This is a genomic window from Flavobacterium sp. 3HN19-14 (assembly GCF_051373205.1).
Lineage (GTDB): Bacteria > Bacteroidota > Bacteroidia > Flavobacteriales > Flavobacteriaceae > Flavobacterium.
Genome location: NZ_JBPPZT010000001.1, coordinates 2,420,350 through 2,881,722, shown reverse-complemented (window position 1 = coordinate 2,881,722; position 461,373 = coordinate 2,420,350). Strand labels below are relative to the sequence as shown.

Genomic DNA, 461,373 nt, shown 5'->3' with positions numbered 1-461,373 from the left:
AAGACCGAACGAGACAGGAGAAAAGGCAAGTAATCGGTGTTCGGTGGTCAGTATTCAGACTGCCGTATAAATATTATAAAAAAATCCATTTTGGAAATTTCCGGAATGGATTTTTTGTTTTTTGTAAATCTGAATGAGAATTTTATATATTTGCTTACTTGCAATTTTTTCGTTTCCCAAATTAAGATTATCGTAATTAAATTATACAAAAATTAAGGTATAAATAATGTCAACAGCCGCAGACAATAATGAACCGTTGCTCGTCAGTGAATTGAAAAATCACAGCGAGAAAGCTTTTCGCAGGCTTTTTGATATTTACTACCAGGATATTTACGGATATAGTTTTAGCCTTTTAAAGTCGAAAGAGCATGCGGAAGAAAATGTTCAGGATGTATTTTTAAAAGTCTGGCTGCACCGTGAAAATCTCGATATTGAGAAATCTTTTAAGGCTTTTTTATTTACGATTGCAAAAACCAGGCCTTCAACTTCCTTAGCAAAGCGGCCAACGATGTAGTGTTGAAAGAAGCTATTTTTTACACTTCCGAAAAATCTCACGAAGAAGGCGATTACAGCATTCGCGAAGCCGATTGTAAAAAACTAAGGAAGCTCGCCATAAACCAATTGCCGCCGAAACGAAAAAAGATTTTCAAAATGTCGCGGAAGCAAGGAAAAACCTATGAAGAAATCAGCCGTGAATTAGGAATATCAATCAATACTGTAAAATCCCAAATGAGTAAGGCGCTTGAATCGCTGCGGCTTTACCTTCATGTTCACGATGAATATACATAACAATATAAATTTTAAAATCTCAGTCATCCTTCGGGATGATTTTTTTTGCAATTTTTTTTGCTTTTAATAAATCAATAATGTTTTGAAATCCAATTATTTAACAAATGGAATGATTTCAATTATGTTAAAATTAAGAAAACTATAACGTTTGAGTAGTAGTTGGATTGGTTTCAACTGTATTATATAAAACAGCATAAATCAATACCCATGATTGAAAATTCAAACATAAAAACACTTTTGCAAAAGTTCGTCCTGAACGAATGTACGCCCGAAGAAACCGACAAAGTCATCACTTATTTTCAGGACAATAAAATGACTTCCGATTTTCCGACGGTTGAAGACATCGGGGAGTTATTGGACGAAATGCCAAAAATGGAGCAATCCAAAGCCGACGCAATTTTTTCAAATATTCTCGAAACCGCCGGAAGTGCTCCCGTAATCCAACTTCCAAAACGCAAAAAATCCTATAAAAAATACCTTTCGATTGCTGCTGTTATATTGATTTTGTTATCTGTCGGCTTGAGTTACCAAAATGGATTGTTTGATGAAAAACAACAATTAATCCTGACAGGCAATGAAATCACATTACAACTCGAAAATGGTGACATCCAAATTATTGCCGCCGACGGAACTTCAGTAGTAAAGGATGCTGACGGCAATATCATCGGCAGTCAAAACGGAAGCAAAATTGTCTATGACGCCAAAACCGAACCGAAAAATTATCCTACAACACACTTAAAATTCCATACGGCAAGCGTTTTCAGTTGCAATTGTCTGACGGAACTGTAATTCACCTGAATTCAGGAACGACTTTAAGATATCCGGTAAAATTTATCGCTGGCGAAAACAGGCAGGTTTTTCTTGACGGAGAAGCTTATTTTGATGTCGCGAAAGACAAAGCGCATCCGTTTATTGTCAATGCCGACAAGCTTAATGTCCGTGTACTCGGAACGCATTTCAACGTAACCAATTATCCTGAAGATGATCAGACTGATGTGGTTTTGGTGGAAGGTTCTGTTGGATTATACGGTTCCAACACGACTTTCGATGCAACTAAAAATACTGTTCTGAAACCTGGTTATAAAGGAAGTTTTAATAAAAATACTAGCAGCATCAATACAAAACCAGTCGTTACAGATTTTTATACTTCGTGAATCCAGGGAAGGCTGACTTTCAAGAACATGACGTTTAAAAACATCGCTAAAAAGCTTGAAAGACATTATGATGTTACGATTGTCAACAAAGATATGAAACTGTCTGACGAGAAATTTAATGCCAGTTTTGGTGACCAGCCTATTGAGAAAGTGTTGAGTTATTTCAGTGAAATCCACGCTTTTGATTACACTATAAAAGACAAAGAAATCATAATCAAATAACCTAAAATAACTGTAAATGACATACTGAAAACCAGAAAAAAAAATCGGAAACTGCTGCGAACAGTTCCCGACAGACTTAAATGATTGAACCTAACTAACTGATTTAATACATTCAATTTAACAAATTTATGAAAAAAAAAGCCAAAAAATAATGGGCAGTTATTCCCATTATTTAAAATTGATTTAAAATTGAAACTAACTGTACTCCTCTTGTTCCTTGCGCTCTTCAACATACGCGCCAACACTTACGCCCAGACGATTGTGAGCCTGGATTTGAAAAATGCAACCGTTGAAGAAGTCATCGAGAAAATCGAACAATCTTCCGACTTCCGCTTCATTTATAAGATGGACGACGTCGACATTAACCGCGTCGTCAGCATCCGTGTAAAAGATGAAACGATCAATAACATCCTTGAAAAATTATTCAAATCGACAGCTACCGAATATAAAGTGCGTGACACTCAGATCATCCTTAAAAAAGCGATGGCTGCCGAGAAAATAATTCCGGATATTTTAGTGCAAAAAAGCATAAAAGGAAAAGTTACAGATGAAAAAGGGCTGCCGCTTCCCGGCGCTACCGTTATGGAAGAAGCTACCAAAAAAACTGTAGTTACCGACATTGATGGAAATTTTGAAATTGCGGTTTCCGGAAACGATGCCGTTCTTCTCATCACCTACATCGGTTATCTGCCGAAAAGAATTCCTGCCGGCGACAATTTATCGATTCAATTACTGACAGATCCGAGTGATTTACAGGAAGTTGTAGTCATCGGATACGGTTCCTCTGCCAAAAGGGATGTTACAGGCGCAATCGGTTCAATCACTGCAAAAGATATGAACCAGGGCGCACTTGTAAATCCGCTGCAGCTGATTTCTGGTAAATTGGCGGGTGTGAGCATCAATCAGACTGGTAGTGAACAGGATCTGCTCCGGGATCAGGATCCGTGGCATTACTTCGCTTATCGGCGGAAGCGACCCGCTTGTTGTTGTTGATGGTGTTCAGGGAAATCTGGATTTACTGAACCAGATTCCACCCTCAGAAATTGCGTCGATCGATGTATTAAAAGATGCTTCGGCGACAGCGATTTACGGATCAAGAGGTGCACCGGGTGTTCTTATCGTAACCACTAAAAGTAACAAGGCAGGCAAAAGCTCTGTTGAATATTCGATGTCGACTTCTTACGATGTTATCCCGAAAAAACTTGATATGCTCAATGCAGATGAATGGTGGGCAGAGGCGCAAAAAATTGGCACTCCGGCACTTGCAAACCATGGCTCCAACACCGATTGGTACGATTTGCTTACACAAAGCGGATTGACACAGACGCATACCTTGTCTTTTGGGGGCGGCGCAGAAAAATTCAGTTACAGGGCATCGGTCAGTGCAATTTTGCAGGACGGTGTCGTAATTAATTCAAGTAACAAGAAATACATCGGGCGAATTCAGGCCACGCAACTGGCTTTGGATGACCACCTGAAACTGACTTACAACCTGAACAGCGGCATCAATAATAAGGAAAGTACGGTACAAAGTATCGGAAGGGCGGCATTTACCTCGAACCTTATCACTAACGCTTACCTGATGCGCCCAACAGATCCGGTTTACAATCTTGACGGCAGTTATTATACTGATCCGAATGTTTTCCAGTACCTGAATCCGTATGCCGTTGCGCAAACAGTTACAGATGAATTGGAGTCGGATAATTTATTCGGAAGTCTAAAGGCTGATTTGGATGTATATGATGGTGTTACTTTGGGCTGGTTTGGAAGCTGGAGAAAAACCAACGGCTCTGAAGGTTTTTATCTTCCGGCAGAATCAACAAGTGCGAATGCCATTGACCAGAAAGGTTTTGCCAATATCAGGAATGATAAAGCAGATGAAAAACTTATGGATATTAGTGTCAACTACAAAAAAATATTCGGAAAGCACAACATCAATTTTTTAGGATTGTACGAATGGCAACGGCAGACTTATCAGGGAAATTATGCACAGGCACGCGGATTCATCAACGATATTACGACCTATAATGCTTTGCAATTGGGTGATTTATCCAAAGTACAACCGGGCGATATTTCTTCTTATAAGAACGACCGGACGCTGATTTCGTTTCTGGGCCGCCTGAATTATACTTTTCTGGAAAGATATTTATTTACCGCAAGTATCAGACGTGACGGTTCTTCGGTATTCGGCGCCAATTATAAATGGGGCTATTTTCCATCGGCGTCAATCGGCTGGCAAATTGACCAGGAGCCGTTTATGGCAAAACAAAAAATCTTCAATACTTTGAAGCTTCGCGGAGGTTATGGCCAGTCGGGTAACCAACAAGGATTCGGTACCGCAAAACTCCATCTCGCTTGTTGGCTTAGGTACTACTGCAAGCGTAACTTATTTCGGAGGCAGGAAATCACCAATTTCGAGGAGCGCCAAAATGCAAATCCGGATTTGCGCTGGGAAACAAAAAAACAAACCAATATCGGAATCGATTTTGCAGTTTTAAACAGCAGGTTGCGCGGAACTATTGATGTTTACAGCGCCACAACAGATAATCTTTTATTCAACTATACAGTTCCGACGCCGCCTTATCCGTACAATGTCATAAAAGCAAATGTCGGCAGCATCCAAAATAAAGGACTCGAGGTAAGCCTTGGTTATGATCTTATTAAAACTGATAATACCTTGTTTACTTTGGCTGGAAATGTTTCCTTACTAAGGAATAAAGTATTGAAACTCGGCGGCAGCATTAATGGAACTCCGCTGGTAAATACCGATTATGTCGAATGGGACCAAATGCTTATCTGATTGTCGGCGAACCAATCGGAACTTTCAACATCCTGCACCACACAGGCAAAGACAACGAAAATTCTGAAACCGTTCTTGGCCAGCCAACAGATGGTACACCGGCTGATCAAGGCGGACACAGCCCGCTTCGCTTCGAAAAAGGCTCAGCGTTACCGACATATACTTTCGCCATCAACCCAACATTGCAATATAAAAATTTAGATTTTTCAATGTTATGGAGAGGATCCGGCGGTAATAAAATCTACAACAGCCTGAGGGCGAATTTAAGTTACGAAGAAAATTTAGGTAAATCTAATATCCTCGCGAGTGGAGTTGACCAGGGATTGTTCACTTCCAAATACAATTCAGATTTATGGCTGGAAGATGGTGATTTTGTTCGTTTGGAAAATGTGACCCTTGGTTACAATCTGAAATTCAAAGATGTGAAATTTATGGATTCGGTAAGGATTTCACTGACAGGAAACAACCTCGTGGTTTTTACTAACTATAGCGGTATTGACCCGGAATTAAATTTAAGCGGCGGACAAGGTGCAGGCGGCGACAACGGCATCTATCCGCGTGTAAGAAGTTTTGTATTGGGATTAAATGTAAAATTTAAATAAAAAATTGAAAATGAAAATGAATGTTAAACAAGTAGTGATAACAGCAGCCCTATGTTTGCTGTTATTTACCGGATGCACGAATGTTGACGAAACGGTCTACGACCAATATGCTTCGGACGAATTCTACGGTACGCCCGAAGGTTCAGATGTAGCCCTGGCAGCATTATATTCACAGATCGCCGGCAATTGGGGAGGTGTAGGTTACGCAGGAGCAGACAACGGTTGGTATGACATGAACGCCATGTGCGCCGACGAACAGGTAATCCCGCACAGAAATACAGGTGACTGGCAATTGGATTTTGCCCGTTTGTACAAGCACGAATGGCTGCCGACCGATTTTATCGTTAACAACACATGGAATTGGTTGTACAAATCAATCTTTGGCGCCAACCTTGCAGTAGCCCGCCTGGAAGCCGCTCATGCTGACCCTGCGAAAATTGCCGAAGCCAGAGTAGCCAGGGCATTTTTCTATTATTTATTGATGGATGATTGGGGAAGTGTTCCTTTTTACACAGAAAATAACATTACGGTTGATAAGATCCCTCAGGCATCCCGCGAGGAAGTTTACAATTTCATTGTGGCAGAACTGACTGAAAATGTAGAAAAATTATCTCCGACAAAAGGCGGTGCTTACTATGGAAGATTCAACAAATGGGCAGGCTACATGCTTTTGGCAAAAGTTTACCTGAATGCCGGCGTTTATACCGGAACCCCGAAATGGCAGGAATGCCTCGACGCTTGCAACAAAGTCAGTGAAGGCGGATTTTCTTTGCATCCTTCAGGTGCAAATGCCGCGAGTCCGAACGGAAATAAATACTACGAATTATTCGGTGATGTACTGCCAAACGACGAAACGATTTTTGCAATGTATGCAACCGTGAACATCGTTTCGCGCAGTATCTACGGCGTTCGTACGTTATACGGCCCGCATGCGCAAACGCTTTTCGGTTACAGCGGATGGAACGGTACAGTCGTGCCGAAAGATTTCTTCCAGAAATACAATGAAAATGACATTCGGATCAAGCAATTTCGTTTCGGTGATCAGGGCGCGGGCGTTAATTATACGCTCGACGTTCCATCGCTTGATAATCCGGGATCGCCTCCGATGGCAGGTGTGCGCGGATTAAAATTCTTTCCGGCCGGAGCTTCAGACGGAGGTGGTGCTTCCAACGACTTTCCGATTTATCGTTATGCTGACGTATTACTGATGAAAGCAGAATGTCATGTGCGCCTGAACAATCCGGGAGCGGCGAAACCATTCATCGATGCTGTTCGCGAACGTGCCAACTTGCCGGTCTTGGCAGCCAATCCGACATTGGATGATATTTACAACGAACGCGGATTCGAACTGAACTGGGAAGGCCACAGGAGACAAGATATGATTCGTTTCGATAAATTCTTACTGCCGAATTTGTTCAGAGGCGCTTCACCTGAATATAGAAAATTGTTTCCAATTCCGACAGCTGCTTTAGATGCCAACAAAGGACTCATACAAAATCCGGGTTATTAAAATATTTACTATGAAAAGATATATCCAAAAATTAACAATAATCGGGGCACTGTCGTTCATCGGTGTGTCCTGTGAAAATGATGCAGATGTGACGACTTTAGCGCAAGTGAATTTCACTTCTGAAGTAGTCGCTTCACCAAGTACAATCGTATTAAATGCTGAAAACAAATACGAAGCCGTAACGACTATTTCATGGCCCGCCGTGCAATACACAGTTGATGCGCCCGTAACTTATGCACTTCAATTTGACGTGGCGAGCGATACCATCGGAACAACCGCCTGGGCAAATGCGAAAAGAATCGAAGTCGGCGAAGATGTGCTGAGCAAATCTTTTCTTGGTGCTGATTTGAATGAACTGGCAAAAGATTTTGGCATACAACCTGATACCGCCGGTGAATTGGTAGTTCGCGTGGTTTCATATTTAGACCGTGCGGCATATTCTGACGCGATTGTATTGACTGTTACACCATTCACGGAAGTGATAACGATAGCCCAGATTTATATGCCCGGAAGCTACCAGGGCTGGAATCCTGCTACGGCAGCAACACTTACGGCGATTGACAATGGCGTTTTTCAGGGCTATGTGACTTTTCCGGTCGGACAAGGACTCGGATTTAAATTCACCACTGAACCGGATTGGGACGAATTCTACGGACTTGACACTAACGGGAATTTTGCCGAACACGGCGATACTGATTTGACTGTCCCGGCATATGGCTCGTACCAAATTACAGTAAACCTGAATACACTGAGCTTCACAGCAGTGCCATATTCCTGGGGAATCATTGGTACATCAACCGCAGGCGGATGGAATTCTGATACCGATATGACTTACGATTATGTAAATAAAGTATGGAAATTCGTTGGTCCGCTTGTTCCGGGTGCTTTGAAATACAGGCTTAACGATTCATGGACAGTCAATTACGGACAGAACAGCAACAGCGATCCGGTCGTTTATTTTGACAACCAAGGTGCTTATACAATAAGCGTGGCAGGGAATTATACAGTAACTTTTGCCCTGAATCCCGATCCTGCGACGGCAAATTATACAGTGACATTAAATTAATTGATAACAATAAAGATAGTTGAGTTGATTATGTGACATCTCTCCGTATCATATCGCGGAGGGATGTAACTATCAAAAACTACATAAAAAAGATAAAAATGAAATTATACAGTAAGATCGTTTTCCTGTTGCTCACATTATCGATACTGATTTCGTGCAGCGCTTCTGATGATAAAACCACATCAAATCCGGGCAATTATGAACAATACGGCGAATCTTTTGCAGCGATGCCGAAGAGTGAAGATGCCGTGATTTACCAGGTCAATATCCGTGCTTTTAGTTCGGAAGGAACTTTAAATGGCGTAAAAGCCAGGCTTTCCGATATCAAAGATTTGGGTGCCAATGTCGTTTACCTTATGCCTGTTTATCCTGTCGGAACCTTGAATTCTGCAGGTGGATTGGGTTCACCTTACGCCGTGAAAGATTACAAAGCCGTGAATCCTGATTTCGGGACACTCGAAGATCTACGCAGTTTGGTTGCAGAAGCCCACAATATGGGAATGGCGGTAATTTTGGATTGGGTTGCCAATCATACTGCCTGGACAACGCCTGGATTACCCAGTATCCGGATTGGTACAAGCACAATGCAAATGGCGATATCATCATCCCGCCCGGAACTAATTATAACGATGTTGCACAGTTGGATTTCGATAATTATGATATGCGTGCTGCGATGGTTGATGCAATGTCTTATTGGGTTTATAATGCCAATATTGATGGTTTCCGATGTGATTATGCCGATGCCGTTCCGCAGAATTTCTGGACAGATGCCATTAAAACTGTTCGCGGAATTAAGAAAGACCAACACTTGTTAATGCTCGCCGAAGGCAGCCGCGTACATCACTTCTACGAAGGCTTTGATTATACTTTCGGCTTTGGTTATTTCGACGCACTAAAAAAGGTATTCAACGAAAATAAGCCGGCAACCAGCTTACAGGACGCCAATGCTGCAGAATATACCAACAATTATACCGACGCTTTTAAAATCGTTAGATACACTTCCAACCATGATGTTAATCTTGCTGATGGTTCGCCAACAGAGCTTTTTCATGGGAATAAAGGAGCCCTTGCAGCTTTCGTCGTCGCAGCTTATATGAAATCTGTCCCTATGATTTATAATGGACAGGAGATTGGTTACGCAAGCAGATTGGGCGTTTTCACCCGCACGCCAATCGACTGGAGCATGGCTGATACTGGTGTGTTGGCAGAATACAAAAAAATCGTAGCTTTCAGGAAAAGCAGCAATGCTGTAAAAACCGGTCGGTATAAAGGTTTCAGTGGTGACAATGTGAGCGCATTTACGATGGAAACAGATACTGAGAAAGTTTTTGTCATTTCGAATATGACGAACACAACTGCCAATTATATCCTGCCGGCTTCGCTTGCAGCAATCAGCTGGAAAGACGCGTTTACAGATACGTCAATGCCTGCAACAAATGAAATAACCTTAATGCCTTATCAATATCTGGTATTGAAAAATTAATAAAAATTATATGCCCTTTACCTCATTAAAAGTTTTGTTTTCGAAGTTTTTTATCACCCGACATTTAATGGCAATGGCCGTTATCGCTTTGCCATTAATGCTTGGGGCACAAACCATCGTTTCTCCCGACAAAAATCTGTCGCTTCATTTTGAACTGAAAACCGGCGGTATTCCGTCGTATGAATTGAGTTACAAAGGGAAGCCGGTCATCAAACCGAGTACACTAGGTATCGAAATCAAAGATGGCGCTTCGTTCACAGACGGTTTTACAATTACTGATGCCACACAATCGGCAGTTGACATCAATTGGGATCCGGTAATGGGCGAGGAGAAGACAATCCGGAATAATTACAACGAACTTGCCGTAACGTTGGCGCAATCGAAAAACAGCAATCGTTACATCAGGATCAGATTTCGTTTATTTAATGACGGATTGGGTTTCCGCTACGAATTCCCAAAACAGAAAAACCTCAATTACTTTATTATTAAAGAAGAGCATACCGAATTTCAACTCGCAGGCGACCACAAGATTTTCTGGCATCCCGGCGATTATGACACGAATGAATATCCGTATACGACTTCAAAAATCTCTGAAATTCCTGGATTGATGAAAAAGGCGACTGTGAATATCAGCGCACAACAACCCATCCCGAATCCTTCGGTGCAAACACCATCGATGATGAAATCGCCTGACGGATTATATATCAACATTCACGAAGCCGCACTGGTCAATTACCCGGCAATGTCTTTAAATGTTGATGCTGCCAATTTGAAATTCACGTCACATCTTGTACCCGACGCTGTGGGCAATAAAGGCTACATGCAGACCGATGCGCAAAGTCCGTGGCGAACCATTGTTGTAAGTGACAAAGCCACTGATATCCTTGCATCAAAATTGATTCTGAACTTAAATGAACCTACCAAATACAAAGATGTTTCGTGGATAAAACCAATGAAATACATCGGCGTTTGGTGGGAATATTTCGTTGCAGGAAAAAGCACATGGGCTTATGGTACCGAAAACAACGTCAAATTAGGAGACGATTTTACCAAATTAACTCCGAATGGCAAACACGGCGCCACAACCGAACACGTAAAGGCTTACATCGATTTTGCTGCGAAAAACGGTTTTGATGCGGTTCTGGTAGAAGGCTGGAATATTGGCTGGGAAGACTGGATCGGCAACTGGAAAGAAGAAGTCTTCGATTTCGTAACGCCTTATCCTGATTTCGACGTAAAAGCTTTACACGAGTATGCTGCCTCAAAAGGCGTGAAAATCATCATGCACCATGAAACTTCAGGTGCTGCTACCAATTATGAGCGCCGCCTGGATCGTGCTTTTCAATTCATGAAAGACAATGGTTATAACGCTGTGAAAAGCGGTTATGTGGGTTCGATAATTCCGCGCGGCGAACACCATGACGGGCAATGGATGGTCAATCATTACATCCATGTTGCGGAGCGCGCTGCCGACTACCAGATCATGGTCAACAGCCACGAAGCCGTGCGCCCGACAGGATTAAATCGTACTTATCCGAACTGGATTGCACAGGAATCTGCAAGAGGTACAGAATTCGAAGCTATGGGCGGATTGAACCCGGAGCACACGACAATCCTGCCGTTCACGCGATTGATGGGTGGCCCGATGGATTTCACACCGGGAATCTTCCAAACCGATCTGAGTTACTACACAGGCAGCAAACAGCGCGTCAATACGACATTGACAAAGCAATTGGCATATTATGTGACGATGTATAGTCCGCTGCAGATGGCTGCCGATTTACCTGAAAATTACGACCGTTTTCCTGACGCTTTCCAATTCATAAAAGACGTCGCTGTTGATTGGGACCATACTTATGTTCTCGAAGCAGAGCCAGGAGATTACATTACAATCGCCAGAAAAGCAAAAGGAAAAGAGGCTTGGTTTGTTGGAAGTATTGCCGATGAAAATTCAAGGACATCAACTTTAAATTTCAGTTTTCTTCCGAAAGGGAAAAAATATGAAGCCACAATTTATGCCGATGCCAAAGACGCAAGCTGGAATCAAAATCCGCAGCATTATGAAATCAGGAAAATCAACGTTACATCAAAAACAATATTAAAACAATTTGTTGCGCCGGGAGGCGGATTTGCGGTAAGCATTAAAGAATTCCCGGCTGCAAAATAGCCGGGAATTTTTTCCCTGACCGTTTTACGATATCGATATAATTTAAAAAAGTAAACAATAATTATTAACATTAACCATTTAAATTTAAAACAGTATGAAAAAAATTACCCTTTTAATGATTTGCCTTTTGGCAGGATTTTTTGCAAATGCGCAGTACGCGACCATGGCAATTGTAGGTGACGCTGTCGGCGGATGGCCCGGAGAACCAGGAAATCCCGGCCCGGTTGATTTGCACCAGATGACATCTACAGACGGAATCAACTGGACGATGGAGAATATCATCATCGGTTCAGGTTCCTTGAAATTCAGGGCGCAGGATTCATGGTCGACCAACTGGGGCGCTCCATCAGGACAAGCAGGACTTTTGGCAGGAACCGCAGTTTCTGACAGCCAGACCAACTTTTCACCGGCAGGTGGTATTTACAATGTAACTTTCAACAGTACGACATTGGCGTATGCATTTACATTATCTAACATTTATCCGTTGATCAGCCTTGTAGGGCCAGCAGTTGGTGGATGGGATTCTGATATCGATATGTCAACAATCGACGGCGTTCATTACACCAGCACCGCGCTTCACCTGAATGCTGGAGCTGTAAAGTGGCGTCAGAACCACAACTGGAACAATAACTGGGGTGCGACTGCATTCCCATCAGGAACAGCTGTTGCGGGAGATACTGGTGCGATTGACGTTCCGGATGGTACTTTCAACATCACTTTCAACCTGACAACTTTAGAGTATAATTTCGCTTATCCAACGGTTGCGCTTGTTGGCTCTGCTACGCCAACTGGCTGGCCAGCGAACACTCCGGGAGAAGTTGACGCACAACAATTGTCTACAACAGATGGAATTACGTATCATAAAGATGCAATCGTATTGATCAACGGGGCGGGAAAATTCCGTATGAACAATAACTGGAATGTACAATGGGGTGCCAGTACAACACCGAGTTTTCCAAATGGCGTAGGTACACAAAATGGTACTGATATCACTATGACTGCCGGAACATGGAGCATCGACTTCAACAGAGAAACTGGTGTTTACGGATTTACGGATATTTTGGGTGTAACTACGCTTGTTACGCCAACTTTTAAGGTATATCCAAACCCGACGCAGAACAGCTGGAATTTTACGGCTTCCAACGGAAATGTAAAATCAGTTTCAATTGCCGACATTACCGGAAAAGTGGTGATGATTGTTTCTGCCGACAATAAAATTGCCAATGTTGACGGTTCTCAATTGAGCAGCGGCGTATACTTTGCAAAAGTGGCTACTGAAAATGCTGTGAGTACAGTAAAATTGATCAGGAACTAAGCGAAAGATTTATTTAAGAGGAAAACCTGCAAAGCGATTTGCAGGTTTTTTTGTTTTCATATATTTTAATTTTTTAACAGCATCCGATGCGACGTTCCTGCGCGCCTGAATCAGATAGCTTGATTTTTCAGTTAAACGACGTTTAAATCTTATATTTGCTTAAATAATTATCATTTGAAAAAATCTTTCGCTATCCATTTTTGCGTCTTTTTTTATTGTCTGCAATTGACTGCACAGAATGTAAGTCGGGTGTATGCACAGCTCGATAATGCAATAAAGAATAAAGAAAGCTTTGTAGTTCAAAAAAGAGCACGCATACACGAGTATAGAAATATGCTCGGGAATACCCATGCCCAAAAAGATATTTTTTCGATTAATGAAAATCTTTATCAGGAATACAGGAAGTTTAAAATTGATTCGGCAATGTATTATATCAATCTTAATCTCAAAATTGCTGATGAACTGTCTGATCAGGAAATGAAAATATCTTCTGAGATAAAACTTGCCAACCTGTATTCATCGACCGGAAATTTTAAAGAATCTGAATCAATCCTGAAAAATATTAATTCTTCAAAATTATCTGTTCTGCTTAAAGCGCTTTACTACGAGTTTTACAGCCAGTATTATGAGCATTATGCGACCAACAGCTATAACGATTATTATATCAGGCAAATAGAGACTTACCGCGATTCCCTGTTAAGTGTACTTAATCCAGATACGCCAAAATTCAAGATCAATCTTGCGCAAAAAAATCTCTATCAAAAAAAATACAGTGCAGCAAAGGAAAGCCTCTTGAACATGATGCGCACCGCTAAAAATAAAGATGCAGATTATGCAATGTACGTTTATCTCCTGGGCGACATTTATGATGCAGAGCATGACAGGACGCAGATGTTGTCTTATTATTCAAAAGCCGCTGTAACCGACATTGAAAACGCCATCAAGGATAATGCAGCGATACAGAAAGTAGCCATAGAATGTTATAAAGACGGCGACATTGAAAGGGCTTATAAATATACCCAATCTGCTCTTGAGGATGCAATCTTTTGTAATGTGAAATTCAGGACACTTAACATGTCAGAATTTTATTCAATCATCAACACAGCCTACCTTAAGAAAGAATCTGAAAGCAAAAACCAACTTGAATCTTATCTTATACTGGTAAGCATACTCACCATCTTGCTAATCATCGCAGTTGTATATGTGTATAAGCAGATGAAAAAAGTATCGCGCATAAAGGAGAGGCTTGCCCAAAGCAGCAATGAGTTGGGCCAATTGAATACAGAAATGGCAGAAGCCAATTCACAGCTGCTTTTGGCCAATAGCGAATTATCTGAATCCAACCTGGTGAAAGAAGAATATATTGCGCGCTTTTTTGATATATGTTCTTCGTACATTGATAAAATCGAGAGCTACCGGAAAATGCTTCACCGAAAACTCCAGGATAAGAAATATGATGAATTGCAAAAAATATTGAAGTCAACCACCATTACCGACAATGAGTTGGAGGAATTCTATAAAAACTTTGATACGATATTCATCAACCTTTTTCCGAATTTCGTCGAGGACTTTAATGCCTTACTGAATAAAGACGAACAGGTAATCCCAAAGAACGACGAGATATTAAATACAGAACTGCGGATTTTTGCGCTTGTCAGGCTCGGCATAACAGATAGCGCAAAAATTGCGGCATTACTAAGATATTCATTAAGCACCATTTATAATTACCGCACCAAAGCCAGAAACCGCGCGGCCGGGTCACGGGATGAATTTGAAAACCTCGTTGCAAAGATAGGCACAGCACAAACTCAACCATAATTTGTATAGCTTTTGTATAGTGCCGTAATTTAAGTTTCCTTATTCCAAATTCACTACTTTTTTCAGGTAGTTATTTTGGTTATATGTCTGATATATAAGAATATATAATTTAAAACTACTCCTTTTTTCATTTCGGCAGTCAAAAAGCCAACTATAACGATATAGCTTTGTCACATACTTTAATTTCTCACCAATAACAGAATTAAAATGCGACAGGTCTTTTACATTTTCTTGTTTCTGACAATAACCGCTCAGGTTGCAGCACAAGAATCGAACAATTCAAAAATGACGGGTTTTATCAATGAGCTACTATCTAAAATGACTCTTGAAGAAAAATCGGACAATTGAACTTACCTTCTGAAGGCGACATCATTACCGGATTAGGAAACAACAGCAATATCGCAGCAAAGATCCGAAAGGGTCAGGTTGGCGGAATGTTCAACATCAAAGGTGTTGACAAGATAAAGGACATACAGCGCATAGCGGTCGAAGAAAGCAGAATGAAAATACCAATGTTGTTTGGTATGGATGTCATTCATGGCTATGAGACCGTGTTTCCGATTCCGTTAGGACTGGCATGTACCTGGGATATGGAGGCCATAGAAAAGTCGGCCAAGATTGGTGCCATAGAAGCCAGTGCCGACGGCATCAACTGGACTTTCAGTCCGATGGTTGATATTGCTAGGGATCCGCGTTGGGGAAGGGTTTCTGAAGGAAGCGGTGAAGATCCCTATTTAGGCGGACAATAGCGAAAGCAATGGTTCGCGGATATCAGGGCAGGGACAATTCATTTTCTGAAAATTCAAATATATTATCGTGCGTAAAGCATTTTGCATTATATGGCGCAGGCGAAGCAGGACGCGATTACAATACTGTTGATATGAGCCATATCAGGATGTTCAACGAATATTTCTATCCTTATAAGGCGGCTGTAGAACAGGGCGTTAGCAGCGTAATGGCATCATTTAATGTTGTTGACGGAATTCCTGCCCATGCCAACAAATGGCTTTTGACTGAAGTACTGCGCGACAAATGGCATTTCAGTGGTTTTACCGTAGCAGATTATGGAGGTATCGCAGAAATTACCAATCATGGATTAGGCAATCTCAAAACCGCATCACAATTATCGTTCAATGCAGGCCTCGACATGGATATGGTCAGCGAAGGTTATAAAAATACTTTAGCCGCTTCAGTCGACGAAGGAAAAGTAACCCTTGCCCAGATAGATGCAGCCTGCAGGAGAATCCTTGAAGCTAAATATAAGTTGGGGCTTTTTAAAGACCCTTATAAATTTTGTGATGCGAAAAGAGCCAACACACAAATTTATACTGCTGAAAACAGGAAAATTGCGCGCAAAACTGCGAGTGAAAGCTTTGTATTACTGAAAAACGACGGCAATTTACTCCCCATCAGCCGCAATAAAACAATAGCTGTCATCGGCCAGTTTAGCGGCAACGAAATCCAATATGGTTGGTACCCTGGAGCGTTGCTGCTAAACTGGATAAGCCGATGACGCTTTTTGAAGGCATAAAATCTGTAGCCGGAAAAAATACAACATTATTGTATGCTAAAGGTTCGAATGTATTCAGTGATGCCAGGATGCAACAGGACGCGACCATGTTCGGCAGGGAGATTATCCGCGACGAAAGAACAGAAGATGAACTGATCAATGAAGCGGTTGCCGTTGCTTTAAAAGCAGATGTCATCATCGCGGCTGTCGGAGAAACGTCTGAAATGAGCGGTGAATCAAGCAGCCGCACAGATATAGGCATTCCGAACGTACAAAAACGCTTGCTTCAAAAGCTTACTGCAACCGGAAAACCTGTAATTCTAGTGTTGTTCGCAGGACGGCCGATGACTCTGGTATGGGAGCAGCAAAACATTCCGGCGATACTGAATGTATGGTTTGGCGGCAGCGAGGCGGCACAGGCGATAGCAGATGTGCTTTTTGGCGATGTGAACCCAAGCGGGAAACTTGTTTCAACCTTCCCGCGAAGTGTTGCACAGATTCCGATTTACTACAATCACCTGAATACTGGCCGGCCGGCATCTGATAAAGGTTTCGAGAAATTCAGGAGCAATTATATGGATGAAAAGAATGCGCCATTGTTCCCTTTCGGCTTTGGATTGAGTTATACCACATTTGAATACGGAAATATCGTGCTCGATACTCCGCAAATGTCAAAAGGCGAAACGATAAAGGCAACAGTGACCGTTAAGAATACCGGGCTGAGAGCTGGTGCCGAAGTGGTGCAATTGTATATCCGGGATTTGGAAGCAAGTATTTCACGGCCGGTAAAAGAACTAAAAGGTTTTCAAAAGATATTCCTGAAATCAGGGGAATCAAAAACAGTTACGTTTGAAATTACAGAGGAACAATTAAAATTCTACAATTCCCAACTTGAATACGCAAGCGAACCGGGAGAATTTGAATTGATGATCGGCACCAACAGCAACGATGTAAAAACAGAAAGGTTTATTCTTAAATAAAGCGGAAGCACCATGACAAGTATAGTATCAAGACAGACGGTATATGCGAATTCCAAGCCCCATTATAAAATTCTCGACGGCCTTCGTGGTGTTTGCGGCTATTATCGTGGTAGTTTTTCATATTCTCGAAATATTCTCCGGAGGCGATCATTCCAAGCAGTTGATCAATCACGGATATCTGGCGGTTGATTTCTTCTTTCTGTTATCGGGATTCGTAATTGCGCACGCCTATGACGACCGCTGGGGGCGAATGACATTGAAAGGATTCTTCAAACGCAGGATCATCCGGCTGCATCCGATGATAGTTGTAGGAATGATTGTCGGTGCAATATGCTTTTATCCGAGTGCCAGCGGAATGTTCCCGGCAGTTGCAGGCACCAACTTTGCGACATTTGCATTGGTTACGGTATTTGGGTTATTTTTATTTCCTGTTCCAGCCTCTTTAGATATACGCGGATGGGGTGAAATGTACCCGTTGAATGGTCACTGCCTGGTCTTTATTTTTTGAGTATATCGCGAATATCCTTTATGCGCTGATTCTCCGTAAAGCATCTACAAAGGTGCTTTCAATATTAGTTTTCATTACCGGAATCGCCCTGATTCATTTTGCAATTACAAACGATACTGGCGACCTGATTGGTGGTTGGTCGCTCGATCCCGCCCAATTACGGATTGGATTTACCAGACTGCTATTTCCATTCCTTGCAGGATTGTTATTGCACCGCTTATCGAAACCCGGACAGATTAATAATGCATTTTTATGAGCCAGGTATTTTGATTGCTGCCGTTCTTGCATTTCCAAGAGTCGGGAGCAAAGATTTACTTTGGTTGAATGGTATTTATGATTCCCTGGCCGTTATTCTGTTTTTCCCTTTAATCGTATATCTTGGGCAAGCGGAACTGTAAAAGGATTCTGGTCTAACAGGATTTGCAATTTCCTTGGCAATATTTCATATCCCCTTTACATTACACATTTCCCGATAATTTATCTTTATTATTCGTGGATAGAGCGCAACCACATAACCATTGATGAAGCTATACCAATGGCTGCAACTGTGTTAGTAGCTTCGATCCTAATCGCATACTTAACCATGCGGTATATTGATATTCCGGCAAGAAAATGGCTGACTGAAAAATTCATGAAACGCTGAATACTGTCATCATTGAAACCTGAAAATTGTACTGAAATAATATCTCAAAAACAAAAAAATATAGAGAGCGCTCATGGCTTTTTCTTATTTGAAATAATTTGTGGAGAGCAGGATTACAAAGAGATTTATAACCTTGGATTAGCATTTTGTAAGTTTCCCATCGCTTAACAGGATTACTTCGTGATCCTGAGCAAGGGAACCTTGCTCAAAGCAAAAAGTCCAAAACATTCATAAAAGCGAGCTTTTAACATGTTCCGGACTTTTTACTTTGTGGGGAGAGCAGGATTCGAACCTGCGAAGTTCTCACAGCAGATTTACAGTCTGCCCTCGTTGGCCGCTTGAGTATCTCCCCATTGGCGTGATGCGAGTGCAAATATAACAACAGTTTCGGGGTTTGCAAATTAATTGCCGACTTAATTCACGTATTTTTTTTAAACGGTTGGGATTGAAATAAATAAAAAATCTCCTTTATGGAGATTTTTCATAAGTTCAGTTATATCCATTTTATTTCGCCAGATATTCTGCGATTTTTGCCCTTAGTTCAGCTCCGCGCAAATCTTTGGCAATGATATTTCCTTTGGCATCAAGGATAAAAGTTGCCGGAATGCTTTTAATACTGTATTGTAAAGCAATCGGATCTTCCCAGAACTTTAAATTTGAAATGTGTGTCCACGTAAGTCCGTCTTTTGCAATGGCTTCTTTCCATTTTGCGCCATCTTTGTCAAGTGATACGCTGATGATATTTAACCCTTTATCGTGGAAATCCTTGTAAACCTCAACAACATTTGGATTTTCTCTCCTGCATGGTCAGCACCAGGATGCCCAGAAATCGATTATCGTTACTTTGCCCAGCGATTCTTTCAGCGATATAGTTTTCCCGTCAGGATTTGGTGCTGAAAAATCAGGTGCCGGATTTCCGATATTCAAAGAAACATAATTATCAATTTTTTTCTTTACTGTTTTTCCTGCCTTTGTCTCTTTTAATGCCGGATCAAGGCTGTCAAACGTTTTCCTGATTTTGGCGATATCAACATCCGAACTGGCGAACATATTATCCATCAGTAAAACGGAAAGGAAAGATTTAGGATTTTCTGACGGAAATGCCGTAGAAAGCGCCACCATCTGGTTTTGATATTTCTGTATTTCTTTGATCAGTTGATTGCTTGTTACCGTATCTTTTGCCTGCTGTGCCGCATTCCATTTTTCGGTATTTTTTTTCTGAAAATCCATTATCTGGTTCTGGATATTCATGGCTGTGGTATTGAAACGCTGAAGGTCGTCATTGCTTCTTGTACCGCCGATTTTGCTTTTAGCGATACTGTCTTTATACACCGTGAAATTGATTTTTCCTTCTTCAAGGATAAAAACCAGTTTGTCCTGGATTTTATCGAATTCAAGAAAATGTATGGCCGGTTCTGGCGTTTTTCCCTTAAAAGAAAATTTCCCGTTTTCTACTTTCGTACTGTCGAGCTTTGCAAATTTGCCCAAGTCGTCTTGTTTTACGAGGTAAACTTTAAGTCCGTTTTCGAATCCGGTTCCGGTTCCGGTGATAGTAAAATCTTTGTCAGCGGGCATTGTAAACGAAACCAATCCGGCAGCGACAAGGATAAACAGCAATATCTTTTTCATAGTAATTATTTTGAGAGGTAATGAAAATGACAAAATCCTTTTCTATAACCGATAACGAATATAGAAAAGGATTTCCTCATAACTATTTTTATTATTTCAAAAGCGAAGCCACTTTCGCTTTCAATTCATCACCGCGTAAATTTTTAGCGATAATTTTTCCGCCAGCGTCAAGCAGATAAGTAGCCGGAATTTCCTGAACACCATACTGAACAGCGATCGGGTCTTCCCACTTTTTAAGATTTGAAACCTGCGTCCATGTGATACCGTCTTTCGCGATGGCCGTTTTCCATTCTGCAGCATCAGTGTCTAAAGATACGCCAATGATGTTGAGGCCTTTCGCGTGAAAATCTTTGTAAAGTGCAACAACATTCGGATTTTCTTTTCTGCATGGCCCAGCACCAGGATGCCCAAAAATCAACGATAGTTACTTTTCCTAAAGATTGTTTCAGGGAAGTAATTTTTCCGTCAGGCGTTTTTCCTGAGAAATCCGGAGCAGTATCGCCTTCTTTCAAAACTGCAGCAGCAGGTGCAGGAGTAGCAGCTTTTTGAAGTTCGTCCAGTTTCTTTTTGAACTCGATGCCCGGTTTTGTATTTTTTACAGACTTGTCAAGCGCATCGTAATATTTTTTAGATTTTACCAAATCACCTTCCTGTAATAAGCCTTCCATCAATAAGATAGTGATGAATGCTTTCGGGTGCGTAGCGATGTAATCTTCAGATTTTTTCTTGAATTCATCTTGTAACGCTTTATACTGCTTAATCAACGCACCAGAAGTAACAGTGTCATTAGCTTGTCTTGCCTGGTTCATTTTCGCCATGTTATCCTTTTGGAATTTCTCGGCTTTTTTCTGGAAAGAATTGCTTAAATCTTTAAATGCATTCAACTCTTCATTATTGTAAGTTCCTGTTGGCTTTGTAAGACCGATACTGTCTTTGTTGATTTTCAACTCGATATCACCGTTTTCAAGGATAAAAAGCACTTTTTCCGGTTTTCCGGCAATATCAATAACCCTGATTTCCGGTTCTTTTGCAGAGCCTTTAAAAGTAAATTTTCCGTCAACGATTTTAGAAGTGTCAACATTTATAAACTGTCTGGTCATCGGGTCACTGCTTTTGCAGAATGGCCACTTTTCCTTCTTCGACACCTTTTACGATTCCGGTAACGATGTATTCGTTGTCGCCAGCTTTGTTGCATGAGATAATTACTGCGGCAGCGAGTAACAATAAGATTTTTTTCATTTGATATTACATTTTGTTTTTAGTGTCGCAAAAGTATTTTAATTTTAGATTTATTGGGCACTTTTTAACCTAAAATTTACGTTTAATGTGGGTTCAGGGTGTTGGATTCAGGGTTCAGGGCAATAAATAGGTAATTTGCACCTTAATTTAAGTCCACAATCCTGATCGTGAAGTGTATACCCTGTGCCTTACGCCTAAAACCCTGCACCTTATTTGGATTCAGACGGACATACAAAATTCGAAAGCCTGATGTCAGTTTTCCTGATTCCGGCAATGCCTTTTTCAACATTTATGATGTTGTGATAGCCTCTTGATTTTAGTATTGAAGCCATGATGACAGAACGGTAACCGCCTGCGCAATGCAGGTAAAATTCCTTATCTTTCGGCACTTCAGCAATTTGGTTGTTGACAAAATCGAGTGGGATATTCAGTGCGCCCGGAATGTGCTCTGCGCTGAATTCTCCGGGCTTCCTTGCATCAACAACGGTGGTTTGCGAATTGAATTTTGATGCAAATGCCTCAGCTGAAACCGATTCAATACTATCAGTTTCAAAGGAAGCAGCAATCCAGGCAGCAATACCACCTTGAAGATAACCAATTGCCTTGTCAAACCCAACGCGCGCCAGACGTGTGATGGTTTCTTCCTCGCGTCCTTCAGGTGTAACTAATAATAAAGGTTGATTGACATCCATAATCAGGGCACCGACCCACGGCGCGAAATTACCCTGAATTCCGATGAAAATCGAACCCGGAATATGGTTTTTCACATAATCATCTTCATGACGCACATCGAGGATTATCGCCTCGGTAACTTCGGCAAGCGATTTAAATTCAGCAGGCGAAAATGCCTTATTGCTTTTCTCCATAACCGAATCGAGACTTTCATATCCTTCGATATTCATCATCACATTCTGCGGAAAATAGGCGGGTGGTAATCCGAGACCGTCAAGCAATTCTGCAATAAATTCTTCTTTCGACATATCGGCACGAAGCGCATAATTGGTCTTTTTCTGGTTGCCGAGCGTATCAGTGGTTTCTTTGCTCATGTTTTTGCCGCACGCACTTCCGGCACCATGGCTCGGATAAACAATCAGTTCGTCTCCCAGCGGCATGATTTTATTGCGGAGGGAATCATACAGATGCGCCGCGAGTTTTTCCTGCGTAAGGTCGTCTGCGAATGCCTGCGCGAGATCCGGCCTGCCGACATCGCCGATAAAAAGCGTATCGCCGGTGATGATGCCGTGATTTTTTCCATCTTGATCAATCAGCAAATAGGTGGTGCTTTCGAGCGTATGTCCGGGCGTATGCAATGCTTTTATGGTATAATTGCCGACTTTGAATTCCTGTCCGTCTTCAGCAATGACAGCATCAAATTTTGGGGCAGCAGTCAGGCCATAAACTATTTTTCCGCCGGTTTTCTGTGCCAGATCAAGATGGCCTGAAACAAAATCGGCATGGAAATGCGTTTCAAAAATATATTTGATTTTCGCATTGTCTTTATTGGCGCGGTCAATATAGGGCTGTACTTCGCGCAAAGGGTCAAAAATTGCGGCTTCGCCTTTGCTTTCGATATAGTAGGCCGCCTGCGCGATGCATCCGGTATAAATTTGTTCTATTTTCATAGTTGTGGATTGAGGCTGTAAAATTACGGTATAAAGTTGGAAGTTGCAAAGGGGGTGGGGTTATAGAGACTCAAAGGTGGTTTTGCAATTAATGAGTATATTTGGCGTTAGGCAACATTACAACAAAATGATATGGCGAAATTTACCATTACTTCCGCAGACTATTTAAAAATTAAAAATGGAGATGAATCTGTCACCATAATGAAAAAAGAAAAGTTTGAAAGTTTTAACGAGGCCATTTTAGGTCTTGGCAATATTGAAAAAAAATCAAAACAGATAAATGCTCTCAGTGTATTGTTTGACTTGGAAGGCTTTACACACTTTTGTAGGCAAATTGATCCTCAATTAGCTGTTCCGGAATATTTGAGTGAATTTTTGAAGTGGCTTTTTGCAGAAGTTAGAAAAGAGTTAACTGACGAAGTTTATCCGAAGGGATATGATACCTTTTCGGACTTGCCATTTCTTTCGAAATTTATGGGTGATGGCGTCTTATTTCTTTGGGACATTGAAAATCTAAGCGATACTCAAATAATGAATATTGTTGTTTCTATGCATGAAATTTGTTTGCATTATCAAAAAGATTTTTTAAAAAATATTGAAAGAAAAATAATTGATCCGCCATTAAGATTAAGATGTGGAATCGCGAGAGGAGCAATCTACAGCGTCGGAAATGAAAACGATTTTGTTGGTCCGAGCATTAACATGTCTGCTAGGTTGCAAAAACTAAATTCTCTTTCATTTTGTTTTTCTCGACGTGGACTTAACCCTGAAATTAATCCTTTATTCGATAACATGTTAGTTACAAAAAAAGCAAATATAAGAGGTATTGGCGAAAATGAGCTTGTTTGTGTTTTGAAAAGTGAGTTCGAAAAATTAGACCAAAAGGATAAAAATGGATTATTTGAAATTCGCTAATGTCAGCCCAAATTTTTAAAAATGAATTACATCGCAAAAGTCAGGCTTTTTACAATAATCCCCACATGTTTTTACCTGTACTTCTTTATTTTTGGCTTTTCCGCGGTTGATAGTACCAAAGAATTTTTGAGTGCTTTAGAAATTTTATTAAGGATGATTTTCATCGCTTTTCTTTTGTCATCGCCGACTATGATTATATTTTACTCTGGAGATTTGATTAGAAAATTGATTTATGCATATAATGAAAATAATGTTGAATTATCAAACCTTATGATTAACTTATTTTTGAAAAAGGAAAAATTCATCAATAATTTAGAAAGTGGCAAAGTAAATTTATTTGAGAAAGAATAGACAAAATACTTCCAACGAGCAAGCAGTTTGGCAAAAGTGCAGGCGTTATGAAAAATAATTGTGCATTTTTCATAACTTCCCCACGCGCCAGCAATCATAAACAAATCCCAATCAAATGCCTAAAAAACCACTCACCAACCACTCCGTCCTGATATGCCTGACCGCCTCGGTAATATTAATAACAATAGCAGCACTGAACTACCCCGGCGGCTCAATACTCGACAAAAATTCTGTCGGCTTTATATGGTCAAAAAACTTCATGAGCAATCTGTTTGGGGCAAAAGCGCTCAATGGTGCTGACAACCCCGGCAGGATCTGGGCCATAATCGGTATGGCTTTCCACTCGTTAGGTTATGGCATTTTCTTTATCAATATGTCAAAAAAAATAGCTTTAAAAACATGGGCTGCTATTTTAAAATATATCGGCGTTGCCAACATCATATTTATTTTCCTAATCGCGACACCCTTGCATGATGTGGGCGTAATATCAATCGTTTTGACACTTTTTGGTTTATTTATGCTCACGATATTTATCCTGAAGTCAAAACGGCATCTGCTTAAATTTTACTGTGTCATTTGCTTACTGACTTATTATATTTTCTTTTTCTTATTTGGCGCAGGTTATCTGGATTTGGCAGTCATCATGCAGAAGGTATACATCGTAGGCTCGATGCTGCTGGTTTTAGGATTCGAGTATTTTACCGAATATGAAGATTTTATGCACGCCGCTCCGAAGGATAAGACAAATCAAATTGAAATAAACACATGAAAAACCTTATATTTTCATTATTGCTTTTTACAATTGCTTCCCGGGGTCAGCAAAATACTGCAACAATCAAGCTCGATGCCGGCAGTTCGGTAACAATGTATCGGGAACCCTTTGACCCGAAAAAGCATAAAATAGAATATAAGGATAATTTCGTTATTGCTATTGACAATTCACCGCTGTTTGGTTCTGATGGCGAAATGCCAAAATTTCAATTATCAAAAGCTATACTGACAATTGGACAAAAGACATACGACCTGCAGGTTGATAATATGTACAATCCATGGTTTGGCGAAAATCCCAATCAGGAATTCTTTGAAATTATACATGGCAGCGCAAATGACCACATACTTAAAATCCAATTTTCTGATGGCGCGGGCAGTTATGCCGCAGAATGGCTGATCGAGTGGAATTCCAGCATCAGGGATATGATTACTAAAGATGAAGTGATCATTCAGTCTTATTTCGAAAAGTAAGCTGTTTTAAACGAAATCGATAAGAATAATTATGGAAAAAGAAAACAGTGTCCAAACCTGTATTGACGGGGTAAAACCTGAACACCACGCAATCGTGACCCGCGTTGATGCATTATTACGGGAAATATTCCGGAAATTGTATGCAAAACAAAATGGCATAAACCTTCTCAACCGCTTGGCGTGCCTTTTTATGGATTGTCCGAAAAAGGCTGGATGTTTGCCATGTGGTCATTTAAAGACAGTGTAGGCGTTGGCTTCATTGCAGGAACACTCCTGAATCCGCAACCGCCGGTAACGAAAATGGCAGGGCTATGGAACAAGGGAACTGAACATAAGTCCCGCAGGATCGACATAAAAAACGATTCCGATTTTGATGAAGATTTGCTTCGCTCATGGTTTGTCCAGGCAAAAGATTTACCCGGCTGGAGTAAAATTGATTGAATTCACGGCAACAATAATTATTTAAAAATATAAAGCAAATGCACACTTTTTATAGTATACTCGGCGTCATCGCCGGCATCATCATCCTCTTATTACTTCTGGCGCTCTTCATGCGAAAAAAACATTTCGTAAAACGCGAAATCATCATCGATGCTCCGGTTGGCAAAATATTCGCTTATTTACGCTTTCTTGAGAATCAGGATAAATTTAACCGGCATGCCATGGCTGGCGGCGAGCGCGAAAAAACATTCACGGGAACCGACGGCACAGTTGGATTCATCTATGCCTGGCATGGCGATAAAAAGGCAGGTGAAGGTGAAAAGGAAATCAAGAATATCATCGAAAATAAATTAATTGAAACCGAAATCCGCTTCGTAAAACCAATGAAAGCTACTGCAGCCATTGTGATGGAAACCGAATCGCTTTCTGACGGACAAACGAAAGTTTCCTGGAGCAACTCCGGCACATTGCCTTACCCGGTAAATATCATGATCCCAATGATGGAGAAAATGTTGCCGAAAGACATGGATGCGAGTTTGGCGATGCTGAAAGGGATTTTGGAAAAATAATTTACAAATCTCAAATTATAAATAACAAATAAGTCCCAACATTCAATCTTTAAATTCCAAACATGCCTCATATGTTTGAATTTCGGCATTGGAATTTATTTCTTATTGATTGCTGTGATTTGGAATTTTCCGACTTTTAACTAAAATTTATCACAGGATTTTACACCGTAATTACTATAAACAGTAATTTTAAAACCTATGAAAAATGAGGCAAAAAAAGGATTTTACTTCAAGTCTTACGAAGCGCCGTTTGTATCTCCGTTCGACAGGCTTTTTGAGATTTTCAAGGAGCTCATTACGCATACTTCGGGCGATTTCGACGAAGCGATTGAATGGCTGCGCGAGCTTGACACCGAATATAAGCTCACTGACGAGAATTATACGATTGACGATTTCATCGAAGACCTGAAGAAAAAAGGTTACATCCGCGACGAATTCAAAGACGACGGTACATCCGGCACAGGAATCACCGCCAAAACCGAACGCGCCATCCGGCAGCAGGCGCTCGACCATATGTTCGGTAATCTTAAAAAAGCGGTAACGGCAATCACAAGACCAAGCATACAGGCAGCGGCGATGAGCATACGGGTGAATTCCGCGATTTTAATTTCGGCGACAGCCTCGAGCGCATTTCACTGACCGAGAGTTTAAGGAACGCTCAAATTAATAATGGTGTCGATGAATTCCGTATCACCGAAAACGACCTGATTGTCGAGGAAACACAATTCAAAGCCCAGATGAGCACGGTTTTGATGATCGACATCAGCCACAGCATGATTCTCTACGGCGAAGACCGCATCACGCCCGCCAAGAAAGTCGCGATGGCTTTGGCAGAACTGATTACGACGCGCTATCCGAAAGACACACTCGATATTCTGGTTTTCGGAAATGACGCATGGACGATTCCGATTAAGGATTTACCGTATCTGAAAGTCGGTCCAGTACCACACCAACACCGTCGCCGGATTGCAACTGGCAATGGACTTGCTCCGCCGCAAACGCAACACCAACAAGCAAATCTTCATGATTACCGACGGAAAACCGAGTTGTGTGCGCGAGCGCGATGGATCGTATTACATGAACAGCAACGGCCTCGACGAATATATCGTGGATAAATGCTACAATCAGGCACAGCAAGCCAGGAAATTGCACATTCCGATTACGACTTTTATGATTGCGAACGACCCATATTTGCAGAAATTCGTAAATAGATTTACCGAAGCCAATCAGGGAAAGGCGTTTTACACCGGCTTGAAGGGGTTGGGAGAAATGATTTTTGAGGATTACGAAACGAACAGGAAACGAAAGATTAAGTAGACGGTGATCAGTCATCAGATTGCAGACAGCAGGCCGCAGATTGACCGTCAAATAAACACAATTAGCAACAAAATAAAAATGTCATCCCGAGCACAGTCGAGGGCTAACGAAGAAAAGATATGGATATTAATAAAATAACAACACTCGGCCAGCTAAAAGCCGCGGCTTACAAAAGCAAACCCATCAAAGAAGAATTGCGCGATAACCTGCGCGAAAAAATAAAATCAGGAAAACCCGCATTTGAAGGTGTTCATGGTTACGAAAATACCGTAATTCCCGAACTCGAAAGAGCAATTTTATCACGCCATAACATCAACTTACTCGGACTTCGGGGCCAGGCAAAGACACGCCTGGCGCGTTTAATGCTCAATCTGCTTGATGAGTACATTCCGTACGTAAGCGGTTCAGAAATCAACGACGACCCATTTCAGCCGATTTCGCGTTTTGCTAAAGACCTGATTGCTGAGAAAGGCGACGACACACCAATTTCGTGGTTGCATAGAAGCGATCGCTTTTTTGAAAAACTCGCAACACCTGATGTAACCGTTGCCGATTTAATAGGCGATATCGACCCGATTAAGGCCGCAAACCTGAAATTGTCTTATGCCGATGACCGTGTGATTCATTTTGGCATGATCCCGAGGGCGAACCGCTGTATTTTCGTTATTAATGAATTGCCCGATTTGCAGGCAAGAATTCAGGTGGCGCTGTTTAATATTTTACAGGAAGGCGACATTCAGATTCGTGGTTATAAGTTGAGGTTGGTACTTGATATGCAATTCATATTCACCGCAAACCCCGAAGATTATACCAATCGCGGCAGTATCGTTACACCATTGAAAGACCGTATCGGCTCACAAATCCTGACGCATTACCCGGAATCTGTAGCCACCGCAAGACGCATTACAGAACAGGAAGCCAGATTAGATTCACGTCAAAGCGAAACCGTTCATGTGCCTTCGCTGGCGAAAGATTTATTGGAGCAAATCAGTTTTGAGGCGCGCGAAAGCGAATTCATTGACAACAAAAGCGGCGTCAGCGCAAGGATGAGCATAACCGCTTATGAAAATCTGCTAAGTACTGCCGAAAGGCGTGCTTTACGAAATGGCGAAGACAAAACGATCGTTCGGCTTTCAGATTTCATGGGCATCATTCCGGCGATTACAGGAAAAGTCGAACTGGTTTATGAAGGTGAGCAGGAAGGTGCGGCAATTGTGGCGCAAAACCTGATCGGCGATTCGATCCATACTTTTTTTCCGGGTTATTTCCCGAAGATTGAAAAACTGGAAAAAGCTGATGATAAAACCGCTTACACTGAATTGATTGAATGGTTTTTCACTGAAAGCGGCTTCGAATTGCCTGATGAAGCGACCAATTCTGAATACCAGAAAATCCTCGACGACATCGCGCCACTTGAAAAATTATTGCAAAAATACCAACCTGAAATGCCTGCTGAAGACCGTTATTTCATGAAGGAATTCGTGCTTTGGGGTTTAGTGGAATACAATAAACTCAGTAAAGACAGGTTTTCTGAAGGTTATCAGTTTAAGGATTTGTATGGGAGTTACATCAGTAAGCTGTAAAACAGTCAAAAGCCGAAAGTCCAAAGTCGAAAGACAGAAGTGCTTATCGCAATTTGCTAATCTTTCGACTTTGGACTTTTAACTTTCGACTAAAAATTTATTCCTGATTCGTCAGTTTTCGGTAAGGAAAAGCATTAAAAATATGTCTTTTCGCAAAACGCGCAGGCGAATCGGCGTTGACCATTTTAATATAAGTCGCTTTCGGAACGCTGATATATTCATAACTGCTGCCGTTAGAAAATACAGCTTTCAGACGAATGTTTTCGTAGCTGTAATCCACTAAAGTAGCGTTGGTAATGGTATCATTGTATTCGGGTTTCCCTTGCTCGATGGTTTCCGGATTGATGCTTACCAAAAAATGATATGCTTCAATAACGGCTTTACTTTTGTCTTCCGCAGCTTTTAATCCGGCATCATCGCCCTGAAATTTATCAGGATGGCATTCTTTCATCGAATTGCGGTAGATGGTTTTCAATTCTTTCAGTTCGACAGTTTTGTCAACTTGCAGCAATTCGCGGTATTCATTTATTTTTTTCATCGCAGGAGGCTTTTTCAAATTTTTTGCAAAGGTAGGTTAAAAGAGTCTAAAGTCCAAAGTCGAAAGTGAAAAGAATAAAAGCGTCAGTTAAAACTTTCATTTAAATTTCGGGCTTCGACTTTCGACTTTTTCCTTTTGACTTTCAACTAATTATAGTAGATTTGCAGAAATTTATTCACCCTAAATATGAAAAACTTTCTGCTTTCGGCAGCATTGTTCTTTTGCTGTTATGCCTCGTTTTCACAGGTAGTTATTAATGAACTTGATGCTGATACGCCTTCCACCGACGTGATGGAATTCATCGAATTGAAGTCGGCAACACCTAATTTTCCACTCGATGGTTATGTATTGGTATTCTTCAACGCTACTACCAACGGAGATTCCAACCTGAGTTACCTCGCTATTGACCTCGATGGTTACACAACCGACCTTAATGGAATATTTTTGCTCGGAAACCCGAATGTTACACCTTCACCGGCTATCACGATTGGTGTTGGTATCATCCAGAACGGACTGGATGCTGTTGCCATTTATCATGGAAATGCAGCTGATTTTCCTACCAACACTGCAGGAACGACAGCAAATCTCATCGATGCACTTTGTTATTCCAACAGCAATACGATACAACCGACCGCTTTAATGACGGCGTTAAATCAAACCGTATGCGTGAATGAAAATCAGGGATCTGCAGCTGCTACAAAATCAATCCAACGAAAAAATGACGGCACTTATGAAGTAAAGTTCCCAACTCCGGGCGCTAACAACGACGGAAGCGGGCAGACATTAAACGGCGTGACACTTTCACTGAATCCAACTGAAATGACTGAAGGTACATCTTTTACGGTAACTTTCACGACCCAGACCGCGGTTACAAGCAATCTAAATATCACCTTTGCGCTTGCCAATGGCAGTTTCACAACTGCTGATTATTCCGGAAACCTGTCGGTACTGATTCCGCAAGGCAGTACGACGGGCAGCACAATAATCCAACTGACAGATGATGCCGTTGATGAAGGCGATGAAAATCTGAAAGTTGTTATTGGAACGCTTCCCGACGGTTACACCAAACTTAACGATAATACAGAATTTCGTGTGCACGACAATGATTACGTCGTTCATGCCTGGGGAACACCTCTAAATCCGACTTACGGATTGGTGACAAGTACAGTTCCTGTAGGATATTACAACTCACTTGAAGGGAAGTCCGGTGCCGTTTTAAAACAGGCTATTCAGGACATTATTGCGAATCCGGCCGTGGTAAGGAAACAGAATTATGGCGACATCGTTGATATTCTTAAAGAAGCCGACCAAAATCCCGAAAATGGCAGTCAGGTTTGGTTGATGTATGTGGAAAAGCCGCGTTCAAAAATCGATTTCCAGACCGGTACAAGTGGTGCTGCAGGATTTTGGAACCGCGAACATATTTATTGCCAGTCGAGAGGCGGATTCACCAACGAAACTTCTTCTGACGCCAACGGTATCAACAATTACGACTCAACCAATGCCGACGATATTATGGCTGGCCACGCCGATGGGCACCATTTGAGGGCAGAGGACAGTCCGGAAAATTCACTCAGGAGCGAAAGAAATTATGGCGTTGATTACAACGGGCTAGCCAATACGCATGGCAGCTGGCATGGTGATGTGGCGCGTGCTATTTTTTATATGTGCGTCAGATATAACGGACTGAATGTTGTCAACGGTAATCCGCCACAGGATCCTGACGGTTATATTGGTGATCTCGCAACTTTATTGCAATGGAACGTTTCCGACCCGTCTGACGACTTTGAAATGAACCGCAATAATGTTGTTTATAACTGGCAAAAAAACCGAAATCCATTTATCGATTACCCGAATTTAGCCGATTATATTTGGGGAAGCCACGCCGGAGAAGTTTGGTTTTCTACGCTTTCAGTTCCGCAGAATGAAGCAGCCAAAATCGGGATTTACCCAAATCCTGCGAAAGACCAATTCAGGATTTCAGGAATTGAGAGTGGGCATGTTGAAATTTTCAGCGTGACGGGTCAAAAGGTTTTCGAAAGCGATTTTTCTGGTAGCAATTCTGTGAAAATGAACATTTCGAACGGCGTTTATACTGCGAAGATTACGGCTCAGGGGCAATCTGTTGTTAAGAAACTGGTGATAAAATAAATTTCCAAATTCCAAAAAAAATCCCAAATTCTAAACTAATGCGATTGGAATTTGGGATTTTTTTTTGATTTTTTAATCAATCGTCATCGATTTCAACTTCGTGCGATAAGCTTCCAACGCAACTGCTTTCGAAATAAATCCATAATATTTCCCGTTTTTCACAACTGGAAGGAATGTCATTTTTGTAGTTTCAAATTTATTCATCACGGTTTCCATCGTATCGTTTGGCGAAATAATAGCTTTGGGTTCTGTCATAACTTCTTTCACGGAAGTATATTTTACCTTAAAATTGCTAAAGATGATTTCGCGTATGTCATTAAAATGCACGACGCCTTCGAGTTCTTTTTCCTTATTGACAACGGCAAAAATTACCTGATTAGAATGTGAAATCAAATCTACCAGTTTTTCAAGATTTTCATCAGGCGTAACCGTTAAATAATCTGTCTGGATGATTTGCTCAATATCAATTGTGGTAAGTATATTGGTGTCTTTGTTGCTGGTGAAGGCATGCCCTTTTTTAGCGAGTTGCTTGACATCCATCGAATGTTTTTCAAAACGTTTTGAAACCGCAAAACTGATCGACGACACAATCATCAGCGGAATCATCAGTCCGTAACCACCCGTAATTTCTGCAATAAGGAAGATTGCAGTTAGCGGCGCGTGAAAAATCCCGCTCAGAATTCCCGCCATTCCGACCATCGTAAAATTACTCACCGGAAGATGTGTCAGGCCTAAAACATTGAACAATTTCGAGAAGAAAAAGCCTACATAAGAGCCTAAAAACAGCGAAGGCGCGAAATTACCGCCATTTCCGCCGCTGCCCAATGTGATTCCGGTTGCGAATGCTTTCACCATCAATGTCAATCCTACAAAAACCAGCAACATCCAATTGTTGTTCCTGAAATCACTGAACAGCGTATTTTCAAGCAATTTTCCCGGATCGTTTTCTGACAGCGTTTTGATGCTTTCATAACCTTCGCCGAAAAGCGTAGGGAAGATGAAGATGATGATGGCCAGCAACGATGCACCGGCAATGGCTTTACGATACGGACTCAATTTCAATCGCGAGAAAAAATGCTCTGTTTTCTGGAATCTTCTCGAATAATAAACAGCGACAAATCCGGTCAGCAATCCCAACATTACATAAAACGGAATGTTGTGAAAATCGAATGTTGTCTGTTGTTTAAAAGACAACAATATCGTTTCGTCCAGTACAATTTGTGAAACCAAAGCGCCTGTGGCTGCAGCAATCATAATAGGTGTAAATGCTGAAATGCTTACGTCGACGAGCAGTACTTCAATAGCAAACAAAACGCCTGCAATTGGTGCATTAAATGCCGCGGCGATTCCGGCAGCGACGCCGCATCCGATTAATAAAGTCCGGTTTTTGTAGCTTAATTTATAGCGTTGCGCATAATTTGAACCAAAAGCCGCGCCGGTAATTACAATCGGACTTTCGAGACCCGCAGAACCGCCGAGACCAACCGTTAAGGAACTCGTGACGATTTGCGCATACATTTGTTTTTTCGGAATGATACTGGCTTTTTTAGCAACGGCATATAAAATCTGGGAAGTGCCTTTTTCAATCGTTCCGCCAAGGATTTTTTTCACCACCAGGACTGTCAGGAAGATACCGATAATCGGCAGAATACTGTTGATGAAACTCAGCTTTAAAATGCCGTTGATATAAGTGGCGAACAGGAAAACCCAGTGCGCAAATGATTTGAGGACGATTACGGCAAATGCTGCAGAAATCCCCACAAGTACGCTCGATAAAAATATAAACTGCTTATCCGATACCCGGTTTTGCGCCCATACAAGGATGTTTTCCAATCTGCGAAGGTATTTTCTAATCATTATTTTTGTGACATTTTTGCAAAGTTACGCTTTTCACAAGCAGTATTTTCTTAAACTAAGATTAAAGACCGAAAGCTTTGTCATCGCCGCGTTTGTCGGCTCCGGCTTCTAGTTTTCCGTCGGGGCGGACGAGAATTGCATCGACTTTTCCTATAACTGGCAGTTCCTGAACCGAAATTTTATAGCCTTTTTTGGTAAGCGAATCTTTTATGGCTTCAGAAAAACCATTCTTTTCAAAATTCACTACGTCAGGTAACCATTGGTGGTGAAAACGCGGCGCATTCACGGCTTCCTGCATGCTCATTTTATATTCGTAAACATTAAGGATGGTTTGTAAAACTGAAGTTATAATAGTTGAGCCGCCCGGCGTTCCTACAACCATAAATAACTTTCCGTCTTTTTCAACGATTGTCGGCGTCATTGAGCTGAGCATTCGTTTTTGTGGCGCAATGCTGTTGGCTTCTGCACCGACCAATCCGTAAGAATTCGGAACACCGGGTTTCGCGCTGAAATCATCCATTTCATTGTTGAAAAAGAAGCCGAGCTCGTCAGAATATAATTTCGAGCCGTATGCGCCATTTAAGGTTGTGGTTACTGCAACGGCATTTCCTTCTCCGTCAACAATCGAATAATGCGTGGTTTCATTGCTTTCTGAAATCGTAATTTCCCCGTGTGAAACAGCCGATGAAAGCGTGGCTTTTTCCCAATTAAAAGAGTTCATCCTTTTTAAAAGGTAATCTTTGTCAAGTAACTGTTTTTCAGTTATCTTAATAAAATCGGGGTCACCGAGAAAATAATTCCGGTCGGCATAAGCGCGGCGTTCGGCTTCGGTAATTACCTGAATGCTTTCTGCACTGTTATGCCCAAATTTTTCCAACGGATAAGGCGCGATCATCGTCATGATTTGTGCCAGTGTAATGCCTCCGCTTGACGGCGGCGACATCGAAAAAATCTTTAAATCTTTATATCGAAAAGCGATGGGTTTGCGCCATTTTACGTTATATTTAGCTAAATCTTCTAAAGTGATGATACCTCCTTTGCTTTGTAAAAACGCGACTAACTTTTTCGCGGTTTCTCCTCTGTAAAATTCTTTTTCGCCATTTTTCATGATGCGGCTCAAGGTGGTCGCCAAAGCGGGATATTTTATGGTGTCGCCGACTTTATAATTTTGAGCGTAAAGCGTTTGTTGGCCGCTGATCTGGGCGATGAGCTTGCTGTTGCGATTGATCTGCCCTAACTGATTTTCGGTAACGACAACGCCTTTTTCTGCCAATTCAACCACAGGCTGCATTAAAGTTTCGATTGAAAGTTTACCGTATTTTTTGTGTACGGCAAAGATTCCGGCGATTGTTCCGGGAACTGCGATTGCCAAAGCGCCATCCGTACTTAAATTAGGAATCACGTTACCATTTGCATCGAGGTACATGTCTTTTCCGGCTGCAAGCGGTGCTTTTTCACGATAATCGAGTGCGCCGGTTTCGCCATTCGCCTTGCGGAAAACCATAAATCCGCCGCCGCCGATATTGCCGGCATAAGGATAGGCAACAGCGAGTGCGAGTTCTGTGGCAAACATAGCATCAAAAGCATTACCGCCTTTTTTGAGGATTTCAACACCGATTTTCGAGGCTTCCTCACGTGCAGAAACGACCATGCCTTTATCAGCAATTACGCCGGTCTGTGCGTGTAGAATATTTACATACAAAAAGAAAAAGATGCAAATGAACGGAAGCAGTTTCTTCATATTACCTTCATTTTTTCAGCAACAAACTGGCGCAAATCTTCAAAGAAAGCAGTGAATTCTTGCTCAAATTCATTGTAATGTAATTTCAATTCCTCGCCCGAAAAACGCATTTTAGATTGGTTCGAAGTCCTGCTGTCCATTTGGGTGAGGATTCGTTCAATGCCATCGACTGTTGCATAACTTAACAGCCAGTTGTATTTGATCATATACGGCATCATGCCTTGCGTTTTTTCAGTCAGCCAATCGTGGTTCACTTCGAGCGACTTATAAAACCTGCCGATAAATTGCTCCAGCTTTTCGTCTGAATAATGGCTCCAGTTTTTGGCAAGGAAATGGTCGTAAAACACATCGACAATTACACCCGCATAATGGTGATAACGCTCGTGCAGTTTCTTGGTGCTTTCGCGGAAAACAGGATGCGCGTCTGTGTAAGTATCGATTTCACGATGCAGTAAAATCCCTTTTTGGGTGTCCTCAGGAAAAATCTCAAGATGCTTACCGCGTATGCCGTCTGCCATGAAATTCCCAATTTTCATAAGGTCATTATCGCCGGAAAGGTAAATGTGCGCGAGGAAATTCATAGGCTGTGAGGTTGCATAATCTCAAAGATACAAAGTTTCAGAGTTTATCGCCAACTTTTCGGCTTTACAAAAAACTTTGCTACTTTGCCGCTTTGTAACTTTGCCGCTCTTATATTTGCACAAACAATATAAATCACATGACACTCATAAAATCCATTTCGGGAATCCGCGGTACAATTGGCGGGAAAACGGGCGATAACCTTACGCCGGTTGATGCGGTAAAATTTGCTTCTGCTTATGGAACTTTCCTGAAAAACAATTCCACTAAAGAAAAATTAACGGTTGTAATCGGTCGTGACGCCCGTATCTCAGGCCCGATGATTCACAATCTCGTTGTAAATACGCTCATCGGATTAGGCATCAATGTAATCGATTTGGATTTATCAACAACACCAACCGTTGAAGTCGCTGTTCCGCTTGAAAAAGCCGACGGCGGAATCATCCTGACCGCTTCCCACAACCCGAAACAATGGAATGCACTGAAATTACTCAACGAAAAAGGTGAATTCCTAAGCGGTGCCGATGGTGCCAAAATTTTGGAAATTGCCGAAAGTGAAGCATTTGATTTTTCTGATGTGGATAATTTGGGTGAAATTACGGTCAACGACGCTTATATGGACATTCATATTGACGAAGTACTGAACCTGCCTTTGGTCGATGCCGAAGCTGTCAAAGCTGCGAAATTCAAGGTTGTGGTTGATGGCGTAAACTCCTCGGGCGGTATCATCATCCCGAAATTACTGGAACTGATGGGCGTTGAAGTCGTTAAATTATACTGCGAACCGAACGGCCATTTCCCGCACAATCCGGAGCCTTTGAAAGAGCATCTTACCGATATTTCCGAATTGGTTGTGAAAGAAAAAGCCGATTTGGGTGTAGTCGTAGATCCCGATGTTGACCGTTTGGCTTTTATCAGCGAAGACGGCGAAATGTTCGGCGAAGAATATACCTTGGTTGCCGTTGCCGATTATGTTTTAAGCAAAACGCCCGGCAATACGGTTTCGAATATGTCATCATCGAGAGCTTTGCGAGACGTCACCAATGCACACAACGGCAGTTATGAAGCAAGCGCGGTAGGCGAGGTGAACGTGGTCGAACTGATGAAGAAAAACAATGCTGTAATCGGTGGCGAGGGCAACGGCGGTATCATTTACCCGGAATTGCATTACGGACGTGACAGCCTTGTAGGCGTAGCATTATTCCTGACACATCTTGCGAATAAGAAAATGAAAGTCTCTGAATTGCGCGCTTCGTATCCGGAATATTTCATGAGCAAAAACAAGATTGAACTGACACCTCAGATTGACGTCGATGCGATTCTGGAAGCCATGACAAAAAAATATTCCAACGAAAATATCACTACGATTGACGGCGTAAAGATTGATTTTGCTGAAAACTGGGTGCATTTGAGAAAATCCAATACTGAGCCGATTATCCGTATTTATACCGAAGCGGCTACGCAGCAGCTTGCTGATGATCTAGCCTTGCGGATTATTGATGAGATTAAGGCTGTGGCTGGAATTTAATAAGACTTGCACCGTCAGTTCGAGTTTCAAAAGATTTGCGCCAGCTAATCTTTGTAGTATCGAGAACCTTCCTGCAATTCATCGTACAATCGTCCGAAACGTCATATTAATACGGGCGCGTTTTACCTTTTTACTTTTAGGAAGCTGGTGCGCCCAATGCGTTTGCGTTGCATCTTTCATTACCAAAAGGCTTCCGTTTTCAAGGATGATGGAAACGGTTTCTTTTGTGGTTTTGTGCTTGAACATGAATTTCCTTTCCGCACCAAGACTCAACGAAGCGATCACAGGATTCTTACCCAGAGGTTCTTCATTGTCACTATGCCATGAAAGGCCTTCGTCGCCGTCGTGGTAAAGATTCAAAAGGCAGGAGTTGAAACTTGTACCGGTAATTTCCTCGACTTTTTGCTTCAATTCTAACAATTCTGGAGTCCATGGATGCGCTTGTTTTGTGGTATTCGAATAAGTATATAAGAATTCGTTGTCACCATACCAGGCAATTTTTCGCTTGGTAACGATATGTTTTCCAAAAATGATCACTTCATCATTTTTGAAATTATCGTCCTGCATGAGCTTTTCGAAATAATGCTGCGCTTCCGCCGATTTTAAAACCGTTCCATAATAAAAAGCGGTGCCGTCATACGGAAGGATATTGCGCTCGATTTCCGGGTTGAATAAGTCCATATCCCAAAGTTACGCCACAGTCATTTATCGCGCAACGTTTTAAAAGAATTTTATACATTTATCACAGATATTTATGACATGAAGAAGATTGCGTTTTTATTGTTGGTTTTTCCATTGGGTGTTACTTATTCACAAGCATTTGAAAAACCGGATTATAAGAAAATCGAAACCGAAATTTCAGATTCCACAAGTGCATTTTTTTATCCGAAATTGATGAAAAGGCTTGCAGATAATGACATTTCACTAACTACAGATGAGTACAGGTACTTGTATTACGGTTATTTTTTCCAGCCGGAATATTCCTCCAATCCAAAACCGCCGGAGCAGGAAAAATTATTCAAATATTTCCAGTATGATAAATTAAACCCGGCAGATTACGACGAAATTATCAGGCTTTGTACGAACGCCATTAAAGCTTTTCCTTTCGACATCCGCGAAATGAATTTCCTGTCTTATGTCTACCAACTCAAAGGCGATAAGGAAATGGCGAAGAAAATCGCGCATACTTTTCAGGGATTGGTGTCCGCCATCAAATCATCCGGTAACGGCGATGCCTGCGAAACTGGTTTTCAGGTACTTACAGTCGGCCATGAATATGTATTGATGAGCATTTGGAATCTCGAGGTCACCACACCGGTTACAATGGCAAATTGCAATTACCTTATGGTTGAGAAAGGAAAATATAAATCCGCCGGAATTTATTTCAACATTGAAAAAATCCATGAGGTGGAGGCGAAGAGGAAATAGATTAAAATTCCAAAAAGCAAATCTGAATTCCCAGATAAGTTCCAAGCTTCTAAATTTCAAATGGAAGGCGTTTCAAAAATTGTATTTTGGATATTTTTGGGATTTATAATTTGAGATTTGGGATTTATTTTCGGAACGAAAATCACTATCTTTGAACCCACAAATTCATCCTTTATGATTGCAGCAGCACACACTTTAGATACGGCTTTAGAACAGTATTTTCAGCAGTTCAGGAAAAATATCATCGGCATCGATCAGGAGTTTGTGTCTCCTTTCGGCAAAAGAAAATCGTCTACACCGACTGGACCGCCAGCGGAAGACTTTACCGCCCGATTGAAGAAAAAATGATGAATGAGTTCGGCCTTTTCGTGGCCAATACGCATACGGAAACCACCGTTTCAGGAACAGCTATGACGTTAGCTTACCACCACGCGCGCCACATCATTAAAAAGCATGTCAATGCGAATGAAAATGATGTTCTGATTACCGATGGCACCGGAATGACAGGTGTCGTTAATAAATTCCAAAGGATATTAGGATTACGAATTCCTGAAAACCTTAAAGAATTTACCACGATTCCGGCAGAAAATAAGCCGATTGTGTTTATTTCCCACATGGAGCACCATTCCAACCAGACTTCATGGCTCGAAACAATTGCCGATGTAGAAGTGGTGCCTGCCTGTGAAAAAGGATTATTCTGCCTCGATAATTTTAAAGCGCTGATTGAAAAATACAAAGACCGGAAGATAAAGATAGCCTCGATTACGTCGTGTTCGAATGTGACCGGAATTAAGACGCCTTATTACGAAGTAGCAAAACTGATGCACCAGAACAACGGATTTTGTTTCGTAGATTTCGCCTGCTCCTGGACCGTACGTCGATATCGATATGCATCCGGAAGATGCGGAAAGTTACCTCGACGCAATTTTCTTTTCGCCGCATAAATTTCTCGGCTGGCCGGGAACTTCAGGGATTTTGGTATTCAATAAGAATTTATACAGAAATGCCGTTCCGGATAATCCGGGCGGAGGTACCGTCAGCTGGACGAATCCGTGGGGCGAGCACAAATACATCGACAGCATCGATGACCGCGAAGACGGCGGAACTCCGGGATTTCTTCAGGTAATTAAAACCGCTTTGGCGATTCAGCTCAAGGAAAAAATGGGCGTTGAAAATATTTTAAAAAGAGAACACGAAATCGTCGATTATGTTTTCAGTGAATTGGGCAACATCGACAATATCAAGATTCTCGCCAATCAGCACCAGCAAAGGCTTGGCGTGATTTCTTTTTACATCGATGATTTGCATTTCAATCTTGGCGTGAAATTACTCAACGACAGGTTCGGAATCCAGACGCGTGGCGGCTGCAGCTGTGCCGGAACTTACGGGCATTATCTGTTGCACGTCGATCAGGAGACTTCGCACCACCTCGTTTGCCAGATTGATTCGGGAGATTTGATCCAGAAACCGGGCTGGATCAGGATGTCAATCCATCCGACAACCACAAATGAAGAAATTCAATTCGTTTGTGAAAGCATTAAGCAATTGGCCGAAAATCACGAGGAATGGGCTGCAGATTACAATTACGATAAGTCTTCCAATGAATTCGCTTACAAAAACCATAATCCTGCAGAAAAGGAAATGGTCAGGAAATGGTTTTCTTAATTAAGAAACAACCTTTCTGTTCTTCTTTTTCCCGATATGTTTCCAGCGCTTGTGTGTCCAGAAATAATATTCAGGCGCTTCAAGGATCTGTTTTTCAACTTCCCTTAAATATTTGCTGGTGATATCGTAATCCGGAATTTCCTGCGGATTGTCAACCAACGGCATTATCGTCGCCTGGTAATAGCCGCGTTTCAATTTCACGACTTTACAGAAAAGGATGTTCATGTCGAGTTTTTTCGCGAGCATTTCGGCGCCGGTATAAACCGGGACTTCCAATCCCATGAAATTATCCCAATATTTCGCTTTCGTCAGTTGCGGCGACTGGTCACTCGCAAAACCATAAATCGCTTTTACGTTGTTGTCTTTGAGTTCCTGCATCAGTTCGATTGATTTTTTCGACTCAATCAATTCTGCATTAAGGCGGGAACGGATATCGCGCACCAGTTTGTCGAAATATTTGTTGCCGACTTCCTTATAAATCGCAATACTGCGGAAAGTCGTATATTTTGCCATCACCACAAGCCATTCCCAACTGGCATAATGCGCGCACATCAAAGCGATGCTTTTGCCTTTGGCTTCGTATTCGGTTACGAGCTCAATATTGGTGAAAGTAAACCTTTTCTTGATCTGCCTGTCAGAAATCGTCATCGTCTTGATCATCTCCAGAAACATATCGCACATGTGCTTGAAGAATTTCTTTTCTATGTCAAGTCTTTCTTTATCAGTAAGATGCGGAAGCGTGAGTTTAAGATTTTCACGAACTGTCTTCTTTCTGTAACCAAATACGCGATAAACCAGGAAGCAGACGAAATCAGAAAGTATATAAAGCAATCGGAAAGGTAATATTGACACTAACAGCAAGAGCGGGTAAGCCAATACAAAAACGAGTAACTGCATATAAGGGTTAAATTTGTGCAAATATACTTTTTATTCTTCGGATTTGCTTAATTTGTAGGGGCGTTAACATCATTTGCTTAAATTTGACCTATAATATTACAAATAAATCGAACAGCTTTCTATTGTACTGATTGTCATAATTGTCGCGAATGTCCTTGTTAGCATGAAAGGATTTGACGACATGTATTTTTTCAGGAAATACGAATTTCATATCGGCAGCATCCGCGCAGGCGAGCAATTCAGGATGATCACGTCAGGATTTCTGCATGCCGATGTGACGCATCTTGGGTTCAATATGCTGACATTGTACTGTTTCGCACCGGTTGTAATTGCGTACCTTGGCAGTTTTTCGTTCCTGCTGATTTACTTTGGAAGTTTGGTTTTCGGAAGCTTACTGACACTTTATTTCCATAAGAATGATTACAGTTACCGCGCCATTGGTGCTTCAGGTGCTGTAACCGGGATTTTATATGCTGCGATTTTGCTTTATCCTGATATGGAAGTTGGGATGTTTTTTATTCCGATAGGAATTCCCGGCTACCTTTTCGGATCATTTATCTGCTGTATTCTATTTACGGATTGAAAGCCAAAAGAGACAATATCGGGCACATGGCGCATTTTGGCGGAGCGATTGGCGGTTATGTGCTGACGCTCGCAAAAGAACCAATATTGTTCGAAACCAATCTTAATACTGTACTGATTCTAGCCATTCCGATTGTAATCCTTTTTGTATTGGAAAGAACCGGAAAGCTATAACTGGCACAGCTTTTGAAACGCACCCAATTATATTAACTTTAAAAATAAACAGACTATGAAATCGCCACTTAAACAAATTTGCGAAGCAAATACAAATGAAAAGTAAAGCGATACCATAGTTGACCTTTAAACAATTAAATTCAACAACTATGAAAAAATTATTTTTTGCTGTTGCCGTAATGTTTTCGGTAATAGCTAGCGCACAGGAATTTAAGCAAATTTCACTCGTAAATGTTTCAGGGGAAGGAAAAATCAAAGTTACCCGGATCAGGTTGCGATACAAATTGGCGTTAACTCCAAAGGCTCAAAAGCTGCCGATGTCAAAAAAGAAAACGACACGAAAATTGACGGAATTGTCAAATACATCAAAAAAATGGGTGTTGATGCGAAAGATTTCCAAACGACGCGTGTTTATCTGAATGACGAATACGATTATGACAAAAAGAAACACAATTACGTTGCAACGCAAACCATCAATATTTTAATAAAAGATTTGTCGAAATACGACGAAATGATGGAAGGACTTACCGATATAGGCGTCAACAACATTTCAGGAATCGAATTCAAATCTTCTAAAGAAGAATCGCTTAAGGCGAATGCACGCAAATTAGCGGTCATCAATGCCAAAGAAAAAGCAGAAGAATTGGTTGCTGCTGTCGGACAGAAAATAGGAAGAGCGTTCACCATTACCGACAATTCTCCTGTTGATTATCCACAGCCAAGATTTGCAGTTGCCATGATGAAAATGGCGGATGGCGTAGCCAATGATACTTTGGCGACTGGTGAGATTGAGATTACTGCTAATGTGAGTGTGAGTTTTGTATTAGAATAAGATACTCACAGTCTATTATAAAAATAAAAACCGAAGCACACGTAATGCTTCGGTTTTTTTAATGTAAGTGTGTCCCCGTCAGTTCGAGTTTCAAAAGATTTGCGATAAGCTAATCTTTGAAGTATCGAGAACTAAAGCTTCTCGATACAATTTCAGAAAAAAGCTAATCGCATTTTTTCTGAAATCACTGGAAGTGACGCCGTAGTCCGACAAAATATCAGGCACCATCTTCTTTAAAATCCACCGACAACGAATTCACACAATACCGCTGCCCGGTAGGAGTAGGCCATCGTCAAAAACATGTCCTAAATGCCCGCCGCAGTTCGCACAGACAATTTCTGTCCTTCTCATACCATGCGTATTGTCCTGAATATATTCCACTTTTCCCGGAATCGATTCATCAAAAGACGGCCACCCGCAATGCGCATCGAATTTAGAATTGCTTTCAAATAAAGGTTCGCCGCAGGCACCGCAGCAATACGTGCCTTTTTCATAATGCAAATTATATTTCCCTGAATGTGGGAATTCCGTGCCTTTCTGCCGTAAGATTTTATAACGTTCCAAACCCAGCTCTTCTTTCCACTGGTCTTCGGATTTTTCAACTTTATAACTCATAATATTTATTTTAGGGTTCAAGGTGTTAGGTTTAAGGTTCAGGGTGATTGGATTTCCGTTTAATGGTCAACCCTGAACCCTGCACCTCATACCCTGTACCAACATTTTACTTCGGAATAAACTTTATAGAAACAGAATTCGTGCAAAACCTTTTTCCGGTAGTCTCCGTCGGTCCGTCATCAAAAACGTGGCCCAAGTGACCGCCGCATTTCGCGCACATCACTTCCGTTCTCTGCATCCCGAAAGAAACGTCGGTTTTATAAATCACCGAGCCTTTTATTGCCTGGTCAAAAGACGGCCATCCGCACTCCGAGTTGAATTTCGCATCAGAACTAAACAGCGGATTCCCGCACGCGGCGCATACATATTTACCTTTTTCAAAAGTATTCCAGTATTCACCTGTGAAAGGGCGTTCGGTTTCCTTATTTCTTAAAACAGCGAATTGTTCGGGTGTGAGTTCTTTTCCCATTCAGCATCCGTTTTCTGCATTTGCGGAACGGTTGCATTTGCAGTCTTTTTTCTTCTTGCCCTTTGCAGGAAGTCAGTATTCCGAAGAGGGCGAATAATAATACAATCTTTTTCATTATTTAATTTTTTTATTTAATTAAGGCCCTTGACTGCGCTCGGGGTGACACATCATGCCTTCAAACTGATTTTAAATTAATTGAAAATTAAATTTTCAGCACAATTTTCAAGCTTGTACAATTTGTCACCCCGAGCGCAGTCGAGGGGCGTCGCTTGCACAATCAGGATTTAATAAAATCTACAGCCGCCGCAATCACTTTCTCGCTTCCCAAAATCTTGCGGTGCCCCAATCCATAAGTGATCATCAGTTCTCCTTTCTTAAGATGTCCTTTAATATGGTGTGCACATTTCACGGGAACTTCAAAGTCGTCATTGTCATGGATGACAAGTACCGGAATGTCGATTTCTTTTGCCGATAGATACGCAGAATAACTGTCCATGGTTTGCCCAAATTGCTTTTCGAAGTGGATGCGCATCCAATCGGAAACTTCCGGTTTCAGTTCGAGTTTGTGTATAAAATCATCCATGATGTCTTTGATGATATCGCCGCTTCCGATAGTAACGAGCTTATCAATTTTCAAGCCAAGCCGCATTGCGTTGAGTAAGGACATTCCGCCTAAAGAATGACCAACTGCCGCTTCAAACGGACCGTATTCTTTTTCGAGTTGTAAAATCGTGGCGATGAATTCAGGCATCAGCGTTGTCTTTCCCGGAGATTTCCCGTGTGCTGGAGCGTCAAAACTTACGGTCGAATAGCCTTCTTTCAAAAAAGCTTCAGCGATTTTGACCAATTGCGTGCCGCGCCCTGACCAGCCGTGGGAAAACAGGATCTTTTTCGGGCTTTCGCCAAATTCATAAACTACAACATCTTTATTTATCGAAGTAATTCGGATTGTCTTCTGCCTGCTTTTCGCATCCATTTCCGCTTCCCTTTTGGGAATCTTGTGTTTGAGCGGCGTAGTGAATAATTTCGACGCAAAAGCCGTTACCCATTTGTCTGAAATTGCCGCTAAAAATTTACCCGTAATCACTATTAACCTCGGAATTTTCAATGATTTCTCGGGTTTTTTAGCATTTGTTGCCATTTCGATAATTTTTTAAGCAAGTTATGACATTATACTTTTTTTACTAAATTTAGAAGTCATAAAAATAACATAAAATGCAAAACCAAACCAGGATTATCATAGAGAACGTAATGCCGCAGCTCGATAGCGGTGCTTATTTATAAAGCGGATTCCCGGACAGAAAGTCGTAGTGACCGCCGACGTTTTTTCAGACGGGCATGATGTGCTGGAGTGCAGCGTGAAGTTCAAACACGAAACCGACAAAAAATGGCAGGAAGTGCGCATGGCGCCAACCACCAACGACGAATGGACAGCCGAATTCACCGTAGAAAAGCAAGGATATTATACTTATTTCGTCGAAGGCTGGGTAGATTATGCGCTCAACTGGCAACACGGTACCGAACGTAAAATCCACGACAGCCAGTATGTAAAATCAGAATTGCTTGAAGGTGCAGAATATGTGAAAGCGGTGCAGAAACTCGCCGATGCTTCGGAGAAAGAATATTTGAAGAAAATCACGAAATATTTCACTACAGAAAAAGAATACGACAAAGCCATTCAGGAAGCCACTTCGGCGGAACTGACAACTATTTTCAAAAAATATCCGGTGCGTTTCCTTGAAAATAAATCAATCGATTTGCAGGTTTATGTCGACAGAAAAAAAGCGTTATTCAGCACCTGGTATGAATTTTTCCCGCGTTCCGCTTCTCAGGAAGACGGCAAACACGGCACTTTCAAAGACTGCGAGCGTTTGCTGCCAAGAGTCGCCGCAATGGGATTTGACACTTTGTATTTCCCGCCAATCCATCCAATCGGAGAAGTCAACAGGAAAGGGAAAAACAACGCTACAAATGCCGCAGATGGTGATGTGGGTTCGCCCTGGGAATCGGTTCACAATACGGCGGCCACAAAGCGACACATCCGGAATTAGGAACGATTGAAGATTTCAAATCGCTCGTTAAAGCGGCAAAGGATTTAGGGATTGAAGTCGCCATGGATTATGCATTGCAAGCCGCGCCCGATCATCCTTACGTAAAAGATTTTCCGCAATGGTTCAAATGGCGTCCTGACGGAACGGTGCAATATGCCGAGAATCCACCGAAAAAATACCATGACATCCAACCGATTTATTTCGAAAGCGGCGATTGGAAAAATTTGTGGAAAGAATTGCTGGACGTTGCTCTGTTCTGGATTGAAGAATGCGGTATAAAAGTGTATCGTGTAGATAATCCGCATACAAAACCATTCTATTTCTGGGGTTGGCTGATTGCTGAAATCAAGAAGAAACATTCCGGATGTGTTGTTTTTAGCGGAGGCATTTACAAGGCCGAAAATCATGAATGAACTCGCCAAGCAAGGCTTTTCGCAGTCATACACTTACTTCACCTGGCGCGATTCTAAAAAAGAACTGACGCAATATGTCGAAGAATTAACGCAGACCGAACAAAAAGAATTCTACCGCCCGAATTTCTGGCCGAATACACCTGATATTAATCCATTCGCTTTGCAAAACGGTAATGAATCGATTCATTTGCAAAAATATTTCCTTGCGGCGACATTAAGTTCAAGCGTAGGGATTTACGGCCCTGTATTTGAATATATGGTTTCAACACCGATGGCCGCCGGAAAAGAGGAATACCTCAACTCCGAAAAATACGAAGTCTACAAATGGGACTGGAGCATTCAGAACCGATTGACGACATTAATTGCACGCGTGAACCAGATCCGTAAAGAAAATGCCTCGCTTCAGCAAACCAACAATATCATCTTTTGCGATACTTCAGACGAAAAACTCATGGCATATTACAAATTCGACGATAACCGCGAAAACGAAACGCTCATGGTCGCCAGCCTCGACGCACACAACATCAAGCAAGGCAATATCAGGATTCCGATCATGGCGTTGGGCAACCAGCCGATTCATGTGACCGACCTGATCACGGGCAACAGTTACCATTGGGATAGGGAGTGGAATTTTGTCGAACTCCACCCATCACTGCCATTTCACTTATTTAAAATCCAACGCTGATGATTAAGGCCAAGATTAACGAAGACCAGTTCCAGAATCCTTTTGTTTTTAAGACAGAGTGGAAGAATGCATTTACGGATGCTGAATTCCTGAAGGTATTTTCATCTGATATTTTAGAACATTATATCGTCAATAAACGTTGGTATGGCGGGAAGGCGAGTACGCTTAAATACATCGAAGTGATTGATTCTTTCAAGATCGTTTCGAAGAAAAATACATATTACGGCGTTTTGCTTGAGGTGAATTTCAAGGAAGCATTTTACCAGCATTATTTCATGCCGGTGTCATTCATGTCAGAGGATGAACTCGACACCAATACCATCATCGCACCGGTGAAAATGGGCAGCCAGGAAGGATTTCTCGTTGATGCCTTGCATCAGGAAGATTTCAGGAAATTGCTGTTTGATAAGATTGCCGGAGTTGCTGACAAAGGCGATACGAAGGTGAAATTCCACCGTGGCAAGAAAATGCACGACAAAGAATATGTCTCGTCAAAATTCATGGGCGTAGAGCAGAGCAATACTTCCATCATTTATAACGGAAGCGTTGTTTTAAAGATCTTCAGGCGCATTTATATCAGCACCAATCCCGATTACGAAATCAGCCGTTTCCTGACAGAAAGGATGAATTTCAAAAGCTCGCCAGAATACAAAGGCAGCATCAGCGTAGCATTATCCGAAGGCAATATGACACTCGGATTGATGCAGGAATTGGTTCCTAATCAAGGCGACGCCTGGGCATTCATGCTTGAGGAAATCGACCGTATTTTCGACAATCTTAAAAACAAGAAAATCAAGACCGAAAAATTGCCGGATATTGAGTTGTTCAAAAGGCTCAAGATTAACGAAGTGCCGCACGAAATCATCGACTGGGCCGGACTTAGTATTTTCCTTCGCATCCATACACTTGCGACAAGGACGGCAGAAATGCACATTGCGCTCGGGAGCGATATTCATGATACTGCCTTTACGCCAACTACTTACAACGGCGATTATACCGTTTGGTTAAAGAACAGGCTGACGTACCAGTTCCAGAATCGTTTGAATATTCTGGAGAACAATTTGCATAAGCTTGACGGACTCGCATTAGAACTCGCGAATCAATTCCTCGACAATAAAAAGGAAATCAGGAAACTGTTCCTTGATTTTGACTGGACGAAAATGAAATCAGAGCGCATAAGGATTCATGGCGATTACCACCTCGGACAGGTGTTGGTCAATGGCGAAGATTTTTATTTATTGGATTTTGAAGGCGAACCGGAAAGTACGATTCGTGACAGGAAAGTCAAACAGCCGCCGCTCAAAGATGTAGCTGGGATGTTCCGTTCCTTCCATTATTCGATTTATGCAACAATCTTCAACAATAAAGATAAATATCCATACGAGCAGCACGAATTATTCCATGCCGGTGAGGTGTTGTTCAAGTATTTCGTAGGCGTATTTTTGCAGACATACACGGAAGTGGCGCAAGCTGGCAACCTCAACATCGGCTACCGCAAGGAAATCGACTTTTTATTGAAATATTGCATTTTGGAGAAAGCCGTATATGAATTGGGTTATGAACTCAATTCACGTCCGCGCTGGGCGGTGATTCCGTTAACGGGGATTGCGAGTATAATGGAGTTTGACAGTAATTGACAAAAAAATATTATGAATAAAAACCATTAAGATATCTTGATTATCAAGGTATTTTAATGATTTTATTTATTTCATATGGCAGCAGTTAAACGAGCACTAATTGAATATTTGAAAACCGCGATGGAAATCATTGCGTGTGGATTAATTCTTTACAGCTTCAGATGGCTGACCGTAATGCTATTCCTTGAATTCCAAAAGCCATTGATGCCATTAACAGGCATAACTTCATTAACACTTCAAAACCAAAGTTATCTGCTTTTCGAAGTTGGAATTCAAATAATCCTGACGCTTTATTACATAATGTGCTACGACATCGTCAGCCGCTTCATCAAAATCAATAGCATATTCCTGTTGTTGCTACTAATAAGCCCGTTGCTTTTCGAAATCAGCAATATCTTTCGCGACCAATCGTGCCTCGACCCATGGCTGCATCCGCAGATATTACTATGGTATCTGGCATTGAAAAGCCTTTGGACAATTCCGTGTATCTGGTTGTTGATAAAGTGGAAGGTGAATTGGAATGGCCGCAATGATTATACAGTCGTCGCTTGCGGATTTCTAATTTACCACATCCTGAAAATCGGTTTAATCTGGAATATCTGAAAATCTACAAAAGTTTCTAAAAAAAACTTACATTTGGTTAATTCAACTCCTATTCCAAATGCTGATCGTTTAATCTAATACCATAGAAATGAAAAAAATATACCTCTTCTTTTTTTATTCAGCATCCAGTTAAATGCGCAGTGTTTGTGGAAATCTATAGATTCTGAACCATATCGCATAACAGGAATTAAAGACGATAATACTTTATGGAGTTGGGGAATGTTGAAGCCTGACTTATTCGGTTAGCGAGCCTGCGCAGATTGGCTTTGATAATGACTGGATAAAGGTCAGTCTTGGCTATTCTCACACTTTGGGGCTTAAATCTGACGGAACATTGTGGGCATGGGGGTACAATCATTTTGGAGAATTGGGAATACCTTACGACCCGAATATCAATAATTTATTGCCCGTGCAGTTAGGTACATCAAATAATTGGGTGGATATCTCAACGGGATCAACGCATTCTTGCGCAATAAGTGATGACGGAAGATTATGGACCTGTGCCTTAATAATTACGGTCAATTAGGGGATGGAACTTGGACTAATAAGAGTATTCCGGCTCAGGTTGGCACCGATACAGATTGGGTAAAAGTACAGGCGAATGCAACCGTAACAATGGTTATAAAAAGTAATGGTTCCCTGTGGGCATGTGGTAGCAACACTTTGGGAGAATTGGGAAACGGAACGCTTACGACCACAAATGTTTTGACGCAAGTTGGAAATAGTGCAGATTGGAAGTCAGTTAAAATAGGTGGGCACCATTGTATTGCACTCAAGAATGACAACACGTTGTGGGCATGGGGTTACAACTTTGCCGGACAATTGGGAATTGGAACTTTCGCTAATGAAACAAATCCGGTTCAGGTCGGAACCGAAAGCAACTGGAAGGAGATTTCAGCAGGTAGCAACGCCTCCTACGCTGTAAAAGAAGATGGTACACTTTGGTCTTGGGGTCAGAATGTTTATGGTGCTTTAGGCAATGGTACAATTCCAAGTGAGTCTGATTATGTAAGCATACCAACACAAATTACAACTGCAACCGATTGGGAAAAATTAATTGATCACTCAATATTTACTGCTTATTCTATTAAATCTGACCAAACCTTATGGGGTTGGGTCACAATCAAAGTGGCCAGCTCTTAGTAGGTGACCCCGGTTATGGCACATCACAATTATCGCAAATCCTGCAACCACAATTGAACAACTGTCAAGTGTTTTTCATTCCGGCGTTAGGTATAAGTGATGCTGCTGTTGATAAGATTTCAGTTTACCCGAATCCATCTTCAAAATTTATAAACCTATCGAATCCGTCGCATAAACAAATAGATGAAATCATCCTCTACAGCATAAGAGGTGAGAAAATTAGGGAATTTAACCGTCCGCAAGAGCAGATAGACATTTCTGACTTAAGTAACGGCGTTTATTTTATTAAACTCTCTTGCGAAAATCAAATGTATCAATTAAAATTTATCAAAGCATAAATTGGCCATCTGTCAGACTGCGAAAAGCAGGTTATTGCTGAAAATCGAGTCCGATGTCATAAGGTTATAATACCACTTTAAAAATGCTTCAGAAAATTAAATAAAATTGAAGTCTTCAGTCAGAATTTAACCCATAAAATGAACCAATCCGAAATCAATTTAAGAAACAAGATGCTTACCGGCATGATTGCCACGCCCGTAATCCTGTTGCTGTTTTCGCTTTTGGCTTCGCCTGATGCGCTTAATATATTCGGCTATGCAAAATTAAATGCGTCGTCGATATGGGCATCCAGATTATTTTATTGGCTGTCACTTGCCGGTTTATGGTATTATGTTGTAAAAGTAGAAAAGCAACCCTTCCTGCTTTGGAAAGACCGTATCTATACTATAATCGAAGGCATTATTTCCGTTGTTGCCATTTTATTTTCATTATTCATATTGGTTGTTTTCCTGGGTATTGGAATGAAACTATTAGGCCTCAACAACGCCAGTGCTAAGATGGTTCAAATGCTCGCTATTTTTCGCGACAATAAGCTATTGCTGATTTTCACCGCTCTTACCGCCGGAATTGTCGAAGAATTTATTTTTCGCGGCTACATGCAACCCAGAATGGAAATCATTTTTAAAAGCCCGTTCCTTGCTATTTTTGCTTCGTCATTGATTTTCGCAATCCTGCATATTGGTTACGGTACCATCATCAATGTAATTGGCCATTTATCATCGGAACCGTTTTTGCGGTATATTACTGGAAATTCCGCAACATCAAAATCCTGATGATCTGCCATTTTTTATGGGATTTTATTTTGTTGTATATGCAATCGGGGAGAGGCTGATTGAAATCTTAATATTACATCCACACGTCAGTTCGAGTTTTCCTCAGTTCGAGCTTTCGTCAGTTCGAGTAATTTCTAAAGAAAAGCTGTCGCATTTCTTTACTCAACTCGAACTGACGAGATTTCGAACTGACGCCTGTAAAATCCAATCAAAAAATAATTAGTTTTATAAAAACTATTCGCCATGCAACTATCCTATGTCTACATCTTAAAATGCAATGATGATTCTTATTACACAGGAATCACTTCTAACCTTGAAAAAAGGCTCTGCCAACATCAAACAGCTTATTTTCCTGAATGTTATACCGCTAAAAGACGACCTGTACTGTTAGTATTCTACGCAGAATTTACCGATATAAATTTTGCAATTGACAAAGAAAAACAAATAAAAAAATGGTCAAGAGCAAAGAAAGAAGCATTGATTAATGGTGATTACAACTCTTTATCAGGCTTATCTAAAAAGAAATTCTAATATTTATTGCCTCCACCCGTCAGTTCGAGTAATTTCTATAAAAATGCGTCAGCTTTTTTATAGAAATTGTATCGAGAACCTTCAGCGCACCAAATGTTCTCGATACTTCCTAAAGAAAAGCTTACGCATTTCTTTACTCAATTCGAACTCACGAAAGCTTGAACTGACGATAATAAATCAATATCATCACCCGTCAGTTCGAGTAATTTTTATAAAAACGCGTTAGCTTTTTTATAGAAATTGTATCGAGAACCTTCAGCGCACCAAAGGTTCTCGATACTTCCTAAAGAAAAGCTTACGCATTTCTTTACTCAACTCGAACTGACGAAAGCTCAAACTGACGATAATAAATCAATATTATCACCCGTCAGTTCGAGTAATTTCTATAAAAATGCGTCAGCTTTTTTATAGAAATTGTATCGAGAACCTTCAGCGCACCAAATGTTCTCGATACTTCGTAAAGAAAAGCTTATGCATTTCTTTACTCAACTCGAACTGACGAAAGCTCAAACTGACGATAATAAATCAATATCATCACCCGTCAATTCGAGTAATTTCTATAAAAATGCGTCAGCTTTTTTATAGAAATTGTATCGAGAACCTTCAGTGTACCCAACGTTCTCGATACTTCCTAAAGAAAAGCTGTCGCATTTCTTTACTCAACTCGAACTGACAAATGGCGGCGTAATCTTATACTTAAACGAAAACAATACCAACCCCACTTTCGATTTGATATTGAATCTTTCAAACAGCGCCGAGCGGTAAGCTTCGATAGATTTTACCGACAGCCCCATAATCGCTGCCATCTGGTCATAGGTATATTCCTGCTCGTCGCAAACCAGCGTCAGGAAATCAAGTTCGCGTGCCGAAAGTTGTATGCTGGTGCGCGCATCATCACTTTGTGGCGCTGTGTAATTCCGGATGCGCTTCAATATCTCAGAAACATTCGTATAACCAATCTTGACGATATTGTCAATGGCAAATTTCAGGTCTGCCGCCGTACAGTTTTTATGCAGGAAACCACGTGCGCCATGGTGATAGGCAGCATCGATGATCTGTTCGTCAAAATGTTGGGTAAGCAGCAGTACTTTGTAATCACCTTCAAGTGTTTCGAGCGCTTTTAATACTTCCACGCCGTTCATATTGGGCATCGAATAATCAAGGATAAAAAGCTGTGGCGGGTTTTCCATAGGTAATGCCGCGAGAAAATCCTCGCCGTTTTCAAACTCACAGATTACTTTATAGCCGTTCATTTTGTGCAGCAATTCCGTGAGGCCGTGGCGCACGATCTTGTGGTCGTCGATAATGCCTATTGTGGTTTTTTCCATTAGCTTGTACTTTGTTCTGAAAGTGTCGTTACGGTACCTTTTCCCGGAGCTGTATCAACGGCAATTGAATAACCGATGATTTCCGCCCTGCTGGCCATTCCCTGTAATCCGAGTGTCGCCTTATTGAGCTGGCTGTCACTGTAAACAAAACCTGTCCCGTTATCAGTCATTGTCATTTTAAAGTGCGGCGAAGTGCGGATGTCGATATGCAAAGCGCTGGCTTTCGAATGTTTTAAAACATTGTTGAGCAATTCCTGAAAGATGCGGTAAATTACAATTTTTTCATTGGTATTGAAAGCTTTTCTGGCATCATCATTAATCATAAAATCGACCGAAAGCCGCGGATTTTTCTGAACGCGCAACAAATCGCTTTCGATGGCCTTGAGCAGATCGCGCTGCAGCACAACCTGGTTGTTAAGCGAATGGCTGATGCTGCGGATGGATTCAGACAACTGCCCGGTTGAAACCGTAAGCGGCTCCAGTATTCCTGCAAGTTCAGGCGAGTCGAGCTTCAGGTTTTCAATCTGGAAATTTATGTAGGTGAGTTGTTGCCCGGCATCGTCGTGCAGGTCTTGCGAGATGTTGTTGAGGACTTGTTCCTGGGTTTCTATTATTGTAGTGTTGAGGGCTTTTTGGAAGTCGAGGTCTTTTTGGTAGATGAGTTTTGTGTAGTTTTTGATTTTGGTGAAGTAAAGACGTATAAATACTACGCAGAAAAGTAATATCAGCGTAACAAATACAACAGCGATAGCAATACCTAAAGCTATTTTATACAATTCTTGTTCTCCTGTATTCACGGAATATGTATAAGTTGATTAGTACGTAATAAATGACATTGATATAGGTTACGACAAATACCCATAAAGTAACATCGTCGAATAATTTTATATCAATAATGTCGCCACGGAAAGCGAGCATAAAACTCATTCCGAAAAAGAAAATTACGGGAGAAAACAACAAAAGATAGTCGTTTTCCAGAAATGCGTTTACATTTTCATTCTTTAAATCCTTGATGTTTTTCAACATAAAAATGGTTAGGTAAATGAAAGCACCAATGACAAATGACATGTAATTGAACTTGTTTATGCCTTCGCCCAAAATGAGGTTTACCATACCAGAAATCAGAAAACCCGGAATAATGAATTTTGTAACATTGGTATTCTTTCTTACTGCTTTCAGTACAAGCATTATCCACAACGACTGGTGGCATACAATTCCAACACTCTGTATGAGTTTTGAATTTAATTTGTAATACAACGCCAGCGGCACTAACAATTCTGTCAAAAAACAGGTTAGTAAGATGACCCGGATGTATTTGTTTACTTGCTTATTTTTATCCAGCACGATAAATGCTGCAATGAAAGTCAAGGCAACAAGTATTTTGATTGGGGTGTAATATTGAGATAATAGTTCTGTCAATATGTTATATCGGGGATTGATCTGTATTCGTCTTTTTTCGAGGATGGTCAGAGAAATCATAAAAAATTGGGGAAGAAGAACCATCAACCTTCACAAATATCCTTTCAGTGCCGTTTCGTCTCGCATACAGAAAAGTTAACTGTGGCGTGCCATCGTAAAATAATGCCCTGAGAAATGGAATTGAATATACTTCCGCATTCGGAGTAAAAACAGCCACTCGTTTGAAACTGCTGATTTGCCCGTTTACAATATTAAAGCCAATATAGCAACCATAATTGGAAATACCTGATGTCATCGACTCAAAATCTGCACGGGTTAAAGGCAAGGGTGTTTTCGCGGTATTAATATCAGCGATATTTAACGCATACACGTGCGCCTGCTTAACGACCGCCCTAAATGTATCATCGTAGCATATTTCCTCTCCGTTTGCCCTCAACCATGCTGCACCGGTGTTGGGGTCTGTATTATTTGGATAGCTGGTTATGGAAACGCATGCTCTAATCGGTTTGTCAGTTTGGGTATTGTCGTCAGTTGGACATTTGCAATCGCAGCATACTGCTGTAAAAAATGCGAAAGATAAAAGTATAGTTTTTTTCATAATGTATTTCAAGCTTAAATAAATGTTACATTGTGATTATTTGATATTACATGAATGGATGGTCAGAAAAGTCATAAGTCCTTACTGTCTGAGAATCATCAGTTCCAAGTACAATAATACTTTTTGTACCTTTTTTTGCATCATAAAATTTAATTTTACAAGCTTCGCCGTTAGCACTTTTCTTGGCTATACTTTTCAATAAAGCGATTGCATAACTATTATTATTTGGATCAAATGTTCGTGTGTGCTTAAGTACGATGTCGTGATTGGCATCAAATGAAAGTTCGACAAAATTATTATATCTGTCATTAGTATAATCGCAACCTAATGCGGTAATTTTCCCTTTTAATTGTGCTAAAGTCATTTCTGAATAGGCAACACCTAATTGATAACCTGCAGGCGGAGGACTAATTAGATTGTGGACATCAATTATACTTTGTGCGGAGGCGTCATAATCGATATAGTCGCCATTGCATTTTAACCACATTGCTTTTGCGTAATTTTCAGGAGTATCCCTGATTTTTTCAATATCTATAAAAGCTTTTGTCGGTTCAGTAGCATTCAAGCATAAGTAATCTTTATTGTCTAGTTCCCATTTTGAATAATTAGGAATTGACGCCTTTGTAAGTACAATTGTACCGGACAAGCGGCCGCAATAGCTCTTCTCTCGGTCTCAGAATCATCAACCGGAGGTGCTGAATTTTTTTCGTTGCATGCTAATAGTAATAAAATGATGACTGAAAATAGTTGTTTTTTCATGATTAAGAATTTAAAGTTATCATTCAAAGTTCAGACTTATTGAAAATTTATAGATAGGGCAATCCCTATTAGTTTAATAATGTTTTCCCTGTTAAAGTTATGCCGCTAAAATATCAAATAATCCTTAGTATTGTAACTATTCAGCTGATTTTTTGCAGGTTAGGGTAAAAACTTCCCTGAAATAGGCATTTCCCTAATAGTGCCGACCAGCGCCGAAATAAATTTGACTTAATAATCCTAAACAAAACATCATGAAAACAATTAAACTATTTACCGTATTGGCATTACTAAGCTTTTCTACATTTTTTGGTCAAAAAGCCAGTGATGTTCTTGAAGATGCTATTAATATGAAAAATTCACAATACATTTTATTCGATAAGACTGAAAAAAAAGAAAGCAGTGACAAAAGGATTGATTTTGAGATTGTCAATACAGGAAAAATAGGATTTGTCAAGGATTCTATTATTTTTTTAGTTGGCGGCAATCTGGTTAAGACATTTATAACGCCGCTAAATCCTTTAGATTATAGTTTTGAGGGTAAAAGTGAACTTAAGCCAGATGAAATTGATGTTGCAGCAGCCGACGCTTTAAAATCATTGACTTCTTATGCTGATGGTTATGTTGGGTTTACAAAGCAAAATAAAAACGCATCTGGCAGGGTCATTAGCCAAGAATATCCTTGTAAATCTGAGTTTGACACTTTAAACATTTTATACAATAGTATTAAAAAAGAGCTTGAAAATGATTTGAAAACCAAAATTGCTGCAACTTTTCAAAATCTTAAAAACCTTGATTTCGTTGATAAAAGTACCACTAAGGCAGGAATTGATATTGCTAAAAGTGAATTAGCAGAGTATTTGAAACATTATACTGATATTGATTTAATGGTGGAGTTATTTAAAAGTAAAATTTCTGAGTTTGGCTGTGGAAACGGAGATTATAATTTTGTAATACAGGGTCTTTTCGAAGAAAAAGTTAAAGATATTATTGCAGTAAAAAAGGAGCAATTCAAACGTGTTGAAAATTTAAAACTAGCATACAATTCAGTAAATAAAACTTATGAGTTGGCAAGCAACCCAAAAAGATGCGGTGATTGGTGCCTGCCTGTAAATCCGAATACGCAATTGGAAAAGGTAAAATTGCATTTTATACTTTGACTATAAAAAAGGCCGGATACAGACTTTCAACTGCAAGCGACAAAAAAATGTCAGCAGATGAAATTATTGCAGAAGATGGCGCAAGCAAGTTAGAAAAAGTGGTGCGCTTTAGAAAATTCAGGCGCTTTATTCCTGAAGTATCTGCAGGTGTTGCTTACACAAATCTTGATTTTCCAAAATATGATGCGGTAACAGATGATGCAACTGGCGATTTAAAAGTATCTAAAATTGGAAATGATAATGTAAAACGGCTCAACCTGACAGTCATGATAAATTACAATTATTTTATAGAAAATTCCGACATACATCCTTTTGTTCAACTTGGTGCCGGAATTAATACTGATTTTCCAACGCTGCTTCTTGGTGCAGGTTTACGTTTCAATGCTTTTAATGGCGGAAGATTTGCCTTGTCCTGTGGTTTTGCAGGTAGCTGGATAAAATCTTTAAAAAGCCTCAAAGTAGGAGATATAGTAACGAGAGTGCCGATGTGGAAAAAGATATTCAATATGAATTTGCGAAGCCAAAATTATATTATGGAATACAGTACAACTTTTAAATAACATTAAATTGTAAAATATGAAAAATATAAAATTAATTATTACAGCAGCAGTATTTATCACTTTTGCGCAACCGCTTTTTTCACAACGAAATTGCGGTAGTGACGCCTACCAAGATCACAATTCAAAAAAATTTCCTGAAGTTGCCAAACGACTTGAAGCGCTAGGTCGCTATGAAAATTATGCTGATTCTGTTGCAAAATATAATCAGATCATTACAATTCCTGTTGTAATTCATATTGTTTATAAGACACAACAACAAAACATTTCAGATCAGGAAATAGCCAAACAAATCAAAATTCTTAATGATGATTTTAGTGGAGTTAATGCCGATTTATTTAATGTTCCTAAAGATTTTAAACCTTTTATTGCAGGAGATTGTAAAATCCGTTTTCGTTTAGAGAAAGTCTTTAGAGTTAAGACCAACAAAGATTATTTTTATCAATTTAGGGATGATATAAAATTCTCTGATTCAGGAGGTCACGACATGGGACTTTACAGCAGCAATCTTTACTTAAACATTTGGGTTGGTAATATCATTGAATCTAAACCTAATGATTTGGCAGGATATGGCACTTTTCCGGGTGTAACACCAGCTATTGTAGACGGAGTTGTAATCCATTATAATGTTTTTGGTACTGCGGGAAATGATCCAAATTTAAATAAAGGTCGCACCGCAACCCACGAGATTGGTCATTGGCTAGGACTTTATCATCTATGGGGAAACACTTATTGGGATGACGCAGATTGCGCCGACGACGGAATTAGTGATACGCCACCACAACAAAAGGCAAATTTTGGATGCCTTACTTATCCGAAATCGTGTCAATGTCCACCCTATAATCCATTTGGAGAAATGTTTATGAACTATATGGATTATGTAAATGATTCGTGTATGGTGATGTTTACAAAAAAGCAAATGGAACGTATGCGCGCCAATTTCATACCTGGCTGTCCGAGAGCCGATATTGTTCGCGGAAATGAGTTTAATATAGCCAATGTAGAGACTTGGCAGGAATTAAAAAAATCGGCTCCCCCAGTAATCGATGCTTTTAATAAAGAGGTTTTATCATGGAAAACTGTTGACGGCGCAGTTAATTATACTATTAGCCTGAAGTCATTACTGGATAACACAGTTACTACTTTTACTACAAAAAAAGCAGCAGCTTCTATTCAAGGATTAGAAACAGATAAGCTATATGAGATTGAGGTTACCGCTAATAAGCAAAATGATACTAAAACTGTCAGTAACCCTATCTTGATTAAAGATCAGCAACCAAAAGAAACAATATCTTTTTCTCCTCAGTAAAGATTTTATTACACGATTATTTTGTGAATTATAGTATAAAATTCGGAATGTTGCTTTTAAGATAGCCAAGAATCATTTAAAAATATTCAATCAATGAGCACAAAAAAAAACCGCACGCTCTCATGCGGTGTTTCAACATGGGTGTATGACTTCATCACGGCCTTTAGCCTACAGCAATATCCCGTTGGTTATTTATTCCAATTCGCCGCTTTTTAGCGCCAGCCTGCCAACCTCAATACCCTCTGCAACAACCCGCTCTGGATTGCAAGGTATTCTTCGCAGCCAATGCTTTCCAAATGCGCCACCTGATCCTTCTCCGCTTGGACAAGCTAAAGTTCAATAACTCTTATCGAATAGAAAAAGTATGCCGGCATTCTTGACCTGCTTTGTATATTTTTAAAGGAATCGCAAAAAAAATACAAACCCTACGTTTTTTTTGTTAAATTTAACAATTAATCCTAAAACTTAACCAAATGAAAAACAATTTCAAAAACATCGCGCTTGCATTACTTTTAACCTCTGCTTGTGCTAATGCACAACAGTGGATAGGCAGTAATTCCCCAAATGCCGACATCACAAGGACAGGTAACGTTACAATCGGAACTTCCGCTGCGCCAACTGCCACCCTCGACGTTCGGGGAACGGTACGGTTGCAGACAATAAACAATGATGAATCCGCCAAGAAAGTGATGATGATTGACAAAGATAACCTGGTGGTTTACAAAGACATCAGTACGTTATTTACCATCGGCTGTGCCACGACCAACTACCTGACAAAACGTACATCTGCCGGAGGCTTGTCCTGCAGCAGCATCCTCGACGATGGCTCAAAAGTCAATATCGGTACCGGAACCAGCACTATCTTTGACGCCACTTCGCTAAACGTCGGGAAAAACATAAAGGTATCAGGTACTACACAGATGGCAGACAACGCGTTCGTAGTCACTACAGGCTCGCTCCCTACCAAATACCTGTATTTTAAGAACGACAACAAGACATCCCCGTCTAATATCTGGAAAATGGGAAACACGCGTTATAACAGCCCGGATCCATATATCACTTACAACGGATTTTCTTTGATAGAAGGCGATACCAACGTGACGAGGCTGTTTGTACAGGACGGAACGGGAAAAGTGGGTATCGGCACCGTAAGCCTTAATTGCACCGGTTGCGATGATTACCTGCTGTTCGTAAAGAAAGGCATCAAAAGCGAAAGGATCAAAGTAGAAATCTCCGGACTTGGCGGCTGGGCAGATCACGTCTTCGCAAATGACTATAAGTTAAGGCCCTGTCTGAAGTAGAAAAATATATCGATGAAAACAAGCACCTGCCGGAAATCCCGTCTGCTCAGGAAGTAGTTGCCAATGGTGTCGACCTGGCGAAATGAACAAGCTGTTGCTTCAAAAGGTAGAAGAGTTGACACTCTACATCATTAAACAGGAAAAAGATGCAAAAAAGCAGGTCGCTGATTTTGAGGCGCTGAAAGCCCAGGTACAAACGTTACTTGAAAAAAAATAATTAGCTGCAATGATGAGAAGCATGAAAAAAATGATACTGACGCTGCTGCTGGTAAGCACCGCAGCCGCGACATATTCGCAGCGGACAGATACCCCGCGGGTCAAGGAAACAGGCTTCAGGGACTTTTTCGATGGCGTTTACGACAATTACGGAAATAAATACAAATTTTCCGAAATAGAGGTCAGGACACCAAAAGGTGCAGGAAGGGAGGCGCTCGACATCAATGCCAGCACGTTAATGTGCAATCCGGGGATTTTTGATGTTTACTTTGAAACAGGAAGCGGGATGAGCAGCACGACAGACCCGGTGCAGATTGCCCGGCGTAATGTCGTTTGTACAGCGTTGCAGGACATCTCCAATTTTATCGTATTGCCAACCCTCCAATCCGGCTCCAATGCAAGGGTACGGATTTGGGTGAGGAATATTGCCAGCATACCGGGAGTTCCGGCCGGGGTTTTAGGACTGGTTACACCATTCTTCACCTATCCGAGCATATACCCTAATCCGAATCCTGTTGGCGGAATTGCCGATAACGAAATCTGGAAAACACTTCACACAGGAAAAGATTCCTATACCAGTATCTTAGGTATCAATACCGCGACAACCGGTGGTACCTACGCTGGCGACGGAATTTTTTTCCACGGAATGATGGCGTTCAACTTCAGCGGTTCAACCGTCTGGAATACCGACCTTTCAGTTCCTGCAGCTGTTGGTCAGCAAGACCTCTATACTGTAATTTTACACGAGATGACACACACGCTCGGTTTTGCGACACGTATTGGCGTTGACGGCGTGCCGAATTCAGGGAGCAGCTATTATTATTACTCGCGCTATGACCAGTTCCTTAACTACGCGGGAAGTAGCCCCATACCGCTGATTTCGAACACCAATGCGTCAAGCTCTATGTATAATTATAGATTCAATACCAGTGGAGGTGTACCGGTCTCATCACTGTATCCTGGCTGTACGGCGCCTTCACATACCAATACAGCCTACCCGTCGATAATACGGTTTGCAATACGGCTATCAGGTATATTGGCGGTGCCGGAATAAACGTTCCGGTCTATACACCGCAGTGTTTTGAATCTGGCAGTAGCCTGAGCCACTTTGATGACCAGTGCATCGATCCGCCCAACACCGGTAACAATACTTATTTTACGATGAGTAATGCCAACGGGGCGGGTGTCACAAAACGTTGTTTGAGGGCGCAGGAAAGGCAGGTACTCGCAGACATTGGATACACACTGATGCCCACGTATGGCAACAATGCCATCGTCGCCGGAAGCTATGCAAGCTACGGGAGTTCGCCATCGGCAAGTTTTGACGTTGGAGGTGTCAATGACGGGGTTGATGCTGCCGGGAATTTAAGCTATGTAGCAATAGTGGGCGGTTCGAATGTAATCCCAACCTCGGAACTGACCGGCTTATTGACGAATGACCGTGCCGCTGCAAGTTTCGAAGGCCTCGAAGATTTGACAGATCCCAATGCATTATTTATACCGGCTTCCGGTACAAACGGAACTTCGATAAACTACATTTCCAACGTTCCCGGGATGCATCTGGTGAGGTACGTACCCGTAAATGCTGCCAATCAAAGAGGAAATATTACTTATGCTTGCGTATATGTAGTGGCAACGGGCACACCTGCCTGGGGATGTGAAATGGTCAGGAATGGTAATTTCGAAACTTATTCATCCTTACCCACTAGCCCGGGACTATCGAAAAATGTACCGGGTGGTCATCTGCCAGCGTAGGCAGCCCAGATTATCTTCACGCCGATTCGACGGTCAATTATCTCAAGGTTCCTGCAATGTATACGGCTACGAATACGATGCGGTAGCGGGCAATAAAGGGTATTGTTCAATGGGGGTTTTTGATAATAGCCTTGAAAATATCGTGTCGAGGTTGGCAACACCTCTGGTGGCAAACACGCCTTATGTACTGACTTTTGACACTTCACTCGGGGACTTTGCAGGAAATCGGGTTGCACCTATCCAGGCCTATCTTAGTACAAGCTTAAAAATTAAGGCCGACTATGGCCATATATCGATCACCAATCCCGCCATGCTTTTTTCGTCTTCTCCAATCAGCACCCGCGACGGTTGGGAAACGGTCACCATTACAATCCCCGCAAGGCCTGTTGCCGGAGAAGAGTATCTTTATCTCGGCTTGCTTACGCTTCCTGCACAGTCCAGTATTGGCATGGCACCTGCAGAACCAAATTGCAGCACGACCCCGACGGCATCTTCAACGATGGGAGTATACCTGTTAGACAACGTTAAACTGGTTCCAACTATTGGCACTTTGAACCTGCCCGACAATTCTTGCGGCAATACAAATATAACCAATCTGGATACTTACCTGCAGAATGCCCCGGGCGGAGGCACCTATTCAGGTGAAGGTATCGTATACAATAATGGCGTACCTTTTTTTAGTGCAGCAGCGTTCCGGAGAGACAGGTAATAAGGTCATAACTTATTACTATACGGTAAATGGCTGTAATTTCACAATTTCAGACCAGATAAACGTAAGCAGTTGTGTAGACCCAAATCCTGCGCCTGCACCGGTAAGCTGCCCGCCTTCTTCCGCTTATAATACTATCGAGCCATACGTCACGGCAAACTATCAGGCAACGAATACCATTACGGTCAGCGGCAATTATGCGCTTGATATGGCAGACAATATTACAATGCGTGCAGGAACATCGATTGATATATTGCCCAACACGAACCTGCAATTTGGCTCAGAGTACCTCGCTATAATCCAGCCGTGCGTTATGCAGCGGCCACTGTCGGCTGAAGAAACCGCAAATGACATTGAGGTTGTTGGCGAATCAATAACGATATATCCAAACCCTACCGACGGGAAGGTTACGCTAATTTCAAAAGACGCCGATATGGCTAAAGTCCGTGTAACGGCAATCGACGGGAAATTAGTATATGATGGCCAGCTCAAGGGACAGCGCAGTATTGAAATTAATCTTTCTGACTACGGAAGCGGCATATACATCATTTCAATTGAGACCTCCGAAGGCAGGATTACAAGAAAAAAAATCATCAAAAATTAATCTTAAACGGGGCATTAGCCCCGTTTTTTAATTATCTACGAAATGACAGACCGAAATATCATATTGCAAAAAATATAAAGTTACAGAGAACCAACTTGCCATTTTTGTAATCATGCACAAATGTTCTCGATATACCGCAATGACTAACTAACGCAAATCATACGTTCTCCGTCAGTTCGAGTGATTTTTGAAAAATGCGTCAGCTTTTTTTATAAAATTGTATCTTTTCGTCAGTTCGAGTGATTTTGCAAAAAATGCGTCAGCTTTTTTTTGTAAAATTGTATCGAGAACCTAAGAAGCACAAATATTTTCGATACATCGCAAAAAAACCGAACACATTTCTTCACTCCCCCGAAAAGTCGGGACGAACCAAAGGTAGAATTACTGCACAAAATCCCATTACTACGCCATCAAACATTTAAAATCACCCAAAAGTATGACCTGCCATTTTCGCAAAGTACCCACCTTTGTCTCATAATCATAAACAAATAAAAATGAAAAAAACAACACTAGTCACCCTCGCACTAATCGCAACTTTTTGCCTCGGCTTCGGCACCAGTAGTATGATGCACCCGCAAAGCCTCGGCAGTAGGAGCAAAACAAAAATCCATCAACCCCAAAAAGCAAAAGACATGAAATTAGGCGCTTTCTCACTAAGCCTCAACGTAAAAGACCTGAAAGCTTCTAAGCAATTTTATGAAAGCCTCGGTTTTAACTCGTTTGGCGGAAGTCTTGAAAGCAATTATCTGATCATGAAAAACGGCAACGCACTCATAGGAATATTCCATGGATTCTTTGAAGGCAATGCATTGACCTTTAATCCGGGTTGGGATGAGGATGCCAGGAACTTCGACCCATTTGACGATGTCCGCTTTATACAAAAGCAATTGAAAGCTGATGGCATTAAGTTAAAAGAAGTGGCAGATGAGAAAACCACTGGGCCTGCCTATATTACATTGTCCGACCCGGATGGGAATTTCATTTTAATTGACCAGCACCGATAAAAAAAAATCACGCCCGTAGCGTCTTGTCGCTTCGGGCGTGAAATTAATAGTAGGGTAGGATGGAGCCAAGTTTATCGGCTATGAGGATGATTACACTTACAGTAATGTTTTTTACCGGAAAATTACATAGCCTCCTTAATCTTCTTCGATCCTTCAAGATGCATTTGTATAGTAGGAAGGTATTTCGTCGCAAACGCACTTACTTCCGCGTCATCAAATTCCGCGGCTTTGGTAAATTTGCGCACATCCCTTTTATGATCAATCGTAATCATCTTGATAAACTTCTTATCGAAATCGGTACCGGTTTTTTCTTTTAGTTTATCGAGTGCTTTGCTTTTTTCATTACTGATTGCCTTTGGAAGTGTAATGTTTTTAGCCGCGGCAACCTTATTGAGTTCCATCATCAGTATTGCCTCGTCTTTTACCATATAAGCACCATAATCGCGAATGGCTTTTGTAGTGCCACGTTCAGCGGCAAGTTGTCCTTCCTGTGTGTCCATCATACGGGCATCGGCCATTTCACGCAGGAATTTTTCAACGGCTTTATCATTTTCAAAAGGGCGATAATAAGTAAAAGAACTGAGACCGCAGATAAGTAGTAAGAAGTACAAATTTTTCATAACTTTTTTTTTATTTAAAGTTCTGAAATTGTAGTGGATACAATCTTACACAATTACGTTGAATTAGTGCAACATTCATTACTTATCCGAACTGAATGCAATTGAATCGTGGGCTAAGGCCACAAACTCCTTACTATTTATTTTTTCTTTCCTTTACCAGCGACTTTCTTCTCAACTTTTTTCTTAATAACGGCATATTCCTTTTCTCCCGTTTTCGCATCCTTGATAAACGCATCGCCATTCCAATACATGGCAATCAGCCTGTTCAGGGCTTCAAAGCGCTTTACGTCTTCCGGATGCGTGGCAAAGCTTCTTGCTTTGTAATCATCAGCCTGCCAGGTAAAGAAGGTATTCGCAATATCGGTAACCTGCTCGACGTCGGTTTTTTTCTCGGCCTTTTTGGTATCGTCTTTCTTTTTATCTGCTAACAATTCTTTTTTGGTTTTTTGTGTTAATGTCGGATTCTTGACAGGAGTAGCCGCGCCAAGAATCTGGTTGAGTTTCTTCGCGATCAGTGGCGCCTGCCGTGGGTCGTAGCCCGCAAGTGCCATCAGGCAAAGTCCCACCCGGTCAGCCTGGTATTCTTCGTCGACTGAATAGGTAGACAGGTTCTTTTCCATCATGTTTTGCGCGGCTGCTGCGATTGAACCAGTAGTACCCTTGAGGCTTTCTTTGTCTTTTTCATTTTTTTTCTCGTCTTTGCTTTTCCCTTTGAAAAGCTTATCACCGAATTTTATTACACCTTGCGCCGCATCGCCAATCAAGCCTTTGTTTTTCAATGCATTCTGCTTGTCCTTTGCATCTTTTGAAACATGCTCATAAATGGCATGTGCAATCTCATGTGCCATCAAGGCAGCGAGCTGTGCTTCATTATCGATAGAACGCAGCAGTCCGGTATATACATACGACAATCCGTTTGCCCGCATGTTCGTGTTTACGGCATCATTCTCTACAACAATAAATATAAAATGCACTTTCTTTTTGATATGTGGCGGCACAAGCTTTTGACCTAAGTCGTCTACATAATTCTGCAGCGCAATGTCATTTACGATCATACCATGCGGTGTTGGATCGCCCAACAAGTTCACTCTTTTGCTTTTGACACTCCAATCAGGATAGAATTTTTTATACTCTGCCTGGTCAACGGTATCGGCAGCTTTGTCTGCTGCAGTAACGTCTTCTGGTGAGACTTCAAAACTGTCAGCATTGAGCGCCCTGTCTTCAAACTTACCGCTGATATCGGCAAAATCGCCTGCCTTAAGTTCACTGACAGCCTTGAATTTCTGATTATAGTATCCGGTCTTGTGCTGGCGCTTGCCTTTAATGATGGTGTTTTTAACAAGCCTGACCCGGTTACCGTCGATGTAGGCATCTTCACCGACTATTGAATCGATTCGTCCTTCAAAGCTATTGCGCTTATCAGGTCGGATGATAGTGAGTTTCAACGCCTGGATGTATTGGTCGACCTTAAATTTATAGCCTTCAACCCTGATTTCATCATTGCTGCTAATGTCTTTGACGCTAAGTGCTTCATCGTTCGAGCTGGTAACAACAGTACTATCTAACCGAATCACATCGCGGCGGATTTCGTTGTCTTCGATGAAGTTCACAAGCAGTAGTTTTTGGCATAATCGATGTTCTGCACAAATCCTCTTTTCGGCTTGATCATGTCTGGCAGGTCTTTCACAGCCTGTGCTTTGGCGAATGTAATTATCAAAAGGAAGAACGCTGTCACTAAGATGCGGGTAGTTTTCATATCCGTGGTTTAAGATTAGTCAATGATGATATTGTGGTTGAGGTAATAATTGGCACAAAGGAATTCCTTCATTTCAGGGCTTACCGGCCTGAGTCCGTTACAGAAACTTTCATAATCTTTGCGTATGGCTTCAGCTTCTGCCTGGCTTGCAATGGTAAAGTAACGGTCAATCGTATGCTTTTCTTCAAGAGAAGAATATACTTCCCAATGGTAAGTACCGGAAACTGGATTTTCAAGTGTAATGGTGCCGGAACGAGGGACTATCTTGTCATAAATTACCTTACCGGTTTCGTTATTGGTCACCTTGATACTATAATCAGTAACCTGCAGATTCGGGATTCCATTGCAGGCGTATGCTTTTGGATAGTACCGTGGCAGAATCGGCGGGAAATGATTTATCGGTTTCGGCAACGGTGCTGTTGCTCCTGTCTTCGTTCTCAAGACCTTTTATCGCACCGTGCACTTTGGCCGGGTGGATGGTATTGTTTCGATACACCTGATGATAACGCATGATGTAATCAAAAATATTCGTCGTTGGAGTAGTGGAGCTCGGTTTCTTAAGACTGGTCGTCATAACCTTTTTAGGCTGGACTGCTACCGCCAGCTTTTTGAGCAAATCTGCGGTGGTCAGCTTTGTTGCAGCTTTCGGACTGATTTCGGCAAACTTTTGCGTCACAGCGTTAAGCACCAGTGAATGAGAATTTTGTCCGAACAATACGATACTGTTAGCCACCAATGGATATAAGACTGCCTTTTCGAGCTTTTCGGCAGCGTTTAACTTTACGTCACCGTCTGATATAAGCAGGAAGAGCTGTTGGGCGCGAACTTTACCAGACGAAAGCAGTAGTGTGCAAATCAGGACGCACACCCATTTGATTGGTTGTAGTTTTTTCATATAATTTTATAATTTAAGACACTTAAAATTCGCAGGAATAGCCGATTTTTCTTTTTTGCCGCTTTTAAAGATTTTTGACACTTGCTAAGTAATCGTTTCAATTCTTCGTGCAATACTGTAAGCGGCTCAGCAAATATTTCCCATAAAGCGATGCATAGCAGGAATTGACCAGTCCGCAAATGTATCCCGACTTCCATTAACCAGATTATCAAAAACATCAATACTATTAAAAGCACCGGTTTGATTATGCATTTAATTGGAAACTGCCACTGCTCTTTGATGTGTGCTTCCATATACTTCCCCAGCAGAATGAAAAAGAATACCAATATCCATGCAATAATTTTCCAACCAAATCCTTCTGTATCGAGAATATGGTCTTTCTGCTCAAGCATCGTCAGCGCATTGGCATGAATTACTGCTCCGGGCATTACCGGCAGGCGATTTGATAGTATAGTGTCGGTTGGAACGCGCTGCTTGTCCCTTATATCATTCGGATTTGACATGTACGGACTCCCGAGATGGCCAACAATGATGGTGGCATCTTTCAGCAGTGTTTTCAAAGCTTCCACCTGCAGGCTGTCCTGTATCAGCGCCGCGCCTTCAATCGCCGGGAACATAGAATCGAGAGGCGTTCTCTTACCAGTATCTTCAAGAACATCGTAAAATCCTCTGCCTCTGGTATAATAGCGCAACATGAAATGACCAGCCTCCGGATTAACCGGCTCACGGGATGCGACATTATGCAGTACCGAAGCGAACGAAGGAGTTGGAATTGTATCATCTCCGACAATATTGCTATAATAATATTTGCGAACGGTTTCGCCCTTAGTAATCGGAAAATCGCTGGCACCAAAAAGTCGAGAAGGTTTATCATCTTTAAAGATTGAGGCGCTGTCTTCCCGTGCCAGAACGATATTGTTATTTTTAAGAAGCGCGCCAAGTTCAAGGTCAATCAATGGGTCTTTGCGCTCTTCAAATACGATGTCAAGGCCAATGGCTCTTGGGTTGTAGGATTGTAAATTGCTGATGAGTTGGCACAATTCAAGACGGAAATTGCCCTGGTCAAGCGAACCGGTATTGACCAAGATTACACTTTTCTTTGTTTGGTTCCATTCTTGATTAATCTGATAGGCGGCATCGCTGAGGTCAATATCTGCAACAGCCAACTCATTAATCCTGATGAGTTCTGCGGGCAGGCGTTCAGTTAACTTTTCAAGTAGCCAACCCGAAAGTGCCAATAACACAACCACTACGATCAGCGGCAACAGCCTTACGTCATGTTTTTTGGATTCGTCCATTGTTTTGAGATTGGAGTAAATTTAAGAAAAAATTTAGATTTTCACAGTATGTGTTTAAAAATCAGTTAAAAAGACTTTTCAGACAATTATAATAAGCAGCGTTGTTTAAAGTATATCTGCGGTAGCTAACAGATTGCCAAAAATTTCGCTCGAAATGACGCAATATTAAAGGCAATAAAAACAATTTTCACATCGAAAACAAATCAAACCCAAAATTTTACTATGTTTATATTTTGAATCCACAACCAACCCGATATGAACAAAGTAATCTCGCATTCGCTTTTCACAGATTTTGACATTTCACTATTTAAAGGTGGGAAACATTTCCGCCTCTACGAAAAACTCGGCGCACACGTTATTGAAGTCGATGGTGTAAAAGGCGTATACTTTGCCGTTTGGGCACCCACTGCAAGAACAGTTTCTGTAGTCGGCGATTTCAATTACTGGATTCAGGGTGAACACCAGTTGCAGGTGCGCTGGCAATTCTTCAGGTATCTGGGAAGGATTTATCCCGGGTGTCGAAATGGGTTCGCGCTATAAATACAAAATCCAATCCGACAACGGCGGTATCATCACTGAGAAAGCCGACCCGTTTGCCTTATACTGCGAACATCCGCCGCAAACCGCCTCAATCATCTGGACCTCGATTACAAATGGAAAGACAAATCGTGGATGGAAACCCGCAAAGACAAAAACGGTCTCGATAAACCGTATTCCGTTTATGAAGTGCATTTGGGTTCCTGGAAAAGAAATGCCGAAGGGAAATTCCTGACGTATCTCGAACTCGCCGAAGAGCTCGTGCGTTACGTAAAAGAAACCGGTTTTACCCACGTCGAGTTCATGCCCGTAATGGAATATCCTTACGACCCATCCTGGGGCTATCAACTGGTAGGGTATTTCGCGCCGACATCGCGTTTCGGGAAACCGCAGGATTTTATGGTTTTAGTCGATAAATTGCACCAGGCCGGAATTGGCGTCATCCTTGACTGGGTGCCGTCGCATTTCCCAGACGATGCACACGGACTCGGATTTTTCGACGGTTCGAATCTCTATGAGCATCCCGACAGAAGAAAAGGCTATCATCCCGACTGGAAAAGCTTGGTTTTTAATTACGGAAGGAACGAAGTACGCTCTTTCCTGATCAGCAACGCCATTTTCTGGCTGCAAAATTACCACGTAGACGGATTGCGTGTCGATGCGGTCGCTTCGATGTTATATCTTGATTATTCAAGGAAAGATGGGGAGTGGGAGCCGAATATTTTTGGAGGAAGGGAAAATCTCGACACTATCAGTTTCCTCAAAGATTTCAACGAAGCTGTCTATTCGACTTTTGAAGGTGTACAGACAATTGCCGAAGAAAGCACGTCTTTCCCGAAAGTGTCACGCCCGACATTCGACGGCGGACTCGGCTTTGGCATGAAATGGATGATGGGCTGGATGCACGATACATTGAAATATTTTCAGAAAGAATCTGTCTATAGAAAATACCACCAGAACGATCTGACTTTCGCGATGACTTACGCCTTCTCCGAAAACTTCATGCTGCCGTTATCTCACGACGAGGTTGTATATGGAAAGCACTCCATCTTAGGAAGAATGACAGGAGACGAATGGCAACGCTTCGCAAACCTCAGATTGCTTTATGGCTACATGTTCACACATCCCGGAAGCAAACTATTATTCATGGGCGCAGAATTCGGTCAAAGCCGCGAATGGAATTTCGAAGGCAGCCTCGACTGGCATTTACTCGAATTCGGTTACCACGAGGGCATCAAAAAAACAATTACCGACCTTAATAATTTATACAAAACCCAACCGGCACTGCACCAAAAGCAATTCAGCCCCGAAGGTTTCGAATGGATCAGCTATTCCGACCACCAGAACGCCGTGATGTCCTACATCCGCAAAGGCGAAAACCCAAAAGAAGATGTAGTTGTCGTTTGTAACTTCACGCCGGTCGTGCGCACCAATTACCGCATCGGCCTCCCGAAAAAAGGAAAGCTCACCGAGATCTTCAACTCCGACAGCACACAATATGGCGGAAGCGGCGTTTCAAACGGCAAAGCTGTCAAAATCGAAAAGGAAACCTGGAACGGGCGTGATTTTTCTGCGGAGTTGGTTTTGGCGCCGTTGAGTGTTATGGTATTTAAGATGTCTTAAAAGAAAATAGAACCAAGAGTCAAGAATCAAGACCAAAGTTTGCGCTTATACGCTATGCGCAATATCTTGTTTCTTGACTCTTGGTTCTTTTGTCCAACCTCCGCAATCGTTATCGTTAAAAACTACTGGTAGTTATCCACACCAACTTACATTTAACTTTGTAAATTTGGCGTTTGCCAATTAAAAAACAACCCATGATTTTAAGTCAGGAATTAGAATATAAAGGAGATCTTTATCCATCGAAAATAGTAAGTTTTATCCAGGAAGCCGATTCGGTTTTCTTTCATACCGATAACAGCGTAATCTTAAAAGTGACGGTTTTGCGTGATAGTTTAATCCGTTTCAGGTATACAACGAAAGGCTATTTCAGCAATGATTTTTCATATGCGATTGACAAAACACAGTCGCACGGCTATAATTTTCTCGAAGTTACCGAGAAGAAAGAATCTTACGAAATTACTACCAGCAAAGTTATCTGCCGCATACAGAAATCTAATATGAAAGTCGATATTTTTAACCTCGACGGACACACAATTTTAGAAGACGAACTTGGATTTCATTGGGAAGAGAATTACAACTTCGGAGGTAATATCGTCAAAATGAGCAAAGTCTCACGCGATGGCGAATCCTATTACGGACTTGGCGACAAAGCATCACATTCCAACCTAAAAGGAAAACGCGTCGAAAACTGGGCAATGGACGAATACGCCTTCCACAAAGACCAGGAGCCGCTTTATAAAGTAGTACCTTTCTACATCGGTTTGCATCCGAAAGGCGCTTATGGTGTATTCTTCGATAACACTTTCCGCACTTCATTTGATTTTGCTGCAGAAAGAAGAAACGTCACGAGCTTTTGGGCAGAAGGTGGCGAAATGAATTATTATTTCATCTATGGCCCGGCAAATGGCCGATGTTGTCACCACTTATACACACTTAACAGGAAAACCGGAGTTGCCGCCATTGTGGGCGTTGGGTTACCATCAATGCAAATGGAGTTATTATCCGGAATCAAAGGTAAAAGAAGTGACTTCGAAATTCCGAGAACTTAAAATTCCTTGCGATGCGATTTACCTCGACATCGATTATATGGATGGTTTCCGTTGCTTTACCTGGAATAAAGAATACTTTCCTGACCCGAAAAAAATGATCGCTGAACTCGCAGAAGACGGTTTCAAAACTGTCGTCATCATCGATCCGGAATTAAGATTGATAAAGAATATTCCGTTTACGCGGAAGCGTTGGCGAATGATTATTTCTGTAAACGCGCCGACTGCCTATACATGAAAGGAAAAGTCTGGCCTGGAGAATGCAATTTCCCAGACTACACCAATCCGGTTGTACGCGAATGGTCGGCCGGATTATTTAAGGAATTGATTTCAGAAATCGGTGTGAAAGGCGTGTGGAATGACATGAACGAACCCGCCGTAATGGAAGTTCCGGGAAAACTTTCCCGATGGATGTGCGTCACGATTATGACGGAAATCCGTGCAGCCACAGAAAAGCGCACAATATTTACGGAACACAAATGGCGCGTGCGACTTACGAAGGCGTGAAGCGATTTGCTTATCCGAAAAGACCGTTTATCATCACGCGCTCAGCGTATTCCGGTGCACAGCGCTATACTTCTTCATGGACGGGCGATAACGTCGCGTCATGGGAACATTTATGGATTGCCAACATCCAGATGCAAAGAATGTCGATTTCGGGAATGGGTTTCACCGGCTCTGATATCGGCGGATTTGCAGAACAGCCGTCCGGCGAATTGTATGCACGTTGGATACAATTGGGTGTATTCCATCCTTTCTGCCGTACACACTCATCAGGAGATCACGGCGATCAGGAACCATGGTCGTTCGATCAGGAAGTGATTGACATTACACGTAAATTCGTTGAATTGCGTTATCAGCTTTTACCATATTTGTATACAATGTTCTGGGAATACATCAATGACGGCGTGCCAATGCTGAAGCCTTTGGTGTATTTCGATCAGGATGACCCGCAGACGCATTACCGTACAGACGAATTTATCTTCGGAAACCAGATCCTTGTTTGTCCGATTTTAGAACCGAATGCGCAGGGCAGAAGGATGTACCTTCCAATCGGCAATTGGTACAATTATTCGAACTGGCGAAATCCTTTCTGGACGCCGCGAGCTTTGGGTAAAAACCGATTATGACCAGATTCCGATTTTTATCAAGGAAGGCGCGATTATTCCGAAATATCCGGTGCAGCAATATGTAGGCGAACTCGAATTTGACGAAATTACGCTCGACGTTTATTTCAAATTAGGAAAAGAAAAATCATTTCTATATGAAGATGCGCAGGATGGGTACGATTATAACAAAGGCCGTTTCAGCCTTGCAACGTTTAGCTTGCGCGGAAAAGAAAATGATTTGGTAATCCAGCAATTCAAGGAAGGAAAGTTCATCACAGGTTATTCAAAATTTAAAATCAATCTGCACGGATTGCCTTTCAAAGTTGGCAAAATAGAATTGGATAATGAAGAATTTTCACTTGAGGATGCTTTCTTTGATGGAAAAAATTCTATCGTAATAGACAAAGATTTTACCGAACTTCATATTACAGCATTGTAATTTATAATATGCTATGAATTACACCAATTTTCACAAATTAATTCGTGCTAATTGGTGTAATTCGTGGCAAAATAAAATCCAAACACTTATAAATTATTAAATATTTCAGGATGTTTATGTAACAAGTGACTTATAAATTATTGTAATTTTACACTTGTTAAAACAAGCAAACCATGAAAAAATATTTAATAGCTTCAGCAATCGCAGGCGTACTTATCGCTTGTGCTACCAATCCGTTAACGGGAAAAAAGACCTTTAACATCGTATCCAACGACCAGATTTTTCCAACGGCATTCGCACAATACAGCCAGTTCCTGACTGAAAACAAAGTCATAAGCGGAACCGCAGGCGCACAGCAAGTACAAACAGTTGGTAATAAAATCAGGATGGCTGCAGAGAAATACCTCAATTCCCTCGGCCAGAAAGATTACCTGAACGGTTACGCCTGGGAGTACAAACTTGTTGACAATAAAGAAGTCAATGCCTGGTGCATGCCCTGGTGGTAAGATTGTAGTTTATTCAGGAATCCTTCCTATTACAAAAGACGAAGCCGGACTCGCTACAGTATTAGGACATGAAGTTTCCCACGCTTTGGCCAATCACGGCGCACAACGTATGAGTGTTGACCAGTTGGAGCAGTTAGTTGGAGCAGGTGTAACGGTTGCCACGGCAAAACAAACTCCGGAAAAACAAGCGATTTTCCAACAAGCTTACGGATTGGGTTCAACTTTAGCGGTAACATTGCCTTTCAGCCGCAGTAACGAATCAGAAGCAGATGAAATCGGATTGACATTAATGGCCATTGCGGGCTACAATCCGGAACAGGCGATTGTTTTCTGGCAGCGAATGTCGGCAAATGGCGGTACTTCACAACCGGAATTTCTGAGTACACACCCGTCAGACGCAACAAGGATTGCCAATCTGAAAAAACTCATTCCAAATGCGAAAGCTACTGCTGCAAAATTCGGAGTCGTATACAAATAAAAGTTATATACATAGTTCATCGAAGCCATTCTCACGAGTGGCTTTTTTTGTAACTTTTTATTAAGTCTTTGTGAACTTTCCGGAAATCTTCGCACCATTTGCGGTTAAACTCCAAAAAAGAAATAAATTAGTACCAAAATAATCAACATGGCCAATTTAGAAAAAGGAAGTAAAAAATTACTGAAACGCCTGGGCATTTTATGATTGGGCGAATTCTGTTTACCCATTGACGATTTCATCGGCTATTTTTCCGATTTTTTATAAATCGTTATATTCAGACAGGCCGGAATATATTCATGTTTTTGGAACTGAAGTCAAAGATACAGCGTTGATTAGTTTTGTTACTGCTGCGGCTTTTTTGGTTGTTGCCTTCATTTCTCCGCTGCTTTCAGGGATAGCTGATTATGTTGGGAATAAGAAGAATTTCATGCGCTTTTTTTGCTATCTCGGCGCGTTTTCATGTATTGGTTTGTATTGGTTCAGCCTTGAAAATATCTATCCGGGTTTACTTTTTTATTTTACGGGATTGATTGGATTCTGGGGAAGCCTTGTGTTTTACAACTCTTATTTGCCCGATATCGCTTTCCCTGAACAACAGGATAAAATAAGCGCAAAAGGATATTCGCTGGGCTACATCGGTAGCGTAATTTTACTGATTGTCAACCTTTGGATGGTCATGGGTGCAGAAACCGGTGCCGATAAAATGATGGCGATGCGCTATTCATTCGTAATGGTCGGCATCTGGTGGATTGTGTTCAGCCAATACACTTATTTTTATCTTCCGAAAGGCAACAAGACAGATGCAAAAGTTACCCAGGCTGTTATCTTCAACGGATTTCGTGAATTGAAAAAAGTCTGGCGCTTATTGAAATCTGATATTCCCTTAAAAAGATACCTGAGCGGATTTTTCGTTTACAGCATGGCGGTTCAGACGGTAATGTTAGTTGCCACATATTTTGGCGAAGGCGAGATAAAATCGGCCGACAAAGACCAGGGCAACGACAGGGCTTATCATTTGTATACTGCTGATACAACTCGTTGCAGTTTTAGGTGCGGTACTGACTTCGCGGGCTTCAGCAAAATTTGGTAATATCCCAACACTGATTGTTATCAACACTATTTGGCTGGTATTGTGCGCGGGTGCTTATTTTATTACAACCCCGTTAGAATTTTATGTAATGGCTTCTTTGGTAGGATTGGTCATGGGCGGTATCCAGTCGCTTTCAAGGTCGACTTACTCCAAATTATTACCCGATACTGAAGATACCGCTTCATTTTTCAGTTTTTACGATGTATCAGAGAAGGTCGGAATTGTAATCGGAATGTGCATATATGGTTTCATCGACCAATCGCATGGCCCAAGATTCGCGATAGTTTTCCTTGCAATCTTCTTTCTTACAGGCATCATTCTACTAAATCGTGTGCCCAGAAAAAAATTGTCGATGTCATAAAATAAGTTATATTTGGGCTTTAAAAAAATCGAAATGAAAAACATAAAATTATTCACTGCACTCTTCGTCATGCTGTCAGCATTGAGCTTTACATCATGTGAAACGGAAATCGAGCCAATCGATCCGGCGGTTTTAGATCCGATTTTGACAGGATGTACGAAGCCGACCAGCTTTCATGTGAGTGACTTTGTTGAGGGAAATACCATCATCCTGAATTGGGTTGAAGGCGGACAGGAATCTTCATGGGAAATTGAATACGGAACTCCGGGATTTACACTTGGTTCAGGAACAACTTTACTTGCAGAAGAAAATACGATCAGTATCGGCGGCCTCAATCCGGATATTGCCTATGAATTCTATATAAGAGGCGTTTGCAGTGAAGAAATGAAAAGTGCTTGGGTCGGCCCGTTGGTATCAATGCTACAAGTATAGATTGCGTTAGCCCGACGGCATTGTCAGCCACCAGAAATGCTACAGATCTTACACAGGCGCTTGTAACCTGGGCAGCCGGTGGTTCTGAAACCGAATGGAAATTACAATACGGGCCAACAGGATTTACACTCGGAAACGGAACGGTTGCAACCGCAACTGAAAATACAAAAATCCTAACAGGACTATCAGCGACTCAGGTTTATGATGTTTATGTTAGCGCTACATGTTCTGCTACTGATAGCAGTAACTGGACAGGGCCGGTGCAGATAACGCTTAGCGGCGGCAATCCGACAAGTTTTTTCAAGGTCGATTTTAACAGCGCAACCTTTAATGCCACTTCTACCTTAGCCTATATTGCGGGCGGGCACATATTAATTACAGGAATACGTGGTACAAATGGCGAGCAATTCGCTTTTATCCTTAACGGAACAACAGCAGGTACTTACGCCTCAACAGAGGATTTGATGGGTTACACTACCGATGCTGCTGCTGAATATGAATTTAATAATTTCGAAAACGAAAATTTTGACCCAAATACCGGCTCTGTAACCATTACAAGCATAAATCCGACTACCCACACCATCGCAGGAACTTTTCATTTTACAGGTTATTGGTCTGATTATACGGATACTAATCCACCGGCGCCAATTGAATTCACCAATGGAAGTTTCTCAATGACATATAGCGAATCTACTGGCGCTGATGCTGGTTTTTCTGCAACAATTGACGGAACTGATTTCGGAACAACATTGGCCGGTGCCGCAGAAGTCACCCTCGAAGGCCAATCGGTATTAGGAATTGGCGGAACAAACAATGCAGATAATGAATTGTCAATAAGCTTTAAAAGTGGCCTACCACCCGGAACCTATGATATAGATGGTTTAGATGCAGATCTTGCCAGTGGTAAATATACCATTGGCGATACTGATTTCACCGCTACATCCGGATTGATTACAATTACCAGCTACACAGCATCACATGTGAAAGGTACTTTTAATTTTACGGCGACCAACACTGCCACGATGGAAACACATCAGGTTGCCAACGGCACATTTGACATAGATTATTAAAATCGGAAAAGATTATTTTTCAAATCCCGATTCGTCGGGATTTTTTTATGGCATAAAGATTGACCTTTAAATATTAAATCAATCTTAAAATTTGGTTTACAGACTGATTTACAATAAAATAAATATTAGGAAGCAGTATCTTTACATTGCTAATATTTTTGTTTAATGACAAAATGACTTAAAAATACGATGTCAAACCACAAAATACTTACACTTGACAATTTGTCACTCCAGGAATTTGATTCGGAAGCAGAATTAATACCATTATTGACGCCAGAAGACGAAGAGGAAATGAATAACGAAAAGTTGCCAAATGCCTTACCAATCCTGCCTTTGCGCAACACAGTGCTTTTTCCTGGCGTTGTAATCCCGATTACCGCCGGACGTGACAAATCGATTAAACTCATCAATGATGCCAATGCGGGCAATAAAATCATCGGTGTGGTTTCGCAAATCAATGAAGAAGACGAAGATCCGACGCAAAATGATATCAATAAAGTCGGTACAGTCGCTCAGATTTTGCGCGTACTGAAAATGCCCGACGGAAATATTACCGTAATCCTTCAAGGGAAGAAACGTTTCGAAATTGATACGGTTACCACTGAATTGCCTTACATAAAAGCGACGATTAAAGAAGTTCCTGAAACGCGTCCTGTGAAATCTGAAAAGGAATTTTCGGCAATAATCGATTCCATAAAAGAACTTTCCACACAAATCATTCACGAAAGCCCGAATATTCCGACTGAGGCTACTTTTGCTATTAAAAACATTGAAAGCCAATCGTTTTTAGTGAATTTTGTTTCTTCAAACATGAATCTTTCAGTTAAAGAAAAACAGGATTTATTGGGTATTAATGATTTGAAAGAGAGAGCTTTGGAGACGCTTCGTTTTTTGAACCTGGAATTACAGAAACTCGAGCTCAAAAACGACATTCAATCGAAAGTACGTTTCGACCTTGATCAACAGCAGCGTGAATATTTTCTGCACCAGCAGATGAAAACCATTCAGGAAGAACTGGGCGGCGTTTCGCAGGAAGAAGAACTTGATGAAATGCGCCAGAAGGCAAAAACCAAAAAATGGGACGAGAAGACGCAAAAGCATTTCGAGAAAGAACTCACCAAAATGCAGCGCATGAACCCGCAGGCGCCTGATTTTGGCATACAACGAAATTACCTCGAATTGTTCCTTGAATTGCCATGGAATGATTTCTCGAACGATAATTTCGATTTAAAACGCGCAAGAAAAGTACTCGATAAAGACCATTTCGGGATGGAAGACGTAAAACGCAGGATGATTGAACACCTTGCGGTCTTGAAATTGAGAAACGATATGAAATCGCCGATTTTGTGCCTGACCGGGACCTCCGGGTGTCGGGAAAACTTCCATTGGAAAATCGGTAGCGAAAGCGCTCGGACGCGAATATGTTCGTATCTCTTTAGGCGGTTTGCGTGACGAAGCGGAAATTCGCGGGCACAGGAAAACTTACATCGGAGCGATGCCGGGAAGGATTATCCAGAGTTTGAAGAAAGCCGGAACTTCCAACCCGGTATTTGTTCTGGATGAAATTGACAAACTTTCAACAAGTAATCAAGGCGATCCATCGTCAGCATTGCTTGAAGTTTTAGACCCGGAACAGAACAACGAATTCTACGACAATTTCCTTGAAATGGGTTATGATTTGTCGAAAGTAATGTTCATCGCTACATCCAATAATATAAGCAACGTACAGCCAGCTTTGCGTGACCGTATGGAAGTCATCAAAATGTCGGGCTATACAATTGAAGAAAAAGTCGAAATCGCGAAACAACATTTGTTGCCAAAACAACTCGAAGCACACGGATTGACGCCTAAAGATTTAATCGTCGGCAAAAAGCAACTCGAAAAAATCATTGAAGGTTATACGCGTGAATCGGGTGTAAGAAGCCTTGAGAACAAAATAGCGCAAGTCATCCGCAACGCAGCCAAATCGGTTGCGATGGAAGAAGCATACAATGTCAAACTCACCGATGAAGATATTGTCAAAATCCTTGGTGCTGCGCGTCTAGAAAGGAACAAAGCCGAAAGCAATGAAGTTGCCGGAGTCGTAACGGGTTTGGCCTGGACGAGCGTTGGCGGCGATATCCTTTTTATCGAATCGTTGATTTCTAAAGGAAAAGGCTCGATGACAATGACCGGAAATCTGGGTGCTGTTATGAAAGAATCGGCTACGATTGCTCTCGAATACATCAAAGCTAATGCTGATAAATTAGGAATTTCTTCAGAAGTGATTTCCCAACACAACATCCACGTTCACGTTCCGGAAGGCGCTACGCCTAAAGACGGTCCGAGTGCCGGAATTGCGTTACTGACATCATTGGTTTCTGTACTTACACAGAAGAAAGTGCGTAAAAATGTAGCCATGACGGGAGAAATTACACTACGCGGAAAAGTATTGCCTGTAGGTGGTATCAAGGAGAAAATACTTGCTGCTAAACGTGCCAACATCAAAGAAATCATCCTGTGCGCCGACAACAAAAGTGATATCGACGAAATCAATGCCGATTACCTAGAAGGGCTGACGTTTCATTATGTGAGGGAAATGAGTGAAGTATTGGCGATTTCAGTTACAGATCAGAAAGTGAAGAACGCTAAAGTTTTTTGATTTTTAGCGCAAAGGCGCAAAGTTTTTCGCAAAGCCCGCAAGGAAAACTATTAACGCAATAGCTCAGCGAACTTTGCGAAAAACTTTGCGCCTTTGCGGTTAATCTTTAAATCAAAAAATAATATCTTCGCAACTGCGTTATACAATAGCCGAAAGCGTTGCCACACATGTTTAAAAAAATATCTTTTTTTGTTTTCCTTCTTCTTGTACCGTTTCCTTTGGTCAGATTGGCGGAAAATCTGTTTATCAGTTTTTAAATTTGGTGACTTCTCCGCGTCAGGCGGCTTTGGGCGGAAAAACGATTACGATTGTCGACTTCGATCCGAATCAGGGTTTGTTCAATCCGGCGACGATCAATCCGGAAATGGACAATCATCTCGCGCTTAATTACGGTACTTATTATGGTGAGGTGAAATACGGAACAGCGGCTTATGCTTATACTTATGACCGTCATTTGCAGACTTTCCACGCCGGTGTGAACTACGTCAATTATGGAAAATTTGAAGGCACAGACGAACAGGGTAACCTGACTTCAGAATTTACCGGAAGTGAAATCGCGCTTTCCGTTGGATATGCTTACAACATTCCATATTCGGATTTTTACATCGGTGCGAATGCAAAGCTGATTTCTTCGACACTTGAAAGCTATCATTCTTTTGGAGGTGCTTTAGATTTAGGGGCGCTTTTCATCGACACGCGAAATGATGTCAACTGGGCACTTGTGGTACGGAACATCGGTACGCAATTCTCAACTTACGCCGGAACCAACGAAAAACTGCCAATGGAAATCATGCTCGGTATTTCACAGGAAATGGAGCACGTTCCGCTTCGCTGGCACCTGACTTTGGAAAACCTGCAGCAATGGCAAATCGCTTTCTCCAATCCGGCAAGGGCAGAAGGTTCCATCGACGGCGGTTCTACACCTGAAAAGGTTTCTGTTTTCAACAATGCTTTGCGACATGTAATTGTTGGCGCCGAATTATTCCCGAAAAAAGCATTCAACATCCGCGTAGGTTATAATTTCAGAAGGGCAGAGGAGTTGCGTCTTTTAGAACAGCGCAATTTCTCAGGGATTTCCGTCGGATTCGGGCTTCGGATGAATAAAATCAAATTTGATTATTCTTATTCACGATATACTTTGGCAGCGAATACAAGTTTATTCGGACTGACGATTAACTTCGGCGACCAGTAATTAGAGAAAAGAGTCACGAGTCAAGAGCCAAGAGTCAAGAGTCAGGACTTCAAAAAAAAAACAGTTTACTTTAACTGAACAATTGCCGAAATGGAAAAGGAGTAGTATTTTTACAACATAATCTTGATTCTTGACTCTTGATTCTTTCTTCTAAAATATGAAAAAAATCACCATCGCCATAGACGGCTATTCTTCCACCGGAAAAAGTACAATCGCCAAAGAACTTGCCAGACATCTTGAATATGTTTATGTTGACAGCGGTGCGATGTACCGCGCAGTGACTTATTTTGCAATGCAGAATGGTTATATTGATGCGGAGTTTTTCGATAGAGATACTTTGATTGCTGCGCTTCCGTACATAAAACTTCATTTTGAATTCAATGCAGGTTTAGGCTTTGGTGAAATGTTTCTTAACGATGTGAATGTCGAAAAGGAAATCCGCACCATCGAAGTCTCGAGCTTTGTAAGCAAGATTGCAGAAGTTTCTGAAGTGCGCGCCAAACTCGTCGAACAGCAACAACAGATGGGTAACCAAAAAGGAATTGTTATGGACGGCCGCGACATCGGAACCGTTGTTTTTCCGGATGCAGAACTTAAGATTTTCATGACGGCAAGCGCTGCAACACGCGCACAAAGGCGTTATGATGAACTGAAAGCCAAAGGCGATGATGTTTCTTACGAAGAAGTTTTGAAGAACGTTCAGGAACGCGATTATATTGATACGCACAGAGAAGATTCTCCGCTTGTGATTGCTGATTCGGCAATTGAAATTGATAATTCTGATTTGACGCGGGAAGAACAACTAAGAATAGTCTTAGAATTAGTTTTAAGATTTGGGAAATAAACTGATTTATATACCGTTAATTTCTTAAATTGCGATAAATACATTGAAAATTAATCGGTTATGAAAACAAAATTATTCACACTATTCTTCATATTTCCTCTGATACTTCATGCGCAGTCATTTTCATTAGATCCTACATTTGGAGAGGGCGGGGTTAAATACAACCTTAATGTGATGTTTACGCCTAAAAGCGTCAAATTAATTAATGACAGCTACTATTTTATAAGCACCACCTATACAGGCAGCGACCAAATCGCGAAAGTATCTTATGATGGAACTAGCGATGTAACGTTCGGGACGAATGGAATCATGTCGTTTGGGACATCAAATGTTATTTACAGGATAAAAGACCTTAAGAATGTGGGTGATTTTCTTTACCTGTTTGGTACAGTGACAGAAGCAAATAATAAAGATGCTTTTATCTGTAAACTCGACCTTAACGGGAATTTTGATTCCAGTTTTGGGATTTCCGGAATGCTCAAAATTGATTTTGGCGGACAAGAGCTTTTCGGACTTCATTATTGGTGCCGACGGAAAATTATTTTGCATTGGTTCTAAGGATAACGGTGAAAGTAACTCATCAAAGATGCTTTATTTTAAAGTCAATACCAATGGAACTTTAGATACGACTTTTGATACAGCCGGTTATAAGGAATTTTTGACAAACCAATTTGCTGACGGCTCCAGCATTTTTCAAAGTGGCAGCGATTTCCTCTTAGTGGGTACTTCTACATATTTCGTAAACACCAGTCAAATGCAAGAAAAATTACTGATTGTAAAAGTAAATGCATCAGGTAATACAGTAGCTTCATTTGGAACTAATGGAAGCCTCTCGGTTGATTTATATGGAGGGTATAGTATCGGTTTGTCAGAGGTGATTTTACTTGGTAATAAGTTGTACGTCAATTACAGCTTTATCGGCTCATTTAACGATCACGGCAACAGATTGTTAAAATATGATATCGTAACCAATCAGTCAGATTACACTTTGCACTTCTCTAATTTTACAATCAGCATGTTAGTCGAAAACAACGAAGTTTTCGTCACAGGCTACAACCGATGTGACTATCTGCCAAATTCACCAAATCTATGCCCACAGATGAATTTTAACATCAGGAAGTACGATTCCGCAGGAACCTCGATACCGGTTTTGTTAATGATGGTATTTATACTTTTAATTTCCCACAATATCTTTATTCTGCAGATTTGTCGAGTGTCCTGGTGAAGGGAGCTGATGGGAAATTTTTAATTGGCGGCTTCGTTTACAGGAATATTCTCTTAAGCGGCAGTAATTTCCCGGCAGAGCAAAAAGGCTTTGCGATGATCAGGGTTATTCCTTCATTTTTAGGTATTGGCGATTCCCTTATAACTGATAGCACCATTTATCCTAATCCGTTTTCTGATTTCATCAATATCAAAACAAGTAATAGCGTTCAAAATATTGAAGTTATTGATATGAACGGAAGACTTCTTGAAATTCCAAAATTTGCTTCTGAAAACGGTATTGCAAAGCTTAATTTGAGCAATCTCAATCAGGGTATTTATTTTTTGAAGATGATGACTAGTGATAATAAAATAACCCTAAAGAAAATTATCAAAAAATAATCTGCTAATTGACTTTAATGTTTGACAATCTCATTTTTAATATTAGATTTACGGGCTGTTAAAAAAATAAAAACCTTAACCGTAATTTAATATGAATATCAAGTCGAGACTGACATTAATGAGCTTCCTGCAGTTTTTCGTGTGGGGCGCGTGGCTGATAACGATTGCCAATTACTGGTTTGGCACCAAGCAATGGACGGGAACTGAATTCGGCGCGATTTTTACAACGCTGGGCTTTTCTTCAATTATCATGCCTGCGTTGACAGGAATCATTGCAGACAAGTGGGTCAATGCAGAAAAATTGTACGGAATACTTCATATACTTGGTGGATTTGCTTTGGCTTATATCCCGCAGGTTGATAATCCGACTACTTTTTTCTGGGTGATTTTTGCGGCAATGCTTTGTTATATGCCGACTATCGCACTTTCCAATTCGATTGCCTATAATATTTTAAAGAATAATAATTTTGACGTTATTAAAGTTTTCCCGCCAATTCGCGTTTGGGGAACAATCGGTTTTATTGTTGCGATGTGGATTACCAATCTTACCGGGAATAAAGCATCTGCAAACCAGTTTTATATCGCCGCAATTGCTGCAGTGATTCTCGGATTGTATTCGTTTACGTTGCCAAAATGTGAACCGCAAAGGCTTATCAATAAAGACGCTTCTATAGTCGAGGCGCTCGGATTAAATGCTTTTAAATTATTCGGCACTTACAAAATCGCATTGTTTTTCATCTTCTCGATGTTCCTCGGAGGTGCGTTGCAGCTGACCAATATGTATGGTGACGTTTTTCTTTCTGATTTCTCGAAAGTACCTGAATACTCAGAATCGTTTGTTGTAAAATACTCAACGATTATTATGTCGATATCGCAGATTTCAGAAACGCTTTTCATTCTGGCGATTCCGTTTTTTCTGAAGAAATTCGGAATAAAACGGGTGATGCTCATCAGCCTTTTTGCGTGGGTTTTGCGTTTCGGCTTGTTTGCCTACGGTGACCCTGTTGGCGGCTTATGGATGATCGTTATGTCATGTATTGTTTACGGAATGGCTTTTGACTTCTTCAATATTTCAGGGTCTTTATTTATAGAAACTACGACCGACTCTAAAATCAGGAACAGCGCCCAGGGATTGTTCATGATGATGACCAACGGATTTGGCGCGGTATTCGGAAGTATGGTAAGCGGATTGCTTATCGATAACTATTTCACCGGTGCCGATGGCGTAAAAGACTGGCACAACATCTGGCTTTCTTTCGCCGCTTATGCTTTAGTAATTGCAATTTTATTCGGACTGATGTTTAAACACAAGCATAATCCTGAAGACGTTGCAGAAGTTAGCCATTAATATCAGCTTCGGGTTTCACAGAAAGCTTCCAGCCTTTTAAAAGCTGGAAGCTTTTTTCGTTTATCCTGCAAAAAAGTAATTCATCGATAGTTTTAAACCGTTCATCGACAATTTAATTTATTTCATTCACCCTTCAAAATCATCCATTCACCCTGATTTGTATTTCATCGGCATTAATTAACTGTTTATCGATGATTTTATAAAACCATTAACAATGATATTTCGTAAGGAACTTGACATTTTCAACAGCAAAAACTTTAATATATTTTTAGCATTGAAAAGTATCGCAACTATTTGCAAATCAGAAATTATGTTGTACTTTTGCGCACCTTTTGGAAGATAAGCGTTTCCCTTTAGGTATTGAAAAAAACTAAATAACTCTTCTGTTATTTCTATCTTACAGCAAACGCAGGAAAACAGAATACAAATTTTTTATCAGCATGTCTGAACAAACAAAAACACAAGCGGATTTTTTAGAGAATTTTAACTGGCACAACTTCCAGGAAGGTATTGATGCAGTTGACGAAAAAAACCTTCAGGAATTTGAAGAGTTGGTGGAGAAAACCTTTATCTCAACAGACCAGGAAGAAGTAGTAGAAGGTGTTGTAGTAAGAATTACAGACCGTGACGCTATCGTTGACATCAACGCCAAATCAGAAGGTGTTATTTCTTTGAACGAATTCCGTTACAACCCAAACCTTAAAGTAGGCGACAAAGTAGAAGTATTGATCGACATCCGTGAGGATAAAACAGGTCAACTGGTACTTTCACACAGAAAAGCACGTACTATCAAAGCTTGGGATCGCGTTATCAATGCTAACGAAACAGGTGAAATCGTTAACGGTTTTGTAAAATGCAGAACTAAAGGCGGTATGATCGTTGACGTTTTCGGAATTGAGGCGTTCCTTCCAGGTTCACAAATTGACGTAAAACCTATCCGTGACTACGATCAGTATGTAAACAAAATGATGGAATTCAAAGTAGTGAAAATCAACCACGAATTCAAAAACGTAGTTGTATCTCACAAAGCGCTTATCGAAGCGGATATTGAAGTACAGAAAAAGAAATCATCGGTCAGTTGCAAAAAGGACAAGTACTCGAAGGTGTGGTGAAAAACATCACTTCTTACGGAGTATTTATCGACCTTGGCGGCGTTGACGGTTTGATCCACATTACTGACCTTTCTTGGTCAAGAATCAACCACCCAAGCGAAGTATTGGAATTAGACCAGAAATTAAATGTTGTAATCCTTGATTTCGATGATGAGAAAACAAGAATCCAACTGGGTCTGAAACAATTGAACGCGCACCCATGGGATGCTTTGGATGCTGACCTTAAAGTGGGCGACAAAGTAAAAGGTAAAGTAGTTGTAATCGCTGATTACGGTGCATTTATCGAAGTGGCTGAAGGTGTTGAAGGTTTGATCCACGTTTCTGAAATGTCATGGTCTACGCATTCTGCGTTCGGCTCAGGACTTCGTAAAAGTGGGCGATACTGTTGAGGCAGTTATCCTTACTTTAGACCGTGAAGACCGTAAAATGTCTTTAGGTATCAAACAATTGACGCAAGATCCATGGACAGACATCACGTCTAAATATCCTGTTGGTTCTAAACATACAGGTATCGTTCGTAACTTCACAAACTTCGGAATTTTCGTAGAATTGGAAGAAGGAATCGATGGTTTGATTTACATCTCTGACTTGTCATGGACTAAGAAAATCAAGCACCCAAGTGAGTTCGTAAACGTTGGTGAAAAACTAGACGTTGTAGTATTGGAATTGGATGTTGAAGGCCGTAAATTGTCTTTAGGTCACAAACAAACTACTGCAAATCCTTGGGATAAATACGAAGATTCTTTCGCAGTTGGAACCGTTCACAACGGCACTATCGCTGAGATCGTTGACAAAGGCGCTACTGTAGAATTTGGCGATGATATCGTTGCTTTCATTCCGACACGTCACCTTGAAAAAGAAGACGGAAAGAAATTGAAAAAAGGCGAATCAGCTGATTTCAAAGTAATCGAGTTCAACAAAGAATTCAAAAGAGTAGTAGCTTCGCACACCGCTATTTTCCGTGAGGAAGAAGAGAAAAACGCGAAAGCTGCAGTGGAGAATAACAATTCATCTTCAAACAATGCACCAGCTGCAACTTTAGGAGATAACAATGATATTCTTGCTGAATTGAAAGCTAAAATGGAAAAAGGAGAGAAATAATCTTTTTTCATCTTGAACATAGAAAGCCTTGCGGGAATGCGGGGCTTTTTTGTTAACATAATTTTCGTACATTTAAACTTCTGATACAATACATATGAAAAATATTTACTTTTTGACTTTGGGACTATTGTTTGGATTAGGGATGAATGCACAAATTGTAGACATTCCTGACGCGAATTTTAAGGCGAAATTACTGGCTTCGGATCCTTCAAACAATATTGCAGAAGGTTCGCCTTTTGGCACATTTATAAAAATAGATGCCAATAATAACGGAGAGATTGAAGCGAGTGAAGCGCTTGCCGTCATAAAATTAAGGATAGACAATAGTAATATTGAAGATCTGACCGGAATAAAAAGCTTTATTAATCTTAGAAGGTTGATGTGCAGTAATAACCAACTAACCGGTGTCGATTTTTCCGGAATGAAGCTAACAATCGTAGTCTTAAACAATAACAATCTCCAAAATATTGATTTAAGTGAAACCAATGTCACACATTATCATTTTGACAACAACCTGCTTCTTCTTTCATTCAATGTAAAAAATCAGTTTGACGAATTTCATGCACCACCACCGCCTCCCGGAACCGGTACTCCTGACCCTGATACTGAAGGCGTTGGAATTTCGTTCTTGGGAACACCTAATCTCTCAAGTATTTGCGCAGATGAATTTGAAGTGGATGACTTAACTGATAGGGTAGCTTTATACGGCTATATTTGTAATGTAAGTTCTTATTGTACGATCGAACCGGGCGGAAATTTTTCTGTCGTACAGGGGCAGCAACGCTATGATGCAGATGGCAGCGGATGCGATATACTTGATCCATTGTTTGGCGGTTTGCACTACAAATTGACTAATCCCTATTATAATGTAAGAAATGAATATTCGAACAGTACAGGCAATTATCTTTTTTATGTTGGATTAGGTAGCACAACTATTGTCCCTAAACTGGAATCTTCTTATTTCGATATTACACCTTCGTCGTTATTGGTGAATTCCTCTATGGCAAGTCCGATCACGCAAAATTTTTGTGTGGTGGCGAATGGCTTCCATCCTGATCTTGAGATTACTTACATTCCGTTAACTTCTGCAAGGCCCGGATACAATGCAACGTATAAAATCATTTATAAGAACAAAGGGACACAAACACAATCTGGTTCAGTCAATTTAAATTTTGACGATTCGGTTTTTGATTTTGTCATGTCGGATCAGACTGCAGTTCAGTCACCGGATAATCTGACATGGACTTTTACAGGTTTGGCGCCTTTTGAAACCCGTACGATATTGGTTGTTATGAACCTAAATTCGCCCAACGAAGTTCCGGCTGTTGTTGGTGGCGAGGTTTTATTTTTCACTGCCAGTATAACTTCGCCAGAAATGGACGAAACCCAAAATGACAACATTTCGACATTTTACCAAACCGTAGTAAATTCACTTGACCCCAATGACAAAACCTGTATTGAAGGCCGGAACCTGCCGCCGGAACTCGCCGGAACCTATGTACATTACGTTATTCGTTTTGAAAATACAGGAACTGCCAATGCACAAAATATCGTTGTAAAGGACAAAATCGATACTTCGAAATTCGATATCACATCGTTAATTCCGCTTGACGGAAGTCATCCTTTCACAACAAGAATTACCGAAGGCAACAAAGTCGAATTCCGATTTGAAGACATACAGCTGCCATTTGACGATGCCAGCAACGATGGTTATTTAACCTTCAAGATTAAGACTTTACCAACGCTGGTTGCCGGAGATACTTTCAGTAATACAGCCGGTATTTACTTCGATTATAATGCGCCAATTGTTACCAATACAGCAACAACAATTTTACACCTTTTAGGAGTTGATGATTTTACATTTGAGAATTATTTCACTTTGTATCCGAATCCGGCCAAAGATATTTTGAATATCAAGCCGAAGCAAAACCTGCAAATATCTTCTGTTTCGATTTATAATACTTTGGGGCAATTGGTTTTGGTTGTTCCGAATGCCACAGAAATAATTGATGTTTCTTCTTTGACGGCTGGCAATTATTTCATAAAAATCCATACGGATAAAGGCAATACCGTCGCAAGATTTTTGAAAAAATAATTTGTTTTGCAATTAACGAAAGCCTCACATTGTGGGGCTTTTTTTTTAACATCACACATTAAAATGTAATAATTACACTTATAAAATAAATTATTATATTGCAGCATTCCTATCTCCTTGATAATGCTATAATATTTTAATAATCGAAAAAAATAATTTTATGATGAAATATATTATCACCTGCTGTTTACTCTTCACAAACTTAATTTTCTCACAGGAACATCCAATCGATAATATGCCGCCGATTCAGCCATTTGACCCGAAAAACCCGCATGTTCACGATCCGGTTATGGCAAAGAGGGCGACACTTATTATGTTTTCGGAACCGGTAAAGGCATCAGTACAATTTCTTCAAAAGATTTAATTAACTGGAAAGAAGGCAAGCCGGTATTTGACAAAATTCCTGAATGGACACAACAAGCTTTACCCGGGTTTTCCGGCGATATCTGGGCGCCTGACATTATTTTTTACCAAGGGCAATATCATATTTTTTATGCCTGTAATGCTACGCCAGGAAAACCAAACGCAGCGATAGGGCATGCCACCAATCCAACATTGAATCCGCAAAACCCGAAGTTCAAATGGACAGATCACGGGAAAATAGTACAATCGGTTTTGAACAGGGATCTATGGCAGGCAATCGACCCAAATGTCGTTCTTGATGACAAAGGGACGCCGTGGATGATTTTCGGCTCTTTTTGGGACGGCCTCAAAGCAGTTAAGATGACCGACGACATGACGCAATTCAAATGGCCCGAAGAATGGCACAGCATTGCCAGACGACCTAGTACGCAGCATTTATACCAATATGAACTTACTGACAGTCAGATTGAAGCGGCTTTCGTTTACAAACATGGTGATTATTTTTATCTTTTTGCCTCTTTCGATATGTGCTGTAGAGGCATTAACAGTAATTATCACGTTGTCGTAGGCCGCTCAAAATCGATAACCGACCGTATCTGGACAAAGCCGGATTCGACATGATTGACGGGAACGGAACTGATTTTGCCACAGGCGACGGAAAGAAATGGGCAGCACTCGGGCACAACGCCGTTTATAATATTGCCGGAAAAGAATTTTTCGTCGCACACGGCTATTTCATCCCCGATAGCGGTGATTCGAAATTGATTATAACCGAATTAAAATGGGATGCCAACGGTTGGCCGATGATTGATTTGCAATAATGAATTTTTTAAGTTTCTGTGCTTCTAATAAAAAAAGCACTACAAAATTTTGCTATATTTACATAGCTAAAAATTTGATTATGAGTAAATTTTACTTTTTATGTCTCGGATTATTATTTGCATTTGAGGCCAATGCGCAAATTGTCAATATCCCCGACACAAATTTCAAAACAAAATTATTATCAGCCAGCGCCAACAATAATGTTGCGTTTATTATCAGTCTGGCTGATTATGGTCCGATTGATGCCAACCAGGACGGTGAAATACAAGTAAGTGAAGCAATGGATGTTCGAACACTTACAGTAACCAATGCCGGTATTACTTCGCTAACAGGAATAGAAAAATTCGGTAACCTGTTGCGGCTTCTTTGCAGCTCAAATTCTATTACGACATTCGATGCTTCCGTACTGCCACATTTAATAGCTTTTGTAGCTGCCAATAATAACTTCACATCATTGGACTTTAGCGCCACCGATGTTACAGAATTTAACCTCAGCAACAACCCGAATATTTTTTTTATTAATATAAAAAACGGACATAAGCACTATTTTGGCGGGATGCCACCACCACCTCAATTAGGAGAGGGAATTTACTTTCAAAATACGCCAAATCTTCAATATATATGTGCCGATGAAAATGAAATTTTTGATTTTCAGGAATACGTCGATGATTATAATGTAAACATTAATCTTAATTCCTATTGCACTTTCGAACCGGGAGGCTCAATCTATACCATTCAGGGAAATGTAAGATACGACCAGGACAATATAGGTTGCACCGAATTAACCCCGAATGCCGGACGAATAAAATTTCTGACAAATGGAGCGATAACGAGCGTTGTAACTTCAGATGCTTCTTCGTCATACATCATTCCGGTACAATCTGGCAATTATACAATAATTCCTAATTTAGAACATCCTGAATACTTTACGGTTTCACCATCAAGCGTAACGGTTGATTTTCCTGCAACGACGAGTCCAAGCATCAATGACTTTTGTATTGCGCCCGCGGGTGTCTATCCCGATCTCGAAATTGTATTAATTCCCGTAACCAACGCCAGACCCGGATTTAATGCTAAATATAAAATCATTTACAAGAACAATGGAACTCAGGTTGATTCCGGTACGGTAAACCTGAATTTCGATAGTTCGGTTTTCGATTTCGTGTCTGCGAGCCCGTCAATTACCACACAGGATGATTATAATCTTGTATGGAACTATACCGATTTGAAACCTTTTGAATCGCGTGAGATTCTCGTAACGATGCACCTCAATTCGCCAAATGATACTCCGGCTGTTGTTGGCGGTGAATTGTTATATTACACGGCTTACATCAGTTCACCCGAAACAGATTATACCCAAAATGACAATATTTCTACGTTGTACCAAACTGTCGTCAATTCATTAGATCCGAATGACAAAACCTGCGTTGAAGGCAAAAACCTGCCGCCGGAACTCGCGGGGACGTATGTACATTATGTTATTCGTTTTGAAAATACCGGAACTGCAAATGCGCAGAATGTCGTTGTAAAAGATATTATCGATACGTCTCAATTTAGTGTTGGGACTTTAGTTCCGCTTGACGGCAGTCATCCGTTTACGACGAGAATTACGGATACGAATCGTGTTGAATTCATTTTTGAAAATATCAATCTGCCATTTGACGATGCCAATAACGACGGTTATGTTGCTTTTAAAATCAAGACTTTACCAACGTTAGCGGCCGGAACTACATTCAGCAATACGGCGAGCATTTATTTTGATTACAATGCGCCGATAATGACGAATACTGCTTCGACAATCTTACAGCTTTTGGGAACAGATGATTTCGGTTTCGACAATTATTTTACGATTTACCCAAATCCGGCCAATGACATGCTAAATGTAAAATCGAATAAGAATATAAATCCGACTTCGTTTTCGGTCTACAATATGCTTGGACAATTGGTACTTGCAATACCACAACTGACTGAAACCATTGATATTTCAGGATTAAAAACAGGCAATTATTTCATCAAAATAAATACAGAAAAGGGGAATACCACGACGCGATTTATAAAGAAATAATTGATTTAATAACAAGCTTTGCAGATGCAAGGCTTTTTTTTGGAAATACCCAAAGTATTGTTAAAAAGCCAAAATGCGAAAACCGGCGTGATAAGGTTGGCGTAAATGACACTATAAACTTTAAAAAATAAGTCATGAAAACCAACAAAATTTTATCCGCAGCATTTTTAGCAATCGCCTTATTTGCAGGTGCAACTTCTTTTGCCCAAACCAAAGAAAAAACAGTTATGGTAGGTGGCGCAGCCATGTATCCTTCCAAAAACATTGTTGAAAACGCTGTAAATTCGAAAGACCATACCACTTTGGTCGCCGCTGTAAAAGCAGCAGATTTAGTAAAAACTTTATCGTCTGCAGGGCCATTCACCGTTTTTGCCCCAACAAATGCAGCGTTCGACAAATTGCCAAAAGGAACAATTGAAACTGTTCTGAAACCTGAAAATAAAGCCATGTTGCAAGGCATATTGACTTACCATGTTGTGGCAGGAAAAATGAACTCGTCTGATATTGCTAAAGCAATCAAAGCCGGAAACGGAAAAGCCATGCTTACGACCGTTCAGGGTGGAAAATTGACAGCAACCATGGAGGGCAAAAAGTTAGTATTAACTGATGAAACCGGTGGAAAAGCAACAGTTACAATTGCTGATGTCAACCAATCAAATGGTGTGATTCATGTAGTTGATACAGTGTTGATGCATAAATAATGAATTGAGGATTCATCTTTGCTTAAAAAAAAAGAGGCTGTTTCAAATTGAAGCAGCCTCTTTTATTTTTATATCAAATAGGAATTATCTTAACATAGCACCAAGCTCACTTTCAAATTTCTGCTTCAGTTTGCCCATGATTTTTTCAATCTGCTCGTCAGTCAGCGTTTTGGAGCTGTCCTGCAGGATGAAACTTACAGCATAAGATTTCTTGCCTTCCGGAAGATTTTTCCCTTGATAAACATCAAATAAATCAACTTCTTTTAAAAGTGATTTTTCGGTTTGTTTCGCAAGATTGTAAATCGATTCGAATGAAGTATTTTCGTCAACCAATAACGCAAAATCGCGTCTGACTTCAGGATATTTCGGGATTTCCCTGAACCTGATTTTATTCGAAAGTAATTTCAGAACTGCATTCCAGTTGAAATCGGCAAACAAAACTTCCTGCTTTATGTCGAAATGTTTCAGGATTGATTTTTTCACCGTTCCCAATTCGACTAAAATCTCATTTCCAACAGCGATGGCGGTTCCTTCTGCAAAAACATCTGAAACCAGCGGTTGATTATTGGTTTTGTCAATTCCTAATCTTGATAAAATCGTATTGATATAACCTTTGAAAAGGAAGAAATCAGATTGTTTTTGCGGATTCGTCCAGCTTTCCGATTGCCTGTTTCCGGTCGTGAATAATGTCAGGTGTTTGTTTTCTTCGTATCCGGACGGTAATTTATGATACGATTTTCCGAATTCGAAAAGCTTCAAATCTGAATTCCTGCGGTTGATGTTATACGAAACGGCTTCAAGTTCGGAGAACAACAACGACTGGCGCATTGCCGATAAATCATTGCTCAGCGGATTCAGCATCATCACGTTAAATTCTTCTTTGAGCATATCGGACAACTGCACATATTCCGAAGTCGTAAGCGAATTCGCCATCATTTCATTGAAACCTAAAGAAGTCAACTGATTGGCGATGATATTCTGTACTTTATAATCTTCGGTTCGCGGTGCGTTGGAAACCGTTGCATTCAATTTTTTAGTGAAGTTGATGTTGTTGTAACCATATACGCGAAGGATTTCTTCGATTACGTCGATTTCACGTTGCACATCAACTCTGTATGCCGGAATATTAAGTCCCAAACCTGCGTCAGAAACGCTGTTCACTTTAATATCCAATGAAGCCAGGATTTTCTTGATGGTTTCTTTTGGTAGTTCCTGGCCGATTATTTTTGCTGCTTTCTCGAAATTCAGGAAAACCGGGAAATCTTCTATTTTCTTCGGGTAAACATCGATGATGTCAGAAGTAATTTCTCCGCCGGCAACTTCCTGGATCAGGATGGCAGCTCTTTTCAAGGCGTATTCAGTTAAAGTAGGGTCGATTCCTCTTTCAAAACGAAAAGAAGCATCTGTGCTCAATGTATGTCTTTTTGCAGTTTTACGAATCGTAACCGGATTAAAATAAGCACTTTCTAAGAAAATCGTACTTGTATTTTCAGTCACTCCCGAATTTTTTCCGCCGAAAACACCGGCAAAACAAAGCGGGCCTTTTTCGTCACAAATCATTAAATCATCTTCGTGAAGTGTACGTTCAACATCATCAAGTGTCGTGAATTTTGTTCCTGCAGCGACGGTTTTCACGATGATTTTATTGCCGTTGATTTTTGCGGCGTCGAAAGCATGTAATGGTTGCCCTAATTCGTGCAATACATAATTCGTCACATCGACAATATTATTTTTTGGTGTAAGCCCGATTGATTTCAGGCGGTTTTGAAGCCATTCCGGAGAAGATTTTACCGTAACGCCTGAAATTGAAACACCGCAATATCTTGGCGCGAGCTTCGCATCCTCGATTTTCACGTCGATTTTAAGTGTTCTTTTATCTACGCGGAAATTACTCACTGAAGGTGTTTTTAATTCTGTATTGATATTGGTTTGCAGCAATCCGGCGCGCAAATCCCGTGCAACCCCCATGTGGCTCATAGCATCGGCGCGGTTGGGCGTTAATCCGATCTCAAAAACTTCGTCATTTTCTATATTGAAAACGGTTGCGACCGGTGTTCCTGGTTTGAGTTTTTCGTCTAAAACCAAAATACCGTCGTGGCTGGTACCAAGGCCGATTTCGTCTTCGGCGCAAATCATACCGTGACTTTCCTGATCGCGGATTTTTCCTTTTTTTATCTGGAAGGCATTGCCGTCTTTGTCATATAAAGTAGTACCGATTGTGGCTACAGGAACTTTTTGTCCGGCTGCGACATTTGCCGCGCCACACACAATTTGTACGGGAATTCCATCACCTAAATCAACTGTAGTAACTTTAAGCCTGTCGGCATTCGGATGCTGTTCGCAGGTTAATACATGGCCGACGACGATGCCTTCAAGGCCGCCTTTTACCGATTGGTATTTTTCGACAGCTTCTACTTCGAGTCCTAAATCGGTGAGTAATGCTGCGGTTTCATCTGATTTCCAGTCGATTTTTATGAATTGTTTCAGCCAGTTGTAAGAGATTTTCATTTTGTCATTTTTATACGGTTGCAAATATAGGAATTTGGCCGTTAGATTTTAAGCAAAATCTTATTTATCATACGCCTCAAGGCCGAATTTTATCGCTGCTTTGAGAACGTCGATATTGATGTTTTTTAGTGATTTGAATTTGATGCAATATCCTGTTACGCTCGCTTTCCCAATGTCTTTTCCGTAGGTTTCGCTCAGATATTTCTTGTCTTCGATACCAAGTATGTAAATAGAAATTCCTGTTGTATTGGCGCTCATGCCGATCCGGTAAAATTCACGGGTTTTTCCGTCGGCGTATTTCATGATTTGGTGCCCGTATCCGATATTCGGATTGTAAGCAACTTTGCCGTCATCGTTTTTGCCATCCATGAACCACAATTGGGATTCCGGATTTATTGCCTGAATCATTTCGTGCAATGCCTGCATGTCATCGCGTTTCGCTTCCGGCTGGCTGTTGATGTAAGCTGAAATTTGTTCTTCTGTAGTCATGTTTTTTCTATTTATGAAATTCACCAAAATGCCATAATACTCCCGACGGATCGTGCAAAAAACATTCTTTTCCCCAATCGGGATAACGAACCGGAATTAATTTTACGTTTTCGTATTTTGATAGTAAATCTAAGGCCAGTAATTCCTGATAAAAAGCTTCAGTATCTTCGACCTCCATAAAAATCATAGTATTGTCAATCCAGTCTTTTACGTAGGCGTTTTGCAGGTAGAAGGCAATATTTTGCAATTTGAATACCGACATTGACGAACCTAAAGTTACCTCTTCAAAGCCTAAATCATTGTAAAATCTTCTTGAAGTCTCAAAGTCTTTCGAACCTATAAATGGCCTGATTGATATAATTTTTTGTTGCATTTTAGTTGAATTCAAGTTGTTGTTGACCGGTTATTAAATAATAAGTTGAGCCTATTAATATGAGCCATTCGGTTAAGATGAGCACATATAATAAAATGATTCGCCATGAAAATCCCCAAAATTTATAATAGCCTTTGGTGGCATTCCGATAACCCCAAACCGGAAATAGCGGTACCATTAAAACCGAAATGATTTGAAAATAGGTAATGAAATAGGGCATCCAGTCGATTGTCAGCAAAATCTGAAAAACTTGAAAAACAGTTGTGATCAACAGCATTCCTAGTAGGTTTGCGCCGGCAATGATCATATGTTCTGCAAGATTGAGTCTGAGTCGCCTGAAAATTGCCCATGAATTGACAGAAAAAATAGGTATGATGCTGAATAAAATGGCTTTTCCATAAGTTTCGAAAAATTCTTCCCCTACAGTTTTTTTTGCTACTTCAATATTTGTATGGTTTAAGGTTTTAGTGAAATGCATTAATAATGCGTTAAATGCAATCACCAAAAGCGATAAATAAAAGATATTGTAATAACCAACGCGTTTTCCTTTTATGTAGTCAAGCGCTGCCTTTCCTGGTCGAACAATAATTTCTTTAATTGTAAACAACATCCCTCTTTCAAAATGCCAGACCCCGTGCAGTAAATCGTGCAGCACGAAATGTTTGAGCGTGATGCGGTGCGTATCTGTCTTTTGTCCGCAATTCGAGCAAAAATTCTTCGAAGCCATTTCTGAACAGTTCAGGCAGAGTTTGTTTTCCATAATCGAGGTTGGTTGGTTTCGCTAAAGTAGAAAAAAAGAATTAAGATTCAAGAGTCAAGACCGCTTCGCTGAAAGAAAAGTTTAACGGTTATCTTTCTTTCAGCGAAGCGGTCTTGCAGTAAAACGACCTTGCAGCGCAGCGTTTATTTTCTATTCTCGAGCCATTTTCTTGCGTTTACGAATGCTTCGAGCCAAGGTGTAACTTCATCATTCCGTCTGTCAGGATAATTCGCCCAGTTCCATTGAAAAGTGGAGCGTTCAATGTGCGGCATCATAACCAAATGGCGTCCGGTTTTGTCGGCCATCATTGCAATATCGAAGTGTGATCCGTTCGGATTGGCAGGATAGCCTTCGTATGCGTATTTTGCCACGACATCATATTTTTCTTCAGCATATGGAAGGTCGAATTTTCCTTCGCCGTGTGAAATCCAAACGCCTAAAGTCGTACCGGCTAAGGTTGATAACATCACCGAATTGTTTTCCTGAACTTTTACAGAAGTAAATCCGCTTTCGTGTTTGCGCGAATCGTTGTGGCGCAATTTTCCGTGGATTTCGTGCTCCGGATTGATGACTTCCAATTCCATGAACAATTGTGCGCCGTTGCAGATGCCGACAGACAAAGTATCTTCTCTTTTGAAGAAATTATCAAGCGCATTTTTGGCTTTTTCGTTGTAAAGGAAAGCGCCCGCCCAACCTTTCGCAGAACCTAACACGTCAGAATTTGAAAATCCGCCGACAGCGCCGATGAATTGAATATCTTCGAGATTTTCGCGGCCTGAAATCAAATCGGTCATGTGAACGTCTTTTACGTCAAAACCCGCCAGATACATAGCATTTGCCATTTCTCTTTCAGAATTGCTTCCTTTTTCACGAATGATGGCCGCTTTTGGTTTTGCACCTGAAAATGAAGGTTTTGTTCCATCGAAATGAGATGGAAATGTAAATCGTAAAGGTTGATTTTTATAATTGTCAAAACGTTCTTTTGCTTTCTTTTCACCGGATTGTTTTTTGTCAAGCAGATAAGAGGTTTTGTACCAGGTATCTCGTAACTCTGAAACATTGAACGACAAATTATCCTCGCCGTTTTTGATGTTTATCGTATTGCTTTCTGTCGCATTTCCGATTTTGAAGAACGCAATTCCATTATCGTTAAATGTAGTTTCTACTGAATTTTCTGCTTGAAAAACAATTCCGATATTTTCTGAAAAAAGCAGTTTCGTAGTATCGCTTTCGCGGATGGCACTCAGGTCGAAATCAGCACCAAGGTCGACATCAGCAAAACACATTTCTAAAAGTGTAGTAATCAGACCACCGCTTCCGATGTCATGACCAGCCAGGATTTTTCCGTCGTTGATTAAATTTTGAATTGTATTGAAAGTTTTTTTGAAATCTGCTGCATTTTTGATTGTAGGCACTTCTGTCCCGATTTTATTCAAAACCTGAGCAAATGACGAACCGCCCAATTGATGCGAATCACCGGAAAGATTGATGTAATAAATAGTCCCGCCGTTCTTTTTCAAAACCGGCTCGACAACCTTTTTAATATCTGTGCAATTTCCGGCAGCTGAAATAATTACAGTTCCCGGCGCAATCACTTCGCCGTCAGGATATTTTTGCTTCATCGAAAGTGAATCTTTCCCGGTCGGAATATTAATCCCCAATTCGATGGCAAAATCCGAACAGCCTTTTACAGCTTCGTACAAACGGGCGTCTTCACCTTCATTTTTGCACGGCCACATCCAGTTGGCTGAAAGTGAAATTCCTTTCAAACCATCCTTGATTGGCGCCCAGATGATATTTGATAACGATTCAGCAATCGCGTTTCGGCTTCCGGCCACCGGATCAATCAATCCGCCAACAGGAGAGTGGCCGATTGAAGTGGCGATGCCTTCTTTTCCTAAATAATCCAAAGCCATTACGCCTACATTATTGAGCGGTAATTGTAATAGCCAGGCACATTGTTGCTTCGCGACGCGTCCGCCAACACATCTGTCTACTTTATTGGTCAGCCAGTCTTTGCAGGCAACGGCTTCAAGCTGTAAAACCTGGTAGAGATAATTTTTGAAATTATTTTTATCGTAAGTGATTTCGTTGTAATCAACTGCGACGGTTTTATCTTTCATAACTACTTTCGGCGAATTTCCGAACATATCTTCCAAAGCAAAATCCATCGGTTTCGCGCCGGTGGTTTTCGATTCGAAAGTAAAACGATGATTGCCTGTTACTTCTCCAACCTGATACATCGGTGAACGCTCGCGGTCGGCAATTCTTTGTAAAGTATCAATGTCATTCTGGCCAATCACCAATCCCATTCTTTCCTGCGATTCGTTGCCGATGATTTCCTTGGCGGATAGGGTAGGGTCGCCCACCGGAAGTTTATCCAGATCAATCAATCCGCCGGTTTCTTCAACCAATTCAGAAAGACAATTCAAATGTCCGCCAGCGCCGTGATCGTGAATGGAAATGATGGTATTATTATCGCTTTCCACGAATCCGCGGATGGCGTTTGCTGCACGTTTTTGCATTTCCGGATTGGAACGTTGCACGGCGTTGAGCTCGATCCCGGAACTGAAAGCGCCTGTATCTGCTGATGAAACCGCTGCACCTCCCATTCCGATGCGGTAGTTTTCGCCACCTAAAATGACAACTTGGTCGCCGGCTTTCGGTTTCTTTTTGATGGATTGGTCTAACTTTCCGTAACCGATTCCGCCCGCTTGCATGATGACTTTGTCATAACCTAATTTGCGGTTATTCTCATCATGTTCGAAAGTTAAAACTGAGCCTGTAATCAGCGGTTGACCGAATTTATTCCCGAAATCTGATGCACCATTTGACGCTTTTATCAGAATATCCATTGGCGTTTGGTAAAGCCATTTTCTTTCGTTCATGCCATTTTCCCATTCACGGTTTTCTTCCAAACGGGAATAAGCGGTCATATAAACGGCAGTTCCTGCCAATGGCAATGAACCTTGCCCGCCTGCAAGCCTGTCACGAATTTCTCCACCCGAACCAGTTGCAGCACCGTTAAATGGTTCTACGGTTGTCGGGAAATTATGCGTTTCCGCTTTAAGTGAAATAACTGAATCAAAATCTTTAGTTTCGTAAAAATCGGGCTTGTCGGCGGTTTTTGGTGCGAATTGCTGCACTTTCGGCCTTTGACAAACGCGACATTATCTTTGTAAGCAGAAACAATGTCATTCGGATTTTCAGCAGAAGTTTTCTTGATCATTTTGAACAAAGACGATTCTTTGGTTTCACCGTCAATCACAAAAGTGCCATTGAAAATCTTGTGGCGGCAATGTTCTGAGTTGACTTGTGAAAATCCGAAAATCTCAGAATCAGTCAGTTTCCGACCTAATTTTGTTGCGAGTTTATTCAGGTAGTCTATTTCATCTTCGCTCAGTGAAAGGCCTTCCTGCTTGTCGTAAGCCGCAATGTCGTCGATTTCAAGAATTGGTTCAGGCTTAATGTTGATGGTATAAATATCCTGATTCAGCTCGGTATATTTCTGCGAAAGCATCGGATCAAAATCAATGAAATTTTCGGCAACTTTTTGGAATTCCTCAATCCTGATAATTCCGAAAATACCCATGTTTTGCGTAATTTCAACGGCATTCGTACTCCACGGTGTAATCATAGTGGCACGTGGCCCAACAAAAAAATCCGCAAGCACGGATTTTTCTATTATTTGTGAGTCGCCAAAAAGCCAGTTTAATTTTGAGGTATCCTGAGCCGAAAGTCCGTTTTGCGTTTGTACTGCAAAGACCGTCCGGCTTTGGTTTTCGAAGAAATGAATCATTGTGGTTGTGTTATTGTTGTGTGGTGCAAATTTATCCCAAAATGTGCAAAATTCAAAACTAAAAACACAAAGATTCACAAATAAAAAAGGCTGCCTTTCATGACAGCCTTTCCGGTTATTTTTTGCGGGTCATGGTGATGTCCATGCTCTTGTATTCTTTGCCGCTCGGGTCGTTTTCGTAGCTTTCGAGTCTGCGTGTATTCTCGTCGACTATTGTGTAGGTTTGCTTAATTTTCTTTGATTTTTTTGTCATCGGATCAACGCAATCGCCTGTATAATTTACCGCTTTGGTTGCAGGATCATATTTTCCTGTCAGGTACATAACACCGGTTCCCATATTGTCTACCCAGGTTTCATTGTACTCGCCTGATGCGTTGTTATAGCCTACGGTGCTCATGCCTTCAAATGGCATTCCCATATACATTCCCTTGTGCGTCGATTGCTGGTAACGGCCGCCGAGAATCATTTTGTTTTCGCAGGTCATCGTGATTTTTTCTTCTTTGGCATCAGGCCCATTTTTGAAATCATCACTTCATCCCATTTGCCGGTTTCGTTGGCAAGCATTTTGTGGTTTTCACCCGGAGTGGCGTATTCTGTCCAGGCTTTCATCATTGCGGCAGAATCCATTGCAACCGGTGCAGGAGTTTCGGTTTTAACGGTGTCTTTTTCTGTTGTGGTGACTTCCGTTTCGGTTTTCACTTCTTTTTTGCATGCTGAAAGGCAAATCAGCAATGCGCTTAAATAAATGTAATTCGTTTTCATAAAATAGTGTTTTTTGTTGTCTCACTAAATTATGAAAATAAAATGAATATTAAGCAGTCATTCAGCGATTTAAAAAGTTAATTCTCAAAAATTACGCTTTCGTATGCACCTGAATCCGGCGAAGTAGCCCGGTCTTTATTCAAGATGTCCAACGGAAATAATGCTGAAAAAGAAGGTTCTGCAAGTCCCTTTGCGGCGGAATTATCGCCAATATTGAGCTTGTTGGTATCCACATCCAGAAAATCAGGAACGAAAGCATTGGTTACCGATGAACCGGTATTGATTTTATTATTGAGATAATGTTCTGCAACTGTAAAATCGTAAAATGGATTGTTCGTAAACTGGTTATTGATGTTATTAAACTTAATGAGGCAGTTGGTGAATTTATAAACGGGCTGAATATCATTCTTTAAATCTAACGCCATTTCAATCTGGTTGTTCCCGAAAATGATGCAGTTGTTAAAGTTAGCCGTCATTGGATAAAAATCTGTCGGCGCATTTGAATATTCCTGATAATTCTGCACCAACAATGCCAACGGATTATTGCCCGGCCAGTTGTTGTTAAAAGTACAATGCGTAAAATTATAAGTGCCGCCTTTTGTCAATGCCACATCAAATTGCCCGGTTGAGTTGATGACAATATTCGAACCTTCAATAGTAGCGGTTCTGGCAAGGATCCCGACATTGGAACAATCGTAAATCTGCGTATTCCTGATTTTCATCGCGCCACCTGCATTGGAGTCAATCAACATGCCTACAGTCGCATTTTTGAGCGTAAGATGGTTGATATCGGCTTGGCTTCCGGGTCTCAGATACACAAAATCCCATTGTCCGGGAACATCTGAATAATCAGGTTCAAGGCGATCGCCTTCAAAAACAACTTCATTTTCGTTATTTCCGGCGGGAGAATAATCGCCTGCAATCTTTAAAGTGCCGCCGTCCTGAACAATTAAGCCTGAATCTGCATGAAAATGTACGCTCGCCCCACCCGGAATCGTTAGCGTTTCACCTGAAGGACCGAAGCAAATCCGTAAACTACATAAGGCTTATCGGTTTTGAAGGTATATTCATCACCATTATCGGGATGATCATGCACCAGATTACGTCCGTAAATCGCAACCACAGAATTATCCGTCGGATCAACTGCGATAGGAACGCCTTCATAAAAACCATTGTCAAATCGTCTCGGATAAATAAAATAGGCGTCCTGTATCAATGTGACGAGTTCAACTGTCTGGAAATTCGTACCGCCGCCAAACTGTATTTGATCTGTATAAAGAAAATCAGTCGGATTGGCATCAGTAATATCTGCTGTCGTTTCAATAAAAATATAAAGGCTGTCTTTCGCGAGTAATTCAACATTGGAGAAAGTTTTGCCGTCGCCATAACCGCTGTTGTCCATGTCTTCTCCGGTCATTCCGTCAACAGTCATGCGGTATTTGGAGGTATTCCCCTTTCCGAGTTTAATGGTTGGAATCGAAATATTATTGTCAGTTTTATTGTAAACTTTCAAGGTATAAGTGCTCGATCCGATGTTCTTGAAAACCGTGTCGAGATAAACGGTATCTCTTGAAAAAGCAAGGTCGCCATTGGCACTTGTCGCAAAATCGAAGTCGCTTCTGCACGAACTGACAGAAATTAAAAGGCCAATAAAAACGAGAAAAATAAAATTACGCATCGTGGTTTTGAATTTTGGTAAATGTAGGTATTAATTTGAAAAGATGAAAGACCGCTTATGGAAGAAGACCGCTGCGCTGCTGGATGCAAGACCGCTGCGCTGTAAGATGTTGTGTTGAATGTACCTTTTTTGTCATTACCTTTCTCTGATTTTTTCTTTCAATGCAGCGATTTGCTTCTTGTCTCTTTTACTTCGTACTGTTCGCCGTCGGCTCGGGTCAGCGCAGCGTTCTCATCACAACGGTGAAAATCCGATAATAGTGCAAACGAAAACGATTCTCATCGAAAATCATTATTTTTACAAAAAATTACACGATGACTTTCGATAAAGAAAAAGCACTTGAAATGTGCAATAATTTCTGCCCCAATACTTTAATGGAAACCCTTGAAATTAAATTTGTCGATGCCGGAGATGGCTATCTCAAAGCGAGTATGCCCGTCAATTCGCGGGTGCATCAGCCAATGGGTTTGTTGCATGGCGGTGCTTCGGTGGCTTTGGCAGAAAGTGTTGGGAGTGCGGCTTCACTACTGTTTGTCAATCCGCAGGAAAGTGAAGTGCGCGGCATCGAAATTTCTGCCAACCATCTTAAAGCCAAGCGGGACGGAATGATTTACGGCACGGCAAAAATCATCCATAAAGGCCGCAGCATACATTTATGGGAAATCAGGATTACGGATGAATCAGACAACCTGATTTCGATTTGCAAGCTCAGCAACATGATTTTGCCGAGAAGAAAATCAGGTATATGAAAGCGGATTTATTATTCGAAAAAGCCCAGTGGCAATTTTCTGTAAAATTACCTTTTGTACTATACAAAAAGCCGGAAAGCGCTAGCGTCATTGGAATTTTTCAGCATGATAATCAACTACATGTCATAAAAAATTATACTGAAAAAGGTTATGTCTTCGCACCTTTCAATGGTGATAAAATCATTTTGATCCCTGAATCAGCGTCAGCAATCATGATGACGGATTTTACCAATTCAGAAGTTAATTTTTCTAATGAAATTATCAATTCTGAAAATCCCGAAGCAAAAAAAGAGCATATCTTATTGGTTGAAAAAGCAATTGCCGCTATTCAGACTGGCGATTTTTCAAAACTTGTCATATCCAGAAAAGAAGATGTGGATATTCAGGGTTTTGATTTCCTGAAAGCTTACAGAAGCTTACTGAACTTATATCCTGACGCGTTTTCGTATTGTTTTTATCATCCTGAAATCGGTTTATGGACAGGTGCTTTCTCAGAACAACTGCTCAAAATAAAAAACAAAATGCTGTTTACAATGGCTGTCGCCGGAACGCAAAAATGGAAGGATAACGACGAAATTGTATGGGGCGAAAAGGAAAAACAGGAACAAAAATTTGTAACTGATTATATTTCCAACCAATTAAATCAACTTGTGAATAAAGTTGAAGTAAGTACTCCATATACCTTGAAAGCCGGAAAATTAGCGCATATAAAAACTGATATCTCTGCAAAATTAAATGATGATGTAGATTTAAAGGCAGTAACAAATTTATTGCATCCAACGCCGGCGGTATGCGGTTTGCCAAAAGCTGCAGCGAAAGCATTTATTCTGGAAAATGAAAATTATAATCGCGAATATTATTCAGGCTTTCACGGCGAATTCAATATTGATTTTGAAACCGGTGAAAAGCAAACCGATCTCTTTGTAAATTTGCGCTGTATGAAAATTGATAATGTTTCCGCCAAAGCGACATTATTCATCGGAGGAGGGATTACAAAAGACAGTGACCCGGAAAAAGAGTGGGAGGAAACGGTGAATAAATCGCAAACGATGAAACAGGTCATCAATTAACAATTATCCATAAAATGAAATTAGACATATTAGCTTTCGGGGCACATCCCGATGATGTTGAATTAGGTTGTGGCGGTACTATTGCCAAAGAAGTTTCACTTGGAAAGAAAGTCGGAATTGTCGATTTGACGCGCGGAGAACTCGGCACAAGAGGTTCGGCTGAAATTCGCGATAAAGAAGCCGCTGCGGCCGCAAAAATACTCGGCATCGAACTGCGCGAAAACCTCAAAATGCGCGATGGTTTTTTCGTAAATGACGAAAAGCACCAACTTGAAATCATCAAAATGATTCGGAAATACCAACCCGAAATCGTTTTGTGCAATGCAGTTGACGACCGCCATATAGACCATGGGAAAGGCAGTAAATTGGTTTCTGATGCATGCTTCCTTTCGGGATTGCGTAAAATTGAAACCGAACTCGATGGTGAAAAACAGAATGCCTGGCGACCAAAATTAGTATATCATTTCATCCAATGGAAAAACCTGGAACCTGATTTTGTTGTTGATATTACCGGATTTACCGATAAGAAAGAAGCGGCGATTTTGGCTTACAGTTCGCAGTTCTACGACCCGACAAATAGTGAACCTGTGACGCCAATTGCTACAAAAAACTTCCTTGAAAGCATCCACTATCGATCGCAGGATTTGGGCAGGTTGATTGGTACAGATTATGCCGAAGGATTTACTGTTGAAAGATATTTGGCTGTCAACAGCTTAGCAGATTTGATTTAATTTTTTGCCGTTTTGCTTGCCAAAAGAAAAGATTTGTAATATATTTGCCCTCGTTAAACACATGGTGATTGTAGCTCAGCTGGTTAGAGCATCGGTTTGTGGTGCCGAGGGTCGTGGGTTCGAACCCCATCATTCACCCGGAATTCAAAGCTTCAGAGAAATCTGAGGCTTTTTTTGTAGAAAAAATTTAGATTTTGAATACCCGCATTTTGCCAAAGAAACCATAAAACACTCGCTATTGCCGCCATTTCTTCCTAAATTAGAATAAAAAATTTATGGGACAGTTAGTATTTATCGGCAGCAAAATCTCCTTCATTGCATTAAGGGATTTTATATTTGACCACAAAATCAACCAGGGCGATACAATCGTCCTGCATCCGCAGAATTTTGAAAGCATTCTTGAAGAAATCAAGCAATCACAGGAATCAATCGATATTCCGATAAATATTTTCGGAATCTTACTTGTAAAAGACACCACTGATACTGTTGAATTGGGTAAAATCCAGATCGTGAAGAATGAGAACCTGAATAATTCGTAAAGTCAGACCGTTACGCTGAAAGAGTCAAGACCGCTTCGCTGTAGGAAAATAGATTTCAAAAATTTGCCTTGTCTTTCTTCTTGCAGCGAAGCGGTCTTGACTCTTTCTTCTATTTCCCGTCTTTATCGACAACAAGTTTTGCCGGACGATTCGCCACTTCCCATGCAATTGCAAAAGCCAGTTGCGCTCTTTTCTCCAAAGCATCAAACTCGATTTTGGAAACTTCATCAGTTGCCTGGTGGTAATCGTCATGAACGCCGTTGAATAAAAATACTACCGGAATACCATGCTTCGCGAAATTGTAATGATCAGAACGGTAATAAAAACGATTCGGGTCTTTTCTATCGTTGAAAGTATAGTCGATTTTCATATTCGTAAAATCTTTATTGGCGGCTTCACAAACATTATACAAATCTGTTGAAAGGTAGTCAGAACCAATCAGGTAAATGTAATTATTAGTGTCCGGATGCGCATAATCACGTCTTCCAACCATATCGATATTGATATCGGCAACCGTGTTTTTCAATGGAAATAAAGGGTGTTCAGAGTAATATTGCGAACCGAATAAGCCATGTTCTTCGCCCGTCATGTGCATGATAAGGATGGAACGTTTGGTTCCGTGGCCCTCTTTTTCGCTTGTTGGAACGCCTGTGCGATTTCCATCACGGCAACAGTCCCGGAACCATCGTCGTCTGCGCCATTGTAAACTTCGCCGTTTTTCATACCAACATGGTCATAATGCGCCGATACAACTACAATCTCATCAGGTTTCTCAGTACCTTCTATAAATGCCCAGATATTTTCGGAATCAGGTAATCCGGCGTCATAATCAGCATTCATAAACGCAGCTGGTACTTTCTGGTAATAATCTGAAGCGCCTTTCGGGAATGGAATGCCGTCTTTTTCGTATTGCGCAACCATATATTTTCCCGCTTTTTTCTGGCCCTTGGAACCGGTGTCGCGGCCTTCCATTTCGTCTGAGGCGATAATGGAAAGGTGCGCTTTCAATTCGGCAGCAGTAATTGTACTGAGGTATTTTTTTTCCAATTCTGCATTACTTGCCACTGTTTTTTTTGCAGAACACGAGAAAAGTAAGAACGATAATAAGCCTAAGCTGATGATTTTTCTGGTCATATTTACTTGATATTGATGAATGTATAAACGATTAATGCGGTTATCGATATGGTAATAAAAAACATATTGATGAAAAACATGAAACAGCCTTTAACCGCTGTGTAACGGCGTTTTCCACCATAAAACCTGTGGTGCGCCGGGAAGAAATAATAAAACATATACAAAATTCCGGCAAAATTTATGAAGTGCGATATGATATCGAAAATTATCAGATTGCAGCATTCCAATAAAGTCGAAATAATATTCAGGATGAGCTGGCAAAGCAGCAGGAATGAGAAATAATGCAGCGTAAAAATACCATGGTCAAAATAATACCATTTCTTCTTATCGTGGAAAAGCCATAAAATGAAGGCAAAAAATGGCATATAAAGAAACAGCACCTTCGGGATATTATGCACGAAAGATTCAACGAATTTATCTTTTAATTCTTCATTGGTGTAATGCTTTTCGCGAACCTCAGTAGCTTTTTTAGCAAACCAATATTCGATATTTCCCATCTTTTCGTCAGCTTTTTCGGCGCGTTGCACAGAATCAAGTTCTTTTACCGATTTGTAGCCAATATCAAAATTCGAAACCTCATGCATCAAAGAATCTCTTTGTTTTTCAGTAAATGCTCTTCCGTTATCATCTTTAATGGTACCGGATTTAATGATTTCGTCTGAATTTGAAGGCAATAATGAAAGCACAAGGAATGTAACAAAACTAATGAAAATATAGAGCCTTACCGGCGCAAGATATGACATCCGCTTGCCTGAAAGGTATTCTTTCGTAAGCGATGCCGGTCGTAGAATAAGATTCTTGATGGTTTTCCAGAAAGCATTTTCATAATGCGTCAGGTCTTCAAAAAAGTGAAAAAACAGGTGGTGGAATGTTTTCCTGGTTTCGGTATTTTCCTGTCCGCAGTTCGGGCAAAAGCGATTTTCAACCACATAATTGCAGTTCAGGCAGGTTTTGTCGTCACGGAGTTTGTGTTTTCCCATAAAAACAATAATGATCTGGTTGGTTAAGCGTGGATAAAACTAACAAAAAAAGTCGAAAGTCGAAGGAAAATGATAAGCATCTTATCACAACCTACGCACTTTCGACTTTTGACTTGCAAATTTCGACTATTTCATCACTTCTTTAAGAAAAACCTGAAGCTGTTCCCACGATCTTTTGGCTGCTTTCGGGTTATAGGCTGCGCCTTTTGATTTATCATCGCCGGCGTAGGGATCAGTAAAGGCGTGCACTGCATCAGAATAATAAACCATTTGCCAATCGGCCTGAGAATCACGCATTTCCTGTTGGAATTTGGCGATTTCTTCAGGCGATTCGTAAGGATCATCGGCACCGTGCAATACTAAAACTTTCGCAGCCAGTGGTTCGTTCGGCCTTTTTGCATCTTTGCCGAGTCCACCGTGAAAGGAAACGACACCTCTCACTGCCAATCCGCCACGTGCTGCTTCTAACGCGCCGGTTCCGCCAAAGCAATATCCGATAACAACAATCTTATTCGGGTTTGCGCCTGCTTTTATCAATTGTTCCAATGCCAGTTGTATGCGTTTCTGGTAAGCTTTGTAATTTTCTTTGTAAAAACCGGCTTGCTTTCCGGCTTCGGCATTGTCTTTTGGCGTATTGCCAACGCCGTAGATATCTGCGACAAAAGCAAAATAACCTAATTTCGAAAGCTCTTCTGCGGATTCTTTTGCATGGTCATCAATGCCTTTCCACGCCGGTAGAATTAAAATTCCGGGTTGGTCTTTTACATTTCTTGCAGGCGCAATCGAAAATCCGCTTAATTTTTGCTCGCCGTCTTGATAATCTACCGGTTTGAGCTGGGCATTAGCATTTATCGCTGCTAAAAGCGCAACAATAGTAAGGGTAAGGTATTTTTTCATTTTTGGAGTTGGTTATTTTAAACAGAATTATTCTTTTGGCAACGGTTCGCCGACGGCAATATCACAGCGATGTCCGTCCTGACCGTGCGGTGGATTCATACCCGGTGCAGTTGCTACAGGCGCAGGAGCAGCAACTGCAGACGGAACTTCCATTTTTGTTATGGTACCGCTGCCTGCTGTTTTTGATGGTGCACTGCTTAAAGGCGCTCCGACAGCAACATCACATCGATGCCCGGCCTGCCCGTGTGGCGGATTCATACCTGGCGCTGTAACAACAGGTTTTTGTGCCGGCATCGTAATGGTTTTTTGTGTAGTTGATGCTGTTGGTGCAGACATTGTTGGTTGTATACTCGCTGCGACAGGCGTACTTAAAGGCGCGCCAACGGCAATATCGCATCGATGTCCCGGTTGCCCATGTGCAGGATTGACCGCAGTTCCCGGTAATGAAGCCATTGCAGTTGGTGCATTCGCCGGTGCAATTGTTGGTGATGTTGCGGTCGGAACCGGTGACAAAGTTTCAGTCGGTGGTGTTTGCATTGCTGCAGAACTGTCCTGGGCATTAGCTCTTTCTTACAGGAAACTAAAAATAATGATGTGGTTAAAGCAATAACCGGAATTATTATGATGCGCATGATGTGTGGTTTTTGAATTATTCCCAAATATAGGAATTAAAACCAATTGGATGTGTTAAGATTGTTTTTTGAGGCGTGCGGCTTTTGCGTTTTCAGGAATACAATTCCTGGCAGTTATCGCAAAAAAAACTTCTCCTTTTTTTAACGCCGGTATATTTTTTTTTGATGGGTAAATCGCAGCGTTTACAGGTTTTCTTGGTGTGCGCCAGCCAATGTTTTTTAAGCTCGTCATTTTGCTTCCAGCGAAGGAAATCAAAACTGTACTGACGTGCCTCAGCTATAATTTCACTCAGTTTTTTATCAGGAATTTTACCCGTTACAGTATTTGGATGAACGAAAGTACGGTACAAAACTTCATTCTTGATGATATTGCCGACGCCTGAAAAAATATCTTGCTCCAACAGCGCATCACAAATTAATTTCCCGGGGATTTCTGCTAATTTTTCTTTCGCTTTTTTAGGATTCCAACCATCGTTCATTACATCTGCAGTCCAGTCGTAATGCGAATTGATATCGCCTTCAAGGATTTTTACAGAACAGGTATAAAAATTAATTTTCCCATTCGGAAATGTAAGATTTAACCTGATTTTTGCATTTTTCTTTTCATTAATAAGATAAGCGCCAAACAATAAAAAATGAATGCGCACCGTAAAATTATCGAAACAAATCAGGAAATGCTTGCCCCAGCTTTTAAAGGCTATAACTTTTTTATTTTCAAGGCGTGCAATATCAATCTTTGCATTTCCGGCAGCTGAAATTACTTTCTTGCCCGAAAATTGGGCAACTTCTTCTTTTAAAATTACAATCGTTCTGTCCTTCAGGCATTGCTTTTTTTATTACAAATCTGGACAATAGTTGGCAGATCTGCCTTATAAGATTTAATGTATAAATTATAACTTTCAGCCTATTGAAAATCTCATGCGTTTAAATTATAAACAACTTTTTAAAAATGTTTTCATTTTTGTATTAGTTTTCCTTTATTTGTGATATGAACTTAAAAATCTAAAAATGAAAAAATTATTATTGTTAAGCGTATTATTTGTCGCTACAGCGATGTCTGCACAAGACGTTGATGTTGTAAAAGGTGATTTTTCTTTCCTTAAAGACCAGAAAGAAATCAACGTAGAATTTGATTACAGCAAAGTAACTATCTTGAAAGATAAGAAAACCGAAGCGCAATATGTTGAAGACAGGGCCAAAGAACTGAACGACAAAAACAAAGGCGTTGGTGACACGTGGAAAAAGAAATGGGCTTCTGCAAAAGAACTGATTTGGAATCCTAAATTCCTCGAATTGATGAACACAATTTTTTCTAAAGAGAAAAAAGATGTAACTTTTAATGAAGGCCTTACCAGTGCAAAATATACAGTAATTGTTGAAGTGGTTTGGATTTATCCGGGATGGGATGCTGCCGTTATGAAACAACCTGCAAAAGTTACCACGAACCTGAAAGTTGTAGAAACCAAAAACAAGTCTAATGTCTTGGTAGAGGTGACCAGCGAAAATGCACCTGGCGACCAGTGGGGCAATAACTTCAGCAACGAATCAAGAGTAGGTGAAGGTTTTGCTAAAACCGGAAAATCATTTGCTAAATTGTTGATTAAGAAAGGTTACAAATAAAATCTGAAGTTGTAAGCAAAAAAAATATACGAAAAACTCCGGCACATTACCGGAGTTTTTTATTTTTACAAAAAACGATTTTATGAAGAAAATATTTTTTCTGTTGTTGCTTATTGCGGGTTCCGTTTCGGCGCAACGCTATGAAACCATATCAGGAGATTTTAAAAACCTCAAAGGAATTACAGAATATAACGTGACTTTCGACTATTCAAAAATCGTGGTAAATGGCTTTAACAGTGAAGCCGAATACCTTGACGATAAAATGAGAAAACGCGAAAATGTTCCGGGCAAAGCCGAACAATTCAAAGAAGAATGGTATGCCAATCGCGAGAACATGTATAAACCTGCTTTCATCAGTTATTTCAATAAAGGTTTTAAGGACGGCGAAGTAAAAGTGGGTGAAAATCCGTCAGCGAAATATACCATGGATATCAGTACGACCTGGGTTTATCCCGGATACAATGCCGGAACGGCTACTGAACCGGCAAAAATCAGTGTCATCATTACCGTAAAAGAAACCGCCAATCCCGGTAATGTACTTCTGGCAATATCGTTCGATAAATTGTTGGGATTAAAGCACGATTTGGGCAATACTTTAGGTGACCGTATTTCCTGGGCTTATGAAAAAGTGGCTAAGAATTTTACAATCCAGTTGAAACGATTTATATAAGAATTACCATTAAATCCGGTTCAATTAATTCCTTCAAAAATTTAAGAAAAAGTACGGCAATCCCGTAATACAACCTGTTGAAATATTTTGTATTTTGCCTTAAGGGAAGGGCCGATGCATCCCTACAAAAAAAATGAAAACTTCGGTTACGGATTTCCCGTAAAAATTGTTAAATTTTATTTTGTGATATTTTGACTGAAGGTTTTGCAAATCATTCAAGAAAATATCAAAAAAAAGAGCGATTAAATCGCTCCGTCTTTTTGCTTCTTCCATCCTTATAAAATGGGCCATATTTTTAATCAAATTGTCATGTTTTTTGACAAACGGATTGGTTTCATCCCAAACATAACCCGCCAGAACTGCACAGATTTTTTGCTTCACATCCGGGTCTTCAGGCTGGTGGAAAAATAAAGTCTGTAAATTTCCTGTATACCATTCCTTTACATAAGTAGTAAAGACATGGATACCGCGCAGCATATATCCGGTGAATTCTTCCTGCCAGTCGACTTCGATTCCCTGTTGCTCCTTTAAATATAATTTGGCTGCCAGCATTCCTGATTCTGTTGCAAAACATACACCCGATGAAAATACCGGGTCTAAAAATTCAGAACTGTTTCCGGTCAATGCAAACCCGTCGCCATAAAGTCTTTTTACAGAGCGCGAATAATTTTCAAGCTTTACCGGCTCAAATAAAAATTCAACATCTTTGAATCGCTCTACATAATATTCAGAAGAAACAATCGCCTTGCGCAACGCTTCACTGTTATTTTTATCAGAAAGTGAATTGATGTAATCTGTCGGCCGACAACGCCTAAACTTGTATTTCCATTTGAAAACGGAATAATCCATAACCAAACTTCGGTTTCAATGATATCAAACGAAATCAGCGTACCTTCGCGGCCTTCAGAACGATTGGTGTCTTTTACATGTGCAAATATCGCTGAATGCGGATCGAGTTTAGAAGGCGAATCAAGGTCGAGTAATCTTGGTAAAACGCGTCCGTAACCGCTTGAATCGATTAGGAATTTTGCGTGGATTTCTTTCAGATTCCCGTCTTTGTCTTTTACGACTGTGCGCGAATTTTTTCCTTCAAATGCAACAGAAATCACTTCGGTTTCAAATTCAAGGTCAACGCCTTTACGGACGATTTCCTGCGCCATCGTATTGTCAAAATCGGCTCTCGGCACTTGCCATGTCCAATCCCAGCCTTCGCCATATTTATTGCTGAAGTCAAATTCGCAGATTTCTTCGCCGCGGATAAAACGGGCGCCGAGTTTCTTTTCGAAATTCATTGCGTCGAGCGATTCGAACAAACCGGCTTCGGCAAAATCTGTCCATTACACGCGGAATCAAGCTTTCGCCTACGACAAGTCGCGGAAATGATGTCTTCTCAACAACTTTTACTTTTACACCATTATTGTGAAGATGTGCTGCTGAAACACATCCTGATCTGCCCGCACCAATGACCAAAACGTCAACGAACTCCTTTAACATAGTCTTTTTTTGTTTGTGATTTTTATAACCTGACGGCTGAATTGAAACTTGTTTGTCGCTTAAATATTGCAATGGATTTTATGTGGAGAAATGCGGCAATAGTTTAATTGTCACAATTTCAGCACTTTATCACGCAAATATCCTGCCATTATTTTTTGCTCTAAATAATTATGCACTTTGCGTTAATATGCTACATTTGCAAGTCCAAAATAAATATATTTATTTTAATAAAACTAATTTAGTACAATCAAAAAAGTACATGAAAATTATCAACGAATATTTAAGCCTGAAAGAGTTCGAAGCCATTATTTTTGGAGGAGATAAAATTGAAATCAGCGACCCTGTTTTAAACCGTGTCAACGAGAGTTTCGATTTTTTAAAGGAGTTTTCGGGCAACAAGATTATTTATGGCGTAAATACCGGCTTTGGTTCGATGGCGCAATACCGCATCAGGGAAGAAGACCAGATCCAATTGCAATATAATTTAATAAGAAGCCACTCTTCCGGGACAGGAAAACCAATGGATCCGGATTGCGTGAAAGCAGCGATCCTGGCAAGGCTTAATACACTTTCATTAGGGAATTCAGGCGTTCATCCATCAGTCATTCACTTGATGGCAGCACTCATCAACCGCGACATCACACCGTTGATTTTCGAACACGGCGGCGTTGGTGCTAGCGGCGATTTGGTGCAATTGGCACATTTAGCGCTGGTTTTGATCGGTGAAGGCGAAGTATTTTATAAAGGAGAAAGAAAATCGACGAAATCTGTCTTCGAAATTGAAAAACTTGAGCCCATAAAAGTTGAAATCCGTGAAGGATTGGCGTTGATGAACGGAACGTCAGTAATGACCGGAATTGGTGTCGTCAACGTTCATAATGCCAATAAATTAATTGATTGGGCGATAAAACTATCATGCGCCATCAACGAAATCGTCCAGGCTTATGACGATCATTTTTCAACAGAACTCAACCAAACCAAACGCCATAAAGGACAACAGGAAGTTGCTGCCAGAATGCGCGAAAATCTGAGCGACAGTTCTTTGGTAAGAAAACGCGAAGACCATTTATATTCAGGTGAAAATACCGAAGAAGTTTTCAAGGAAAAAGTACAGGAGTATTACTCATTGCGTTGCGTGCCGCAGATTTTGTGCAATCCTTGAAACGATTGACAATGTCGCTTCGATCTTAGAAGACGAATTCAACTCTGCCAACGACAATCCGATTATCGATGTGAAAAACCAGCACGTTTATCATGGCGGAAATTTCCACGGCGATTACATTTCACTTGAAATGGACAAACTCAAAATCGTCATCACCAAATTAACGATGCTGGCAGAACGCCAGTTGAATTATTTGCTGAATTCTAAAATAAACGAAATCCTGCCGCCGTTTGTAAACCTTGGCACACTTGGATTTAATTTCGGAATGCAAGGCGTACAATTTACCGCGACTTCAACAACTGCAGAAAACCAAATGCTTTCTAATCCGATGTACATACACAGTATTCCTAATAATAATGACAATCAGGACATTGTGAGCATGGGTACGAATGCTGCTGTAATTACTTCAAAAGTGATTGAAAATTCATTTGAAGTGCTTGCTATTGAGTTAATTACAATCGTTCAGGCGATTGACGCTTTGGAACAAAAAGACCAGATTTCTTCGGTTACAAGAAAAACATATGACGAAGTGAGAGCCATCATTCCGAAATTCAGCGAAGATCAGGTGATGTATCCTTTTGTGCAACAGGTTAAAGATTATTTGAGAAAAAATTAATAACTTTATTAAAATCAGGATTATGAAAAGATTACTCATTTTATTGCTGTTTTTTGTTCAGATTTTTAATGCACAGGAATTGGCGCTTGTTAAGAAAGACGGGAAATTCGGTTACATTTCCAAAACCGGAAGCTTCGTAATCGAGCCTAAATTCGTCACTGCGAAAAATTTCTCAGACAACCTCGCTGCCGCCGAAGACAATAATAAATGGGGATTCATCAATTCAAAAGGTGAGTGGGTTATTAAACCGGCTTACGACAATGCCAAATATTTCAGCGATGGCGTGGCTTTAGTGCAAGATGGAAAAGAATGGTTTTACATCAATAAAAAAGGCGAAAAATTAAACCCGCCGGCATCAGAAAAACTTTTTGATTTTGAAAATGGCGTTGCTTTCTTAAAACAAGGGAAAAATGTAGGGCTTATCAATCCAAAAATGGAAGTTGTGCTGCAGCCAAAATACGAAATGATCAAGCCGTTTGAAAATGGTTACGCAAGAGTAAAGAAAAACGACCGTTGGGGCATCATCGATGCTCAGGGAAAAGAAGTTGTAGAAGTGAATTACGACGAAATTGGCGATTATTATAAAGGTACAACGTGGGCAAGAATCGGCAAAGATTTCGGACTGGTAACCAACGGAAAATTCAATGTAATTGCAGGTGTTGAAAAAATCTGGGATTTTACGGGTTCAGATATAACTTACGCCAAAAAGAACGGAAAAATAGGGTTCATCGATACAAAAGGAAATTGGGTCATCGAACCAAAATTTGACAAAGCGCGCGCTTTTGTAAAGAACCTTGCGCCGGTTTCTATCGGTGGAAAATGGGGTTATTGCAATACGAAAGGCGAAACAGTAATCCAACCACAATTCAAAGATGCTGAGATTTTCAGCCCTGACGGGTTTGCACCGGTAAAAGCCGATGATTGGGGTTTCATAGACACAACAGGAAAACTGATAATTCCAACCCAATACGGTATTACCGCCGGACTTTTCGCCATGTTCAAAGACGAGCAAAAAGGCTTCACTGACGGACTCGCACGCGTAAAAAAAGACGGCAAATGGGGTTTCATCAAAACTGACGGCACGGTTCTTGGTCAGTGGTTTGAAAATGCCGAGCCTTTCCAGAAAGTAAAATAATTCGTTCTTAAAATAAAACCTATCATAATGAAGTGTGCATTAGTAACAGGCGGATCAAGAGGAATCGGCAGCGCAATTTGCCAAAAATTAGCCGAAGATTCCGATTATCATATCCTTATTAATTACCAATCGAACCAATCGGCAGCCGAAGCGACACTTCAAAAAGTGATTGCTGCCGGAAATACTGGCGAAATATTGCAGTTCAATGTCGGCAATTCAGAAGAGGTGACTGCAGCATTAACAAAATGGCAGGACGCCAATCCAAATGCAATAGTTGAAGTAATCGTTAACAATGCAGGCATTACCAAAGACGGCCTTTTTATGTGGATGAGCCACGACGACTGGTCGCAGGTAATCAATACATCCGTAAATGGCTTTTTCAACGTCACGAATTTTTTCATGCAGAAAATGTTGCGCAATAAATACGGAAGAATTGTGAATCTGGCCTCAGTTTCAGGTGTAAAAGGAACTGCCGGACAGGCAAATTATTCTGCTGCAAAAGGCGCAATCGTCGCTGTTACAAAAGCTTTGGCGCAAGAAGTTGCAAAACGCAATATCACTGTAAATGCTGTAGCGCCGGGCTTCATAAAATCAGACATGACAAGCGATTTAGACGAAGCGGAACTGATAAAATTAGTCCCTGTAAACCGTTTCGGAGAAGCAGAAGAAGTGGCAGATTTGGTAAGTTTCCTTGTTTCCAGAAAAGCAAGTTACATCACCGGAGAAATTATCAATATTAACGGAGGCATTTACTCCTGAAAATAAAACAGCATGAGCAGAAGAGTTGTCATCACCGGAATGGGAATTTACTCCTGTATAGGAACTTCACTCGACGAAGTAAAAGCGTCGTTATATGAAGGTAAATCCGGAATTTCATTTGACCCGGAAAGAAAAGAATTTGGCTTCCAGTCAGCACTGACTGGACTTGTGCCAAAACCCGATCTCAAAAACCTGCTGAACAGAAGGCAACGTATGAGCGTCGGTGAAGAAACCGAATATGCCTACATGGCCACCATCGAAGCATTGAAAAATGCAGGAATCGAAGATGCTTTTTTCGATGAAAACGAAGTCGGCATCATGTACGGTAATGACAGTGTTTCCAAAGCAATCATCGAGGCAACAGACATCATCCGCGAAAAGAAAGACACGGCATTAATCGGTTCAGGCGCGATTTTTAAATCGATGAATTCTACCGTGACGATGAATTTGTCAACGATTTTCCGTCTTCGCGGAATCAATCTGACAATCAGTGCGGCTTGCGCGAGTGGTTCGCATTCCATCGGATTGGCTTATTTTTTAATCAAGAATGGTTTTCAGGATACAGTCATTTGTGGCGGTGCACAGGAAATCAACAAATATGCAATGAGCAGTTTTGACGGACTCGGAGTTTTTTCGCCAAGAGAAGACGAACCGGCAAAAGCCTCAAGGCCTTTCGACGCCGGACGTGACGGATTAGTACCAAGTGGCGGCGGCGCAACATTGATTCTTGAAAGCTATGAATCGGCTATCAAAAGAGGCGCAAACATCGTTGCTGAAGTTATAGGTTACGGATTTTCATCGAATGGCGGTCATATTTCTACACCAAATGTTGAAGGCCATTCAACCGCAATGCAGCGCGCACTCGACGAAGCAAATGTTAAGCCTTCAGAAATCGATTACATCAATGCACATGCTACCTCAACGCCTGTTGGGGATATTAATGAGGCAAAAGCAATCATTGAAATTTTGGCGAAAATGGCCCTTATGTAAGTTCTACAAAATCAATGACAGGCCACGAATGCTGGATGGCAGGCGCAAGCGAAGTCATTTATTCTGTATTGATGATGCAAAACGATTTTATAGCGCCAAACATCAATCTGGAAAATCCGGATGAGGACGCACAAAAATTAAACTTAGTTAAAACTACGTTAAATAAAAAAATAGACTTATTTTTGTCGAACTCTTTTGGATTTGGCGGAACAAATTCAGCATTAGTAGTAAAAAAGTTTAAATAAAGCGATGAATAAAGAAGAAATTATTGGCAGGATCAATGGGTTTTTGGTGGAAGAGTTTGAAGTTGATATTGATGACGTCCAGCCAGACGCGATTTTGAAAGACACATTAGGCTTAAGACAGCCTTGATTACGTAGATTTGGTGGTTTCCATCGAAGCTAATTTTGGAGTAAAACTCGTAGAAGCCGATTTCGTAGGCATTGCTACATTCCAGAATTTTTACGATTTAATAGAAAACAAGTTAAAAGCCAAAGCCTGATTTTAATTTAATACGTAAATACAAGTTTAAAATCACATCATGGCGGAATGGGACGGAAAATCCAGAGGGACGGCCTTAGGCTATAAGATTTTTGTTTTTTTTATAAAAAATGCCGGCGTCAGGTCGGCTTATTTTTATTCTGTATTTTGTAGCTTCCTACTACTTCCTTTTTCTCAAGAAAAGCAATCGGGCAATTTTTTATTATTTCCGCGAACGGCTTGGTTATTCGTATATGAAATCGAAAGCCCTGGTTTTTCGCAGTTATTTTACCTTCGGGCAGACAATTATCGATAAAGTCTCGATTACTGCCGGAATGCGTGATAAATTCTCCTATGAATTCGACGGTGTTGAAATCTTAACCAACCTTCTCGAGCAGAAAAAAGGCGGTGTACTCATCAGTGCTCACATGGGAAATTTTGAAATTGCAGAATATTTTTTCTCAGAGATTGACATCGATTTTAGTATCAACCTTGTCACTTCCGATTTGGAACATTCTGCAATCAAGGATTATCTCGAAAGAATTTCACAAAAATCTAGCATCAAATTCATCATCATCAAGGATGATTTATCGCATATTTTTGAAATCAATGCGGCGCTTGCAAGAAATGAACTCGTTTGCTTTACCGGCGACCGTTATTTTGAAGGCACGAAATCCTTATCCGCAGAATTATTAGGTGAAAACGCAAATTTCCCTGCCGGTCTATTTCCTGATTGCTTCAAGACTACAAGTTCCTGTCGTTTTTGTGTATGTGATGAAAGAACCTAAACTGCATTACCACTTATATGCCCGCGAAGCGCAAGTAAAACATCGTGACGAAAAAGCTTTACTGAAAGCGTATATCGAAAGCGTCGAAAACATGATTCAAAAGTACCCGTTGCAATGGTTCAATTATTTTGACTTCTGGGGGAAATTAGGAAATCACCATTAAAAATTAATTTCACAATTGTTAAACCGCAAACGAACAATAAATTTGTATCTTTTCGGACTTCAAATGATATGCAGGAATTCGATACAATTATAATAGGTTCGGGAGTAGGCGGATTGGCAACAGCCATTTGCCTCGCCAGGGCAGGGCAGAAGTCCTGGTTTTAGAACAGCATTATGTCCCGGGCGGCTGGAGCCATAGTTTTACATTGAACGGACAGCGTTTCAGTCCGGGTGTTCACTATGTCGGTTATATCGATGACGGCCAATCGACAAGCGAATTGTACCGCGGCCTCGGCATCGCCAATGACATGGTCTTTTTCCGTATGAACGAAGATGGCTTTGAGCATTGTATCGTCGGTAATGAAACTTTTGATTTTCCTGCTGGTGTTGATAATTTCGGCACAAAACTTATTGAAAGATTCCCAAAAGAAGAAAAAAATATTCGCGAATACCTGCATTTAGTGCAAAAGGTAAACGAAGAATTACTGTTGATTCCGAAATTAAAAGGCTGGTGGCAGAAAATCACGGTACCTTTCCGCACGAAACATTTCGGGAAATTCGCTTTATTTCCACTCAAAAAAGTCATCGGCTGGCACGTAAAAGACCCGATGCTCAAAGCTTTCCTGAATATCCAGTGCGGCGACCACGGATTGCCTCCAAATCGTGCCTGCTTCCCCGTACATTGCTCAGTAATGAGTCATTACTTTGACGGTGGATTTTATCCAATGGGCGGCGGCGGCGGTATCGTTAAAGCGATGACGAACGGCATCAAAAGGAATGGAGGAGAAGTCCGCGTCGAGCAACCCGTAGAAAAAATCATCATCGAAAATAAAAAAGCTGTTGGCGTCCAGTTGAAAGGCGGGCAGCAGATAATGGCGAAAAATATTGTTTCCAACGCCGATCCTTCGATTACTTTCAAGCAATTAATCGGCGAAAGCCATCTCAGCAAAGGGCTTATTAAAAAACTCGCCAAAACCAAATATTCCGTCACTTCCTTGATTTTGTTCCTGACTTTAGATATGGATGTCACGCAATTCGGTATCGATTCCGGAAATATCTGGATGATGAAAGATGAAAATGATGATGACAATTTTGACGAACTGATGAACCGCGATATCGAAGACGGCGATTCTTTTCCGGCGGTTTTCATGAGTTGCACGACGATAAAAGATCCGGTGAGTTTCAACGGGCGTTACCATAATTTCGAGATTGTAACTTACGTGAATTATGATAAAATGCAGCAATTCAACGAACTAGAAGATTATCACAACGAAGATTACAAAAAATTCAAGGCGAAAGTCACCGATAAATTGATGAACAATCTCGAGAAAATTATTCCTGGCGCGAAGCAAAATATCGTTCAGGCTGAACTCGGAACGCCGAAGACCAACGAATTTTACATCAATTCAACCCGCGGGAACGTTTACGGAACCGAGAAAACACTCCAGCATGTTGGCCGATTTTCGTATAAAAACAAGTCGGAAATAGAAAACCTTTATCTTTGCGGCGCCAGTACACTTTCCCACGGCGTTGGTGGTGCGACACATTCAGGCGTTGCAGCGGCGGCGCTGATTCTGAATTGCAAATCTGAAGATTTAATGATTGAAGATGAAAATCAGAAAATTCGGATTTATGATGCCGATGACCAAAGCACCTGGCCAGATTGGGTTCATGTGAAAAGATCCGACAAAGTGAGGAAATTCAAGGAATTTAAAGCCAGTTAGATCAAATGAAAAACGTTCTTGTCATTTATTATTCTCAGTCGGGACAGTTGAAATCTATTGCAGATTGCGTCACGCAGCCATTGCTGGAATCCGGCGGTGTCAAACTGACATTCCATGAGATTCAGATGGAAAAACCGTTTCCGTTTCCTTGGGACAAGCATTCTTTTTTGATGCTTTTCCGGAATCATTTCTTCAGATTCCTGCTGCTTTGAAACCGGTCGATCCGGAAATCCTCCATACTAAATTCGATTTGATTTTATTGCATTACCAGGTTTGGTATTTGTCGCCTTCAATTCCGATAAATTCTTTTTTGAAAAGCCCGGAAGCTTTGAAATTATTCAACAATACGCCGGTCATCACCATCAGCGGTTCGCGCAATATGTGGGTAATGGCGCAGGAAAAAATCAAGGTTTTGCTAAAGCAGAACAATGCGGTTTTAAAAGGAAATATTGCTTTGGTTGACCGCGTTGGCAATCTCATCAGCGTAATCACAATCGTCGAATGGATGTTTTCAGGCGTAAAGAAAAAATATCTCGGAATTTTCCCGTTGCCTGGCGTTTCTGATAAAGACATTCAGGAATCTTCCAAATTCGGAAAATCGATTCTTAGTGCCTTGAAAAATGACGATTTCGATAACCTTCAGCTGCAATTAGTCAGTGATGGCGCGGTGAAAATCAGCTCTTATCTGGTAACGGTCGACAAAACAGCCAATAAGATTTTCAGCAAATGGTCGAATTTCATCCATAAACACCCGGAAAACAGGACAAAGTGGCTTAAAGTATTTAACGTATATTTGTTGCTTGCAATTTGGATAATATCACCAATTGTATATATATTACACATCTTAAAAACCCCATTTCAAATCGGCAGGCGCCGACGCGATGCAAAATTTTATAAAGGAGTAAGCAGTTAAATTAATTATGTTCGAAGTATACATCACAAAATCCGGGAAATACCTGCCAAATGAACCCATTTCTAACGAAGAGATGGAGCATTATCTCGGAAAAATAAATGACGCGGCATCAAAGGCAAGAAGAATTATCCTTCGGAACAATAAAATCACCAGCCGTTATTATGCGCTGGACAAAGACGGAAACAGCACGCACAACAATGCTGAAATGACCGAAAATGCAATCAAAGATTTATTTGATGACAGCTTTTCTGCAGCAGATATGCAATTATTGTCGTGCGGAACATCAACCCCGGACATCTTTTCCCGTCGCATGCAGCAATGGTACACGGTTTACTGGCGAATAAATCTATCGAATTGAATTCGTCTACCGGAATTTGCTGTGCCGGAATGAATTCACTCAAATTCGGCTTCCTTTCCGTAAGATCGGGAAATACTGAAAATGCGGTTTGCACCGGTTCAGAAAAGTATCGACGTGGCTTCAGGCCAATAAATTCGAGCAGGAAATTATCAATTTGCAGCATTTGGAAGAACAACCGATCGTGGCATTCAAAAAGGATTTTTTGCGTTGGATGTTATCCGATGGAGCCGGAGCTGTATTGCTTGAAAATAAACCAAAAGGTGATATTTCGCTTAAAATCGAATGGATGGAAGCATTTTCATTCGCGCATGAACTTGAAACCTGCATGTATGCCGGCGGCGACAAGCTCGAAGATGGCACCATCAAGGCCTGGAACGATTATAATCCTGACGAATGGCTTAAAAATTCCATCTTCGCCATCAAGCAGGACGTGAAATTATTAGACGCGAATATCCTCATAAAAGGCGCCGAAAGCATGAAATCGGCTTTGGATAAAAACAATGTCGACGCCAGTGAAATCGATTATTTCCTGCCACACGTTTCTTCGCATTATTTCGTAAACGGATTAAAAACTTCTTTTCTTGAAAGTGGTATTGTAATTCCGAACGAAAAATGGTTCATGAATTTAGCTTCAGTCGGAAATGTCGGCTCGGCATCTATTTACTTAGCTTTGAACGAATTGATGCATTCCGGAAAATTGAAAAAAGGGCAGAAAATCCTATTATCTGTCCCTGAAAGCGGCAGATTTTCTTACGCTTATGCTTATCTAACCGTCTACTAATATGGAAGTTTTCTTTGAAAAAGATTTCGTAGAACAATTATTACCGCAGAAATTCCCGTTTGTGATGGTGGATAAGATGTTTGGTTATACGGAAACGTCTTTGATTTCCGGATTGACCATCCAAAGTGATAATCTTTTCTTCCAGAATGACCGTTTCATAGAATCAGGATTGGTTGAGCACATGGCGCAATCTGTAGCTTTGCATACCGGTTATCAATTTTATTTGCGAAAAGAACCTGCGCCGACAGGTTATATCGGTTCTATCAAAAATATTGACATCGCGGAACTCCCGAAATTAGGAGATGAAATAAAAACAACAGTTTCCATCCTTCAGGAATTTGCAGGCATTACCCTTGTAGATGTTGTAACGACAATGAATGGCAGCGAAATTGCCAGCGGACAAATGAAAACTGTTTTAGCAAAATAATATGATTGATGCATTCGACATAAAAAATTATCTGCCACACCGTGCACCAATGCTGATGGTAGATCGTATCATTCAGATGGATGAGAGTGTTGTTGAAAGTATTTTTGAAATCAAAGCAGATAATATCTTTGTGCAAAACGGTACATTTTTAGAAGCCGGAATCATTGAAAACGCCGCGCAAAACTGCTCATCAGTAATTGGAAAAGGCTACTTCGTCGATGAAAATAATAACGACAAGACAGATGTAGATGTCGTGGGTTTTATAAGTGCCATAAAAACCTTAAAAATTCACAATCTCCCAAAAGTTGGCACTACAATTAACACGATTGCAACATTGGTTTCGAAATTCGTTACGCCTGAATACAGTTTATGTACGATGAGTTGCCAAACTTATGAAAGAGACCATTTACTGTTTGAAGCAGAAATCAATCTTTTTATACAAGACAATAATTCGATAAAAACTGCCGAAAATGAAGAAAGAATCAGTACCACAGGATAAAGGCAATCTTTCTAAAAGCAATATGAAAGAATTGGTTTATGCAACCGATGATAATGGCAACTACACCACAGCTTTAAGTACAGGTTGGGAGCCAAAAACAATCGCGCTTTCCAATTCAATAGAAGAAATTAATGAGCGTATTTCTGAAGCAAAAGAAAACGTAAAAAATGGCATCGTAAGTCCGATTGCTTATTTCATGGAAGCCAGCAAAATGGACTTGACAATCCTTTCAGATTACGTCGGAATGTGGAAGTGGCGCGTAAAAAGACATTTCAAGCCTGCAGTTTTCGCAGGATTAAGCGATAAAGTCCTTCAGAAATATGCCAATGCATTCGACATCAAACTTGCCGATTTAAAAAACTTTAAAACAGATTAATGGAAATTAATTTCACGCATCATCAGTCTGCGCATTGTGAAAATGGCGTCGCTTCCAATTTATTGAAAAACAACGGATTGGATATAAGTGAACCCATGGTTTTCGGAATTGGTTCAGGTCTTTTCTTTGTATATCTGCCTTTTATAAAAGTCAATCATGCACCGGCAATCAGTTACAGGCCTTTGCCCGGATTGATTTTCAACAGATTAGCAAAACGTTTAGGATTAAAAATCAAAAGACAGAAATTCTCTAGCGAAGCCACGGCTGCCAAGACTTTAGATGAAAACCTCGAAAAAAATATACCTTCAGGATTACAGGTTGGCGTTTACAACCTGACCTATTTCCCTGATGAATACCGCTTTCATTTCAATGCCCACAACCTCGTGGTTTACGGAAAAACCGACACACATTACCTGATCAGCGATCCGGTGATGGAAACGGTAACCACACTTACTTTTGACGAATTGAATAAAGTGCGTTTTGCCAAAGGCGCTTTTGCACCGAAAGGCCAGATTTATTACCCAATTTCAATTCCGAAAAATGTTGATTTAAAAAGTGCCATCATCAAAGGCATTAAAAATACGTGTCGTGATATGTTGGCGCCAATGCCAATTATTGGTGTTCGCGGCATCAGGTTCGTCGCATCACAAATCAGGAAATGGCCTGTAAAACACGGCGTCAAAAAAGCGAATCATTATTTGGCGCAAATGGTCAGGATGCAGGAAGAAATCGGTACTGGCGGCGGTGGTTTCCGTTTTATTTATGCGGCATTTCTTCAGGAAGCTTCTGTGATTTTGCAGAATGATAAACTCCGTGAACTTTCTCTCGAAATGACTGAAATCGGTGATTTATGGCGTGATTTCGCCGTAAATGCTTCAAGAGTTTATAAGAACCGAAGCACGCAATCTGACGTCTATAACACCATCGCAGATGAACTTTTAAATATCGCCAACCGCGAAGAAGTTTTTTTTAAGAAACTAAAAGCAGCCATACGCTAATTTTGCAGCATATTATCCAAATAACGCAATTATCAAAAAAATACAAAGGCGCAGAAGATTTTGCGCTCAATGATTTTACTTTGGATGTCAATAAAGGCAGTATTTTCGGGCTTCTCGCGAACGGCGCCGGAAAAACAACATTAATTTCAATGCTCTGCGGATTGTTGAAACCGACTTCAGGAAGTTTTACCATCGACGGACTGACTTACGCCAAAAACGGCAATGATATTAGAAAAATTATTGGTGTAGTTCCCCAAGAATATGCGCTTTATCCAACATTAACAGCAAGAGAAAATCTGATGTATTTTGGTAGTATGTACGGACTTAAAGGCGATAATCTCAAAGAAAAAGTAATTGAAAGCCTTGATTTATTAGGATTATTAAAATTCGCCGACAAACGCATCGAAACTTTTTCAGGCGGAATGAAGCGACGCGTGAACCTTATCGCCGGAATTCTCCACAACCCGAAAGTGCTTTTCCTCGATGAACCTACAGTCGGCGTTGATGTACATTCCAAAAACGCAATTATCGAGTATCTGACAAGATTAAATAAAAACGGCACAACGATTATTTATACTTCACATCACCTGTCAGAGGCCGAACATTTTTGCACCGATATTGCCATCATTGATCAGGGAAAAATTTTCGCCATGGCATCGCCTGAAGCATTGATCGCCGCAACGCCTGACGCCGTGCATCTCGAACACGTATTCCTTGCATTAACCGGAAAAGACCTGCGCGATGTATAAATTATTCACTTCCGTCCGCAAAGAATTATTGCTGCTTAAAAGAGATTTTGGCGGCGTAATCATCTTGTTTTTAATGCCATTGGTATTGATTATCACTGTGACTTTGATTCAGGATAATGCGTTTAAAAAATCAGGAAGTGCCAAAATCCAGGTTCTTTTAGTAGATAACGATAACGGAGCTGTGTCAAAATCAGTTGTTGAAAACCTGCAGAAAAGTGAAGTTTTTGATGTTATAACGAAATTCGATGAAAAGCCTTTGACGGAAACTGCTGCGAAAGAAGCTGTTTTTAAAGGGAAATACCAAATCGGAATTGTAATCCCTGAAAAATTAAGTTCCGATTTACAAACAAAAATAGACCAGAATGTTGAAAAGATTGTCAGGAATTTAGAAACCGGCGACAGCGTTCAAGAACCTGAAAAAGCTGATAATTCACCACAAAAAGAAGTCAGGTTATATTTTGATCCGGCAGTACAGATAAGTTTCAAAAACGCGGTGATGAATTCTATCGATAAAATGATTTCACAGATTGAAACCAAATCGATTTATTCCACTTTCGAAAAACAATTAGGCGGCGCATCTGGATTTGAGCAGAAGAATTTCATCACATTCAAAGAAATCATTCCGCTTGTAAACAACAAGGAAATGTTGCCGAATGTTACACAACATAACGTTCCGGCATGGACATTATTCGCTATATTTTTTATTGTAATTCCGCTTTCTATCAATATCGTAAAAGAGAAAAGTCAAGGTACTTTTATTCGTTTACGCACCAATCCGGTTTCAAACATTACCGTTTTTGCAGGAAAGACAGTGACTTACCTGATCATTTGCATGATTCAATTCTACATGATGGTCGCGGTTGCCGTCTTCCTTTTCCCAAAAATAGGTTTGCCTGCACTTAACGTCCAAGGCAATTTATTCCTGATGAGTATCGTAGCATTATTTTCAGGATTTGCCGCCATCGGTTACGGAATTTTACTCGGCACAATTGCGAAAACACAAGAACAATCAGCGCCTTTTGGAGCTACATCTGTCATTATTTTAGCGGCTGTCGGCGGTGTTTGGGTGCCGGTCTTCGCAATGCCGAAAGTCATGCAGCTTGTCGCACAGGCCTCACCAATGAACTGGGGCCTCAACGGATTCTACAGCGTATTGTTAAGAAACGCAACATTTTTAGACATTTTACCTGATATAAGTTTATTATTTTTGTTCTTCCTAATCGCCACAACCATTTCACTACTATATGACAAGAAAAAAGAGCAGTTTAACGAAGCCGCACATTTGACCGTTTCAGAGCCAATCCGCGTGCGTTTCAACGAAACTGACCCACTCGGAATCGTATGGCATGGCTATTATATCACCTATTTTGAGGATGGAAGGGAAGCTTTCGGGCGCAAACATGGCATTTCGTATCTCGATGTTTTCGACAGCGGTTTTACAACGCCAATCGTAAAATCGACCTGCGAACATAAGTTGTCACTGCGCTATGGCGATGTGGCACGAATTGAAACTACGATTGTAGATACGCCGGCTGCAAAAATGATATTCAGGTACACGATTTATGATGCTAAGAATGAAATCGCCTGCACAGGCGAAACCGTTCAGGTATTTCTTGATAAAGACGGCAATCTGATGCTGACCAATCCGCCATTTTACGAAGCATGGAAACGCAAAGTCGGATTAACAAAATAAATATGGCAAGGGAAGTTTTCATCAGCGCCACCAATTGCATCACGCCGCTCGGGTTTGATGTCGCCAGCAATATCAAAAATATCGAAAGCGGGATTTCAGGCATTCGTCGTTACGAAAATGAAATGCTCGAAAAGCCGTTTTATGCCGCAATGATTGATGATGAAACTTTAAATACCGCTTTCGCGAAAATAACGCCGCTGCAAAATTTCTCGCGCTTAGAGAAAATGATGATTCTGGCTTTGCATCCGATTGTGAAAGAAAATCTGACTGAGAGAACTGGTTTCATCCTTTCGACAACTAAAGGAAATGTCACGGCTTTAGAAAATCCATCTGAAAAAAATTTCCAGCAGGCACATTTACACCAATTGGCAAAAAATATCGCTGATTTCTTCCAATTTAAAACCGAACCGATTGTAGTTTCAAATGCTTGTGTTTCGGGAATTTTAGCGGTCTCAATCGCTAAAAGATTGATTCAGGCTGAAATGTTCGATGAAGTTTTTATTGTAGCGGGCGACGAAGTTTCTGAATTTGTATTGTCTGGATTCAATTCTTTCCAGGCGATGAGTGATGCGCCTTGCAAACCGTATTCTGCCAACCGCAATGGCGTTTCTTTAGGAGAAGCCACAGCAGCTGCCTTAGTTACTTCCGATAAGGAAAATGCAAAAGTGAAAGTTTTAGGCGACGGTTCGATCAACGATGCCAACCATATTTCCGGGCCGTCAAGAACAGGCGAAGGACTTTTCAGAAGCATCGAAAGTGCTTTTTCTGAAGCTAAAATCGACAGAAATCAAATCGGATATATTTCTGCACACGGTACCGCAACGCCTTTCAATGACGAAATGGAAGCCATTGCCTTTAACAGATTGGGATTGGAAAATATACCTGTGAACAGTTTAAAGGGCTTTTTCGGGCATACTTTAGGTGCTTCCGGATTGCTTGAAACCGTAATCGCAATTGAATCAGCACATCAAAATAAATTATTTGCATCTTTAGGTTTTGACGAAATCGGCGTAAGCCAACCTATCAATATTATTGCAGAAGATAAAGTAGCCGAAATTCAGTATTTCCTCAAAACCGCGTCAGGATTTGGCGGCTGCAACACAGCAGTTTTATTCGAAAAAATGAAATGATGTCGGAAAATAAATTCTGTATAAAATCCTTTTGCAATATCCGTGAAAACGAAATTTTTCTCGATGGAAAATCGGTTTTTCAATCGGAAGCTGAATCATTTTCAGATTTTTCGAAGAAAGCCTATCAGCATTTTGAAATCGGTTACCCGAAATTCTTCAAAATGGACAATCTGAGTAAACTCGCTTTTCTTGCCGCAGAATTACTGTTGAAAAATGAAATCGATGCAGAAAAAGAAAACAACATTGCGCTCGTTTTAGCCAATAAATCCTCAAGTCTTGATACCGACGTGAAGTACCAGAATTCCATTGCTGACAAGGAAAATTACTTTCCGAGCCCGGCCGTTTTCGTGTACACTTTGCCCAATATCTGTCTCGGCGAAATTAGTATCCGCCACCAGCTGAAAAGTGAGAATTCTTTCTTTATATTTGAGGCCTTTAACGGAGACTTTCTCGCCAATTATGCGAATGTGCTTTTACAAACGAAAAAAGCGGATAAAGTGCTGTGCGGCTGGGTTGAATATTTTGAGGAAACATACAACGCTTTCCTTTATTTGGTTGGAAACGAAGGGGATTCAGAACACAAAAAAGAGATAATAACAAAATTATATAACAGTTAGAAATGGAAGCTTTAAAACAAGAATTAAAATCAAAAATCATTGAAGTCCTGAACCTTGAAGATGTCGCAGTTGCAGATATCAACGATAACGACGCGCTTTTTGGCGACGGTTTGGGTCTGGATTCAATCGACGCTTTAGAGCTGATCGTGATGATGGATAAGGATTACGGCATCAAACTTGCCGATCCGAAAGTCGGAAAGACGATTTTCCAGTCGATTGAAACCATGTCGGCTTATATCGCTGAACACAGAACGAAATAAATCGCGATGAATAAAGGCGTTGCCATTACCGGAATGGGCATTATATCTGCAATCGGGAATTCGGTTGAAGAAAATTTCCTGTCGCTGCAAAACAGCAAAAGCGGCATCACCGACATTGAAAATATTGAGACCATTCATGCGCCGGTAATCAAGGTGGGCGAAATTAAAAACAGCAATTCCGATTTTGAAAAACAACTCGGGTTATCTGCTGATAATAACTTTTCGCGAACTGCCATGATTGGTGCAATTGCGGCGAAACAAGCCGTTGAAAACGCCGGAATTGCTGATATCAATGCATTCAGAACCGGACTCATTTCTGCCACAAGTGTCGGCGGAATGGACATGACCGAGCGTTATTTCTACGATTATTTCACTGAACCGGAAACCGTAAAATATATTGGCTGTCATGATGGCGGCGATGTAGCACAGAAAATTGCCAACGAGCTTGGATTAAAAGGGCTTGTGACGACAATCAGCACTGCGTGTTCTTCTGCGGCGAATTCGATTATGCTAGGCGCAAGATTAATCAAATCAGGAAAGTTAGACCGCGTGGTTGTTGGCGGAACTGATGCTTTGGCGAAATTCACCATCAACGGCTTCAAAACATTAATGATTTTGTCGGATGATTACAACAGCCCGTTTGACAATGACCGAAAAGGCCTGAATCTCGGAGAAGCTGCGGCTTTCCTGGTATTAGAATCCGATGAAATCGTAAAAAAGCAAAATAAAAAAGTGTTGGCGCGCGTAAGCGGTTACGGCAATGCAAACGATGCTTTTCACCAGACAGCTTCATCAGAAAATGGTGATGGGGCTTTCCTTGCGATGGAAAAAGCGTTTAAAGTTTCCGGATTGAAACCAGAAGATATCGATTATATCAATGTTCACGGCACAGCAACCCCAAATAACGATTTGTCTGAAGGACGCGCCGTTGTGCGGATTTTCGGTGAAGAAAACACACCTGATTTCAGTTCAACCAAACCTTTTACCGGACATACTTTAGCCGCCGCTGCTGCGATTGAAGCAGTTTACAGCGTTTTGGCCATTCAAAATGGCGTTGTTTTTCCGAATCTGAATTTCAAGACGCCGATGAGCGAATTCAATTTGCTGCCGCAAACGACTTTGAAACAAAAAAATATTGACCATGTTTTGTCCAATTCATTTGGATTTGGCGGTAATTGTTCAACGCTGATTTTTTCCAAAGAGCAATGAAAAAGATTTATATAAATGGTGTTGGCTGTATTTCGGCACAAAAAACTTTTGACAGTATTTTTCTCGAAAATACCGAATTGCATGCTGATCAGAACGTACTGCCTTTAGAAACGCCGGTTTACAAAGATTATATTCCGCCAGCGGCTATCAGAAGAATGTCGAATGGCGTAAAAAATGGTATTGTTGCTTCTACTTTGGCAATGAAAGAAGCGAATTTAGAAACCGTTGATGCGATTATTACCGGAACCGGTTTAGGCTGTATCGACGATTCGGATAAATTCCTGAAAGCGATTTTAGACAACGGCGAACAATTCCTGACACCGACTTCATTCATACAATCGACGCATAATACTGTTGGCGCGCAAATCGCATTGGGATTGCAGTGCAAAGCTTATAATTTCACTTATGTAAATGGCGCAGTTTCGTTCGAATCGGCACTTTTAGATGCGAAAATGCAGCTTGAAACCGAAGAAGCAGATTCGATTTTAGTAGGCGGAATCGACGAAATCAACGAATATACTGCCTCGCTTTTTGAATTGGCTGGTTTTATCAAAGAGAAGGAGGGAAGTCCGTATAAAATTTTGGATTCTGAAACTTCCGGCGTTGTATACGGAGAGGGCGCGACCTTTTTCGTTCTGGAAAATAAGCAAAATGAAAATTCTTATGCAGAAGTTGTAGATATCAGCTTTGAAAATGAAATCAGGAAAGAAGATTTGGAATCTAAATTAACTGATTTCCTGCAATCGAATGCATTGGAAATTTCTGATATCGACGCAGTGATTCTTGGTTTCAATGGCGATGTAAGAACAGATGACTATTTCAAAATCCTTTCTCAAAAAACCTTTCAAAACACGCCACAATTGTACTACAAACATTTGTCAGGCGAATATAACACCGCTTCTGCTTTTGGATTCTGGGTTGGTGCGAAAGTGATGAAAACACAGCAGATTCCGGAAATTCTAAGCGTCAATAACGTCAACAAATCCGATTACAAAACGATTTTATTGTACAACCAATATAAAGGTATCAACCACAGTTTTACCTTGATTGCTAAATGCTGAATTACCGAAATGCCAATATAATTTTCCTCGTCTTTTTCGCTTTGCTGTTCCTTTTTGGATTTTTTGTCAAAGTCGAATGGTATTGGTTTTTGGTGCTTTTCGGGATCAGGTTTTTGATTTTGCTGGTTGGCTCGTCGTTGATTTCTTCGAATTTTCATGTAAAGGCGTTCTGCAGCAATCCACATGAAAGGGAAAAGAAAATCGCGATTACTTTTGATGACGGGCGGGACTGAATACGCTTTTAATCCTCGATGTCTTGCAAAAATATAAAGCGAAAGCAGCTTTCTTCTGCATTGGGAAAAACATCGAAAAGCATCCGGAAATTCTTCGCAGGATTTATGCCGAAGGTCATATCATCGGCAATCATTCTTATTCGCATTCACATTTCTTTGATTTCTTCAGGAAAGGACGCGTAAAATCAGAATTGGAAAATACAGATGCCATCATCCAAAAAATCATCAACAAAAAGCCAAAATTTTTCAGGCCGCCTTACGGAGTCACCAATCCGTCGATTTCACGTGCGCTTAAATTTACAAAACACTTGGTGATCGGCTGGAATATCCGTTCGCTTGACGGTGCCGTAAAACACGAAAATATCATTTTTAACAGGATTGTAAAAAGAATTTCTCCGGGAGGAATCGTACTTTTGCACGATACGACTTTGCCGACAGTGCAGGTATTGGAACGGTTATTGCTGCTCCTCGAAGAAAAAAAATATGAAGTTGTTTCGCTGGAGCAGCTTCTGGATATCAAAGCTTATGAAGATTAGAATCTACGCCACATTACTGTTTATAGTATTTTGCAGCATTTCGGTTTTCGCACAGGAAACGAAAATGTCTGATACTGAAATTACTGCTTTTAAGAAATCTGTTGCTATCGTTACCAAGAAAATCACGACAATGAGCGCTGATTTTACGCAGTACAAGCACCTTGATTTTCTTTCTAAAGATATCGAAACATCTGGAAAAATGGCATTCAAGGCGCCGAATCTCGTCAGCTGGCAGTACAAAAAACCATACAATTACAGCATCGTTTTTAAAAACGGGAAAATCCTCATCAATGATGCCGGAAAGAAAAGTGCGATGGATATGAGCAGCAGCAAGCTTTTCGCCAAGATCAACAAACTGATTGTAGGAAGCGTCAATGGCGATATGTTTGACGATAAGGAATTTACGATTTCTTATTTCAAGACAAAATCGAACAATGTCACGCGTTTTATCCCGAAAGACGCGACATTAAAAAAATACATCAAACAAATTGAGCTTACTTTTGACAAAGACGAATCGACTGTAATTCAGGTAAAATTGCTTGAATCTTCAGAAGATTATACTTTAATCGTATTAAAAAACAAAGTTGTAAATGCGAAAATCGACGACTCCGTTTTTAGTAATTAATGTACTGATTGTTCTCGTTTTTGCTTCCTGCGCGACTCAGAATGTTGTGAAGGATTATACTTCTGTTGCTTCAAAAGAGACTGTTTTCCAAAATCCGTATTTCGCAAATTCCACAACAGATTACGTATACAAAACCAATATTACGGTTTATGGCAATGAACTGACCGGGATTTTTATTGCCAAAAAAATAAACGAAAGCACGCATCGTGTCGTTTTTACTACAGAATTCGGCAACAAGCTTTTTGATTTCGAGATATCTGAAAATGATTTCAAAGTAAATTCGATTGTTGATGATTTGAACCGGAAAATCATCATAAACACCTTAAAAGGAGATTTCAGGCTGCTTTTGAAAAATCAGTTTCAAATAATTGAACAATTTGAAAACGAGACAGATAGGGTTTTTAAATCGGCTGACGGGAAAAATTATAACTATCTTTTTACGTCGAAAGCAGACAAGAAACTGTATAAAATAGTACATTCGTCGGGTAAAAAACAGAAATTCGACATCAGTTTCACGTCTGAAAAAGAGATTGCGAATCAAATTATCATCCAACATCAAAATTTAAAATTGCGTATTGCGTTAAATTACCTAAACCCATAAAATAAAATCATGAAAAAGAGAATTATCATTGCCTTATTCGCCGCATTCGGAATTTCGCAGATGAATGCACAAGCTACTTTTAGTCCGGGACTTCGCGCCGGTGTTAACTTCGCCAACATTACAGAAACGGACGGAAAATATAAAACCGATTTTTACGTCGGTGCTTTGATGGAAATGAACCTGACCAAGCGGTATACTTTGCAGCCTGAACTTTCTTACACGCGTCAGGGTGCTGCAGATGTAAATGTTAGTTATTATGACGAAAATAACATACAATACACAGGCAAACAATCTAAGCTTGACATTAATTATCTTTCTATTACATTGATGAACAGATTCAATATTGTTGAAGGATTTCATGTATTGGTCGGCAGCTTCTCTCGATATTGCGCTTTCGGATAATATGATTTCAGGAGACGCTTATGGTACAGAAAACGGATCTGATATCGATTTTGCCATCAATGCCGGTTTTGGCTATCAGGCGCCGTCAGGACTCGGATTTGAATTCCGTTTCAAAAAAGGTATCGCAGATGTTATGGACAGTGACTATTATGAAAGCGGCGACGGGTTTTTCTTCGGTGATTATAACACCAATATTTTGTTCCAGTTAGGATTGACCTATACCTTTAAAACCAAAAAATAATTATGAGAAAGCTGTTATTAATTTCGTTTTTATCGATCGTTGCGATTGCAGAGAGTAATGCACAGTCGAAATTCCGTCCGGGCATCAAGGCTGGTCTGAGTTTGTCCAAATTTACCGATGTTCCGGATACTTCTTACAAATCTGATTTTTACGTCGGCGGCGAATTTGGTATTAAACTGACTAAATTTTACACCTTGCAACCGGAAGTTGTTTATTCAAGACAAGGCGCTATCGTTAATGATTATAAATTTTCAATGGATTATCTGTCATTGGTGGTTTACAATAAATTCAATTTTCAGGGATTTTTTGTAGGTGTAGGCCCGTCAGTTGATTTCCTTCTGAATGACAATTTCGGTCAAAATGGTGATAATGATGCACCAATCGGGCTTGATTTGTCTTTGCACGCGGGTATCGGTTATACTTTCCCAATCGGATTGACGGTTGAAGCGAGGATCAAACAGGGAATGGTTGATATTTTCGGAAACGACTATTATGATGACTATTACGATGATTACGATTACAGAAACATACTGAACCAGTCTTTCCAGATCGGTGTTTCTTATACGTTTGACATTAATAAAAAATGATGCTGCTAAAAGATTTTTATACCATAAATTCACTGAAACAAGCGTCTCCGCAACAGCATGAGGCGTTTGTTCTGGTTAATGAAAATCATGAGATTTTTAAGGGACATTTTCCGGGAAATCCAATTATGCCGGGCGTTTGCATGATGCAGATCATCAAAGAACTAACAGAAGGAATTACAAAATCTGATTTAGTCGTACAAAGTCTTTCCAACGTAAAATTCATGGCCTTGATTAATCCATTCGCTACGCCTGAATTGCGTTTTGATCTTGATATCACAGAAGACGGCGATCTTATAAAAGTAAAAAATACGTCCTGTTTTAATGAAACGGTGGCTTTAAAACTCAGCATCGTTTACAAAAAAATAAGCTTATGAAATTATTCATTTCTGCATTTTTAGTATTGAATTTCCTGGTCATAACTGACATTTCTGAAATCAGGAAGCTGTATCCAACGGCATCCGAATCAGAGAAATCTGCTATCATTTTGCAGGAAAAATTAGCCGGCGTTACTAATTCAGGCGATAAGACTTTATTGGCTTACAAAGGCGCTTCGATTACGCTGAAATCAAAATTCTCAAAGAATATTTCAGGAAAAATCAAATACCTGAAGCAAGGCGCAAAATTAATAGAATTCGCTATTGATGCCGAACCGAATAATATTGAAATCCACCTCATTCGGCTGAGCGTACAGGAAAATGTTCCGGCCATCGCGCCATACCACAGCAATATCGATGACGACAAAAAATTCATTCTGACGCATTTCGAGCAATCCGGCGCTATAAAAGAATACGTAAAAAACTTTATCTTGCAGTCAAAGAGCTTTTCCGACAAGGAAAAACAGGCTGTAAAATAGTGAAGTAACGCGATGACAACAATCCCTGAAAATCCTGTGGCAAACGTGCATTTTTGCGTTATTATCCCGACGTATAATAACCAGAAAACACTGGCCAGCGTGATTGATTCCGTTCTGGAACAAACGCAGGATGTGATCATCGTAAATGACGGCGCGACCGATTCGACGCCGGAAATCCTTAAAAATTATCCGCAGCTCACGCAAATCCATTTTCCTGAAAACAGGGGAAAAGGCATGGCTTTGCGAAAAGGTTTCAAAAAAGCATTGGAACTGGGTTATGATTACGCGGTTACAATCGATTCAGACGGACAGCATTTCGCTTCAGACATTCCGGCTTTTATCCGTGAAATTGAAGAAAATGGCGCAGCGCTGGTCATTGGAAGCCGTAATATGACTACCGAAGATATTCCGAAGAAAAGCAGTTTCGGCAACCAGTTTTCGAATTTCTGGTTTTGGTTTGAAACCAACAAAAGGCTGACAGACACGCAATCTGGTTTTCGTTTGTATCCATTAAAAAAAATGCCGAAAAGGTATTTCACGAATAAATTTGAATTTGAAATTGAAGTTATTGTTCGTTCTTCATGGAAAGGAATTCCGGTAAAAAACATTCCAATCAAAATCCTTTATGACCCGAATGAACGCGTTTCGCACTTTCGCCCGTTCAAGGATTTTACCAGAATTTCTATCTTAAATACTGTTTTGGTCATCATCGCGTTGTTCTACATCAAGCCGCGTGATTTTGTGCGCAGCCTAAAAAAAAAAGGATTTAAAAAGTTCTTTTTAGAAAATATCCTGCACAACGAAGACAGCAAATTAAAAAAGTCACTTTCTATTGCATTGGGCGTTTTTGTTGGCATTTCCCCGTTCTGGGGTTTCCACACCGTTTTGGTTTTACTGCTGGCAACGGCACTCAGGCTTAACAAAGCCATAGCCTTTACTTTTTCGAATATCAGTATTGCGCCACTGATTCCTTTTGTCATTTACGCTTCATTAAAAATGGGCGGCTATTTTTTTCCAGCTAAAAAAGACGTAATTTTAAGCACTTCTATGACGTTGGCAGATATTCAGGAAAATATCGGTCAGTATCTCATAGGAAGTTTTATTTTAGCAGCGGTGATGTCAGCAATAATGGGACTTGCCGGATATTTGTCATTGTCTGTTTTCGAGACATTAAAAAACAAAAAATAGATGCAGCGATGCTTTCTTGCCATAAATTCCTTTGCGCGTAAGCACAAATTCCTCTTTTTCGGAATATTTGTCGCGATTGTAGTTTTGCTGGGTTTTCTGGCTTCACGGATTAGTTTTCAGGAGAATATCACGCAACTGATTCCGTCAAACGATCAGTCCGGAATCACTTCAAAAGTATTGCAGCAGGTTAATTTTGCGGATAAGATTACGATTGTTGTCAAAAGTGAAAATAGCGGCACTCCTGAAGATTTGACAGCTTATGCCAATGTATTTCTTGACGATGTTACAACTAAATGCAAGCCTTACGTTGGTAAAATCCAGGGAAAAGTCGAAGAGGAAAATATTCAGGAAACCATTGATTTTGTATACAATAACCTGCCAATCTTTCTCGATAAATCCGATTATGAATCGATCTCGCAGAAAATCATCCACGACAGCATTCCGAAAATCATCGAGGCAGATTATAAATCAATCATTTCTCCTGCCGGACTTGTATCCAAAGATTTCATACTGAAAGATCCGCTCGGGATTTCTTTCATCGCCTTAAAAAAATTACAACAACTCAGTGTTGGCGATGATTTTGGCTTACAGGACGGATTTGTATTGACGAAAGATAAGAAGAACCTGCTGCTTTTCATTACGCCAAAATTACCTGCGAATGAAACCGACCAGAACACGATTTTCATTGCGCAACTGGAACAAATCAGGAAAAATCTCAATACACAATTCAAAGGAAAAGTGTCGATGAGTTATTTTGGCGCGACGCCTGTTGCGGTTGCCAATGCGACGCAAATCAAGGCTGATGTGAGGAATACTTCGATTTTTGCTGTCGTAACGCTGGTTTTGATTTTGGTTTTCTTTTACCGGAATTTCTCAACGCCGGTTATTATTTTCATTCCGTCATTGCTTGGTGCGGTTGTGGCACTTGCGGTTTTGTATGTTTTTAAAGGTACTATTTCTGCAATTTCACTAGGAATCAGCTCGATTTTATTGGGCGAAACCACCGATTATTCGATATATGTGTTGACGCATTTGCGGAATAAAAAAGACGTCAGACTATTATACAAAGACATTTCGAAACCCTTGATGTTATGCGGCGTGACAACAGGAATTACTTTCCTGTGCCTGTTTTTCATACAGTCGGAAGCATTGAATGATTTGGGGATTTTTGCGAGTTTAAGCGTTATTGCGACTTCATTTTTCTCGTTGGTATTGATTCCGTTGTTGTATAAAATCAAAGGCGATAAATTGGTTGTTCATTCAAATATTATTGACAAACTAGGCACTTTTGAATATCATAAGAATAAGTTTCTCGTGGGTGGTTCGTTGATTTTATTGGTAATTACGCTGTTTACTTATTCGAAAGCCAGTTTCAATACAGACCTTTCTGCGCTCAATTTCATGACGCCGGAATTGAAGCAAACCGAACACCAGCTGGATAAAATCGCCAATTTATCATCGAAGTCGATTTATCTGGTGACTTACGGCGATACTTACGAAGAAGTGCTTGAAAACAACAATAAATTGTTCAATGCGTTAGGAGAAGAAAAGAAATCCGGAAACGTATTGAATTTTAGTTCGATTGGCGGGTTTATCTTTTCTGAAGAAGTCCAAAAACAAAAAATTGCCGATTGGAATGCGTTCTGGACTGCAGATAAAAAAGCAAATCTTCACAAAGAACTCGTCATGAGCGGAACAAAATTCGGCTTTAAAGACGATGCGTTTTCTACATTTTATGCAACGTTAAGCGGGCAATTCCAGCCGGCTTCTTATGGCGATTTTGCAAAAATAAAGTCGTTTTTCCTTGAAGAATTTGTTGCCAATAAAAATAACCTCCATACGATTTCGACTTTGGTGAAAGTTGCCAATGACAAACGCGACGCATTTGTAAGCAATATCAAAAAGCAAAATAAAATCGTCATTATCGACAGGCAGGAAACCAACGAAACGTTTCTTACAGCCTTAAAATCGAATTTTGAAAAGCTTATTGATTATTCGTTTTGTATCATTTTCCTGGTATTGTTTTTAGCTTTCAGAAGGGTAGAGCTTGCATTTATCAGCATCGTCCCGATATTGGTCAGCTGGATTTTTACCACCGGACTGATGGCGATTTTCGGCATTCAATTCAATGTCATCAATATCATCGTCTGCACTTTGGTTTTCGGGATTGGCGTTGATTACAGCATTTTCATGACGATGGCTTTACAAAAAGAGCACACTTTCGGGAAACCTGAACTGCCGACATACAAAACCTCGATCTTGCTTTCTGTTGCAACCACCATTTTAGGGATTGGCGTGTTGATTTTCGCGAAACATCCGGCATTGAAATCCATTTCGCTAATCGCCATTATCGGAATGTTCTCGACATTGCTGATCACTTTCGTGTTCCAGCCGCTCGTTTTTCACTTTTTCGTGACCGGAAGGGTTAACAAAGGCCGTCCGCCGTTTGAAATACGCCGCATGGTACATTCTACGCTTTCGTTTATTTATTACGGTTTGGGCGGATTTCTGCTTTCCGTTTTCAGTAAGGCGATGATGTTTGTCATTCCGATTTCAAAACAAAAGAAATTACGCGCATTTCACGCAGTTTTATCAAAATTTATGGAAAGCGTGTTTTGGACTTATCCGTCTAACAGAAGAAAAATACTCAATAAAAGCAATGAAAAATTCGACAAACCAGCCGTAATTATTGCCAATCACAGTTCGTTCCTCGATATTCTCGCAGTCGGAATGCTGAGCCCGAAAATTGTTTTTCTTGTAAGTGACTGGGTCTATAATTCGCCGGTTTTCGGAATGGGCGTAAGGCTTGCGGGCTTTTACCCGGTATCACAAGGCATTGACAACGGTATCGATCATTTGAAGAAAAAAGTCGAGCAGGGCTTTTCGCTCATGGTTTTCCCTGAAGGAACAAGATCTGAAGACAATACCATCAAGCGATTCCACAAAGGGGCGTTTTACCTCGCCGAAGAATTAAATCTTGATATCATTCCGGTCGTGATTCACGGCTATTCTGAAATCCTTCCAAAAGGCGATTTTGTGATCAATGGCGGGCCGACAGTCGTTGAGATTTTAGAAAGGATTACGCCTGAAAACCAATCTTACGGCAAAGATTACGTCGAAAGGACGAAACAAATGAGCACTTTCTTTAAATCTTATCATAAAAAATTAAGATTGGAGCACGAAGGCCCGAATTATTTCCGTAAATTGATAATGAACAGTTTTGCTTACAAGGAAAATGAAGTGATTGACGCACTCAAAAAAGACCTGAAGGCGAATCTCGAGATTTATTACAGGCTTAATCAATACATTGCGCCGAAAGCCAGGATTTTACGTTTGTGCGATGATCTTGGCCAATACGATATTTTATTGGCGCAACAGGATTCACAACGAAAAATCGATTCGATAATTGTTGACCAACGAAAACGGAATATTGCCAAAACGAATTATGTATTGTATAAAAGAGCGATTTCTTATCCGGATAATTTAAGTGCAATTGAAAACAGGAAATATGATTGTATATTGATTTCAAATGTTATTTTTGCAGCCGATTTGCCTGAACTTGTGAAACTGTCTGAAACTATTATCCTGATTGAAAATTCATCATTAGAACAAGCGATTGTTGCATCAGGGTTTAAGATAATCGCTACGGAAAACAATTTGATTGTTTTAAAGAAAGCGTAATTTTAGAATGAGAGATGATTTAGCCACGAATTTCACAAATTTACACAAATTAATTCGTAGCAAATAAAAATAAAAGATTGACAGTTTTACCGCTTTTATTCGGGTTACTGCGTAAGAAAAAATAAAAATTGAAAAAGCATTACGACATAGTCATCATCGGGAGCGGCCTTGGCGGGCTTGTTTCGGCTATCATTCTGGCGAAAGAAGGCTACAGCGTATGCGTGCTCGAAAAGAACAACCAGTTTGGCGGGAACCTGCAGACATTTGTGCGTGATAAGACGATTTTCGATACAGGAATCCACTACATCGGCGGACTCAGCGAAGGCCAGAATCTTTACAAATACTTCAAATATATCGGGATTATGGACGACCTCAATATCAGGCAAATGGATGTTGATGGTTTTGATATCATTTCGTTTGAAGATCTAAACAAGGAATTCCCGCATGCACAGGGCTATGAGAATTTCACGAACAAACTTGCAGCATTTTTCCCGGGAGAAAAGCAGAATATTGAAAAATATTGTGAGGGAATTGTTGCTACCTGTGATTCATTTCCGCTTTATAACCTCAAGAACGGCGGGGATTACGACACCAAAATCCTTTCTGTAAATGCCAAGGAATTCATAGACAGCGTTACTGAAAATGAGGAACTGCGCGCGGTGTTGGGCGGCACGAATTTCCTTTATGCCGGAATTGCCGATAAGTCGCCATTGTATGTTCATGCGCTTTCGGTGAATTCATACATTCAAAGTGCATGGCGTTGCATTCACGGCGGCAGCCAGATTACGAAGCAATTGATCAAGCAGCTTAAGAAGCACGGCGGCGAAGTATACAAATACAAAGAAGCAGTGAAGTTTACCGTTGTTGATAATGATGTGAAATCGGTTGAGATGAAAGACGGAAGTTCCGTTGCGGCAGACATGTTCATTTCGAATATCGATCCGAAGACCACATTGAAAATGGCAGGTGAGGAGCTGTTCCGGAAAGCTTATTTCAACAGGATCCAAAGTCTTGAAGGTGTAATTTCCGCATTTAGTCTTTATATCGTTTTCAAGCCGAATACGTTCCGTTACAGGAATTACAATTATTACCATTTCAAAGACAGTAAAGGTGTATGGAATGCATTCGAATACGACGAAAATACCTGGCCAAAAGCTTTCATGGCATCGATGAACGCCGGAAAAGATGATGAATTTACGGATGGCATGACATTCCTGACTTACATGAAATACGACGAAGTCAAGCAGTGGGAAGAAACGTTCAATACAACTGCAGAAAAACAGGATCGCGGAGAAAGTTATGAAGAATTTAAAACCAGAAAGGCTGAAAAATTCCTTCAGGAAATAGAAATAAAATTCCCGGGAATACGAGATTGCATTAAATCAATCCACACTTCGACGCCGCTTTCTTACCGTGATTATATTGGTGGTTTTGAGGGTAATATGTATGGTTATGTAAAGGATTCAGATAACCCGATGAAAACCTTCATTGCCCCAAAAACCAAGCTCAATAATCTGTATCTTACCGGGCAGAGCATCAATATGCACGGCGTGCTCGGGGTCACAATCGGAGCAGTTGTAACCTGCTCTGAAATCGTCGGAAAAGAATATCTTGTTGACAAAATCAACGCCACTCTCGATAACGCATAAATGCAAATAATTATGAAAAAGCTTCTTTTTTCAATGTTATTCGCTGTTGTAACGCTGTCGCTATTTTCCTGCGGCACGGCAAAATCTATGCGCAACCTGCCAGATTTATCGGCTTATGATAACGCGGTTCCGGTGGTTACAAAGCTTTCTGATACAACGTTTATTTCCGGGAATAATACTTTAGTCAAAAACAGGGAAGGGCTTTGGGAGCTTTATATCGAAGGAGATCCTTTAGAGCGCGGACTCGCATTTGGCGCACTTTCAGATAGTTTACTCAAGAAACAGGAAAAGGTTTTCTTCGGAAAAATAAAGGAAATCCTTCCTTCGAAAACAAAGCAAAAACTTTTAAGAACATTCCTGAAATGGTACAACCGCAAATTATACCGCAATGTAACCGAAGAATACAAAACAGAAATCTATGGCATCTCGCGCTATTCGGCACATGAATTCGATGATATTGCAACGCCTTATCTCAGGAGCCTTTATCTGCACGGGGCACACGACATCGGCCATGCCCTGCAGGATCTGGCATTGGTAGGCTGTTCCTCATTTGCGGCCTGGGCGATAAATCCGAAGACGGCACTTTAATTCTCGGGCGCAATTTTGATTTTTATGCAGGCGATGATTTCGCGAAAGATAAAATCGTAGCTTTTGTAAAACCTGACAAAGGTTATCCGTTTATGATGGTGACCTGGGCGGGCATGATTGGCGCGTGTTCCGGGATGAATAACGAAGGGATTACGGTTACCATCAACGCTTCGAAATCTAAAATCCCGTTGATTGCCAAGACGCCGATTTCGATTGTGGCACGTGAAATCCTGCAATATGCATCCAATGTCGATGAAGCGATTGCGATTGCCAAAAAGCGAAAAGTATTTGTTTCAGAATCGATTATGGTGGGAAGCGCGCATGACAAGAAAGCGGTTCTCATTGAAGTCGCCCCTGATAAAATGGACGTTTATCAGGTGCCGAACAGCAACCAGCTGATTTGTACCAATCATTTTCAGGGAGAAGCCTTAAAAGACGGCGAAAGAAACCAAAATCAAATTGAAAACAGCCATTCTAAATACCGTTATGACAGGCTGACTGAACTTATCGCCGAAAATAAGCAATTGAATCCTGAAAAAGCAGCAGCTATTCTCAGAAACAAAGATGGTCTCAACGATTTTCCGCTAGGTTATGGCAATGAAAAAGCGCTGAACCAGCTATTGGCACACCATGGTATCATCTTTAAACCTGAACAGCGTTTGGTCTGGGTTTCTGCGAATCCTTACCAAATGGGAGAATTTGTGTGTTATGACCTCAATAAAATCTTCGGGGAGCGGCATTTAAAAGATGCAATTGTTACCTTGCAGCAGGAAAATAAAAATATTCCGGCGGATCCGTTTTTAAAAACGCAGGCGTATAAAAATTACGAACAATTCCGGATTGAAGACCGCAAAATGGATGCCTTCCTGAAAGAAGATTTGACGGTCCCGACAGATTTCCTTCGGAATTACCAATCGTTAAATTCGGATTACTGGGTGGTGTATTATAAAACCGGCAAATATTGCTATGACAAAGGTTTTTATGATGCCGCCAAAAAGAATTTTGAAATGGCACTGACGAAAGAAATAACGACACTTCCTGAGCAAAAGGAAATCCGGAAATACCTCAGAAAAATTAAAAGAAAGCAATCATGATTCCACCCATAGAAACCGCTTCGGCAGCCGAAATAAAAGCATTTCAGGGACAACGTTTACTTGAATTGCTGGCTTACCTCAAGCAAAACTCGCCATTTTACAAAGCGCTTTTTGAAAAGGGAAATATTGATATTAATACGATAAAATCTCTTGACGATTTAGCTTCATTGCCTATTACGACGAAAGAAGATCTACAAAAATACAACAATGATTTCCTATGTGTCCCGACCACTAAAATCATTGATTATGCAACGACTTCCGGGACTTTAGGCGAGCCTGTTACTTTCGGAATGACAGATGCCGATCTGGACCGACTGGCCTATAATGAAGCGATTTCCTTTGCCTGCGCCGGAATTAAGGAAGGCGATATCGTACAACTGATGACCACTATCGACCGGCGTTTTATGGCCGGACTGGCTTATTTTCTGGGATTGCGGAAGATGAAAGTCGGCGTTATCCGGGTTGGCGCGGGGATTCCGGAACTGCAATGGGATTCCATCTTAAAATACAAACCCACGCATTTGATTACCGTTCCTTCCTTTCTACTAAAACTGATTGAATACGCGGAGGCACATCATATCGATTATCAAAATTCAGGAATCAAAGGCGCAGTCTGCATTGGCGAATCGCTGCGCAACCAGGATTTTTCGATGAATGCGCTTTCTAAGAAAATCACCGATAAGTGGGGTATTAAGCTTTATTCTACGTATGCATCGACAGAAATGAGCACCGCTTTTACGGAATGCGGACACGGTATCGGCGGGCATCATCACCCGGAATTGATCATTACAGAAGTGCTCGATGATAACAACCAGCCCGTAAAAAACGGAGAAGCGGGAGAACTTACCTTTACAACCCTTGGCATTGAAGCGATGCCCTTGCTGCGATTCAAAACAGGGGATATCGTACAATTGCACGATGCGCCTTGCCAGTGCGGCAGGAATACCGTTCGCGTTGGACCCGTTATCGGGCGCAAGCAGCAAATGATCAAATATAAAGGCACGACCCTTTATCCACCGGCGATGAATGACGTTTTAAATGATTTTGATGCGATTGAAAGCCATATCATCGTGATTGATACTAATGATTTGGGCACCGATGAAATCCTTATCAAAATTGCCGTGAAAAATCGAACGGATACTTTTTTACAGGAATTGAAAGACCATTTCAGAGCGAAATTGCGTGTTACACCTAAAATTGAATTTACTACTTCGGAAGCTTTGCGGCCATTAATTTTTAATCCAATGAGCAGGAAGCCGGTGCATTTTTTTGACAACAGGAAGAGCTGATAATTCTTATATTATACCATTCTGATACATTCAAATCCTGTCTTAAACTAATTTAGCTGAGTTGTTAAGAATTTTGTAACGGTATGCAACGCATGTAAGCCGGTATTCATCTCCTAGCTTTTCAAAAATTTTAAAACCTTTACTTTTGTGCCCTGCACTATTTTTAAAAAATAGATTCCTTTTTCGTAGTTGACCATATCAATCTGGTAATTATGGCCATCGGTTGCTTTTGGGAACGTCTCCAGGTTTTGGCCCAGGGAATTGTAGATTGCAGCATTGTCAAAATCGACTTCCTCCAGAGTCAGGTATCGCGCTACGGGATTTGGGTAATAGCGTATTCCTGAATTAAAGTCGGCGTTTCCTAAACCGCAAGCATTTAAAACATCTGTAACATTCTGGCAGCCTAATGAATTCCCGCTGATTGTATAATTCCCGCCGTTGCTTAAATAAGTGCATATATTAGGGTAACTGCATGCTGACAACGACTGCGAATTTAAAAGTATGAGGTTCGTCAAAAGTTCCGGGTCAATATTCTGTATCCCGCTGATGCTCGACAGCATCGGATTACCCTCAATGTGCAACGGCCAGTTGACTGTTTGTAAAGCATTTAGATAATCAAGGTTTTGAAGAATTTGATTTCCAATAATTGTAACCCCGCTGCAACTTGCAATGCCGTTAAGAAAATACAGATTGGGCAAAGGGTGTTTGATACATTTATTGCGCCATTGATTGTATGTAAAACTTCAAATCCGGGCACTGATTCCAACATCGGGTTATTTGAAATTATCAAACCGTCGGTTGGAACATCCTGACCGGCTCCGATGCTGAAAAGAAAATTAAATGCCGAAATATCAGTCAGGTACTGATTGGATGTAATTTGAACGGTATATCCAACATCGGCGAGCGCAACAAATCCCTGAATTGACGATACGTCGGAATTTGTTATCGTCAGGCTGGACTCGATGTGTTGTAAACTTGAAAAGCCGAATATTGGGGAAGGTACCTGACCGCTGATCCTTAGTGAATATAAACTTGTCAGGTTGTTTAATCCTGCGTACGATAATAAGTTAGGAACATCATGGATGTACAATATTGCACCCCCTGACAATTGACTTAAACCCTCAAGACTTGTGATGTCGCTACCGGTTATTTCCAGGGTAGAATTCATGTTGGTGCAAAAAGGATAGTTGGTCGCAAAATTATCTATATCTGCCTGCGCCGTAAAAGTTTGTGCACCTCCACACTGGCCGAAATTTTGATTTGAAAAGAAACAGATAAAAATTAAAATGGGTATATTTTTAATCATGATGGAAAATTATTTAAACAAATATAAAGTTTTTAAGTGTACGCAGACTATGTTAAAGTGATGTAGCTGAATAAGTTTAAAAATTTATGGGAAAGTAAATTGAGGTTACAACAAAAAATAGCAACCGGTATTGCCGACTGTGCAAGGTTGCAGGCTAAATTTTCACAGTCTTAAAGCTTGAAGTAAAAACGGATTATAACAATGCTATTACAATATTATGATAATCATTAAAAAAACCGGATTATTTATTTTGCCTAATTATTTATTCAACATTAGGTAACCATCCTGCAAAGTAACAAGCGAGTAAGGTCAGTATCCCGCTGTTATAATTTACCAGCGACTGTTCTGCCGCCAAGTTAATTAAAAGCAGCGCGAAATTCCAATGGCGACTGACTCGTCTTTGATTTGAATAATTTCGAAAAACTCTGACTGTGTTCAAATCCCAAATCGAAAGCGATTTCTGAAACCGATAGGCCGGTCGTCGTGAGCTTTTCTTTGGCTTTTTCGATTAATTTTTCGTGAATGTGCTGTTGCGTGGTCAGGCCTGTCAACGATTTCAATAAGCTGCTCAGGTACATCGGCGATATGTTCAGCGCATTTGCAATGTCGTGCACTGTGGGCAGCCCGGCGGCATTCTCATCGTTGAAATGGCTTTCGATAATTTTCTCTACATTTTCGAGCATCTTGTGGCTGCTGATTTTCCGGGTAATGAACTGCCGTTGGTAAAAGCGGTCTGAGTAATTGAGCAAAGTCTCGATTTGGGAAATGATGATGCTCTGGCTGAACTTGTCGATATTCCCGTTGTATTCCTGCTCGATATTGGCGACAATCGCATTAAGCGTCGCTTCTTCCTTTTCAGAAAGAAACAACGCTTCGTTTACTGCATAGCCAAAGAATTCGTAGTTTTTGATATGTGCCGCCAGGGTAGTATTCCATAAGAAATCAGGATGTATCATCAGCATCCAGCCGCTTTTGGGCGTAGCGATTTCTGCAATCGGTTCGATGCCGAAAGCCTGGTTGGGCGCAATGAAAAACATTACGCCATCATCAAAATCATAGTTGCCCTGGCCGTATTTGTATTTGGCCCGATGCTTCGCTTGCACGAAATATGATAGAAATCGAAGACAAAATTTTTGTGGTTCACTTCGGTCGAACATTCGATTTTGCTGTAATCGAAAAGGCTGATTAAAGGGTGTTGCGGTGCCGGCAGCCCTTTCATTTTATGAAATTCCGCTATTGATTTTACGCGATGTACAGACTGTTGGCTCATGTGTCAAATTTACGAATTTTAAACCATCATTCCACCTGAAAGCTCAATCCGTTGCGCGTTTATCCAATCTGCTGCAGGCGTGCACAGAAAAGCTACGACGCTGCCGATGTCTTCCGGCTCACCAACGCGCCCCAAGGCTGTAATGGAGGCGATGGCGTTCCTTTTATTTTCATCGGATTTGTTAGAGCCTCCGCCAAAATCAGTAGCGATAGCGCCCGGTGCAATGACATTTGCTGTGATTTTACGGCTTCCGAGTTCTTTGGCGAGACATTTTGTGTAGGTTTCTATCGCGCCCTTCATGCTTGCATAGGCAGAAACATTCGGGAATGAAATCCTTGTCAATCCAGAAGAGATATTGATGATTTTTCCGCCGTCATTTAATATCGGCAACAGTTTTTGGGTAAGGAAATAAACGCCTTTAAAGTGCACATTCATCATTTGGTCAAACTGTTCTTCGGTGGTCTCAGTTACTGAACCGTATAATCCGGCACCAGCGTTGTTGACCAGAAAATCGAAATTTGGATTTCCTTCGTGTTCCTGTAGATGATTGCTTACATCCCGTACGAAGGCATCGAATGTACTTATCTTACTGACGTTTAACTGGTATGCGATGGCTTTCTGACCCGTAGCGAGCACTTCTGCCACGACTTTATCTGCGGCTGCCTTATCGCTATTGTAAGTAAAGATGATGTTGTTTCCTCCTTTGGCCAGATTGATGACCATATCTCTTCCCAAGCCCCGGCTTCCGCCTGTTACGAGTGCTATTTTGCTTTTTGCTGACATAATGTAGTTGTTTAAAATTTACAGTACAAAGTTCAGCAGCGAACCGCGGACAGATGTAGCCGAATTATAGGATGTTGTAGCCGTTTTTAAACAGACTAATATCTTCATAGGCAGGTTAAAATTACTTCCTAAAAGATTTTGAAAGTTTCGTTAAAATTCTTGCTCTTGGGGCACATGGATTTTTGTTAAAAAAAGATTATCCTCATGATTTAAAAGAGGCGCTTCAGAAAATCATAAATGATGGCTATTATTGTGATAATATTTTGGATTGGGCAATCCCAAAAAACGGACTAAACTCAAATATTTCATCATTACCCATTCTAAAAAGCCTTACAGCAAGGGAAATTGAAGTTCTGAAATTGGTTGCAGCTGAAATGAGCAGCCTAAAGATAGCCGATAAATTGAATATTTCTTCGAGTACCGTGGAAACACATAGAAAAAACATACTTGATAAAACAAATTCAAAAACTTTATCGGAGCGATAATTGTAGCATTAAAACACAATTACGTACGTATTGAAGATTTTTAAAATCTTTTTAAAGGTTAAGGCATGAATGCTTATTAATTATGTGTTTTTTTCATTTTTTGCCGCGGTTTGTCATGCTGACACTTTCACGTATCTGCCGTTGTGCGTGAAAACGCTTACCGTCATTGAAAATATATTTACAAAATCAGGAATGAAATTCCGAAAGATTATTACATTTGTATGGAATTATATTCCTGTTTACATATGTCAATATTTTCTGATAACCTTAGATATCTGCGTGTTAAAAATGGTTTGACACAGCAAATGATTGCCGATGCACTGTTAATTCCTAGTGACAGATACAGGAAATACGAAGGTGCAACTGACCCGCCATTAGATTGCCTACAAAGGATTTCACGTTATTATCATGTTAGCATTGATCTGCTGTTGTCATTTGACATCAGGAGAGTTCCTTATGAAGATTTGCTTCAACTTGAAGAGAACAGGATATTATTGCCAATAACAGTTGATCCGGCAGGAGAAAATAAAATTGAAATGATTCCTGAAAAAGCACAAGCAGGTTATCTTTCGGGTTATTCTGACCCTGAATTTATAGAGAGCCTTCAGCATGTTTCGCTGCCCTTTTTGAGAAATGGAAAATATCGTGCATTTCCGGTTACCGGTGACTCGATGCCTCCGCATAAGGAAGGCTCGTTTATAGTAGGGGAGTATGTAGAAAAAAAGGATTATATAGTTGATGATAAAACTTATATACTTATTACCAAAGAACATGGGATTGTCTATAAAAGGGTTGTCAAAAATGATAACGAATCTTTAGTTGCTAAGTCTGACAATACGATATACCAACCTTATGAAATTAAATACTCTGATGTGCTTGAAGTATGGAGGTATGCATGCAGTATTGCGACAAAAGAATTTGAGCAGGATGATTTAGGTGTGATGAGTGTAAAGGATGTGCTGCAAGGTATTAGAGAAGATTTTTCGGCATTGAGAACTGAATTTAAGCAACGAAACACTTAAAATTATAATATAAAAATCCCGTCCAACGACCGGGATTTTTGTTTAGCTTATATTACCGTTTGACAAATTTGACAACGCCGTTATTGGTTTTAACAAAATAAACCCCCAAACCTAACCCCGAAACATCAACCTTCCCATTCACCACTTTCACAGGTATCACCTTCCCGCATTGGTCAATAATCACAACATTCTCATCACCCAAACCTGCAACGTTGATATAATCATCAGCAGGATTAGGATAAACCTGCGGAATCGGTTTCGGGATAATTTCGGTATTCAAATTAGAAATGTCAATTTTGGCGACTTTATCATAATCGCCTTCCTGCGTCGTTACGAATAGTGCGTTGTTGGCATAAACGATGTCGAGAGTGCCGATAAAATTATCAATTTGCGTTAGCAACGTATACGTCTGTGCCTGAAGGTCAAGTTCGTAAATACCTGTGAAATCCGCGCCGCCGGTCAGGTATAATTTTCCATTATCAGCCAATGCAAGGCTTGTGCCTGTGAATGCAGACAGCGATACACTTTCAAAAGCAGGGGAGTCGAGGTTTACTTTCGTAATCCCGTCTGATTCGGTATAATACAAATTATTATCATACACTTTAAGGCCCATCGTACTGCCATTAAAGCCAGCCGTTCCAGTTAAGTTATCCGCAACAAGGACGAGCATCAGGGCAGGCGTGCTTAAGTCAAGTTTATAAATTTTAGCCAGATAGCTGAAATACAATTCAGAATTTCTGCTTGCCAGTCCATAAATTGAATTGAAGTCCACAATATTCTGCGTTACCAAAGTTGCAGCATCTGGATTGAATCTATAAATGCCGGGAGCACCATTGGCAGGCTTCGAGACATAAATAAAATCACCGATTTTGCAAATACTTTGGTAACCGCTGCCGCCAATGTCAAACGTTTCGTAACTATTGTCTGTCGACGTTAATGCCTTCCTGAATACTTTTCCGTTGAATGATGATACCACATAAAGGTAATTGCCGGCGATCATCATGCCGGAGCAGCCGCTGCTTTCGGTATCCAGAAATGTGGAGATGGTTTGAGCACGCAGCCCGCAGGTGTTTAAGATAATAAAGGCAAGTAGTAATTTTTTCATGTTTGACGTTTTAGTTGTATTCGTGACTGACCTAATCGCTGAATTTTGTTGATGTTTGCCGAAGTTATAGAAAAAATGGATATGATTTTTAAAAGAATATTTTTAAAAAAATTTAGTCGCGCAACTCCAAATTCCAATTGCCGCAGAAATTATTGCCATCATTGCATTAAAAATCGTAAAGTGTAACTTTGTAAAACAATTAATTTCTTCAGATGAGGATTTACGACTTCGATTTAGCCCATACGATTATCAGATTGACTTTGAGAATGAATCAAGAATTATCTTTAATTGCTTTAAAGGAGCAATAATAACCCGATTGATATTTTGACTAAAAATAGATTTGAGCATCAAATGAGTCAAGATGAATTTGCATCTGTAAATCAGAACGAACGCCTTTCATTGGAGATTAAGGATTTCAATAATTTCAATGCCCAAAAATAGAATTTAGCTTCCTGTTAACAATTTAGTTTTAAAAAACCGTATGAAATTTTAAGAATGCCTGATAGTATTTCAGGAGCTATTTTTTTCAATCGATAAGGTGATTTTGAAAATCAAAACAATTTAAAGCAGTTTTCGGCTCACCCGGAAACTGCTTTTTTTTATCTATTTTATTGAGATTTGCTGGCTTTCAATATGGTTGTCCACATAGATTTTCAACACATATATTCCTCTGCTAAGTCCCTGTACAGAGAAAGTTGCCTTATTATTAATAATTTCGACTTTTGATCTTGATTGTCCCATCATATCAAAAAGTTCGCCTGAAACGGTTGAGCCGTTTGCCGGTTTATTATTTTCATCCCTGAGTTCAATATTTACAACATTGTTGCTGGGATTTGGGAATACCTTATAGACATTTCCTGATTTTTTTATCAATTCGTCTGATTCTTCAAGTGATGCATTTTTATCTGGATCTGCTGCGCGGTTAGCCGGTGGGAACCAATTGAAAACCTTCCATTCACTCCAACCGCAGTTGGTATAAACCCTGGTTTTAAATGCAATTCCGTTTGGGTTTGGCGCTGTAAGATATATCACAGTATTTTTACCGTAGACTGTACTTGCGTTTCCTAGACCATACTGAGGCATAAAGTTAAAGTTCCCTGATATTTTCTCCCATTGCCAATCGGCTGATGTAGTGGTATATGTACCAAGATCCGCGCTTAAAGTATAGTATAAGTAATTGTTGTAAGGTGCGTCGTGCATCACGCAAGGTGCGTCATAACTGCCGTAATCGACACAGCCAGCAATAGTTGGCCTCGGCGTTCCGACAAATATTCGTTTAGTCACCGTGGCATATCCGCATTTGGTACCCCCGTAAGTTAATTGTAGTGTTACGTAGCCCGAATATGCAGCATTTGTACCCGTTTGCGTAACAGTTACATATTGTGTGTTGCTATTCGTTAAATTCACTAATGCGCTACCCTCCGTCGTTGTCCAGCTGTAGTAAGGAAGCGAAGGGGTTGGTGCTGTAAACCCGGCGGAGGTGCAGACTCTTTCAGGGCCAGTAATCGATGCATTTGAGCATACGTAGGTACAGTCAAATAAATCATTAGACGTTAAAACATTATCTATTTCTGTGGAAAGCCAATCTGCATTTCTCGTGTTGAATGAAATGTGCTCTTCATTTGCAGTACTACCCGGGTTGTGCGAAGTCGTGAAATTTATAAAAGGACTATTTTTCGGAGCGACAGGTGGCGTGACCGAATTATATTTTGTAAGGTAGTCAGCATTGTTAAGCGCCACAGCACCTTTTCCGATATCTAATGCACTTGGCACAGGTATGAAGTCAAAAAGCGGTTCAACAAATACTGTCATATTTGTATTGTACCATTTGGTACCCGGAGGTGAAGTGAAGTCTATGGGTATTATGTATCCACCACCCGGATAATAATCATATGATAAAGCCACCTGGCTTGGATTATTATATGACCTATTGGTTAAAGTCACAGTAATTTGCGGATTCCAACCGAAAAGGCTAAAAATTTTCTTTGTAAACGTAACATTTCCGTGATAAACCTGAGCGGTTGTTCCGGCGGCAGGCAAAGCTTTCGCGGTAAAGTCCATGTTAAAGCTGCTGCTTCCCGGGAGCATATTAATGATCAGGCCCGGCTCGTTAAATTCGAATGCGAGCGGTAATGACGTAACTCCTGTTATCGGTTCGAATAACACTGATAAGAACGTCGTCAGCTGGGTGGCACTTGCTCCACCGTTTAAACTAAAAAGTGTCGCGCCAGGACTGAAAGCTTGGGGGTTTCCGCAATGGTTACCATTGCTTATTGCAATGTTACGGGTTTGAAGAGGGTAGCCCATATTTTTAATTTCGGTCTGAAAAGAATTAAATTCAGTATTATTTAACGTAAAACTGCCGTCTATATAATTTGACAATAATTGTTTCGTTCCCTGGGCGTTAAATAATGCCTGTATGTCTTCGATGCTCACGTTTGAACCATCTGCCATGTTAATCGCGACGTCGCCAATTGGTGTGTCGACGAATTGATCAACCATATGCCTTACAAAATATTGAATTCCAATTGGAATATTGGCTCCCTGCTGCGGGGCATCATGTGATATAAATAAGCGAGTTTGATGTGGCGGTACCTTGCTGGGATTGCTGTAAAATTTCCATGTCACGCAGCGCATAACGCGCAATCACACCACCCATGCTCTGACCAATAACGACGTTCTGAGCGGTGCTTCCCGCTAAGGACTTTTGTACATTTACCCACTTTATAATGTCTTCAACCAAATAGGCATTGCGGCGTAAATCGTCTTTGCTTTTACTGAAATTGATGTATATTACATCGTAATTTCCATAAATGCCGGTCAGAAGGTTGTTACTGTTTGCCTGCAGGCCTTATTTCTAAAGGTAAAATAATCTGCCTCACCATATCCATTTTCAGTTCCCAATAAACCGCTATCAAAGCCTTCGACAATAATAAATGGTTTCCTGATCATGCAATCATTATTTAAATATTTAATTTGTAGCGTAGCTGAATTTGCAATATTTAAGTAATTCCTTGTGCCCTGAAAAGAGATCGAGTCTACATCCGGACAATAGGCTGTAGCATTTGTAACCTGACCAGAAGAAGCTGCTTGTCGCTGTGGTGTACTTTCGGGCGCATCAATTTTAATCTTACTATGGCTGTAAAGAATTTGTAAATTTGTCAGCTTTAACCTATATTTCCATTCATATACACCTGATGCAGTATAGGTAATTGTTTTCAATTGCCCGAGCGTCATGGTTTGGTAGCCCAACCCATCTCCAAAATCTATAGCAATGCTTTGTATCGTGCTTGCCTGATTGGTGTACCATAGTGATTCCGGCAGCACTACTTTCATCGACAATTTCTTATAGACCAAGATGGGTGCAGCGATAGCAAAAACGTGTTGGTCAACATAAGGATTTTGCCATACACCATTCACAAACTTGTCGGTGACAACTCCATTATTATTAACCAAATAATCCGGATATGCATCGGGTTTGATCTTGCTGTATTTGTAATATAATCCGCTTAAAACTATTTTACCCGGGCTTCTTAAATTATTCCAGTTGGATTTGAACCATTCCGGGTTTTCCATCCCCAATACTTTGGGATTTACCCTTGCCATTACCAAAGTGTTGTAAATCGAAGTGAGCTTTCCGCTAGTCGCCCAATTTGTGGAAGTAAACGAGCCACTGTAATCTGAAAGTTCGGCGAATTCCATCGCCTGATTAATAAGCAGTTTGTTAGGTACTCTCGTTTTGGAAAGCCCGGCAAGTGTTGCATTAATCTGGTTTTTGTAGCTGGTGTCTACTGTTTGTGCCCTTGCTAAACTGACAGCCAGAAGGGATAACAAAATCAGGCCTTTCCTGAAAAAGCAAATTTGATTCATAGTATTGAGGTTTAAAGGTTACTGTGTAAACCGCATATCAAATCTACCATCGGTGACGTGATGCACGACATTATTATTGTCTTTGAAATCAAACCAAAATGTTCCTGAGACGATACTGGTAGTGTAATCTAATTTTGTTATTGTTAATTGGCCGCTATTTGCTGCGTTTGTGTAATAGAGTTCATCAGTGCCGTTGTTGGAGTTGGCACCATAATAAAGTGCTGATGCATTTCCGTCAAGATTTTCTTTTAAGATTAGCGTCTGCCCTTGAGCAATTGCTAATTTGTCTGTACCGATCACGACAGATTTTAATATTCCCTGCTTTTGATTTCTCATACTTACGCTGAAATAATAATCCCCATCGATGAATTGGTAAAAGCAATTATAGGCATTCGGAGCAATGTCGGGTAAAAGTGCTACACCATCTAAAAGGCAGCCTATTTTTCTGGCGCCGGTTTGTGTAGCCGGAGGTAGTTTGCTTATTTCTGAACCAGGCTGGGTGTCCTCAGATGACTGAGAGCAACTTAGCGTAAAGAGTATTGCAAGGAATAGAAGTAGCTTTTTCAAAGTATAGATTTTTAGTTTTTTTTAAAAGGCTATGAAAGTTACAGACTTAAGAGGCGTTATTCTTATTTGGTAACCCAAATCTTCCACACACTAAATATATTATTTACAATTGACATAGGATTACGTATAAATACCTGATTTTAAAATATTTTGATCCCATCTGAATTTATTAATAAAAATTATCTAGAACAAAAGCGCTATGAACGGCTTGACAGGTTATCGCTCTTAGATCGTCATTTAATTTTTAATTTGATGAAATTGCTCAGAAGATTTAATCAAAAAGCTTTTTGTTATACCTTTAGCTCATACTTTGATTAGTGCAACAATGGCGATGTCTAAAAATAGAATTGAAATTCCTGTCAACACAATGAGAGATTATTTCTCCAAAGGCATTGCTATTGATAAAAACAGCATTAAAAAGTCCAGCCTTAAAACGCATCAGGAATTGGAACAATCATCACAATCGCATAGAGACGAAGGGTATACCTTCCACCTACTTGAAGAGGGAAAAGTGGTAATTGAAATTGATTTTAAGGCATACGATGTTTATTCACCAGCCATAGTTTATCTTCATCCAAGCCAGGTGCACAGAATACTGGATTTTGAAAATATTCTCGTTTGTTCACTTTCAATCGATAATGAAAACCTTAATCCGGGTTACCTTAAAATACTTGAAGAGATAACCCCTGTTGCGCCATTTGCCCTGACAGCAACAGACACGGAAACCATTATCAGTAGTTTTACGTTCTGCCTGTCTATATCCAAACAAAAAAATATGAAGCTGCATCAGCTCCTTTAAGAGACAGCTGTAATACACTGGTTGGCGTGTTGCTTTCGCATTTACTTGATAAAAATAAGCCAGAAGCGTATTTTTCGAGATATGACAGGGCCAGCAAAATCATTCAGGCAATTACTTGAAAAAAATTATGGTACGCTGAAACGGCCAGGCGAATACGCCAAATTGCTCAATATTTCGACTCCGTATTTGAATGAGTGCATTAAAAATTCTACCAGCTCTTCTGTTTCGCAGCTTATTCATGAAAGGGTCATTTTAGAAGCTAAACGATTGCTGTATCATACTGATAAGTCAGTAAAAGAAATCGCATTTGAACTGGGCTATGCCGACTATCCTTATTTTACAAGGTTATTCCGCAAGGTGACAGGGATTACGGCATTAGCGTTTAAAAGGAAAAACCACGAATAATCCAATACTTACTTCGATTGACTATTTTTCGGATTCAATTTTGTGCTGAACTTTGCACCATAATTAAATACCAATAAAAATGGAGGCGAATAAGAAAATACTTATATCAGGAGCGAGTTTTGCAGGCCTTGCTACAGCGTACCGGATGTATAAAATGGGGTATGAGGTAACTATTGTGGAAATGGCACCCGAGCTTAAAAAAGGAGGTACGCCGGTAGATATCAAGGGCACTACGATTGAAATTGTAAAAAGAATGGGGCTATTTGAAATACTCAAATCATTGAGAATAGGTTACTGAAAAATGGGAATTTAAAAATGCTGATGACCAAACCGGTTTTAGTTTAATAGTAAGGCAGCCCGGAGAAGATTTCCCTGATGACGAATTTGAGATTGAAAGAGATGCCCTTTTAAATTTGCTACTCGAACAAATCAAGGATAATGTGAAATTAGTTTTTAGTAACAGCATCACAGCACTGAATGAAACTGAAAACAATATTGAAGCAACTTTTAAAGATGGTTCTAAAGACCAATATAAATTTGTTTTTGGCTGTGATGGCATACATTCAGGCGTAAGGAAACTTTGGTTTGGAAGCGAAAGTGAGTATGCTAAATTTCTGGGGCAATATTTTTCTATAACAGTTGTGGATAAGCTATTGGTTGACAATGGTGTTTATCAAATGTACTCTGAACCGAATAAGGGTGCAGCACTTTATGCTCACAACGATAAGACAGATGTGATTTTTACTTTCAGACCCGAAAAAGAAATTACCTATGATTTTCGTAACCAAAAGCAATTGAAAGAAATCGTAACAAAACAAATGCAGGGAATGAAATGGCGAACGCCAGAATTACAAACCGAATTATTGAATTCTGATTCCTTTTACTTCGATAAGTTTTGCCAAATAAAAATGCCAAGCTGGACAAAAGGGCGAGTGGCTTTAGTTGGTGATGCAGGCTATTGCGCTTCTCCTGCTGCGGGAATGGGAGGTTCATTGGCAATTATAGGTGCTTTTGCTTTGGCAGATGCATTTGAACAGCACGCAGATGATTATCAATCAGCTTTCGAAACATACAATAAGGATTTAAGGCCTTTTGTTGAATCTATACAGGCGGATGCTGTTCAGACATTGGATATATTATTGCCAAATAACAAAAAAGAAGCAGATGAAATGTGGAAAAACGGGATTTCTTTTTTATAATTTGTCGATGCCATTCGTGAACTGTATCCTAATTGTATGCGGTTGCGCGCCGGATAAATTTAACGGATTAAACAAAAAACCGGAGCTAAAGTTTCGGTTTTTTTTATTTTGACAAAGCGCAAAATACAGTAAAATTTGTACAATCTCATTTCCAAAATTATTTAACAATCTGAACATCTAATTTTCATTAACTTTAGAAACACAGAAAATACCATGATCCTATTATCCAAAAGTATCACCCATCGTCATTTAAAAGCACTCTTGCTGCTTTTTTTTCTGGTATGCTTCACTGTCAAAACTTCAGCGCAGGAATTTAAATGGTTGTATACAGTGGAGATGGAAGATATTAATGAGGGCGATATTTCGTATTCCCGTGTTACGCACCTGGCGACGAATGCTAATAATGAAATTTATGCTTTGGGACATCACCTTGGCCGACATGATTTCGGTGATGGCCAGCAGGAAACGGTTTATAACAGTCCTACTACCACGGCTTATTTTATCATGAAGCTTGATGAAGATAAAAATATATTGTGGGTAAAACAGTTCAATCCGGGTGGGCGGTACGAATTTGGGTCGATTGTAATTGGCGATAGCGGCGATTTGTTCATCAGCGGTTATGCAGAGCCGGTTGCGTCGGAATTATACCTCGACCCGAATCCGATAAATCCCACTATGCCGAATGTTTATGCGCCCACTCATGAAAATCTGATACGCAATCATTCTTACGGTTTTGTAGTAAAATTAGATGCCGACGGCAATTATATCACCCATGGCGTTACTTTTTTTGACGTAAATCTGGCCTGGTGAAAGACCATGATAACAACCTGATCGCGGTTGGCGAGAGCGTGATATTTAATTTGAATAACCCAATGCGGAAATGGGGCTATGTAGTGAAATTTGACAGCGACCTTAATATGCTTTGGGACAAGCATTTTCAGGAACAAAGCGCCGGTTCAGACAATGGCATCATGAGTGTTGCCTGCGACAGCCAGAATAATATTTACTGTTCGGGTTCCTTCAGGAAAAGTTTTGCATTTGGCGGTACCACGCTGCAGCAGCATTTGCCGGACGCGCCGGAAAGCACAAAATTCATATGCAAATTATTGCCTGACAGTACTGAAGACTGGATTGTAGATTTGTCGGACTATTCTGTTGTTGGATTGCAAATGGATGCTTCGGATAAAATTTATGCGTTGGCTTCTTACACAAAATCGTTACCGGTTTCCTTCCCAAATACTACCGTGAATGACCTGCCGGTCGTTGAAGATGAAGAACTGGCCTTGTTCAAAATAGATGTTAACCGCAACCTGATCTGGAGCGTGCCTATTTACGGATCGGGCGTGCAGGAAGTAGCAAATTTTACGTGTAACAGCATGGGGAAATACTCATTCCTGTAAAATCAGGAAAGTACAAGGAACTGCATTACGGCAGCCAAAATGCTGTAATCACGACTGAAACGGCGATAGCTACCCTGTTTAAGATAAAGCCAGATGGCGTTTTGGGTAATTTTAAGCGGCTGTATAATAATACTAGTAACAATTTTGTATTTCCGCGTGCGGTGTGCACCGATTCAAATAATGATATTATTCTGAGCGGTTCGTTTAAGGGACAAACCGACTTTGACCCGAGCCTGTACGGTGAACATATCATAACGCCGCTGACTTATGAACTTACTTCAGATGGCGTTACCACAACTTATCTCGAGGAAATGGGTTTCATCTTGAAATTGGGCAATTGTGATGTGCAACCGCTGTATGGCAATCAATACAACTTTTGCTCCGGAGAAATGCCGAATCCGACGTTTGCAGACATACAGCCAAAAGGATTAAATGTTGTTTGGTATGCAACACCAACATCTCCAACGCGATTGAATGCTGATTTTCCGCTGACTGACGGACAGACTTATTATTATGAGCACATCGTTGATAATTGTGCAGCGCTTGGGCGGTTTCCGTTACAGATTGGAATATTGCCCGCCTCTGCGCCGCCGACTGTTGCATTGGTTCAGCCTTGTTATTTTGAAGGCATAAAGCTTTCTGATTTAAATATTTCCGAACAAAACCTGGTATTTTACGCGGCTGATGCTACCGAAACCTTAGCGCCTTCGACAACCATTATTGCGGGAAATACTTATTATGTTACGCAAAATACCGGAAATTGCCAAAGCAATAAAATCCCATTGTCACTTGCAGATTTTGTTTGGGGCGAATCGACCTATTCGGCAGGCTTTTGTGACGATGGCAGTAACAAAAGAATTGATTTACCGGATCACAATGTTTATTTTCTGCCCAACAATGCTTCACCTTCAGATTATACCTTCAGCTATCACTATTCTTATGATGACGCAGATGCTAATGTAAATCCGATTACTAATTTCCATAATTATCCTGCCAGCCAGCAAACGCTTTACGTAAGGATATATTCAATACAATCCGGATGTTTCCGGGTAGTTACGTTATCGATAGTACTTTTCAGTCCGCCTGTCATAGATGACGTTCAGGTCGATGATATGACCGATAATAATTCAATTACGATTTTGCCTTTTGATGCCAATTATACTTATTCTCTGGACGGCGTGAATTTTCAGGGCAGCAATTATTTTGGGAATCTGATTGGCGGCGAATACACACTATACATCAAAAATGGAGATTGCCCGGGAATACCGAAAAAAGTCTATGTTCTGGATTATCCGAAATTCTTCACGCCCAACGGCGACGGGGCAAACGATACATGGAAAGTAAAATATTCACAATTGCAGGTTTTTTTCAATATAGAAATCTACGACAGGTATGGCAAAATTATCACCATACTGGATAAAAGCAGTGGTGGCTGGGATGGTACGTACCAGGGGCGCAGACTTCCTGCGGATGATTATTGGTTCAGGATAATCCGGGTTACTAATAAGGAGATTATTTACAGAGGGCATTTTGCTTTAAAAAGATAGTACGCATAAGCATTTTTTGAATTTATCTTTTTATGTTTTTTGCTAACCCATACAGTATGAAATGATTAAAAATATAGTTTAAAAAATATCCCTTTTTTCTACTTATTTGTTTTGGAATTCAAAAAAGGATGCTATATTTGCAACCGCATTCAGCTAATGATTGCAGACCTTATTGGAGAAATGGCAGAGTGGTCGATTGCGGCAGTCTTGAAAACTGTTGACTGTAACAGGTCAGGGGTTCGAATCCCTCTTTCTCCGCGAAGAAAAACCGAAACGAAAGTTTCGGTTTTTGTTTTCAGGATGCGTCGAAATTTCAATTTCGACGCATCCTGAAAACAAAAAATAAAACCGCTGTCAGGCGGTTTGGTTTTTCTTCGTTGGTTCACCTTTTTGGGATCATTGAATAATTTCTCTTCCGCTTAAAATCCTAAATGTATCTCTGAACAGAAAGTCGGAAAAAACTTAACTAACATAAAATCCTTTTCTTTTTTGTGTCGTAACTTTGCCTTTTAAAAATTGTAAAAAGGATGTTCGCTGATTATAAAAAAATTGATTTGTTTGGAAAAACCATCATTCAAAAAATGATATTGGAAACGCCATTTGAATTCCCTTTTCCGGAAGCAGACAAGGCTTGCTTTTTATTTTCTCTGGAAGGTGAAGTACAATTTTACAATAATGACGAGGCGCTTGCAGTTCCGGGCAATTATTCGCTGCTGCTCAGTTGCATGCAGGCGGGTAAAAAAGTCAGCAATGCTTCGTCAAGTAGCAGAAACCAGATAGTAATCATCAGCTTTCATCCGGAAATTTTAAAGAAAATCTACGAAAGGGAACTCCCGTTACTACTGCAAAAACCAAAAAACAGCATATCCAATCTTTCGAGTGAAGCAATAAACAATGATTTTTTGATCAAAAAATATATTGATGGCTTGTTATTTTATTTCGAAAACCCTTCATTGGTTAATGAAGATATTTTGATTTTAAAGATAAAGGAAATCATACTTTTGCTTTCGCAGACGCAAAATGCCGAAGCGGTACAGATTATCTTATCGCAGCTTTTTTCACGAACCGCCTACACTTTCAAACAAATTATCGAGGCAAATTTATTTTCACAACTATCAATTGATGAATTGGCGCAGCATACAAACTTAAGCATCTCGTCTTTTAAAAGAGAATTTTCGAAACTGTATGACGATACGCCTGCCAATTATATTAAAACAAAAAAGCTCGAAAAAGCTGCTGAATTGCTGTTGGTTTCTGATGAGCGTATTACAGATATTGCTTTTGACTGTGGCTTTAACGATCTTGCCAACTTCACGAAAAGCTTCCATGACAGATATGATGTGACACCGACGAATTACCGTTTAACCCAGGTTACGTGATTCGGTTTGATCAGTTTGGTCTAAATTGCCAAACAATTGGGCTATTTTCCAAAATGATTGATGCATTTCATTTGCAATTTTGCATTGTCAATATTGACATTCAATTTTAAAAATAAAAAAATGAAACGTACAGCAAAAGCACATTGGACAGGTACCTTAAATGATGGTAAAGGCGAATTGACAACACAAAGTCAAATCTTAAACAAAACGAATTACAGCTTCAAAACCCGTTTTACAGGAGAAGAAACAGGCACAAATCCAGAGGAGTTATTAGCGGCTGCACACGCCGGATGTTTTACAATGACTGTCGCCCATGCATTGACAGAAAAAGGGCTGATTCCGACATCACTCGAAACTGAAGCTACTTTAACAATGGAGAACTTTAGTATAGCCGGAATCCATCTTTCAATAACTGGTACCGTAACCGGTATAAGTGCTGCAGAATTTGAAGCAATCACAAAAGCAGCCGAAGAAAACTGCCTGATTTCTAAAGCTTTGAAAGTAACGATAAGTTCAGAAGCGCATTTTATTTCGTAAGTGAAATCAAATATTTTTTCCAAATTCATAAGAGAGTCCGGTCAAAAGCCGGGGTTTTTTTTTGAACCGAATTGACAAATAATTGAACAAATCTGCAAAAGCTTTTTTTACATTTTAAATCAATTTTGCCTGTGAATAATAACAATAAAACTTAAAAAAATGGGATTATCAAGCTTAGGAATTTTTCACACATTAATTGGCGTAACCGCTATAGTTGCTGCGGTCATATCATTTGTTAAATATGGTAAAATCAATCTGGAACGGCTAACAGGAAAGGTATATTTTTATTTTACCGTCATTACATCGTTAACATCATTAGGGCTTTCAAAACTCGGGGGCTTGAATCCGGGACACGGATTATCTGTTTTTATAGTAATTTTAGTTGCGGCAGCCTATTTTCTTTTCCGTAAAAGACAAGGCCACAACAAAGCCCGGTATTATGAAAATTTCTTTTTGTCTTTTAGTTTTTTTCTTTCGTTGCTGCCTACTGTAGTGGAAACTTTCACCCGAATTCCGGTTGGACATCCTTTGGCAAAATGGCCAGGCGATCCATTGATTGCGAAAACATTACTTACTATTTTTGTATTGTTTGTGATTGGGTCAGTTTATCAGTATTTAAAGCAAAGGAAGATTAACAAATCAGAAGCTTAAAATACGAAGCAATAAAATAAAAACCAACACTGATTACGTGTTGGTTTTTATATATTTAGTATAAAATATGTATTTAATGTTGAAAATCAATATTTTACGTATTCTGTAATTTCAAGCCCATATCCAATCATCCCGACACGTTTGGCCTGTTCGGTATTACTAACCAGCCTGATTTTTGAAATATCAATGTCATGCAGAATCTGGGCGCCAATCCCGAAATCTTTCACATCCATTTTGATTTCCGGGGCTTTGAAGATGCCTTTTGCCTGAAGTACTTTAAGCTCTGTAATCCTGTTTAGCAGTTCTGAAGAAGCAATTTCCTGGTTGATGAATAAAATAGCGCCTTTTCCTTCGTCATTGATACGCTTGAACATATCGTCGAGTTTTTTATCGGCATTGTTCGTCAAAGTGCCCAAAATATCATTGTTGACCTGCGTCGAATTAATCCGTGTGAGGATGGAATCGCCTAAATTCCAACTTCCTTTTGTTAAAGCGATATGCACCTGTTTATTAGTAGTTTGCTGGTAAGCCCTGAAACGGAATTGCCCGAAACGCGTCTCGATTTCAAAATCTTCTTTCTTGACAATAAGGCTGTCGTGCTGCATGCGGTAAGCGACCAGATCTTCGATAGAAACCAGTTTCATGTCGAATTTCTTTGCCACTTCATACAATTCCGGCAAACGCGACATGCTGCCATCGTCATTCATGATTTCACAAATTACGCCTGCAGGTTTGAATCCGGCGAGTCTCGCAAAGTCAATTGCAGCTTCGGTATGCCCCGTTCTTCTTAAAACGCCGCCTTGTTTGGCAATCAACGGGAAAATATGTCCCGGACGCGCCAAGTCATAAGGTTTCGTTTCGTCATTGACTAAAGCCAAAACCGTTTTCGCCCGGTCGGCAGCTGAAATTCCGGTCGTTACGCCGTGGCCTTTCAAATCTACAGAAACCGTAAAGGCTGTTTCCATATGGTCGGTATTATTGGTCACCATCGTGCGCAATTCGAGTTCCGTACAACGCTTTTCGGTTAAAGGGGCACAAATCAAACCGCGACCGTAAGTTGCCATGAAGTTGATCATTTCGGGCGTGACTTTATCGGCTGCTGCCACGAAATCACCTTCATTTTCGCGGTCTTCATCATCGACAACGATTATTATTTTGCCCTGGCGAATGTCTTCGATGGCTTCTTCAATGGTATTCAACTGAATATGTGACATTATTGGATTTGTTTTTTTGGAAATATTTTAAAATATAATTTCTGAACAGGAACAGTAATCCAGTCAAAATTAATAGAAATATTGATGTCGTTCGTCGCTCTGTAAGTCAGGAAAAGTGCTAGCGGCGTCAAGATAATAGATGACATCCACGCTCCTAAAAACGGCGTGATCCCGCTTTCCTGCGCTACTTTTTTCCCGAAAGTATTAACGAAGTGGAAAGTAATGAAAATCAGGATTGCAAATACGATTGGCAATCCGAGTCCGCCCTTCCTGATAATCGCTCCCAACGGCGCACCTATAAAAAACATAAGTATGCACGCATAAGCAATTACGAATTTATCATAAATCGAAAGCCAGTGCCCGTTGATGATGCGCTGCTTTTGGTAAAAATCATCTTTTGTCCCGTCAATAGTGAAAGAAGTACTGCTTACATTACTTTTGGCAATGTTATAAATCTTCAATTTTTGGGTATTGGTGTAATCGGCAAGCAAATCTTTTGATAAATCCTTCGTTTTTGGATTTTCTTTTGCAATGAGACTGTTTTTCGGGATTTTATTAAGGATTCCCGTTCGCAAATGAATGTTATCGGTATAAGAAACGAGTTCCTTTTCATAGTCTTTATTCAGCGAATCCAGTGTGTAGGTCAGTTCGCTCATGTTGAGCATCGCGCTGGTACTTGAAACCTGTTCTTTATCAACGTCAACTTTGTTAAGCTGCGTCAAATCCATGTTGAGTACATATTTTTTGAAGGAGCTTTTCGCGAAAGGCAGTTTATTGCGCTCCTCATATTTCTTCGGAACCACATCTTCAAATTGGTAGCCGTTGTAGAGAATCAGCTGCAATATATTCGAATCCTCACTGCTTAAAAGCTCACCGTTCTTAGCTTTGATTACCGTTGTGTTGCCCATTCCGGTGTTGGACTTTTTGTGTATTGTAATTCCGGTAAGGATATTTCCATTCGGTTCCAGATTTTTTATCGACCTTAATATTATAAGTACCGACATCACTAAATTGCCCTTCGGCGATTGCCAGAGCTGGTTTGACCTGCGCGATATTCGCCTTAAAATTCAGGAATTTGTATTGGGAATACGGAATGATGTTATTGGCAAACAGGAATGAGGCAAAACTCAGAATCAGGATGAAATAGGTGAGGCTCCGCATTGATCTTTGCAGCGAAACGCCTGAAGATTTCATCGCCGCGAATTCATAATTTTCAGATAAATCCCCGAAAGTCATAATCGATGCCAGCAAAATTGATAGCGGTAAAACGAGCGGAACGATATTCGGCATCGAAAAACCGAGGAACTTGATGATCATAATGAAATCAAGATCTTTTCCGGCCAATTCGGCTATAAAAAGCCAGACAGTCTGTAAAATGAAGATGAAAAAGAGGATAACAAATACCGAAGTAAACGTTTTAAGGAATGTCGTAAGAAGGTACCTGTCGAGTATTTTCACCGAAAATTAATCTATTTTGTTGATGTAGTAATTGGGATATTTACTTTCAACAAAGGTAAATTGATTTTTTGACAAAGGCTGATTGGTTTTAAAAGAATTAACAACCAAAGTCGTTTTTGTACCGTTTTTGCCGGTCTCAATAAGATTGTAGATGTTTTTTGTAGAAACGTCAATGCCTAACAGGATTTCTTTACGCTGATCTTTCGCGCTCGTCGGAATCAGTTTAATGTACTGGATTTTACGGCCTTTGATGTTCTGAAGAATGTCCCACGAAAATTTGTAACCGGTATTAAAAAACGTCAGCATTTTTGAAGGCGTAATCGCATTGGCATCTTTTTCGTCGAATTTAGAAATCGTGATCTCCTCGTCTTCCGGATTGATGGTGTAGACTTTTTTCCCGTCGAAAATCTTAGTGATGCCCATTAAATTCAACACATATTGGTTGCCTTTTAGCGTCACATTGCCTTTGCTTTCCTGATTGATGTTCTCTTTCGCATTATTGAGCGAATATTTAAAATCGATTACGATATTGTCGTAGCTTTTTACTTTGGCGGTTACTTCATCTAACAGCTCTTTTGCCTTTTTATCCTGTGCCTGCGCGGCAAAACCGATAAACAGGAGTAGGGCGATATGCATCAGTTTTCTGCTCATGGTTGTCATTTTTTCAAATCCGGATTTCGTTCCCGATGTCATTTTAATTGCTTTCATTGTTTAAAAATTGGTCGAGACTTGTCAAGTCGGGAATGTTGACGCTTCTGGCTTTACTTCCTTCAAACGGACCGACGATTCCGGCAGCTTCAAGCTGGTCGATAAGGCGCCCGGCACGGTTGTAACCCAGTTTTAATTTGCGCTGCAACAATGAAGCCGAACCTTGTTGTGCGGTTACGATGACTTCTGCAGCTTCCCTGAACATGCTGTCTCTTTCGGAAATGTCTATATCAAGTTTGATGCCACTTTCGTCATCTCCGGTAAATTCAGGCAGTAAATAAGCATTTGGATAAGCTTTTTGCGCACCAATAAATTCTGTAATTTTCTCAACTTCAGGCGTGTCAACGAAAGCACATTGCACACGAACGATGTCATTTCCGTTGGTATATAATAAATCTCCACGGCCAATCAACTGATCGGCACCTTGTGTATCAAGGATTGTTCGCGAATCAATTTTTGAAGTTACACGGAAGGCGATACGTGCAGGGAAATTCGCCTTGATAATACCGGTAATTACATTTACCGACGGTCTTTGCGTAGCGATAATCAAGTGAATTCCGATGGCGCGCGCCAATTGTGCGAGCCTTGCAATCGGGGTTTCAACTTCTTTTCCGGCGGTCATGATCAAATCGGCGAACTCATCGACAACCAATACAATATAAGGTAGGAACTGGTGTCCGGCTTCGGGATTTAACCTGCGTGCCTTGAATTTCTCATTATATTCTTTGATGTTGCGCACCATTGCGTCTTTGAGCAACGAATAACGGTTGTCCATTTCAACGCAAAGCGAATTCAATGTGTTGATTACTTTATTGTTATCGGTGATGATAGCATCTTCAGTATCAGGCAATTTCGCGAGATAATGACGTTCTATTTTATTGAAAAGTGTCAGTTCGACCTTCTTCGGATCAACCAAAACGAATTTTACTTCGGCCGGATGCTTTTTGTAGAGAAGGGAAGTAAGTACCGCATTCAATCCGACGGATTTTCCCTGTCCGGTTGCCCCAGCCATCAATAAGTGCGGCATTTTCGCCAAATCGACTACGAAAGTTTCATTTGAAATTGTTTTTCCGAGGGCAATTGGCAATTCCATTTCTGCTTCCTGGAATTTGGTGGAACCGATAACGCTTTTCATCGAAACCATCGTCGGGTTTTTGTTCGGAACTTCAATACCAATCGTACCTTTTCCGGGAATTGGCGCGATAATACGAATTCCTAATGCCGATAAAGACAACGCGATATCATCTTCTAAACTCTTTATTTTTGAAATACGGATTCCGGCTTCCGGTACGATTTCATATAAGGTTACCAATAGGCCAACCGTTGCTTTTATCTGTGCAATTTCGATTTTGTAATTGCGAAGCGTCTCAACGATGCGGTTTTTGTTTTCTTCTAATTCTTCCTGGTTGATCGTGATGCCGCCTGTTGAATATTCTTTCAGTAAATCAATTGTCGGAAATTTATAGTTCGATAAATCCAGCGTAGGATCGAACAAACCGAAATCAGCTACGAGTTTTGAAGCAAGATTTTCTTCGACAACATCTTCTTCTTCGACTTTCTCGATGACGAAAGTTTCTTCTATTGGCCCGGTGATTTCAGGCGTCACTTCTAAATCCAATGAAGGATTTTGTTTTATCGTCGGCTCAAGAATTAATTCCGAAGAACTATTGATTGTTGGCTTTAACTCTTCACGATTGATCTCGAATTTTGAAACCGGTTTTAATTCCGGCTCGGGGATTTCTTCATCCGGGAAATCCTCTTCATTAAAATCATCCACTGCAAATTCCTCTAAATTGTAGGCGGCAGCATTGTCTTTGGAAGGCAGGTTCATGTCTTCCATATCTTCGTTGATTTCTTTCTTCGTCTTTTCGAATAAAGCTTTGATGCTTTCAGGAGAAACACGGATTTTGAACAAAAGGTAGATAATCAATCCGAAAATCAAAATGAGTAAAGTTCCTGATTTTCCTAAATAATCCTGAAGGTAAATGTTCATTTCAAAACCGACTGTTCCACCTAATTCCGGCAGGAAACTTGCAAAAAACCGAACAGAATCGATAAAACTACAATAGCGTACAAATCCCAAAACCAGGTATTGCGCAGTTTTTTACGGATAAATCCAGTACGAGATAAGCACCTGTAAGGAAAAACAAGCGTACAAAAAGGAACGAAGCCGCTCCAAATCCTTTATAAACAAAAATATCTGCCAGAAAAGCGCCGAATTTGCCGAGCCAGTTTCCGACTTTGGCATCGCGATCGGCAAGTTCAGTAACCGCACTTTGGTCTTCCTGTCCGTAAATGTAAAAGGAAACGAATGCCAGCAACAGCGAAATGGCGAATAAGACCAGCAGGCTTCCGACAAGTGCTTTGTGCTGTTTGGTGATTCTCCAGGATTTTTTTGATTCAGTACCTGCGTCGGTTTTCTTGTCTGCGGGTTCCTTTTTAATCGTTTTTGCCATTCGTCGGTTTGCTTTATTCAGGAGTAAAAATAAATAAAATTAGGAGAAAGTCTAAGGTTTATAACCTAAAGTTTAAAGTCAAGAACGACATGCTTAAATTACATCGCAGTAATTATAGGCACGTAAATGATAAGCCCAATTGCAAGTGCGGCAATCGCTGCAAAAAATACGGCACCGGCACCAATATCCTTGATAAAGCCGATTTTTTCATGAAAATCAGGATGAATGAAATCGGCAATTTTTTCAACGGCGGTATTTAGCCCTTCAATGCTTAAAACCAAACCGATTGACATGGTTTGGAACAGCCATTCGGTTTTTGAAATTCCGAAATAAAACCCTGCAATCGTCAGCAGAATCCCTATAGAGAATTGCGTCATGATGCTGTGTTCGGTCGTGATAAGCTTGTATGCACCGATGAAAGCGTACCTGAAACTTTTAAGCCTTCCGGTAATAAATGAATGATCTTCTTTCATACTGGCTTTTTATAATGAAGCCAAAGCAGCGTCGTAATCAGGTTCGTTGGCGATGTCGGCAACTTGTTCAGTGTAAGTGACTTTTCCTTTTTCGTCAATTATTACAACTGCTCTTGAATGCAATCCGGCAAGTTTGCTGTCTAATAATTCGAGTCCATAATCCTTACCGAAACTTCCGGTTTTGAAATCTGATAAAGTGATGACGTTTTCAATGCCTTCAGCGCCGCAGAAACGTTTTTGTGCAAAAGGTAAATCGCGTGAGATACAAAGCACCGTCGTATTTTCAAGTCCGGATGCTTTTTCGTTGAATTTCCTTACGGAAGTAGCGCAAACGCCGGTATCGACGCTTGGAAAAATATTGAGGATGAGTTTCTTTCCTGCAAAATCGGCAAGAGAAACTTCGGATAAATCATCTTTTACAAGTTTGAAATCCGGGGCAGTTGTGCCTGTTTTTGGCAGTTCGCCGCTGGTTTTTACGGGATTTCCTCCCAAGGTTACTGAAGACATGTTCGTTAGTTTTAGAGGATTCAAATGTAAGGAATTTTTGCGGGAAGTGGAAATTTTGGGTTGAGATTAGCAGATAGCGGTTTCAAGTTACAGTCAGCAGATTGCAGTAAAATAAGAGATGCGCTGATGATTTGAAAAATTAAATCCACATAAAAATTTAAGAATTTCTACGGCATTCCCGTAATACAACTTATTGGAAAAAATTGTATTTTACCTTCAGGGAAGGGGAGAATGCATCCCTAACGAAAATCTGGACATCGCGGTTACGGGAATGCCGTAGAAATTGTTAAAGTTTAGATGATGAACCTTAGAAGTAGATTATCACTTCAGATGGAATATAAACAAAAACGCCTTCCGGTTTAATGGAAGGCGTATTCAGTCAAAACTTCGGGTGAGTTTTTTTATTTATCGATTGAGCCCAAAACCCTTTTCATGAAAGCATTTAAAGCTTCCTTTTTGTCAGTGCCTTCTTTGATAAGTTTGTGCACTTCAAGCGCGCCGTACATATTGGAAATCAGTTCGCCAATAATATCGAGTTCTTCATCTTTTAGAGATGGAATTTCTGTCAAAGCCTCCAAAACTTCAAGCGTTTCAATGATATAATCCTGATCGTTTTCTTCAATAAACTGCGTGAGGTGCTTAATTACCGGTAACTTCATAACGTATTCGCGATTTCGTCAACCAATTCTGCCAAGACTTCAGTTTTATTGGTTTGTGTTTCATTGACGAGTTTTCCGTTGATAAAAGACGCAAAAGTCGGTAAATTCGAAACATTCGCGAGTTTTCTTGATTCAGGAGATTTTTCAGCATCGACCAAAACAAAAGCAATGCTTTCATTTTCAGAAGCCATTTTCTTGAATTTTGGTTTAATGATACGGCAATTGCCACACCATGATGCCGAAAATTGGACTACGACTTTTTCGTTTTGTGCAACGATAGTTTGTAAAGTATCTTCGTTTAATTCGATTAACATATTTGAGTGTTTAGGGTTAAGGGTTCTGGGTTTTGAGCGCAAAGTGAAACCTTGTACCCAAAACCCAAAACCTTGTACCAATATTAATTACTTAAATAAGTGGCAACACCTTCTCGTGTAGCAAACATAGCCTCCTGGCCTTGTTCCCAGTTGGCAGGGCAGACTTCACCTTTTTGCTGTACGTGTGTGTAAGCGTCGATGAGGCGTAAATATTCGTTTACGTTTCTTCCAAGTGGCATGTCGTTTACACTTTCGTGGAAGATTTTTCCGGTTTCGTCAATAAGATAAGTGGCACGGTAAGTTACGTTTGAACCTTCGATAATCACTGAATCTGTTTCTTCGCTGTAACTTGTAGAATCGATATCTAAAATGCCTAAAATGTTTGACAAATTCCGATTCGTATCAGCTAAAATAGGGTAGGTGACACCTTCGATTCCGCCGTTGTCTTTTGGTGTATTCAACCAGGCAAAATGTACCTCGTTCGTGTCGCATGAAGCGCCAATCACAAAAGTATTTCTTTTTGCAAATTCAGGTAAAGCTGCCTGGAAAGCGTGTAATTCTGTAGGACATACGAAGGTGAAATCTTTTGGATACCAGAACAAAAGCACTTTTTGATTTTTGTTTACGGCTTCTTCGAAAACGTTAATTTTCAGGTTATCACCCATTTCTGAAATGGCGTCGACTGCAATGTTTGGGAATTTTTTTCCTACTAATGACATAAGATTGTATTTAAATTTTATGGCGCGAAAATAGGAAACAAGTGCACTTATTTCTAATAGTTTTGAATTATATTTTTTTATTTGTTGATAGTATTTGGCTATTTAAGTTTTCGTAAAATAAAAAAGCGCCTCGAAATGAGACGCTTCTATTTTGAATTTCAGATTATTATAAATCGAAACGATCGGCATTCATGACTTTATTCCATGCTGCGGCGAAATCATTTATAAACTTTTCTTTTGCATCATCTGCAGCATAAACTTCAGCGATGGCGCGCAATTCAGAATTTGAGCCGAAAACCAGATCGGCACGCGTTGCCGTCCATTTTAAAACGCCGGTTTTGCGGTCACGGCCTTCATAGCGTTCTTTTTCAGCGGAAGCGGCTTTCCATTCGGTATTCATATCTAATAAATTCACGAAGAAATCATTACTCAATTTTCCTGATTTGTCAGTCAGAATACCGTAGTCAGAACCGTCGAAATTGGTTCGATACTGCGCATTCCACCAACTAAAACGGTCAGTTCAGGCGCGGTCAGGTTTAATAATTGCGCTTTGTCAATCAGCAAAACTTCAGTCGCAACAGGCAATCCCGGTTTCTTGTAATTTCGGAACCCATCTGCAAATGGCTCTAAATAATTGAACGATTCGATGTCTGTCTGTTCTTGTGAAGCATCCATTCTGCCCGGAGTGAAAGGAATGGTTACGGAATGGCCAGCAGCTTTTTCAACGCCTGCATTTCCGGCCAGCACAATTAAATCCGCCAAAGAAATTTTCTTTCCGGATTGTGAATTATTGAAATCAGTCTGAATGTTTTCCAGTTTTGACAATACTTTATTCAACTGTGCCGGATTGTTAACCTGCCAGCTTTTTTGTGGCTCCAATCTGATGCGTGCTCCATTGGCGCCGCCCCGTTTATCAGAACCTCTGAAAGTTGAAGCTGATGCCCAGGCAGTCGTTACCAATTCTGAAACACTTAACCCGGAATCAAGGATTTTTGATTTTAATGAATGAATGTCATTGTTGTCAACCAAATCGTGATTTACTGCCGGAATCGGGTCTTGCCAAAGTAAAACTTCTTTCGGGACATCTGCACCTAAATATAATTCGCGCAGTCCCATATCACGGTGCGTCAGCTTGAACCACGCACGTGCAAACGCATCCGCGAAAGCATCAGGATTTCCTAAAAACCTACGTGATATTTTTTCATAAGCCGGATCAAATCTCAGAGACAAATCAGTGGTCAACATCGTTGGCAAATGTTTTTTTGAACTGTCGAATGCATCCGGAATTATGGCATCGGCGTTTTTAGCTACCCATTGGTGCGCGCCAGCCGGACTTTTACTCAATTCCCACTCAAAGCCGAAAAGATTTTCAAAGAAATTATTGCTCCATTGCGTTGGTGTTTTTGTCCATGTCACTTCGAGTCCGCTCGTAATTGCGTGCAGGCCTTTCCCGGATTCGTATTTGTTGTGCCATCCGAACCCCTGTGATTCTAAATCGACGGCTTCCGGTTCTTTACCGACATGGTCAGAAGACGCGGCGCCGTGGGTTTTTCCGAAGGTATGTCCCCCGCAATAAGTGCAACGGTTTCTTCGTCATTCATCGCCATTCTGCCAAAAGTATCACGGATGTCTTTTGCTGCCAAAAGCGGATCAGGATTTCCGTCCGGGCCTTCCGGATTTACATAAATCAATCCCATTTGAACGGCAGCAAGCGGATTTTCAAGATTTCTTGAATGCACGTCGCCGTCGGCATCATCATCAGAAACCAAAACACTGTGTTTGGCAACACCTTCAGAACCGTGTGCATAGCGGATGTCTCCGCCAAGCCATTCTTTTTCTGAACCCCAATACACAGATTCGTCCGCTTCCCAGACATCTGCGCGGCCTCCGGCAAATCCGAAAGTTTTGAAACCCATTGATTCCAACGCAACATTCCCGGTCAGAATCATCAAATCTGCCCACGAAATCTTCTTGCCATATTTTTGCTTTATTGGCCATAAAAGCCTTCTTGCTTTATCTAGACTGACGTTATCCGGCCAGCTGTTCAACGGCGCGAAACGTTGTAATCCCGCACCTGCACCGCCACGGCCATCTGTGACACGATAAGTTCCCGCGCTGTGCCACGCCATTCTGATAAATAACCCGCCGTAGTGACCGAAATCTGCCGGCCACCAATCCTGTGAATCTGTCATCAGCGCGTGAAGGTCTTTTTTGACTGCTTCCAAATCAAGGCTTTTAAAAGCTTCTGCGTAATCAAAATCTCCTCCCATCGGATTGGACAAACTTGAATTTTGGCGCAGGATGTTTAAGTTAAGCTGGTTTGGCCACCAATCGCGGTTCCTGGTTCCGTTGCCGGCACTTTGACCCAGCGATCCGCCGGAGAATGGGCATTTGCCTTTTGAAGTTTCGTTTTCCATAATTATCGGTTTATAATTGTTTGCAAGGTTAATATCTCAAATTTAAGATTTCTTGCGGTTCGCCGGTATAGTTTTAAATTATAAATTGCTATTTTAAAATCGTTAAAATTTATGTGGATGATTTAAGTCAGAAATTCATTTCCTTTTATATATTTGTTTGCATTCACTGAAAACCAACCAAGATTATGAATTTTTCCAATTTATTCAGAAGAAAATCAACGAACGTAGTGATCAACGAAGGCGGCGATGGCGAACATAGCGGGCTGCACAAAGTTTTGACCGTCAGGGATCTTACTTTCTTCGGAATAGCCGCAATTATCGGCGGCGGAACATTCAGTGCAATTGGGAATGCCTGCTTTTCCGGTGGCCCAGGCAGTCGTAATCTTATATATTATATGTGCAATTGCCTGCGGGTTTACGGCGATGTGTTATGCCGAATTCGCCTCGCGGGTGCCGGTTTCAGGAAGTGCTTATACCTATGCGTATGTTTCTTTCGGTGAAATATTTGCCTGGGTTATCGGCTGGGCGTTGATTATGGAATATTCGATAGGCAATATCTACATCGCTTTTTCGTGGAGCGGTTATTTCACCAATTTGCTCGAGACTTTCCACATCCATTTGCCTGAATGGCTTACTATAAATTACAAGTCTGCACAAGACGCCGTTCTTGCCGGAAAAGGCGCAGAAGGCTTGATGGCGTGGAAGAATGCGCCTGTTCTGGGAGGATTGAGAATCATCTTCGATTTGCCTGCAGTTGTTATCAATTTATTAATAACTTATCTGGTTTACCGTGGTACGAAAGAGTCGAAGAATTTCAGTAACATAATGGTTTACATAAAATTGGCGATTATTGCGCTGGTTATCGTCGTGGGAGCATTTTACGTTGACATTGACAATTGGACGCCGTTCATGCCGAATGGTTTCAGCGGCGTTATGGGTGGTGTCTCGGCAGTGTTCTTTGCCTATATCGGTTTTGATGCGGTCTCGACATTGGCTGAGGAAAGTAAAAACCCGCAGCGCGATTTGCCTAAAGGGATGATTTATTCACTTGTGATCTGTACGGCTGTTTTTATCGTTCTGGCGCTGGTGATTACCGGAATGGTTTCTTATCAGTTATTAGGTGTAAGCGATCCTTTAGCAGAAATTTTTGCGTTAAAAGGCGTAAAATGGATGTTATTCATCGTTTCAATTGCAGCTGTTGTTGCCATGACCAGCGTGTTGTTGGTTTTTCAGATGGGACAGCCGAGGATATGGATGACGATGAGCCGTGACGGATTGATGCCGAAGAAGTTCGCCGAAATTCATCCTAAATATAAAACGCCCGGCTTTGCTACGATTGTCACCGGACTAGTAGTGGGTGTGCCGATATTTTTTACCGATGAAAATTTTGTACTCGACTTTACCAGCATAGGCACTTTATTCGCATTCGTATTGGTTTGCGGCGGTGTTTTGATGCTGTCTCCGCAAAGTGAAACCGAATTGAATGAAAGGGCAACCAAAGGAAAATTCAGGATTCCGTATATCAATGCGAAAATTATTTTTCCCGGAATTATTGCTGCCGGCGTTGCATTGACGCTGTATTATGTTCCGAATTTTTTCATCGATGTACTTGATTTTTCTGAAGGTAAAATGGCAACCAATTTACCAATGCTGGTATTCTTGATTGTTTGCGCGGTCATGACCATATTGGCTTTCGCAAAAAACCTGTCGCTGATCCCGCTACTCGGACTGGTGTCCTGTTGCTACCTGCTCACAGGAATGGCGGTTTCTAACTGGATGTGGTTTGGCGTATGGCTTTTGATCGGCCTGGTATTTTATTTTTGCTACGGCTATAAGAAAAGCAAACTCAATATCTTATCATAAATGAAAGTCCCGTTAATTCGGGATTTTTTTGTTTTTGGCGGTATCGGTTTGCATTAAAGTTGTGTTAAGCCGCCCGTTTATCCCACATTTTATGGCTAAATTTAAATAAAAACCAAGTCATGAAAAAAATACAATTTACTATTATTACACTTATCGCCGCACTGGTGATTGTCTCCTGTAAAAAAGATCCTGAGAAAAAAGCCGATTTCACTTTTACCGCCGGCGCGCTGGATTCCTTTTTCGTGAAATATCCCGATTACAAGCCTTACGCGAAAGAAATGTCGGAATTATACCAAAAGCATGATTACCATTATATATGGTATGACAAAGGCGGACGCGTTGATCTGGCCGATGTGCTTTACAACAAATCCAATCAAATCGCTGCTGACGGCGTAATCGCAAAAGTGCCATACAAAACCGACCTCGACAAGCTCTTTGACGAAAGCGAAAATAAAAGCCCGCAAGTCAATAAAGATTTACTCGTAAGCGCGCTTTATTTTTTTTATACGAAGAAAGTAATGGAGGGTCTCGACCCGCAAAAAAGCAAGCAAACCGGCTGGTATTTGCCACGTGAGAAAGTTTCCTACGTTGATTACCTCGATGAATTGATGAAAGATCCCGATTTGATCAAAAAAGACGAATCGGAAATGATCAGCCAATATTACAAACTCAAAAAAGGTTTGCAGAAATACCGTGATATTCAGAAAAAGGGAGGTTGGGGAACAATTGCCTGGCCTGACGGGACAAAATCGATTAAAGAAGGAGGGAATTCACCTGTAGTTGCGCAAGTCAGGAAACGATTATTCATAACCGGAGATTTGACAAGCGATTCCGGAAGTACAACTTTCGATTCAGATCTAAAAGACGGATTGGCGAATTACGTAAAGCGCTACAACCGCACGCCCGATAATCTCATCACTGCAGATTTGGTAAAAGAACTGAATATTCCTGTAGAAAAACGTATTGAAACCATCATTGTCAATATGGAACGCTGCCGTTGGATAGATCCTGATATTGCTGAGTCGAAAGAACTTATTGCAGTCAACATTCCGTCATACGCATTGCAATATCGAAAAGATGGTAAAATTGTATTGGAGTCGAATGTCGTAGTTGGAAAAGATTTGAACAGGACTGTCGTTTTCAGCGGACAGATGAGCTATATCGTTTTTAGTCCGTATTGGAATATTCCGCCGAGTATCCTCGAAAAAGAAATCAAGCCCGGAATTGCCGCCGACCCGAATTACCTGGAAAAACACAATATGGAATGGAACGGCAATCAGGTAAGGCAAAAGCCGGGCGGAGAAACTCACTCGGGCTGGTTAAATTTATGTTCCCAAATACGAACAACATTTACCTGCATGATACACCGGCGAAAAGCCTTTTTAACAAAGACAGCCGCGCTTTCAGTCATGGTTGCGTGCGTGTTGAAAAAGCGCGTCAGCTGGCCATTGAAATCCTGAAAGAAGATAAAAACTGGAATGCGGATAAAATCGATGAAGCTATGCACGCCGGAAAAGAAAGCCAGTATTCTTTAAAACGAAAAATTCCTGTATACATTGCTTATTTCACGGCGTAGGCCGATGACAACGGTAACGTAAATTTTTATGAAGATGTATACAATCGGGATTCAAGATTGGCGAGTTTGCTTTATACGAATACGCCGAAATAATTGTAACTAACATATAATTAAAAGCCTTGCATTTTTTTTAAGTGCAGGGCTTTTTCCTTTTCATCAAAATTTCTATGACTCCAAAATCAGGTATTTTTACCTGTAAAACAGGATGTTTTAAATATTTAGTTTTATCGGATGATACAAAACCCCTAAAACTAACACCAATGGACAGGACATTAAAAGTTTACGCCAATACCGGCCATCTTTTCGCAGAGTTTGAATTCACCTATGACTCGCCAAGACAGGCAAAAGCGCGTTGTCAGGAATACCGCAGGCTTTATAATGATGATGAAGAAGATGAGAATAAATCGGTATATCCGGGTATGGAATCGGATTTATGGCTTGATTTCAGGAAATTCAATTCTATTGCCGAAATAAAGGCGCATGACAAGGAATTTGTCAGAAAAACGTTAGGACGTGACATGCAAAACCCTGAAAGTTACAGATATGAATACGACGAACAACCTGTATATGTGCGCTATATTGCCAGCAATCACGTACATGTTATCGGATTTGTCAACATTCTTTTCAGTTTCGAAAATAATACCAAAGAGGTGAAATTTTTATCAGGATTCGGCTCCAGGTTTGATGTTGACATTATTTCCGACAGTCTCGAAACCAACCTTGAATGCATCCAGAGAATTCCGGTTTACAAGGAAAGAGAAGATCCGGGAGAAATTTCTCCATACGACCTCAAAAAGCTGCCTGTTTGGTATTAATTCCGGGCAGGCGAAGGCTTCTTTTTGGTTTTTTTGCGTCTTCCGTACCAGATAATGAAACCTGTAACCGGCAATGCTGCAGCAATAAGGCTCGCTGTAAAGGCAATTATTTTACCTGGCAGATCAAGGATTTGCCCGGTATGGATGCCGTAATTCATTTCGTTGAGCTGCAATCCGAAAGACTTTTGTTCATGCGGTTCGCTTTTGAGCAAGCTTCCGTCGCCGGGATGAAAATGATAATTGCTTTGGTGGTCAAACCGCAAGGTGTATTTGTAAGCGCCCGTAGTGACCGGTTGGTCTTTCTTTTCTGACAACGTGATGAAAAACATTTCCGCATTCGGATTCATTTTCATAGTTGCCGCCATCGCTTTATCCGCGGCAGCAATATTAATTGTTGCATATTTTGTGCTGTCGATTGCCGGTGCTTTTGATTCAGCTTCCTTGTCGCCTTTGCCCAGATTTGCGGTGTAATAAATGGTGTCACCCGCCCAATCATAGGCGAAAACCAATCCTGTGAATGCGATGATGAAAGCAACAATTGAAATGTAAAACCCGGAAACGTTGTGCCAGTCGTAATTTACGCGGCGCCATTTTGCCGACCATTTTACGTTGAAACTTCTTTTGATATCGCTTCTTCGTTTCGGCCACCATTGGATGATTCCGGTAATGAGCATGAAAATGAAAATGATGGTCGCGCCGGCAACAATGTGTTTTCCAATATAATCAGGAAGCAGCAAATACAAATGGATGTATTCCACGATGATAAAGAAATCAGTAGTCGGGTCTTCAATAAACAATGTTTTTCCGCTGTACGGATTCATGAAAACATATTTGTAACCGGCTGCGCTGTTGGTATAAACGACTGCAGAACGATTCGGCGCAACATACACGACAGTGCTGGTGGTACTTTTCGGAACGGCGATTTTCGCTTTTTCAATTAAAATTGATGGCGGTAAATATGGTTTATTCTCATTGACAACAAAACGGGATTCTTCGCGAGTTATGTCCTTGATTTCATCCTGAAAGCAAAAAATACAACCTGTAATGCTCACAATAAACACAATAAGCCCGGACGTTAATCCGAGCCATTTGTGAATATTTCTGACTTGTGTCTTAAAACTCATATTAGAATTTGTAACTGAAATTGGCCAATACGCTTCTCGGCGTTCTCGGGCGAATCGTCGACCATCCGTCGTAAAGTTCTTTGTTGGCGATGTTGTCGACTTTGAGTGTAATCCTGTAATTCTCGAAGCCGTAATAAACCGAAGCATTCAAAACCGTATATTCCGGAATCGTAAACCTCCCTGGCGTTGTGCGGTTCATGATGTAATTGTTGCTGGCGTAATTTCCTCCGAAACCTAAACCAAATCCGTTGAGCACACCTGCAAATTTATAACTTGCCCACAGGTTGGCCAAATGTTTGGGCCTGCGCTTTCCGGTCTGTGTCCGATAAAATCAGTGTCGCCTGCGATTAATTTGCTGTCGCTGAAACTGTAACCGGCCGTCAGGTTCAATCCTTTGATTGGGTTGGCGACGATTTCCGCTTCAAAACCACGGTTTTTCTGAGCGCCATCGTCAAAGCTTAATTGCGTTGTTGCGCCGTACAAAGTATACACCTGGTCTTTCACTTCGATGTTGTAATAGCTTAAAGAAGCGTATAATTTATCATTCAGTAAATTTAATTTCGTACCGATTTCAAATTGTTTGGCATGATCGGGACCAAAATTACGCGGCGTTCTGCTGCCATCGAGATTCACATCTGTCGTTGGAGCGATGTTCGTAAATCCATCCATATAATTGGCGAAAAGCGAAACTTTGTCTAAAACTGGCTGGTAAACCAATCCGAATTTCGGAGAGAATGTCGTCTGTCCTTCTTCGACATCATCCGAAACATCACCGTAATTCATAAAACGATCTGCGCGGATGCTCAACATGGCCGAAAGGGCAGGAGTGAAGTTGATTACGTCTGAAACGTAAGCGCTGTAAACGGCTTGCCTCGCACTTGAATTGCTGATTGATGCACTCGCTAAAAGCGCGTCGGTTGCGGCTTTGGTAAGATTTCCGTTGTCGCCGTTGCGGATATATAAATCTGGATCAGTAATGCCATAGAGATTTTCATTTACTTCCTGAAGGCTGGCATTTCCGATATAAATTAATCCGTTGCCGACGTATCCTGAACCGTTGTCGGTAACATTTCTGTTGAAATAATCCAATCCTGCAACAACCCGGTTCCTGATTTTCCCGATTTTGAAATCGCCGTTGAAATTCTGCTGAATATCTGTCGCCAAAGTTGAAGAGTTCTGGTAGTTCATGTATCGGCCTAAAACAACTCCTTCAGAAATCGGATAATATTGCGTGCCTTCATACAAATAAGAATAATAGCCTTCTGTTCTAGACGAACTTCTTGATAAGACGGTTTGTGAAGTCCATTGATCAGACAATTTGTAGAACATTTGCCCTTGTAAATTGAAAGAAGGCGTTTTTAAAGTCAGCTGATTACTCGTGTACGAACGTTTGTTGTTGTATCCGAATTCATCGATATTGGTTACTCTCAACGGAGCACCACGATCAAAGAACAACATCGTCGGATTGGTTTGCTCCGATGTCATGATCTCAGTATTAACAAGGAAAGACAGCTTTTCATTGACTTGATAAGAAAGTGATGGCGCCACAAAAAGCGACTTTTTGAATCCGGCATCCTGAAAACTGTCTTCAGTGTGATAAGCTGCATTCATCCTGAAATTGATGCCTTTTTCTTTGTTGAGCGGCGTATTGATATCTGCTGTTACGCGGTTCAGGCCATAGCTGCCGCTGGTGTAGGCAATTTCGCCACCAAATGTGTCATATGGTTTTTTAGTGGTGACATTGATCAGTCCGCCGTAAGAAATCAGGCTGCTGCCGAATAATGTTCCTGATGGGCCTTGATAACTTCTATTCTTTCGATATTCTGCGGATCGAGGCTGCCATTGGTCAATCCCGGTAAACCGTTGATCATTGTTGGTTGAACGGCAAATCCTCTTAATGAGAAATAACCGGCACCATCGCCGCCACGACCGGTTGACGCCCACAACTGGGTTAATCCCGGTGCGTTTTTTAAAGCGTCATCGAAATTCGTGTTGACTTGTTCCTTTAGCAATTCAGCAGAAATTGTGGTGTAAACCTGTGGATTTTCGAGGTTTTTCAACGGCATTTTGGAAACCTGCACGCTTTCTTTTCTGTTGAAAAAATTGGTTTTTATACCTTCAATCGATACTTCATTTAATTGTTCTGAAGCATTGCTGATGGTGAAATTTTCTACAATTTCATCACCTGATTTTAACGTGATATTTTTTTCTTTTGAAGAAAATCCTACTGACGAAACACGTAATACGTAAGTTCCGGGTTTGATGTTTTTAATTTCGTAATTGCCGTAATCATCAGTTGTGGTGCCGATTTGCGTGCCTTTCAGAAATACCGAAACATTATCTGCAGTGGAATTAATTGACAACGTAATTTTTCCTTTTACAATGGCATTTTGCTGCGCGAAAGCACTTTCGCTAAACAGAATCGCAAATAAGCTCAGTAAAGGAATAAGGAATTTTGACTTCATGTTATTTAGAATTGTTTTAGATAATGCAAAACTAACGCACGAAAATCATTTTGGCAAATTATTTAGATTTATTCCAAATAAACTAAAAATACTGGTGCAAAATTTTACATCCCATAATTTTTTCTGCAAAAAACAACGGATGTAATAAGAAATTTCAGAAAAGTTTCGAATTTTAAAGCTCCTGACTGTATGATCCAAATCATTATCTTTACGCTATAACCAAATTAACCACCAATGAAAAATAAATTTCTCTTTTTATTATTGCTGATTTCATTTACTGCGTTTGCCGCAAAAGTTGACACCCTTTCGATTCCGAGTGCCGCAATGGGCAAGGCTTATAAAGCCGCAGTTGCTATTCCTGATTCTTACGCAAAAAGCAAAACGAAATACCCGGTTTTGTATTTACTGCATGGCGCTTGGGGACATTTCAACGACTGGCTCAACAAAACGCCTGACAAAAACACCGTGAGAAATCTTGCAGACCAATACAATATAATAATAGTAATGCCCGAAGGCGAAATGTTTAGTTTTTACCTGGACAGCCCGACTAAAAAAGAAAGCCAGTTTGAAACTTATATTACCAAAGAAGTTGTTGCGAAAATCGACGGAACTTACAGGACAATTGCTGAGAAAAGCGGCCGTTTCATCACCGGACTTTCAATGGGAGGTCATGGGGCATTGTATCTCTCAACACGTCATCCTGAATTGTATGCTGCTGCCGGAAGCATGAGCGGTGCAGTAGATTTCGGAAGTATCCGCAGGGTTGAGTCTGCCGAAGAAGTCAACAAACTTTTCATTCCGGTTTTCGGAGATACGCCGCCAACGGATGAGTATCTTGCGCAAAATGCAGTCCTTAACATGATTGATAAAATCAAAGCCAATAAATTGCCATTAATAATTGACATCGGTGTTGACGATTTTTTAATCGAATCGAACCGCGAACTGCACAGAAGATTGGTATATGCTAAAATCCCGCATGATTATACAGAACGCCCCGGAACGCACAATTGGGAATATTGGGAGAATTCGCTGCCTTATCAGGTCTTGTTTTTTTCGAAATTATTCAAGAAGTAACTGAGTAGCTGAGCCGCCTCGCTGCTGAGTGCCTGAGTTTTCCTGGTTTGTGTATAGAAAAATCCGCTTGGCGGATTTTTTATTGATGCATTTTTGGTTTGATAATTGGAACTCATCTGTAAATATCATTCGCAATTCGCCAATTGCCTATTTCGCTAATTATCCTTAATTTTGTCAGGCTTAAAAAAAATAAACACCATAAAATATATACCATGAGTTCATTTGACGTTGTCGTTATTGGTTCCTGGCCCGGAGGATATGTTGCAGCCATCCGCTGTGCACAATTAGGATTTACTACTGCCATCATTGAAAAATACAGCACTTTGGGCGGCACTTGCCTCAATGTTGGTTGTATTCCTTCGAAGGCACTTCTCGGATTCTTCGCACCATTACCACGATGCGACATCTCATTTTGCTGAACATGGCATCGAGATTACGGGCGAAATCAAATTCAGCATCGACCAGATGATTGCCAGAAAAGGTACTGTGGTCGACCAGAATACCGCCGGTATCAAATATTTAATGGACAAAAACAAAATCACCATTTTCGAAGGTGTTGGTTCTTTTGAAGATGCGACGCACGTAAAAGTCACAAAAGCTGATGGCACTTCAGAAACTTTGGAAGCAAAAAATACAATCATCGCGACCGGTTCAAAACCGTCAAGCCTGCCTTTTATCAAAATTGATAAAGAAAGAATCATTACTTCCACAGAAGCTTTGAAACTCAACGAAGTTCCGAAACACCTTATTATTATTGGTGGCGGCGTAATCGGTTTGGAGTTAGGACAAGTTTACCTTCGTCTTGGCGCCCAGGTTTCTGTCGTTGAGTATCTTGACAGAATCATCCCGGGAATGGATGCCGGCTTGTCAAAAGAACTTACAAAGCTGCTTAAAAAACAAGGCATGAAATTCTACACTTCGCACAAAGTAAAATCGGTCGAAAGAAATGGCGATGCCGTTCAGGTTTTGGCTGACAATGCGAAAGGCGAAACCATTACGCTTGACGGCGATTATGCTTTGGTTGCGGTTGGACGTCGTCCTTATACAGACGGCCTCAACGCCGAAGCTGCCGGTGTGAAAATCACCGAAAGAGGTCAGGTTGAAGTAAATGATCATCTGCAAACAACAGCGCAAAATATTTATGCAATCGGTGACGTAATCAAAGGCGCAATGCTAGCCCACAAAGCCGAAGAAGAAGGTGTATTTGTAGCCGAAACCTTAGCCGGACAAAAGCCGCACATCGATTACAACCTGATTCCCGGCGTTGTTTATACCTGGCCGGAAGTTGCCGCAGTAGGTAAGACCGAAGAGCAATTAAAAGAAGCAGGAATTGAATTCAAATCCGGAAGTTTTCCTTTCAAGGCATTAGGACGTTCAAGAGCGAGCGGTGATACGGATGGTTTCGTAAAAATCCTTGCCGATGCAAAAACAGATGAAGTTTTAGGTATCCATATGATTGGCGCACGTACTGCAGATTTAATTGCTGAAGCCGTAACTGCCATGGAATTCAAAGCTTCCGCCGAAGACATTTCCAGAATGAGCCATGCGCATCCAACTTACGCTGAAGCGGTGAAAGAAGCAGCATTGGCGGCTACAGAAAACAGGGCTTTACATATCTAATTAATTTTCCTGCTTATTTATAAAAGAAAACCCGCTGTTAGTTAGCGGGTTTTCTTTTTAGTAAAAATTCAGGTCATTATTTCTTAATTTTATTCCGGTCAACATACAGTGGCCATGCAAAACCATTTGAAACAAGCCTGTTGTTTTGTGTAATCCATCGACCAAAAATGTCATTGAGAATCAACAAGGCAAGGAACACCATTGCAATGCCAACCAATAGCGCGTTGTCACTGTAATAGGCAACTCCGACCAAAACGATTCCAAGAACATAACTCCTGATTTTTACTAAAATCGATTTTCTTTTCATTGCATTCATAATTATCTCGCAGTAAATAATTGTTTGTAATTGTCCCAATACCTGTAAATCATAATCAGATTCCCTACAAATAAAAACGCCGCCATCGGGGAATTTTCGGGAGATAAGGAAAGGTTAATCAGTAAAATATTGAGCGAAAGAGGTAAAAGTATAAGATTTGTAAATGTCACATAACGCCCTGTTATGTAAGACAATCCACAAATCAATTCTAAAGACTTTACTAATGGCATAAAATATGGCGTCACGGCATATCCCTCCATAACGGCAAACCATCGGCAGGTCATTTTTGGCTGTTCCATCACCGGAAAAAAAATAGGTAATTGATGCGAATAAAAGCAAAAGGCCGGTGAGTGAGCGAATAATAAAGATAAAGATTTTCATAGTTTATATTTATTGTTATTTTTCGATACAATCTTTGAGATTGCTAAGTCCCTGGGCGAAATCCTTTCCGATCATTTCATCCATATTCATGAACAAAAGCATAAAATTCATCGGATATTTCATGCTGCTTTTCATTTCCCAGCTGACTTTGGTTTCATTTTCAGAAACGGCAAAAGTAGAAAGTTTTACATCGCCACGGCCTTCAAAAGGCTTTATGAATCTTAATTCGGTTTCGACGCTTTCATTTTCGGTTACTTTTTTGATTTCCTGTTCGCCCCATCCGACCTTCTTTACATCACTTTCCCAGCGGTAAACGCATCCGGCGGTACCGTCAGTTCCGGTGTAAGTTTTTTTCATATTGATGTCCATACTGTTCCAAACGCCATAATTGTCCTGGTCTGCGAAGGTATTTTATAAAATCAAAAACTACGAGGAGCGGCGCTTCTATAAGGATTTCACGCTTAACAGAATAGTCTTTTCTGATGAACAATGCGGTTACGAGAACCAGCGCAATGAGGCTACCTATAATATATAGTACAATCATATTATGATTTTGCAAATGCTACTATCAAATATAATTAAATTAAATGGCATAAAAAAACCTCCGGCGAAGAGGTTTTTAACTTTTTTTATAGTTTTTTGAAATTTATGGCGTCGGAACTTTCACGCCGCGTCCGTATTTTCTGAATAATAAGAAAACCAGCACCGCCAAAAGGATGAGCGACCAAAGCTGTACAATAAAACCAATTATGGCTTCCAGAATATACCAACCTGTTGACAATCCGTCTAATAGCTGTAAACCGATATGCGGCCGATATGGTGTAACGGGAATATTACTCGCCACAATTTCCTTTCGGACGCTTTCGTTTTGATAAATTTCCAAAGTAAGCGTGCTGTAACTGACCTGATCTTTTAAAGAAAGATTTTCGAGTTGCTTATCATCATTTGCAGCGCTTTCATCTGCCAACTGGTCTTCAGCGCGTATAATGTCGTTTAATTTTTTACCTTTTGAATCGATTGCTGCGGCAAGCCTTTGTGATTTTTCAGAACTTCTGCCCTGTGCCATTTCGTTGGCCAGCATTTGCAAAGTCACGTCATCAGCTTTTATCACACGGTAATCCAGAAAACCAATTTGTCTGGCGATTGTTTTTACAACAGTATCGAGCCTTTTGTTAGGAACACGGATCGTAATATTATTTTCTACTTTATATTTAGTCGCAGCGAGCGTACTGTCGGCGCTGATTTGGGTTTCATTTTTTTCAGTGACAACGCTCTGAAGGTTAGTGTAAGTTACAAATCCGCCAAATTTTGTAGTCGCATTTTCAATGGCTTCAGTAGATTTCCGCACATCCTTCACCTGAAATTTAATATCAGCCGTTCGCACAAATTTGTGTTTACTCTCTTTATTTTCCACTGCAGCGTTGGAAGAAATCGCAGTTTCATCACTTGCTTCTGCAGCGACTTCCCGTGAAGCTTTGTTTTCAAAACTGCTTTCTGTTGATTCGGACTGATTTTTACAGGAAAAAACAATTCCCGCAAATAGAAATGCCAATGCAAATAATCTCAATGTTTTTTTGCCGGAATTGCGCACCAGCGAAGGCCAATTTTTCATAAAATTCGTGTTTAAAAGGTTACTTTAATTTAGATTACAGTTGGCGCAATAAGGTTGGTTTAGTAATTTCAATCAATAGTCAATACGAATTTTTAAGTTAGTTTTATTAAAAGTTAACTTACTAAAAACTGTGCCAGAATTTGGTGTTCGGTGATCAGTGTTCGGTAATCAGTATTCAGTCTTAAAAATCGTTGGTTTGAATCAGGTTGATTTTTAGTGTGGTGAATTGCTGCTGAAGTTCGTTCTTCAGGAATTCGTATTCAGATGAAAGCAGTTGGTTTTTCACCGCAATGTAGCCGATGGCGTCAATCGTGCCGTTGGTGAATTTTGCCTGTGTAGTTTTAAAAGACAATTTTGCGTATTTTAAAGTATTCCCGAGATTTTGCGATAAGCTTTCCAGCTGGCTTTTTTTTGTCACTTCAAGTTTGATTTGCTGGTCGATTTTGATTTGTTCCTGCACAGAAATCAACTTGCTTTTCCTCGATTCGAATTTGGCGGCTACGATTTGCTTCTTATTTCGAAATCCGTTAAAAACGGGAATACTAAGCTGTAATCCAACCGAATGATTTTTATTATTATCGATTTGTGTATGAAAAGGCGTCACATCAATTCCCGGCTGATTGATGGGCGAAGTGTAAAAAGAGCTCAGGCTGTAAGAACCTGAAATCGTCGGAAGATTTGCAGATTTGTAAATGGAAATATCTTTCCGGCTGCTTTTGTAAGCGATTTTGGCGTAAGTGATTTTCGGGTTTTCAAAAACATTTGATTTTTTTTCGGTTGGAAAGTTGGTTCCCAAAACCACTTCAGACAAATTCTCAGGTTCGAAATTCATCAATTGGAACAATTGCAATTTCTGCATTTCGAATGATTGTTTGGCTTCAGCCAGCCGCATTTCATCCTGCGAAAAACTGAATTGCATGTCATACAAATCACTTTTGGATTTACTGCCGATTTCCGTTTCTTTCTCGATTCGTGTTAAATTCAAAGTCGAATTTTCGAACTGTTCTTTTTGTATTTTAAGCAATTCCTGTGTAAAAAGCGCATCGAAGAACTTTTCAAGCAATTGCATTTTGTACTCATATTCAACAACCGCTTTATCTGCTTTGGCAAGCTCAATATTGATTTTTTCTTTTTGTGAAAGCGCGATATTCCCGAAATTCAGAATGTCCATATTAGCATTCAGTCCGAAACTGTCAAACTGCAAATCAGAACTTACACGGTTATTCGTCTCCGGATCAATCGTTGAGCCGAAATTATAATTGTGGCTTCCGAACATTCCGATTTGTGGCAACATTCCAAACAGCGGATTGGTGTATGATTTCTGCGCTTTAACAATTTCAAGCTGCTTGATTTTGATGTAAATGCTATTGTCCATTGCCACGGCAATACATCTTTGCAACGAGCAGGAATTGTCACTGGCCATGTGCAAAAATGGAAAAGCAAAAAAGCAATATGAAAATTAACCTATTCATATTTAAGGTATTTCAGCACTTCAACCTGAGTCGCCTGATACGCGCGTGAAAGCACAACGATTAACGTCAGCAACATCAAAACGACAAACCCAATCAAGAAAGGCAGGAACGAAATGTCAATCCGGTACACAAAATTCTGCAGCCATTTATCCAATAAAAAATACACCGGAATTACCGCTGCAAAAAAACCAATGATACAGAAAACAATGTACTGTTTCGAAAGCGCTTTCAGTAAAACATGTGTTTCAGCACCTAGTGTTTTCCGGATGGCGATTTCTTTCATCCGGCGTTCAATAGAGTAGGAGGCGAGTGCGAACAATCCGAAAAGTGCAATTATAATTACAACAATGTTCAGAAGTGAAAACAGGTTTTTCTGGTTCGTGTACGCTTCGTAAGTACGCGCATAATTCTTATCGACAAAATCAAATGTAAATCCATAATCGCCATCGACGTTCTTTTTCCAGAATTTTTCAATATCGGTTATCGTTTGCTGCATGTGCTCCGGATTTACCTTGATGTAAAAATCATGTACGTTGAAAATCATCCAGTCCATGGTCTTGAAATGGAAAAACATCATGGCGGGAATTTTTTGATCTGGCCCTGCAAATGGAAATCCTTAACGATGCCGACAATTTTTAGCTGCTTGTCATTCCACCTAAATTCTTTTCCAATTGGATCTTTTTCTTTCATGAGTTTTGCCGTTGTTTCATTGATCAATATCGAACCAATTGTGTCTGAAGCAAATTTGTCAGAAAGATTACGCCCCTTTATTACCTTGATTTTCATCATGTCAATCATATCAAAATCGATGGCCATGTTGCGAATTTGTATTTCAATTCCTTTATAACCTATGGTTGTCGAAGCGCCATTTCCGGTTCCGATAGAAAATGCGCCTGCAGCTGCTTTTTCTACACCTTTAATATAAAGCAATTGTTCGTGGATGAAATTATAACGATTCAGTAATTTCTTCGGCATGGTCTCATCCCTGAAATCATAAGGATTGCGGTAATCTACCTGCAGCACTTGCTTGCCCTTGAATCCCAGATCCTTATTATTTAAATAGTCGATTTGTTCATAGACGATGTAAGAGCCAACGATAAAAAAAGAAGCGATAGCGAACTGGGCAATAAGAACGCCGTTGCGCACCCAGGTACCGCTTTTACTGCGCGTGAAATTGCCGCGAAGGACTTTCAGGGTTTCGAAATTAGAAACATAAAGCGCAGGAAAACGCCCGCAGCAATTACGACAACCACAAAAATCAAAACGAGCTGGATGTAAAACTGTCCGTTATGGATGTCAAGTTGCTTGTTGAGGAAGTCATTATAATAAGGTAAAGAAAGTTCAACAATCACCAGCGCGAGCAGGATTGAAAATAATGTCGTCAGCACAGTTTCAAAAATAAACTGCTTCACGATATTTGCTTTTCCGGCACCGAGGACTTTCCTGACGCCGACTTCCTTTGCTCTTTTAATGGCATTCGCAGTCGCAAGATTTACATAATTCGAAATCGATAAAACCAGAATCAATATCGAAAGCCCGAGCATGATCATCAGGAATTGGTAATTGCCTTTTCCTTCTGGATAACTGTCGGCAGTCGAATGTAAACGTGCAGTCGAAAGTGGTTCAATGTAAGTATTAATAGTCCCATGCAGTTTTATATATTCTTCAACGCTGATGCCGTCGGTTTTTGCATTCCGGAATCAAGCGATGGGTGTAATATAAACTCACGATTTTCTTCCCGATGGCGTCCTGATGTTTCGGATTTTTCAACTTCAAAAACATGTTGTAATTGAAGTTGTTCCAGACGTCCTTATTCTCGTCCAATCGTGCCTGCATCATGCAAACTACCATTTCGGGCGCGACTGATGATTTTCCGGGAATCGTATAAACGCCCTTTACATAAACCGAATTATTGCCGTATTGAAGTGTTTTCCCAATCGGATTGGCATCGCCGAACAATCGTTTTGCCGTATTTTCAGAAAGCACACAATCGTATTCCTTACTAAAAGCCGTTTTTGCATTTCCCTTGATAAACCGGAACGGAAAGAAATCAAAAAATGTGCGTTGTGCATTGTATATCTTATCGACAACCTGCTTTTTCCCATCGTAATAAATAACGCTGCCGTCATAAGAATCTGAAGTATAGCAATAACTTTCGATGCTTTTATCCTCAAGCAGCAAACGCCCGACAGGTTCTGTTGTAGTCGCCCAAAGTGTGTTGCTCCCAACGTCGGTTATAACCTGAAAAATGTGATCGCTGTCGGGATTCCAGGCATTATAGGAATGCTCTTCATTCCAATACAGAATCGCAAAGATCAATCCGGAAATCCCCATGCTCAACCCGAGGACATTAAGCGCGGTAAAGAATTTATTGTTCCTTATATTATAAAGAAAAATGTGGAGCCAGTTTTTGATCATAATGATTAAGAATTAATGATGATGTCAACATTGCGGTTGTTCTGCTTTTCAGAAAGTACCATACCGTCTTTCATCAAAATGGTTTTTTGCGAGAATGACGCATCATAGTCGGAATGCGTTACCATTAATATTGTCGCGCCTTCTGCATGCAAATCGGTCAGCAATTCCATCACTTCATTGCCATTTTTGCTGTCGAGGTTTCCGGTTGGTTCATCGGCCAGAATGATTTTCGGCTGTGTGACCAAGGCTCTTGCGACGGCAACTCTCTGCTGTTGCCCGCCTGATAATTGCTGCGGAAAATGCTTTAACCGATGGGAAATGCCGAGACGTTCGGCAATGGCAGCGACTTTTTTCTTTCTTTCTGAAGAAGAAATATTACTGTAAATGAGCGGTAATTCAATGTTATCATATACCGAAAGTTCATCAATGAGGTTGAAATTCTGGAATACGAACCCGATGTTTTGTTTTCTGAACTTCGATTTTTCGGCTTCTGAAAGGCCGTTGATTTGCTGTCCGAGCAATTCATAACTTCCCGAAGTCGCGTTGTCCAAAAGTCCGATGATGTTCAGTAAAGTCGATTTCCCGCAACCCGAAGCACCCATAATCGTGACAAATTCGCCTTGTTTTATTTCGAGTGAAACATCGTTAAGTGCTTTGGTTTCGACTTCTTCAGCCCTGAAAATTTTTGAAAGTTGGTTGATTGTGATCATGATTAATTATTTATGGTAAGGTTTTGAATATCTTTAAAGTCATTGTAGCCCGAAGTAACAACATTTTCGCCCGGTTTCAATCCGCTCAGGATTTCATAATACAGCGGATTTTCGCGTCCGGTTTTTATCTTCCGGCGTTCGGCTTTATTGCCATCGACGACAAAAATCCAGTTGCCTGCAGTTTCCTGATAAAATGCGCCTTTCGGAATTAACAGGGTCAGTCGATTTTTCTGAAAACTGCAATCTGACGGAAAAGCTGATGCCTTGCTGCAAATCAGGTGACTTTTCGCCAAAACTGAGTTCGACCTGAAAACGACCGGCTTTTATTTCCGGAATCACTTTTGAAATGACTACGGTTATCTTTTTATCCTGGAATTCAATCGTTCCTTTTTGACCCGGAATTATTTTTTCCAAATAAAATTCATCGATATCGGCTACCAGTTTATAACCTTTCATGACATCAATCTTTCCGATACTTTCGCCGGCAGCATAATTCTTCCCGAGAATCGGCTCAAATGATGAAACTCTTCCCGAAACCGGAGCAGTAACAAGGAAATTGTTTTTATTGTCACGCAAAATACCGAGGCTTTTTCGCATCGCCGACTGTGCCTGTGCGATTTGCGAAAGCTGTAATTTATTGGCTTCTTTTTCTTTCTGAACGCTTTGCTGGATGATGTTCTTTCGTTCTTTCTGGAAACGAAAATTCTCCTGTGTCTTTTCCCATTCGTTTGCCGAAAGGATTTCCTGCTCAAAAAGCTTTTTGTTCAGTTCGTATAAAGCCTTTGCATCGAGATAATCGTGCTCAATGTCAATCAGGTCTTTTGCCAATCCGAGTTTCCTGGTTGCGCAAATCGAGCCTGGCTTTGTCCAGATTGTTGATTTGCTCTATGATTGAGGTTTCCTGTGTCACATAGTTAAGTTCAGAATTCGGATTGTACAGGCGGGCGAGTGATTGCCCTTTTTGCACGAAATCGCCATTCGCAATAAAAATTTCTTTGATGGAGCCGCCTTCGGTGACATTTAATAATATCGAGTTTATCGGTTCGGCTTTTGCCTGGAACGTGATGAAATCTTCAAAATAACCATTTTCGACTTTATTAATGACAATCTCATTTCGGTTCACATTGAGGCTTCTCTTTTTGTAAGTGAAGCATAAGTGAAATATCCGCCTGATAAAAAAACCGGCAGCAATATTAAAAGGTAGGTTTTTTTTCTATTTTTACGAGGAACGATGGTATCCATATTTAATTATTTGTAAGGATATATATCAATTTTATGCCACGATTTTAAAAACTGTAACAGATTAGTTTCCAGTATTTTTAAATAAGTGATGATTTTGTAAATGACCGAAAATGAACACTTTTGTCCGAAAATGAACAGTCGATGAAAAAAACGAATGCCCATATTTTAGTGATTGACGACCAGGAAGACATCTTATTCGCGTCTAAAATGGTATTGAAAAAGCATTTTGATGTCATTCATACTGTAAGCAACCCTAAAAATATCTTCAATTTGCTGTCAGAAAGCCATATCGATGTAGTGCTTTTGGATATGAATTACCGCATCGGTTTTGAAGATGGGAGGGAAGGTATTTATTTTTTAAAGGAAATCAAGCGGTTTTCTCCGGAAACGGCGGTAATCTTAATGACGGCATTCGGAAAAATCGAAACGGCTGTTGAAGGATTGAAATCGGGCGCTTTTGATTATATCCTGAAACCGTGGGACAATGAAAAATTGCTTGCCGTAGTAAAATCGGCGGTCGCGCAAAGCAGAAAAGAATCGAAGAAAAAAACAGCATCTTTTGAACAGGAAAACTTTTTCATAGGCGATTCAGAAAATATCAGGAAATCTTTCGCGCTTGCCGACAAAGTTGCCAAAACCGATGCGAACGTCCTTATTTTAGGTGAAAATGGCACGGGGAAATTTGTAATGGCGCAATACATTCACCAAAATTCCAACCGAAAAGATTTCCCGTTTGTGCACGTCGACCTCGGTTCGCTCAACGATAATATTTTTGAAAGCGAATTGTTCGGCTATGCAAAAGGCGCTTTTACAGATGCGAAAACCGATACGCCCGGACGTTTTGAAGCGGCTCAGGGCGGAACAATTTTCCTTGACGAAATTGGAAATGTACCACTACAATTGCAATCAAAGTTGCTTCAGGTCATACAGAATAAATCAGTGACGCGTTTGGGAGAATCAAAAGCCAGGCCTTTGGATGTCCGGATTATTACGGCTACAAATGCAGATTTGAAAAGTGAAATTTCACGAAAGGAATTCCGGGAAGATTTGTATTACCGCATCAATACGATGGAAATTACTTTGCCGCCATTGCGCGAGAGAAAAAAAGACATATTGCCATTAGCGCATTTCCTGCTTCAGAAAATGAATGAAAAATATGACCGCACTGATGTTACTTTCGAGCCGGAAGCTTTGTCGCAAATGCAAAATCACGCCTGGCACGGCAATATCCGGGAAATGCAAAACCGCATCGAGCGCGCCGTGATTTTATGTGAAAAGGATATTTCTGTTTCAGATTTAGATTTGGAATTAATCACCAGAACCACACCAAATGACGATTTGCAATTGTCAGGTGTTGAAAAAGCAATGATTGAAAAAGTGCTGCGGAAGAACAATTTCAATGTCAGTAAATCGGCAGACGAACTCGGACTCTCACGCGCCGCGCTTTACAGAAGAATCGAAAAATACAATATCGAAAGCTGATGGCAGGAAATCCAAAATTGATGTTTGTCATTCGCAGCCTCGCGATCCTTATCGCTTTGTTCGGTGCGTTTTTTCTGTATCAGCATCAATTGCTGTACACTTCATTTTTTTTGTTATTGGTTGCTGCGTTATTGATAACCGAATTAATCTACGCCATTAAGAACACGTTCACATTCTACGATAAAACCATCCAGGCAATCCTGAATGACGATTTTTCGGCTGATTTTTCTGCAGCGAAAGCCAAAAACCACCAGCCTCTTTTCGAATTATACGAAAGGCTGAAGACGACAAAAAACGAGCAATTCTCAAAAGATTTGGTATATCGGTCGATATTGAACAACATAGAAACCGGTATCGTAATCCTGAAAATGAACGCTGGTGAAAAGGAAGTTTTTTTGATGAATGATTATTTTTCGTCGCATTTCAAGGTGCCGAAAGTATCAAAATGGACTTACCTCAAAAACCAATTGCCATCACTTTGTACTATTATTGAAGAGCGGGAATTCGGTGAAATTAAAACTTCAGTGCAAATTACAGTCGACCGCCAGGATACGCAGACTTTCATCCTGCAGGCATCGGCGACCAAAACCGTCGATGGCGGGTACTATATTATTATGGTAGATTCGATCCAGAAAGTGATTGAAAAGACAGAGAAGGAATCCTGGATTAATCTGATGAAAGTGATTTCGCATGAACTGCTGAATTCAATAACGCCGATACGGTCGCTTACGCAAAATCTCAATGAACTCGTACTTCAGGATACATTGTCAAAAGACGATATCGACGACATCAGGCAAAGTGTCAACACAATCCTGAACCGAAGCGATCACCTGCAGGAGTTTGTCGAGAGTTACCGAAAACTCGCAATGCTGCCGACACCGGTAAAAGAAAAGATTGACATTCAAAGCCTGTTCAGTACTACGTTAGAATTGATGGCGCCGGCTTTTAAAAAGCAAAACATCACTGTTACCAACACCATTGATTACAACAAACGCATTTTTGCCGACAGGCTGCAGATGGAACAAGTCTTGATTAATCTACTCACCAACAGTATCTACGCGCTTGAGGATAAAACCGAAAAATATATCGAAATCACCTCTGAATCGAGAAACAACCGGATTTTCATAACCATTACTGACACCGGAAGCGGTATTGAAAAAGAAATCGAAGACAAGATTTTCCTGCCCTTCTTCACTACAAGGAAAGACGGTGCCGGAATAGGCCTGACGCTGTCAAAAAATATCGTTGAGGCGCATGGCGGTTACCTGAGCTGCGTGTCAGAAAGCGAGCATACGAAATTTGTAATTTGCCTGATTGAATAAATGCTGAGCAACAATGGCTTACAGATTTTCTTCCGGAATAAAGCATATTTTCCCCGAAAATCCTTGCAGATACGAATTGTAGCTGTATATTTGCACACGCAATAAGGGCGATTAGCTCAGTTGGTTCAGAGCATCTGGTTTACACCCAGAGGGTCGGGGGTTCGAATCCCTCATCGCCCACAAAAAAACCGAAACGGGAGTTTCGGTTTTTATTTCCAAAAAGCTTACAAAAGCGAGCTTTTGTAAGCTTTTTGGAAATAAAAAAACAAAGCCGATTTTTCATCGGCTTTAGGTTTTCTTGTGAAGGCTCCCCCAAAAGGATCAGCGCAGCTAATCCCTCGTCGCTAAAAAAAATCAGATTTCAATTGGCTAAGTTTTCTTCTGAATGCCACGCGAAAGGATTCGCGCGGTAGCGGGACTAAAAAAAATCAGATTTCAATTGGCTAAGTTTTCTTCTGAATGCCACGCGAAAGGATTCGCGCGGTAGCGGGGCAGCTAATCCCTCGTCGCTAAAAAAAAATCAGATTTCAATTGGCTAAGTTTTCTTCTGAATGCCACGCGAAAGGATTTGCGCGGTAGCGGGGAAAGGAAGCTGTGGCTGGCAACTCAAACCACCCCGGCCTTCGGCCACCCCTCCGTGGGAGGGGAAAACCAGCAGGACTTTTATTTTTTCGGTTTTGACTGACCACGTATTTGGTTTTTAAAGCACATTTTCCAATGACTTTGATTTAAAGCCCGTATCGCTAAATACTATAAATAGTCCTATTCCACAACCACTAAAGTTTTCTTAAACCCACCCGCCATCACCATAATTCTCACTAACTTAATTAAGGTTTTAAAACCCTAATAAACAGCATTATGGAAACTACAATAATCAACAACAGCCTCATCGGCAAAACAGCAGTAATAACAGGTGCTAGCAGCGGCGTCGGGCGAGCCGCCGCAGAAGCATTTGCTGCACAGGGTGCCAATGTCGTAATCGTCGCACGCGGTCGCGAAGGTGTCGACGAAGTCGTGGCGATCTGCGGCTCGATGGGCGTTACTGCAATAGGAATTTATGCAGATGTGTCGGTCGCCGAAGACGTGCACCGCGTCGCCGAAGAAGCCCTTCAAATCAATGGTAAGATTGACTTTTGGGTCAACAACGCCGGAGTAATGGCCAGCGGGAAGTTTGAGGAAATTCCGATGGACATTCACGAGCAGGTCATCAAGACCAACCTGTTCGGTTATATGCACGGCGCTTATGAGGCCATCAGGATTTTCAAAAAGCAGGACGAAGGCATCCTGATCAACAATGTATCGATTGGCGGATTTATGCCCGCACCTTACAGTGCGGTATATTCTGCCACCAAGTACGGCATCAGGGGCATGATGGAATGCCTGCAGGGTGAAATCTCGAACCGCCGGCACATCCACATCTGCAACCTTTACCCGCAATTGCAGAACTCGACGGGCAACCTGCATTCGGCCAAATATTCCGGATTTGCGATGGAGATATCGCCCATTGCATCTGACCCACGCGAAACCGCAGCGGCACTCGTTGATTTGGCGGTGCATCCTAAGAAAGACAAATTTCCGGATATGAAAGCGGCAGCCATCACCAATCTCTACCGCCTGTTCCCGAAAGCCATTATCAATACCGCCTCGGCAGTAATGCGTTTGAAGATGCGGCTTCACGCGGATAAATCTGGCGAGCCCGGAAATATTTTAGATCCATCTCAGGAACCGCTTCGGGTATATGGAAATCCGGAACAGGTGGCTTCTTCAAAAGGCAGTTTCGGAATGGCTTTGTTAGCCGGTTTGCGGAATTGCGGTTGCTGTGGTAGCCGTGAGCCGTAGGATGGATTAATTTTTAAAGATAAACACAAATTGCACGAATTTCCACGAATTTAATTTGTGAAAATTCGTGCAATTTGTGTTTGTATATTTTCCTCATTCGATTCAAGTCAAGAATTTACAGCGTATAATCTGTGAAAAAAACTACAATCTGTAAGAATTACTTGCGCAATAATTATATTTTACTAATTTTATGACACAATAATAGACAATCAGTGCAGCAATCCATGCGCGCCACGAACATTGTCTGACAGCGTATAATTATTTATCGGAATCGTTTTTAAGGTGGTGACATCTTAAAAATCATTTTTTGCCTTAAGCTTTGCGATGCGTGGTAAAAGGCGGGGTGTGTATTAATTTAAATCTATATAATTATGTCTAATTTAACCAACAACAAGCTGAATGTCACGATGACAGCCGCACAGATTGCCGCAGTAAAGACGGCCATCGCCACAATTAACACCAACATGCCGTTTTTAGTCGGTCTGACGCTCGCCGAACGCTCAGCACTTCCAAAAATCGACGTGAGCAACAAGGCGTTCACGGAAGATGCTATCAATGCCGCTGTCAACAACAGCACGATGCTGCCGTCGTACCTTAATGTCGCTAACATGCAGACCGACCTGCAATTGTACAGCCAGATTGACGAGCTGCGCGGCATCGCGGCACAAACCTTAGAAAAACTCGAAGACACGCAGATGCTTGCGGGCAGCGAATCGTTTGTCAATGCACTTACGGTCTATAAGATGTTCGGTAATGCTGCCGATGGCGGAATTCCGGGTAGTGACACCATATATTCGCAGTTGGCGGCACGTTTTAACAATAACGGTGTAAGTGCTGCAACCGGAAGCTAAAAGGAAATCGGAACAAAGCCCCGGTGTGCAGCCGGGGTATTTTTTTGTCGTGATTGAAAGGCAAAAGGAGTAAAAGTATAACAATTGTGATGCTTCGTATGTGTATTTAGGATACGAAACAGGTATGTTATAGATACGAAGCGTTACACGTGTTAGCCTTGCAACCCCGATTTAGGGTAGGAGATACCCTCATGTAGGGTAGGAAGTACCCTTAAATAGGGTACGAAGTATAACAATTGCAATACAAAGTATATTATACAGGGATAACAAGCATAACATTTGTTAGCCTTGCTATCCCATTAACCACTAAAAACATAAAAAATGAGAGACAGAAGTATGAGATATAAGAAGCAAGGCGCCGTATTGCATCCGCATGTAGGGCAATTGCTGATGGAGTACAGAAAACAGCATAAAGTAAATGTAGCCGCGCTCGCGCGTGAACTCGACGTTTCGCGCAATGGTGCAATAGATTATTACAAACGCGAGTCGCTGCAAATCGGGGTGCTTTGGAAGATTAGCCTGGTTTTGGGGCATAATTTTTTTACGGCATTGGCAGATGCACTGCCTTTGGCTTCGGAGAGTTCGGTTGCTACGGACTTGCGAAAGCAATTAGCAGAAAAGGAGGAAGTGATTGCGGGGTTGGAAAAGGAATTGGAGGTTTATAGGAGGATTGTGGGGAGGTAGTTTTTTGTATATTTGAGAAATTAGCAATTAGCTATGCTGTTTGCAAATTTATTTCAACTTTTATATCGTATCTTCAAAATATTATTTATCATGCCAGAATTAATAAGCAAATACCGTGTGTTTTTAGCATCCCCGTCTGATTTAGATGAGGAAAGAGATGCTGTTTCAGAAGTTATATCAGAACTTAATCTCACTTATGGAAACCCAAATAACATTGTCATTGAGTTATTAAAATGGGAAACTAATTCTGCTCCAGGAATCAGTAATATCAGTCTTCAAAATATTGTAAATACTGATATTCCAGCATATGATTTATTTATTGGTTTACTTTGGATGAGATTTGGAACACCTACAGCTGAGTTTGGATCGGGAACTGAAGAAGAATTTAATATCGCCCATGAAAGATTTATTAAGGATAATAAATCAATTCAAATATTATTTTATTTTAAAAATTCTCCACCTCACTCATTAGATATGATAAACCCTGAACAACTTTCTAAAATCATGTCTTTTAAAACAAGTTTGGGTGAAAAAAACATATTGCATTGGGAATTTAATGCTTTGGAGGAATTACAGAGATTTCTAAGAATCCATATTCCAACTAGAATTAATGAATTGATGAATAATTCTTCAACTATAAAGGAACCTAAAATTTCAATAGATACTGATGATATTCAAATTCAAGAGTATGAAGATGAGTATGGGGTTTTAGACTATCAGGAAGTTATTCAAGAATCATTTTCAACTTCAACTGATGCGTTATCCAGAATTTCTAGCGCAATGGAATGGATTGGAAATGAAATGAACAAAAAAACTAAAGAAATTGAGCGATTGATGAAAGCGAATAATGGACAGCCATTGAGTTATAAAGTTCAACGAAATATCTATTCCCGAACTGCTGTCGCTATGGACGAATTTGCAAGTAGAGTAGAACCAGAAATTCCTATTTATATAAATAATTTTGAGAATGGAATAGATGCTTTTGCAAAAATGGCAATGATATATAAATCAGATTTTGAAGGCAAGGAGGACGAAATAGAAGAAGCAAAAATTGCATTAGAAAGTTTATTGATTCAGATTGAAGGTGGAGTTGATAGTATGGTGAATTTTTGTGACACTGTTGATAATTTGCCAAGAATGTCTAAAGAACTAAACAAGGCCAGAAGTAATGTCTCAGAAAAAATTCGTGATATGATAAGTAAAATTCAAATAAGTCATTCGATTGCTACTGAAGTTTACAAAAGCTTATAAAATGGAATTAACTGTAAACTTGTTATTTAGAAAGTCTTATAATCCAATATGGAAAAACCCTAGCTCCCGCGCGAATCCTTTCGCGTGACGATATAATTTATCTATCTTAATACCACGCGAAAGGATTCGCGCGGGAGCACGGCATCGAAGTAAGGTGCAGGGCCTTACCTGTGACTTATCACACTAACCGCAAAACAACGAATAAATAAATTATGGAATATCTAAGTCCAAAAGGCAAATCTCTGCTTTCGTTTCAAGATTGGGAAGATATATTTTTAACAAACCCAAAGAAAAAAATCCATTGGCAGAAAGATCGTAGCGCATACAATTTGGCAAATTTCATGTTTCATGAAAACGGAGAACAATATGTTAAAGAACTTATATCTGAAATAATTGGAGAAAATTTAGTTTTGGAAAAAGCTATTCCTGAACTCGAGACAAAATTTGATAGATACAGAAATGGTAGGGAACACGATTTAGGGATTTGGGGAAAAACTGACAGTGGAAAATCGGTATTCATCGGCGTTGAATCAAAAGTAGATGAAAAATTTAATTGCAAAATTTCTGAAGCATATTTAGTTGCCAAGACAAAAGAATTAAACAAGACAAAAACAGAAGCAACAAATCGAATTGAAGAGTTGCTAAATAGAAGCTTTAATCATCAAGTACAAAAAAATCATTGGAACTTAATGTATCAGTTATTCTATACACTTTTTGGAACTTTAGATTCAAAAGACAATGGAAAGCAATGCGAAGTTCCAATAATGCTTTTTATTGTTTTCAAAACATCATCCTATAAAAATGATTACGGAACTAGAAACTATAAAGATTATGTTACATTTATAAATCAATTTAATTCAATCAAAATTGAATGTGATAGGAGAAATATTGATGCACACGTAATTGAAATCGAAGACAAGAAATTATTTTCAATTTACTGCCAATTATAATGAAGCCGCAACTAAGAAGTAGCTTAACCCCAGATGGCGCGGATTTCTAATCCCTGCCAACCAACACACTAAGTTGATTTAAAAGATAAAATATCATGAAAATAAGAAATGCTTCTTCAAACGACCTCGAATCAATTTACAAAATTGAAATTGCGTGTTTTCCGCCCAATCAGGCGGCATCGATGGAAGCTTTTTCAAACAGGTTAAAAGTTTATCCGCAGCATTTCTGGCTGATTGAAGATGGTGAAGAAATATTGGGCTTTATCAACGGCATGGTTACAGACCGCGAAACAATCGCAGATGAAATGTTTAAAAACCCTGAACTGCATTTCGAGGACGGAAAGTGGCAATCGGTTTTCGGGCTTGCCGTTTCGCCAAATCATCAAAATAAAGGGTATGCCGGAAAATTGCTGAACCACCTTGCTGAAGTTGCCCGGCAACAAAACAGAAAAGGAATAATCCTGACCTGTGAAGAAGACCTTATCCCTTATTACGAAAAATTCGGGTTCGTTAATTCGGGATTATCAGATTCAGCACACGGAGGGGATGTTTTCTATGATATGAAAAAAAGGTTGTAAATCAAAACTTCCGGTTTCCGGCCAAGAAACAAACTTCTTTAAAGTCGCCGTAAATCTAAAATGTAACATTTTTTCAAAAAGCGTACTCATTCAATAGTATTAACCAAGAGTAACTTTTATGAAAAATATTTCAAGACGCTCATTTGTCAATAAACTGGGTTTGGGCGTAGGTGCATCAATTGTGATTTCAACGCTTCCATCATTTATGACGCAGGAAAAATCGCAAAAGCCATATACCGGAAAAAAATTAAACATTGCGCTGTGCGGTTTAGGCCATTATGCGGGTATATTGGCTTCCGGAATAGAAGTTTCTGACTATTGTAATCTGGCGGGAATCGTTACCGGTTCACCTGAGAAAGCCATAAAATGGAAAGCGAAATACAATATCCCCGATAAAAATATTTACAATTATCAGAATTTCGACGAGATAATTAACAACAAGGATATCGATTTGGTTTATGTCGTTTTGCCTAATGGGCTGCATAAAGAATTCGTGATCCGCTCGGCAAAAGCAGGTAAAAATGTAATCACCGAAAAGCCAATGGCGATTTCGGTTGCCGATTGTGAGGCGATGATAAAAGCCTGTGACGACAACAATGTTCAATTGGCCATAGGTTATCGTTTGCATTACGAACCAACACATTTGGAAATTAAACGATTGGGACAGCAGAAAGTTTTCGGGCAAGTGCGGTTTATTGAAGCTTCACTTGGATATAAAACTTATGATACACTTGACAAAACTACCATAGTCGATAAATCAAAAGACTGGAGGTTGAACAAAAAGCTATCCGGCGGAAGCTCCGCTGATGGATTTAGGTATTTATTGTATCCAGGCCAGCCGTTATGTTTTGGGAGAAGAACCTACAGCCGTTACTGCCCAATTTGGAACAATCAATAATAAGGACAGGTTTTCAGAAACCGAAGAATCAATTTCGTGGCAAATGGAATTTCCAAGTGGCGCGGTTGCCAACTGCAATACGTCCTGCGGTTATGATATCGACAGGTTTTATGCCTCTGCTGACGAAGGGTCGTTTGAGTTGAGTCCGGCATTGAGTTATCTTCGATTTGTTGGGAAAACATCAGAGGCAGCATTGAAATTTCCGGTCATCAATCAGCAAAAAACACAATTAGACGAAATTGCCAAATTGCTTCTGGAAAATAAAAAGCTGCCAGATCATATTACAGGAGGAGAAGGTTTACAAGATATCAGGATTATCAATGCAATATATAAAGCTGCGGAGACAGGAAAAGAAAATAGCTATCCGCTAAACGGACAATTTCATGAAAAACCTGCTGCTGATATCGATAACGTTACTGATGATAAGTTGCAAACCGCAACAAAACACCAATGCTAATCAAATCAACGTTTTGTTCATAGGAAATAGCCTCACTTATTTTCACGACATGCCAAGCACTTTGCAGGCAATGCTCAATGAAACCAATCCGAATATAAGGATTGAGCAAAGTACGTTTCCGGGGTATTCCTTATCCGCTCATTTATCGGATATGATTGTTTCGAAAACGGAGAACGAAATCAGTACACGAAAAAAAGAAAACGGAGAACTAACGGAAACCGAAAAAAAGATTGCAGAAAGAAAATGGGATGTTGTTATCCTGCAAACGGGAACGGTCAGTGTCTTGATTCCGGAAAATAGGGAGTTCAAAGTAAATCCTGCGATTTCAGAAATTAAAAAACTGGTCGGCAATCCGGGATGTAAATTTATGCTGTTTGATACATGGGCTTCCAAAAACGAATATCCTCAGCAGTATTGTTATCCGGCGGCTTCGATAGATAATTCAATAGATAAAAAGAATGTTGCTCAGCTGTTTTAACAAGTCTGGAACAGGAAACAGCTGAAATCAATGCATCTTATCAATTGGTTGCGGCGAAAAATAATTTGATCCAATCTGAAAATGGCAGCAAATTCTTTGGCGTGCGGACAAAGTATCCGAAAATCGAACTTTATGAAGATGAAGTGCATCCTAATAAATACGGCGCTTTTTTAAACGCTTGTATTTTTTATCAAATGTTAACTGGAAACAAAGCGTCGAAATTAAAATATAATGGCGACATTGAGCAAAAGACGGCGACTTTGTTGAAGAAGATTTCGGATTAAAGCTGAAATCTCAAATTCAATTACGCGGATTTTCAATCTGTTCTACAAAATTGTCAAAGTCCTAATTCCGCACCTTAATTGTCAGGCATTCTTTTTATTTAATCATTTTATCGTAAGTTTGGGCGATTTTATACACCCTGACATGCAAAAAAGATTCACCCTTCTTCTTATATTATTATGCGCGTTCAATTCTGGTTTATCTATTGCGCAAACCACAATCCTCGAACAATCAATGCTTACCGCCGACAGTTTCAATGCGTTCACTAATGTAAATGTTACGGGTACGCAAACGTGGCATTCCAATTCAACTTATGGTGCGATTTGCAGCGGTTATCAGGGCGGACAAAATTTTGATAACGAAGATTGGCTCATCAGTCCGGCCATGAATCTTATACAAACAGATAATGTAAAACTCACTTTCAGCCATACCCGCGGCAGTGCCAATGTGATGAATGTGGGCGTGACCGAAGGCTGGTATAAAGTCTATGCGACCACCAATTATTCGGGCGATCCGGCAACCACAGCGTGGATTGAGTTAAACGGACTCGATCAAAATGTTCCGGCTGCGTGGCAATTCATTCCTTCGGGAGATTTGATCATTCCCGATGGAGCCAGTCTGAAAATTCGCGGATTGCTTTCCGGTACCTGAGCATGGGCGCGCAAAGTGCTACCTGGGAAATTAAAAATATAAAAGTTACCGGCGAGCCACAGGCATCGAACCCAAATTCAGGCAATTTCAAAATCACCAACTGGAATGCCGAATGGCTGGGTTGCACGACATTGGGCCAACAGATGAAACACTTCAGGTTAATAATATCGCGGCGGCAATGCTGGCAATGAATTCTGATATTTATTGTATCCAGGAAATCACCAATACTGTTGCCAATCCTTCAATTGCGACATTGGTTTCGCTTTTGGGAAGCGATGTGTGGGAGGGAAGAATCGTGCCCGGCAATACTGATGAGTGCGATCAAAGACAGGCAATAATTTATAAAAAAGCAAAAGTGCAGTTTGTAAGTGCATCGCAATTGAGCAGTGGCGGAGCGTCGCAAGGCAATTCCTATTATTACAACTGGACGAGCGGCAGATTTCCTGCATTGTACAACCTGAATTTGCTTGCCGGGAACAACGTGATTCCGGTTGCTGTCATCAATATTCACGCGAAAGCTGAAGATGACGTGGCGGCGAGTTACACGCGAAGACTTAGGCGGTTCCATCGGACTCAAGGCGATTTTGGACGGCGCCAATTACAATACAAAAAACCTTATGATTATTGGAGATTTCAACGATTATCTTGTCGGAACATCAAGTACTGCCTGTGCTTGCACGGATTCGCCATATAAAAACTTCACTGATGATACCGCTCATTATAAAGGAATCACTGAAAGCCTGATGGCGCTGAACTGGAACCATCCGGTTATTGAAAACCTTATTGTATCCAATGAATTGGCGGGAAATTACGTCTCAGGTAGTGTTACTCAGGAAGTTACTTTACCGCAGACTATTTCGGGTTATTACAGTACGACTTCTGACCATTTGCCTGTGAGTGCAACTTTTCAGTTTCCGGTGTTGTCAAATCCGGATTATACTTATGCGCAACGACAGCTGACAATTTACCCGAATCCTGTAAAAGACGTATTGCAATTTGAAGCATTTGGGATCGAAGATAATGCCGACGCAATAATATTTGACCTGACGGGAAGGATTATGCGTTGTGAAAAAATCAATTCAGATACAATAAATACTGCTACCTTACCGTCCGGAGTTTATTTACTGAAAGTAGGGAATCGCTACGGAAGATTTATAAAGCAATAAATGTAATTTTCGAATTCTTCTGAAACGACAATTTCCTAAAAATTTCCACCAAAAATCAGGTATTTCTACGCGCATCCACATTCATAAATTTATTTAGTTTTATCGCACTAACCTCTAAATCATAAATTTATGAATCCAATTGTGTGTTTCTGGATTGTTTTCGGCATCCTGTTTTTTTGTATCGCTTACTGTAACAAGAGATACTGCATGCTCAAAGACCTAAGTGTCCTCGACAAACCCGCTTATAGCTGGTCACGTGTGCAATTAGCCTGGTGGACGGTGATTGTATTGTCTGCATTTATCGCCATAATGGTGCTGGAAGGTCAGGCGCCGGAATTAAGAATGTCGACTGTAATTCTGTTGGGAATCAGTGCTGCAACCACCGCAACGGCGCGTACCATCGACACCAGTGAAGTTAATGATGACGTAGACCGTCATCAGGATAAAAAGGAGAGAATTTTATTATCGATATTCTTTCAGACCAGACAGGAGTGAGCGTTCATCGCTTTCAGACTGTTGTTTTTAACTTTGCTTTTGGCGTTTGGTTTATTTCTCAGATTACTAAAAACCTGGCAAATGTGCCGACCGGGGGTATCAATGATATCATGCCGGATATTCAGCAAAATAACCTGATTTTATTGGGATTGAGTTCTGCGACTTATGCAGTTTTGAAAACTACAGAGAATAAAGGCGCCAAGCATAAAGCGAAACTGGCGGCTCAGGCTGCAGCCGCTGCAAGCCAGAATGCGACTACAACTCCGGCTGTAATTCCATTAGTTACAAATGCGGTTCCCGTAACACCGCAACCTTCAGTAAATCCTGTGGTGACATCGGCTTCAATGGATGCTTCAACGATTCCTGTTGCGCCTTTGGTAACGCCGACTGTGATTCCCGATAATGCTGCAACAGACACTTCCGGAACAACGCCGACTACTTAAAAAATGCTTCCGCCCGGCCTGATAATGTTGTAAGAAAATCAATAATTGCAACAACCAAACTTTTCAGGGAAATGTCAGGCCAGGTGAAAAGCAAATCTTATTGTGCGGGAATTCCACCCTGACCGTTCTGTTCTCCCTCTTTAAGGTCGTCGTTATTGACGCCTTTTTCTTAGCACCGCTAAAACTCATCGACCGAAATTATAACTGAATGTGATTCCGAAAGACCGGATAGGGAAGTGGAAGACGCTGCTTTGGCTGAAACCTTGCCCGCTTGAATTTTGCCTGAATTCCAAATCTTTTTTAAATGGCGAAACCATGTTGATGCCAAGTGAGGCGGTCTTGTTCCAGAATTGTTTTTTCACCCCGAATACCATTAAATTGAAAGCCGGCGTTTCGCCTTGTAATGTTTTCTTGTTCGAATTCTGAATCATAAATGCCTCAGCAGAAATACCGTTTTTGAATGCAAGTGTACCGCTTACAAACGCTGAATACTGCACGAATGTTCCGTTCTGGCTTTGTTCGAGGCTGTAAATCCCTGCTGGGTCAGGTTTGTAAGTGAAAGCGTTGAAATTGCCTCTCAAAGTCAACATTTCAAAAGGATTGTACGACCCGAAGAAGCTCATCCCGAAAGATTTATTGGAACCGATATTTTGATAGTTTGTGATTGTTCCTGATTCGCTGCCGGTCAATGGCGTTGCGATTCCTTCAATCAAATCTGAAGTATATTTATAATAAGCCGAAATATTGATGACGCGTTTCTGCGAAAATGCCGAATAACCCAATTCAACCGTCTGTGAAATTTCAGGATCAAGATTCGGATTACCCTGCGTTTGCGCCTGAATGTTCTGTTTATTGATAAACGGATTCAGGAAAGTAAGACTCGGTCTTGTAATCCTTTTGCTGTAAGTCAGCTTCAAAGACGACGATTCTGTTAAGGCTTTTTGCAAAGTAAAACTCGGAATGAAGGTTTCATAATCAATTTTAAACGGTTCCAGATCAGTTTGCAACGCATTCGTCGGATTGCCTTTTATCGATGTATTTTCGAAACGCGCACCCGCCATAACCGTGAAACCTTTTGGTAAAGTCAGCGTTCCAACCGTGTAGCCCGCGGCAACATCCTGATTGTATTTGTATAAATTAGAACTTATCGGATCGAGCGCAAAAGCGTCATTGGCATCGGGAATGTAATTTTTGAAATCACTTGAAATCCTCCTGATGATGGTTTTTCCTCCCGCTTCAATTTTTAATTTTTCGGTGACCGGAAGCGTATAATCGAGTTGTAAAGTGTATTCGTTGTTTTTTCCGTCGTTATCCGCTTTTTGGTCGGTGTAGAAATCCGAGTATAAATTCTCATAATTGGTTTCGACAGTGCTGTGGCTCCATTGCGAAGAGAATGTCAATTCGTGTCCTTCGGTATTGAATTTATGTGAATAATCAAGATTCCAGTCAAAACCGCCGAAAGCATTTTTTGAGGAATTTCGACCTGTGTATAATGTGCTATTCTGCGGATTCAGGTAATCTGTAAATTTGCTTTCATTGCTGCCTTTTCCTTCAAATCCACCTTTATTATAACGGAAAGTCGTATTTAAACTATTGAAAGTGTTGAAATCATAGCCCGCAGTTACAGATGCCATGATTCCGCTGCGTTTTACTTCGCTTGTGCCGGTTGTCGTTTGCAATGAATTGTTTGTGGTGCTGTCGAAAAGCTGTCGCGATTCATAACCAGATTCCTGTGGCCAGCCATTATTCGCACCGATATTCGCCGAAAGGCTGAAACGGTTTTTATTGTAATTGATATTCGCATTTAGGTTATTCTGGCGCGTTCCCACACCGCCGCTTACAGAACCGCTGATACCCGAAACATTCTTTTGTTTGGTGATGATGTTGATGATTCCGGCGGAACCTTCGGCGTCGTATTTTGCAGAAGGCGAAGTCACCACTTCAATGCTTTTAATCTGGTCGGCCGGAATGGTTTTCAATACATCTGCAAGGTTGGCTGAAGTAGCGCCCGAAGGTTTCCCATTGATTAAAACGCGCACATTTCCGTCGCCGCGGATGGAGACTTTCCTTCCATATCAACATTTACCAAAGGTACTTTCTGTAAAACATCACTTGCGTTTCCGCCACCAGCAGTTACATCTTTCTCCACATTATAAACGATTTTATCGATTTTGTTGGATACCAATTGCGTATTTCCGACAACTACGACTTCCTTTAAAGTATTGGTTTCCGAACTCAAAATGATTTTGCCGACAGACGCGTCGAGTTTTGCATCGGTGGTTGTAATAGGCGTAATGGTGCGGGTGTTGTAACCGATGAATGAAATGGCGAGTGTGTAAGTTCCGGCGGGAACTTCATTCAATTTAAAACTGCCGGTTTCATCAGTCAGAGCACCTGTGATTGGAGTAGTGCTGTCGGTTTTGTAAAGACTTACAGAAGCGTAATCAACCGGTGCTTTCGTAATCGAATCAGTCACCATTCCCGTAATTTTACCTTTTAAGCCAGCAGCGACAGGATAATTTTGGGCATTCGCACTGAAAATAACCAGCAACAATACGAAGTGAAATATTTTTTTCATGGTAAGAAATTTAGGTTTTGTATCCGCAGCGAATTAATTTTCGCCAGAATTACGGTACAAAGGAACATCTTAGCAGGAACAAATAACAGCAGATTCGACAGACAGGCATCAAACGTCGACGGAATCTTAATCAGTTTTTTAAGGCACCCATTTTTGAAAGAACGGCATGAAATTATCCTTATATTGGTCGGTTACAACAATGGAAATTTTCCCAATCTGGACGGAATTTTTCGTCACAGCTTTAACCTTGTCAAGCGACACGATAAAAGAGCGGTGAATACGCATGAACTTATTTTCAGGAAGCTTTTCCTCAATAGCTTTCATACTCATTAATGACAGCAATGGCTTGTCTTCACTTGAGGCGATAAACTTTCACGTAATCTTTCATGCTTTCAATATAAATAATATCGTCAAGTGCGACTTTTACCAATTGGTATTCGACTTTAAGATAAATGTAAGCGGGTTCGGATGCCACGATTGGAAGAACATTTGCAGGAGTTTCCTGCTGCGGATTCCGTATCAATTCGAAATAAGAAATCGCCTTGTTGACCGACCTGCTGAAATCAACAAAACTGAATGGTTTCAGCAAATAATCTAGTGCATCGACTTTGTAGCCATCGAGTGCATATTGGTCAAAAGCCGTCGTGAAAATAATGCGAAGATTGCCTTTTACGCGATATTGCTCGACGATTTTCGCGAGTTCAATGCCATTGATGTCAGGCATCCGGATGTCAAGAAACAGCAAATCGATATCGTTTTCATGAATAGCCTTGAGTGCTTCGATTGCATTTGAAAACTGCCCGGTTAACTGTAAAGACGGCGTTTGCTGGATATAAGAAACGATAATCTGAAGCGAGAGCGGCTCGTCGTCAACGGCGATACATTTTAAAATCATGTGGTTTGCAATTTTAAGATTACCCTGGTATTCTTTCTGGATGGCGTCTTCATTTGTGCGTAATTCGTAGCGGCCCGGATAGATTAAATCGAGGCGGCGGCGCGTGTTGACAAGGCCAATTCCGTTACTGTCTTCTTTGCCAACCGACTGGTTTTCAAAAACCGAATTGCGCACTTCAATCTGCAGTTCTTTTCCGGTTTGCGTTATACCTATATATATATAACTCGGATAAATACTGCTGATGCCGTGTTTGTAGGCGTTTTCGATGAATGGAAGAAAAAGCATCGGCGCGATTTCAACATCGGAAATATGGGCTGGTTTTTCGAAAATCACTTGTACTTTATCGGTAATTCTTAATTCCATTAATTTGAGGTAATCTTCTACGAATGCAATCTCTTTTTGCAGCGATGTAAGGTTGTTTTTTGTGTCATAAAGTACGTAACGCATCATGTGCGAAAGCGTGTAGATGGCTTCGCGGGCAGGTTCATTTCCGTTGCCGGCGAGTGCATAAATGCTGTTGAGTATGTTGAAAAAGAAATGCGGATTGATTTGTGATTTGAGGAAAGACAGTTCAGAAATCACTTTTTCCTGTTCGAGCTCAAGACGTAATCGGTTTTCTGTCTGTAATTTGCGCGCTACACCGATTATGGTTCCGAATCCCATGATTACCAGCGTAATGATGATTTCACCAAAGCGTGCAATAATTTGCCCTTCGTTGTGGTCTTTTTTCTCCGGAAGTTTGAAATGCAGTTTGAGAACGTTATCAAGGTCGAGGAAAATATCGATTCGTTTGCTCAACAAGACTACGCCAAACAATATACAGCAAACTGCAATGAAGAAATAGAAATTCCGGCCTTTGTAAAGCAATTTTGGAAGCAGTACGCTGTAAGTCAGGTAGAATATGCCAATCCACAAAATATACATGCTGAATTGCTTGATCCAGAAAGGAAAAGGGAATTCAATTCCCCAATAAAGCGGCGAAATTTGAATCAACAGCAGCCCAAAAAAGACAAGAGATTGGGACAGCAGCGATATTTTTTTAATGGAAAGTGGCTTCATTTCGTACAATAAAATATAAAGGTACGGAATGAAATGATTGCGACGGTTTACAATCTACGAATAAGGTGAAGACGTCGACGGAAAGTGGGTTTGAGTCGAAAGTCTAAGTCATAAGCATCTTAACACAATCTGCTACTTTGGACTTTAGGCTTGCTACTTTGGACTATTTTTAATATCCCGAAGCACCGCTTTTTCCTCATAATTAATGACTTCAAGCGTGATTTTTTCGTTTTTGGAATTAAAACCTTCGATTGTGTAGAGTTTTCCGGTTCCGGTTTTGATATTGCTTCTGTCAAAATCAACATCACCATAAGTTAGTGTTTTACGGATATCGGCGGTATCTGCAACTTTTTCATCGATTTTTCTTTGCGCCACATCGGAATAAACAAAAGACTTACTGCGAATATCTTTAAGCACGCGCGCATTCGGGAAATAGCTGCAACGGGTGTCTTTTCCGTTGAGGATCCAAAAAAGGAAAACCAATCCGATGGCAAAACCGGAAAGATAATAGGCGAGGCGCTGGTAGAATTTCATAATTTAATTTTCGGCAAAGGTAGCAGATTCAATGCTTAAAACACAATTAAATTGAGGTCGCTGTTTGGAATATTGAACCATTCGCCGATGGCTTTGTTGGTGAGGATTCCATGGTAGAAATAAACGCCGTGCTTGAGTCCGTTGTTCACGCGAATGGCACTTTCAATACCACCATCTTCGGCAATCTGTAACAAGTAAGGGGTAAGGATATTGCTGATGGAAAGCGATGCCGTTTTTGAATACCGCGACGGAATATTCGGTACACAATAATGAATGACATTGTGCTTGACGAAAGTCGGTTTTTCATGCGTCGTTACTTCAGAAGTCTCAAAGCACCCGCCGGTATCGATACTTACATCAACGATAACGGCACCTTTTTTCATGTTCTCGACCATAGTCTCGGCAACGACAACCGGGCATCGGTCTTTGCCACGCATGGCGCCAATCGCAACATCGCAGCGGCGAAGCGCTTTCAATAACGCTTTGGGTTGTATGGTAGAAGTGAAAATGCGTTGGTTCAGATGCAGTTGCAATCGTCTTAATTTCGTGATAGAATTATCAAAAACTTTTACGTTGGCACCCAATCCGATTGCAGTTTTGGCAGCAAATTCTCCTACAGTTCCGGCGCCAATAATGACGACATCCGTTGGTGGTACACCTGTAATATTACCGAAAAGTAATCCTTTGCCGAACTGGTTATTGATCATTAATTCTGATGCGATGAGTACTGATGCAGTGCCTGCAATTTCGCTTAATGATTTCACGGCAGGGTAGGAACCGTCGTCATCTTTGATGAATTCAAAAGCTAAAGCCGTGATTTTCTTTTTGTGCAAAGCCTCGAAATAGGCGGCTTTTCGGGTTTTTAATTGTATGGCAGAAATGATAATCGTTTCGGGATTGATCATTTCGATTTCTTCGATTGTAGGTGGTTCAACTTTTAGAAGCATCGGGCAACCGAATACCTTTTTAGTGTCTGCGGTTACTTCTGCACCGGCATCGCTGTATTCTTTATCAGAGTAGGAAGCGCTCAATCCCGCTCCAGATTCAACCATGACACGATGGCCATGTGAAGTCAGTGAATTCACACCGTCCGGGGTCAGGCAAATGCGTCTTTCCTGAAAGCAGGTTTCTTTAGGCATGCCTATAAAAAGTTCACTTTTGTGGCGTGCGATTTCGAGCTTTTCTTCCTGCGGAAGCAATTGTTGCTTGGTAAACGGAGTCAGTGACATAGTAAGCGTTGTATGAAATATTGGTCTAAGTTATGAAAAAGAGTTTGAAATTTTAAGATTTTTAGGCGGAAGCAGCATTTGAATTTTCGCAATAATCAGTTTACCCAATTTCGGATCAGACAGTTAAATTCATAAATTCAAAACTCCATAATCAAATGTTTCAGAAATTTGGTTTTATTGAATCGTCATTTTTTATCATAATTAGATGTTTTTTAAAAGATTTGTAAGTTAAAATTGATTTATTGAACAATTTTGTTAAGATTGATGATGCATTTCATCGATTTTTTTTGATTTTAGTAACACTAAATTAAGCTTTTATTAACACTACAACGTTGTAGTTTAGTTTTTTTAACATTGGCATGATGAAATATTAAAATTAAAAATACCTTTATCCACTGTTAAATAGTTTCATGTTTTTTATGTAATCCTACAAAAAAATGCTAAAAAACTATTTAATAGTTTAAAATATAACACACCAATCTACAATTAAGTTCTTATTTAAATCAACCCCCTCAATCAGTAATTTTATGCATTCAATTTTACAATTTTTTGCCGTGAAGAATTTTGCTCCTAAAAAAAGTAAATTTCTATTGCCGATTATGCTTTTATTTTTTGCCAATTTCGGCAGTGCCCAATCCAGCGGCATCTTCGAAAGTTATGCAATTTTAAGCATTAATGGAGGTGCCAACGCCTATTACGATATGCAGGCATCGACCGCGAATCCCGACTTGCAAGGAGCAAGTCTTGGCACTTTTACGCTTGGCACCAATACGTTGGTCGTCAAGGGTGGAGAGAACAAGACCTACAAGAACGGTGGGTGTAACATCAACAGCAGTAATGTTTATTACCGCATTTATGTTACAGGCAATACGCCCGGAGCGTTTACTTCTGTCAGTGAACCTTTTTCTGCAAACCTCGCTAATCCGGGAGACCAATCCTGGGTTGGAACTTCGGGAGCTATAAATTTAATCAACAATATTGTTCCGGGTAATTATACGCTGGAAATGTACTCTGATGCAAATTACGATTCTTGTGGAACAGGAACTCATTTTTCAAGCAACAGCGGCGCCAACTATAAGGCGACTTTTGTCGTTGTGGCGAATCCTGCAACTCCGGTTTTTATTTCTTCAACCGGGGAACTACAACATTAACTTCGTACGCCACTTTAAAAGCTGCATTCGATGCAGTGAATGCAGGAACGCACACAGGTGTGATTAATATTTACATTGGAGGTAATACCACAGAAACAGCTATTGCATCGTTAAATGCCAGTGGCTCAGGATCGGCCTCTTATACTTCAATGAGCATCACCCCGGTTGGAGGAAGTGCGAGAACTATTACTGGTTCTTTGGCTAGTGAACTTATAGCTTTAAATGGAGCTGACAATGTTACCATCAACGGGTTGAATGCCGGAGGAAATACTCTTACAATTTCTAATACTAGTGCCGTAAATACCTCAGGTACCAGTACAATTAGGTTTGTTGGAGGTGCAACTTCAAATACAATTACAAATTGTTCTGTTTTAGGGTCAGGCTCTATGGCAGTGGGTACTAATGGTGGAGTTTTCTTTTTTAGTACTGATGCTGCAACACTCAACGGTAACGACAACAATACAATTTCCAATTGTAATATTGGCCTGCAGGTTCTAACTTGCCGACAAAAGGCATTTATATGAACGGTTCGACCAGTACTACGGCAATCAATAATAGTGGTAATACTTTTTCAAATAATAATATCTACGATTACTTTGGAGCAGCAGTTTCGAGTTCGGGAATATATATTTCATCAGGTAATACGGATAATATTATTACCGGGAATAACTTTTATCAAACTGCTACAAGAACACAAACTACAGCTTCACAGCATTCTTCGATTTGGATCGCTAACACAAGCGGAAATAATACTTTAATTTCTGCTAACAAGATAGGGTTTGCGACATATCCGTCTGCTACCGGAACCGGTTCGGCAACGGCTGGAACTGGAAGTGGTAAATATACGTTTGTAGGTATTGCGAGTTCGGTTTTTGTTCCTGTATTTTTGAATGTTGGAAGTACTACCGCGACAAGTGTTCAGGGGAATACCATCTCTGATATAGCGATTTCCGGTGCAATGAGTGGAACAACTTCGACTACATCTGTCAGACTCGTTTACATCGCAGATGGTCTGGTTTCTATCGGAAATGTTACCGGAAATACTTTCGGAAGTATGTCGGGGACAGGAAACATTACTTACACAAGTTCTTCATCAAGTGCTACGGATTTCAACTGTGTTTATAACTTTGGAAATTTTGCCTTTATAACCAATAATAACTCTATCGGAGGTATTTCTGTGACTAACAGCAGTACAGGTGCAGCCAATTTTTATGGTCTTCGTTGCAACACAGTTGCCGCTGTTACTTTTGTAGCTACCGGTAATACGATTGGCGGAACAGTGGCAAATTCTATTAGTACCACATCAACATCTACGTCAAATATTGTTAATGCGATAAATAATGCAAGCCCGATAGGGACATTCACAGGCAATACAATTCGCAACATTACAACAAATGCCGGCACAGGAACAGGTAGTTCTGCTTCTTTGGCGGGTATTGTTATGATTTCAACTGCTAACAATATTGTTTCGCAAAATAGCATTTTTAATTTATCAAACACAAATACTTCAGCGGCTTCAACGGTAACCGGAATTCATTTTAACGGGTCTACTGTCAACACAGTTGATCGTAATAATATATACGGTCTTACAGCTGCAACTAACTCTGCGACTGCTGAAGTAACGGGTATTCGTGTAGCTGGCGGAACAACTACTTACAAAAACAATATGATCACTATTGGTGATGGTATTGCAAATGCTGTTCAAATTAACGGTATCAATGAACCGTCAGGTACAGGAACCGACAATTTTTATCATAACAGCATTTATATCGGTGGTGCACCTACTGCGGGAACCGGAAACTCATTTGCTTTCAGTTCATTAACAACCGTAACAAGAGCGTTTAGAGATAATATTTTTGTTAATGCCAGAAATAATGGTGGGGCTACAGGTAAGAACTACATCGTAAGAGTAGGTGGAACTACTGCCAATCCTTCTGGGCTTACGATAAACAACAATATTTATTTCGGATCTGGAACAGGAAACGTCTTCGGGTTTTTCAATTCGCTTGATGTAGCTGACCTCACCGCCTGGAAAACAGCAGTAGGACAAGACGCCAATAGTTTTAGTTCAAATCCACAATTCTTGGCGCCAACTGCTTCAACTCCGGATTTACATATTAATCCTGCAATTGCGACTGCTGCTGAAGGTAATGGTGCTGCCATTGCTGGAGTAACTGATGATTTTGACGGACAAACGCGTTCAGGACTTACACCAACAGATATCGGTGCTGATGCCGGTAACTTTACCGGACTTGATTTAATCTGGACAAGCTATCACTTATACCAATCTGGTTAATACTACTTCTGTTGCGAACCGTGCTTTTACAGCAGTTACAATTACGGATATATCAGGCGTTAACACTACCGCGGGTACAAAACCAAGATTGTATTACAAGAAATCTTCTGAAGCCAACACGCTTGCTGGCTGGAAATTTGTTGAAGCCAACGGAACTACAAGTCCGTTTGATTTCACGATTGATTACAGTGTATTAACTGGTGGTTCAGCCAGTGTTGGAGACGTAATTCAGTATTTCGTCGTCGCTCAGGACAACGCTGCACCAACTGTAAGCATTAACTCAGGTTCGTTTGCTGCTACACCTTCAAGTGTTGCTTTATTAACCGCACAATTCCCAATCGGCGGAACTATTAATTCTTATGCAATTCAGGCGTCACTCAGCGGAATAAAAACTGTTTGTCCTTCTGGTTGTGATTATACTACGCTTACCGTTGCTGGTGGGGCTTTTGATGCAATTAACAATAGTGTAGTATCGGGTAATCTTACCTTGCAAATTGCAGGAGATTTGACAACTGAAACGGGTGCAATATTGTTGAACGAATTTGCTTCTCCTTATACCTTAACGATTAAGCCAACAGGTGCTGCAAGAAATATTTCAGGAACGTCAGCAGTTAACCTTATTACACTTAACGGTGCTGATAATGTAACCATTGATGGGGCATTAGGGTCAACTGCTAATACTGTTTGTCCGCCTAGTGCCGCGACGAGAGATTTAACAATTACCAACAATAACACAGGTACGTCATCTGTAGTTGTTGATGTTCAGAATGCTTCTGCTAATAATGCTACAAGTAATACTATTAAAAACTGTAATATTGTTGGAAATGCTTCAACAACAACTTTCGCTGGTATTTATCATTCAAATAGTACAACAACACCAAATACTAATAATTCATTTATAAATAACAGCGTATCAAAATCGCAGTTGGGTATCGTTTCGCTTGGAACGAGCGCTGCTGTTAAAAATACGGGTACGGTAATCAACCAAAATTCGATAAATTCTGTATCTCCGAATAATGTGCAGATTGGTGGTATTGCTGTAGCTTTTGACAATGGTGCTTTGATTTCAGGAAATAATGTTTCCGGGATTAATTCATCGTCAGATGCTTATGGAATATCTCTTGGTGTTACGTCATGGACTGCTACCACTACAACCGGAAGTGAAGTAAGCAATGCTACGATAAGTAATAACATCATTGGAACGGTACAAACCACCGGCGCTAATAGTGCTTCCGGAATTTTGGTAGGCCTTTCTTCTACTGGGGTTAACCAGATTATCAACAATAGCATTTCTGGTGTAATTGGAAATTCAACTCCTGGCGATCTTACGACGGGAATTTTTACAATCAACGCGACAGGTTCTTCAACACGTATTTATCATAATACAGTTATTATGAGCGGAGACCGGGGCACAGGAACTACCGGCTCGAGTCTTGCGCTTGCAGTAGGAGGTTCAGATATTGCAATCGATATTAGGAACAACATTCTTGTTAATAAACAAACCACTGCTTCTACAGGAAAATCGTATGCGATAGGTTTGGGCTATTCGACTTTTGCGAATCTTACTTCAAATAATAATGATTTATTTGCTTCGGGAACCAGTGCGGCATTTTCAGTTACGTCGACATTAAACTCGGGAACAAATTCAACTTCACTTAGTGCTTGGCAAACCACAACAGGAAAAGATGCTGCCTCTATGAGTGTCGACCCGGCTTTCACATCGTCGACTGATTTGCGACCGATTTCAACAGATTCAGCTAATATTTCGCTCTATAATGGTGGTGCTAACTTAACTGCTAGTGTACCAAGCGATATTGACTGCGGTACAAGATCGACTACGCCAAGTTTAGGTTTCAAAGAATTTACGCCTCCCACCTGCGTTACGGCAGTTGGCGGAACTGCTTCAGGAAGCACTACCTTATGTAATTCAGGAACTCCGACAATTACCGCTACGGGTTATTCTTCGGGAATCGGCTCCACTTATCAGTGGATTTCGTCAACTGTTTCAGCTGACTATCCAAATGCTGGCTCAAGTGTTTCCGGTCAAACAAATCCAGCTTCGCTATCAACAGGTGTTGTAAGTACTACAACTTATTATTGGTTGCGTGTAACTTGCGGTACCAATTCATCAACTGATAATTCTTCACTTGTTACAGTTACCGTCAGCCCTTCAGCTGCTTCCATTTCCGGACCATCCTCGAAATGTGCTAATGATCCGGCTGTTACTTTAACCGAAAATGGCGGCACAGGAACTTCATGGTTATGGAGTCCGGGTGGTGCTACTACACAATCGATTTCTGTTAATCCAGCATCAACTACAAATTATACGGTACAGGTTACCAGCCCGGGAGGCTGCGTCTTAACATCAGCAGTAAAAACACTTACTGTAAATCCTAACCCTGCAGGTGTTACTGCTACCGCTACGTCAACGGCATTATGTGCAGGAGATACGGTTAATCTTACATCTTCTTATACTGCAACTTCTGTTGCGACGGCTGGTATGAGTGGTTATAATGTTACAAGAACTACCGGAACGCCATACACTTCTATCTTCCCCGCTACTAACGTAACTTCATGGCGTAATAACACTACTGGTTCAGGATCAGGTGCCATGAGTGATGATAATCTTAGTAATACTCAGCCTATTGGTTTTTCATTTGTTTATAATGGCACTTCCTACTCAAATTTCCTGGTAAGTACCAATGGATTTATAACTTTCAATACCGCAACGACTGAAATAGGTACAAGTTCTACCCCTTATGGCTTTACAAATAACTGGACAGGTTCTCCTGCCGGTTTGGTGCTCGCGCCGAATTGGGATGATCTTCAGACAGCTTCAAACGCTGGGTCTTTAGCAGATTTAAATGCCAGTATAAATTATGCCACAACTGGTACAACTGGTAGCAGAATCTTAACAGTAGAGTGGAAAAACATGCAGGATTTTAGTACTACATCTACTGCGTCTTACAACTGGCAGATTAAGCTTTATGAAGCAGACAATCATATCGAATTTGTATATGGAACGATGACGCAAAGTGCCGCAACGGTATCGAATAGTGTGGGATTAAGTTCGGCGAGCGTCAGTACTACTCCGACTGCTGCTGAATTATTGAGCCAGACAACTGTAAATACCGGAACATTTGGTTTTACAAACCAAAATTCTCTTACACCGGTTCCGGCAAGTAATACCACAATTTCGTTTGCCAAACCCTCTCCGGTTTACAGCTGGACAGGGCCTAACGGATTTACTAGCGCTTTAGCGAATCCAAGTATTGCTTCTGCTACAACTGCAGCATCCGGAGTTTATAATTTAGTTGTGTCTAACTCGGTCACAGGTTGTCAGTCTGCCCAGGCTTCTACGGCTACCGTAACAGTTAGCCCGCCAAGTGTTGGAGGTACAGCAACTGCTGATCAGACAATTTGTTCAGGTTCACAACCGCTCGATTTAACTTTATCAGGTAACACTGGTGATGTAACAAAATGGCAAAAATCAACAGATGCAGGATTTACTTCACCTGTTGATATCGCCAATACAACTACAACTTTAACAGGTGCTGCAATTGGAGCTTTAACTGCTGATACCTGGTTCAGGGCAGTAGTAAAAAGCGGGACTTGTGCTACAGCAAATTCTGTGGCGGTTCATATTACAGTTAATGCAGCAACTGTTGCTGGTTCAGTAACGGGAGGGACAACAATATGCGAAGGCTCAACAAGCGGTCTTCTTACATTGGCCGGTCATACAGGAACAATCGTGCGTTGGGAAAGTGCTGTAGCACCGTTCTCTACATGGAGTCCGATTGCCAATACGACTGCAACTTACACATCTGGTTCTTTGATACAAACGACTCAATTCAGAGCTGTAGTTCAAAGCGGTGTATGTGCTGAAGCAGCTTCAACAGCTACAACTGTAACTGTAGATCCTACAACTGTTGCAGGTTCGGTTACAGGTGGAACAACAATCTGTGAAGGTTCTACAAGTGGACTCCTTACATTAGGAAGCCATACAGGAACAATCGTTCGTTGGGAAAGTGCAGTTGCTCCGTTCTCTACATGGAGCCCGATTGCTAATACTGTGTCTACATACACATCAGGTGCTTTGACACAAACTACTCAATTCAGAGCAGTAGTTCAAAGTGGTACATGTCCTGAAGCACTATCAGGTGCTACAACCGTAACTGTTGATCCTGCTACCGTTGCAGGTGCTGTTACAGGTGGAACGACAATCTGTGAAGGTTCAACAAGTGGCACACTTACATTAGCAGGTCACACCGGAACAATCGTTCGTTGGGAAAGCGCTGTAGCTCCTTTCTCGACATGGAACCCGATTGCTAATACAACAAGTAATTACACATCAGGTATTTTAACGCAAACAACTGAATTCAGAGCAGTAGTTCAAAACGGTTCTTGTGCTGAGGCCTTCTCATCAACTACAACTGTAACTGTTGATCCTGCCACTATTGGAGGTTCTGTTACAGGTGGTACAACTATCTGTGAAGGTTCAACAAGCGGCACGCTTACATTAGCAGGTTACACCGGAACAATCGTTCGTTGGGAAAGCGCGGTAGCTCCGTTCACAACATGGAATCCGATTGCGAATACTATTTCTACTTACACATCTGGCACATTGACCGAAACGACAGAATTCAGGGCGGTAGTTCAGAGCGGTTCTTGTACCGAGGCAGCTTCTTCAGCAACAACCGTAACTGTTAATCCTGCTACAGTTGGTGGTTCGGTTACAGGTGGTACAACTATCTGTGAAGGTTCAACAAGCGGTACGCTTACACTGGCTGGTCATACAGGAACAATCGTTCGTTGGGAAAGTGCTGTAGCTCCGTTTTCTACATGGAGTCCGATTGCGAATACTATTTCGACTTACACATCTGGCACATTGACCGAAACAACTCAATTCAGAGCGGTGGTTCAAAGCGGCTCTTGTACTGAGGCTCCTTCATCGGCAACAACCGTAACGGTTACACCTGCTACTGTTGCAGGTTCGGTTATAGGTGGTACAACAATCTGCGAAGGTTCAACAAGTGGTACACTTACCTTAGCTGGTCATACAGGAACAATCGTTCGTTGGGAAAGTTCAGTAGCTCCATTCTCTACATGGAGTCCGATTGCTAATACGATTGCTACTTATACATCAGTTGCTTTAACTCAGACTACAGAATTCAGAGCGGTGGTTCAAAACGGTTCTTGTACTGAGGCAGCTTCTTCAGCTACAACTGTGACTGTTGATCCTGCTACTGTTGGAGGTTCGGTTACGGGTGGTACGACAATTTGCGAGGGTTCAACAAGTGGTACGCTTACACTGGCAGGCCATACAGGAACAATCATTCGTTGGGAAAGCGCAGTAGCTCCGTTCTCTACATGGAGTCCGATTGCTAACACTACCAATACATATATGTCAGGTGCTTTAACACAAACAACTGAATTCAGGGCAGTAGTCCAAAGCGGCTCTTGTACTGAGGCTGCTTCATCAGCAACAACCGTAACGGTTACTCCTGCTACTGTTGCAGGTTCGGTTACAGGTGGTACGACAATCTGCGAAGGTTCAACAAGCGGTACGCTTACACTGGCAGGCCACACTGGAACAATCGTTCGTTGGGAAAGCGCAGTCGCACCGTTCTCTACTTGGAGTCCGATTGCTAATACAACTTCAACTTATACATCTGGTGCTTTAACACAAACGACTGAGTTCAGAGCTGTGGTTCAAAATGGATCTTGTACTGAAGCATTTTCATCAGCTACAACCGTAACTGTTGATCCTACTACTGTTGGAGGTTCTGTTACTGGCGGTGCTACAATCTGCGAAGGTTCAACAAGTGGTACACTTACATTCACGGGCCATACCGGAACAATCGTTCGTTGGGAAAGTGCTGTTGCGCCGTTCTCTACATGGAGCCCGATTGCTAATACAACTTCTACTTACACATCAGGCGCTTTAACGCAAACGACTGAATTCAGGACAGTAGTTCAAAGTGGTTCTTGTCCTGAAGCAGCTTCATCAGCTACGACTGTAACGGTTACTCCTGCAACAGTTGGAGGTTCTGTTACAGGTGGACTACGATTTGCCAAGGTTCAACAAGCGGTACGCTTACATTGGCCGGCCATACAGGAACAATCGTCCGTTGGGAAAGTGCAGTTGCTCCGTTCTCTACATGGAGTCCGATTGCTAATATAACTTCGACTTACACATCTGGTGTATTAACCCAAACAACTCAATTCAGAGCTGTGGTTCAAAACGGTTCTTGTGCTGAGGCAGCTTCATCGGCTACAACTGTAACTGTTGATCCAGCTACTGTTGGAGGTTCGGTTACTGGTGGTGCTACAATTTGCAGCGGACAAACCAGCGGTGTTTTAACATTATCTGGCCATACCGGAACAGTTGTTCGTTGGGAAAGCTCAACAGATAATTTTGCGAATGTTACTACAATTGCAAACACTACAACTACATACATTTCAGTTGCCATTGACACAAACGACTCAGTTCAGAGCGGTTGTTCAAAGTGGCGCATGCCCTGAAGCAGCTTCATCTGCAACAACCGTGACAATTAATTCAGGTCCGTTAGCAGTAGGCAACTACGCTATCCCAGGCTGTTTTGCTACAGTTGCTGCTGCGGTTAACTACATCAATACAAACGGAACTTCAGGAACAGGAACAGTTCAGTTTGATATTGCTGCAGGTCATACAGAAACTGCACCGGCTGGTGGATTCAACATCACGGCTACGGGTACAGCGACAAGAGGAATTGCTTTTGTGAAAAGTGGTGCAGGTGCGAATCCTACATTTACAGCTTCGCCTTCACAAACTGTTGGTTCTGTATCAGATGCGGTATTCAAACTTGTGGGAGCTGACTATATAACTCTTGATGGTTTGACCATGCAGGAAAATGCAGCTAACACTGTTTCAGGAACTGCTGCAACTAATAATATGACTGAATTTGGTGTAGCCTTATTATATGCTTCTTTAACTGATGGTGCTCAGAATAATACCATCAAGAACAATACAATCAGCCTTAACAGGACTTACCTCAATACTTTTGGTATCTACAGTAATACACGCCACAGTGCAACTGTGATGACAACTGCTGCAGAGGTTACAGCTGCTTCAGGTTCTAACAGTAATAATAAAGTTTACACCAATGCTATCAGCAATGTGAATTATGGTGTTGTATTTATTGGAGCGGGTACAACTTTAGCTGCTATTGATAATGGAAATGATATCGGTGGAGCATCACCGGTGACAGGCAATACCATCACTAATTGGGGTGGAGGATCTGCACTTACAGCTTATACTTCATTAATTACAAATAACTACGGTATCATCGCTAATCAGCAGATTAATGATAATATATCATATAATACAGTTATAAGTGCTGCATTGGCCACTGCTATTACTCCTGGCGGAATTGCAAAACTTTATAGTGTTGCATCTCCTACAAGCGGTACGATTACAAGTACTATCAATAATAATACTGTGGCAGTAACTAATAACCCAACAGCTGCTGCAATAGGTGTTATTGGTATCAATAACCAAGGCTTAACTCCGTTATTGGCATCAGCTACGATGAGTATCAATGACAACACAGTACAAAACTGTGTTTTGGGAGGAAGTACTGTTACAACAGGAAGTATAACAGCAATAACGAATGCTTCTATACCGGGCACTTTGAATATGAATGGTAATACCGTTGTTAATAATGCTATTACTGCGACGTCTTCAACTTCAGGTATAAATGCAGGTATTGCGAATTCTGGCGCTGCCGGAACTGTTAATATCAATAATAATATTGTAAGAAGCCTGGCTTCTACTGCAACCACAGGTCAGGTACAGGGAATCATTAATACAGGTGCTGTAGTAACGGCGTTGAATATCAACAATAACCAATTGGGTAACACTACAAGTGGATTATTCTCTACTTCAACTGCAACTTCAGGAGGGTTGTTTGGTATTGCATCCAGTGCAGGTGCCGGAACTTGCGCATTATCGATTACCGGTAATGATGTAAGAGGTATTACTTACAATGTTGCGGCTACAGCTGCCAACACTTATATCTCTAACACAGGTATTACATTATCACAAAACATCAGTAACAATACCTTTACCAATTTGAATGTAAATACTACAGGTAGTGTAACTTTCATCAGTAACAGTGTAGCTGCTCCTGCCGCTGGTTTCAAAACCATTAATGGCAACAGCATCGTTACCGGATTTAATAAAGGTGGTGCAGGTGGAACAATTGCATTGTATAATGACGGAGCTTCTTCAGTGTGTACTACACCTGTACAGAATAACAACAACAATTTCTCTAACATTACTGTAACCGGCGCCACTACAATTACGGGTTGGTTCAATAATGACGGAACAGGTGCAACACCTGCTAAAACAATTACTGGAAATACATTCAGTAACTGGACTGGTGGTACATCATCTATAATTGTACTTCAATCTAATTTTGGTGGTTCTAATACAATGTCTGGAAATACGATAAGTAACATTACCGGACAAGCTGCCGTTACCGGAATCCTGGTAGGAAGTAGCGGAACTATTGCTAACTTGTCAGTTGCATCGAATACTGTTACCGGACTTTCGTCTACAGGAACAGGAGGAACTGTAATTGGTATATCTAATGCAGTTGCCGGTTCTTCATCGTCTGAAATTGCTTCGAATACTGTCAGGACACTTTCTTCTACAGGTGCTTCAGCAGTTACCGGAATCACGGCTTCTGCATCGACAAACATCTTGAAGAATAAAATCTCTGATCTTTCAGGAAGTAATGCCAGCAGTACTGTAAACGGTATCGTTGCATCTTCAGGTACAGATAACATTTCTAATAACCTTATTGGTGATTTACGTACACCGGTGGCAAATGCAGCCAATCCGCTGAACGGTATCAACATCACCGGAGGTACAACAATGAATGTTTATTTCAATACGATTTACCTTAACGGATCAAGTTCTGGTGCATTATTTGGATCATCTGCCATTTCAGCATCTACAACGCCAAATGTAACATTGAGAAATAACATTTTTGCGAATGCTTCTACTCCAGCAGGCGCAGGTCTTGCTGTAGCTTACAGAAGATCATCTACTACGCTTACTTCTTATAATAGTGCTTCGAACAACAACTTGTTATTCGGAAGTGCTATCTATACTGACGGTACTAATACAGATGCAACACTTGCAGCTTACAAATCGAGAGTTGGATCAAGAGATGTATTGTCTTTCAGTGAAAACCCGGCTTCATTATTCGTAAGTACCTCAGGCGCTTCTGCAAGCTTCCTGCATATCAATCCTGCAACTCCGACAGGAGTAGAGAGTGGTGGTACGACAATCAGTGGATTTGCTACAGATTTTGATGGCGATACCCGTAATGCAACTACACCAGATGTTGGTGCGGATGAAGGTAACTTCTTGTTATCTGATACTTTTGGTTAGGCCATCACTTATACTTTGCTGTCAAATGGAGTTGTTGCAGCTACAAGAACAGCTTCAGCCATAACGATTACGGATGCTACCGGTGTAAATGTTGCACCTGGTACAAAACCAAGGTTGTATTACAAAAAAGCCACGGATACGAATGACCTTACCGCTACAGGTTGGAAATTCGTAGAAGCCAACGGAACTGCTTCACCATTCGACTTTACTATCGATTATTCTTTACTGAATGCGGGTTCTGTAACAGCTGGTGATGTTATCCAATATTTTATCGTAGCTCAGGATACTGCAGCTCCGAATGTGGGTATCAATTCAGGAACTTTTGCAGCATCAGCTTCAAGCGTTGCATTAACCGGTTCACAATTCCCATTAGGAGGAACTATCAACAGTTATACTATCGTTCCTGCTATAAGCGGTATCAAAACCGTATGTCCTTCAGGTTGTGATTATACAACACTAACGGTTGCAGGAGGTGCTTTTGCAACTATCAATAGTGGCGTTGTAACAGGTAATGTTACTTTACAGATTGCCGGCGATTTGACAACAGAAACCGGAGCTGTATTGCTTAATGAGTTTGCTTCACCTTATACAATTACAATTAAACCAACTGGTTCACCAAGGATAATTAGCGGAACTTCAGCTACTGCACTTATCGGCTTAAACGCTGCAGATAATGTGACTATCGATGGATCTTTAGGTACAACCGTTAATACAATTTGCCCGCCAAGCGAAGCTACCCGTGATTTGACTATCACTAACAATAATGCAGGAACTTCTTCTGCAGTTGTATGGATGCAAAGCAGCGGAACAAACGGTGCGACAGGAAATGCAGTGATTAACTGTAATTTGATAGGAAGTTCAGGTACCGCTACCTTATTTGGTGTGGGATCAGGAAGCAGTACTATCGCCCTGACCTCTTTGGGAACTTCTAATAACAACAATACTTTTGTTAATAATAGCATCAGTAAAGTACAAGTTGGTATTTTCTCTCAAGGTGCTTCTGCAGCTGCTAAAACAGCGGTACAGTAATCAGGAAAAACCTTATGAATACGGTTTCGCCTAATAACATTTCACGTGCCGGTATCTTTGTCGGATTTGACAACGGAGCAGATATTTCCGGAAACCAGATTGCGCACATGAACACCTCAGCAGCACCGGCATTTGGTATTGCGTTAGGTTTCACAACCGGTACAGGTGTTAATACTTACACAACTTTCACAGGCAATGAGGTAACCGGTGCAACGGTAACGAATAACGTTATTGACGATATTCTTCGTACTGGTGACGGAAGTAGTTTTGGTATTTGTTTAGCAACCGTTACGTCTGCAGGTGCTGCGGTTAATACAATCGCAAATAACTCGATTACACGTGTTAACACAACAGCTGCAACACCATCTGACTCACCTTATGGTATCTTAGCGGGTGGAGGTACAGTGGGATCTACACGTATCTACCATAACTCTATTTCACTTTCCGGAGTTGCTTCGGCCAGTTCCAATACATTTGGAATAGCCGTTGCGGGTACAAATCCTGTAGTTGATATCAGAAACAATATCATTGTAAATAAATCAACTACAACCAGTGCTAAAGGCTATGCATTAGCATTTGCATCTACGACATTTACTAACCTTACCTCTAACAACAATGACTTCTTTGTGACAGCTGATGCTAATCACTTTGACATTATTACAGGCGGGCTTGCAGGTACTACCGGAGTTACACTTGCGTCATGGGCAAGCACTTCATCAAAGATACTGCGTCTTTAAATATTGACCCGGCGTTTAGTTCGGCAACAGATTTAAGGCCTGCCATTGTAGCAGGAAACTCAACACTGGCTGGTGGTGGTGCCAATATTCAGGCCTCAGTACCGTCAGATATTGATTGTGGTTCAAGAAGCACTACGCCAAGTATCGGATTTAAGGAATTCAGTGTGAATATCTGTTCTGGTGCAACTGCAGGAACTGCTACACCTTTAGTGTCAGTTTTATGTGGCTCAGGTTCTACTACGATTAACGCCACCGGATATTCTTCAGGAATCAATACCACTTACCAGTGGCAATCTTCTCCTGATCAGAACACATGGACGAGTATCGGATCAGCAACATCTTTATATGCCAGCCTTTCGACAGGTACAATAACTTCAACAACTTATTACCGTTTAGAAGTTATCTGTACATCAGCGCCAGCTACTGATCATTCAACTGTTGCTACTGTTACGGTTAATACTGTACCGGTTGTAAATGTAACTCCGTCTTCGGGTGCTTATTGTGGTTCAGGAAGTGTAAACCTTGTTGCGTCAGGTGCTACGACTTATGTATGGTCGCCTGCAACAGGACTTAGTGCTACAACAGGAGCGTCCGTAACTGCAACTCCAAGTGTTACTACCACTTATACTGTAGTAGGTACTGCTAACGGATGTTCATCAGTTGGAACTACGGTGACTATTACAGTTAATGAGTCTCCTTCTACAGTTACTGTTACACCCGCTAGTACAACAAAATGTAGCGCTGACCCGGCAGTTTTACTGACGGCTTCAGGTGGTTCTTACACTAATACAATTTTGAGTGAAAACTTTAATACTTCTGCGCCTACATGGACAATTACCAATGCAGGTACTTCTCCTGCGGTAAGTAACTGGGCGTATACTAACGTTCCTTATACAGATACTGCAGGAACTGCAACTTTCTCTAACTTCACAACAGTGAATGGTGGTAAATTTGCTCTTTCTAATGCTGATGCGGGCGGAAGCGGTTCGATTACAAATTCTGTATTAACCTCTCCATCGTTCAGTACTGTAGGTTATACTGCAGCTAACGTTTCGTTCGAGCATGCTTATAAATATTGGGCTAGTGGTGACACTACCGTTAAACTTGAGATTTCAACAGACGGTGGTACCAACTGGGTTCAGTTAGTTGACTATAAAGGAACAGACAGAGGTAATTCAACTAACAATACACAAACCACTGTTCCTGCAACTGTAAGCCTTAGTGCATACTTAGGACAAGCGAACCTGAAAATTCGTTACAACTATGTATCAACATGGGGTTACTATTGGATTGTAGACGATGTTAAAGTTACCGGAACAACAACAGCTCCAATTACATGGACACCAGTTGCCGGGTTGTATACTGATGCAGGTGCTACCACAGCTTATACTTTAAATAGTCCAACGACTACAGTATATGCTAAACCGGGAACTACTGCAACTTATACTGCTACTGCTACATCTCCTACTACAAGTTGTTCTAACTTTGGTACTGCTACAGTAACGGTTGATCCGGCTTCGGTTGGAGGAGCGGTTGCTGCTGACCAGACAATCTGCTCAGGAAATACACTTTCATCTGATTTAACCTTATCAGGAAACGTTGGAAATGTAGCAAAATGGCAAAAATCTTCAAACGCTGCATTTACGGCACCTGTTGACATTGCCAATACGACTACAACACTTACTGCCGCCGCTATCGGAACATTAACGACTGATACCCTGGTTCAGGGCAGTAGTACAAAGCGGCGTATGCTCTGTAGCCAATTCATCTGCTGTACACATTACTGTAAGTGGCACAACTGTTCAGGTTCTGTTACCGGTGGTTCAACAATCTGCGAGGGCTCAACAAGCGGCATGCTTACATTAGCAGGCCATACAGGAACAATCGTTCGTTGGGAAAGTGCAGTTGCTCCATTCTCAACATGGAATCCGATAGCAAACACTACCAACACATATACATCAGGTGCTTTGACGCTGACAACCCAATTCAGAGCGGTAGTTCAAAGTGGTTCATGTCCTGAAGCGGCTTCATCTGCAACGACTGTAACTGTTGATCCTGCTACTGTTGCAGGTTCAGTTACTGGCGGTACAACTATCTGTGAAGGTGCTACAAGTGGTACACTTACATTAGGCGCGCATACCGGAACGATCGTTCGTTGGGAAAGCGCTGTTGCTCCGTTCTCTACATGGAATCCGATTGCTAATACTACAAGCACATATACATCAGGTAATTTGACGCAAACAACTCAATTCAGAGCGGTAGTTCAAAGTGGTTCTTGTCCTGAGTTTGCTTCAGCTGCGACGACTGTAACTGTTAATCCTGCTACTGTTGGAGGTTCGGTCACTGGTGGTACTACCATCTGCGAAGGTGCTACAAGCGGCACACTTACATTAGCAGGCCATACCGGAACAATCGTTCGTTGGGAAAGTGCTGTAGCTCCGTTCTCTACATGGAGTCCGATTGCTAACACGACTAATACCTATACATCTGGTGCTTTGACACAAACGACTCAATTCAGAGCCATAGTTCAAAGTGGTTCTTGTCCTGAAGTTGCTTCATCTGCAACAACAGTAACAGTTAACCCAGCTACTGCATCCGGATCGGTTACAGGTGGCACGACAATTTGTGAAGGTTCAACAAGTGGTACACTTACATTAGCAGGTCACACAGGAACAATCATTCGTTGGGAAAGTGCTGTTGCTCCGTTCTCTACATGGAACCCGATAGCTAATGCGACTGCTACTTACACCTCAGGCGCTTTAACGCAAACGACCCAATTCAGAGCGGTTGTTCAGAGTGGTTCTTGCCCTGAGGCAGCTTCATCTGCTACTACAGTAACGGTTAATCCTGCAACTGTTGGAGGTAATGTTACCGGTGGCACGACAATTTGCTCAGGTTCTGCAAGTGGTACGCTTACATTGGCGGGTCACACCGGAACAATAGTTCGTTGGGAAAGTGCTGTTGCTCCGTTCTCTACATGGAGCCCGATAGCTAATACGGCTAGTACTTATACTTCTGGTGCATTGACACAGACGACTCAGTTCAGAGTTGTTGTTCAAAGTGGTGTTTGTGCTCAGGCATTCTCATCTGCAACTACTGTAACAGTAACCGCAAGTACAACTTACTATGCAGATGCTGACGGTGATGGTTTTGGTAATTCAGCGGTTTCACAGCAGGCTTGCTCAACGCCAACAGGATATGTTACAAATAACACGGATTGTGATGATACTAATGTAAACATCTATCAAAGCGGAAGCTTATACGTAGATAATGATGGTGATCATTACTCTAATAGTAGTGCAACCGTATGTTATGGTGCAACTGCTCCTGTGGGTTACTCCCTGACCAACTTAGGTACAGATTGTAATGATAACGATCCAACAGCGCATCAGCTTTATACATTCTATGCTGATACCGATGGAGATGGTTATGGTGCCGGAGTAACTGTGCCGTTCTGTACTGCAAACGGTACAACACCACCAGCTGGTTATTCAGTTAACGCTACCGACTGTAACGATAATAATCCTAATGTAAACCCAGGTATGCCAGAGATTCCGGGTAACGGAATTGATGATAACTGTAACGGTACAACTGATACAGATGCTGTACCTTGTTCAGCTGTTACAACATGGAACGGTTCTGCATGGTCTCCATTCCAGCCGGTTGCTACTCAGGGAGCTGTCATCAACGGCAACTATTCTTCAACGGGAGATTTAGCAGCTTGTACATTGACGGTAAACAGTGGTACTGTAGTGGTTAACCCTGGACACGATTTCACCATTACAAATGCAGTAACGGTTAACGGAGGTTCATTGACATTCGAAAACAACGCTAACCTTATCCAGGTGAACGATGTTGACAATACAGGTTTGATTACAGTGAAGAGAAATGCAACAATGAGAAGATTGGATTACGTTTACTGGGGGTCTCCGGTAGCAGGCGCAGGATTTGAAATTATTCTCTCCATACACAGTGTCGCCTACGAATGCGCCAGGTTATCCAACGCCGACAGGAGCATCACGTTTCTACACGTTGAATGAACCAACGAATGGTTTTGTTGTCATCAATGAGCCACTTGGTGTTAACTTCACTGAAGCTAAAGGTTATATGCTTCGTGCACCGAACAACTTCCCGTCAAACGGAACTCAAGCCACTTTCAATGGTGTGTTTGCCGGTGTGCCGAATAATGGAATGTCATTCCTTCCAATCACCAATACTGGTGCAGGAAAAGGATTCAACATGTTAGGAAACCCTTATCCGTCAACCATCAGTGCTGATTTGTTCTTGCAACAAAACCCGGGTGAATTGTACTTCTGGACGCATACCAACCAGGATGCACCATCGGGAGCCAACTATGCGACTTATACCACTTTTGGTACAGCCTCTGCAGCAGGTGGCGCAACACCAAACGGTACAATTGCAGTTGGACAAGGATTCTTGTTGAAAACACCTTCTGCTTCGGCAATTGCAATGTTTAACAACTCGATGCGTACAGGTAACAACACTGCGACATTCTTCAGAAACGCAAATGTTGACAAACACAGAATCTGGTTGAACCTTAGCAACTCTGTTGGATTGCAAAACCAGATCCTTGTAGGTTACATGAATGGTGCTACTGATGGTGTTGACGTATCAGTTGATGCGAAGCAAATCGAAAGTGGCATTAACAACATCGCGACACTTATCGGTGATGATAAATTTAACATCCAGGCTAAAGCATTGCCTTTCGTTGATACTGATGAAATCCCGATGAGCTTCAATGCGCTTGCTGCCGGTAACTTCACCATCAGCCTTGATCATACTGACGGATTGTTCGCTGACGAGCAGAATATTTTTATCAAAGATAATCTGACAGGAACTATCCACAGCGTGAAGGACAGCGCTTATGAATTTGCAGCAGAGGCGGGTACAACAACAAACCGTTTCAGCATTGTATTCCAGAATACGAATCTACATTTTGAAAACCCAACATTCACTGCGAATGATGTGGTTGTATTCAAACACGATAATGTACTGAACATTAATTCAGGCAGCATCGCAATGAAAACTGTTAGAATATTTGATGTTCGTGGAAGATTCATTTATGAAAGAACTGACATCAATGCTACTACAACTGCGCTTAAAGACTTGAGAGCAGAGCAGGAGGTACTTTTGGTACAAATCACTTCACAAAACGGAGAGGTTGTTACTAAGAAAGTTGTTTATTAGTCTTAATATTTTTTGAATAAAGAAAAAGCCTTCCGGGAAACCGGGAGGCTTTTTTGATTTAGCACAGTTTGAATTGAAAATTTAGACTTTGTGGATTTGATATTTGCATAAGAATCTTGTATTTGGCTATGTACCTATAAATAAAATATATTAACATAAATAGACAAATTTGTCTATTTGCAATTATCTTTGTTGCATGACAAAACAAAGAGGACAAGTCGTTATCGACAAAATATTAGATACTGCTGAGCGCCTGTTTATGCTCAGGGCTATAATAATACCGGCATAAACCAAATAATTGAGGAGGCGAATATTGCTAAGGCATCGCTATACAAGCACTTCGAATCAAAAACTGACCTTATGGTCGCATATTTGGAGCGTTTTCATCAAAATTGGTTTGAACGCCTGCAATCGGAAGTAGAAAAAGTTCCAAGCCCAAGATTAAAACTACTGGTTATATTAGATTACCACCTTGATCGTCAGGAAACTAGGGCTTATGGTGGCTGTCCATTTATAAAAGCGAATAGCGATGCAGGTGATTCTGACCAAAGGATTCTTTCTGAAATCCAACAAGCCAAAGTGCGGCTTAAACAATATATAACCGAACTCGTTGCTGATTCAGGACATAAAAAAATCTTATCTGACAACGAATTGGCAGAAACAATTTTCTTGCTGATGGAAGGTGGAATAGCAGCAGCATCCGTATTCAAGCATGGCATCGACCTGGAAGCCGCTAAATCAATCCTTAAAAAACTCATCTAAATGGAACAATCAAAAAATAAATGGCTGGAGTTATCCATCGTATTATCGGCTCCGTTGCTATCGGTTATCGACGTTTTCATCATTAACGTCGCCATACCTGCCATAAAAAGAGGCGTACATGCAAATGATGCCGAAATACAGTTTGTCATTGCAGGATATTTATTGGGCTACGCGGCTTTCCTGATCACTGGCGGCCGCACCGGAGACCATTTCGGACGTAAGAAAGTCTTTTTCTGGGGAATGCTGGCATTTACTGTCGCTTCATGTTTCTGCGGCTTATCCATGAATGCTTTACAGCTCAATATTACCCGATTTGTACAAGGTTTAAGCGCGTCGTTTATGGTGCCACAAACTATTGCCTTTATTCAGGTGTTGTTTACCGATACGAAAGAACGCGCTAAAGCAATCGGGATGTTTGGCATTACGCTCGGAGTTGCTGCTGTCATCGGCCAGGTACTGGGCGGTTATTTGTCAGATACCCATTGGGCTATCGAAGGCTGGAGGCTTATTTTCTTTATCAATCTGCCGATTGGAATTATTACTTTATGGGCAACACATAAATATGTACGCGAAACACAAACAAATAAAGGCAGTAAATTTGATTACTCAGGTATTTTCATCCTTACTGTTGCCCTTTTTTGCCTTATATTTCCACTGATTGAAGGCCGCGAGAATGGATGGCCCTTGTGGAGCATTGCACTGCTGATTGCATCCATCGGAATATTTGCCTACTTCATCCGCAACCAAAAACAAAAGCTGGCCAATCACGAAAATCCACTTATTGATGTTCGATTATTTCAAATTAAAGATTTTAATATCGGACTATTTGCAGCATTGTTCCACTTTATGCTGCATACTTCCTATCTGCTCCTAAGTGCGGTATACCTCCAAAACGGACTTGGCGTATCCGCATTAGATTGTGGATTATATTTTATTTTCCCGGGTGTATTGTTTATAATATCATCAATGCTGGCGCCTAAATTAATGCTGCTTTTCGGAAAACGCGTGATGCAAACCGGTGCGCTTCTTCTTGGGGTTACATTTCTGATGCAGATTGAATTCCTTAAGCCTGGTAGTAGTACTTTCGTGATCATATCTCTTATGGGCGCATGGGGTTTCAGTAATGGACTTGTGCTGCCTGCCTTATTGAATGTTACACTCAAAAGTGTTCCTGTTGAATATGCCGGTGCTGCGGCGGGTGTATATTCTACGTTTCAACAAACTGCGTCTGCATTGGGTGTAAGCATTATCGGTGGCATCTTTTTTTATTTTTCTGCAGATGGATGGCAAACCGCTTATACAGCAGGCATGATTGCCATATTGGTTTGTGTTGTATTGGTCAGCTTAATGCTATTCCTATTGCCCGATACAAAACAATCTTTGCAAAATCAATCACGAACAGCCGCCGCTATCGAATAATCCATAATCAGATAATCATAACACTTTTAAAAAAATCCATATGAAAAATTCAGTACAAATTTTCAGAAACCTCCACGAAAACGACACACCTCTGATATTGCCACTTGCCTGGGATGCTGCAAGTGCAAAGTTATTCGCCAACGCCGGCGCAAAGGCTATAGCGACTTCGAGCGCAGCGTTATCATGGGCTTTGGGATATGCTGATGGCAATAATGTGCCGTTCGATAAGCTTAAAGCTGTCGTTGAAAATATTTTGCGGGTAACCGATCTCCCTTTATCTGTTGACGTTGAAGGCGGTTATAGCGAAAATACGGATAAGGTTGCCGAAAAATGTCATGCAGCTTGTGAGATTGGGAATTTCTGGCATTAATATAGAAGATGCTGATGATTCGTTTGAATTGTTGCTGGAAAAGATTCGGAAGATAAGAGAAAAACTTACTTCGGAGAAAGCAGATATTCATATTAATTTTCGAACAGATGTTTATCTCAAAGAGCTTGTAAATCCGGAAAATCAGGTAGCTGAAACAATTCGTCGTGGTAATGAAGCAAAAATGGCCGGAGCCGACAGCTTATTTGTTCCGGGACTGACCGACCTGCAATCTGTCAAAACAATTGCTTCAGAAGTAGCGCTACCAATTCATGTTATGGCCTGGGAAGGCTTACCGAATGCGTCAGAATTGAGTAAATTTGGCGTAAAACGATTGAGTGATGGCGCGCGTATTGCAGCAGTTGTTTGGAAATCTGCTGCGAAAGCCGCTCATAATTTTATGACTACAGGAGATTCAGAACCGTTGGTTGACGGAAACTGGGAGTTACAGCAATTGCTGGCCGATTAAATTGATGACAATCATTAAGATATGCCCGGATACAAGCAATAAAAAATCCCTTAAAGGGATTTATAAATTTTTAGATTTTGCGATATTTTGCCTGCAGATATAAATTAAAAAAGGAGTGAAAAACTATCATCTTTCACTCCTTTTTTATTATTTCGATTAACCGCAAAGTTAATATGACACCTTCTTAGTTACCAATCCGCTATCTGTATCAATATTCACAACCAATACCTGTTGTTCAGCTTTCAGATTGTTGATAACAGTTGCGCTTGCATTGATATCTTTCACTTCAAGCAACAAACGACCTCTTACGTCAAAAATCTGTACGCTATTCATTAAAGCTTTTCCTGCATTAATATGTAAAGCCTCATCTTTTTTGAAAATAAGTACGCTGTTAGCATCTGCATATTGGTTTTCAACTCCAAGTGTGCTGTCTTGCGTATATCCTACAGTCAATCCCGGTGCAGCAGCGGGCGACGACAATCCGTAAACAAAACTAGGTGTAGTAGTGCCATTTTTATAACCTGTTACAGCCGGAGCGGTTGAACCTGATTTGATAATGTCGTTAATCCAAAGTTGGGCATTACCATTACCGGTAAATGCAACTGTATTGGTAAAACGGTACCTGCCAATTCTATAAGTTCCGTTTGGAATCAAAACAGAAGATGATCCGGGAACAAGCGTTCCAATCACACGCAATTGGCCATAGCCATTTACTAATCCTCTGTAGGAACCAACCCCGTTTACTCCGGAAAAATCCAGTCCGTTAAAAACGGCATCACGCGTACCCGGAAGCAAAACAAAACTACCTCCATTTGGAGCAGTTGATGGTGTACCGCCGTTTAGTATTGCAGGATTAAAATTGATACCATATTGTAAATTTCCGATTTTGATTCCGCCATCGGCCAGTGCCGTTCCTGTATGGTTAACAACGAGATTGACGTCGAAATCTAATGTGGTAGGAGATGGAAATGATGGATTTCCAAGAGTAAGTTTAAAATTAGCGCCTTCAACTTGAGCGAATCCTGAATAGGAAAGCATTAATAACGAAAGAAGCAACAACTTCTTACAGCTGTGTGTAGTGATTTTCATAATAAAATTGGATTAGGTTTTGGTAAAAAGTGAAATGCAGGATTAAATTATCACTTTTTCGAGGGATAAATATAAAAAAAATAGTTGTAACAAGATGAATTTTATAAATTATTTTAAATATTTTATTTATAAACGCTTGTTACAGTATTATTTACAGAGTTTGTGCGACTTTATTCTCTTATAAATATTGAGTCGATTGAGAAAATTTAGCTATCTGATTATTATGAATTTCGTGTGAATATTTTAATGTTTTAAGTTACGCGCTCCCAAATTTTACTAGCATAACGAACTTTAAAGTTTAAAAAATTGCCATTATTATAAGTTAAAAATTTGGATAAGTCGTTAACTTTTTTATTGAATTTTTTTACATAAAGCGGTAATTTAAAATCCAATTTTATGCAAAAATCTAATACCGTTTGCATACGATTTTATGCTTTTTGGTGATCAAAATAAATGTCATATCCCATAAATTATTGACTGATAAATTTTTAAAAAATCAATGTTTCAAACGATATAGAAATGCAAGAATTTTCGTTAAATTATTTTTTAAGAATATTTAACAGGCATCCTCCTAATAATTATTTTAACAACGCAAAAGTGCTATTCGTCGTTTTTATTTTGCTTTTAGACGGTATTAGTTGTTAGAAGAAAATGGTATAAATAATATTACCCATTAATTACAACAAAACCTAACCAATGTGGAGGGTGATATTTTATATTTCCACCGCATTTTTTTACTGATTTCTGGAACGTCGCAATCCATTTATGATTTACCAAGTGTAAGGTATAAATAGGATTGAAGGATCTTCGTTTTAGATAATGTATTGTAATTTGGAACGTCGCAATTCATTTATGATTTTACGTAAGTAAAACTATAAAGAGGGTTGAAAGGATCTTCGTTTTAAATGAAATACTGTGTTGGAACGTCGCAATTTTTTGAGTTTTTACTTATGTAAAAGCATAAATCTGATTGGGGAACTTCGTTTTGACACGCTGTACTGTTATATCCATATTTGGTTATGGTTTTGTTTGCAATTTACATTGAATAGCAAACCTAACACCAACCAGTATGAGAAATTCATTACAAAAATCAACCTTCCTATTATTCCTAATTTTACTCTGTTTAGGATTTAGTCATCAAGTTTTTTCGCAAGTCAGCGGCGATTTCAGATCAACAGCCAATGGGCCATGGGGATCTTCAACAACCTGGCAACGCTACAACGGAACTATATGGGAGGCATCTGGTACAGGTGCTAACAATCCCGGGCAAACGCCAACTGCCACCAGCGCTGTATTTATACAGGTGGGGCATACGGTGACCCTTGGTGCTAATTCTTCCTGTGGTGACTTGCATTTGAATGCTGCGACAGGCCAATCTCGATTATCGTTAGGTGCTAACACGCTAAGCGTGTATGGTAAATTAAGAGCATATACCGGTACTTTAAATACCATTCCAGGTGCTTCGACGACAACATTATCGCCTTTTGTGACTTGGATAAGCGCTACTACAGGTAAATTATCGATAGCAGGTAATACCAGAGTATTGACTGCAAGTACCGATTGGGGTGCAGGTAATGCCGGAGCGGCAAATCCTTCAAGTTTTGATTTTGAAGTGAATTTGAATCCGGGACAAGTTGTCACGGCAAATACAAGCATAAAAGCAAGAACGTTTGATATCGTTGCCGGAACTTTGAAAGTTGATGGTGCTAACCGACTTGCACCTGACACAGGTGTTGCTGCCGGAAGTAACTTCACCATCCAAAGTGGTGCCATTGTTGAAACCGATGGAACAGGGACAGCAGGTAATGCCGTAATTGGAAGAACTGGTTCAGGAATTGGTGGAACGCTGCAAATTAATTCCGGAGGAATTTTAAGATTGACAGGATCTGCTCCGAGAATTGCAATGACCACGATTACAAATAATGGCACTGTCGAATATACGGCGGCAGGAAATCAGACGTTCGTGCAATCAACCAATACAGGTGCTGTTGATATGCCTTCTTATACGAATTTGGTTGTATCAGGAGGCGGGACTAAAACATTAGCATTAGCCAGTTCAGTCTCGGGAACGATGACAGTTGCAAGTGGAACGACTTTAAACAACAATGCATTTAACCTTACTTTAAGTTCAAACTCCGATTACAGCGTTACTGGTGTTATCTCTGGTTCGGGTGCTTTGATTAAAACGGGTACAAATATTCTAACATTATCTGCGGCAAGCGGAAATAATACAGCCAATACCTATACAGGCGCAACAACAATCAATTCAGCAGGCTCGGGAACAATTAATGTTACCGGGCTTTCTGGTATTTCATCGACAGCGATTACAAGAGATACACAATCGGTAACTTTTAGTTCTGCAACTCCGGCTGTCGGTACTTACAAATTATTTCCGGGTGCACTTACGGTGAATACCCAAAGTTTTTCCCATAATGCCAATATCACAAAAATAGTTACCTTCAATTATACTACAAGCACTGTAACTGTTTCGGACGCTACGATTACAACTTCAGCAATTTCACCGACATCTTATTGTGCCGGCGCAAATGTTTCAGTTGCATTCACATCGAATATTGCAATTTCTGGAACTTACACAGTTCAATTGTCGAATGGTTCTGGAAGTTTTGCCTCACCGGTTACAATTGGAACGGGTACTTCTTCTCCGATTGCTGCAACAATTCCGGGCGGAGCTGTTGCAGGAACTGGTTACAGAATCAGAGTTGTTAATACTGGTGATGGAATTACAGGTTCGGATAATGGTGTCAATCTTTCTGTCAGCGGAACAATTTTAGTTTCTGTAAGCACAACAAACGTTAACTGCCCGACTTTGAATGACGGAACAGCTTCTGTCACTTCGGCAACGGGTGGTGTAAGCCCTTATTCATACAGCTGGTCAAACGGTGGAAATACATCAGGTATTACCGGACTTACTTCTGGCAGCTACTCGGTTACTGTGACCGATGCTAACGGATGTACCGGTACAGCTTCAGGAACTGTCGGAACGAATAACGGCCCAGTCCACAATCAAACTAAAAACACATATTTCTGTACAATCCAAACTGCTATCAATGACGCGCTGACTGCAAACGGCGATATCATCACGGTTGATCCGGGTACTTATAACGAACAGGTTTTGGTTAACAAAGCTGTTACGATTAAAGGTATCGGTGTATCACAACCTGTTGTAAACTTTACAGGAACGGTGACCGGAAAGCCAACTTTGTTTGATGTTTCTGTCGATGGAGTAACTATCGAGAACATCCACTTCAATGTTGACCTCGCAAAATTAAGAAGCGCGATCATCGCATCAGCTTCAGGTCTGGATAACATCACAGTGAAAAATAACGTCATTGATGCTTATGGAACTCCAGCCGGAAGTTACGGAGACAGAAACGCAGTGAGCGTTAACTATTCAGGAACTGTGAATTATCGTTTTGCATCAGGAGGTGTAGACAATGTAGTATTTACAGGAAATACTGTAAATGGTACAGCGCCGGGAAGTTATTTCCGCGCCGGTATTTCGCTTGATGAAGGTGGGTTGACGGCTACCGGAAATACATTAACTACAATTAATCATGATGTGCAATTGAGATTCTCTTCAAACGGAGCAAGTACAATCAGCAATAATAATTTTAATGGTGGTGGTGTAGAATTGGCGGAACAGAATTCAGGCTCGATTACGCTTACTAATAATACATTCACAGGAGCCGGTGCTCCGGGTGCTGCATTATTGAGAATCAGAAATAATCAGGCGAATGTTGCGCATACCATTTCAGGAAATACTTTTACCAATTTCGATTGGGCGATTTCATTGGAAAATATGAAAGCGGTTACTTTGGATGACAATACCTTCACAGGATTGAATGCCAATTCACGTGCGGTTGTTGTTAATACGAAATCAATTTCAAGCAACTCGAGTTCGATTGTTCAGACTGCCAATTCGGCTGCAATGACAAATAATACATTTGGCGGTGCTGGAATTGGATTGACTTTCCAAAACCACGATAGTGATAATGACAGTTATGGTACTTACACTGTTGGTACTTCAGGAAATGCAAATGAGTTTGCGTCGACTTTAACTGAATTTATCCATTTTGATAACCAAACCGGTTCAACAAATGCTTCAACTTTTCCAACTTACCCAACTACAGGTGGCTGGCCGACAACTATGGCTTGTTGGGATCAGAGGATAGATATCCAAAATAATACTTTTGATATTGGCGCCGGACAACAATCACCGACAGCAATGTCAATTTCAGAGCGCGCTACGTTGGAAGGAAAACTATTCCACAAAGCAGATGCTTCTTGTACAGGTGATTTGGTATATTACTTACCAATTACGAATACAACCCAAAATACGAAATTCTTATACATAGCTGAAGCGATTGCAGCAGCAAATTCAGGAGATACGATTACGGTTTCTGAAGGTAAATATGCTGAGAACCTTGTAGTCGACAAGCCATTGACGATTTTAGGTCCGAATTCATCAACAGATGGATGTTCAGGAAGCCGTGTAAATGAAGCTGTCTTGACCACTGCGGTTTCAGATATTGCTGGTAATACAGCTTATTCAATTGTAGATATCCAGGCTTCAAACGTAACGATTTCAGGTTTCACAATTGATGGGGATAATACTTCAATTACAACCGGAAAAACAAGTACAACCGGAGCAGATATTGATATTGCTGTAGGTTTGACAAGATATGTAACAGGTAACAATACCGTTATTACCAACAATATCATCAAAAACGTTTCTTACTTTGGTGCTGAGCTTTATGATTACCCTGCAGGAATTGCTTCTTCAGGTAACGTAATTTCGAATAATAAATTTCAGGATTTAGGTACATACGATGCTACATCAGGAATCTCCGCTTGGGGAGGTGGTGTATTGCTTTACAACAACCAATATGCAGTGGTTACCAATAACTGTATGACGAATGTTCGTCTTGGTGTACAGACAGGCAACTTCAGCCAGGCTAATCCTGGTGCAGCTGCTACCATTTCAAATAATACAATTCAAGCACGTAGGAGTGGTGTCTTCCATAACTTGCATTATGGCGCATCGACTTCGCCATTCACGTTTAACAACAACAACATTACCGCTCTGAACAATGCTAACGAAACCCGTTGGTATGGTTTATCATTCGGTTCATTGTCTTCACCTGGTCCTGGAAGCAGTGCTTCAGGAAATACAATCGACGGTTCAGGTACTTCAATTGCAACTGTTGAAGGTATCAACATATGGAACTGTCAGGCAACTACAACAATTTCAGGTGGTACAATCAGTGGCGTAAAGCAAGGTGTCAACGTAAATAATTATGAAGGGTACAGCAGCAATGCTGGTAACGACACATCAGCAGTAATTGATGGTGTGACCATTACAAGTCCGTCAGTTGCCGGTATCTTGATTAATGACAACCCTTTAAATACAAATGGTACTACTGCCGGTGCAGAAGTTAAAAACTGTACCATCACAGGTGCGCCAATTGGTGTTTATTTAAGTGGTGCTGATACTTTCGGAAATATCCACGATAATAACAGCATCAGCGCAACTCAGATTGGTATTAGCGTAAATGGTTCTGCAATCAGTGCAACTAAACCACTTACCTTAAATAATAACAGCATTGCACTTGCGGCACAACTTAACGGAGCCACCCCAACGGTAGGTATTTCGTTGACTAATGTTTCAGGAACACAAGCTGCGACTACACAAAACAATACAATTAGAGGTTCTTACTACGGATACCTGGTTTATAATGTAAATACAATTCCGGCTACTAAAGTCGAAGGTGGTTCGGTAACAGGAATCATGCAAGGACTTGCAGCAATCAATGTTGATCCTGTAACAGGAACTTCATTCTCTCCGTCATTAATCGATGTTGATGGCGTTTCGATGTCAGGATTTACGGGTGATTATCCAGCTCAAACCGGAAGAAACTTCCACGCTGGTGTTTATGTATTCACAGGTGGAAGCAACACCGCTGCAAAAATTACTTCTAAAATTAATAATGTAAGCGTTTCAGGAACAGGCAAAATCTCAAATGATTCTGCCGGTTTATCTTTCTCTGACTTCTCAACAGGCGCAGGTAACAGACAAGATATTGCTGTAACAGCTTCTACTATTTCAGATAATGCGAATCGTGGTATCAACGTTAGAGGTGGAAATGCCTTGGTTGACATTGCAACTTCTACACTTACAGGAAACGGAAATGATCCAATCGGAACAGGAGGAAACAACGGTTTCGGAATCGTTGCAAGAGCTAATGCAGTTTTGAATGTTCACAATAACTTTATTACGAATCCGGCTTCTTCTACAGTATCGGTAACCGGAATTCTTAACGATGGTGCCGTTATAACTGCTTTTGAAAACAAATTTGACAATAACGGAAATACTGCAAACGGTAAATTAGCTGTAAGTGCAGGCAATCTTATCACTGCGACTTGCAATACCTGGGTGTTGATTGTTCAGATTTAGCAACCGTTATTTCAGGAAATGTAACTTACAAACCTTTCATTTCAACAGCTACTGACAGTGATGGTGCAACAGGTTTCCAACCGGTACCCTGGTTCTTGTACGGGTGATACTGCAGCGTTGACTGGCGTTACACCTTCTTCTGCTTCGGTATGCGAAGGTACACCTGTAAGCTTAACACTTAGCGGCCTTACAAATGGTGTAACAGATTTTGCTTACACTGTAAATGGTGATCCTTTCACAGTAACAGGAGTAACTGTAACTGGCGGCTCTACAACTTTTGATGATACACTTTATGGAGTAGGCACTTATAATGTTATTGTTACATCAGCAACTATCGGTGGCTGTACAACAACATTTACATCTAATAATACGACATCATTTACTGTTAAACCTAATCCAACGATTAGTGGTGTTAGTCCATCTGCTTCGGAGGTATGTGAAGGAGCATCTGTTAGTTTCACAGCTTCAGGTCTTTTAAATGGCGTAACAGATTTCACTTATGCTGTAACAAATGTCAATCACAATAATGACCCAAGAAGACCAGCATTAGACCTTATAACTTTAAATGGCGTTACAGTAACCGGCGGAACATACACTTTCCCTTCTGCTGTTTACCCTGTAGGAACTTACGAAATTATAATCGTATCTGCTACAGTTGATGGATGTCTAACAGAGTTTACTTCCGGTAATACGGCTAGCTTTATTGTTAATCCGAACCCAGTTTTAGATACAGTTAGCGCAAATGCTGTTTGTGACGGAACTGCAACGGATATCCATTTGACAGGTTTGCTGCATAATTCATCTGGTGTTATTACTTATACCATTAATGGTGGAAGTCCGTTGACACAAGCATTTACAGCAGACGGAAACGAATTCAGCTTTGCTACTGCTGTACTTACTATGGCAGATAACGGTCATGTAGTTGAAATCACCAAATTGACTAATAATGGTACAAACTGTGAAACTAGCTTCACAGGTAAAACCGCTACTTTAGTAGTGCAAGCGACTCCAAATGCAGGAACAGACGGTGCGCTTTCAGTATGTATTGGCAGTACTCCAAGCGAGGCGCAATTGTTTGCAGCTTTAGGCGGATCACCTGATACGGGCGGTACTTGGAGCCATGTTGGTCTGATTTACACTTATACTGTAAACGCGACTTCACCATGTACTATAAATGATACCGCTACTGTAACAGTATCTGAAAACCCGCTTCCAACTCCGGTAATCACAGGCGCTAACATATTGACTTGTGCTAACCCAACTGCTACATTGAGTGCAGGAAGTTATGCAAGCTATGTTTGGTCACCAAACGGAGAAACTACGTCAACAATCACGACAATAGCAAATACAACACAAACCTATAGTGTTACAGTGACTGATGCTAATGGTTGCAGCAATTCTGCCAGCTACACTGTGACCTATTATCCTGTAACCAATCAGACAACGAATACTCATTATTCAACTATTCAGGCGGCGATTACTGCTGCCAATCCTAATGATGTGATCAACATCTGTAAAGGAACATACACAGAAACCATCAACATCAACAAAGCTTTAACGCTTAACGGACCAAATGCCGGAACTCCGGGAACAGGTTCAAGGGTTGATGAAGCGATCTTAACCAACTGTTCAATCGACATCAACAATGCCGGTGATACAACATTAGATGGTTTGACGATATTTAGAAATGACGCGACCGCAGGAGTCCAATTGGTACTTGATGGGGGCGGAATAAACACGGTTCAAAACTGTATCTTCGAACGTAAAGGTTCAGTTACCGGTACTGATATGTGGGCATTGACTACAACCACAGGTGGCGGTAATAAAGTAATCAAAGACAACAAAATCTTCGGAGATAATTCAGGAGGCTTGTTCAGCGGACACAAATCATGGGCAAGAGGTATTTATATAGATAAAGGTGCTTTCACTGTTTCTATCACAGGAAATACTTTTATGTACATCCGTAGTGCAATGAATATGGATGATTACAGTACTAACAATACTGTAAGTGGTAATACATTCAGTTATAACGGTACGCACATCTCTTTAGGCGGCGCAGTACCAACAACAGGAAGTTATTCATTAGGAGCTAACAACTTCATCAATGATCCTGCTTCAACAATGATTAACTTGAGCAGCGTTGCTGAGAGCTTCAGATTCGACATTACATCTTCAAAATTGAATGGTACTCTTTTCGGAAGTCTTACAGATGCTCAATTGTTTGATGTTGAAGCCAGAATGGCGCACAAAACTGCCGCTAAAAAAGGTAAAGTAATTTACAAAGCGGGCAACCAATATGTAAACAACTTTGTAGGTAAAGTAGACGTTATTCAGAATTCAGTTAAATATGCTGATGCGAATGACGTAATCAACCTTCAGGCTGGAACTTACCCTCAGAATGTTGATATCGATAAATCGAATATCACACTTCAGGGAGTTGAAGCTACAAGATCTTTATATGTTTTGAATGGTGCGACTTTAGCGTCAGGCGCTAATGGAGTTAACATCCGAAATGGTAAAGTGAATGTTGCCATCAAAAACTTAACAATTTCAGGATTCACAGGCGGTTCAGGTAACAGTAACGGTGATATCTATGCTAATGGATTGACCAATGGCCTTACAATTGACAACGTTGCAGCAGTTTCTGCAAGACCAGCTTCAGGAATTTATATCTCAGGTTTGGGTGACATTCAGGACGTAACGGTTAATAACTGTTTGGTTTCTGACCACGGCGCAGGAGCAAGAGGTATTGTTATCTGGAACGGATTCAAGAAAAACATTAAGTTTACTAATAATACAGTAACTAACAACAACTGTTGCGGAATTGAATTGGCAGACGGGACAGCATCAGGCGTTACTGTAACAGGTAACACGATTACTATCGGAAGCGGTGACAACGGTATCGGTCTTTGTGGACTTAACACAAACTTCGGACCAACTTAATCAACAGTAACAACATCACAGGCGGAGGAAGATTCGGTATCGAATTGAAAAACCCTGACGGTGCCACAGTAAGCAATAATATCGTGAACATGACATCGGCGAACGCTGATTTGAGAGATCGTGCTGGTATCGCAGTAATGCGTAGGGCATACCTTGCTGCCGATGATAACGGTGTGAATGTACCAAACAATGTTTCGGTTACCGGTAACACAGTTACAGGTTATACCCAGTCTTCAACAAGTGACGGTTACGGAATCGTAGTTGAAGGAACTAACCATAGAGTTACCGGAAATACGGTAAGCAATTCTGATATCGGTATCCAACAACAAGCCGGAAACCAACCTTACACAGGTTTAGGTTCAGATGATGGTGACCAGAATAACAAAACAGATAACTATTTCGGAAGAGGAAATTCACCTACTTTATGTAATGTAGATGTATCAGGAAATACCTTCTCAGGAAATACTACAAACGAAAGAATCGTAACAGGAGGTGGAGTAGGTACAATAGTACTGACTGTAACACCTACAGTTGATGATCCTGCTGATCAAGTACATTGTGCTGGTGAAAATTCAGCTACAACTTTTACAGGAAATGCATTGCCAGGAGTGGTTTATAACTGGACGAATGACAATACCAACACCGGACTTGCCGCTTCAGGTAGTGGAAACATCAGCTATACCACCGCAAATACTACTGGTATTGCACAAACATCTACAGTAATAGTGACACCGGTTGCAAATGGTTGCGAAGGAGAGCCACAGGTATTTACAATTACTGTAAATCCAAATCCGACTTTAGGAACAATAACCGCTGCTCCTGTATGTGCAGGAAATACAACAACTGTTTCTTACACAGGATTGCTTCCAAATGTATCAGGAACAATTACCTATACTTATAACGGTGGCGCTACTTACTTAACAGAATCAGGAACTGCTGACGCTTCAGGTAATTTTACTTATACGACACCAGTACTTTCAATGGCAGAAAATGGCCTTGTAATCTCTGTTACGAAAGTGCAAATAACGGGAACAGGTTGCGAATTGAATTATGCAATCGGTGCTAAAACAGTTACACTGACTGTTTATCCGAACCCTACATTATCAACAGTAACTGCGGCTACTGTATGTGAAGGAAACGCAACGAATGTGCTTTTGTCAGGTTTATTGCCTGGTACTTCAGGAGTTGCTACTTATACTGTAAATGGAGGTAGTGCACAAACACAAGCCTATACTGTTGCAGGTGACGGAACATTCAGTTTCGCTACTCCGATACTTACTATGGCAGAGAATGGTTATGTAGTTGAAGTTACTAATCTTACGAATAATGGTACAAATTGTACAACTGCATTTACAGGTAAAACTGTCGCTTTAACGGTTCAACGTAATCCAAATGCGGGAACAGACAGTACGCTTACAGTTTGTACTGGCTACAGTCCAACTGATGCTGAATTATTCGCAGTGTTAGGCGGATCACCTGATGTTGGTGGAACATGGAGCCATGTTGGTTTAGTATACACTTATACTGTAAATGCTACAGCACCGTGTAATACAGCTGATACATCAGTGGTAACAGTATCTGAATATGCACTTCCAAATCCTGTAATCACAGGTGCGAATACATTGACATGTGCTAATCCGACAGCTACATTGAGTGTTGGCAATTATGCAAACTATCTTTGGTCGCCAGGTGGAGCAACAACACAGTCAATCACGACTGCGGCTAACACAACACAGACTTATAGCGTTACAGTAACCGATGGAAATGGTTGTAAAAATACAGCTAGTTACACGGTGACTTATTTCCCTGTAACCAACCAGACAACAAATACACATTATTCAACTATTCAGGCTGCAATTACTGCTGCTAATCCGAATGACGTGATTAATGTTTGTAAAGGAACTTACACAGAAACAATCAATATCAACAAAGCATTGACCATCAACGGACAAATGCCGGAATTCCTGGTACAGGTTCAAGGGTTGACGAAGCTACTTTGGAGAACTGTTCTATCGACATCAACAATGCGGGTACAACTATCCTTGACGGTCTTCGTGTATACCGTACGGATGCAGTAGCACTTGACCAAATCATCATGGACGGCGCTGGTACAAATACAATCCAGAACTGTATTTTCGAAAGAATGGGTTCGACTACTGGTGTATTTGCAAGAGCGATTACAACATCTTCAACAGGTGGTGTGAAAAACATCCTTAACAATAAATTTACCGGTGACGGGTCAAGTCTTTTCAGCACTCATAAAACATGGAATAACGGTATCTACATCAACGGCGGTGTCGCTGTGGTGAACATCACCGGAAATACCATCATGAATACAAGAAGCGCTATGAACATTGATGATTACAGCGCAAGCCTGAACATCAGCGGAAACACTTTTAATAATAATGGTACGCAAATGTCATTGGGTGGAACTATACCTACAACAGGCAGTTATGCATTAGGAGCAAACAACTTCATCAACAATGCTGCATCAACGATGATCAACATGAGTAATGTTGCTGAAAGCTTCAGATTCAACATAACTTCTTCAACGCTTAACGGCATTTCTTTCGGAAGCCTTACTGATGCACAATTATTTGATGTAGAAGCAAGAATGGCCCACAAAGAAGTGAGCGCCGGCAAGAAAGGTAAAGTAATTTACAAAGCGGGTAACCAATATGTAAATAATGTGGTTGGTAAAGTGGATAACATCCAGAATTCAGTAAAATATGCTGATGCCAACGATGTCATCAACCTTCAGGCTGGTACTTATGCTCAAAAAGTAGATATCGATAAATCGAATATTACACTTCAGGGAGTTGAGTCAACCAGAGCATTGTATGTATTGAACGGGGCATCACTTGCTGTAGGCAGTAACGGTGTGAACGTACAAAACGGGAAACAAAACGTTGCTATCAAAAACCTTACAATCTCAGGATTTACAGGAGGTTCGGGTAACAGCAACGGTGATATCTATGCAAATGGATTGACCAATGGTCTTACTATCGATAACGTTGCTGCTGTATCTGCAAGACCAGCCTCAGGAATTTATATCTCAGGTTTAGGCGACATTCAGGACGTAACAGTTAATAACTGTTTGGTTACTGACCATGGAGCAGGAGCCAGGGTATCGTTATCTGGAACGGATTCAAGAAAAACATTAAGTTCACCAACAACACCGTTACCAATAACAACTGTTGTGGTATCGAATTGGCTGATGGTACTGCTTCAGGTGTAATTGTGACAGGTAATACGATTACTATCGGAAGTGGAGACAACGGTATCGGATTATGTGGACTTAACACTAACTTCGGTGCAAACTTAATCGACAACAACAATATCACGGGTGGTGGAAGATTCGGTATCGAATTGAAAAACCCTGACGGTGCAACGGTAAGCAACAATACCATCACAATGGCAACTGCTAATGCTGATTTGAGAGATCGTGCAGGTATCGCAGTAATGCGTAGGGCATATCTTGCTGCTGACAGTAATGGTGTAAACGTGCCTAACAACGTTACCGTTTCAGGTAATACCGTTACAGGCTTCACGCAATCATCAGACAGCGATGGTTACGGAATCGTAGTGGAAGGAACCGACCATACGGTTACCGGAAATACACTTACCAATAACGACATCGCTATCCAACAACAGGCCGGAAACCAACCTTACACTGGTTTAGGTTCAGATGACGGTGACCAGAATAATAAAGTTGATAATTACTTCGGAAGAGGTAACTCACCAGTACTTTGTAACATAACCTTGTCTGGAAATACTTTCTCAGGCAACGGTACAGATGCAAGAATCGTAACAGGTGGCGGTGTTGGAACTATCCAGACTGCAATCACACCTACAGTTGACGATCCGGCAGACCAAGTACACTGTGCAGGCGAGGCTTCAGCAGTTACATTCACAGGAAATGCATTGACAGGCGTAGTTTACAACTGGACGAATGACAATACAAACACAGGGCTTGCAGCTTCAGGCTCAGGTAACATCAGTATCACAACGGCTAACACAACAGGTGTTCCACAAGTATCTACTGTAGTAGTTACACCAGTGGTAAACGGATGTAGTGGTACACCACAAACATTTACAATCACAGTGAACCCGAATCCAACACTTGGAACGGTAACTGCTGATGCTGTATGTGCGGGCAATACAACTACAGTTAGCATCACCGGATTACTTCCAAATGTGGCTGGTTCAATCACATATACTTATAATGGAGGCGCTACTTACTTAACAGAATCAGGTACAGCAGACGGTTCAGGTAACTTCAGCTGGACTACACCGGTACTTACAATGGCAGAAAATGGCCTTGTAATTTCTGTAACTAAAGTAAAAGTAACAGCTACAGGTTGTGAATTGAATTATGCAATCGGTGCTAAAACAGTTACTTTGACTGTTAAACCAAACCCATCGATTACAAGTTTAACGCCTTCTGCAGCATCAGTATGTGAAGGAACGCAAGTTAGCTTCACAGCTTCTGGACTTGTAAACGGAATGACAGATTTCACTTACACGATCAATGGTAATCCAGGCGCAGTAACTGCATTGGTATCTGGCGGAACTTACAATTTTGGAAGTGTAGTTTATCCGGTTGGCACTTACAACGTCGTAATTACATCAGCCACTATCAATGGTTGTACAACGACGTTCACTTCAGGTAATACAACAAGCTTCACAGTTAATCCAAATATTCCGGTGAGTGTAAGTATCGCTTCAAGCGAATTGGATAACGAAATTTGTGCAGGGCCAGTGTAACATTCACTGCTACACCAACCAACGGTGGCGTAAGTCCATCATACCAATGGAAAATCAACGGATCAAGTGTATTGGGTGAAACATCCTCTACATTTACAACAACAGATTTAGCAGATGAAGATGTAGTAACAGTTGTATTGACATCAAGTGCAACACCTTGTGCCATCAATAACCCGGCTACATCAAATGCAATTGAGATGACTGTTAATCCGAATATCACACCGACATTTAATGGCGTTGATGCAATCTGTTCAGGCGAATTCCTTGCTGAATTGCCAACGACATCCCTTAATGGTTACACAGGAAGCTGGTCACCGGAGATCGACAATACGGCAACAACAACTTATACCTTTACACCAGATGCTTGGCAATGTGCAACGACAACGACTTTGACTATTACGGTTAATCCAATCGGAACGCCAACTTTCAATGCAGTTGCGCCAATTTGTAATGGAGGTTCATTATCACCATTACCAACTACATCTATTGAAGGCTATACAGGAACATGGTCACCTGCTTTAAACAACACTGCAACTACGGATTATGTATTTACTCCGAACGCAGGACAATGCGCAACAACAACGATTTTGACCATTGTGGTTAATCCGATTGTTACGCCAACGTTTGCAGCAGTTCCGCCAACTTGTGAGAATAACCCATTGTCTCCGTTACCGACAACATCGCTTAACGGTATCACAGGAACCTGGGCACCGGATGTAGACAATACGCAAACAACAACGTATACATTTACACCAAACCCTGGTCAGTGTGCTGTTTCGACGACATTAACAATAAATATTGTTACGGTTGTAACACCAGCATTCACTCAGGTAGCGCCAATTTTTGCGGGTGATACATTGAATCCATTGCCAACAACGTCTAACGATGGTTACACTGGAACATGGTCGCCGGCATTGAACAATATTGCGACAACAACTTATGCCTTTACGCCAAACGATGGACAGTGTGCTACAACGGCAATCATGACCATTACAGTTTATCCAAATGATTCGTCAATTGGTGCTGGTGATTTCAGATCGACTACTTCAGGAAGCTGGGCAGTTTCAACAACCTGGGAACGTTATAACGGTTCTGTTTGGCAAGCGTCAGGTGTAGGTTCTAATAACCCTGGGCAAACGCCTACTGCTACAAGTAGTGTATATATCCAGACTGGTAATACGGTAACATTAACTGCCAATTCGGCTTGTAAAGATTTGCACTTGAATAATACAGCGGCTTCACGTTTAGCTTTAGGTACATTTACTTTGAATGTTAATGGTAAACTAAGAGCTTATACAGGTGCATTTAACACCGTTCCCGGAACATCAAGTGCAACGTTGCCTAGCAATGCGGCATGGATTACTTCTACTACCGGTAAAATTTCAGTAGTCGGAGATACAAGAGTACTTACTACAACAGGTGAGTGGGGCGCAGGAAATGCTGGAGCTGCAAGTCCGTTCCGGATTTAATTTTGAATTGAATCTGAATGCAGGACAAACGGTTACAGCCAATACAAGCATCAAAGCGAAAACATTTAACATCGCTGCAGGTACTTTAAAAGTTGCAGGTGGCAATAACAGACTTGCACCAGACACAGGAGCAGCAACAGGAAGCAACTTCACTATCCAAAATGGTGGTGTTGTAGAAAGTGATGCAACAGGAACAGGTGCTAATGCTGTAATCGGAAGAACAGCTGCCGGTCTTGGAGGTACGCTTCAGATCAATTCAGGTGGAACTTTAAGATTGACAGGTGCAGCGCCAACCGTAGCAATGACTACAATCACAAACAGTGGAACTGTAGCCTATACATTAGCAGGAAATCAAACCCTTGCAACTGCTACGAATTCAGGTTCAGCAATGTCTTCTTATACAAATGTAATTCTTATCCGGAGGTGCTGCTAAAACATTAGCTTTAGCGACTTCAGTTTCAGGAACGATTACTTTAGACAGTGATACTACGTTGAACAATGCAGGATTTAACCTAACCATTAGCTCAGCTGCGAACAATACTGTAGCCGGAATCATCACAGGTTCAGGTTCAGTAATCAAAACTGGTGCAGGTACGCTTACATTTACTGCCGCAAGCGGAAATAACACAGCGAACACTTACACAGGTACAACAACTGTAAGCGGAGTAGGAACGGGAACAATCAACGTAACTGGATTAAGTGGTATCACTTCAACTGCAATTACATCAGCGACACAATCAGTAACTTTCAGTTCTGCATCGCCGGCCAATGGTACTTATAAATTATTCCCAGGAACATTAGTAGTAGGAGCGCAAAGCTTTAGCTCATCACCTGCAACACCAACAAAACTGGTAACTTTTGATTATACTACCAGCACAGTAACTGTTTCGGATGCTACAATTACAACATCGGCTATTTCACCAGTATCATATTGCGCAGGTTCAACGGTTTCAGTTGCCTTTACATCTAATGTAACGCTTTCAGGAACTTACACGGCTCAACTGTCAGATGCATCAGGTAGCTTCGCTGCACCGGTTGCTTTGGGAACTAATACTGCTTCTCCAATTCCTGCTACAATTCCTGGTGGAACGGCAGCAGGAACAGGATACAGAATCAGAGTAGTAAGCAGCAATGAAGTTACAGGTTCTGATAACGGTGGAGATATCACTGTCGTTGCACCAACGGTGCCAACGTTCAATGCAATGGCGCCAATTTGTTCAGGCAGCAGCTTCACATTACCTGCATCTTCTACAAATGGAATCACCGGTACATGGTCGCCAGCTTTGAATAACACAGCGACAACGACTTATACCTTCACACCGGATTCAGGGCAATGTGCTACTACAGCTACTTTGACTGTTACGGTTAATGTTTGTCAATCGGTTGTAAACCTTAAATTATTCATTCAGGGTTACTACACTGGTGCCGGAACAATGGCTTCTGTGAAATACAATCAGGATGGGAATTCAGATGATGAAGAAGTAGAAGACTTAACAATTGAATTACGCGATGCTTCAACCTTAACTTTAGTTGCTACAACTGATGCAACTTTAGCAACAGATGGTACACTTACAAGTATATTCCCTACGGCGCCAGACGGTTTATTCTACATCGTAGTAAGAGGATCTAACCTGGTTGAAACCTGGAGTGCTGTACCGCAACAAGTAGGAAGTACACCGCTTGATTTTGATTTCAGCGCCGCTCAATCACAAGCTTATACCGATGGAAGTCAACAGAGTGTTGTTGAAGTAGAACCAGGCGTCTGGGCGATGTATAACGGAGACGTGAATCAGGATGGAGTAATTGACATTGTTGATACTTCAACTGTTTCGAACGACAGTGACAGTGCTGCTTATGGCGTACTTGCAACAGACTTAAACGGAGATGGTATCGTAGATTCATTCGACTTCTCTCAGGTAAGTAATAATTCAGACATTTCAATTTACACGCAACGTCCTTAAGTCAAGGTAAAATATAAAAATCATGAAGAATAATCATTATTCATACGGTAAGAAGCTTTTACTTCTATGCTTTTTGATGTTGTCGTATGCTGGGTTCGCACAAGTGGCAGGGACGAGTTTTACCTACACCTTAGCAAATCCTTCGAATCCGAGTCCGACAACTTTAGAATTCGATATCAATCTGGTCGTAAATCATACCGGAACGGCTTTAGCCGATGGCGGTGTTAAAGTTGCAAATTTGCAATACGGTGTAAATTTCAATCCGAATATCATGAACGGTGGTACGCCATCGACTGCTGCCAACGGAGGTAGTTTTGTTTTGATTGCGAATACCCGCGATGCAATTTTTGACGGATTGAACTTTACAGGTGCTAACGGGGTTGGTAGTTACAGAGGAACAGTAAATAATTTCGGACAGTTACGTGTTATTGGAACTGCTGTTAATGGAGCATCTTCTGTTTTGATTCCTAACGGAACATACAGAATAGGCCGTTATCGCTTTACCAATACCGTAGCCTGGACAGCCAATAGCGATGCGCAATTCTGGATAAATAATTCAGCTGCCGGAGCTTCTACAACACCAGGTATTATTGGCTATAAAAATGGTACAACGACGCCAAACTACCCTTACGGACTGACGTCGCCTGCTGCAAATCCGGGAGTGTCAGTTGGATATACTGAAGCATCACCGCTATCTTTAGTTTTGAATGCTACTGAAGTACCGGTTTCCGGAGTTCAATTTATGTACACTTTAGCGAATCCTTCGAATCCGACTCCGACGACTTTGGAGTTTGATATCAACCTTGTAGTTAATCACACCGGTACCGCTTTAGCTGATGGCGGAATTAAAATCGCATCGTTACAATATGGTGTAAATTTCAACCCGGCTATTATGAATGGCGGAACACCGTCAACAGCTGCCAATGGCGGAAGTTTTGTTTTGGCCCGAGTACCCGTGATGCCATTTTTAATGGATTGGATTTTTCCGGAGCTAATGGAAGTGGTACCTACAGAGGAACCGTAAATGGCTTTGGTCAATTGCGTGTAATCGGATCACTACTTTCAGGTTCATCAGCAGTTTTAGTACCAAACGGAACTTACAGAATCGGACGTTATCGCCTGACTAACACTGTGCCGTGGACACCAAGCAGTAATGCTCAATTTTGGGTAAATAATGTTACAACTAATGGTTCTACTGCACCTTATGTAACAGGATACAAAAACGGAACGACTTTCAACAGTTATCCTTACGGATTGGCTACTCCGGTTGCAACTCCGGGAGTGACGGTTGGTTATTCAGAAGGAGCTCCGTTGCCGCTTACTTTAAATGTATGCGCTACTTCAGGTGCTGCAGTAAATTTAGGCGCGGTAACTTGTTTTGGAGGAAATAACGGTTCGGCGACAATTTCTTTGAGTCCGGTACCTTCAAATCTATCGGTTAATTATAGTATAGATGGAGGTGCTTCAACTCCGGTAGTTTTGACATCTTCGGGTGAATTCAATGTTTCCGGATTGACAGTAGGCTCTCATACCGTTACAGTAACCGGGAATAGTCCTTGTACTGCGCCATTCGACGTTGTATTTACAATTTCATGAACCAACAAGCCAACTTACAAATACCACGACTTTAACAGAATGTAATAGTTACACTTGGTCAGTGAATGGTCAAACCTACACTGCGACTGGGACTTATTTGGCACATCAATAAATGGTGATGGTTGTACTGTTGATGAAACGCTTCAACTGACGATTACACCTTTAGTAACGCCAACATTCACACCAATTGCGCCAGTTTGTTCAGGAGGATCGCTTACATTACCTACTACATCTGATAATGGCTATACGGGAAGTTGGTCGCCAACTGCGGATAACACTGCAACGACGACTTATACTTTTACCCCGACATCAGGACAGTGTGCAACAACTACTACTTTAACGGTTACGGTAAATCCAAGCCCGACTCTGTCTACTGTTACTACAACTGCAGTTTGTCAAGGCAATCCGGCAATTATTCATTTAACCGGATTGTTGCCAAATACTGCCGGAACTGCAGAGTATACACACCCAATGCTACCGGGTGTACAAAGCGTGAGTGGTACTTCCAATGCATCTGGTGAATTTGATTTTACTACTCCTGCATTGCCATTGGCAGCCAATAATACGATAGCGACTTTAACCAAAATTACCAATACAGCTACAGGTTGTGCTACAACTTTCAACAGTCCGGTAACTTTGACGGTTAATCCTACATTAGTTGCAAGTGTAAGTATCAGTGCTACTGATACTACAATTTGTACAGGAACAAGCGTAACATTTACGGCTACACCGACAAACGGCGGAACACCGACTTACCAATGGAAGGTGAATGGTTCTAATGTCTTGGGCGAAACTACTTCAATATTTACATCTTCGACTTTAGCCAATAATGATTCAGTGACCGTTGAAATGACTTCAAATGCTACACCTTGCCTGACAGGTTCGCCTGCTACATCGAATGCAATTATTATGACGGTTAATCCAACACTGGTTGCCAGCGTAAGCATCATTGCAACTGCTACTACAATCTGCACAGGAACAAGCGTAACATTTACCGCAACTCCTACAAATGGCGGAACACCGACTTACCAATGGAAGGTGAATGGATCTAATGTGTTAGGAGAAACTGCTTCAACATTTACATCTTCGACTTTAGCCAATAATGATTCAGTGACCGTTGAAATGACTTCAAATGCTACACCTTGCCTGACAGGTTCGCCTGCTACATCGAATGCAATCATTATGACGGTTAATCCAACACTGGTTGCCAGCGTAAGCATCATTGCAACTGCTACTACAATCTGCACAGGAACAAGCGTAACATTTACAGCAACTCCTACAAATGGCGGAACACCGACTTACCAATGGAAAGTGAACGGATCTAATGTATTAGGAGAAACTGCTTCAATATTTACAACTTCAACATTGGCTAATGCTGATTCAGTGACCGTTGAAATGATTTCTAATGCTACACCTTGTATGACTGGTTCTCCGGCAACATCGAATGCCATTAACATGATTGTTAACCCAACATCAATAGGCGGTACAGTAACAGGTGGTGCAACAATTTGCAGCGGACAAACAAGTGGCGTATTGACTTTGTCAGGTCATGTTGGGAATGTTGTTCGTTGGGAAAGTTCGACTGATAATTTTGCTAATGTTACCACTATTGCCAATACATCTACAACTTATACTTCAGGTGCTTTAACACAAACTACGCAATTCAGGGCTGTGGTTCAAAGTGGCGTATGTACTATTGCTAATTCTACTTCTACAACAGTAACTGTGAGCACAGTTCGCTTAGCGGCTGGTACTTATAATATTCCTGGTTGTTTCGCGACAGTTGCCGCAGCCGTGACAAGAATTAACACAGACGGTATTGCCGGTCCTGTAGTTTTTGCAGTTGCAGCAGGTTATACTGAAACTGCTCCTCCAACCGGAATAGCGCTTACCGCTACCGGTACATTAACAAATACAATTACATTTGTAAAAAGTGGTGCCGGAGCAAATCCTACAATAAATGCAGGCGTTGGAACAGCAACTCCTTCAAGTGCTGCACCAGACGGAATTTTCAGTATCAGAGGTGGAGATTACATCACTATTGACGGATTTACATTTACAGATGGAAATGCAGCGAATCCGGCGACAATGGAATTCGGTGTTGGATTATTCAAAGCAAGCGCAACAGATGGTGCAAATAACAATACGATTAAAAATTGCGTTTTCAATATGCAGCGTGTGAACAACGCTTCAGGAACCAGTCCTATGGTAGATGGCTCTGTTGGAATATTAGCAATTAATGCAACAGCCACAGCAGCTGTAACATCGCTTACACCATCAGCAGCTTCAGGAACGAACAGTTTCAATAAATTCTATTCCAACATCATCAATGGTGGTAATTACGGCATCGTTCTTAATGGTTTTGCTGCTTCTGCCGGAGTCTGGACCTGCGCCAAACGCATCGACCTTCCTTGGAGATTTAGGTAACGATATTGGTGGTACCGGTGCACCTGCAGCTACAACAGGTAATTCCATTCTGAATTATGGAGGTGGCGCAACTACGAACCCGGCAGCTGCTATCCGTGCAAATAACCAGTGGAGTCTGAATGTTTCGAATAATACAATCAATAACAATAATGGTTCCGGAGTTAATCACGCCACCACATTACGTGGAATTTATGCTCAGGCTGGAACCAGTGCGAATGTTACCATTACTTACAATACTGTTACTGTTAAAGGAGGTGGCACATCTTCTCAGATTTCAGCAATTGAGAACTCGATTGGTAGTACAGCTGCTTCCAATACGATTGTAATTAATAATAACGTGGTTCAAAACTGTACGTATACTACAGGAACCAGCGCTACTTATTATATGATTTACAACACGGCAAGCGCAGATATCTTAAATATGAACAACAATATTGTTCAAAATAATACTTTCACTGGTGCTACGACCAGCGGAACAATGTATGCTTTGTATAACACAGCCACAAATACGACCACTAACATCAACAGCAATCAAATATTGACCAACTCGATTGGATTATCGGGTTCGGCAAATAGTGCAACATTTTATGGTATATATAATAACGGCAGTTCAACTAATTTCAATGCCAACCTGAATACGATTACTGGTGTCAGCATGTTGAACAGTTACGGGTCAATTTATGGTATAAGAGGCATTACTTCTACAATTGTTATCAACGGGAATACAATGTCAGGTTTTTCTATGCCTAACAATGCATCTTCAACGAGCAGTCTGATTTATGGATATTTTGACGGCTCATCCCCGGTATTAGAGACATTTACCAATAATAACTTTTCTAACTTTACAATGGCGGGTAGCAATACCTCTACAAGTAACGCTATTTATGGTTTCTACAACAATACTGCTGCCGGCGTGAAAGTCATAACCGGTAATAACATTAATGGATTATCGTTTACCAGTTCAGGAGCCGGCTCTGCCAGCGTTGTTGGTATCAGAAATGCGTATGCATCCACATCAACGGTTGCTAAAAATATTGTTCATAATTTGAGCTCAACAGGTACAACGCCACTGGTTGCCGGACTTTATTTAGGTTCCGGAGCCGGAACTGTTTTCAATGTTTCTAATAATATCATTGGGAACCTGAGCACTCCGGCCAGTACAGGTTTGAACCTCTACGGTATTTACACCGGAAGTGTCGGAACCAACATAAATCTGTATTTCAATACGGTTTATCTGGGCGGTACAAGTACGGGAACTGGATTTGCAAGTGCCTGCGTTTATCAATCGTCTACGACACCAACATTGTCATTACGCAATAACATTTTTGTAAACCGTACAACTCCGACTGGTACTGGAATTGCTGCAGCTTTCAGAAGGACTTCAACGTCGTTGACGTCTTATGATACTGCGTCAAATAATAACTTCTTATATGCTGGAACGCCATCGGCCACTAACTTGCTTTATTATGACGGAACCAATTCTTACCAGACAACAACTGCCTACAAAGCAGGCGTATCGCCTCGTGAAACTGCTTCTGTAACTGAAACGGTTTCTACATCTCCGGGTGTTTTCTTCCAGAGTTTTACCTGGTCCGGCTAGTGGAATTCCGACTACTTTCCTACACATGGTAAATGGTTTGAGTACACAAGTTGAAAGCGGTGGTGCTACCATTGCAACCTATACTGACGATTATGATGGTGATACCAGAAATGCAAGTACGCCTGACATCGGTGCAGATGAATTTACGGGTGTAGCAGTTGATTTGACATGCCCGTCGATAACTTATTCGTTAATTGCTAATGATGTAGTTACTGCAACAAAAGCGCTAAGCAACGTTGCAATAACTGATGCAACAGGAGTGAATACAACTACCGGTACTAAACCAAGATTGTATTTCAAAAAATCGACTGATGCTAATGATGCTTCAGGCTGGAAATTTGTCGAAGCCAATGGAACAACATCACCATTCGACTTTACGATTACGTATTCTCTACTGAACGCTGGTTCGGTATCGGCCAATGATATTATTCAATATTTTGTCGTTGCACAGGATACCGCGATTCCAACCGTAAGTATTAATTCGGGAACATTTGCTGCTGCACCAACGAGTGTTGCATTGACAAGTACACAATTCCCGATAGGAGGTACTATAAACAGTTATACAATCGTACCAACTTTAAGTGGTATTAAAACTGTCTGTCCATCAGGTTGTGATTATACGACGCTTACGGTAGCTGGTGGTGCTTTCGCTGCCATTAATACAGCGATAGTAACAGGGGATATTACCTTACAGATTGCTGGAGATATTACTACAGAAACGGGCGCTGTTGCGTTGAACGAATTTGCTTCGCCATACACCGTTACTATCAAACCAACAGGAAGCTCAAGAACAATTTCAGGAACATCTTCTGCGGCGCTTATTACACTTAATGCAGCTGATCGTGTTACTATTGATGGTTCATTAGGGGCAGCAACAAATACGATTTGTCCCGCAAGTACGGCTACACGTGACCTAAATATTGTCAATAACAATACTGGTACGTCTTCTGCTGTTGTTTGGTTGCAAAGCAGCGGTTCAAACGGTGCTACCAGTAATACAATCAAAAATACAAATATTACAGGTAATGCCAATACTACTACCTTGTTTGGCGTTGGATCGGGAAGCAATTCAATTGGTACAAGTTCTTTGGGTACTTCCAATAATAACAATTCATACGTGAACAATAGTATCAGTAAAGCACAAATCGGGATTTATTCTCAGGGAGCTTCTGCTGCTGCCAAAAATAGCGGAACGGTTATCAGACAGAACCTGTTAAATGCTTCAGCACCGAACAATCTTTTGCGTACCGGTATTTTTATTGGTTTTGATAACGGAGCAGATGTATCAGGAAACAATATTGCGCACCTGAATGCTACCGGTACAGCTGCGACTGGTATCGGATTAGGTTTTCCATTGCCATCCGCTACAACGGTAAATACTTATACTACTTTTACGGGTAATGAAGTTACCGGAGCTACGGTATCAAATAACATCATTGATGATATTTTGCGTACAGGCGACGGAAGTAGTTTTGGTATTTGTCTTGCAACGGTAACTACTTCTGGTGCTGCCGTAAATACAATTGCCAATAACTCGATTACACGTGTTAGTACCACTGCTGCAACGCCATCTGATTCTCCGTATGGTATTTTGGCCGGTGGCGGAACTGTTGGTTCGACACGTATTTACCACAATTCCATTTCGCTCTCAGGAGTTGGATCTAACTCGGCAAATACTTTTGGTATTGCAGTAGCGGGAACAACAGACCCTACGGTGGATATCAGGAATAATATTGTTGTAAATAAGTTGACCAGTACTACAGGTAAGGGTTATGCATTGGCTTTTGGTTATTCGACTTTTGCCAATTTGACTTCTAATAATAATGATTTCTTTGTAACTGCTGATTTAAATCACTTTGATATTCTTACTGGTGGGCTTACAGGAGCAACTGGTGTTGCGCGTTCATCTTGGGCTACGACTTCATCGAAAGATACAGCTTCACAAAATCTGGATGTTGCTTTCTCAAGCGCTACAGATTTAAGGCCGGCTATTACTGTCGGCAATCAGCCATTGTCTGCCGGAGGCGCTAATATTTTGGCTTTCGTTCCAACAGACATTGATTGTACATCAAGAAGTACTACACCAAGTATAGGATTTAAGGAATTCAGCGTGAATATTTGTTCTGGAGCAACTGCAGGAACTGCCACTCCATTAACAGCAATATTTTGCGGATCAGGTTCGACGACCATTAATGCGACAGGATATTCTTCAGGAATTAATACTACTTATCAGTGGCAATCTTCTCCTGATCAGTCTGCCTGGACAAGCATTGGTTCACCTTCTTCAACATACACCAGCCTTTCGACAGGTACGATTACCAGTACAACCTATTATCGCCTAGAGGTGATTTGTACATCTGCTCCGGCAACAGATCATTCTACCGTTGCTACAGTTATTGTTAATACAACACCGACAGTTTTAGTAACACCTTCTTCAGGTGCTTATTGTGGCTCTGGTTCAGTAAGCCTTGTAGCTACAGGCGCAACAACTTACAGCTGGTCACCTGCTACTGGCCTTGATACGACCACAGGTGCAACTGTAAATGCCAGTCCGACTTCAACAACAACTTATACCGTTATTGGTACGACGAATGGTTGCCCTTCTGTTGGTACAACGGTAACCATCACAGTTAACGCTGTTCCGACTGCAATTTCTATCAGTCCGGCAAGCGCTAATACCTGTCCGGATGATATTACAACACTCACAGCTTCGGGAGGTATAGTTACTGCGAATGCAACTTTCGGAACTGGACTTAATACTACTACCGGTAATACTACAGGTGCGGCATTAGGGCCAAATCCATTCCAGAATTTCTACGGAGGCGATAAGCAGCAGTGGATTTATACCGCAAGTGAACTTGCCGGTTTAGGTTTCTCTAACGGAACGGTTATCAACTCGATTCAGTTTAACCTTGTAACTGCCGATCCCTCAGTACCATTGCAGAACCTTGTTGTAAAAATGAAGAATAGTACCACGGCAAGTTTTGCTACTACCAGTTCATGGGAAAGTGGTCTGACAACAGTTAAGACTGCATCGACTTTAGTTCCTGCAGTTGGTGTGAATACAATCACTCTGACTTCTCCATTTACATGGAATGGTACCGATAATTTAGTTGTGGAAGTTAATTACAGTAATAATAATGGTGGAACAAGTAGTACTACCTTATTCAATACTATAAAAACAACAAATACTACTTTTACAAGTTCAATTTTCTATAGGGTTGATACTACTTCAGCAGCTACTATTGATGCTTACACTGCAGCAGCGACCAATATTTATAGTTCAAGAACAGATATGGTATTTAACACAGTTGCGCCTACAACAGTAACATGGAGTCCAATTGATGGTCTTTATACTGATCCTGCAGCTACTGTAGCTTATATACTTAATACACCTGCAACTACTGTCTATGCGAAAGGGTTGTCGCATACTTATACCGCTACTGCGAAAACTGCGGCACTATGTAGTAATTCCGGAAGTGCTGTCGTTACTGTTAATCCTGCTTCTGTTGGAGGTACTGTATCTGCAGATCAGGCTATTTGTTCAGGTGCGACACCTTCTGACCTTACTTTATCAGGAAATACAGGAAATGTAATCAAATGGCAATCGTCTTCAAATGCAGGCTTTACTTCTCCTGTAGATATTGCAGATACAACAACTACATTGACTGGTGCAACTATCGGTGCTTTAACTGCTGATACTTATTTCAGGGCTGTAGTTCAAAGCGGTACTTGTACTCAGGCATTTTCTTCAGCAGCTCACATCAGTATTAACGCACCTATAGTAGCCAGCGTAAGCATCAGCGCCACGGCCACGACGATCTGTTCGGGAACAAGCGTGACCTTTACCGCCACGCCTACCAACGGCGGAACGCCGAGCTACCAATGGAAAATCGGCGGGGTCAACGTTCCGGGTCAGACCGCTGCGACATTCACGACCTCGACCCTGGCCAACGGCAATTCGGTCACCGTGGAGATGACATCCAGCGCAACGCCTTGCCTTACGGGCTCCCCTGCGACATCAAATGCCATCGGCATCACCGTCAACAGCTGCTCATCGGTGGTGAACGTGAAGGTGTTCGTGGAAGGGTACTACACCGGCTCTGGCACGATGGCTTCGGTGAAGAACAACCAGGACTTCGTATCACCGCTCAACCAGGTGGAGGAGCTTACCTTGGAACTGCACAATGCGACCACCCATGCCCTTGTCGCCACCACGACCGCCACGCTGCATACCGACGGGACGATGGGCTGCACCTTTGCCGGCGCGCCAAGCGGATCGTTCTACATCGCCGTGAAGGGCTCCAACCTTGTGGAGACCTGGAGCGCCACGCCACAGACGGTAGGCGCCGCGCCGCTGACCTATGATTTCACCACATCCGCTGCGAAGGCCTACACCGACGGAAGCCAGCCAAGCGTGATCGAGGTTGAGCCGGGCGTATGGGCGATGTATTCCGGGGACGTGAACCAGGATGGCGTGGTCGATGGTTCCGATGCCGTTACCGTATCCAACGACGCTGAGAATTCCCTTTTCGGGTCATAGCGACCGACCTCAGCGGGGATGGCGCCGTGGACGGATCCGATGCCGTACTGGTCAGCAACAATTCCGATGCATCGGTATACTCACAACGCCCTTAATTAATAAAATAAACTATATTGAATATGAAAACCACCAATCACTATCACCTGAAGAACTTACTGCTGCTGTGCACGCTGATGCTGTCCTATTTCGGATCCGCACAGGTTGACGGCGCCAGTTTCACCTACACCATCGCCAATGCGACAAACCCGACCCCCACTACACTGGAGTTCGATGTCAACCTGGTCGTGAACCATACCTCCACGGCACTCAGCGACGGGGGCATCAAGATCTCGCAGATACAGTTCGGGATCAACTTCAACAAGGACATCCTCAACGGGGGCACGCCTTCCACTACACAGAACCAGAGCTTCACCATCCTTGCCGGTACCCAGTAACCGATATTCACGGGAACGGTATTTACAGGAGTGAGCGGACAGGGCAACTACAGGGGCGCCACATTCCAGGCGACATCGGCAGACCCTATGACATACGGAATGCTGCGTGTGGTCGGGACACTCAGCAACTCCACCGCGCCATTGGTTCCCAACGGGACCTACAGGATAGGAAGATACAGATTCACCAACACCACCACCTGGGCCGTAAGCAGCAATGCGCAGCTCTGGGTGAACACAGGAAATTTTGGCGGCTCCACCAACGCCATCGTATCAGGGCTCAAGAACGGCACCTCTACGCCGGCCTACGCCTATACACCTACAGCACCGGCTGCCAGTCCGGGCGTTGCACTGGGTTATACGCAGGCGGCGCCATTGTCATTGCTGCTGAACCCTGCGCCATGCAGCCTCACCACGACATGGAACGGGAACGCATGGGCGCCATTTGCGCCTATCGCCACGCAGGCGGCCGTCATCGACGGGAACTACTCCTCGACAGGGCCCTGTCTGCCTGTTCATTGACAGTGACCTCGGTGAACCGTAGTGGTCAATCCCGGGCATGATTTCAACATCACCGGTGCCGTGACTGTCAACGGGCTCATTGACATTCGAGAACAACGCCAACCTTGTACAGGTGAACGATGTGGACAATACGGGACTCATCACGGTTAAGAGGAATGCAACGATGAGGAGACTGGATTACGTCTACTGGGGTTCCCCGGTGGCGGGCGATGACCTGAAGCTGTTCTCCCCATACACCGTATCGCTTACCAATGCGCCGGGATTCCCGACACCGACAGGTACTTCGCGCTTCTATACGCTCAACGAGCCTACCAACGCATTCGTCGTGATCGCAGAGCCTCTTGGGGTAAGCTTTACAGAGGCGAAGGGTTATATGCTGCGCGCACCGAACAACTTCCCGTCCAATGGGACGCAGGCCACCTTCAACGGTGTGTTCACCGGGGTGCCTAATAATGGTAATTCATCGCTTCCGATCACCAATACCGGTGCTGGGAAGGGATTCAATATGCTGGGTAACCCTTATCCGTCGACCATCAGTGCCGACCTTTTCCTTGCACAGAACCCGGGTGAGTTGTACTTCTGGACGCACACCAACCAGGATGCGCCATCAGGGGCTAACCATGCCACCTACAGCACTTTCGGTACGGCATCCGCGGCAGGCGGCGCGGTTCCGAACGGTACGATTGCCGTTGGACAGGGATTCCTGTTGAAGACGCCTTCGCCTTCTGCAACCGCGACGTTCATGAACTCGATGCGTACGGGCAACAACTCGGCGACATTCTTCAGGAATGCCAATATTGATAAGCACAGGATATGGCTGAACCTCAGCAATTCAGTAGGATTGCAGAACCAGATCCTTGTAGGTTACATGGATGGGGCTACCAATGGTGTCGACGTATCGGTCGATGCCAAACAGATCGAGGGCGGCATCAACAACATCGCGACGCTTATCGGCGATGAGAAATTCAACATCAGGCCTCTGCAGCGCCATTCGCAGATACAGATGAGATCCCGATGAGCTTCAATGCGCTTGCCCCGGCGATTTCACCATCAGCCTTGACCATACCGACGGGCTGTTCGCCGGAGAACAGGATGTCTTCATCAAGGACAACCTCACAGGAACCATCCACAGCGTGAAGCAAGGCCCTTACGGATTCGCAGCGGAAGCGGGAACGACGGCAGACCGTTTCAGCATCGTATTCAAAAACACGAACCTTCATGTCGGGAATCCGGCATTCAACGCCAATGACGTGATCGTCTTCAACAATGCCAGCGTACTGAACATCAATTCGGGCAGCATCGCCATGAAATCAGTGAAGGTGTTCGATATGCGCGGAAGGTTCATCTATGAGAAGAACGACATCAACGCAACAGCAACAGCACTTAAGGATTTAAGGGCGGAACAAGAGGTGCTTTTGGTTCAGATCACTTCTGAAAATGGTGAAGTGGTTACTAAGAAAGTAGTTTATTAATTTTTTAATACGATTACCTATTGTTGAAAAACTCCTGTACTGAGAAGTACAGGAGTTTTTTTATGTAGTGATTTTAATCCTAAGAATATAAATTAAATTTTATTTGCAACATAATAGTATTTCATAACTTTAAGTCCAAAATGTATTATTAGTTTATGAAACGAAACCTCATTTATTCAGAGGCAACAATTGCTGATGCAGAACTGCTTTCAGAAACAGCATACACTTCAAAAAAGAATTGGGGTTATTCAGACGAATTAATGAATCTATGGTTGCAAGATTTAACTATCAAAAGTAACTACATTACAAATAACAAAGTCTTTAAGGTTTTCAATAATGAAATTTACTTAGGCTTTTTCGCCATACAAGTTTTAGAAAATGGCGATGCAGAAATAGACCATTTATGGCTGAAACCAGAATACATGAGGCAGAATTTCGGACAAGAAATATTTATGCACATAATGAACTATCTTTCTTCTGAGGGATACGAAAAGGCAAAATTGATTGCAGAACCAAACGCTATCGGATTTTACCAAAAAATGGGAGGGAAGGTCACAGGAAAATTCCAAAGTAAAATACCCGGAAGAATCCTGGACATTTACGAATTTCAAACAAAATAAAAATGATTGCGCAGACAGAATTAACGACTTCCAGATTACTGCTCAAAAGTATTACGCCGGATTTAATCAAAGAGATTTTCAGACATCAATCAGAAAAAGGAATCATCGCCTTTTTTGAAACTGATGCAGATGGTTATGACCGATTAAAATCGATGTACGAAAAAGGTATGGAAACGCATCGGCTTTCATTGTTTTATTTTTTAATACACGATAAAATATCCGGCAAAGTCATTGGCGAATGCGGTTTTCATTCCTGGAACAAAACGCATGACAGGGCCGAATTGTTTTATAACCTGAAAAATGATTCAGACAAAAAGAAAGGGCTGATGACCGAAGCTTTGGAAGCAGTGCTGGATTTTGGTTTCAACGAATTGCAACTCCACAGAATTGAAGCTTTGATTGCTGCTTACAATATACCTTCAGTCAAACTGGTACAACGTTACGGATTTACCAAAGAAGGAACAATGCGCGAAGATTATATCGTCGACGGCAAATATGAAAATTCAGAATGTTATTCTTTGCTGAAATGGGAATGGAAAACTATAAGCCGAAATAAATTACCTTAAAACCACTTTCCGCTTTCCATCAGCTAAGGCATTAATATTTATCACGGAATGTTCCTGCGGAATCAGATGCGGAATCTTCTCTGCCCATTCGATAAAACACCAATCACCGGAATATAAATATTCGTCAATTCCGATATCATAAGCTTCAGATTCACTTTTGAGGCGGTACACATCGAAATGATAAATCGACTGCCCATTGTCGCCTTCGTATTCATTTACGAGAGAAAAAGTCGGACTCCCGGTCGTGTCATTTACACCAAGATTTTTGGAAATCGCCTTGATTAATGTTGTTTTTCCCGCGCCCATTTCGCCGTTAAAAAGAATAACCTTGTGCGGATTTTGCGCAAGAATTTGATGGGCAATGTTGTTGATCTCGTCTAAAGAAAAGATGAATTCCATTTTAAGGTTTAGGGTTTAGGGTTTAGGGTTCAGGGTTTTGGTCTGAGAATTTTTTCCTACACCTTGTACCCAGAACCCTGTACCAAATTTTACTTCGGATTAAAAACCAAAAATGGCACAATCATTTCTTCTAATGAAATCCCGCCGTGTTGGTACGTATTCCTGTAATAACTCACATAATGATTGTAATTGTTGACGTATGCCAGGAACAAATCATTCTTCGCAAAAATATAAGAACTGCTCATATTTATCGATGGTAAGCCAATTTTTTTCGGGTCACGAACGGCATAAACGTCTTTGTCTTCATAAGTAAGGCTGCGGCCTGTTTTGTATCTGAGATTTAAACTCGTGTTTTTATCACCAATTACTTTCGACGGGTTTTTCACATTGATTGTTCCGTGGTCGGTGGTGATGATTAATTTGAAGCCGAGCTTTTGCGCTTGTTGTATGATTTCCAGTAATGGAGAATTTTTAAACCAACTCAGTGTCAGTGAACGATAAGCTTTATCATCTGAGGCAAGTTCCTTCACAACATCCATTTCTGTTTTTGCATGTGACAACATATCGACGAAATTGTAAACTACTGTAACCAAATCATTTGCCTTATATGATTTAAAGTTATCAACGAGTTTTTTTCCACCTGCAAAATTGGTAATTTTAAAATAATCCTGCTTGATATTCATGCCTAATTTGCGCAATTGTTCGGTAAGAAACTCTGCTTCATACAAGTTTTTTCCGCCATCTTCAACATCATTTTTCCAGTATTGCGGATATTGTTTTTCCATATCAGCCGGTAACATTCCTGAAAATATAGCATTTTCTGGCATATTGCGTTGCCGTAGGAAGCATTGCATAATAAGGCACTTCTTTTTCGAGTTTGTAATAATTCGCAACCACACTTTCGAAAACCTTCCATTGGTCGTAACGCAAATTATCGATTACAACAAATAAAACGGGCTTGTCCTTCTTTTTCAATTCAGGAACGACGAGTTCGCGGAATAAAGTATGTGATAAAACCGGGCGTTCCGCTTTCGGTTCGAACCAATCTTCATAATTGCGCTCGATGAATTTTCCGAACTGACTGTTGGCTTCGGTTTTCTGTGATTCGAGAATTTGAATCATGCCCTGGTCTTCGATGTCTTCAAGTTCAATTTCCCAGAAAAGCAGTTTTTTATACAATTCAATCCAATCTTCATAGGAATTGACCATCGATAATTCCATTGCAATTTTGCGGAATTCCTTCTGATAATCCAAAGTCGTTTTTTCAGAAACGAGTCGTGAATGGTCAAGATTCTTTTTTAAACTGAGTAAAATCTGATTCGGATTTACAGGTTTTATAAGGTAATCGGCAATTTTGGAACCAATTGCTTCTTCCATAATATATTCTTCCTCACTTTTGGTAATCATGATGACCGGCGTGGCAGATTTTTTTTCTTTGATTTCCTGAAGCGTCTCGAGGCCACTCATTCCGGGCATATTTTCATCTAAAAAAACGATATCAAAATTCCCTTCTTCGAAGACATCAACGGCATCGCGGCCATTGTTGCAGGTTGTAACATTGTAATTTTTCTTTTCTAAAAATAGAATATGTGGCTTAAGCAAATCGATTTCGTCGTCAACCCAGAGTATTTTGATCTGATCCATGTTTGTTTGAATTTGGAGTGCAATTTAACATTTATTGAACGAAGGAAGTATTAAAGTTATTGTAAAATAGTCCAAAGTTGAAAGTCAAAAGTCCAAAGTCGAAAGCGACATTACTTTGGACTTTTGACATTCGACTAAATAAACTAAATTTACTCCAAACTAATCCATCATGAAAAAAACTATCTTACTATTTGCAATGGCGATTTCGATGATTTCCTGTCAGAAAGGCGCAAAAGAAACTGCCGGTGAAAACAAATCTTTCGATAATTACAAATCCAATTTTGTTGAGGCGATGTGGCAACTTTCGCCGGAATATGCCAGCAGCATTGGTTATCACAAATATGATAATGTACTGACGGTTCCTGATGAAGCTAATCGTGAAAAACAATTGGCTTTTGCGAAATCGAATCTCGATTCGTTAAAAAAATATGATGTTGCCGATTTGAATGCAACAAATGTCACTGATTACAGAATGATTGAAAACCAATTACAGTCACAGATTTTCGGAATCAATGAATTGAAATCATATGAATGGGACCCATCCCAATACAATGTCGGCAGTATTTTCGCAGAAATGCTTAATGGAAGTTACGCACCTTTGAAGGAAAGATTGCAGAATTTCAGCGCCAGAATGGAAAAAATTCCGGCTTATTATGAAGCTGCAAAAAAGAACATCAAAAATCCGACTTTAGAGCATACACAATTGGCAATCGAACAGAATCTCGGCGGAATTTCCATCTTCGAAAAGGATTTTATTGAGGCGTTGAAAAAATCAGATTTCTCTCCGAAAGAAATCGAAGATATGACCGCAAATGCCAATAAAGCGGTAACATCGATAAGAGATTTCGCTGCGTGGCTTAAAAATTTAGACAATAAAACGCCGCGTTCTTTCAGATTGGGCTCCGATTTGTATGCGAAGAAATTCAGTTTTGATATTCAGGCAGGCGCTTCCGCGGATGCGATTTACGACAAAGCCATAGTTCATAAAAAAGAACTTCACGAGAAAATGTTTGCCCTTGCCGACAAATTGTGGCCAAAATATATGGGAAATGCGGCAAAGCCAACCGACAAATTAGATTTAATCCGTCAGGTGATTGATAAAATTTCTTTGCAGCATACTAAACCTGAATTGTTCCAGTCGGAAATCGAAAAACAGATTCCGCAACTGATTGCTTATATTAAAAAGAAAGATTTAATCTACATCGACCCATCGAAACCGCTCGTTGTTCGCAAAGAACCGGATTATATGGCTGGTGTTGCAGGCGCGTCAATTTCTGCTCCTGCCCTTATGATAAAAATGCCAATACCTATTATAATGTAGGAAGCCTTTCAGGCTGGCCGGCCGAGAAAGCTGAAAGTTATTTGCGCGAATACAATGATTACATTCTTCAGATACTGAACATGCATGAGGCAATTCCGGGTCATTATACGCAACTGGTTTACAGCAACCAATCGCCAAGCATTATCAAATCTATCTTTGGAAATGGCGCAATGGTTGAAGGCTGGGCGGTTTATACCGAATTGATGATGCTTGAAAGCGGTTACGCCAATTCTGACGAAATGTGGCTGATGTATTATAAATGGAATTTGCGGACGACCTGCAACACAATCCTCGATAACAGTGTTCACACTAAAGATATGACGAAAGAAGCCGCGATGGAATTGCTAACGAAAGAAGCTTTTCAACAACAGGCGGAAGCAGAAGGGAAGTGGAGGCGTGTTACACTGACGCAAGTACAGCTGTGTTCATACTTCACAGGCTATTCAGAAATTTATGATTTGCGCAATGAAGTAAAAGTGAAGATGGGCGACAAATTCAAATTGAAACAATTTCACGAAAAATTCCTGAGTTATGGCAGTGCGCCGGTGAAATACATTCGTGATTTGATGCTGGCAGATTTGAAGTAAAATAAACCACGTTATTTAAGACAGCCCCTTTCCTAAAGCTTCGGGAAAGGGGCTATGTAATTATAATTATTCCTTCGTTTCCTTATAATTCGCTTTAATGAAATCAGTAACCAGATAACCAATGAGTTTTCCAACCAAATGCGCGTAATTTTCAGTGGCCAAATCAGGCGCGCCTTCACAGATATGAATGTAAGCCGCATTCGGGTGTGAAGCGAAATAATTGATGAACAATCGTGTTTCAGCTACAGAATAACCGCTATTGGTCATCGCACTGCTGGCAATATTGGGCACGGCATCCAAATCAATCTCAATTCCGAAACAATCGTATTTGATAAAATCGAGTGCGCCCTGAAGTTCTGCATCGAAATTTTTGTCTTTACGGATGCCTACTTCGTCATAAGTATTATATCGCACACGGTCGTCGAGTTTCTTAATGACATCGAGTACGCTTTTGGAAGTGTAACTCTCATGCAATCCGAATATGAAATATTTCTTCAGAAAGCCTTCTTCGAAAGCATATGAAAAGCCGTTGCCGCTGTGCCTTCCTTCCAGAATCCGGAAATCAGAATGGGCATCGAAATTGATGGCGTTGATGGGTTTTCCTTTTGCGAGTGCAGTTCCTTTGATATTGCCATAAGCATTGTTGTGTCCGCCGCCAATCACAATCGGAATTTTTCCGGCGCTCACAATAGTGAAAATAATATGAGCAACATCTTTGTCGATTTCTGCTACCGTCTGGCTCAATTTCATACGTTCGTCGATGACATTGAAATCAAGATCTTTGACAGCCTCCATGCGGTCTTTTACGTCAAGCGTTCCCAAAACCAATATCCTGCTGCCTTTACAAAAGCGGTTGTGCTGAATGTTGGCGATGCTTTTTATGGCGCTTTTCCACGCTGAAGCGGCGCCAGGTCTTCCGTAGTTGGCGCGAACGCCGATGTCTTCGGGAATTCCGAAAAGTACATAAGGCGCTTCACAGGCTTTCATATATTCAGCAATGTCTTTGTCTTTAGGGATGATGTGCATTTTCTCACCGAATTTAATTTCGCCACTGCGGTGATTCGTGATTTTGGCAAGGTCGGCAATCGTAAAACGAATGAGTTTTTCCATGTGTTTGTTCTGTATTCCAAAAATAGATAAAAAACCAATTGCGCGGTGATAAACCTGTATTTCTATATTGGAAAATTTTCACAAATTCGGGGATAATTTCGGAAATATAAAAGTATAAACTTACGTTAATAAGGTTGTGAACTGCTATTAATATTTTAATTTTATAAAAAAATACATACAATTATGGAAAATCAAAAAAGTAATTCAAGTTTAAAAGCAGTTGTCGTTGTACTATCGATTTTGCTTGTTATAAGTTTAATTTACATCTTTAAGATGACCAGCGACGCCAAAGAACAACAAACACAGTTGACTACGGTTAAGTCGGAAAAAGACAATGTATTAGATAGTCTTGCTGTGCTGAAAACGACTTACGATGAAGCGATTGCATCAAAAACAGAACTCTCAGACGATCTTGTTGCCGAACGAGAAAAAGTAGTAAACCTGATTGCAGACCTTAAAAAAGCCAACGGTGATAAAGCGACTTTGCAAAAATACCGCACGCAATACAACCAGTTGCAGTCGAAAATGAAAGCGCTGATTGCAGAGAATGACGAACTGAAACTCAAAAACCAGACCCTTACGGTTGAAAGAGACAGTACGGTTATGGTTTTAGGAAAGCAAGTCAAGATGAACGATTCGGTTGTTACAGTGAATCGAAAACCTGGCTAAAACCGTTGAGAAAGCATCAAAATTGGTTGTGATGAATCTTCGTACACAAGCCTATAAAGAAAGAAGTTCCGGTAAATTGATCCAAAGTGATAAAGCGAGCCGGGTTGATAAACTGAAAGTATGTTTTTCATTGGCAGAAAATTCAGTTGCTTCATCAGGTTCTAAAACCTATTATGTTCAGGTAATCGATTCTAAAAACAATGTTTTAGGTGATAAGAAAACCGAAAATTTTGGCGATATGACGCTGACTTACAGCTTCACGGCAAACGTCAATTACGAAAATAAAACCGTTGATGTTTGTGAATTCCTTGACGGGAAAGGAAAAGATTTTGAAAAAGGAACTTATTTCGTAAACATTTTCGATAAAGGCGAATTGGTTTCAAAAACAAGTTTCTCGCTTAGATAAAATTTTGTTGGTTAGTTAGTTAATTCAAATAAGGAAGCCTGTTTTGCGACGGGCTTTTTTTGTTTACAATATTTTTTACTGCAAAGGCGCAAGGTTTTTCGCGAAGTTCGTAAAGTCTCTATAGAAAAGATAAGCTTTACTTGCGTACTTTGCGAAAAACCTTGCGCCTTCGTGGTTAAATTTCTCTCTGTTGTTAAACAATTTCACCATCAATCAACACATCTTCAATCAAATTATCTCCAAATTTGTAAGGCAATTCATAAAAAGAAGTAATCGGCTTTGTAATGATAAGGTTGGCTTTCTTTCCAATAGTTATGCTTCCATGCGTATCGGAAATGCCCATCGCATAAGCACCGTTGATCGTGGCAGCATTAATCGCTTCTTCGGGAGTCATCTTCATTTTAATGCAGGCAGTTGCCACCACAAAATTCATATTTCCTGATGGTGTCGTGCCTGGATTATAATCTGTCGCCAATGCCAACGGCAATCCGGCAGCTATCATTTTTCGTGCAGGCGTATACGGAATGCTGATAAAATAAGAGCAGGAGGGAAGCGCCACGGGCATTGTATCAGCATTTCTCAACGCTTCAATATCTTCATCGGTAACGATTTCAAGATGATCGACGGTTAATGCTTTGTGTTTTACGCAGGCCGCAATTCCGTCGATAGCGGTAAATTGATTGACATGGATTTTAGCGGTCAGGCCGAATCTTGCACCGGCTTCCATAATCCTTTCGGTTTCTTCGACAGAAAAATAACCGGTTTCCAGAAATGCATCGATATAGTCGGCGAGGTTTTCGGAAGCGATTTTCGGAAGCATTTCATCAACAATCAAATCGATATAGCCTTTGTGATTTTCTTTAAATTCCGACGGAAAAGCGTGCGCTCCGAGAAAAGTAGCTTTAATCGCTACCGGATGATTTTCTTTTAACTTGCGGATGACGCGCAGCATTTTGAGTTCGCCTTCGACAGACAAGCCATAACCGGATTTGATTTCGACAGCGCCGGTTCCCATTTTCATAACTTCTTCCAGGCGCTTTTTCGACTGCCCGTAAATTTCCTCTTCAGAGGCAGCGTTGAGTTTTTTTGCAGAATTTAAGATGCCGCCGCCGCGATTGGCAATTTCTTCATAAGACAATCCGTTGATGCGGTCTACGAATTCCTGCACGCGGTTTCCTGCATAAACGATATGGGTATGGCTGTCGCACCAGGCAGGCAAAACCGTTCTTCCTTCGCAGTTGATTTTTCTATCAGGTTGGATTGACGGACAATTTTCCATTGGCCCGAAATCTTTTATCAAATCATTTTCAATCAATAAAAATGCGCTTTTGATGGAAGGAAGCTCCGCCATTTCAGCGCCTGAAACTTTCCTGATGCCGTTGTCACGTATTTGCAGTAATTCGGAGATATTGGTAAGTAAGGTCAGCATAAACCGATTTTTCCGTAAAGGTAAAAATGGAAATGAAAAACTCCTATCTTTATGGGAAAATTTGGTTCAGGGTTTTGGGTTTAAGGTGTAAGGTTTCACACCGACTTAAAATTTTGGTTGAAATTCAGGAAAATTTCCATAATCAACTTACCTGAACCCTGTGCCCAAAAACCTGAACCCCAAATGAAGCGCGTCAAATACAAAAAATCAACCAACGTACAGCCTAATTATTTTGAATACACCGGAATTTACAAATCTGATCCGGTAGAAATGCAGCTTTTCGTATATGATGATGACGGTTATGAAGAATATAAAAAGGTTTCAATCGAGCGCGTCGAAAAAGAAATCAACGATCCGTTGCAGGCAGAAGATGTAAAATGGCTTAACGTTCACGGGCTTCATGACATTGAATTGGTCAAAAAAATCGGAGCATTGCTCAATATCGACAATTTTATTATCAGTGATATTTTAAACGTTGTTCGTCGCCCGAAAATGGAGGAGCTCAACGACGTATTGTTTTTCAGCATTAAATCGATTTTGCCCGGAGCAGATTTTGAGCATCCTCGCATAGAGCAGATTAGTTTTCTGATGAAAGACAAACTGCTGATTTCTTTTCAGGAAAAAAAGAGCGAGTTTTTTTCGCACATCCGGGAACGCATTAAAACCCATAGCGGTATCGTGCGCAAGAAAAAAAATGATTACTTATTGTATTTGTTGCTCGAAGCGGTAATCGAAAACTTTTACATCACTATCGAAGAATATGAAGACTGCATTGAAGGTCTTGTAACGGAATCTAAAACCAATGACAAGCCTGACGTACTCGTAAGGATTGAGAAGAACCGCGACAATTTAAATTTCCTGAAGAAAGCAATTTTGCCCTTACGCGACGCGCTTTTCAATCTTAAAAGCATTCACGAAGACGATGATTATGACGGGATTGAGATGGCGAATTATACCTTCTTCGCTCGTTTGCACCAAAAAACGATGGAATTACTCGAGCAAATTGAATACGACATGAATATTCTCGACAGCGCATCTAATTTTTATTTTTCGTCGCAAAGCCACCGCATGAACGAGATTATGAAAGTACTGACGGCGGTTTCGGTAATTTTTATGCCACTGACATTTGTCGTTGGTGTTTACGGAATGAATTTCAAATACATGCCTGAACTCGATTATAAATACGGCTATTTTATAGTCGTTGCGATTATGGTTTTGATTACGATTGGGATGGTTTATTATTTTAAAGGGAAGAAATGGTTTTAAAAATATATCAGAAATTCCTCGTATTGATTGTTGGATTTTTGTTGTACGGAAATATCGTACATGCACAAACGGACAGCCTTTACACCAAAAAAGAAGTCATCTATGACCGCAAAGACGGGATGGCATTAACGATGTTTGTGCTTACACCGAAAGCAAAAATAATCAATCGAGGCATTGTCAATATTGCGAGCGGCGGTTATTATTCGACTGTTAATTGGCTTGGAGATATGACAAAACGTTCTGAAGAATTTCTCAGGAGAGGTTACACGGTTTTCATTGTTTTCCATGGCTCAGCGCCGATGTATGCTGCAAATGAAGCCGTTGGAGATGTTCAGCATGCGGTGCAATTCATTCGCTATCATGCAAAAGACTATAATATTTCGCCTGATAAAATTGGTGCTTCGGGAAGTTCTGCCGGTGGAAATTTGTCTTTACTAATAGGAACAACAGATGCAAAAGACGAAAAATCAACTAATCCTGTCGAACGCGTTTCCTCAAGAGTTCAGGCTGTAGCTTGCTTTATGCCTCCGACGGATTTCCTGAATTACGGAAAAGACAACAACAATCCGATGGATGATAAAGTCTTTTATGAAGAAAAGATTGTGAAAGGTAATTTGAAATCGGCTTTTTCTTTTAAGGAATTGAATCCCGCAACAAACACATATGAATTGATTACCAACCACGATAAAATTGTTGCTATTTTGAAGCAAATGTCACCAAGGCAACAAGCAGATAAAAATGCTGCATCTGTTTTATTGTATCATGGAGATAATGATGACTTAGTTCCTATACAACAATCAGTTAGCTTTGTTGATAAATTGAAATCACTGAATATTCCAGCGAAGCTTGTTGTCAAAAAAGGAGCAGGGCATGGTTGGGAAAATCAAACGGGAGATATGCCGGTTTTGGCAGATTGGTTTGATGTTTATTTGAAATGACTTAGTGTCTTCGTGATAAATCACATATTTCTTAAAGCCCAGCCGGTTTCAGTCTGGAAAATATAAACATCTATTTTCTTGTCTGTTTCTTTTAAATGCTGCATTTTGAAATCGGTTATCGTCTTTTCAAAATTAGCATCGGGCTTGTAATATTTTTTCCAAATTGGGAACAAATCGAGATAATTAGCGGTAATTTCATTGAGTTTGTATGTAATTACAGCTGGCCGCACAGCATTGATATCTTCGCCTGCATTGTAAAATGAAAAATCGATTGTGATGAAAGTCGAACGTTGTTTTTCAGTAAAATTGCCATTGGTCATATCAGCATCTGTAAGTTCAGCCGGAATGTAGCGCAACCTGAAAATGCCTGCGTTTATAGACTCTTTCGTTACATAAAGCCTGTATTTTGTCGGAGTTGCAGCAATCATTTCATTTCCGATGGCAATGGCGCGGTCTTTTGTGGCAACGGCGCGCAATTCTTCAATCAGTTTGTAATTCTGCGCATTAGCAAAAGTTGACAGCAATAAAACAAAAAAATATAAAGCAGCTTTCATTTATAAAGTTTAATATGAAACGTTCCTACAATTGACTTATTGTAACAAATGTAAGTGAAAACAGCTGAATTAATTTTATTTTAAGTTTAAAATTTTAGCCACGAATTGCACGAATTTCCACAAATTTTTAATTCGTGCTAATTCGTGCTAATTCGTGCAATTCGTGGCTAAAAACAAAAACCTGTGAATTTCTCCACAGGTTTTTTATAGATAATGTCAAGCACTGATTACTATTTCAAACTTCCCACCATTTCTTCTGGTTTTACCCATGCATCGAAATCTTCAGCATTTACATAACCTAAACGAACAGCTTCGTCTTTCAAAGTCGTGCCGTTTTTATGTGCGGTTTGTGCAATTTCAGCGGCTTTATAATAACCGATTTTTGTATTCAATGCTGTTACAAGCATCAATGAATTGTCAACTAATTCTTTAATTCGCTTGTAATTTGGCTCGATGCCTTGTGCACAATGTTCGTCGAAAGACATACACGCATCGCCAATCAACCTGGCTGATTGCAGGAAATTCGCAGCCATCACAGGTTTGAAAACATTGAGTTCATAATGACCCTGCATGCCACCGACAGCAATCGCGACATCATTACCCATTACCTGCGCGCAAACCATTGTGAGTGCTTCACATTGTGTAGGATTAACTTTTCCTGGCATGATGGAAGATCCCGGTTCGTTTTCAGGAATCAGGATTTCGCCGATTCCAGAGCGTGAACCAGAAGCGAGCATGCGAACGTCATTGGCGATTTTATTTAGCGAAACGGCCAGTTGTTTTAAAGCGCCGTGGGTTTCAACGATGGCGTCGTGTGAAGCCAAAGCTTCGAATTTATTAGGAGCTGTCACGAATGGATGTCCGGTGAATTTTGCGATATATTCTGCCACTTTTATATCGTAACCTTCTGGCGTATTCAAACCAGTTCCTACGGCAGTTCCGCCTAATGCGACTTCTGATAAGTGGGAAAGTGTATTTTTTAGCGCTTTTAATCCGTAGTTGAGCTGGGCTACATAACCTGAAATTTCCTGCCCAATGTCAAAGGTGTCGCGTCCATTAAATGGGTACGGCCGATTTTGACTACATTATTATACTCTTTTGCTTTTGCGTCGAGTGTATCGCGTAGTTTTTCAACGCCGGGAATTGTAATCTCTACAACTGCTTTGTATGCGGCAATGTGCATTCCGGTTGGGAAAGTATCGTTGGAAGATTGTGATTTATTGACGTCGTCGTTGGCTTTTACGACTGCTTCGCCTTCTCCGATTTTGAATCCTGCGAGGACTTGCGCGCGGTTGGCAATGACTTCGTTCACATTCATGTTGGATTGTGTTCCGGAGCCGGTTTGCCAGATTACCAATGGGAATTGGTCGTCGAGTTTATCGGCAAGGATTTCGTCACATACTGTGGCAATCGCGTCTCGCTTTTCGGTTGACAATACGCCTAAATCGCAGTTGGCAAAAGCTGCTGCTTTCTTTAAATAAGCGAATCCGTTGACGATTTCTTTTGGCATTGATGCCGACTGGCCGATTTTGAAGTTGTTTCTTGAGCGTTCGGTTTGTGCGCCCCAGTATTTGTCTGCAGGAACCTGCACTTCTCCCATCGTGTCTTTTTCTATTCTGTATTCCATTTTTAATTAGATAATTTGAAAATTAGATAATTAGAAAATTGATAATCATTTAATGAATCAAAATGTACTATGAAGGACATTTTTCCATTCTCTAATTATCTCATTCTCTCATTAAAGCCTGTCAAAATTAAGCATAAATACTATTTTATGAAAATTGATTTGGTTTTTATTGGCAGGAAAAAATAATAAACTTACATTTGCGTATAATTCAAAAAAATTCCGGAAAATATGTTTGAATTCCAACAGTATTTAGGCTTCTTAGTGTTCCTTACCGTTTTGACGATGGGGTTCTGGCTGATGATTTTTTTATTGACTTTCATCGTACCTTATTGGGTTTTTGGAGGCGTGAAAGAATTGGTTCAGGAGAGAAGAGCTAAAAAGAAATTAGAAAAAGGCTTGCTTTAGTCTTTATTCTAAGTAAAAAAGGTACGCATTGCGTACCTTTTTTTGTTTTGTGGATATTGGAGCACAGATGATATCGATGCTACGGATTTGCAGATTGATTAATTTTTGAAAATCTGTGTAATCTGCGTTATTTTTATTTCGTGACTTTAAAAGTAGCGGATTGGTTTTCGAATTGTAACTTGAAAATATAAGTGCCTGATGCGTACGCAGACATATCAATCTTAATTTCCGAAACTTTTGAATTGTTGTTGTATAAACGCTTTCCGTCAATGCTATAGACCGTGATGCTGTTGATTTCGCTTTTGGATTTGATGTTTAATTCGCTTTTAGCAGGGTTAGGGTAGTAGGTGAAATCTACCATTTCATGGCCCGGAACACCAAGGTTTTCACAACTGAAATTAGCAATCCATCCAGACTTATTCGTATAAGTATCTGATGTAAACCGGAAGGTAAGCGCACCTGAAGCATCAGTCGATGTAAATGGCCCGGAATGGTATTCAGGCCATTCAATCCATTTGGTGTCAATAACGTACCTGAAGTGCCAACACCATCATAGACATACAGAAAATCATAGTCGGTTTCAGTTTCAAAAGCATTAAATACAACCTTTATCTTATCATCAGGGTTTACAGGCGCTACAATTCTCGTCCAGTTTTCCATGTCGGTATAATTGTTTTCAGTACCGCCGCTATCGGTAAACAATGTCCCGGCGCAAAAATCTGTATTGCCGGAAGTTGTAAAAAAGGCGCATGTATTTGTAGAATCAAACCCAAAAGGGCAAAGCGGGCGAACACATATGCTGTAAAGTGTATCTGGATTTAACCCTGCAAACGTGTAAGTATTTGAGTTTACATCCACCCAAGCCGGCGTATTAAATGGAAAAGTACTTATTCCAACCTGCCATTCAGTGTTAGAAGCATTATTATCGTTCCATATGACTTGTGCACTGGTTAGCGTAACATTTTCAATAGCGATATTATTTACTTGTGAAATACATGTGTCGATACAATTAGAACTAAGACAAGGAGAACCATCGATATAATTCATGATCAGCGCTTTCGGTTGCGGCCCAATCCATTGGCAAAATTGATGCCTACATTGGGCACTAAGTGGCAATAGCTCATTATCGTTCCTCCATTTTCAGGAAGAACTATCGATTGTTCGCAATCCTGTCCTGTATACGATAGTCCGTCATAACCGGCTACGTGGCCACAGCCGTCAATAGGCGAGGCGTTGCCATTCCAATAACAATCATGCGTATGCGGCGAACCCATCAAATGGCCGAGTTCATGGGCAATATAAAGAACTGTGTAGGAAAATGCTGGAACTGCCTCAAAATTAAAATACACACATGTATAACCATGGTTGTAACCCGTACACAGCCCGGCTACATTGGAAAGCCCGCCCAAATTACCGTCAAAACCAACCAGATCTCCAATATCGCCATTGAAAATTGGCCGGTAACTCTCAAAAACACTAAAATTCTGATAGGAAGAGTGCCCGGTGTAAGGATCGGGGCTTGTCCAGATGAAAACCGACTTGATGGCTATATTAATTTCGTCATTGGCATAAATTGTCTGCACATTGTTGAAAACCGAATTCATCCAGATATTCGTCTGATTGACATCTTGGTTATTAGCGAGATATACATCGTATTCGATTTCAAAGTAAATGGTGACGCATTTTTGTGTAAGTGCTGCGTTTCTTTCGCTATTGAGAGCCGGTTGCGGCATTTTTGGTAAGGCTTCAGTGCTGCATTGGTCGTTTTTTTTATTGATAATGTCGCGATCAGAATAAATGATATAATCTGAAATATTGTTCGGTGTATTTATCTTTCCGACAACGATATTTTGAAAAGCTGCTGCCGAGATGATTCCGTTCATCTGGTTGCGGAAGAAGTTTAACGAAACCAGTGAATTCACATTGTTATTGATGATTCCGCGGTAAAAGACGCCTTTTTCAAGTTGCAGATTTTTCTCCTTGTCGGTATCTACCTCATAATCCAGAGTCTGAATGTCGACTTTGTACAACAGCACTGAAATTGTTGTATTGTTGTATGGAATTTCAAGTGAAATGTTGTTGTTGTTTTCATTGATGATTTTATTCACCTCGTTTAAATCAAGCTTTGCGATGGTGGCGTTTGAAACTACTTTTTTATAGGAATTGTCAGCGGAATTTTCATTTTTGGTAAAAACAGAGAATTTTTTAAACTGCTTATTTTCTTTTTCGAGATTGCTGATTGTTTGTGCCACTTTACCTGAATGTTGTCCGAAAGCAGCCGAACAAATCAATAAAAAGAGTAGTAGTTTTTTCATTTCGCAATTGTTTGATACCAAATTTACCAAATTTTATTCTTCAAGTTTAAAATATCACCGAGATTCACGAAAAAGAAAACTGTAAAATTTAAAACCATTAAGGTATTAAGTTCCATTAAGTTTGATTTCACTTAATGCGCCTGAGTGTTTTAATCGTTCAAAAAAATTATTGTTATGTTGCAGGATTAATATCCGTCACCATTTCATACAAAGCCAAATCAAAATAAGGTACCGAAGCAAAAATATGGTCGAAAATATCCGACATGATATATTCATAATTCTCGAATCTTTTGTCTTTCGAAAAGGTATAAATCTCAAGCGGAATACCTTGTGGCGTTGGCTGCAACTGGCGGCAAAGCATAATCATGTCGCGATTAAGTCCGGGATAATGGTAAAGGTATTGCATGATGTATTTCCGGAAAAGCCCGAAGTTGGTCATATTCCTTCCATTGATCAAAAGCGATTTGTCGATTTGATGGCTTTTATTGTATTTGTCGATGTCGTTCTGGCGTTGGTCGATGTAATCTGTTACAAGTTGGATTTTTCGCAGTTCCTGCAATTCTTCTTCCTTTAGAAATCGAATGCTTTCGGCTTTAATCAAAATGTATCTTTTAATACGTCTTCCGTCTGAACCCAGCATACCGCGCCAGTTGCGGAATGAATCTGAAATCAGGCTGTACGTAGGGATTGTCGTAGTTGTATTGTCGAAATTGCGCACTTTTACAGTCGCCAGATTAATTTCTATAACGTCACCGTCGGCACCAAATTTATCCATCGTGATCCAGTCGCCGATGCGTACCATGTCATTTACGGAAACCTGGATGCTGGCTACAAATCCCAATAAAGTATCACGGAAAATCAATAGTATAATCGCTGAAATCGCACCGAAAGTTCCAATCAACGTGGTAAAATCGATGGCAAAAAGCGACATGAACATAAAAGTTACACCGAATACCCAAAGGATAATCATGATGACCTGGATGTAACTGTCTATCGGCTTGTCGCTGTAACGCGGAATTTGTTTGAGGTAATCCTTCAGCGCATTAAAAACGCTTCTTATAATCCACAAAAACAATAAGACGATGTAAATTCCGACTAACTTTTCAAAAATCGGGCGCCAGTAAATGAAATGCTGCAATATAATCGGCACAACTTTGTAAATGAAGAGCAGCGGAATCAGGTTCGCAATGTATTTCGCGGTCTTGTTCGAAATCAGTAAATCGTCGAATTTTGTTTTGGTTTTCTTCGCCACAACCGCCATGACCGTTACGAGAATAAACCGGAAGATGATATAAATGAAATACGCAATCGTACCCATCAACAAAATATTGATAAGCAGACTGAAATACGACGCGAATAATTCGCCTGTATTCCAGGATTTCAGGAGTTTGTAGGCTCACCCAAATATATCTTCGGCGATTTTGTGCATTCGTTAAAGATATTTCTTTTCTATGTAAAAAGTACCGAAAGGAAGTACGGAGGCAATACCAATGATGAAAAATTTCTTTGCCGGCCAATTCAGTTCGTATTTCATCATGATCGTTAATACGATGTAGGAAATGAATAATAATCCGTGCGCCATTCCGATTGGGAAAAGCAGTTGGTGGTACAATTCCGGGTTGTTGTGCTTTACGAAAAGCATATTTGAGAAAAGCACGAGATAGGAAATTCCTTCAAGGATGGCAATAATTTTAAAAAACTTCAGCATTAATTCGTATATTTAAGTTGTAATCGGATAATTAAATCTGCAGCAAAATTAAGTATTATCTGTCATTATTAAAGTATGATTGTAGTTACTTTTACAGAAAATACGCTAATCGTAACTTAAATAAAACGCTTAAATTTCCACACAGCATTTCCTGTGTTTTGTGTGGTTCAAAAAATAAAATGAGCAAACGCGAATTAAAAAAATACCTGAACGGCCTTAACAAAGAGCAACTCGAAGAACAATTCTCCGAGCTTTACGATAAATTTCCCGAAGTAAAAAAATACTATGATTTTGTATTCAATCCGAAAGAAGACAAGCTCATCGCAGAAGCCAAGGCCAAAATCTCTAACGAATATTTTCCGATAAAAACCAGGCGTGCCAAGCTGCGACGTTCGACTGCACAAAAATACATCAAGCAGTTTTTGTTGTTAGGTGTTGAACCTTACGGCGTTTTGGATGTGATGCTTTTTACGATTGAAACGGCACAGAAATATTCCGCCAAACGCGAAATGTATTACGCTTCATTTTACAAAAGCATGCAGAATTCGTTTGAACAAGCGGTGAAATATGCCATTGAAACCGGAATTGTTTATGATTTTAAAGACAGGATTGCTGCGATTTATAAAGAAGTTATCAGGCAAAAATGGGAGAATCGGTTTGAATTTGAAAGGGTTATCGAACAGCTTGAATTTGAGGTTTAACATCAGAGCAATCAAAATAAATCCGCGCCATCTGAGTTTCAATTCTTGCGAATCTAAAATAACGTTAATGGCTTATCGACAATATGAAATCCGGCTTTCAATTCACCAAGCCTGAATTTATTCACATATTCATGCGCCAATCGCGTCGGCTCCGGAATACGGTAATTTCCGACACAGTTTTTCATGATTTCAAACGTTTCTTCCGCGGTGATTAAATTTCCCGGCGATATATAAACCGGCTCAACGGGAATTTTCTTTTCCTTAGTCCGAAGCGCATAACCCAACAATTCACCTTCACGATAATAAGGCCACGAACTGAATTTCTCCAATCCAACTTCATCCAATTTCGCAGCCATCATGCTTTTTGCGCAACCGATTGTCGGATGGTTTTCGAGGATTCCGAAATGCGACGCAACACCCAGTTTCCGCGGATGCGTAATACCTTGCCCGTCTAAAACCAGGATATCTGGTTTTACCGGAATTTGTTTCCACGTTTCGAGTAATGACGGCACTTCGCGAAACCCCAAATAATTATGTACGAATGGAAAAGTTGTTTCGCCTTCATAAAGTGAATAGGAGAGCAGTTCCATTTCCGGATAACTTAAGATTACAATTCCGGCAAACACTTTGGTACTGAATTTGTTATACGAAATATCAGCGCCGCCAATTATCCTCACAGGGTTTTCAAGTGGTTTCAGAACGAGCTGTTCGCGCATTGAAAGCTGTAGCGCCGTCGCTTCCTCAATCGTAAAATGGTCATAATTAAGCATGCAGAAATATTTAATCCTAAATTTAATATATATAAAGCACCAATAACACGTTTTTAGGCGTATTTTTGCAAAATCAGAAAAAATCCATACAGATAAGCCCATGCCACACAGCGATCCGGAATTCGAAATAGAAGAAAAAAAAGAGCTTTACGGCTACCAACGCGGCGATATCGATGCAATTTTTGAACGCATGGACAATACGCCGCCAAATTACCATTTACTTTACCAATTGCCTACAGGCGGCGGAAAAACGGTGATTTTTTCTGAAATCGTACGCCGTTATCTGTCTAAAAATGACAAAAAAGTCGTCGTTCTTACGCACCGAATCGAATTGTGCAAGCAGACTTCTAAAATGCTTACGGGTTTCGATGTCAAAAACAAAATCATCAACAGCAAAATCAAAGAACTTCCCGACCAGCAGGAATATTCCTGTTTTGTGGCAATGGTCGAGACTTTAAAGAACCGACTCAACGACGAAATTCTTCAGATTGACAATGTAGGCCTTGTGATTATTGACGAAGCGCATTACAATTCGTTTAGAAAATTGTTGAGCTCGTTTAAGAATTCCTTTATTTTAGGCGTAACGGCAACGCCATTGAGTTCTAATATCAAGTTGCCGATGAACGAGAATTACGATGAATTAATCGTAGGCGATACCATCGCATCGCTAATCGAAAACGGTTTCCTCGCAAAAGCCACGACTTATAGTTATGATGTTGGATTGACGTCTCTGAAAGTCGGCATTAACGGCGATTATACCGTAAAATCCTCTGACGACCTGTATTCCAATATGGTCATGCAGGAAAAGTTGTTGCACGCTTACGCAGAAAAATCGCTGGGTAAGAAAACTTTGATTTTTAACAACGGAATCAACACTTCGCTTTATGTTTACGAAACATTCAGGAATGCCGGTTACCCGATTCGTCATTTGGACAACACCAGTAATCCCGTTGAGCGCAAGGAAATTTTGCATTGGTTTAAGAAAACGCCTGATGCAATTCTGACTTCTGTCGGAATTCTCACAACAGGATTTGACGAACCGACAGTCGAATCGATTATTCTTAATCGCGCTACAAAATCACTGACATTATATTACCAGATGATTGGCCGCGGCTCGAGAAAACTGGCGCATAAAGACGAATTCATCGTAATCGATTTGGGTAATAATGCCGCCAGATTCGGACTTTGGAGCGAGCCTGTCAATTGGCAGCACATCTTCAAATCACCTGAATTTTACCTGGAAAATCTGCGCGACGATATTGAAATCGAAACGCATTTCAAATATAAAATGCCAGATGAATTGCGTGCAAAATTTAGTAAAACTGCCGATATTTCATTTGATGTTGATGAAGAGCACAAAATCGCCATTTCTCAAAACCTGCGTTCGAAAGTGGTTCTCGAAAAATCAATCGACCAGCATGCAGCGATGTGCGTCGACAATACAGAAGAACTTAACGAAGCCCGCGCTTTGTCTAAAGAACTCGCTGATGATATCGAATACCGCGTCAGAAAATATTCCAACTGCCTGAGCCACTGCAGCAAAAATTACCGGGAATGGCTGGTTGAAGATTACAAACAAAAGCTAACGCTGCTGATAGGAAAAAAATACCGCGAGAAGATTTTTAATGAGGATTGATTTTTCCTTGTTTCAAAACTTAAAATAAAAACAAAAACGCCTTTCATATCGAAAGGCGTTTTTTTCAACAGATGTAATTAAATCAATAAACCACTTTTTTCGAGACGGCGTTGCCGTTATTTCCTGTAATCTTAAGGATAAGCACTTGCTGTTCGGCTTTCAGCGCATTTACTTTTGTTGCTGAAGCGTTGACGGCATTGTTTTCAAAAAGTAACCTGCCACGTACATCGTAGATTTTTATATCATTCATAATCGTATTTCCGGAATTGATGTTGAGGATGCCATTTTCTTTATAAACGGTAATCTTATCAGGATTCCATTCAGGAGTTTCAATTCCTAAAGATGTATTCTCGTAAACAATTTCAAACCTATCGGCGAAATTCCCCTGAGCTGTTGCAAAACTATAAGGCGATTGTTTGATGTTATGCGTGGTACCAGTTAAGTTATCCTTAAGGTAAATTTCCTGCCCGGATTCTTCTGAAAACAGTCCGTCAGCATGATCCAATGTGATGGTATAAGTGCCTTCAGCATCAGCTTTGAAATTTAGCGGCACAATATCATTTGCATCGAAGGGCAGTGCACGGCCCTGGATTACGTATTTTTCATCGTTGATAAGGCTTGTCAGCGAACTTCCGTTTTCAATCATCTTTCCGTCAAAAGCAGTGTCAACTCCTTGTGTTGCATCGGTAACATAACCCAAAAGCATTTGGTTTAATGGTGTTTCTGCGTTGGATAAATTGAGCCAAATCCGGTGCTTATCTACATTTACAGTGCGGAAAAACTGATTTTGATTATTGCCTACGCGCATTGCATTTGTAAATGTGGCGTTTCCGGCTGAAGCGGTGTGCAATAAAAATCCTTGCCCTGTCTGGATGGTTCCGTTTGGCGTTGGCCTTCCCAAAGCGCTGGCATGCCCGACATTATTATAAGTAGCATAATTAGCGCCCGAAGCAGCATTTTGTACAGTATGCGTCCAGAAATACAAGGTTCCCGGATTTGCAGCCAAAAACAAATCGGCATCGATTGGCGAAGGGTAGGGGTTTCCGAGTAAATTAAAACCTTGACCATTTGCGGTGATGGCAACATTGATATTTCCGTTATTTGGTAACCCATCGTAAGTTCCTGTAAATGGAGTAATTGAAGTCGGGAAGTTGTTTGGCGCACGAATTACATAGCCTTTTCCGCCAACGAAATCAGTCGTAAACGAATTTATTGAAACAAATGCATTCGTAGTTTCGTCGATATCATAAAATCGGCTCGACGGAGTAGTGGAGGTCATTGGTGAAAAATCGTGCAGGTTTTGTCCTGCAACCGGAGATGACCAATAAGTGTAATCGAGGCGGCGCATTGACGTATTTCGCTTAACGATTATATCTCCTGAATTTACTTCATTGTTAATCTGAATCAAATTCGCATTGCTTTCAAAAGTCAATGAGGAACCGGAATTTACCGTTACCGAACCGGCAATTTTGAAATCAAATCCCGGATTTACAATTACTTGCGCGTTATTATCAACAGTCAGGCTGCAGGCTTGCAAGTCTGAATTAGCGGTATAATTTGCTGAAATGATTGCGGGCTGATCGGCGACCGGATTGCCATTACTCCAGGAATTACCGTCCCAGGTTGTAGGAGTGGAGCAGTTTGGATAGGCATCTGTGATTCCATTGCAATCATCGTCGATTCCATTCCCTAAAATTTCCGTTGCGCCCGGATTTTGTGCTGCATTATTATCGTTGCAATCAGTTCCGTTTGTAGTGGTTGAATAGCCTGGCGGAATGATGGCGCCATAGCATACAAATTCATTTCCATCATCATAATTGTCACTATCTAAATCTACGTAGAGTGATTGACCTGTATACAGCATATTGTCAGAATCATTACAATCGGTATTGTTGAAAACGCCCGTGCATGCCATAAAAGTTTGTGAGCCAAAGCCGTCACCATCAAAATCAAGGTATCTCAATTGGTTGTCATTGCAATCAAAATTATTGGTCACACCGCAGGCTACGGTAATATTTGCCCGAAACCATCACCATCCGAATCGAGATATTGCAATTGACTGTCATTGCAATCTATATGGTTGGTAACGCCGCAAGCGACGGTTGTGTTGGATCCGTATCCATCGCTATCTGCGTCCAAATATTGTAATTGGTTGTCATTACAGTCGAAATTATTGGTAACGCCGCAGGCTACGGTGATATTTGCACCGAATGAATCTCCATCAGCGTCGAGATATTGCAATTGACTGTCATTGCAATCGATGTTGTTGGTAACGCCGCAAGCGACAGTTGTATTGGATCCATATCCATCTGCATCAGCATCAAGATATTGCAATTGATTGTCATTGCAATCTGAATTATTGGTAACACCGCAGGCCACAGTAATGTTAGCGCCAAAACCATCTGCATCAGCATCGAGATATTGCAGCTGATTGTCGTTACAATCGATATTATTGTGAACACCGCATGCAACGATTGTGGTTGAGCCATATCCATCAAAATCTGCATCAAGATATTGCAATTGATTGTCATTGCAATCTGAATTATTTATTACTCCGCAAGCCACGGTGATATTGGCACCAAAACCATCGCCATCGGCATCGAGGTATTGCAACTGACTGTCGTTACAATCGATATTATTGTGAACTCCGCAGGCAACAATCGTGTTCGAGCCATACCCGTCGGAATCTGCATCAAGGTATTGTAATTGATTGTCATTGCAATCTGAATTATTGGTTACTCCGCAGGCAACAGTGATATTGGCACCAAAACCATCGGCGTCGGCATCAAGATATTGGAGTTGATTGTCATTGCAATCTGAATTATTAGTAACACCGCAAGCCACTTTTATGTTAGATCCATATCCATCGCCGTCGGCATCAAGATATTGATACTGGTTGTCGTTACAATCGAAATTATTCAGAACACCGCAGGCTACGGTTATATTGGCCCGAAAAGTATCACCATCGGCATCAAGATATTGCAATTGATTGTCGTTACAGTCGGTATGATTGGTTACACCACAGGCAACAATTGTGTTCGAGCCGTATCCGTCGGCATCGGCATCGAGATATTGAAGCTGGTTATCATTACAATCTGAATTATTGAATACGCCGCAGGCTACGGTTATATTGGCACCGAATCCATCACCATCGGCATCAAGGTATTGCAATTGGTTATCATTGCAATCTAAGTTATTGGTAACGCCGCAAGCTACTTTAGTGGTCGAACCATAACCATCGCCATCAGCATCCAGATATTGAAACTGATTGTCATTACAATCGAAATTATTTGTAACACCGCAGGCTACAAGTATATTCGCGCCAAAAGTATCGCCATCGGCATCAAGATATTGTAATTGGTTGTCATTACAATCTGAATTATTGTTTACGCCGCAGGCTGCCAATGTGTTCGAGCCATATCCATCAGCATCAGCATCGACGTATTGAAGTTGGTTGTCATTGCAATCGGAATTGTTTGTGACATATCCGGCAGGCGCTCCGGTACAAGAAGATTGAGATGAATTATTTCCGAAACCATCGCCATCATTATCTGCATAATAGGTAACGTATCCTGTAACTGTGAAAGTTGCTTTGTAATTACTTCCTGAATTGCTGGCATAAACAGTTCCGTTACAGGTTGTTGCAGCATCTGAATACACTTCCAAAACGTAATTCCCTGGCGCTAATCCGGATAATAGATCAGTTGTTGCGCTAATATCTGACCAGCGTTGGTCTTCGCCGCCGCAGCCGTTTGTAAATCCGCTTTGGTAGCCGATGCTTACCGAGCTGAATGTGTTGTTTGGATTTCCAGCCGGATAAATACTGTAATGGATTGCAGTTGCTGTAAGATCGCACGAGCCGCATCTGTAAACATTATGTTCGGCGCCTTTGAAAACGATTCCCGAAGTATTTCCGACACAAAACGAACCGAGATTTGCGTTTTGAAAATCCGCATTTGAAGTCGCCGCATTTAAATCATAGTAAGTATTTCCGGAATTATTAATGTTCAAAACAATAAACGTATTGTTGAAACCGGCTTGTCCGAAAATGAAATTGGTAAACAAAAATGCCAATATCAGCGGCAATGGTAATTTTTGTAAAGTTGTTTTCATAGTATATTTTTTAGTTTTTGTATGCGTTTCCCATAATACAAACAAAAGTAGTTATTAATAAATTGATTTGAAATAAGGCATTTGCCCTATATGCTAGTTGTATATTTATTAAACTATAATTTATAGTATGAAAAACCAAAGTGACAACTTCACTTATGAACAACCTTATTAACAATTAATCATCAAACAAAGTCATTTCGTTTATTCCATCTCGAATAACAACAATACCACGCTTTGCCTGTACATCTTCAGTTATAATTATCTTAACAACCTTATGTTTTACCTCATAATAATCAGCAGTAGCACCTAAAACCATTGACTGCAAATGATTGTTTGGATACAACTTATAAGTAACGCTATCGGTTTCATATAAGTAAAATTTCATTCCAAGTCCATCTTTAGAAACTTGCCAATCCTCAACAACAGGAACTTCTTTATAATGCTTTTTAGCCAGCTTCAAAAAATCATAACATTTATATGGAATCTTTTCCACTTTCTGAGAATAAGCTACAGAACCAGCAACCAAAGCGAGCATTAAAATAATTTTTTTCATAATTTTTAGATTTAGATTAAACGTTTAGTAAAGAAATAAAATTGACGGAAGATAAAAAAATAAAAGGCTCAAAATTTAACGTCTTGAGCCTTTATCTACACTAACGGCTGCGCCTACCGGCTTGCCTCATTGGATAGGGCGGGGGACAGCCCCGCCCAGTTCTACGGCGGGGGTTGAACCCCGCCTAAGTTCGCATGTCACGTACCATCGGGAAATCTTGCAGATTTCACCCGATGGATGAATCAGTTAATTGAATAAAGGAATTGTAGATAAAACCAAGTAACCACCATCATCACTGATTTGAACGTGTGGTTTGCCCTCTCCAATAGGTATGACGTTAAACTCTGCAGCATTTAAGAAAAACTCATTAGTCAAAGGATTAATCACGATAGCTTTATTATCAGCCAATGAAAGGCTAATGCCATGACCCTCTACTGAAAAATACAAACCAGCCAATTTTATCGGCTCGTGACTGTCTTTATTGACATAAGGACTATAAATGGAATCAGGCGCCCAAGTGCCGGAATTCGGGTCATAATCCTGAACAACCCATTTTTCAGCATCATTTATAGAAACCCTGATTTTTGCTTCAAACGTCCTACGGCAGAATACAGGATTAGTATACAAAGGAGGCTGGACAACAGGCACAGGTGTATCAAGATATACGATATCAGAACGATGAAAATTAAATATCATCGGACGGGATGGAAAACTACTTATAGAGTAATTGAAGTTACCGCTGTAAGCGCAATCAATCTCTGCATTTGTAAGGCTTGGAAAAATAACGCGCTTGCAATTGTAAAATATAGCCAAGATAAAAAATTGGTCATCGGGTACTTTTGCCTGTAAATCATTTCCCGAAACAACCAAATCAACACATTTACGAATCCCGTTGGAATTGACGTAAACCAAAAAATTTCCGTTCATAATTATAGATTTAAAGATTATAGCCAGCCGTGAATTTTCTGATAATCCTCAAAATTTAACCATCGCTGGGAATCTTCATGAAGACTACGACCCGGCGCATAATTTTCGTTGTAAAGTCGTTCCATAACAGGACGCTCGTTAATGTGAGTATCCTTGAACTGTTTAAACGCAAATATTGGCGATTTATACCAGCTTTTCGGATTGTACCACGAGTAGTTAATCCTAAAAGCATATACGATATTAATTACGGCATTATGTAACCTTTTATCAACAGTAATTGCGTCAGCACGAGCAGACAAAACGGCAACATTAGTACGCTGGGCATTTGCAATAGCAACGCGAGTTTCCTCAGTAATCTGTGCCTCTTTAACAGAATCTTTAGCAGTATCCCTGTCAACCTTATCTGACTGGTCACTTATAATAGCGATAGAGCAGAGGGAGAGCAAATAACATACCAAGCAAGACCATCCAATATTCCTTTACAATGGAAAGAAAGCCAGTCGTTGAACTGGCTTTACTTTTTGTAGATGAAACTGACATTACTTTTTGAATTTTCTGACAAGTCCGACAATAAGAACTAAAAGAATACCGCCAACAACCAAAAGCGCGGTTTTATTCGTTTTCCAAAGGTTTGTAACCTTTAATAAAATATTTTTCATAAGATTTAATTTTTAATGATTAATTAAGCGTTTAACGAAACGATAGAGTAAAAAAAAACAGCCAACGGAAGAATGAAATATCTAACAATCTTTTCAACAGTAATTGTATTTTTCAGATACTGTGCAGTAGCACCCGCTGAAATCAACGGCCAAACAGATGAGTAAAGATTTTGAAAATGGTTCAACACCTCAGCAACAGTGACCTGTGAATTATGGTCAGGGTCAAAAATAGGGTTTTGGTCTGCAATCAGTTTCGCCGATAATGAGGAAGTCTTTAACACATAATTCAATGGTTTTCCGACCGCAACAGGGAAGAACGTAACCAAATAACAATCGATAGCGGACGTAACATCGTGAGCATAATTTTTATAATACTCGTAAACCAGGTCCGATTTGTTCATTGAAAGTCATATTTTTTATGACACTCAATTCATACCTCTTACCGTTTATTGTCTTATAGGAAACACCAGCCTTATCACGTGTAAACTGAATAAGACCTACAGAGCCTGAAACAGGGTTTGTCGCGGTAGTACTGATACCACTTTCGAAATGCATGACAAACATAAGCCACAAAGGATTAAATCCAAGCTTTTCAGCAACTGAAATGATTTTACTAATCTTGGAATCATTCAGTTTTGCCTTAAAAATCGATGGTATATTACTCTCCATTTTCAACTACTTTTATAGTTTCACCTTCAGCTGACTTTGACTTTTCCAAATGTGAATTGAAAGCCTTATAACCGACAGAAACAGCGTCAATAAAATCGAAGAATTTTGCGATTTTATTACTAAGTTCAATAAATCTTTTCATCAGTTATTTTTTAAAAGGAGAACCGAAAAAACCCCTAGCACATTTACCTGAACTAGTGTATCCACTGCCATTAGGACTGATACAAAGACCCAATTCATTGATAAGTATTTTTTGCGTATCAACACGGAAAAGACAGAAATACGTTTGAGACTGACCGTTCATTACTACGTCAACGGCATAACGGATATGCTCATGACCTTTCTCTTTGCCTTTATGTGTTACAACGCCACCGCCCTTTTCCTGACATGGAAAAGCCTTTGCAGTCATAAGACCGTAACGGGTCTTTCTCCAAGCCGAGATTGCATAAAAACCCTCAGCACCACCCTTTTTAATTTTCGTATAGTTAGCACCTGATTTCTTTGGTGCTTGCTGGTTTTGCGCCATTGACTGATAACCCTGACGGTTTTGTGCGAACGGCGCGTTAAAATTGCCACTATAGGCATAATCATTCTGTTTTCTAGGGTACGAACCCTGACCTCTATTATTGTTATTCCAAGCCACTTTAATTGAATTTAATTGTTAATATTGTTTTTACAATATCGCATACAACGTGTACGATTTCATTGAATTTCTTAAGTACCAGTAACACGGTATCTGCTATCACTATGAGACCGTACACCCTGTAAATGCGATGTTTTTTATTTGCCTCTTCTAAAGGTCTTTGTTGAACTCTTTCCGGATTTTCCACCTAACAGCCTTATTAAAAGTTTGATTGCAATAAAGCCACCGATACCGAAACCAATAAGGCGAACGCCGTACTTTTTAAGCCAAGCGATTGCCTGTTTTGTCAATGCTTCAAGACCAATTTTAGTAGCAGCATTAACAGCAGGTTTTATAATACCTTCATTTTGTTGCGAAAAATCATTAAGACCTGCTTTAATTTTAGGATTAAGAACATTACTGGCGACAGTTCCAACAACATGCCCAGCTTGATTAGCCTGCGAGCCATTGTTATTAGCACCTGAACCAAGCAAACCACCTGTTAAGGTATTAAATGCACCAGCAATAAATTGACCAAATCCAGTGCCCGAACCACTTGAAGTCGTTGGGACAGTCGTATTCGGATTAACAATACCTGTGTTTCCCTGCAAAATAGGAGAGACGCCAGTATTAGGCGCAGGCTGATTTGGAACAACCGGAGCACCATTAGGTGACGGCATCGGAGTATTAGTTATCACAGCATTGAAAGCTAAAGCAGCTGCACGTGTAGAAGAACCTCCCTGTGCAATATATTGCGCGATATAATTGTTCACCTGTATAGTCTGCGCAGAGGTAAGACCCGTACTACTCGAACCTGAAGAACTCGAACCACTTGACGCTGCCGAACCGCCTAAGGCGGAAACGACAGTGTGCATATTAAATGTATTTGTAAACCAACTCATAATTAATAATGATATTCGCCATTACTGATATCACCGTCAACCATATGACCATCGGTAATACCAAGTGCATTAGATACACCATAAGTGGCTTGATTAACAAAATTGCGGAGAAAATTACCAACACGAGTACCGCCTTTTTTACGCTCGAATTGTCTGCTAAACCAGCTCATTATCGTGTAACGAATTGAGATTTGTATCTTTCGAGCCAAAACGGAATCACGGCTGCTTCATCAGTTTTCGTAATCTCGATATTGGTTACGCCTACAAGCGGGATTGTAAGGAATTTATCCAACTGGACGACCTGAGTACCATCGGCTTTTACATAAGCCACAGAATCGAGTTCGACTTGCTCTAAAGCCAATTCCCTGATATCCTTTTTCATCACAAAACCATTATCAAGAGTAAGGGTTACCTCACTGATTAAATCGGTTTTGTTAATGGTCATCGCATTCCATTGAGCAACCGGAAATTTATTGCTTGACTCGCCGTTTTTCAACTGGTTTTTCTGATAGTTAACGATATTCCAGCCCATAGCAGTAGGCTCTTCAACAGCGTAGAAGAAATACGCTTTGGTTGAATCCATTCCTTTAAACTCGACAACAATTTCGTCCTTGTCATTAAGACCAACGTTCGATTCGTCCGGCGTTAGATAAACTTTTGCAGTTGTAGCGTAAACAGAGCCACGAAGCGCATAAGGATATGAAGTGCCTTTCATACGCAACATAACGAAATCGATGAATGGCATTTCAGGACAAATCTCGACGTCACCGCCAGAACGCTCGATAAAAATTCTGATGGTCAGAGCCGTCAAGGATTCTAATGCCAGTTGTGAACCGAAATAAAGCCCGGCAAACGGCTTGTTGATTGATTTTCTAACGGTTGTTACTCCCGTTCCTTCATAAATTAACATAAGTGAAAAAATTTAGTTATTGCATTATTGCATCACAAATGTTTTCACAAACGAAAATTTACAGTACAGAAGAATACATAAAAGTGCATAAATATGCAGAAAAATACAGACGTTTTTACACTATTTCAAGCTTTTTTAAATCAGAAAACATCAGATATTTGCGTTTCAGATTAAGACAATCCAATGCAGTTTGATATTGCTTTTTTGCAGTTCTCCAATTGACCTGAAGAAGTCCAGCAAGTTCAGAAATGGTAATTTTGTGGTTAGATGGCATATAATTGATGGTTTGAAAAAAGTTCGTTATCAAATTCAAAATCAGCAGTCTGTTTTTTCTCGAATTCACGGATGTAATAGGGCAGCTTTACATGAAACCATTGCCGAATATTGGTCAATCCAGAATCGTAGTCATCAATGAGATTATTAAGCCCAAGAACATAACTTACGTTTTCCTGTTTGCTCTGATAATACTCCCTAAACATACCCTTTACCAGTCGCTTCACAGTAAGTAGGGAAGGCTCTACAATCTTCTTAACCCTGCGGATATGACACGCAAAATTACCAATGAGCGTCTTGAAATAATCCCAATTTATCAAGGTAAAAGGCATCTCCTTATTAATTTGGCTTTTCTGTGTATTATACCTAATCTCGAAATGGTTTTTCTGTGCAGCTTCCATTAGCTGCATAAGGGTTTGAGGGTTGAAGATACCCCAAGTTACAGGCTCAGAAACACTAAGATTAAGGTTTTCGTTGTTTATCGACATTGCCTTTTCAAGATACCTAAAAAAGCTATTATTCATTTGGTATTCAAGACGCCAAACATTATGAACGGGAATTTTTCTTTCTTCCCAAGCATTCAGGATATACTCCTTTGGCTTTTTGGTCAATTCAAGGGTTTTGTTGTAACATCGCATGAATCGGCTGGAAGTCCGGCTTCCGATAGTAAAGCCTGTAAGTTTTGGTTTTCCCTGTTCCGTGACATAGTACGGAGAAACCTTTTTATCCTTACCGGAGATAACCAAATCATTATTGAGGATACGTAAGACGGTATTTTGATAAAAATCCTCAGTATTAACCAAGTCAATAGCGACATCGAGACGATTGACAGCACTGAAATGCAACCCGCCAATATCACAAAAATCTGATAAAATCTTTTTGAGTTCATATAACTGTTTTGTATAAAATAAATGGTTTTCAAACTGGAATTGCATCAGGTTAGAAGCAATAACAGGCGAGTGAGGACAGGCGAGTAGTACGCCAATCTTTTCATTGTTATAACTGACAAAATAACGATGCTTGAATACAGTCGTACCAAACTCCTGTAATTCAAAATGGAAATCCGTGCCAATGAATTTCAGGCTGATGGATTCGGGGGTCGGTTCGTCTGACTTATCCAGCAGATTGCAGATAAGATAATCAATAGATAACAAATATTTATCGGGTTCATAAGGGATAATTTTATCGTTCATTTGCAAGTTTTATAGTGTATAATTCATCATCAGAAATCGGAATGGTGCGGTGCATAACAGCGTCCATAGTTTCAACAGCAACCTTTAAATCAAAGCCATCATTTGACAGGCATTTGAAATAAAAAAGACGGTTGATGCAGAAATAACGCTGACCGACTATGCAATCAAATAGACCTAGCATTTTTTGAATAAGGTTTACAATAAAGTGAAATACCATTGTAATATTTATCAGTAATCCGGTCTGAATTTTGAGATAATTCTACAGACCCTGATAAGGTTTCGGTGTAATAATCACAGCCTGTAACAACAGACCACAGAAACATAAGGATTGTTTTCATAAGATTGATTTTAGCGAGTTAATAGACTTTGTTTTCGGGTTTGGGTGAGTTGGTGCCCGTTATACCTAACGGGCACTTTTACGAGGAAAAGAAAAAATCATTTGCATCGTTGCAACAACAGAAATAATTGTATCACGACGACAAAACAATTCGTAATCCTGTAAAAATTGCTTTTTAGTTTTATATGTGTAATCGTGAAAACCAGAAGCAGTCTCGATAGTAATCTGATATTTTTTTTGAGAGCTCATAATTAAGACATAAAATATGTTATTGTATGAGGCTGGCAACGGTTTAATAAGCAATTAAGCTGGCGTTGCCAATTTTGAATAATTGAATCAGGAAATTCATTTCTATATTCACGAATACCATCTGTTAAATATTTAATGCGTTTTTCCTTTTGAGTTAATTCTTGTTTTGCCATTTTTTAGAAAGTTTATAGTTATAGATTATCATTATAAGTTGAAGAGTAATGCCGAGAGCATAAATGATTTTTACAGCAATCATATCAAATCGTGTTTAAGAAGTTTTTCGAGGACTTGTTTAGATGAATCAGCGTGAAAAGTATATTCAACCATTTCAAAAGGTTCGAATTCAGGCTGATGAAACCAATACATTTTAAACTGGTTTGATTTTGTAATATCAACAGGACATGTAACTTTAAATGAACCGCCACCGTGGGCGGAAAACGAAACAGTATTTCCAAGTTGTGTAGAGCGTCCGAATTTTCGAAGCGTTCGTCGAAAATTTAAAACGGTAAACGGAAAATGGTGCATCTTTGGAACGCAGACAGCCATAAGCCGTTTACCGTAGTTTTTTTGATAGGTTTTCTTCATAATTCATTTGGTTAGAAATTGTCTTACAAATGAAATATAATTTATATTATGTAAAATAGAATATTTTGAAACCTACTGTAAACAATGGCCTTCAACTAAATCTATGTGCTTGTATGCACAATAAAAAACACCGCTATCGGTAACGGTGTTTTATTCAATTTGAAATATCCTAAAAAATAAACTTCGTACTCAGGAAATTTGATTTGTCTTCGTTAACGACTTCATTAATTAATTTCTTGTTGCTATCGTTCATTTTAAAAGCTACCAATGACCTGATTGAAAATGATCTGATGGCATCTGAAACTGACAAAGTTCCTTCGGCGCTGTCTTTTCTTCCCGTAAACGGAAAATTATCCGGACCCGTTGTGATTGCGTATTTACATTCACACGACTGACCTGATTCACCAACGGATCAATCAATGCAGAGAGTTCGTCTGCATCATTCGTGAAAAGACTCACTTGCTGGCCATATTTCGCGTCGATTAAATATTGGATCGTTTCTTCCAGATCATCAAACGGGACTACAGGCACAATTGGCCCGAATTGCTCTTCGTGATACAGCCTCATGTCTTTGTTGACAGGATATACGACTGCGGGATAATAAAACGAAGCGACTGATTTTCCTCCATTTTCATTGATGATTTTCGCGCCGTTGGCTTCAGCATCTTTAATGCAATCATTGAGGTAATTTACTTTGTCAGGTTCCGGTAATGGTGTCAATGAAACCCCGCTTTCCCATGGCATTCCGTATTTTAATTCTGAAACCGCTTTGCTGAATTGCTGCAGAAAATCCTCAACAATATCGCGGTGCGCCCAGACAATCTTCAAAGCTGTGCATCTTTGCCCGTTGAATGATAACGAACCGGTCAGCACTTCTTTAACTGCTAACGGAATATCAGCTTTACAGGTAATAATCGCGGCGTTTTTGGCATCTAAACCTAAAACCGCACGCAATCTGTTGACTTTCGGATGCAGTTTTTTGAGTTCATTGGCGACTTTACTCGAACCGATTAATGTCAGCACATTGATTTTTCCTGATTGCATTAATCCCGGTATGATAACATTTCCTCTTCCATACAGCAAATTCACAACACCTTTCGGGAAACTTTCGAGAAAAGCTTCTTGCAATGGATAGTGCAACAATGTACCGAATTTTGGCGGTTTGAACAAAATTGTATTGCCCATTATCAAAGCAGGTATTAAAGTTGTAAATGTCTCATTTAAAGGATAGTTATACGGCCCATACAAAGTACTACTCCGAGTGGCGAACGCCTCACCTGCGCCGCAATGCCATCGACGATTTCAAATGTAGAAGAATCCCTGTCGAGGTTTTTCAATGAATCAATTGTCGCATAGATATACTCAACTGTCCTGTCAAATTCTTTTACTGAATCTGCGTAAGATTTCCCGATTTCCCACATAATTAGATTGACAACCTTGTCTTTGCGGGCAATCATTTTTCCTGTGAATTGCTCCACATGATAAATGCGCTCAGAAACGCTCATGGTTGGCCACTCCCCGCGTCCGTCTTTATACGCCAGAACTGCGGCATCAAGGCATTCCTGTGCCTCAGTTTCGGTGCATAACGGATAGCTTCCGATTAATTTTTGCTTTAAACCAGTTTCGGTTTTGGTGTATATTGGTGAGTAAACTTCATGTACGGCGCCATTCCACGGTTTCATCTTCCCATCGACGAGGTATTCGCGCTGGTGGATTTCTTCTATGCGAAATTGCTCCGGAATTTCATTTTCTGCTACAAAAATATTATCCAAACTTTGATCAAACGAATTTTTGCTATCGCTCATAATAGTATATTTTAAACTTAAAGGTACGTATTTTATGCAAAAAAGACATTGCCCGATTGGAACAATGCCTCTTTTTGAATTAATAATAAAATGTCGTTTTTATTATTGCACTTTGATAGGGAAATCCCATTTTTCCCAGCTCAATGTTACATTATCTTTATTGACTTTGTAAACCAGGCTTTCGGTTAAAGCAGCCGAAGCTTTTTGCTTGACCTTCACACGAAGCTGGTCCTGCGACTCTTCATACTTGTAAGCACCCCATTGTTCAGCAACTTTATTGAAAATGATTGTAGAAAATTCTTTTCCGGGAATTACAAAAAACGAATATTTACCGGCAGGTAATTTTGCTCCTTCAACTGTGATCTCTTTGTCAGTTTCGAAAGTTGTGGCATTGTTGGCTCCTGCGCGCCATACTTCGTTGAACGGAACGAGTCCGCCCAGATTTCCCTGCCTTTTACAAACGGGCTGCTGTAATTAATCGCAATTGTAGCGCCGTTAATTTTTCCTGTCGCTGTCGCAGCCGGACTTGCTGGCTTCTTATCCTGTGCGTTCATCAATCCTGACATCCCTAGAGCAAGGAATAAAATAGCAATTCTTGTTTTGATTTTCATAATTTCTGGTTTATGGTTGACGCGTAAATTTACAGACAAACCGCAATCTGTCAACCGTATTTATAATAGTTTTAAGATTTCAATGACGCCATATCGATTACGAAACGGTATTTTACATCACTTTTATTCATTCGGTCGTAAGCCTCGTTGATGTAATCCATATTGATGACTTCAACTTCAGAAGTGATACCGTGTTCTGCACAATAGTCGAGCATTTCCTGGGTTTCTGCGATGCCGCCGATTAAACTTCCGATAATGCTTCTTCGTTTCATAATTAAGGTGAAAGCCGGAATTTCTGCCGCTGTTGGTGGCGCACCTACAACAATCATCGTTCCGTTGGTGCGTAATAAATTCAGGTATTGATTGTAATGGTGAGGCCTGAAACTGTATTCAGTATAAAATCGAAGCTATTCTGCAAAGACGCCATTGTCTCCGGGTTTGAAGTCAACGCAAAATGATGCGCGCCCAGTTTTTTCGCATCAGCTTCTTTTGATGGTGTTCCGCTTAGCATCGTTACTTCTGCCCCAAAAGCCACAGCAAATTTCACCGCCATGTGCCCTAATCCGCCTAAGCCTAAAACGCCGACTTTATGCCCTTTACCAACTTTGCAATATCTCAAAGGCGAATAAGTCGTAATTCCGGCGCATAATAAAGGCGCAACGCCCTGCAACGGCAATTTGTCGGAAACATGCAGAACATAATTCTCATCAACCGTAATACTTGTTGAATAACCGCCGTAAGTCGGAATATTCGTGCCGCGTTCGTAACTGTTGTAAGTCCCGGTCATGCCTTCATCACAGAATTGCTCAGTTCCGGCTTTGCAATTTTCGCACTGTCTGCAGGAGTCAACGAAACAGCCCACGCCTGCCAGTTCGCCAACTTTGAATTTGGTTACATCGGAACCGATTTTTACAATTTTCCCAACGATTTCGTGTCCCGGAACAAGCGGGTAAATTGCCGGCCCCAATCCCCTTTCGCGGTATGGATATCAGAATGGCAAACGCCGCTGTATAAAATTTCAATCTGCACCTGGTTGGGCGCAACATCTTTTCTTTCGAATTCAAATGGCTTTAAAGGAGTTTCGGCATCATACGCCGCATATGCTTTTACTTCATTCATGATACTATATTTTTGATTTTAAGTTGGCTAAATTTACGTAAAATTCCTACGCGTGATTGGCGACGAACGTTAAATAAAATTTAATAATATTTTAGTCCCGCCGATTTTCATAGTCGCCTTAAATTTAGTAATTTTAAAAACTTTAAGATTTGTATGAAAAACAGTATAGCCGAACGCATTGCCGACTTCCTCGTAGCTTATCCGCCTTTTTCCGATTTATCGTTTGACGAACTGACGCAGGTCGCGATGGATATCCGCGTTATTAATTTAGAAAAAAATAAAGTACTTTTTCAGATCAATGATCCGTTGCACGATTGCTTTTATGTTGTGGCCTCGGGCGTGATCAATCTTTCGGTTATTGCTGACGCAGAAGAAACTTTACTGAACAAATGTGTTGCCGGTGATATTTTAGGCTTACGACCTTTCTTCGCCAAGAATAATTATATGATGACGGCAAAAGCACGTGAGGAAAGTGTCGTTTATGCGATTCCGATTACTACTTTCCGGCCTTTTGTGGTGAATAATTATGCGGTTTTGGAGTTTCTTTTACAAAGCTTTGCAAGCACTGCAACGCGCACTTCGACAGGAAATCCGAAAGGAAAATTAATCAACGATACCGTTCAATATATAGACAGCCAGACGGAAATTCAATTCTTCCAGTCGCTCGATTACAATAAAAAACCATTGCTTTCAGCACCAACGGCAATTGTGCAGAATGTTGCGCAATTGATGACCGACAATCTTTCCGGATGCGTTATCATTCACGAAGGCAATCGCCCTGTCGGAATTGTAACCGATGCTGATTTGCGCACGAAGGTCGCAACCGGTCGGTTTTATATTACGACTTTAGTTCATAATATAATGTCATCGCCGGTCATTACAGTCCCTGAAAATCTTTCGTTGGCTGAAGCGCAATTGTTCATGCTGCGCCACAACGTCACGCATTTGTGTGTCACCGCTGATGGTTCTGATAAAACCGAAATTAAAGGTGTCATTTCTGAACATGATTTAATTGCTGCGCAGGCGAATAATCCGGGTGTTTTGATCAAGGAAATCAAACGTGCTTCAAATCCTGATGATTTGCGCCATTTACGAGAAAAGTTAGCAGATTTCATACGGATTTCCATCGATAAAAAAATTCCGCTTTCCCACATTGACAATATTGCAGGCGAAGTGAATATGGCGATTATCAAGCGCGCTGTCGATCTCGCAATTCTTGATTTTGGCTCCCCTCCTGCCCGTTTCGCATGGTTAAGCATTGGAAGCCAGGGCAGAAAAGAACAATTGTTATTATCTGATCAGGATAGCTTTTTGGTTTTTGAAAATGTTGCCGCTGACAAACACCGCGACGTTAAGGATTATTTCCTGAAATTGTCCAAACGCGTCGTTACAACGCTTGAATTCACTGGGTATCCGCTATGTCCGTATGGTCACATGGCAAGCAATGCTGTTTGGTGCAAATCGCTTGACGACTGGAAAAAGCAATACGATGAATGGATGAATACGCCTGGCAATAAAACCGATGAAGGCTATGGTATTTTCTTCGATTACGAGATTGCTTTTGGCGAAATCCAGATTGAAGAAGCACTGACAGAAAATATCTATAAAAACACTAAAAAGAACAAGAAATTCTTCGCTTTCTTAGGGACGGAAGCCTTACGGAAACCACCACCATTAAGCTTTTTCAAGCAATTCAATGTTGAAGAAGAAGGCGAGCACAAAGATTTGTTCGATATTAAAAACCGTGGCATCCTGCAATATGTCGATGCGGCCCGTGTATTGATTTTAAGCCACGAAATCAAAGGCATCAACAATACATTTTCGCGTTTCAAGCAATTGGCGATTGATGAACCAAAATATGCTGATATTTATGTAAGCGCAGCTGAAGCTTTCCTGCAATTGCTGAAATTTCGCACGATTGACGGACTGAAAAATGGCACTGACGGGCAATATATTTCGCTCGAAGATTTGTCAAAAGCCGACAAGGAAAGACTGAAAAACTGTTTTTTACCGTTGAAAGACCTCGAAGAAATCATCAAAAATAAATTCCAACTCACTTATTTCTCCTGATGCTCGACTGGCTCAAAAATATCAACCGGGATTATCCCGATTTCTGGAAAGTCTATCTATCAAGGATGGAAAAGAAGTCGTCGCGCTATGTCGTCTTAAGTACACAAACGACAGGTTTGGATTATAAAAAAGATGTCATACTTTCGATTGGTGCTTTTGCCATTGAAAATGATTCGATTCGCATTGGCGACAGTTATGAAGTCGTTTTACTGCAATATGTATACAATCACGATCATGGCCTCTCAAATGAATTCATCATCGAAAGCCACCAGCCAAAAGAACTCGAACCAAAAGCCATTCAGGAATTTGTTGAATACCTCGGAAATGCAACTATTATCGGGCATCGCGTAGATTTCGATGTAGAAATCATCAACGAAGCGCTTGAAAAAATGCAATGCGGAAGGCTTCGCAACGAAGCTTTAGATATTGAAGTAATGTACAGAAAATGGAAGGAAGTAACCGGTGAAAAGCATTTCAGCCTCGAAGAATTGAGCGGTGCTTTCAAAATTCCGGCGACAGACAGGGTTTCCGCTTCAGAAGATGCCTATACAATCGGACTGCTTTTCCTGAAGCTAAAATCGAGACTCGGGATAAATAAATTTCAAAAATAAAACTACTGTTTTACTTTCTCCATTTTGTTTTTCCGGATGTTTTCACTCATTAATTTTGAATAGAACTTTACTGTAAGTGCTACAATAAACACGCTGCTAATCAATAATGTGACTCCGAAAACGTCATCAATTTCCATATGTTTTTTTGTTTGGGGGTTTGACAAATATAAACAAAAAACCGATTTATACTACATCGTTATTGTAGATAAATAACTACAAAATTTCCCATGGTGTGAAATGGACACTATTTCTGCTTCTCTTGTGCGTTTATTTCTCAAAAATGGAATGCCAAAATTATCTTTGAAAATATTTTCAGCTTTGATTTTTGAATTGTAATTGTTTGAAAAATTTACATTTAGCTTATCAAAAATATTGCTTTCTGACACTGCAATCGTATGCACAAAATCTTTATTTATAGTAGTTTTTGTATAGAAGATGCAGTCTTCAAAACTGACTTTCCCCCAAATAATTTCATCTTCAAAAATCAATTCGGAACAAACCAACTTTTGTGGAAAATAACCGCGAATTTTGGTATTTCTATTGTAGATTTTATATGCAGATTCTTTCATGCTCCATAAAATCCAAACGGCTAGATTTTTATCACAGGAATTGTCGATGATTTCTCTTTCTGAAGGCGCAAAGACTTTTTCAATCCAGCCTTTTCGCTTCCAATTGCTTTCAATGGCGGCCAGATTCAGGTCGATGACGTCATTGCCAATCATCTTAAATTTTTGATTCGATAAGGTCGATTGTCGATTTTACGTCGAGCATTTTCTCCATTTCCGGTGTGTCGATCGTGATTTCAAAGGTTTCTTCTATGTCAAGAATAATATCTACGAGGTTGGCAGAATTGATTTTCAGGTCATTGATGAAATCTGTATTTTCTGTAAGGCTTTCAAAAGCTTCCTGTTCGCGCACATAAGGCTTAACGATAATTTTGAGCTTCCCGATGATAATTTCTCTTGTCATGATTTATTTGGTATATTTTCTAAAGATAACACATCCGTTGACGTCACCAAAGCCAAAACTGGCTTTTATCGCGGTATTTATTTCTTTGTTGATTAATTGCTGCGGAACTTTCGAAGCGTCAATGACTTCTGCAATTTCCGGATGCAAATCTTCACAATTCGTATTTGGAAAAACAAAATCATATTTCACCTGAAGCACAGTCGCAACAGATTCAATACTTCCCGCAGCCGACAAGCAATGCCCAACGGTTGATTTAAGTGCATTGATATAAGGAAAATCGTTGCCGCTTCTGCCCAACGCTTCGCTCCAATTCCTGATTTCAAGACTGTCTTTTGTAGTTGCTGTAAGATGCCCGTTAATACTGTCAATTTCACCCGGATCCACATTGGCTTCTTTGAGTGCGTCGGTAATGCATTTTTGTACGGCAACGCTGTTCGGCGCTGTCATCGTCCCCTCGCCTCTTTGTCCGCCTGAATTGCAATTTCCGCCTAAAACTTCTGCGTAGATTTTCGCGCCTCTTTCCAAAGCGCTTTCTAAACTTTCCAGCAACAATGCTGCTGCTCCGCTTCCCGGCACAAATCCTGAGGCACTCGCCGACATTGGTCTTGATGCTTTTTCAGGCTCATCATTATGTTTGTAGGTACATACGCGCATCGCATCAAATCCACCCAAATATAGAGCCGGCTGTCGCTCGTACTTCCTGCTAAGATTCTTTTGCTTTCCCGGATTGTATTCTTTCAAAAGCCATTAAAATACTTTCTGTTCCGGTGGTGCAGGCAGATGAATTGGTCGTGACCTGGTTTCCTAAGCCTAATTTTCCGCCAAGATAAGCGCTTACGCCACTGTTCATGGTTTGTGCGACAGCCGTGCTACCTAATCTCCTGGTTTGTTTTTCGTCTATTTTGTAGATGCTTTCGCGAAATTTATCAATTCCCGAAGTTCCGGTTCCAAAGATGGTACCAGAGTCCCAATCGGGGTCATCGTTGTTTTCGAGTGATAAACCTGCATCTTTCCATGCGTCAATTCCGGCAATTACGCCGTAAAGGATTCCGGAACTATTGAAATTGCGCAATTCAAGTTCGGTAAAATATTCGAGTGATTTCTCTGCAGAGATATCAGGCTTTCCAGAAACCTGACAGGAAAATTCGAGATCTTTAAGTTGTTGGTCAAAACGGATTCCAGACACGCCGTTTTTAATCGCTTCCGTGAAAGCGTCAAGTCCGACACCATTCGGCGCGACAACTCCAAGTCCGGTTATGACGACGCGTTGTTTCATAATTTTGTAATCATTCCGGCGATGGTGCCTTTGCAGACTTCCTCGCCATTTTGGTTTTTCATGCTGACCTCACATTTCAGTTTCCCGAATCGGAAGTATGTTTTCTTTGAAATCACGGTTACTTTTTCATTCGGGAAAACCGGTTTCAGGTATTCGATTTCTGACGAAGTCATGGCGATATTTGGCGTTTCGGATTCCTCCTGCAACAGAAAAATCCCTAAACAGGCAACTCCGATTTGCGCCATGGCTTCGGTTAAAATTACGCCCGGCGTTACCGGAAAATCTTTAAAATGACCTTTATAAAAATCGAGATTTTCATCAAAAGTAAAAGTGCCCTCTGCCCCATTTTCGTTTATATGAATAATTTCATCAACGAAAAGAAATGGTTTGGAATAAGGCAATTTTGACAGGATTTCTTTCATTTTACAAATACGAATTGCACAAATTTACACGAATTAAAACTGCAATAAAATCGTCTGGGCTGAAAATCCCGGCCGAAACTCAACATCAGGCCTTTTTCTCCTGAATTTGGTTTGGAATCCATGATTCTTTCCATAACATATAAGACCGTTGCGCTTGACATATTGCCATATAATCTTAAAACTTCCTTGGTATCATTGATGTTTTTGCCTAAATCTGCAAATAATGATTCGACCGTCTGGATGATTTTTTTACCACCCGGATGAAAAATCAAATGATCAACATCGGCAATTTTCAATTCATTTTTTTCTAAAAACGGATTGATAATATTCGGAAAATGTGCTGCAATCGTATCCGGAACTTCAATATCCAAAACCATCTGCAAGCCAGAATTCGTCAACTTAAAGCCCATCATATGCTCGTTGTCATAAAAATGGTACATCGCTTCGGCAAGCATTTCCGGCCTTTCGTCATCCTTATGCGAAGAAACCAAAGCACAAGCCGCTCCATCGCCGAAAATTGCGGCACTCACGATATTGGCCATTGAATAATCATTAAGCTGGAATGTCGCAGTCGGACTTTCAACGGCAATCACAGCCGCCCTTTTTCCGGGATTGGATTTGAGGAAATTCTTTGCGTAAATCAGTTCGGAAATTCCTGCTGCGCAACCCATTTCGGTAACTGGTAATCGCACAACATCCTGTCGCAACTGCATTTTATTAATGAGGTAAGCATCTAAAGACGGAATCATGATTCCGGTGCAACTGACCGTAATAATGTAATCGATATCAGTCGGTTTCCAATTGGTTTTAGCAAGTGCATTCTGTAACGCTTTTTCCCCTAAAATCGTGACTTCGCGTGTATAAATGTCGTTGCGTTCTTCAAAAGAAGTGTTTGTGAAAACTTCAGTCGGTTCCATCATCGAATATCTTTTATCGACCGCCGCGCCTTCGAAAATCTTCTTCACTTTTCGGATAAAACGCTCGTCCTGACCGTCAAGCCAGGCATTTAAAAAAGGCAATATTTCTTCTGTGGTTCGCGAATATTGCGGTAGCGCTTTTGCCACGCTGGTAATTTTTACACTCATGCTGTCTGTATGATCCATTGGTAGCGGAAGGCCCATTTCCAGCGGATGCTGTATTTTTTTAGGTTAAGTTGTTTGGAAAAGGCAATCAGTTCTTCTTTGCGAAAGCCGCGTAAGATTGAAATCGAGCCGTCATTACGCGTCATATAATCAAGCCTGAAGAAGAAACAAACGATTTGAAATAAGACGTAGGAAAAGCTGGCTTCGATGTAAATCGTTGATAACAATTCCGTTTTTGCTGTTGGCTTTCAGGATATTCATTACGTCAACAATTTCTTTATTTTTGAAATGATGTAACGTTAAGGTACACAATGCGATATCATATTTTAAATCAATGAATTGTTGACTAAAAATATCGAGGCATTGAAAGCTTATTTCAGGATAAATTTCTGATAATTTCCGGGCATAATCAATCGTGAATTCATTCAAATCAATTCCAATAAATTGGCAATTTACTTTATTTTCCCGGGCATAATCAGCCAGATAACGCAACATGTCACCATTACCGCAACCCACGTCAATAATTGTAACCTTTTTTTGCAAAGGAATTTCGGCAATCAATTTTTTGACGCCATTTAACGTAAGTTTATTGCCTCCCAAAAACTTGTTCAGCGCGGCTATTTTGTCTAAAGCATCGCGCAGCGTTTCTCCTTTCATCGCAAAATCATCCATGATTTCCGACTGGTTCTGCTCGTATAAGTCGTATCAGGCAGCATGGCTTAATTGTATTGGTTTTCCGTGGGTCCTTTTGATGATTACCTGAAGTAAAAATGGCATTAAAATGAAGATTCGCAAGACAGCTTCGGATAATTTGTGCTGTTGCAAAAGCCGCGCGATCAGTTGCCCGGTTTTGATTCTTTTGCTGAAATTCTTATTCCATGTTTGGAAATATTTTTTTTCCAAAGTTGCTCTTGAAATTGTATTTTCTGTAAAATCTAAAATCAGTTCCGATGCAATTTTCGCACTGTGAATGGCCATTGCCATGCCGTTTCCGCAAAGCGGATGAATCAATCCGGCGGTGTCGCCAATCATTAAAATATGATTGTCAACTGCTTTTTTATGGTCGAATGAGATTTGGCTGATGGTGAGTGGTTTGTCAAAAAGCAATTCGGATTTTTCGAAAATGACTTTCAGATTCGGGTTCTTACAAAGTACTTCTTTCTGGTACTCATCGATATTTTTAAATTGCCGGAAAGTCTTGAAATTCGCCAGCCAGCAAATATTAATTGCGTTATCTTCTACTTTTGAAACACCGCAATAACCACCTTTGAAATTATGCAATCCTACGACTTCGTCAGAAAAATTTCCTGAATAATGTGCTTTTACTGCCAACCAGGGTGATTTCTTTTCAATAAATTCGCGGTGCAATTGGTGGTCAATATTAGATCTTTTTCCGAAGGCGCCGATGGCAATCGTAGCAGTGAAAACTTCTTTAGCTGATGTAATTACTTTAAAATTATCGTTTTCAAACGCTATATTTTCTACATTTCCATTGATGAAATTACAGCCGGCAGAAAGTGCATTTTCATACAAATAATTATCAAGCGCATATCGGCTGACGCCAAATCCGCCAATGGGTAATTTGGTTTTAATAGTGTTGCCTTTTACAGTAGAAAATTCTAAATCTTTTATTAAAACCGGTTTTAAAGTTGCAATGTCGAGCCCAAGCCAATCGAGATATGGCAGCACTTCATTTGAAATATATTCGCCGCAAACCTTATGTTTCGGATAGCTGTTTTTTTCAATCAAAGTAACGTCAAGCCCATTTCTGGACAAATGGATGGCTGCGGTTAAACCAGCGAGCCCACCTCCGATGATTATTACGTTACTGTTTTTCATTTGTAGTAAATTTACTGCATCGACAGACTTTGCATTTGTAAGTTAAAGATAAAATCTTACATAATTACGGTATCGCCAATAAATTCAGAAGATTATTGGTTAATTTCACGCGACAAATTGCCAACTTAATAACAATCAGTAATATGCTGCCCAGAATTACAACAATAACAGAAATGAAACTTGCAGGAATGCGCCTTACAATGTCATTTTCTGAAAATAAAACGTTTCAATTGTGGAGCAATTTTATGCCGCGAAAGAAGGAAATAACAAATGCAGTCGGGACAGAATTGTATTCAGTTCAAATTTATGCGAATGGTTTTTTTTCTGAATTCAATCCAAATTCAGCTTTTGAAAAATCGGCCGCTGTTGCCGTTGCAGATTTTGAAGACTTGCCTTCGGGGATGAATCAATTGATTATTGAACCCGGACTTTATGCCGTATTCGATTATAAAGGAAATCCAACAGACGCGCAGGAATTTTATCAGAGCATTTTCCAAATTTGGTTGCCGGCTTCAGGTTATGAACCTGATTACCGTCCGTATTTTGAAATTTTAGGGGAAAGATATAAAAATAACCATCCGGAATCGGAGGAAGAAATCTGGATTCCGGTTAAATTTAAAAACCATTAAGGCATTAAGTCCGACCTAAATGTAACTTAATGCCTTAATGGTTTAAAGAAATGTTTTAAGCTTAAACTTTCCCTTCTTTAATTTCCTCGACTATTTCCGGATTCAGTAAAGTCGTAATATCCCCGAAATTAGAGAAATCTCCTTCGGCAATCTTCCTTAAAATGCGGCGCATGATTTTTCCGGAACGCGTTTTCGGCAAACCTGAAACGAACTGCATTTTATCGAGTTTCGCGATTGGCCCAATCTGACTAGAAATAATATGATTGATTTCGTTGGATAAATTGTTCTTGTCGCGGCTTTCGCCAGTATCTTTCAAAATAATAAAACCATACAGTGCATTGCCTTTGATATCATGCGGAAAACCTACGATTGCGCTTTCGGCAACAGCCGGATGTTCGTTGATGGCATCTTCAATCGGCGCAGTTCCAAGGTTATGACCAGAAACGATAATCACATCGTCAACCCGGCCAGTGATTCGGTAATAGCCAACTTCATCACGAAGTGCACCATCGCCGGTGAAATATTTTCCCGGAAAAGTTGAAAAATACGTGTCTTTATATCTTTGGTGATCGCCCCAGATTGTTCTTGCAATCGCCGGCCATGGAAATTTAATGCACAGACTTCCTACAACCTGATTGCCTTCGATCTCATTGCGCTTTTCATCCATCAAAACCGGTTGGATTCCAGGTAACGGTAAAGTTGCATAAGTTGGTTTTGTCGGCGTTACAAATGGAATCGGCGAAATCATTACACCTCCAGTCTCCGTTTGCCACCAGGTGTCAACAAGCGGACAGCGTTTACCGCCGACGTGGTCGTTGTACCAGTGCCAGGCTTCCTCGTTGATGGGTTCGCCTACAGAACCGATTACTTTTAAAGATTTTAAAGGAAATCGTTGTACGTAATCAATGCTTTCTTTTGCCAAAGCACGGATTGCGGTTGGAGCGGTATAAAATTGACTGACTTTATGCTTTTCAATGACTTCCCAAAACCTTGAAAAATCAGGATATGACGGGACGCCTTCGAAAATGACGGTTGTCGCGCCATTGAGTAATGGTCAGTATAAAATATAGGAATGGCCGGTAATCCAGCCGATATCTGCCGTACACCAATACACATCATTCTCTTCATAATTGAAGATATTCTTGAAAGTATACGCCGTGTAAACCATATATCCGGCGGTGGTGTGCACCATTCCTTTCGGTTTGCCGGTCGATCCGGAAGTGTATAAAATGAAAAGAGGATCTTCCGCATCCATGATTTCAGCGACATTATTGTCGGATGCTTCATCTAACAGTGGCTGCAGCCAAATATCGCGTCCGTTGGTCATATTCACATCAGAATTGGTACGCTTGGCTACGAGTACTTTTGAAACAGACGGGCATGCCATCAGTGCTTCATCAATGATTGGCTTTAATTCGATAGTTTTGTTGCCGCGAAATCCACCGTCAGAAGTAATCACCATTTTGCAATCAGAATCATTGATGCGCGTTGCGACTGCAGATGCTGAAAATCCGGCAAAAACAAACAGAATGAATCGCTCCAATTCGCGCGCATGCTAAAACTGAAATTGCCAATTCCGGAATCATGGGTAAGTAAATGCAAACCCTGTCGCCCTTTTCTATACCTTGTTCGCGAAGTACATTGGCCATTTTACAGACCCTTTGGTGCAGTTCGTTGTAAGTGATGTGCTGTGCTTTTTCTTCCGGGTCATTGGGCTCGAAAATGATCGCGGTTTTATTGCCACGTCTGGCGAGGTGTCGGTCGATACAGTTTTTTACAATATTCACTTTTGCGCCCGTAAACCATTTTACATCGGCTTCGGCCATGTTGAATTCGACTACTTTTTCCCATTGTTGGTACCACGTAAAGTTTTCTTCGGCGATTTTGCCCCAGAATTTCCTTGGTTCCCGAATGGATTTATTGTAATGCTTGAAATATTGCTCTAAGTTGTCGATTTTATAATAGCTCATTGGTGTAAAGATTTGCAGCCAAATTTATGGATTTGGAGTGTAAAAAAATAGGACTATTTTTTCAAAGTTACACCGAAACATCGCCTGTTTTGACTTCGCCTCCTCTTTTATAATTGGCTATGACCACACCTTTTGATGTAACGACACTGTCTTTCAATTCAAATGCCGATGGAAATGCGCAGCCATCAAACAACTTTTTCCCATTACCAAGCAACAAAGGATAAATTTTCAGCCTTAATTCATCAACCAAATCGTTTTTTAAAAGCAAATGAATCAATTCGCTGCTTCCCCAAACCTGCAAGTCGGCTCCTTCGGTATTTTTTATTTTTTTGATTTCATCTATATTTTCAATAAAAGTGGTGTTTTTCCAGTCGGTGGTGTTGACCGTTTCAGATAATACATATTTCATACCTTCATTGATTCTGGGCGAGAAATGCCCATGTTCAGGCCAGTAGTTTTCCCAAATCTGGAATGTTTTCCTGCCCAGGAGGTAGTCGGTTTGTTGTAATTCCTTTTGCATGACTTTGCCGGATTCTTCATCATTATAAGGCGCAACCCAGCCACCATATTCAAATCCGCCCGAAGTATCTTCCTGTGCCCTGCCTGGCTCTGTATCACGCCGTCCAGCGTCATCATTGATAGTACAATAATTTTTCTCATAGCTTTTATTTTTAATTTTCGACCAATTCTATATCCATCGTTTTAATCAAATCATCTTCAAAAGTGTAAATGTGCTTTACCATTCCGTCAAAAATTAAACCGCCTTGCAAATCTTTTACCTTTTGGCGTACTTGCACTTCCAGGCTTCCATTTTCACGCTCATTAAACCCGATCGGCATGACTTTCGGATTGATTTCCGACCATTGCCTTGTCCAGTATTGCTTAATTTCATCGTGTCCGCTGATGTAGCCGCCTTCCCAGGCTTTTGACCATTGCACGTCGGGTTGCATCGTTTCGAGTGCGCCGTCGATGTTCCTGTCATTAAATGCGGTGTAAGCTTTTTCGATTGTGTCTTTTGATGATGTCATTTTTATAAAGATATTTTATTTATTAAACCTGAAAAATCATATAAATGTACAGATTGAAAATTATAAAATCCAGAAAAATGACTGTGCTGAAAGTAGAAATTTTAATTCCTGACAAATTCATAAATAAATGTTCCAAAAACAACAACATCGATAAAATTCATTGCCTTTTTTTTATTTTATTTGTATAAACAAAAGCACAAATGCAACTCAACCCCGATAATTTAGAGCAATCTGCTATATATAAACTGCTTACCGGAGCTGTCATCCCGCGCCCGATTGGCTGGATTTCAAGTATCAGCGAAGACGGTATCAACAACCTGGCGCCTTTTTCGTTTTTCAATGCCGTTGGAGATGATCCGCCACACGTGATGTTCTCGGCCGCAAGAGGCAATAATACCAACAAAGATACACTTAACAATGTCCTGGCGACCAAACAATTCGCTGTCAATATGGTCACCGAGGATTTGGTTGAAAAAATGAATACCACCGCACAGGCTTTGCATCCCGACGAAGACGAATTCATACACGCCGGCGTTACGGCAATTTCCTGCGAAAAAATAAAACCGATGCGCGTAAAAGAATGTATGATTTCGCTTGAATGTGAACTCGTACATCATTATTCGCTTGAAAACCACAAATTCGGCGCGCCACAATCATCGTCGGAAAAGTCATCATGATGCACATCGCCGACGAAATCCTGATGGAAGGCTACAAAATCGACATTTCAAAATACCAACCCGTTTCAAGGCTTGCAGGCGCGTATTATGCCAGGCTCGGAGAAACTTTTGTCGTAAAACGCAATTGATATGAAGATAGCAGTTATTGGTGGCGGCACCATGCGGATTATATTTTTCAATCCTTACGAAAAAAGCAATGCCACATTGCCAGATCGATGTTTATGAGCGCAATAAAGCCGATGACAGTTTTGGTTTTGGCGTTGTTTTTTCAGATGAGACGCTGAGTGAATTCCTTTCACGCGACCCAAAATCGTATGATTTGATCAGAAGTAAATTTGCTTATTGGGACGAACTAGATGTTGCCAGGGATGGCGAAATCGTACGCATTACAGGTAATGGTTTCTGCGGATGCTCGCGAAAAACACTTTTGCAATTACTGCAGCAAAGATGCACGGAAGAAGGTGTCAGCCTTCATTTTGAATATGATGTTAATGATTTGTCTAAATTTAAGGATGCTGATATCATCGTAGCTGCTGACGGGATTGGAAGCGCCATCAGGACGCAATTCGCAGCTGATTTCGGCACAAAGGTCGAATTGAAGAAAAATCGTTTCGTCTGGCTTGGGTCTACAAAACCACTCGATGCATTTACTTATTTTTTCCGCACAACTGAATTCGGCACATTCGTCGCCCACACCTACCAATACCAGGAAGGCATGAGCACCTGGATCTTCGAGTGCAGTGATGAAACGTGGCAAAAAGCCGGTTTTGAAGTGACTAATGAAGAGGCTACAATTCAAAAACTCGCTGAAGTTTTCAGGGATGAACTCGACGGCCACGGTCTTATATCCAATAAATCCCATTGGCGGCAATTCCCGCATGTAACCAACGAAAAATGGTCTGTCGGCAACATTGTACTTTTAGGAGATGCAAAAGCAACTGCCCACTACTCTATCGGTTCAGGAACAAAATTAGCTATGGAATGCGCTATTGGACTTTCTGATGCAGTTGTAGCTAATCCAAGTAATATATCAACTGCTTTTGAACAATACGAAAAAACACGCCGCAATCGGGTTGAAATGATACAACACGCCGCCAATGTATCGCTCGAATGGTTTGAAGACATGACACGCCACATCAAGCATCCGTTTTATCAATTCGCTTTTGGCGTAATGACGCGGGCCAAGAAAGTGACGTATGAAAATTTGCGTTTGCGTGATAAATCCTTTACGGATAAAGTTTTGGCAGAATTCAATTCGCTGCAACAAAGTGAAAAATCGGATGTTCCTGCAGCATTCACATCGTTTTCATTGCGCGAAATGACGCTGCAAAACCGGATCGCCATGAGTGCCATGGGCAGATATTGTGCCGAAAACGGAATTGTAAATGACTGGCATTTTACCCATTACACCAGTCGCGCAATTGGCGGTTTAGGATTAATAATTACTGAAGCTACCGCTATTTCTGAAACCGGACGCATCACTTTAGGTGATTCCTGCATATATACTATAGAACAATTAGTTAACTGGAAACATATAGTTGATTTCATTCATAAAAATACAAAATGTAAAATCGGAATCCAGTTGGCCCATTCAGGCAGGAAAGGTGCAATTTCAAAACCTTGGGAAGGCGGCACAATTCTCGAAAACCGATGGGAATTAATGGCCGCATCTCCAATTCCATTCAATGAAAAAATGCCTGCCCCGAGAGAAATGACGATTGAAGATATGGATGTTGTCGTTTCGCAATTCGAAAAAGCCTCCAAAAGTGCAGAAACTGCAGGATTCGATATGATTGAACTGCAATCGCATCATGGTTATTTACTCGCATCGTTCCTTTCGCCATTAACAAACATCAGAACTGACGAATTTGGCGGAAATATCGAAAACAGATTGAGATTTCCGCTTCGGGTTTTTAATGCCATTAGAAATACTTTCCCAAAAGAAAAACCAATTTCAGTAAGAATTTCCGCTTCAGACTGGGCTGAAAACGGTATTTCTGAGACGGATGTAATCGCAATTGCCGGAGCTTATAAATTGGCTGGCGCTGATATTATTAATGTCTCAACCGGAAATACGGTTTCCTATCAACAGCCGCAAATTGGCAGGATGTGGCAGACGCCGTTTTCAGACACCATACGCAATTCCGTGGAAATTCCGACAATAACGGCAGGTTATATCCAGGATATCGACCAAATCAACACCATCATTTTGAACGGTCGTGCCGATATTGTAGCACTCGGAAAAACATTGCTGCTTGACCCTTATTTTGTTCGGAATGCACAGGCTTACGAACAATTTCAAGCCGATGATATTCCGCCGCAATATAAAGCCGCAGTTCCGCATTACAACCCGATGATTGCCGGAAACCGAAAGTTGGCTGAAGGCATGAAAAAAGCCCTGAAACCGGATTCCCATAAAAAGTAATTGTAAATTTTTGAAGTATCATTTTAAATGAGGACATACGAAGACAATTTTGCGCATGACAGCCTTCCATCACCGGACTTACAACCGGATTATATCTTCGACGGCGTACAGTTCATTCGTCCCGAAATGCTCAATTGCGTAGAAAAATTACTCGATTCGCACGTTAATAACGGACACGGAGATGCCATTTGTTTGCGGACTTTCGAAAAAAACTGGACATACAACGATTTATACAAAAAAGCCAACCAGATTGCGCACGTTCTGGTTGAAGATTTAGGATTGAAATCCGGAAATCGGGTGCTCATTCGCTCTGCCAATAATCCAATGATGGTGGCTTGTTGGTTCGCCGTTTTAAAAGCCGGTGGAATTGTCGTTGCTACGATGCCGCTTTTACGCGCAAAAGAACTCACTACGATTATCGACTGTGCAGAAATAGCAATATCTTTATGCGACGCTGATTTAGCGACAGAAATGAATCAGGTAAAATCATCATTTTTAGTCCGCACTTGTTTTTACGATGGAAGCGAAAAAAATCCGACTGAATTAGACGAACTTGCCAAAAATAAACCGGAAACTTTCGCCAATTATCATTCAACGGCCGATAGTATCGCGTTGATTGGATTCACTTCCGGTACTACAGGATTGCCAAAAATGACCGCGCATTATCATAAAGATATACTTAATATTTGCGAAGCATTTCCTGTATATGCATTACAACCAACACCTGATGATATATTTACCGGAAGTCCGCCTTTAGGATTTACATTTGGTTTAGGAGGATTGGTTTTGTTCCCAATGTATTTCGGCGCATCAACTTTCCTGATGGAAAAACCGAGCCCGGATTTATTGCTAAAAGCCATCGCCGAACACAAAATCACCATTTGCTTTACCGCACCTACTGCTTACAGGATTTTAACGACGAAAGTTGCCGATTTCGATATTTCCAGCCTCCGTAAATGCGTATCAGCAGGTGAAACGCTTCCTTTAAAAGTCTGGAAAGATTGGAACAATGCCACCGGATTAAAGATAATTGACGGTATTGGTGCGACAGAAATGCTGCATATTTTCATTTCATCGAATGAAGAAAATATGAAGCCCGGCGCAACAGGCGTTGCCATTACAGGTTATGAAGCGAGGATAATTGACAAGGATGGAAATGAAGTCACAGCCAATACTCCCGGAAGACTTGCGGTTCGTGGCATTACCGGTTGCAAATACCTGAATCGCATTGAAAAGCAACTCGAATATGTTGAAAATGGATGGAATTTAACCGGTGATATTTTCCGTCAGGATGAAGACGGTTATTTCTGGTTTGTGGCGCGTGGCGACGATATGATCATTTCTTCCGGCTATAATATTGCGGCAATTGAAGTAGAAAGCGTACTTTTAACACACGAAGATATCCTTGAATGCGCAGTAGTCGGTTTGGCTGATGAAGAACGTGGAATGCTCGTTAGCGCGCACATCGTCCTTCATGATAAAGATAAAGCTTCGGAAGAAATGAAAAAAGATATACAACGGTGGTTCAAGGAAGTAGCTGCGCCCTATAAATATCCAAGAGTGATTAATTTCCTGGATGCTTTACCAAAAACAGAAACGGGGAAAATTCAACGTTTTAAACTCAAGAATTAATGAAAAAAATTAGCTCTTTAATGATATTATTTGCTTTTAACTGCTTTGGGCAGGCGCCCATAATCGAATGGCAAAAGTCCTACGGAGGAACACTGGGAGAAGGTGCTTTGTGCATAAAACATACTCCGGACGGGGGCTATATTATTGGCGGAAGTTCTCGTTCTAATGATGGCGATGTAACGCAAAATCAAGGTAGCACTGACGCCTGGATCGTTAAATTAAATACTGCAGGTAACATTCAATGGCAAAAAACTTACGGTGGCACTGGAAACGATGCTGCTTATAAAATAGAATTGAGCAATGACGGTGGCTATATTTTTTTAGGAATGACCAACTCAGCTGATGGCAATATATCCGGGTTTCATGGCAATGACGATTTATGGGCTGTTAAACTTGATACTGCAGGAAATATCCAATGGCAAAAAGCTTTAGGAGGTTCTGGATATGAATTTTCAGGAAGTATAATCGCAGTAGTCGATGGATATGTAATTTGCGGCAGCTCAAACTCTAATGACGGAGACCTCAATTTTAATAATGGTAATACTGACGGCTGGGTTGTAAAACTCAATTTTGAAGGCGATATACTCTGGCAAAAATCTTATGGAAATGATGATGGAAATGATGATGGAGAAGGATTCTACGGAATTAGTCAAACATCAGATGGCGGTTATCTGGTTTGCGGGGATAAAGGCATGAGCAACTGGTGGACCAGGAGAAGAAGTCGATTTATACGACGCATGGGTGGTGAAAATCGATGCCGACGGCAATTTAGAATGGCAGAATTCATACGGAATGAGCCTACAGAACAACTAATTTTCGGAGGTTCTGGTACTTCAGATGGTGGAATCATTTTTTGTGGATACACTTCTGTTTACGACGACAACGGAAATGTTACTGACGACGATATGTATGTCGCCAAAGTCGATTTTACAGGCAATTTAGTTTGGCAAAAGAGTTATGGAGGTTCGTCTGATGAAGTAGCTTATGCAGTTTCAGAGAATCCGGATGGTACTTTTACTGTCATAGGCGAAACGGGTTCATCAGACGGCGACGCAACTCAAAATTATGGTAGCAGCGATGCTTGGGTTTTAAAATTAGATACAAGCGGAAATATCGTCTGGCAAAAAAACTACGGTGGTACTGAATATGAATATGCCGATTCTTTTGTAAACAATAACGATGGAAGCATTACATTTGCAGGCACTTCATCTTCAACCGACCATGATCTAAGCGAAAATCATGGCAATTCAGATTTATGGATAACAAAGCTGGAAGGCACTTTGTCAACAGTCAACCTGAAAAATAATAATCTCAGCATTTTTCCAAATCCTGCAAAAGACGTTATTTATTACAACTTTACAGAAAATGAAACTGTTATAAATTCAACTGTTTCTGATATGTGCGGAAAGATATGTCTACAAAATGCAAACAAAAGAAATATAAATGTTGCCGCGTTGCAATCAGGGATTTACATAATCAACGTAGCCACCACAAAAGGCACTTATAAAACGAAATTCATCAAGCAATAATGATTTTTACAAAACAAGAAAAAATACGCTTCAAACACGTTGATTACGCCGGAATCGTTTTCTATCCGCGATTCCTTGAAATGCTCAATGATTTGGTTGAAGACTGGTTTGAAGAAGCGCTCGACAGGCCATTTTCAAAAATTCATGAGACCAATGGTATTCCGACTGTTGATTTAAAAGTACAATTCAAAAAGGCAGCGAGAATCGGTGAAATCCTGACAAAATCACTTTGGGTTAAAAATATCGGTGGAGCTTCTGTGGTTTGCGGATTTAAGTTCGAAGATGAAAAAGGAAATACCTGCCTCGAAGGTGAAGTGACTCTGGTAAATGTAGCCTTTACTGATGGCAAATCTGATATAAAAGCCGAGCCTTTTTCTGTCGAAACAAGAACTAAAATAAGTGCATTCGTCATTTAAAACAATTAAAAATGGATTTTCCGAAATTTAAAGCCGCTACTGTACAAACATCGCCAGTTTTTTCTAAACGTTGAAAAGACGATTGAAAAAGCGATTTCTTTTATAAAGGAAGCCGGCAATAACGGTGCACAATTAATAGCTTTTCCCGAAGTTTTTATCGCGGGCTATCCCTACTGGAACTGGATCATGACGCCGGTTCAGGGCAGCAAATGGTATGAAGAATTATATCGGAATTCAGTAGCCGTTTCTGACGAATCGATGAAGCCATTATTTCAGGCTGCGAAAGACAACAACATCCACATTGTAATCGGGATCAACGAACGTGGCGACAGTTACGGCGAAATTTACAACACCAATTTAATTATTGATAACTACGGAAACCTGATTGGGAAACACCGGAAATTAGTCCCAACCTGGGCAGAAAAACTCACATGGACTTCCGGCGACGGCTCTTCCTTAAAAGTATATAAAACTGAAATCGGCCCGATCGGAACATTGGCCTGTGGAGAAAACACCAATACGTTAGCGCGTTTTACGCTGTTATCGCAAGGCGAACTGATTCATATTGCCAATTATATTTCATTGCCCGTTGCGCCGCCTGATTATGATATGGCCGAGGCGATTAAAATCCGTGCCGCAGCACATTCTTTCGAAGGAAAATTATTTACGATCGTTTCGTGTTCAACAATTTCAAAGGAAATTATGGATGCTTTGAAGCCTGACGTTCCTAATGCCGAAGAATTGCTTACGCGAAAAAACTCCGCTTTTTCAGGGTTTATAGGTCCGAATGGCGCCGTTATCGGAACGCCTTTAATTGATGACGAAGGCATCGTTTATGCAGACATCGACTTATCAAAATGCATCCAGCCGAAACAAATGCATGATATTTTAGGGCATTACAATCGCTTTGATATTTTCGATTTGCGCGTGAATGTCGCGCCAACCCGAAAGATAACTTTTATAGACAATCACGAAGAATTTAATAAAAGATAAACGCGAATTTCACAGATTTGCAGAAATTTACTCTGTGTAAATCTGTGAAATTCGTGTTTGATGAAATATTCATATTATGGAAACAAAACACAACGATGATGTAATAGGCCGCGCCCGCGTTCAGGACACACCGGAATTAGAGGCATATTACAAAGAGCTCAACAATCTCGGTGCCGGTGCTTTATGGACAGTTGCCAACGACATCGAGCCATGGGAACCACGCTCCTCTTCTGTCCCAATGCTTTGGAAATATGAAGATTTGCGCGAATTGGTCGTGAAATCATCAGAACTTGTAACACCTGAGCAAGCCGGAAGGCGTGTTGTTTATCTTGTCAATGACAAACGTAAAGATGTCAGTGCCGCAGTTGGTTGGCTGTACACCGGGATCCAGGTGACACGTCCCGGAGAAAGCACTTCCGCGCATCGCCATAAAGCCTCTGCATTGCGTTTCATTATGGAAGGCGAAGGCGGCTACACTGTCGTTGATGGCAATCGCGTGACTTTTGAAGTGAATGATTTTGTAATCACGCCGAATTCCGCCTGGCACGAGCACGGCTGCGAGGAAAACGGTAAAATGTGTATTTGGCAGGACGGACTCGACATTCCGCTTGTAAATGCGCTCGAAGCGAATGATTACGCGGTTTTTAACGGTAAGCAACCACTTGTTTCTCCCGAAAATCATTTGCCTTTAACTTACGGAAATGCTGGATTAATTCCGGCTGACTTGACTTGGGATAAGCCTTATTCGCCATTGTTCAAATATTCCTGGAAACAGGTTTACCCAGCGTTATTGGAAGCGGCAAAAGTCAATGAAGGCTCACCTTACGACGGTATTATCATGCATTACAGCAATCCGCTCACAGGCGGACATGTCATGCAAACTATGGGCGCATCGATGCAGCTTTTACGCGCAGCGGAACATACAAAAGCGCACAAACATACCGGTTCATTTGTTTATCAATGTGCGAAAGGAAAAGGCTATTCTGTGATTGACGGCAAAAGATACGACTGGAAGGAACGCGATATTTTCTGCGTTCCGTCCTGGGCGTGGCATGAACACGTAAATTTATCTGAAACTGAAGATGCCTGTCTTTTTTCATTCAACGATTTGCCGGTGATTGAAAAACTCGGATTGTACCAGGAAAAAATTTACACAGAAAATAACGGATTTCAAATCATAAACGGATAACATGAAAAATCTCCCAAAACTTATTTTTGGTTTAGTGGGCTCAGGCCTTTTTATAGCGCTTGGATTTTATCTGATTGGTAAAGATGATAAGCTTTCACAGACAATTGGTTATGCCAATATTATTTTCTGGATTGGAATCTGGGTATTCACCATAACAAAATCATTTTTGAATTACTCAAAACGAAATAAAAGTAACCTATGAAATTATTGACTTACGAAATAAATAATGCGCAGAAATTAGGCATCCTGATCAATGATACGGTCGTCGATATCGAAACGCTGGGCTTTAAATCAAACGAGACTTTTCCGAAAACAATGCTTGATTTAATCGATGCCGGATTCGAAGAAGTAGCGAAAATACAGCACATATTAGACAGCTCAAGCGAAAATGTAATCGCATCTAGCTCATTGCCTTTGTCAGAAGTCATTGTCCTTGCTCCTATTCCGAAACCGCGTAAAAATATCATCGGCATCGGACTTAATTATACCGAACACGTTGCTGAAAGCGCGCGAACACTTGACACTTCCAATGAATTGCCTCAAAAACCAGTAATTTTTTCTAAGCCACCAACTACAGTTACAGCAACCAATACTGAGATTTTACACAACCCAAAATTGACACAGCAATTGGATTGGGAAGTCGAACTTGCCGTAGTGATTTCGAAAAAAGGGAAATACGTTCCTAAAGAGGATGCGATGGACTATGTCTTCGGATACACCGTAATCAATGACGTTTCTGCCCGCGATTGCCGTCGTGCCGGTCAATGGATTGTTTCTAAAGGACAGGACACATTTGCGCCGATGGGGCCGGTTTTGGTAACGAAAGATGAGATTGAAAATCCGCACAACCTTAATTTGTCATTGACTGTGAATGGCGTCGAAAAGCAAAATTCCAATACAAAATTCATGCTTTTCAACATCAATGAACTGATTGAAGATTTAAGCACCGTTTTCACTTTGGAAGCTGGCGATATCATTGCCACAGGTACTCCTGCTGGTGTCGGCGCCGGCCGCAATCCGCAAGAATGGATGTGGAATGGTGACGTTGTTGAAGCGACTGTTGAAGGTATTGGAACTATCAGAAATACTGTGAAAGAAATATAATGCTACAAGGTTTTGGGTAAAGGGTTCTGGTCGCAGAATTCTTCCCTGGCCCTATGCCTTAAACCCTAAACCAAAGAAATGAAAAAATTCAGAATCGGCCAGATTGTACCCTCATCGAATGTCACGATGGAAACCGAAATTCCGGCTATTTTTCGCGCACGCGAAACAATTCTTCCTGAAAGATTTACTTTTCATTCGAGCAGAATGCGCATGAAGAAAGTCACCAAAGAAGAACTCGAAGCTATGGATGCAATGAGCTTAAAATGCGCTCAGGAACTTTCAGATGCACATGTCGACGTCATGGGCTATGCCTGCCTGGTCGCTATCATGAGCATGGGTAAAGGCTATCATTGTGTTTCTGAAGTCAATTTGCATCAGGAAACCGTTGCCAACGACTTCCCTACTCCAATTGTAACCAGTGCCGGCGCTTTGATCAACGGATTGAAAGTTCTAGGAGCGAAGAAAATTGCAGTAATTACACCCTATATGAAGCCGCTTACACAAATGGTTGTGGATTATATCGAAGACCAGGGATTTGAAGTCGTCGATTTTGTCGCGCTTGAAATTTCGCATAATCTCGAAGTGGCTGCACAGGATCCGATGAATTTACTCGAAATTTATAAAAAGTTGAACCTCGAAGGCGTTGATACACTCGTTGCTTCTGCCTGCGTACAAATGCCGTCGCTTGAAGCAATCGATTTACTCGAAAAAACAACCGGACTTCCCGTAACTTCGGCTGCAGTTTGCACTACTTATGAAATGATGAAAAAGCTCGGTATAGAAGCAAAATCAGCAATTGGCGGTACTTTGCTAAACGGAAAATATTAAACCTGACTAATATGAAAACTACAATTTTAGGATTACGAACGACTATTTATAAGGTAAGCGATTTAGGTGAAGCGAAAGAATGGTATTCAAAAGTGTTTCAGACTGCGCCTTATTTTGACGAACCTTTTTATGTAGGTTTCAATATTGGCGGTTATGAACTCGGACTCCAGCCGCAATATGTGGTACATGAAAAAAATGATGCCGTTGTAAGTTATTGGGGCGTAGAAAATGTCGAGGAAGAATACAAAAGAATCATCGGATTAGGTGCTAAAAGCCATGAAGAGCCACAAAACGTAGGCGGAGATATTGTAGTTGCGACATTGACAGATCCGTGGGATAATACAATTGGATTGATTTATAATCCGCAGTTCAGGATGCCTTAACGGTCAGAAATCAAGGTTTGGCGGTTCACCGTTTAATTTGCGACCTGCAATAATCCCATCTTCATAAATTTTCTTTATTGAATTTTCAAAAGGATCTTTTTCATGCCGGACAGTGAAACCCATTTTCCTGTTAAAAAGATATTGTTCATGAGCAATCGGTAAATGTTCTGCAATTTTTCTGCAGTGAAACTGATCATAGGCAATCTGGAAGTGCCTGCCTGAAATCCTGATGTGCCGCAATCGGAATATTTTCCGTTTCCTGTACCATGCTGCTTACAAGTTCTTCATAATGCATCCTTTCGTCAGAAATAGATGATTTGCCTGACGAATAATTCTGGTACCATTTTCTGGCATCGGTGTCATCAAAAGTAGTTACAAAAAACTTAAGGAAGTCTTCCTCGTAAATATTTTTCATAAACGGCCTCATATCCCGGTTCGGATCTTCCGGCGGGCAATTTTTCATATTTTCATCCCGACTAAGTTTCATATAAAATTCTTCTTTATCTCCCCGGATGTTCGGAAGCAATAAAAGTGAATTTTTACCTGTTCTCAGGTTATGATATTCATACCATTCGGGAATATCGCAATGTTCATTGTCGGCATCCTTTATATCGCTATAATTCTGCCACTCATAATATTTATTGTAATCAGGTGTTGTATCAGATTTTAAAAGAAATTCCTGATACATTTCGACTTCAGCTTCAGTAATTGATTCAATAAAACTGCAATTCAGTATATCGGCTCCCCATACTTTAAAATCATAACTGATTACGATATCTTTTAAAGTGATCTGTTGGCCCGCCATAAGCATTGGAGGTCAAATAATTTTTTTTGCAAAATGACTTCAAGGTGTGAATGGGCATAATTAATCCATTTTGTACGCTTGTTTTCGGCTCTTTCTTTAAAAGAATCACCATATTTAAACCAGAAATATTTTTGCGTCGCGTAATCTTTTATAAAATTGTTAGTTGAAGCATCGTGAAATTGTTTTAAATAATTTTGAATCGATTCATTATTTTCGAGCTCCTGTATCCATTTGATTTTGAGTTCTTTTTCCTTCAGTAAATCTTTGATTCCATTGTTTACCTTCTCATTTGTATAATTATCCAGGTGACCTGAGTTTTCATCATTCTCTTCCATAAATATAATTTTAATCACACCAATTTAGTAAAATTTCTCAAATTGCGAAAACGTTATCTTTAAATTATACAACACAAATAAAAAATTGTGTAAGAAAAAACACTGACTATTGAAGGAAATTTGTCATAACAACAACCTCAAAAAAACTTAATTATGGAAGCGAACCACAAGCCGGAAAATCTAGAATTTGTAAATTATGAATCAATCGTAAACATCAGCGAAGAAAATGACGCAGAAGAATTTGACTTCGATTTTGATTACGACCCAAATGAAATGTACTATGAACTTGCTGCCAGAAACCGTTAAAACATTCCAGAAAGTCATTGCTAAATATAACCTGTTGGAATATTCTGTTTGCATAATTAACTTTATATCCTGACGTAAAACCACAGTCATGAACGGATTATTCAAAACATTAATTGCTGGCTACAGCGCCAAGAAATTAGGCGGCGGCTGCTTCGGGATGATAATAATATTTGTAATAGTCTACTGGCTGCTCGGGTATTTTTAATCGAAAATCCTTTTTCGCATTGCGGAAATCTATATAAGAAAACCTTCAGGATTTATAAGTCCTGAAGGTTTTTTATTGAAAAGGCGAAAGTTTAATTGTGTAAAAATAAGTGACTTTCGACTATTTAACCTCCGTTTTTTAGCCTGTCCAACAAAACTTCAAGATTCACCGTCGCAAATGTAGAACTGTGATCAGACAATCCGTAAGGAATTATCAACTCGTTATTGTGTATGATGGAACCGCAGGAATAGACAACATTCGGAACATAACCTTCACGTTCATCAAGATTGGGCATAATAAGCGGATCTTTTAAGCGCCCGATTTCGATTTCCGGATTTTCAAGGTCGAGTAATGACGCACCAATACTATAACGGCGCATCGACAGAACGGCGTGCGTGATAATAAGCCAGCCGTCTTTAGTTTCAATCGGCGAACCGCAATTTCCGATTTGCACAAGTTCCCAGGGATATTCCGGTCTTTGAATTTTTTTCGGATTTTCCCATACATTAATGGTTTCAGAATACATGATATAATTGTTCCAGCCATCAATACGCGACAACATCGCATATTTGCCATTGATTTTTCGCGGAAATAACGCCAGGTTTTTATTTTTCGCTCCTGCTCCATTCAGTGGCGAAGTCTTGAATTCATAAAAATCAGTCGTCTTTAGTAATTTCGGCATGATGTGCTGGCCGTCGTATGCGGTATAAGTTGCGTAATAAATGATGCTGCCGTTTTCGCGTGTAAATTTCACAAAACGGGCATCTTCGATTCCTTTGCTTTCCAAATCTGAAATCGGGAAAATCACCCGGTCACTGATGTCAGTATCGCGTGAAAAAGTAATTTTTCGGTAGCTGTCAGAAAGTGCCAATATCAGGTTGTAATGGTTAAGTGTTTCCCTGTCAGTGGTTTTGGATTTGGCTTCGATGATAATTTTCTTCAGCGCTTCATAATCGAATGTCTCACCGAGTTCTTCCTGTACTTCTTTGAGGAATTCACGGTTTACGCCTTCTTCTTCGGCCTTTTTAAGGAAAAGCTTCTTTTGGTAAACAGCGTTTCGTACTCTTTCGGCTTCATCGATGTAATTCCCTGCTGGGATTACCGTAATATTATTGTGCCTGTCAATCAGCGCACGTCGGAAAACCACAGATGAAACGTGTCCTTCGCCAACTGCCCTGAAGCTGATAATTACCCGCAATTGCCCTTCCTCGAGATAACTTTTATCAGGATCTTCAATAATTGACGGATTGAAAAACGCGGCTGATTCAATTGAATATTCATGCGTAAAATAAGAGCCGATGAGCAATCGCGTATATTCATCGAGCGAATCAGGCCTGACGCCGCACTGCGCTATGTAAGGTTTTACACGTTCACAATGCTTATATAATTTATGAGTGATATTTCTGTGTCGTTTGGAGAAATCCTGAAGCAAAGGTGAAATCAGTGAGAATACTTCTTCTTTTGGTAGTTCGAGTACTTTTTTAATCAGGGCAACTGCGCGTTCTTCGCCATTAAAAAAGAAGCGTGCAATAACGCGTCTCGAATCAGGAGTTACTTTTACGGCTTTTCTGTCGATACTTATTTTCATAGCAGAAATTGTTTTGTTTGGGAATAAAATCTTACATTTTGGGTAGTTCCAATTTACGATTTAAATTTCGTACCGAGGGGAACATTAACTTTTTGATAGGTTTTTTCCTGCGCTGAATTTTACAACATTTGAAGTTAAATGCATAAAACAGATTGCGTCGTAAAAACGTAATTTTAAGAAAACTAAAAATTATAACCATGGGAACAATAAATAACGGCAGTCAGGGAAAAGGAAATCAGGGCGCCAGGCACGATGGTCAGAAAAATTACCAGCATTCGAATCAGCGAAATCCCGATAACATCAGGAACAGCACCCGTGACCACGAATACAAAGATTATGATGAGGCGCTAACCAACGATGTTAATTTTGAAGGCGGCGCGCCCATCAACGGAGAACCGGATTACGATGACACACAGCAGAATGTAGACAAAAAAGCTCCCGAAAGGGAATAAAAACAGGACAGTTTATAGCTGTCCTTTTCTTTTGAATCTATAAAAATATCGTTTTGTCGTTAAACTTGTGGTGCAGCTTGTAATTTATGATAGGAAAAGTAAGAAGCAGCCAATATTGCAAGAAAAATTAACGGCATAAAGGCAAAGAAAACCTGCTCGTCTACGCAATAATAACTAAGTCCGGCGAATAAAAAATCAAATGTAAATCCGGCATAAGCCCATTCTTTAGCGCGCGCAGGAACTTTTGGAATTATCAGCAGTAAAACGCCGATGACTTTGAATACCATCAGCAATCCACCGAAATATTCCGGGTAGCCGAGATGCCTGATGCCTTCTTTTGCTTCAGGAGAATTAAATGTAAATGCCGGCATTACGCCCTCAAAAAGAAAAATAATAATCGTTGTCGTCCAGAAAATAATTTTGGTTGATTTCATAAAATAATGGTTTGGTTTTGGTTAATTGATTGTAATACAGCTGCAATATACAAATTTTCTTAATTTGGAAAAAATAGCTGTTGTCTACACAAAATCCAGTTTTAAATAAGCGAGGATTATTTTATTTCAAGGAAAATTCCATTTGAACAGGAATGTGATCAGATATTTCTTTGGCCAGTTTTAGCGTTTTGAAAGCAGTATAAAAATATATTGCGTTCACCTTAATCTTCAATATTTTCGAAGTATTAAACCAAATATTGTCATATTCTGAAGCAAGGCAATCGTTATTCCTGCAGGCCTTTTTTAATGAAGTCTTCTGTTTGGTAAATGCAGGCCTGAAATTAAGTTTCCGAAGCGGCTCAAAAACGCCATGTGACTGCGGGCAATTAAAATCACCGGCGAAAATCAGATTTTTACCCAAGTATTCGTCAGGCAATAATTTGAGGTATTTGATTTCTGATTCAGGCTGTTTTCCTTTCGGAATCGCATGAAAGCTGATAACAGTGAATTGCTTTCCGTCAGATTCAAATGTGCATACAAAAGGCTCACGGTCGATTTCTTTCGCATATTTAACTTCCAATGTTGCTTTTCCGACGGGCTTTATTTTGGCACTTTTCCATAAAAATGCATATCTCTCAGTAGAATATTTCGTTCCGGAAGTCGGATCACTTACGCAATATTCCCATTTTGTCCCTGCTCGGTTGAGTGCATCGGCGAGTTTCGCAACTGCTTGCGGGCCGCCATTTCCGGCAACAACTTCCTGTATGGCGGCAACATCGAAATCTTTAAGCGTATTGGCAATAAACTCAATTGCATCAGGGGATTTTGATTTGCCAAAATTTTCAAGATTCCAGCTGCACAGGCTAATCTGCGCGTGGCCAACTGAAATAAATAAGAACAGGATAAAAGTGAAAATGCTTTTCAAATCAGGAATTTTAACGATTCGAAATTACATATTTGATTCGAACGAAGAAAATCAAATCATAATCTTCTTCAAACCTTCCTGAATATTACGCCAGAGGAAATTGTAAAAAGAGGTATTCGGAATCCTTTTAACTGAAACTTCAGTACTCACCAATTCACCTTTAGTGTCATTCTTCACCAGTAAATTCGCGATTGCTGTCATAAAACCATTCTTTTTGTCGGGATTTTTTTTGCGGAAAACCTTCACTTTCAAGTCGTCATATTTTACCGCGAAATCGCCTTGCGAACTGATATCATTTCCTGTGAAATTGAAATAAACTTCTTTCAGGATGCCGTTCGTCGTTATATTCATGTAAGGTTTTACAAACGGCTCCATCGCTGAAGCATCGAAATTCAGGATACGACCCTTGATGTTGAATCCGTCAGTTTTATCGAGGACATTGAGTGTCCAGTCAACGCGTAATGGCGAAGCTTTCATGAAAATGCAATTGATATCAATTTTTACATCAGGCAATTTCGTTTGCATAAATCCGCTGTGGATATTGGCTGCAGTCATATTGAATTTACTGAAAGTCAGTTTTCCCGGGCTCTTTCTGCGGCTTTTTCTTCTTCGTACATGATATAAGAATTACGCAGTTTTAAAGTCGTAATGTCAAGGTCGAATTTAAGATCGCGCAGCAATTTGTTGTATAATTTCTTTTTGGTCATATCATCGTCCTGCAATTTACTGCGGTAAATATCTGCGGCAACCTGATCCAATTCAACAGCTTTGGAATGGAAGAAGAAAACGGTGTCTTTGTAACCCCATTCCATGCCGCGAATGTCAATATCTTTCGCCTTTAATGTATAAATGTCTTTTTCAAATCTGATATTTTTCAAAAATTCTTTCCTTGAATATTGCGGCAGCATGGCAAAATTTTTAACATTGATTCCTTTTTCCGTAGTCTTCACTTTTTGCGTAGTGATTTGATAAAATTTGCTAGGCTGATAAAAAATACTGTCGCAATCAAATGCATAGGTTTTGTATGAAAACGGAATTTTACGCTCGAGAATATCATCTGTTATTACAATGCCTTGGAGCTTTACATTGATATTTCTGGCATTCAGGATGGTTTTGTTATTGAGAATGTTGAGGATTTTGACATTGCCTTTATCCAGAAAAATATCAGAAACTGCGATAATTTTTTCAAACGGTTTTACCACTTCAGAACTGATACTTTTAGAGTTATCGATTGCTTTCTCACTTTTTTTATACAAAACCACATCCGGTTGTGTTACCCGAATGCTTCTTGCTTTTAATTTATTGCTGAAAATCACATTCCAGATACTGAAACCTAAGACGTCGACAGCTTTTACATTGGCGTAAATCCCGGTTTTTGAAAGGCTGTCTTTGATGGCGTATTTAGGTGTTACCACAATTTTTTCTGCGTGGATGCTGGCGTTTATGAGTGATATTTCAATTTTATCATACTTAATATTATAGGCAGAATCGTTTTCACGGTTGATGATTTTTGGCAGTTGTGTTGTTACCCAAAAATTGACGCCAATATGCAGCAGCACTAAAACGAAAAGAACCGATCCGGCAATAATCAAAATACGTCGATAAATTTTCATAGCATCTCTTTTATCTTAAATTTAGTCATTAATATCCGAAAAGAATTACAATTAAGATTTCTTTATACATACGATAAAAATCGCAACATTAAACACTTCTTAATTTCGGGTGTGTAAGTTTCACAAAGTATTGGCAAAGCCCTAACATAACAAACTTTTTTTAAGCGGTAAATTTGAGTAAATGCCAGAAAAAACAATTTAAACCAAAAAAGAAAGCTATGGACACTACTGAAAAGAAAAAAACCTGACGAACTTAACCAGTTCTGAAGCAGTTGCAAAATTAAAAGAACTCGCTGAAGATGTAGGCATTTGTATGTTTTGCACAGATCTTACAACCTTGCCAATTACAACCAGGCCAATGGGAATTCGGGAAGTCGATGACCAGGGAAATCTTTGGTTCATGAGTTCGAAAAAAAGCAACAAGAATTTTGAAATTAAGGCGGATGACCGGGTACAGTTATTATTTGCAAAAATTCCGCATTCACATTATCTGTCGGTATATGGTAACGCTACCATTTATAAAGACAAAAGCAAAATTGATGAGTTATGGACACCTATCGCAAATGCCTGGTTTGAGGAAGGTAAAGATGATCCGGATGTATCTGTAATCAAAGTTGTTCCTTCGGATGTATATTATTGGGATACTAAAGACGGAAAATTAGTTTCTCTTATAAAGATGGCAGTCGCGGCCATTACCGGAAACCCGCCGGATGATGGCGTTGAGGGAAATATAACCGTTTCAAAATAAAAAAGCTACACCATTTGATGTAGCTTTTTTATTTATGTAAATTTATTTTTAGTTTTTCACTTTTTTAGCTTCAACGAATGCGTTTATTTTCTTAAGGCTGTCGGTAATAAATTTAATTTTAGTGTCATGGTTGATGTCATATGAAATCTGTCCGCATATCTTCCAGACTTCATCAATATCAGAAGTTTTGATGATAACATCCTGATAACCTTCATTTTCGCTTGAAAGGATATATTCGCCTTCCTTAAACGGACTTACCTGCAACCTGTTAATGAAAATACCTTTTTGGCGGCTTACGATTACAACAGGTACATTTTGTACGATTTCGTTAGAACTTTCGCAAATTACATATGAATTCTCTTCGATAAGCGGAAACATATTACTGCTCACGACTTGAAATGCCCGGGATTCCTCACCACTGACAAACGGAAAATGATATTTCGGAAGTATGTCAAGCAGTGCGTCAGAATCATTGCCTAAAGCATATTGAAACTGAACATCACGGCTGACAAGCGGTGTCTCTGTTGAAAATTCACTCGATTTTTTCTTATTAAGAAAAACCAGGTTAAATCAAGTTCATACAATTCACATATTGAAAGTATAGCGTCATAATCTAGTGTATCCCTTTTTTTCCAGGTAGAGATTGTGTTGGCTCTAACTCCAAGGACGTCGGCAAGCTGAGCGTCTCTTTTGATCTTCAGAAGCTTTTTTAATCGGTCAATAACGCTAATTGCATTATGTGATTTTAAATTTTCCATATTCGCAAAATGTATTGTGCTTAATGTAGGAAAGGAAGCACTAGTTATGGTTATTTGGTTAAATTCTATATAAATCGGATTTGGGGGTCGATCTATATCGCTTATAATCAACGTAAAAAAGATAGTAAATGAATGGATCTCACATCGATTAACGTGACAAATATATACTTTTTTCTAAAATTGCAACTCTTAAACAAATTATAATATTTAGAATTACGATATAATTTTATTTTTGGATTTAATTCTAACATTATTTGATGATTTTTGCGAGAAATATTCGGAATAACTGTTTGTTATACAATAAAATAGATTAAACTTTGAATTTACACAATGTTAGAAAACGAAAATTCGATGATTTATTGATGAATAATTTTAACAACTTCTTGCTAATTTGTTATAATTTTCAAATCCTCTTTTCGCTATCTTTAAAAAAACAGAAATCCCAATGCAAAAACAAGCTTTTAATAATCATAGAAAATTTTATGCAACCCATCACTTTGTATTTTACCCCATAATGTCAGTTTTATTTGGTGTGAGTGCATATTATGCTTATACAACGGCAGAAAAGCTTATCTGGACTTTCATAAGCTTACTGTTTCTTGCAGTAATCTGGCTCTCGTATATGTTGCGCCAGCATTACGCATTAAAGCTTCAGGACAGGATCATCAGGATGGAATTGCGTTACCGGTATTTTACACTTACAGGGAATCATTTTGATGCAATCGAAGCCAAACTACGCGACTCGCAATTGTTTGCATTACGGTTCTGTTCTGATGAAGAATTACCAGGAATGGTACGACGCGCCCTGGATGAAAATTTATCAGGAAGTAAAATCAAGCAGGCAATTCTCGACTGGAAAGGTGATCACGAAAGGGTATAAAAAGAGAAGGAACCCCAGTAGGATTGGCCGGAGTTCCTGAATTGGATGTTAAAAATACTAATATCAGAGTGTCACTTCCTAAAACCTAAAATAGAAATCAACTTCAGTATATTAGTCTCTTTAAAGAGGAATATTTTCAACATCGGGGGATTATTATTATTTAATTACGGGACAAATATAAATCCGAATTTTTCATGTTAAAAATTAAAAAGGTAAACGCAGGATTTTGTGCGGTAAAAATTTAAAAATTTAACAAATTAAGTCACTTGTCGATTTTTTATACCACTCTCCGATTAATAGATTTGCTAATGTTTCGCCAAAGTGATTTCACCGCAAAAGAGATTTCATAACTTTATATAAATAAAAAACTGATTATGAATACAAATGCCAACGGTTCGCCAAATCGGGATGATTCTGGCAGCCACGAAAAGAATGACAATGCACATCGCTTGCATCCGGAGCATGAATCGCTTTCGGGGATTAACGAAGATTACTCGGGAGATAATATTCCTGAAGAGCACCGCGAGGCGCGACATCACCACCAGGAACACGGCAACAGGAAGTATGAAGCCTTCCGAAACCATTCTTCTGCAGATGACCAGCCGCAAACAAACACAGGCACTACTCCTTAAATTTCATTAAACTTCGGTAAATCCGGAGTTTTTTTATGACTGCAATAAAGCGTAAATTTGCTGAAATGTATCGCTTTCGCGGAAACCAAAATCACAAATATTATGAGCCGCAATAATGAAAAGAATATCAAGAAACACAATGATAAACTCCACAAAGCGCAAGACAAAGTCAAGAAAGCAAAAAATGCGCTGAAGGAAAAACGCGCCGCCATCATCAAGAAGTACAACTCTTCAAATAATCCTGAAAACGAATCGCTATGAACAATAACGCTTTTGAAATATTAAAAAAAGACATACAGGAAGTAATCGACCTTTTGGCGAATAAACAATTTACCGAAGCCAACTTCAAGCTTGCGGATGCATCAGAATTACTGGATGAAATACTTGATTTGTCCGCTGATGATGAAGATCTTATCGAAATCAGCCGTTATCAGGTGCTGCTGAATCAATTACAACAAAAGGTGAACAATTCTATTTGAATATATTTTTTTATTATAAATAAGCGAACATTCATTTATTATATTATCTTTGCATAAAAAAATTATGCGCACAAGAGATACTGATAAGGAAAAATTAGTGATATCCGAAGCGATAAAGCTGATGGTTGAAGACGGATTTCAGGGTTTTAGCATGAATAAATTGGCAAAAGCCTGCCACATTTCTGTAGCGACGCTTTACATTTATTATAAAGATAAAGACGATTTAATACGGAAAATCGGTAAAGATATCGGCTATGAATTCTTCTCCAATACGCTAAAAGATTTCTCACCAACGATGAGTTTTCGCGACGGACTTAGAAAGCAATGGGAAAACCGCGCCGCTTTTGCGTTAGAATATACCAACGAAGTCATCTGCTTTGAAATAATCAGGCACTCCCCTCACGGCGAAGAAATCCTGCAAACAATAGTAATTGATTTTAAGGAAAAAATGTCGCAGTTTTTCACCAACGCCATCAACAACAATGAGCTAATCGAACTACCAATAGAAGTTTTCTGGAGCATCGCTTACGGCCCTTTGTACACTTTATTGCGCTTTCACAGCGAAGGGAAAAGCATGGCGGGAAAACCGTTTGTATTTTCCGATGAAATCATGTATGCCGCTTTTGAACTTGTACTGAAAGCCCTAACACCTGTAAATCATGGAAACGAATAATAACCAACTGCATATATTCCGGACGAACGTAACTGGTTTATGCCCGAATTGCGCGCTTCACAAGGCATTATCTGAATATTCAGGAATTGACCGGTGGACAATCGATCATGAAGATATTGATTGTGTATTGCGTGTCGAAACAGAAATTTTATCCGCCGACGCATTGATTACATTGCTCAATCATCATGGTTTTGAATGCTCAGAATTAGAATGAGGCAACTTCAAAAATCAATTTCAATTTCAAAGATCAATTTCAATTTCAAAAATCAATCACAATTTAATAAACATACAATCACCATGGAACTGCCAAAAATCGAAATCCCGCCATTTACATCCCATCAAAAATTCATAATCGCTATCCTCGCTTTATTGCAATTCACCGTCATACTTGACTTTATGGTTATTTCACCACTTGGTGATATTCTGATGAAACAACTCGATATGACGACTGCCAATTTCGGATTTGCAGTTTCTGCTTATGCTTTCAGCGCCGGAATTTCCGGTTTATTGGCGGCAGGTTTTGCAGATAAATTCGACAGGAAAAAATTACTTGCTTTCTTTTACACAGGGTTTATCGCCGGAACCATATTCTGTGCTTTTTCCAACAGTTATTTAATGCTGCTTTCGGCAAGAATTATCACAGGATTATTCGGCGGCGTAATTGGCTCAGTTTCATTGGCAATCGTAACCGATTTATTTGTGGTGCACCAACGTGGCCGCGTCATGGGTTTTATACAGATGGCATTTGCGACAAGCCAGATTTTAGGTATTCCAATCGGATTGTATTTTGCCAATCTTTGGGGATGGCACTCCGCTTTCCTGATGATTGCCGGACTTGGCGTTCTGATCCTGGCAGCGGTCTTGCTGTATATGCAGCCCGTAAATAAGCATCTGGAATTGCAATCAGATAAAAACGCATTCCTGCATTTATGGCACACTTTGAGCAATAAACGTTACCAGGTAGGTTTTGTGGCCATTGCATTTCTTTCCATTGGCGGATTTATGTTGCAGCCTTTCGGAAGCGCATTTCTGGTGAATAACATCCACATTTCGCAGCATCAATTGCCGCTTGTGTTTTTCTTTACCGGACTTTCGGTACTCATTATCATGCCGATTATCGGAAAACTCAGTGATAAGATCAATAAATTCAAGTTGTATACGATTGGATCTGCAATCTCAATCATCATGATTTTGATTTATACCAACCTGCCTCCTATTCCGCTTTGGGAAGTTGTGATCATCAATATGATTTTATTTATGGGAATTATGAGCCGCATGATTCCGTCAACAACTTTAAATACGAGCGTTCCTGAAATGAAAGACCGTGGTGCCTACATGGCAATCACGTCGTCAATGCAACAAATTGCAGGCGGAATTGCAGCCGTTTGCGCCGGATTTATCGTCCATCAGGAAACAAAACACAGTCCGCTTGAGAATTACAATATTTTAGGAATTGTTATTTCTGTTGTTACGTTGTGCTCTATCTGGCTGATTTACAGGGTTTACAGAATGGTGAATGCGAAAGAAAAGGCTTAAACCTTTTCTGACAGTTTCAATAACAATGCTTTCGTTGAGAGAATCCCGTCGATTTCACTTAATCGATTGCCTTCGTATTCAACGCCGATAAAACCTTTATAATTGGCATCTTTGACGATTTTGAGCATTTTTAAGTAATCAATTGTAGTTTCATTTCCGTTGGCGTCAAAGTCGTATGATTTGGCGCTGACGCCTTTCGCAAAAGGCATCATTTCTGAAACGCCTTTATAACGGTCGTAAGTTGCAACACATGGGGTTGTCCAGCGGTCGCCGCCTTCCCTTCTTACACAGAAATTGCCAAAATCAGGCAAAGTCCCGCAGTTTTTCATATTGACGCCATTGATGACTTTGGTTAGCTTTTCAATGTCTGATGAAAGTCCGCCGTGGTTTTCAACGATAACGCCAATATTACTCTTTTTGGCATATTCTGAAAGCCTCAACAAGCCATCCATCGCGGGATCGGCCGATTTTTCGTAATTATTTTCATTGCCGTCGCCAAAAAGATTTACACGAATGGAATGACAGCCAAGCGAATGGGCGGCATCAACCCATTTGTGATGGTTTGCAATAGCGGCTTTTCTGGTCTTTTTGGACGAAGCGGCTAATTCTCCTTCGCCATCAACCATAATCAGGACATTTTGAATGTTGTTGTCGGCACTTCGCAATTGCAATTCTTTTACGAGTTTTTTCATTGATTGATACAGGCTTTCCTTATCAAGCTCATATAATTGGCTGACATATTCAATTCCTTCAAAACCTAATTCTTTTGCTTTTGCGGCGAAATCGAGCGCTGATAATGTTTTCGTTTCGGAAATCGCCCGATGCAAAGACCATTGCGCTAATGACAATTTGAAAAATGGCTGTGCCGGAAGTTTTATTAAATCAGAAATCACCGGTAACCCTGTTATCGATAATGCCAGGCCGAATTGTGCTGTATTCTTTATAAAATCGCGTCTGTTCATTCCATAAAAATAAGAAAATGCATTCTAATTATAATAACATTGTCGTTAATTCAGTAACATAAGGTTTTCAGGTTAGTCGGAAATTTAGGTTACATAAAAAACAACCTTTAATTAAAGAATTATGAAGACAAAAATGTACACAATTGCCAGACTTACTTTATGTTGCGCACTTACAGCGACGGTATTTTCTTGCAAAAAAGACCCGAAGGCCGACCTTCCTGAAAAAGAAATGAACGACAGCATTGTTAAAGAAAATAAAAATGCCGATTTAAAACCTGTTGCCTGCACCTGAATGGGCGCCAAATATAAAACCTGAAATGGTTGTTGTTATTGAAAAATTAGCTTCCTTGGGTGGCAAACCGATTGAAACACTAACGGCAAAAGAAGCGCGCATGCAGCCAACTCCAACAGATGCTGTGATGGCTGTAATGGCTGACCATAATATGACAATGCCGGTTCCGCTTTGTGATACGATTGGAAAACAAATTCCGGTGACTGGCGGCACAACGCACATCAGGATTTATACGCCGAAAGCCTGACCGAAACCTTTTCCTGTCATCGTTTATTACCATGGCGGCGGATTTGTAATCGCTGATATCAATGTCTACAATGGCGGTGCGCAAGGATTATGTGAGCAAACCAATGCAATTGTCGTTTCAGTGGAATATCCGAAAGGCCTGAGAAAAAGTTCCCTGCTGCGCACATGGTTGCTTTTGATGCTTACCAATGGGTGTTAAAAAATGCCGCTTCATTTAATGGAAATCCTGCTAAAATTGCTGTTGCCGGAGAAAGCGCCGGTGGAAATCTTGCCGCGAATGTCAGCCTGATGGCGCGCGATAAAAAAATAATGGTGCCTTTGTATGCCGTTTTGGTTTATCCGGTTACCAACAATGATATGATGTCTGAAAGCTATACAAAATACGCCAATGCCAAACCGCTTAATAAAGCCATGATGGGTTGGTTTGTGAAAAACTATCTTACTTCTGAGGCGCAATCAGCAGATCCGAGAATCAGTTTAGTGAAAGCCAATCTTTCCGGTTTCCCTAAAACGTTGATTATTGGCGCCGAAATCGATCCGCTCGCCTCTGAGGGAAAATTGCTAAGCGAAAAATTAAAAGCTGCAAATGTTGAGACAGATTATGAATTATACGAAGGCGTAACGCACGAATTCTTCGGAATGGCAGCTGTTGTTCCGCAAGCGAAAGAAGCCCAGGCGTTAGCTTCAAAAAAGCTAAAAGCCGCTTTGGGATTATAATTTAAGATTTTATATAATCAAATAAGCCGTTTGTAATCAGACGGCTTTTACTGTTTTAACACCATCCTTAACCTCGAAAACTTGCTTATTACATAAAATTTATTATATTTGTTTATTCACCTTAAAAGCAAAACCCCCATGCTTAGATTATACCCGTCTGAAGAATTCAGACAAATTCCTATTGAGGTGCCATTAAAAATGAAATATGGCGTCTCTAACTATGGCCGGTTAATCAGTTACACTGAAACTTTTCAGGATGGTAACGAGATTAAAGGCGGCCTTTCTGATGGCTACCGCACGATGCGTTATGTCATTCAAAGAGAAGGTAAAAAGAAAAGCTATTACATTATGTTGTATAAGCTTGTAGCAGAATTCTTTATACCCAAGACATCTGAAGACCAGAAGCATGTGCTGCACCTGGATTACACGCGCGACAATGACAAAGTCAGTAACCTTAAATGGGCAACGCGTGAGGAAATGATTGAACATTCGAAGAAAAGCCCGCATGTAATTGCGGCGCGGCTCAGAAGAGGCCCAGTCTGAAGGCATCAAGCTCACTTCGACAGATGTAATCCGCCTCAAGAAATTACTGCTGAACCCGAATCGCAAGACACGTATTAAAATCCTTGCAAAACAGTTCGGCGTGAGTGAAATGCAACTGTATCGTATTAAATCCGGTGAAAACTGGGCCATATCAAAGTTTAATTATCAGCAATATTTGCAACCAAATTGATGAAGAATAATATCAAAACTTACATTGCCACAGCTTTTGTGGCATTGTTTTTATCTGCCTGTAGCAAAAGCAGCGATGACAACGGAACGGAAAATCCCGATAATCCAAACCAGGCAATTATCAATAAACTTACGGGCGGTACCACCAAAAAATGGTATTGGTCTGCGGCTGAAACCGGGCATCTTGCCGAAGGTGACAATTCTGCAGACGCTGCTGTAAATCATTACGGAAATATCTATCAGGCGACAGCATTTGAAAATGCCAATGATCCCGTTTCAGGTTGCCTTTATAACAATGTACTTACTTTTTCGCTTCAAGGTAATGAAGTGAAATTCACTTTAGACAATGGCGGAAGTACGTTTTTTAATTCTAATTTCCTTAGCATTGGCGGCGGTTCCGGGACGACTGACCAATGTTTGTCTTATGATGCCACCGGTATAAAAAACGTGACAATTGCCGACTCCAATTCATTGGTCGTGCAAAATGGCGTTGCCGGACAAACCACCGGAAAACAGATTACTTTATCCGATGGCGGTTTTCTGGGCTATTATATTGGGCAAAGTACTTATGAAATCATGTCGATTACAGATACGCGCATGGTTGTCCGTGCTGTAATGGGTGGTGATACTTCGAAAGCCTGGTACCATACTTTTACGACTACAGCCCCAATTTTACCCGCGAATGAGAGCTTTAATAACTTGATATGGTTCGGATGAATTTGACGTTAACGGTTCAGCCAAATCCTGCAAAATGGTCGTATAATCAAGGTAACAATAATGGTTGGGGCAATAACGAACTGGAAACATATACTACCAGTCCTGACAACTCAATCGTCGAAGGCGGCTATTTAAAAATCACTGCTAAAAAACAATCGATGGACGGATTTGCCTACACCTCTGCCCGACTGGTTTCAGAAAATAAATTTGATTTTAAATATGGAAGAGCGGTGATTAGAGCGAAATTACCTACAGGTGCAGGAACATGGCCTGCTATCTGGATGCTGGGCAAAAATTACCAAACGAGTCCGTGGCCTGCCTGCGGGGAAATCGACATTATGGAGCATGTAGGCAATCAGCAGAATAAAATCTTTGCAACGCTGCACTATCCGGGTCATTCCGGAGCGAATGGCAGCGGAACCACTACGATGAATCCAACGGCTTCGACTGAATTTCACGATTATTCTGTAATCTGGAACCAGGATGTCATCAAGTTTTATGTTGATGATCAGATGTTCTATTCCTTTCAAAATTCGGCAAGTACACCTTTCAATCTTAACTTTTTCTTTATCCTGAATGTTGCTATGGGAGGAAACTTCGGCGGCGCAGTCGATCCTGCTTTTATTGCTGCTACGATGGAAATTGATTATGTAAGAGTTTATCAATAGAATTTCCCTTTTCAAAACACAAAGCCTCTTAGTTGAGGCTTTTTTTATGGCTATCTTAGTTGTAAGATATAATCTTCCGAAAAAAAGCTAAATTTGTATATGAGGAGATTTAACAGACTATTATTCCAGTACTTTTTACTGCTCGCATCCGCAGCAAATGCACAACAGAAAACCATTACACCTAAGGTAATCAGCTATGATCCGGCTTTTGAGAAATTGGTTGCTGCTGATGCAAAACTCGAAATCCTTGGAGAAAATTTTATTTGGTCTGAAGGGCAGATTATGGATTGAGCAAGACCATTATCTACTATTCTCCGATCCGCGGCAAAACACAATTTTCAGTTGGGATGATAAAAACGGCATTCGGGAATTCCTCAAACCATCAGGCTACACAGGGTACGGATTTTACAGTCCGGAACCCGGCTCCAACGGATTAATCCTCAATAAGAAAGGCGAACTAGTCATGACCGAACAAGGCGACCGTCGCATTTCAAGAATGCCATTAAACGGCGGCGGAAAACGCACAATTACCGATAACTGGCAAGGGAAACGTTTCAATTCACCAAACGATATCTGCCAGCATTCTTCCGAAGCTTATTATTTTACCGATCCGCCTTACGGACTCAACAAACAGGAAAATGACAGTCTTCGTGAAACCAAAGAATTTGGTGTTTATCGAATTGATGTTGATGGAAAAACAACACAAATCATTAGCAATCTGAACCACCCGAACGGCATTTGCTTTTCTCCCGATGAGAAAACATTGTATGTCAGCCAGACCGATGCAGATGCGTATATTATGAGTTATCCTGTTGATGATAAAGGCGAAATCGGTGCAGGAAAAATCTTTTTCGACATGCGAAAATACAACACCGCTGCCGACGGAATGAAAATCGATACCAGCGGAAACATCTACACCGGCGCCGGAAATGGCATCATGGTAATTTCTGCTAAAGGAAAATTACTGGGAAAAATTGAAACCGGCGTACCGACATCAAATTGCGCTTTCGGTGAAGGTTATTTATATATCACTGCCGGAAGTTATGTCTGTCGGATAAAAGTAAAATAAGATGAAAACTGAAAAAAATTTACAGCTCGAACGCACCGTTTTCTTCTGTGATGCAGTAGTTGCAATTGCGATAACGTTATTGGCACTTGATATTAAAATTGCACCAACTGCAAGCGGGCACCTTGCGTTTTCAGATATTGCCGGAGAATGGAAAACCTTTTCTGCTTTTTTTCTTTCGTTCCTGAATATCGCCAGTTTTTGGAAAACGCACCATTCATTTTTTTCGCACATCCAAAAAATTGATGAAAAATTACTGGCTTTTAATATCGGCTGGTTATTCTTTATCGTGACACTGCCTTTCGCAACTTCGTTGGTGAGTTCGTATTTTTTCGATACGCCCGCGATTTTGTTGTACAGCCTGAACATCCTGATGATTGCCTGTTGCCAGAATATGATTTGGGATTATGCATCGATAAACAAAGGTTTCATAAGCCTTGAAAATATCGACGAACCTACAATTTCAAGATATAGGGTGTATTGTAATCTCGATATGATCAACGGATTATTGGCAATCGGGCTTTCATTTTTCAATCCGATGCTTGCGTTTATATTTTTGTTTACCAAACTGCCGATGATTGTTCTGGCGAAATTTTACTACAAATACAAAGCGCGAAAAAATTTCAAGGAGAATAAAAAGCCGTAAATTTCAACTACATTGAGTCTGTATCAGATAGTATTTTATCCATCACCCAATTAGTTGAAGCTGCCGTCCTTCCGCTTGATGGATGTATTGATTTTCCGGATAAGTGGTGCCGCATATTTTCAACATGAAATAATTGTATGTTTTCAGGATGCGGAATTGTCAATGACTGTATTGAATCTGCAATCAATTGAATTGGGATTTCATCAAATACAGAAAAAATGATTTTTCCTTTACTTCCGAAAATTTCGACGATATCTTCGCGTTCTGAACAGCCAAAATTCCAGTTGCCAGTTCCGGTAATTCCCGAAGCGTGCTTCCAGCTTGCTGCAATACTGTCTTTGGCCGTGTACAATCCAAGCTGATTACTTCCTGAACCGCTAACTTCAATAATAGCGCCCAACAAAAACTGGAATAAATCGATGCCATGACACGCTAAATCGTCAAAGTAACCGCCCGGAGCAATCGTAGCATCGGTTCGCCAATTGTAAATCCCGGGCAAATCTTTTTCTGAAACAGGTTTTGTAAGATTCCAGCGGATTTGCCTGACATTGCCAATTTCATTGTTATCAATCCATTCTTTTATTTTGAGGAATCTTGGCAAAGATCGCCTGTAATAAGCCACAAAGAGCGGGATTTCTTTCGCTTCAAAAGCTTCGCAAAGCGCAATACAATCTGCATAATTAGTCGCCATTGGTTTTTCAATGCAACAAGGTTTTCCGGCAGCGGCGACTTTTAGTCCGTAGAATTTGTGGGTATCCGGAGGTGTAGCAATATAAACGGCGTCAATTTCAGGGTCATTAATAATTGCGTCTGCATCTGTATAATATTTTGGAACAAGATGCCTTTCTGCATAATCCCTTGCTTTAGCTACGTCACGGCGCATGACTGCTCCAATGACAAATCCTTCAGTTTTTTGGTAAGCTGGCCCGCTTTTTCGCTCAGTTACATCGCCACAGCCGATTATTCCCCAGGTTATCTTCTTCATATTACAATTTCCAGTTTTCATAAAATGATTTGAGGATGTAGAAGGCTTTCTTTTTCCGCCATTTTCAGAATACAACCCTTTGCGGTTCCAGCCATCCTGAATGCCCGGCAATTGCCGTCTTGGTGAACGAAAATCTTTGAGTATCCACGGCGAAATGCCCCGTAATTGCTCGATTTTGCCAAGCATTGAAAGCGTTTCTTTGTATAAATCTTCCTGGTATTCTTCACTCCATCGCGTTAGGGAATCGCCGTGCATTCCTGCCAAAGCATCTGCACCAAATTCAGAAATAATTACGGGTTTGTCTTGCGGAATTTTCCATGTAATTGAACGGCATTTTTCGGGAAGTCCGTCATACCAGCCGATGTATTGATTGAAACTCAGCACATCAACTACATCTGCAAATGGATCATCGATGGTTTTAATGGTGGGATTTCCCTGGTAATTATTTTGTTCCAATGCGGCGCTAATCAGTCTTGTCGGATCTAAAAGGCGGGCATGAGCGGCGAGTTTGCCTAAGAATTTATTGCGCGCCGGTTTTGAAGGCGTTTCATTCGCCATTGACCAGATGATGACATTGGCACGGTTTCGGTCACGCATGATCATTGCCGTAAGCTGGCTTTCAGCGTTTAGGTAAGTGCTTTCGTTTTCCCAACTGATGCTGCCCAGTAAACCGGAATCTCCTCCCAAACCAAAATACCCATTTTTTCAGCCATTCGAATCATATATTCATTGTGCGGATAATGTGCAAGCCTTACGTAATTGCAACCTAAATCCTTGGCCCAGTTGAGCAATTGTGTGGCATCTTCGGGAGAATTCGCGCGGTTTTTTCCGGTCGGGCTTTCTTCATGGATGCAGATTCCTTTGAGCAAAAGAGGTTTTCCGTTGAGCAAAATTTCGTGTCCTTTTGTTGTAATGGTGCGAAAGCCGATTTTATCTTTTAAGATGTCTTTTCCATCAGAAATAGTAATGTCATATAAAAATGGGTCGGTATCAGACCATTTGCGCAGTTTTTTCAAAGGGAATGAAAATCGTGCCAATCCATTTGCATCAGTTGTCTGAGAAATATTGGTTTTAAGTTTCCGGAAGACCGACAGTAATGTTCACACCGGAGATATTGGCGCCATTCAATTGTACAAACCCTGTGGCATAATCATTTTTATGCGGATCAAGCTGTAAATTGTAATCGCTGATAAAATTCGCAGGCACTGAAACGAGTTGTACACCACGGGTAATCCCGCCATAATTCCACCAATCGGTTTTGAGTGTCGGAACAGCATCTGCATGCCTTTGGTTATCGACTTTTACAACAACAAAATTGTCTTTTCCCTTTAATAGACTTGTAATTTCATAATTGAACGGCGTGAAACCACCTTCGTGCGTGCCGAGTTTCTTTCCGTTGAGATAAACTTCGGCTTTATAATTTACGGCACCAAAATAAAGGAAGGTGCGCCTTGTTTTATCAGTCAAATCATAATCGAATGACTTTTTATACCAGATTGTTCCTTCATAATAAAATAGTTTATCATCCTGGGTATTCCAGTCGCCCGGAACTTTTAAAGTTGGCGATTTATCAAAATCATATTCTAATAATTCTGATTTATTGGTAACTTTTGCATTGCTGAAAAAAGCACTTTTCCCGGGATTTTCCATTTGGTCATAAGGCTCAGAGCGGTAATTGTAATAGCCGTTTTCGTATGGATCGATGATGTAATTCCAATCGCCGTTGAGCGAAAAAGCCTCGCGATTATAAATGTTTGTAATTAAGCTTTCCTGTGCCGACAGCAAGTTAGAAAGCAATACTATAAAGCAAATGCAGGTTTTTATCATACCGCTAAAGTTAAGGATTATTTTTGCCGGAAATTCTTAATTTCTAAGGAATCGTTAATCATAAACAAAAGTTAAGGCCTGGAATATATTCTTACTTATCATTGAATTTTGCTACATTAGGCGATTTAATATTTCAACTATCCCTATGAAAAAGTTTATTCCGCTTATGGCGATTGTCATTTTGATTTTATCCGGATGTTCAAAATCAGGTTCGACAACTGAAGATGACGATGGTACTCCAGTAACCCCAACGCCGCCACCTGCGACAACCAGCGATGTTGATTTCTGGCTCACAAAAGGTGACCAGTCGGTATTGCTGGCAAAGCAATCGACTGTGCTTGGTTTTGGTACAATTGCCAATGCATTTCCGAATATTGAGGTTGATAATGCGCAGAATTTTCAAACAGTTGACGGTTTTGGATATACGCTTACAGGCGGTAGTGCGCAAGTAATCAATTCATTGAATAGCGCGAAAAAACAGGAATTGCTACAGGATTTATTCAGTGCAAACGGAATTGGCATCAGTTATTTGCGCATCAGCATTGGCGCTTCCGATTTAAATGCGACTTCGTTTACTTATGATGACGTGCCTTCCGGGCAAACCGATACTGATTTATCTGAATTCAGCCTGGCACCAGATTTGACCGGAGTTGTTGCGCTTTTGAAAGAAATCCTGGTTATTAACCCTAATATGAAAATCGTTGCCACACCATGGTCGGCGCCGGTCTGGATGAAGAGCAATGAGAATTTTATCGGCGGAAGCCTGCTGCCCCAGTATTATGACGTTTATGCACAGTATTTTGTGAAATACCTTCAGGCGATGCAGGCACAAGGTATTGCAATTACTGCCATTACACCGCAAAATGAACCGCTGAACCCCTATAATAATCCAAGTATGTCTATGACGGCGGTAGAGCAGGGAAATTTCATCAAGAACAATCTTGGTTAGGCTTTACAAACTGCAGGATTATCGACAAAAATCATCATCTACGACCACAATTGTGACCAGCCGGTTTATCCAATCAGTATACTCAACGATGCAGCTGCCAATCCGTTTATCGATGGATCTGCGTTTCATTTGTATGCCGGCGATATCAACACAATGGCATCTGTACATAGTGCACATCCTTCAAAAAATCTTTATTTTACAGAACAATATACAGCATCATCGGGAAGTTTCGCAGGTGATTTGAAATGGCACCTTAAAAACGTAGTCATTGGTTCGATGCGCAACTGGAGTAAAAATGCACTGGAGTGGAATCTCGCCAATGATAGTGGCTATAATCCTCATACATCAGGTGGTTGTTCAGATTGTAAAGGCGCAATTACGGTAATTACAAGCGAAAATTATACTAAAAATGTCGGTTATTATATTATCGCACATGCCTCAAAATTTGTTCCTGCAGGATCGGTAAGGATTGCGAGTAATATTAGTGGCAATCTTCAGAATGTGGCTTTCCGGACACCTGCCGGCAAAATCGTATTGATTGTTGAAAATGAAGGTACTTCGCAAACATTTAATATCAAATATAATTCAAAATGGGTTTCGACGACTTTGGAAGCCGGAGCCGTTGGCACTTATATTTGGTAAATCATGTCATAAAAAATCCCGCTCAAGAAGGCGGGATTTTATTTTTATCGTGGGCAATAACGGGTTCGAACCGTTGACCCCTACCTTGTCGAGGTAGTGCTCTGAACCAGCTGAGCTAATCGCCCGATGGGGTAAACTTACGGTAAATTTATTGTTCAGACAATTTATTTTGACGTTTTTGCAAAGCTGATTTATAAATAACTGTGGAATAAAGTTTTAGCTTTTCAAATATAAATCCGCCAAAATTGAATAGGAATATAAACGTGCTTCATGGTCATAAATCGGTGAAGTCACCATTAATTCATCAACTCCCGTAATATCGCGGAATTGTTCGATTTCGGCTTTTACTTTATCTGGGCCGCCAACAAATGAATATTTTGTCATTTGCTGTAATGCAGCTTCCTCAAGCGGATCCATGAAATCTATAGCCACAGGAGCGCTGAGTTTTTGACGGTTACCGGTAATGATTCCCCAGAATAATCTTTTAAATGATGTTGCCAATATCGCAGCTTCATTGTCTGTATCAGCGGCAATTATATTAACGCATGCCATAACATACGGTGATTGAAGTGCCTCGCTTGGTTTAAAATTATTTCGGTAAATCTTAATCGCATCAGACAATTGTGCCGGCGCAAAATGACTTGCAAATGCGTAGGGCAATCCCAATGATGCCGCTACATAAGCGCTGTCAGTACTCGACCCTAAAATCCAAATTGGAATATCAAGGCCTTCACCAGGAATGGCACGTACTGGCGCTGATGTATTTTTTAGCGAAAAGTATTTTTGCAATTCCTGTATATTTCCTGCAAAATTATTGACAGCATTTAAATCACGTCTGAGCGCCATAGCAGTCAACTGGTCAGTTCCGGGAGCGCGTCCCAGACCAAGATCAATGCGGTCTGGAAAAAGTGTAGCGAGTGTTCCGAATTGTTCTGCAACTATTAAAGGCGCATGATTGGGCAACATTATTCCGCCGGAACCGACCCTGATTGTAGTAGTTTTTGAAGCAACGTGACCGATCAAAACCACTGTTGCCGTTGAAGCAACACTTTCCATATTGTGGTGTTCGGCGAGCCAGAAACGTTTGAATCCAAGTTTTTCAGTATGCAGTGCCAATGATGCGCTATTCGAGAAAGCGTCTGCGGGCGTTTTGCCGTTCGGCACCATCGCGAGGTCTAAGACAGAAAATATAACAGGTTTTGTATGGGAAATCATATCGATTGATTATTCATACAAAATTAAGCATCGAAGTTTCGAAACGGTTTGGTGTTTAGATAAATTTATCATTCGTTTTTAAATCTGAAGGTCATCTGAACTGGTATATATACCTTTGCACAATAAAATAAATCAGTCTTTATGAAAAAACAAATGCTGTTTGTTATAATTATTGCCGGAATTTGTTGCAGTTTCAGCGCGGCAAAAATACCATCCGGAAGTGGAATTACATTCTTCAAAGGCACTTACAGCCAGGCTTTAGCAGCATCGGCCAAAACCAAAAAACCTCTATTTGTCGATGTATACGCAACCTGGTGCGGGCCATGCAAGCAACTCAAACGCGAATCATTTAAAGACAAAGCTGTCGGTGAGTATTTCAATAAGAATTTCGTTTGCTTTTCAATTGACGGTGAGACTGAAGAAGGCAGAATATTGCGCAAAGTTTACAATATAGATTCCTATCCCACGCTGTTGATTACGGACGCAACAGGAAAGCAACTTGCCCGTACTGAAGGTTTTATGAAGCCATACATCCTGATTAATTTTAGAAGAAGAGTAGTTCCGCAATAAAAAACCGGACTCATTTTCACAAGTCCGGTATTCAACTGAATAAATTCAGTTATTTTTATTTACTTATTTTTTCTTCTTCCCATCGATTATTGCGCCAGTACCAGCTCCTACTGCAGCTCCGGCAAGTCCGCCAATAATAGCACCTTCACCTTTCTTTTTTGATACAGCAGCACCGGTAATTGCACCTGCACCAGCACCTATAAGCGCACCTTTTGCAGTGTTACTCCAGCCTTTTTTCTGGGTTGTCGTTGTCGTTGTTGCCGTTCCGTTACCATTGTTGGCATACACTACTTTCGTTTTTGATTTCTCAGCTGCAACGATGTTTTGCATAGAATCAATGGTTTTTTGTTTGGCAAGTTCAGCTTTTTGTTTTTCCATCACAATGTTCATCGAATCGATTGTCGCTTGTTTTGAATTTTCGGTAACTCCAGCTTCTCCTGCTTTGTTCTTACACGATGCAAAAGCAATGGCTACGATTAGTAATATTGATAACTTTTTCATGGTTTCGTAATTTAGATATTAGTATGGTGTAAAATTAACGCCAGAGGTTAAAAAATACCTTACGCAATTTCGGTTAAATCTTACAAGATTCTAATTTCAGAATGAAGCATCTGGAAAGAAATTATACCGATCATACTGATCATCTTCCTCGATTTTTGTGATGTCATCGATGTAATTATCATTCTCAAAAGTGTTTTCTTCATCATAAAATGAAGCATAATTTCCGGAAGTAAAGGTGAAATTTTTCATGGCTAAGTATTTTACTATAACGATTTCGTAAAATTACGCCAAACCATAAACTGCCGATTATGTAATAATACTATTTTGTTACAAAATTTCAATTCACTTAAATCAAAATTTCACCTTGTCTATATTGGAATTGTATTCGCGATTCAGCGCAGCTTCCATTCTTTTAAAATGATAATCTGAAATGGCCCAACTCATTGGGTATTCGGGTTCATGGTCATATTTATGATTGGCAATCGTATCTACATATTTCGGATTGTACAAACTGTATTTAATGTAAGCGGTATTGTTGTCTGTATCTTTTGCATAGAATTGTCGTGAAAAATACTGCTTTAAAAGTCCGTCACTAATGCTTGTACTTGAACCTTGCATACCTGCCAATGTCAATAATGGCGCGGCGAGATCATTCGTCAACGGACTAATGTCACGCACCGGTTTCGGATTGACCTCTGAATTGGTAAGGTGCAGGATATGGAATTTAAAGCGCTTATAAACCGGATTTGCCTCATTTTTTGTAAGGAAATCTGAAAGTTGCTCCATAAACTCAAGCATCGTTCCGGCACCGGAATTATCAAAATAACCACCATCAACGAAATAACGATCGAATAATTTTCCGGCTGGCGACACATACGGAAAGCGCGAACTCATGACGGCAGCCGTGCTAAATCGTATATCGGTGCGGGGATTTTTATTTGAAATCCGGTTGTCTTTTCTGTCGCGTTTCACTTTCATACTGTCAATCAAACTCAGTACATCTGTGCGCTGCCCTTTGTAAGTCTTATCCATTTTGACTGAACTGATGACGCCCGGATAACCATTATTCACTTGTGTAGTTGTGATGTAGAGTATAGGCAAATCTCCGGAAGTATCAATTATCTGACTATATGGCATTTGATAATAATCACGTAGAACATCGGAATTGCCCTTGCCTTGATAGTCACTGGTGCTTTCAGAAAAAGTACGCTCCAATACATCAGCCCTGTTGTCAATAAACCAGGCAGGCAGCAAATGCTGCATCATATCGAGCGAGCATACGCGCAATTGTGAAAGTCAGGAAATCTTTATGGAAAAAGCTGCTGCTGCTTTCAAGATACGCATCGCCTTTTAGCTTATGGTCGTGCTGCGCTTTGAGCAAGCCATAAAAAGCTGTATTGCCGACGCTTCCGCCTGATGCGCCACTGAGGCACAATAAATGGTCTTTGAAGCTGTTGAGGCTGTCTTTTTTATAACTTTCATCTTGAATGCGGCCCAGTACACTGCTTGACCATTGCCCGGCACGTGAAGCGCCACCGTTTGACAGTGCGATGTAGACATCGAAAGTTTTTGCAGTATCCTTAAATTGCGGTAATGAATCCATCATTTTGATGCGTTTTTCGAACCATTTTTGGAGATAAACTTCTGTTGTTGGTCGGTTTTGATAGCTGAAAGCTTCAGAAGCCTCAGTGGTTCGCACAGGATATGGGTCATAGAAATTGCCTACAATCACGGCAAGCAGGATAAGGAACAGAAACAGGTTGACGCCAATGCGAATGCTGGCGCCGCTGATTAAATTCGCAATGCCAATTAAAATTCCCAATGCCAGTAAAACAAAGGCTAGTGCTCCCATATTGCAGGAAATTCCGATAAAGAAAATTCCACCTAAATAAATTGCCAGCACTACAACACCCAATAAATTAAAGACGCGAAATAACGGCATTTCCGCCCTGATGTAATCTTCCCGAAAACCCAGTTTTTGCATGAGTTTTACGATTAATAATTTTTCAATTGATTTCGGTAATGCTTCAGGACGTTTCAATTCCGACTGCGCATCATTGATCTTTTTTCGTCGTTCTATAAAGAAAATTACCGACAAACATTCGCATGCAAAAAGTATCAGTAATAATATCCTTAACCAAAAAATATGACGAAGGATATTACTTCCACTAATTATTTCAGTACATTTTGATAACTGACTTAAAATAAATACTATATATACTGAAATAATTACAATGGAAATAACTTTTGTCCATTTTTTCCGCTGTTCATCTAAACTATCTATAAGCAGAAAATAAAGGAAATTATGCAGCGCGATGAATGCAAAAAGCAACCATCCATCAATGACCCAAACTCCATCAACAGTTGAAGCTGACGGCAAATTTACAATGCCGGCCTGTACACAAACAAAACAATTAAAACCAATTAGCCTTGGTAAATGCTTGTGCATATTCGTAGTAATTGTCGACTTCTTTTTACTGTCGTAATCTTTTTGCTGCCGGATGTAACTGAGCGTCCTGGCACTGTACCAAAGCAGGAATGCCCATAAAATACAACAGATGACCATGAAAATCCCTTTACCGCTGTGTTCACCAGATTGAATGACAACATCCATGCCCTGCCCTATGCCGATCAGCAGATAATATAATGCCAATACGGCGACAATTCCGGCCAAATAAAGCCAGATTGATTTCAGAAAAAGAGATAATGTTTGCATTGCTTTTGGTTTGTTTAGATGGGAATTTTGCAGAAATTGGTGCTAGCTACCGGATTTGGCCTTAGAACTATTTCCGGTCACAGAAACGAAGTTATACGTCACATTAAGAAACCCAAGGAAATTGGCCGTCTGCACATCATATTTAACGGTTATCGGCAACCATAAATCGCCTGAAATTCTGATGCGCAAATCCATATTAGCTAAGAAAGTATCCTTTTTTTCATTTGGAAGTAGATTTTTCAAAACACGATTATATTCGCCATAAGCTTTGAGTTCCATCAGGCTTTTTTGAGAATCTTTTGCTTTGAGAATTGAAAAGTTGAATCCGAGTGTACTGTTGAGCAATGAGCGTGGTTTGGAAGCTGCGACGGTATCTGCGTAAGTGAAATTACTTCTTATGTCAAGTTCTCCCGGATTATTTCGACCAAATATATCGCCCTTCAGGAATTTTAAACCAGCGCTGCCTTTGTTGAGCGTTCCCTTATCATCGGCACTTCCATTGGTCGAAATCGTCAATAATGAACCTTTATCAATATTCGCGTATGCAGTTTTCCGTACATCATAAAGATGCTGCATTTCCACCCCAAGATCTAATGGCGTGGCATCAGCAGCTGTTGTTACACCGCTTTTCGCCAAAACCTGCTGTATGAAAGCCGGTGGTAATTTATTGGTCTTGTGGTAACGATGCAAGGAATCAAGTCCTGCCTGAAATGCCGCCAGCTGTGTTTTTATCTGATCTGGTGTAATGCCGGGCGTGGTTACAATAGTTTTGATATAAGCGGTGCTTTCGTCAGAAATAGTTTTATTAATAGCTTCATACGATGCAATCAGTTCTTTGAATTTATCGCGGTTTTTCATGAAATTAGCGAGTTTCCGGTCGCGGTCGTTGATGATGGCGTATGTAAATCCGCCGGTAAATCCGTGGTAACCATAATCAGCATTCAGGTCGATTTTAAAATTGAACTGGAAATTCCGCGAAAAGCGTTCATTTACAAAGTTATAATCCTTTAAAAGTTCGGGATTGGCTTCTGCCTTTAAAGCGAAAAGCGTTCCGTTAAAGGCTATGCTTTTATTAGCTCCTGTAAGATTTTCAGAGGCAAATTGAAAGAAACTGCTGAGGATGTCTTTGTAATTTCCTGACTTCAGATCATCGGCAACTTTCACCATGAGTTGTCCTGTCGAATCGACTTGCGTCATTTGCTTTGCCATGGTTGATAAATCCTGAGCAATTGCGGCATTGAATAATAAAACCGCGAAAAGGGTGAGGTAGATTTTCTTCATGGCAGTTTAAATTACGAAGTAAAAAATGGCAGAATACGTCGGATTGCCTGAAGTATAAGTAGGATTTGGCAATGGTGCGGACTGAAAAGTTCCCGTCAGTGCAATTGAAACTGCACCGCCTCCATCAGGATTCATGCCGCTGATAACAAGCGTGTACTGCCCGGGAGCGAAGTTATAATTGTTGCTAAATCCCATACTTTCTTTGAAGGATAGATTTTGGGTAGCATCATTAAGGTTGGTGAAATCTACGGAAATTGGCATGGGCGGAATCCCGCCGGTAACGGTTACGTTTAAGTTCAGCATATTGGTTTTTTTGGTTAAGTTATTGTATGTAAGCACATTCTGTATTACTTTTCAAATATAAAGTAATTGAACTTGGCATACAATAGGTATATTTACCTGTTTTTGATTTCCTGATGTGCAACGCAACCCAACACCGATTTTAACATCTTAAAAATAAAAGCACTAACCAGCAATCAAAACTAAAGCTTATGAAAAAAATTACTTTAATCCTACTGTTTTTTATGACAGTATTTGCGCAGTCGCAGAATTTCGAATGGCTCAAAACACCGGAATTACTTTCGATGCCAATCCGGATAACCTTGGGTATTCAGTTGCGACAGACAATTCAGGAAATGTATACATGGCCGGATTTCAGGAAAACCAATACCTTTATAATGATGTTTTTGGTAAAGTTGCAATCCATAAATATGACAGCGCCGGAAACGAACAATACACAAAGCTCATCGACGGCAATGCAATTATCTATGATATGGTGACCGACAACGAGGGAAATCTGGTCATTGCAGCCGGTTATGTCGGTTCATTGCTTATCGAAGACATCGGATTTGTTACGGTTGACCAAGGCGTGCAATTCCTTTTAATCAAGCTTGATGCTTCGGGAAATATGCTTTGGCACCATCAGGTTTATGCAGATGACGTAACCTTTCTCAATGTCTTCCGCGCTGTCGCCGTAGATAATTCCAATAATATCTACATTGGTTATACAGATTACCAAAACTCCTGGATACAGCAACTATCGCCTCAGGGAACATTGCAAATGACGATTACGCAGCTCAACGTCAAAATGATTACATCGCTCAGCGTTGACAATGCAGGCAATATTTATGCGGCTGGCGGATGTGCTGAAACGAATGCAACTTATGGTGGCGTTGCGGTTCCAGCGCCATTTACTTACAATACTTATGTCGTCAAATATTCGCCGGAAGGCACTTACCAATGGATGCAGTATGTTGAAGATGTTACCTGCCCTACTCCGATCGTAAAAGCTTTGACGCCTGATGCGGTTTATTTCAGTTCTTATTTGTTCGGGCCTTATACATTCGGAAACATTACGGCGGCAGGCCTACACAATTCAGTTTTTCAGATTTTTTTATTGCAAAACTGGATGCGACTGGTACTTTTCAATGGGTTCGTGAAGCCCCGGCAGATGCTTATGTTGTTCCTGGAAAACGCAATTATCTCGGTCTTGATAATGCCGGAAATGTCTACTTTTTCGGGTTCTATGCACGGCGCAATCGATTGGGGAAATGGCTTGACAACTTCCAATCTGCCTGATTATAATGATGATGCTTTACTTTTGAAATACAATGCCAATGGCGAAATACAAACCGCAATCAATACCGGCGGCCATCTGTATGATCGCGCTGACGGAATTGCGATTTCGGCCAATGGCGATATGTATTTGTCGGGAATGGCAAGCGGCGATTCGCAGTTCGGGCCATTCACGCATACTGCAGAAAGTTTTGAATATTATCCATATCTGACAAAAATTACGCAAACGTTGGGTATTCAGGAGAATAGCCTGCAATCTTTGGTACTTTGGCCAAACCCGTCGTCTGATTTTATTTACAGCAATATACCTAATTTATCAAAAGGGAAATTATTGAATGTATTAGGTCAAAAAATAATGGATTTTGAAATAAGCAAAACTTCCGGAGCCAACATCAGTCAATTGCCAAATGGTGTATACATCGCTGTTGTAAATGGACAATCATTCAGATTGGTAAAAGATTAAGATTGTTATACTATAAATTAAAAGCCTGGAATTACCCAGGCTTTTTCTTTTTAACATTCATATTTTATTGTAATGTGAATCTAAATGTTCCTTTGATATCCCGTGATGAAGCGCCAATCTGTGCTTCAAATTCGCCTGATTCAGCAACCCATTCATGTTTGGCGGCATCAAAATAACTAAGCGCACTTTTATCGATTGTGATGCTGACAGTTTTTTCTTCACCAGCTTTAAGGCTGATTTTTTCAAAACCTTTCAGTTCTCTAACAGGTTTATCTACAGAAGATTTAACGTCATTTATATAAAGCTCCACTACTTCTGAACCATCTCTTTTTCCGGTGTTTTTAATGCTGACTGAAAAAGTTATTTTATCTGATGCTGTCATGGTTGATTTATCAGCAGTCACTTTTCCGTATTTGAAAGTTGTATAACTCAATCCATGCCCGAATGGGAAAAGTGGTTTGATATTTTTCTTGTCTGCCCAGCGGTAACCTACATAAATGCCTTCTTTGTAATTCACTTCTTTTCCTCCCGGAAATTCTCCCATTGCAATACCGCCATTGTCCTGAAGTTTTACAGGAAAAGTAAAAGTGAGTTTTCCTGATGGGTTTACAGCACCGGTCAAAACTTCGGCAATTGCATTCCCGGCTTCTGAGCCCAGATACCACGCCTGTACAATTCCCGGCACTTCATTTACCCATGGCATTGCTACCGCATTTCCTGAAATATTAACAAATACGATTTTTTTATTGGCTTTTAAAAGTTGGTACACCAAGGCATCCTGGTTGTAAGGCAATTCGAGTCCGGTGCGGTCGGCACCTTCGGAATCCTGTTTGTCGCTTTTGTTGAGTCCGCCGACAAAAATCACGATATCTGAATTGGCCGCAAGGTCAACCGCTTCTTTTGCTAAGGCTTCCGCTGAACGGTTTTCGGTTAAATCCTGTCCGGTCGCAACGCCGTCAAAATTAGCAGTAGCATCGCCGATATATCCGCGCGCATAAGTAATTGTGGCTTTTGAACCGACGAGTTTTTCAATCCGTCCAACGGAGAAACTTCATACTTTGCTTTAAGCGAAGAACTGCCACCGCCAATTGTCATTTTCTTGATTGCATTTTCGCCAATTACGGCAATCTTTTTTGTTTTGCTAAGGTCGATTGGTAAGATGTTGTTTTTGTTTTGGAGCAATACGATGCCTTCTTCGGCGATTTTTCTGCCTGCAAGCATGTGTTCTTCTGTGGCAAAAGAGCCTAAAGGACGATTTTTATTCATCGTTGTAAGGAACGACAATCTTAAAACACGGCGTACTTTCTCATCTAATTCCTTAGTGCCAACTTCACCTGATTTAATCATATCACGGTAAGGTTTGGCCAGATAATACTGGTCGTAAGCATTGCTGCGCCCGAAAGTCATACCGTTGGTTCAACTACCGAATTCCATATCAAGGCCATTAAAAATAGATTGTTTCGTATCATGTGCACCTCCCCAATCTGAAATTACAACACCTTCAAAACCCCATTCGCCGCGCAAAATATCATTAAGCAAATATTGGTTGTGGCAGCATTGCTGTCCTTTATACTGGTTATAAGAGCCCATGATGGCAAGCGCCTGTCCTTCCTGAACAGCGGCTTTAAATGCCGGAAGATAAATTTCATACAAAGCCCTGTCATCAACTACTACATTTACATTGTCGCGGTTCGTTTCCTGATTATTGAGTGCAAAATGCTTTACACAAGCCGCAACACCATTCAACTGAACACCTTTTATATAAGGCACTACAATTGACGAAGTCAGGAACGGATCTTCACCCATATACTCAAAGTTCCGGCCGTTTAAAGGCGTTCTGTAGATGTTGACGCCCTGGGCCTAAAAGTACATTTTTATTTCTGTAACGTGCTTCTGCTCCAAGCGATTGTCCATATAATTTAGCCATATCTTTATTCCAGGTCGCGGCAAGTGCTGTCAATGCCGGGAAAGCAGTACACGAATCGTTTGTCCATCCTGCCTGCGACCATTCATCCCAAAGCACTTCAGGGCGGATTCCGTGCGAGCCATCAGACATCCAGTTTTCCGGAATGCCGAGCCGCGGTACACCTGCAGAACTGAATTTCGACTGTGCGTGAATAATCGCGATCTTTTCCTCCAGCGTCATGCGTTTCAAGGCATCCTCAACACGTTCTTTTGTTGGTTTTGAATCGTCAAGATAAACAGGCTTTGTTTGGGCGTTGATTGATGTAGTCAAAATCAAGACAATCAGAAAAGACAGTGGTTTGAGTATTCGCAGCATAATATTGGTTTTTGTGAATGCGGTTAATAAATGTAAGAATCACAAAAATAAATCAATATAACGAAAGTTGTAAGCTTAGCCGAAAACTGATAAATTCGTAAAAATTATATAGTATTGATAAACAAATACATACAATTTTGTTGATGTGTAAAAAAAGGGGTGAATTTATTTCCTTTCCCCGATTTGCTGGCGCCACATTGCATAATAAAGCCCTTTTTCGTCGAGTAAATCCTGATGCCTGCCCTGTTCTATTATTTCGCCTTGTTCAAGGACATAGATTTTATCGGCGTGCATTATTGTAGACAAACGGTGCGCAATCAATACCGTAATCTGGTCTTGTTTCGACGAGATATTCCTGATGGTTTGCGTGATTTCTTCTTCCGTGATCGAGTCAAGCGCTGATGTTGCCTCATCAAAAAGCAATAATCGTGGATGTCTCAACAAGGCACGAGCAATAGAAAGTCTTTGTTTTTCGCCTCCGGAAACTTTGATACCACCCTCGCCAATTGTAGTATTGATGCCATTTTCGGCCCTTTTTAAAAGATTGTCGCAGGCAGATTTCTTCAATACATCATACAATTCTTCGTCTGTAGCATCGGGTTTTACGAAAAGCAGGTTGTCTTTTATGGTACCGGAAAACAGTTGTGCGTCTTGCGTTACGAATCCCAGCTGTTGCCTCAATTCGGTCAAATCGATTTCATTTGCATTCTTTTCATTGTAAAATATCGCGCCTTCATTCGGATTGTACAAACCTACCAATAATTTCACAAGCGTTGTTTTTCCGCTTCCTGACGGGCCGACAAAAGCAATGGTTTCGCCAGCTTTCGCTTCAAATGAAATTTGTTTTACCGCATAAGAATGTGCAGTTTGGTGTTTGAATGAAATATTCGTAAAACGCAGGTTATTGATGAGTCCGATTGTCTGCGGATTTGCCGGAATCGCTTCGCTTTTTGCATTCATCAGTTTATTGAAATTATCCATTGAAGCGTTGGTCTCGTTGTATGTCGCAATAACATTTCCGAGTTCCTGAAGCGGATTGAATAAGAAAAATGAAAAGAACATCAACGTGATTAAATCTCCGGGTTTGATGATGCCATTAAAAATAAAAAGATACAGCGCAAAAACTAAAGCCGTGCGCATAAAATGTACTGTTGTGCCTTGAAAAAAGCTTAGCGAACGTATATAACGTACTTTTTTTAATTCGAGTCCGAGGATTTTTGTAGTGGTCGAATTCAGCCTGTTGACTTCCTGTTGTGTGAGCCCAAGGCTTTTTACGAGTTCAATGTTGCGAAGTGATTCGGTTGTTGCGCCTGCCAAAGCCGTCGTTTCACCTAAAATTTCACGCGACACTTTTTTGATTTTTTTCCCAAGGAAAGAACTAATGAAAGCAATTACCGGAACTGTTGCAAGGAAAATCGGGCCAAGCAGCCAATGTATATTGATGGCATACACGACAACGAAAATAATCCCAACAACTGATTGGAAAATCAGCGATATTGAAAGCGTAATAAACTTCTCGCAATCGATTCTGACTTTCTGCAATTTACCTAAAGTCTCGCCGCTGCGTTGATCTTCAAAATCCTGAAAAGGTAATTGCAGCGCTTTGCGAATACCATCGGTATACATCTGTGCGCCGGTTCTCTGGATGATGATATTGGTAAAATAATCCTGGAAATTTTTAGCGATTCTCGACACCATCGCTGCACCTACTGACAACGCCAGCCATCCAAGTACAACTTTGGCAAAATGATTGAAATTGTTGTTGAAATTCGCTACACCATCTCCACATTGGTTCATTAATTTTCCAATGATAATAGAATCACAGAGCGAAAAACATTGGTTTATAGCGGCCAGTAAGAGTGCAAAAAACAAGAGTGTCTTGTGGGTTTTGATATAAGAAAATAATATTTTCATGCAGTGCTTATAATTTTAATGCAAAATTACGGTTATAATCCGCTCGGATTTTAAGTCTGCATTATTTTTATTTATCTTATCATATCAATAACTTTTAATTACACGAAACAATAACTTTGGCTGTCATTCAGTTGCCATTTGCTGTTGAAATTCAATTACCACAAATTCAGCAGGATTTGTAATGGCTACGGTCACAATAACGTTCATAAATCCGTTCAGCATATCATCAGAGGTCATGGTTGATCCGAGTCCGCATGTTACAGAATAAGCATCCGATGCTTTTGCTCCCATTAAACCGCCGGCTTTCCATACACCATTAAGGAAATTTTCAATATCTGCTTTGACCGTATTCCATGTCGGGCTGGTATTTGGCGCAAAAGTATACTTGCTGGCAATCCACATACAAGATTGCTTAAGATAAATCATGGTGCGGCAAACCGGCAGGTATTTCCAGTCCATACTGTTACCGTCGAGCGTACGTGCTCCCCAAACCAATATTCCGAGTCCGTTAAAGAATCTAAACGCATTGATTGATTTTCCCGAAACATCATCGGTATTCAGCGCTCCTTGCTGGCTATCGGTAAGGCGAATTGGCAGGGATGAAACGCCTACAATCGAAGTGTTAGCAGGTGCCATCCAAGGTCCGGAATTATTGTCAGTTGTCGTAATTATGCCTGCCATTCCTCCGCTTGGCGGCAAAATGTTGGCTTGCGAAAGTACGTGCGCCATAATCTGGGTATAATCCTGGCTTGCATTCAGAAGTGCCGTTTGGTTTTGAGATGCCGACAGTCCTTTTGGGTCATTTTTGATATTTTGGAATATTGCGGTAAGTGCCGGATTTGACCCTGACGGATTCAGAATCACTTCCAGTTGTTCGATATCACCTCCGAATAAATTAGTATAATCAATATCCGTCGGCTGCATAATGGTCGTTCCTAAAAAAGGATAATAAGCTGTGCCATACATAAGGCCGTTTGAACCTGTGCTGTTCCGAAACGTTATAATATCGTTCATATACAGAAGCGGATCCGGGTCATTGCCTCCAATCACATCAAAAATACTTATTGAAGTTTGCATGTCTGACGACTGCTGCAACATCGTTTGCATCAATGTACCGTTATTTTCAATATCGAGCAGTGTTGCTTCGGGACAAATGTACATGGTCGGTTCCTGATAATTTTGTAGCAGTGTAAGTCCGCGTTTCAAATCATCCAGTAAAACATTTTGATTGACAATCTGCGCTCCCGGTTCCATCGGCTTTCCTGATGGACTTCCATAAGTAACCGACTGAAACAATATATGCCTCGCCGCCGCCATTTTCATAGAAAAGCTTCACACTGTTATAAAGATAATATATAGTGCTTGGGTCAGGAACGAGCGAATAATAAGCATCCGAAACCATCAGGTAATCGCCTTTTTCAGGTTTTGCTTTTTGTGCTACCAGATAATATTGCGGATTGTATTGCTGGGCTGCTAAGCTTCCATCAGGATTCCAAAAGCCGAATATCGACTGAAAATCGTTAAAAGAAAAAATTTTAAAAGGTATATTCGTGCATGATTTTCCTTCAAAAGATGCCTGTGGCGTATAACCTATAAAAGCCGGAATTGCTGTCGCAACATTCGAAGTACCATTTGACGCGTCTGCTTCCTGAATATGTACACCCGGAGCATTGTTATCTGATAAATCCATAGTATTTAATTTTGATTTGAAAGTGATGGTCAAATCTAACTACTTTAGCGGTTTTATTTACAGGTATTTATACGTGTTTTCTTTGCCTAAATTATTTCTTTTCAATCCATAAATTACCGCCTGTATTTTTATAGGCCAATGGCAAATCAGAAAATGAATTTTTGTGGAGCCTGTGCATGTAATCTGAAAATAATTTAATTTCAAATTGTTCATTGTACATCAGGAAAGCCTTTAAAATATAATCTTCATTCCAGTTAATACCGCTAAAAACCCAGTCTTTAGGATATTCAAACGGATAAAAGATATCATGAAAATGAATTAAGACGCCACTGTTGAGTGCCGGTAAAATCTCAAATAATATATAATTGACATCGCTTCCGGTTTTTGAAACATGTGTACTGTCAATAAACAAAATATCGCCGGACTGCAACGCCTGAAAAGTCGTTAACGGAATTTGCTGCACGTCGGTTTCAATAATTTTTGCAGTTCGCTTATCTTCTTCGGTTATTAATGAATAAAGCCTGTCTGCATAAGGATCGATGAATGTCAGATCGATTTTATTCTCAAAGAAAAGACTATTGGTGTCAAGCATCACGGCTGATGAAAATCCCGAACCAATTTCTATGATCCTTTTGGGTTTGAAATACCTGATGATGGAATACAGTGCAATGCCATCCGTATACGAATAATATCCGTTTTCGAAATTATAGCGGATATTATCCTGTCTTTCAGGTTTGAAAGGCATTTCATCATAAAAAACCGTAAATTCTTTAAGCAACTTTTTCTGTTCTTCAGTTCTTAAATTCAGGCCAAATACCATCAATATCAACATTTTTCCAAATTGCATCCTGGCGTTTCCTCACATCTTCAATAGAAAAAACGGGCGAATAATAGTGCCCGTTTGGATGCATGCAATTCAGCGATTGCTTGTAAAGTCCTCTCACATAAGGTAGTTTATTGACTAGGCTTTTGATCTTTTTGGCGAGTTTCATAGCTATTTTATAATGCTGTCGAAGTTATGAAAAATAGCTATGAAATTTACAAGATAGCCTGCCAGATCATTTAATTTAGCACCCTTAAAAACCAAAATCACTTTCCTGACAAACCAGCCAGCAGCTTTTGAAGGTTTTCAAATGTCATGGCCATGCCTGCTTTAAAGCCATCAATCACCGCTTCAAGGCGTTCTGCAGATTCGTTGTAAATAGAGATATTGACAGTCGTGATTCCGTTTTGCTCGCTGAAATTCAGGTTCCAATCAGAGCCTGTCGGTTCAGGATTTCCGGCTTCGTCAGCAAAAGCGTTGAACATTTTGAAATTGGTCTTTGGATTTATGGATGTATATGTTTGTAATGCCCATCGCTCCTGCCCTTTCGGACTAACCATCGCATAAAATCTTTGGCCGCCTACTTCGAAATTCATATTTTTTGTTCTGGATGTGAATGGTTTCGGTGCATACCATTGGTCGAGGATTTCAGGTTTCGTAAAAGCATCCCACACACGCGAAAGTTCTGCCTCGAATTGCATGTTGATGGTTACGGTTTTTGTCGGTCTGTCGAGTGAAAAATCAAATGGTGAATTGTTCATTTTATCTATTTTTTAATGGTTGATAATACGTCGTTGAGCTGGTGAAATCGTGTTTCCCAGATTTGCCTTAATTGGTTCACCCAAACATCGATTTCTTTTATTTTTTGCGGATTAAGTTCGTAGTAAATTTCTCTTCCGACTTGCTTTTGATTAAGCAGTTCACACTCTGTAAGAATCTGAATGTGCTTGGAAATCGTCTGTCGCGACGAACCAAAACCCGAAGCAATAGCGCCTGGCGTCATCGCTTGCAACGCAAGCATTGTTAAAATCCCTCTTCGTGTAGGGTCGGCAATAGCCTGAAATACATCTCTTCTGAAATTCATTGCGCAGTTATTTGACTGCAAATATATGTGAAGTTATTTAACTGCACAATTATTTCGAAAAAATTAACGTAATTGTTCGATTCTGCCGAAGATTTGTTTATTTTTCTATAAAATCTTATATGATTTAAACGGCCTCGTTGATTTGATTGGTGTGAGTTTTATAAGCTGTATTACAATAAAATATTCGTTTAGAACAAGATTAAATTTTGCAAAAAATTCCGCCTAAAATTCGAAAGATTGGGTGTTCGCAAACTGAGCCAAGGTTGCAGCTAACGGCCAGGGCTTTGCGAAGTTGCGGCGATTTCGAAGCCGAGTTCTTTCGGTGACCGTGAACGAAGTTAGGGAAAATACTGGTTCAATTTTGCAGATTGTGCCGCAATTTTGCCAAGCCCATGTTAGCAGATGGCCTAAAATGGTAAATCCTTTAAATCATCTAAAATTTCAATTTTAGGAATCGGATATCTATTTTTGTAATATGAGTTTAAAAATAGCCCAACTGTTGTAAATGAATTAATTGTTAAGTAAACATATATAGAATCATTAATTAATAAATCATCTTTTGTTTTTCCATGAAATATTGTTTTCTCACTTCTTAGTTTTTCTATTGCTTGACTAATAGCTATTAGCGATGAACAAATAGTTTTCATTTCTTGAGGAAACTCTTTGTTATCCAGTTTGAATTCAACTAAGATTGCTTGGACTAATTTATATAAAGTTTCTGTTCCTTTTAAATTTTTACTGAATCGCTCATCTTTTAAAATTTCCTTGATTATACTTTCGAAAGCTGAATTTGTCAATCCAATTGCCAAACTTGGATCAGTAGTTATATTTTTTAGAGCTTTAGAAAATACCTCATAAACATTGTGATATTTTTCCTTAATTTTATTTTTAAAAACAGGAATTGTTGGGATAAAATCTGGAGTATCAATGCCCAAATCAATTGCTATTTTTAGCAAATCTTCACCCTGCATTGAATTTAATGTAGGCTCTAAATCTACTATTCCATTTACGTCTAAATAAATAGAAAAATTTTCCCAATTGTCATTGAAATTATAGCTTTCATGACTTTGATGCCATTTTTTGAGGTAGAACAATATACTTTTATATGAAACAAATTCTTCATGCAATTTTGCTTGAATTGAATTTATTAATTTTAATTGATATTTCGGAGATATTAGTTCATTCATTATTCGATTTGGTGGATTCAAGACCTTAATGCAACAAAGGTCATTTTAAGTTACTAATTTAGTTTAAAAGTTTGATATTTTATATTGGCTAATTCAAATTCCATCATTTCACCCGGAGTTTTATAACCGAGAACTTTTTAGCCACTTATGGTTGGCCATCTCAACTCCATTATCATGTGTCATTGATTTCCTGAATTCAGGATCGAGTTGATTTATAGTCCTGGCAATCGCTTTGGTGACCACTTCAGAGCGCCTGCTTTTGACAGGTATTATGTACACGAATCGTGTCTTGCGTTCCACAATTGTTGCAATGGCGCTCTTCTGCCCAGCCCTATTACAAGGTCACTCTCCCAATGCCCGACTTCGCGGCGAAGCTCTACATCTTCAGGCCTGAGTTCAATACTCCGGGCATCTTTTATCCTGGATTTTCGCTTGCCTGTTTTTCTGTTGATACGCCGTTTTGAATGTGAATAAGGCAATAATGAAATAAGATATTTACCTAATTTGGATTGCCTCTTACGATAGATATGCTTATAGATTGCCTCATGGGAAATTGACATGACCGGGTCATTCGGGAACAATACCGAGAGCCTTCCCGATATCTGTTCCGAAGACAAATTCAAGGCCAGCTGGGAATAAACGAAATCCTTCAGGCGCTGATAAGTATTAATCTTATCAAGATTTCTTTTGTTCAGATAATCCTCTTTTGCCATGAACTGGGCAAGCTCTGCCCTGTACTTATCTTTGGGCAATACGACCCATTTCTGGACTTCCCGGAAGATAGAAGACCTGTGACGGCCTAATTCTTTGGCGATGTATGAAGTAGACTTACCTTGGGCGAGTAATGCCTGGATGACAACCCTTTCATCGTAACGTAATCTTGATCTTGATTTTTCCATATTACAACAAATCTATTGATTATGATTTGTTGCATTAAGTTGTTGAATTGTCCTAGTTCTGGTAAAGTTGCAGCTAACGCCCGGCAGCTTCACGCCGGTGCGGCAGTTTCGGAGCTGAGGACTTTCGGTGACCGTGAACGAAATTATGAAAAATATGCGAACAATTTGCAACTAATTGCCGCTCTGGCGTTAAGCTGCTCGTTATAAGCCGTTGTGCTAATTTAGTTATACATTATTGTTTTGCAATATTCTTTTACTTCTTTATCCGATTCGCTAATTTGAAAAGTATAAAAATGATCTTGTTGCTCTTCTGAAACATTTATGCAAACAACAATAGAATCAAAATATCTATATCTTTTAAAAACATAAATCTTTCTCAATTTTGATTTTGGAATAAATAATCTATCGAAAAATGTAATTCTTCTTTTAATATTTTTATTATTATTTAAAGATATTGTATATATTTTAGTTTTTACAGTATCCAAACTTTTGCATTGCATACAAGTGCTGTAACCATTCCATTCAAAATTGATTTTTCCATCATATTCGAAATATTTAATGTTACTATAATCTTTTGAAATTATATTTTTTTCAAAATAATCGTATGCAATCTTCTCATAAGATTGCTTATCTTGAGCAATTACAAGTTTTATGAATGTTAGTGTAAAAAATATAAAAATTCTTTTCATATTCTAAGTTTATCCGCAAACTGAGTCAATGGCTTATAACGCCCAGGGCTTTGCGCCGGTGCGGCAATTTCGGAGCCGAGTACTTTCGGTGACCGGAAACGAAGTTATGGAAAATACTGATACAATTTTGCACAAAAAGGCCGCTCTGGCGCCAAGCCCATGTTGGGTCGATGTTGCTCGATTAAAGAAAAATTTGCTTTGTTAAAACTGTTTTCAATATTTTATTAATTACATCTTTTTCATCCTGAATTTCATATTGTTCATTTCTATCTAAAACACTTGATATTTGTATATCTTGATATTCTAAAATACCAAACTCGTTTCTACATGAATTAAGCGATTGAGCTTGTTCTGACGGAAAGACTTTTACTAAATCTTTAATTGTGTCTTTGTCTAAATCAATTCGCAATATTGGGAAAAGCTCGTTTATTTCATACTTCGATAAAAATTCTCCATTTGACCAAATTATCCATCTTTCTTTATCATTTATATAACCGAAAAATTTGACGTTTTCTTTAAGATTATATAATTTATCAAAAGGTGATCTTATGTGTAATTGATTAAAAACACTTTTCGAAATTTTTTTATTATCAATTTTTAACACACTTATTTTTATTGTTGCTTCTTCGGTAAATAGCTGTTCAATATTCATTATTATAATTTGTTGTTGTTATACGATTAGTTCCGGTTAGTTGGCAATATCGCCCAACGCCCAGCAGCTTTATGAAGTTGCCGGAACTTCGGAGCCGGATACTTTCGGTGACCGTGAACGAAATTATGAAAAAGAAATGAAGTATCGAACACAAAACAGGCAATTGCATAAAACTGCATGTTATAGGCAGCTTAACTATTCTTTCATTAAAAATCTATCTAAAAAATGAATAATTGAATGTCTTGCTTCTTTGATTAGCATGTATGAATCTTCAGATTTACCATACATTTCACGAAACATCGGATGATTTGCAACATCCAGAACTTTTTCAAAATCTTGTATCAAATTTACTTTTTTTTCTTTTGTTTTTGCAGTTTTTAAATCTTTATATGTTTCAAGTCCAATTTCATAAAGCCAAGGATAATCATCTTTAAAGAAGCTTATCATCATAAGAAAACTTAGATTTGGGTCATTTGATCCAATTTCCATATGTATCATTTCTTCAAGCATAAATGGATGAAATCTTCTTTTTCTTCTTTTGTAGTCCAAGTCAAATCTACTTTCAATTCTAGACGGCAAATTGTCCATCATATTTTTGAATTCTTCTAGTAATTTATTTGAAGGCAAACCTTTATCAACAGAAGTCATTGCAAGTCTTAGATCAGAAATCGCTTCGACAATATCAGCTAAAGATCTTTCTTCAATATTTCCGCTTTCTTTTAAAACCTTTAAATCAAGTGATACAGAAATAGGATTATGTACTTCACTACTTCCAGATTCTATTGATTGCACTTGAGACTTTATTTCTTCCTTTACATTTTCGACGTTATCCAGGTTTTGTAAATCAAATTGAATAATTCTTGTTGCAGCAACGTCAAAAGGAATGTCATCATCTTTTCGAATTAACTGTACAAGAGGTTTTCTAATAGCGTGCCTAATTGCCAACTCATAAAATACATTTGGATTTTTATCTGTTAAATCAGCAATTACAAGTTCTGCATCAACGATATGACCAATAATTTGTGTAGTAATAATTCCTGGCTCAGAAATTTTGTCTGCCCGAATAACAGTATATCCTAATTCTTCAACTGGCTTAGTTATTATATGTTTTAAAACTTGATTTGAGCGCTCTCTAGTTTCTGAGCCTTCTTGTCCTATAGGAGAAATTACAAAACAGATTTTTTTCTTGGTTTCTGTTGACATAGTATAAAATAGTTAAATTTAATTTTATGGCTCAAAAAGTTGCCTATAACGCCCGGCAGCTTCACGCCGGTGCGGCGGTTTGGGAACTGAGTACTTTCGGTGACCGCGAACGAAGTTATGAAAAAGAAATGAACTAACGAGCACCAAAAAGGCCGCTCTGGCGTTAAGCTGCTCGTTATGTGAGGTTCTTATAATTTACTTTTCAAATCCATCATTCCATGTAAAACTCTTTCGATTTCAATTTCATTCTTTGAAATTTCCCGATAGAAAATTATGTGTTCACCACATTTGTAACCAAGCACATTCAATGAAAGAATTTCATATGATTTTCCTAGTTTTGGATTGTCGGATAAATCCATGCATGAAGCAATTATTAAATTATAATATTTCTCAGCTTGATTTTCAGACCAAGTCTCAACTGTATAATCCCAAATTTCTATTAAATCGTTAAGTGCTCTTCTGGTAAATTTATATTTTGCCATTTATCTTTTTCTAGCTTTTAGAGTTTCTAAAAACTTTTTCGGTTCAAAATCTTCAACAATTCCACTATCGATACCTTCCTGTATAGCTTTCCGCAAGGAAATTATTCTGTTTTCTTCTTCTTCAAGAAGACGAAGCCCTGCGCGTACAACTTCACTTGCGTTATTAAACCTACCATTATTGACAGTACTTTCGATGAAACTTTCAAAATGATTTCCTAGCGATATAGATGTGTTACGTCCCATATTTAATTTTTTAGCTAAGTTACCAAAAAATGGTAATTTGGCAAATTTTTTCACAATGTTTCTCGCGGAATCTCACATAACGCCAAGGGCTTTGCGAAGTTGCGGCAATTTCGGAGCCGAGTACTTTCGGTGACCGTGAACGAAGTTATGGAAAAAACTGGTTCAGTTTTGAAGATTGTGCCGCAATTTTGCCAAGCCCACGTTGGCTGTCAGGTTACTCTAATTTTGTGATTCCATATTCAATTTTAGCTTCTTTAAATATTGATTTGATTAAATCGTATTTCTCAGCGCAATATTCTCCTAAATCAAGATTTTTATCACTTGAACGAATATGATTACATCCAAAACAAATTTCTATATAAGCAATTATTTTATTATTGCCATTAATGAAAAATATTGCATTTCTTGGCATATAGCACTTAATATCTTCAATAGCATATGGAATTTTCTTGTAAGTATAATTATAAATAATATCGGTAAGTTTTTCGATTTGCTTAGGGTTTAATGTTGAAACTTCATCATACATCTCTGGTTGAAATATATCTTTGTTTAATTTAATCGAATCTATTTGATTGATTAGTTCATGTCCGACAAGGTTATTATCAATTTTGTTTTTAAATGAAATTATTTTTATTTCTTTAGAATCCGAAAATGGAAATTTACCTAAACGTTCAGTTAATGAAATGTTTTTTGTTTTTTTACATTTCGAATTGTTTTCCATGCGCGTCTGCGAATAGGAAATTTGTGCAACCAATAATAGAAATAATAAGTTCTTCATATTATACATTTTGTCCTAAACTTGCAGCCAACGCCAAGGGCTTTGCGAAGTTGCGGCAATTTCGGAGCCGAGTACTTTCGGTGACCCAAGACGAAGTTATGAAAAAAGCTGTTTCAATTTTGCACGAAATGCCGCAATTTTGCCAAGCCCAGGTTGGGCGGTCGCTTTTTCAACAAACATCTCATGATAAACTTTTAATTGCTCTGGAAATTCTTCTTCATAAAATGGATAAGAAATTCCTTCAATGTTAATTTCAAAAATATCCGAATCCATTCCGGAAATTGACTTGCTTTGTCCAATAATCTCAATTCCTCTTTCGCTTATTACTTTTAGATTTGGAATATTCATTGTTAAAATTAATTTCTCTTCATCACTATCTGTGAAACTGATATTATTTTCAACACAATAATTTTTAAAAAATTTATACCCAGAATCAACTTCAATAAAATTAATTTTGCCAATTACAACTCCCATTGGCGCATCAGATTTCTCAAATTGCGTTGTTCCAATTAAATTATTCTCGACGAAAATTTTATATAACATAGTTTCTCTGTTTAGAAAGATTTTCCTAAAAGTGTCGCCCAACGCCCGGCAGCTTTATGAAGTTGCCGGAATTTCGGAGCCGAGTTCTTTCGGTGACCGAAAACGAAATTATGAAAAAGAAATGAACTATCGAGCACAAAAACAGGCAATTGCATAAAACTGCTCGTTGGGTCGCTGTTTGACTAAATTTCTTTAATCGCTTTTCGATTTTTAAAAATCCAAACTCCTAAAACTATTGTTATGGAATAAATTATAACCCATAATAATTGTTCAATACCACGTTCAATAAATCCTTTATCTAAAATATAAAATGTAATCCAGACGGAAATAAAGCTGTAAATACTCAAAATAATTTTTAATTTGTTTTCTTTAATTTTTTTAATCAATCTTGATTGAATTATCTGAAATATAATCATTGCCGGTATTGAAAAAATAAATCCACATATAAACATTATAAAAATTAAACTTGATGAATCTAAAACTGAATCAAATTTAGAATCGTTAACAATTAATAAAGCTAAAAACAAAAGTAAAGGCGATACAATTATTGTGAAAAGCCAAACTTTAAATGTATAGTTCATTTTGATTTGATTTTATGTTTAAATAGCGCCCAACGGCCAGGGCTTTGCGAAGTTGCGGCAATTTCGAAGCCGAGTACTTTCGGTGACCGGAAACGAAGTTATGGAAAAAACTAGAACAATTTTGCACAAGGAGGCCGCAATTTTGCCAAGCCCATGTTAGGCACTGGCTTAGAGAATTTTACGTCGAGAAATTTCAAATTTAAATGGAACTTTTTCTATTTGGTAAACAGGAAAATTTCTATCTTTTGCAATTTCAATTATTTCATTTTTTGTCTTAGTTGAAATGTTTAAACCTAAGATAATCTCTTCAATATGCTCGTCTTGAAATGTGACAATTCTATTCGGTTTTTTTGGAAACATATCAAAATAAATATTCATCATTCTATATTCCTCTTCGTATTTCCATTCTAAGCTTTTATAAAAAGGTTTGAACAATGCGGCATTTAAGTCGTTGTTCAATGGGTCAAAAACCGGAAAATCTTTAGTGTAAATTACATTTCCTCCTTTCCCAAATAATCTAGAATTTCTTAGCGTAAATTCATTAAATCCAATGCAAAATCCTTGATGATAATTTGCATAATGTGACCACATTAAAATTGAATCCCACCGACCGCTAAAGGAAACAACCCCTAAAAAATCGTTTGTATATGAATCTTCAATTTTTTCATGCTCCAATTGATATTGACTAATATTTTGAAGCTTTCTTTTTAAATTAGCTTTTTCAACATCAAAATTTCTATTATTTTCTATCAACCAATCTTTATGTTCTGATATCGAATCTTCGACGTATTGATTAAGTTTTTCATTAGAATCAAGTAGAAAATGATTTTTATAAATTTTACAATCGAAAGGGTCGTTGAACAAATTTGCTGATGCACAAAACAGCGAATTTTCTTTTAATACCTTTTGGTGATTTTCATCATCCCAATTTCGATATTTGTAAATAATTTTGGGAATTGTGTCGTCCATTTTTATTGATTTATTTCAAAGTATGTTGTCGCATCGTACGGCAGCTAGTGCCTAACGCCAAGGGCTTTGCGAAGTTGCGGCAATTTCGGAGCCGAGTACTTTCGGTGACCGTGAACGAAGTTATGGAAAATACTGGTTCAATTTTGCAGATTGTGCCGCAATTTTGCCAAGCCCATGTTAGCAGAGGTTTCAATTATAGTACTTTTTTTCAAATTTAATTATTTGGTTTAACATAAACTGGTTTTCAATATTTCTTTGTAACGTATCTAGTTTTTCTTCAAACTCTTTGCTCCTTTTTTTCGCCGCGCTTTTGTCAATTTTATTCTCAACATTTTCACTTTCTTTCTTTTCGATAAAATCAATCCACTTTTTTAGATAATCTTTTTTACTTTTTGCAAAGTTTCCATTTTGATTTTTATCCGAAATGTTTAGTTCAGAAATTGATTTTTCCACTTCAGCTCTTAGCCGCGTTTGTTGATGGCCATAATAAGTTCCACCATAATTTAATAAGGAATATAAATTATTAATCATTAAGAAATTTGTTGTCAATTTATTTCTCAATATTATATTTTCACCATTTCTCAATCTTTTATCGGCAGCATATTTAATGCACAAACTGTCTTTTTGCATTTCACTTAATGAATTGTCAGTAACGATTTCGTCGATTGAATCGATTTTGACAGCCGATGATTTTGGCACGGAAGTTTTTTCGTTTTTATTGCACGAAAGAAGATGTAATAACAAAATGAAACAAATCGTTCTTATTTTCATATTCGTTGTTTTTTAGGAAATCTCTGCTAACGCCAAGGGCTTTGCGAAGTTGCGGCAACTTCGGAGCCGAGTACTTTCGGTGACCGTGAACGAAGTTATGGAAAATACTGGTTCAATTTTGCAGATTGTGCCGCAATTTTGCCAAGCCCATGTTGGCTGCCGTACTATTATTTTATTTTTTCAATTTTCCATTCACTTTTAATATTTTTTCTAGTTGCAATATAACCTAAAGGCAAATCTGCTAATTTGAATAATGTGGGATCAATTTTTAAAATTTCTTCAAGCGAGATAACTTTAGCAACTTCTTCGAAATTTTCAAATTTGTCATCACTGAAAAATTGCCAAGCACCATCTTCTTTATCGTGGCTGACATATGTAATTTCTTTTTTATCTATAACTACAAACTTGGTTGTAAAAATTGCTGTCTTTGGTGAATCACTAAATCTTTTTTGTGATTGCGAATTTGCTTTTCCAAAACCAAATATTGATATTACAAGAATTAAAAAGGCTTTATTTTTCATATGTCATTTTGATTTTTTTATGCGCAATATTGGGTATGGCAGCCAACGCCCGGCAGCTTTATGAAGTTGCCGGAATTTCGGAGCCGAGTTCTTTCGGTGACCGTGAACGAAATTATGAAAAAAAAATGAACTATCGAGCACAAAAACAGGCAATTGCATAAAACTGCTCGTTGGAGGCAGTTATAATTATTCTTCTCTATATTCATCAATGAAATCCTTAATGAAAATCTTATTGTCTAATTTAATATTAGGAATATATTTATATTTTCCTGTAGCTTTATTTTCACTATTTTTTTGTGTTTCATACGTCACATTTTCCGAAAAATCGAGATTCGGATGAATTGATTGAACTTTAGCTGAACATGTACATCGATCAATACTTTCATCATATGCTTCTAAAACAATATTGCTTAATATTATTTCATCTTTTGCAAAATGATCTTCACCTTCGACATATTTTAAATCTTCATGAACTTCAATTTCTTCAAGATTAGAAATTAAAAATTTTTTGTAATCATTCTGCATATTTCCAAATGTGTCATATTTGATACCTTCATAGCTTTTCGAAGCTTCATTCAATGTCCAACATTCAATTAAATCATTTTTTATACTTTTCTTTAGCAATTCGATTGTCTCATCGTTATCGCATGTCATCTTATGATTGCATGCCGATAATAGAATAATTCCCGCAATAAAGATAAATCTTACGTTCTTCATTTTTATATGTTTGTTGTCGTGAATAATTGCCTCCAACGCCAAGGGCTTTGCGAAGTTGCGGCAATTTCGGAGCCGAGTACTTTCGGTGACCGAAAACGAAGTTATGGAAAATACTGTTACAATTTTGCAGATTGTGCCGCAATTTTGCCAAGCCCATGTTAGCGGCTGTCGTTATTAGTTCATTTGAATTTCTTTTATTTTTGGAGCTGGCGGCGGTGGCGGTGGCGGCGGTAACATTTTGTAATTTAAATTTTCAAAATCTATATTTTTATCAAGTCTTAAAAATTTCTTTTGCTTTTTGAATGTTCTCAAAATTGAAGCGACATTATAAAACACATTGGTCACTTTATCTCCATAAACAAAAATTGAATCAATTTTGTTTGCCTTTACGACCAACAATCTAAATGCAGTTCCATCGGATAAATGATCATCTGAATAATCTGAAAGATATTTTCTAAAATCAATTTTTTCGAGTTGATTAAATATTGAATCTTTTTCGCCAGATTTTAGAATTGCGTAATAATTTCCTTTAGGATATTCAAATCGATCTTCAAAATAAATTGTATCGCTTGAGTTGAGCTTTAATGAGTAATCAGAATGCATACTTGCATTTGAAAAAATAAATGTTTTTATGTTATGTTCTTTCTCGTTGCTTTTGCAGCAAGCTAAGAAAAATGATAGAAATATTAATAATTGTTTCATATCTTTTTGATTATGCGCAATCTTGGCGCGATAGCCGCTAACGCCCGGCAGCTTCACGCCGGTGCGGCGGTTTCGGAGCTGAGTTCTTTCGGTGACCGCAAACGAAGTTATGAAAAAGATTTGAACTTTTTTGCAACTATTTGCCGCTCTGGCGTTAAGCTGCTCGTTACCGGCTGTCGCTTAGATGCTGAATTATTTCTTTATCTCCGTATAAATTTATTTTGTAAACTTCAAAATTTTCACTTTCAGAAATTATTGAATCACAATTCCAACAATAAATATTTTCAATTTTTTGAATTGATTTTATAAAATCTAAAGCTTTTATTTTCGATGAAAACTCAAATTCAGAAGAGAAAAATGTTTCCTGTGATTTAATTTTTGAGAAAGGATTGTCTTTTATATCAAAATTTTCATCACCTATTAAAGCTTGATTACAATTATCGTTTATTTTTAAACGTGAAATTACCTTTCCATTGCTGACTATTGTTACAAAGCAATTATAACCACATTTGATAAATTCAAGTGTCTTTTTCCCTTTCCAATCATTAATTATTTTGTTGATTGAATTTCCATCTTTTATAATTATCTGTTCAGGAATTTCTCCTTCTCCTAGTACAACATTTGGACTTCTGCGTACATAAATTTCATATTTATTTTCTGAATTTAAGAAGCTTAGAATTCGCTCTTGAGAAAAAGAGTTAGTGACGGAGAATAATACAAAAATATACAAGAGGTTTTTCATACACGTGATGTTTTGCGATTGCCGGTAACGCCCGGCAGCTTTGCGAAGTTGCGGCAACTTCAAAGCTGAGTTCTTTCGGCGACCGGAAACGAAGTTATGGAAAACTGACAAACTTTTTTGCAGATTAGGCCGCAATTTTGCCAAGCTGCTCGTTGTATGCTGGTTTAATTATTTGCAGCCGTTTGATTCTTGGACAGTTTTTCCTTTGCTTGTATTATCTGTAACAAAATAAATAAGTGAGTTTGCGTTTTCGTCATCAACTTTTAAGTCAGGATTTATGACACAAACTTCGAATGCTATATTTTTCTTTTCTAACATTTTTTTCAAATTTATTCCAACAATCGAATAATTTTTTGTTAGTGACTTTAAATTAATTTTTTGTTGAAGTTTTCCAGTTGAAGCAATTTTTATACTATTTGAATCAATTGTTTCTATGTAACCTTCTTTTTGAATGAACTCAGTCATTTTAATTGATTCAATAAAAAATCCATCAGACAAAACTGTAAATGTTTTTTCATCGTTATCAAATTCAATTTTGTGCTTGTCTGGACAAATCCAACAGCTTTGGAATAAAATCAACACAAGTAACAAAATTATTTTTCTCATAAATTCTTTGCGTTCCGTTCGGTAAAACTTGCATACAACGCCAAGGGCTTTGCGAAGTTGCGGCAACTTCAAAGCTGAGTTCTTTCGGTGACCGTGAACGAAGTTATGAAAAATACTGTTACAATTTTGCAACTGACTGCCGCAATTTTGCCAAGCCCATGTTAGCTGATGTGTTAATTATCAAATAAATGTTCCTATTTCTAATTTTTCTTTTTCGATACATGCATTGTCCGCAAACCACTCAATCAATACTTTTTTCAGCTCTGATTTGTTAACGGTATTTTGTTTCTTTCTGACTTTTAAATAATTTTCATTTGTAATCTTTTCAACTAATTGCTTTACATTTTTTATTCTAATTTCTTTTGCAAATCGGTTACTTAAGTAAATTGAAAAAATTGAAAATAAGCATCCCAAAATTCCAATTTTTAAATCTATAAAAAGTGTAACGAATGAGATTATAGAAATTGGAAATAATATATAAAATATAAATACTGGAGGATTTAAAATGTTTAATTTAAAACCAATGTTATTTTCAATTTTTCTAACAACCTTAATTCTATTTTCTCTTGGAAATAAGTCATTGAGTTTAGTTTCTGGTTTGAAATTTTCTTTTTTAAATACGTTTTCTTCAACAACAGATTTCCTTAACTTGTAAAACGCTTGTTGAGTTGTGCAACTTTCTATATTTTCAAAATCAATTTTAGAAATTATTAATTCTGAGAATTCGTCAAAACTTTTTACATTTTTGAGCTCTTCATTTGTAAATTGAAACTGATACATTTTTTCAATTTCAGGAATACAATCTTCAAGATTTTCGATTTCGTATTTATCAAACTTAAGTGTTCTCATCGTCTCGTTTTTTTAAACATATCAGCTAACGCCCGGCAGCTTCACGCCGGTGCGGCAGTTTCGGAGCTGAGTTCTTTCGGTGACCGTGAACGAAGTTATGAAAAATAGACGAACAATTTGCAACTAATTGCCGCTCTGGCGTTAAGCTGCTCGTTATGGGCAGGATTAATATTCTTCTGATGGTTTTGCTTCTTCTATTTGTGAACCATTAAAGGAATTTTCAAAACTTTCTTTTACTTCTTTTGATAGAAATACATTCCCAAAAATGCCAAATCCAATTATTTTACTATTTTCTTTCCAAGTCCCTCTCGTCAAAGAAAATATGACATAATTATCTCGGGTAACAGCATTATCAATTAACTTTTCTGCAAATGAATTTCCAATCATTATTCCGAGATTTTTAAATCCGTCAGATTCCTCATCCGATAAAGAGTTTTGAACACGACGATTGAATAATGATTTTAATTCTTGTTTATGATCATCAACACTAGGATTAGTAATGATTGCGAATAAAACTATAATAATTAAAATTGTAATTAGCCAACTAGGTCTTTTCATTTTATCATGATTTAGGTTGCGTCACTCGAAATCTTGCCCATAACGCCCGGCAGCTTCACGCCGGTGCGGCGGTTTCGGAACAGAGTTCTTTCGGTGACCGTGAACGAAGTTATGAAAAAGATTTGAACTAACGACCACAAAAAGGCCGCTCTGGCGTTAAGCTGCTCGTTAGAGGCTGTTTTAACCATTTTCTTTTTCGTGTTTCCAAAAATCTTCTGTCAAATAAAAAACTGTATCAATAAAATACAAAACCTCATTTCTTGTCAAAACATTTTCGTCGTGTAAATCTTCTAATATAATTCCTAATTTAGGATTATAATAATCGTTGTTGCGACTATTTTTAAAACCATTCAATGTCAAAAATAATTTTACTTCTTCAAGATTCGTATTATTTGTAACCGAAACGTAAGCCTGTTGAACTACACAATATAAAATTTCATTTTCTTTTGTAAATCCTATCAATTCATAAGCTGTATCTGGAAAGAAATAATTGTGAAGCAATAAATTGTAGAAATAATCTTTCCACGATGTGTAATAAATTGAATCATTTAATTTCAGAACATATTCAGCATCTTTTAAATATACTTTTTGCTCTGCTCCTTCACTCACATATTGAGTAAAGTCAATTTCTTCAATCCAAAGTTTATTCCGAAAAATAAAATTTTCTAATCTCTCTGTTTCTTCACTTTTGAGATGCTTTGCATTTTCAACTCCTGAGCTTGTTGCTTCGCCATTTTTAAGGTAACTGGTGATTGATTGGATAGTTGCTCCAAACCTAATTTCGCTCTTTCCTGAAAGGACATTTTGTAATTCATATCTCAAATGATTTTGCATTGACAAATATAAATATTTTTTTCAACACAATAAATGTAAGTCTTAAGTTCCGGATTTGTCTATCGGCGACTAAAAATAGCCTCTAACGCCCGGCAGCTTCACGCCGGTGCGGCGGTTTCGGAGCTGAGTGCTTTCGGTGACCATGAACGAAGTTATGAAAAATATGCGAACAATTTTGCAGAAAATGCCGCACTGGCGTTAAGCTGCTCGTTACCAGCTGGCAAAATTAAATGAAATCTGTATCTGAAAGTATTAACCAATTATTACCTTCTCCATTTATATCAATATGTCCAGAGTTTTGATGAAAATTCTTTTCGGTTTGTTTATCACATGGTGAATATATGATTTGAACGCTATTCAATTTTCTAATATTATAACCTGATTTCACATTAAATTTAAAAGTTACTTTTTCGACACAATCCAATTCTTCATCAGAACTAATTTCTACACTTTCGATTCCAATTTCTTCTAACTTTTCTTGATATTCCTCAGTAATCTTTTTTGACAGTTCTGCTAAATTTGGCTCTTCTTTAGCGTTTAAATATTTTGATTTTATATCCTTGATCACTTTTTCGAACTGGTTACGGTTTTCTGCAAATTCTTCTGAATTTTGCTTGAACCATTTTTCATAATTTGGATTTGCCCAATCATAAACGAACCAAGAAATTATAATTCCTAACAGAATGTATGCTGTAAATGATATTTTCTGGATTTTCATTTGCGTTGTTGTGTAGATTGCTTGCTGGTAACGGCCAGGGCTTCACGCAGTAGCGGCTTTTGGAACGAGTTCTTTCCCCTACCGCAAACAAAGTTATGGAAAAAACTAGTTCATTTTAAAACAAAAACAGCTATTGCGTTAAGCCCTTCGTTATGTGGATGTTGAATTTGATCTCAATCCTGATAAAATTCAAAATCTTCAAGTTGAGTCAGGAAATCTCGTAATAAATAAATTTTAATCATTTTATATATCTGCTACCGTTAGATATCTGAAGTTGTTAAAATTTGTAGTACGAATGTATGCTGATTTATTGCAAGTTAGAGAAAAAAATTATTTGACTTTGTCATTTTTTTCTTCTAACTTAGCCAAGCCTTTTTTAGCGTCTTCGCTTTGAAAATCTATTTTCAGCAAATTCTTTTTGCAAAAGGCTTAGGCAAAAAATTGTCAATTTTCTTCCGCTTCTAATCAGCATACATCAGCAAAAAGTACTATTTATCCGAGAAGTTCCGGCTCAATTTCACATAACGCCCGGCAGCTTTGCGAAGTTGCGGCAACTTCAACGCTGAGTTCTTTCGGTGACCGGAAACGAAGTTATGGAAAACTGACGAACTTTTTTGCAGATTAGGCCGCAATTTTGCCAAGCTGCTCGTTAGCGGTTAGTTTTATCTAAATTAATTTTACGCTGCCAGTTAAATTCTATATATAAATTATAAATTTCTTTGATAATTTTTGATGCCGTTGATTTTCTAATCTTTTGAATTGTTCTATCATATGAGCTCCATATTATTTTATCATCTTCAACTAAAACAGGAAATTTCGATAACTGTTTTATAATTTTTTCTTTTTGACTATTTAATTCTTCTGGAAAATTTAACCCGAAAACAGAATGCAATAAAAATGAATTTTCTAATAATCTTTCTTTTGCGTTGCCTTCGCCAATAATTAATCCTTCAATTAGCATAGAAAATTTTTTTGCTAAATATAAAAAGTTATCATCCATACTTTTTGATTATAAGTTGTAGAGAGCAATAAATTTTCCTAAAAATTACCGCTAACGGCCAGGGCTTTGCGCCGGTGCGGCGATTTCGGAGCCGAGTACTTTCGGTGACCGAGAACGAAGTTATGAAAAATACTGGTACAATTTTGCAACTAATTGCCGCTCTGGCGCCAAGCCCATGTTGGCTTGCAGTTATGCTTGTAAATCTAATAATTTATTTTTTATCGAATTTAATTCTCTTTTTCTACCAATTAATTCATCTGCAATCCATTCGGTAATTCGTTCTCCTTTCTCATGCAAATAAATTCCTGGCTCTATTTCATTTATCCACTCAAATTGTTTTATAAGTGCAATTGGTTTTTCTCTTCCAGATTCTTTTTGTGAAAAAATAAGTGCATCTTCATAGTTTTCGAATGGATAAAAATAATCATCGCCTTCAAAAAAGTCTTCTGCGCCTTTTGATGGATAACACCAAACTCTATATTCCAACACTTGATCATAGAAAAATCCTGCTCCAGTGTTAACTAAAGTTTCATATTCGCCAACTTTATTTGGGTCTATTACTTTTGGAAATTTCATATCTGGATTTTACGGATTTGATAATTGCAGCCAACGCCCGGCAGCTTCACGCCGGTGCGGCGGTTTCGGAGCTGAGTTCTTTCGGTGACCGTGAACGAAGTTATGAAAAATTTGCGAACATTTTGTAACTGATTGCCACTCTGGCGTTAAGCTGCTCGTTAGCAGCCGTTATGAGATTAAAAATGTTCCGTTACTAACGATTTAAATACGGAAGTTTTATTGATGTGATTTTGCAAATTAATATTTTGAATTAAATAATCTTGTCCTAATTCTGCTGAAGTACTAGTCTGCAAAGATTTTAAATATTCAATTTTATTTAATTTGTAATTTTCTATAATCGTATCGGCACCATTAAGATCACTTGGTAAAGACTCTTTTATTATGATATTTTTAAAATTTTCTCTAAAGTTATATATATAGTATTTTTTATGATTGTCCAAATCATATACAATTGATTCAAAATCATTTGTTCCTGTAGTTGGTAAATGATTAACCCAACTAAATAAAAAAATGATATGATTTGTATCTTTTAATTTTTCTTTCAAATTATTAAATATGAATTTGACTGGATTAAATTTTTTTGTTTTAAAATATTCAGTGTCGTTTTCAGAAACATTATGTTTTTGAAGTCCAGATTCTACTTCTAAATAAAATTCATCTGCATTTTTGGTCATTTTCGTATGCGTCGAACAACCAATTATTAAAATGAAAGTGATATAGATAATATAAATTTTGTTCATTGTTAGGACGTTTCGTGTTATAATGGCTGCTAACGCCCGGCAGCTTTATGAAGTTGCCGGAATTTCGGAGCCGAGTTCTTTCGGTGACCGAAAACGAAGTTATGAAAAAGAAATGAACTATCGAGCACAAGAACAGGCAATTGCATAAAGCTGCTCGTTGGCTGCAGCCGTTGTTTTTCTTAGTAGTTGGCTAATGGCTAAATTTTTAATTTACCTAAGTCATTTCTATTCTTTTCTTTACTTTACTTATGTCGTTAATAACATGCCGCTTTCAATCAATACACTTTTTTTATTATTTAAAAACAAAGCATTTTTATTGGGTTGCAACAAGACATCGTTGGACACAAATGATCTATTTTGTTTTAAATAAAAATAGGAGTGTATTCTACACTCCTATTTATTTTACAGTCTAAATTCTTGGTTCATCAGGACGAAGATCGGGTTTAATTATTTCTATTACCTGTTTTGGTGTTGCCCTCCCAAGTAATTTATAAATATCGAAATTATCTCGAATTAGTTTAAACTTTAGGTCAATACATAACTTTCTTAACTTAACCGCTTCTTCGACGCTTTTAAATTTCGAGAATTTCAGTTTTTCTGTAATCCATTTTTCAAATGCATCGTCAGTAAATAAAGCCTCAGAATTAAGATTTTTAGGCAATTTTCCTAAAAAACTAAATGTTTTACTTCTATATTCCTTGTAACTAGGAGTGAAGCTCATTTTCAGGTACCCATCAATTGCCTTTAAATATTCGTCTTGAGATAAATCTTTGACAGGCGACATATATTCTATATCATTACTTTGCGCATTTGATATTGTAACTGCGAACAAGTAAATTAGTATTAGACGGAAATATTGCATATTAATATTTTGTTAGCAAGCGTTTAGACAGTCATTAAAGTCATATATAGCAGATTGATAGTCTCTCCAATATAACCATTCAGCGAACATCATTCCGAATGAGGTTGCTTGTGGATCCTCATAATAATTACACATGTATTCGTCAAGTAAATCAATTGCTAGAGAAACCGCATCCATACAGTGTTCCTGACACGGATGACCATTGGTAACAATTGATGGAGAGCTACCTAATCCATTTGAAATTACAATCCTGATATCTTTCATATCTAGTTTACTTAATTCGGTAAAAAAACTTTTATATGCAATATGATAATCATCTGAAGATTCAACTATGTCATCATAGAGATGTAATGCATCGTTGGTGGAATTAAATTTCGTTAACGAAAGATTGTTACTGATGTAGTCTGAAAATTTTGTGCGATCGTCCATTGGAGCATATTTTAATGCGCTGTCAAGTTTATCAATCATTTCCAGCATATTATATTTCTGGACTTTGTATAAATTACTCGGTAAAATATCACTATCATAAACTTTTTTTAAACTATCTATTAATTTAATGTTAGAGGTGAAATTTTCAACTTCAAATTTAGGTTCATTGTCGTTACATGAGACGATACCAATAGTAGCAATTATTAAGAATGCTAGGACGTAAAATAAATGATTTTTTTTCATAATTTTGGTGAAACTTTTATTAGTTGGGAGTCATACTATTGTGGTCGAAAGCAAAGTATGGCTCTTTTTTTTGGTTGTTTGGTCATAAGAACCATTTAATAACTAACCTCGAAAATAAATGGTAATTCCTTTTTAATTGAAAAATTTCGGAAATAAATTTCAATCATAAATAAGATGGCAAGTCTTGTTTGATTTTCCTGATTTGTAATTTATTTTTTATGATTTACGGAAAAGATAATAACTTTCCAGAATGGGTTAAACATAATGTTTTATTTTTAATTTGCAACAGGTATAAATACCTGTTTTGAAAAAACTTTTAAACAACGCTATATCTGCACAAACTGGGCTACGGTTGCAGCCAACGCCCGGCAGCTTTATGAAGTTGCCGGAATTTCGGAGCCGAGTTCTTTCGGTGACCGAAGACGAAATTATGGAAAAGATTTGAACTATCGAGCACAAGAACAGGCAATTTCATAAAACTGCTCGTTGGCTGTCAGGTTGTTATAAATTTAAATATTCAAAAATTCCATAATAAGAATCTTTTTGCTTTTTTTCATTTTGAACAACTTTTTTAATTGCTGAAATATTTAAATAATGTTTTATTCCACGTTCCCAAGAATTCCATGCGGATTTATCAATTCTACCTTTTGTAAACCAAAGATATTCTTCTGCACATAAATTTAAATAATCAATTACAATTGAAACTTGTTTATCTGATAATTTATAATTGGGATTTTCAAAAATTTCATTTTCAATTTCATTCAAACAATTATTAAATTTTTGATCATACTTTTCATTGTACATAATGAATAGCTCTTTGAACATTTTATCATTTTCAATTCTATCTTGGCGAAGACTAAAAGCGATTGAAATCCCGCCTCCAAATATTGCTATTAATAATTCTAATTTTCTGTCTAAATAATAAAATACCGCAATTCCTAATAAACCAGCGATAATTATCACATATAAATCTGAATATCTTGTAAAATGCTTTTGCATAAGTTCTTATTTACAGAGATTTGTCCTAAACTTGCAGCCAACGCCAAGGGCTTTGCGAAGTTGCGGCAACTTCAAAGCCGAGTACTTTCGGTGACCGTGAACGAAGTTATGGAAAAAACTAGAACAATTTTGCAGATTGTGCCGCAATTTTGCCAAGCCCAGGTTAGTGGCTGTGTTAGTTATTTTAGCACATTTTTCAATTGATTTTTTGTTTCTTCGCTCACATTTAATCTAGGGTAAATTTGGTCGACATAATCGTAAGCAGTTTCACCATTTTTATCTTTTATGGTTTTATCCGCGCCATTTTTCATAAGTAATTTAACTTTATTTAATTCTCCATTAAAAGCCGCTAGCATTAATGCTGTTATTCCATCAACTTCTCTTTGATGATTTATTTCTGCTCCGTTTTTTATCAGAGCTTGAACTATTTCTGTTGTTCCAAATGAACAAGCTGTCATCAAGTTTGAATGACCGTTTTCAGAATAATTGTTGACATTAACTCCTTTACTAATAAAAAATATAACAATTGAACTGCTACTTTGTCCACAAGCATCTTCAAAGTAATACTGCAATTTTTTAAATTTCTTTGTAGAAACTAATTTTTTAACTGCATCAACATTATTCTTTTTCACTGCCACATTTAACGCATTTAATTCCCACGAAGTTTTTATTCGGTAAGTAACATCTGCTCCATTATCAATTAATTTGTTGAATTCTTTAGTATTTCCATTATAAATAGCAAACATCAATGGCGTCCAATCTTCTTTATTGTCGTCCCATTTCTCTTTATGAATAAAACTAAAAGAAATAAAAATCAGTAAGAGTAAAATTGTGTTTTTCATTTTATACGCGATTTTTGGAAACATAGCCACTAACGCCCGGCAGCTTCACGCCGGTGCGGCAGTTTCGGAGCTGAGTTCTTTCGGTGACCGTGAACGAAGTTATGAAAAATAGACGAACAATTTGCAACTAATTGCCGCTCTGGCGTTAAGCTGCTCGTTATGGGCAGGATTAATATTCTTCTGATGGTTTTGCTTCTTCTATTTGTGAACCATTAAAGGAATTTTCAAAACTTTCTTTTACTTCTTTTGATAGAAATACATTCCCAAAAATGCCAAATCCAATTATTTTACTATTTTCTTTCCAAGTCCCTCTCGTCAAAGAAAATATGACATAATTATCTCGGGTAACAGCATTATCAATTAACTTTTCTGCAAATGAATTTCCAATCATTATTCCGAGATTTTTAAATCCGTCAGATTCCTCATCCGATAAAGAGTTTTGAACACGACGATTGAATAATGATTTTAATTCTTGTTTATGATCATCAACACTAGGATTAGTAATGATTGCGACTAAAACTATAATAATTAAAATTGTAATTAGCCAACTAGGTCTTTTCATTTTATCATGATTTAGGTTGCGTCACTCGAAATCTTGCCCATAACGGCCAGGGCTTTGCGATGTTGCGGCGATTTCGGAGCCGAGTACTTTCGGTGACCGTGAACGAAGTTATGAAAAAAGGCGAACAATTTTGCACAAAAATGCCGCAATGGCGCCAAGCCCATGTTGGCTGCCGTTACAATATTTACAATAAACCAGTAATTTCTATGACTTCACATTCAGCAGTTTTAAATCGGCCTTCTACAAAATACGCCTTCAAACCAATTTTTATTCTGTCTCGATGCATTTGAAAAAATTCATCGTTTAAAATCCACATTTGTGCTTTCCCGGAAGTAGAAACTCGCACAGTTTTATCAGTAATAACATTATCCTCATTATCCAAAAACTCAGGCCAAATCATCCACAATCCTTTTTCTTTTTCATCTCCGGCATATAAAAAATCTGAGCGATAACCTTGCATTGGATTTCCTAATCTGTAGTTACCTTCCTCTTTTGATAAAAAACGATATTTCACAATGAAATCACACTTTCTATTTTTTCTTTGTTCGTAAGGAATGTGAATTTCCATATATCCGATTTATTGTTACGCGTCGTTAGTAATGGCAGCCAACGCCAAGGGCTTTGCGAAGTTGCGGCAATTTCGGAGCCGAGTACTTTCGGTGACCATGAACGAAGTTATGGAAAAAAGTAGAACAATTTTGCATAAAAAGGCCGCAATTTTGCCAAGCCCATGTTAACTGACGTTCAAAGTTCTGCGCGATATTTGTGTTCTCGTTTTACGAAAATATATCCAGCGGCATCAACATAAAATCTTGTGATTTTTGACAAAGCGTAAAATTTAAATACTTCATCATCTAGTTGATTAAATTCTTCGACCTTCATCGGTTTAAATTTAAAATACTTTGCTTTAAAAGCTTCATCATTTTTGAATCTTATATTTTGTAGATCAATCATATCTACAATTTCTGCACGTTCCGCATTTTGTATATTTAATTCGAATTTTCCAAATTCGTCATAAAGTTTAAGAATTTGTTCATACTCTGGCGAAGTTTGCTTCTTTTCTTCTAAATTTTCTTCAGCTATTTTAGACAACAAACCGCTTATTTCTCTGTGATTAGCAAGTGTCAAATCTTTTGATTGCTCCAAAAGTAAATTTCTCGACAGACTGGGTTCCTTTTTCTGACAAGAAATAAAAATCAACAAAGTAAATATAAATAAAGAAAAGCGTTTTATGTTAGAAATGTCTTTCATTACGCGGTTTTTAATGAATGTCAGTTAACGCCCGGCAGCTTTATGAAGTTGCCGGAATTTCGGAGCCGAGTTCTTTCGGTGACCGGAAACGAAATTATGAAAATATTTTTTTCTAACGAGCACAAAAACAGGCAATTTCATAAAACTGCTCGTTAGCGGTTCGGCTTTGATTAATTTACCAATTAGATAAATTGTTATACAATTGTTCTAATTTTTGAGTTTCAATCTCATACTGAGTTGATGATTTAGGTAAATTGAATTTTTCTATATTTTTATCTTGAATTAGATTTGCCCAATATGCAACTTCTTCGGATAATTTAATTCCTCCTAATTCTTTTACTATTAAATTATGGATTTTTATTCCTAATCCATGTATTTCATCATTTGGGAGATTTACTGCTTTTTTGTTTTTACGCAACCATAGAATTATTTCATCTGCGCCAATTTTAATTTTTTTTGACATACTTTAAAATATTTTATTTTTATTGTAGAATTTCCCGATTACCGTGAACGCTCTTAAAGCTGACCGCTAACGCCAAGGGCTTTGCGAAGTTGCGGCAATTTAGAAGCCGAGTACTTTCGGCGACCGAAAACGAAGTTATGGAAAAAAGTAAAACAATTTTGCACAAAAAGGCCGCAATTTTGCCAAGCCCAGGTTAGGCGATGTATTGTTAGATTTCACTTCCCCAAATTAAAATTTTATCAATATTTTTGGTTCCAAAATTGTCTGATAATTTATTAAATTTAATTGAAAATTCATTTAAGTCAGCAAGTAATTTTAGAAATGCTGACTTAGTTTTTTGATAATCAAGTTCTATAATTTCTTTCGTTGGAGGAAAAAATGTTTCATCGTCATCTTTACAGTAAATCCTTATTTGGTTTCCTTTTTTCGTTATTAAAGGAGAAGGATGACATTCTAATAAATAAAAATCTTCAAAATCTTCATTCAGTATTTTTTTCCATTGTTGAATTTCTTCCAATAATCCGCAACATTGAGGATAAAGTTCAATTCTATCATTTATTGAAATGGCGTATCCACCAAATAGTGAACATGATTCACTTAAATCTGTATCGCCAATATGAAGTTTAATTGTTCGCTCTAAATCTTCAATTTCAATATCAAAAAGTCGATACTGATAAATTCCTGATGAAATTGGTTTTGGAATATTCTCATAATTTTTTGCTAATTCATTCTCGTGATATAAATCCCATTCTATTGGATTGTCTAAAGATGTTCCAGTCGGAACGATTTTACTTTCCGCATCTTTTTTTGTAGCGAGTTCTATTAACGGTATAAATTTTATTTCGTTCATATTATGTCGGTGCGTTCAGGTAATATATCGCCTAACGCCAAGGGCTTTGCGAAGTTGCGGCAATTTCGGAGCCGAGTTCTTTCGGTGACCGAAAACGAAGTTATGGAAAAATACTGTTCAATTTTGCAGATTGTGCCGCAATTTCGCCAAGCCCATGTTGGGTCGCTGTTTTACTAATCACGAAACATTTTAATCTCAAACATACTAAAGGTTCTGGTTTTTCCTTCTGCAGTTTCGACTGTAATTGATGCTGGTAAAAATGGCTCGTTTGATGCTAATGTACAATTAACAACTAGTCCATGAATCGTTTCTGTAACTGTATCAGAATTTTTCAAACCAATATCAATTGTTATTTGCTTGTTCATTATCTCTTCAATATTTTCTTTTTTGTAGTGTAATGGATGTTTATACATTTATAAATATTTTAATGATTACTTATTAAACTTGGAAAACGCATAAATTCGGAACTGTAATCTTAATAGCTTTTTTACGAATGCGTTCCGGCAAATAGCGCCCAACGGCCAGGGCTTTGCGCCGGTGCGGCAATTTTGGAGCCGAGTTCTTTCGGTGACCGGAAACGAAGTTAAGAAAAAAGTAGTTCAATTTTGCAACTAATTGCCGCTCTGGCGCCAAGCCCATGTTATGGGCTGTTGAGTTTTGCCTTCTTACTATATAGAATTGTTTAAAAACTTCATTGCTTTAACTTCCTCATCCGAATATATAAGTTTACTCCTAAGATTGTCAAGATCATTTTTCTGAGACAAAAAACTTTCATAATCTGGCGTTAAGTCTTCAGACAACCATTGTAATGCTTGCGCCGTCCAATCCAATTCTGGAAATAAAGAATGTGATACTATATCATTTTCTATCGCTTGTGTCGCTTCATCTTCAGCATCCCAAAGAATTAAGTCAAAATAAATTGTAGGATTTAAATCTTCTAATTGTACTCTCCTTTTCAAATGTCTTTCAATGAGTTGTAAAGCTTGAATTTGTCCTCTTAAATATCGTTGGTTAATTTCTTCCATATAAGTTGTTAGAATGTTCAATAGCCCATAACGACCAGGGCTTTGCGAAGTTGCGGCAATTTCGAAACCGAGTACTTTCGGTGACCGTGAACGAAATTATTGAAAATACTGGTTCAATTTTGCAGATTGTGCCGCAATTTTGCCAAGCCCACGTTAGTGGCAGGCTTTTAAATAAAAAAACAGGAAGTTACTCCTGTATTTTCAATTGTTGCAATAATTTATTACGCATTCAGTTCACCTAAAATACGTTGAGTAATTGCCACGTGCTCCTTAAAAGTAGCCAAAGCAAGTGTTGCTAAATGTCTCCCTTGACTTTCTGCTGCCGATATCTCTTCCATCGAATTGTTTAAATAATCCTGTGCCAGATTTCTTAAGAATTCATGATTTTCAAGCTGCGCTTTGATATAGGCTTTATCAAATTCATTTCCTGCAGGCGTGTTTTGAATTTTTTCTAACGTTGCCTTTGCTTTTTCATCCATTGGAGGAACTGGTGTACCTAAATCTTTAAGAACTGATGTTACCGCAATAGCTTCAGTCAATTCAAAGTTGGCAAATTCCTTTGCGTTTTTCTGTAATGCTTTTTCTTTTGCGATCTCGCTTGTCACTAATGATAATTCCGCAGGTTCCAGATTACACCCATTCTAAATTCCTCTTCGTTGCGTGCTTGTTGTTGATTGTCCATAATTTATTTTTTTTTTAATTATCAATAAAGGTATCGGACAACTAAATCCTTTTGTTATATCATTTACTCTAAGAATTGTACAATTACTCTTAATGACAGATCAGAGTTGTTTTCATACTACAATTAAGTCATTTTTAGATTTAAAATTGCGTTAGATTCTTGCGTCTGCGATAAGCTTGCCACTAACGGCCAGGGCTTTGCGCCGGTGCGGCAATTTCGGAGCCGAGTACTTTCGGTGACCGCGAACGAAGTTAAGAAAAATACTGTTACAATTTTGCAACTAATTGCCGCTCTGGCGCCAAGCCCATGTTAGCAGCAGTTACCTGATTTTTATTAAGTTATAAACTACCAAATCAGTTGCAAATATAATCTTTTCATTATGAAATTCAGTTTCGATTTCTGCTCGTTCATCTTTTTTTGCAATAATTTTATAAGATGAATTCAGTAATGTTTTTGAATCAAAAGATATGGTCTGTGACAGCTCATCAAAGTTCCAATTTCCAATGTAAGTATTAAATACAAATCCACATTGGAGCAAATGCAAATGGCTTGTAAATAGCGTGTCCTTCCTAAAATTTAATTCTGTTAATCTTTCTTTGCTAAAAAAGTAAGCAGCTTCTCGATTTTTAATGTGTATATTTTTAGTTTTTATATTTAGCACTTTAAATATTTGAATTGTATCGTGTTTAGCTACATATTCGCTATCAAGATTTATGAACCAATTATTTTCTAATAACTCAAACTTTTTTAAATTTTGCGAATTGCTTTTCAACAATGTCAGTAAGAAAACAATTGTCATTAATTTTTTCATTTTGGTTTTCAGTTTATGTTACTTCGGCGGTTCAATTGCTGCTAACGCCAAGGGCTTTGCGAAGTTGCGGCAATTTCGAAGCCGAGTACTTTCGGTGACCGGAAACGAAGTTATGAAAAATACTGGCTCAATTTTGCCGATTGTGCCGCAATTTTGCCAAGCCCACGTTACCTGCTGGCGCTATTGGGTAAATAGCCATTGTGAAATTTTTCAATCAAATTAAACGTCTTTTTAAACGCTGTTTTTGTTAAATCTAAAATGATGATTTCCTTTATTTCCGTTTCTGGATTTTGGCTTAAGTAAATACTCGACCATAATCCATTTTCGAAATCTTCGTCGCTAATAGTAATAATCAAATGTTTCGGTAAAAAGAAATCCTCAATATCAACTTCTCTAAATTGAATTTCATCATCCGCCATTGAATGAATTACATCATGCTGTTTTCCTACCGCACAAATATATCCGACATTTTTTTCAATAGATTTTCTGATAATTTCATCGAAATAATTTTTATTTTTTTCGTCAGCAATAATTGTCAAACACCAATTTTTATTTGGGAAATCTAAAATCCAGTTTTTTGAAGTATCTAATTCTTCAAACTTGATTGTTTTACCTAAAATTGTATTAATTGTTTTCATGATAACTTTTTATGCGCAATTTTGGTGCGCTTGCAGGTAACGCCCAGGGCTTTGCGAAGTTGCGGCAATTTCGTAGCCGAGTACTTTCGGTGACCGGAAACGAAGTTGGAAAATATTGGTTAAATTTTGCAGATTGTGCCGCAATTTCGCCAAGCCCAGGTTAGCAGCAGTTACCTGATTTTTATTAAGTTATAAACTACCAAATCAGTTGCAAATATAATCTTTTCATTATGATATTCAGTTTCGATTTCTGCTCGTTCATCTTTTTTTGCAATAATTTTATAAGATGAATTCAGTAATGTTTTTGAATCAAAAGATATGGTCTGTGACGGCTCATCAAAGTTCCAATTTCCAATGTAAGTATTAAATACAAATCCACATTGGAGCAAATGCAAATGGCTTGTAAATAGCGTGTCCTTCCTAAAATTTAATTCTGTTAATCTTTCTTTGCTAAAAAAGTAAGCAGCTTCTCGATTTTTAATGTGTATATTTTTAGTTTTTATATTTAGCACTTTAAATATTTGAATTGTATCGTGTTTAGCTACATATTCGCTATCAAGATTTATGAACCAATTATTTTCTAACAATTCAAACTTTTTTAAATTTTGCGAATTGCTTTTCAACAATGTCAGTAAGAAAACAATTGTCATTAATTTTTTCATTTTGGTTTTCAGTTTATGTTACTTCGGCGGTTCAATTGCTGCTAACGCCCGGCAGCTTTGCGAAGTTGCGGAAACTTCAAAGCTGAGTTCTTTCGGTGACCGGAAACGAAGTTATGGAAATTAGACGAACAATTCAGCAGATTAGGCCGCAATTTTGCCAAGCTGCTCGTTAAATGCCGTTGCAAGACAAAACAATTCTTAATTTTTCAAAACAAACATTCAATAGTTAGATTTCTAAAAATCAATTTTATTTAAAAGCTATTCAAATCGATTTTTATAAAATTACTATAATCCAGTTCCTACTCTTTTTCATTTTTTTAATTCGAATATGTGAGAAAAAATCAGCGCAAACTATGAAATTATTTTTCTTCAATTTTTCGACACAGAAATACAACGCAAACTGAACTTTTAGGTCTTTATAGATGCGAACGTCATCAACAATTGCATTTAACGCCAAGGGCTTTGCGAAGTTGCGGCAACTTCAAAGCTGAGTTCTTTCGGTGACCGTGAACGAAGTTATGAAAAATACTGTTACAATTTTGCAACTGACTGCCGCAATTTTGCCAAGCCCATGTTAGCTGATGTGTTAATTATCAAATAAATGTTCCTATTTCTAATTTTTCTTTTTCGATACATGCATTGTCCGCAAACCACTCAATCAATACTTTTTTCAGCTCTGATTTGTTAACGGTATTTTGTTTCTTTCTGACTTTTAAATAATTTTCATTTGTAATCTTTTCAACTAATTGCTTTACATTTTTTATTCTAATTTCTTTTGCAAATCGGTTACTTAAGTAAATTGAAAAAATTGAAAATAAGCATCCCAAAATTCCAATTTTTAAATCTATAAAAAGTGTAACGAATGAGATTATAGAAATTGGAAATAATATATAAAATATAAATACTGGAGGATTTAAAATGTTTAATTTAAAACCAATGTTATTTTCAATTTTTCTAACAACCTTAATTCTATTTTCTCTTGGAAATAAGTCATTGAGTTTAGTTTCTGGTTTGAAATTTTCTTTTTTAAATACGTTTTCTTCAACAACAGATTTCCTTAACTTGTAAAACGCTTGTTGAGTTGTGCAACTTTCTATATTTTCAAAATCAATTTTAGAAATTATTAATTCTGAGAATTCGTCAAAACTTTTTACATTTTTGAGCTCTTCATTTGTAAATTGAAACTGATACATTTTTTCAATTTCAGGAATACAATCTTCAAGATTTTCGATTTCGTATTTATCAAACTTAAGTGTTCTCATCGTCTCGTTTTTTTAAACATATCAGCTAACGCCCGGCAGCTTCACGCCGGTGCGGCGGTTTCGGAGCTGAGTTCTTTCGGTGACCGTGAACGAAGTTATGAAAAATACTCGAACAATTTGCAACTAATTGCCGCTCTGGCGTTAAGCTGCTCGTTAGTGGCTGGTGTTGTTTAGAAATTATATTTTTCTTTAAAATCTTTGACTTGTTTTTTCAGTTTTAAGCTTTTTATGTTTTTTTCTGTAAAACTTATCAATTCTTCCCAAGTCAGGTTGATCAAATTTTCTTTTATATCCTTATTAAGAATTTTGTCTTTAGCTGATTCAGCTTGATTCTTAATTTTTTTATTTTTATTTGGATATAAAAAAACGACGTATGAATTCTCAGATATGCAGATCAGATTTCTTAATATCTGATAATTTTTTAAAAAGATATTTGGTTGATGGTATTCTTCATTAATAACTCTCAAATTATTTTTATAGACATCATTAAATTTGTTTAAGTGAATATCATCTTCTTTAGCTTTACCAAATTCCTGTTCTGTATATTTTATTTCAAAGAATATTCTCTTTCCACTTATTGTTTCAATGTAAAAATCGAAACTTGTCGGTCTGTAATTTTTATCGCTTTTTTCAATATCTGAATTTTTTTCAAAACAAGTTTTGCTGTAATTTATTTCATCGTTCTCAAATCCAAATAAATTCAAAATTATATCTAGTTCTTTTTCTTCGAATAGAGGAAAAAAGAAATTTAAACACATTGCTTGTGACGAATTTAAATGGTGGAAATAAATATGCTTTTTTAATGCATTTTTATTATTGTTAAGATACTCATTTAAGGCTATTCTATAAGTTGGTAATAAGTTCAGAATTTGTTCTTCTTTTGGAAGAATATGAGGATATTTTTTTACACTATTTCGCCACTTACCGTCTTCTAATACCTTTTCGAACAATTTCTTTTTGTTGTCTTCAAAGTGCTTTTTAATTTCATCTTGATAAGTCATAATTTGTTGTTTTATACGATTCGCAAGACACTTGCCACTAACGGCCAGGGCTTTGCGCCGGTGCGGCAATTTCGGAGCCGAGTTCTTTCGGTGACCGAGAACGAAGTTAAGAAAAAAGAAGTTCAATTTTGCAACTAATTGCCGCTCTGGCGCCAAGCCCATGTTAGCCGTTGCTCCTATTTTCTATTTTCTATTTTATTCAAATAATTTTTCCATAATTCTTTATCAACGAGGTAAGAATACTGGTAACTTTTCTCGAAGATTCGCACCTTACTTTTAAACTCTATCGTGTCAACCAAATAATAATCAAAGTTATTTTTAAAATAATAAAATGAAACTGTGTAATTCTCTTCTGGACAACAACAATAATCGGTAAGTTTAGCATTTTTAAACAAATCTTTAAACCCTTGTAATTCTTCCTGAGTTTTCGCCTCAAATAATTTCGTAGAAGAAGAATCTTGTTTTGAATTTTCCAATTCTATTATAATTTTAGTACTGCTATTCAAAGCATCAGAATGATCATATTCATGGCCAGTATTAGTTACAATATCACTCACCTTATTGCAACTTACAAGTATGAGAATTGCGCAAAAAAATAAAAAATTATATAATTTCATGTTGTAAGATTTTTTTATTCTCAATCTTGGCGATGAGTAACGGCTAACGCCAAGGGCTTTGCGAAGTTGCGGCAATTTCGGAGCCGAGTTCTTTCGGTGACCGGAAACGAAGTTATGAAAAATACTCGCTCAATTTTGCAGATTGTGCCGCAATTTTGCCAAGCCCACGTTAGCAGATGTACTTACAGTTCTATATCTAGTCCATCAAATTTACTCTTTTCTGTCGTTATCCATCTTTTATTCTTAAAAATAAATTTGACATCGAATATTTTAGTTTCGTTTACTTTGAAATCTAAACTATCGTTAAGTTCGCCTTTTTCTAATTTATAATGCATAATTAGTTCATCCTTTTTTAATTCTATTTTTGAAGTTAAATCTTGAGCTGTTATAAACGACGACCAATAGTTTTCAGGAATAAATTTTAGACTTTTTTGAGAAGTAATTTCTTTGAAAAGATAAAGATAACTTGCACAATATCCAGATCCTGTTCCGCAGGTTCTTAATCCGAAATATTCTCCATACATATTAAAACCTTCATAATAATTTTTCCAACAGCACGGGTAATTACTGTGGAAAAATCTTTCTTTTTTCAATATTTTCCCGTTAGGTTTTATCTCTACTAGTAAATGAGTTTCAAAAGAATACTTTTTAGAAAGATCAATCGTGCAAAGAAAATAACTATTGGTTAATTTGTTTTTGTAAAACTTTCCGATTGTGTCACCCTCTTTTGCCTGATTCCAATTAGAATTTAATGTGTCAATTAAGTTGGTAGCTAATAAAAATTCAATGCCTTTTTGCTTAATAATATATCCGGAATCTTTGGCTTGAATTGTTTGAAGAAATTCTTCTTTTCTTTGATCAAAAGTTGAAATATCGCCTTTTTTAGTCTTGCAACTAGCAAAACTAAAAATTGTAAGATAAATGAATATGCGCAAAGTTTTCATAGTATATCTGCTAACGCCCGGCAGCTTCACGCCGGTGCGGCAGTTTCGGAGCTGAGTACTTTCGGTGACCGTGAACGAAGTTATGAAAAAGATTTGAACTTTTTTGCAACTAATTGCCGCTCTGGCGTTAAGATGCTCGTTGTAGGCAGTAACATCAACTTTCATCATAAACAAAATAACTACTATCTTCACTTACCTTATATCCAATTTTTATATCTATGTCAGGTCTGCCACTTTTAGCAGTCACACAAAATTCATTTAAATAATCTTCATTAATTTGTTTTTCTATTAATTTTAATAATTCATTTCCAAGTTTCGTAAAAGGTGTGGCAGTTAATGCGAAACTCTCTCCATTTATATTTCTCTCAATCATGATCCCTTTATTTTTACCATATTGGCACATTAAACTTGATCCTTTATCTAAACCTCTAATATGATAATCTGCATCATTTGGATTGATAATTCCTAATTCTATTAAATACAACATGTCTGAATAGAAAAAGTTCCACTTTTCAGAAAATGATTTATGACAAGGTTTGTAATAAATAAAATTCGTGGTGCTAATTGATATGGCAAATTCCGCAACTTTAGTTAATAGCTTAGCATCTTCTTGAGAAAGATTTTTTAAGAATTCAAGTGTCCTTAGAGAAAAAGATTTTGGCTTTTTAATTTCTCCCAAAAGTATTCGGCTCCATAAATCTTGTAATTGGTCATCTGAAATATCTTGAACAGTATCAAAAAAGCGCGTTATCCAGTCGTCATCTAATGCTTCGCTTGAAATATTTTTTTCATGCTGCAAATGTTGTGCGGTTTTAAAAGTAACATTTTCTATATTAATTTGGCGCTTAATTTCTTGATGTAATAAGCGATTTTGAATTTTTTCTTGTGTTTCAATATCAATTAGGTTTGAACTTGCCTTTGATTTTGCAAGAGCTTTTTCAATTACTTTAATTTTATATGCTTCTGCATTAGCCACCTTTCTAATTTCAGTTGGCTTGTATAATTTTCCAATCCCTATGCTGACGACTTCAATTAATTTTTCGAGTGGTTTGCCATCAATTTTAATGATATTTATTTCTGCCATAAGTTAATTTTAGTATATGCGTCCTAAGTTATTGCCTACAACGCCAAGGGCTTTGCGAAGTTGCGGCAATTTCGAAGCCGAGTTCTTTCGGTGACCGGAAACGAAGTTATGGAAAAAAGTAGAACAATTTTGCAGATTGTGCCGCAATTTTGCCAAGCCCAGGTTGGGTGAAGTATTGCTTGATTCTTCTCTAAATTGAGTCTATAAAAATAATCAAAAACATTATAATAAAAACTATTCCGGCAACAATAAAATATAATTTATTTACTTTTCGACCGTCACGATAATCGTTCATTAAAATTGTTTCTGTGCTTGCGATAATTTCATTTTCTGAAATAATTTTATCAATTTTTAATCTGTCATCATCTGATAGAAAATATCTTTCTGTCGAAACTGCATTAATTTGGTCATCTGCATCTTTATAAAATGGAATTTCATTTTTGCGTAATTCACTTTCAAAAATTATTTGATCTTTTAATAAAACATAAAGTTTGAAATGGTTTGAATATTTTATTTCGAAGTTCTTGTTTACCATGATGTTCTTGAATATTTCACCCAACGCCCAGCAGCTTCACGCCGGTGCGGCGTTTCCGGAGCTGAGTTCTTTCGGTGACCGTGAACGAAGTTATGAAAAAGATTTGAACTGGCGACCACAAAAAGGCCGCTCTGGCGTTAAGCTGCTCGTTAAGCGCCGTTGACAATAAAAAAACTTCATCACTTTTATTTTTAAAATAGCTAAGTCTTCGATATCGATTTTACAAAGAATCTAATTAAATTGATTTTTTTAATTTTTACAAAACCCGACCCTACCCTTTTTATTTTTCTTAATTCCGTTGCACGAGAAAAAAATCACCGCAAAACGATGAAATTATTTTTCTGTTTTTTTACACAAAGAGTGAATTATCTAAACGCAAATTAATTTTAAGTTCTTTAAAGACGTGAGTTTCACAATGGCGCTTAACGCCCGGCAGCTTCACGCCGGTGCGGCGGTTTCGAAGCTGAGTTCTTTCGGTGACCGTGAACGAAGTTATGAAAAAAGGTTGAACTATTTTGCACAGAATGCCGCAATTGCGTTAAGCTGCTTGTTGTGCGTTCGCCCACGCAGTATTATAATGACGAATTTACAGAAATTGCATGTTCAATAAATTTTTCACTGTGAATTTCCAAGACTACTTGGTTTGAATAATATTTTGATTCGTCAATGAAAAATACATCTTTAAGATTTGTTTTCATTTGAAGCCATATACAATATTTTGCAACGTGCTTGACATATGAAGTTAATGATGATTTTGGTTTTAATACAATAATTACAATTCCTTCTTTTTCATTTTGCAAAAAATATGCTGCTTTGAAAATATCTGCTATTATTGTTTTTCGATTTGGATCAGTTTCGTGCTCAATAAATATATAATTGTTTTTAGATTTTAGAGAAAAATCAGGACTATAATTTTTCTCAATTTCTGCGCCACGAGAAAATACTTCGTATTCTAAACAAGTATGGTCAATAATTTTGAACTCGGAATCTCTCATTTAATTTACGGTTTCTTTTGGGTGACGCACAACGAACAGGGCTTTGCGAAGTTGCGGCAACTTCATAGCCGAGAACTTTCGGTGACCGGAAACGAAGTTATGAAAAATACTCGCTCAATTTTGCAGATTGTGCCGCAATTTCGCCAAGCCCAGGTTAAGCGCCGTTGCTCTTTCAAAAAAATATTTTCTGAATCAATTCTTGAAAAACTTCAATTGAATTTTTTGAGATTCTGATTTGAGATTTTTCTAATTTTTTGATGAATTTATTATCTTTTTTTTAAATATTCTTTTAAAGAAAAATCTATTTCTTCCCTATTTTTATCTTTTTAATGATGCGACTGTACGAGAAAAAAAATCTGCGCAAACAGAGAAAATGATTTTAATAATTCAACGCAAAGAAAATGATCTTCTAAACACAAAGTGAATTTTAAGTTCTTCAGAGACGCGAATTTCACAATGGCGCTTAACGCCAAGGGCTTTGCGAAGTTGCGGCAACTTCAAAGCTGAGTTCTTTCGGTGACCGCAAACGAAGTTATGAAAAATACTAGTTCAATTTTGTAGATTGTGCCGCAATTTTGCCAAGCCCACGTTGTATTGCAGGTTTAATTATTTACAGCCGTTCGATTCTTGTATAGTTTTTCCTTTACTATTATTATCTGTAACAAAATAAACGAGTGACTTTGCGTTTTCATCGTTAACTTTTAAATCCGAATTTTTGACCCAAACTTCGAAAGCTATATTTTTCTTTTCTAACATTTTTTTCAAATCAATTCCAACTACAGAATAATTTTTTGTTAGTGATTTTAAATTAATATTTTGTTGAAGTTGTTTTCCAGTTGAAGCAATTGTTATACTATTTGAATCAATTGTTTCTATGTAGCCTTCTTTCTGAATGTATTCAGTCATTTTTACTGATTCAATAAAAAATCCATCAGACAAAACTGTAAATATTTTTTCATCGTTATCAAATTCAATTTTGTGCCTGTCTGGACAAATCCAACAACTTTGGAATAAAATCAAGCCAAGTATCAAAACTATTTTTCTCATAAATTCTTTGCGTTCTGTTCGGTAAAACTTGCATACAACGCCCAGCAGCTTCACGCCGGTGCGGCGGTTTCGGAGCTGAGTTCTTTCGGTGACCGGAAACGAAGTTATGAAAAAGATTTGAACTTGCGAGCACAAAAAGGCCGCTCTGGCGTTAAGCTGCTCGTTATGCGCTGCCTTTGTTTAGAAGTCATAATCGACAAAATCTGCCCAAACATTGTTTTTTTGTTTTACATCAACCGCCGCTTCATAAAATTTATCTTCTGCTTTAGATGGAAATAGGTATTCCTTACTATACAAATCGCTTATATCAAACTCAGGATGTAACTTAAATATATGCCATACAAATTGAGCTGCCTCATTAAAACGATCGGGAAGGAAAAATGGTAAAGCGCAACTTTGACGTATTGGTCGAAGTGGGAAAATATATTCAAATGCTGGTATGGATTCAATTAAATCTCTAGTTTTCGTAATTTGTGGAGCTCGGAAATAAAAGCAATAGATTACACCTTTGTGTTCTCCATTCGGAATTGGAAAATAATCTGCTTTTCCGTTTGCTTTTTCCTCAAACCTATTCGTAGCAAAAAAAGCAGCTACTTTTGGATCAAATGTAATGTCAAGTCCATAAGTCTGAAATCCGTAATGCTGTGATATTATTGCGATGTCAGGGTACATTGTACCTTGCACTTTAATTTGACTCCATCTTTTATAGTATTCTTGATTTTCTGGCTCAGGAAAATCTTGCAATTCTGAAATTGAATGTGGCCATATTTTTTAAAATTTCTTTCAGAAATTATGTGAGGGCTTTCCATCCCGTAATAAATTAAATCGTCCGCCAATAATGTACCAAAAATCTCATTAGGTCTTTCGTCCATTATCCTAGCTTGAAAGTCGCCCTTATATTTTCGATAAATATTTGGGATGATTAATCTTTCCCGACCATCTTTATTAGCAAGGGTAGGGTTTGGTATCGGTCTTTTCGTGAAATATTCATCTCGCTGACCTCTAAAACTTAGACTTCCATATTCTAAGCAATGATTACTATGAGGATCTGTTTTTAAAATGTCGAGCAATTCGTTAACAGATTTAATAGTTGAAACTTTTTTCTCAAAAGGTTTAACTATTTCTTTACCTTGAATTATATCTATGAAATTATTAAAATTGAATTGACCTTCAAAAGCCCACATTGGGGCATAAAAACTGTCTAGAACATTACCATCAACATTGTTCATGTAATATCCCGACTTTACAGCATCTTTTGCTTTTTGATCTGAAATGCCCGCCTCAATAAGTTTTTTATATAAATTTTTTTGCCTATCAAAGTAATGTTCAGAAAATGGTTGATTAAAATCCGGATAATGTCTTGGAGGTAATTTTACTTTCATGAATTTACGCGATTTTTGTTATGGTTGCGCATAACGCCCGGCAGCTTTATGAAGTTGCCGGAATTTCGGAGCCGAGTTCTTTCGGTGACCGTGAACGAAATTATGAAAAAGAAATGAACTATCGAGCACAAAAACAGGCAATTGCATAAAACTGCTCGTTAAGCGTTCGTTTTTAATAATATGAAGTTTCTGCAATTCCAACTTCTTTAATTTCCCAGTTTTCAATTTTAACTCCTAATCCATTTTCAATATCCCAATCACAATCGAACTCCAAACCAATTGTTCCAAATTTACAATTTTTATCATCTTGTATATGAATTGTTGCAATTTCATAACTTTTGAACAACATCTCTGGAGTTGTTGGAGTTGGTAAAATTTCTTCTAATTGTTCTTTCGTAATTTCCATGTTCGCCAAATCAATTCCTTTTCTATAATCATTATAAACTGATTTGTAATATTCGAATATGGCAAGTTTTATTTTTTCGCTTAATTCTTTTTCTCGCTTGACAAATTCTAATAAATTTTCTTTTTGCTTTTCGCTTATTTCGCCTTTCGATTTCCAAAAGATGACATCAATATCTTTTTTAGATAAATAATCAGATTTAATTTTAGATCTTATTTCTGTGTCTTGTTTTTGTAATCCTTCTGTACTCAACGTTTTTTCATTACTTTTCAAGTTTCCGCAAGAAAAAATCACAATAGATGTTCCAATTATTAAATTTAAAACAAACAAGCGAACATTTTTTTTCATTTAAGTTGTTTGGTTATTTTATAAGTTCTTTAAAATGACGCTTAACGGCCAGGGCTTTGCGCCGGTGCGGCAATTTCGGAGCCGAGTTCTTTCGGTGACCGAGAACGAAGTTAAGAAAAAAGAAGTTCAATTTTGCAACTAATTGCCGCTCTGGCGCCAAGCCCATGTTAGCCGTTGCTCCTATTTTCTATTTTCTATTTTATTCAAATAATTTTTCCATAATTCTTTATCAACGAGGTAAGAATACTGGTAACTTTTCTCGAAGATTCGCACCTTACTTTTAAACTCTATCGTGTCAACCAAATAATAATCAAAGTTATTTTTAAAATAATAAAATGAAACTGTGTAATTCTCTTCTGGACAACAACAATAATGGGTAAGTTTAGCATTTTTAAACAAATCTTTAAACCCTTGTAATTCTTCCTGAGTTTTCGCCTCAAATAATTTCGTAGAAGAAGAATCTTGTTTTGAATTTTCCAATTCTATTATAATTTTAGTACTGCTATTCAAAGCATCAGAATGATCATATTCATGGCCATATTAGTTACAATATCACTCACCTTATTGCAACTTACAAGTATGAGAATTGCGCAAAAAAATAAAAAATTATATAATTTCATGTTGTAAGATTTTTTTATTCTCAATCTTGGCGATGAGTAACGGCTAACGCCAAGGGCTTTGCGAAGTTGCGGCAACTTCATAGCTGAGTTCTTTCGGTGACCGTAAACGAAGTTATGGAAAAAAGTAGAACAATTTTGCAGATTTTGCCGCAATTTCGCCAAGCCCATGTTCGGCCAAGCATCTTTATTTATTTACAGTTTTTATTGACCTTAAATTAATTTTATTTTGATTCAAAAGTTTTGTTACACTGTGATTATTTTCTAAGTCTAATAACGATTCTCCTACTTTTAAGTCATACAATGAATCATTTTTAATTTTGCATTGTATATAAACATAATGCACGCCGACACCGCCTTGCTTATAAATCAATCTCCAATTTTCATTTTTTCGCGTTAGCAATCTTAATTGTCGCATTGGTAAACTTGTATCTTCGATAACATCTGTTTCTTCAAACTCTTCGTTTACATCTGCAAGTTTTCTATTTCCGTATAATGTGTTCAAAACAATTTGCAATTGGTAAGGAATAGAATCTTTTGTATTAAGTTCAGTCCAATTCATATCAATCTTTTCTCGATTCTCATTTAAGTCTCGATTGTGACAACTGCTAATTGATAAAACAAAAAAAGCGAAAATTATTAGCCTCATTGGTTGCAGGATTTTTCTTTATGTTTCGCCCAACGCCCGGCAGCTTCACGCCGGTGCGGCGGTTTCGGAGCCGAGTTCTTTCGGTGACCGTGAACGAAGTTATGAAAAAGATTTGAACTGGCTAGCACAAATGCCGCTCTGGCGTTAAGCTGCTCGTTTGCTGCTGCCGTAAATTTTCGCAATCAGGTCAAATTCTATATTTGTTTTGGAAATTGTCTTGTTCGATCCTGCGGAAGCCTTGTTCGATTCGGCGGAAGTCTTGTTCGATTTGGCGGAAGCTTTGTTCGATTTGGCGGATGCTTTGTTCAATTCGGCGGATGCCTTGTTCGATTCGGCGGAAGCTTTGTTCGATTTGGCGGATGCTTTGTTCGATTCGGCGGATGCCTTGTTCGATTTTACCAGAGCTTTGTTCGATTCTGCCAGAGCTTTGTTTGATTTTGCCAGAGCCTTGTTCGATTCTTCCAAAGCTTTGTTCGATTCTGCCAGAGCCTTGTTCGATTCTGCCAGAGCGTTGTTCGATTCTGCCAGGGCTTTGTTTATTTTTCTATAAAATCTTATATGATTTAAACGGTCTCGTTGATTTGATTGGTGTGAATTTTATAAGCTGTATTACAAGAAAATATTCGTTTGGAGCAAGATTAAATTTTGCAAAAATTCCGCCTAAAAATTCGAAAGATTGGCTGTTCGCAAACTGAGCCGAGGTTGCAGCAAACGCCCGGCAGCTTCACGCCGGTGCGGCGGTTTCGGAGCCGAGTTCTTTCGGTGACCGTGAACGAAGTTATGAAAAAGATTTGAACTGGCTAGCACAAATGCCGCTCTGGCGTTAAGCTGCTCGTTTGCTGCTGCCGTAAATTTTCGCAATCAGGTCAAATTCTATATTTGTTTTGGAAATTGTCTTGTTCGATCCTGCGGAAGCCTTGTTCGATTCGGCGGAAGTCTTGTTCGATTTGGCGGAAGCTTTGTTCGATTTGGCGGATGCTTTGTTCAATTCGGCGGATGCCTTGTTCGATTCGGCGGAAGCTTTGTTCGATTTGGCGGATGCTTTGTTCGATTCGGCGGATGCCTTGTTCGATTTTACCAGAGCTTTGTTCGATTCTGCCAGAGCTTTGTTTGATTTTGCCAGAGCCTTGTTCGATTCTTCCAAAGCTTTGTTCGATTCTGCCAGAGCCTTGTTCGATTCTGCCAGAGCGTTGTTCGATTCTGCCAGGGCTTTGTTTATTTTTCTATAAAATCTTATATGATTTAAACGGTCTCGTTGATTTGATTGGTGTGAATTTTATAAGCTGTATTACAAGAAAATATTCGTTTGGAGCAAGATTAAATTTTGCAAAAATTCCGCCTAAAAATTCGAAAGATTGGCTGTTCGCAAACTGAGCCGAGGTTGCAGCAAACGCCCGGCAGCTTCACGCCGGTGCGGCTATTTCGAAGCTGAGTTCTTTCGGTGACCGTGAACGAAGTTATGAAAAATATGCGAACATTTTGCAACTGATCGCCGCTCTGGCGTTAAGCTGCTCGTTGTGCGATCGTGCGAAATTAATATTCTCCTGTCAATTTAAATTCTGTAATCTTCATCGAATCAACATCCAATTCTATTCCATTTGCGGTTGGAGAATCTTTAGCATAAGTCCATTTTTCAATAATCCATTTTCTCTTTTGCTCATTAAACTCGATTGAACTTGTTTTACCGGTTAAATTTCTATCAATTGCTATTTTGTAAAATTCACAAAATGGAAGTTTATATTTCGAATCATAATTTACAATACTGTCGAGTTTTCCAGAATCTGAAAAATATTTCCATTTTCCGATTTTTGTATTTTTTACTGATGTCATAAACCCAAATTCTTTAATCTTACCGTTTTCATGATATTCTTTCCAAAATCCAATGCTTTTACTCTTGTTGGTAATCGATTCAATTATTGGCGTCATATCATCTTTCCATCGTCTAATAATTGAATAATTAATTGAATCTACAGTTTGACGTATTCCAAATTCATTTTTGTAGTCAATTTTTTCATATTTCCCAATTAACTCTTTGTCCGTTTTCAAAAACATATCATTGATACATTCATTTTCCACTTCAGAATTTGAATTGATAATAATCATTGAGGTTAGTAAGAGTAAATATTTCATGTTAAGTTAGGTTTTCTACGCATGTCGCACAACGCCAAGGGCTTTGCGAAGTTGCGGCAATTTCGGAGCCGAATACTTTCGGTGACTGGAAACGAAGTTATGGAAAATAGACGAACAATTTTGCACAAGAAGGCCGCAATTTTGCCAAGCCCATGTTAGCGGTAGTTTCAGGTTATTTCCTTGATTTCAAAATCAAATTTATGCTTAATTTTTTAATCTTTTTTACAAATGATAAAGAATCTAAACCGTAAATTGAATCTTTTTTATTTTGCTTGTCAATTATCCAATATGATTCAATCGTTTTATTGTCAAGAACATTTAAACTTTTGGCAATAATATATTTTTCGTCAAAATTATATTTAATAACTTCTTGCGGAACAACTGTACTTCCATAATTCTTCTTTTCATTTCCAACGAGAATTTGAGATTCATTTCCATCTCCGAGAAAAAAATATCCGTTTCCTAAATTTTCTGTATTGCTCGTGTGGTTATAGACGCAAGAAATACAAAACATAAAAAGTAACCCTGAAGACAATATTAATTTACGCATAATTCGAAAAATTCTTGTTTAACGGATTGTTTCCGGCGGCGAAATTACCGCTAACGCCCGGCAGCTTCACGCCGGTGCGGCAGTTTCGGAGCCGAGTTCTTTCGGTGACCGTGAACGAAGTTATGAAAAATATGCGAACAATTTGCAACTGATTGCCGCTCTGGCGTTAAGCTGCTCGTTAGAGGCTGGTGATCGGCTTTTGAGAGATTATTTCTTTAATTAAATAATATATCGAAGTGATAAAGGTACCACTTAACAATGTTGCGAAAAATATAAATCCATTAATTAAATTTCCTGAATAAATCTGCGACATATTTTCAAAAGCAATTCCAATACTGATTATTAAAAAAATTAATGAAATAATTTTAAATATCTTTTTAGTTCTTTTATTTAAAATTGAAATTTTTGGAAAAATATATAATGACGAAATACTTATTACGGCGTAAGTTATTATCAAATAATGTTTCAATTGAAAATTAAATTTGTGCCCACTTGCGCCCCAAAGTAGTAATACAAATAATATTGCAAAAACAAGAATGGTGCTGTAAATTGAAAACCATATTTTATATTTTCTTGTCATATTTTTTCGATACGATTTTTCTGCGCAATTTTGGTTCACTAGCCTCTAACGGCCAGGGCTTTGCGAAGTTGCGGCAATTTCGAAGCCGAGTACTTTCGGTGACCGAAAACGAAGTTAAGGAAAATACTGGTTCAATTTTGCAGATTGTGCCGCCATTTTGCCAAGCCCATGTTAGCAGCAGTTATTGATATCATTAACTTTATTTTCGCTTATTTTTTTTCTTGATTTTCCGAAACAATAATTCCAGTTAATTTGGTAAAATCTTTTTGTATTTGTTCCAGTCGATAGGATATTTGCCTTACATGTGTATCTCCAGGAGTATGCATACCACCACCTAAATATTCTTCAATAATTAGTTCATGAAATTTGCATACTTTTTTTCCATTTTGGAGTTTATACTTTACATTAAGTTTAATTGAATCTGACGATTTCTCTTCAAAATCCTCACTAAGACTTGATATAAAGTATTTAAACTTTTGTTTTGGATAAAAATTTCGAATACCATTTTTAATTATTCCTTTATTCTCTAACATTTTAGTATCATAATCATTATAAAAGCTATAGTCTTTAATTAAATCAAATTCAACGTCCGTTGCTGTACCTGCTCCGGAATTCTCAAAAATAATAAATAACAAACTCGGTGATGCTTCAGCGAATTCTAAATAAATGTTTATATCGGGTGTTGTATAAAATTCCCGCATCAGTTTAGATTCTCTAATCATTAAAATAGTGAGAATTATTGTTCCGATAGCAGCAAGAGCAACAACAGAATTAATTATATCGGATGTAGTCATTGAATAAAAGAAGCATTTTATATCATCCATATTTAAAGATTTTGTTGCATTAAGTTCTTGAATTTACGGGTAGTTGTTTATAATTGCTGCTAACGGCCAGGGCTTCACGCAGTAGCGGCTTTTGGAACGAGTTCTTTCCCCTACCGCAAACAAAGTTATGGAAAAACTAGTTCATTTTAAAACAAAAACAGCTATTGCGTTAAGCCCTTCGTTATGTGGATGTTGAATTTGATCTCAATCCTGATAAAATTCAAAATCTTCAAGTTGAGTCAGGAAATCTCGTAATAAATAAATTTTAATTATTTTATATATCTGCTACCGTTAGATATCTGAAGTTGTTAAAATTTGTAGTACGAATATATGCTGATTTATTGCAAGTTAGAGAAAAAAATTATTTGACTTTGTCATTTTTTTCTTCTAACTTAGCCAAGCCTTTTTTAGCGTCTTCGCTTTGAAAATCTATTTTCAGCAAATTCTTTTTGCAAAAGGCTTAGGCAAAAAATTGTCAATTTTCTTCCGCTTCAAATCAGCATACATCAGCAAAAAGTACTATTTATCCGAGAAGTTCCGGCTCAATTTCACATAACGCCAAGGGCTTTGCGAAGTTGCGGCAATTTCGGAGCCGAGTATTTTCGGTGACCGAAAACGAAGTTATGGAAAATACTAGAACAATTTTGCAGATTGTGCCGCAATTTTGCCAAGCCCATGTTAGCCGTTAGTTTTATATTAATGATCACACATTGAAATTACTTTTGGAATAACTCCTCTATTACCTGTGCTTAAAATTTTATATTCATTACTGTATGAATAGCTTGAAATTTTACATTTGTTATGAATTGGTTTTAATTCGTAAATGAGACAACTTTCAGCGTCTTCAATTAAATCTTTTGATATATTTTGTGGTTTTACAAATTCACCAAAACGTATATATTTTGTACCTCTATATTTATTCAGCCATTTCTTTTTATGTTGTTTTATTCGTTTAATAAAATTTTGATGATATGCTAAACCAATATAAAGTAGAGTTTCATTATTTCCGAATTTTCTACTTATATAATAAATTCCCCAACTTTCGATACATATTTCAGAAAGTAATGCTGAATCCGTTTCTCTTGGATAACTCCATTTGATTTCTGCGTTCTTTAATCTTGGCATTTATAAGTACTTATTTTTACGATTTTTTCTACAAAATTACGGCTAACGCCCGGCAGCTTTATGAAGTTGCCGGAATTTCGGAGCCGAGTACTTTCGGTGACCGGAAACGAAATTATGAAAAAATATTTTTCTAACGAGCACAAAAACAGGCAATTTCATAAAACTGCTCGTTAGGCAATCGTTTTATTTGATTTTACTAAACATTTTTTCTAATATCTCTTTTTGAACAAATGGTAAATATTCCTCATAAAGAGTTGCAGCGCGAATGTTCGTTAATTTTCCAATATTTTGTGGTATTGAAATTTTAAATTCCGTTTGATAAATCCATTTAACGGGAAGTTCGAAATTATTTTTACGCAATGATAAATTTTCTTCTTTTTCAAATAATACATTTAGTAAAGAATCTTTAACTACTCCAATTCCTTTGATTCTTAAATCAAATGAACCTGGACGATTTGCTTTTAAATATATAATATCTCCTATTTTCATAGAACTAACAAGACTGTATAAATCTTCAGCATCTTTTATATTCCATCCAATTACAAAATTTTCATCCTTAAAAAAGTCATCCTTCATTTCATCATCTTCCCATTTTGATCCAGCTCCGAATATTGCCATAATATTTATTTTTTGTTATTAAAATCTTAATGTTGTTAAAAATGTTGCCTAACGGCCAGGGCTTTGCGCCGGTGCGGCAGTTTCGGAGCCGAGTTCTTTCGGTGACCGAAGACGAAGTTATGAAAAATACTGTTACAATTTTGCAACTAATTGCCGCTCTGGCGCCAAGCCCATGTTGTGCGTTCGTTTTATTTATTTTTAAATATTTTCTTGAGAATTTTATCTTTAGTTTTTAAAATTACAACTCCACAATCAGCATGACTTCCATAAAGCGATAATGCTTTTTCGCCTTCTAGTAAATCAATCGAAATTATATTTTCATTTGAAAAAAAATTCAATTTTTTCGAAATATTTGGGTAACGATTTAAATCTAATAAATAAGCGCCATGGTCAATATCTAAAACAAATAATATCACACATTTAGTTTTTTTATCAATCCCATCATTGATGTTTTCACCATCATTTACATTAATGTGAATAGTTTCTAAAAGATCATCTTTCGAAATTATCGAATCGCTTTTTATCTTATTTATTATCAATGTTAGTTGTTCTCTTTATCCGTTAAACCTTTTAAATTCTTAATCCAATTTTGATTTTCTTTTTTTGAAATCAGTGAATTTATCTTTGAGTCTTGGGCAAATGATGAAAATGAAAATAATAACATAATAAAATACAGTAGATTTTTCATTTTGGAGTTTTTGAATTTACGGATTTATGTTCAAAATGACGCACAACGGCCAGGGCTTCACGCAGTAGCGGCTTTTGGAACGAGTTCTTTCCCCTACCGCAAACAAAGTTATGGAAAAAACTAGTTCATTTTAAAACAAAAACAGCTATTGCGTTAAGCCCTTCGTTATGTGGATGTTGAATTTGATCTCAATCCTGATAAAATTCAAAATCTTCAAGTTGAGTCAGGAAATCTCGTAATAAATAAATTTTAATTATTTTATATATCTGCTACCGTTAGATATCTGAAGTTGTTAAAATTTGTAGTACGAATATATGCTGATTTATTGCAAGTTAGAGAAAAAAATTATTTGACTTTGTCATTTTTTTCTTCTAACTTAGCCAAGCCTTTTTTAGCGTCTTCGCTTTGAAAATCTATTTTCAGCAAATTCTTTTTGCAAAAGGCTTAGGCAAAAAATTGTCAATTTTCTTCCGCTTCAAATCAGCATACATCAGCAAAAAGTACTATTTATCCGAGAAGTTCCGGCTCAATTTCACATAACGCCCGGCAGCTTCACGCCGGTGCGGCAGTTTCAAAGCTGAGTTCTTTCGGTGACCGTAAACGAAGTTATGAAAAAGATTTGAACTGACGAGCACAAAAAGGCCGCTCTGGCGTTAAGCTGCTCGTTTGCTGCTGCCGTAAATTTTCGCTATCAGGTCAATTCTATATTTGTTTTGGAAATTGTCTTGTTCGATCCTGCGGGAGTCTTGTTCGATTTGGCGGATGCCTTGTTCGATTCGGCGGAAGCTTTGTTCGATTTGGCGGAAGCCTTGTTCGATTCGGCGGAAGTCTTGTTCAATTTGGCGGAAGTCTTGTTCGATTTGGCGGATGCCTTGTTCGATTTTACCAGAGCTTTGTTCGATTCTGCCGAAGCTTTGTTTATTTTTCTATAAAATCTTATATGATTTAAACGGCCTCGTTGATTTGTTTGATGTGAATTTTATAAGCTGTATTACAAGAAAATATTCGTTTAGAGCAAAATTAAATATTCGCTAAAGGTTCTGTTTAAAATTCGAAAGATTGGCTATTCGTAAACTGAGCCAAGGTTGCAGCAAACGCCAAGGGCTTTGCGAAGTTGCGGCAATTTCGGAGCCGAGTTCTTTCGGTGACCGGAAACGAAGTTATGAAAAATACTCGCTCAATTTTGCAGATTGTGCCGCAATTTTGCCAAGCCCACGTTAGCAGATGTACTTACAGTTCTATATCTAGTCCATCAAATTTACTCTTTTCTGTCGTTATCCATCTTTTATTCTTAAAAATAAATTTGACATCGAATATTTTAGTTTCGTTTACTTTGAAATCTAAACTATCGTTAAGTTCGCCTTTTTCTAATTTATAATGCATAATTAGTTCATCCTTTTTTAATTCTATTTTTGAAGTTAAATCTTGAGCTGTTATAAACGACGACCAATAGTTTTCAGGAATAAATTTTAGACTTTTTTGAGAAGTAATTTCTTTGAAAAGATAAAGATAACTTGCACAATATCCAGATCCTGTTCCGCAGGTTCTTAATCCGAAATATTCTCCATACATATTAAAACCTTCATAATAATTTTTCCAACAGCACGGGTAATTACTGTGGAAAAATCTTTCTTTTTCAATATTTTCCCGTTAGGTTTTATCTCTACTAGTAAATGAGTTTCAAAAGAATACTTTTTAGAAAGATCAATCGTGCAAAGAAAATAACTATTGGTTAATTTGTTTTTGTAAAACTTTCCGATTGTGTCACCCTCTTTTGCCTGATTCCAATTAGAATTTAATGTGTCAATTAAGTTGGTAGCTAATAAAAATTCAATGCCTTTTTGCTTAATAATATATCCGGAATCTTTGGCTTGAATTGTTTGAAGAAATTCTTCTTTTCTTTGATCAAAAGTTGAAATATCGCCTTTTTTAGTCTTGCAACTAGCAAAACTAAAAATTGTAAGATAAATGAATATGCGCAAAGTTTTCATAGTATATCTGCTAACGGCCAGGGCTTTGCGAAGTTGCGGCAATTTCGGAGCCGAGTACTTTCGGTGACTGGAAACGAAGTTATGGAAAAAACTAGAACAATTTTGCAGATTGTGCCGCAATTTTGCCAAGCCCATGTTGTGCGATCGTTATATTTCTACATCCCATTTCCAATTCTTTATCCCTATCTCATTCAATTTTTTTGTTGTAATTTCATCTGTCCAGTGAAAAATATTTGTATATTCAATAGTATTAGTAGTCATTAAAATTTTTACTGCTTGTTCTATTATATTTTTACGCTCATTTACTTTTGAGTTTTCGGCGAATGAAATTTGTAAAAGCTTTAAATTAGGTATTTTTTTAATATTTTCAATTTTACTAAGTCTTAAGTTATTGTTTATATGAATTCTTTTAAGCTTAGTTAATCTAGATAAGTTTGGAATTTCTTCCATTTTCGCCATTCCTTCAAATTCGATTTTCTCAAGGTTTTCCATTGAATTCAAAAAATCAAAATTTGGTATTTGCCTAACACGACTGAATTCTATATTTTTTATTTTTTTGAGGTTACTTAAAGAATCTAAATTTTTATAGCTCCCAAAAAGCAGATTAAGTTCTTCCAGGTCTTTTAGATCAATTAAGAAATCAAGGTTTTCCAATTTAATTCCTCTAAAAGTTATTTTTTTTAGGTTTGTTAATGCATGTATACTATCCAAACCTTTTTTCATACCATCAACGTATAAAGATTCTAAATCTTTAAAATTTTTAATAAATGAAACGTTGACTGCAATTGATTTTGTTTCTTCAATTCCAAAGTGTTTTAGTTTAGTATTAATTTGTAGTTGCGTGAAATCATGCGTATTGAACGATGCAATTGTAAACTTTCTAATGTTAGGAATTAATTTATAAAATGATAAACTTTGAATATCGTACCATAAAACTCTTAATCCAATGCTTGGATATTTTTCAAAAAAGTCATTTAGTATTTCCCAAGTTTTATCTTTGGGATCCTTGAATTGATAAAATTGAATTGAATGGATATTCTTTTCGGCAATAATTTCAGAAATATCTTTTCTATCTAAATCTTTATATATATTAATATTTCCACTAAAATTTCCCCATTTCTTATCCATAGATGTCATGATTACGTCTAGTTTTTTAATAATGTCGCACAACGGCCAGGGCTTCACGCAGTAGCGGCTTTTGGAACGAGTTCTTTCCCCTACCGCAAACAAAGTTATGGAAAAAACTAGTTCATTTTAAAACAAAAACAGCTATTGCGTTAAGCCCTTCGTTATGTGGATGTTGAATTTGATCTCAATCCTGATAAAATTCAAAATCTTCAAGTTGAGTCAGGAAATCTCGTAATAAATAAATTTTAATTATTTTATATATCTGCTACCGTTAGATATCTGAAGTTGTTAAAATTTGTAGTATGAATGTATGCTGATTTATTGCAAGTTAGAGAAAAAAATTATTTGACTTTGTCATTTTTTTCTTCTAACTTAGCCAAGCCTTTTTTAGCGTCTTCGCTTTGAAAATCTATTTTCAGCAAATTCTTTTTGCAAAAGGCTTAGGCAAAAAATTGTCAATTTTCTTCCGCTTCAAATCAGCATACATCAGCAAAAAGTACTATTTATCCGAGAAGTTCCGGCTCAATTTCACATAACGCCCGGCAGCTTTGCGAAGTTGCGGCAAGTTCAAAGCTGAGTTCTTTCGGTGACCAAAGACGAAGTTATGGAAAACTGACGAACAATTTAGCAGATTAGGCCGCAATTTTGCCAAGCTGCTCGTTAAATGCCGTTGCAAGACAAAACAATTTTTAATTTTTCAAAACTAACATTCAATATTTTAGATTTCTAAAATCAATTTTATTTAAAAACTATTCAAATCGATTTTTATAAAATTTCTATAACCCAGTTCCTACTCTTTTTCATTTTTTTTAATTCGAATATGTGAGAAAAAATCAACGCAAAGAATGAAATTATTTTTCTTCAATTTTTCGACACAGAAATACAACGCAAACTGAACTTTTAGTTCTTTAAAGGTGAAGACTTCATCAACAATGGCATTTAACGGCCAGGGCTTCACGCAGTAGCGGCTTTTGGAACGAGTTCTTTCCCCTACCGCAAACAAAGTTATGGAAAAAACTAGTTCATTTTAAAACAAAAACAGCTATTGCGTTAAGCCCTTCGTTATGTGGATGTTGAATTTGATCTCAATCCTGATAAAATTCAAAATCTTCAAGTTGAGTCAGGAAATCTCGTAATAAATAAATTTTAATTATTTTATATATCTGCTACCGTTAGATATCTGAAGTTGTTAAAATTTGTAGTACGAATGTATGCTGATTTATTGCAAGTTAGAGAAAAAAATTATTTGACTTTGTCATTTTTTTCTTCTAACTTAGCCAAGCCTTTTTTAGCGTCTTCGCTTTGAAAATCTATTTTCAGCAAATTCTTTTTGCAAAAGGCTTAGGCAAAAAATTGTCAATTTTCTTCCGCTTCAAATCAGAATACATCAGCAAAAAGTACTATTTATCCGAGAAGTTCCGGCTCAATTTCACATAACGCCAAGGGCTTTGCGAAGTTGCGGCAATTTCGGAGCTGAGTTCTTTCGGTGACCGGAAACGAAGTTATGGAAAATACTAGAACAATTTTGCAGATTGTGCCGCAATTTTGCCAAGCCCATGTTGTGCGCCGTTTTACTTTGCTTTTGCCAATAATCTACCAATATTTGTTAATCCCCAAATATTTTTATTGTCTTTATCTACAAGTCTTTTAACGGCTCCTTCCTTTTCTAACGCTTCTAAAATTAATTTGACAATTCGTGGAGTATATTTCAATTCTTTTGCAATTCCTTCGACAGTTCGAAATTTATATTTTCCCTCAAAACTTTTAGCAATATTACTTAATTGTGTATTGAAATCTTCATCCTTAAACTGATTAAGATCTTTGAAATTTTCAATATTAATTTCAAGTTCGTTTTCTTCACTTCCACCTTTATCAGTTTCGTTTGTCACTAAGAAATCAACTTTTTCTTCGGTTTCTTTAACTTCGGTTAATGCTTTATCGACTTTGATCTTGGTGTTTTCAATATCCTTTAATATTTTATCGCCAATTGTATTAATAAATTTATCGGAAAAATATCCGGCAACAAAACAAAAGCCCGCAAAAACGAAATAATTTGTGTTATTATAAGTAGCGGAAGATTTAATTAAATCACTCGATAACATATTCAATAATAATGGAACTAAAATTGCTGCACCGATGCTGCTAAAAATGTGTTTTAAAAATTCCCAGCTTCTTTGAGCGAAACCCAAATAATAATAGTACATATAATTTGCAAGACCAGCAAACGTCCCAACACAAATAATTATAGTTGCTAAAATTCCTTCATGACTCATATTTTCAATGTTTAAGTTTTTCTTTGACACAATTTTGGCAATGGCGCACAACGCCCGGGGCTTTGCGACGGTGCGGCAATTTCGGAGCCGAGTTCTTTCGGTGACCGAAAACGAAGTTATGAAAAATACTGTTACAATTTTGCAACTAATTGCCGCTCTGGCGCCAAGCCCATGTTAGCGGCTGTTGGACTTATTTTCTACCTAAAACTATGTAACATTCTTTATCTTTTTTTTCGCATATAATTAATTGCTCGAAGTTATCATTAAAATTCAAATCATATAATTCACCGATCGAAAACATGTCAGATTTCGCATCACTTGAACTTGAAAAAGATATATTCTGATTCTCTATTTTCCAGCTGAGCTTTTCTCTATATTCAGGATATATAATTAACAAAGTTTCATCTGATTTAAATTCAAATTTTGTACAAACATTTTTCATTGTAGTTATGCCGTTACAAACGTCTTTGCAATTACCCCACTCACCTATTAGTTTTTCACTTTGCGAATAAGATTTACAAGACATTACAATTAAAAGTATAGAAATTATTTCTTTCAAACTATTAGAATTTATGGTTTATTTCGAATTCTGCGCCACAATAGCCGCTAACGCCAAGGGCTTTGCGAAGTTGCGGCAACTTCAAAGCTGAGTTCTTTCGGTGACCGAAAACGAAGTTATGAAAAATACTGGTTCAATTTTGCAGAATGTGCCGCAATTTTGCCAAGCCCAGGTTAGCTGTAGCCCTTTATTTTCCACACATCAATTCATATCCAAGCTGTGTGTAATAAAATTTTCCATTATCAACATCCAAGCTACCGCCAACTTCGTCAAATTCTAAAAAAAACAACAAGTTTCCTCCTTTTTATCGTATAAAATTTGATAAAATTTTTCTTTAATTTGATTATACGCATCTAATCCTTTCTCTTTTAAATAAAAACTTGGAGTCCAAATTTCTCTATAAAGTCCATCATCTGTATATTCGGTACTAAGTCGTCTCGAAACGAAATGCTCTGTCGTTTTATAAAATAAATCCGTTCTTATTATTTCATCTTTCCCGAACGAAAATCTAAAAGCTTCTGGGCCACAAAAAGTTCGTTTGTAAGATTGAGTGTAAGCAGTGTCAAAATTTTGCGCATTTGAATAAATCGCAATATTTAGAAATAGGAAAATAATAATTTTTTTCATACTAAGATTTTTAACGCAATTTGAGCAGGTTACAGCTAACGCCCGGCAGCTTTATGAAGTTGCCGGCAATTTCGGAGCCGAGTACTTTCGGTGACCGTGAACGAAATTATGAAAAAGATTTGGTCTAACGAGCACAAAAACAGGCAATTTCATAAAACTGCTTGTTGGCTGTTAGTTGTTGCTAATATACACCACAAATAAAAATGCTTCCATTTACAGGCTCAATCCAAATATCTGTATTTCCATAAATTGCGTGTAAATAACCTTTATGAAGTTTTATTTTTTGAATTTGTAATTTACTTGACTTTGATTTTTCACACTCTAAAACTACATTCTTTTCCCAAAATAATTTTCCTTTTTTTAATGCTTTAATTGTTTGCATATCGTTTTCCACGAAATACACAATCCCTTTATATTTAAATCCTCTAAATTCTGTTTCTGTAAAATCTATTGATGTCGATTCTGTTGAGATTTTTTCAGAATTACTTTTTTGACCAAAAATATTGTTGACTGATAAAAAGACAAACAAAATAATGCATAGTGTCTTCATAAGAAAAAAAATTACTTTACAATTACAGCCAACGCCCGGCAGCTTTGCGAAGTTGCGGCAACTTCAAAGCTGAGTTCTTTCGGTAACCAAAGACGAAGTTATGGAAATCTGACGAACAATTTAGCAGATTAGGCCGCAATTTTGCCAAGCTGCTCGTTAAATGCCGTTGCAAGACAAAACAATTTTTAATTTTTCAAAACAAACATTCAATATTTAGATTTCTAAAAATCAATTTTATTTAAAAACTATTCAAATCGATTTTTATAAAATTTCTATAACCCAGTTCCTACTCTTTTTCATTTTTTTTAATTCGAATATGTGAGAAAAAATCAGCGCAAAGAATGAAATTATTTTTCTTCAATTTTTCGACACAGAAATACAACGCAAACTGAACTTTTAGGTCTTTAAAGGTGAAGACGTCATCAACAATGGCATTTAACGCCAAGGGCTTTGCGATGTTGCGGCAATTTCGGAGCCGAGTACTTTCGGTGACCGCAAACGAAGTTATGAAAAATACTGGTTCAATTTTGCAAAAAATGCCGCAATAGCGCCAAGCCCATGTTAGCCGTTGTTCATTCTTCCCTTTTATCTGGTTCTATTATAAGAAATTTACTTTCATTTCCTTTCTCAAACTGAAAAGTGATTAATAATTTTCCATCTATAAATAACTTTTCTCCAACAGAACAAAATCCGCTACAAGTTAAAGTGTCTTTTAATGTAATAGCTTTTGCGTAGCAATATTTGTATGAACTTTCTACTTTGATTGGTTTCGTTTTTTGTCCTTTTTTAATATTAGAAAAATTATAAATTTTTCCTCTCACATTTACTTCTAGATTTTTAAAATCTTCATTTGTATCATTTTTAAAAGTTAGCTCTAAATTACCTTTTTGTTGAAAAGAAAATATTAATAAGCTTAAACTTAAAATGACTAAGATTTTTAATTTCATATTACTTTTTTTAAAAACGAAAATTTCCGGTTTGGCGAGCGAATAACGGCTAACGCCCGGCAGCTTCACGCCGGTGCGGCGGTTTCGGAGCCGAGTGCTTTCGGTGACCGAAAACGAAGTTATGAAAAAGATTTGAACTGACGAGCACAAAAAGGCCGCTCTGGCGTTAAGCTGCTCGTTTGCTGCTGCCGTAAATTTTCGCAATCAGGTCAAATTCTATATCTGTTTTGGAAATTGTCTTGTTCGATTCTGCGGAAGCCTTGTTCGATTCGGCGGAAGTCTTGTTCGATTTGGCGGATGCTTTGTTCAATTCGGCGGATGCCTTATTCGATTCGGCGGAAGCTTTGTTCGATTTGGCGGATGCTTTGTTCGATTCGGCGGATGCCTTGTTCGATTTTACCAGAGCTTTGTTCGATTCTGCCAGAGCCTTGTTTGATTTTGCCAGAGCCTTGTTCGATTCTGCCAAAGCTTTGTTCGATTCTGCCAGAGCCTTGTTCGATTCTGCCAGAGCCTTGTTCGATTTTGCCAGAGCTTTGTTCGATTTTGCCAGAGCTTTGTTCGATTCTGCCAGGGCTTTGTTTATTTTTCTATAAAATCTTATGTGATTTAAACGGTCTCATTGATTTGATTGGTGTGAATTTTATAAGCTGTATTACAAGAAAATATTCGTTTGGAGCAAGATTAAATTTTGCAAAAATTCCGCCTAAAAATTCGAAAGATTGGCTGTTCGCAAACTGAGCCGAGGTTGCAGCAAACGCCCGGCAGCTTCACGCCGGTGCGGCGGTTTCTGAGCTGAGGACTTTCGGTAACCGTGAACGAAGTTATGAAAAAAGGGCGAACAATTTGACACAAAACGGCCGCTCTGGCGTTAAGCTGCTCGTTAGAGGCTGGTTCATTAATTTCTCGTAAAATAAATTCCTAAAATTAACGAACCAACTGTTCCTAGCAAACTTGCAATAAATATCACTGGATTATTTCTAGATTGTTTTGTTATCAACTTTATTGAAAAATAGCAAATTATATAACTTCCAATCAGAGAGAAATAAAAAATTCTTTTAAAAATAAAAATTGAAATAATAAAGAAAATACTTCCTAATACGGTTCCTAAAAATAATCCGATAATACTTCCTGTTATTGTAGTTGAAGTAATTTTTTTATCATTAATATAGGCTTGGGATTCATTAAATTTATTTGTAACCAAATTCTCTAATTGGTCTTTTGTTAAAATCTCAGAGGCAACAAATTGTTTTATAAATTCTAAATCCGAATAATCTTTTGTTAAGTCGTACACTTCTTTGGAAATTCTACCGATTTCAGTTTGGTGTGTTTTTTCAAATTCAATATCTGCAAGAAATTTTGTAAGCCCTCCTCTATTTTCAATTTCGTTTAAAATATTATTATCAGCTTTTCCAGAATAATCAATCATAGTATTATATGCGTCCATTAAATCTTTATCGCTATAATTCTTATAATTCATAATTGTAAATATTTGTTCCGGTTAATAAATTGTTGAATTTTGGGAGAACTAGCCTCTAACGCCAAGGGCTTTGCGAAGTTGCGGCAATTTCAAAGCTGAGTTCTTTCGGTGACCGGAAACGAAGTTATGGAAACTAACGAACTATTTTGCAGATTGTGCCGCAATTTTGCCAAGCCCAGGTTGGGCGATCGTATGACCATATCTTACATTGGAGAATATTTCATTTTATCTATCTCGTTGGAATACTTTTTAATTAAATCAGTTGATTGAAATTCAGTTTCATTCGGTAATCCAGGATTAAATTTTAATATTTCATTATTCTTTAATGTGGCCAAAAGAAGAATACCTGAAATTTCTATTTTTTTGTTTGTAATCGGATTGTATTTAGATTTTTTAAAACTTTGTTCTGAAGTGAAAACTGGGGTAAACGATTTTCCTTTTTGAACATAATTTTGTAAAATTATTGCCGACGAATTTGGAACTTCATCTGATAAAATTACAAACACTTTTTGTTTAAATATTTCATCAGTAATTTTCGTAAACTCTTCTTTTTGTATTTTGACTTCAGTATTTTTAATCTTATTACAAGATAATACAAACAGAATCGGAATTATATAATGTAGTTTCATAGATTTTTCTTTATATGTCGCCTAATGCCCGGCAGCTTCACGCCGGTGCGGCGGTTTCGGAACAGAGTTCTTTCGGTGACCGTGAACGAAGTTATGAAAAAAGACGAACAATTTGCACAAAATGCCGCACTGGCGTGAAACTGCATGTTGGGCGATCGCTTTTTATTTTTGGACAGATTTACAATCGTTAGTTAGGTTTTCTTTTTTTAATTCTGTTTGGAAGTTCGAAGGCAAAATCATTATAGATTCACAGTAATCTTTCCTTTCATACAACTTAGTTTTTTCATTATATAAAATTGCTAAGGTTGATCCGTAATTAGAATTATACCACCAAAGATTAAATCATCATCTACATATAAGCTCCAGTAATGGAATTTGCTGAAACTTTCATTTAGATTTTGTTGAAATAAGATTTTATTTTTCGAATCTCTAATGGCAAAAATTAACGTGCCATCATTAAATTCCTTCATAATTATATTTCTGTGCTGCTTCTTAGAGTTATGGATATTATACAGTCCAGCCTCTTTAATAAATCCATTTGAAATACTTTGTGTTTTTAAATCTGAGTTTCTGCATGAAACCAAAATTAAAATAGAAGCTATAATTAAGTATTTTTTCATTTTTATTAGATGTAGATTTTCCGACTCGTTCTTCAAAGTGTCGCCCAACGGCCAGGGCTTTGCGCCGGTGCGGCAGTTTCGGAGCCGAGTTCTTTCGGTGACCGGAAACGAAGTTATGGAAAAAACTGTTACAATTTTGCAATTGATTGCCGCTCTGGCGCCAAGCCCATGTTATGACCAGTGCATATTTTTTTACATTTTATCTTTTTTCGCACGATTGAAATATCTCAAAACTAATTGAGCATTTTCTTTTTCTGTTTTGCCACCTTTTGAATAAGGAATTATATGGTCAACTTCCGCATCTTCAATTGCCAATATTTTTTGTTTTGATATAGCGCAATATGGATTTTGTTTAAATAATTCTTCTTTAATTGAAAATGAAAAAGTTCTTTGCTGATATGATTTATCTCCAATTACTTTCTCCAACATGTCCATATACATTTTAAATCTTTTCTTTACGTTATCTGTATCAGAAGTTTTGAATCCAATTACTTCTTGAAACTTTGGATCTTCAATCATCAATTCTAATAAGCCTTCTCTAATTAAATCTGCGTTAGATAAAACTTCGTTCTTAGAATAATTTACAAATCCTACCATTTGGAGATCAAATAACGCCATGTTTAATTGTCTTGTCCATTTTCCTTGTTCAGATTCATTTCCGGAAATATATCTTTTGAAAGATTTATCTCCAAAAACTGTTTTTACTAAATCCAAACAATGTTCGAAGCGATTTTTATATTCAATTCTTTTCTCTTTGCTTAAGCTTTTATTGTCACGCAATTCTTTATTACAGAATTGCTTCATTGAGGATTTGTAATTGATATAAGATTTTTCAGATAATGCAAGAAATCGTAAAATCATTCCTCTGTAAATCATTCTGTTTTTGAAATTTGGTTTTTGAACCAAAGAATTAAACGTTGAATTTTCACTTAAGTCAGCTAATAACTTTATGTAATCTCCACGATAAACTGTATTTCGAATTTCATCTTCATTTAGTTTGGTTGAACCTGTATTTAGTCTTTCAAATATCTCAAATTTGATATCTTCGTTTGATTCCTTTTTTATTATGATAGAGTGAAGCGTTGTCGTTTTAATTTTTGTCTGTTGATCTTTATCTAAATCAGTATACTTTTTTCTGTTCAAATCGGATAAGACTTTTAAGCCGCTTAATTTAAATTCATCTCCATTCGGGAATTTTCCATCCAGAAACGATAAAAATGAAGTTAATCTTTGTTGACCATCAATAACAGAATAAGAACCATCCTTATCTTCTGCAAGGTAAATAACTGGAATTGGAACATCGAGAAGTATAGATTCTATAAGTCTGCTAGCAATTTGCACAGGTGCCACAAAGTTTCGTTGATATTCTGGTTGAAGCGCAAGTTCTCCATCTTGTCGCATACTTAGAAACTCTCTAATTGAAAAATCTTTAGCTTGCCAAACGATTTTTCTTTCGGTACTTTCAATATCTAACGTGTCGTCTTCTTGATTATAAAATTCTTCAGATTCGATATTCTCAATAGTTTCAGTAATCAAATCTTTCGGTTCTAATTCAGTCATAAAAGTTATTTATTTTTGTTGATACAGTTTGGTTTATGTGCAATTTTGGCCGCATTGGTCATAACGCCCGGCAGCTTCACGCCGTTGCGGCAATTTCGAAGCCGAGTTCTTTCGGTGACCGAGAACGAAGTTATGAAAATTACTCGAACAATTTTGCACAAAATGCCGCAATGGCGTGAAACTGCTTGTTGTGTGCCGTTGCAGTAGAAAAACAATAACTTTCAAGTTTCAGAAAACTTTGCGAACCCAAATATTTCAAATTTACTTCTTCCCTATTTCGCAATAAAATTCGCTTTGAGCAAATTACCGTTTTTAAATTGAGTACTACACAGACTTTCCAATTTTCGACAAAGTTACCAGAACGAAAATCGACAAAACATTCCCAAAAAAATGATCAAGAAATTCGACAATGTATTCGACAATATAATAAAAGGTTCTCGGGCAACGATTCAACGCTTAGCAATGGCACACAACGCCAAGGGCTTTGCGAAGTTGCGGCAATTTCGAAGCCGATTACTTTCGGTGACCGCGAACGAAGTTATGGAAAAAAGTAGAACAATTTTGCACAAGAAGGCCGCAATTTCGCCAAGCCCATGTTGGCTGCTGTTTTGTACTAATTCTTAATCCAACCCACATTTTTTAAATTTTTTATTTGAGGAAAAATATCATCTTTTGTATTAGGAATTCCGTCAGTTCCAGATGAAAATAATAAATAATTTTCTCCTTTCTTTTTGTAATTATAATAACCCCTTTCTTTATTTTTTATTGGTTGAGTAACATCAACTATAGAGACAAATTCATTTTTTTTTAATAACTCTTTTAAACTGTCTGGATATTTACCATTTTCAATTTTGTAATACTCAATATTTTTGATCAATCCATTAAGTTCCATCTGAGAAAGTTTCTCCCATTCCTTTTTGCCAGAATCTGAAACAAATCCTACATAATATAATGTTGAGTATACAAACACAGTGAAAAGCATACAAGCTATTCCAATAATTACTAATTTTTTGTCTTTATATTTTATTAAGCCATATAAAGTTAATCCAGCTCCAACAAAAAAACCGACAAGTGGAATGATTCCTAAAAGTCCCAATAAATAAGGCGGCTTTGAATTTGATTCAATACCATTTCTGCGCAAAGTATTTTCATTCGTTGTCATTGTATATACGATTTGTTTAAAATAGCAGCCAACGCCAAGGGCTTTGCGAAGTTGCGGCAATTTCGGAGCCGAGTTCTTTCGGTGACCGTGAACGAAGTTATGGAAAAAAGTAGAACAATTTTGCAGATTGTGCCGCAATTTTGCCAAGCCCATGTTGTGCGACGCCAAATTATGAGGTGGCGATTTCAAAATCTTTAAACTTAAAATTCAAAGTTATCGACGGTAATCCAAAACCTAAAAGGAAAACAAATTCAACAGTAAAGATTTCATTGTCAAACATAAAATTTACTGTACTTATTTCCAGCTCATTCATTTTATGATTTCCTTTTAATTGTAGATTTCTAATATCTTTAAAAGTTAAAGTCTTTTTATTATTTAATATTTCAACCTTTATTCTCAAAGTCTTTTGTGAGAAGTCAATATCTAATTTCTCAACATTGGCATCATGTAATTCTAAACTGTTTAGTATTTCGATTTTAGTCATTAATTTATCGTGTTGCTGTGATTGGTGTCGCACAACGCCAAGGGCTTTGCGAAGTTGCGGCAATTTCGAAGCCGAGTTCTTTCGGTGACCGGAAACGAAGTTATGGAAAATATTGGTTCAATTTTGCAGATTGTGCCGCAATTTTGCCAAGCCCATGTTGGCTGTTCGTTATGACATTTACATAATACCTTTTAAAATATTTTTAATTATTTTTTCATCATAGATTTCATTTCTGATAATTCTTTTACGACGGTCAAAATTGAAGTCGGAATATGAAATTTCAATTAACTTAATTCCATTCTCAGGCAAAACTGTACGACGACGTTCATCATAAAGTTTTCTTTGTTCTCCACGGTGCATTCCGCTTACTGTAAGTTTGTTTGGTTTGTCGAAAAAATTTACACTTTCAGTGTGTTGCAATTCTCGATATTCTATAACAAGATTTAGTTTTTCATAGAATGAATCAACTGGCAATTTTGCAGAATATCCGTTTGAATTACTATCGCCGAGTAAAAAATTAAACTTATGTTGGCGAGACGATTTCAAATTTAAAACTTTGTCGCATAAATCGAGAATGTAATGTTCATCTTTATTTAAATCTTTTGATTTCGAAGTAAAGGTTTTTTTTTACATTTTTTTTCGGATTAGCAACAGGAAAAAAATTATCTGAAATTTTAATTCTACCAGATTTTATTAATGAATTTAAATCATTGATTTGTAAATCAGTAATTCCGTAATCATCTCTTCCATAAAAGCCGAGATTTCTCATTTTTTGTCTTATAGCTTTTTGATCTGATGGAGCAGTTTTATTTCGTAAAACAATTAGCTTTTCAATTTCTGTAATTTCTGATTTAGTAAAAATATTTTTCCCTTTCACGATAAGAAATGTTGTAGTTTAGTCAGATTTTCAATATAATGACAGCCAACGGCCAGGGCTTTGCGAAGTTGCGGCAACTTCAAAGCCGAGTACTTTCGGTGACCGTAAACGAAGTTATGAAAAATACTAGCTCAATTTTGCACAAAAAGGCCGAAATTTCGCCAAGCCCATGTTGGGTGCAGCCAGAACTTAAGTTCAAACAACTTCGACAAAAATTTCAAAATAAACGCAACGATTTTCAAACTGGTTGCAGCCCAACGCCAAGGGCTTTGCGAAGTTGCGGCAATTTCGGAGCCGAGTACTTTCGGTGACCGAAAACGAAGTTATGGAAAAAAGTAGAACAATTTTACAGATTGTGCCGCAATTTTGCCAAGCCCAGGTTGGGCGATCGCTTGACTAAGTTTCTAAATTTTGCTTAACATCTTTATTTTCTAATTTGTCAATTTTAATTTTTAAAAGACTGAATAAATTATAAATAATAATCAAGACAATGAAAACTGCCCAAACATTAAATTCAATATCTGTATTTGTATTTTTTTTTAATTAGGTGTTAGTCCGAAACTTTAATAAAATCATATAAATTTTCTTTTCCTTTTTTGTCTTCAGAATCTAATTGGAGAATATCTTCATAAATACTCTTTTGGTTAAATAGTGCGTTATTTTGATTTTGTAATGCTCTATAAGAATCTGTAACATTTCCAATTAAAATGTAAACTATAATTAGTGCAGAACAATACAAAACAAAGCGCAAACCAATAAAAAATTTTAGGTTAGATTTTATCATATTGTCAGTTTAATACGGATTTTTCAATAAGTGTCGCCCAACGGCCAGGGCTTTGCGCCGGTGCGGCGGTTTCGGAGCCGAGTACTTTCGGTGACCGAGAACGAAGTTAAGAAAAAAGTAGTTCAATTTTGCAACTAATTGCCGCTCTGGCGCCAAGCCCATGTTGGCTGTCAGTTGCATTATTTTTTCTTATTCATTTTATATCTTTTTTCGACAAAATAATAAATCGCATCTAAATCAGAATCCCTTAAATTTGGAAAAGATGGCATTAATCCCCAACCTTCTGAGCGATATTTTTTTGCTATTTTATCTCCTTGAATCAACATTTTTTGAGGATTTTTGGTATAATTATAAAGCCAATCCTTTTTACGTAATTTAGTTATATCTCCTAAAGCTGGTGCAGTCATCCTTCTATTCATACCTATAAAATGACAGGAAGCACAATCTCGTTCGAAAATACTTTGTCCTTTTATATAGATTGAATCACTAATGCCAAATTTATCATTTTCAGAGTATTCACGTGATTTAGAAGAAGAAAATATAACGCAAACAAGTAGTAGAAATATTGACGAAAAAATATATTTAATCATATCTTAATTTTTTACGCGATTTCGTTTCAGCAATTGCAGCCAACGGCCAGGGCTTCACGCAGTAGCGGCTTTTGGAACGAGTTCTTTCCCCTACCGCAAACAAAGTTATGGAAAAAACTAGTTCATTTTAAAACAAAAACAGCTATTGCGTTAAGCCCTTCGTTATGTGGATGTTGAATTTGATCTCAATCCTGATAAAATTCAAAATCTTCAAGTTGAGTCAGGAAATCTCGTAATAAATAAATTTTAATTATTTTATATATCTGCTACCGTTAGATATCTGAAGTTGTTAAAATTTGTAGTACGAATGTATGCTGATTTATTGCAAGTTAGAGAAAAAAATTATTTGACTTTGTCATTTTTTTCTTCTAACTTAGCCAAGCCTTTTTTAGCGTCTTCGCTTTGAAAATCTATTTTCAGCAAATTCTTTTTGCAAAAGGCTTAGGCAAAAAATTGTCAATTTTCTTCCGCTTCAAATCAGAATACATCAGCAAAAAGTACTATTTATCCGAGAAGTTCCGGCTCAATTTCACATAACGGCCAGGGCTTCACGCAGTAGCGGCTTTTGGAACGAGTTCTTTCCCCTACCGCAAACAAAGTTATGGAAAAAACTAGTTCATTTTAAAACAAAAACAGCTATTGCGTTAAGCCCTTCGTTATGTGGATGTTGAATTTGATCTCAATCCTGATAAAATTCAAAATCTTCAAGTTGAGTCAGGAAATCTCGTAATAAATAAATTTTAATTATTTTATATATCTGCTACCGTTAGATATCTGAAGTTGTTAAAATTTGTAGTACGAATATATGCTGATTTATTGCAAGTTAGAGAAAAAAATTATTTGACTTTGTCATTTTTTTCTTCTAACTTAGCCAAGCCTTTTTTAGCGTCTTCGCTTTGAAAATCTATTTTCAGCAAATTCTTTTTGCAAAAGGCTTAGGCAAAAAATTGTCAATTTTCTTCCGCTTCAAATCAGCATACATCAGCAAAAAGTACTATTTATCCGAGAAGTTCCGGCTCAATTTCACATAACGCCCGGCAGCTTTGCGAAGTTGCGGCAACTTCAAAGCTGAGTTCTTTCGGCGACCGGAAACGAAGTTATGGAAAACTGACAAACTTTTTTGCAGATTAGGCCGCAATTTTGCCAAGCTGCTCGTTGTATGCTGGTTTAATTATTTGCAGCCGTTTGATTCTTGGACAGTTTTTCCTTTGCTTGTATTATCTGTAACAAAATAAATAAGTGAGTTTGCGTTTTCGTCATCAACTTTTAAGTCAGGATTTATGACACAAACTTCGAATGCTATATTTTTCTTTTCTAACATTTTTTTCAAATTTATTCCAACAATCGAATAATTTTTTGTTAGTGACTTTAAATTAATTTTTTGTTGAAGTTTTCCAGTTGAAGCAATTTTTATACTATTTGAATCAATTGTTTCTATGTAACCTTCTTTTTGAATGAACTCAGTCATTTTAATTGATTCAATAAAAAATCCATCAGACAAAACTGTAAATGTTTTTTCATCGTTATCAAATTCAATTTTGTGCTTGTCTGGACAAATCCAACAGCTTTGGAATAAAATCAACACAAGTAACAAAATTATTTTTCTCATAAATTCTTTGCGTTCCGTTCGGTAAAACTTGCATACAACGGCCAGGGCTTCACGCAGTAGCGGCTTTTGGAACGAGTTCTTTCCCCTACCGCAAACAAAGTTATGGAAAAAACTAGTTCATTTTAAAACAAAAACAGCTATTGCGTTAAGCCCTTCGTTATGTGGATGTTGAATTTGATCTCAATCCTGATAAAATTCAAAATCTTCAAGTTGAGTCAGGAAATCTCGTAATAAATAAATTTTAATTATTTTATATATCTGCTACCGTTAGATATCTGAAGTTGTTAAAATTTGTAGTACGAATATATGCTGATTTATTGCAAGTTAGAGAAAAAAATTATTTGACTTTGTCATTTTTTTCTTCTAACTTAGCCAAGCCTTTTTTAGCGTCTTCGCTTTGAAAATCTATTTTCAGCAAATTCTTTTTGCAAAAGGCTTAGGCAAAAAATTGTCAATTTTCTTCCGCTTCAAATCAGCATACATCAGCAAAAAGTACTATTTATCCGAGAAGTTCCGGCTCAATTTCACATAACGCCCGGCAGCTTCACGCCGGTGCGGCGGTTTCGGAGCTGAGTTCTTTCGGTGACCGTGAACGAAGTTATGAAAAATACTCGAACAACCTGCAACTGATTGCCGCTCTGGCGTTAAGCTGCTCGTTGGCTGATGTGCAACTTCATTCAATACTATTTTGTTTATAATTTACCAACATTTTTATCCAATTTTCTTTTATTTGTAACACATGGATTGTATCACTTTCATATTTTAAAACTTTAAAACGATGGTCATATATTGTTAATATACTATCATTATCAGAATAGTTCCAGCTATTATTTTTCTCATTTCCCTCTATTGAAAAAAAAGAATTTTCGTCATTTAAAATATTTCTGTTTTCACAATCTCCATTTGAGAAAAATTTTATATAGTCACGAACTATCGCTTTATTTTTTACTTGGCCACTATCTATGTAAACCCATCTTTTATCTGCGCTTAAAAGTAAATTTTCTAATCTGCTTTTCTGACAAGAAGAAAAAATTTGAAATGCGATAAGGCACAATATTATTTTTTTCATTTTCTATCAATTTTGTTTTTGCGCAATCTTGACGCATTTCAGCCAACGGCCAGGGCTTTGCGCCGGTGCGGCAATTTCGGAGCCGAGTTCTTTCGGTGACCGAGAACGAAGTTAAGAAAAAAGTAGTTCAATTTTGCAACTAATTGCCGCTCTGGCGCCAAGCCCATGTTATATGCCGCACTTTTTTTTTATTTTTTATTGTCGTTAAATATTTTTATATATTTTTGTATAATCATGTATAAGGTTGTGTAATGCTATGGAAAAATATTTAACTGTTAAACAAGCTGCTGATATTCTCAGTGTTAGCCCAGAAACGTTGAGACGATGGGATAATAGTGGTAAATTTAAAAGTTTACGCCACCCAATTAATAATTATCGTGCTTACTCCGAAGAACAGCTTCAAAATTTGGTTGAGGAAATGCAACTTCAAATCGAATATACTAAAAAAGATACTATTGCAGAAGTTATTCAGCCATATTTTTCAACTGAATATGGGCAATTATTTAATTATGACGCAATTAAATATTTAAAAAAATTAGAATCCAATTCGATAGATTTAATTTTTGCAGATCCGCCTTATAATATTAAAAAAGCTGAGTGGGATACATTTTCTAGCCAAAAAGAATATGTTGAATGGAGCATGACTTGGATTACCGAAGCCCATAGAGTTTTAAAAAAAACTGGTTCATTATATATTTGTGGTTTTTCTGAAATATTAGCGGATATTAAATGGGCTGCATCCCCAATGTTTAAAGGTTGTAAATGGCTAATTTGGTTCTATAGAAATAAAGCAAACTTAGGGAATGATTGGGGTAGATCACATGAAAGTATATTACATTTTAGAAAATCGAAAGACTTTATTTTTAATGTTGATAATGTACGAATTCCGTATAATGAACATACTCTAAAATATCCTAAAAGAACACAAGCTGAAAGTTCACAATATTCAAACGGAAAAAAACGTGAAGCTATTTGGGAACCACATCCATTAGGAGCTAAACCAAAAGATGTAATCGAGATTCCAACTATTTCAAACGGAGCGTGGGAAAAATTTCCTCATCTAACTCAAAAACCGGTTGAATTGCTACGAAAAATAATCTTATCTTCTTCAAACGCGAATGATTTGATACTTGACCCATTCGGTGGTTCTGGTACTACCTTTGCAGTTGCCGAAGCTTACAATAGAAGATGGATTGGCACGGAATTAGAATTACAATATTGTGATGTAATTAAAAATCGTTTAACAGATATAGACCATATTTCAAGAATTTCTGGCGAAAAAGATGAACTTGCTTCAAATAGTCGGCGGAAAAAGTTACGTGGTTAATAAAACTTTATAATCCGCAGTTATCAATTCAGAAAATCTCTTCATGTGATTTGAATATGGTTTCTTTGATGCGTTTGGTGGTGGATCTAAATAATAGATGCCGTCAAGTTTAGTAAGAAATTTTGTGTAAACCATAAATAAACCAGAAACCAAAGTAAAGCTGATATTATTAGTATCTTTTCTTTGGACATCATTCAAGAAAATTCCAATTACTTTTTGCGGATGTTCTACGAATCTTTCTAAAAGAATTTTATCAATAAACATTTTTCCAAGCCTATCTTTTGAAGTAGTTTTTACAGATACAACTACTTCGTTTTCATCCAATGAATTAGCTGTCGATTGGACTTTCTCATGTGGAGATAAAATTAAATCATTTTCACATTTATATGTTTTTGAACCTTCATCTGTTTCATAAGGAATTTGCAAAACTAATTTTTTATTTACTACTCCGATTTCAGTAAAGACAACTTTTATAAGTTCTTCAAATCTGTTGCCAACGTGCTTTCTTGCGCTATTTTCCGCTACTAACAAATCTAAGCCTGCTCCGATTGATTGTTGAATTGTGTATAAAGTTTTGTCAATGCAGTCTTTTTCAGATTGATTAACTGGTTGATTCGATTTAATTTTTTCAAAAATTTGTTTCAATTCAACAAAGCATTTTTCAAAATCTTCTGTTTTAGTCAAGAAAAGATTGTTGTTAATTGGTCTTACATATTTGGTTGTGCCGGCAATTAACGAAGTGAAAATGGTGTAATCATTTTTTACTTCCGATTTGCTTAATACATTTGGAAGATATTGTAATACTCTATGTGTAATTTCTCCAAATTGGTCAATATTCTGTTTAACCCTTTGTAAATCCTGATCTAATGGAACCATTTTTTATTTTCAAATATACTCTTTTCTTTTTATGCGCAAAACTTTTCCGCAATATTGGGAGTGTGGCATATAACTCATAAATATATGCAAATTAAGATTTTAATCATTTGAAATTATAATTGTAATTGTTTACAAATATTTACTATTGTTTGTAAGACCTGTGTATCGAAAATAAATGTAATAAATAAAATCAAAATGTTATTGCAAATTTTGTTTTTAGAAATAATTTCAATTTACTATGCATGCATAATATATTTTTATTATCTTTGACTCGAGGGCATAGCCCGAACTGACGCAATAAATCATCATAGTAACTTATGAAAGATAAAACTATAGATTATATTCTTCGTGCAACCTGGCAGGCCGTGTCCAGAATGTACAATGAGGAGGCGCAAAAATACGGCGCTACAATGGCAACCGGATTTGCCTTACTTAGTATAGACAAGGAAAACGGAACGCCATCGACAGCCTTCAGGTCCAAAATGGGAATGGAAGCGACAAGCCTTACACGCACCTTAAAAAATATGGAGGAAAAAGGGTTGATAATCCGAAAGAAAAACCCCGAAGATGGTCGCGGCGTATTGATCTACCTTACGGAATTCGGCAAAGAAAAACGGGAATTATCAAAAAATAACGTCCTGAAATTCAATGAAAAAGTGCGCCAAAACGTTACCGAAGAACAATTTAGGAATTTTGTAGAAGTTGCTGAAGTCATCAACGAACTCATACTCGACAAAAATATATTCAATGCGACAGAGTAACTGGATATGGAAACATCAACCGCATTTTATCGAAAAATCTAATATAATAATGATCGCTAAATATAAATTTTACATTCATGAAAAGAGTAATTAAAAAAGTGGCCGTCATCGGATTCCGGAATTATGGGCTCCGGAATAGCCTGTCACTTTGCCAATATTGGCGTAGAAGTACTTTTACTCGACATTTTGCCGCGTGAACTTACGGAAGCCGAAACCAAAAAAGGACTTACGCTGGAAAATAAAATTGTTCGTAACAGAATCGTCAACGAACATTTGGCAAATGCTTTAAAATCGAAGCCTTCTCCTATTTACCACCAAAAATTTGCTTCGAGAATTGCTACAGGAAATACAACTGACGATCTTCCGAAAATCGCTGATGCAGATTGGATTATCGAAGTAGTTGTTGAAAGACTCGACATTAAAAAATCGGTTTTTGAGCAGATCGAAAAATACAGGAAACCAGGAACGCTGATTACTTCCAATACTTCCGGAATTCCAATTCATTTTATGAGCGAAGGCAGAAGCGAAGATTTTCAGCAGCATTTCTGTGGAACGCATTTCTTCAATCCGGCGCGTTATTTGAAATTATTCGAAATCATTCCGTGACCGAAAACTTCAACGGAAGTATTAGATTTCCTGAGTAATTATGGAGAAAAATTCCTCGGAAAAACATCGGTCGTAGCCAAAGATACGCCAGCATTTATCGGCAATAGGATTGGAATTTTCGGAATTCAAAGTCTTTTCCATTTGGTAAAAGAAATGGGATTGACGATTGAAGAAGTAGATAAACTGACTGGCCCAGGTAATTGGAAGACCAAAATCTGCAACTTTCAGAACTGTTGATGTAGTTGGATTAGATACTTTGGTTCACGTCGCCAACGGATTATACGAAGGCGTTCCGAATGACGAAGCGCACGATTTGTTCCAGCTACCGGATTTCATCAAAAAAATGCTCGAAAACAAATGGCTGGGCAGTAAAACCGGTCAGGGATTTTATAAAAAAGTAGATAAAGATATCTTGTCTTTAGATTTGGAGACATTGGAATATCGCGCTGCAAAAAAAGCGTCTTTTGCGACTTTAGAATTGACGAAAACCATCGATAAACCAATTGACCGTTTCAAAGTTTTAATTGGCGGAAAAGACAAAGCAGGCGAATTTTACCGCAAAAGTTTCGGTGCCATGTTCGCCTACGTTTCCAACCGCGTTCCTGAAATTACTGACGATTTATACAAAATCGATGACGCGATGAAAGCTGGTTTCGGTTGGGAAAACGGCCGTTCGAAATCTGGGATGCCGTTGGCGTTGAAAAAGGAATCGAATTGCTGAAGGCCGAAGGTTTATCTAATGCAGAATGGATAAACGAAATGCTCGGCTCTGGCAACAAAACGTTCTACTCTGTAAAAGAAGGCGCGACTTATTATTATGACATCGCGTCGAAATCTCAAAAGAAAATTCCGGGGCAGGATGCTTTCATAATTTTAAATAACATCCGCGAAAGCAAAAAAATATCGTTCCAATTCAGGTGCTGTTATAGAAGACTTGGGCGATGGAATTTTAAATTTGGAATTCCGCTCCAAAATGAACACGATTGGCGGCGATGTCTTGCAAGGCATTAACAAAGCGATTGATTTGGCCGAAAAAGATTATTCCGGATTGGTTATTGGAAATCAGGGCGCAAATTTCACCGTTGGTGCCAACATCGGAATGATTTTCATGATGGCAGTCGAACAGGAATACGACGAACTCAACATGGCAATCAAATTGTTCCAGGACACGATGATGCGTGTTCGTTATTCGTCAATTCCGGTAATCGTTGCGCCACATGGCATGACTTTGGGCGGCGGTTGCGAAATGAGCATGCATGCTGATAAAGTTGTCGCTGCGGCAGAATCTTACATCGGTTTGGTCGAATTTGGCGTGGGTGTAATTCCCGGCGGCGGCGGTTCGAAAGAAATGGCGTTGCGTGCCGCAGACCAATTCCATAAAAATGATGTTGAGTTGAATGTTTTACAGGAATATTTCCTCGCTGTTGCCATGGCAAAAGTATCAACTTCAGCGTATGAAGCCTTTGATACCGGCGTTTTACAACACGGAAAAGACATTGTAGTCGTGAATAAAGACAGGCAAATCGCCGAAGCGAAAAAACATGCGCTATTGATGGCAGAAGCCGGATATACACAACCAATCCGCAGAAAAGATATCAAAGTTTTAGGAAAACAGGCACTCGGTATGTTTCTCGTGGGAACTGACCAAATGACTGCGGGAAAATACATTTCAGATCACGACAAAAAAATCGCTAACAAACTTGCTTATGTAATGGCTGGCGGCGATTTATCAGAATCGACTTTGGTAAGCGAGCAATATTTACTTGACATTGAACGCGAAGCTTTCCTTTCATTATGTACGGAAAGAAAGACTTTGGAAAGGATTCAGTTTATGTTGACGAAAGGAAAACCATTAAGAAATTAAGAACCAAGAAGAAAGAACCAAGAAGAAAGAGATTCCGAAACGTGAGGATCTTGATTCTTGACTCTTTATTCTTTTATCTAAAAATAAAATGAAAACAGCATATATCGTAAAAGCATACCGCACCGCAGTCGGCAAAGCGCCAAAGGAGTTTTTCGTTTTAAACGTCCTGATGAATTGGCCGCCGAAACCATTCAATACATGATGAATGAACTGCCGGATTTCGACAAAAAAAGAATTGATGACGTTATGGTTGGAAACGCCATGCCTGAAGCCGAACAAGGCCTCAATGTTGCGCGTTTGATTTCATTAATGGGATTGAATGTCGTTGACGTTCCGGGCGTAACCATCAACCGCTACTGTGCATCCGGACTCGAAACAATCGGAATGGCAACAGCTAAAATCCAGGCCGGGATGGCAGATTGTATCATCGCCGGTGGTGCCGAAAGCATGAGTTACATTCCGATGGGCGGTTATAAACCAACGCCGGATTATGCTGCAGCTAAAAATGGCCACGAAGATTATTATTGGGGAATGGGATTGACTGCAGAAGCTGTTGCAAAGCAATTCAACGTTTCGCGTGAAGATCAGGATAAATTCGCTTTCGATTCGCATCAAAAAGCTCTGAAAGCGCAGGCTGAGGGCAAATTCGACAAACAAATTGTCCCGATTACCGTCGAGCAGACTTTCATCAATGAAAATGGAAAAAAAGAAACGAAGTCTTACACCGTAACCAAAGACGAAGGTCCGCGGGCAGACACAAATCTAGCAGCACTGAGCAACCTGAAACCGGTTTTTGCCGCTGATGGAAGCGTAACCGCAGGAAGTTCTTCACAAATGAGCGACGGTGCCGCTTTTGTAATGGTAATGTCTGAAGAATTGGTCAAAGAATTAAATCTGCAACCGATTGCAAGATTGGTCAATTTCGCTTCTGCCGGAGTTGAACCAAGAATCATGGGAATTGGTCAGGTAAAAGCAATTCCGAAAGCTTTAAAGCAAGCCGGATTAACATTAAACGACATCGATTTAATCGAATTGAATGAAGCCTTTGCCTCACAAGCATTAGCTGTAACTCGCGAATTAAATTTAAATCCTGAGATTATTAATGTCAATGGTGGTGCAATTGCACTCGGACATCCGTTAGGCTGCACAGGCGCGAAATTATCAGTTCAATTATTCGACGAAATGAAACGCCGTGGCAGCAAATATGGCATTGTTTCAATGTGTGTAGGAACAGGGCAAGGCTCAGCAGGAATTTACGAAGTTTTGTGAGAGAAAAGAATCAAGAGTCAAGAATCAAGAAATGTATATAAGCCAAAAACATATATTATGCGCCACAACTTTAAAAATCTTAAGATTTGGACATTATCGATGGAAATAACTTCAAGTGTCCATAAAACATGTTTAACATTTCCAAAGTACGAAATGTATGGTCTTGCAAGTCAAATGAATCGATGTTCTGTATCAATGCCATCAAATATTGCAGAAGGTTCAAATAGAGGAAATAAACATTTCAAACACTTTCTTGACATTAGTCTTGGATCGTCATTTGAATTACAAACACAAGTATTAATAGCATTTCAGAACGAATATATTACCGAAGAAGAAACAAAAACTTTAGAAAATAAAATAATTGAATTTCAAAAAATGATATCAGGGTTTATTAATCGGCTAGATGAAAGTCTTGCTTCTTGACTCTTGATTCTTTAATCTAAAATCATGGAAACAACCGAAAAAGACGTAACCCGTGGCGGGCAATTCCTCGTCAAAGCAACCAAATGCGAAGACATCTTCACGCCTGAAGATTTCTCAGAAGAGCAAAAAATGATGCGCGATTCCGTAAAAGAATTCGTCGACAAAGAAATCTGGCCAGACAAAAACCGGTTCGAAAGCAAAGATTATGCATTCACGGAAGAGTGCATGAAAAAAGCCGGAGAAATGGGCTTCTTAAGCGTCGCTGTTCCCGAAGAATACGGTGGAATGGGAATGGGTTTCGTTGATACTGTTCTTGTTTGCGATTATATTTCCGGTGCGACAGGTTCATTTTCAACAGCTTTTGGCGCGCATACCGGAATCGGAACCATGCCAATCACTTTATACGGAACTGAAGAACAAAAGAAAAAATACGTACCAAAACTCGCATCAGGCGAATGGTTTGGCGCTTATTGCCTTACAGAGCCGGGCGCGGGATCTGATGCGAATTCGGGAAAAACGAAAGCAGTTTTATCCGAAGACGGAAAATATTATTCCATCACCGGGCAAAAAATGTGGATTTCCAACGCAGGTTTCTGCAGCGTTTTCATCGTTTTCGCAAGAATCGGCGATGATAAAAATATCACAGGTTTCATCGTTGAAAACGTCGAAGGCAATGGCATTTCAATGAACGAAGAAGAGCACAAGCTCGGCATCCGCGCCTCCTCTACCCGCCAGGTTTTCTTTAACGAAACAAAAGTTCCGGTTGAAAATATGCTTTCAGAAAGAGGTAACGGATTCAAAATCGCGATGAATGCCTTAAACGTAGGAAGAATAAAATTGGCAGCCGCTTGTCTCGATGCGCAACGGCGCGTGACGACCGGAGCCGTAAAATACGCCAATGAAAGAATCCAATTCAATACGCCAATTTCACAATTCGGTGCAATCAGATACAAATTGGCAGAAATGGCAACCAGCTGTTACGCCGGAGAAAGCGCTTCTTACCGCGCCGCGAAAGACATTCAGGACAGAATCCAGGCACGTGAGGCCGCTGGCGCATCGCATCAGGAATCAGAATTGAAAGGCGTTGAAGAATATGCAATCGAATGTTCTATCCTAAAAGTTGCGGTTTCAGAAGACGTTCAGAATTGCGCAGACGAAGGCATCCAGATTTTCGGCGGAATGGGATTCTCAGAAGATACACCAATGGAAAGTGCCTGGCGCGACGCCCGTATTTCGAGGATTTACGAAGGAACAAACGAAATCAACCGCATGCTTTCTGTCGGAATGCTGATTAAAAAAGCCATGAAAGGTCATGTTGATTTACTCTGGGCCAGCGACAAAAGTCCAGGAAGAATTAATGGGAATTTCGGATTTCGACACGCCTGATTATTCCGAATTATTCGCCGAAGAAAAAGAACTCATCGGCAAATTGAAAAAAGCATTTTTAATGGTTGCCGGCGGCGCCGTACAAAATATGGAACTGGATCTCGATGCGCACCAACAACTTTTAATGGCCGCAGCCGACATGCTGATTGAAATCTACATGGCCGAATCGACCATTCTTCGCACAGAAAAACTAGCAAAAAAAGAAGGCGAAGCGAAAATCGGCGAGCAAATCGCCATGGCAAAATTGTACCTCTACAAAGCGGTCGACGTCATCACGCAAAAAGGAAAAGAAAGCATCATTTCTTTTGCCGAAGGCGACGAACAGCGCATGATGCTTATGGGATTGCGTCGTTTTACAAAATATACGAATATGCCGAATATCGTGGCTTTGCGGGAGCAAATCACTTCAAAACTGGTAGCAGAAAACGAATATTGCTTTTAGAGAAAAGACCGCTGCGCTGAAAGATTCAAGACCACTTCGTTGAAAGACAGCTCTTGCAGCAAAGCAATCTTGCATCTTTCCTCTTTCAACGAAGCGGTCAAAAAAATAGTTTTAGTTAAGTTGGAAAAAACCGTTCAGTTGAAAAATTGGACGGTTTTTTATTTACAAATCTTGCAGCGAAGCGGTCTTGAATCTTGCAGCACAGCGGTCTTGCCTCTAACAGTGCAGCTGTCTAAATATTTTGCCAATTAAAAATTCATCGCTATTTTCGTGAAAAATTAAAATCTACATGAAAATACTCGGCATAGGCTCAAGAATCAATCATCCGGAATACGGAAAAGGCGTAATCACCAATGTTTCAACCACAGAATATTGGGTAACCTTCATAGAAAACGGACTCGAGACCATCGACCTTGACAGCGAATTTGAAGTCATCGAAGCAGCAGAAAACGAAGTTGACACGGTCAGCTTCTACGATGTAGAAAGAACTTTGCGTGACTTATTAAAAAAATGGTCAGATGTTTCTGAAATCGTTCCAATCGGCGACAAATGGAAAGGCGGAAAAATGACGCTTGAACCCGGACAACCCGGATTGGCATCAAAAGATATTCCGATTGATACCTTCTTCCATAAAATAATCATGGTGCGCGACAGATTAAGGGTAATGGAGCAAAAAATAAACGCGAGTAACATCGAAGAAATTGAAAAAGTCGAGTTGCAGCAATACATCACAAGGATTTACGGAAGCCTTACGACTTTCAACGTGTTGTTCAAATCGAACAATCATTATTTTGTCGGGGAAAAGACAAAGTAAAACTTTACTTCAATTTTTAGCGTCTTTTATGAAAATCTAAAAAAGACGCTAATTTTTTATATTGCATACTTTTAACTAAATCTTAAATTTTAGTGGTTTTTCTTTTGCGTAACTTTGAAAGAAACAACCCATCATGAAAAAAGTATTACTTTCAGGCGCGGCAATTATCGCGATAATCATCGGATGTAAAACCGCCAATAGCGCGACGCCGGGCAAATCCATTAAAATAGCAATGGAGGCGAAAAGCGGCAGCAAAGTTTCAGGCGAAGCGACATTCACCGAAGAAAACGGCGAAGTCACGCTTGAAGCCAAACTAACCGGACTAAAACCGGGTGTTCACGCCATTCACATACACGAAAAAGCAGATTGTTCTGCTGCCGACGGGAGTTCAGCAGGCGGCCACTGGAATCCGACTTTTAAAAGTCATGGAAAATGGGGTTCTGCATCATATCACCGCGGCGATATTGGGAATTTCACAGCTGATGAAGACGGCAATGCGACCGTGCTTTTCAAAACCAATGAATGGTGCATCAGTTGCGGCGATGCAACAAAAGATATCGTTGGAAAAGGCCTTGTAGTGCATCAGGATCCTGACGATTACACATCACAACCAGCTGGAAATGCGGGTGCGCGGGTGGCTTGCTCGGGAATTATTAAATAGTGCCTGAGTCAGTTAACTAGCAAAGTTTCAGAGTGGCAAAGTTTTTCACTTTGTGTTAAAAAAAATCCGCTAATGCGGATTTTTTCATTTAACTTTAAGTTCAATCAATTTTACTCAGAAACTCAGCTATTCTTAACCAAGCCTGCAATTAACTGGAACAATTCTGACGGCTCGAATGGCTTGATGATTACGCCGTCAATTCCGGATGCAGCGGCTTGTGGCTCCACTTCATTCTTATCGAAAGCCGTAAGTGCAATTATTGGCGTCGTGATGCCGAAATCGCGAATGCGGCGCGAGGTTTCATAGCCATTAATCATTGGCATATTGATGTCCATCAGGATGATGTCAAATTTTTCCTTTTTCACGAGTTCTATCGCGTCATATCCATTGTCAACGATCTGGCATTCGTGGTGGTTGCGTTCGATAATTCGCTTGGTCACCATTTGGTTGATTTTATTATCTTCTACGACAAGAATCCTGAAAGTTCCCGTGCCGACAGCAATAGACTGTACTTCTGCGTTCATTCCTTTTTCAAGTGTTTCGTCTGGTAAAAATCCGATTTTGAATGAAAATGTGGTGCCGATATTTTCACCGCTTTCCAGCACAAGTTTGCTGTTGAAAAGCTCGATTAGCCTTTTAACAATCGTAAGTCCTAGTCCGGTTCCCTGATAATCGCCGTCTTTTCTTTCAATCTGCACGAATTTATCGAATATTTTTTCCTGGTCGTGTTTTGCAATACCGATACCATTATCGCTGACGATAAATTCGATATAGTAAATATTTTCAAGAACATTATCGAGTTTCGCGGTTACGACAACTTCGCCTTTGTGGGTGAATTTGAGTGCATTGCTAATCAGATTCATTAAAATTTGCGATAGCCGCAATTCGTCTCCAATGAGGAATTCCGGAATCGCAGGATCAACTTCGACGCGCAAAACATTTTCATTTTTATCTGCGATAAATGCAAGCGAATTGATAATGGTATTCATTTCAGATTGTAAATTGAAAGTTGCGTTTTCCAACACAATCTTTTTTTCCTCCATCTTATTGATTTGAAGAATGTCGTTCACCAGAGCCAGTAAATAGCGGGCAGAAAATTTAAGAGAATGCAAATGTTCGTTGTTGACGTGCTCCTTATGCTCTTCCAGAAACATATTCGTGATTCCGATAACGCCGTACAACGGTGTGCGCAATTCGTGACTGATCGTTGCGACGAACTGGGTTTTGAGTTGCGAGATTTCTTCGGCTTTTTCTTTTGCACTCCTGAGTTCTGCATTGGCGGCACGAAGTTCAGAATTGAGTTTTTCTTGGAATTGTTATTCCGGTACAAGGTATAAACAAGTAACAGCAATACAATTAATATGACTGAAAAAAGAATGCTGATGATTTTAGAATCATTGATTTTCTTTTGATTCTGTTCGTTGGCAGCTTCGATTTTTTCGAGCTGGTGCTTGTTCTCGTCGAGTTCTATCTGAAGCGCGGTATCGTCGAGCGTAGTGATATTTTCTTCCGGATATAGTACTTTATTCAGCGAATCATATTTTTTTTTGTACAAATCTGCTTCAGCGTCTTTTTTGTGAAGGTCGTAATGCTTATAAAGATTTTCGTAGGTATTCAGCAGAAAAGCAGGCATCGATTTTCCGATATTCAACGCTTTAAAGAAATATTCTTCGGCCAATTTCGGATTATTGTGATTGCTGTAATAAATACCGTTGAGTCCGTAGTAGGAAAGTTTAGCCTCGTCCTGCCCTTTTCGGTTAATATAGCTTTCGACTTCTTTTATGTAACGCATGCCCGGCTCGAACTCATTGATAGAGATATAAGCACTTGCAATATTAAGCTTCGTGTAGGTAATCTGGGAACTGTCTCTGATTTTCTCGGCGAATTCCAGTGACTTTTCATAATAACCGATGCCTTTTTTAACGTCGATTTTACTGTAGTAATAGACACTTCCGAGGTTGCTGTAAATCCAGTCCTTCAAGGCATCATTTTCAGTATTATTGGCGTGGATGAGTGCTTTGTTGTAGAATTCTATCGCTCGTGCGCTTTGAGAAAATTCATCATAAATCACGCCAATTGCGTTGTAAGACTGGGCAATCAGCAAATCGTCATTGACTTTAAAAGAACGCACGAGCGCCTGCTTGGAAACTTCCAAAGCCTTCTCGTATGCTGCATTCTTAAAATAATCTCCTGCCTGGTTGATTTGCTTTTCGATGCTTTTCTTTTCTTCTTTCTCAGAAGTCTGTGAAAAACCTGTCTGCATTACCAAAAGCAATATTATTGCAATGATTTTTCTCACCTGAAACCCAGATTTATCCCCGGTTAATACAACTTATAATTTAATTCCTGATTAACTTTCTGTATTTTATCCTTTTTGGAGTCAGGTCGCCGCCAAGGCGTTTCTTTTTGTTTTCTTCATAATCGGAAAATCCGCCTTCAAAATAATAAACCTCCGAATTGCCTTCGAAAGCAAGAATATGCGTGCAAATCCTGTCGAGGAACCAACGGTCGTGCGAAATCACTACGGCACAGCCCGCAAAATTTTCAAGTCCTTCTTCCAAAGCACGAAGCGTATTGACGTCGAGGTCGTTTGTAGGCTCATCCAGAAGCAAAACATTTCCTTCTTCTTTCAAAGTCATTGCGAGGTGCAATCTGTTGCGCTCACCACCTGAAAGCATTGAGACTTTTTTATTTTGATCGCTTCCTCCAAAGTTAAAGCGGCTTAAATAAGCCCTTGAATTTACCTGTCGCCCGCCCATCATGATGAGTTCCTGCCCGTCGGCGAAGTTTTCCCATATGGTTTTATTCGGGTCGATGTTGGCGTGTGACTGGTCGACATAAGCGATTTTCACCGTGTCGCCGATTGTAAATTCACCGGCATCTGGCTTTTGCTCGTCCATGATCATCCTGAAAATTGTTGATTTTCCGGCGCCATTCGGCCGATAACGCCAACAATTCCTGCTTGTGGTAAGGTAAAATTCAGGTTGTCGTATAATAATTTTTCACCAAAAGCTTTCGCAACACCTTTCGCCTCAATCACATTTGTTCCTAATCTTGCAGCCATTAGGGATGTAGATTTCGAGGTTTTCGTCGAGTTGCTTCTGGTCTTCGTTTAATAATTTATCGTAGTTCTGCAAACGCGCTTTCTGCTTGGTCTGACGGCCTTTTGCACCTTGTCGGACCAGTCCAGCTCGCGCTCTAAAGTTTTACGGCGTTTAGAAGCGACTTTCTCTTCCTGTGCCATACGTGTCGATTTCTGGTCAAGCCATGAAGAGTAATTGCCTTTCCACGGGATACCTTCACCCCTGTCAAGTTCCAGAATCCAGCCGGCTACGTTGTCAAGGAAATAACGGTCGTGCGTTACCGCGATTACGGTTCCGGCATATTGCGCCAGGTGTTGCTCCAGCCATAAAACGCTTTCCGCATCGAGGTGGTTGGTTGGCTCATCCAGCAATAAAACGTCAGGTTGTTGTAAAAGCAAACGGCACAAAGCCACACGACGGCGTTCTCCACCTGAAAGTACTTTTATCGGCGTGTCGCCATCCGGGGTGCGGAGTGCGTCCATTGCGATTTCAAGTTTGGTATCGAGTTCCCACGCGCCGGCAGCATCGATTTTATCCTGAAGATCTGCCTGGCGGCTCATGAGCTGCTGCATTTTATCGGCATCTTCATATACTTCAGGCAGGCCAAACTGATCGTTGATTTTGTTGAATTCTTCGAGTAACGCGACAGCTTCTGCAGCACCTTCACGAACAATTTCGATTACAGTTTTTTCATCATCGAGTTGTGGTTCCTGCTCGAGGTAACCAACAGTGTAACCCGGAGAAAATACCACATCACCCTGATAATTCTTATCGACACCGGCAATGATGCGGAGCAATGATGATTTTCCGGAGCCATTTAGACCCAGAATACCGATTTTAGCGCCATAAAAGAAACTCAGGTAAATGTTTTTCAACACTTGTTTGTCGCTGCTTGAGTAAGTCTTGCTTACTTTCTGCATTGAAAATATTACTTTTTTATCGTCAGACATTTTTTTAAAATTTTAGATTTTTGAATTCAGATTTTAGATTGTATGCTATAATTCAGACGCGTCCTTTTAATGAACTAAACACCCATGCATTGGCCAGAAACCCAACACCCACGGCGCCGAATCCCCAGCCTACGGTATCATCATAACGGAAGGCGCCAAGTGCGATAACGACCAGCCCCATGATAATCATGATCAGTGTTGCCCAACCCACTGACCGTATTTTTATTCATCATTCCCATAGTTAATTTTTAAGAGCGTCAAATATCGGGAATTTTATTCTTTTGAGAAATAACTTTCCTTTAATTACAACGGTTTATTTGGTTGTAAATACAAAATGCACCTAAATATACCAAATTTAAATCCTAAAACAAAGGCTGCCTTTATCGGACAGCCTTTAATTTTGAATTTATTTCGATTACTGTTTTATCAGTTTTATTTTTTTCGTTGCTTTTTCGAAAGAAAATTCGGCTATGTAATTTCCGGTTCGAAGCGAAGTCAAATCCATAGCACCAGACAAAGCATTTACATTGGCATAACCAACGCGCTGACCGAGCATATTCAGGATATTCACAGCAACTATCGGTTGTTTCGCATTGAAATGAAAAACTGACGACACAGGATTTGGGTAATACGCAATTGCGATTTGCTGTAAATCATCAACGCCTAATAACAATTCGGCCGTAACTGCTAATGACGTCTGGCTTTCGCAAGTTTCCGCCTAAAGTTTCTGTAGCGTAGTAAGTAACTCCGTCCTGCAATAAAGTTGATGATGGCAATGCATTTTCATGATTTGCGGCATTTTGAGCGCTTGAATACCATTTTATGCCTGTACCTGTTACCTGAAGATTTGCAAGTGTTTGTCCTTCGGTATATTCCTGACTGGTGTCGCCTGTTGGTGTAACCGGCGTATTTACGTTCAGGTTTACATATGAAAATATTTCGCTGCAGCCATTCATAACAATAACCTGGTATATCCCTGAATCTGCAGCAGTACAGGCCGGAATTACAAAGTTATTCTGATTAGAGACCGCTTGGTCGTTGTGAAACCATTGGTAAGTAAGATTGGTGCCGCTAGCAGATACACTCAAATTAGCAGTATCTCCTGCACAGACATCTGAAGGGACATTCACCGTGTTGATTTGCGGCGGCGTATTTACTATAACACTTATATTAGAAGATACATTCATACCACAGAAATTCGCTACTTCAACATGATAATTTCCTACGCTTGAGAAATCTGCAAATCCTATCGTGTAAGTTGGGTTGGTGGCACCTGGGATGATGTTAGTCTCCTTAAACCATTGGTATGTTAATTGGGTTCGGTTGCGATGACTCCTAAAGTCACCGGATCTCCATAGCACGCGTTTACGTTAGGATTTATGTCAACAATAATAGCAGATTCACTTACGATAAGCGTTGCCGCAATTGAAGTGACTGATGGTTCTGTATTATTGAAAATCGTGCAAGTGTAATCACCCGAATCAGCAAGACTTACGCCAGGAATCACATAAGTATCACTATTAGCAGCCGGAATAAATTCGCCATTGTGAAACCACTGGTATTGCAGGTTTTCGCCTGTTGCAGTTAAATAAAACGCGAGACTCTGACCGTTGCAAACTTCAGTACTAACGGGCTGGGAGGTAATTACAATCTGGGCAAAAGCCCCAGTATTGCACAATAAAACAATTAAAAATAAGTAGATTTTTTTCATATTTGGGTTTTTTATAAGATTGCAAATCTAATATTTAAATTGAAATGTTAAGGATTATTTGGAGTAGTAGGGAAATTGGCTGGTTAAAGTTGGCAAATTGCGGAATACATTAACTAAAAATCTTTACAAGCATCTCTTTCAAAAGGTCAGCATTAGGAAGTGCATTTGCCCCCACTCCTTTGCTTTTAACATCAATATCGCGCAACGCCGCCACAATCTGGCTTACTTTTTTCATTGGATAATTGCGCAGCGCAACATCGTAATCTTTCAGGAAATACGGATTGACCTTCAAAACTGCCGCAACATTTTTCGGACTGCGGTCTTTAAGTCCGTGATAATGCAATAGATTGACAAAAAAACTAAACACAAGACTCGTAGTAACCACCATCGGGTTTTCCTTTGGGTTATTCGCAAAATATTGCGCAATCTGGTAAGCTTTCAATTGGTTTCTGTCTCCAATAGCTTTCCTCAATTCGAATACATTGAAATCTTTGCTGAAACCTATATTTTCTTCAATGTGCTTTGGTAAAATCGTACTCCCTTTTGGTAAAACGATTTGCAATTTATCGAGTTCATTTGCAATTTTACTCAAATCTGTTCCCAGAAATTCAACCATCATTGCATTTGCTTTTGGATCAATCGAATAACCTTTTCCTTGTAAAACGCGGCTTATCCACTGGCCGATTTGGTTGTCGTAAAGCTTTTTGCTTTCGTATACGAGTCCGTTTTTGTCGAGCAATTTAGTGACTTTCTTGCGCTTGTCGAGAGTTTTGTATTTGTAGTTGAAAACCAAAACCGTACTTGGCATCGGATTTTCCGCGTAACTTTCAAGCTTGTCGATTGTTTTGGTGAGATCCTGCGCTTCTTTTACGATTACCACTTGCTTCTCTGCCATCATCGGGTAACGTTTTGCTGTTCCTATGATGTCCTCAATCGACACATCGCGCCCGTATAAAACCGTCTGGTTAAAACCTTTTTCATCTTCCGAAAGGATATTCTGCTCAATATAATCAGACAATTTGTCGATATAATACGGCTCCTCGCCCATCAGAAAATAGATTGGTTTGATATTTCCGTTTTTGATATCGTTGACAATTTTTACAACTTCGTCCATTGAAGGTTTCCAAGGTTTAAGGTTCATTGAAATTCGCTAATCCGCTAATAATCTCATTCGCTAATTAACTATATTTGCCACATGCAGCAGTTGAATTTTCCGACGTTTAACTTCCGGTTCAAAAATAGCGAAAATAAAGTCGCCATCTTTGATGAAATCAGGAAAAAATTTGTGTTTTTAACGCCCGAAGAATGGGTGCGGCAACATGTCGTACAGTTTCTTTTACAGCAAAAAAAATATCCTAAATCACTTATCAACGTAGAAAAATTGCTTAAAGTCAACGGATTGACAAAACGCTACGATGGTGTTGTATTTAATCCTGATGGTACAATCCGGATTTTAATTGAATGTAAAGCGCCGGAAGTCAAAATTTCACAACAGACTTTCGACCAGATTGCCCGTTATAATCTAACCATGAAAGCACAATTCCTGATGGTCACCAACGGCCATAATCATTACTTTTGCCAGATGGATTTTGAGAACGAAAAATACATTTTCCTGCCTGAACTTCCGGAATATTTAGCACTAAAACCCGCACCTTGAAAATCGCTGTTGTCATATTAAACTGGAATGGAAAAAAACTGCTGGAAGAATTTCTTCCATCTGTAATTGCATTTTCCGCTGAAGCCAATATTTACGTGGCAGACAACGCATCAACTGATGATTCTGTTGCATTTGTAAAAGAGAATTTTCCGCAAATAAAAATTATACAGAATAAAGATAATTTCGGTTTTGCCAAAGGTTATAACGAAGCGCTTCAATTTGTTGAAGAAGCTATTTATGCGTTGGTCAATTCTGACATCGAAGTGACTGAAAACTGGCTTTTGCCGGTACTCGAAACTTTCAAAAATGAACCTGGAACTGCTATCATCCAGCCAAAGATTCTCGATTTCAAGAATAAAGAATATTTTGAATATGCCGGTGCGGCCGGTGGTTTCATTGATAAATACGGATTTCCGTTCTGTCGTGGCCGGATTTTCGATACAATCGAGAAAGACGATGGGCAATATGATGATGCCTGTGAAATTTTCTGGGCTTCAGGCGCGTGTTTTTTTATCCGAAAAGAAATCTTTCGCGAACTTAAAGGCTTTGACGCTGATTTTTTTGCGCACCAGGAAGAAATCGACTTGTGCTGGCGCGCATTCAATGAAGGATATATTGCGAAATATGAGCCGAAGTCGGTTGTGTATCATGTTGGCGGCGCGACTTTAAAGATGGGAAGTCCGAGAAAAACGTACCTTAATTTCCGCAATTCTTTGTGGATGCTGACGAAGAATCTTCCCGCGTCATCACTTCCGGGAACGATCTTTACCAGGCTTTGCCTTGATGGGATTGCCGCAATAAAACTCTTATCAGAAGGAAAACCCAAACATTTATGGGCTGTATTTAATGCGCACATGGCTTTTTATTTTCATTTTTTTTCTAATTATAAGAAACGGAAATCCAATCAATTAGCGGGTTATTACAAAATTAAAAGCATCGTACAGAAGTATTATTTGGGCAATGGCAAGGTTTTTGAAAACCTTTTTTAACAATAGTTTAAGTACTAAAATTTAACATTCCCACATTATAACCTTAATTTTGTAACAAACTAAATCTATGACTATGAAACGAATAATTTTAGCACTATCAATCGCTGTTTTGCTCACGACAACGGGCTGTGGCACGAAAAAGAAAATTGCCGCACTTGAAAAACAAAATAAAGAGTGTCAGGATTTACTGAACTCGACCACTGTTAAGCTCAACTTGTGTTTAAGCGAAAAAGAAACGCTGGCCACGCAAATGGATTTTCTGAAAAAGAACAATTCCGACCTGATCAATAACATGGGCAACATGACCACGTTAACTACTCAAGGTGCACAAAATATTGAAAAAGCACTCGAAACCATCAAAGAAAAAGATTTGAAAATCACGCGTATGCAAGACGCTTTGACCAAGAAAGACAGTGTAACGCTGGCATTGGTTACAAGTCTGAAAAGTGCTGTCGGAATTTCTGACCCGGATATTGAAGTAAACGTTGAGAAAGGCGTTGTATTTATCTCTATTTCAGATAAATTACTATTCAAAAGCGGCAGCTATGTTGTAAGTGACAGAGCGAAAGAAATCCTTGGAAAAGTTGCAAAAGTAATCAACAGCAAGCCTGATTTTGAATGTATGGTTGAAGGCCACACTGACAACGTTCCATTTATCAGTAACGGCGTTTTGTTAGACAACTGGGATTTGAGCGTGAAACGCGCGACATCAATCGTACGCGTGCTTACAAAAGATTTAAAAGTTAATCCTGCACAGTTAATTGCAGCCGGACGTAGTGAATTTATTCCGCTTGTGGACAATAATAATGCCGATAATCGCGCTATCAACAGAAGGACAAGAATTGTAATCATGCCGAAAATCGACCAGTTCTATGACATGATTGAAAAAGAAATGAAAAAACAGAAATAAGTAATTGGCTACAAATAGCAATTTAAATAAAATTGACGCTTCAATAATTTGAGGCGTTTTTTTTTATCTTAATTTTAAGAATATCTTAACAAAAGAAAATTATTTTTGTGAGGCCAATAATGCAATCACATAATGAAATTGTCATCCAAAAAATTCTCAATACTTCATATTCTGTTGATTTCTGTTGCAGTTTCCGGAGTTACATTCGCAGCTGTTAAATTTTTCAATAAACCAGAAGAGACAGCAATTGCGAATGACAATTATGCGTGTAATTATCAGGTAACCAGAATGAGCGGCTACAGCTATATAAAACCGCTTTTGTTAGTCGACGAAGATTGCGAATCGCAACAATTAGAAGGCGTTAAGCAGAAAGTAAACCAGATTATCGAGCGCTATAAAAATGCGGGGGATGCCAGTTCTGCTTCGGTTTATTTGCGAACATACAGCAACAATCAATGGACCGTCATCAACGAAAATGAAGAATACGAACCAGGTTCACTATTTAAGGTGCCTATCCTGATTGCGATTCTCAAAATGAACGAAGACAATCCCGGATTTTTGAGCAAAAAAATCACTTTTACAAGTAAATTACCTGTTGATAAAAATGTAGCATTCACAGACAAGACAATCAAATCGGGAAACAGTTATACCGTTGCAGAATTGCTGACTTACATGATTGAATATTCCGACAACAACGCCACATCATTACTCATCATGAACATGGATCCGTTGGTGATGAAAAAATTATTCGCAGATGTAGGCCTTCAGATGAATGACATTTACGCACAGCAATATTTCTTCAAAATAAAAGATTATTCGCTTTTTATGAGGGTAATTTATAATGCAGGCTATCTCACGATTAAAGATTCTGAATATGCTGCGGAATTACTGGGAAAATCTACATTCAAAGAAGGTATTACAAAAATGCTTCCCGCTGGCGTAAAAGTAGCACATAAATTTGGTGAATCGGGAAACCAGACAGAAAAACAACTTCATGAAACCGCTATCATTTACCTTGATAACAAGCCTTATCTGCTTACGGTTATGACAAAAGGAAATGATAATGCAAAATTATCGGCTTTGATTGCTGAAATTTCTCAAACAGTTTATACTGATATTTCAAATAGTGGAAATTTTTAAACTGAATTCATTCTTTATACCAAGCCATAAAAGCACTCCGGCGTTGTCTGCTGACTGGAAATTTTTCGTTTGAATTTTGTAATCGCAGGTTAAAGTCATTTTGAAATTCAATTATAAATTTTCGATTGACTACATATTTCCTGCTAATGCGGAAAAAATGGGCAGGATGGAGTTCACTTTCAAGTTTTTCCAAGGAGCGTTGAATTGGAAATTTCCGGTTTTCAAAGCATAAAAAAGTGGTATTGTTTTGACTTAAAAAATAAGGAATATCAGCCGTACTTATCTTTTTAACGGACATTCCAGAATTTACCAGAAATGAGGCTTTATATGGATCTGACATTGACGTTTCAAGGATTTTCCAGTAACTGCTGTCATAAAAAACAGCCTTAAAAGTTTCGAGTTTGGCAATGAGTTTATCGAGTTTGGCAACGTCAATCGGTTTGAGCAGATAATCGAGGCTGTTGTATTCGAATGCTTTGAGTGCAAATTCGTCGAAAGCCGTCGTAAATACCACTTTTGATTGAATTTTTACCTTATCGAAAATTGGAAAGCACAATCCGTCGCGCAGTTTTATGTCCATGAAAATTAAATCCGGATGCGCGTTATCTTTCAGCCACGAAACGGCGCTTTTTACAGAATGTACAATGGCGAACACTGTAAAATCCTTTTCTGACAGTAATTTTTCAAGCCGGCGTGCGGCCGGAATTTCATCTTCAATAATTATCGCTGTCATGCTTTTTCAAGTGTTAGAATTGGAATGGCAACCTGAAAATATAAATCCTCATTTTCAATCCTGATATTTTTTCCGGTGGTGATTTCATAACGTTTTCCGATATTCTTCAATCCGAAATTGTGCGATGCAATTTCAGGTTTCAAATGTTTCGAATTGCGGAAAACCAAATAGCCGTCTTGAACAAAAATACTGATTTGCAGCGGATTATCTTCTTCTAAATCATTGTGCTTAAATATATTATCAGTCAATTCCTGCAAAGCAGCAGATAAAATGTAATGGTTTTCATTGATGTTTCCGGAAATGTCAAATACAAATCCACTGTCGAATTTTGCTTTGTAAATTTCGAGGTATTCTGATATGAAAGCCAATTCTTCATCCAATGGTACAAAATCTTCACTTTGATTTTTGAGGTAATGGCGATAGACGTTGGACAAATGCTGACCAAATGCAATGGCTTTTTGCGGATCAAGCTCGATGAATGCTATCAGCGTATTGAGATTATTGAACAAAAAATGAGGATTGATCTGGTTTTTAAGCTCGAGGTATTCGGATTCTTTTTTGGAGAAAGAATTGGTAAGGCTTGCTATATTACTGTCTTTTCGGATAATCAGGTTGCGATAAAAAATAACAGCAGTAATCAAAACGGTTGTAAAGAAAGAGAGCGCTGAACAGCCAATCAATTTTAAAGAAAATTCAGAAGCCTCGATAAACGGAATTATTGTTGTACAGAACGTACAAACTAATGTTGCAAAAAGTATTGTGAGGATAATTTTATTTTTAAAAAATGAAATTTTATTAAGCAGATACAACGAAGCAAATGCCATTAATACTATAAAAATCGACATTGCAAATGCACTTTTCGCAAAAGAGAAAAATAGCGGAATATTAAAAGTATTGTCCCAGATTTCGTCGCTTGTAGTAATAATCAATACCAGAAATAAGATGGCACTGACAACGGCACAGATTTTTATGTAAACAGTGGTTTTTTCAGGAAAAGTCAATATCGCTTTTTGTAAATAAGCTTTGTACAAACTGCCAACCGCAACATACAGGATGAAGAAACAACCAAATATTATCGCCTGGAAAATCGTTATCTGGAAATCTTCAATTTCGCTGTAAATGTAACCACAGGCGTTTGCAAATACCAAAATCAAAACAAATACAAATATAGACGCAATGAGCAAAGCTTTTTTGATATTGCCTTTTGATTTTAGAATGGTTTCAAAAACATAAACATATCCAAAAGACAATATTGTAAAAAACCCAACAATAAGTACAACTGAAACTGCAGGTATCCCGCTAAATGTTATTGATGGTTCCGAGGCAATCATTATAAATAAAAAAATACCCAGTGGAATGACGAGCAGGAGCAAAAAGTTGAGAAATGATTTCATAATTTACATTTTAAAATTCATTTCAAAATTGCATACAAACCATCTGTTTCGGAAAAAAAATTAAGTGAATGGTTGAAATATGGAAGTAAATGGTAAATCTGATTTTAACTTTTATAAACATTCGCATCGTGCTTTTCCATCCATTTTTCAGGATGTGCAATGTCTGTCCAGCCGAATTTTTTGTACAATTCATGAGCGTCATTCGTAAGCAGCATCCATCGGCGCAAACCCTGTAATTCCGGGTGGTTCATCACTTCCTGCATCAGTAATTTTGAAAGTCCGCGGCCACGGAATTCATGCAAAACAAACACATCGCCCAAATAAGCAATCGTCGCAAAATCAGAAATCACGCGCGCATAACCCACTTGCATGCCGTTGTAATAAATTCCGAAATTGAGCGAAGTCGCAATGCATTTTGCAACGCGCACCAGCGAAATTCCTTTTGACCAATTGGATTCTTTTGTCAAAAACCGATGAATTACATCAACCTGCAATTTATTTTTATCTGTAGAAATCTCGAAATCTCCGTGAATTGTCGTTACATCTTCCATCATAAAATATCTGTAGTTCCTTTTCCTTCGCGCACGACAATCGGTTCATAGCCTGACAAATCGATGATGGTTGAAGGTTCGTTATCACCATAACCGCCATCGATAACCAAATCGACGAGGTTTTGCCATTTTTCAAAAATCAATTCCGGATCGGTTGAATATTCGAGAACTTCATCATCATCGTGAATTGAGGTTGAAACGATTGGATTGCCCAATTGCCTCACGATTTCAAGCGCGATGTTGTTATCAGGAACACGGATTCCGACAGTGGTTTTCTTTTTGAATTCTTTCGGAAGATTGTTATTTCCCGGTAAAATGAAGGTATATGGCCCAGGGAAGCGCCCTTTTCAGCAATTTGAAAGTGGAAGAATCAATCTGCTTCACATAATCAGAAAGATTGCTCAAATCGGAACAAACGAAGGAAAAATTGGCTTTATCGAGCTTGATGCCCTTTATTTTTGCGATGCGTTCGAGCGCTTTGGTGTTGGTGATGTCACAGCCTAATCCGTAAACGGTATCGGTTGGATAAATGACGAGCCCGCCGTTCTGAAGCACATCGACAACCTTTTTGATCGCCGCTTCATTGGGTTTGTCATTGTATATTTTGATGAATTGTGCCATATTTTTATATGCTTTCGCTAACTTTAGCGTTATCAATATTTCGATAACTGACATAAAGATAAGACATGCCATGAAAACATCATATTATTTTTGCTTTTTGATAGCACTTTTTATTCTGGGATGTTCTGACGATGAAAAAAGTGAAACCGTTCCCCGATTAGCGAACAACCGCTTACGGAAGTAACATTTTCTAATTTAAGTTACGGAAGCGACCCGCAGCAGCAATTCGATTTGTATCTTCCGGCGAACAGGACACCGGCAACTAAAACAATCATCTTAATCCATGGCGGTGGTTGGGTTGGCGGAGATAAAGCTGACATGAGCAATCTTATTCCGATGATAAAGCAATATTTACCGGGTTACGCGGTTGCAAATATCAATTACAGGCTTGCTGATGCTGCACATCCGGCGTTTCCAATGCAAATTGATGATATTAAGGCGATGATTGAGAAATTAAAAGCAGGCCATTACACTATTTCTAATAATTTCGGGCTTATCGGCGTAAGTGCCGGTGCGCATTTGGCATTGGTTTACGGCTACGGTTTTGACCCTTCGGATGAAGTGAAAATGGTTTGCAGTATCGTTGGCCAGACGAACTTTACTGACCCGGCTTATCTTAACAATGTCGATTTAAGCGGGATTATTTTTGCCGCCACCGGAATGACTTATGCTGAAAATCCCGGGTTTTATGAACAATGGAGTCCGCTGTTCAGGGCAGTTCCGAATGTTCCGGCAACGATCTTATTTTATGGAAATGCTGATCCGCTTGTACCTACTTCACAAGGGATCGACCTGCACAACAAACTTAATGGATTGGGTATTTATAACGAATTCACGCTATATAACGGCGGCCACGGCGATTGGGGCGAAACCGACCAAATCGATATGTATACGAAACTGATTGCTTTTGTGCAGGCGAAATTGTAATTATCCGATAATATCGAGTTTGGCAAAACGCAACAACAATTTCTTGATACCGCCGACTTCAAACCTGATTTCGGCTTTTTTATCTGCGCCGGCACCTTCGAGGTTGACTACTTCACCTTTTCCAAAGCGCTCGTGCATGACGACATTTCCGACAGTAAGCTTGCTATCGAATAGATTCGCGTTAGATGGTGCATTACCCATTGGTTTCAGTTTTCGCACGTTGATGTCAGGTCGCGGCTCATTATCTGTGATGTATTTCGGAGGCGTACCGGCAATAGGTTTCGCAAGACGCAATTTTGATTTATCGACATCTCCGAAAATATCAGTATCAATCATTGGCTTGTAGCGATAATTGGTTTCTTCCGGTGAAAGGTACTCTAAAAACTGGCCGTCGATTTCATCAATAAAACGGGAAGGCTCGCTGTCAGTAAGTTTTCCCCAACGGTAACGCGATTGTGCGTAGGTCAAATAAGCCTGATGTTCGGCACGGGTGATGGCTACGTAAAACAAACGGCGTTCTTCTTCGAGTTCGCTTCTGGTGCTTACGCTCATGGCACTTGGAAATAAATCTTCTTCCATTCCGACGATAAAAACATATGGGAATTCAAGGCCTTTTGCAAGGTGGATTGTCATTAAAGCGACACGATCGTCATCACCTGTATCCTTATCCAAGTCAGTTGCTAATGCAACGTCTTCCATGAATTCTGACAAAGCACCACGGGCGCCGTCGATTTCTTTTTGCCCTTCGATGAAATCTTTGATACCGTTCAAAAGTTCCTCTATATTTTCTATTTTGGCGATGCCTTCAGGAGTGGCGTCTTTCTTCAATTCCTGTACTAATCCTGTTTTCTTGGTGACGTGTTCGGCCAGGTAAAAAGCATCCTGATTTTCATTGATGACCTGAAAACTTCTGATCATCGTTACGAAATCCTGAATTCCTGGCCTTGGTTCCTGAATTGAGCTTCAAATCGATTTTATCGATGTTCTGCATCACTTCGAAAATGGAACGCTTGTAGTGATTGGCTGCGATTACAAGCTTTTCGACAGTCGTATCACCAATCCCACGCGCAGGATAATTAATCACGCGAACGAGTGCCTCTTCATCTTTCGGATTGATGACCAACCTTAAATAACAAAGCACGTCTTTGATTTCTTTTCTTTGGTAGAAAGACAATCCGCCATAAATCCGGTACGGGATGTCGCGTTTGCGAAGTGCATCTTCCATCGCACGCGACTGTGCATTGGTGCGATACAGAATTGCAAATTGCCCGTTGTGCAGTTGGTGCTGCATCTTTTGCTCAAAAATCGTACTGGCAACAAAACGGCCTTCTTCGCCATCGGTTATGCTGCGGTGAATCTTGATTTTCGCGCCGTCGTCATTGGCCGTCCAGACAATTTTATCGAGTTTGGTTTTATTTTTATCGATGATGGAATTGGCCGCTTCAACGATATTTTTCGTCGAACGGTAATTTTGCTCGAGGCGATAAGTGCGTACATTATCATAATCTTTCTGGAAATTCAGGATATTATTGATGTTCGCGCCACGAAATGCATAAATACTCTGCGCATCGTCACCAACGACGCAGATATTCTGAAACCTGTCTGACAAAGCACGTACAATCAGGTATTGTGAATGGTTCGTATCCTGGTACTCATCAACTAAAATATATTTAAAACGATTTTGGTATTTCGCTAAAACATTCCGGAAAACGGTTCAGCAATTCGTTGGTTTTCAAGAGCAAATCGTCAAAATCCATTGCGCCAGCCTTAAAGCAGCGATCAACATAATTCTGGTAGATTTCGCCCAAGCGCGGCTTTTTCGACATGGCGTCGGCTTCCTGCAATTCCGGGTTATTGAAGTAGGCTTTTACAGTAATCAGGCTGTTTTTATAAGAAGAAATCCTGCCCAAAACCTGTTTCGGCTTATAGATATCACGGTCGAGTTGCATTTCCTTAATAATTGCAGAAATCAATCGGACGGAATCTTGTGTATCGTAAATGGTAAAATTCGATGGATAGCCAAGTTTGCTCTGCTTCCGAACGTAAAATCCTGGCGAAAACGGAGTGAAAAGTTCCCATCCAGAGATTTCTGGCTTCATTCGTACCGACAATATCAGCGATACGTTTTTTCATTTCACGCGCAGCCTTGTTCGTAAAAGTCAATGCCAAAATGCTGAAAGAATCAACACCCTGGCTCATCAGGTAAGCGATTCGCATGGTAAGCACACGCGTTTTCCGGATCCGGCGCCTGCGATGATGATAATCGGCCGTCTTTCTGTAAAACCGGTTCACGTTGTGCGTCGTTAAGTTGGTCGATATATTGCTGCATGGATTATATGGATTTATAGTGCAAAAATAAGCAATTAGACAATTAGAAAATGAGATAATTAGCGAATTAGCAAACGTTTTATCTCTAATTTAATTCGGTATTATTTTCCTTGAAAAACATCGTAAGCAAATCTTATCAAAGTACCAATAATCACTACCAAAAAGAAAATCCTGATGAATTGGTTGCCTTTACTGATGGCCAGTTTCGCGCCGATAAATCCGCCAAGCCCGTTGCAGACCGCCATTGGCAATGCAATGTGCCAGATAATTTTTCCTTTGAGGACAAATAAAACTATTGAACCGAAATTCGTTGCGAGGTTGACCATTTTCGCATTCGCGGAGGCGTTGAGAAAATCAAATCCTAATAAAGTGATGAATGCCAAAACGAAAAAACTTCCGGTGCCGGGCCGATGAATCCGTCATAAAATCCAATACAAATACTAATCATAATCGCATAAAACATTTGTTGCGCAGGCGAATGTGATTTTTGTGTATGCTGACCGAAATTCTTTTTTGCATACGTATAAACCACCAAAACCGAAAGCACCACAAGCAAAAGCGGCTTCATAAAACTGTTGCTCACGTGCGTCAGCAATTCTGAACCGGCAAATGCAGACGGCACCGCAAGAACCATCATCGTGATGAGCAGCTTCCAGTTCATTTTGAGTTGTTTCAGGTATTGGATGGCGGCGAATGTCGTTCCTGTGAAAGAAGGGATTTTAAGCGTCGCTGAAATATTCGCAATTGGAAGCGTTGGCAGCAAAATCAATCCCATCGGTGTTTGTATGAGGCCGCCACCACCTACGACAGCATCAATGAAACCGGCGGCGAATGCGGCCAGGCAGAGTAGAATCAAATAGCTTTGCATTGCTCAAATCTAAGTTTGAAAATTCCAAAAAACAAATTTTAAATCCCAAATAATTTCCAAATTTTAAATTTCAATTTTCAACGTCCGCACTCATAATTTTGTTTGGGAAATTAACAATTGGGATTTATTTATCTTTTGGAATTTGATATTTGAGGTTTACGCCTGGAAATTATTTATTTTTGCAAAAAATAAACCTATGGACACCGCAAAAATTCTCGAAATATTCTCCTACACGATTCCGTCATTAATCACCGGCGGTGTGGCTTTCTTATTCTTCAAACAACACATGGTCAACGAAGCTGGAAAACGCCGTTTCGCCCTGCATCGTGAAGCGCAAAAACATGCTTTGCCGTTGCGCTTGCAGGCTTATGAAAGAATGTCATTGTTTTTGGAACGTATCAGTCCGTCAAAATTATTACTGCGCGTTCCGCCGGTTTCGCCTGATAAAAATGATTACGAACAATATATTATTGCACACATTGAGCAGGAATTTGAACACAATCTGACGCAACAGATTTATAT

451 protein-coding genes, 5 tRNA genes and 49 pseudogenes (2 of these 505 cut by a window edge) are annotated in these 461,373 nt (G+C 39.5%); 254 read left to right on the top strand and 251 right to left on the bottom strand.

Annotated elements, in window-relative coordinates:
* The 22 genes and pseudogenes from ACSLFW_RS15560 to ACSLFW_RS15455 all read left to right on the top strand — a co-directional run.
* Positions 1 to 33, top strand: partial view of a proline dehydrogenase family protein gene (locus tag ACSLFW_RS15560; protein ID WP_436556524.1) — the end only. 1,137 nt of this gene lie to the left of the window's left edge; 33 of the gene's 1,170 nt are visible here — the last part of the coding sequence; its start codon lies beyond the left edge, outside the window; its stop codon occupies positions 31 to 33.
* Between the two features lie 193 nt (positions 34 to 226).
* A complete protein-coding gene (locus tag ACSLFW_RS15555) occupies positions 227 to 514 on the top strand; it encodes an RNA polymerase sigma factor (protein ID WP_436556523.1) in 288 nt (95 codons plus the stop codon).
* A gap of 2 nt (positions 515 to 516) precedes the next feature.
* The gene (locus tag ACSLFW_RS15550) at positions 517 to 789 is read left to right on the top strand and encodes a sigma-70 family RNA polymerase sigma factor (protein WP_436556522.1); all 273 of its coding nucleotides are present in this window, start codon (positions 517 to 519) and stop codon (positions 787 to 789) included.
* Between the two features lie 207 nt (positions 790 to 996).
* Positions 997 to 1,578 (top strand): hypothetical protein, encoded by a 582-nt coding sequence (locus tag ACSLFW_RS15545; RefSeq protein WP_436556521.1) that lies wholly within the window; start codon positions 997 to 999, stop codon positions 1,576 to 1,578.
* Positions 1,560 to 1,943, top strand: a complete 384-nt coding sequence (locus ACSLFW_RS15540) for a FecR family protein (RefSeq protein WP_436556520.1) — start codon at positions 1,560 to 1,562, stop codon at positions 1,941 to 1,943. The genes ACSLFW_RS15545 and ACSLFW_RS15540 overlap by 19 nt, the downstream gene beginning before the upstream one ends.
* 27 nt (positions 1,944 to 1,970) lie before the next feature.
* Positions 1,971 to 2,165 carry a FecR domain-containing protein gene (locus tag ACSLFW_RS15535; protein WP_436556519.1) on the top strand — a complete coding sequence of 65 codons (195 nt, stop codon included), beginning with the start codon at positions 1,971 to 1,973 and terminating at the stop codon, positions 2,163 to 2,165.
* 189 nt (positions 2,166 to 2,354) lie between these two features.
* Positions 2,355 to 3,158, top strand: coding sequence for a carboxypeptidase-like regulatory domain-containing protein (locus ACSLFW_RS15530; RefSeq protein ID WP_436556518.1), 804 nt, complete (start codon positions 2,355 to 2,357; stop codon positions 3,156 to 3,158).
* Entirely contained in the window at positions 3,079 to 4,965 is a 1,887-nt protein-coding gene (locus ACSLFW_RS15525; RefSeq protein WP_436556517.1) for a SusC/RagA family TonB-linked outer membrane protein, read from the top strand. The genes ACSLFW_RS15530 and ACSLFW_RS15525 overlap by 80 nt, the downstream gene beginning before the upstream one ends.
* Positions 4,944 to 5,567, top strand: coding sequence for a hypothetical protein (locus ACSLFW_RS15520; protein WP_436556516.1), 624 nt, complete (start codon positions 4,944 to 4,946; stop codon positions 5,565 to 5,567). Before ACSLFW_RS15525 ends, ACSLFW_RS15520 begins: the two co-directional genes overlap by 22 nt.
* 55 nt (positions 5,568 to 5,622) lie before the next feature.
* Entirely contained in the window at positions 5,623 to 7,077 is a 1,455-nt protein-coding gene (locus ACSLFW_RS15515; protein WP_436556515.1) for a RagB/SusD family nutrient uptake outer membrane protein, read from the top strand.
* 10 nt (positions 7,078 to 7,087) lie between these two features.
* Complete coding sequence (locus ACSLFW_RS15510) at positions 7,088 to 8,143, top strand: SusE domain-containing protein (protein WP_436556514.1); 1,056 nt, start codon at positions 7,088 to 7,090, stop codon at positions 8,141 to 8,143.
* 98 nt (positions 8,144 to 8,241) lie between these two features.
* Positions 8,242 to 8,622: pseudogene (locus tag ACSLFW_RS15505) on the top strand (alpha-amylase family glycosyl hydrolase); the annotation flags it as partial.
* Positions 8,623 to 8,804: 182 nt separating this feature from the next.
* Positions 8,805 to 9,626: an alpha-amylase family glycosyl hydrolase gene (locus tag ACSLFW_RS15500; RefSeq protein ID WP_436556513.1), complete on the top strand. Its 822-nt coding sequence runs from the start codon at positions 8,805 to 8,807 to the stop codon at positions 9,624 to 9,626.
* A gap of 73 nt (positions 9,627 to 9,699) precedes the next feature.
* Positions 9,700 to 11,793: a glycoside hydrolase family 97 protein gene (locus ACSLFW_RS15495; protein ID WP_436556512.1), complete on the top strand. Its 2,094-nt coding sequence runs from the start codon at positions 9,700 to 9,702 to the stop codon at positions 11,791 to 11,793.
* 94 nt (positions 11,794 to 11,887) lie between these two features.
* Complete coding sequence (locus ACSLFW_RS15490) at positions 11,888 to 13,108, top strand: T9SS type A sorting domain-containing protein (protein ID WP_436556511.1); 1,221 nt, start codon at positions 11,888 to 11,890, stop codon at positions 13,106 to 13,108.
* Positions 13,109 to 13,441: 333 nt separating this feature from the next.
* On the top strand, positions 13,442 to 14,926 hold the full coding sequence (locus tag ACSLFW_RS15485) for a DUF6377 domain-containing protein (protein ID WP_436556510.1): 1,485 nt from the start codon (positions 13,442 to 13,444) through the stop codon (positions 14,924 to 14,926).
* 344 nt (positions 14,927 to 15,270) lie between these two features.
* On the top strand, positions 15,271 to 15,675 hold the full coding sequence (locus ACSLFW_RS15480; protein WP_436556509.1) for a glycoside hydrolase family 3 N-terminal domain-containing protein: 405 nt from the start codon (positions 15,271 to 15,273) through the stop codon (positions 15,673 to 15,675).
* 8 nt (positions 15,676 to 15,683) lie between these two features.
* Positions 15,684 to 16,439 carry a glycoside hydrolase family 3 protein gene (locus ACSLFW_RS15475; protein WP_436556508.1) on the top strand — a complete coding sequence of 252 codons (756 nt, stop codon included), beginning with the start codon at positions 15,684 to 15,686 and terminating at the stop codon, positions 16,437 to 16,439.
* Positions 16,397 to 17,416 (top strand): glycoside hydrolase family 3 C-terminal domain-containing protein, encoded by a 1,020-nt coding sequence (locus ACSLFW_RS15470; protein ID WP_436556507.1) that lies wholly within the window; start codon positions 16,397 to 16,399, stop codon positions 17,414 to 17,416. Before ACSLFW_RS15475 ends, ACSLFW_RS15470 begins: the two co-directional genes overlap by 43 nt.
* Before the next feature lie 43 nt (positions 17,417 to 17,459).
* Positions 17,460 to 17,924 (top strand): acyltransferase family protein, encoded by a 465-nt coding sequence (locus tag ACSLFW_RS15465; RefSeq protein WP_436556506.1) that lies wholly within the window; start codon positions 17,460 to 17,462, stop codon positions 17,922 to 17,924.
* A gap of 52 nt (positions 17,925 to 17,976) precedes the next feature.
* The gene (locus ACSLFW_RS15460) at positions 17,977 to 18,180 is read left to right on the top strand and encodes a hypothetical protein (protein WP_436556505.1); all 204 of its coding nucleotides are present in this window, start codon (positions 17,977 to 17,979) and stop codon (positions 18,178 to 18,180) included.
* 117 nt (positions 18,181 to 18,297) lie between these two features.
* On the top strand, positions 18,298 to 18,567 hold the full coding sequence (locus tag ACSLFW_RS15455) for an acyltransferase family protein (RefSeq protein WP_436557472.1): 270 nt from the start codon (positions 18,298 to 18,300) through the stop codon (positions 18,565 to 18,567).
* A gap of 271 nt (positions 18,568 to 18,838) precedes the next feature.
* Here the strand turns inward: ACSLFW_RS15455 and ACSLFW_RS15450 are convergent.
* The 7 genes and pseudogenes from ACSLFW_RS15450 to ACSLFW_RS15420 all read right to left on the bottom strand — a co-directional run bounded on the left by ACSLFW_RS15450 (position 18,839) and on the right by ACSLFW_RS15420 (position 23,057).
* Positions 18,839 to 18,919, bottom strand: a tRNA-Tyr gene (locus ACSLFW_RS15450).
* A 152-nt stretch (positions 18,920 to 19,071) separates the two neighbouring features.
* Positions 19,072 to 19,617: pseudogene (locus ACSLFW_RS15445) on the bottom strand (TlpA family protein disulfide reductase).
* A gap of 234 nt (positions 19,618 to 19,851) precedes the next feature.
* A pseudogene (locus tag ACSLFW_RS15440) lies at positions 19,852 to 20,142 on the bottom strand (DUF4369 domain-containing protein); the annotation flags it as partial.
* Positions 20,143 to 20,287: 145 nt separating this feature from the next.
* The gene (locus tag ACSLFW_RS15435; RefSeq protein WP_436556504.1) at positions 20,288 to 20,614 is read right to left on the bottom strand and encodes a peroxiredoxin family protein; all 327 of its coding nucleotides are present in this window, start codon (positions 20,612 to 20,614) and stop codon (positions 20,288 to 20,290) included.
* Positions 20,496 to 21,296: a DUF4369 domain-containing protein gene (locus ACSLFW_RS15430; RefSeq protein WP_436556503.1), complete on the bottom strand. Its 801-nt coding sequence runs from the start codon at positions 21,294 to 21,296 to the stop codon at positions 20,496 to 20,498. Before ACSLFW_RS15430 ends, ACSLFW_RS15435 begins: the two co-directional genes overlap by 119 nt.
* Before the next feature lie 4 nt (positions 21,297 to 21,300).
* Positions 21,301 to 21,435 carry a hypothetical protein gene (locus ACSLFW_RS15425; protein WP_436556502.1) on the bottom strand — a complete coding sequence of 45 codons (135 nt, stop codon included), beginning with the start codon at positions 21,433 to 21,435 and terminating at the stop codon, positions 21,301 to 21,303.
* Positions 21,436 to 21,644: 209 nt separating this feature from the next.
* Positions 21,645 to 23,057 carry an MBL fold metallo-hydrolase gene (locus ACSLFW_RS15420; protein WP_436556501.1) on the bottom strand — a complete coding sequence of 471 codons (1,413 nt, stop codon included), beginning with the start codon at positions 23,055 to 23,057 and terminating at the stop codon, positions 21,645 to 21,647.
* Positions 23,058 to 23,189: 132 nt separating this feature from the next.
* On the opposite strand from ACSLFW_RS15420, the gene ACSLFW_RS15415 reads away from it, so the two are divergent.
* The 8 genes and pseudogenes from ACSLFW_RS15415 (at position 23,190) to ACSLFW_RS15380 (ending at position 29,475) form a co-directional block, all read left to right on the top strand.
* Positions 23,190 to 23,972 carry a hypothetical protein gene (locus ACSLFW_RS15415; RefSeq protein WP_436556500.1) on the top strand — a complete coding sequence of 261 codons (783 nt, stop codon included), beginning with the start codon at positions 23,190 to 23,192 and terminating at the stop codon, positions 23,970 to 23,972.
* Positions 23,973 to 23,993: 21 nt separating this feature from the next.
* Positions 23,994 to 24,323 carry a hypothetical protein gene (locus ACSLFW_RS15410; protein WP_436556499.1) on the top strand — a complete coding sequence of 110 codons (330 nt, stop codon included), beginning with the start codon at positions 23,994 to 23,996 and terminating at the stop codon, positions 24,321 to 24,323.
* Between the two features lie 115 nt (positions 24,324 to 24,438).
* Entirely contained in the window at positions 24,439 to 25,092 is a 654-nt protein-coding gene (locus tag ACSLFW_RS15405; protein WP_436556498.1) for a hypothetical protein, read from the top strand.
* A complete protein-coding gene (locus ACSLFW_RS15400) occupies positions 25,089 to 25,565 on the top strand; it encodes a hypothetical protein (RefSeq protein WP_436556497.1) in 477 nt (158 codons plus the stop codon). Before ACSLFW_RS15405 ends, ACSLFW_RS15400 begins: the two co-directional genes overlap by 4 nt.
* Before the next feature lie 111 nt (positions 25,566 to 25,676).
* Positions 25,677 to 26,006, top strand: a complete 330-nt coding sequence (locus ACSLFW_RS15395; RefSeq protein ID WP_436557471.1) for a DUF1801 domain-containing protein — start codon at positions 25,677 to 25,679, stop codon at positions 26,004 to 26,006.
* A gap of 38 nt (positions 26,007 to 26,044) precedes the next feature.
* On the top strand, positions 26,045 to 26,575 hold the full coding sequence (locus tag ACSLFW_RS15390) for an SRPBCC family protein (RefSeq protein ID WP_436556496.1): 531 nt from the start codon (positions 26,045 to 26,047) through the stop codon (positions 26,573 to 26,575).
* Positions 26,576 to 26,773: 198 nt separating this feature from the next.
* A pseudogene (locus ACSLFW_RS15385) lies at positions 26,774 to 27,892 on the top strand (vWA domain-containing protein).
* A 119-nt stretch (positions 27,893 to 28,011) separates the two neighbouring features.
* On the top strand, positions 28,012 to 29,475 hold the full coding sequence (locus ACSLFW_RS15380) for an AAA family ATPase (protein ID WP_436556495.1): 1,464 nt from the start codon (positions 28,012 to 28,014) through the stop codon (positions 29,473 to 29,475).
* A gap of 97 nt (positions 29,476 to 29,572) precedes the next feature.
* On the opposite strand, the gene ACSLFW_RS15375 is transcribed toward ACSLFW_RS15380, so the two are convergent.
* The gene (locus ACSLFW_RS15375) at positions 29,573 to 30,013 is read right to left on the bottom strand and encodes a KTSC domain-containing protein (protein WP_436556494.1); all 441 of its coding nucleotides are present in this window, start codon (positions 30,011 to 30,013) and stop codon (positions 29,573 to 29,575) included.
* 186 nt (positions 30,014 to 30,199) lie between these two features.
* Here ACSLFW_RS15375 and ACSLFW_RS15370 point away from each other — a divergent pair, with 186 nt between their 5' ends.
* Complete coding sequence (locus ACSLFW_RS15370) at positions 30,200 to 32,164, top strand: endonuclease (protein ID WP_436556493.1); 1,965 nt, start codon at positions 30,200 to 30,202, stop codon at positions 32,162 to 32,164.
* Between the two features lie 72 nt (positions 32,165 to 32,236).
* On the opposite strand, the gene ACSLFW_RS15365 is transcribed toward ACSLFW_RS15370, so the two are convergent.
* The 3 genes from ACSLFW_RS15365 to ACSLFW_RS15355 all read right to left on the bottom strand — a co-directional run bounded on the left by ACSLFW_RS15365 (position 32,237) and on the right by ACSLFW_RS15355 (position 36,343).
* Positions 32,237 to 34,021 (bottom strand): chloride channel protein, encoded by a 1,785-nt coding sequence (locus ACSLFW_RS15365; protein ID WP_436556492.1) that lies wholly within the window; start codon positions 34,019 to 34,021, stop codon positions 32,237 to 32,239.
* A 61-nt stretch (positions 34,022 to 34,082) separates the two neighbouring features.
* Entirely contained in the window at positions 34,083 to 35,762 is a 1,680-nt protein-coding gene (gene ggt / locus ACSLFW_RS15360) for a gamma-glutamyltransferase (RefSeq protein WP_436556491.1), read from the bottom strand.
* The gene (locus ACSLFW_RS15355) at positions 35,759 to 36,343 is read right to left on the bottom strand and encodes an ACP phosphodiesterase (RefSeq protein WP_436556490.1); all 585 of its coding nucleotides are present in this window, start codon (positions 36,341 to 36,343) and stop codon (positions 35,759 to 35,761) included. The genes ggt and ACSLFW_RS15355 overlap by 4 nt, the downstream gene beginning before the upstream one ends.
* 137 nt (positions 36,344 to 36,480) lie before the next feature.
* Between ACSLFW_RS15355 and glmM the strand changes: the two genes are divergently transcribed.
* On the top strand, positions 36,481 to 37,869 hold the full coding sequence (gene glmM / locus ACSLFW_RS15350; protein WP_436556489.1) for a phosphoglucosamine mutase: 1,389 nt from the start codon (positions 36,481 to 36,483) through the stop codon (positions 37,867 to 37,869).
* Positions 37,870 to 37,947: 78 nt separating this feature from the next.
* Here the strand turns inward: glmM and ACSLFW_RS15345 are convergent, their stop codons facing one another.
* The gene (locus tag ACSLFW_RS15345; protein WP_436556488.1) at positions 37,948 to 38,550 is read right to left on the bottom strand and encodes an alpha-ketoglutarate-dependent dioxygenase AlkB family protein; all 603 of its coding nucleotides are present in this window, start codon (positions 38,548 to 38,550) and stop codon (positions 37,948 to 37,950) included.
* A gap of 78 nt (positions 38,551 to 38,628) precedes the next feature.
* On the opposite strand from ACSLFW_RS15345, the gene ACSLFW_RS15340 reads away from it, so the two are divergent.
* Together ACSLFW_RS15340 and ACSLFW_RS15335 are read left to right on the top strand one after the other, a co-directional pair.
* The gene (locus ACSLFW_RS15340) at positions 38,629 to 39,297 is read left to right on the top strand and encodes a DUF4919 domain-containing protein (RefSeq protein ID WP_436556487.1); all 669 of its coding nucleotides are present in this window, start codon (positions 38,629 to 38,631) and stop codon (positions 39,295 to 39,297) included.
* 174 nt (positions 39,298 to 39,471) lie between these two features.
* Positions 39,472 to 40,962, top strand: a pseudogene (locus ACSLFW_RS15335) (aminotransferase class V-fold PLP-dependent enzyme).
* Here ACSLFW_RS15335 and ACSLFW_RS15330 read toward each other — a convergent pair.
* Positions 40,963 to 41,859: a lysophospholipid acyltransferase family protein gene (locus ACSLFW_RS15330; RefSeq protein ID WP_436556486.1), complete on the bottom strand. Its 897-nt coding sequence runs from the start codon at positions 41,857 to 41,859 to the stop codon at positions 40,963 to 40,965.
* Positions 41,860 to 42,022: 163 nt separating this feature from the next.
* On the opposite strand from ACSLFW_RS15330, the pseudogene ACSLFW_RS15325 reads away from it, so the two are divergent.
* Together ACSLFW_RS15325 and ACSLFW_RS15320 are read left to right on the top strand one after the other, a co-directional pair.
* Positions 42,023 to 42,615 (top strand): annotated as a pseudogene (locus ACSLFW_RS15325) (rhomboid family intramembrane serine protease).
* Positions 42,616 to 42,892: 277 nt separating this feature from the next.
* Positions 42,893 to 43,447: an SIMPL domain-containing protein gene (locus ACSLFW_RS15320; RefSeq protein ID WP_436557470.1), complete on the top strand. Its 555-nt coding sequence runs from the start codon at positions 42,893 to 42,895 to the stop codon at positions 43,445 to 43,447.
* Between the two features lie 217 nt (positions 43,448 to 43,664).
* Here ACSLFW_RS15320 and msrB (ACSLFW_RS15315) read toward each other — a convergent pair.
* From msrB (ACSLFW_RS15315) to ACSLFW_RS15305, 3 genes and pseudogenes are all read right to left on the bottom strand, one after another.
* A pseudogene (gene msrB / locus ACSLFW_RS15315) lies at positions 43,665 to 44,062 on the bottom strand (peptide-methionine (R)-S-oxide reductase MsrB).
* A 106-nt stretch (positions 44,063 to 44,168) separates the two neighbouring features.
* Positions 44,169 to 44,531, bottom strand: a complete 363-nt coding sequence (msrB, locus tag ACSLFW_RS15310) for a peptide-methionine (R)-S-oxide reductase MsrB (protein ID WP_436556485.1) — start codon at positions 44,529 to 44,531, stop codon at positions 44,169 to 44,171.
* Between the two features lie 277 nt (positions 44,532 to 44,808).
* Positions 44,809 to 45,672, bottom strand: a complete 864-nt coding sequence (locus tag ACSLFW_RS15305; protein WP_436556484.1) for an alpha/beta fold hydrolase — start codon at positions 45,670 to 45,672, stop codon at positions 44,809 to 44,811.
* A gap of 169 nt (positions 45,673 to 45,841) precedes the next feature.
* Here ACSLFW_RS15305 and ACSLFW_RS15300 point away from each other — a divergent pair, with 169 nt between their 5' ends.
* The 11 genes and pseudogenes from ACSLFW_RS15300 to ACSLFW_RS15250 all read left to right on the top strand — a co-directional run bounded on the left by ACSLFW_RS15300 (position 45,842) and on the right by ACSLFW_RS15250 (position 52,706).
* The gene (locus tag ACSLFW_RS15300; protein WP_436556483.1) at positions 45,842 to 46,582 is read left to right on the top strand and encodes a maltotransferase domain-containing protein; all 741 of its coding nucleotides are present in this window, start codon (positions 45,842 to 45,844) and stop codon (positions 46,580 to 46,582) included.
* A 62-nt stretch (positions 46,583 to 46,644) separates the two neighbouring features.
* Positions 46,645 to 46,995 carry a hypothetical protein gene (locus tag ACSLFW_RS15295; RefSeq protein WP_436556482.1) on the top strand — a complete coding sequence of 117 codons (351 nt, stop codon included), beginning with the start codon at positions 46,645 to 46,647 and terminating at the stop codon, positions 46,993 to 46,995.
* Positions 46,988 to 47,680 (top strand): hypothetical protein, encoded by a 693-nt coding sequence (locus tag ACSLFW_RS15290; RefSeq protein WP_436556481.1) that lies wholly within the window; start codon positions 46,988 to 46,990, stop codon positions 47,678 to 47,680. Before ACSLFW_RS15295 ends, ACSLFW_RS15290 begins: the two co-directional genes overlap by 8 nt.
* A complete protein-coding gene (locus ACSLFW_RS15285; protein WP_436556480.1) occupies positions 47,680 to 49,317 on the top strand; it encodes a maltokinase N-terminal cap-like domain-containing protein in 1,638 nt (545 codons plus the stop codon). Before ACSLFW_RS15290 ends, ACSLFW_RS15285 begins: the two co-directional genes overlap by 1 nt.
* 120 nt (positions 49,318 to 49,437) lie before the next feature.
* Complete coding sequence (locus tag ACSLFW_RS15280; RefSeq protein WP_436556479.1) at positions 49,438 to 49,920, top strand: hypothetical protein; 483 nt, start codon at positions 49,438 to 49,440, stop codon at positions 49,918 to 49,920.
* 229 nt (positions 49,921 to 50,149) lie between these two features.
* Entirely contained in the window at positions 50,150 to 50,446 is a 297-nt protein-coding gene (locus tag ACSLFW_RS15275) for a hypothetical protein (RefSeq protein ID WP_436557469.1), read from the top strand.
* Positions 50,413 to 51,063, top strand: a complete 651-nt coding sequence (locus ACSLFW_RS15270; RefSeq protein ID WP_436556478.1) for an RCC1 domain-containing protein — start codon at positions 50,413 to 50,415, stop codon at positions 51,061 to 51,063. The genes ACSLFW_RS15275 and ACSLFW_RS15270 overlap by 34 nt, the downstream gene beginning before the upstream one ends.
* Positions 51,033 to 51,401 carry a T9SS type A sorting domain-containing protein gene (locus ACSLFW_RS15265; protein WP_436556477.1) on the top strand — a complete coding sequence of 123 codons (369 nt, stop codon included), beginning with the start codon at positions 51,033 to 51,035 and terminating at the stop codon, positions 51,399 to 51,401. The genes ACSLFW_RS15270 and ACSLFW_RS15265 overlap by 31 nt, the downstream gene beginning before the upstream one ends.
* Positions 51,402 to 51,539: 138 nt before the next feature.
* Positions 51,540 to 52,085, top strand: a pseudogene (locus ACSLFW_RS15260) (CPBP family intramembrane glutamic endopeptidase); the annotation flags it as partial.
* Positions 52,058 to 52,234 (top strand): CPBP family glutamic-type intramembrane protease, encoded by a 177-nt coding sequence (locus ACSLFW_RS15255; RefSeq protein ID WP_436557468.1) that lies wholly within the window; start codon positions 52,058 to 52,060, stop codon positions 52,232 to 52,234. The pseudogene ACSLFW_RS15260 and the gene ACSLFW_RS15255, both read left to right, overlap by 28 nt.
* A 184-nt stretch (positions 52,235 to 52,418) precedes the next feature.
* Complete coding sequence (locus ACSLFW_RS15250; RefSeq protein ID WP_436556476.1) at positions 52,419 to 52,706, top strand: GIY-YIG nuclease family protein; 288 nt, start codon at positions 52,419 to 52,421, stop codon at positions 52,704 to 52,706.
* A gap of 659 nt (positions 52,707 to 53,365) precedes the next feature.
* On the opposite strand, the gene ACSLFW_RS15245 is transcribed toward ACSLFW_RS15250, so the two are convergent.
* Genes ACSLFW_RS15245 through ACSLFW_RS15225 form a run of 5 tightly spaced genes read right to left on the bottom strand, consistent with a single transcriptional unit; the run spans position 53,366 to position 56,616 of the window.
* Complete coding sequence (locus ACSLFW_RS15245) at positions 53,366 to 54,034, bottom strand: response regulator (protein ID WP_436556475.1); 669 nt, start codon at positions 54,032 to 54,034, stop codon at positions 53,366 to 53,368.
* Positions 54,034 to 54,831 carry a sensor histidine kinase gene (locus ACSLFW_RS15240; protein ID WP_436556474.1) on the bottom strand — a complete coding sequence of 266 codons (798 nt, stop codon included), beginning with the start codon at positions 54,829 to 54,831 and terminating at the stop codon, positions 54,034 to 54,036. Before ACSLFW_RS15240 ends, ACSLFW_RS15245 begins: the two co-directional genes overlap by 1 nt.
* On the bottom strand, positions 54,803 to 55,453 hold the full coding sequence (locus ACSLFW_RS15235) for a hypothetical protein (RefSeq protein WP_436556473.1): 651 nt from the start codon (positions 55,451 to 55,453) through the stop codon (positions 54,803 to 54,805). The genes ACSLFW_RS15240 and ACSLFW_RS15235 overlap by 29 nt, the downstream gene beginning before the upstream one ends.
* A 4-nt stretch (positions 55,454 to 55,457) precedes the next feature.
* Positions 55,458 to 56,051 (bottom strand): hypothetical protein, encoded by a 594-nt coding sequence (locus ACSLFW_RS15230; protein WP_436556472.1) that lies wholly within the window; start codon positions 56,049 to 56,051, stop codon positions 55,458 to 55,460.
* A 46-nt stretch (positions 56,052 to 56,097) separates the two neighbouring features.
* Entirely contained in the window at positions 56,098 to 56,616 is a 519-nt protein-coding gene (locus tag ACSLFW_RS15225) for a hypothetical protein (RefSeq protein WP_436556471.1), read from the bottom strand.
* Positions 56,617 to 57,061: 445 nt separating this feature from the next.
* Here ACSLFW_RS15225 and ACSLFW_RS15220 point away from each other — a divergent pair, with 445 nt between their 5' ends.
* From ACSLFW_RS15220 to ACSLFW_RS15170, 11 genes are all read left to right on the top strand, one after another.
* Entirely contained in the window at positions 57,062 to 57,967 is a 906-nt protein-coding gene (locus tag ACSLFW_RS15220) for a hypothetical protein (protein ID WP_436556470.1), read from the top strand.
* 47 nt (positions 57,968 to 58,014) lie between these two features.
* The gene (locus ACSLFW_RS15215; protein WP_436556469.1) at positions 58,015 to 58,527 is read left to right on the top strand and encodes a hypothetical protein; all 513 of its coding nucleotides are present in this window, start codon (positions 58,015 to 58,017) and stop codon (positions 58,525 to 58,527) included.
* A 16-nt stretch (positions 58,528 to 58,543) separates the two neighbouring features.
* Positions 58,544 to 59,833 (top strand): zinc metalloprotease, encoded by a 1,290-nt coding sequence (locus tag ACSLFW_RS15210; RefSeq protein ID WP_436556468.1) that lies wholly within the window; start codon positions 58,544 to 58,546, stop codon positions 59,831 to 59,833.
* A gap of 93 nt (positions 59,834 to 59,926) precedes the next feature.
* Positions 59,927 to 60,049 carry a hypothetical protein gene (locus ACSLFW_RS15205; protein WP_436556467.1) on the top strand — a complete coding sequence of 41 codons (123 nt, stop codon included), beginning with the start codon at positions 59,927 to 59,929 and terminating at the stop codon, positions 60,047 to 60,049.
* 257 nt (positions 60,050 to 60,306) lie between these two features.
* On the top strand, positions 60,307 to 61,134 hold the full coding sequence (locus ACSLFW_RS15200; protein WP_436556466.1) for a hypothetical protein: 828 nt from the start codon (positions 60,307 to 60,309) through the stop codon (positions 61,132 to 61,134).
* An 82-nt stretch (positions 61,135 to 61,216) separates the two neighbouring features.
* Entirely contained in the window at positions 61,217 to 61,351 is a 135-nt protein-coding gene (locus tag ACSLFW_RS15195) for a hypothetical protein (RefSeq protein ID WP_436556465.1), read from the top strand.
* 21 nt (positions 61,352 to 61,372) lie between these two features.
* The gene (locus ACSLFW_RS15190) at positions 61,373 to 62,404 is read left to right on the top strand and encodes a hypothetical protein (protein ID WP_436556464.1); all 1,032 of its coding nucleotides are present in this window, start codon (positions 61,373 to 61,375) and stop codon (positions 62,402 to 62,404) included.
* A 107-nt stretch (positions 62,405 to 62,511) separates the two neighbouring features.
* Positions 62,512 to 63,105 (top strand): hypothetical protein, encoded by a 594-nt coding sequence (locus ACSLFW_RS15185; RefSeq protein ID WP_436556463.1) that lies wholly within the window; start codon positions 62,512 to 62,514, stop codon positions 63,103 to 63,105.
* Entirely contained in the window at positions 63,086 to 63,814 is a 729-nt protein-coding gene (locus ACSLFW_RS15180) for a hypothetical protein (RefSeq protein ID WP_436556462.1), read from the top strand. Before ACSLFW_RS15185 ends, ACSLFW_RS15180 begins: the two co-directional genes overlap by 20 nt.
* On the top strand, positions 63,768 to 64,418 hold the full coding sequence (locus ACSLFW_RS15175; protein WP_436556461.1) for a T9SS type A sorting domain-containing protein: 651 nt from the start codon (positions 63,768 to 63,770) through the stop codon (positions 64,416 to 64,418). Before ACSLFW_RS15180 ends, ACSLFW_RS15175 begins: the two co-directional genes overlap by 47 nt.
* 494 nt (positions 64,419 to 64,912) lie before the next feature.
* On the top strand, positions 64,913 to 65,422 hold the full coding sequence (locus ACSLFW_RS15170; protein WP_436556460.1) for a VOC family protein: 510 nt from the start codon (positions 64,913 to 64,915) through the stop codon (positions 65,420 to 65,422).
* A gap of 122 nt (positions 65,423 to 65,544) precedes the next feature.
* Here the strand turns inward: ACSLFW_RS15170 and ACSLFW_RS15165 are convergent, their stop codons facing one another.
* From ACSLFW_RS15165 to ACSLFW_RS15140, 6 genes are all read right to left on the bottom strand, one after another.
* Positions 65,545 to 66,042, bottom strand: coding sequence for a DUF4142 domain-containing protein (locus ACSLFW_RS15165; RefSeq protein WP_436556459.1), 498 nt, complete (start codon positions 66,040 to 66,042; stop codon positions 65,545 to 65,547).
* 137 nt (positions 66,043 to 66,179) lie between these two features.
* A complete protein-coding gene (locus ACSLFW_RS15160; RefSeq protein ID WP_436556458.1) occupies positions 66,180 to 67,652 on the bottom strand; it encodes a M48 family metalloprotease in 1,473 nt (490 codons plus the stop codon).
* Entirely contained in the window at positions 67,649 to 67,798 is a 150-nt protein-coding gene (locus ACSLFW_RS15155; RefSeq protein ID WP_436556457.1) for a hypothetical protein, read from the bottom strand. The genes ACSLFW_RS15160 and ACSLFW_RS15155 overlap by 4 nt, the downstream gene beginning before the upstream one ends.
* 15 nt (positions 67,799 to 67,813) lie before the next feature.
* A complete protein-coding gene (locus tag ACSLFW_RS15150) occupies positions 67,814 to 68,101 on the bottom strand; it encodes a hypothetical protein (RefSeq protein ID WP_436556456.1) in 288 nt (95 codons plus the stop codon).
* A 13-nt stretch (positions 68,102 to 68,114) separates the two neighbouring features.
* Complete coding sequence (locus tag ACSLFW_RS15145; protein WP_436556455.1) at positions 68,115 to 68,693, bottom strand: hypothetical protein; 579 nt, start codon at positions 68,691 to 68,693, stop codon at positions 68,115 to 68,117.
* Positions 68,690 to 69,991, bottom strand: coding sequence for a CHASE2 domain-containing protein (locus ACSLFW_RS15140; RefSeq protein WP_436556454.1), 1,302 nt, complete (start codon positions 69,989 to 69,991; stop codon positions 68,690 to 68,692). The genes ACSLFW_RS15145 and ACSLFW_RS15140 overlap by 4 nt, the downstream gene beginning before the upstream one ends.
* Before the next feature lie 255 nt (positions 69,992 to 70,246).
* On the opposite strand from ACSLFW_RS15140, the pseudogene glgB reads away from it, so the two are divergent.
* The 19 genes and pseudogenes from glgB (at position 70,247) to ACSLFW_RS15045 (ending at position 94,571) form a co-directional block, all read left to right on the top strand.
* Positions 70,247 to 72,151, top strand: a pseudogene (glgB, locus tag ACSLFW_RS15135) (1,4-alpha-glucan branching protein GlgB).
* A gap of 194 nt (positions 72,152 to 72,345) precedes the next feature.
* Positions 72,346 to 74,745, top strand: a pseudogene (locus ACSLFW_RS15130) (glycoside hydrolase family 31 protein).
* A gap of 173 nt (positions 74,746 to 74,918) precedes the next feature.
* Positions 74,919 to 75,729, top strand: a pseudogene (locus ACSLFW_RS15125) (M48 family metallopeptidase).
* A 147-nt stretch (positions 75,730 to 75,876) separates the two neighbouring features.
* Positions 75,877 to 77,180: pseudogene (locus ACSLFW_RS15120) on the top strand (MFS transporter).
* Between the two features lie 33 nt (positions 77,181 to 77,213).
* Positions 77,214 to 77,612, top strand: a complete 399-nt coding sequence (locus tag ACSLFW_RS15115; protein ID WP_436556453.1) for a fibronectin type III domain-containing protein — start codon at positions 77,214 to 77,216, stop codon at positions 77,610 to 77,612.
* Between the two features lie 20 nt (positions 77,613 to 77,632).
* Positions 77,633 to 78,682, top strand: coding sequence for a DUF6252 family protein (locus ACSLFW_RS15110; RefSeq protein ID WP_436556452.1), 1,050 nt, complete (start codon positions 77,633 to 77,635; stop codon positions 78,680 to 78,682).
* A gap of 189 nt (positions 78,683 to 78,871) precedes the next feature.
* Positions 78,872 to 81,323, top strand: a pseudogene (gene lon / locus ACSLFW_RS15105) (endopeptidase La).
* Positions 81,324 to 81,504: 181 nt separating this feature from the next.
* Positions 81,505 to 82,515, top strand: a complete 1,011-nt coding sequence (porQ, locus tag ACSLFW_RS15100) for a type IX secretion system protein PorQ (RefSeq protein WP_436557467.1) — start codon at positions 81,505 to 81,507, stop codon at positions 82,513 to 82,515.
* Positions 82,516 to 82,672: 157 nt separating this feature from the next.
* The gene (gene cmk / locus ACSLFW_RS15095; protein WP_436556451.1) at positions 82,673 to 83,359 is read left to right on the top strand and encodes a (d)CMP kinase; all 687 of its coding nucleotides are present in this window, start codon (positions 82,673 to 82,675) and stop codon (positions 83,357 to 83,359) included.
* Between the two features lie 60 nt (positions 83,360 to 83,419).
* Positions 83,420 to 83,917, top strand: a complete 498-nt coding sequence (locus tag ACSLFW_RS15090; protein ID WP_436556450.1) for a hypothetical protein — start codon at positions 83,420 to 83,422, stop codon at positions 83,915 to 83,917.
* A gap of 28 nt (positions 83,918 to 83,945) precedes the next feature.
* Entirely contained in the window at positions 83,946 to 84,584 is a 639-nt protein-coding gene (locus ACSLFW_RS15085; protein ID WP_436556449.1) for a hypothetical protein, read from the top strand.
* Entirely contained in the window at positions 84,581 to 84,964 is a 384-nt protein-coding gene (locus ACSLFW_RS15080; RefSeq protein ID WP_436556448.1) for a T9SS type A sorting domain-containing protein, read from the top strand. Before ACSLFW_RS15085 ends, ACSLFW_RS15080 begins: the two co-directional genes overlap by 4 nt.
* A gap of 91 nt (positions 84,965 to 85,055) precedes the next feature.
* The gene (locus tag ACSLFW_RS15075; RefSeq protein WP_436556447.1) at positions 85,056 to 86,312 is read left to right on the top strand and encodes a nucleoside permease; all 1,257 of its coding nucleotides are present in this window, start codon (positions 85,056 to 85,058) and stop codon (positions 86,310 to 86,312) included.
* A 440-nt stretch (positions 86,313 to 86,752) separates the two neighbouring features.
* Positions 86,753 to 88,525 (top strand): annotated as a pseudogene (rpsA, locus tag ACSLFW_RS15070) (30S ribosomal protein S1).
* Positions 88,526 to 88,619: 94 nt separating this feature from the next.
* Positions 88,620 to 90,620: a T9SS type A sorting domain-containing protein gene (locus tag ACSLFW_RS15065; protein WP_436556446.1), complete on the top strand. Its 2,001-nt coding sequence runs from the start codon at positions 88,620 to 88,622 to the stop codon at positions 90,618 to 90,620.
* 336 nt (positions 90,621 to 90,956) lie between these two features.
* Positions 90,957 to 91,604: a family 43 glycosylhydrolase gene (locus tag ACSLFW_RS15060; protein WP_436557466.1), complete on the top strand. Its 648-nt coding sequence runs from the start codon at positions 90,957 to 90,959 to the stop codon at positions 91,602 to 91,604.
* Positions 91,601 to 91,804, top strand: a complete 204-nt coding sequence (locus tag ACSLFW_RS15055; protein ID WP_436556445.1) for a hypothetical protein — start codon at positions 91,601 to 91,603, stop codon at positions 91,802 to 91,804. The genes ACSLFW_RS15060 and ACSLFW_RS15055 overlap by 4 nt, the downstream gene beginning before the upstream one ends.
* 80 nt (positions 91,805 to 91,884) lie before the next feature.
* Positions 91,885 to 93,870 (top strand): DUF7619 domain-containing protein, encoded by a 1,986-nt coding sequence (locus ACSLFW_RS15050; protein WP_436556444.1) that lies wholly within the window; start codon positions 91,885 to 91,887, stop codon positions 93,868 to 93,870.
* Between the two features lie 134 nt (positions 93,871 to 94,004).
* Entirely contained in the window at positions 94,005 to 94,571 is a 567-nt protein-coding gene (locus ACSLFW_RS15045) for a fasciclin domain-containing protein (protein ID WP_436556443.1), read from the top strand.
* 84 nt (positions 94,572 to 94,655) lie between these two features.
* Here ACSLFW_RS15045 and pheT read toward each other — a convergent pair whose 3' ends face one another.
* From pheT to ACSLFW_RS15000, 9 genes and pseudogenes are all read right to left on the bottom strand, one after another.
* Positions 94,656 to 97,079 (bottom strand): phenylalanine--tRNA ligase subunit beta, encoded by a 2,424-nt coding sequence (gene pheT, locus ACSLFW_RS15040; RefSeq protein WP_436556442.1) that lies wholly within the window; start codon positions 97,077 to 97,079, stop codon positions 94,656 to 94,658.
* Between the two features lie 60 nt (positions 97,080 to 97,139).
* A complete protein-coding gene (locus tag ACSLFW_RS15035; protein ID WP_436556441.1) occupies positions 97,140 to 97,568 on the bottom strand; it encodes a DUF1801 domain-containing protein in 429 nt (142 codons plus the stop codon).
* Positions 97,569 to 97,575: 7 nt separating this feature from the next.
* A complete protein-coding gene (locus tag ACSLFW_RS15030; RefSeq protein WP_436556440.1) occupies positions 97,576 to 97,941 on the bottom strand; it encodes a glyoxalase in 366 nt (121 codons plus the stop codon).
* A gap of 1 nt (position 97,942) precedes the next feature.
* Positions 97,943 to 98,701 (bottom strand): DUF3667 domain-containing protein, encoded by a 759-nt coding sequence (locus ACSLFW_RS15025; RefSeq protein ID WP_436556439.1) that lies wholly within the window; start codon positions 98,699 to 98,701, stop codon positions 97,943 to 97,945.
* A 143-nt stretch (positions 98,702 to 98,844) separates the two neighbouring features.
* A pseudogene (purL, locus tag ACSLFW_RS15020) lies at positions 98,845 to 102,500 on the bottom strand (phosphoribosylformylglycinamidine synthase).
* 115 nt (positions 102,501 to 102,615) lie between these two features.
* On the bottom strand, positions 102,616 to 102,984 hold the full coding sequence (locus tag ACSLFW_RS15015; protein WP_436556438.1) for a DUF1579 domain-containing protein: 369 nt from the start codon (positions 102,982 to 102,984) through the stop codon (positions 102,616 to 102,618).
* Entirely contained in the window at positions 102,981 to 103,262 is a 282-nt protein-coding gene (locus tag ACSLFW_RS15010; RefSeq protein ID WP_436556437.1) for a hypothetical protein, read from the bottom strand. The genes ACSLFW_RS15015 and ACSLFW_RS15010 overlap by 4 nt, the downstream gene beginning before the upstream one ends.
* Positions 103,263 to 103,339: 77 nt before the next feature.
* Complete coding sequence (locus ACSLFW_RS15005; protein ID WP_436556436.1) at positions 103,340 to 104,080, bottom strand: hypothetical protein; 741 nt, start codon at positions 104,078 to 104,080, stop codon at positions 103,340 to 103,342.
* Positions 104,081 to 104,259: 179 nt separating this feature from the next.
* Positions 104,260 to 104,940 (bottom strand): hypothetical protein, encoded by a 681-nt coding sequence (locus tag ACSLFW_RS15000; RefSeq protein ID WP_436556435.1) that lies wholly within the window; start codon positions 104,938 to 104,940, stop codon positions 104,260 to 104,262.
* Between the two features lie 314 nt (positions 104,941 to 105,254).
* Between ACSLFW_RS15000 and ACSLFW_RS14995 the strand changes: the two genes are divergently transcribed.
* The 5 genes from ACSLFW_RS14995 to ACSLFW_RS14975 all read left to right on the top strand — a co-directional run bounded on the left by ACSLFW_RS14995 (position 105,255) and on the right by ACSLFW_RS14975 (position 108,029).
* On the top strand, positions 105,255 to 105,689 hold the full coding sequence (locus tag ACSLFW_RS14995) for a PaaI family thioesterase (protein ID WP_436556434.1): 435 nt from the start codon (positions 105,255 to 105,257) through the stop codon (positions 105,687 to 105,689).
* Positions 105,686 to 106,759, top strand: a complete 1,074-nt coding sequence (locus ACSLFW_RS14990; protein WP_436556433.1) for an isochorismate synthase — start codon at positions 105,686 to 105,688, stop codon at positions 106,757 to 106,759. The genes ACSLFW_RS14995 and ACSLFW_RS14990 overlap by 4 nt, the downstream gene beginning before the upstream one ends.
* A 14-nt stretch (positions 106,760 to 106,773) precedes the next feature.
* Positions 106,774 to 107,490: a bacillithiol biosynthesis deacetylase BshB1 gene (bshB1, locus tag ACSLFW_RS14985; protein WP_436556432.1), complete on the top strand. Its 717-nt coding sequence runs from the start codon at positions 106,774 to 106,776 to the stop codon at positions 107,488 to 107,490.
* A 63-nt stretch (positions 107,491 to 107,553) separates the two neighbouring features.
* Positions 107,554 to 107,629 (top strand) — tRNA-His (locus ACSLFW_RS14980).
* A 136-nt stretch (positions 107,630 to 107,765) separates the two neighbouring features.
* A complete protein-coding gene (locus ACSLFW_RS14975) occupies positions 107,766 to 108,029 on the top strand; it encodes a hypothetical protein (protein ID WP_436556431.1) in 264 nt (87 codons plus the stop codon).
* Positions 108,030 to 108,138: 109 nt separating this feature from the next.
* On the opposite strand, the pseudogene ACSLFW_RS14970 reads toward ACSLFW_RS14975, so the two are convergent.
* The 5 genes and pseudogenes from ACSLFW_RS14970 to ACSLFW_RS14950 all read right to left on the bottom strand — a co-directional run bounded on the left by ACSLFW_RS14970 (position 108,139) and on the right by ACSLFW_RS14950 (position 112,319).
* Positions 108,139 to 109,163 (bottom strand): annotated as a pseudogene (locus tag ACSLFW_RS14970) (M28 family peptidase).
* A 2-nt stretch (positions 109,164 to 109,165) separates the two neighbouring features.
* Positions 109,166 to 110,143, bottom strand: coding sequence for a DUF3667 domain-containing protein (locus tag ACSLFW_RS14965; protein ID WP_436556430.1), 978 nt, complete (start codon positions 110,141 to 110,143; stop codon positions 109,166 to 109,168).
* Positions 110,144 to 110,269: 126 nt separating this feature from the next.
* Positions 110,270 to 111,040 (bottom strand): dienelactone hydrolase family protein, encoded by a 771-nt coding sequence (locus ACSLFW_RS14960; RefSeq protein ID WP_436556429.1) that lies wholly within the window; start codon positions 111,038 to 111,040, stop codon positions 110,270 to 110,272.
* 27 nt (positions 111,041 to 111,067) lie between these two features.
* A complete protein-coding gene (locus tag ACSLFW_RS14955) occupies positions 111,068 to 111,577 on the bottom strand; it encodes a hypothetical protein (protein WP_436556428.1) in 510 nt (169 codons plus the stop codon).
* Between the two features lie 187 nt (positions 111,578 to 111,764).
* Positions 111,765 to 112,319: an endonuclease gene (locus ACSLFW_RS14950; protein ID WP_436556427.1), complete on the bottom strand. Its 555-nt coding sequence runs from the start codon at positions 112,317 to 112,319 to the stop codon at positions 111,765 to 111,767.
* 361 nt (positions 112,320 to 112,680) lie between these two features.
* Between ACSLFW_RS14950 and ACSLFW_RS14945 the strand changes: the two genes are divergently transcribed.
* Together ACSLFW_RS14945 and ACSLFW_RS14940 are read left to right on the top strand one after the other, a co-directional pair.
* Positions 112,681 to 113,292, top strand: coding sequence for a hypothetical protein (locus tag ACSLFW_RS14945; protein ID WP_436556426.1), 612 nt, complete (start codon positions 112,681 to 112,683; stop codon positions 113,290 to 113,292).
* An 82-nt stretch (positions 113,293 to 113,374) separates the two neighbouring features.
* Complete coding sequence (locus tag ACSLFW_RS14940; RefSeq protein ID WP_436556425.1) at positions 113,375 to 113,962, top strand: hypothetical protein; 588 nt, start codon at positions 113,375 to 113,377, stop codon at positions 113,960 to 113,962.
* A gap of 264 nt (positions 113,963 to 114,226) precedes the next feature.
* On the opposite strand, the pseudogene ACSLFW_RS14935 reads toward ACSLFW_RS14940, so the two are convergent.
* Positions 114,227 to 115,456: pseudogene (locus ACSLFW_RS14935) on the bottom strand (NAD(P)/FAD-dependent oxidoreductase); the annotation flags it as partial.
* A gap of 259 nt (positions 115,457 to 115,715) precedes the next feature.
* Here ACSLFW_RS14935 and ACSLFW_RS14930 point away from each other — a divergent pair.
* The 36 genes and pseudogenes from ACSLFW_RS14930 to ACSLFW_RS14755 all read left to right on the top strand — a co-directional run bounded on the left by ACSLFW_RS14930 (position 115,716) and on the right by ACSLFW_RS14755 (position 147,910).
* Positions 115,716 to 117,234, top strand: a pseudogene (locus ACSLFW_RS14930) (HAL/PAL/TAL family ammonia-lyase).
* 22 nt (positions 117,235 to 117,256) lie between these two features.
* Complete coding sequence (locus ACSLFW_RS14925; protein ID WP_436556424.1) at positions 117,257 to 118,369, top strand: WG repeat-containing protein; 1,113 nt, start codon at positions 117,257 to 117,259, stop codon at positions 118,367 to 118,369.
* A 27-nt stretch (positions 118,370 to 118,396) separates the two neighbouring features.
* The gene (gene fabG, locus ACSLFW_RS14920) at positions 118,397 to 119,128 is read left to right on the top strand and encodes a 3-oxoacyl-ACP reductase FabG (RefSeq protein WP_436556423.1); all 732 of its coding nucleotides are present in this window, start codon (positions 118,397 to 118,399) and stop codon (positions 119,126 to 119,128) included.
* Between the two features lie 12 nt (positions 119,129 to 119,140).
* Positions 119,141 to 120,363: pseudogene (locus ACSLFW_RS14915) on the top strand (beta-ketoacyl-[acyl-carrier-protein] synthase family protein).
* A 4-nt stretch (positions 120,364 to 120,367) separates the two neighbouring features.
* Positions 120,368 to 120,620: pseudogene (locus tag ACSLFW_RS14910) on the top strand (phosphopantetheine-binding protein).
* Positions 120,621 to 120,659: 39 nt separating this feature from the next.
* Positions 120,660 to 121,549, top strand: a pseudogene (locus tag ACSLFW_RS14905) (LpxL/LpxP family acyltransferase).
* Positions 121,550 to 121,676: 127 nt separating this feature from the next.
* Entirely contained in the window at positions 121,677 to 123,272 is a 1,596-nt protein-coding gene (locus ACSLFW_RS14900; protein ID WP_436556422.1) for a phytoene desaturase family protein, read from the top strand.
* 5 nt (positions 123,273 to 123,277) lie between these two features.
* Positions 123,278 to 124,185 (top strand): annotated as a pseudogene (locus ACSLFW_RS14895) (dialkylrecorsinol condensing enzyme DarA).
* Positions 124,186 to 124,192: 7 nt separating this feature from the next.
* Positions 124,193 to 125,324, top strand: a pseudogene (locus ACSLFW_RS14890) (beta-ketoacyl-ACP synthase III).
* A gap of 1 nt (position 125,325) precedes the next feature.
* A complete protein-coding gene (locus ACSLFW_RS14885; protein ID WP_436556421.1) occupies positions 125,326 to 125,751 on the top strand; it encodes a hypothetical protein in 426 nt (141 codons plus the stop codon).
* Position 125,752: 1 nt separating this feature from the next.
* A complete protein-coding gene (locus ACSLFW_RS14880) occupies positions 125,753 to 126,250 on the top strand; it encodes an ABC transporter permease (protein ID WP_436556420.1) in 498 nt (165 codons plus the stop codon).
* Entirely contained in the window at positions 126,222 to 126,626 is a 405-nt protein-coding gene (locus ACSLFW_RS14875; RefSeq protein WP_436556419.1) for a hypothetical protein, read from the top strand. The genes ACSLFW_RS14880 and ACSLFW_RS14875 overlap by 29 nt, the downstream gene beginning before the upstream one ends.
* On the top strand, positions 126,626 to 127,624 hold the full coding sequence (locus ACSLFW_RS14870; protein WP_436556418.1) for a BtrH N-terminal domain-containing protein: 999 nt from the start codon (positions 126,626 to 126,628) through the stop codon (positions 127,622 to 127,624). Before ACSLFW_RS14875 ends, ACSLFW_RS14870 begins: the two co-directional genes overlap by 1 nt.
* Before the next feature lie 2 nt (positions 127,625 to 127,626).
* Positions 127,627 to 128,373 (top strand): ABC transporter ATP-binding protein, encoded by a 747-nt coding sequence (locus ACSLFW_RS14865; protein ID WP_436556417.1) that lies wholly within the window; start codon positions 127,627 to 127,629, stop codon positions 128,371 to 128,373.
* A pseudogene (locus ACSLFW_RS14860) lies at positions 128,366 to 129,631 on the top strand (ABC transporter permease); the annotation flags it as partial. The gene ACSLFW_RS14865 and the pseudogene ACSLFW_RS14860, both read left to right, overlap by 8 nt.
* A 24-nt stretch (positions 129,632 to 129,655) precedes the next feature.
* Positions 129,656 to 130,066: an acyl-CoA thioesterase gene (locus ACSLFW_RS14855; protein WP_436557465.1), complete on the top strand. Its 411-nt coding sequence runs from the start codon at positions 129,656 to 129,658 to the stop codon at positions 130,064 to 130,066.
* A gap of 2 nt (positions 130,067 to 130,068) precedes the next feature.
* Entirely contained in the window at positions 130,069 to 131,196 is a 1,128-nt protein-coding gene (locus tag ACSLFW_RS14850; RefSeq protein ID WP_436556416.1) for a beta-ketoacyl synthase N-terminal-like domain-containing protein, read from the top strand.
* Positions 131,196 to 131,813 carry a 3-oxoacyl-ACP synthase gene (locus ACSLFW_RS14845; RefSeq protein WP_436557464.1) on the top strand — a complete coding sequence of 206 codons (618 nt, stop codon included), beginning with the start codon at positions 131,196 to 131,198 and terminating at the stop codon, positions 131,811 to 131,813. The genes ACSLFW_RS14850 and ACSLFW_RS14845 overlap by 1 nt, the downstream gene beginning before the upstream one ends.
* A 2-nt stretch (positions 131,814 to 131,815) precedes the next feature.
* Positions 131,816 to 132,073: a phosphopantetheine-binding protein gene (locus ACSLFW_RS14840; protein ID WP_436556415.1), complete on the top strand. Its 258-nt coding sequence runs from the start codon at positions 131,816 to 131,818 to the stop codon at positions 132,071 to 132,073.
* 6 nt (positions 132,074 to 132,079) lie between these two features.
* On the top strand, positions 132,080 to 133,282 hold the full coding sequence (locus ACSLFW_RS14835) for a beta-ketoacyl-[acyl-carrier-protein] synthase family protein (protein ID WP_436556414.1): 1,203 nt from the start codon (positions 132,080 to 132,082) through the stop codon (positions 133,280 to 133,282).
* On the top strand, positions 133,279 to 134,343 hold the full coding sequence (locus ACSLFW_RS14830; protein WP_436556413.1) for a beta-ketoacyl synthase N-terminal-like domain-containing protein: 1,065 nt from the start codon (positions 133,279 to 133,281) through the stop codon (positions 134,341 to 134,343). The genes ACSLFW_RS14835 and ACSLFW_RS14830 overlap by 4 nt, the downstream gene beginning before the upstream one ends.
* On the top strand, positions 134,337 to 134,576 hold the full coding sequence (locus ACSLFW_RS14825; protein ID WP_436556412.1) for a hypothetical protein: 240 nt from the start codon (positions 134,337 to 134,339) through the stop codon (positions 134,574 to 134,576). Before ACSLFW_RS14830 ends, ACSLFW_RS14825 begins: the two co-directional genes overlap by 7 nt.
* Positions 134,577 to 134,599: 23 nt before the next feature.
* Complete coding sequence (locus tag ACSLFW_RS14820) at positions 134,600 to 135,112, top strand: polysaccharide deacetylase family protein (protein ID WP_436556411.1); 513 nt, start codon at positions 134,600 to 134,602, stop codon at positions 135,110 to 135,112.
* Positions 135,102 to 135,737, top strand: a complete 636-nt coding sequence (locus ACSLFW_RS14815) for a LolA family protein (protein WP_436556410.1) — start codon at positions 135,102 to 135,104, stop codon at positions 135,735 to 135,737. Before ACSLFW_RS14820 ends, ACSLFW_RS14815 begins: the two co-directional genes overlap by 11 nt.
* Entirely contained in the window at positions 135,703 to 136,338 is a 636-nt protein-coding gene (locus ACSLFW_RS14810; protein ID WP_436556409.1) for a hypothetical protein, read from the top strand. The genes ACSLFW_RS14815 and ACSLFW_RS14810 overlap by 35 nt, the downstream gene beginning before the upstream one ends.
* Before the next feature lie 9 nt (positions 136,339 to 136,347).
* On the top strand, positions 136,348 to 136,740 hold the full coding sequence (locus tag ACSLFW_RS14805) for an outer membrane beta-barrel protein (protein WP_436556408.1): 393 nt from the start codon (positions 136,348 to 136,350) through the stop codon (positions 136,738 to 136,740).
* On the top strand, positions 136,697 to 136,981 hold the full coding sequence (locus ACSLFW_RS14800; RefSeq protein ID WP_436556407.1) for a hypothetical protein: 285 nt from the start codon (positions 136,697 to 136,699) through the stop codon (positions 136,979 to 136,981). The genes ACSLFW_RS14805 and ACSLFW_RS14800 overlap by 44 nt, the downstream gene beginning before the upstream one ends.
* Before the next feature lie 2 nt (positions 136,982 to 136,983).
* Positions 136,984 to 137,568 carry a porin family protein gene (locus ACSLFW_RS14795; protein WP_436556406.1) on the top strand — a complete coding sequence of 195 codons (585 nt, stop codon included), beginning with the start codon at positions 136,984 to 136,986 and terminating at the stop codon, positions 137,566 to 137,568.
* The gene (locus tag ACSLFW_RS14790) at positions 137,568 to 137,942 is read left to right on the top strand and encodes a 3-hydroxyacyl-ACP dehydratase (RefSeq protein WP_436557463.1); all 375 of its coding nucleotides are present in this window, start codon (positions 137,568 to 137,570) and stop codon (positions 137,940 to 137,942) included. The genes ACSLFW_RS14795 and ACSLFW_RS14790 overlap by 1 nt, the downstream gene beginning before the upstream one ends.
* A complete protein-coding gene (locus ACSLFW_RS14785; protein WP_436556405.1) occupies positions 137,939 to 138,421 on the top strand; it encodes a hypothetical protein in 483 nt (160 codons plus the stop codon). Before ACSLFW_RS14790 ends, ACSLFW_RS14785 begins: the two co-directional genes overlap by 4 nt.
* Positions 138,422 to 138,433: 12 nt before the next feature.
* Positions 138,434 to 139,609, top strand: a complete 1,176-nt coding sequence (locus ACSLFW_RS14780; RefSeq protein ID WP_436556404.1) for a DUF2062 domain-containing protein — start codon at positions 138,434 to 138,436, stop codon at positions 139,607 to 139,609.
* Complete coding sequence (locus tag ACSLFW_RS14775; RefSeq protein WP_436556403.1) at positions 139,610 to 143,290, top strand: MMPL family transporter; 3,681 nt, start codon at positions 139,610 to 139,612, stop codon at positions 143,288 to 143,290.
* 128 nt (positions 143,291 to 143,418) lie between these two features.
* Positions 143,419 to 144,939, top strand: a complete 1,521-nt coding sequence (locus ACSLFW_RS14770) for a phytoene desaturase family protein (protein ID WP_436556402.1) — start codon at positions 143,419 to 143,421, stop codon at positions 144,937 to 144,939.
* A 12-nt stretch (positions 144,940 to 144,951) separates the two neighbouring features.
* Positions 144,952 to 145,527 (top strand): hypothetical protein, encoded by a 576-nt coding sequence (locus ACSLFW_RS14765; RefSeq protein WP_436556401.1) that lies wholly within the window; start codon positions 144,952 to 144,954, stop codon positions 145,525 to 145,527.
* Positions 145,470 to 146,621: a C45 family autoproteolytic acyltransferase/hydolase gene (locus tag ACSLFW_RS14760; RefSeq protein ID WP_436557462.1), complete on the top strand. Its 1,152-nt coding sequence runs from the start codon at positions 145,470 to 145,472 to the stop codon at positions 146,619 to 146,621. The genes ACSLFW_RS14765 and ACSLFW_RS14760 overlap by 58 nt, the downstream gene beginning before the upstream one ends.
* On the top strand, positions 146,618 to 147,910 hold the full coding sequence (locus tag ACSLFW_RS14755) for an AMP-binding protein (protein ID WP_436556400.1): 1,293 nt from the start codon (positions 146,618 to 146,620) through the stop codon (positions 147,908 to 147,910). Before ACSLFW_RS14760 ends, ACSLFW_RS14755 begins: the two co-directional genes overlap by 4 nt.
* A gap of 113 nt (positions 147,911 to 148,023) precedes the next feature.
* Here the strand turns inward: ACSLFW_RS14755 and ACSLFW_RS14750 are convergent, their stop codons facing one another.
* The 4 genes and pseudogenes from ACSLFW_RS14750 to ACSLFW_RS14735 form a co-directional block, all read right to left on the bottom strand.
* Complete coding sequence (locus tag ACSLFW_RS14750; RefSeq protein ID WP_436556399.1) at positions 148,024 to 148,491, bottom strand: T9SS type A sorting domain-containing protein; 468 nt, start codon at positions 148,489 to 148,491, stop codon at positions 148,024 to 148,026.
* A gap of 26 nt (positions 148,492 to 148,517) precedes the next feature.
* Positions 148,518 to 149,078, bottom strand: coding sequence for a hypothetical protein (locus ACSLFW_RS14745; RefSeq protein ID WP_436556398.1), 561 nt, complete (start codon positions 149,076 to 149,078; stop codon positions 148,518 to 148,520).
* A 494-nt stretch (positions 149,079 to 149,572) separates the two neighbouring features.
* A pseudogene (locus tag ACSLFW_RS14740) lies at positions 149,573 to 150,486 on the bottom strand (helix-turn-helix domain-containing protein).
* 18 nt (positions 150,487 to 150,504) lie between these two features.
* Positions 150,505 to 151,269 (bottom strand): SDR family oxidoreductase, encoded by a 765-nt coding sequence (locus ACSLFW_RS14735; RefSeq protein ID WP_436556397.1) that lies wholly within the window; start codon positions 151,267 to 151,269, stop codon positions 150,505 to 150,507.
* Positions 151,270 to 151,451: 182 nt separating this feature from the next.
* Between ACSLFW_RS14735 and ACSLFW_RS14730 the strand changes: the two genes are divergently transcribed.
* Both ACSLFW_RS14730 and ACSLFW_RS14725 read left to right on the top strand, forming a co-directional pair.
* Complete coding sequence (locus ACSLFW_RS14730; RefSeq protein ID WP_436556396.1) at positions 151,452 to 151,754, top strand: response regulator transcription factor; 303 nt, start codon at positions 151,452 to 151,454, stop codon at positions 151,752 to 151,754.
* 245 nt (positions 151,755 to 151,999) lie between these two features.
* Positions 152,000 to 152,776: an XRE family transcriptional regulator gene (locus ACSLFW_RS14725; protein ID WP_436557461.1), complete on the top strand. Its 777-nt coding sequence runs from the start codon at positions 152,000 to 152,002 to the stop codon at positions 152,774 to 152,776.
* A gap of 52 nt (positions 152,777 to 152,828) precedes the next feature.
* Here the strand turns inward: ACSLFW_RS14725 and ACSLFW_RS14720 are convergent, their stop codons facing one another.
* The 5 genes from ACSLFW_RS14720 to ACSLFW_RS14700 all read right to left on the bottom strand — a co-directional run bounded on the left by ACSLFW_RS14720 (position 152,829) and on the right by ACSLFW_RS14700 (position 158,318).
* Entirely contained in the window at positions 152,829 to 153,881 is a 1,053-nt protein-coding gene (locus ACSLFW_RS14720; RefSeq protein WP_436556395.1) for a T9SS type A sorting domain-containing protein, read from the bottom strand.
* A gap of 603 nt (positions 153,882 to 154,484) precedes the next feature.
* Positions 154,485 to 156,383, bottom strand: coding sequence for a T9SS type A sorting domain-containing protein (locus ACSLFW_RS14715; RefSeq protein WP_436556394.1), 1,899 nt, complete (start codon positions 156,381 to 156,383; stop codon positions 154,485 to 154,487).
* Between the two features lie 55 nt (positions 156,384 to 156,438).
* The gene (locus tag ACSLFW_RS14710) at positions 156,439 to 156,624 is read right to left on the bottom strand and encodes a hypothetical protein (protein ID WP_436556393.1); all 186 of its coding nucleotides are present in this window, start codon (positions 156,622 to 156,624) and stop codon (positions 156,439 to 156,441) included.
* A 77-nt stretch (positions 156,625 to 156,701) separates the two neighbouring features.
* Positions 156,702 to 157,751, bottom strand: a complete 1,050-nt coding sequence (locus ACSLFW_RS14705; protein ID WP_436556392.1) for a hypothetical protein — start codon at positions 157,749 to 157,751, stop codon at positions 156,702 to 156,704.
* A gap of 18 nt (positions 157,752 to 157,769) precedes the next feature.
* Positions 157,770 to 158,318, bottom strand: a complete 549-nt coding sequence (locus ACSLFW_RS14700) for a hypothetical protein (RefSeq protein WP_436556391.1) — start codon at positions 158,316 to 158,318, stop codon at positions 157,770 to 157,772.
* 325 nt (positions 158,319 to 158,643) lie between these two features.
* Between ACSLFW_RS14700 and ACSLFW_RS14695 the strand changes: the two genes are divergently transcribed.
* The 11 genes from ACSLFW_RS14695 to ACSLFW_RS14645 all read left to right on the top strand — a co-directional run bounded on the left by ACSLFW_RS14695 (position 158,644) and on the right by ACSLFW_RS14645 (position 166,235).
* On the top strand, positions 158,644 to 159,117 hold the full coding sequence (locus ACSLFW_RS14695; protein ID WP_436556390.1) for a hypothetical protein: 474 nt from the start codon (positions 158,644 to 158,646) through the stop codon (positions 159,115 to 159,117).
* Between the two features lie 81 nt (positions 159,118 to 159,198).
* Complete coding sequence (locus tag ACSLFW_RS14690) at positions 159,199 to 159,522, top strand: helix-turn-helix domain-containing protein (protein WP_436556389.1); 324 nt, start codon at positions 159,199 to 159,201, stop codon at positions 159,520 to 159,522.
* A gap of 79 nt (positions 159,523 to 159,601) precedes the next feature.
* Positions 159,602 to 159,820 carry an NAD-binding protein gene (locus tag ACSLFW_RS14685; protein ID WP_436556388.1) on the top strand — a complete coding sequence of 73 codons (219 nt, stop codon included), beginning with the start codon at positions 159,602 to 159,604 and terminating at the stop codon, positions 159,818 to 159,820.
* Positions 159,821 to 159,935: 115 nt separating this feature from the next.
* Positions 159,936 to 160,721, top strand: coding sequence for an FAD-dependent monooxygenase (locus ACSLFW_RS14680; RefSeq protein ID WP_436556387.1), 786 nt, complete (start codon positions 159,936 to 159,938; stop codon positions 160,719 to 160,721).
* A gap of 321 nt (positions 160,722 to 161,042) precedes the next feature.
* A complete protein-coding gene (locus tag ACSLFW_RS14675) occupies positions 161,043 to 161,531 on the top strand; it encodes a hypothetical protein (protein WP_436556386.1) in 489 nt (162 codons plus the stop codon).
* Complete coding sequence (locus ACSLFW_RS14670) at positions 161,528 to 162,121, top strand: hypothetical protein (protein WP_436556385.1); 594 nt, start codon at positions 161,528 to 161,530, stop codon at positions 162,119 to 162,121. The genes ACSLFW_RS14675 and ACSLFW_RS14670 overlap by 4 nt, the downstream gene beginning before the upstream one ends.
* 161 nt (positions 162,122 to 162,282) lie before the next feature.
* Positions 162,283 to 163,668: a T9SS type B sorting domain-containing protein gene (locus tag ACSLFW_RS14665; protein WP_436556384.1), complete on the top strand. Its 1,386-nt coding sequence runs from the start codon at positions 162,283 to 162,285 to the stop codon at positions 163,666 to 163,668.
* Between the two features lie 174 nt (positions 163,669 to 163,842).
* Positions 163,843 to 163,926, top strand: a tRNA-Ser gene (locus tag ACSLFW_RS14660).
* Positions 163,927 to 164,195: 269 nt separating this feature from the next.
* Positions 164,196 to 165,047, top strand: coding sequence for a helix-turn-helix domain-containing protein (locus ACSLFW_RS14655; protein ID WP_436556383.1), 852 nt, complete (start codon positions 164,196 to 164,198; stop codon positions 165,045 to 165,047).
* Between the two features lie 120 nt (positions 165,048 to 165,167).
* The gene (locus ACSLFW_RS14650; protein WP_436556382.1) at positions 165,168 to 165,584 is read left to right on the top strand and encodes an OsmC family peroxiredoxin; all 417 of its coding nucleotides are present in this window, start codon (positions 165,168 to 165,170) and stop codon (positions 165,582 to 165,584) included.
* A gap of 159 nt (positions 165,585 to 165,743) precedes the next feature.
* Complete coding sequence (locus tag ACSLFW_RS14645) at positions 165,744 to 166,235, top strand: hypothetical protein (protein WP_436556381.1); 492 nt, start codon at positions 165,744 to 165,746, stop codon at positions 166,233 to 166,235.
* Positions 166,236 to 166,321: 86 nt separating this feature from the next.
* Here ACSLFW_RS14645 and ribB read toward each other — a convergent pair whose 3' ends face one another.
* From ribB to katG, 11 genes and pseudogenes are all read right to left on the bottom strand, one after another.
* The gene (gene ribB / locus ACSLFW_RS14640) at positions 166,322 to 167,449 is read right to left on the bottom strand and encodes a 3,4-dihydroxy-2-butanone-4-phosphate synthase (protein WP_436556380.1); all 1,128 of its coding nucleotides are present in this window, start codon (positions 167,447 to 167,449) and stop codon (positions 166,322 to 166,324) included.
* Positions 167,449 to 168,907: pseudogene (locus ACSLFW_RS14635) on the bottom strand (LptF/LptG family permease). Before ACSLFW_RS14635 ends, ribB begins: the two are co-directional and overlap by 1 nt.
* Before the next feature lie 6 nt (positions 168,908 to 168,913).
* Positions 168,914 to 169,558 (bottom strand): LolA family protein, encoded by a 645-nt coding sequence (locus ACSLFW_RS14630; protein ID WP_436557460.1) that lies wholly within the window; start codon positions 169,556 to 169,558, stop codon positions 168,914 to 168,916.
* 43 nt (positions 169,559 to 169,601) lie between these two features.
* Complete coding sequence (locus ACSLFW_RS14625; protein WP_436556379.1) at positions 169,602 to 171,608, bottom strand: DNA translocase FtsK; 2,007 nt, start codon at positions 171,606 to 171,608, stop codon at positions 169,602 to 169,604.
* 67 nt (positions 171,609 to 171,675) lie between these two features.
* Positions 171,676 to 172,071, bottom strand: a complete 396-nt coding sequence (locus tag ACSLFW_RS14620) for a DNA translocase FtsK 4TM domain-containing protein (RefSeq protein WP_436556378.1) — start codon at positions 172,069 to 172,071, stop codon at positions 171,676 to 171,678.
* A 98-nt stretch (positions 172,072 to 172,169) separates the two neighbouring features.
* A complete protein-coding gene (locus tag ACSLFW_RS14615) occupies positions 172,170 to 172,544 on the bottom strand; it encodes a diacylglycerol kinase family protein (RefSeq protein WP_436556377.1) in 375 nt (124 codons plus the stop codon).
* Between the two features lie 9 nt (positions 172,545 to 172,553).
* The gene (gene tpx, locus ACSLFW_RS14610) at positions 172,554 to 173,051 is read right to left on the bottom strand and encodes a thiol peroxidase (protein ID WP_436556376.1); all 498 of its coding nucleotides are present in this window, start codon (positions 173,049 to 173,051) and stop codon (positions 172,554 to 172,556) included.
* A gap of 401 nt (positions 173,052 to 173,452) precedes the next feature.
* Positions 173,453 to 173,710 (bottom strand): DUF6952 family protein, encoded by a 258-nt coding sequence (locus ACSLFW_RS14605; RefSeq protein ID WP_436556375.1) that lies wholly within the window; start codon positions 173,708 to 173,710, stop codon positions 173,453 to 173,455.
* Positions 173,707 to 174,024 carry a thioredoxin family protein gene (locus ACSLFW_RS14600; RefSeq protein ID WP_436556374.1) on the bottom strand — a complete coding sequence of 106 codons (318 nt, stop codon included), beginning with the start codon at positions 174,022 to 174,024 and terminating at the stop codon, positions 173,707 to 173,709. The genes ACSLFW_RS14605 and ACSLFW_RS14600 overlap by 4 nt, the downstream gene beginning before the upstream one ends.
* A gap of 83 nt (positions 174,025 to 174,107) precedes the next feature.
* Positions 174,108 to 174,743, bottom strand: coding sequence for a peroxiredoxin (locus tag ACSLFW_RS14595; RefSeq protein ID WP_436556373.1), 636 nt, complete (start codon positions 174,741 to 174,743; stop codon positions 174,108 to 174,110).
* Between the two features lie 166 nt (positions 174,744 to 174,909).
* Positions 174,910 to 177,160, bottom strand: a pseudogene (katG, locus tag ACSLFW_RS14590) (catalase/peroxidase HPI).
* A gap of 185 nt (positions 177,161 to 177,345) precedes the next feature.
* On the opposite strand from katG, the pseudogene ACSLFW_RS14585 reads away from it, so the two are divergent.
* The 3 genes and pseudogenes from ACSLFW_RS14585 to ACSLFW_RS14575 all read left to right on the top strand — a co-directional run bounded on the left by ACSLFW_RS14585 (position 177,346) and on the right by ACSLFW_RS14575 (position 181,414).
* Positions 177,346 to 179,023, top strand: a pseudogene (locus ACSLFW_RS14585) (amino acid permease).
* Positions 179,024 to 179,142: 119 nt separating this feature from the next.
* Positions 179,143 to 180,599, top strand: a pseudogene (locus tag ACSLFW_RS14580) (L,D-transpeptidase family protein).
* Between the two features lie 260 nt (positions 180,600 to 180,859).
* Complete coding sequence (locus tag ACSLFW_RS14575) at positions 180,860 to 181,414, top strand: hypothetical protein (RefSeq protein ID WP_436556372.1); 555 nt, start codon at positions 180,860 to 180,862, stop codon at positions 181,412 to 181,414.
* Here the strand turns inward: ACSLFW_RS14575 and ACSLFW_RS14570 are convergent.
* From ACSLFW_RS14570 to ACSLFW_RS14555, 4 genes are all read right to left on the bottom strand, one after another.
* Positions 181,411 to 182,538: a PepSY-associated TM helix domain-containing protein gene (locus ACSLFW_RS14570; protein WP_436556371.1), complete on the bottom strand. Its 1,128-nt coding sequence runs from the start codon at positions 182,536 to 182,538 to the stop codon at positions 181,411 to 181,413. The two genes, ACSLFW_RS14575 and ACSLFW_RS14570, sit on opposite strands and share 4 nt — an antisense overlap.
* A gap of 1 nt (position 182,539) precedes the next feature.
* Complete coding sequence (locus ACSLFW_RS14565; protein ID WP_436556370.1) at positions 182,540 to 182,794, bottom strand: hypothetical protein; 255 nt, start codon at positions 182,792 to 182,794, stop codon at positions 182,540 to 182,542.
* Entirely contained in the window at positions 182,773 to 183,996 is a 1,224-nt protein-coding gene (locus tag ACSLFW_RS14560) for a TonB-dependent siderophore receptor (protein ID WP_436557459.1), read from the bottom strand. The genes ACSLFW_RS14565 and ACSLFW_RS14560 overlap by 22 nt, the downstream gene beginning before the upstream one ends.
* A gap of 305 nt (positions 183,997 to 184,301) precedes the next feature.
* Positions 184,302 to 185,003 (bottom strand): carboxypeptidase-like regulatory domain-containing protein, encoded by a 702-nt coding sequence (locus tag ACSLFW_RS14555; RefSeq protein WP_436556369.1) that lies wholly within the window; start codon positions 185,001 to 185,003, stop codon positions 184,302 to 184,304.
* 234 nt (positions 185,004 to 185,237) lie between these two features.
* On the opposite strand from ACSLFW_RS14555, the gene ACSLFW_RS14550 reads away from it, so the two are divergent.
* Together ACSLFW_RS14550 and lpdA are read left to right on the top strand one after the other, a co-directional pair.
* Positions 185,238 to 186,077, top strand: a complete 840-nt coding sequence (locus ACSLFW_RS14550) for an alpha/beta hydrolase (protein ID WP_436556368.1) — start codon at positions 185,238 to 185,240, stop codon at positions 186,075 to 186,077.
* 212 nt (positions 186,078 to 186,289) lie between these two features.
* A pseudogene (gene lpdA / locus ACSLFW_RS14545) lies at positions 186,290 to 187,697 on the top strand (dihydrolipoyl dehydrogenase).
* A 76-nt stretch (positions 187,698 to 187,773) separates the two neighbouring features.
* On the opposite strand, the gene ACSLFW_RS14540 reads toward lpdA, so the two are convergent.
* The 13 genes from ACSLFW_RS14540 to ACSLFW_RS14480 form a co-directional block, all read right to left on the bottom strand.
* Positions 187,774 to 188,004: a hypothetical protein gene (locus ACSLFW_RS14540; RefSeq protein WP_436556367.1), complete on the bottom strand. Its 231-nt coding sequence runs from the start codon at positions 188,002 to 188,004 to the stop codon at positions 187,774 to 187,776.
* An 11-nt stretch (positions 188,005 to 188,015) separates the two neighbouring features.
* Positions 188,016 to 188,297, bottom strand: coding sequence for a hypothetical protein (locus ACSLFW_RS14535; protein WP_436556366.1), 282 nt, complete (start codon positions 188,295 to 188,297; stop codon positions 188,016 to 188,018).
* Between the two features lie 112 nt (positions 188,298 to 188,409).
* Positions 188,410 to 188,751, bottom strand: coding sequence for an SRPBCC family protein (locus ACSLFW_RS14530; RefSeq protein ID WP_436556365.1), 342 nt, complete (start codon positions 188,749 to 188,751; stop codon positions 188,410 to 188,412).
* The gene (locus ACSLFW_RS14525) at positions 188,726 to 188,938 is read right to left on the bottom strand and encodes a hypothetical protein (protein ID WP_436556364.1); all 213 of its coding nucleotides are present in this window, start codon (positions 188,936 to 188,938) and stop codon (positions 188,726 to 188,728) included. Before ACSLFW_RS14525 ends, ACSLFW_RS14530 begins: the two co-directional genes overlap by 26 nt.
* A 102-nt stretch (positions 188,939 to 189,040) precedes the next feature.
* Positions 189,041 to 190,006 carry a DUF4349 domain-containing protein gene (locus ACSLFW_RS14520; RefSeq protein ID WP_436556363.1) on the bottom strand — a complete coding sequence of 322 codons (966 nt, stop codon included), beginning with the start codon at positions 190,004 to 190,006 and terminating at the stop codon, positions 189,041 to 189,043.
* Between the two features lie 181 nt (positions 190,007 to 190,187).
* Positions 190,188 to 191,405: a TolC family protein gene (locus tag ACSLFW_RS14515; RefSeq protein WP_436556362.1), complete on the bottom strand. Its 1,218-nt coding sequence runs from the start codon at positions 191,403 to 191,405 to the stop codon at positions 190,188 to 190,190.
* 65 nt (positions 191,406 to 191,470) lie between these two features.
* Positions 191,471 to 192,055, bottom strand: coding sequence for an ABC transporter permease (locus tag ACSLFW_RS14510; RefSeq protein WP_436556361.1), 585 nt, complete (start codon positions 192,053 to 192,055; stop codon positions 191,471 to 191,473).
* On the bottom strand, positions 192,052 to 192,624 hold the full coding sequence (locus ACSLFW_RS14505; protein WP_436556360.1) for an ABC transporter permease: 573 nt from the start codon (positions 192,622 to 192,624) through the stop codon (positions 192,052 to 192,054). The genes ACSLFW_RS14510 and ACSLFW_RS14505 overlap by 4 nt, the downstream gene beginning before the upstream one ends.
* A gap of 44 nt (positions 192,625 to 192,668) precedes the next feature.
* Entirely contained in the window at positions 192,669 to 193,022 is a 354-nt protein-coding gene (locus ACSLFW_RS14500; RefSeq protein WP_436556359.1) for an ABC transporter permease, read from the bottom strand.
* A gap of 121 nt (positions 193,023 to 193,143) precedes the next feature.
* Positions 193,144 to 193,896, bottom strand: coding sequence for an ABC transporter permease (locus tag ACSLFW_RS14495; RefSeq protein WP_436556358.1), 753 nt, complete (start codon positions 193,894 to 193,896; stop codon positions 193,144 to 193,146).
* A 5-nt stretch (positions 193,897 to 193,901) separates the two neighbouring features.
* Positions 193,902 to 194,606, bottom strand: coding sequence for an ABC transporter ATP-binding protein (locus tag ACSLFW_RS14490; RefSeq protein WP_436556357.1), 705 nt, complete (start codon positions 194,604 to 194,606; stop codon positions 193,902 to 193,904).
* A 144-nt stretch (positions 194,607 to 194,750) separates the two neighbouring features.
* Entirely contained in the window at positions 194,751 to 195,434 is a 684-nt protein-coding gene (locus tag ACSLFW_RS14485) for an HlyD family efflux transporter periplasmic adaptor subunit (protein WP_436556356.1), read from the bottom strand.
* Positions 195,415 to 195,729 carry a hypothetical protein gene (locus tag ACSLFW_RS14480; RefSeq protein ID WP_436556355.1) on the bottom strand — a complete coding sequence of 105 codons (315 nt, stop codon included), beginning with the start codon at positions 195,727 to 195,729 and terminating at the stop codon, positions 195,415 to 195,417. Before ACSLFW_RS14480 ends, ACSLFW_RS14485 begins: the two co-directional genes overlap by 20 nt.
* Before the next feature lie 260 nt (positions 195,730 to 195,989).
* Between ACSLFW_RS14480 and ACSLFW_RS14475 the strand changes: the two genes are divergently transcribed.
* The 17 genes from ACSLFW_RS14475 to ACSLFW_RS14395 all read left to right on the top strand — a co-directional run bounded on the left by ACSLFW_RS14475 (position 195,990) and on the right by ACSLFW_RS14395 (position 209,675).
* A complete protein-coding gene (locus ACSLFW_RS14475; RefSeq protein ID WP_436556354.1) occupies positions 195,990 to 197,330 on the top strand; it encodes a sigma-54-dependent transcriptional regulator in 1,341 nt (446 codons plus the stop codon).
* The gene (locus ACSLFW_RS14470; RefSeq protein WP_436556353.1) at positions 197,330 to 198,652 is read left to right on the top strand and encodes a sensor histidine kinase; all 1,323 of its coding nucleotides are present in this window, start codon (positions 197,330 to 197,332) and stop codon (positions 198,650 to 198,652) included. The genes ACSLFW_RS14475 and ACSLFW_RS14470 overlap by 1 nt, the downstream gene beginning before the upstream one ends.
* Before the next feature lie 105 nt (positions 198,653 to 198,757).
* A tRNA-Val gene (locus ACSLFW_RS14465) sits at positions 198,758 to 198,832 on the top strand.
* Between the two features lie 678 nt (positions 198,833 to 199,510).
* Positions 199,511 to 200,491, top strand: a complete 981-nt coding sequence (locus ACSLFW_RS14460; protein WP_436556352.1) for an SDR family NAD(P)-dependent oxidoreductase — start codon at positions 199,511 to 199,513, stop codon at positions 200,489 to 200,491.
* A 371-nt stretch (positions 200,492 to 200,862) separates the two neighbouring features.
* Positions 200,863 to 201,342, top strand: coding sequence for a hypothetical protein (locus tag ACSLFW_RS14455; protein WP_436556351.1), 480 nt, complete (start codon positions 200,863 to 200,865; stop codon positions 201,340 to 201,342).
* A gap of 321 nt (positions 201,343 to 201,663) precedes the next feature.
* The gene (locus ACSLFW_RS14450; RefSeq protein WP_436556350.1) at positions 201,664 to 202,026 is read left to right on the top strand and encodes a hypothetical protein; all 363 of its coding nucleotides are present in this window, start codon (positions 201,664 to 201,666) and stop codon (positions 202,024 to 202,026) included.
* A gap of 90 nt (positions 202,027 to 202,116) precedes the next feature.
* A complete protein-coding gene (locus ACSLFW_RS14445; RefSeq protein WP_436556349.1) occupies positions 202,117 to 203,277 on the top strand; it encodes a DUF4062 domain-containing protein in 1,161 nt (386 codons plus the stop codon).
* Between the two features lie 212 nt (positions 203,278 to 203,489).
* Positions 203,490 to 204,227, top strand: coding sequence for a DUF6946 family protein (locus ACSLFW_RS14440; protein WP_436556348.1), 738 nt, complete (start codon positions 203,490 to 203,492; stop codon positions 204,225 to 204,227).
* 95 nt (positions 204,228 to 204,322) lie between these two features.
* Positions 204,323 to 204,805, top strand: a complete 483-nt coding sequence (locus ACSLFW_RS14435) for a GNAT family N-acetyltransferase (protein WP_436556347.1) — start codon at positions 204,323 to 204,325, stop codon at positions 204,803 to 204,805.
* Positions 204,806 to 204,923: 118 nt separating this feature from the next.
* Complete coding sequence (locus tag ACSLFW_RS14430; protein ID WP_436556346.1) at positions 204,924 to 205,703, top strand: Gfo/Idh/MocA family protein; 780 nt, start codon at positions 204,924 to 204,926, stop codon at positions 205,701 to 205,703.
* Positions 205,654 to 206,160: a Gfo/Idh/MocA family oxidoreductase gene (locus ACSLFW_RS14425; protein WP_436556345.1), complete on the top strand. Its 507-nt coding sequence runs from the start codon at positions 205,654 to 205,656 to the stop codon at positions 206,158 to 206,160. The genes ACSLFW_RS14430 and ACSLFW_RS14425 overlap by 50 nt, the downstream gene beginning before the upstream one ends.
* Before the next feature lie 13 nt (positions 206,161 to 206,173).
* Positions 206,174 to 206,638 (top strand): hypothetical protein, encoded by a 465-nt coding sequence (locus ACSLFW_RS14420; protein ID WP_436556344.1) that lies wholly within the window; start codon positions 206,174 to 206,176, stop codon positions 206,636 to 206,638.
* A gap of 516 nt (positions 206,639 to 207,154) precedes the next feature.
* Positions 207,155 to 207,571: a hypothetical protein gene (locus ACSLFW_RS14415; RefSeq protein ID WP_436556343.1), complete on the top strand. Its 417-nt coding sequence runs from the start codon at positions 207,155 to 207,157 to the stop codon at positions 207,569 to 207,571.
* 112 nt (positions 207,572 to 207,683) lie between these two features.
* The gene (locus tag ACSLFW_RS14410) at positions 207,684 to 208,265 is read left to right on the top strand and encodes a hypothetical protein (protein ID WP_436556342.1); all 582 of its coding nucleotides are present in this window, start codon (positions 207,684 to 207,686) and stop codon (positions 208,263 to 208,265) included.
* Complete coding sequence (locus ACSLFW_RS14405) at positions 208,189 to 208,737, top strand: T9SS type A sorting domain-containing protein (RefSeq protein WP_436556341.1); 549 nt, start codon at positions 208,189 to 208,191, stop codon at positions 208,735 to 208,737. The genes ACSLFW_RS14410 and ACSLFW_RS14405 overlap by 77 nt, the downstream gene beginning before the upstream one ends.
* A 129-nt stretch (positions 208,738 to 208,866) precedes the next feature.
* On the top strand, positions 208,867 to 209,232 hold the full coding sequence (locus ACSLFW_RS14400) for a hypothetical protein (RefSeq protein ID WP_436556340.1): 366 nt from the start codon (positions 208,867 to 208,869) through the stop codon (positions 209,230 to 209,232).
* Positions 209,229 to 209,675, top strand: coding sequence for a hypothetical protein (locus ACSLFW_RS14395; RefSeq protein ID WP_436556339.1), 447 nt, complete (start codon positions 209,229 to 209,231; stop codon positions 209,673 to 209,675). Before ACSLFW_RS14400 ends, ACSLFW_RS14395 begins: the two co-directional genes overlap by 4 nt.
* A 185-nt stretch (positions 209,676 to 209,860) precedes the next feature.
* On the opposite strand, the gene ACSLFW_RS14390 is transcribed toward ACSLFW_RS14395, so the two are convergent.
* From ACSLFW_RS14390 to ACSLFW_RS14365, 6 genes are all read right to left on the bottom strand, one after another.
* Complete coding sequence (locus ACSLFW_RS14390; protein ID WP_436556338.1) at positions 209,861 to 211,714, bottom strand: TonB-dependent receptor domain-containing protein; 1,854 nt, start codon at positions 211,712 to 211,714, stop codon at positions 209,861 to 209,863.
* Entirely contained in the window at positions 211,702 to 212,253 is a 552-nt protein-coding gene (locus ACSLFW_RS14385) for a carboxypeptidase-like regulatory domain-containing protein (RefSeq protein ID WP_436556337.1), read from the bottom strand. The genes ACSLFW_RS14390 and ACSLFW_RS14385 overlap by 13 nt, the downstream gene beginning before the upstream one ends.
* A 138-nt stretch (positions 212,254 to 212,391) precedes the next feature.
* Positions 212,392 to 212,577: a LytTR family transcriptional regulator DNA-binding domain-containing protein gene (locus tag ACSLFW_RS14380; RefSeq protein ID WP_436556336.1), complete on the bottom strand. Its 186-nt coding sequence runs from the start codon at positions 212,575 to 212,577 to the stop codon at positions 212,392 to 212,394.
* Positions 212,578 to 212,605: 28 nt separating this feature from the next.
* Positions 212,606 to 214,207, bottom strand: a complete 1,602-nt coding sequence (locus ACSLFW_RS14375) for a histidine kinase (RefSeq protein WP_436556335.1) — start codon at positions 214,205 to 214,207, stop codon at positions 212,606 to 212,608.
* Positions 214,208 to 214,360: 153 nt separating this feature from the next.
* On the bottom strand, positions 214,361 to 214,741 hold the full coding sequence (locus ACSLFW_RS14370) for a DUF4258 domain-containing protein (protein WP_436556334.1): 381 nt from the start codon (positions 214,739 to 214,741) through the stop codon (positions 214,361 to 214,363).
* A 35-nt stretch (positions 214,742 to 214,776) separates the two neighbouring features.
* On the bottom strand, positions 214,777 to 215,970 hold the full coding sequence (locus ACSLFW_RS14365) for an alanine dehydrogenase (RefSeq protein ID WP_436556333.1): 1,194 nt from the start codon (positions 215,968 to 215,970) through the stop codon (positions 214,777 to 214,779).
* Between the two features lie 599 nt (positions 215,971 to 216,569).
* Between ACSLFW_RS14365 and ACSLFW_RS14360 the strand changes: the two genes are divergently transcribed.
* From ACSLFW_RS14360 to ACSLFW_RS14290, 15 genes and pseudogenes are all read left to right on the top strand, one after another.
* Positions 216,570 to 217,121, top strand: coding sequence for a hypothetical protein (locus tag ACSLFW_RS14360; protein ID WP_436556332.1), 552 nt, complete (start codon positions 216,570 to 216,572; stop codon positions 217,119 to 217,121).
* Positions 217,122 to 217,156: 35 nt separating this feature from the next.
* Positions 217,157 to 217,645 carry a hypothetical protein gene (locus ACSLFW_RS14355; RefSeq protein ID WP_436556331.1) on the top strand — a complete coding sequence of 163 codons (489 nt, stop codon included), beginning with the start codon at positions 217,157 to 217,159 and terminating at the stop codon, positions 217,643 to 217,645.
* Positions 217,642 to 219,417 (top strand): beta strand repeat-containing protein, encoded by a 1,776-nt coding sequence (locus tag ACSLFW_RS14350; protein WP_436556330.1) that lies wholly within the window; start codon positions 217,642 to 217,644, stop codon positions 219,415 to 219,417. Before ACSLFW_RS14355 ends, ACSLFW_RS14350 begins: the two co-directional genes overlap by 4 nt.
* Before the next feature lie 88 nt (positions 219,418 to 219,505).
* Positions 219,506 to 225,601, top strand: a complete 6,096-nt coding sequence (locus tag ACSLFW_RS14345; protein ID WP_436556329.1) for a beta strand repeat-containing protein — start codon at positions 219,506 to 219,508, stop codon at positions 225,599 to 225,601.
* Positions 225,520 to 225,942 (top strand): hypothetical protein, encoded by a 423-nt coding sequence (locus ACSLFW_RS14340; protein ID WP_436556328.1) that lies wholly within the window; start codon positions 225,520 to 225,522, stop codon positions 225,940 to 225,942. The genes ACSLFW_RS14345 and ACSLFW_RS14340 overlap by 82 nt, the downstream gene beginning before the upstream one ends.
* Complete coding sequence (locus ACSLFW_RS14335; protein ID WP_436556327.1) at positions 225,890 to 228,859, top strand: beta strand repeat-containing protein; 2,970 nt, start codon at positions 225,890 to 225,892, stop codon at positions 228,857 to 228,859. Before ACSLFW_RS14340 ends, ACSLFW_RS14335 begins: the two co-directional genes overlap by 53 nt.
* A gap of 15 nt (positions 228,860 to 228,874) precedes the next feature.
* Positions 228,875 to 229,888 (top strand): hypothetical protein, encoded by a 1,014-nt coding sequence (locus ACSLFW_RS14330; protein WP_436556326.1) that lies wholly within the window; start codon positions 228,875 to 228,877, stop codon positions 229,886 to 229,888.
* Between the two features lie 14 nt (positions 229,889 to 229,902).
* Positions 229,903 to 230,625: a hypothetical protein gene (locus ACSLFW_RS14325; protein ID WP_436556325.1), complete on the top strand. Its 723-nt coding sequence runs from the start codon at positions 229,903 to 229,905 to the stop codon at positions 230,623 to 230,625.
* A complete protein-coding gene (locus ACSLFW_RS14320; RefSeq protein ID WP_436556324.1) occupies positions 230,589 to 234,665 on the top strand; it encodes a MopE-related protein in 4,077 nt (1,358 codons plus the stop codon). Before ACSLFW_RS14325 ends, ACSLFW_RS14320 begins: the two co-directional genes overlap by 37 nt.
* A complete protein-coding gene (locus ACSLFW_RS14315; RefSeq protein ID WP_436556323.1) occupies positions 234,574 to 235,833 on the top strand; it encodes a T9SS sorting signal type C domain-containing protein in 1,260 nt (419 codons plus the stop codon). Before ACSLFW_RS14320 ends, ACSLFW_RS14315 begins: the two co-directional genes overlap by 92 nt.
* Positions 235,834 to 236,106: 273 nt before the next feature.
* Positions 236,107 to 236,190: pseudogene (locus ACSLFW_RS14310) on the top strand (TetR/AcrR family transcriptional regulator); the annotation flags it as partial.
* Between the two features lie 3 nt (positions 236,191 to 236,193).
* Positions 236,194 to 236,595 (top strand): TetR family transcriptional regulator C-terminal domain-containing protein, encoded by a 402-nt coding sequence (locus ACSLFW_RS14305; RefSeq protein ID WP_436556322.1) that lies wholly within the window; start codon positions 236,194 to 236,196, stop codon positions 236,593 to 236,595.
* Positions 236,596 to 238,014 (top strand): MFS transporter, encoded by a 1,419-nt coding sequence (locus ACSLFW_RS14300; RefSeq protein ID WP_436556321.1) that lies wholly within the window; start codon positions 236,596 to 236,598, stop codon positions 238,012 to 238,014.
* A 40-nt stretch (positions 238,015 to 238,054) separates the two neighbouring features.
* Positions 238,055 to 238,384, top strand: a complete 330-nt coding sequence (locus ACSLFW_RS14295) for an isocitrate lyase/phosphoenolpyruvate mutase family protein (RefSeq protein ID WP_436556320.1) — start codon at positions 238,055 to 238,057, stop codon at positions 238,382 to 238,384.
* Complete coding sequence (locus tag ACSLFW_RS14290) at positions 238,350 to 238,850, top strand: isocitrate lyase/phosphoenolpyruvate mutase family protein (protein WP_436556319.1); 501 nt, start codon at positions 238,350 to 238,352, stop codon at positions 238,848 to 238,850. Before ACSLFW_RS14295 ends, ACSLFW_RS14290 begins: the two co-directional genes overlap by 35 nt.
* A 168-nt stretch (positions 238,851 to 239,018) precedes the next feature.
* On the opposite strand, the gene ACSLFW_RS14285 is transcribed toward ACSLFW_RS14290, so the two are convergent.
* Entirely contained in the window at positions 239,019 to 239,939 is a 921-nt protein-coding gene (locus ACSLFW_RS14285; RefSeq protein ID WP_436556318.1) for a T9SS sorting signal type C domain-containing protein, read from the bottom strand.
* Positions 239,940 to 241,008: 1,069 nt separating this feature from the next.
* Here ACSLFW_RS14285 and ACSLFW_RS14280 point away from each other — a divergent pair.
* The 19 genes from ACSLFW_RS14280 to ACSLFW_RS14190 all read left to right on the top strand — a co-directional run bounded on the left by ACSLFW_RS14280 (position 241,009) and on the right by ACSLFW_RS14190 (position 271,331).
* Entirely contained in the window at positions 241,009 to 246,414 is a 5,406-nt protein-coding gene (locus ACSLFW_RS14280; protein WP_436556317.1) for a beta strand repeat-containing protein, read from the top strand.
* Between the two features lie 57 nt (positions 246,415 to 246,471).
* On the top strand, positions 246,472 to 249,357 hold the full coding sequence (locus tag ACSLFW_RS14275; RefSeq protein WP_436556316.1) for a hypothetical protein: 2,886 nt from the start codon (positions 246,472 to 246,474) through the stop codon (positions 249,355 to 249,357).
* A 44-nt stretch (positions 249,358 to 249,401) separates the two neighbouring features.
* A complete protein-coding gene (locus ACSLFW_RS14270; RefSeq protein ID WP_436556315.1) occupies positions 249,402 to 251,435 on the top strand; it encodes a hypothetical protein in 2,034 nt (677 codons plus the stop codon).
* Positions 251,354 to 252,595: a hypothetical protein gene (locus tag ACSLFW_RS14265; protein ID WP_436556314.1), complete on the top strand. Its 1,242-nt coding sequence runs from the start codon at positions 251,354 to 251,356 to the stop codon at positions 252,593 to 252,595. Before ACSLFW_RS14270 ends, ACSLFW_RS14265 begins: the two co-directional genes overlap by 82 nt.
* Positions 252,487 to 254,124, top strand: coding sequence for a right-handed parallel beta-helix repeat-containing protein (locus ACSLFW_RS14260; RefSeq protein WP_436557458.1), 1,638 nt, complete (start codon positions 252,487 to 252,489; stop codon positions 254,122 to 254,124). The genes ACSLFW_RS14265 and ACSLFW_RS14260 overlap by 109 nt, the downstream gene beginning before the upstream one ends.
* Complete coding sequence (locus ACSLFW_RS14255) at positions 254,106 to 255,593, top strand: hypothetical protein (RefSeq protein ID WP_436556313.1); 1,488 nt, start codon at positions 254,106 to 254,108, stop codon at positions 255,591 to 255,593. Before ACSLFW_RS14260 ends, ACSLFW_RS14255 begins: the two co-directional genes overlap by 19 nt.
* On the top strand, positions 255,562 to 256,026 hold the full coding sequence (locus tag ACSLFW_RS14250) for a hypothetical protein (protein WP_436556312.1): 465 nt from the start codon (positions 255,562 to 255,564) through the stop codon (positions 256,024 to 256,026). The genes ACSLFW_RS14255 and ACSLFW_RS14250 overlap by 32 nt, the downstream gene beginning before the upstream one ends.
* 58 nt (positions 256,027 to 256,084) lie before the next feature.
* Positions 256,085 to 257,554, top strand: coding sequence for a dockerin type I domain-containing protein (locus ACSLFW_RS14245; RefSeq protein ID WP_436556311.1), 1,470 nt, complete (start codon positions 256,085 to 256,087; stop codon positions 257,552 to 257,554).
* Positions 257,555 to 257,576: 22 nt separating this feature from the next.
* Entirely contained in the window at positions 257,577 to 258,578 is a 1,002-nt protein-coding gene (locus ACSLFW_RS14240; RefSeq protein WP_436556310.1) for a hypothetical protein, read from the top strand.
* Positions 258,530 to 259,150 (top strand): hypothetical protein, encoded by a 621-nt coding sequence (locus ACSLFW_RS14235; protein ID WP_436556309.1) that lies wholly within the window; start codon positions 258,530 to 258,532, stop codon positions 259,148 to 259,150. Before ACSLFW_RS14240 ends, ACSLFW_RS14235 begins: the two co-directional genes overlap by 49 nt.
* Positions 259,151 to 259,204: 54 nt before the next feature.
* Positions 259,205 to 261,577 carry a beta strand repeat-containing protein gene (locus ACSLFW_RS14230; protein WP_436556308.1) on the top strand — a complete coding sequence of 791 codons (2,373 nt, stop codon included), beginning with the start codon at positions 259,205 to 259,207 and terminating at the stop codon, positions 261,575 to 261,577.
* A complete protein-coding gene (locus ACSLFW_RS14225) occupies positions 261,480 to 263,177 on the top strand; it encodes a beta strand repeat-containing protein (protein ID WP_436556307.1) in 1,698 nt (565 codons plus the stop codon). Before ACSLFW_RS14230 ends, ACSLFW_RS14225 begins: the two co-directional genes overlap by 98 nt.
* A gap of 37 nt (positions 263,178 to 263,214) precedes the next feature.
* A complete protein-coding gene (locus ACSLFW_RS14220; protein WP_436556306.1) occupies positions 263,215 to 267,720 on the top strand; it encodes a beta strand repeat-containing protein in 4,506 nt (1,501 codons plus the stop codon).
* A gap of 119 nt (positions 267,721 to 267,839) precedes the next feature.
* Entirely contained in the window at positions 267,840 to 268,154 is a 315-nt protein-coding gene (locus ACSLFW_RS14215) for a hypothetical protein (protein WP_436556305.1), read from the top strand.
* Positions 268,155 to 268,241: 87 nt separating this feature from the next.
* Positions 268,242 to 268,673 (top strand): hypothetical protein, encoded by a 432-nt coding sequence (locus ACSLFW_RS14210; protein ID WP_436556304.1) that lies wholly within the window; start codon positions 268,242 to 268,244, stop codon positions 268,671 to 268,673.
* Between the two features lie 430 nt (positions 268,674 to 269,103).
* On the top strand, positions 269,104 to 269,691 hold the full coding sequence (locus ACSLFW_RS14205) for a hypothetical protein (RefSeq protein ID WP_436556303.1): 588 nt from the start codon (positions 269,104 to 269,106) through the stop codon (positions 269,689 to 269,691).
* A gap of 115 nt (positions 269,692 to 269,806) precedes the next feature.
* Positions 269,807 to 270,145 (top strand): T9SS sorting signal type C domain-containing protein, encoded by a 339-nt coding sequence (locus ACSLFW_RS14200; protein ID WP_436556302.1) that lies wholly within the window; start codon positions 269,807 to 269,809, stop codon positions 270,143 to 270,145.
* Between the two features lie 155 nt (positions 270,146 to 270,300).
* Complete coding sequence (locus ACSLFW_RS14195; RefSeq protein ID WP_436556301.1) at positions 270,301 to 270,765, top strand: GNAT family N-acetyltransferase; 465 nt, start codon at positions 270,301 to 270,303, stop codon at positions 270,763 to 270,765.
* A gap of 2 nt (positions 270,766 to 270,767) precedes the next feature.
* Positions 270,768 to 271,331: a GNAT family N-acetyltransferase gene (locus ACSLFW_RS14190; RefSeq protein WP_436556300.1), complete on the top strand. Its 564-nt coding sequence runs from the start codon at positions 270,768 to 270,770 to the stop codon at positions 271,329 to 271,331.
* Here the strand turns inward: ACSLFW_RS14190 and tsaE are convergent.
* Complete coding sequence (gene tsaE, locus ACSLFW_RS14185; protein WP_436556299.1) at positions 271,323 to 271,730, bottom strand: tRNA (adenosine(37)-N6)-threonylcarbamoyltransferase complex ATPase subunit type 1 TsaE; 408 nt, start codon at positions 271,728 to 271,730, stop codon at positions 271,323 to 271,325. The two genes, ACSLFW_RS14190 and tsaE, sit on opposite strands and share 9 nt — an antisense overlap.
* Before the next feature lie 89 nt (positions 271,731 to 271,819).
* Positions 271,820 to 273,374 (bottom strand): annotated as a pseudogene (locus ACSLFW_RS14180) (response regulator).
* A 169-nt stretch (positions 273,375 to 273,543) separates the two neighbouring features.
* On the opposite strand from ACSLFW_RS14180, the gene ACSLFW_RS14175 reads away from it, so the two are divergent.
* Both ACSLFW_RS14175 and ACSLFW_RS14170 read left to right on the top strand, forming a co-directional pair.
* Positions 273,544 to 274,695, top strand: a complete 1,152-nt coding sequence (locus ACSLFW_RS14175) for a DUF885 family protein (RefSeq protein WP_436556298.1) — start codon at positions 273,544 to 273,546, stop codon at positions 274,693 to 274,695.
* Positions 274,584 to 275,282 (top strand): DUF885 domain-containing protein, encoded by a 699-nt coding sequence (locus ACSLFW_RS14170; RefSeq protein WP_436557457.1) that lies wholly within the window; start codon positions 274,584 to 274,586, stop codon positions 275,280 to 275,282. The genes ACSLFW_RS14175 and ACSLFW_RS14170 overlap by 112 nt, the downstream gene beginning before the upstream one ends.
* Positions 275,283 to 275,348: 66 nt before the next feature.
* Here the strand turns inward: ACSLFW_RS14170 and ACSLFW_RS14165 are convergent, their stop codons facing one another.
* On the bottom strand, positions 275,349 to 276,392 hold the full coding sequence (locus ACSLFW_RS14165) for a formimidoylglutamase (RefSeq protein ID WP_436556297.1): 1,044 nt from the start codon (positions 276,390 to 276,392) through the stop codon (positions 275,349 to 275,351).
* A 183-nt stretch (positions 276,393 to 276,575) separates the two neighbouring features.
* On the opposite strand from ACSLFW_RS14165, the gene ACSLFW_RS14160 reads away from it, so the two are divergent.
* A complete protein-coding gene (locus tag ACSLFW_RS14160; RefSeq protein ID WP_436556296.1) occupies positions 276,576 to 277,061 on the top strand; it encodes a hypothetical protein in 486 nt (161 codons plus the stop codon).
* Positions 277,062 to 277,092: 31 nt separating this feature from the next.
* Positions 277,093 to 277,467, top strand: coding sequence for a hypothetical protein (locus ACSLFW_RS14155; protein ID WP_436556295.1), 375 nt, complete (start codon positions 277,093 to 277,095; stop codon positions 277,465 to 277,467).
* Between the two features lie 193 nt (positions 277,468 to 277,660).
* Here ACSLFW_RS14155 and hutI read toward each other — a convergent pair whose 3' ends face one another.
* Entirely contained in the window at positions 277,661 to 278,896 is a 1,236-nt protein-coding gene (gene hutI, locus ACSLFW_RS14150; RefSeq protein WP_436556294.1) for an imidazolonepropionase, read from the bottom strand.
* A 183-nt stretch (positions 278,897 to 279,079) separates the two neighbouring features.
* Here hutI and corA point away from each other — a divergent pair, with 183 nt between their 5' ends.
* Both corA and ACSLFW_RS14140 read left to right on the top strand, forming a co-directional pair.
* The gene (gene corA / locus ACSLFW_RS14145; RefSeq protein WP_436556293.1) at positions 279,080 to 280,162 is read left to right on the top strand and encodes a magnesium/cobalt transporter CorA; all 1,083 of its coding nucleotides are present in this window, start codon (positions 279,080 to 279,082) and stop codon (positions 280,160 to 280,162) included.
* A complete protein-coding gene (locus tag ACSLFW_RS14140) occupies positions 280,153 to 281,100 on the top strand; it encodes a prolyl oligopeptidase family serine peptidase (protein ID WP_436556292.1) in 948 nt (315 codons plus the stop codon). The genes corA and ACSLFW_RS14140 overlap by 10 nt, the downstream gene beginning before the upstream one ends.
* A 20-nt stretch (positions 281,101 to 281,120) precedes the next feature.
* Here the strand turns inward: ACSLFW_RS14140 and ACSLFW_RS14135 are convergent, their stop codons facing one another.
* Together ACSLFW_RS14135 and fumC are read right to left on the bottom strand one after the other, a co-directional pair.
* Positions 281,121 to 281,654: a hypothetical protein gene (locus tag ACSLFW_RS14135; RefSeq protein WP_436556291.1), complete on the bottom strand. Its 534-nt coding sequence runs from the start codon at positions 281,652 to 281,654 to the stop codon at positions 281,121 to 281,123.
* A gap of 230 nt (positions 281,655 to 281,884) precedes the next feature.
* A pseudogene (fumC, locus tag ACSLFW_RS14130) lies at positions 281,885 to 283,281 on the bottom strand (class II fumarate hydratase).
* Positions 283,282 to 283,509: 228 nt separating this feature from the next.
* On the opposite strand from fumC, the gene ACSLFW_RS14125 reads away from it, so the two are divergent.
* Entirely contained in the window at positions 283,510 to 283,686 is a 177-nt protein-coding gene (locus ACSLFW_RS14125; RefSeq protein ID WP_436556290.1) for a hypothetical protein, read from the top strand.
* Positions 283,687 to 283,819: 133 nt separating this feature from the next.
* Here ACSLFW_RS14125 and ACSLFW_RS14120 read toward each other — a convergent pair whose 3' ends face one another.
* The 5 genes from ACSLFW_RS14120 to ACSLFW_RS14100 form a co-directional block, all read right to left on the bottom strand.
* Positions 283,820 to 284,047, bottom strand: coding sequence for a T9SS type A sorting domain-containing protein (locus tag ACSLFW_RS14120; RefSeq protein WP_436556289.1), 228 nt, complete (start codon positions 284,045 to 284,047; stop codon positions 283,820 to 283,822).
* Positions 284,041 to 284,733 (bottom strand): hypothetical protein, encoded by a 693-nt coding sequence (locus ACSLFW_RS14115; RefSeq protein WP_436556288.1) that lies wholly within the window; start codon positions 284,731 to 284,733, stop codon positions 284,041 to 284,043. The genes ACSLFW_RS14120 and ACSLFW_RS14115 overlap by 7 nt, the downstream gene beginning before the upstream one ends.
* Before the next feature lie 2 nt (positions 284,734 to 284,735).
* On the bottom strand, positions 284,736 to 286,001 hold the full coding sequence (locus ACSLFW_RS14110) for a M12 family metallo-peptidase (protein ID WP_436556287.1): 1,266 nt from the start codon (positions 285,999 to 286,001) through the stop codon (positions 284,736 to 284,738).
* A 172-nt stretch (positions 286,002 to 286,173) separates the two neighbouring features.
* Complete coding sequence (locus ACSLFW_RS14105; protein WP_436556286.1) at positions 286,174 to 287,319, bottom strand: mechanosensitive ion channel family protein; 1,146 nt, start codon at positions 287,317 to 287,319, stop codon at positions 286,174 to 286,176.
* A gap of 114 nt (positions 287,320 to 287,433) precedes the next feature.
* On the bottom strand, positions 287,434 to 287,709 hold the full coding sequence (locus ACSLFW_RS14100) for a DUF3817 domain-containing protein (protein ID WP_436556285.1): 276 nt from the start codon (positions 287,707 to 287,709) through the stop codon (positions 287,434 to 287,436).
* A 179-nt stretch (positions 287,710 to 287,888) separates the two neighbouring features.
* Between ACSLFW_RS14100 and ACSLFW_RS14095 the strand changes: the two genes are divergently transcribed.
* A complete protein-coding gene (locus ACSLFW_RS14095; protein WP_436556284.1) occupies positions 287,889 to 288,410 on the top strand; it encodes a DUF6155 family protein in 522 nt (173 codons plus the stop codon).
* A gap of 53 nt (positions 288,411 to 288,463) precedes the next feature.
* On the opposite strand, the gene ACSLFW_RS14090 is transcribed toward ACSLFW_RS14095, so the two are convergent.
* Positions 288,464 to 289,180: an endonuclease V gene (locus ACSLFW_RS14090; RefSeq protein ID WP_436556283.1), complete on the bottom strand. Its 717-nt coding sequence runs from the start codon at positions 289,178 to 289,180 to the stop codon at positions 288,464 to 288,466.
* 100 nt (positions 289,181 to 289,280) lie between these two features.
* Here ACSLFW_RS14090 and ACSLFW_RS14085 point away from each other — a divergent pair, with 100 nt between their 5' ends.
* On the top strand, positions 289,281 to 290,816 hold the full coding sequence (locus ACSLFW_RS14085; protein ID WP_436556282.1) for a DEAD/DEAH box helicase: 1,536 nt from the start codon (positions 289,281 to 289,283) through the stop codon (positions 290,814 to 290,816).
* A gap of 82 nt (positions 290,817 to 290,898) precedes the next feature.
* Here the strand turns inward: ACSLFW_RS14085 and ACSLFW_RS14080 are convergent, their stop codons facing one another.
* From ACSLFW_RS14080 to ACSLFW_RS13985, 20 genes and pseudogenes are all read right to left on the bottom strand, one after another.
* Positions 290,899 to 292,812, bottom strand: coding sequence for a T9SS sorting signal type C domain-containing protein (locus ACSLFW_RS14080; RefSeq protein WP_436556281.1), 1,914 nt, complete (start codon positions 292,810 to 292,812; stop codon positions 290,899 to 290,901).
* Between the two features lie 8 nt (positions 292,813 to 292,820).
* A complete protein-coding gene (locus tag ACSLFW_RS14075; protein WP_436556280.1) occupies positions 292,821 to 294,929 on the bottom strand; it encodes a hypothetical protein in 2,109 nt (702 codons plus the stop codon).
* A 175-nt stretch (positions 294,930 to 295,104) separates the two neighbouring features.
* Entirely contained in the window at positions 295,105 to 295,482 is a 378-nt protein-coding gene (locus ACSLFW_RS14070) for a hypothetical protein (RefSeq protein ID WP_436556279.1), read from the bottom strand.
* A gap of 246 nt (positions 295,483 to 295,728) precedes the next feature.
* On the bottom strand, positions 295,729 to 296,409 hold the full coding sequence (locus ACSLFW_RS14065) for a hypothetical protein (protein WP_436556278.1): 681 nt from the start codon (positions 296,407 to 296,409) through the stop codon (positions 295,729 to 295,731).
* A 17-nt stretch (positions 296,410 to 296,426) separates the two neighbouring features.
* Complete coding sequence (locus tag ACSLFW_RS14060) at positions 296,427 to 296,855, bottom strand: hypothetical protein (protein ID WP_436556277.1); 429 nt, start codon at positions 296,853 to 296,855, stop codon at positions 296,427 to 296,429.
* Positions 296,856 to 297,091: 236 nt separating this feature from the next.
* Positions 297,092 to 297,469: a hypothetical protein gene (locus tag ACSLFW_RS14055; protein ID WP_436556276.1), complete on the bottom strand. Its 378-nt coding sequence runs from the start codon at positions 297,467 to 297,469 to the stop codon at positions 297,092 to 297,094.
* Positions 297,435 to 297,737 (bottom strand): transglycosylase SLT domain-containing protein, encoded by a 303-nt coding sequence (locus tag ACSLFW_RS14050; RefSeq protein ID WP_436556275.1) that lies wholly within the window; start codon positions 297,735 to 297,737, stop codon positions 297,435 to 297,437. The genes ACSLFW_RS14055 and ACSLFW_RS14050 overlap by 35 nt, the downstream gene beginning before the upstream one ends.
* Complete coding sequence (locus ACSLFW_RS14045; protein WP_436556274.1) at positions 297,727 to 297,879, bottom strand: hypothetical protein; 153 nt, start codon at positions 297,877 to 297,879, stop codon at positions 297,727 to 297,729. The genes ACSLFW_RS14050 and ACSLFW_RS14045 overlap by 11 nt, the downstream gene beginning before the upstream one ends.
* Before the next feature lie 3 nt (positions 297,880 to 297,882).
* Positions 297,883 to 298,380, bottom strand: coding sequence for a hypothetical protein (locus tag ACSLFW_RS14040; RefSeq protein ID WP_436556273.1), 498 nt, complete (start codon positions 298,378 to 298,380; stop codon positions 297,883 to 297,885).
* Between the two features lie 137 nt (positions 298,381 to 298,517).
* Positions 298,518 to 299,132, bottom strand: coding sequence for a hypothetical protein (locus ACSLFW_RS14035; RefSeq protein WP_436556272.1), 615 nt, complete (start codon positions 299,130 to 299,132; stop codon positions 298,518 to 298,520).
* Between the two features lie 131 nt (positions 299,133 to 299,263).
* Entirely contained in the window at positions 299,264 to 299,431 is a 168-nt protein-coding gene (locus ACSLFW_RS14030) for a hypothetical protein (protein ID WP_436556271.1), read from the bottom strand.
* Positions 299,431 to 300,171 (bottom strand): hypothetical protein, encoded by a 741-nt coding sequence (locus ACSLFW_RS14025; protein ID WP_436556270.1) that lies wholly within the window; start codon positions 300,169 to 300,171, stop codon positions 299,431 to 299,433. The genes ACSLFW_RS14030 and ACSLFW_RS14025 overlap by 1 nt, the downstream gene beginning before the upstream one ends.
* A 263-nt stretch (positions 300,172 to 300,434) precedes the next feature.
* On the bottom strand, positions 300,435 to 301,637 hold the full coding sequence (locus ACSLFW_RS14020) for a replication initiation factor domain-containing protein (RefSeq protein ID WP_436556269.1): 1,203 nt from the start codon (positions 301,635 to 301,637) through the stop codon (positions 300,435 to 300,437).
* Positions 301,627 to 301,818: a hypothetical protein gene (locus ACSLFW_RS14015; protein ID WP_436556268.1), complete on the bottom strand. Its 192-nt coding sequence runs from the start codon at positions 301,816 to 301,818 to the stop codon at positions 301,627 to 301,629. The genes ACSLFW_RS14020 and ACSLFW_RS14015 overlap by 11 nt, the downstream gene beginning before the upstream one ends.
* Positions 301,819 to 302,225: 407 nt before the next feature.
* Positions 302,226 to 302,396, bottom strand: a complete 171-nt coding sequence (locus tag ACSLFW_RS14010; protein ID WP_436556267.1) for a hypothetical protein — start codon at positions 302,394 to 302,396, stop codon at positions 302,226 to 302,228.
* A 79-nt stretch (positions 302,397 to 302,475) separates the two neighbouring features.
* On the bottom strand, positions 302,476 to 302,808 hold the full coding sequence (locus ACSLFW_RS14005; protein WP_436556266.1) for a hypothetical protein: 333 nt from the start codon (positions 302,806 to 302,808) through the stop codon (positions 302,476 to 302,478).
* Between the two features lie 169 nt (positions 302,809 to 302,977).
* Positions 302,978 to 304,613, bottom strand: a pseudogene (locus tag ACSLFW_RS14000) (NADP-dependent glyceraldehyde-3-phosphate dehydrogenase).
* A gap of 102 nt (positions 304,614 to 304,715) precedes the next feature.
* Complete coding sequence (locus ACSLFW_RS13995; RefSeq protein ID WP_436557456.1) at positions 304,716 to 305,054, bottom strand: DUF2911 domain-containing protein; 339 nt, start codon at positions 305,052 to 305,054, stop codon at positions 304,716 to 304,718.
* A gap of 56 nt (positions 305,055 to 305,110) precedes the next feature.
* Positions 305,111 to 305,167 (bottom strand): annotated as a pseudogene (locus tag ACSLFW_RS13990) (hypothetical protein); the annotation flags it as partial.
* A gap of 128 nt (positions 305,168 to 305,295) precedes the next feature.
* A pseudogene (locus ACSLFW_RS13985) lies at positions 305,296 to 306,343 on the bottom strand (NAD(P)-dependent alcohol dehydrogenase).
* A gap of 153 nt (positions 306,344 to 306,496) precedes the next feature.
* Here ACSLFW_RS13985 and ACSLFW_RS13980 point away from each other — a divergent pair.
* Together ACSLFW_RS13980 and ACSLFW_RS13975 are read left to right on the top strand one after the other, a co-directional pair.
* Positions 306,497 to 308,413, top strand: coding sequence for a DUF294 nucleotidyltransferase-like domain-containing protein (locus ACSLFW_RS13980; protein WP_436556265.1), 1,917 nt, complete (start codon positions 306,497 to 306,499; stop codon positions 308,411 to 308,413).
* On the top strand, positions 308,413 to 309,024 hold the full coding sequence (locus tag ACSLFW_RS13975; protein ID WP_436556264.1) for a 3'-5' exonuclease: 612 nt from the start codon (positions 308,413 to 308,415) through the stop codon (positions 309,022 to 309,024). The genes ACSLFW_RS13980 and ACSLFW_RS13975 overlap by 1 nt, the downstream gene beginning before the upstream one ends.
* A 188-nt stretch (positions 309,025 to 309,212) precedes the next feature.
* On the opposite strand, the gene ACSLFW_RS13970 is transcribed toward ACSLFW_RS13975, so the two are convergent.
* The 7 genes and pseudogenes from ACSLFW_RS13970 to ACSLFW_RS13940 form a co-directional block, all read right to left on the bottom strand.
* Positions 309,213 to 309,746 carry a 4'-phosphopantetheinyl transferase family protein gene (locus ACSLFW_RS13970; protein ID WP_436556263.1) on the bottom strand — a complete coding sequence of 178 codons (534 nt, stop codon included), beginning with the start codon at positions 309,744 to 309,746 and terminating at the stop codon, positions 309,213 to 309,215.
* Between the two features lies 1 nt (position 309,747).
* On the bottom strand, positions 309,748 to 309,993 hold the full coding sequence (locus tag ACSLFW_RS13965; RefSeq protein WP_436556262.1) for an acyl carrier protein: 246 nt from the start codon (positions 309,991 to 309,993) through the stop codon (positions 309,748 to 309,750).
* Positions 309,994 to 309,996: 3 nt separating this feature from the next.
* Positions 309,997 to 311,269: pseudogene (locus ACSLFW_RS13960) on the bottom strand (beta-ketoacyl-[acyl-carrier-protein] synthase family protein).
* Positions 311,266 to 311,691 carry a 3-hydroxyacyl-ACP dehydratase FabZ family protein gene (locus ACSLFW_RS13955; RefSeq protein ID WP_436556261.1) on the bottom strand — a complete coding sequence of 142 codons (426 nt, stop codon included), beginning with the start codon at positions 311,689 to 311,691 and terminating at the stop codon, positions 311,266 to 311,268. Before ACSLFW_RS13955 ends, ACSLFW_RS13960 begins: the two are co-directional and overlap by 4 nt.
* A 33-nt stretch (positions 311,692 to 311,724) precedes the next feature.
* Positions 311,725 to 312,776, bottom strand: a pseudogene (locus ACSLFW_RS13950) (type III polyketide synthase).
* A gap of 147 nt (positions 312,777 to 312,923) precedes the next feature.
* On the bottom strand, positions 312,924 to 313,445 hold the full coding sequence (locus tag ACSLFW_RS13945; protein WP_436556260.1) for a class I SAM-dependent methyltransferase: 522 nt from the start codon (positions 313,443 to 313,445) through the stop codon (positions 312,924 to 312,926).
* 33 nt (positions 313,446 to 313,478) lie between these two features.
* The gene (locus ACSLFW_RS13940; RefSeq protein ID WP_436556259.1) at positions 313,479 to 314,612 is read right to left on the bottom strand and encodes an NAD(P)/FAD-dependent oxidoreductase; all 1,134 of its coding nucleotides are present in this window, start codon (positions 314,610 to 314,612) and stop codon (positions 313,479 to 313,481) included.
* A gap of 143 nt (positions 314,613 to 314,755) precedes the next feature.
* On the opposite strand from ACSLFW_RS13940, the gene ACSLFW_RS13935 reads away from it, so the two are divergent.
* Complete coding sequence (locus tag ACSLFW_RS13935; RefSeq protein WP_436556258.1) at positions 314,756 to 315,241, top strand: GyrI-like domain-containing protein; 486 nt, start codon at positions 314,756 to 314,758, stop codon at positions 315,239 to 315,241.
* Positions 315,242 to 315,302: 61 nt separating this feature from the next.
* Here ACSLFW_RS13935 and acs read toward each other — a convergent pair.
* The 3 genes and pseudogenes from acs to ACSLFW_RS13920 form a co-directional block, all read right to left on the bottom strand.
* A pseudogene (gene acs / locus ACSLFW_RS13930) lies at positions 315,303 to 317,211 on the bottom strand (acetate--CoA ligase).
* 67 nt (positions 317,212 to 317,278) lie between these two features.
* Positions 317,279 to 317,731 carry a dihydrofolate reductase family protein gene (locus tag ACSLFW_RS13925; protein ID WP_436556257.1) on the bottom strand — a complete coding sequence of 151 codons (453 nt, stop codon included), beginning with the start codon at positions 317,729 to 317,731 and terminating at the stop codon, positions 317,279 to 317,281.
* Between the two features lie 151 nt (positions 317,732 to 317,882).
* Positions 317,883 to 318,239, bottom strand: coding sequence for a nuclear transport factor 2 family protein (locus ACSLFW_RS13920; protein WP_436556256.1), 357 nt, complete (start codon positions 318,237 to 318,239; stop codon positions 317,883 to 317,885).
* A gap of 200 nt (positions 318,240 to 318,439) precedes the next feature.
* Here ACSLFW_RS13920 and ACSLFW_RS13915 point away from each other — a divergent pair, with 200 nt between their 5' ends.
* The 11 genes from ACSLFW_RS13915 (at position 318,440) to ACSLFW_RS13865 (ending at position 329,415) form a co-directional block, all read left to right on the top strand.
* On the top strand, positions 318,440 to 318,916 hold the full coding sequence (locus tag ACSLFW_RS13915) for a flavin reductase family protein (RefSeq protein WP_436556255.1): 477 nt from the start codon (positions 318,440 to 318,442) through the stop codon (positions 318,914 to 318,916).
* Complete coding sequence (locus ACSLFW_RS13910; protein ID WP_436556254.1) at positions 318,913 to 319,044, top strand: hypothetical protein; 132 nt, start codon at positions 318,913 to 318,915, stop codon at positions 319,042 to 319,044. Before ACSLFW_RS13915 ends, ACSLFW_RS13910 begins: the two co-directional genes overlap by 4 nt.
* A gap of 68 nt (positions 319,045 to 319,112) precedes the next feature.
* Positions 319,113 to 321,341, top strand: a complete 2,229-nt coding sequence (locus ACSLFW_RS13905) for an FAD-dependent monooxygenase (protein WP_436556253.1) — start codon at positions 319,113 to 319,115, stop codon at positions 321,339 to 321,341.
* Positions 321,342 to 321,368: 27 nt separating this feature from the next.
* The gene (locus ACSLFW_RS13900) at positions 321,369 to 322,973 is read left to right on the top strand and encodes an AMP-binding protein (protein ID WP_436556252.1); all 1,605 of its coding nucleotides are present in this window, start codon (positions 321,369 to 321,371) and stop codon (positions 322,971 to 322,973) included.
* Positions 322,973 to 324,502, top strand: coding sequence for a T9SS type A sorting domain-containing protein (locus ACSLFW_RS13895; RefSeq protein WP_436556251.1), 1,530 nt, complete (start codon positions 322,973 to 322,975; stop codon positions 324,500 to 324,502). The genes ACSLFW_RS13900 and ACSLFW_RS13895 overlap by 1 nt, the downstream gene beginning before the upstream one ends.
* The gene (locus tag ACSLFW_RS13890; protein WP_436556250.1) at positions 324,502 to 324,918 is read left to right on the top strand and encodes an acyl-CoA thioesterase; all 417 of its coding nucleotides are present in this window, start codon (positions 324,502 to 324,504) and stop codon (positions 324,916 to 324,918) included. The genes ACSLFW_RS13895 and ACSLFW_RS13890 overlap by 1 nt, the downstream gene beginning before the upstream one ends.
* A gap of 15 nt (positions 324,919 to 324,933) precedes the next feature.
* Positions 324,934 to 325,911 (top strand): carbon-nitrogen hydrolase family protein, encoded by a 978-nt coding sequence (locus tag ACSLFW_RS13885; protein ID WP_436557455.1) that lies wholly within the window; start codon positions 324,934 to 324,936, stop codon positions 325,909 to 325,911.
* A 76-nt stretch (positions 325,912 to 325,987) separates the two neighbouring features.
* Complete coding sequence (locus ACSLFW_RS13880) at positions 325,988 to 327,100, top strand: cupin domain-containing protein (RefSeq protein WP_436556249.1); 1,113 nt, start codon at positions 325,988 to 325,990, stop codon at positions 327,098 to 327,100.
* Positions 327,101 to 327,298: 198 nt separating this feature from the next.
* Complete coding sequence (locus ACSLFW_RS13875) at positions 327,299 to 328,204, top strand: fumarylacetoacetate hydrolase family protein (protein WP_436556248.1); 906 nt, start codon at positions 327,299 to 327,301, stop codon at positions 328,202 to 328,204.
* A 78-nt stretch (positions 328,205 to 328,282) separates the two neighbouring features.
* Entirely contained in the window at positions 328,283 to 329,032 is a 750-nt protein-coding gene (locus ACSLFW_RS13870; protein ID WP_436556247.1) for a maleate cis-trans isomerase family protein, read from the top strand.
* Positions 329,033 to 329,043: 11 nt separating this feature from the next.
* Complete coding sequence (locus ACSLFW_RS13865; protein WP_436556246.1) at positions 329,044 to 329,415, top strand: VOC family protein; 372 nt, start codon at positions 329,044 to 329,046, stop codon at positions 329,413 to 329,415.
* Between the two features lie 193 nt (positions 329,416 to 329,608).
* On the opposite strand, the gene ACSLFW_RS13860 is transcribed toward ACSLFW_RS13865, so the two are convergent.
* A complete protein-coding gene (locus ACSLFW_RS13860) occupies positions 329,609 to 330,220 on the bottom strand; it encodes a hypothetical protein (protein WP_436556245.1) in 612 nt (203 codons plus the stop codon).
* On the bottom strand, positions 330,196 to 330,555 hold the full coding sequence (locus tag ACSLFW_RS13855; RefSeq protein ID WP_436556244.1) for a hypothetical protein: 360 nt from the start codon (positions 330,553 to 330,555) through the stop codon (positions 330,196 to 330,198). The genes ACSLFW_RS13860 and ACSLFW_RS13855 overlap by 25 nt, the downstream gene beginning before the upstream one ends.
* 153 nt (positions 330,556 to 330,708) lie before the next feature.
* On the opposite strand from ACSLFW_RS13855, the gene ACSLFW_RS13850 reads away from it, so the two are divergent.
* Positions 330,709 to 330,861, top strand: a complete 153-nt coding sequence (locus ACSLFW_RS13850) for a hypothetical protein (RefSeq protein ID WP_436556243.1) — start codon at positions 330,709 to 330,711, stop codon at positions 330,859 to 330,861.
* Positions 330,862 to 331,190: 329 nt separating this feature from the next.
* Here ACSLFW_RS13850 and ACSLFW_RS13845 read toward each other — a convergent pair whose 3' ends face one another.
* Positions 331,191 to 332,654, bottom strand: coding sequence for a glycoside hydrolase family 130 protein (locus ACSLFW_RS13845; RefSeq protein ID WP_436556242.1), 1,464 nt, complete (start codon positions 332,652 to 332,654; stop codon positions 331,191 to 331,193).
* Positions 332,655 to 332,851: 197 nt separating this feature from the next.
* Between ACSLFW_RS13845 and ACSLFW_RS13840 the strand changes: the two genes are divergently transcribed.
* Positions 332,852 to 333,106 carry a hypothetical protein gene (locus ACSLFW_RS13840; RefSeq protein WP_436556241.1) on the top strand — a complete coding sequence of 85 codons (255 nt, stop codon included), beginning with the start codon at positions 332,852 to 332,854 and terminating at the stop codon, positions 333,104 to 333,106.
* 59 nt (positions 333,107 to 333,165) lie between these two features.
* Here ACSLFW_RS13840 and ACSLFW_RS13835 read toward each other — a convergent pair whose 3' ends face one another.
* The 4 genes from ACSLFW_RS13835 to ACSLFW_RS13820 all read right to left on the bottom strand — a co-directional run bounded on the left by ACSLFW_RS13835 (position 333,166) and on the right by ACSLFW_RS13820 (position 336,078).
* The gene (locus ACSLFW_RS13835) at positions 333,166 to 333,540 is read right to left on the bottom strand and encodes a DoxX family protein (RefSeq protein ID WP_436556240.1); all 375 of its coding nucleotides are present in this window, start codon (positions 333,538 to 333,540) and stop codon (positions 333,166 to 333,168) included.
* 121 nt (positions 333,541 to 333,661) lie between these two features.
* Positions 333,662 to 334,465, bottom strand: coding sequence for an endonuclease/exonuclease/phosphatase family protein (locus ACSLFW_RS13830; protein WP_436556239.1), 804 nt, complete (start codon positions 334,463 to 334,465; stop codon positions 333,662 to 333,664).
* A gap of 51 nt (positions 334,466 to 334,516) precedes the next feature.
* Positions 334,517 to 335,020 carry a hypothetical protein gene (locus tag ACSLFW_RS13825; protein ID WP_436556238.1) on the bottom strand — a complete coding sequence of 168 codons (504 nt, stop codon included), beginning with the start codon at positions 335,018 to 335,020 and terminating at the stop codon, positions 334,517 to 334,519.
* 17 nt (positions 335,021 to 335,037) lie between these two features.
* Positions 335,038 to 336,078 carry a hypothetical protein gene (locus ACSLFW_RS13820; RefSeq protein ID WP_436556237.1) on the bottom strand — a complete coding sequence of 347 codons (1,041 nt, stop codon included), beginning with the start codon at positions 336,076 to 336,078 and terminating at the stop codon, positions 335,038 to 335,040.
* A gap of 244 nt (positions 336,079 to 336,322) precedes the next feature.
* Between ACSLFW_RS13820 and ACSLFW_RS13815 the strand changes: the two genes are divergently transcribed.
* Entirely contained in the window at positions 336,323 to 336,826 is a 504-nt protein-coding gene (locus tag ACSLFW_RS13815) for a pyridoxamine 5'-phosphate oxidase family protein (protein WP_436557454.1), read from the top strand.
* Between the two features lie 48 nt (positions 336,827 to 336,874).
* On the opposite strand, the gene ACSLFW_RS13810 is transcribed toward ACSLFW_RS13815, so the two are convergent.
* Positions 336,875 to 337,276: a S24 family peptidase gene (locus ACSLFW_RS13810; protein ID WP_436557453.1), complete on the bottom strand. Its 402-nt coding sequence runs from the start codon at positions 337,274 to 337,276 to the stop codon at positions 336,875 to 336,877.
* Between the two features lie 26 nt (positions 337,277 to 337,302).
* Positions 337,303 to 337,584, bottom strand: a complete 282-nt coding sequence (locus tag ACSLFW_RS13805) for a helix-turn-helix domain-containing protein (RefSeq protein ID WP_436556236.1) — start codon at positions 337,582 to 337,584, stop codon at positions 337,303 to 337,305.
* Positions 337,585 to 338,029: 445 nt separating this feature from the next.
* Between ACSLFW_RS13805 and ACSLFW_RS13800 the strand changes: the two genes are divergently transcribed.
* The 7 genes from ACSLFW_RS13800 (at position 338,030) to ACSLFW_RS13770 (ending at position 341,784) form a co-directional block, all read left to right on the top strand.
* Positions 338,030 to 338,464: a DUF6526 family protein gene (locus tag ACSLFW_RS13800; protein WP_436556235.1), complete on the top strand. Its 435-nt coding sequence runs from the start codon at positions 338,030 to 338,032 to the stop codon at positions 338,462 to 338,464.
* Between the two features lie 374 nt (positions 338,465 to 338,838).
* On the top strand, positions 338,839 to 339,096 hold the full coding sequence (locus ACSLFW_RS13795; RefSeq protein ID WP_436556234.1) for a hypothetical protein: 258 nt from the start codon (positions 338,839 to 338,841) through the stop codon (positions 339,094 to 339,096).
* A gap of 102 nt (positions 339,097 to 339,198) precedes the next feature.
* A complete protein-coding gene (locus ACSLFW_RS13790; RefSeq protein WP_436556233.1) occupies positions 339,199 to 339,357 on the top strand; it encodes a hypothetical protein in 159 nt (52 codons plus the stop codon).
* On the top strand, positions 339,354 to 339,575 hold the full coding sequence (locus tag ACSLFW_RS13785; protein WP_436556232.1) for a hypothetical protein: 222 nt from the start codon (positions 339,354 to 339,356) through the stop codon (positions 339,573 to 339,575). Before ACSLFW_RS13790 ends, ACSLFW_RS13785 begins: the two co-directional genes overlap by 4 nt.
* Positions 339,576 to 339,639: 64 nt before the next feature.
* The gene (locus tag ACSLFW_RS13780; protein ID WP_436556231.1) at positions 339,640 to 340,248 is read left to right on the top strand and encodes a TetR/AcrR family transcriptional regulator; all 609 of its coding nucleotides are present in this window, start codon (positions 339,640 to 339,642) and stop codon (positions 340,246 to 340,248) included.
* Positions 340,235 to 340,462 carry a hypothetical protein gene (locus tag ACSLFW_RS13775; protein ID WP_436556230.1) on the top strand — a complete coding sequence of 76 codons (228 nt, stop codon included), beginning with the start codon at positions 340,235 to 340,237 and terminating at the stop codon, positions 340,460 to 340,462. The genes ACSLFW_RS13780 and ACSLFW_RS13775 overlap by 14 nt, the downstream gene beginning before the upstream one ends.
* A gap of 83 nt (positions 340,463 to 340,545) precedes the next feature.
* On the top strand, positions 340,546 to 341,784 hold the full coding sequence (locus ACSLFW_RS13770; protein WP_436556229.1) for an MFS transporter: 1,239 nt from the start codon (positions 340,546 to 340,548) through the stop codon (positions 341,782 to 341,784).
* Here the strand turns inward: ACSLFW_RS13770 and ACSLFW_RS13765 are convergent.
* Positions 341,781 to 342,746, bottom strand: coding sequence for a sugar phosphate isomerase/epimerase family protein (locus ACSLFW_RS13765; RefSeq protein WP_436556228.1), 966 nt, complete (start codon positions 342,744 to 342,746; stop codon positions 341,781 to 341,783). The two genes, ACSLFW_RS13770 and ACSLFW_RS13765, sit on opposite strands and share 4 nt — an antisense overlap.
* Before the next feature lie 121 nt (positions 342,747 to 342,867).
* Here ACSLFW_RS13765 and ACSLFW_RS13760 point away from each other — a divergent pair, with 121 nt between their 5' ends.
* The 10 genes from ACSLFW_RS13760 (at position 342,868) to ACSLFW_RS13715 (ending at position 347,830) form a co-directional block, all read left to right on the top strand.
* Positions 342,868 to 343,038 (top strand): hypothetical protein, encoded by a 171-nt coding sequence (locus ACSLFW_RS13760; RefSeq protein ID WP_436556227.1) that lies wholly within the window; start codon positions 342,868 to 342,870, stop codon positions 343,036 to 343,038.
* Positions 343,025 to 343,285, top strand: a complete 261-nt coding sequence (locus tag ACSLFW_RS13755) for a hypothetical protein (protein ID WP_436556226.1) — start codon at positions 343,025 to 343,027, stop codon at positions 343,283 to 343,285. The genes ACSLFW_RS13760 and ACSLFW_RS13755 overlap by 14 nt, the downstream gene beginning before the upstream one ends.
* A gap of 18 nt (positions 343,286 to 343,303) precedes the next feature.
* Positions 343,304 to 343,483 (top strand): alpha/beta hydrolase fold domain-containing protein, encoded by a 180-nt coding sequence (locus ACSLFW_RS13750; protein ID WP_436557452.1) that lies wholly within the window; start codon positions 343,304 to 343,306, stop codon positions 343,481 to 343,483.
* Positions 343,411 to 344,001: an alpha/beta hydrolase gene (locus tag ACSLFW_RS13745; RefSeq protein ID WP_436557451.1), complete on the top strand. Its 591-nt coding sequence runs from the start codon at positions 343,411 to 343,413 to the stop codon at positions 343,999 to 344,001. Before ACSLFW_RS13750 ends, ACSLFW_RS13745 begins: the two co-directional genes overlap by 73 nt.
* A gap of 138 nt (positions 344,002 to 344,139) precedes the next feature.
* A complete protein-coding gene (locus tag ACSLFW_RS13740; RefSeq protein WP_436556225.1) occupies positions 344,140 to 344,544 on the top strand; it encodes a hypothetical protein in 405 nt (134 codons plus the stop codon).
* 189 nt (positions 344,545 to 344,733) lie between these two features.
* Positions 344,734 to 345,450 (top strand): hypothetical protein, encoded by a 717-nt coding sequence (locus ACSLFW_RS13735; RefSeq protein WP_436556224.1) that lies wholly within the window; start codon positions 344,734 to 344,736, stop codon positions 345,448 to 345,450.
* A complete protein-coding gene (locus ACSLFW_RS13730) occupies positions 345,447 to 346,118 on the top strand; it encodes a glycoside hydrolase family 16 protein (RefSeq protein ID WP_436556223.1) in 672 nt (223 codons plus the stop codon). Before ACSLFW_RS13735 ends, ACSLFW_RS13730 begins: the two co-directional genes overlap by 4 nt.
* A 99-nt stretch (positions 346,119 to 346,217) precedes the next feature.
* Positions 346,218 to 346,409, top strand: coding sequence for a hypothetical protein (locus ACSLFW_RS13725; RefSeq protein ID WP_436556222.1), 192 nt, complete (start codon positions 346,218 to 346,220; stop codon positions 346,407 to 346,409).
* A complete protein-coding gene (locus ACSLFW_RS13720; protein WP_436556221.1) occupies positions 346,366 to 347,187 on the top strand; it encodes an SMP-30/gluconolactonase/LRE family protein in 822 nt (273 codons plus the stop codon). Before ACSLFW_RS13725 ends, ACSLFW_RS13720 begins: the two co-directional genes overlap by 44 nt.
* Before the next feature lies 1 nt (position 347,188).
* Positions 347,189 to 347,830 carry a TMEM175 family protein gene (locus tag ACSLFW_RS13715; protein WP_436556220.1) on the top strand — a complete coding sequence of 214 codons (642 nt, stop codon included), beginning with the start codon at positions 347,189 to 347,191 and terminating at the stop codon, positions 347,828 to 347,830.
* A 7-nt stretch (positions 347,831 to 347,837) separates the two neighbouring features.
* On the opposite strand, the gene ACSLFW_RS13710 is transcribed toward ACSLFW_RS13715, so the two are convergent.
* The 3 genes from ACSLFW_RS13710 to ACSLFW_RS13700 are packed head-to-tail and all read right to left on the bottom strand — an operon-like array spanning position 347,838 to position 350,642.
* Positions 347,838 to 349,502 (bottom strand): Gfo/Idh/MocA family oxidoreductase, encoded by a 1,665-nt coding sequence (locus ACSLFW_RS13710; RefSeq protein ID WP_436556219.1) that lies wholly within the window; start codon positions 349,500 to 349,502, stop codon positions 347,838 to 347,840.
* Positions 349,442 to 349,831 carry a glycoside hydrolase family 2 TIM barrel-domain containing protein gene (locus tag ACSLFW_RS13705; protein ID WP_436556218.1) on the bottom strand — a complete coding sequence of 130 codons (390 nt, stop codon included), beginning with the start codon at positions 349,829 to 349,831 and terminating at the stop codon, positions 349,442 to 349,444. Before ACSLFW_RS13705 ends, ACSLFW_RS13710 begins: the two co-directional genes overlap by 61 nt.
* 55 nt (positions 349,832 to 349,886) lie before the next feature.
* A complete protein-coding gene (locus ACSLFW_RS13700; RefSeq protein WP_436556217.1) occupies positions 349,887 to 350,642 on the bottom strand; it encodes a sugar-binding domain-containing protein in 756 nt (251 codons plus the stop codon).
* Between the two features lie 145 nt (positions 350,643 to 350,787).
* Here ACSLFW_RS13700 and ACSLFW_RS13695 point away from each other — a divergent pair.
* Both ACSLFW_RS13695 and ACSLFW_RS13690 read left to right on the top strand, forming a co-directional pair.
* Positions 350,788 to 352,029 (top strand): annotated as a pseudogene (locus ACSLFW_RS13695) (glycoside hydrolase family 30 protein); the annotation flags it as partial.
* Complete coding sequence (locus ACSLFW_RS13690; RefSeq protein ID WP_436557450.1) at positions 352,015 to 352,233, top strand: glycoside hydrolase family 30 beta sandwich domain-containing protein; 219 nt, start codon at positions 352,015 to 352,017, stop codon at positions 352,231 to 352,233. The pseudogene ACSLFW_RS13695 and the gene ACSLFW_RS13690, both read left to right, overlap by 15 nt.
* Positions 352,234 to 352,283: 50 nt before the next feature.
* On the opposite strand, the gene ACSLFW_RS13685 is transcribed toward ACSLFW_RS13690, so the two are convergent.
* Together ACSLFW_RS13685 and ACSLFW_RS13680 are read right to left on the bottom strand one after the other, a co-directional pair.
* Positions 352,284 to 352,358: transfer RNA gene (locus tag ACSLFW_RS13685), tRNA-Val, on the bottom strand.
* A 91-nt stretch (positions 352,359 to 352,449) separates the two neighbouring features.
* On the bottom strand, positions 352,450 to 353,448 hold the full coding sequence (locus ACSLFW_RS13680; RefSeq protein ID WP_436556216.1) for an LLM class flavin-dependent oxidoreductase: 999 nt from the start codon (positions 353,446 to 353,448) through the stop codon (positions 352,450 to 352,452).
* A gap of 153 nt (positions 353,449 to 353,601) precedes the next feature.
* On the opposite strand from ACSLFW_RS13680, the gene ACSLFW_RS13675 reads away from it, so the two are divergent.
* Positions 353,602 to 354,018, top strand: coding sequence for a thioredoxin family protein (locus tag ACSLFW_RS13675; protein WP_436556215.1), 417 nt, complete (start codon positions 353,602 to 353,604; stop codon positions 354,016 to 354,018).
* Positions 354,019 to 354,081: 63 nt separating this feature from the next.
* On the opposite strand, the gene ACSLFW_RS13670 is transcribed toward ACSLFW_RS13675, so the two are convergent.
* From ACSLFW_RS13670 to ACSLFW_RS13645, 6 genes are all read right to left on the bottom strand, one after another.
* Positions 354,082 to 354,519 (bottom strand): YMGG-like glycine zipper-containing protein, encoded by a 438-nt coding sequence (locus tag ACSLFW_RS13670; RefSeq protein WP_436556214.1) that lies wholly within the window; start codon positions 354,517 to 354,519, stop codon positions 354,082 to 354,084.
* Positions 354,520 to 354,615: 96 nt separating this feature from the next.
* The gene (locus tag ACSLFW_RS13665) at positions 354,616 to 354,768 is read right to left on the bottom strand and encodes a hypothetical protein (RefSeq protein WP_436556213.1); all 153 of its coding nucleotides are present in this window, start codon (positions 354,766 to 354,768) and stop codon (positions 354,616 to 354,618) included.
* A gap of 102 nt (positions 354,769 to 354,870) precedes the next feature.
* Entirely contained in the window at positions 354,871 to 355,785 is a 915-nt protein-coding gene (locus ACSLFW_RS13660; protein WP_436556212.1) for a hypothetical protein, read from the bottom strand.
* Positions 355,751 to 357,235, bottom strand: a complete 1,485-nt coding sequence (locus tag ACSLFW_RS13655) for a hypothetical protein (protein WP_436556211.1) — start codon at positions 357,233 to 357,235, stop codon at positions 355,751 to 355,753. The genes ACSLFW_RS13660 and ACSLFW_RS13655 overlap by 35 nt, the downstream gene beginning before the upstream one ends.
* Before the next feature lie 42 nt (positions 357,236 to 357,277).
* Positions 357,278 to 358,516: a hypothetical protein gene (locus tag ACSLFW_RS13650; protein ID WP_436556210.1), complete on the bottom strand. Its 1,239-nt coding sequence runs from the start codon at positions 358,514 to 358,516 to the stop codon at positions 357,278 to 357,280.
* Positions 358,517 to 358,522: 6 nt separating this feature from the next.
* Positions 358,523 to 358,819 (bottom strand): hypothetical protein, encoded by a 297-nt coding sequence (locus ACSLFW_RS13645; protein ID WP_436556209.1) that lies wholly within the window; start codon positions 358,817 to 358,819, stop codon positions 358,523 to 358,525.
* Positions 358,820 to 359,072: 253 nt separating this feature from the next.
* Here ACSLFW_RS13645 and ACSLFW_RS13640 point away from each other — a divergent pair, with 253 nt between their 5' ends.
* Positions 359,073 to 360,554 (top strand): T9SS type A sorting domain-containing protein, encoded by a 1,482-nt coding sequence (locus ACSLFW_RS13640; RefSeq protein WP_436556208.1) that lies wholly within the window; start codon positions 359,073 to 359,075, stop codon positions 360,552 to 360,554.
* Between the two features lie 64 nt (positions 360,555 to 360,618).
* On the opposite strand, the pseudogene ACSLFW_RS13635 reads toward ACSLFW_RS13640, so the two are convergent.
* The 61 genes and pseudogenes from ACSLFW_RS13635 to ACSLFW_RS13335 form a co-directional block, all read right to left on the bottom strand.
* Positions 360,619 to 362,835 (bottom strand): annotated as a pseudogene (locus ACSLFW_RS13635) (glycoside hydrolase family 3 C-terminal domain-containing protein).
* Positions 362,836 to 363,000: 165 nt separating this feature from the next.
* Positions 363,001 to 364,749, bottom strand: a complete 1,749-nt coding sequence (locus ACSLFW_RS13630) for an ABC transporter ATP-binding protein (protein ID WP_436556207.1) — start codon at positions 364,747 to 364,749, stop codon at positions 363,001 to 363,003.
* A 123-nt stretch (positions 364,750 to 364,872) separates the two neighbouring features.
* Positions 364,873 to 366,003 (bottom strand): phage tail sheath family protein, encoded by a 1,131-nt coding sequence (locus ACSLFW_RS13625; RefSeq protein ID WP_436556206.1) that lies wholly within the window; start codon positions 366,001 to 366,003, stop codon positions 364,873 to 364,875.
* Positions 365,957 to 366,439: a hypothetical protein gene (locus ACSLFW_RS13620; protein ID WP_436556205.1), complete on the bottom strand. Its 483-nt coding sequence runs from the start codon at positions 366,437 to 366,439 to the stop codon at positions 365,957 to 365,959. Before ACSLFW_RS13620 ends, ACSLFW_RS13625 begins: the two co-directional genes overlap by 47 nt.
* 91 nt (positions 366,440 to 366,530) lie before the next feature.
* Positions 366,531 to 367,259, bottom strand: a complete 729-nt coding sequence (locus ACSLFW_RS13615) for a class I SAM-dependent methyltransferase (protein WP_436556204.1) — start codon at positions 367,257 to 367,259, stop codon at positions 366,531 to 366,533.
* Positions 367,231 to 367,431, bottom strand: coding sequence for a hypothetical protein (locus tag ACSLFW_RS13610; protein ID WP_436556203.1), 201 nt, complete (start codon positions 367,429 to 367,431; stop codon positions 367,231 to 367,233). The genes ACSLFW_RS13615 and ACSLFW_RS13610 overlap by 29 nt, the downstream gene beginning before the upstream one ends.
* A gap of 97 nt (positions 367,432 to 367,528) precedes the next feature.
* On the bottom strand, positions 367,529 to 368,023 hold the full coding sequence (locus tag ACSLFW_RS13605; RefSeq protein ID WP_436556202.1) for an SRPBCC family protein: 495 nt from the start codon (positions 368,021 to 368,023) through the stop codon (positions 367,529 to 367,531).
* Positions 368,024 to 368,028: 5 nt separating this feature from the next.
* Positions 368,029 to 368,346, bottom strand: coding sequence for an ArsR/SmtB family transcription factor (locus ACSLFW_RS13600; RefSeq protein ID WP_436556201.1), 318 nt, complete (start codon positions 368,344 to 368,346; stop codon positions 368,029 to 368,031).
* Positions 368,347 to 368,753: 407 nt separating this feature from the next.
* On the bottom strand, positions 368,754 to 369,533 hold the full coding sequence (locus tag ACSLFW_RS13595) for an abortive infection family protein (RefSeq protein ID WP_436556200.1): 780 nt from the start codon (positions 369,531 to 369,533) through the stop codon (positions 368,754 to 368,756).
* A 120-nt stretch (positions 369,534 to 369,653) separates the two neighbouring features.
* Positions 369,654 to 369,812, bottom strand: a complete 159-nt coding sequence (locus ACSLFW_RS13590; protein WP_436556199.1) for a hypothetical protein — start codon at positions 369,810 to 369,812, stop codon at positions 369,654 to 369,656.
* Positions 369,803 to 370,432, bottom strand: a complete 630-nt coding sequence (locus tag ACSLFW_RS13585; RefSeq protein ID WP_436556198.1) for an IS30 family transposase — start codon at positions 370,430 to 370,432, stop codon at positions 369,803 to 369,805. Before ACSLFW_RS13585 ends, ACSLFW_RS13590 begins: the two co-directional genes overlap by 10 nt.
* A 221-nt stretch (positions 370,433 to 370,653) precedes the next feature.
* On the bottom strand, positions 370,654 to 371,121 hold the full coding sequence (locus tag ACSLFW_RS13580) for a hypothetical protein (protein ID WP_436556197.1): 468 nt from the start codon (positions 371,119 to 371,121) through the stop codon (positions 370,654 to 370,656).
* Between the two features lie 181 nt (positions 371,122 to 371,302).
* Positions 371,303 to 371,773 (bottom strand): hypothetical protein, encoded by a 471-nt coding sequence (locus tag ACSLFW_RS13575; RefSeq protein WP_436556196.1) that lies wholly within the window; start codon positions 371,771 to 371,773, stop codon positions 371,303 to 371,305.
* 195 nt (positions 371,774 to 371,968) lie between these two features.
* The gene (locus ACSLFW_RS13570; RefSeq protein WP_436556195.1) at positions 371,969 to 372,976 is read right to left on the bottom strand and encodes a hypothetical protein; all 1,008 of its coding nucleotides are present in this window, start codon (positions 372,974 to 372,976) and stop codon (positions 371,969 to 371,971) included.
* Between the two features lie 188 nt (positions 372,977 to 373,164).
* Positions 373,165 to 373,458 carry a type II toxin-antitoxin system RelE/ParE family toxin gene (locus ACSLFW_RS13565; RefSeq protein WP_436556194.1) on the bottom strand — a complete coding sequence of 98 codons (294 nt, stop codon included), beginning with the start codon at positions 373,456 to 373,458 and terminating at the stop codon, positions 373,165 to 373,167.
* A complete protein-coding gene (locus ACSLFW_RS13560; protein ID WP_436557449.1) occupies positions 373,459 to 373,701 on the bottom strand; it encodes a type II toxin-antitoxin system ParD family antitoxin in 243 nt (80 codons plus the stop codon).
* A gap of 214 nt (positions 373,702 to 373,915) precedes the next feature.
* On the bottom strand, positions 373,916 to 374,422 hold the full coding sequence (locus ACSLFW_RS13555; RefSeq protein ID WP_436556193.1) for a hypothetical protein: 507 nt from the start codon (positions 374,420 to 374,422) through the stop codon (positions 373,916 to 373,918).
* A 153-nt stretch (positions 374,423 to 374,575) separates the two neighbouring features.
* Positions 374,576 to 375,022: a hypothetical protein gene (locus ACSLFW_RS13550; RefSeq protein WP_436556192.1), complete on the bottom strand. Its 447-nt coding sequence runs from the start codon at positions 375,020 to 375,022 to the stop codon at positions 374,576 to 374,578.
* Between the two features lie 182 nt (positions 375,023 to 375,204).
* Positions 375,205 to 375,603, bottom strand: coding sequence for a hypothetical protein (locus ACSLFW_RS13545; protein WP_436556191.1), 399 nt, complete (start codon positions 375,601 to 375,603; stop codon positions 375,205 to 375,207).
* Positions 375,604 to 375,771: 168 nt separating this feature from the next.
* A complete protein-coding gene (locus ACSLFW_RS13540) occupies positions 375,772 to 376,572 on the bottom strand; it encodes a DUF2971 domain-containing protein (RefSeq protein WP_436556190.1) in 801 nt (266 codons plus the stop codon).
* A gap of 189 nt (positions 376,573 to 376,761) precedes the next feature.
* The gene (locus ACSLFW_RS13535; protein ID WP_436556189.1) at positions 376,762 to 377,343 is read right to left on the bottom strand and encodes a hypothetical protein; all 582 of its coding nucleotides are present in this window, start codon (positions 377,341 to 377,343) and stop codon (positions 376,762 to 376,764) included.
* Positions 377,344 to 377,510: 167 nt separating this feature from the next.
* A complete protein-coding gene (locus tag ACSLFW_RS13530; RefSeq protein WP_436556188.1) occupies positions 377,511 to 377,864 on the bottom strand; it encodes an immunity protein Imm33 domain-containing protein in 354 nt (117 codons plus the stop codon).
* A gap of 186 nt (positions 377,865 to 378,050) precedes the next feature.
* Entirely contained in the window at positions 378,051 to 378,581 is a 531-nt protein-coding gene (locus tag ACSLFW_RS13525; RefSeq protein ID WP_436556187.1) for a hypothetical protein, read from the bottom strand.
* A gap of 174 nt (positions 378,582 to 378,755) precedes the next feature.
* Positions 378,756 to 379,340 carry a hypothetical protein gene (locus tag ACSLFW_RS13520; RefSeq protein ID WP_436556186.1) on the bottom strand — a complete coding sequence of 195 codons (585 nt, stop codon included), beginning with the start codon at positions 379,338 to 379,340 and terminating at the stop codon, positions 378,756 to 378,758.
* Positions 379,341 to 379,449: 109 nt separating this feature from the next.
* On the bottom strand, positions 379,450 to 380,025 hold the full coding sequence (locus ACSLFW_RS13515) for a hypothetical protein (protein ID WP_436556185.1): 576 nt from the start codon (positions 380,023 to 380,025) through the stop codon (positions 379,450 to 379,452).
* Positions 380,026 to 380,193: 168 nt separating this feature from the next.
* Complete coding sequence (locus tag ACSLFW_RS13510) at positions 380,194 to 380,703, bottom strand: hypothetical protein (RefSeq protein ID WP_436556184.1); 510 nt, start codon at positions 380,701 to 380,703, stop codon at positions 380,194 to 380,196.
* 108 nt (positions 380,704 to 380,811) lie between these two features.
* On the bottom strand, positions 380,812 to 381,480 hold the full coding sequence (locus ACSLFW_RS13505) for a hypothetical protein (RefSeq protein ID WP_436556162.1): 669 nt from the start codon (positions 381,478 to 381,480) through the stop codon (positions 380,812 to 380,814).
* 165 nt (positions 381,481 to 381,645) lie between these two features.
* Positions 381,646 to 382,038, bottom strand: coding sequence for a DUF4359 domain-containing protein (locus ACSLFW_RS13500; RefSeq protein ID WP_436556183.1), 393 nt, complete (start codon positions 382,036 to 382,038; stop codon positions 381,646 to 381,648).
* A 180-nt stretch (positions 382,039 to 382,218) separates the two neighbouring features.
* The gene (locus ACSLFW_RS13495; RefSeq protein ID WP_436556182.1) at positions 382,219 to 382,860 is read right to left on the bottom strand and encodes a hypothetical protein; all 642 of its coding nucleotides are present in this window, start codon (positions 382,858 to 382,860) and stop codon (positions 382,219 to 382,221) included.
* Positions 382,861 to 383,098: 238 nt separating this feature from the next.
* Positions 383,099 to 383,590 (bottom strand): hypothetical protein, encoded by a 492-nt coding sequence (locus ACSLFW_RS13490; RefSeq protein WP_436556181.1) that lies wholly within the window; start codon positions 383,588 to 383,590, stop codon positions 383,099 to 383,101.
* Between the two features lie 649 nt (positions 383,591 to 384,239).
* The gene (locus tag ACSLFW_RS13485) at positions 384,240 to 384,590 is read right to left on the bottom strand and encodes a hypothetical protein (protein WP_436556180.1); all 351 of its coding nucleotides are present in this window, start codon (positions 384,588 to 384,590) and stop codon (positions 384,240 to 384,242) included.
* Between the two features lie 189 nt (positions 384,591 to 384,779).
* On the bottom strand, positions 384,780 to 385,166 hold the full coding sequence (locus ACSLFW_RS13480) for a hypothetical protein (RefSeq protein ID WP_436556179.1): 387 nt from the start codon (positions 385,164 to 385,166) through the stop codon (positions 384,780 to 384,782).
* A 176-nt stretch (positions 385,167 to 385,342) separates the two neighbouring features.
* Positions 385,343 to 385,840 (bottom strand): hypothetical protein, encoded by a 498-nt coding sequence (locus ACSLFW_RS13475; RefSeq protein WP_436556178.1) that lies wholly within the window; start codon positions 385,838 to 385,840, stop codon positions 385,343 to 385,345.
* Between the two features lie 475 nt (positions 385,841 to 386,315).
* A complete protein-coding gene (locus ACSLFW_RS13470; protein ID WP_436556177.1) occupies positions 386,316 to 386,738 on the bottom strand; it encodes a hypothetical protein in 423 nt (140 codons plus the stop codon).
* A 42-nt stretch (positions 386,739 to 386,780) separates the two neighbouring features.
* On the bottom strand, positions 386,781 to 387,440 hold the full coding sequence (locus tag ACSLFW_RS13465; protein ID WP_436556176.1) for a hypothetical protein: 660 nt from the start codon (positions 387,438 to 387,440) through the stop codon (positions 386,781 to 386,783).
* A 501-nt stretch (positions 387,441 to 387,941) separates the two neighbouring features.
* Positions 387,942 to 388,439 (bottom strand): hypothetical protein, encoded by a 498-nt coding sequence (locus tag ACSLFW_RS13460; RefSeq protein ID WP_436556175.1) that lies wholly within the window; start codon positions 388,437 to 388,439, stop codon positions 387,942 to 387,944.
* 179 nt (positions 388,440 to 388,618) lie between these two features.
* Positions 388,619 to 389,281, bottom strand: coding sequence for an ankyrin repeat domain-containing protein (locus ACSLFW_RS13455; RefSeq protein ID WP_436556174.1), 663 nt, complete (start codon positions 389,279 to 389,281; stop codon positions 388,619 to 388,621).
* Positions 389,282 to 389,450: 169 nt separating this feature from the next.
* Positions 389,451 to 389,843, bottom strand: coding sequence for a DUF4359 domain-containing protein (locus ACSLFW_RS13450; protein ID WP_436556173.1), 393 nt, complete (start codon positions 389,841 to 389,843; stop codon positions 389,451 to 389,453).
* Positions 389,844 to 390,027: 184 nt separating this feature from the next.
* Positions 390,028 to 390,411 (bottom strand): hypothetical protein, encoded by a 384-nt coding sequence (locus ACSLFW_RS13445; RefSeq protein WP_436556172.1) that lies wholly within the window; start codon positions 390,409 to 390,411, stop codon positions 390,028 to 390,030.
* Positions 390,412 to 390,587: 176 nt separating this feature from the next.
* Positions 390,588 to 391,094, bottom strand: coding sequence for a hypothetical protein (locus tag ACSLFW_RS13440; RefSeq protein ID WP_436556171.1), 507 nt, complete (start codon positions 391,092 to 391,094; stop codon positions 390,588 to 390,590).
* A 175-nt stretch (positions 391,095 to 391,269) separates the two neighbouring features.
* Positions 391,270 to 391,557 carry a hypothetical protein gene (locus ACSLFW_RS13435; RefSeq protein WP_436556170.1) on the bottom strand — a complete coding sequence of 96 codons (288 nt, stop codon included), beginning with the start codon at positions 391,555 to 391,557 and terminating at the stop codon, positions 391,270 to 391,272.
* Between the two features lie 208 nt (positions 391,558 to 391,765).
* A complete protein-coding gene (locus ACSLFW_RS13430) occupies positions 391,766 to 392,407 on the bottom strand; it encodes a hypothetical protein (protein ID WP_436556169.1) in 642 nt (213 codons plus the stop codon).
* 173 nt (positions 392,408 to 392,580) lie between these two features.
* A complete protein-coding gene (locus ACSLFW_RS13425) occupies positions 392,581 to 392,820 on the bottom strand; it encodes a hypothetical protein (RefSeq protein WP_436556168.1) in 240 nt (79 codons plus the stop codon).
* A gap of 255 nt (positions 392,821 to 393,075) precedes the next feature.
* Complete coding sequence (locus tag ACSLFW_RS13420) at positions 393,076 to 393,432, bottom strand: hypothetical protein (RefSeq protein WP_436556167.1); 357 nt, start codon at positions 393,430 to 393,432, stop codon at positions 393,076 to 393,078.
* Between the two features lie 221 nt (positions 393,433 to 393,653).
* Positions 393,654 to 394,037 carry a DUF4142 domain-containing protein gene (locus tag ACSLFW_RS13415; RefSeq protein ID WP_436556166.1) on the bottom strand — a complete coding sequence of 128 codons (384 nt, stop codon included), beginning with the start codon at positions 394,035 to 394,037 and terminating at the stop codon, positions 393,654 to 393,656.
* Positions 394,038 to 394,433: 396 nt separating this feature from the next.
* Positions 394,434 to 394,925 carry a hypothetical protein gene (locus tag ACSLFW_RS13410; RefSeq protein ID WP_436556165.1) on the bottom strand — a complete coding sequence of 164 codons (492 nt, stop codon included), beginning with the start codon at positions 394,923 to 394,925 and terminating at the stop codon, positions 394,434 to 394,436.
* A gap of 167 nt (positions 394,926 to 395,092) precedes the next feature.
* A complete protein-coding gene (locus ACSLFW_RS13405) occupies positions 395,093 to 395,563 on the bottom strand; it encodes a hypothetical protein (protein WP_436556164.1) in 471 nt (156 codons plus the stop codon).
* A 170-nt stretch (positions 395,564 to 395,733) separates the two neighbouring features.
* Positions 395,734 to 396,225, bottom strand: coding sequence for a hypothetical protein (locus ACSLFW_RS13400; protein ID WP_436556163.1), 492 nt, complete (start codon positions 396,223 to 396,225; stop codon positions 395,734 to 395,736).
* Positions 396,226 to 396,818: 593 nt separating this feature from the next.
* A complete protein-coding gene (locus ACSLFW_RS13395; RefSeq protein WP_436556162.1) occupies positions 396,819 to 397,487 on the bottom strand; it encodes a hypothetical protein in 669 nt (222 codons plus the stop codon).
* A 170-nt stretch (positions 397,488 to 397,657) separates the two neighbouring features.
* Positions 397,658 to 398,488: a PGN_0703 family putative restriction endonuclease gene (locus tag ACSLFW_RS13390; protein WP_436556161.1), complete on the bottom strand. Its 831-nt coding sequence runs from the start codon at positions 398,486 to 398,488 to the stop codon at positions 397,658 to 397,660.
* A 176-nt stretch (positions 398,489 to 398,664) separates the two neighbouring features.
* Complete coding sequence (locus ACSLFW_RS13385) at positions 398,665 to 399,180, bottom strand: hypothetical protein (protein WP_436556160.1); 516 nt, start codon at positions 399,178 to 399,180, stop codon at positions 398,665 to 398,667.
* 107 nt (positions 399,181 to 399,287) lie between these two features.
* Complete coding sequence (locus ACSLFW_RS13380) at positions 399,288 to 400,049, bottom strand: hypothetical protein (protein WP_436556159.1); 762 nt, start codon at positions 400,047 to 400,049, stop codon at positions 399,288 to 399,290.
* Between the two features lie 154 nt (positions 400,050 to 400,203).
* Complete coding sequence (locus ACSLFW_RS13375; RefSeq protein ID WP_436556158.1) at positions 400,204 to 401,133, bottom strand: DUF2806 domain-containing protein; 930 nt, start codon at positions 401,131 to 401,133, stop codon at positions 400,204 to 400,206.
* A gap of 190 nt (positions 401,134 to 401,323) precedes the next feature.
* Positions 401,324 to 401,668: a hypothetical protein gene (locus tag ACSLFW_RS13370; protein ID WP_436556157.1), complete on the bottom strand. Its 345-nt coding sequence runs from the start codon at positions 401,666 to 401,668 to the stop codon at positions 401,324 to 401,326.
* A 572-nt stretch (positions 401,669 to 402,240) separates the two neighbouring features.
* A complete protein-coding gene (locus ACSLFW_RS13365; protein WP_436556156.1) occupies positions 402,241 to 402,663 on the bottom strand; it encodes a hypothetical protein in 423 nt (140 codons plus the stop codon).
* A 606-nt stretch (positions 402,664 to 403,269) separates the two neighbouring features.
* Positions 403,270 to 403,764: a hypothetical protein gene (locus tag ACSLFW_RS13360; protein ID WP_436556155.1), complete on the bottom strand. Its 495-nt coding sequence runs from the start codon at positions 403,762 to 403,764 to the stop codon at positions 403,270 to 403,272.
* A 126-nt stretch (positions 403,765 to 403,890) separates the two neighbouring features.
* Positions 403,891 to 404,382 carry an FRG domain-containing protein gene (locus ACSLFW_RS13355; RefSeq protein ID WP_436556154.1) on the bottom strand — a complete coding sequence of 164 codons (492 nt, stop codon included), beginning with the start codon at positions 404,380 to 404,382 and terminating at the stop codon, positions 403,891 to 403,893.
* Entirely contained in the window at positions 404,361 to 405,092 is a 732-nt protein-coding gene (locus ACSLFW_RS13350; protein ID WP_436556153.1) for a hypothetical protein, read from the bottom strand. The genes ACSLFW_RS13355 and ACSLFW_RS13350 overlap by 22 nt, the downstream gene beginning before the upstream one ends.
* Before the next feature lie 172 nt (positions 405,093 to 405,264).
* The gene (locus ACSLFW_RS13345; protein WP_436556152.1) at positions 405,265 to 405,843 is read right to left on the bottom strand and encodes a DUF6985 domain-containing protein; all 579 of its coding nucleotides are present in this window, start codon (positions 405,841 to 405,843) and stop codon (positions 405,265 to 405,267) included.
* A 180-nt stretch (positions 405,844 to 406,023) separates the two neighbouring features.
* Positions 406,024 to 406,323, bottom strand: coding sequence for a hypothetical protein (locus ACSLFW_RS13340; RefSeq protein ID WP_436556151.1), 300 nt, complete (start codon positions 406,321 to 406,323; stop codon positions 406,024 to 406,026).
* Positions 406,324 to 406,647: 324 nt separating this feature from the next.
* Entirely contained in the window at positions 406,648 to 407,022 is a 375-nt protein-coding gene (locus ACSLFW_RS13335) for a hypothetical protein (protein WP_436556150.1), read from the bottom strand.
* A gap of 292 nt (positions 407,023 to 407,314) precedes the next feature.
* Here ACSLFW_RS13335 and ACSLFW_RS13330 point away from each other — a divergent pair, with 292 nt between their 5' ends.
* Together ACSLFW_RS13330 and ACSLFW_RS13325 are read left to right on the top strand one after the other, a co-directional pair.
* The gene (locus ACSLFW_RS13330) at positions 407,315 to 407,659 is read left to right on the top strand and encodes a hypothetical protein (protein ID WP_436556149.1); all 345 of its coding nucleotides are present in this window, start codon (positions 407,315 to 407,317) and stop codon (positions 407,657 to 407,659) included.
* 334 nt (positions 407,660 to 407,993) lie between these two features.
* Positions 407,994 to 408,338: a hypothetical protein gene (locus tag ACSLFW_RS13325; RefSeq protein WP_436556149.1), complete on the top strand. Its 345-nt coding sequence runs from the start codon at positions 407,994 to 407,996 to the stop codon at positions 408,336 to 408,338.
* Between the two features lie 304 nt (positions 408,339 to 408,642).
* Here ACSLFW_RS13325 and ACSLFW_RS13320 read toward each other — a convergent pair whose 3' ends face one another.
* The 6 genes from ACSLFW_RS13320 to ACSLFW_RS13295 all read right to left on the bottom strand — a co-directional run bounded on the left by ACSLFW_RS13320 (position 408,643) and on the right by ACSLFW_RS13295 (position 413,475).
* Positions 408,643 to 409,239 carry a hypothetical protein gene (locus tag ACSLFW_RS13320; RefSeq protein WP_436556148.1) on the bottom strand — a complete coding sequence of 199 codons (597 nt, stop codon included), beginning with the start codon at positions 409,237 to 409,239 and terminating at the stop codon, positions 408,643 to 408,645.
* 172 nt (positions 409,240 to 409,411) lie between these two features.
* Positions 409,412 to 409,789, bottom strand: coding sequence for a DUF3997 domain-containing protein (locus ACSLFW_RS13315; RefSeq protein WP_436556147.1), 378 nt, complete (start codon positions 409,787 to 409,789; stop codon positions 409,412 to 409,414).
* Between the two features lie 789 nt (positions 409,790 to 410,578).
* Positions 410,579 to 411,193 carry a hypothetical protein gene (locus ACSLFW_RS13310; protein WP_436556146.1) on the bottom strand — a complete coding sequence of 205 codons (615 nt, stop codon included), beginning with the start codon at positions 411,191 to 411,193 and terminating at the stop codon, positions 410,579 to 410,581.
* Positions 411,194 to 411,889: 696 nt separating this feature from the next.
* A complete protein-coding gene (locus tag ACSLFW_RS13305; protein WP_436556145.1) occupies positions 411,890 to 412,318 on the bottom strand; it encodes a GIY-YIG nuclease family protein in 429 nt (142 codons plus the stop codon).
* Between the two features lie 183 nt (positions 412,319 to 412,501).
* On the bottom strand, positions 412,502 to 412,936 hold the full coding sequence (locus ACSLFW_RS13300) for a hypothetical protein (protein ID WP_436556144.1): 435 nt from the start codon (positions 412,934 to 412,936) through the stop codon (positions 412,502 to 412,504).
* A 188-nt stretch (positions 412,937 to 413,124) separates the two neighbouring features.
* Positions 413,125 to 413,475, bottom strand: a complete 351-nt coding sequence (locus tag ACSLFW_RS13295) for a hypothetical protein (RefSeq protein ID WP_436556143.1) — start codon at positions 413,473 to 413,475, stop codon at positions 413,125 to 413,127.
* Between the two features lie 862 nt (positions 413,476 to 414,337).
* Between ACSLFW_RS13295 and ACSLFW_RS13290 the strand changes: the two genes are divergently transcribed.
* Positions 414,338 to 414,556 (top strand): hypothetical protein, encoded by a 219-nt coding sequence (locus ACSLFW_RS13290; RefSeq protein ID WP_436556142.1) that lies wholly within the window; start codon positions 414,338 to 414,340, stop codon positions 414,554 to 414,556.
* 298 nt (positions 414,557 to 414,854) lie between these two features.
* Here ACSLFW_RS13290 and ACSLFW_RS13285 read toward each other — a convergent pair whose 3' ends face one another.
* The 8 genes from ACSLFW_RS13285 to ACSLFW_RS13250 all read right to left on the bottom strand — a co-directional run bounded on the left by ACSLFW_RS13285 (position 414,855) and on the right by ACSLFW_RS13250 (position 421,699).
* A complete protein-coding gene (locus ACSLFW_RS13285) occupies positions 414,855 to 415,196 on the bottom strand; it encodes a hypothetical protein (RefSeq protein ID WP_436556141.1) in 342 nt (113 codons plus the stop codon).
* A complete protein-coding gene (locus ACSLFW_RS13280; RefSeq protein ID WP_436556140.1) occupies positions 415,172 to 415,657 on the bottom strand; it encodes a hypothetical protein in 486 nt (161 codons plus the stop codon). The genes ACSLFW_RS13285 and ACSLFW_RS13280 overlap by 25 nt, the downstream gene beginning before the upstream one ends.
* 105 nt (positions 415,658 to 415,762) lie before the next feature.
* Positions 415,763 to 416,752: a hypothetical protein gene (locus ACSLFW_RS13275; protein ID WP_436556139.1), complete on the bottom strand. Its 990-nt coding sequence runs from the start codon at positions 416,750 to 416,752 to the stop codon at positions 415,763 to 415,765.
* A gap of 1,562 nt (positions 416,753 to 418,314) precedes the next feature.
* The gene (locus tag ACSLFW_RS13270; protein ID WP_436556138.1) at positions 418,315 to 419,046 is read right to left on the bottom strand and encodes a YEATS-associated helix-containing protein; all 732 of its coding nucleotides are present in this window, start codon (positions 419,044 to 419,046) and stop codon (positions 418,315 to 418,317) included.
* Positions 419,047 to 419,206: 160 nt separating this feature from the next.
* Positions 419,207 to 419,575 (bottom strand): hypothetical protein, encoded by a 369-nt coding sequence (locus tag ACSLFW_RS13265; RefSeq protein WP_436556137.1) that lies wholly within the window; start codon positions 419,573 to 419,575, stop codon positions 419,207 to 419,209.
* Between the two features lie 276 nt (positions 419,576 to 419,851).
* Positions 419,852 to 420,202: a hypothetical protein gene (locus tag ACSLFW_RS13260; RefSeq protein ID WP_436556136.1), complete on the bottom strand. Its 351-nt coding sequence runs from the start codon at positions 420,200 to 420,202 to the stop codon at positions 419,852 to 419,854.
* A 181-nt stretch (positions 420,203 to 420,383) separates the two neighbouring features.
* Entirely contained in the window at positions 420,384 to 420,752 is a 369-nt protein-coding gene (locus ACSLFW_RS13255; protein ID WP_436556135.1) for a hypothetical protein, read from the bottom strand.
* Between the two features lie 572 nt (positions 420,753 to 421,324).
* Positions 421,325 to 421,699 (bottom strand): hypothetical protein, encoded by a 375-nt coding sequence (locus tag ACSLFW_RS13250; RefSeq protein WP_436556134.1) that lies wholly within the window; start codon positions 421,697 to 421,699, stop codon positions 421,325 to 421,327.
* A gap of 227 nt (positions 421,700 to 421,926) precedes the next feature.
* On the opposite strand from ACSLFW_RS13250, the gene ACSLFW_RS13245 reads away from it, so the two are divergent.
* Positions 421,927 to 422,292 carry a hypothetical protein gene (locus ACSLFW_RS13245; RefSeq protein WP_436556133.1) on the top strand — a complete coding sequence of 122 codons (366 nt, stop codon included), beginning with the start codon at positions 421,927 to 421,929 and terminating at the stop codon, positions 422,290 to 422,292.
* A 302-nt stretch (positions 422,293 to 422,594) separates the two neighbouring features.
* Here ACSLFW_RS13245 and ACSLFW_RS13240 read toward each other — a convergent pair whose 3' ends face one another.
* From ACSLFW_RS13240 to ACSLFW_RS13185, 12 genes are all read right to left on the bottom strand, one after another.
* Positions 422,595 to 423,176: a hypothetical protein gene (locus tag ACSLFW_RS13240; protein ID WP_436556132.1), complete on the bottom strand. Its 582-nt coding sequence runs from the start codon at positions 423,174 to 423,176 to the stop codon at positions 422,595 to 422,597.
* Between the two features lie 203 nt (positions 423,177 to 423,379).
* A complete protein-coding gene (locus tag ACSLFW_RS13235; RefSeq protein WP_436556131.1) occupies positions 423,380 to 423,805 on the bottom strand; it encodes a hypothetical protein in 426 nt (141 codons plus the stop codon).
* A gap of 299 nt (positions 423,806 to 424,104) precedes the next feature.
* A complete protein-coding gene (locus ACSLFW_RS13230; protein WP_436556130.1) occupies positions 424,105 to 424,425 on the bottom strand; it encodes a hypothetical protein in 321 nt (106 codons plus the stop codon).
* Positions 424,426 to 424,617: 192 nt separating this feature from the next.
* Positions 424,618 to 425,985 (bottom strand): HNH endonuclease family protein, encoded by a 1,368-nt coding sequence (locus ACSLFW_RS13225; RefSeq protein WP_436556129.1) that lies wholly within the window; start codon positions 425,983 to 425,985, stop codon positions 424,618 to 424,620.
* Positions 425,986 to 426,598: 613 nt separating this feature from the next.
* Positions 426,599 to 427,207 carry a hypothetical protein gene (locus tag ACSLFW_RS13220; RefSeq protein ID WP_436556128.1) on the bottom strand — a complete coding sequence of 203 codons (609 nt, stop codon included), beginning with the start codon at positions 427,205 to 427,207 and terminating at the stop codon, positions 426,599 to 426,601.
* Between the two features lie 109 nt (positions 427,208 to 427,316).
* Positions 427,317 to 427,694, bottom strand: coding sequence for a hypothetical protein (locus tag ACSLFW_RS13215; protein ID WP_436556127.1), 378 nt, complete (start codon positions 427,692 to 427,694; stop codon positions 427,317 to 427,319).
* A 114-nt stretch (positions 427,695 to 427,808) separates the two neighbouring features.
* The gene (locus ACSLFW_RS13210) at positions 427,809 to 428,177 is read right to left on the bottom strand and encodes a hypothetical protein (RefSeq protein WP_436556126.1); all 369 of its coding nucleotides are present in this window, start codon (positions 428,175 to 428,177) and stop codon (positions 427,809 to 427,811) included.
* A gap of 43 nt (positions 428,178 to 428,220) precedes the next feature.
* Positions 428,221 to 428,508, bottom strand: a complete 288-nt coding sequence (locus ACSLFW_RS13205; RefSeq protein ID WP_436556125.1) for a hypothetical protein — start codon at positions 428,506 to 428,508, stop codon at positions 428,221 to 428,223.
* Between the two features lie 550 nt (positions 428,509 to 429,058).
* Positions 429,059 to 429,292: a hypothetical protein gene (locus tag ACSLFW_RS13200; RefSeq protein ID WP_436556124.1), complete on the bottom strand. Its 234-nt coding sequence runs from the start codon at positions 429,290 to 429,292 to the stop codon at positions 429,059 to 429,061.
* Between the two features lie 179 nt (positions 429,293 to 429,471).
* Positions 429,472 to 429,882 carry a c-type cytochrome gene (locus ACSLFW_RS13195; RefSeq protein ID WP_436556123.1) on the bottom strand — a complete coding sequence of 137 codons (411 nt, stop codon included), beginning with the start codon at positions 429,880 to 429,882 and terminating at the stop codon, positions 429,472 to 429,474.
* Between the two features lie 1,171 nt (positions 429,883 to 431,053).
* On the bottom strand, positions 431,054 to 431,491 hold the full coding sequence (locus ACSLFW_RS13190; RefSeq protein ID WP_436556122.1) for a hypothetical protein: 438 nt from the start codon (positions 431,489 to 431,491) through the stop codon (positions 431,054 to 431,056).
* A 673-nt stretch (positions 431,492 to 432,164) separates the two neighbouring features.
* Positions 432,165 to 432,560 (bottom strand): hypothetical protein, encoded by a 396-nt coding sequence (locus ACSLFW_RS13185; RefSeq protein WP_436556121.1) that lies wholly within the window; start codon positions 432,558 to 432,560, stop codon positions 432,165 to 432,167.
* A gap of 256 nt (positions 432,561 to 432,816) precedes the next feature.
* Between ACSLFW_RS13185 and ACSLFW_RS13180 the strand changes: the two genes are divergently transcribed.
* Entirely contained in the window at positions 432,817 to 433,887 is a 1,071-nt protein-coding gene (locus ACSLFW_RS13180; RefSeq protein WP_436556120.1) for a DNA methyltransferase, read from the top strand.
* Here ACSLFW_RS13180 and ACSLFW_RS13175 read toward each other — a convergent pair.
* Complete coding sequence (locus tag ACSLFW_RS13175) at positions 433,876 to 434,763, bottom strand: hypothetical protein (RefSeq protein WP_436556119.1); 888 nt, start codon at positions 434,761 to 434,763, stop codon at positions 433,876 to 433,878. The two genes, ACSLFW_RS13180 and ACSLFW_RS13175, sit on opposite strands and share 12 nt — an antisense overlap.
* 317 nt (positions 434,764 to 435,080) lie before the next feature.
* Between ACSLFW_RS13175 and ACSLFW_RS13170 the strand changes: the two genes are divergently transcribed.
* The 7 genes and pseudogenes from ACSLFW_RS13170 to ACSLFW_RS13140 all read left to right on the top strand — a co-directional run bounded on the left by ACSLFW_RS13170 (position 435,081) and on the right by ACSLFW_RS13140 (position 442,989).
* Positions 435,081 to 435,524: a MarR family winged helix-turn-helix transcriptional regulator gene (locus tag ACSLFW_RS13170; RefSeq protein ID WP_436556118.1), complete on the top strand. Its 444-nt coding sequence runs from the start codon at positions 435,081 to 435,083 to the stop codon at positions 435,522 to 435,524.
* Positions 435,525 to 435,601: 77 nt separating this feature from the next.
* Positions 435,602 to 437,994 (top strand): annotated as a pseudogene (locus ACSLFW_RS13165) (3-hydroxyacyl-CoA dehydrogenase/enoyl-CoA hydratase family protein).
* Between the two features lie 88 nt (positions 437,995 to 438,082).
* A pseudogene (locus ACSLFW_RS13160) lies at positions 438,083 to 439,263 on the top strand (acetyl-CoA C-acyltransferase).
* 57 nt (positions 439,264 to 439,320) lie between these two features.
* Entirely contained in the window at positions 439,321 to 439,686 is a 366-nt protein-coding gene (locus tag ACSLFW_RS13155) for a four helix bundle protein (protein ID WP_436556117.1), read from the top strand.
* 24 nt (positions 439,687 to 439,710) lie between these two features.
* Positions 439,711 to 441,514 (top strand): annotated as a pseudogene (locus ACSLFW_RS13150) (acyl-CoA dehydrogenase family protein).
* 289 nt (positions 441,515 to 441,803) lie between these two features.
* A complete protein-coding gene (locus ACSLFW_RS13145; protein WP_436556116.1) occupies positions 441,804 to 442,328 on the top strand; it encodes a hypothetical protein in 525 nt (174 codons plus the stop codon).
* Between the two features lie 133 nt (positions 442,329 to 442,461).
* On the top strand, positions 442,462 to 442,989 hold the full coding sequence (locus ACSLFW_RS13140) for a superoxide dismutase family protein (RefSeq protein ID WP_436556115.1): 528 nt from the start codon (positions 442,462 to 442,464) through the stop codon (positions 442,987 to 442,989).
* 122 nt (positions 442,990 to 443,111) lie between these two features.
* Here the strand turns inward: ACSLFW_RS13140 and ACSLFW_RS13135 are convergent, their stop codons facing one another.
* From ACSLFW_RS13135 to holA, 8 genes and pseudogenes are all read right to left on the bottom strand, one after another.
* Positions 443,112 to 444,170 carry a response regulator gene (locus ACSLFW_RS13135; RefSeq protein WP_436557448.1) on the bottom strand — a complete coding sequence of 353 codons (1,059 nt, stop codon included), beginning with the start codon at positions 444,168 to 444,170 and terminating at the stop codon, positions 443,112 to 443,114.
* Positions 444,056 to 445,288: a tetratricopeptide repeat protein gene (locus tag ACSLFW_RS13130; protein WP_436556114.1), complete on the bottom strand. Its 1,233-nt coding sequence runs from the start codon at positions 445,286 to 445,288 to the stop codon at positions 444,056 to 444,058. The genes ACSLFW_RS13135 and ACSLFW_RS13130 overlap by 115 nt, the downstream gene beginning before the upstream one ends.
* Positions 445,289 to 445,328: 40 nt before the next feature.
* Positions 445,329 to 447,022 (bottom strand): annotated as a pseudogene (ettA, locus tag ACSLFW_RS13125) (energy-dependent translational throttle protein EttA).
* Between the two features lie 52 nt (positions 447,023 to 447,074).
* Positions 447,075 to 447,252: pseudogene (locus tag ACSLFW_RS13120) on the bottom strand (CAL67264 family membrane protein).
* Positions 447,253 to 447,437: 185 nt separating this feature from the next.
* Positions 447,438 to 447,695: a T9SS type A sorting domain-containing protein gene (locus ACSLFW_RS13115; RefSeq protein ID WP_436556113.1), complete on the bottom strand. Its 258-nt coding sequence runs from the start codon at positions 447,693 to 447,695 to the stop codon at positions 447,438 to 447,440.
* A complete protein-coding gene (locus ACSLFW_RS13110; RefSeq protein ID WP_436556112.1) occupies positions 447,679 to 448,383 on the bottom strand; it encodes an immunoglobulin domain-containing protein in 705 nt (234 codons plus the stop codon). Before ACSLFW_RS13110 ends, ACSLFW_RS13115 begins: the two co-directional genes overlap by 17 nt.
* The gene (locus ACSLFW_RS13105; protein WP_436556111.1) at positions 448,332 to 448,733 is read right to left on the bottom strand and encodes an immunoglobulin domain-containing protein; all 402 of its coding nucleotides are present in this window, start codon (positions 448,731 to 448,733) and stop codon (positions 448,332 to 448,334) included. Before ACSLFW_RS13105 ends, ACSLFW_RS13110 begins: the two co-directional genes overlap by 52 nt.
* A 109-nt stretch (positions 448,734 to 448,842) precedes the next feature.
* A complete protein-coding gene (gene holA / locus ACSLFW_RS13100) occupies positions 448,843 to 449,847 on the bottom strand; it encodes a DNA polymerase III subunit delta (protein WP_436557447.1) in 1,005 nt (334 codons plus the stop codon).
* 81 nt (positions 449,848 to 449,928) lie between these two features.
* On the opposite strand from holA, the gene ACSLFW_RS13095 reads away from it, so the two are divergent.
* The 4 genes from ACSLFW_RS13095 to ACSLFW_RS13080 all read left to right on the top strand — a co-directional run bounded on the left by ACSLFW_RS13095 (position 449,929) and on the right by ACSLFW_RS13080 (position 453,429).
* On the top strand, positions 449,929 to 450,390 hold the full coding sequence (locus ACSLFW_RS13095) for a type I restriction enzyme HsdR N-terminal domain-containing protein (protein WP_436556110.1): 462 nt from the start codon (positions 449,929 to 449,931) through the stop codon (positions 450,388 to 450,390).
* Entirely contained in the window at positions 450,387 to 451,379 is a 993-nt protein-coding gene (locus ACSLFW_RS13090) for a glycosyltransferase family 2 protein (RefSeq protein WP_436556109.1), read from the top strand. Before ACSLFW_RS13095 ends, ACSLFW_RS13090 begins: the two co-directional genes overlap by 4 nt.
* Positions 451,380 to 451,452: 73 nt before the next feature.
* Complete coding sequence (locus ACSLFW_RS13085) at positions 451,453 to 452,289, top strand: OmpA/MotB family protein (protein ID WP_436556108.1); 837 nt, start codon at positions 451,453 to 451,455, stop codon at positions 452,287 to 452,289.
* A gap of 132 nt (positions 452,290 to 452,421) precedes the next feature.
* The gene (locus ACSLFW_RS13080) at positions 452,422 to 453,429 is read left to right on the top strand and encodes a serine hydrolase (RefSeq protein ID WP_436556107.1); all 1,008 of its coding nucleotides are present in this window, start codon (positions 452,422 to 452,424) and stop codon (positions 453,427 to 453,429) included.
* A 7-nt stretch (positions 453,430 to 453,436) separates the two neighbouring features.
* Here the strand turns inward: ACSLFW_RS13080 and ACSLFW_RS13075 are convergent, their stop codons facing one another.
* The 4 genes and pseudogenes from ACSLFW_RS13075 to ACSLFW_RS13060 form a co-directional block, all read right to left on the bottom strand.
* Positions 453,437 to 454,162, bottom strand: coding sequence for a LytR/AlgR family response regulator transcription factor (locus tag ACSLFW_RS13075; RefSeq protein ID WP_436556106.1), 726 nt, complete (start codon positions 454,160 to 454,162; stop codon positions 453,437 to 453,439).
* Positions 454,159 to 455,556, bottom strand: coding sequence for a sensor histidine kinase (locus ACSLFW_RS13070; protein WP_436556105.1), 1,398 nt, complete (start codon positions 455,554 to 455,556; stop codon positions 454,159 to 454,161). The genes ACSLFW_RS13075 and ACSLFW_RS13070 overlap by 4 nt, the downstream gene beginning before the upstream one ends.
* 104 nt (positions 455,557 to 455,660) lie before the next feature.
* Complete coding sequence (locus ACSLFW_RS13065) at positions 455,661 to 456,110, bottom strand: GNAT family N-acetyltransferase (protein ID WP_436556104.1); 450 nt, start codon at positions 456,108 to 456,110, stop codon at positions 455,661 to 455,663.
* Positions 456,107 to 456,728, bottom strand: a pseudogene (locus ACSLFW_RS13060) (L-threonylcarbamoyladenylate synthase). Before ACSLFW_RS13060 ends, ACSLFW_RS13065 begins: the two are co-directional and overlap by 4 nt.
* 231 nt (positions 456,729 to 456,959) lie before the next feature.
* On the opposite strand from ACSLFW_RS13060, the gene ACSLFW_RS13055 reads away from it, so the two are divergent.
* Positions 456,960 to 457,655: an alpha/beta hydrolase fold domain-containing protein gene (locus tag ACSLFW_RS13055; RefSeq protein WP_436556103.1), complete on the top strand. Its 696-nt coding sequence runs from the start codon at positions 456,960 to 456,962 to the stop codon at positions 457,653 to 457,655.
* Here ACSLFW_RS13055 and ACSLFW_RS13050 read toward each other — a convergent pair.
* A pseudogene (locus tag ACSLFW_RS13050) lies at positions 457,656 to 459,984 on the bottom strand (ATP-dependent helicase). It abuts the gene before it with no gap.
* Between the two features lie 100 nt (positions 459,985 to 460,084).
* A pseudogene (locus ACSLFW_RS13045) lies at positions 460,085 to 460,851 on the bottom strand (sulfite exporter TauE/SafE family protein).
* 196 nt (positions 460,852 to 461,047) lie between these two features.
* Between ACSLFW_RS13045 and ACSLFW_RS13040 the strand changes: the two are divergent.
* Positions 461,048 to 461,373, top strand: the 5' portion of a protein-coding gene (locus ACSLFW_RS13040) for a hypothetical protein (protein WP_436556102.1). Its footprint extends 196 nt past the window's final position; 326 of the gene's 522 nt are visible here — the first part of the coding sequence; it begins with the start codon at positions 461,048 to 461,050; its stop codon lies beyond the right edge, outside the window.

What these genes read in the sequence shown, in the direction of transcription:
- ACSLFW_RS15555 (WP_436556523.1), top strand. Translation starts at nt 227, where the DNA reads ATGTCAACAGCCGCAGACAATAATGAACCGTTGCTCGTCAGTGAATTG.
- ACSLFW_RS15545 (WP_436556521.1), top strand. Translation starts at nt 997, where the DNA reads ATGATTGAAAATTCAAACATAAAAACACTTTTGCAAAAGTTCGTCCTG.
- ACSLFW_RS15535 (WP_436556519.1), top strand. Translation starts at nt 1,971, where the DNA reads ATGACGTTTAAAAACATCGCTAAAAAGCTTGAAAGACATTATGATGTT.
- ACSLFW_RS15520 (WP_436556516.1), top strand. Translation starts at nt 4,944, where the DNA reads ATGGGACCAAATGCTTATCTGATTGTCGGCGAACCAATCGGAACTTTC.
- ACSLFW_RS15510 (WP_436556514.1), top strand. Translation starts at nt 7,088, where the DNA reads ATGAAAAGATATATCCAAAAATTAACAATAATCGGGGCACTGTCGTTC.
- ACSLFW_RS15500 (WP_436556513.1), top strand. Translation starts at nt 8,805, where the DNA reads ATGCGTGCTGCGATGGTTGATGCAATGTCTTATTGGGTTTATAATGCC.
- ACSLFW_RS15495 (WP_436556512.1), top strand. Translation starts at nt 9,700, where the DNA reads ATGGCCGTTATCGCTTTGCCATTAATGCTTGGGGCACAAACCATCGTT.
- ACSLFW_RS15490 (WP_436556511.1), top strand. Translation starts at nt 11,888, where the DNA reads ATGAAAAAAATTACCCTTTTAATGATTTGCCTTTTGGCAGGATTTTTT.
- ACSLFW_RS15485 (WP_436556510.1), top strand. Translation starts at nt 13,442, where the DNA reads ATGCTCGGGAATACCCATGCCCAAAAAGATATTTTTTCGATTAATGAA.
- ACSLFW_RS15475 (WP_436556508.1), top strand. Translation starts at nt 15,684, where the DNA reads ATGGTTCGCGGATATCAGGGCAGGGACAATTCATTTTCTGAAAATTCA.
- ACSLFW_RS15465 (WP_436556506.1), top strand. Translation starts at nt 17,460, where the DNA reads ATGCGAATTCCAAGCCCCATTATAAAATTCTCGACGGCCTTCGTGGTG.
- ACSLFW_RS15430 (WP_436556503.1), bottom strand. Translation starts at nt 21,296, where the DNA reads ATGACCAGACAGTTTATAAATGTTGACACTTCTAAAATCGTTGACGGA.
- ACSLFW_RS15425 (WP_436556502.1), bottom strand. Translation starts at nt 21,435, where the DNA reads ATGAAAAAAATCTTATTGTTACTCGCTGCCGCAGTAATTATCTCATGC.
- ACSLFW_RS15420 (WP_436556501.1), bottom strand. Translation starts at nt 23,057, where the DNA reads ATGAAAATAGAACAAATTTATACCGGATGCATCGCGCAGGCGGCCTAC.
- ACSLFW_RS15415 (WP_436556500.1), top strand. Translation starts at nt 23,190, where the DNA reads ATGGCGAAATTTACCATTACTTCCGCAGACTATTTAAAAATTAAAAAT.
- ACSLFW_RS15410 (WP_436556499.1), top strand. Translation starts at nt 23,994, where the DNA reads ATGAATTACATCGCAAAAGTCAGGCTTTTTACAATAATCCCCACATGT.
- ACSLFW_RS15405 (WP_436556498.1), top strand. Translation starts at nt 24,439, where the DNA reads ATGCCTAAAAAACCACTCACCAACCACTCCGTCCTGATATGCCTGACC.
- ACSLFW_RS15400 (WP_436556497.1), top strand. Translation starts at nt 25,089, where the DNA reads ATGAAAAACCTTATATTTTCATTATTGCTTTTTACAATTGCTTCCCGG.
- ACSLFW_RS15390 (WP_436556496.1), top strand. Translation starts at nt 26,045, where the DNA reads ATGCACACTTTTTATAGTATACTCGGCGTCATCGCCGGCATCATCATC.
- ACSLFW_RS15380 (WP_436556495.1), top strand. Translation starts at nt 28,012, where the DNA reads ATGGATATTAATAAAATAACAACACTCGGCCAGCTAAAAGCCGCGGCT.
- ACSLFW_RS15375 (WP_436556494.1), bottom strand. Translation starts at nt 30,013, where the DNA reads ATGAAAAAAATAAATGAATACCGCGAATTGCTGCAAGTTGACAAAACT.
- ACSLFW_RS15370 (WP_436556493.1), top strand. Translation starts at nt 30,200, where the DNA reads ATGAAAAACTTTCTGCTTTCGGCAGCATTGTTCTTTTGCTGTTATGCC.
- ACSLFW_RS15365 (WP_436556492.1), bottom strand. Translation starts at nt 34,021, where the DNA reads ATGATTAGAAAATACCTTCGCAGATTGGAAAACATCCTTGTATGGGCG.
- ggt (WP_436556491.1), bottom strand. Translation starts at nt 35,762, where the DNA reads ATGAAGAAACTGCTTCCGTTCATTTGCATCTTTTTCTTTTTGTATGTA.
- ACSLFW_RS15355 (WP_436556490.1), bottom strand. Translation starts at nt 36,343, where the DNA reads ATGAATTTCCTCGCGCACATTTACCTTTCCGGCGATAATGACCTTATG.
- glmM (WP_436556489.1), top strand. Translation starts at nt 36,481, where the DNA reads ATGACACTCATAAAATCCATTTCGGGAATCCGCGGTACAATTGGCGGG.
- ACSLFW_RS15345 (WP_436556488.1), bottom strand. Translation starts at nt 38,550, where the DNA reads ATGGACTTATTCAACCCGGAAATCGAGCGCAATATCCTTCCGTATGAC.
- ACSLFW_RS15340 (WP_436556487.1), top strand. Translation starts at nt 38,629, where the DNA reads ATGAAGAAGATTGCGTTTTTATTGTTGGTTTTTCCATTGGGTGTTACT.
- ACSLFW_RS15330 (WP_436556486.1), bottom strand. Translation starts at nt 41,859, where the DNA reads ATGCAGTTACTCGTTTTTGTATTGGCTTACCCGCTCTTGCTGTTAGTG.
- msrB (WP_436556485.1), bottom strand. Translation starts at nt 44,531, where the DNA reads ATGGGAAAAGAACTCACACCCGAACAATTCGCTGTTTTAAGAAATAAG.
- ACSLFW_RS15305 (WP_436556484.1), bottom strand. Translation starts at nt 45,672, where the DNA reads ATGGCAACAAATGCTAAAAAACCCGAGAAATCATTGAAAATTCCGAGG.
- ACSLFW_RS15295 (WP_436556482.1), top strand. Translation starts at nt 46,645, where the DNA reads ATGGATTATGCATTGCAAGCCGCGCCCGATCATCCTTACGTAAAAGAT.
- ACSLFW_RS15290 (WP_436556481.1), top strand. Translation starts at nt 46,988, where the DNA reads ATGAATGAACTCGCCAAGCAAGGCTTTTCGCAGTCATACACTTACTTC.
- ACSLFW_RS15285 (WP_436556480.1), top strand. Translation starts at nt 47,680, where the DNA reads ATGATTAAGGCCAAGATTAACGAAGACCAGTTCCAGAATCCTTTTGTT.
- ACSLFW_RS15280 (WP_436556479.1), top strand. Translation starts at nt 49,438, where the DNA reads ATGGAAATCATTGCGTGTGGATTAATTCTTTACAGCTTCAGATGGCTG.
- ACSLFW_RS15270 (WP_436556478.1), top strand. Translation starts at nt 50,413, where the DNA reads ATGGACCTGTGCCTTAATAATTACGGTCAATTAGGGGATGGAACTTGG.
- ACSLFW_RS15250 (WP_436556476.1), top strand. Translation starts at nt 52,419, where the DNA reads ATGCAACTATCCTATGTCTACATCTTAAAATGCAATGATGATTCTTAT.
- ACSLFW_RS15245 (WP_436556475.1), bottom strand. Translation starts at nt 54,034, where the DNA reads ATGGAAAAAACCACAATAGGCATTATCGACGACCACAAGATCGTGCGC.
- ACSLFW_RS15230 (WP_436556472.1), bottom strand. Translation starts at nt 56,051, where the DNA reads ATGAAAAAAACTATACTTTTATCTTTCGCATTTTTTACAGCAGTATGC.
- ACSLFW_RS15220 (WP_436556470.1), top strand. Translation starts at nt 57,062, where the DNA reads ATGAAAACAATTAAACTATTTACCGTATTGGCATTACTAAGCTTTTCT.
- ACSLFW_RS15215 (WP_436556469.1), top strand. Translation starts at nt 58,015, where the DNA reads ATGTCAGCAGATGAAATTATTGCAGAAGATGGCGCAAGCAAGTTAGAA.
- ACSLFW_RS15210 (WP_436556468.1), top strand. Translation starts at nt 58,544, where the DNA reads ATGAAAAATATAAAATTAATTATTACAGCAGCAGTATTTATCACTTTT.
- ACSLFW_RS15205 (WP_436556467.1), top strand. Translation starts at nt 59,927, where the DNA reads ATGAGCACAAAAAAAAACCGCACGCTCTCATGCGGTGTTTCAACATGG.
- ACSLFW_RS15200 (WP_436556466.1), top strand. Translation starts at nt 60,307, where the DNA reads ATGAAAAACAATTTCAAAAACATCGCGCTTGCATTACTTTTAACCTCT.
- ACSLFW_RS15195 (WP_436556465.1), top strand. Translation starts at nt 61,217, where the DNA reads ATGAACAAGCTGTTGCTTCAAAAGGTAGAAGAGTTGACACTCTACATC.
- ACSLFW_RS15190 (WP_436556464.1), top strand. Translation starts at nt 61,373, where the DNA reads ATGAAAAAAATGATACTGACGCTGCTGCTGGTAAGCACCGCAGCCGCG.
- ACSLFW_RS15185 (WP_436556463.1), top strand. Translation starts at nt 62,512, where the DNA reads ATGAGTAATGCCAACGGGGCGGGTGTCACAAAACGTTGTTTGAGGGCG.
- ACSLFW_RS15175 (WP_436556461.1), top strand. Translation starts at nt 63,768, where the DNA reads ATGGCGTACCTTTTTTTAGTGCAGCAGCGTTCCGGAGAGACAGGTAAT.
- ACSLFW_RS15170 (WP_436556460.1), top strand. Translation starts at nt 64,913, where the DNA reads ATGAAAAAAACAACACTAGTCACCCTCGCACTAATCGCAACTTTTTGC.
- ACSLFW_RS15165 (WP_436556459.1), bottom strand. Translation starts at nt 66,042, where the DNA reads ATGAAAAATTTGTACTTCTTACTACTTATCTGCGGTCTCAGTTCTTTT.
- ACSLFW_RS15155 (WP_436556457.1), bottom strand. Translation starts at nt 67,798, where the DNA reads ATGAAAACTACCCGCATCTTAGTGACAGCGTTCTTCCTTTTGATAATT.
- ACSLFW_RS15145 (WP_436556455.1), bottom strand. Translation starts at nt 68,693, where the DNA reads ATGAAAAAACTACAACCAATCAAATGGGTGTGCGTCCTGATTTGCACA.
- ACSLFW_RS15140 (WP_436556454.1), bottom strand. Translation starts at nt 69,991, where the DNA reads ATGGACGAATCCAAAAAACATGACGTAAGGCTGTTGCCGCTGATCGTA.
- ACSLFW_RS15115 (WP_436556453.1), top strand. Translation starts at nt 77,214, where the DNA reads ATGAAAAACATAAAATTATTCACTGCACTCTTCGTCATGCTGTCAGCA.
- cmk (WP_436556451.1), top strand. Translation starts at nt 82,673, where the DNA reads ATGAAAAAAATCACCATCGCCATAGACGGCTATTCTTCCACCGGAAAA.
- ACSLFW_RS15090 (WP_436556450.1), top strand. Translation starts at nt 83,420, where the DNA reads ATGAAAACAAAATTATTCACACTATTCTTCATATTTCCTCTGATACTT.
- ACSLFW_RS15085 (WP_436556449.1), top strand. Translation starts at nt 83,946, where the DNA reads ATGCTTTATTTTAAAGTCAATACCAATGGAACTTTAGATACGACTTTT.
- ACSLFW_RS15075 (WP_436556447.1), top strand. Translation starts at nt 85,056, where the DNA reads ATGAATATCAAGTCGAGACTGACATTAATGAGCTTCCTGCAGTTTTTC.
- ACSLFW_RS15065 (WP_436556446.1), top strand. Translation starts at nt 88,620, where the DNA reads ATGAAAAATATTTACTTTTTGACTTTGGGACTATTGTTTGGATTAGGG.
- ACSLFW_RS15055 (WP_436556445.1), top strand. Translation starts at nt 91,601, where the DNA reads ATGATTGACGGGAACGGAACTGATTTTGCCACAGGCGACGGAAAGAAA.
- ACSLFW_RS15050 (WP_436556444.1), top strand. Translation starts at nt 91,885, where the DNA reads ATGAGTAAATTTTACTTTTTATGTCTCGGATTATTATTTGCATTTGAG.
- ACSLFW_RS15045 (WP_436556443.1), top strand. Translation starts at nt 94,005, where the DNA reads ATGAAAACCAACAAAATTTTATCCGCAGCATTTTTAGCAATCGCCTTA.
- pheT (WP_436556442.1), bottom strand. Translation starts at nt 97,079, where the DNA reads ATGAAAATCTCTTACAACTGGCTGAAACAATTCATAAAAATCGACTGG.
- ACSLFW_RS15035 (WP_436556441.1), bottom strand. Translation starts at nt 97,568, where the DNA reads ATGACTACAGAAGAACAAATTTCAGCTTACATCAACAGCCAGCCGGAA.
- ACSLFW_RS15030 (WP_436556440.1), bottom strand. Translation starts at nt 97,941, where the DNA reads ATGCAACAAAAAATTATATCAATCAGGCCATTTATAGGTTCGAAAGAC.
- ACSLFW_RS15025 (WP_436556439.1), bottom strand. Translation starts at nt 98,701, where the DNA reads ATGGAAAACAAACTCTGCCTGAACTGTTCAGAAATGGCTTCGAAGAAT.
- ACSLFW_RS15015 (WP_436556438.1), bottom strand. Translation starts at nt 102,984, where the DNA reads ATGACCTGCGAAAACAAAATGATTCTCGGCGGCCGTTACCAGCAATCG.
- ACSLFW_RS15010 (WP_436556437.1), bottom strand. Translation starts at nt 103,262, where the DNA reads ATGAAAACGAATTACATTTATTTAAGCGCATTGCTGATTTGCCTTTCA.
- ACSLFW_RS15000 (WP_436556435.1), bottom strand. Translation starts at nt 104,940, where the DNA reads ATGCGTAATTTTATTTTTCTCGTTTTTATTGGCCTTTTAATTTCTGTC.
- ACSLFW_RS14995 (WP_436556434.1), top strand. Translation starts at nt 105,255, where the DNA reads ATGACTTTCGATAAAGAAAAAGCACTTGAAATGTGCAATAATTTCTGC.
- ACSLFW_RS14990 (WP_436556433.1), top strand. Translation starts at nt 105,686, where the DNA reads ATGAAAGCGGATTTATTATTCGAAAAAGCCCAGTGGCAATTTTCTGTA.
- bshB1 (WP_436556432.1), top strand. Translation starts at nt 106,774, where the DNA reads ATGAAATTAGACATATTAGCTTTCGGGGCACATCCCGATGATGTTGAA.
- ACSLFW_RS14975 (WP_436556431.1), top strand. Translation starts at nt 107,766, where the DNA reads ATGGGACAGTTAGTATTTATCGGCAGCAAAATCTCCTTCATTGCATTA.
- ACSLFW_RS14965 (WP_436556430.1), bottom strand. Translation starts at nt 110,143, where the DNA reads ATGGGAAAACACAAACTCCGTGACGACAAAACCTGCCTGAACTGCAAT.
- ACSLFW_RS14960 (WP_436556429.1), bottom strand. Translation starts at nt 111,040, where the DNA reads ATGAAAAAATACCTTACCCTTACTATTGTTGCGCTTTTAGCAGCGATA.
- ACSLFW_RS14955 (WP_436556428.1), bottom strand. Translation starts at nt 111,577, where the DNA reads ATGCAAACACCACCGACTGAAACTTTGTCACCGGTTCCGACCGCAACA.
- ACSLFW_RS14945 (WP_436556426.1), top strand. Translation starts at nt 112,681, where the DNA reads ATGAAAAAATTATTATTGTTAAGCGTATTATTTGTCGCTACAGCGATG.
- ACSLFW_RS14940 (WP_436556425.1), top strand. Translation starts at nt 113,375, where the DNA reads ATGAAGAAAATATTTTTTCTGTTGTTGCTTATTGCGGGTTCCGTTTCG.
- ACSLFW_RS14925 (WP_436556424.1), top strand. Translation starts at nt 117,257, where the DNA reads ATGAAAAGATTACTCATTTTATTGCTGTTTTTTGTTCAGATTTTTAAT.
- fabG (WP_436556423.1), top strand. Translation starts at nt 118,397, where the DNA reads ATGAAGTGTGCATTAGTAACAGGCGGATCAAGAGGAATCGGCAGCGCA.
- ACSLFW_RS14885 (WP_436556421.1), top strand. Translation starts at nt 125,326, where the DNA reads ATGGAAGTTTTCTTTGAAAAAGATTTCGTAGAACAATTATTACCGCAG.
- ACSLFW_RS14880 (WP_436556420.1), top strand. Translation starts at nt 125,753, where the DNA reads ATGATTGATGCATTCGACATAAAAAATTATCTGCCACACCGTGCACCA.
- ACSLFW_RS14875 (WP_436556419.1), top strand. Translation starts at nt 126,222, where the DNA reads ATGAAGAAAGAATCAGTACCACAGGATAAAGGCAATCTTTCTAAAAGC.
- ACSLFW_RS14870 (WP_436556418.1), top strand. Translation starts at nt 126,626, where the DNA reads ATGGAAATTAATTTCACGCATCATCAGTCTGCGCATTGTGAAAATGGC.
- ACSLFW_RS14850 (WP_436556416.1), top strand. Translation starts at nt 130,069, where the DNA reads ATGGCAAGGGAAGTTTTCATCAGCGCCACCAATTGCATCACGCCGCTC.
- ACSLFW_RS14845 (WP_436557464.1), top strand. Translation starts at nt 131,196, where the DNA reads ATGTCGGAAAATAAATTCTGTATAAAATCCTTTTGCAATATCCGTGAA.
- ACSLFW_RS14840 (WP_436556415.1), top strand. Translation starts at nt 131,816, where the DNA reads ATGGAAGCTTTAAAACAAGAATTAAAATCAAAAATCATTGAAGTCCTG.
- ACSLFW_RS14835 (WP_436556414.1), top strand. Translation starts at nt 132,080, where the DNA reads ATGAATAAAGGCGTTGCCATTACCGGAATGGGCATTATATCTGCAATC.
- ACSLFW_RS14830 (WP_436556413.1), top strand. Translation starts at nt 133,279, where the DNA reads ATGAAAAAGATTTATATAAATGGTGTTGGCTGTATTTCGGCACAAAAA.
- ACSLFW_RS14825 (WP_436556412.1), top strand. Translation starts at nt 134,337, where the DNA reads ATGCTGAATTACCGAAATGCCAATATAATTTTCCTCGTCTTTTTCGCT.
- ACSLFW_RS14815 (WP_436556410.1), top strand. Translation starts at nt 135,102, where the DNA reads ATGAAGATTAGAATCTACGCCACATTACTGTTTATAGTATTTTGCAGC.
- ACSLFW_RS14810 (WP_436556409.1), top strand. Translation starts at nt 135,703, where the DNA reads ATGCGAAAATCGACGACTCCGTTTTTAGTAATTAATGTACTGATTGTT.
- ACSLFW_RS14805 (WP_436556408.1), top strand. Translation starts at nt 136,348, where the DNA reads ATGAAAAAGAGAATTATCATTGCCTTATTCGCCGCATTCGGAATTTCG.
- ACSLFW_RS14800 (WP_436556407.1), top strand. Translation starts at nt 136,697, where the DNA reads ATGTATTGGTCGGCAGCTTCTCTCGATATTGCGCTTTCGGATAATATG.
- ACSLFW_RS14795 (WP_436556406.1), top strand. Translation starts at nt 136,984, where the DNA reads ATGAGAAAGCTGTTATTAATTTCGTTTTTATCGATCGTTGCGATTGCA.
- ACSLFW_RS14790 (WP_436557463.1), top strand. Translation starts at nt 137,568, where the DNA reads ATGCTGCTAAAAGATTTTTATACCATAAATTCACTGAAACAAGCGTCT.
- ACSLFW_RS14785 (WP_436556405.1), top strand. Translation starts at nt 137,939, where the DNA reads ATGAAATTATTCATTTCTGCATTTTTAGTATTGAATTTCCTGGTCATA.
- ACSLFW_RS14780 (WP_436556404.1), top strand. Translation starts at nt 138,434, where the DNA reads ATGACAACAATCCCTGAAAATCCTGTGGCAAACGTGCATTTTTGCGTT.
- ACSLFW_RS14775 (WP_436556403.1), top strand. Translation starts at nt 139,610, where the DNA reads ATGCAGCGATGCTTTCTTGCCATAAATTCCTTTGCGCGTAAGCACAAA.
- ACSLFW_RS14765 (WP_436556401.1), top strand. Translation starts at nt 144,952, where the DNA reads ATGAAAAAGCTTCTTTTTTCAATGTTATTCGCTGTTGTAACGCTGTCG.
- ACSLFW_RS14755 (WP_436556400.1), top strand. Translation starts at nt 146,618, where the DNA reads ATGATTCCACCCATAGAAACCGCTTCGGCAGCCGAAATAAAAGCATTT.
- ACSLFW_RS14745 (WP_436556398.1), bottom strand. Translation starts at nt 149,078, where the DNA reads ATGAATTCTACCCTGGAAATAACCGGTAGCGACATCACAAGTCTTGAG.
- ACSLFW_RS14735 (WP_436556397.1), bottom strand. Translation starts at nt 151,269, where the DNA reads ATGTCAGCAAAAAGCAAAATAGCACTCGTAACAGGCGGAAGCCGGGGC.
- ACSLFW_RS14725 (WP_436557461.1), top strand. Translation starts at nt 152,000, where the DNA reads ATGTCAATATTTTCTGATAACCTTAGATATCTGCGTGTTAAAAATGGT.
- ACSLFW_RS14720 (WP_436556395.1), bottom strand. Translation starts at nt 153,881, where the DNA reads ATGAAAAAATTACTACTTGCCTTTATTATCTTAAACACCTGCGGGCTG.
- ACSLFW_RS14715 (WP_436556394.1), bottom strand. Translation starts at nt 156,383, where the DNA reads ATGGTTGATCAATTCGTCGACACACCAATTGGCGACGTCGCGATTAAC.
- ACSLFW_RS14705 (WP_436556392.1), bottom strand. Translation starts at nt 157,751, where the DNA reads ATGAATCAAATTTGCTTTTTCAGGAAAGGCCTGATTTTGTTATCCCTT.
- ACSLFW_RS14695 (WP_436556390.1), top strand. Translation starts at nt 158,644, where the DNA reads ATGGCGATGTCTAAAAATAGAATTGAAATTCCTGTCAACACAATGAGA.
- ACSLFW_RS14690 (WP_436556389.1), top strand. Translation starts at nt 159,199, where the DNA reads ATGACAGGGCCAGCAAAATCATTCAGGCAATTACTTGAAAAAAATTAT.
- ACSLFW_RS14685 (WP_436556388.1), top strand. Translation starts at nt 159,602, where the DNA reads ATGGAGGCGAATAAGAAAATACTTATATCAGGAGCGAGTTTTGCAGGC.
- ACSLFW_RS14655 (WP_436556383.1), top strand. Translation starts at nt 164,196, where the DNA reads ATGTTCGCTGATTATAAAAAAATTGATTTGTTTGGAAAAACCATCATT.
- ACSLFW_RS14650 (WP_436556382.1), top strand. Translation starts at nt 165,168, where the DNA reads ATGAAACGTACAGCAAAAGCACATTGGACAGGTACCTTAAATGATGGT.
- ACSLFW_RS14645 (WP_436556381.1), top strand. Translation starts at nt 165,744, where the DNA reads ATGGGATTATCAAGCTTAGGAATTTTTCACACATTAATTGGCGTAACC.
- ribB (WP_436556380.1), bottom strand. Translation starts at nt 167,449, where the DNA reads ATGTCACATATTCAGTTGAATACCATTGAAGAAGCCATCGAAGACATT.
- ACSLFW_RS14630 (WP_436557460.1), bottom strand. Translation starts at nt 169,558, where the DNA reads ATGAGCAGAAAACTGATGCATATCGCCCTACTCCTGTTTATCGGTTTT.
- ACSLFW_RS14625 (WP_436556379.1), bottom strand. Translation starts at nt 171,608, where the DNA reads ATGAACATTTACCTTCAGGATTATTTAGGAAAATCAGGAACTTTACTC.
- ACSLFW_RS14620 (WP_436556378.1), bottom strand. Translation starts at nt 172,071, where the DNA reads ATGGCAAAAACGATTAAAAAGGAACCCGCAGACAAGAAAACCGACGCA.
- ACSLFW_RS14615 (WP_436556377.1), bottom strand. Translation starts at nt 172,544, where the DNA reads ATGAAAGAAGATCATTCATTTATTACCGGAAGGCTTAAAAGTTTCAGG.
- tpx (WP_436556376.1), bottom strand. Translation starts at nt 173,051, where the DNA reads ATGTCTTCAGTAACCTTGGGAGGAAATCCCGTAAAAACCAGCGGCGAA.
- ACSLFW_RS14605 (WP_436556375.1), bottom strand. Translation starts at nt 173,710, where the DNA reads ATGAAGTTACCGGTAATTAAGCACCTCACGCAGTTTATTGAAGAAAAC.
- ACSLFW_RS14600 (WP_436556374.1), bottom strand. Translation starts at nt 174,024, where the DNA reads ATGTTAATCGAATTAAACGAAGATACTTTACAAACTATCGTTGCACAA.
- ACSLFW_RS14595 (WP_436556373.1), bottom strand. Translation starts at nt 174,743, where the DNA reads ATGTCATTAGTAGGAAAAAAATTCCCAAACATTGCAGTCGACGCCATT.
- ACSLFW_RS14575 (WP_436556372.1), top strand. Translation starts at nt 180,860, where the DNA reads ATGGACAGGACATTAAAAGTTTACGCCAATACCGGCCATCTTTTCGCA.
- ACSLFW_RS14570 (WP_436556371.1), bottom strand. Translation starts at nt 182,538, where the DNA reads ATGAGTTTTAAGACACAAGTCAGAAATATTCACAAATGGCTCGGATTA.
- ACSLFW_RS14560 (WP_436557459.1), bottom strand. Translation starts at nt 183,996, where the DNA reads ATGTTGTTCTTTGATCGTGGTGCTCCGTTGAGAGTAACCAATATCGAT.
- ACSLFW_RS14555 (WP_436556369.1), bottom strand. Translation starts at nt 185,003, where the DNA reads ATGAAGTCAAAATTCCTTATTCCTTTACTGAGCTTATTTGCGATTCTG.
- ACSLFW_RS14550 (WP_436556368.1), top strand. Translation starts at nt 185,238, where the DNA reads ATGAAAAATAAATTTCTCTTTTTATTATTGCTGATTTCATTTACTGCG.
- ACSLFW_RS14540 (WP_436556367.1), bottom strand. Translation starts at nt 188,004, where the DNA reads ATGAAAAGAAAATCGATTTTAGTAAAAATCAGGAGTTATGTTCTTGGA.
- ACSLFW_RS14535 (WP_436556366.1), bottom strand. Translation starts at nt 188,297, where the DNA reads ATGACCTGCCGATGGTTTGCCGTTATGGAGGGATATGCCGTGACGCCA.
- ACSLFW_RS14530 (WP_436556365.1), bottom strand. Translation starts at nt 188,751, where the DNA reads ATGAAAAAAACTTACACCGGAACTGACGGTACCGCCGGATGCGTTTAC.
- ACSLFW_RS14525 (WP_436556364.1), bottom strand. Translation starts at nt 188,938, where the DNA reads ATGATTGTACTATATATTATAGGTAGCCTCATTGCGCTGGTTCTCGTA.
- ACSLFW_RS14520 (WP_436556363.1), bottom strand. Translation starts at nt 190,006, where the DNA reads ATGAAAAATTGGCCTTCGCTGGTGCGCAATTCCGGCAAAAAAACATTG.
- ACSLFW_RS14510 (WP_436556361.1), bottom strand. Translation starts at nt 192,055, where the DNA reads ATGATGTTTTTCCATTTCAAGACCATGGACTGGATGATTTTCAACGTA.
- ACSLFW_RS14500 (WP_436556359.1), bottom strand. Translation starts at nt 193,022, where the DNA reads ATGCTCGGGCTTTCGATATTGATTCTGGTTTTATCGATTTCGAATTAT.
- ACSLFW_RS14495 (WP_436556358.1), bottom strand. Translation starts at nt 193,896, where the DNA reads ATGATCAAAAACTGGCTCCACATTTTTCTTTATAATATAAGGAACAAT.
- ACSLFW_RS14490 (WP_436556357.1), bottom strand. Translation starts at nt 194,606, where the DNA reads ATGATCACAATCAACCAACTTTCAAAAATTTTCAGGGCTGAAGAAGTC.
- ACSLFW_RS14475 (WP_436556354.1), top strand. Translation starts at nt 195,990, where the DNA reads ATGAAAAAAACGAATGCCCATATTTTAGTGATTGACGACCAGGAAGAC.
- ACSLFW_RS14470 (WP_436556353.1), top strand. Translation starts at nt 197,330, where the DNA reads ATGGCAGGAAATCCAAAATTGATGTTTGTCATTCGCAGCCTCGCGATC.
- ACSLFW_RS14460 (WP_436556352.1), top strand. Translation starts at nt 199,511, where the DNA reads ATGGAAACTACAATAATCAACAACAGCCTCATCGGCAAAACAGCAGTA.
- ACSLFW_RS14455 (WP_436556351.1), top strand. Translation starts at nt 200,863, where the DNA reads ATGTCTAATTTAACCAACAACAAGCTGAATGTCACGATGACAGCCGCA.
- ACSLFW_RS14450 (WP_436556350.1), top strand. Translation starts at nt 201,664, where the DNA reads ATGAGAGACAGAAGTATGAGATATAAGAAGCAAGGCGCCGTATTGCAT.
- ACSLFW_RS14445 (WP_436556349.1), top strand. Translation starts at nt 202,117, where the DNA reads ATGCCAGAATTAATAAGCAAATACCGTGTGTTTTTAGCATCCCCGTCT.
- ACSLFW_RS14440 (WP_436556348.1), top strand. Translation starts at nt 203,490, where the DNA reads ATGGAATATCTAAGTCCAAAAGGCAAATCTCTGCTTTCGTTTCAAGAT.
- ACSLFW_RS14435 (WP_436556347.1), top strand. Translation starts at nt 204,323, where the DNA reads ATGAAAATAAGAAATGCTTCTTCAAACGACCTCGAATCAATTTACAAA.
- ACSLFW_RS14430 (WP_436556346.1), top strand. Translation starts at nt 204,924, where the DNA reads ATGAAAAATATTTCAAGACGCTCATTTGTCAATAAACTGGGTTTGGGC.
- ACSLFW_RS14415 (WP_436556343.1), top strand. Translation starts at nt 207,155, where the DNA reads ATGCTTACCGCCGACAGTTTCAATGCGTTCACTAATGTAAATGTTACG.
- ACSLFW_RS14410 (WP_436556342.1), top strand. Translation starts at nt 207,684, where the DNA reads ATGGCTGGGTTGCACGACATTGGGCCAACAGATGAAACACTTCAGGTT.
- ACSLFW_RS14405 (WP_436556341.1), top strand. Translation starts at nt 208,189, where the DNA reads ATGATTATTGGAGATTTCAACGATTATCTTGTCGGAACATCAAGTACT.
- ACSLFW_RS14400 (WP_436556340.1), top strand. Translation starts at nt 208,867, where the DNA reads ATGAATCCAATTGTGTGTTTCTGGATTGTTTTCGGCATCCTGTTTTTT.
- ACSLFW_RS14385 (WP_436556337.1), bottom strand. Translation starts at nt 212,253, where the DNA reads ATGAAAAAAATATTTCACTTCGTATTGTTGCTGGTTATTTTCAGTGCG.
- ACSLFW_RS14380 (WP_436556336.1), bottom strand. Translation starts at nt 212,577, where the DNA reads ATGAAAGCTATTGAGGAAAAGCTTCCTGAAAATAAGTTCATGCGTATT.
- ACSLFW_RS14375 (WP_436556335.1), bottom strand. Translation starts at nt 214,207, where the DNA reads ATGAAGCCACTTTCCATTAAAAAAATATCGCTGCTGTCCCAATCTCTT.
- ACSLFW_RS14370 (WP_436556334.1), bottom strand. Translation starts at nt 214,741, where the DNA reads ATGAAATTCTACCAGCGCCTCGCCTATTATCTTTCCGGTTTTGCCATC.
- ACSLFW_RS14365 (WP_436556333.1), bottom strand. Translation starts at nt 215,970, where the DNA reads ATGTCACTGACTCCGTTTACCAAGCAACAATTGCTTCCGCAGGAAGAA.
- ACSLFW_RS14360 (WP_436556332.1), top strand. Translation starts at nt 216,570, where the DNA reads ATGCTTTTATTTTTTGCCAATTTCGGCAGTGCCCAATCCAGCGGCATC.
- ACSLFW_RS14350 (WP_436556330.1), top strand. Translation starts at nt 217,642, where the DNA reads ATGAACGGTTCGACCAGTACTACGGCAATCAATAATAGTGGTAATACT.
- ACSLFW_RS14325 (WP_436556325.1), top strand. Translation starts at nt 229,903, where the DNA reads ATGAATACGGTTTCGCCTAATAACATTTCACGTGCCGGTATCTTTGTC.
- ACSLFW_RS14320 (WP_436556324.1), top strand. Translation starts at nt 230,589, where the DNA reads ATGGGCAAGCACTTCATCAAAGATACTGCGTCTTTAAATATTGACCCG.
- ACSLFW_RS14305 (WP_436556322.1), top strand. Translation starts at nt 236,194, where the DNA reads ATGGTCGCATATTTGGAGCGTTTTCATCAAAATTGGTTTGAACGCCTG.
- ACSLFW_RS14300 (WP_436556321.1), top strand. Translation starts at nt 236,596, where the DNA reads ATGGAACAATCAAAAAATAAATGGCTGGAGTTATCCATCGTATTATCG.
- ACSLFW_RS14295 (WP_436556320.1), top strand. Translation starts at nt 238,055, where the DNA reads ATGAAAAATTCAGTACAAATTTTCAGAAACCTCCACGAAAACGACACA.
- ACSLFW_RS14290 (WP_436556319.1), top strand. Translation starts at nt 238,350, where the DNA reads ATGCAGCTTGTGAGATTGGGAATTTCTGGCATTAATATAGAAGATGCT.
- ACSLFW_RS14285 (WP_436556318.1), bottom strand. Translation starts at nt 239,939, where the DNA reads ATGAAAATCACTACACACAGCTGTAAGAAGTTGTTGCTTCTTTCGTTA.
- ACSLFW_RS14280 (WP_436556317.1), top strand. Translation starts at nt 241,009, where the DNA reads ATGAGAAATTCATTACAAAAATCAACCTTCCTATTATTCCTAATTTTA.
- ACSLFW_RS14250 (WP_436556312.1), top strand. Translation starts at nt 255,562, where the DNA reads ATGCTGGAGCTGCAAGTCCGTTCCGGATTTAATTTTGAATTGAATCTG.
- ACSLFW_RS14240 (WP_436556310.1), top strand. Translation starts at nt 257,577, where the DNA reads ATGAAGAATAATCATTATTCATACGGTAAGAAGCTTTTACTTCTATGC.
- ACSLFW_RS14225 (WP_436556307.1), top strand. Translation starts at nt 261,480, where the DNA reads ATGGTGGTAATTACGGCATCGTTCTTAATGGTTTTGCTGCTTCTGCCG.
- ACSLFW_RS14215 (WP_436556305.1), top strand. Translation starts at nt 267,840, where the DNA reads ATGAAAACCACCAATCACTATCACCTGAAGAACTTACTGCTGCTGTGC.
- ACSLFW_RS14210 (WP_436556304.1), top strand. Translation starts at nt 268,242, where the DNA reads ATGACATACGGAATGCTGCGTGTGGTCGGGACACTCAGCAACTCCACC.
- ACSLFW_RS14195 (WP_436556301.1), top strand. Translation starts at nt 270,301, where the DNA reads ATGAAACGAAACCTCATTTATTCAGAGGCAACAATTGCTGATGCAGAA.
- ACSLFW_RS14190 (WP_436556300.1), top strand. Translation starts at nt 270,768, where the DNA reads ATGATTGCGCAGACAGAATTAACGACTTCCAGATTACTGCTCAAAAGT.
- tsaE (WP_436556299.1), bottom strand. Translation starts at nt 271,730, where the DNA reads ATGGAATTCATCTTTTCTTTAGACGAGATCAACAACATTGCCCATCAA.
- ACSLFW_RS14175 (WP_436556298.1), top strand. Translation starts at nt 273,544, where the DNA reads ATGAAAAAAACTATCTTACTATTTGCAATGGCGATTTCGATGATTTCC.
- ACSLFW_RS14165 (WP_436556297.1), bottom strand. Translation starts at nt 276,392, where the DNA reads ATGGAAAAACTCATTCGTTTTACGATTGCCGACCTTGCCAAAATCACG.
- ACSLFW_RS14160 (WP_436556296.1), top strand. Translation starts at nt 276,576, where the DNA reads ATGGAAAATCAAAAAAGTAATTCAAGTTTAAAAGCAGTTGTCGTTGTA.
- ACSLFW_RS14155 (WP_436556295.1), top strand. Translation starts at nt 277,093, where the DNA reads ATGAATCTTCGTACACAAGCCTATAAAGAAAGAAGTTCCGGTAAATTG.
- hutI (WP_436556294.1), bottom strand. Translation starts at nt 278,896, where the DNA reads ATGCTGACCTTACTTACCAATATCTCCGAATTACTGCAAATACGTGAC.
- corA (WP_436556293.1), top strand. Translation starts at nt 279,080, where the DNA reads ATGAAGCGCGTCAAATACAAAAAATCAACCAACGTACAGCCTAATTAT.
- ACSLFW_RS14140 (WP_436556292.1), top strand. Translation starts at nt 280,153, where the DNA reads ATGGTTTTAAAAATATATCAGAAATTCCTCGTATTGATTGTTGGATTT.
- ACSLFW_RS14135 (WP_436556291.1), bottom strand. Translation starts at nt 281,654, where the DNA reads ATGAAAGCTGCTTTATATTTTTTTGTTTTATTGCTGTCAACTTTTGCT.
- ACSLFW_RS14125 (WP_436556290.1), top strand. Translation starts at nt 283,510, where the DNA reads ATGTTTGAATTCCAACAGTATTTAGGCTTCTTAGTGTTCCTTACCGTT.
- ACSLFW_RS14120 (WP_436556289.1), bottom strand. Translation starts at nt 284,047, where the DNA reads ATGGTAGATTTCACCTACTACCCTAACCCTGCTAAAAGCGAATTAAAC.
- ACSLFW_RS14115 (WP_436556288.1), bottom strand. Translation starts at nt 284,733, where the DNA reads ATGAATTATATCGATGGTTCTCCTTGTCTTAGTTCTAATTGTATCGAC.
- ACSLFW_RS14110 (WP_436556287.1), bottom strand. Translation starts at nt 286,001, where the DNA reads ATGAAAAAACTACTACTCTTTTTATTGATTTGTTCGGCTGCTTTCGGA.
- ACSLFW_RS14105 (WP_436556286.1), bottom strand. Translation starts at nt 287,319, where the DNA reads ATGGGTACGATTGCGTATTTCATTTATATCATCTTCCGGTTTATTCTC.
- ACSLFW_RS14100 (WP_436556285.1), bottom strand. Translation starts at nt 287,709, where the DNA reads ATGCTGAAGTTTTTTAAAATTATTGCCATCCTTGAAGGAATTTCCTAT.
- ACSLFW_RS14095 (WP_436556284.1), top strand. Translation starts at nt 287,889, where the DNA reads ATGAGCAAACGCGAATTAAAAAAATACCTGAACGGCCTTAACAAAGAG.
- ACSLFW_RS14090 (WP_436556283.1), bottom strand. Translation starts at nt 289,180, where the DNA reads ATGCTTAATTATGACCATTTTACGATTGAGGAAGCGACGGCGCTACAG.
- ACSLFW_RS14085 (WP_436556282.1), top strand. Translation starts at nt 289,281, where the DNA reads ATGCCACACAGCGATCCGGAATTCGAAATAGAAGAAAAAAAAGAGCTT.
- ACSLFW_RS14075 (WP_436556280.1), bottom strand. Translation starts at nt 294,929, where the DNA reads ATGAAAACAACTTTACAAAAATTACCATTGCCGCTGATATTGGCATTT.
- ACSLFW_RS14070 (WP_436556279.1), bottom strand. Translation starts at nt 295,482, where the DNA reads ATGAAAAAAATTATTTTAATGCTCGCTTTGGTTGCTGGTTCTGTAGCT.
- ACSLFW_RS14065 (WP_436556278.1), bottom strand. Translation starts at nt 296,409, where the DNA reads ATGAACGGAAATTTTTTGGTTTACGTCAATTCCAACGGGATTCGTAAA.
- ACSLFW_RS14055 (WP_436556276.1), bottom strand. Translation starts at nt 297,469, where the DNA reads ATGAACAAATCGGACCTGGTTTACGAGTATTATAAAAATTATGCTCAC.
- ACSLFW_RS14050 (WP_436556275.1), bottom strand. Translation starts at nt 297,737, where the DNA reads ATGGAGAGTAATATACCATCGATTTTTAAGGCAAAACTGAATGATTCC.
- ACSLFW_RS14045 (WP_436556274.1), bottom strand. Translation starts at nt 297,879, where the DNA reads ATGAAAAGATTTATTGAACTTAGTAATAAAATCGCAAAATTCTTCGAT.
- ACSLFW_RS14030 (WP_436556271.1), bottom strand. Translation starts at nt 299,431, where the DNA reads ATGAGCTGGTTTAGCAGACAATTCGAGCGTAAAAAAGGCGGTACTCGT.
- ACSLFW_RS14025 (WP_436556270.1), bottom strand. Translation starts at nt 300,171, where the DNA reads ATGTTAATTTATGAAGGAACGGGAGTAACAACCGTTAGAAAATCAATC.
- ACSLFW_RS14020 (WP_436556269.1), bottom strand. Translation starts at nt 301,637, where the DNA reads ATGAACGATAAAATTATCCCTTATGAACCCGATAAATATTTGTTATCT.
- ACSLFW_RS14015 (WP_436556268.1), bottom strand. Translation starts at nt 301,818, where the DNA reads ATGCTAGGTCTATTTGATTGCATAGTCGGTCAGCGTTATTTCTGCATC.
- ACSLFW_RS14010 (WP_436556267.1), bottom strand. Translation starts at nt 302,396, where the DNA reads ATGGCAAAACAAGAATTAACTCAAAAGGAAAAACGCATTAAATATTTA.
- ACSLFW_RS14005 (WP_436556266.1), bottom strand. Translation starts at nt 302,808, where the DNA reads ATGAAGAAAACCTATCAAAAAAACTACGGTAAACGGCTTATGGCTGTC.
- ACSLFW_RS13980 (WP_436556265.1), top strand. Translation starts at nt 306,497, where the DNA reads ATGAAAAACAGTATAGCCGAACGCATTGCCGACTTCCTCGTAGCTTAT.
- ACSLFW_RS13975 (WP_436556264.1), top strand. Translation starts at nt 308,413, where the DNA reads ATGCTCGACTGGCTCAAAAATATCAACCGGGATTATCCCGATTTCTGG.
- ACSLFW_RS13970 (WP_436556263.1), bottom strand. Translation starts at nt 309,746, where the DNA reads ATGATTGGCAATGACGTCATCGACCTGAATCTGGCCGCCATTGAAAGC.
- ACSLFW_RS13965 (WP_436556262.1), bottom strand. Translation starts at nt 309,993, where the DNA reads ATGACAAGAGAAATTATCATCGGGAAGCTCAAAATTATCGTTAAGCCT.
- ACSLFW_RS13955 (WP_436556261.1), bottom strand. Translation starts at nt 311,691, where the DNA reads ATGAAAGAAATCCTGTCAAAATTGCCTTATTCCAAACCATTTCTTTTC.
- ACSLFW_RS13945 (WP_436556260.1), bottom strand. Translation starts at nt 313,445, where the DNA reads ATGGATGATTTTGCGATGAAAGGAGAAACGCTGCGCGATGCTTTAGAC.
- ACSLFW_RS13940 (WP_436556259.1), bottom strand. Translation starts at nt 314,612, where the DNA reads ATGAAAAACAGTAACGTAATAATCATCGGAGGTGGGCTCGCTGGTTTA.
- ACSLFW_RS13935 (WP_436556258.1), top strand. Translation starts at nt 314,756, where the DNA reads ATGCTGCCCAGAATTACAACAATAACAGAAATGAAACTTGCAGGAATG.
- ACSLFW_RS13925 (WP_436556257.1), bottom strand. Translation starts at nt 317,731, where the DNA reads ATGCAAAAGGAATTACAACAAACCGACTACCTCCTGGGCAGGAAAACA.
- ACSLFW_RS13920 (WP_436556256.1), bottom strand. Translation starts at nt 318,239, where the DNA reads ATGACATCATCAAAAGACACAATCGAAAAAGCTTACACCGCATTTAAT.
- ACSLFW_RS13915 (WP_436556255.1), top strand. Translation starts at nt 318,440, where the DNA reads ATGCAACTCAACCCCGATAATTTAGAGCAATCTGCTATATATAAACTG.
- ACSLFW_RS13910 (WP_436556254.1), top strand. Translation starts at nt 318,913, where the DNA reads ATGATGCACATCGCCGACGAAATCCTGATGGAAGGCTACAAAATCGAC.
- ACSLFW_RS13905 (WP_436556253.1), top strand. Translation starts at nt 319,113, where the DNA reads ATGCCACATTGCCAGATCGATGTTTATGAGCGCAATAAAGCCGATGAC.
- ACSLFW_RS13900 (WP_436556252.1), top strand. Translation starts at nt 321,369, where the DNA reads ATGAGGACATACGAAGACAATTTTGCGCATGACAGCCTTCCATCACCG.
- ACSLFW_RS13895 (WP_436556251.1), top strand. Translation starts at nt 322,973, where the DNA reads ATGAAAAAAATTAGCTCTTTAATGATATTATTTGCTTTTAACTGCTTT.
- ACSLFW_RS13890 (WP_436556250.1), top strand. Translation starts at nt 324,502, where the DNA reads ATGATTTTTACAAAACAAGAAAAAATACGCTTCAAACACGTTGATTAC.
- ACSLFW_RS13880 (WP_436556249.1), top strand. Translation starts at nt 325,988, where the DNA reads ATGGAAACAAAACACAACGATGATGTAATAGGCCGCGCCCGCGTTCAG.
- ACSLFW_RS13875 (WP_436556248.1), top strand. Translation starts at nt 327,299, where the DNA reads ATGAAATTATTGACTTACGAAATAAATAATGCGCAGAAATTAGGCATC.
- ACSLFW_RS13870 (WP_436556247.1), top strand. Translation starts at nt 328,283, where the DNA reads ATGAAAAAATTCAGAATCGGCCAGATTGTACCCTCATCGAATGTCACG.
- ACSLFW_RS13865 (WP_436556246.1), top strand. Translation starts at nt 329,044, where the DNA reads ATGAAAACTACAATTTTAGGATTACGAACGACTATTTATAAGGTAAGC.
- ACSLFW_RS13860 (WP_436556245.1), bottom strand. Translation starts at nt 330,220, where the DNA reads ATGGCGGGCCAACAGATCACTTTAAAAGATATCGTAATCAGTTATGAT.
- ACSLFW_RS13855 (WP_436556244.1), bottom strand. Translation starts at nt 330,555, where the DNA reads ATGGAAGAGAATGATGAAAACTCAGGTCACCTGGATAATTATACAAAT.
- ACSLFW_RS13850 (WP_436556243.1), top strand. Translation starts at nt 330,709, where the DNA reads ATGGAAGCGAACCACAAGCCGGAAAATCTAGAATTTGTAAATTATGAA.
- ACSLFW_RS13845 (WP_436556242.1), bottom strand. Translation starts at nt 332,654, where the DNA reads ATGAAAATAAGTATCGACAGAAAAGCCGTAAAAGTAACTCCTGATTCG.
- ACSLFW_RS13840 (WP_436556241.1), top strand. Translation starts at nt 332,852, where the DNA reads ATGGGAACAATAAATAACGGCAGTCAGGGAAAAGGAAATCAGGGCGCC.
- ACSLFW_RS13835 (WP_436556240.1), bottom strand. Translation starts at nt 333,540, where the DNA reads ATGAAATCAACCAAAATTATTTTCTGGACGACAACGATTATTATTTTT.
- ACSLFW_RS13825 (WP_436556238.1), bottom strand. Translation starts at nt 335,020, where the DNA reads ATGACTGCAGCCAATATCCACAGCGGATTTATGCAAACGAAATTGCCT.
- ACSLFW_RS13820 (WP_436556237.1), bottom strand. Translation starts at nt 336,078, where the DNA reads ATGAAAATTTATCGACGTATTTTGATTATTGCCGGATCGGTTCTTTTC.
- ACSLFW_RS13805 (WP_436556236.1), bottom strand. Translation starts at nt 337,584, where the DNA reads ATGGAAAATTTAAAATCACATAATGCAATTAGCGTTATTGACCGATTA.
- ACSLFW_RS13800 (WP_436556235.1), top strand. Translation starts at nt 338,030, where the DNA reads ATGCAAAAACAAGCTTTTAATAATCATAGAAAATTTTATGCAACCCAT.
- ACSLFW_RS13795 (WP_436556234.1), top strand. Translation starts at nt 338,839, where the DNA reads ATGAATACAAATGCCAACGGTTCGCCAAATCGGGATGATTCTGGCAGC.
- ACSLFW_RS13790 (WP_436556233.1), top strand. Translation starts at nt 339,199, where the DNA reads ATGAGCCGCAATAATGAAAAGAATATCAAGAAACACAATGATAAACTC.
- ACSLFW_RS13785 (WP_436556232.1), top strand. Translation starts at nt 339,354, where the DNA reads ATGAACAATAACGCTTTTGAAATATTAAAAAAAGACATACAGGAAGTA.
- ACSLFW_RS13780 (WP_436556231.1), top strand. Translation starts at nt 339,640, where the DNA reads ATGCGCACAAGAGATACTGATAAGGAAAAATTAGTGATATCCGAAGCG.
- ACSLFW_RS13775 (WP_436556230.1), top strand. Translation starts at nt 340,235, where the DNA reads ATGGAAACGAATAATAACCAACTGCATATATTCCGGACGAACGTAACT.
- ACSLFW_RS13770 (WP_436556229.1), top strand. Translation starts at nt 340,546, where the DNA reads ATGGAACTGCCAAAAATCGAAATCCCGCCATTTACATCCCATCAAAAA.
- ACSLFW_RS13765 (WP_436556228.1), bottom strand. Translation starts at nt 342,746, where the DNA reads ATGAACAGACGCGATTTTATAAAGAATACAGCACAATTCGGCCTGGCA.
- ACSLFW_RS13760 (WP_436556227.1), top strand. Translation starts at nt 342,868, where the DNA reads ATGAAGACAAAAATGTACACAATTGCCAGACTTACTTTATGTTGCGCA.
- ACSLFW_RS13740 (WP_436556225.1), top strand. Translation starts at nt 344,140, where the DNA reads ATGCTTAGATTATACCCGTCTGAAGAATTCAGACAAATTCCTATTGAG.
- ACSLFW_RS13735 (WP_436556224.1), top strand. Translation starts at nt 344,734, where the DNA reads ATGAAGAATAATATCAAAACTTACATTGCCACAGCTTTTGTGGCATTG.
- ACSLFW_RS13730 (WP_436556223.1), top strand. Translation starts at nt 345,447, where the DNA reads ATGAATTTGACGTTAACGGTTCAGCCAAATCCTGCAAAATGGTCGTAT.
- ACSLFW_RS13725 (WP_436556222.1), top strand. Translation starts at nt 346,218, where the DNA reads ATGAGGAGATTTAACAGACTATTATTCCAGTACTTTTTACTGCTCGCA.
- ACSLFW_RS13715 (WP_436556220.1), top strand. Translation starts at nt 347,189, where the DNA reads ATGAAAACTGAAAAAAATTTACAGCTCGAACGCACCGTTTTCTTCTGT.
- ACSLFW_RS13700 (WP_436556217.1), bottom strand. Translation starts at nt 350,642, where the DNA reads ATGATAAAAACCTGCATTTGCTTTATAGTATTGCTTTCTAACTTGCTG.
- ACSLFW_RS13680 (WP_436556216.1), bottom strand. Translation starts at nt 353,448, where the DNA reads ATGATTTCCCATACAAAACCTGTTATATTTTCTGTCTTAGACCTCGCG.
- ACSLFW_RS13675 (WP_436556215.1), top strand. Translation starts at nt 353,602, where the DNA reads ATGCTGTTTGTTATAATTATTGCCGGAATTTGTTGCAGTTTCAGCGCG.
- ACSLFW_RS13670 (WP_436556214.1), bottom strand. Translation starts at nt 354,519, where the DNA reads ATGAAAAAGTTATCAATATTACTAATCGTAGCCATTGCTTTTGCATCG.
- ACSLFW_RS13665 (WP_436556213.1), bottom strand. Translation starts at nt 354,768, where the DNA reads ATGAAAAATTTCACCTTTACTTCCGGAAATTATGCTTCATTTTATGAT.
- ACSLFW_RS13660 (WP_436556212.1), bottom strand. Translation starts at nt 355,785, where the DNA reads ATGATGCAGCATTTGCTGCCTGCCTGGTTTATTGACAACAGGGCTGAT.
- ACSLFW_RS13655 (WP_436556211.1), bottom strand. Translation starts at nt 357,235, where the DNA reads ATGCAAACATTATCTCTTTTTCTGAAATCAATCTGGCTTTATTTGGCC.
- ACSLFW_RS13650 (WP_436556210.1), bottom strand. Translation starts at nt 358,516, where the DNA reads ATGAAGAAAATCTACCTCACCCTTTTCGCGGTTTTATTATTCAATGCC.
- ACSLFW_RS13645 (WP_436556209.1), bottom strand. Translation starts at nt 358,819, where the DNA reads ATGCTGAACTTAAACGTAACCGTTACCGGCGGGATTCCGCCCATGCCA.
- ACSLFW_RS13640 (WP_436556208.1), top strand. Translation starts at nt 359,073, where the DNA reads ATGGCTCAAAACACCGGAATTACTTTCGATGCCAATCCGGATAACCTT.
- ACSLFW_RS13630 (WP_436556207.1), bottom strand. Translation starts at nt 364,749, where the DNA reads ATGAAAATATTATTTTCTTATATCAAAACCCACAAGACACTCTTGTTT.
- ACSLFW_RS13625 (WP_436556206.1), bottom strand. Translation starts at nt 366,003, where the DNA reads ATGGAACCGGGAGCGCAGATTGTCAATCAAAATGTTTTACTGGATGAT.
- ACSLFW_RS13620 (WP_436556205.1), bottom strand. Translation starts at nt 366,439, where the DNA reads ATGGATTTATCAGATAACAATGCTCCGGGTGTACATATTCAGGAAGCA.
- ACSLFW_RS13615 (WP_436556204.1), bottom strand. Translation starts at nt 367,259, where the DNA reads ATGGTATTTGGCCTGAATTTAAGAACTGAAGAACAGAAAAAGTTGCTT.
- ACSLFW_RS13610 (WP_436556203.1), bottom strand. Translation starts at nt 367,431, where the DNA reads ATGAAACTCGCCAAAAAGATCAAAAGCCTAGTCAATAAACTACCTTAT.
- ACSLFW_RS13605 (WP_436556202.1), bottom strand. Translation starts at nt 368,023, where the DNA reads ATGAACAATTCACCATTTGATTTTTCACTCGACAGACCGACAAAAACC.
- ACSLFW_RS13600 (WP_436556201.1), bottom strand. Translation starts at nt 368,346, where the DNA reads ATGAATTTCAGAAGAGATGTATTTCAGGCTATTGCCGACCCTACACGA.
- ACSLFW_RS13595 (WP_436556200.1), bottom strand. Translation starts at nt 369,533, where the DNA reads ATGAATGAACTAATATCTCCGAAATATCAATTAAAATTAATAAATTCA.
- ACSLFW_RS13585 (WP_436556198.1), bottom strand. Translation starts at nt 370,432, where the DNA reads ATGGAAAAATCAAGATCAAGATTACGTTACGATGAAAGGGTTGTCATC.
- ACSLFW_RS13580 (WP_436556197.1), bottom strand. Translation starts at nt 371,121, where the DNA reads ATGAAAAGAATTTTTATATTTTTTACACTAACATTCATAAAACTTGTA.
- ACSLFW_RS13575 (WP_436556196.1), bottom strand. Translation starts at nt 371,773, where the DNA reads ATGAATATTGAACAGCTATTTACCGAAGAAGCAACAATAAAAATAAGT.
- ACSLFW_RS13570 (WP_436556195.1), bottom strand. Translation starts at nt 372,976, where the DNA reads ATGTCAACAGAAACCAAGAAAAAAATCTGTTTTGTAATTTCTCCTATA.
- ACSLFW_RS13565 (WP_436556194.1), bottom strand. Translation starts at nt 373,458, where the DNA reads ATGGCAAAATATAAATTTACCAGAAGAGCACTTAACGATTTAATAGAA.
- ACSLFW_RS13560 (WP_436557449.1), bottom strand. Translation starts at nt 373,701, where the DNA reads ATGGGACGTAACACATCTATATCGCTAGGAAATCATTTTGAAAGTTTC.
- ACSLFW_RS13555 (WP_436556193.1), bottom strand. Translation starts at nt 374,422, where the DNA reads ATGGAAAACAATTCGAAATGTAAAAAAACAAAAAACATTTCATTAACT.
- ACSLFW_RS13550 (WP_436556192.1), bottom strand. Translation starts at nt 375,022, where the DNA reads ATGTTATATAAAATTTTCGTCGAGAATAATTTAATTGGAACAACGCAA.
- ACSLFW_RS13545 (WP_436556191.1), bottom strand. Translation starts at nt 375,603, where the DNA reads ATGAACTATACATTTAAAGTTTGGCTTTTCACAATAATTGTATCGCCT.
- ACSLFW_RS13540 (WP_436556190.1), bottom strand. Translation starts at nt 376,572, where the DNA reads ATGGACGACACAATTCCCAAAATTATTTACAAATATCGAAATTGGGAT.
- ACSLFW_RS13535 (WP_436556189.1), bottom strand. Translation starts at nt 377,343, where the DNA reads ATGAAAATAAGAACGATTTGTTTCATTTTGTTATTACATCTTCTTTCG.
- ACSLFW_RS13530 (WP_436556188.1), bottom strand. Translation starts at nt 377,864, where the DNA reads ATGAAAAATAAAGCCTTTTTAATTCTTGTAATATCAATATTTGGTTTT.
- ACSLFW_RS13525 (WP_436556187.1), bottom strand. Translation starts at nt 378,581, where the DNA reads ATGAAGAACGTAAGATTTATCTTTATTGCGGGAATTATTCTATTATCG.
- ACSLFW_RS13515 (WP_436556185.1), bottom strand. Translation starts at nt 380,025, where the DNA reads ATGAAAAACCTCTTGTATATTTTTGTATTATTCTCCGTCACTAACTCT.
- ACSLFW_RS13505 (WP_436556162.1), bottom strand. Translation starts at nt 381,480, where the DNA reads ATGAGAACACTTAAGTTTGATAAATACGAAATCGAAAATCTTGAAGAT.
- ACSLFW_RS13500 (WP_436556183.1), bottom strand. Translation starts at nt 382,038, where the DNA reads ATGAAAAGACCTAGTTGGCTAATTACAATTTTAATTATTATAGTTTTA.
- ACSLFW_RS13490 (WP_436556181.1), bottom strand. Translation starts at nt 383,590, where the DNA reads ATGAAAATCCAGAAAATATCATTTACAGCATACATTCTGTTAGGAATT.
- ACSLFW_RS13485 (WP_436556180.1), bottom strand. Translation starts at nt 384,590, where the DNA reads ATGGATGATAACTTTTTATATTTAGCAAAAAAATTTTCTATGCTAATT.
- ACSLFW_RS13480 (WP_436556179.1), bottom strand. Translation starts at nt 385,166, where the DNA reads ATGAAATTTCCAAAAGTAATAGACCCAAATAAAGTTGGCGAATATGAA.
- ACSLFW_RS13475 (WP_436556178.1), bottom strand. Translation starts at nt 385,840, where the DNA reads ATGACCAAAAATGCAGATGAATTTTATTTAGAAGTAGAATCTGGACTT.
- ACSLFW_RS13465 (WP_436556176.1), bottom strand. Translation starts at nt 387,440, where the DNA reads ATGAAAAAAAATCATTTATTTTACGTCCTAGCATTCTTAATAATTGCT.
- ACSLFW_RS13460 (WP_436556175.1), bottom strand. Translation starts at nt 388,439, where the DNA reads ATGCAAAAGCATTTTACAAGATATTCAGATTTATATGTGATAATTATC.
- ACSLFW_RS13455 (WP_436556174.1), bottom strand. Translation starts at nt 389,281, where the DNA reads ATGAAAAACACAATTTTACTCTTACTGATTTTTATTTCTTTTAGTTTT.
- ACSLFW_RS13450 (WP_436556173.1), bottom strand. Translation starts at nt 389,843, where the DNA reads ATGAAAAGACCTAGTTGGCTAATTACAATTTTAATTATTATAGTTTTA.
- ACSLFW_RS13445 (WP_436556172.1), bottom strand. Translation starts at nt 390,411, where the DNA reads ATGGAAATTCACATTCCTTACGAACAAAGAAAAAATAGAAAGTGTGAT.
- ACSLFW_RS13440 (WP_436556171.1), bottom strand. Translation starts at nt 391,094, where the DNA reads ATGAAAGACATTTCTAACATAAAACGCTTTTCTTTATTTATATTTACT.
- ACSLFW_RS13435 (WP_436556170.1), bottom strand. Translation starts at nt 391,557, where the DNA reads ATGTCAAAAAAAATTAAAATTGGCGCAGATGAAATAATTCTATGGTTG.
- ACSLFW_RS13430 (WP_436556169.1), bottom strand. Translation starts at nt 392,407, where the DNA reads ATGAACGAAATAAAATTTATACCGTTAATAGAACTCGCTACAAAAAAA.
- ACSLFW_RS13425 (WP_436556168.1), bottom strand. Translation starts at nt 392,820, where the DNA reads ATGTATAAACATCCATTACACTACAAAAAAGAAAATATTGAAGAGATA.
- ACSLFW_RS13420 (WP_436556167.1), bottom strand. Translation starts at nt 393,432, where the DNA reads ATGGAAGAAATTAACCAACGATATTTAAGAGGACAAATTCAAGCTTTA.
- ACSLFW_RS13410 (WP_436556165.1), bottom strand. Translation starts at nt 394,925, where the DNA reads ATGAAAAAATTAATGACAATTGTTTTCTTACTGACATTGTTGAAAAGC.
- ACSLFW_RS13405 (WP_436556164.1), bottom strand. Translation starts at nt 395,563, where the DNA reads ATGAAAACAATTAATACAATTTTAGGTAAAACAATCAAGTTTGAAGAA.
- ACSLFW_RS13400 (WP_436556163.1), bottom strand. Translation starts at nt 396,225, where the DNA reads ATGAAAAAATTAATGACAATTGTTTTCTTACTGACATTGTTGAAAAGC.
- ACSLFW_RS13395 (WP_436556162.1), bottom strand. Translation starts at nt 397,487, where the DNA reads ATGAGAACACTTAAGTTTGATAAATACGAAATCGAAAATCTTGAAGAT.
- ACSLFW_RS13390 (WP_436556161.1), bottom strand. Translation starts at nt 398,488, where the DNA reads ATGACTTATCAAGATGAAATTAAAAAGCACTTTGAAGACAACAAAAAG.
- ACSLFW_RS13380 (WP_436556159.1), bottom strand. Translation starts at nt 400,049, where the DNA reads ATGAAAACTTTGCGCATATTCATTTATCTTACAATTTTTAGTTTTGCT.
- ACSLFW_RS13375 (WP_436556158.1), bottom strand. Translation starts at nt 401,133, where the DNA reads ATGGCAGAAATAAATATCATTAAAATTGATGGCAAACCACTCGAAAAA.
- ACSLFW_RS13370 (WP_436556157.1), bottom strand. Translation starts at nt 401,668, where the DNA reads ATGGTAAACAAGAACTTCGAAATAAAATATTCAAACCATTTCAAACTT.
- ACSLFW_RS13365 (WP_436556156.1), bottom strand. Translation starts at nt 402,663, where the DNA reads ATGAGAGATTCCGAGTTCAAAATTATTGACCATACTTGTTTAGAATAC.
- ACSLFW_RS13355 (WP_436556154.1), bottom strand. Translation starts at nt 404,382, where the DNA reads ATGTACCCTGACATCGCAATAATATCACAGCATTACGGATTTCAGACT.
- ACSLFW_RS13350 (WP_436556153.1), bottom strand. Translation starts at nt 405,092, where the DNA reads ATGAAAGTAAAATTACCTCCAAGACATTATCCGGATTTTAATCAACCA.
- ACSLFW_RS13345 (WP_436556152.1), bottom strand. Translation starts at nt 405,843, where the DNA reads ATGAAAAAAAATGTTCGCTTGTTTGTTTTAAATTTAATAATTGGAACA.
- ACSLFW_RS13335 (WP_436556150.1), bottom strand. Translation starts at nt 407,022, where the DNA reads ATGAATTGGACTGAACTTAATACAAAAGATTCTATTCCTTACCAATTG.
- ACSLFW_RS13320 (WP_436556148.1), bottom strand. Translation starts at nt 409,239, where the DNA reads ATGAAATATTTACTCTTACTAACCTCAATGATTATTATCAATTCAAAT.
- ACSLFW_RS13315 (WP_436556147.1), bottom strand. Translation starts at nt 409,789, where the DNA reads ATGCGTAAATTAATATTGTCTTCAGGGTTACTTTTTATGTTTTGTATT.
- ACSLFW_RS13310 (WP_436556146.1), bottom strand. Translation starts at nt 411,193, where the DNA reads ATGGATGATATAAAATGCTTCTTTTATTCAATGACTACATCCGATATA.
- ACSLFW_RS13305 (WP_436556145.1), bottom strand. Translation starts at nt 412,318, where the DNA reads ATGCCAAGATTAAAGAACGCAGAAATCAAATGGAGTTATCCAAGAGAA.
- ACSLFW_RS13300 (WP_436556144.1), bottom strand. Translation starts at nt 412,936, where the DNA reads ATGGCAATATTCGGAGCTGGATCAAAATGGGAAGATGATGAAATGAAG.
- ACSLFW_RS13285 (WP_436556141.1), bottom strand. Translation starts at nt 415,196, where the DNA reads ATGTATGGAGAATATTTCGGATTAAGAACCTGCGGAACAGGATCTGGA.
- ACSLFW_RS13275 (WP_436556139.1), bottom strand. Translation starts at nt 416,752, where the DNA reads ATGACATCTATGGATAAGAAATGGGGAAATTTTAGTGGAAATATTAAT.
- ACSLFW_RS13260 (WP_436556136.1), bottom strand. Translation starts at nt 420,202, where the DNA reads ATGAAAAAAATTATTATTTTCCTATTTCTAAATATTGCGATTTATTCA.
- ACSLFW_RS13255 (WP_436556135.1), bottom strand. Translation starts at nt 420,752, where the DNA reads ATGAAGACACTATGCATTATTTTGTTTGTCTTTTTATCAGTCAACAAT.
- ACSLFW_RS13250 (WP_436556134.1), bottom strand. Translation starts at nt 421,699, where the DNA reads ATGAAATTAAAAATCTTAGTCATTTTAAGTTTAAGCTTATTAATATTT.
- ACSLFW_RS13240 (WP_436556132.1), bottom strand. Translation starts at nt 423,176, where the DNA reads ATGAATTATAAGAATTATAGCGATAAAGATTTAATGGACGCATATAAT.
- ACSLFW_RS13235 (WP_436556131.1), bottom strand. Translation starts at nt 423,805, where the DNA reads ATGAAACTACATTATATAATTCCGATTCTGTTTGTATTATCTTGTAAT.
- ACSLFW_RS13230 (WP_436556130.1), bottom strand. Translation starts at nt 424,425, where the DNA reads ATGAAAAAATACTTAATTATAGCTTCTATTTTAATTTTGGTTTCATGC.
- ACSLFW_RS13225 (WP_436556129.1), bottom strand. Translation starts at nt 425,985, where the DNA reads ATGACTGAATTAGAACCGAAAGATTTGATTACTGAAACTATTGAGAAT.
- ACSLFW_RS13200 (WP_436556124.1), bottom strand. Translation starts at nt 429,292, where the DNA reads ATGATAAAATCTAACCTAAAATTTTTTATTGGTTTGCGCTTTGTTTTG.
- ACSLFW_RS13195 (WP_436556123.1), bottom strand. Translation starts at nt 429,882, where the DNA reads ATGATTAAATATATTTTTTCGTCAATATTTCTACTACTTGTTTGCGTT.
- ACSLFW_RS13190 (WP_436556122.1), bottom strand. Translation starts at nt 431,491, where the DNA reads ATGAGAAAAATAATTTTGTTACTTGTGTTGATTTTATTCCAAAGCTGT.
- ACSLFW_RS13185 (WP_436556121.1), bottom strand. Translation starts at nt 432,560, where the DNA reads ATGAAAAAAATAATATTGTGCCTTATCGCATTTCAAATTTTTTCTTCT.
- ACSLFW_RS13180 (WP_436556120.1), top strand. Translation starts at nt 432,817, where the DNA reads ATGGAAAAATATTTAACTGTTAAACAAGCTGCTGATATTCTCAGTGTT.
- ACSLFW_RS13175 (WP_436556119.1), bottom strand. Translation starts at nt 434,763, where the DNA reads ATGGTTCCATTAGATCAGGATTTACAAAGGGTTAAACAGAATATTGAC.
- ACSLFW_RS13170 (WP_436556118.1), top strand. Translation starts at nt 435,081, where the DNA reads ATGAAAGATAAAACTATAGATTATATTCTTCGTGCAACCTGGCAGGCC.
- ACSLFW_RS13155 (WP_436556117.1), top strand. Translation starts at nt 439,321, where the DNA reads ATGCGCCACAACTTTAAAAATCTTAAGATTTGGACATTATCGATGGAA.
- ACSLFW_RS13145 (WP_436556116.1), top strand. Translation starts at nt 441,804, where the DNA reads ATGAAAATACTCGGCATAGGCTCAAGAATCAATCATCCGGAATACGGA.
- ACSLFW_RS13140 (WP_436556115.1), top strand. Translation starts at nt 442,462, where the DNA reads ATGAAAAAAGTATTACTTTCAGGCGCGGCAATTATCGCGATAATCATC.
- ACSLFW_RS13105 (WP_436556111.1), bottom strand. Translation starts at nt 448,733, where the DNA reads ATGAAAAAAATCTACTTATTTTTAATTGTTTTATTGTGCAATACTGGG.
- holA (WP_436557447.1), bottom strand. Translation starts at nt 449,847, where the DNA reads ATGGACGAAGTTGTAAAAATTGTCAACGATATCAAAAACGGAAATATC.
- ACSLFW_RS13095 (WP_436556110.1), top strand. Translation starts at nt 449,929, where the DNA reads ATGCAGCAGTTGAATTTTCCGACGTTTAACTTCCGGTTCAAAAATAGC.
- ACSLFW_RS13085 (WP_436556108.1), top strand. Translation starts at nt 451,453, where the DNA reads ATGAAACGAATAATTTTAGCACTATCAATCGCTGTTTTGCTCACGACA.
- ACSLFW_RS13080 (WP_436556107.1), top strand. Translation starts at nt 452,422, where the DNA reads ATGAAATTGTCATCCAAAAAATTCTCAATACTTCATATTCTGTTGATT.
- ACSLFW_RS13075 (WP_436556106.1), bottom strand. Translation starts at nt 454,162, where the DNA reads ATGACAGCGATAATTATTGAAGATGAAATTCCGGCCGCACGCCGGCTT.
- ACSLFW_RS13070 (WP_436556105.1), bottom strand. Translation starts at nt 455,556, where the DNA reads ATGAAATCATTTCTCAACTTTTTGCTCCTGCTCGTCATTCCACTGGGT.
- ACSLFW_RS13065 (WP_436556104.1), bottom strand. Translation starts at nt 456,110, where the DNA reads ATGATGGAAGATGTAACGACAATTCACGGAGATTTCGAGATTTCTACA.